At 61.5% G+C, this 445,776-nt stretch carries 452 protein-coding genes, 9 tRNA genes, 1 other RNA gene, 5 pseudogenes and 1 CRISPR repeat array (2 of these 468 running past the window's edge); of the genes and pseudogenes, 232 read left to right on the top strand and 235 right to left on the bottom strand.

Going from position 1 to position 445,776, the window contains the following annotated elements; translation table 11 throughout:
- Positions 1–854: the 3' portion of a diphthamide biosynthesis enzyme Dph2 gene (gene dph2 / locus HSR6_RS06885; protein ID WP_071933197.1), read on the top strand. Its footprint begins 181 nt before the window's first position; the window shows 854 of its 1,035 coding nt (coding positions 182–1,035); its start codon lies off the left edge, out of view; the stop codon is at positions 852–854.
- Positions 855–879: 25 nt separating this feature from the next.
- Positions 880–1,497: an METTL5 family protein gene (locus HSR6_RS06880; RefSeq protein WP_071933196.1), complete on the top strand. Its 618-nt coding sequence runs from the start codon at positions 880–882 to the stop codon at positions 1,495–1,497.
- Here HSR6_RS06880 and HSR6_RS06875 read toward each other — a convergent pair.
- Positions 1,494–3,128 (bottom strand): rhomboid family intramembrane serine protease, encoded by a 1,635-nt coding sequence (locus tag HSR6_RS06875; protein ID WP_071933195.1) that lies wholly within the window; start codon positions 3,126–3,128, stop codon positions 1,494–1,496. The genes HSR6_RS06880 and HSR6_RS06875 overlap by 4 nt on opposite strands.
- Positions 3,129–3,216: 88 nt before the next feature.
- Between HSR6_RS06875 and HSR6_RS06870 the strand changes: the two genes are divergently transcribed.
- The gene (locus HSR6_RS06870; RefSeq protein WP_071933194.1) at positions 3,217–3,504 is read left to right on the top strand and encodes a DNA-directed RNA polymerase subunit L; all 288 of its coding nucleotides are present in this window, start codon (positions 3,217–3,219) and stop codon (positions 3,502–3,504) included.
- Here HSR6_RS06870 and hisF read toward each other — a convergent pair.
- Positions 3,501–4,313: an imidazole glycerol phosphate synthase subunit HisF gene (hisF, locus tag HSR6_RS06865; protein ID WP_070365166.1), complete on the bottom strand. Its 813-nt coding sequence runs from the start codon at positions 4,311–4,313 to the stop codon at positions 3,501–3,503. The genes HSR6_RS06870 and hisF overlap by 4 nt on opposite strands.
- A 93-nt stretch (positions 4,314–4,406) precedes the next feature.
- Positions 4,407–4,565, bottom strand: a complete 159-nt coding sequence (locus HSR6_RS11010; protein WP_157754384.1) for a hypothetical protein — start codon at positions 4,563–4,565, stop codon at positions 4,407–4,409.
- A 121-nt stretch (positions 4,566–4,686) separates the two neighbouring features.
- Between HSR6_RS11010 and HSR6_RS11140 the strand changes: the two genes are divergently transcribed.
- Positions 4,687–4,824: a DUF7550 family protein gene (locus tag HSR6_RS11140; protein WP_198400403.1), complete on the top strand. Its 138-nt coding sequence runs from the start codon at positions 4,687–4,689 to the stop codon at positions 4,822–4,824.
- Between the two features lie 4 nt (positions 4,825–4,828).
- Here the strand turns inward: HSR6_RS11140 and purL are convergent, their stop codons facing one another.
- Complete coding sequence (gene purL / locus HSR6_RS06860) at positions 4,829–6,943, bottom strand: phosphoribosylformylglycinamidine synthase subunit PurL (RefSeq protein WP_071933193.1); 2,115 nt, start codon at positions 6,941–6,943, stop codon at positions 4,829–4,831.
- 104 nt (positions 6,944–7,047) lie between these two features.
- Between purL and HSR6_RS06855 the strand changes: the two genes are divergently transcribed.
- From HSR6_RS06855 to gatA, 3 genes are read left to right on the top strand one after another with little or no spacing between them, the layout of a single operon-like run.
- A complete protein-coding gene (locus tag HSR6_RS06855; RefSeq protein WP_070365164.1) occupies positions 7,048–7,731 on the top strand; it encodes a PHP domain-containing protein in 684 nt (227 codons plus the stop codon).
- Between the two features lie 44 nt (positions 7,732–7,775).
- A complete protein-coding gene (gene gatC, locus HSR6_RS06850; protein ID WP_070365163.1) occupies positions 7,776–8,054 on the top strand; it encodes an Asp-tRNA(Asn)/Glu-tRNA(Gln) amidotransferase subunit GatC in 279 nt (92 codons plus the stop codon).
- Entirely contained in the window at positions 8,051–9,319 is a 1,269-nt protein-coding gene (gene gatA / locus HSR6_RS06845) for an Asp-tRNA(Asn)/Glu-tRNA(Gln) amidotransferase subunit GatA (RefSeq protein WP_070365162.1), read from the top strand. Before gatC ends, gatA begins: the two co-directional genes overlap by 4 nt.
- On the opposite strand, the gene HSR6_RS06840 is transcribed toward gatA, so the two are convergent.
- The 8 genes from HSR6_RS06840 to HSR6_RS06805 are packed head-to-tail and all read right to left on the bottom strand — an operon-like array spanning position 9,320 to position 17,844.
- Positions 9,320–9,676 carry a helix-turn-helix transcriptional regulator gene (locus tag HSR6_RS06840; RefSeq protein ID WP_071933192.1) on the bottom strand — a complete coding sequence of 119 codons (357 nt, stop codon included), beginning with the start codon at positions 9,674–9,676 and terminating at the stop codon, positions 9,320–9,322.
- Positions 9,677–9,709: 33 nt separating this feature from the next.
- Positions 9,710–11,197, bottom strand: a complete 1,488-nt coding sequence (locus HSR6_RS06835) for a class I adenylate-forming enzyme family protein (protein ID WP_071933191.1) — start codon at positions 11,195–11,197, stop codon at positions 9,710–9,712.
- Positions 11,190–12,242, bottom strand: a complete 1,053-nt coding sequence (locus HSR6_RS06830; protein ID WP_070365159.1) for a mandelate racemase/muconate lactonizing enzyme family protein — start codon at positions 12,240–12,242, stop codon at positions 11,190–11,192. Before HSR6_RS06830 ends, HSR6_RS06835 begins: the two co-directional genes overlap by 8 nt.
- Entirely contained in the window at positions 12,239–13,174 is a 936-nt protein-coding gene (locus HSR6_RS06825; protein ID WP_070365158.1) for a 1,4-dihydroxy-2-naphthoate polyprenyltransferase, read from the bottom strand. The genes HSR6_RS06830 and HSR6_RS06825 overlap by 4 nt, the downstream gene beginning before the upstream one ends.
- A complete protein-coding gene (locus HSR6_RS06820) occupies positions 13,174–14,055 on the bottom strand; it encodes a 1,4-dihydroxy-2-naphthoyl-CoA synthase (RefSeq protein ID WP_070365157.1) in 882 nt (293 codons plus the stop codon). Before HSR6_RS06820 ends, HSR6_RS06825 begins: the two co-directional genes overlap by 1 nt.
- A gap of 43 nt (positions 14,056–14,098) precedes the next feature.
- Positions 14,099–15,853 carry a 2-succinyl-5-enolpyruvyl-6-hydroxy-3-cyclohexene-1-carboxylic-acid synthase gene (gene menD / locus HSR6_RS06815; protein ID WP_071933190.1) on the bottom strand — a complete coding sequence of 585 codons (1,755 nt, stop codon included), beginning with the start codon at positions 15,851–15,853 and terminating at the stop codon, positions 14,099–14,101.
- Entirely contained in the window at positions 15,850–17,190 is a 1,341-nt protein-coding gene (locus HSR6_RS06810; protein WP_071933189.1) for an isochorismate synthase, read from the bottom strand. Before HSR6_RS06810 ends, menD begins: the two co-directional genes overlap by 4 nt.
- Positions 17,191–17,247: 57 nt before the next feature.
- Positions 17,248–17,844: a molybdopterin-dependent oxidoreductase gene (locus HSR6_RS06805; RefSeq protein ID WP_071933188.1), complete on the bottom strand. Its 597-nt coding sequence runs from the start codon at positions 17,842–17,844 to the stop codon at positions 17,248–17,250.
- A gap of 111 nt (positions 17,845–17,955) precedes the next feature.
- Here HSR6_RS06805 and HSR6_RS06800 point away from each other — a divergent pair, with 111 nt between their 5' ends.
- From HSR6_RS06800 to HSR6_RS06790, 3 genes are all read left to right on the top strand, one after another.
- Positions 17,956–18,168 carry a DUF7120 family protein gene (locus tag HSR6_RS06800; protein ID WP_070365153.1) on the top strand — a complete coding sequence of 71 codons (213 nt, stop codon included), beginning with the start codon at positions 17,956–17,958 and terminating at the stop codon, positions 18,166–18,168.
- A 65-nt stretch (positions 18,169–18,233) separates the two neighbouring features.
- The gene (locus HSR6_RS06795; RefSeq protein WP_070365152.1) at positions 18,234–18,512 is read left to right on the top strand and encodes a UPF0058 family protein; all 279 of its coding nucleotides are present in this window, start codon (positions 18,234–18,236) and stop codon (positions 18,510–18,512) included.
- 111 nt (positions 18,513–18,623) lie between these two features.
- Positions 18,624–20,774: a DUF7527 domain-containing protein gene (locus tag HSR6_RS06790; RefSeq protein WP_071933187.1), complete on the top strand. Its 2,151-nt coding sequence runs from the start codon at positions 18,624–18,626 to the stop codon at positions 20,772–20,774.
- Between the two features lie 2 nt (positions 20,775–20,776).
- Here HSR6_RS06790 and HSR6_RS06785 read toward each other — a convergent pair whose 3' ends face one another.
- The gene (locus HSR6_RS06785) at positions 20,777–21,082 is read right to left on the bottom strand and encodes a hypothetical protein (RefSeq protein WP_070365150.1); all 306 of its coding nucleotides are present in this window, start codon (positions 21,080–21,082) and stop codon (positions 20,777–20,779) included.
- A 222-nt stretch (positions 21,083–21,304) separates the two neighbouring features.
- On the opposite strand from HSR6_RS06785, the gene HSR6_RS06780 reads away from it, so the two are divergent.
- The 5 genes from HSR6_RS06780 to cysS all read left to right on the top strand — a co-directional run bounded on the left by HSR6_RS06780 (position 21,305) and on the right by cysS (position 25,525).
- Positions 21,305–22,618 (top strand): adenylosuccinate synthase, encoded by a 1,314-nt coding sequence (locus HSR6_RS06780; protein WP_071933186.1) that lies wholly within the window; start codon positions 21,305–21,307, stop codon positions 22,616–22,618.
- Positions 22,619–22,679: 61 nt separating this feature from the next.
- Complete coding sequence (locus HSR6_RS06775; protein WP_070365148.1) at positions 22,680–22,871, top strand: methytransferase partner Trm112; 192 nt, start codon at positions 22,680–22,682, stop codon at positions 22,869–22,871.
- A gap of 33 nt (positions 22,872–22,904) precedes the next feature.
- Positions 22,905–23,507, top strand: coding sequence for a DUF7524 family protein (locus HSR6_RS06770; protein ID WP_071933185.1), 603 nt, complete (start codon positions 22,905–22,907; stop codon positions 23,505–23,507).
- A 40-nt stretch (positions 23,508–23,547) separates the two neighbouring features.
- On the top strand, positions 23,548–24,003 hold the full coding sequence (locus HSR6_RS06765; protein WP_071933184.1) for a DUF7523 family protein: 456 nt from the start codon (positions 23,548–23,550) through the stop codon (positions 24,001–24,003).
- Between the two features lie 40 nt (positions 24,004–24,043).
- Entirely contained in the window at positions 24,044–25,525 is a 1,482-nt protein-coding gene (gene cysS / locus HSR6_RS06760; protein ID WP_071933183.1) for a cysteine--tRNA ligase, read from the top strand.
- Here cysS and HSR6_RS06755 read toward each other — a convergent pair.
- Positions 25,522–26,760, bottom strand: coding sequence for a tripartite tricarboxylate transporter permease (locus HSR6_RS06755; protein ID WP_071933182.1), 1,239 nt, complete (start codon positions 26,758–26,760; stop codon positions 25,522–25,524). The two genes, cysS and HSR6_RS06755, sit on opposite strands and share 4 nt — an antisense overlap.
- A gap of 95 nt (positions 26,761–26,855) precedes the next feature.
- Between HSR6_RS06755 and HSR6_RS06750 the strand changes: the two genes are divergently transcribed.
- Together HSR6_RS06750 and HSR6_RS06745 are read left to right on the top strand one after the other, a co-directional pair.
- Entirely contained in the window at positions 26,856–28,436 is a 1,581-nt protein-coding gene (locus HSR6_RS06750) for a hydantoinase/oxoprolinase family protein (protein ID WP_070365143.1), read from the top strand.
- Complete coding sequence (locus HSR6_RS06745) at positions 28,433–29,506, top strand: histone deacetylase family protein (protein WP_070365142.1); 1,074 nt, start codon at positions 28,433–28,435, stop codon at positions 29,504–29,506. The genes HSR6_RS06750 and HSR6_RS06745 overlap by 4 nt, the downstream gene beginning before the upstream one ends.
- A gap of 130 nt (positions 29,507–29,636) precedes the next feature.
- On the opposite strand, the gene HSR6_RS06740 is transcribed toward HSR6_RS06745, so the two are convergent.
- Positions 29,637–30,065, bottom strand: coding sequence for a hypothetical protein (locus HSR6_RS06740; RefSeq protein WP_070365141.1), 429 nt, complete (start codon positions 30,063–30,065; stop codon positions 29,637–29,639).
- A gap of 510 nt (positions 30,066–30,575) precedes the next feature.
- Here HSR6_RS06740 and HSR6_RS06735 point away from each other — a divergent pair.
- The 4 genes from HSR6_RS06735 to HSR6_RS06720 all read left to right on the top strand — a co-directional run bounded on the left by HSR6_RS06735 (position 30,576) and on the right by HSR6_RS06720 (position 34,357).
- Positions 30,576–32,342, top strand: a complete 1,767-nt coding sequence (locus HSR6_RS06735; RefSeq protein ID WP_071933181.1) for a ferrous iron transporter B — start codon at positions 30,576–30,578, stop codon at positions 32,340–32,342.
- The gene (locus tag HSR6_RS06730) at positions 32,343–32,804 is read left to right on the top strand and encodes a hypothetical protein (RefSeq protein ID WP_071933180.1); all 462 of its coding nucleotides are present in this window, start codon (positions 32,343–32,345) and stop codon (positions 32,802–32,804) included.
- 178 nt (positions 32,805–32,982) lie between these two features.
- Positions 32,983–33,357 (top strand): hypothetical protein, encoded by a 375-nt coding sequence (locus HSR6_RS06725; RefSeq protein ID WP_070365138.1) that lies wholly within the window; start codon positions 32,983–32,985, stop codon positions 33,355–33,357.
- A 61-nt stretch (positions 33,358–33,418) separates the two neighbouring features.
- On the top strand, positions 33,419–34,357 hold the full coding sequence (locus HSR6_RS06720; protein WP_071933179.1) for an oxidoreductase: 939 nt from the start codon (positions 33,419–33,421) through the stop codon (positions 34,355–34,357).
- On the opposite strand, the gene HSR6_RS06715 is transcribed toward HSR6_RS06720, so the two are convergent.
- The gene (locus tag HSR6_RS06715; RefSeq protein ID WP_071933178.1) at positions 34,358–34,990 is read right to left on the bottom strand and encodes an SOUL family heme-binding protein; all 633 of its coding nucleotides are present in this window, start codon (positions 34,988–34,990) and stop codon (positions 34,358–34,360) included.
- 127 nt (positions 34,991–35,117) lie between these two features.
- Between HSR6_RS06715 and HSR6_RS06710 the strand changes: the two genes are divergently transcribed.
- Positions 35,118–36,335: an aminoacyl--tRNA ligase-related protein gene (locus HSR6_RS06710; RefSeq protein ID WP_070365135.1), complete on the top strand. Its 1,218-nt coding sequence runs from the start codon at positions 35,118–35,120 to the stop codon at positions 36,333–36,335.
- Positions 36,336–36,401: 66 nt separating this feature from the next.
- On the opposite strand, the gene HSR6_RS06705 is transcribed toward HSR6_RS06710, so the two are convergent.
- The 3 genes from HSR6_RS06705 to HSR6_RS06695 form a co-directional block, all read right to left on the bottom strand.
- Positions 36,402–37,661 carry an RNA-guided endonuclease InsQ/TnpB family protein gene (locus HSR6_RS06705; protein WP_070365134.1) on the bottom strand — a complete coding sequence of 420 codons (1,260 nt, stop codon included), beginning with the start codon at positions 37,659–37,661 and terminating at the stop codon, positions 36,402–36,404.
- A gap of 181 nt (positions 37,662–37,842) precedes the next feature.
- Complete coding sequence (locus tag HSR6_RS06700) at positions 37,843–38,121, bottom strand: FeoC-like transcriptional regulator (protein WP_070365133.1); 279 nt, start codon at positions 38,119–38,121, stop codon at positions 37,843–37,845.
- A 15-nt stretch (positions 38,122–38,136) separates the two neighbouring features.
- A complete protein-coding gene (locus HSR6_RS06695; RefSeq protein WP_157754383.1) occupies positions 38,137–38,379 on the bottom strand; it encodes a FeoA family protein in 243 nt (80 codons plus the stop codon).
- Positions 38,380–38,646: 267 nt separating this feature from the next.
- Here HSR6_RS06695 and HSR6_RS06690 point away from each other — a divergent pair, with 267 nt between their 5' ends.
- Positions 38,647–40,083: an MATE family efflux transporter gene (locus HSR6_RS06690; protein WP_070365131.1), complete on the top strand. Its 1,437-nt coding sequence runs from the start codon at positions 38,647–38,649 to the stop codon at positions 40,081–40,083.
- On the opposite strand, the gene HSR6_RS06685 is transcribed toward HSR6_RS06690, so the two are convergent.
- Genes HSR6_RS06685 through HSR6_RS06675 form a run of 3 tightly spaced genes read right to left on the bottom strand, consistent with a single transcriptional unit; the run spans position 40,084 to position 42,956 of the window.
- Positions 40,084–41,526, bottom strand: a complete 1,443-nt coding sequence (locus tag HSR6_RS06685) for a DUF7289 family protein (protein WP_070365130.1) — start codon at positions 41,524–41,526, stop codon at positions 40,084–40,086.
- Between the two features lie 57 nt (positions 41,527–41,583).
- Positions 41,584–42,264, bottom strand: coding sequence for a TMEM165/GDT1 family protein (locus HSR6_RS06680; protein ID WP_070365129.1), 681 nt, complete (start codon positions 42,262–42,264; stop codon positions 41,584–41,586).
- Entirely contained in the window at positions 42,261–42,956 is a 696-nt protein-coding gene (locus HSR6_RS06675; protein ID WP_070365128.1) for a metal-dependent transcriptional regulator, read from the bottom strand. Before HSR6_RS06675 ends, HSR6_RS06680 begins: the two co-directional genes overlap by 4 nt.
- A gap of 102 nt (positions 42,957–43,058) precedes the next feature.
- Between HSR6_RS06675 and HSR6_RS06670 the strand changes: the two genes are divergently transcribed.
- On the top strand, positions 43,059–43,472 hold the full coding sequence (locus HSR6_RS06670; RefSeq protein WP_070365127.1) for a PPC domain-containing DNA-binding protein: 414 nt from the start codon (positions 43,059–43,061) through the stop codon (positions 43,470–43,472).
- Here the strand turns inward: HSR6_RS06670 and ppc are convergent, their stop codons facing one another.
- Positions 43,473–46,169: a phosphoenolpyruvate carboxylase gene (gene ppc, locus HSR6_RS06665; protein ID WP_071933177.1), complete on the bottom strand. Its 2,697-nt coding sequence runs from the start codon at positions 46,167–46,169 to the stop codon at positions 43,473–43,475. It lies immediately after the preceding gene.
- Positions 46,170–46,303: 134 nt separating this feature from the next.
- Here ppc and HSR6_RS06660 point away from each other — a divergent pair, with 134 nt between their 5' ends.
- The gene (locus HSR6_RS06660; protein ID WP_071933176.1) at positions 46,304–46,858 is read left to right on the top strand and encodes a thermonuclease family protein; all 555 of its coding nucleotides are present in this window, start codon (positions 46,304–46,306) and stop codon (positions 46,856–46,858) included.
- Here the strand turns inward: HSR6_RS06660 and HSR6_RS06655 are convergent, their stop codons facing one another.
- Positions 46,859–47,782, bottom strand: coding sequence for a PLP-dependent cysteine synthase family protein (locus HSR6_RS06655; RefSeq protein ID WP_071933175.1), 924 nt, complete (start codon positions 47,780–47,782; stop codon positions 46,859–46,861).
- Positions 47,783–47,882: 100 nt separating this feature from the next.
- On the opposite strand from HSR6_RS06655, the gene HSR6_RS06650 reads away from it, so the two are divergent.
- The gene (locus HSR6_RS06650) at positions 47,883–48,227 is read left to right on the top strand and encodes a hypothetical protein (RefSeq protein ID WP_070365123.1); all 345 of its coding nucleotides are present in this window, start codon (positions 47,883–47,885) and stop codon (positions 48,225–48,227) included.
- 60 nt (positions 48,228–48,287) lie between these two features.
- Positions 48,288–48,962, top strand: coding sequence for a TIGR00266 family protein (locus HSR6_RS06645; RefSeq protein ID WP_070365122.1), 675 nt, complete (start codon positions 48,288–48,290; stop codon positions 48,960–48,962).
- Here HSR6_RS06645 and HSR6_RS06640 read toward each other — a convergent pair whose 3' ends face one another.
- Positions 48,963–49,280, bottom strand: coding sequence for an MTH1187 family thiamine-binding protein (locus HSR6_RS06640; RefSeq protein WP_070365121.1), 318 nt, complete (start codon positions 49,278–49,280; stop codon positions 48,963–48,965).
- Positions 49,281–49,365: 85 nt separating this feature from the next.
- Between HSR6_RS06640 and HSR6_RS06635 the strand changes: the two genes are divergently transcribed.
- Positions 49,366–49,785, top strand: a complete 420-nt coding sequence (locus HSR6_RS06635; protein WP_070365120.1) for a CBS domain-containing protein — start codon at positions 49,366–49,368, stop codon at positions 49,783–49,785.
- Here the strand turns inward: HSR6_RS06635 and HSR6_RS06630 are convergent, their stop codons facing one another.
- Complete coding sequence (locus HSR6_RS06630) at positions 49,786–50,778, bottom strand: NAD(P)H-dependent amine dehydrogenase family protein (protein ID WP_071933174.1); 993 nt, start codon at positions 50,776–50,778, stop codon at positions 49,786–49,788.
- Positions 50,775–52,106: an aspartate aminotransferase family protein gene (locus tag HSR6_RS06625; RefSeq protein WP_071933173.1), complete on the bottom strand. Its 1,332-nt coding sequence runs from the start codon at positions 52,104–52,106 to the stop codon at positions 50,775–50,777. The genes HSR6_RS06630 and HSR6_RS06625 overlap by 4 nt, the downstream gene beginning before the upstream one ends.
- A gap of 84 nt (positions 52,107–52,190) precedes the next feature.
- Here HSR6_RS06625 and HSR6_RS06620 point away from each other — a divergent pair, with 84 nt between their 5' ends.
- Entirely contained in the window at positions 52,191–53,432 is a 1,242-nt protein-coding gene (locus HSR6_RS06620) for an MgtC/SapB family protein (RefSeq protein ID WP_071933172.1), read from the top strand.
- Here HSR6_RS06620 and HSR6_RS06615 read toward each other — a convergent pair whose 3' ends face one another.
- The gene (locus tag HSR6_RS06615; RefSeq protein ID WP_071933171.1) at positions 53,433–53,687 is read right to left on the bottom strand and encodes a hypothetical protein; all 255 of its coding nucleotides are present in this window, start codon (positions 53,685–53,687) and stop codon (positions 53,433–53,435) included.
- The gene (locus HSR6_RS06610; RefSeq protein WP_071933170.1) at positions 53,684–55,351 is read right to left on the bottom strand and encodes a sugar-transfer associated ATP-grasp domain-containing protein; all 1,668 of its coding nucleotides are present in this window, start codon (positions 55,349–55,351) and stop codon (positions 53,684–53,686) included. Before HSR6_RS06610 ends, HSR6_RS06615 begins: the two co-directional genes overlap by 4 nt.
- A gap of 227 nt (positions 55,352–55,578) precedes the next feature.
- On the opposite strand from HSR6_RS06610, the gene HSR6_RS06605 reads away from it, so the two are divergent.
- Both HSR6_RS06605 and HSR6_RS06600 read left to right on the top strand, forming a co-directional pair.
- Positions 55,579–58,302, top strand: a complete 2,724-nt coding sequence (locus tag HSR6_RS06605) for a cation-translocating P-type ATPase (RefSeq protein WP_071933169.1) — start codon at positions 55,579–55,581, stop codon at positions 58,300–58,302.
- Between the two features lie 40 nt (positions 58,303–58,342).
- Positions 58,343–59,239: an MBL fold metallo-hydrolase gene (locus HSR6_RS06600; RefSeq protein WP_071933168.1), complete on the top strand. Its 897-nt coding sequence runs from the start codon at positions 58,343–58,345 to the stop codon at positions 59,237–59,239.
- A gap of 66 nt (positions 59,240–59,305) precedes the next feature.
- Here HSR6_RS06600 and HSR6_RS06595 read toward each other — a convergent pair whose 3' ends face one another.
- Positions 59,306–60,289: a mechanosensitive ion channel family protein gene (locus HSR6_RS06595; RefSeq protein ID WP_071933167.1), complete on the bottom strand. Its 984-nt coding sequence runs from the start codon at positions 60,287–60,289 to the stop codon at positions 59,306–59,308.
- A 649-nt stretch (positions 60,290–60,938) separates the two neighbouring features.
- Positions 60,939–61,010, bottom strand: a tRNA-Ala gene (locus HSR6_RS06590).
- A gap of 209 nt (positions 61,011–61,219) precedes the next feature.
- Between HSR6_RS06590 and HSR6_RS06585 the strand changes: the two genes are divergently transcribed.
- From HSR6_RS06585 to HSR6_RS06560, 6 genes are read left to right on the top strand one after another with little or no spacing between them, the layout of a single operon-like run.
- Positions 61,220–61,684 (top strand): 30S ribosomal protein S15, encoded by a 465-nt coding sequence (locus HSR6_RS06585; RefSeq protein ID WP_070365113.1) that lies wholly within the window; start codon positions 61,220–61,222, stop codon positions 61,682–61,684.
- The gene (locus HSR6_RS06580) at positions 61,685–62,788 is read left to right on the top strand and encodes a hypothetical protein (RefSeq protein ID WP_071933166.1); all 1,104 of its coding nucleotides are present in this window, start codon (positions 61,685–61,687) and stop codon (positions 62,786–62,788) included.
- Positions 62,785–63,042 carry a KEOPS complex subunit Pcc1 gene (locus HSR6_RS06575; protein WP_070365111.1) on the top strand — a complete coding sequence of 86 codons (258 nt, stop codon included), beginning with the start codon at positions 62,785–62,787 and terminating at the stop codon, positions 63,040–63,042. The genes HSR6_RS06580 and HSR6_RS06575 overlap by 4 nt, the downstream gene beginning before the upstream one ends.
- Positions 63,039–63,653, top strand: a complete 615-nt coding sequence (locus tag HSR6_RS06570; RefSeq protein ID WP_070365110.1) for a 30S ribosomal protein S3ae — start codon at positions 63,039–63,041, stop codon at positions 63,651–63,653. Before HSR6_RS06575 ends, HSR6_RS06570 begins: the two co-directional genes overlap by 4 nt.
- A 40-nt stretch (positions 63,654–63,693) precedes the next feature.
- Complete coding sequence (locus HSR6_RS06565; protein ID WP_070365109.1) at positions 63,694–64,362, top strand: protein sorting system archaetidylserine synthase; 669 nt, start codon at positions 63,694–63,696, stop codon at positions 64,360–64,362.
- A gap of 23 nt (positions 64,363–64,385) precedes the next feature.
- Positions 64,386–65,735 (top strand): HEAT repeat domain-containing protein, encoded by a 1,350-nt coding sequence (locus HSR6_RS06560; RefSeq protein WP_070365108.1) that lies wholly within the window; start codon positions 64,386–64,388, stop codon positions 65,733–65,735.
- Here HSR6_RS06560 and HSR6_RS06555 read toward each other — a convergent pair.
- Entirely contained in the window at positions 65,732–65,971 is a 240-nt protein-coding gene (locus tag HSR6_RS06555) for a hypothetical protein (protein WP_071933165.1), read from the bottom strand. The genes HSR6_RS06560 and HSR6_RS06555 overlap by 4 nt on opposite strands.
- 73 nt (positions 65,972–66,044) lie before the next feature.
- Here HSR6_RS06555 and HSR6_RS06550 point away from each other — a divergent pair, with 73 nt between their 5' ends.
- Positions 66,045–67,586, top strand: coding sequence for a phospholipase D-like domain-containing protein (locus HSR6_RS06550; RefSeq protein WP_083426112.1), 1,542 nt, complete (start codon positions 66,045–66,047; stop codon positions 67,584–67,586).
- Here the strand turns inward: HSR6_RS06550 and HSR6_RS06545 are convergent.
- Positions 67,583–69,460: a DHH family phosphoesterase gene (locus HSR6_RS06545; RefSeq protein ID WP_070365105.1), complete on the bottom strand. Its 1,878-nt coding sequence runs from the start codon at positions 69,458–69,460 to the stop codon at positions 67,583–67,585. The two genes, HSR6_RS06550 and HSR6_RS06545, sit on opposite strands and share 4 nt — an antisense overlap.
- Before the next feature lie 68 nt (positions 69,461–69,528).
- Positions 69,529–70,218: an SOS response-associated peptidase gene (locus HSR6_RS06540; RefSeq protein WP_071933163.1), complete on the bottom strand. Its 690-nt coding sequence runs from the start codon at positions 70,216–70,218 to the stop codon at positions 69,529–69,531.
- Between the two features lie 108 nt (positions 70,219–70,326).
- Here HSR6_RS06540 and HSR6_RS06535 point away from each other — a divergent pair, with 108 nt between their 5' ends.
- Positions 70,327–70,701, top strand: a complete 375-nt coding sequence (locus tag HSR6_RS06535) for a hypothetical protein (protein ID WP_071933162.1) — start codon at positions 70,327–70,329, stop codon at positions 70,699–70,701.
- An 11-nt stretch (positions 70,702–70,712) separates the two neighbouring features.
- Here the strand turns inward: HSR6_RS06535 and HSR6_RS06530 are convergent, their stop codons facing one another.
- From HSR6_RS06530 to HSR6_RS06520, 3 genes are read right to left on the bottom strand one after another with little or no spacing between them, the layout of a single operon-like run.
- A complete protein-coding gene (locus HSR6_RS06530) occupies positions 70,713–71,180 on the bottom strand; it encodes an aminoacyl-tRNA deacylase (RefSeq protein WP_071933161.1) in 468 nt (155 codons plus the stop codon).
- Between the two features lie 44 nt (positions 71,181–71,224).
- The gene (locus tag HSR6_RS06525; RefSeq protein WP_071933160.1) at positions 71,225–72,724 is read right to left on the bottom strand and encodes an SLC13 family permease; all 1,500 of its coding nucleotides are present in this window, start codon (positions 72,722–72,724) and stop codon (positions 71,225–71,227) included.
- Between the two features lie 30 nt (positions 72,725–72,754).
- Positions 72,755–73,180, bottom strand: coding sequence for a DUF2267 domain-containing protein (locus HSR6_RS06520; RefSeq protein ID WP_071933159.1), 426 nt, complete (start codon positions 73,178–73,180; stop codon positions 72,755–72,757).
- Between the two features lie 141 nt (positions 73,181–73,321).
- Here HSR6_RS06520 and HSR6_RS06515 point away from each other — a divergent pair, with 141 nt between their 5' ends.
- The 3 genes from HSR6_RS06515 (at position 73,322) to HSR6_RS06505 (ending at position 77,633) form a co-directional block, all read left to right on the top strand.
- Complete coding sequence (locus tag HSR6_RS06515) at positions 73,322–74,185, top strand: universal stress protein (protein ID WP_070365100.1); 864 nt, start codon at positions 73,322–73,324, stop codon at positions 74,183–74,185.
- Between the two features lie 167 nt (positions 74,186–74,352).
- A complete protein-coding gene (locus HSR6_RS06510; RefSeq protein WP_070365940.1) occupies positions 74,353–75,810 on the top strand; it encodes an MATE family efflux transporter in 1,458 nt (485 codons plus the stop codon).
- A gap of 38 nt (positions 75,811–75,848) precedes the next feature.
- Positions 75,849–77,633: an ArnT family glycosyltransferase gene (locus tag HSR6_RS06505; protein WP_071933158.1), complete on the top strand. Its 1,785-nt coding sequence runs from the start codon at positions 75,849–75,851 to the stop codon at positions 77,631–77,633.
- On the opposite strand, the gene HSR6_RS06500 is transcribed toward HSR6_RS06505, so the two are convergent.
- The 4 genes from HSR6_RS06500 to HSR6_RS06485 are packed head-to-tail and all read right to left on the bottom strand — an operon-like array spanning position 77,630 to position 80,558.
- Positions 77,630–78,664 (bottom strand): lysylphosphatidylglycerol synthase transmembrane domain-containing protein, encoded by a 1,035-nt coding sequence (locus HSR6_RS06500; protein WP_070365098.1) that lies wholly within the window; start codon positions 78,662–78,664, stop codon positions 77,630–77,632. The genes HSR6_RS06505 and HSR6_RS06500 overlap by 4 nt on opposite strands.
- Entirely contained in the window at positions 78,661–79,533 is an 873-nt protein-coding gene (locus HSR6_RS06495) for a polysaccharide deacetylase family protein (protein ID WP_070365097.1), read from the bottom strand. Before HSR6_RS06495 ends, HSR6_RS06500 begins: the two co-directional genes overlap by 4 nt.
- Positions 79,526–79,915, bottom strand: a complete 390-nt coding sequence (locus HSR6_RS06490) for a DUF2304 domain-containing protein (RefSeq protein ID WP_233488532.1) — start codon at positions 79,913–79,915, stop codon at positions 79,526–79,528. The genes HSR6_RS06495 and HSR6_RS06490 overlap by 8 nt, the downstream gene beginning before the upstream one ends.
- A complete protein-coding gene (locus HSR6_RS06485; RefSeq protein WP_071933156.1) occupies positions 79,884–80,558 on the bottom strand; it encodes a glycosyltransferase family 2 protein in 675 nt (224 codons plus the stop codon). The genes HSR6_RS06490 and HSR6_RS06485 overlap by 32 nt, the downstream gene beginning before the upstream one ends.
- A 95-nt stretch (positions 80,559–80,653) precedes the next feature.
- Here HSR6_RS06485 and HSR6_RS06480 point away from each other — a divergent pair, with 95 nt between their 5' ends.
- Complete coding sequence (locus HSR6_RS06480) at positions 80,654–82,198, top strand: alkaline phosphatase family protein (RefSeq protein ID WP_070365094.1); 1,545 nt, start codon at positions 80,654–80,656, stop codon at positions 82,196–82,198.
- A gap of 55 nt (positions 82,199–82,253) precedes the next feature.
- Positions 82,254–82,682 carry a PAS domain-containing protein gene (locus HSR6_RS06475; RefSeq protein ID WP_070365093.1) on the top strand — a complete coding sequence of 143 codons (429 nt, stop codon included), beginning with the start codon at positions 82,254–82,256 and terminating at the stop codon, positions 82,680–82,682.
- Positions 82,683–82,703: 21 nt separating this feature from the next.
- Here HSR6_RS06475 and HSR6_RS06470 read toward each other — a convergent pair whose 3' ends face one another.
- From HSR6_RS06470 to HSR6_RS11005, 3 genes are all read right to left on the bottom strand, one after another.
- Complete coding sequence (locus tag HSR6_RS06470) at positions 82,704–84,170, bottom strand: PAS domain-containing sensor histidine kinase (RefSeq protein WP_071933155.1); 1,467 nt, start codon at positions 84,168–84,170, stop codon at positions 82,704–82,706.
- 103 nt (positions 84,171–84,273) lie between these two features.
- Entirely contained in the window at positions 84,274–84,555 is a 282-nt protein-coding gene (locus tag HSR6_RS06465) for a hypothetical protein (RefSeq protein WP_070365091.1), read from the bottom strand.
- A 56-nt stretch (positions 84,556–84,611) separates the two neighbouring features.
- Positions 84,612–84,770: a hypothetical protein gene (locus HSR6_RS11005; RefSeq protein WP_157754382.1), complete on the bottom strand. Its 159-nt coding sequence runs from the start codon at positions 84,768–84,770 to the stop codon at positions 84,612–84,614.
- An 84-nt stretch (positions 84,771–84,854) separates the two neighbouring features.
- Here HSR6_RS11005 and HSR6_RS06460 point away from each other — a divergent pair, with 84 nt between their 5' ends.
- Positions 84,855–85,748: a universal stress protein gene (locus tag HSR6_RS06460; RefSeq protein ID WP_070365090.1), complete on the top strand. Its 894-nt coding sequence runs from the start codon at positions 84,855–84,857 to the stop codon at positions 85,746–85,748.
- Here the strand turns inward: HSR6_RS06460 and HSR6_RS06455 are convergent.
- Positions 85,739–86,329 carry a hypothetical protein gene (locus tag HSR6_RS06455; RefSeq protein ID WP_148661817.1) on the bottom strand — a complete coding sequence of 197 codons (591 nt, stop codon included), beginning with the start codon at positions 86,327–86,329 and terminating at the stop codon, positions 85,739–85,741. The genes HSR6_RS06460 and HSR6_RS06455 overlap by 10 nt on opposite strands.
- 70 nt (positions 86,330–86,399) lie before the next feature.
- A complete protein-coding gene (locus tag HSR6_RS06450) occupies positions 86,400–87,956 on the bottom strand; it encodes a methylenetetrahydrofolate reductase C-terminal domain-containing protein (RefSeq protein WP_070365088.1) in 1,557 nt (518 codons plus the stop codon).
- Positions 87,957–88,196: 240 nt separating this feature from the next.
- Here HSR6_RS06450 and HSR6_RS06445 point away from each other — a divergent pair, with 240 nt between their 5' ends.
- Entirely contained in the window at positions 88,197–88,610 is a 414-nt protein-coding gene (locus tag HSR6_RS06445; protein WP_070365087.1) for a TRAM domain-containing protein, read from the top strand.
- A 4-nt stretch (positions 88,611–88,614) separates the two neighbouring features.
- Here the strand turns inward: HSR6_RS06445 and ilvD (HSR6_RS06440) are convergent, their stop codons facing one another.
- Positions 88,615–90,336 carry a dihydroxy-acid dehydratase gene (gene ilvD, locus HSR6_RS06440; protein WP_083258869.1) on the bottom strand — a complete coding sequence of 574 codons (1,722 nt, stop codon included), beginning with the start codon at positions 90,334–90,336 and terminating at the stop codon, positions 88,615–88,617.
- Between the two features lie 61 nt (positions 90,337–90,397).
- A complete protein-coding gene (locus HSR6_RS06435) occupies positions 90,398–91,015 on the bottom strand; it encodes an ArsR/SmtB family transcription factor (RefSeq protein WP_070365086.1) in 618 nt (205 codons plus the stop codon).
- A 119-nt stretch (positions 91,016–91,134) separates the two neighbouring features.
- Here HSR6_RS06435 and HSR6_RS06430 point away from each other — a divergent pair, with 119 nt between their 5' ends.
- From HSR6_RS06430 to HSR6_RS06400, 7 genes are read left to right on the top strand one after another with little or no spacing between them, the layout of a single operon-like run.
- Complete coding sequence (locus HSR6_RS06430; RefSeq protein WP_071933154.1) at positions 91,135–91,995, top strand: hypothetical protein; 861 nt, start codon at positions 91,135–91,137, stop codon at positions 91,993–91,995.
- 42 nt (positions 91,996–92,037) lie between these two features.
- A complete protein-coding gene (locus tag HSR6_RS06425; protein WP_071933153.1) occupies positions 92,038–94,641 on the top strand; it encodes a type II/IV secretion system ATPase subunit in 2,604 nt (867 codons plus the stop codon).
- On the top strand, positions 94,638–96,644 hold the full coding sequence (locus tag HSR6_RS06420) for a type II secretion system F family protein (RefSeq protein WP_070365083.1): 2,007 nt from the start codon (positions 94,638–94,640) through the stop codon (positions 96,642–96,644). Before HSR6_RS06425 ends, HSR6_RS06420 begins: the two co-directional genes overlap by 4 nt.
- Positions 96,641–97,075: a DUF7287 family protein gene (locus tag HSR6_RS06415; protein ID WP_070365082.1), complete on the top strand. Its 435-nt coding sequence runs from the start codon at positions 96,641–96,643 to the stop codon at positions 97,073–97,075. Before HSR6_RS06420 ends, HSR6_RS06415 begins: the two co-directional genes overlap by 4 nt.
- Positions 97,072–97,692 carry a DUF7288 family protein gene (locus tag HSR6_RS06410; RefSeq protein ID WP_070365938.1) on the top strand — a complete coding sequence of 207 codons (621 nt, stop codon included), beginning with the start codon at positions 97,072–97,074 and terminating at the stop codon, positions 97,690–97,692. The genes HSR6_RS06415 and HSR6_RS06410 overlap by 4 nt, the downstream gene beginning before the upstream one ends.
- Positions 97,680–98,120 (top strand): DUF7266 family protein, encoded by a 441-nt coding sequence (locus HSR6_RS06405; protein WP_071933152.1) that lies wholly within the window; start codon positions 97,680–97,682, stop codon positions 98,118–98,120. The genes HSR6_RS06410 and HSR6_RS06405 overlap by 13 nt, the downstream gene beginning before the upstream one ends.
- Positions 98,113–98,817 (top strand): DUF7289 family protein, encoded by a 705-nt coding sequence (locus tag HSR6_RS06400; RefSeq protein ID WP_071933151.1) that lies wholly within the window; start codon positions 98,113–98,115, stop codon positions 98,815–98,817. Before HSR6_RS06405 ends, HSR6_RS06400 begins: the two co-directional genes overlap by 8 nt.
- Here the strand turns inward: HSR6_RS06400 and HSR6_RS06395 are convergent, their stop codons facing one another.
- On the bottom strand, positions 98,818–99,294 hold the full coding sequence (locus HSR6_RS06395; protein ID WP_070365079.1) for a hypothetical protein: 477 nt from the start codon (positions 99,292–99,294) through the stop codon (positions 98,818–98,820).
- Positions 99,295–99,391: 97 nt separating this feature from the next.
- Between HSR6_RS06395 and HSR6_RS06390 the strand changes: the two genes are divergently transcribed.
- The gene (locus tag HSR6_RS06390) at positions 99,392–100,897 is read left to right on the top strand and encodes an Ig-like domain-containing protein (RefSeq protein ID WP_071933150.1); all 1,506 of its coding nucleotides are present in this window, start codon (positions 99,392–99,394) and stop codon (positions 100,895–100,897) included.
- Positions 100,898–101,385: 488 nt separating this feature from the next.
- Here HSR6_RS06390 and HSR6_RS06385 read toward each other — a convergent pair.
- The 3 genes from HSR6_RS06385 to HSR6_RS06375 form a co-directional block, all read right to left on the bottom strand.
- A tRNA-Thr gene (locus HSR6_RS06385) sits at positions 101,386–101,459 on the bottom strand.
- 51 nt (positions 101,460–101,510) lie between these two features.
- A complete protein-coding gene (locus tag HSR6_RS06380; RefSeq protein WP_083426111.1) occupies positions 101,511–103,193 on the bottom strand; it encodes a histidine kinase N-terminal 7TM domain-containing protein in 1,683 nt (560 codons plus the stop codon).
- A 94-nt stretch (positions 103,194–103,287) separates the two neighbouring features.
- Positions 103,288–104,073: a UbiA family prenyltransferase gene (locus HSR6_RS06375; RefSeq protein ID WP_157754381.1), complete on the bottom strand. Its 786-nt coding sequence runs from the start codon at positions 104,071–104,073 to the stop codon at positions 103,288–103,290.
- A gap of 383 nt (positions 104,074–104,456) precedes the next feature.
- Between HSR6_RS06375 and HSR6_RS06370 the strand changes: the two genes are divergently transcribed.
- Positions 104,457–104,747, top strand: a complete 291-nt coding sequence (locus tag HSR6_RS06370; protein ID WP_071933149.1) for a GIY-YIG nuclease family protein — start codon at positions 104,457–104,459, stop codon at positions 104,745–104,747.
- On the opposite strand, the gene HSR6_RS06365 is transcribed toward HSR6_RS06370, so the two are convergent.
- Positions 104,741–105,316 carry a metal-dependent hydrolase gene (locus HSR6_RS06365; RefSeq protein ID WP_071933148.1) on the bottom strand — a complete coding sequence of 192 codons (576 nt, stop codon included), beginning with the start codon at positions 105,314–105,316 and terminating at the stop codon, positions 104,741–104,743. The two genes, HSR6_RS06370 and HSR6_RS06365, sit on opposite strands and share 7 nt — an antisense overlap.
- Positions 105,317–105,696: 380 nt before the next feature.
- Here HSR6_RS06365 and HSR6_RS06360 point away from each other — a divergent pair, with 380 nt between their 5' ends.
- Complete coding sequence (locus HSR6_RS06360; RefSeq protein ID WP_071933147.1) at positions 105,697–106,710, top strand: tyrosine-type recombinase/integrase; 1,014 nt, start codon at positions 105,697–105,699, stop codon at positions 106,708–106,710.
- 140 nt (positions 106,711–106,850) lie between these two features.
- Positions 106,851–107,705 (top strand): annotated as a pseudogene (locus HSR6_RS06355) (IS5 family transposase).
- A 23-nt stretch (positions 107,706–107,728) separates the two neighbouring features.
- Here the strand turns inward: HSR6_RS06355 and HSR6_RS06350 are convergent.
- The 21 genes from HSR6_RS06350 to HSR6_RS06245 form a co-directional block, all read right to left on the bottom strand.
- A complete protein-coding gene (locus tag HSR6_RS06350) occupies positions 107,729–108,124 on the bottom strand; it encodes a hypothetical protein (RefSeq protein WP_071933146.1) in 396 nt (131 codons plus the stop codon).
- A 215-nt stretch (positions 108,125–108,339) separates the two neighbouring features.
- Positions 108,340–109,521, bottom strand: coding sequence for a hypothetical protein (locus HSR6_RS06345; RefSeq protein WP_071933145.1), 1,182 nt, complete (start codon positions 109,519–109,521; stop codon positions 108,340–108,342).
- A 39-nt stretch (positions 109,522–109,560) separates the two neighbouring features.
- Positions 109,561–110,847 carry a tyrosine-type recombinase/integrase gene (locus HSR6_RS06340; protein ID WP_071933144.1) on the bottom strand — a complete coding sequence of 429 codons (1,287 nt, stop codon included), beginning with the start codon at positions 110,845–110,847 and terminating at the stop codon, positions 109,561–109,563.
- Positions 110,848–111,309: 462 nt separating this feature from the next.
- Positions 111,310–111,879: a hypothetical protein gene (locus HSR6_RS06335; protein WP_071933143.1), complete on the bottom strand. Its 570-nt coding sequence runs from the start codon at positions 111,877–111,879 to the stop codon at positions 111,310–111,312.
- Between the two features lie 59 nt (positions 111,880–111,938).
- A complete protein-coding gene (locus HSR6_RS06330; protein WP_071933142.1) occupies positions 111,939–115,436 on the bottom strand; it encodes a UvrD-helicase domain-containing protein in 3,498 nt (1,165 codons plus the stop codon).
- Positions 115,433–116,677 (bottom strand): PD-(D/E)XK nuclease family protein, encoded by a 1,245-nt coding sequence (locus HSR6_RS06325; RefSeq protein ID WP_071933141.1) that lies wholly within the window; start codon positions 116,675–116,677, stop codon positions 115,433–115,435. Before HSR6_RS06325 ends, HSR6_RS06330 begins: the two co-directional genes overlap by 4 nt.
- On the bottom strand, positions 116,674–117,498 hold the full coding sequence (locus tag HSR6_RS06320; protein WP_071933140.1) for a hypothetical protein: 825 nt from the start codon (positions 117,496–117,498) through the stop codon (positions 116,674–116,676). The genes HSR6_RS06325 and HSR6_RS06320 overlap by 4 nt, the downstream gene beginning before the upstream one ends.
- A 5-nt stretch (positions 117,499–117,503) precedes the next feature.
- On the bottom strand, positions 117,504–118,406 hold the full coding sequence (locus HSR6_RS06315) for a hypothetical protein (RefSeq protein WP_071933139.1): 903 nt from the start codon (positions 118,404–118,406) through the stop codon (positions 117,504–117,506).
- Positions 118,407–118,470: 64 nt separating this feature from the next.
- Positions 118,471–118,821: a hypothetical protein gene (locus HSR6_RS06310; protein ID WP_071933138.1), complete on the bottom strand. Its 351-nt coding sequence runs from the start codon at positions 118,819–118,821 to the stop codon at positions 118,471–118,473.
- Between the two features lie 487 nt (positions 118,822–119,308).
- Entirely contained in the window at positions 119,309–121,426 is a 2,118-nt protein-coding gene (locus tag HSR6_RS06300; protein WP_071933136.1) for a type B DNA-directed DNA polymerase, read from the bottom strand.
- Positions 121,413–121,688, bottom strand: a complete 276-nt coding sequence (locus HSR6_RS06295; protein WP_071933135.1) for a hypothetical protein — start codon at positions 121,686–121,688, stop codon at positions 121,413–121,415. Before HSR6_RS06295 ends, HSR6_RS06300 begins: the two co-directional genes overlap by 14 nt.
- Positions 121,689–121,690: 2 nt before the next feature.
- Positions 121,691–122,362 carry a P-loop NTPase family protein gene (locus tag HSR6_RS06290; protein ID WP_071933134.1) on the bottom strand — a complete coding sequence of 224 codons (672 nt, stop codon included), beginning with the start codon at positions 122,360–122,362 and terminating at the stop codon, positions 121,691–121,693.
- 66 nt (positions 122,363–122,428) lie between these two features.
- Positions 122,429–122,635 (bottom strand): hypothetical protein, encoded by a 207-nt coding sequence (locus tag HSR6_RS06285; protein WP_071933133.1) that lies wholly within the window; start codon positions 122,633–122,635, stop codon positions 122,429–122,431.
- Positions 122,636–123,058: 423 nt separating this feature from the next.
- Positions 123,059–125,586: direct repeats of the CRISPR family, unit length 30 nt; unit sequence GCTTCAATCCCTCACAGGTTCGTCTGAAAC.
- Between the two features lie 119 nt (positions 125,587–125,705).
- Positions 125,706–125,966 (bottom strand): CRISPR-associated endonuclease Cas2, encoded by a 261-nt coding sequence (cas2, locus tag HSR6_RS06280; protein ID WP_071933132.1) that lies wholly within the window; start codon positions 125,964–125,966, stop codon positions 125,706–125,708.
- 1 nt (position 125,967) lies between these two features.
- Positions 125,968–126,963 (bottom strand): type I-B CRISPR-associated endonuclease Cas1b, encoded by a 996-nt coding sequence (cas1b, locus tag HSR6_RS06275; RefSeq protein WP_071933131.1) that lies wholly within the window; start codon positions 126,961–126,963, stop codon positions 125,968–125,970.
- Position 126,964: 1 nt separating this feature from the next.
- The gene (cas4, locus tag HSR6_RS06270; RefSeq protein WP_199399083.1) at positions 126,965–127,432 is read right to left on the bottom strand and encodes a CRISPR-associated protein Cas4; all 468 of its coding nucleotides are present in this window, start codon (positions 127,430–127,432) and stop codon (positions 126,965–126,967) included.
- 183 nt (positions 127,433–127,615) lie between these two features.
- Complete coding sequence (locus HSR6_RS06265) at positions 127,616–130,453, bottom strand: CRISPR-associated endonuclease Cas3'' (protein WP_071933129.1); 2,838 nt, start codon at positions 130,451–130,453, stop codon at positions 127,616–127,618.
- Positions 130,454–130,462: 9 nt separating this feature from the next.
- Positions 130,463–131,263, bottom strand: coding sequence for a type I-B CRISPR-associated protein Cas5b (cas5b, locus tag HSR6_RS06260; RefSeq protein ID WP_071933128.1), 801 nt, complete (start codon positions 131,261–131,263; stop codon positions 130,463–130,465).
- Between the two features lie 21 nt (positions 131,264–131,284).
- Entirely contained in the window at positions 131,285–132,310 is a 1,026-nt protein-coding gene (cas7b, locus tag HSR6_RS06255; protein WP_071933127.1) for a type I-B CRISPR-associated protein Cas7/Csh2, read from the bottom strand.
- A 23-nt stretch (positions 132,311–132,333) separates the two neighbouring features.
- Complete coding sequence (gene cas8b, locus HSR6_RS06250; protein WP_233488530.1) at positions 132,334–134,481, bottom strand: type I-B CRISPR-associated protein Cas8b/Csh1; 2,148 nt, start codon at positions 134,479–134,481, stop codon at positions 132,334–132,336.
- Positions 134,478–135,299, bottom strand: coding sequence for a CRISPR-associated endoribonuclease Cas6 (locus HSR6_RS06245; protein WP_071933640.1), 822 nt, complete (start codon positions 135,297–135,299; stop codon positions 134,478–134,480). Before HSR6_RS06245 ends, cas8b begins: the two co-directional genes overlap by 4 nt.
- A 243-nt stretch (positions 135,300–135,542) precedes the next feature.
- Between HSR6_RS06245 and HSR6_RS06240 the strand changes: the two are divergent.
- A pseudogene (locus HSR6_RS06240) lies at positions 135,543–137,437 on the top strand (3'-5' exonuclease).
- Between the two features lie 86 nt (positions 137,438–137,523).
- On the opposite strand, the gene HSR6_RS06235 reads toward HSR6_RS06240, so the two are convergent.
- On the bottom strand, positions 137,524–138,030 hold the full coding sequence (locus HSR6_RS06235) for a hypothetical protein (protein WP_071933125.1): 507 nt from the start codon (positions 138,028–138,030) through the stop codon (positions 137,524–137,526).
- 287 nt (positions 138,031–138,317) lie between these two features.
- Positions 138,318–140,477, bottom strand: coding sequence for a HEAT repeat domain-containing protein (locus tag HSR6_RS06230; RefSeq protein WP_199399056.1), 2,160 nt, complete (start codon positions 140,475–140,477; stop codon positions 138,318–138,320).
- Positions 140,478–140,788: 311 nt separating this feature from the next.
- Here HSR6_RS06230 and HSR6_RS06225 point away from each other — a divergent pair, with 311 nt between their 5' ends.
- Entirely contained in the window at positions 140,789–141,133 is a 345-nt protein-coding gene (locus HSR6_RS06225; protein WP_071933123.1) for a hypothetical protein, read from the top strand.
- A 131-nt stretch (positions 141,134–141,264) separates the two neighbouring features.
- On the opposite strand, the gene HSR6_RS06220 is transcribed toward HSR6_RS06225, so the two are convergent.
- Positions 141,265–142,446: a PD-(D/E)XK nuclease family protein gene (locus HSR6_RS06220; protein ID WP_071933122.1), complete on the bottom strand. Its 1,182-nt coding sequence runs from the start codon at positions 142,444–142,446 to the stop codon at positions 141,265–141,267.
- Between the two features lie 405 nt (positions 142,447–142,851).
- Between HSR6_RS06220 and HSR6_RS11290 the strand changes: the two genes are divergently transcribed.
- Both HSR6_RS11290 and HSR6_RS11135 read left to right on the top strand, forming a co-directional pair.
- Complete coding sequence (locus HSR6_RS11290) at positions 142,852–142,983, top strand: hypothetical protein (RefSeq protein ID WP_257786073.1); 132 nt, start codon at positions 142,852–142,854, stop codon at positions 142,981–142,983.
- A gap of 148 nt (positions 142,984–143,131) precedes the next feature.
- Entirely contained in the window at positions 143,132–144,052 is a 921-nt protein-coding gene (locus HSR6_RS11135) for a hypothetical protein (protein WP_071933121.1), read from the top strand.
- Between the two features lie 239 nt (positions 144,053–144,291).
- On the opposite strand, the gene HSR6_RS06210 is transcribed toward HSR6_RS11135, so the two are convergent.
- Positions 144,292–144,594: a hypothetical protein gene (locus HSR6_RS06210; protein ID WP_148661816.1), complete on the bottom strand. Its 303-nt coding sequence runs from the start codon at positions 144,592–144,594 to the stop codon at positions 144,292–144,294.
- A gap of 409 nt (positions 144,595–145,003) precedes the next feature.
- Here HSR6_RS06210 and HSR6_RS10910 point away from each other — a divergent pair, with 409 nt between their 5' ends.
- The 8 genes from HSR6_RS10910 to HSR6_RS06175 all read left to right on the top strand — a co-directional run bounded on the left by HSR6_RS10910 (position 145,004) and on the right by HSR6_RS06175 (position 153,801).
- Complete coding sequence (locus HSR6_RS10910; RefSeq protein WP_148661815.1) at positions 145,004–145,411, top strand: hypothetical protein; 408 nt, start codon at positions 145,004–145,006, stop codon at positions 145,409–145,411.
- Positions 145,412–145,545: 134 nt separating this feature from the next.
- Positions 145,546–145,815 (top strand): hypothetical protein, encoded by a 270-nt coding sequence (locus HSR6_RS06205; protein ID WP_071933119.1) that lies wholly within the window; start codon positions 145,546–145,548, stop codon positions 145,813–145,815.
- Positions 145,816–146,153: 338 nt separating this feature from the next.
- Complete coding sequence (locus HSR6_RS11420; RefSeq protein ID WP_071933118.1) at positions 146,154–146,447, top strand: FeoA family protein; 294 nt, start codon at positions 146,154–146,156, stop codon at positions 146,445–146,447.
- Positions 146,425–147,066 carry a FeoB small GTPase domain-containing protein gene (locus HSR6_RS06195; RefSeq protein ID WP_083426109.1) on the top strand — a complete coding sequence of 214 codons (642 nt, stop codon included), beginning with the start codon at positions 146,425–146,427 and terminating at the stop codon, positions 147,064–147,066. Before HSR6_RS11420 ends, HSR6_RS06195 begins: the two co-directional genes overlap by 23 nt.
- A complete protein-coding gene (locus HSR6_RS06190; protein WP_071933116.1) occupies positions 147,063–148,298 on the top strand; it encodes a nucleoside recognition domain-containing protein in 1,236 nt (411 codons plus the stop codon). Before HSR6_RS06195 ends, HSR6_RS06190 begins: the two co-directional genes overlap by 4 nt.
- Positions 148,299–148,300: 2 nt before the next feature.
- Entirely contained in the window at positions 148,301–148,756 is a 456-nt protein-coding gene (locus HSR6_RS06185) for a hypothetical protein (protein ID WP_071933115.1), read from the top strand.
- A complete protein-coding gene (locus HSR6_RS06180) occupies positions 148,753–149,058 on the top strand; it encodes a FeoC-like transcriptional regulator (protein ID WP_071933114.1) in 306 nt (101 codons plus the stop codon). Before HSR6_RS06185 ends, HSR6_RS06180 begins: the two co-directional genes overlap by 4 nt.
- A gap of 789 nt (positions 149,059–149,847) precedes the next feature.
- Positions 149,848–153,801 carry a GLUG motif-containing protein gene (locus HSR6_RS06175; RefSeq protein WP_071933113.1) on the top strand — a complete coding sequence of 1,318 codons (3,954 nt, stop codon included), beginning with the start codon at positions 149,848–149,850 and terminating at the stop codon, positions 153,799–153,801.
- A gap of 193 nt (positions 153,802–153,994) precedes the next feature.
- Here HSR6_RS06175 and HSR6_RS11455 read toward each other — a convergent pair whose 3' ends face one another.
- On the bottom strand, positions 153,995–154,147 hold the full coding sequence (locus tag HSR6_RS11455; protein ID WP_449271671.1) for a DUF7837 family putative zinc-binding protein: 153 nt from the start codon (positions 154,145–154,147) through the stop codon (positions 153,995–153,997).
- A gap of 931 nt (positions 154,148–155,078) precedes the next feature.
- Here HSR6_RS11455 and HSR6_RS06170 point away from each other — a divergent pair.
- The 5 genes from HSR6_RS06170 (at position 155,079) to HSR6_RS10905 (ending at position 159,493) form a co-directional block, all read left to right on the top strand.
- A complete protein-coding gene (locus HSR6_RS06170) occupies positions 155,079–156,527 on the top strand; it encodes a lamin tail domain-containing protein (protein WP_071933112.1) in 1,449 nt (482 codons plus the stop codon).
- Entirely contained in the window at positions 156,520–156,783 is a 264-nt protein-coding gene (locus HSR6_RS06165; protein ID WP_071933111.1) for a DUF3006 domain-containing protein, read from the top strand. Before HSR6_RS06170 ends, HSR6_RS06165 begins: the two co-directional genes overlap by 8 nt.
- A gap of 53 nt (positions 156,784–156,836) precedes the next feature.
- Positions 156,837–157,469 carry a rhomboid family intramembrane serine protease gene (locus tag HSR6_RS06160; RefSeq protein WP_071933110.1) on the top strand — a complete coding sequence of 211 codons (633 nt, stop codon included), beginning with the start codon at positions 156,837–156,839 and terminating at the stop codon, positions 157,467–157,469.
- A 281-nt stretch (positions 157,470–157,750) separates the two neighbouring features.
- Positions 157,751–158,575, top strand: a complete 825-nt coding sequence (locus HSR6_RS06155) for a recombinase family protein (protein ID WP_071933109.1) — start codon at positions 157,751–157,753, stop codon at positions 158,573–158,575.
- Positions 158,576–158,899: 324 nt separating this feature from the next.
- Positions 158,900–159,493: a hypothetical protein gene (locus HSR6_RS10905; protein WP_148661814.1), complete on the top strand. Its 594-nt coding sequence runs from the start codon at positions 158,900–158,902 to the stop codon at positions 159,491–159,493.
- An 844-nt stretch (positions 159,494–160,337) separates the two neighbouring features.
- Here the strand turns inward: HSR6_RS10905 and HSR6_RS06150 are convergent.
- A tRNA-Arg gene (locus HSR6_RS06150) sits at positions 160,338–160,412 on the bottom strand.
- 197 nt (positions 160,413–160,609) lie between these two features.
- Here HSR6_RS06150 and HSR6_RS06145 point away from each other — a divergent pair.
- Together HSR6_RS06145 and HSR6_RS06140 are read left to right on the top strand one after the other, a co-directional pair.
- Complete coding sequence (locus HSR6_RS06145) at positions 160,610–161,356, top strand: hypothetical protein (protein ID WP_071933108.1); 747 nt, start codon at positions 160,610–160,612, stop codon at positions 161,354–161,356.
- Between the two features lie 53 nt (positions 161,357–161,409).
- Positions 161,410–162,249: a geranylgeranylglycerol-phosphate geranylgeranyltransferase gene (locus tag HSR6_RS06140; RefSeq protein ID WP_070365072.1), complete on the top strand. Its 840-nt coding sequence runs from the start codon at positions 161,410–161,412 to the stop codon at positions 162,247–162,249.
- Positions 162,250–162,264: 15 nt separating this feature from the next.
- On the opposite strand, the gene HSR6_RS06135 is transcribed toward HSR6_RS06140, so the two are convergent.
- Complete coding sequence (locus HSR6_RS06135) at positions 162,265–162,543, bottom strand: DUF5798 family protein (RefSeq protein WP_070365071.1); 279 nt, start codon at positions 162,541–162,543, stop codon at positions 162,265–162,267.
- Between the two features lie 90 nt (positions 162,544–162,633).
- Here HSR6_RS06135 and ffs point away from each other — a divergent pair.
- Positions 162,634–162,947: signal recognition particle sRNA (gene ffs / locus HSR6_RS06130), an RNA gene on the top strand.
- Between the two features lie 18 nt (positions 162,948–162,965).
- On the opposite strand, the gene HSR6_RS06125 is transcribed toward ffs, so the two are convergent.
- The 3 genes from HSR6_RS06125 to HSR6_RS06115 are packed head-to-tail and all read right to left on the bottom strand — an operon-like array spanning position 162,966 to position 164,408.
- A complete protein-coding gene (locus HSR6_RS06125; protein ID WP_071933107.1) occupies positions 162,966–163,844 on the bottom strand; it encodes a mechanosensitive ion channel family protein in 879 nt (292 codons plus the stop codon).
- A complete protein-coding gene (locus tag HSR6_RS06120) occupies positions 163,841–164,086 on the bottom strand; it encodes a YhbY family RNA-binding protein (RefSeq protein ID WP_070365069.1) in 246 nt (81 codons plus the stop codon). Before HSR6_RS06120 ends, HSR6_RS06125 begins: the two co-directional genes overlap by 4 nt.
- A gap of 49 nt (positions 164,087–164,135) precedes the next feature.
- Positions 164,136–164,408: a ribonuclease P protein component 4 gene (locus HSR6_RS06115; protein WP_070365068.1), complete on the bottom strand. Its 273-nt coding sequence runs from the start codon at positions 164,406–164,408 to the stop codon at positions 164,136–164,138.
- Positions 164,409–164,511: 103 nt separating this feature from the next.
- On the opposite strand from HSR6_RS06115, the gene HSR6_RS06110 reads away from it, so the two are divergent.
- The 3 genes from HSR6_RS06110 to HSR6_RS06100 are packed head-to-tail and all read left to right on the top strand — an operon-like array spanning position 164,512 to position 167,264.
- Complete coding sequence (locus HSR6_RS06110; protein WP_071933106.1) at positions 164,512–165,510, top strand: glycosyltransferase family 4 protein; 999 nt, start codon at positions 164,512–164,514, stop codon at positions 165,508–165,510.
- 36 nt (positions 165,511–165,546) lie between these two features.
- Positions 165,547–166,644 (top strand): glycosyltransferase, encoded by a 1,098-nt coding sequence (locus HSR6_RS06105; RefSeq protein ID WP_070365066.1) that lies wholly within the window; start codon positions 165,547–165,549, stop codon positions 166,642–166,644.
- Between the two features lie 53 nt (positions 166,645–166,697).
- Complete coding sequence (locus tag HSR6_RS06100; RefSeq protein WP_070365065.1) at positions 166,698–167,264, top strand: pyruvate kinase alpha/beta domain-containing protein; 567 nt, start codon at positions 166,698–166,700, stop codon at positions 167,262–167,264.
- Here the strand turns inward: HSR6_RS06100 and HSR6_RS06095 are convergent, their stop codons facing one another.
- Positions 167,265–167,594 carry a hypothetical protein gene (locus HSR6_RS06095; RefSeq protein ID WP_070365064.1) on the bottom strand — a complete coding sequence of 110 codons (330 nt, stop codon included), beginning with the start codon at positions 167,592–167,594 and terminating at the stop codon, positions 167,265–167,267.
- A gap of 44 nt (positions 167,595–167,638) precedes the next feature.
- Positions 167,639–168,403 carry a DUF2797 domain-containing protein gene (locus HSR6_RS06090; RefSeq protein ID WP_070365063.1) on the bottom strand — a complete coding sequence of 255 codons (765 nt, stop codon included), beginning with the start codon at positions 168,401–168,403 and terminating at the stop codon, positions 167,639–167,641.
- Between the two features lie 90 nt (positions 168,404–168,493).
- Here HSR6_RS06090 and HSR6_RS06085 point away from each other — a divergent pair, with 90 nt between their 5' ends.
- Complete coding sequence (locus HSR6_RS06085) at positions 168,494–169,744, top strand: Glu/Leu/Phe/Val family dehydrogenase (protein WP_071933105.1); 1,251 nt, start codon at positions 168,494–168,496, stop codon at positions 169,742–169,744.
- On the opposite strand, the gene HSR6_RS06080 is transcribed toward HSR6_RS06085, so the two are convergent.
- The 3 genes from HSR6_RS06080 to HSR6_RS11130 are packed head-to-tail and all read right to left on the bottom strand — an operon-like array spanning position 169,745 to position 171,493.
- Positions 169,745–170,890 carry a pyridoxal phosphate-dependent aminotransferase gene (locus HSR6_RS06080; protein ID WP_071933104.1) on the bottom strand — a complete coding sequence of 382 codons (1,146 nt, stop codon included), beginning with the start codon at positions 170,888–170,890 and terminating at the stop codon, positions 169,745–169,747.
- Positions 170,887–171,288: a 6,7-dimethyl-8-ribityllumazine synthase gene (ribH, locus tag HSR6_RS06075; RefSeq protein WP_070365060.1), complete on the bottom strand. Its 402-nt coding sequence runs from the start codon at positions 171,286–171,288 to the stop codon at positions 170,887–170,889. The genes HSR6_RS06080 and ribH overlap by 4 nt, the downstream gene beginning before the upstream one ends.
- Positions 171,289–171,343: 55 nt before the next feature.
- Positions 171,344–171,493 carry a DUF7557 family protein gene (locus HSR6_RS11130; protein ID WP_198400401.1) on the bottom strand — a complete coding sequence of 50 codons (150 nt, stop codon included), beginning with the start codon at positions 171,491–171,493 and terminating at the stop codon, positions 171,344–171,346.
- 91 nt (positions 171,494–171,584) lie between these two features.
- Here HSR6_RS11130 and HSR6_RS06070 point away from each other — a divergent pair, with 91 nt between their 5' ends.
- From HSR6_RS06070 to purE, 3 genes are read left to right on the top strand one after another with little or no spacing between them, the layout of a single operon-like run.
- Positions 171,585–173,255 carry a flippase activity-associated protein Agl23 gene (locus HSR6_RS06070; protein ID WP_071933103.1) on the top strand — a complete coding sequence of 557 codons (1,671 nt, stop codon included), beginning with the start codon at positions 171,585–171,587 and terminating at the stop codon, positions 173,253–173,255.
- 43 nt (positions 173,256–173,298) lie between these two features.
- Positions 173,299–174,453, top strand: a complete 1,155-nt coding sequence (locus tag HSR6_RS06065) for a 5-(carboxyamino)imidazole ribonucleotide synthase (RefSeq protein WP_071933102.1) — start codon at positions 173,299–173,301, stop codon at positions 174,451–174,453.
- 3 nt (positions 174,454–174,456) lie between these two features.
- On the top strand, positions 174,457–175,068 hold the full coding sequence (purE, locus tag HSR6_RS06060) for a 5-(carboxyamino)imidazole ribonucleotide mutase (protein ID WP_070365057.1): 612 nt from the start codon (positions 174,457–174,459) through the stop codon (positions 175,066–175,068).
- Between the two features lies 1 nt (position 175,069).
- Here purE and HSR6_RS06055 read toward each other — a convergent pair whose 3' ends face one another.
- Positions 175,070–176,881, bottom strand: coding sequence for a TIGR04190 family B12-binding domain/radical SAM domain protein (locus HSR6_RS06055; RefSeq protein WP_198400400.1), 1,812 nt, complete (start codon positions 176,879–176,881; stop codon positions 175,070–175,072).
- A gap of 476 nt (positions 176,882–177,357) precedes the next feature.
- Here HSR6_RS06055 and HSR6_RS06050 point away from each other — a divergent pair, with 476 nt between their 5' ends.
- The 15 genes from HSR6_RS06050 to HSR6_RS05980 all read left to right on the top strand — a co-directional run bounded on the left by HSR6_RS06050 (position 177,358) and on the right by HSR6_RS05980 (position 192,334).
- Positions 177,358–177,765, top strand: a complete 408-nt coding sequence (locus HSR6_RS06050) for an NADH-quinone oxidoreductase subunit A (protein ID WP_070365056.1) — start codon at positions 177,358–177,360, stop codon at positions 177,763–177,765.
- Positions 177,758–178,465, top strand: a complete 708-nt coding sequence (locus HSR6_RS06045; RefSeq protein WP_071933101.1) for an NADH-quinone oxidoreductase subunit B — start codon at positions 177,758–177,760, stop codon at positions 178,463–178,465. Before HSR6_RS06050 ends, HSR6_RS06045 begins: the two co-directional genes overlap by 8 nt.
- A complete protein-coding gene (locus HSR6_RS06040) occupies positions 178,462–180,135 on the top strand; it encodes an NADH-quinone oxidoreductase subunit D (protein ID WP_071933100.1) in 1,674 nt (557 codons plus the stop codon). The genes HSR6_RS06045 and HSR6_RS06040 overlap by 4 nt, the downstream gene beginning before the upstream one ends.
- Entirely contained in the window at positions 180,135–181,199 is a 1,065-nt protein-coding gene (locus HSR6_RS06035) for a complex I subunit 1/NuoH family protein (protein WP_070365053.1), read from the top strand. Before HSR6_RS06040 ends, HSR6_RS06035 begins: the two co-directional genes overlap by 1 nt.
- Positions 181,196–181,657, top strand: a complete 462-nt coding sequence (locus HSR6_RS06030) for a NuoI/complex I 23 kDa subunit family protein (RefSeq protein WP_070365052.1) — start codon at positions 181,196–181,198, stop codon at positions 181,655–181,657. The genes HSR6_RS06035 and HSR6_RS06030 overlap by 4 nt, the downstream gene beginning before the upstream one ends.
- Complete coding sequence (locus HSR6_RS06025) at positions 181,654–181,911, top strand: NADH-quinone oxidoreductase subunit J (protein WP_070365051.1); 258 nt, start codon at positions 181,654–181,656, stop codon at positions 181,909–181,911. Before HSR6_RS06030 ends, HSR6_RS06025 begins: the two co-directional genes overlap by 4 nt.
- A complete protein-coding gene (locus tag HSR6_RS06020; RefSeq protein WP_070365050.1) occupies positions 181,908–182,207 on the top strand; it encodes a hypothetical protein in 300 nt (99 codons plus the stop codon). Before HSR6_RS06025 ends, HSR6_RS06020 begins: the two co-directional genes overlap by 4 nt.
- The gene (gene nuoK / locus HSR6_RS06015) at positions 182,207–182,512 is read left to right on the top strand and encodes an NADH-quinone oxidoreductase subunit NuoK (protein ID WP_070365049.1); all 306 of its coding nucleotides are present in this window, start codon (positions 182,207–182,209) and stop codon (positions 182,510–182,512) included. The genes HSR6_RS06020 and nuoK overlap by 1 nt, the downstream gene beginning before the upstream one ends.
- Before the next feature lies 1 nt (position 182,513).
- A complete protein-coding gene (gene nuoL, locus HSR6_RS06010; protein ID WP_070365048.1) occupies positions 182,514–184,571 on the top strand; it encodes an NADH-quinone oxidoreductase subunit L in 2,058 nt (685 codons plus the stop codon).
- The gene (locus HSR6_RS06005; RefSeq protein WP_070365047.1) at positions 184,572–186,095 is read left to right on the top strand and encodes a complex I subunit 4 family protein; all 1,524 of its coding nucleotides are present in this window, start codon (positions 184,572–184,574) and stop codon (positions 186,093–186,095) included. It begins immediately after the preceding gene.
- Complete coding sequence (locus HSR6_RS06000) at positions 186,096–187,595, top strand: NADH-quinone oxidoreductase subunit N (RefSeq protein ID WP_070365046.1); 1,500 nt, start codon at positions 186,096–186,098, stop codon at positions 187,593–187,595. It abuts the gene before it with no gap.
- A gap of 46 nt (positions 187,596–187,641) precedes the next feature.
- The gene (locus tag HSR6_RS05995; protein ID WP_070365045.1) at positions 187,642–189,060 is read left to right on the top strand and encodes a DHH family phosphoesterase; all 1,419 of its coding nucleotides are present in this window, start codon (positions 187,642–187,644) and stop codon (positions 189,058–189,060) included.
- 162 nt (positions 189,061–189,222) lie between these two features.
- Positions 189,223–190,383: a pyridoxal phosphate-dependent aminotransferase gene (locus tag HSR6_RS05990; protein ID WP_070365044.1), complete on the top strand. Its 1,161-nt coding sequence runs from the start codon at positions 189,223–189,225 to the stop codon at positions 190,381–190,383.
- Between the two features lie 56 nt (positions 190,384–190,439).
- The gene (locus HSR6_RS05985; RefSeq protein WP_070365043.1) at positions 190,440–191,438 is read left to right on the top strand and encodes a 2-hydroxyacid dehydrogenase; all 999 of its coding nucleotides are present in this window, start codon (positions 190,440–190,442) and stop codon (positions 191,436–191,438) included.
- 74 nt (positions 191,439–191,512) lie between these two features.
- Positions 191,513–192,334: a CBS domain-containing protein gene (locus HSR6_RS05980; protein WP_071933099.1), complete on the top strand. Its 822-nt coding sequence runs from the start codon at positions 191,513–191,515 to the stop codon at positions 192,332–192,334.
- Positions 192,335–192,338: 4 nt separating this feature from the next.
- On the opposite strand, the gene HSR6_RS05975 is transcribed toward HSR6_RS05980, so the two are convergent.
- Together HSR6_RS05975 and HSR6_RS05970 are read right to left on the bottom strand one after the other, a co-directional pair.
- Positions 192,339–192,728, bottom strand: a complete 390-nt coding sequence (locus HSR6_RS05975) for a Zn-ribbon domain-containing OB-fold protein (RefSeq protein WP_070365041.1) — start codon at positions 192,726–192,728, stop codon at positions 192,339–192,341.
- Positions 192,725–193,891, bottom strand: coding sequence for a thiolase domain-containing protein (locus HSR6_RS05970; protein ID WP_070365040.1), 1,167 nt, complete (start codon positions 193,889–193,891; stop codon positions 192,725–192,727). The genes HSR6_RS05975 and HSR6_RS05970 overlap by 4 nt, the downstream gene beginning before the upstream one ends.
- 121 nt (positions 193,892–194,012) lie before the next feature.
- On the opposite strand from HSR6_RS05970, the gene HSR6_RS05965 reads away from it, so the two are divergent.
- The 4 genes from HSR6_RS05965 to rbcL are packed head-to-tail and all read left to right on the top strand — an operon-like array spanning position 194,013 to position 197,592.
- The gene (locus tag HSR6_RS05965; RefSeq protein WP_233488529.1) at positions 194,013–194,624 is read left to right on the top strand and encodes a DUF7409 domain-containing protein; all 612 of its coding nucleotides are present in this window, start codon (positions 194,013–194,015) and stop codon (positions 194,622–194,624) included.
- Between the two features lie 32 nt (positions 194,625–194,656).
- Positions 194,657–195,448, top strand: a complete 792-nt coding sequence (locus HSR6_RS05960) for a class I fructose-bisphosphate aldolase (RefSeq protein WP_070365038.1) — start codon at positions 194,657–194,659, stop codon at positions 195,446–195,448.
- Positions 195,449–196,294 carry a class 1 fructose-bisphosphatase gene (locus HSR6_RS05955; RefSeq protein ID WP_070365037.1) on the top strand — a complete coding sequence of 282 codons (846 nt, stop codon included), beginning with the start codon at positions 195,449–195,451 and terminating at the stop codon, positions 196,292–196,294.
- Positions 196,295–196,344: 50 nt separating this feature from the next.
- Positions 196,345–197,592, top strand: a complete 1,248-nt coding sequence (gene rbcL, locus HSR6_RS05950) for a type III ribulose-bisphosphate carboxylase (RefSeq protein ID WP_070365036.1) — start codon at positions 196,345–196,347, stop codon at positions 197,590–197,592.
- On the opposite strand, the gene HSR6_RS05945 is transcribed toward rbcL, so the two are convergent.
- The 5 genes from HSR6_RS05945 to HSR6_RS05925 all read right to left on the bottom strand — a co-directional run bounded on the left by HSR6_RS05945 (position 197,585) and on the right by HSR6_RS05925 (position 202,116).
- The gene (locus HSR6_RS05945; protein WP_070365035.1) at positions 197,585–198,184 is read right to left on the bottom strand and encodes a hypothetical protein; all 600 of its coding nucleotides are present in this window, start codon (positions 198,182–198,184) and stop codon (positions 197,585–197,587) included. The two genes, rbcL and HSR6_RS05945, sit on opposite strands and share 8 nt — an antisense overlap.
- Positions 198,185–198,227: 43 nt before the next feature.
- Entirely contained in the window at positions 198,228–198,488 is a 261-nt protein-coding gene (locus HSR6_RS05940; RefSeq protein ID WP_070365034.1) for a helix-turn-helix transcriptional regulator, read from the bottom strand.
- 100 nt (positions 198,489–198,588) lie between these two features.
- Entirely contained in the window at positions 198,589–198,831 is a 243-nt protein-coding gene (locus HSR6_RS05935; RefSeq protein WP_070365033.1) for a heavy-metal-associated domain-containing protein, read from the bottom strand.
- A 49-nt stretch (positions 198,832–198,880) separates the two neighbouring features.
- Complete coding sequence (locus HSR6_RS05930) at positions 198,881–201,445, bottom strand: heavy metal translocating P-type ATPase (protein WP_095532145.1); 2,565 nt, start codon at positions 201,443–201,445, stop codon at positions 198,881–198,883.
- Positions 201,446–201,528: 83 nt separating this feature from the next.
- Positions 201,529–202,116, bottom strand: coding sequence for an AsnC family transcriptional regulator (locus HSR6_RS05925; protein ID WP_071933096.1), 588 nt, complete (start codon positions 202,114–202,116; stop codon positions 201,529–201,531).
- Positions 202,117–202,220: 104 nt separating this feature from the next.
- On the opposite strand from HSR6_RS05925, the gene HSR6_RS05920 reads away from it, so the two are divergent.
- Entirely contained in the window at positions 202,221–203,858 is a 1,638-nt protein-coding gene (locus HSR6_RS05920) for a potassium channel family protein (protein WP_070365030.1), read from the top strand.
- A 97-nt stretch (positions 203,859–203,955) separates the two neighbouring features.
- On the top strand, positions 203,956–204,609 hold the full coding sequence (locus tag HSR6_RS05915) for an RAD55 family ATPase (protein ID WP_070365029.1): 654 nt from the start codon (positions 203,956–203,958) through the stop codon (positions 204,607–204,609).
- A 14-nt stretch (positions 204,610–204,623) separates the two neighbouring features.
- Here HSR6_RS05915 and HSR6_RS05910 read toward each other — a convergent pair whose 3' ends face one another.
- Together HSR6_RS05910 and HSR6_RS05905 are read right to left on the bottom strand one after the other, a co-directional pair.
- A complete protein-coding gene (locus HSR6_RS05910) occupies positions 204,624–205,034 on the bottom strand; it encodes a GIY-YIG nuclease family protein (RefSeq protein ID WP_070365028.1) in 411 nt (136 codons plus the stop codon).
- Entirely contained in the window at positions 205,034–206,410 is a 1,377-nt protein-coding gene (locus HSR6_RS05905) for an NAD(P)/FAD-dependent oxidoreductase (RefSeq protein ID WP_070365027.1), read from the bottom strand. The genes HSR6_RS05910 and HSR6_RS05905 overlap by 1 nt, the downstream gene beginning before the upstream one ends.
- Before the next feature lie 93 nt (positions 206,411–206,503).
- Between HSR6_RS05905 and HSR6_RS05900 the strand changes: the two genes are divergently transcribed.
- Complete coding sequence (locus tag HSR6_RS05900) at positions 206,504–207,676, top strand: mechanosensitive ion channel family protein (protein ID WP_233488528.1); 1,173 nt, start codon at positions 206,504–206,506, stop codon at positions 207,674–207,676.
- 40 nt (positions 207,677–207,716) lie between these two features.
- Positions 207,717–207,920 (top strand): hypothetical protein, encoded by a 204-nt coding sequence (locus HSR6_RS05895; RefSeq protein ID WP_070365026.1) that lies wholly within the window; start codon positions 207,717–207,719, stop codon positions 207,918–207,920.
- Positions 207,921–207,978: 58 nt separating this feature from the next.
- Here HSR6_RS05895 and HSR6_RS05890 read toward each other — a convergent pair whose 3' ends face one another.
- Positions 207,979–209,061: a hypothetical protein gene (locus tag HSR6_RS05890; protein WP_148661813.1), complete on the bottom strand. Its 1,083-nt coding sequence runs from the start codon at positions 209,059–209,061 to the stop codon at positions 207,979–207,981.
- 74 nt (positions 209,062–209,135) lie between these two features.
- On the bottom strand, positions 209,136–210,200 hold the full coding sequence (locus HSR6_RS05885; RefSeq protein ID WP_071933094.1) for a DUF4897 domain-containing protein: 1,065 nt from the start codon (positions 210,198–210,200) through the stop codon (positions 209,136–209,138).
- A 95-nt stretch (positions 210,201–210,295) separates the two neighbouring features.
- Here HSR6_RS05885 and mobB point away from each other — a divergent pair, with 95 nt between their 5' ends.
- The 3 genes from mobB to HSR6_RS05870 all read left to right on the top strand — a co-directional run bounded on the left by mobB (position 210,296) and on the right by HSR6_RS05870 (position 211,593).
- Positions 210,296–210,757 (top strand): molybdopterin-guanine dinucleotide biosynthesis protein B, encoded by a 462-nt coding sequence (mobB, locus tag HSR6_RS05880; protein WP_070365023.1) that lies wholly within the window; start codon positions 210,296–210,298, stop codon positions 210,755–210,757.
- Between the two features lie 85 nt (positions 210,758–210,842).
- On the top strand, positions 210,843–211,235 hold the full coding sequence (locus tag HSR6_RS05875; protein ID WP_070365022.1) for a helix-turn-helix domain-containing protein: 393 nt from the start codon (positions 210,843–210,845) through the stop codon (positions 211,233–211,235).
- A gap of 40 nt (positions 211,236–211,275) precedes the next feature.
- Positions 211,276–211,593, top strand: a complete 318-nt coding sequence (locus HSR6_RS05870) for a DUF5789 family protein (protein ID WP_070365021.1) — start codon at positions 211,276–211,278, stop codon at positions 211,591–211,593.
- Here HSR6_RS05870 and HSR6_RS05865 read toward each other — a convergent pair whose 3' ends face one another.
- Together HSR6_RS05865 and HSR6_RS05860 are read right to left on the bottom strand one after the other, a co-directional pair.
- Complete coding sequence (locus HSR6_RS05865; protein WP_070365020.1) at positions 211,594–212,259, bottom strand: phosphoglycolate phosphatase; 666 nt, start codon at positions 212,257–212,259, stop codon at positions 211,594–211,596.
- Between the two features lie 7 nt (positions 212,260–212,266).
- Positions 212,267–213,196 (bottom strand): ketopantoate reductase family protein, encoded by a 930-nt coding sequence (locus HSR6_RS05860; protein ID WP_070365019.1) that lies wholly within the window; start codon positions 213,194–213,196, stop codon positions 212,267–212,269.
- Between the two features lie 73 nt (positions 213,197–213,269).
- Here HSR6_RS05860 and HSR6_RS11000 point away from each other — a divergent pair, with 73 nt between their 5' ends.
- Complete coding sequence (locus HSR6_RS11000; RefSeq protein WP_071933093.1) at positions 213,270–214,175, top strand: DUF7261 family protein; 906 nt, start codon at positions 213,270–213,272, stop codon at positions 214,173–214,175.
- 2 nt (positions 214,176–214,177) lie between these two features.
- On the opposite strand, the gene rtcA is transcribed toward HSR6_RS11000, so the two are convergent.
- The gene (rtcA, locus tag HSR6_RS05850; RefSeq protein ID WP_071933092.1) at positions 214,178–215,194 is read right to left on the bottom strand and encodes an RNA 3'-terminal phosphate cyclase; all 1,017 of its coding nucleotides are present in this window, start codon (positions 215,192–215,194) and stop codon (positions 214,178–214,180) included.
- 94 nt (positions 215,195–215,288) lie between these two features.
- Here rtcA and HSR6_RS05845 point away from each other — a divergent pair, with 94 nt between their 5' ends.
- Complete coding sequence (locus tag HSR6_RS05845; RefSeq protein ID WP_070365016.1) at positions 215,289–215,843, top strand: DUF1684 domain-containing protein; 555 nt, start codon at positions 215,289–215,291, stop codon at positions 215,841–215,843.
- A 12-nt stretch (positions 215,844–215,855) separates the two neighbouring features.
- Here HSR6_RS05845 and HSR6_RS05840 read toward each other — a convergent pair whose 3' ends face one another.
- Together HSR6_RS05840 and HSR6_RS05835 are read right to left on the bottom strand one after the other, a co-directional pair.
- Positions 215,856–216,845 carry a transcription initiation factor IIB gene (locus HSR6_RS05840; protein WP_070365015.1) on the bottom strand — a complete coding sequence of 330 codons (990 nt, stop codon included), beginning with the start codon at positions 216,843–216,845 and terminating at the stop codon, positions 215,856–215,858.
- Positions 216,846–217,111: 266 nt separating this feature from the next.
- Complete coding sequence (locus tag HSR6_RS05835; RefSeq protein ID WP_071933091.1) at positions 217,112–217,540, bottom strand: DUF7112 family protein; 429 nt, start codon at positions 217,538–217,540, stop codon at positions 217,112–217,114.
- 106 nt (positions 217,541–217,646) lie between these two features.
- On the opposite strand from HSR6_RS05835, the gene HSR6_RS05830 reads away from it, so the two are divergent.
- The gene (locus HSR6_RS05830) at positions 217,647–218,534 is read left to right on the top strand and encodes a cation diffusion facilitator family transporter (RefSeq protein WP_071933090.1); all 888 of its coding nucleotides are present in this window, start codon (positions 217,647–217,649) and stop codon (positions 218,532–218,534) included.
- A 1-nt stretch (position 218,535) separates the two neighbouring features.
- On the opposite strand, the gene HSR6_RS05825 is transcribed toward HSR6_RS05830, so the two are convergent.
- Positions 218,536–220,989: an efflux RND transporter permease subunit gene (locus HSR6_RS05825; RefSeq protein ID WP_071933089.1), complete on the bottom strand. Its 2,454-nt coding sequence runs from the start codon at positions 220,987–220,989 to the stop codon at positions 218,536–218,538.
- Positions 220,990–220,992: 3 nt separating this feature from the next.
- Positions 220,993–222,837 (bottom strand): COG1361 S-layer family protein, encoded by a 1,845-nt coding sequence (locus HSR6_RS05820; RefSeq protein WP_071933088.1) that lies wholly within the window; start codon positions 222,835–222,837, stop codon positions 220,993–220,995.
- Positions 222,838–222,991: 154 nt separating this feature from the next.
- Between HSR6_RS05820 and HSR6_RS05815 the strand changes: the two genes are divergently transcribed.
- Positions 222,992–223,273 carry a PadR family transcriptional regulator gene (locus HSR6_RS05815; protein ID WP_070365935.1) on the top strand — a complete coding sequence of 94 codons (282 nt, stop codon included), beginning with the start codon at positions 222,992–222,994 and terminating at the stop codon, positions 223,271–223,273.
- Here the strand turns inward: HSR6_RS05815 and HSR6_RS05810 are convergent.
- Positions 223,270–224,208 (bottom strand): NAD-dependent epimerase/dehydratase family protein, encoded by a 939-nt coding sequence (locus tag HSR6_RS05810; RefSeq protein ID WP_071933087.1) that lies wholly within the window; start codon positions 224,206–224,208, stop codon positions 223,270–223,272. The genes HSR6_RS05815 and HSR6_RS05810 overlap by 4 nt on opposite strands.
- An 88-nt stretch (positions 224,209–224,296) precedes the next feature.
- On the opposite strand from HSR6_RS05810, the gene HSR6_RS05805 reads away from it, so the two are divergent.
- The 10 genes from HSR6_RS05805 to HSR6_RS05760 all read left to right on the top strand — a co-directional run bounded on the left by HSR6_RS05805 (position 224,297) and on the right by HSR6_RS05760 (position 231,267).
- Positions 224,297–224,848: a tRNA (cytidine(56)-2'-O)-methyltransferase gene (locus tag HSR6_RS05805; RefSeq protein ID WP_070365009.1), complete on the top strand. Its 552-nt coding sequence runs from the start codon at positions 224,297–224,299 to the stop codon at positions 224,846–224,848.
- Positions 224,849–224,893: 45 nt separating this feature from the next.
- Positions 224,894–225,412 carry a transcription factor E gene (gene tfe, locus HSR6_RS05800; RefSeq protein WP_070365008.1) on the top strand — a complete coding sequence of 173 codons (519 nt, stop codon included), beginning with the start codon at positions 224,894–224,896 and terminating at the stop codon, positions 225,410–225,412.
- Positions 225,412–226,080 (top strand): DUF2110 family protein, encoded by a 669-nt coding sequence (locus HSR6_RS05795; protein WP_071933086.1) that lies wholly within the window; start codon positions 225,412–225,414, stop codon positions 226,078–226,080. Before tfe ends, HSR6_RS05795 begins: the two co-directional genes overlap by 1 nt.
- The gene (locus HSR6_RS05790) at positions 226,077–226,784 is read left to right on the top strand and encodes a DUF5803 family protein (protein WP_071933085.1); all 708 of its coding nucleotides are present in this window, start codon (positions 226,077–226,079) and stop codon (positions 226,782–226,784) included. The genes HSR6_RS05795 and HSR6_RS05790 overlap by 4 nt, the downstream gene beginning before the upstream one ends.
- 33 nt (positions 226,785–226,817) lie before the next feature.
- Positions 226,818–227,495, top strand: a complete 678-nt coding sequence (locus HSR6_RS05785; RefSeq protein ID WP_070365934.1) for a competence/damage-inducible protein A — start codon at positions 226,818–226,820, stop codon at positions 227,493–227,495.
- A 62-nt stretch (positions 227,496–227,557) separates the two neighbouring features.
- Positions 227,558–228,625, top strand: coding sequence for an ATP-NAD kinase family protein (locus HSR6_RS05780; protein ID WP_071933084.1), 1,068 nt, complete (start codon positions 227,558–227,560; stop codon positions 228,623–228,625).
- Positions 228,626–228,690: 65 nt separating this feature from the next.
- Positions 228,691–229,719, top strand: coding sequence for a phosphate uptake regulator PhoU (locus tag HSR6_RS05775; RefSeq protein ID WP_070365004.1), 1,029 nt, complete (start codon positions 228,691–228,693; stop codon positions 229,717–229,719).
- 57 nt (positions 229,720–229,776) lie between these two features.
- Entirely contained in the window at positions 229,777–230,001 is a 225-nt protein-coding gene (locus tag HSR6_RS05770) for a DUF7123 family protein (protein ID WP_070365003.1), read from the top strand.
- Positions 230,002–230,047: 46 nt separating this feature from the next.
- The gene (locus HSR6_RS05765; protein ID WP_070365002.1) at positions 230,048–230,467 is read left to right on the top strand and encodes a CoxG family protein; all 420 of its coding nucleotides are present in this window, start codon (positions 230,048–230,050) and stop codon (positions 230,465–230,467) included.
- The gene (locus HSR6_RS05760; RefSeq protein WP_070365001.1) at positions 230,464–231,267 is read left to right on the top strand and encodes a carbon-nitrogen family hydrolase; all 804 of its coding nucleotides are present in this window, start codon (positions 230,464–230,466) and stop codon (positions 231,265–231,267) included. Before HSR6_RS05765 ends, HSR6_RS05760 begins: the two co-directional genes overlap by 4 nt.
- 151 nt (positions 231,268–231,418) lie before the next feature.
- Here the strand turns inward: HSR6_RS05760 and HSR6_RS05755 are convergent, their stop codons facing one another.
- Together HSR6_RS05755 and HSR6_RS05750 are read right to left on the bottom strand one after the other, a co-directional pair.
- On the bottom strand, positions 231,419–232,228 hold the full coding sequence (locus HSR6_RS05755) for an RIO1 family regulatory kinase/ATPase domain-containing protein (RefSeq protein ID WP_070365000.1): 810 nt from the start codon (positions 232,226–232,228) through the stop codon (positions 231,419–231,421).
- A gap of 46 nt (positions 232,229–232,274) precedes the next feature.
- Entirely contained in the window at positions 232,275–232,709 is a 435-nt protein-coding gene (locus HSR6_RS05750; RefSeq protein ID WP_070364999.1) for an adenylyltransferase/cytidyltransferase family protein, read from the bottom strand.
- A 248-nt stretch (positions 232,710–232,957) separates the two neighbouring features.
- On the opposite strand from HSR6_RS05750, the gene HSR6_RS05745 reads away from it, so the two are divergent.
- The 3 genes and pseudogenes from HSR6_RS05745 to HSR6_RS05735 form a co-directional block, all read left to right on the top strand.
- Positions 232,958–233,827 (top strand): mechanosensitive ion channel family protein, encoded by an 870-nt coding sequence (locus HSR6_RS05745; protein ID WP_070364998.1) that lies wholly within the window; start codon positions 232,958–232,960, stop codon positions 233,825–233,827.
- Between the two features lie 384 nt (positions 233,828–234,211).
- Positions 234,212–235,297, top strand: coding sequence for a Na/Pi cotransporter family protein (locus tag HSR6_RS05740; RefSeq protein ID WP_083258863.1), 1,086 nt, complete (start codon positions 234,212–234,214; stop codon positions 235,295–235,297).
- A gap of 120 nt (positions 235,298–235,417) precedes the next feature.
- A pseudogene (locus HSR6_RS05735) lies at positions 235,418–235,777 on the top strand (universal stress protein); the annotation flags it as partial.
- 55 nt (positions 235,778–235,832) lie between these two features.
- Here HSR6_RS05735 and HSR6_RS05730 read toward each other — a convergent pair.
- Entirely contained in the window at positions 235,833–236,099 is a 267-nt protein-coding gene (locus HSR6_RS05730) for a MarR family transcriptional regulator (RefSeq protein WP_071933083.1), read from the bottom strand.
- Positions 236,100–236,154: 55 nt separating this feature from the next.
- Complete coding sequence (locus tag HSR6_RS05725; protein WP_071933082.1) at positions 236,155–238,440, bottom strand: PAS domain S-box protein; 2,286 nt, start codon at positions 238,438–238,440, stop codon at positions 236,155–236,157.
- 333 nt (positions 238,441–238,773) lie between these two features.
- Here HSR6_RS05725 and HSR6_RS10900 point away from each other — a divergent pair, with 333 nt between their 5' ends.
- The gene (locus tag HSR6_RS10900) at positions 238,774–238,902 is read left to right on the top strand and encodes an SHOCT domain-containing protein (RefSeq protein WP_157754378.1); all 129 of its coding nucleotides are present in this window, start codon (positions 238,774–238,776) and stop codon (positions 238,900–238,902) included.
- A gap of 64 nt (positions 238,903–238,966) precedes the next feature.
- Positions 238,967–239,362 carry a MoaD/ThiS family protein gene (locus HSR6_RS05715; protein ID WP_070364994.1) on the top strand — a complete coding sequence of 132 codons (396 nt, stop codon included), beginning with the start codon at positions 238,967–238,969 and terminating at the stop codon, positions 239,360–239,362.
- Positions 239,363–239,370: 8 nt separating this feature from the next.
- Here HSR6_RS05715 and HSR6_RS05710 read toward each other — a convergent pair whose 3' ends face one another.
- Positions 239,371–239,541 (bottom strand): DUF1059 domain-containing protein, encoded by a 171-nt coding sequence (locus HSR6_RS05710; RefSeq protein ID WP_083258861.1) that lies wholly within the window; start codon positions 239,539–239,541, stop codon positions 239,371–239,373.
- A gap of 190 nt (positions 239,542–239,731) precedes the next feature.
- On the opposite strand from HSR6_RS05710, the gene HSR6_RS05705 reads away from it, so the two are divergent.
- The 4 genes from HSR6_RS05705 (at position 239,732) to ilvD (HSR6_RS05690) (ending at position 245,521) form a co-directional block, all read left to right on the top strand.
- Positions 239,732–239,992: a hypothetical protein gene (locus HSR6_RS05705; RefSeq protein WP_071933081.1), complete on the top strand. Its 261-nt coding sequence runs from the start codon at positions 239,732–239,734 to the stop codon at positions 239,990–239,992.
- A gap of 159 nt (positions 239,993–240,151) precedes the next feature.
- The gene (gene katG / locus HSR6_RS05700) at positions 240,152–242,311 is read left to right on the top strand and encodes a catalase/peroxidase HPI (RefSeq protein ID WP_070364992.1); all 2,160 of its coding nucleotides are present in this window, start codon (positions 240,152–240,154) and stop codon (positions 242,309–242,311) included.
- Between the two features lie 218 nt (positions 242,312–242,529).
- Entirely contained in the window at positions 242,530–243,723 is a 1,194-nt protein-coding gene (locus HSR6_RS05695) for an MFS transporter (RefSeq protein ID WP_071933080.1), read from the top strand.
- Positions 243,724–243,787: 64 nt separating this feature from the next.
- A complete protein-coding gene (ilvD, locus tag HSR6_RS05690; protein ID WP_070364990.1) occupies positions 243,788–245,521 on the top strand; it encodes a dihydroxy-acid dehydratase in 1,734 nt (577 codons plus the stop codon).
- 12 nt (positions 245,522–245,533) lie between these two features.
- Here the strand turns inward: ilvD (HSR6_RS05690) and HSR6_RS05685 are convergent, their stop codons facing one another.
- Both HSR6_RS05685 and HSR6_RS05680 read right to left on the bottom strand, forming a co-directional pair.
- Complete coding sequence (locus HSR6_RS05685) at positions 245,534–246,016, bottom strand: class I SAM-dependent methyltransferase (protein WP_158514141.1); 483 nt, start codon at positions 246,014–246,016, stop codon at positions 245,534–245,536.
- Positions 246,017–246,174: 158 nt separating this feature from the next.
- Positions 246,175–247,071, bottom strand: a complete 897-nt coding sequence (locus HSR6_RS05680; protein ID WP_071933079.1) for a prenyltransferase — start codon at positions 247,069–247,071, stop codon at positions 246,175–246,177.
- Positions 247,072–247,320: 249 nt separating this feature from the next.
- Here HSR6_RS05680 and HSR6_RS05675 point away from each other — a divergent pair, with 249 nt between their 5' ends.
- On the top strand, positions 247,321–248,343 hold the full coding sequence (locus tag HSR6_RS05675; RefSeq protein ID WP_071933078.1) for an NADP-dependent oxidoreductase: 1,023 nt from the start codon (positions 247,321–247,323) through the stop codon (positions 248,341–248,343).
- Positions 248,344–248,463: 120 nt separating this feature from the next.
- Here HSR6_RS05675 and HSR6_RS05670 read toward each other — a convergent pair.
- Positions 248,464–249,733, bottom strand: a pseudogene (locus HSR6_RS05670) (RNA-guided endonuclease InsQ/TnpB family protein).
- Between the two features lie 266 nt (positions 249,734–249,999).
- Between HSR6_RS05670 and HSR6_RS05665 the strand changes: the two are divergent.
- A complete protein-coding gene (locus tag HSR6_RS05665; protein WP_070364986.1) occupies positions 250,000–251,052 on the top strand; it encodes an NAD(P)-dependent alcohol dehydrogenase in 1,053 nt (350 codons plus the stop codon).
- A 235-nt stretch (positions 251,053–251,287) separates the two neighbouring features.
- Here the strand turns inward: HSR6_RS05665 and HSR6_RS05660 are convergent.
- The 5 genes from HSR6_RS05660 to HSR6_RS05640 form a co-directional block, all read right to left on the bottom strand.
- Positions 251,288–251,362, bottom strand: a tRNA-Glu gene (locus tag HSR6_RS05660).
- Between the two features lie 104 nt (positions 251,363–251,466).
- Positions 251,467–251,736: a DUF5827 family protein gene (locus HSR6_RS05655; RefSeq protein ID WP_070364985.1), complete on the bottom strand. Its 270-nt coding sequence runs from the start codon at positions 251,734–251,736 to the stop codon at positions 251,467–251,469.
- 41 nt (positions 251,737–251,777) lie between these two features.
- On the bottom strand, positions 251,778–252,392 hold the full coding sequence (gene sod, locus HSR6_RS05650; RefSeq protein ID WP_070364984.1) for a superoxide dismutase: 615 nt from the start codon (positions 252,390–252,392) through the stop codon (positions 251,778–251,780).
- Between the two features lie 105 nt (positions 252,393–252,497).
- Complete coding sequence (locus HSR6_RS05645; protein ID WP_071933077.1) at positions 252,498–253,898, bottom strand: cryptochrome/photolyase family protein; 1,401 nt, start codon at positions 253,896–253,898, stop codon at positions 252,498–252,500.
- Positions 253,899–254,023: 125 nt separating this feature from the next.
- Positions 254,024–254,701: a peroxiredoxin gene (locus HSR6_RS05640; RefSeq protein WP_070364982.1), complete on the bottom strand. Its 678-nt coding sequence runs from the start codon at positions 254,699–254,701 to the stop codon at positions 254,024–254,026.
- A 147-nt stretch (positions 254,702–254,848) separates the two neighbouring features.
- Between HSR6_RS05640 and HSR6_RS05635 the strand changes: the two genes are divergently transcribed.
- Entirely contained in the window at positions 254,849–255,241 is a 393-nt protein-coding gene (locus HSR6_RS05635; RefSeq protein ID WP_071933076.1) for an SAM-dependent methyltransferase, read from the top strand.
- Here the strand turns inward: HSR6_RS05635 and HSR6_RS05630 are convergent, their stop codons facing one another.
- Entirely contained in the window at positions 255,242–255,868 is a 627-nt protein-coding gene (locus HSR6_RS05630) for a class I SAM-dependent methyltransferase (protein ID WP_070364980.1), read from the bottom strand.
- A gap of 92 nt (positions 255,869–255,960) precedes the next feature.
- Here HSR6_RS05630 and HSR6_RS05625 point away from each other — a divergent pair, with 92 nt between their 5' ends.
- Both HSR6_RS05625 and HSR6_RS05620 read left to right on the top strand, forming a co-directional pair.
- Positions 255,961–257,316, top strand: coding sequence for an FAD-dependent oxidoreductase (locus tag HSR6_RS05625; protein ID WP_070365931.1), 1,356 nt, complete (start codon positions 255,961–255,963; stop codon positions 257,314–257,316).
- Positions 257,317–257,381: 65 nt separating this feature from the next.
- The gene (locus HSR6_RS05620; RefSeq protein WP_070364979.1) at positions 257,382–257,792 is read left to right on the top strand and encodes a helix-turn-helix domain-containing protein; all 411 of its coding nucleotides are present in this window, start codon (positions 257,382–257,384) and stop codon (positions 257,790–257,792) included.
- An 11-nt stretch (positions 257,793–257,803) separates the two neighbouring features.
- Here HSR6_RS05620 and trxA read toward each other — a convergent pair whose 3' ends face one another.
- The 7 genes from trxA to HSR6_RS05585 form a co-directional block, all read right to left on the bottom strand.
- Positions 257,804–258,235 (bottom strand): thioredoxin, encoded by a 432-nt coding sequence (trxA, locus tag HSR6_RS05615; RefSeq protein WP_070364978.1) that lies wholly within the window; start codon positions 258,233–258,235, stop codon positions 257,804–257,806.
- 93 nt (positions 258,236–258,328) lie between these two features.
- Positions 258,329–259,477, bottom strand: coding sequence for an aminotransferase class V-fold PLP-dependent enzyme (locus tag HSR6_RS05610; RefSeq protein ID WP_070364977.1), 1,149 nt, complete (start codon positions 259,475–259,477; stop codon positions 258,329–258,331).
- 34 nt (positions 259,478–259,511) lie between these two features.
- Positions 259,512–260,120 carry a DsbA family protein gene (locus tag HSR6_RS05605; RefSeq protein WP_071933075.1) on the bottom strand — a complete coding sequence of 203 codons (609 nt, stop codon included), beginning with the start codon at positions 260,118–260,120 and terminating at the stop codon, positions 259,512–259,514.
- A 53-nt stretch (positions 260,121–260,173) separates the two neighbouring features.
- Entirely contained in the window at positions 260,174–261,016 is an 843-nt protein-coding gene (gene amrB, locus HSR6_RS05600; RefSeq protein WP_071933074.1) for an AmmeMemoRadiSam system protein B, read from the bottom strand.
- A 5-nt stretch (positions 261,017–261,021) separates the two neighbouring features.
- Positions 261,022–261,639 (bottom strand): TIGR00296 family protein, encoded by a 618-nt coding sequence (locus tag HSR6_RS05595; RefSeq protein ID WP_071933073.1) that lies wholly within the window; start codon positions 261,637–261,639, stop codon positions 261,022–261,024.
- Between the two features lie 57 nt (positions 261,640–261,696).
- Entirely contained in the window at positions 261,697–263,274 is a 1,578-nt protein-coding gene (gene thsA / locus HSR6_RS05590; protein ID WP_071933072.1) for a thermosome subunit alpha, read from the bottom strand.
- Positions 263,275–263,331: 57 nt separating this feature from the next.
- Positions 263,332–265,365, bottom strand: coding sequence for a hypothetical protein (locus tag HSR6_RS05585; protein ID WP_148661810.1), 2,034 nt, complete (start codon positions 265,363–265,365; stop codon positions 263,332–263,334).
- A 62-nt stretch (positions 265,366–265,427) separates the two neighbouring features.
- Here HSR6_RS05585 and srp19 point away from each other — a divergent pair, with 62 nt between their 5' ends.
- From srp19 to HSR6_RS05570, 3 genes are read left to right on the top strand one after another with little or no spacing between them, the layout of a single operon-like run.
- On the top strand, positions 265,428–265,709 hold the full coding sequence (gene srp19, locus HSR6_RS05580) for a signal recognition particle subunit SRP19 (protein ID WP_070364971.1): 282 nt from the start codon (positions 265,428–265,430) through the stop codon (positions 265,707–265,709).
- Complete coding sequence (locus HSR6_RS05575; protein ID WP_070364970.1) at positions 265,709–265,942, top strand: H/ACA ribonucleoprotein complex subunit GAR1; 234 nt, start codon at positions 265,709–265,711, stop codon at positions 265,940–265,942. Before srp19 ends, HSR6_RS05575 begins: the two co-directional genes overlap by 1 nt.
- Positions 265,943–265,984: 42 nt before the next feature.
- A complete protein-coding gene (locus HSR6_RS05570; RefSeq protein ID WP_070364969.1) occupies positions 265,985–266,944 on the top strand; it encodes a presenilin family intramembrane aspartyl protease PSH in 960 nt (319 codons plus the stop codon).
- Here HSR6_RS05570 and HSR6_RS05565 read toward each other — a convergent pair.
- Positions 266,941–267,507, bottom strand: coding sequence for a class I SAM-dependent methyltransferase (locus HSR6_RS05565; protein WP_070364968.1), 567 nt, complete (start codon positions 267,505–267,507; stop codon positions 266,941–266,943). The genes HSR6_RS05570 and HSR6_RS05565 overlap by 4 nt on opposite strands.
- Before the next feature lie 49 nt (positions 267,508–267,556).
- On the opposite strand from HSR6_RS05565, the gene HSR6_RS05560 reads away from it, so the two are divergent.
- From HSR6_RS05560 to HSR6_RS05530, 7 genes are all read left to right on the top strand, one after another.
- Positions 267,557–268,087, top strand: a complete 531-nt coding sequence (locus HSR6_RS05560) for a GNAT family N-acetyltransferase (protein ID WP_070364967.1) — start codon at positions 267,557–267,559, stop codon at positions 268,085–268,087.
- Positions 268,088–268,112: 25 nt separating this feature from the next.
- On the top strand, positions 268,113–269,096 hold the full coding sequence (gene fen / locus HSR6_RS05555; protein WP_071933070.1) for a flap endonuclease-1: 984 nt from the start codon (positions 268,113–268,115) through the stop codon (positions 269,094–269,096).
- Between the two features lie 40 nt (positions 269,097–269,136).
- Entirely contained in the window at positions 269,137–270,546 is a 1,410-nt protein-coding gene (locus HSR6_RS05550) for a class II fumarate hydratase (protein WP_071933069.1), read from the top strand.
- Between the two features lie 42 nt (positions 270,547–270,588).
- The gene (locus HSR6_RS05545) at positions 270,589–271,050 is read left to right on the top strand and encodes a PH domain-containing protein (RefSeq protein ID WP_070364964.1); all 462 of its coding nucleotides are present in this window, start codon (positions 270,589–270,591) and stop codon (positions 271,048–271,050) included.
- Positions 271,040–272,539: a PH domain-containing protein gene (locus HSR6_RS05540; protein WP_071933068.1), complete on the top strand. Its 1,500-nt coding sequence runs from the start codon at positions 271,040–271,042 to the stop codon at positions 272,537–272,539. The genes HSR6_RS05545 and HSR6_RS05540 overlap by 11 nt, the downstream gene beginning before the upstream one ends.
- A gap of 34 nt (positions 272,540–272,573) precedes the next feature.
- Positions 272,574–274,442 (top strand): Glu-tRNA(Gln) amidotransferase subunit GatE, encoded by a 1,869-nt coding sequence (gene gatE / locus HSR6_RS05535; RefSeq protein WP_071933067.1) that lies wholly within the window; start codon positions 272,574–272,576, stop codon positions 274,440–274,442.
- 98 nt (positions 274,443–274,540) lie between these two features.
- On the top strand, positions 274,541–274,978 hold the full coding sequence (locus HSR6_RS05530; RefSeq protein ID WP_232503003.1) for a phosphate-starvation-inducible PsiE family protein: 438 nt from the start codon (positions 274,541–274,543) through the stop codon (positions 274,976–274,978).
- On the opposite strand, the gene HSR6_RS05525 is transcribed toward HSR6_RS05530, so the two are convergent.
- Complete coding sequence (locus tag HSR6_RS05525; RefSeq protein WP_070364960.1) at positions 274,975–275,457, bottom strand: Lrp/AsnC family transcriptional regulator; 483 nt, start codon at positions 275,455–275,457, stop codon at positions 274,975–274,977. The two genes, HSR6_RS05530 and HSR6_RS05525, sit on opposite strands and share 4 nt — an antisense overlap.
- 213 nt (positions 275,458–275,670) lie before the next feature.
- Between HSR6_RS05525 and HSR6_RS05520 the strand changes: the two genes are divergently transcribed.
- Positions 275,671–276,693: a DMT family transporter gene (locus HSR6_RS05520; protein WP_071933066.1), complete on the top strand. Its 1,023-nt coding sequence runs from the start codon at positions 275,671–275,673 to the stop codon at positions 276,691–276,693.
- Here the strand turns inward: HSR6_RS05520 and HSR6_RS05515 are convergent, their stop codons facing one another.
- A complete protein-coding gene (locus HSR6_RS05515; protein WP_070364958.1) occupies positions 276,694–277,419 on the bottom strand; it encodes an RNA methyltransferase in 726 nt (241 codons plus the stop codon). It abuts the gene before it with no gap.
- 42 nt (positions 277,420–277,461) lie between these two features.
- Entirely contained in the window at positions 277,462–278,466 is a 1,005-nt protein-coding gene (locus HSR6_RS05510) for a hypothetical protein (RefSeq protein WP_071933065.1), read from the bottom strand.
- A 207-nt stretch (positions 278,467–278,673) separates the two neighbouring features.
- On the opposite strand from HSR6_RS05510, the gene HSR6_RS05505 reads away from it, so the two are divergent.
- Positions 278,674–279,375: a 6-hydroxymethylpterin diphosphokinase MptE-like protein gene (locus HSR6_RS05505; protein ID WP_071933064.1), complete on the top strand. Its 702-nt coding sequence runs from the start codon at positions 278,674–278,676 to the stop codon at positions 279,373–279,375.
- Between the two features lie 39 nt (positions 279,376–279,414).
- On the opposite strand, the gene rpl12p is transcribed toward HSR6_RS05505, so the two are convergent.
- The 4 genes from rpl12p to HSR6_RS05485 form a co-directional block, all read right to left on the bottom strand.
- Positions 279,415–279,750 carry a 50S ribosomal protein P1 gene (gene rpl12p, locus HSR6_RS05500; protein ID WP_071933063.1) on the bottom strand — a complete coding sequence of 112 codons (336 nt, stop codon included), beginning with the start codon at positions 279,748–279,750 and terminating at the stop codon, positions 279,415–279,417.
- Positions 279,751–279,755: 5 nt separating this feature from the next.
- A complete protein-coding gene (locus tag HSR6_RS05495) occupies positions 279,756–280,799 on the bottom strand; it encodes a 50S ribosomal protein L10 (protein ID WP_071933062.1) in 1,044 nt (347 codons plus the stop codon).
- On the bottom strand, positions 280,800–281,438 hold the full coding sequence (locus HSR6_RS05490) for a 50S ribosomal protein L1 (RefSeq protein WP_070364953.1): 639 nt from the start codon (positions 281,436–281,438) through the stop codon (positions 280,800–280,802). It lies immediately after the preceding gene.
- A 126-nt stretch (positions 281,439–281,564) separates the two neighbouring features.
- The gene (locus HSR6_RS05485) at positions 281,565–282,041 is read right to left on the bottom strand and encodes a 50S ribosomal protein L11 (RefSeq protein WP_070364952.1); all 477 of its coding nucleotides are present in this window, start codon (positions 282,039–282,041) and stop codon (positions 281,565–281,567) included.
- Between the two features lie 108 nt (positions 282,042–282,149).
- On the opposite strand from HSR6_RS05485, the gene HSR6_RS05480 reads away from it, so the two are divergent.
- Positions 282,150–283,262 (top strand): OBG GTPase family GTP-binding protein, encoded by a 1,113-nt coding sequence (locus tag HSR6_RS05480; protein WP_070364951.1) that lies wholly within the window; start codon positions 282,150–282,152, stop codon positions 283,260–283,262.
- Here HSR6_RS05480 and dph5 read toward each other — a convergent pair whose 3' ends face one another.
- A complete protein-coding gene (gene dph5, locus HSR6_RS05475; protein ID WP_071933061.1) occupies positions 283,263–284,033 on the bottom strand; it encodes a diphthine synthase in 771 nt (256 codons plus the stop codon).
- A gap of 85 nt (positions 284,034–284,118) precedes the next feature.
- On the opposite strand from dph5, the gene HSR6_RS05470 reads away from it, so the two are divergent.
- The 3 genes from HSR6_RS05470 to HSR6_RS05460 all read left to right on the top strand — a co-directional run bounded on the left by HSR6_RS05470 (position 284,119) and on the right by HSR6_RS05460 (position 286,204).
- Positions 284,119–285,105 carry a class I SAM-dependent methyltransferase gene (locus tag HSR6_RS05470; protein WP_071933060.1) on the top strand — a complete coding sequence of 329 codons (987 nt, stop codon included), beginning with the start codon at positions 284,119–284,121 and terminating at the stop codon, positions 285,103–285,105.
- A gap of 63 nt (positions 285,106–285,168) precedes the next feature.
- Positions 285,169–285,242, top strand: a tRNA-Thr gene (locus HSR6_RS05465).
- A gap of 152 nt (positions 285,243–285,394) precedes the next feature.
- Positions 285,395–286,204: a CPBP family intramembrane glutamic endopeptidase gene (locus HSR6_RS05460; RefSeq protein WP_071933059.1), complete on the top strand. Its 810-nt coding sequence runs from the start codon at positions 285,395–285,397 to the stop codon at positions 286,202–286,204.
- A gap of 127 nt (positions 286,205–286,331) precedes the next feature.
- Here HSR6_RS05460 and HSR6_RS11450 read toward each other — a convergent pair whose 3' ends face one another.
- Entirely contained in the window at positions 286,332–286,676 is a 345-nt protein-coding gene (locus HSR6_RS11450) for a DUF7344 domain-containing protein (RefSeq protein ID WP_071933058.1), read from the bottom strand.
- 390 nt (positions 286,677–287,066) lie between these two features.
- On the opposite strand from HSR6_RS11450, the gene HSR6_RS05450 reads away from it, so the two are divergent.
- The 3 genes from HSR6_RS05450 (at position 287,067) to HSR6_RS05440 (ending at position 289,409) form a co-directional block, all read left to right on the top strand.
- Positions 287,067–287,321, top strand: coding sequence for a HalOD1 output domain-containing protein (locus HSR6_RS05450; protein ID WP_071933057.1), 255 nt, complete (start codon positions 287,067–287,069; stop codon positions 287,319–287,321).
- 305 nt (positions 287,322–287,626) lie between these two features.
- On the top strand, positions 287,627–289,033 hold the full coding sequence (locus HSR6_RS05445; protein WP_071933056.1) for a multicopper oxidase family protein: 1,407 nt from the start codon (positions 287,627–287,629) through the stop codon (positions 289,031–289,033).
- 112 nt (positions 289,034–289,145) lie between these two features.
- On the top strand, positions 289,146–289,409 hold the full coding sequence (locus HSR6_RS05440; protein ID WP_071933055.1) for a hypothetical protein: 264 nt from the start codon (positions 289,146–289,148) through the stop codon (positions 289,407–289,409).
- Positions 289,410–289,470: 61 nt separating this feature from the next.
- Here the strand turns inward: HSR6_RS05440 and HSR6_RS05435 are convergent, their stop codons facing one another.
- From HSR6_RS05435 to HSR6_RS05385, 11 genes are all read right to left on the bottom strand, one after another.
- A complete protein-coding gene (locus tag HSR6_RS05435) occupies positions 289,471–290,757 on the bottom strand; it encodes a hypothetical protein (protein WP_071933054.1) in 1,287 nt (428 codons plus the stop codon).
- Entirely contained in the window at positions 290,754–291,374 is a 621-nt protein-coding gene (locus HSR6_RS05430; RefSeq protein WP_071933053.1) for a hypothetical protein, read from the bottom strand. The genes HSR6_RS05435 and HSR6_RS05430 overlap by 4 nt, the downstream gene beginning before the upstream one ends.
- Before the next feature lie 68 nt (positions 291,375–291,442).
- Positions 291,443–292,678 (bottom strand): threonine synthase, encoded by a 1,236-nt coding sequence (gene thrC, locus HSR6_RS05425; RefSeq protein WP_071933052.1) that lies wholly within the window; start codon positions 292,676–292,678, stop codon positions 291,443–291,445.
- A 39-nt stretch (positions 292,679–292,717) separates the two neighbouring features.
- Complete coding sequence (locus HSR6_RS05420; RefSeq protein ID WP_070364944.1) at positions 292,718–293,110, bottom strand: secondary thiamine-phosphate synthase enzyme YjbQ; 393 nt, start codon at positions 293,108–293,110, stop codon at positions 292,718–292,720.
- Between the two features lie 46 nt (positions 293,111–293,156).
- Complete coding sequence (locus tag HSR6_RS05415; protein ID WP_071933051.1) at positions 293,157–294,488, bottom strand: glutamate-5-semialdehyde dehydrogenase; 1,332 nt, start codon at positions 294,486–294,488, stop codon at positions 293,157–293,159.
- A complete protein-coding gene (proB, locus tag HSR6_RS05410; RefSeq protein ID WP_071933050.1) occupies positions 294,481–295,335 on the bottom strand; it encodes a glutamate 5-kinase in 855 nt (284 codons plus the stop codon). Before proB ends, HSR6_RS05415 begins: the two co-directional genes overlap by 8 nt.
- A complete protein-coding gene (gene proC, locus HSR6_RS05405; protein ID WP_070364941.1) occupies positions 295,328–296,101 on the bottom strand; it encodes a pyrroline-5-carboxylate reductase in 774 nt (257 codons plus the stop codon). Before proC ends, proB begins: the two co-directional genes overlap by 8 nt.
- 54 nt (positions 296,102–296,155) lie before the next feature.
- Positions 296,156–298,357, bottom strand: a complete 2,202-nt coding sequence (locus HSR6_RS05400; protein ID WP_071933049.1) for an LUD domain-containing protein — start codon at positions 298,355–298,357, stop codon at positions 296,156–296,158.
- Positions 298,354–298,866, bottom strand: coding sequence for an LUD domain-containing protein (locus HSR6_RS05395; protein ID WP_071933048.1), 513 nt, complete (start codon positions 298,864–298,866; stop codon positions 298,354–298,356). The genes HSR6_RS05400 and HSR6_RS05395 overlap by 4 nt, the downstream gene beginning before the upstream one ends.
- Positions 298,867–298,908: 42 nt before the next feature.
- Entirely contained in the window at positions 298,909–299,613 is a 705-nt protein-coding gene (locus HSR6_RS05390; RefSeq protein ID WP_071933047.1) for a DUF7345 domain-containing protein, read from the bottom strand.
- 6 nt (positions 299,614–299,619) lie between these two features.
- The gene (locus HSR6_RS05385) at positions 299,620–300,366 is read right to left on the bottom strand and encodes a hypothetical protein (protein WP_148661809.1); all 747 of its coding nucleotides are present in this window, start codon (positions 300,364–300,366) and stop codon (positions 299,620–299,622) included.
- Positions 300,367–300,613: 247 nt separating this feature from the next.
- Between HSR6_RS05385 and HSR6_RS05380 the strand changes: the two genes are divergently transcribed.
- Positions 300,614–300,688: transfer RNA gene (locus HSR6_RS05380), tRNA-Met, on the top strand.
- A gap of 34 nt (positions 300,689–300,722) precedes the next feature.
- Here the strand turns inward: HSR6_RS05380 and HSR6_RS05375 are convergent.
- The 10 genes from HSR6_RS05375 to HSR6_RS05330 form a co-directional block, all read right to left on the bottom strand.
- On the bottom strand, positions 300,723–301,697 hold the full coding sequence (locus HSR6_RS05375) for an AIR synthase family protein (RefSeq protein ID WP_070364936.1): 975 nt from the start codon (positions 301,695–301,697) through the stop codon (positions 300,723–300,725).
- A gap of 53 nt (positions 301,698–301,750) precedes the next feature.
- Positions 301,751–302,812, bottom strand: a complete 1,062-nt coding sequence (mtnA, locus tag HSR6_RS05370) for an S-methyl-5-thioribose-1-phosphate isomerase (protein ID WP_070364935.1) — start codon at positions 302,810–302,812, stop codon at positions 301,751–301,753.
- Between the two features lie 35 nt (positions 302,813–302,847).
- The gene (locus tag HSR6_RS05365; protein WP_070364934.1) at positions 302,848–303,522 is read right to left on the bottom strand and encodes a class II aldolase/adducin family protein; all 675 of its coding nucleotides are present in this window, start codon (positions 303,520–303,522) and stop codon (positions 302,848–302,850) included.
- A gap of 35 nt (positions 303,523–303,557) precedes the next feature.
- Complete coding sequence (gene amrS / locus HSR6_RS05360) at positions 303,558–304,613, bottom strand: AmmeMemoRadiSam system radical SAM enzyme (protein WP_083258857.1); 1,056 nt, start codon at positions 304,611–304,613, stop codon at positions 303,558–303,560.
- Between the two features lie 42 nt (positions 304,614–304,655).
- The gene (locus HSR6_RS05355) at positions 304,656–305,831 is read right to left on the bottom strand and encodes an NAD(P)/FAD-dependent oxidoreductase (RefSeq protein WP_071933046.1); all 1,176 of its coding nucleotides are present in this window, start codon (positions 305,829–305,831) and stop codon (positions 304,656–304,658) included.
- A 51-nt stretch (positions 305,832–305,882) separates the two neighbouring features.
- A complete protein-coding gene (gene mvaD, locus HSR6_RS05350) occupies positions 305,883–306,863 on the bottom strand; it encodes a phosphomevalonate decarboxylase MvaD (protein WP_070364932.1) in 981 nt (326 codons plus the stop codon).
- A gap of 74 nt (positions 306,864–306,937) precedes the next feature.
- Positions 306,938–307,510, bottom strand: a complete 573-nt coding sequence (locus HSR6_RS05345; RefSeq protein ID WP_071933045.1) for a UbiX family flavin prenyltransferase — start codon at positions 307,508–307,510, stop codon at positions 306,938–306,940.
- Entirely contained in the window at positions 307,503–307,913 is a 411-nt protein-coding gene (locus HSR6_RS05340) for a DUF126 domain-containing protein (protein WP_071933044.1), read from the bottom strand. Before HSR6_RS05340 ends, HSR6_RS05345 begins: the two co-directional genes overlap by 8 nt.
- Positions 307,910–309,094 (bottom strand): aconitase X, encoded by a 1,185-nt coding sequence (locus tag HSR6_RS05335; protein WP_233488560.1) that lies wholly within the window; start codon positions 309,092–309,094, stop codon positions 307,910–307,912. The genes HSR6_RS05340 and HSR6_RS05335 overlap by 4 nt, the downstream gene beginning before the upstream one ends.
- Before the next feature lie 2 nt (positions 309,095–309,096).
- Entirely contained in the window at positions 309,097–310,398 is a 1,302-nt protein-coding gene (locus HSR6_RS05330; protein WP_071933043.1) for a UbiD family decarboxylase, read from the bottom strand.
- Between the two features lie 87 nt (positions 310,399–310,485).
- On the opposite strand from HSR6_RS05330, the gene nth reads away from it, so the two are divergent.
- Together nth and HSR6_RS05320 are read left to right on the top strand one after the other, a co-directional pair.
- Positions 310,486–311,136: an endonuclease III gene (gene nth / locus HSR6_RS05325; protein ID WP_070364927.1), complete on the top strand. Its 651-nt coding sequence runs from the start codon at positions 310,486–310,488 to the stop codon at positions 311,134–311,136.
- A gap of 73 nt (positions 311,137–311,209) precedes the next feature.
- A complete protein-coding gene (locus HSR6_RS05320; RefSeq protein WP_158514139.1) occupies positions 311,210–311,950 on the top strand; it encodes an NAD(+)/NADH kinase in 741 nt (246 codons plus the stop codon).
- On the opposite strand, the gene HSR6_RS05315 is transcribed toward HSR6_RS05320, so the two are convergent.
- Complete coding sequence (locus HSR6_RS05315; protein WP_070364925.1) at positions 311,947–312,201, bottom strand: MTH865 family protein; 255 nt, start codon at positions 312,199–312,201, stop codon at positions 311,947–311,949. The genes HSR6_RS05320 and HSR6_RS05315 overlap by 4 nt on opposite strands.
- A 92-nt stretch (positions 312,202–312,293) precedes the next feature.
- On the opposite strand from HSR6_RS05315, the gene HSR6_RS05310 reads away from it, so the two are divergent.
- Positions 312,294–313,358: a polyprenyl synthetase family protein gene (locus HSR6_RS05310; RefSeq protein ID WP_071933041.1), complete on the top strand. Its 1,065-nt coding sequence runs from the start codon at positions 312,294–312,296 to the stop codon at positions 313,356–313,358.
- 3 nt (positions 313,359–313,361) lie between these two features.
- Here the strand turns inward: HSR6_RS05310 and HSR6_RS05305 are convergent, their stop codons facing one another.
- A complete protein-coding gene (locus HSR6_RS05305; RefSeq protein ID WP_070365929.1) occupies positions 313,362–313,841 on the bottom strand; it encodes an SRPBCC family protein in 480 nt (159 codons plus the stop codon).
- Between the two features lie 82 nt (positions 313,842–313,923).
- On the opposite strand from HSR6_RS05305, the gene coaBC reads away from it, so the two are divergent.
- Positions 313,924–315,072 carry a bifunctional phosphopantothenoylcysteine decarboxylase/phosphopantothenate--cysteine ligase CoaBC gene (gene coaBC, locus HSR6_RS05300; RefSeq protein WP_071933040.1) on the top strand — a complete coding sequence of 383 codons (1,149 nt, stop codon included), beginning with the start codon at positions 313,924–313,926 and terminating at the stop codon, positions 315,070–315,072.
- Here coaBC and HSR6_RS05295 read toward each other — a convergent pair.
- From HSR6_RS05295 to HSR6_RS05255, 9 genes are read right to left on the bottom strand one after another with little or no spacing between them, the layout of a single operon-like run.
- On the bottom strand, positions 315,064–316,803 hold the full coding sequence (locus HSR6_RS05295; protein ID WP_070364922.1) for a Na(+)/H(+) antiporter subunit D: 1,740 nt from the start codon (positions 316,801–316,803) through the stop codon (positions 315,064–315,066). The two genes, coaBC and HSR6_RS05295, sit on opposite strands and share 9 nt — an antisense overlap.
- Positions 316,803–318,482, bottom strand: coding sequence for a proton-conducting transporter transmembrane domain-containing protein (locus tag HSR6_RS05290; RefSeq protein WP_071933039.1), 1,680 nt, complete (start codon positions 318,480–318,482; stop codon positions 316,803–316,805). The genes HSR6_RS05295 and HSR6_RS05290 overlap by 1 nt, the downstream gene beginning before the upstream one ends.
- Entirely contained in the window at positions 318,479–319,960 is a 1,482-nt protein-coding gene (locus HSR6_RS05285) for a monovalent cation/H+ antiporter subunit D family protein (RefSeq protein WP_070364920.1), read from the bottom strand. The genes HSR6_RS05290 and HSR6_RS05285 overlap by 4 nt, the downstream gene beginning before the upstream one ends.
- Complete coding sequence (locus tag HSR6_RS05280; RefSeq protein WP_070364919.1) at positions 319,953–320,312, bottom strand: cation:proton antiporter subunit C; 360 nt, start codon at positions 320,310–320,312, stop codon at positions 319,953–319,955. The genes HSR6_RS05285 and HSR6_RS05280 overlap by 8 nt, the downstream gene beginning before the upstream one ends.
- Positions 320,309–320,767 (bottom strand): MnhB domain-containing protein, encoded by a 459-nt coding sequence (locus HSR6_RS05275; RefSeq protein WP_070364918.1) that lies wholly within the window; start codon positions 320,765–320,767, stop codon positions 320,309–320,311. Before HSR6_RS05275 ends, HSR6_RS05280 begins: the two co-directional genes overlap by 4 nt.
- On the bottom strand, positions 320,764–321,300 hold the full coding sequence (locus HSR6_RS05270; RefSeq protein WP_070364917.1) for a DUF4040 domain-containing protein: 537 nt from the start codon (positions 321,298–321,300) through the stop codon (positions 320,764–320,766). Before HSR6_RS05270 ends, HSR6_RS05275 begins: the two co-directional genes overlap by 4 nt.
- Positions 321,300–321,608 carry a monovalent cation/H(+) antiporter subunit G gene (gene mnhG / locus HSR6_RS05265; RefSeq protein ID WP_070364916.1) on the bottom strand — a complete coding sequence of 103 codons (309 nt, stop codon included), beginning with the start codon at positions 321,606–321,608 and terminating at the stop codon, positions 321,300–321,302. The genes HSR6_RS05270 and mnhG overlap by 1 nt, the downstream gene beginning before the upstream one ends.
- Complete coding sequence (locus HSR6_RS05260) at positions 321,605–321,883, bottom strand: cation:proton antiporter (RefSeq protein WP_198400441.1); 279 nt, start codon at positions 321,881–321,883, stop codon at positions 321,605–321,607. Before HSR6_RS05260 ends, mnhG begins: the two co-directional genes overlap by 4 nt.
- A complete protein-coding gene (locus HSR6_RS05255) occupies positions 321,883–322,992 on the bottom strand; it encodes a monovalent cation/H+ antiporter subunit E (protein ID WP_071933038.1) in 1,110 nt (369 codons plus the stop codon). Before HSR6_RS05255 ends, HSR6_RS05260 begins: the two co-directional genes overlap by 1 nt.
- A gap of 315 nt (positions 322,993–323,307) precedes the next feature.
- Here HSR6_RS05255 and hpt point away from each other — a divergent pair, with 315 nt between their 5' ends.
- Positions 323,308–323,862 carry a hypoxanthine/guanine phosphoribosyltransferase gene (gene hpt / locus HSR6_RS05250; protein WP_070364913.1) on the top strand — a complete coding sequence of 185 codons (555 nt, stop codon included), beginning with the start codon at positions 323,308–323,310 and terminating at the stop codon, positions 323,860–323,862.
- On the opposite strand, the gene HSR6_RS05245 is transcribed toward hpt, so the two are convergent.
- Together HSR6_RS05245 and HSR6_RS05240 are read right to left on the bottom strand one after the other, a co-directional pair.
- Positions 323,863–324,339, bottom strand: a complete 477-nt coding sequence (locus HSR6_RS05245) for a GtrA family protein (protein ID WP_071933037.1) — start codon at positions 324,337–324,339, stop codon at positions 323,863–323,865.
- On the bottom strand, positions 324,336–325,097 hold the full coding sequence (locus tag HSR6_RS05240) for a glycosyltransferase (protein WP_070364911.1): 762 nt from the start codon (positions 325,095–325,097) through the stop codon (positions 324,336–324,338). Before HSR6_RS05240 ends, HSR6_RS05245 begins: the two co-directional genes overlap by 4 nt.
- 102 nt (positions 325,098–325,199) lie before the next feature.
- Between HSR6_RS05240 and HSR6_RS05235 the strand changes: the two genes are divergently transcribed.
- Positions 325,200–327,557, top strand: a complete 2,358-nt coding sequence (locus HSR6_RS05235; protein ID WP_071933036.1) for a DUF2298 domain-containing protein — start codon at positions 325,200–325,202, stop codon at positions 327,555–327,557.
- On the opposite strand, the gene HSR6_RS05230 is transcribed toward HSR6_RS05235, so the two are convergent.
- Positions 327,526–327,792 carry an HAH_0734 family protein gene (locus tag HSR6_RS05230; protein WP_070364909.1) on the bottom strand — a complete coding sequence of 89 codons (267 nt, stop codon included), beginning with the start codon at positions 327,790–327,792 and terminating at the stop codon, positions 327,526–327,528. The genes HSR6_RS05235 and HSR6_RS05230 overlap by 32 nt on opposite strands.
- 119 nt (positions 327,793–327,911) lie before the next feature.
- Here HSR6_RS05230 and HSR6_RS05225 point away from each other — a divergent pair, with 119 nt between their 5' ends.
- The 5 genes from HSR6_RS05225 to HSR6_RS05205 are packed head-to-tail and all read left to right on the top strand — an operon-like array spanning position 327,912 to position 330,117.
- On the top strand, positions 327,912–328,193 hold the full coding sequence (locus HSR6_RS05225; protein WP_070364908.1) for a 50S ribosomal protein L44e: 282 nt from the start codon (positions 327,912–327,914) through the stop codon (positions 328,191–328,193).
- A gap of 5 nt (positions 328,194–328,198) precedes the next feature.
- Positions 328,199–328,372 carry a 30S ribosomal protein S27e gene (locus tag HSR6_RS05220; RefSeq protein WP_070364907.1) on the top strand — a complete coding sequence of 58 codons (174 nt, stop codon included), beginning with the start codon at positions 328,199–328,201 and terminating at the stop codon, positions 328,370–328,372.
- Complete coding sequence (locus tag HSR6_RS05215) at positions 328,369–329,169, top strand: translation initiation factor IF-2 subunit alpha (RefSeq protein WP_070364906.1); 801 nt, start codon at positions 328,369–328,371, stop codon at positions 329,167–329,169. Before HSR6_RS05220 ends, HSR6_RS05215 begins: the two co-directional genes overlap by 4 nt.
- Before the next feature lie 5 nt (positions 329,170–329,174).
- Positions 329,175–329,357, top strand: a complete 183-nt coding sequence (locus tag HSR6_RS05210) for an RNA-protein complex protein Nop10 (RefSeq protein WP_071933035.1) — start codon at positions 329,175–329,177, stop codon at positions 329,355–329,357.
- A 4-nt stretch (positions 329,358–329,361) separates the two neighbouring features.
- On the top strand, positions 329,362–330,117 hold the full coding sequence (locus HSR6_RS05205) for a proteasome assembly chaperone family protein (protein WP_070364905.1): 756 nt from the start codon (positions 329,362–329,364) through the stop codon (positions 330,115–330,117).
- 1 nt (position 330,118) lies between these two features.
- Here HSR6_RS05205 and HSR6_RS05200 read toward each other — a convergent pair whose 3' ends face one another.
- Positions 330,119–330,895: a DUF7839 domain-containing protein gene (locus HSR6_RS05200; RefSeq protein WP_070364904.1), complete on the bottom strand. Its 777-nt coding sequence runs from the start codon at positions 330,893–330,895 to the stop codon at positions 330,119–330,121.
- Positions 330,896–330,971: 76 nt separating this feature from the next.
- Here HSR6_RS05200 and HSR6_RS05195 point away from each other — a divergent pair, with 76 nt between their 5' ends.
- Positions 330,972–331,664 (top strand): metallophosphoesterase, encoded by a 693-nt coding sequence (locus HSR6_RS05195; RefSeq protein ID WP_070364903.1) that lies wholly within the window; start codon positions 330,972–330,974, stop codon positions 331,662–331,664.
- Here HSR6_RS05195 and HSR6_RS05190 read toward each other — a convergent pair whose 3' ends face one another.
- Genes HSR6_RS05190 through HSR6_RS05170 form a run of 5 tightly spaced genes read right to left on the bottom strand, consistent with a single transcriptional unit; the run spans position 331,665 to position 336,139 of the window.
- Entirely contained in the window at positions 331,665–332,930 is a 1,266-nt protein-coding gene (locus HSR6_RS05190) for an NAD(P)/FAD-dependent oxidoreductase (protein WP_070364902.1), read from the bottom strand.
- 43 nt (positions 332,931–332,973) lie between these two features.
- The gene (locus HSR6_RS05185) at positions 332,974–333,873 is read right to left on the bottom strand and encodes an amino acid ABC transporter permease (protein WP_083426105.1); all 900 of its coding nucleotides are present in this window, start codon (positions 333,871–333,873) and stop codon (positions 332,974–332,976) included.
- A 1-nt stretch (position 333,874) separates the two neighbouring features.
- Complete coding sequence (locus HSR6_RS05180; RefSeq protein ID WP_071933034.1) at positions 333,875–334,633, bottom strand: amino acid ABC transporter ATP-binding protein; 759 nt, start codon at positions 334,631–334,633, stop codon at positions 333,875–333,877.
- A complete protein-coding gene (locus tag HSR6_RS05175; RefSeq protein ID WP_083426104.1) occupies positions 334,630–335,319 on the bottom strand; it encodes an amino acid ABC transporter permease in 690 nt (229 codons plus the stop codon). Before HSR6_RS05175 ends, HSR6_RS05180 begins: the two co-directional genes overlap by 4 nt.
- 7 nt (positions 335,320–335,326) lie before the next feature.
- On the bottom strand, positions 335,327–336,139 hold the full coding sequence (locus tag HSR6_RS05170) for a transporter substrate-binding domain-containing protein (protein ID WP_071933033.1): 813 nt from the start codon (positions 336,137–336,139) through the stop codon (positions 335,327–335,329).
- Between the two features lie 174 nt (positions 336,140–336,313).
- Here HSR6_RS05170 and argF point away from each other — a divergent pair, with 174 nt between their 5' ends.
- Positions 336,314–337,189, top strand: coding sequence for an ornithine carbamoyltransferase (gene argF / locus HSR6_RS05165; protein WP_070364898.1), 876 nt, complete (start codon positions 336,314–336,316; stop codon positions 337,187–337,189).
- Positions 337,190–337,191: 2 nt separating this feature from the next.
- On the opposite strand, the gene HSR6_RS05160 is transcribed toward argF, so the two are convergent.
- Positions 337,192–338,526, bottom strand: coding sequence for a cyclic 2,3-diphosphoglycerate synthase (locus tag HSR6_RS05160; protein ID WP_071933635.1), 1,335 nt, complete (start codon positions 338,524–338,526; stop codon positions 337,192–337,194).
- Positions 338,527–338,616: 90 nt separating this feature from the next.
- Between HSR6_RS05160 and HSR6_RS05155 the strand changes: the two genes are divergently transcribed.
- Positions 338,617–339,795, top strand: a complete 1,179-nt coding sequence (locus HSR6_RS05155) for a threonine synthase (protein ID WP_071933032.1) — start codon at positions 338,617–338,619, stop codon at positions 339,793–339,795.
- Between the two features lie 40 nt (positions 339,796–339,835).
- A complete protein-coding gene (locus HSR6_RS05150; protein ID WP_070364895.1) occupies positions 339,836–340,480 on the top strand; it encodes a LysE family translocator in 645 nt (214 codons plus the stop codon).
- Here HSR6_RS05150 and HSR6_RS05145 read toward each other — a convergent pair.
- Both HSR6_RS05145 and HSR6_RS05140 read right to left on the bottom strand, forming a co-directional pair.
- Positions 340,473–341,168: an HD domain-containing protein gene (locus HSR6_RS05145; protein WP_070365927.1), complete on the bottom strand. Its 696-nt coding sequence runs from the start codon at positions 341,166–341,168 to the stop codon at positions 340,473–340,475. The genes HSR6_RS05150 and HSR6_RS05145 overlap by 8 nt on opposite strands.
- Before the next feature lie 188 nt (positions 341,169–341,356).
- Positions 341,357–341,551: a cold-shock protein gene (locus HSR6_RS05140; RefSeq protein WP_070364894.1), complete on the bottom strand. Its 195-nt coding sequence runs from the start codon at positions 341,549–341,551 to the stop codon at positions 341,357–341,359.
- 258 nt (positions 341,552–341,809) lie between these two features.
- Between HSR6_RS05140 and HSR6_RS05135 the strand changes: the two genes are divergently transcribed.
- Positions 341,810–342,214, top strand: coding sequence for a CBS domain-containing protein (locus HSR6_RS05135; protein ID WP_070364893.1), 405 nt, complete (start codon positions 341,810–341,812; stop codon positions 342,212–342,214).
- 31 nt (positions 342,215–342,245) lie between these two features.
- On the opposite strand, the gene HSR6_RS05130 is transcribed toward HSR6_RS05135, so the two are convergent.
- The 3 genes from HSR6_RS05130 to HSR6_RS05120 form a co-directional block, all read right to left on the bottom strand.
- Positions 342,246–342,824 carry an LURP-one-related/scramblase family protein gene (locus tag HSR6_RS05130; protein ID WP_070364892.1) on the bottom strand — a complete coding sequence of 193 codons (579 nt, stop codon included), beginning with the start codon at positions 342,822–342,824 and terminating at the stop codon, positions 342,246–342,248.
- Positions 342,825–342,866: 42 nt separating this feature from the next.
- Complete coding sequence (gene arcD / locus HSR6_RS05125; protein ID WP_071933031.1) at positions 342,867–344,309, bottom strand: arginine/ornithine antiporter ArcD; 1,443 nt, start codon at positions 344,307–344,309, stop codon at positions 342,867–342,869.
- 69 nt (positions 344,310–344,378) lie between these two features.
- On the bottom strand, positions 344,379–345,242 hold the full coding sequence (locus HSR6_RS05120; protein ID WP_071933030.1) for a mechanosensitive ion channel family protein: 864 nt from the start codon (positions 345,240–345,242) through the stop codon (positions 344,379–344,381).
- 83 nt (positions 345,243–345,325) lie between these two features.
- On the opposite strand from HSR6_RS05120, the gene HSR6_RS05115 reads away from it, so the two are divergent.
- Positions 345,326–345,559, top strand: a complete 234-nt coding sequence (locus HSR6_RS05115) for a hypothetical protein (RefSeq protein WP_070364890.1) — start codon at positions 345,326–345,328, stop codon at positions 345,557–345,559.
- A gap of 7 nt (positions 345,560–345,566) precedes the next feature.
- On the opposite strand, the gene HSR6_RS05110 is transcribed toward HSR6_RS05115, so the two are convergent.
- From HSR6_RS05110 to HSR6_RS05075, 8 genes are all read right to left on the bottom strand, one after another.
- Positions 345,567–345,992, bottom strand: a complete 426-nt coding sequence (locus HSR6_RS05110; protein WP_070364889.1) for a GtrA family protein — start codon at positions 345,990–345,992, stop codon at positions 345,567–345,569.
- Positions 345,993–347,423 (bottom strand): sulfatase, encoded by a 1,431-nt coding sequence (locus tag HSR6_RS05105; protein WP_071933029.1) that lies wholly within the window; start codon positions 347,421–347,423, stop codon positions 345,993–345,995.
- 173 nt (positions 347,424–347,596) lie between these two features.
- Positions 347,597–348,838 carry a hypothetical protein gene (locus HSR6_RS10895; RefSeq protein WP_148661808.1) on the bottom strand — a complete coding sequence of 414 codons (1,242 nt, stop codon included), beginning with the start codon at positions 348,836–348,838 and terminating at the stop codon, positions 347,597–347,599.
- Positions 348,817–349,503: a hypothetical protein gene (locus HSR6_RS05095; RefSeq protein WP_148661807.1), complete on the bottom strand. Its 687-nt coding sequence runs from the start codon at positions 349,501–349,503 to the stop codon at positions 348,817–348,819. Before HSR6_RS05095 ends, HSR6_RS10895 begins: the two co-directional genes overlap by 22 nt.
- An 89-nt stretch (positions 349,504–349,592) precedes the next feature.
- Positions 349,593–349,694 (bottom strand) — tRNA-Gln (locus HSR6_RS05090).
- Between the two features lie 47 nt (positions 349,695–349,741).
- Entirely contained in the window at positions 349,742–350,956 is a 1,215-nt protein-coding gene (gene sufD, locus HSR6_RS05085; protein ID WP_070364888.1) for a Fe-S cluster assembly protein SufD, read from the bottom strand.
- A complete protein-coding gene (gene sufB, locus HSR6_RS05080; protein ID WP_071933026.1) occupies positions 350,953–352,380 on the bottom strand; it encodes a Fe-S cluster assembly protein SufB in 1,428 nt (475 codons plus the stop codon). Before sufB ends, sufD begins: the two co-directional genes overlap by 4 nt.
- Before the next feature lie 14 nt (positions 352,381–352,394).
- Complete coding sequence (locus HSR6_RS05075) at positions 352,395–353,291, bottom strand: ABC transporter ATP-binding protein (RefSeq protein ID WP_071933025.1); 897 nt, start codon at positions 353,289–353,291, stop codon at positions 352,395–352,397.
- A 121-nt stretch (positions 353,292–353,412) separates the two neighbouring features.
- Here HSR6_RS05075 and HSR6_RS05070 point away from each other — a divergent pair, with 121 nt between their 5' ends.
- Genes HSR6_RS05070 through HSR6_RS05060 form a run of 3 tightly spaced genes read left to right on the top strand, consistent with a single transcriptional unit; the run spans position 353,413 to position 356,064 of the window.
- A complete protein-coding gene (locus HSR6_RS05070) occupies positions 353,413–354,165 on the top strand; it encodes an SDR family oxidoreductase (protein ID WP_071933024.1) in 753 nt (250 codons plus the stop codon).
- A gap of 39 nt (positions 354,166–354,204) precedes the next feature.
- Positions 354,205–354,615: a VOC family protein gene (locus HSR6_RS05065; RefSeq protein WP_071933023.1), complete on the top strand. Its 411-nt coding sequence runs from the start codon at positions 354,205–354,207 to the stop codon at positions 354,613–354,615.
- 45 nt (positions 354,616–354,660) lie between these two features.
- Positions 354,661–356,064, top strand: a complete 1,404-nt coding sequence (locus HSR6_RS05060; RefSeq protein ID WP_071933022.1) for a PAS domain-containing protein — start codon at positions 354,661–354,663, stop codon at positions 356,062–356,064.
- On the opposite strand, the gene HSR6_RS05055 is transcribed toward HSR6_RS05060, so the two are convergent.
- Entirely contained in the window at positions 356,065–358,737 is a 2,673-nt protein-coding gene (locus tag HSR6_RS05055) for a DNA-directed DNA polymerase (protein ID WP_071933021.1), read from the bottom strand.
- A 96-nt stretch (positions 358,738–358,833) separates the two neighbouring features.
- Between HSR6_RS05055 and HSR6_RS05050 the strand changes: the two genes are divergently transcribed.
- Together HSR6_RS05050 and HSR6_RS05045 are read left to right on the top strand one after the other, a co-directional pair.
- Complete coding sequence (locus HSR6_RS05050) at positions 358,834–359,016, top strand: DUF7331 family protein (RefSeq protein ID WP_070365924.1); 183 nt, start codon at positions 358,834–358,836, stop codon at positions 359,014–359,016.
- Between the two features lie 40 nt (positions 359,017–359,056).
- Complete coding sequence (locus tag HSR6_RS05045; protein ID WP_070364881.1) at positions 359,057–359,299, top strand: DUF7322 domain-containing protein; 243 nt, start codon at positions 359,057–359,059, stop codon at positions 359,297–359,299.
- Between the two features lies 1 nt (position 359,300).
- Here HSR6_RS05045 and rad50 read toward each other — a convergent pair whose 3' ends face one another.
- Positions 359,301–361,970: a DNA double-strand break repair ATPase Rad50 gene (gene rad50 / locus HSR6_RS05040; protein ID WP_071933020.1), complete on the bottom strand. Its 2,670-nt coding sequence runs from the start codon at positions 361,968–361,970 to the stop codon at positions 359,301–359,303.
- Complete coding sequence (mre11, locus tag HSR6_RS05035; protein ID WP_071933019.1) at positions 361,967–363,184, bottom strand: DNA double-strand break repair protein Mre11; 1,218 nt, start codon at positions 363,182–363,184, stop codon at positions 361,967–361,969. Before mre11 ends, rad50 begins: the two co-directional genes overlap by 4 nt.
- A 124-nt stretch (positions 363,185–363,308) precedes the next feature.
- On the opposite strand from mre11, the gene pan1 reads away from it, so the two are divergent.
- Positions 363,309–364,520 carry a proteasome-activating nucleotidase Pan1 gene (gene pan1, locus HSR6_RS05030; RefSeq protein WP_071933018.1) on the top strand — a complete coding sequence of 404 codons (1,212 nt, stop codon included), beginning with the start codon at positions 363,309–363,311 and terminating at the stop codon, positions 364,518–364,520.
- 63 nt (positions 364,521–364,583) lie between these two features.
- Here pan1 and HSR6_RS10990 read toward each other — a convergent pair whose 3' ends face one another.
- Positions 364,584–364,721, bottom strand: coding sequence for a hypothetical protein (locus tag HSR6_RS10990; RefSeq protein WP_158514138.1), 138 nt, complete (start codon positions 364,719–364,721; stop codon positions 364,584–364,586).
- A gap of 24 nt (positions 364,722–364,745) precedes the next feature.
- Positions 364,746–364,961: a DUF5800 family protein gene (locus HSR6_RS05025; protein WP_070364877.1), complete on the bottom strand. Its 216-nt coding sequence runs from the start codon at positions 364,959–364,961 to the stop codon at positions 364,746–364,748.
- A gap of 87 nt (positions 364,962–365,048) precedes the next feature.
- Here HSR6_RS05025 and HSR6_RS05020 point away from each other — a divergent pair, with 87 nt between their 5' ends.
- The 3 genes from HSR6_RS05020 to HSR6_RS05010 are packed head-to-tail and all read left to right on the top strand — an operon-like array spanning position 365,049 to position 368,399.
- Positions 365,049–365,894: a polymer-forming cytoskeletal protein gene (locus HSR6_RS05020; RefSeq protein ID WP_071933017.1), complete on the top strand. Its 846-nt coding sequence runs from the start codon at positions 365,049–365,051 to the stop codon at positions 365,892–365,894.
- Between the two features lie 47 nt (positions 365,895–365,941).
- Positions 365,942–367,123, top strand: coding sequence for a redox-regulated ATPase YchF (locus HSR6_RS05015; RefSeq protein WP_071933016.1), 1,182 nt, complete (start codon positions 365,942–365,944; stop codon positions 367,121–367,123).
- Positions 367,124–367,181: 58 nt separating this feature from the next.
- Entirely contained in the window at positions 367,182–368,399 is a 1,218-nt protein-coding gene (locus tag HSR6_RS05010; protein WP_071933015.1) for an MFS transporter, read from the top strand.
- Here HSR6_RS05010 and HSR6_RS05005 read toward each other — a convergent pair whose 3' ends face one another.
- Together HSR6_RS05005 and HSR6_RS05000 are read right to left on the bottom strand one after the other, a co-directional pair.
- Positions 368,400–369,521 (bottom strand): pyridoxal phosphate-dependent aminotransferase, encoded by a 1,122-nt coding sequence (locus HSR6_RS05005; protein WP_071933014.1) that lies wholly within the window; start codon positions 369,519–369,521, stop codon positions 368,400–368,402.
- 44 nt (positions 369,522–369,565) lie between these two features.
- The gene (locus HSR6_RS05000; protein ID WP_071933013.1) at positions 369,566–370,312 is read right to left on the bottom strand and encodes a proteasome assembly chaperone family protein; all 747 of its coding nucleotides are present in this window, start codon (positions 370,310–370,312) and stop codon (positions 369,566–369,568) included.
- A gap of 89 nt (positions 370,313–370,401) precedes the next feature.
- Here HSR6_RS05000 and HSR6_RS04995 point away from each other — a divergent pair, with 89 nt between their 5' ends.
- The 9 genes from HSR6_RS04995 to HSR6_RS04955 all read left to right on the top strand — a co-directional run bounded on the left by HSR6_RS04995 (position 370,402) and on the right by HSR6_RS04955 (position 379,150).
- Complete coding sequence (locus HSR6_RS04995) at positions 370,402–371,310, top strand: RsmB/NOP family class I SAM-dependent RNA methyltransferase (RefSeq protein ID WP_071933012.1); 909 nt, start codon at positions 370,402–370,404, stop codon at positions 371,308–371,310.
- On the top strand, positions 371,307–371,813 hold the full coding sequence (locus HSR6_RS04990; RefSeq protein WP_071933011.1) for a DUF7122 family protein: 507 nt from the start codon (positions 371,307–371,309) through the stop codon (positions 371,811–371,813). The genes HSR6_RS04995 and HSR6_RS04990 overlap by 4 nt, the downstream gene beginning before the upstream one ends.
- 42 nt (positions 371,814–371,855) lie before the next feature.
- Positions 371,856–372,209: a hypothetical protein gene (locus HSR6_RS04985; protein WP_071933010.1), complete on the top strand. Its 354-nt coding sequence runs from the start codon at positions 371,856–371,858 to the stop codon at positions 372,207–372,209.
- 45 nt (positions 372,210–372,254) lie between these two features.
- Positions 372,255–372,905: a nucleotide exchange factor GrpE gene (locus HSR6_RS04980; RefSeq protein WP_071933009.1), complete on the top strand. Its 651-nt coding sequence runs from the start codon at positions 372,255–372,257 to the stop codon at positions 372,903–372,905.
- A 202-nt stretch (positions 372,906–373,107) separates the two neighbouring features.
- The gene (gene dnaK / locus HSR6_RS04975; RefSeq protein WP_071933008.1) at positions 373,108–375,003 is read left to right on the top strand and encodes a molecular chaperone DnaK; all 1,896 of its coding nucleotides are present in this window, start codon (positions 373,108–373,110) and stop codon (positions 375,001–375,003) included.
- A gap of 79 nt (positions 375,004–375,082) precedes the next feature.
- Positions 375,083–376,231, top strand: a complete 1,149-nt coding sequence (gene dnaJ, locus HSR6_RS04970; RefSeq protein WP_070365923.1) for a molecular chaperone DnaJ — start codon at positions 375,083–375,085, stop codon at positions 376,229–376,231.
- Between the two features lie 43 nt (positions 376,232–376,274).
- The gene (locus tag HSR6_RS04965) at positions 376,275–376,844 is read left to right on the top strand and encodes a GNAT family N-acetyltransferase (protein WP_070364866.1); all 570 of its coding nucleotides are present in this window, start codon (positions 376,275–376,277) and stop codon (positions 376,842–376,844) included.
- Between the two features lie 75 nt (positions 376,845–376,919).
- Positions 376,920–378,287, top strand: a complete 1,368-nt coding sequence (locus HSR6_RS04960; protein ID WP_070364865.1) for a geranylgeranyl reductase family protein — start codon at positions 376,920–376,922, stop codon at positions 378,285–378,287.
- 80 nt (positions 378,288–378,367) lie between these two features.
- Positions 378,368–379,150: an aldo/keto reductase gene (locus HSR6_RS04955; RefSeq protein WP_071933634.1), complete on the top strand. Its 783-nt coding sequence runs from the start codon at positions 378,368–378,370 to the stop codon at positions 379,148–379,150.
- 30 nt (positions 379,151–379,180) lie between these two features.
- Here HSR6_RS04955 and HSR6_RS04950 read toward each other — a convergent pair whose 3' ends face one another.
- A complete protein-coding gene (locus HSR6_RS04950) occupies positions 379,181–380,152 on the bottom strand; it encodes a phosphoadenosine phosphosulfate reductase family protein (RefSeq protein ID WP_071933007.1) in 972 nt (323 codons plus the stop codon).
- Between the two features lie 43 nt (positions 380,153–380,195).
- The gene (locus tag HSR6_RS04945) at positions 380,196–381,200 is read right to left on the bottom strand and encodes a phosphate uptake regulator PhoU (RefSeq protein WP_071933006.1); all 1,005 of its coding nucleotides are present in this window, start codon (positions 381,198–381,200) and stop codon (positions 380,196–380,198) included.
- A 1,013-nt stretch (positions 381,201–382,213) separates the two neighbouring features.
- Here HSR6_RS04945 and HSR6_RS04940 point away from each other — a divergent pair.
- The 5 genes from HSR6_RS04940 to HSR6_RS04925 all read left to right on the top strand — a co-directional run bounded on the left by HSR6_RS04940 (position 382,214) and on the right by HSR6_RS04925 (position 386,093).
- Positions 382,214–382,603, top strand: coding sequence for a DUF5805 domain-containing protein (locus tag HSR6_RS04940; protein WP_071933005.1), 390 nt, complete (start codon positions 382,214–382,216; stop codon positions 382,601–382,603).
- Entirely contained in the window at positions 382,600–383,613 is a 1,014-nt protein-coding gene (locus tag HSR6_RS04935; RefSeq protein WP_070364861.1) for a tyrosine-type recombinase/integrase, read from the top strand. Before HSR6_RS04940 ends, HSR6_RS04935 begins: the two co-directional genes overlap by 4 nt.
- A 173-nt stretch (positions 383,614–383,786) precedes the next feature.
- Entirely contained in the window at positions 383,787–383,933 is a 147-nt protein-coding gene (locus tag HSR6_RS11125; RefSeq protein ID WP_198400439.1) for a hypothetical protein, read from the top strand.
- Positions 383,926–385,608: a sodium/proline symporter gene (locus HSR6_RS04930; RefSeq protein WP_071933004.1), complete on the top strand. Its 1,683-nt coding sequence runs from the start codon at positions 383,926–383,928 to the stop codon at positions 385,606–385,608. Before HSR6_RS11125 ends, HSR6_RS04930 begins: the two co-directional genes overlap by 8 nt.
- Positions 385,605–386,093, top strand: a complete 489-nt coding sequence (locus tag HSR6_RS04925) for a hypothetical protein (RefSeq protein ID WP_071933003.1) — start codon at positions 385,605–385,607, stop codon at positions 386,091–386,093. The genes HSR6_RS04930 and HSR6_RS04925 overlap by 4 nt, the downstream gene beginning before the upstream one ends.
- Before the next feature lie 110 nt (positions 386,094–386,203).
- Here the strand turns inward: HSR6_RS04925 and HSR6_RS04920 are convergent, their stop codons facing one another.
- Complete coding sequence (locus HSR6_RS04920; RefSeq protein WP_071933002.1) at positions 386,204–388,045, bottom strand: SLC13 family permease; 1,842 nt, start codon at positions 388,043–388,045, stop codon at positions 386,204–386,206.
- 88 nt (positions 388,046–388,133) lie between these two features.
- Here HSR6_RS04920 and HSR6_RS04915 point away from each other — a divergent pair, with 88 nt between their 5' ends.
- From HSR6_RS04915 to HSR6_RS04905, 3 genes are read left to right on the top strand one after another with little or no spacing between them, the layout of a single operon-like run.
- Complete coding sequence (locus HSR6_RS04915) at positions 388,134–390,227, top strand: acetate--CoA ligase family protein (RefSeq protein WP_071933001.1); 2,094 nt, start codon at positions 388,134–388,136, stop codon at positions 390,225–390,227.
- Positions 390,224–391,279 carry a phosphotransacetylase family protein gene (locus tag HSR6_RS04910; protein ID WP_071933000.1) on the top strand — a complete coding sequence of 352 codons (1,056 nt, stop codon included), beginning with the start codon at positions 390,224–390,226 and terminating at the stop codon, positions 391,277–391,279. Before HSR6_RS04915 ends, HSR6_RS04910 begins: the two co-directional genes overlap by 4 nt.
- Positions 391,280–391,326: 47 nt before the next feature.
- Positions 391,327–391,617 carry a PRC-barrel domain-containing protein gene (locus HSR6_RS04905; RefSeq protein ID WP_070364855.1) on the top strand — a complete coding sequence of 97 codons (291 nt, stop codon included), beginning with the start codon at positions 391,327–391,329 and terminating at the stop codon, positions 391,615–391,617.
- Here the strand turns inward: HSR6_RS04905 and HSR6_RS04900 are convergent, their stop codons facing one another.
- Complete coding sequence (locus tag HSR6_RS04900) at positions 391,618–393,069, bottom strand: DHH family phosphoesterase (protein ID WP_070364854.1); 1,452 nt, start codon at positions 393,067–393,069, stop codon at positions 391,618–391,620.
- Positions 393,070–393,169: 100 nt separating this feature from the next.
- On the opposite strand from HSR6_RS04900, the gene HSR6_RS04895 reads away from it, so the two are divergent.
- The 4 genes from HSR6_RS04895 to HSR6_RS04875 all read left to right on the top strand — a co-directional run bounded on the left by HSR6_RS04895 (position 393,170) and on the right by HSR6_RS04875 (position 395,779).
- Positions 393,170–393,243 (top strand) — tRNA-Lys (locus HSR6_RS04895).
- A 187-nt stretch (positions 393,244–393,430) separates the two neighbouring features.
- On the top strand, positions 393,431–393,658 hold the full coding sequence (locus HSR6_RS04890) for a hypothetical protein (protein ID WP_071932999.1): 228 nt from the start codon (positions 393,431–393,433) through the stop codon (positions 393,656–393,658).
- Positions 393,655–393,966, top strand: a complete 312-nt coding sequence (locus tag HSR6_RS04885; RefSeq protein ID WP_071932998.1) for a hypothetical protein — start codon at positions 393,655–393,657, stop codon at positions 393,964–393,966. The genes HSR6_RS04890 and HSR6_RS04885 overlap by 4 nt, the downstream gene beginning before the upstream one ends.
- 181 nt (positions 393,967–394,147) lie before the next feature.
- Entirely contained in the window at positions 394,148–395,779 is a 1,632-nt protein-coding gene (locus HSR6_RS04875) for a DUF7845 domain-containing protein (protein ID WP_071932996.1), read from the top strand.
- Between the two features lie 484 nt (positions 395,780–396,263).
- On the opposite strand, the gene HSR6_RS04870 is transcribed toward HSR6_RS04875, so the two are convergent.
- From HSR6_RS04870 to HSR6_RS04815, 13 genes and pseudogenes are all read right to left on the bottom strand, one after another.
- Positions 396,264–396,557 carry a hypothetical protein gene (locus tag HSR6_RS04870; protein ID WP_071932995.1) on the bottom strand — a complete coding sequence of 98 codons (294 nt, stop codon included), beginning with the start codon at positions 396,555–396,557 and terminating at the stop codon, positions 396,264–396,266.
- Positions 396,558–396,559: 2 nt separating this feature from the next.
- Positions 396,560–398,275, bottom strand: a complete 1,716-nt coding sequence (locus tag HSR6_RS11220) for a hypothetical protein (protein ID WP_233488558.1) — start codon at positions 398,273–398,275, stop codon at positions 396,560–396,562.
- Positions 398,276–399,583: 1,308 nt separating this feature from the next.
- Positions 399,584–399,661, bottom strand: a pseudogene (locus HSR6_RS11415) (surface glycoprotein); the annotation flags it as partial.
- On the bottom strand, positions 399,658–399,900 hold the full coding sequence (locus tag HSR6_RS04860) for a hypothetical protein (protein WP_071932993.1): 243 nt from the start codon (positions 399,898–399,900) through the stop codon (positions 399,658–399,660). The pseudogene HSR6_RS11415 and the gene HSR6_RS04860, both read right to left, overlap by 4 nt.
- A 207-nt stretch (positions 399,901–400,107) precedes the next feature.
- On the bottom strand, positions 400,108–401,466 hold the full coding sequence (locus HSR6_RS04855) for a hypothetical protein (RefSeq protein WP_071932992.1): 1,359 nt from the start codon (positions 401,464–401,466) through the stop codon (positions 400,108–400,110).
- Positions 401,463–402,278, bottom strand: a complete 816-nt coding sequence (locus HSR6_RS04850) for a hypothetical protein (RefSeq protein WP_071932991.1) — start codon at positions 402,276–402,278, stop codon at positions 401,463–401,465. The genes HSR6_RS04855 and HSR6_RS04850 overlap by 4 nt, the downstream gene beginning before the upstream one ends.
- The gene (locus HSR6_RS04845) at positions 402,271–403,908 is read right to left on the bottom strand and encodes a hypothetical protein (RefSeq protein ID WP_071932990.1); all 1,638 of its coding nucleotides are present in this window, start codon (positions 403,906–403,908) and stop codon (positions 402,271–402,273) included. Before HSR6_RS04845 ends, HSR6_RS04850 begins: the two co-directional genes overlap by 8 nt.
- A complete protein-coding gene (locus HSR6_RS04840; protein ID WP_071932989.1) occupies positions 403,905–404,567 on the bottom strand; it encodes a hypothetical protein in 663 nt (220 codons plus the stop codon). Before HSR6_RS04840 ends, HSR6_RS04845 begins: the two co-directional genes overlap by 4 nt.
- Before the next feature lie 60 nt (positions 404,568–404,627).
- Positions 404,628–404,906, bottom strand: a complete 279-nt coding sequence (locus HSR6_RS04835; protein WP_071932988.1) for a hypothetical protein — start codon at positions 404,904–404,906, stop codon at positions 404,628–404,630.
- Complete coding sequence (locus HSR6_RS04830) at positions 404,903–405,340, bottom strand: hypothetical protein (RefSeq protein WP_071932987.1); 438 nt, start codon at positions 405,338–405,340, stop codon at positions 404,903–404,905. The genes HSR6_RS04835 and HSR6_RS04830 overlap by 4 nt, the downstream gene beginning before the upstream one ends.
- Positions 405,340–405,684: a hypothetical protein gene (locus HSR6_RS04825; protein ID WP_148661806.1), complete on the bottom strand. Its 345-nt coding sequence runs from the start codon at positions 405,682–405,684 to the stop codon at positions 405,340–405,342. The genes HSR6_RS04830 and HSR6_RS04825 overlap by 1 nt, the downstream gene beginning before the upstream one ends.
- Positions 405,685–405,723: 39 nt before the next feature.
- The gene (locus tag HSR6_RS04820; protein WP_071932985.1) at positions 405,724–406,101 is read right to left on the bottom strand and encodes a hypothetical protein; all 378 of its coding nucleotides are present in this window, start codon (positions 406,099–406,101) and stop codon (positions 405,724–405,726) included.
- A gap of 6 nt (positions 406,102–406,107) precedes the next feature.
- A complete protein-coding gene (locus HSR6_RS04815) occupies positions 406,108–407,706 on the bottom strand; it encodes a hypothetical protein (protein WP_148661805.1) in 1,599 nt (532 codons plus the stop codon).
- A 365-nt stretch (positions 407,707–408,071) separates the two neighbouring features.
- Between HSR6_RS04815 and HSR6_RS04810 the strand changes: the two genes are divergently transcribed.
- Genes HSR6_RS04810 through HSR6_RS04800 form a run of 4 tightly spaced genes read left to right on the top strand, consistent with a single transcriptional unit; the run spans position 408,072 to position 410,739 of the window.
- Entirely contained in the window at positions 408,072–408,293 is a 222-nt protein-coding gene (locus HSR6_RS04810; protein WP_071932983.1) for a hypothetical protein, read from the top strand.
- A gap of 44 nt (positions 408,294–408,337) precedes the next feature.
- A complete protein-coding gene (locus HSR6_RS10985) occupies positions 408,338–408,550 on the top strand; it encodes a hypothetical protein (protein WP_158514137.1) in 213 nt (70 codons plus the stop codon).
- Positions 408,540–409,349 carry a phosphoadenosine phosphosulfate reductase domain-containing protein gene (locus tag HSR6_RS11215; protein ID WP_071932982.1) on the top strand — a complete coding sequence of 270 codons (810 nt, stop codon included), beginning with the start codon at positions 408,540–408,542 and terminating at the stop codon, positions 409,347–409,349. The genes HSR6_RS10985 and HSR6_RS11215 overlap by 11 nt, the downstream gene beginning before the upstream one ends.
- A complete protein-coding gene (locus HSR6_RS04800; protein WP_071932981.1) occupies positions 409,339–410,739 on the top strand; it encodes a DNA-methyltransferase in 1,401 nt (466 codons plus the stop codon). Before HSR6_RS11215 ends, HSR6_RS04800 begins: the two co-directional genes overlap by 11 nt.
- Positions 410,740–411,152: 413 nt before the next feature.
- On the opposite strand, the gene HSR6_RS10890 is transcribed toward HSR6_RS04800, so the two are convergent.
- Complete coding sequence (locus tag HSR6_RS10890; RefSeq protein WP_148661804.1) at positions 411,153–411,380, bottom strand: hypothetical protein; 228 nt, start codon at positions 411,378–411,380, stop codon at positions 411,153–411,155.
- Positions 411,381–411,437: 57 nt separating this feature from the next.
- Between HSR6_RS10890 and HSR6_RS04795 the strand changes: the two genes are divergently transcribed.
- A complete protein-coding gene (locus HSR6_RS04795) occupies positions 411,438–411,695 on the top strand; it encodes a DUF7692 domain-containing protein (RefSeq protein ID WP_071932980.1) in 258 nt (85 codons plus the stop codon).
- A 126-nt stretch (positions 411,696–411,821) separates the two neighbouring features.
- Here HSR6_RS04795 and HSR6_RS10885 read toward each other — a convergent pair whose 3' ends face one another.
- Genes HSR6_RS10885 through HSR6_RS04785 form a run of 3 tightly spaced genes read right to left on the bottom strand, consistent with a single transcriptional unit; the run spans position 411,822 to position 414,017 of the window.
- Entirely contained in the window at positions 411,822–412,289 is a 468-nt protein-coding gene (locus tag HSR6_RS10885) for a hypothetical protein (protein ID WP_148661803.1), read from the bottom strand.
- Between the two features lie 7 nt (positions 412,290–412,296).
- Positions 412,297–413,775 (bottom strand): deoxyguanosinetriphosphate triphosphohydrolase family protein, encoded by a 1,479-nt coding sequence (locus tag HSR6_RS04790; RefSeq protein ID WP_083426102.1) that lies wholly within the window; start codon positions 413,773–413,775, stop codon positions 412,297–412,299.
- A 14-nt stretch (positions 413,776–413,789) separates the two neighbouring features.
- Entirely contained in the window at positions 413,790–414,017 is a 228-nt protein-coding gene (locus tag HSR6_RS04785) for a hypothetical protein (RefSeq protein WP_071932979.1), read from the bottom strand.
- Between the two features lie 605 nt (positions 414,018–414,622).
- On the opposite strand from HSR6_RS04785, the gene HSR6_RS04780 reads away from it, so the two are divergent.
- The 5 genes from HSR6_RS04780 (at position 414,623) to HSR6_RS04760 (ending at position 420,292) form a co-directional block, all read left to right on the top strand.
- Positions 414,623–416,680, top strand: a complete 2,058-nt coding sequence (locus HSR6_RS04780; protein WP_071932978.1) for a hypothetical protein — start codon at positions 414,623–414,625, stop codon at positions 416,678–416,680.
- Between the two features lie 65 nt (positions 416,681–416,745).
- Positions 416,746–417,489, top strand: coding sequence for a hypothetical protein (locus tag HSR6_RS04775; RefSeq protein ID WP_071932977.1), 744 nt, complete (start codon positions 416,746–416,748; stop codon positions 417,487–417,489).
- Positions 417,490–417,642: 153 nt separating this feature from the next.
- Positions 417,643–419,190 carry a DNA methyltransferase gene (locus tag HSR6_RS04770; RefSeq protein WP_071932976.1) on the top strand — a complete coding sequence of 516 codons (1,548 nt, stop codon included), beginning with the start codon at positions 417,643–417,645 and terminating at the stop codon, positions 419,188–419,190.
- A gap of 15 nt (positions 419,191–419,205) precedes the next feature.
- Positions 419,206–419,808 carry a hypothetical protein gene (locus HSR6_RS04765; protein WP_071932975.1) on the top strand — a complete coding sequence of 201 codons (603 nt, stop codon included), beginning with the start codon at positions 419,206–419,208 and terminating at the stop codon, positions 419,806–419,808.
- Positions 419,801–420,292, top strand: a complete 492-nt coding sequence (locus tag HSR6_RS04760; protein ID WP_071932974.1) for a cytidine/deoxycytidylate deaminase family protein — start codon at positions 419,801–419,803, stop codon at positions 420,290–420,292. The genes HSR6_RS04765 and HSR6_RS04760 overlap by 8 nt, the downstream gene beginning before the upstream one ends.
- Positions 420,293–420,301: 9 nt before the next feature.
- Here HSR6_RS04760 and HSR6_RS04755 read toward each other — a convergent pair whose 3' ends face one another.
- A complete protein-coding gene (locus tag HSR6_RS04755; RefSeq protein ID WP_071932973.1) occupies positions 420,302–421,249 on the bottom strand; it encodes a tyrosine-type recombinase/integrase in 948 nt (315 codons plus the stop codon).
- A complete protein-coding gene (locus tag HSR6_RS04750) occupies positions 421,246–421,779 on the bottom strand; it encodes a hypothetical protein (RefSeq protein WP_071932972.1) in 534 nt (177 codons plus the stop codon). Before HSR6_RS04750 ends, HSR6_RS04755 begins: the two co-directional genes overlap by 4 nt.
- 529 nt (positions 421,780–422,308) lie before the next feature.
- Between HSR6_RS04750 and HSR6_RS04745 the strand changes: the two genes are divergently transcribed.
- The 3 genes from HSR6_RS04745 to HSR6_RS04735 are packed head-to-tail and all read left to right on the top strand — an operon-like array spanning position 422,309 to position 424,699.
- Positions 422,309–423,757 (top strand): lamin tail domain-containing protein, encoded by a 1,449-nt coding sequence (locus tag HSR6_RS04745; protein ID WP_071932971.1) that lies wholly within the window; start codon positions 422,309–422,311, stop codon positions 423,755–423,757.
- Positions 423,750–424,013 (top strand): DUF3006 domain-containing protein, encoded by a 264-nt coding sequence (locus tag HSR6_RS04740; RefSeq protein ID WP_071932970.1) that lies wholly within the window; start codon positions 423,750–423,752, stop codon positions 424,011–424,013. Before HSR6_RS04745 ends, HSR6_RS04740 begins: the two co-directional genes overlap by 8 nt.
- Positions 424,014–424,066: 53 nt before the next feature.
- Positions 424,067–424,699 carry a rhomboid family intramembrane serine protease gene (locus HSR6_RS04735; protein WP_071932969.1) on the top strand — a complete coding sequence of 211 codons (633 nt, stop codon included), beginning with the start codon at positions 424,067–424,069 and terminating at the stop codon, positions 424,697–424,699.
- Positions 424,700–424,830: 131 nt separating this feature from the next.
- Here the strand turns inward: HSR6_RS04735 and HSR6_RS04730 are convergent, their stop codons facing one another.
- Positions 424,831–425,076 carry a MarR family transcriptional regulator gene (locus tag HSR6_RS04730; protein ID WP_233488557.1) on the bottom strand — a complete coding sequence of 82 codons (246 nt, stop codon included), beginning with the start codon at positions 425,074–425,076 and terminating at the stop codon, positions 424,831–424,833.
- A 255-nt stretch (positions 425,077–425,331) separates the two neighbouring features.
- On the opposite strand from HSR6_RS04730, the gene HSR6_RS04725 reads away from it, so the two are divergent.
- The 6 genes from HSR6_RS04725 to HSR6_RS04710 all read left to right on the top strand — a co-directional run bounded on the left by HSR6_RS04725 (position 425,332) and on the right by HSR6_RS04710 (position 427,603).
- Entirely contained in the window at positions 425,332–425,565 is a 234-nt protein-coding gene (locus HSR6_RS04725) for a hypothetical protein (RefSeq protein ID WP_071932967.1), read from the top strand.
- Positions 425,562–425,810 carry a hypothetical protein gene (locus HSR6_RS04720; RefSeq protein ID WP_071932966.1) on the top strand — a complete coding sequence of 83 codons (249 nt, stop codon included), beginning with the start codon at positions 425,562–425,564 and terminating at the stop codon, positions 425,808–425,810. Before HSR6_RS04725 ends, HSR6_RS04720 begins: the two co-directional genes overlap by 4 nt.
- Complete coding sequence (locus tag HSR6_RS04715; protein ID WP_071932965.1) at positions 425,807–426,109, top strand: hypothetical protein; 303 nt, start codon at positions 425,807–425,809, stop codon at positions 426,107–426,109. Before HSR6_RS04720 ends, HSR6_RS04715 begins: the two co-directional genes overlap by 4 nt.
- 93 nt (positions 426,110–426,202) lie before the next feature.
- The gene (locus HSR6_RS10980; protein ID WP_158514136.1) at positions 426,203–426,346 is read left to right on the top strand and encodes a hypothetical protein; all 144 of its coding nucleotides are present in this window, start codon (positions 426,203–426,205) and stop codon (positions 426,344–426,346) included.
- On the top strand, positions 426,339–426,536 hold the full coding sequence (locus HSR6_RS10880) for a hypothetical protein (protein WP_148661802.1): 198 nt from the start codon (positions 426,339–426,341) through the stop codon (positions 426,534–426,536). Before HSR6_RS10980 ends, HSR6_RS10880 begins: the two co-directional genes overlap by 8 nt.
- The gene (locus tag HSR6_RS04710) at positions 426,533–427,603 is read left to right on the top strand and encodes a tyrosine-type recombinase/integrase (protein WP_071932964.1); all 1,071 of its coding nucleotides are present in this window, start codon (positions 426,533–426,535) and stop codon (positions 427,601–427,603) included. The genes HSR6_RS10880 and HSR6_RS04710 overlap by 4 nt, the downstream gene beginning before the upstream one ends.
- A 174-nt stretch (positions 427,604–427,777) precedes the next feature.
- On the opposite strand, the gene HSR6_RS04705 is transcribed toward HSR6_RS04710, so the two are convergent.
- Together HSR6_RS04705 and HSR6_RS04700 are read right to left on the bottom strand one after the other, a co-directional pair.
- Entirely contained in the window at positions 427,778–430,789 is a 3,012-nt protein-coding gene (locus tag HSR6_RS04705; RefSeq protein WP_071932963.1) for a PAS domain S-box protein, read from the bottom strand.
- A complete protein-coding gene (locus HSR6_RS04700; RefSeq protein ID WP_071932962.1) occupies positions 430,782–432,269 on the bottom strand; it encodes an ATPase domain-containing protein in 1,488 nt (495 codons plus the stop codon). Before HSR6_RS04700 ends, HSR6_RS04705 begins: the two co-directional genes overlap by 8 nt.
- Positions 432,270–432,893: 624 nt before the next feature.
- Here HSR6_RS04700 and HSR6_RS04690 point away from each other — a divergent pair.
- From HSR6_RS04690 to HSR6_RS04680, 3 genes are all read left to right on the top strand, one after another.
- Positions 432,894–433,748 (top strand): ZIP family metal transporter, encoded by an 855-nt coding sequence (locus tag HSR6_RS04690; RefSeq protein WP_071932960.1) that lies wholly within the window; start codon positions 432,894–432,896, stop codon positions 433,746–433,748.
- A 206-nt stretch (positions 433,749–433,954) separates the two neighbouring features.
- Positions 433,955–434,209, top strand: a complete 255-nt coding sequence (locus HSR6_RS04685) for a hypothetical protein (RefSeq protein WP_071932959.1) — start codon at positions 433,955–433,957, stop codon at positions 434,207–434,209.
- Between the two features lie 167 nt (positions 434,210–434,376).
- Positions 434,377–434,556: a hypothetical protein gene (locus HSR6_RS04680; protein ID WP_070364848.1), complete on the top strand. Its 180-nt coding sequence runs from the start codon at positions 434,377–434,379 to the stop codon at positions 434,554–434,556.
- 12 nt (positions 434,557–434,568) lie between these two features.
- Here HSR6_RS04680 and guaB read toward each other — a convergent pair whose 3' ends face one another.
- A complete protein-coding gene (guaB, locus tag HSR6_RS04675; protein WP_070364847.1) occupies positions 434,569–436,071 on the bottom strand; it encodes an IMP dehydrogenase in 1,503 nt (500 codons plus the stop codon).
- Positions 436,072–436,378: 307 nt separating this feature from the next.
- Here guaB and HSR6_RS04665 point away from each other — a divergent pair, with 307 nt between their 5' ends.
- The 4 genes from HSR6_RS04665 (at position 436,379) to HSR6_RS04650 (ending at position 438,885) form a co-directional block, all read left to right on the top strand.
- A complete protein-coding gene (locus HSR6_RS04665; protein WP_071932958.1) occupies positions 436,379–437,254 on the top strand; it encodes a DUF5794 domain-containing protein in 876 nt (291 codons plus the stop codon).
- A gap of 46 nt (positions 437,255–437,300) precedes the next feature.
- Positions 437,301–437,473: transfer RNA gene (locus HSR6_RS04660), tRNA-Trp, on the top strand.
- Between the two features lie 337 nt (positions 437,474–437,810).
- Positions 437,811–438,182, top strand: coding sequence for a hypothetical protein (locus tag HSR6_RS04655; RefSeq protein ID WP_071932957.1), 372 nt, complete (start codon positions 437,811–437,813; stop codon positions 438,180–438,182).
- Positions 438,183–438,690: 508 nt separating this feature from the next.
- Complete coding sequence (locus HSR6_RS04650) at positions 438,691–438,885, top strand: cold-shock protein (RefSeq protein ID WP_070364829.1); 195 nt, start codon at positions 438,691–438,693, stop codon at positions 438,883–438,885.
- A gap of 40 nt (positions 438,886–438,925) precedes the next feature.
- Here HSR6_RS04650 and HSR6_RS04645 read toward each other — a convergent pair whose 3' ends face one another.
- Positions 438,926–440,335 (bottom strand): hypothetical protein, encoded by a 1,410-nt coding sequence (locus HSR6_RS04645; protein ID WP_148661801.1) that lies wholly within the window; start codon positions 440,333–440,335, stop codon positions 438,926–438,928.
- 111 nt (positions 440,336–440,446) lie between these two features.
- Positions 440,447–440,734 carry an amphi-Trp domain-containing protein gene (locus HSR6_RS04640; protein ID WP_070364827.1) on the bottom strand — a complete coding sequence of 96 codons (288 nt, stop codon included), beginning with the start codon at positions 440,732–440,734 and terminating at the stop codon, positions 440,447–440,449.
- A 91-nt stretch (positions 440,735–440,825) separates the two neighbouring features.
- Between HSR6_RS04640 and HSR6_RS04635 the strand changes: the two genes are divergently transcribed.
- Positions 440,826–441,482, top strand: a complete 657-nt coding sequence (locus HSR6_RS04635; protein ID WP_070364826.1) for a potassium channel family protein — start codon at positions 440,826–440,828, stop codon at positions 441,480–441,482.
- A gap of 5 nt (positions 441,483–441,487) precedes the next feature.
- Here the strand turns inward: HSR6_RS04635 and HSR6_RS04630 are convergent, their stop codons facing one another.
- The 4 genes in view from HSR6_RS04630 to HSR6_RS04610 are tightly spaced (at most 45 nt apart) and all read right to left on the bottom strand, a layout consistent with a single transcriptional unit that may run on beyond the window.
- Complete coding sequence (locus tag HSR6_RS04630; RefSeq protein ID WP_071932955.1) at positions 441,488–443,383, bottom strand: molybdopterin biosynthesis protein; 1,896 nt, start codon at positions 443,381–443,383, stop codon at positions 441,488–441,490.
- Entirely contained in the window at positions 443,380–444,603 is a 1,224-nt protein-coding gene (locus HSR6_RS04625) for a molybdopterin molybdotransferase MoeA (RefSeq protein WP_070364824.1), read from the bottom strand. Before HSR6_RS04625 ends, HSR6_RS04630 begins: the two co-directional genes overlap by 4 nt.
- 45 nt (positions 444,604–444,648) lie before the next feature.
- Entirely contained in the window at positions 444,649–445,686 is a 1,038-nt protein-coding gene (gene tsaA, locus HSR6_RS11210) for a tRNA (N6-threonylcarbamoyladenosine(37)-N6)-methyltransferase TrmO (protein WP_233488556.1), read from the bottom strand.
- Positions 445,683–445,776, bottom strand: the 3' end of a protein-coding gene (locus HSR6_RS04610) for an ABC transporter ATP-binding protein (protein WP_071932954.1). Its footprint extends 707 nt past the window's final position; only the last 94 of its 801 coding nucleotides appear in the window; the start codon falls outside the window, past its right edge; the stop codon is at positions 445,683–445,685. The genes tsaA and HSR6_RS04610 overlap by 4 nt, the downstream gene beginning before the upstream one ends.

Here is a 445,776-nt window from a genome sequence, read left to right as displayed (position 1 = left end):
ACCTCGAAGCACATCTGCCTGACCGGGTGCAGATCTACATCTCCGGCGAGGCCAACTTCGGGGCCTGTGACCTGGACATGGATCTGATGCGTCGGACCGACGTGTTCGTCCACTTCGGTCATTCGCCGATGGTCGAATCGGAGGGGGTGGTCTACGTGCCGCTGTTCTCGAACGTCGACGTCGAACCGATTATGGCCGAAGCCATCGAGCATCTGGAGCCCGGCGAGGTGGGGCTGGTGACCACCGCTCAGCACATGAACAAGTTCGACGCGATGCAGGCCTTCCTCGAAGACCGGGGCTTTACGGTCCAGACTCGCCGGGGGGACGAACGACTCACCCACGAGGGCCAGGTCCTCGGGTGTAACTACGCGAGCGCCAAGGTTCCGGCCGAGCAGGTCCTCTATGTCGGTGGCGGTGGCTTTCACCCTTCCGGGCTCGCCATGGACAACCCCGAAAAGGACGTCATCATCGCGGATCCGGTGAACAACGTCGTCAAACCCGCGTCCGCGGAGAAATTCGTCAAACAGCGCTACGCCGCGATCCACCAGGCGATGGACGCCGAGACCTGGGGCATCATCGCGGGGACGAAGATCGGCCAGCGTCGCCACGGCATCGCCGAACAGCTCGCCGCGGAGAACGAGAACGCCTCCCTCATCACCCTCGACGAGATCACCCCCTCACACCTCAAGAACTTCGGCCTCGACGCCTACGTGAACACCGCCTGCCCACGGATCACGACCGACGACGGGCCCCAGTTCGACCAGCCGCTTTTGACCCCCCAGGAGTACCGCATCGCCATCGGGGAGGAACCGATGGACGCACTCGAGTTCGACACCTTCGAGGGGACGTGGTGATGAGTCCCCCGACGATGGGAGACCAATGGGACTGAAAGCCCGTCTCGAAGCCGAACTGGGGGGCGTCTCGGACTTCGAGGACCCGATTCGGGATCTCGAACAGTATCGCACGCCGGCCTCGGTCGCCGCGCATCTCGTCGCGCTGGCCGACCTGGAGGGGGACATCGAGGGGCAGACGGTGATCGATCTGGGGACCGGAACGGGGATGCTCGCGCTGGCCGCGGCACTGCGATCACCTGACCGGGTCATGGGCGTCGAGATCGATCCGGCCGCGCTCGAACAGGCCCGGGCGAACGAACGATCGCTGTCGAGCATGCCGGTCGACTGGATTCGTGGGGACGCGACGGCCCTGCCGGTCGATCTGGCGGGGACGACCGTCGTCGCCAACCCGCCCTTCGGGGCCCACGAGGACAATCGCCACGCCGACCGGGAGTTCCTCGAAACGATCGCCGGGGACGCCGCCGTCTCGTATACGATCCACAACGAGGGGAGCCGGGAGTTCCTGGAGGCCTTTACGATGGACAACGGCGGTCGGATCACCCACGCCTACGGGGTCGAGTTTCACATTCCAAAACAGTTCAGACATCACGACTCGACCAGCCAGACGATCCAGGCCGAACTCTATCGGGTCGTCTGGGACTAGGCTCCAGCGGCCCGGAACACCACGACGCGGGTGTCCTCGTGACCAGCTATCAGCGAGGAATCGTCGTGCTCGATTCTGAGTCCGCCGACCGTGACGTTTCCGCCCGGTTCGGGCACGGGGCGCCGATCAGGAGCGCCGATCTGTACCGACTCGGCTTTGGATTCGACTGTCACCTCGAAACGTCCGTTCCGTGGCGCGACCGTGATCGCCCGGCCAGCAACCACCGCGTCGGCTGTCGCCGAGTCGCTCGCATGGATCGCCGTGGGGGGCTCCGCGCCAGGTGCGGCCCGGACGAGGAACGCCGCGTCGCCCCCGACGGCTTCCCATCCCGTCCGGCGGATTTCCACTGACTCCCGCCAGCCCAACCCCCCTAGTGTCACGGTGGCTCGATCCGCGTTCGCCATCCGACCCGCGGAGACGGCCCGGGTCCAGAGATGCCGTTGCTCGCTCGCGACGATCACGCCGCTGACCGTGGGCGGGGACGGCGACTCGACAAACGAAACGTTGAGCGGTTCGTATCGCGGGTCGGTGGCCGCCTCGGCGTAGCCGACCTCGTAGTCCGCGACGGTGACAGTGTCCCCCGGTGCCGATATGGCTCCGGTGGCGGTCAGGTTCACTGGCAGGGCGATCCCGCCCATTACGAGTACCGGGACGACGAGCAGGCCGATCGAAACCTGTCGGGCCGAGAGGTCCGCGATCGGGGATCGACGAAGGCTCGCTGCCACCGTGATGAGGACGGCGACTCCAAGCAACAGGACGAATCCCGGTGCGCGAAACAGCTGGTAGCGGTCCACCCCGCTGTACCACCAGAGCGCCCAGAGCGTGAGCGAACTCCCCACCAGTACGCTCGCGACGAAGAGCCGCCAGGGATCGGTTCGAACGGTGTCGGTTCGAAAACGCTTCCAAGCCACTCCCAGGCCGACACCGAGCAGCAATCCCAGCAGATGGGTCTGAACGGCGACGTTCGCCCACCAGGGGGCCCCATAGGAGGTTCCCGCCGAGGCGGTCTGGATCGGGTTCCGGAGGGTCCAGAACGTGGTGGTGAGAAACTCCTGGCCGATCAGGCCGGCGACCGTCACGAGCGGATAGTGGACGAGCGCGAACCCGACCGCCGCGAACACGACCCCGGAGAAGCCGATGATCGGGCCCCAGGCGAACAGACTCGTGAGAAGGGCCACGAGTACGACCCCGGCCGGGAATCCGAGCACCCGGGCGTAGGGGTTGGTCCGGAGCGAACTGAAGGCGGCCTGCCCGCGGGTCTGTGGGTAGTGCCCGATGGCGAATTCCGCGAGTGTCCCGAAGACGAGGAATCCGGCCAGATTCCCGACCAGATGCCCCAGGCTCTGGTGGCCGAGCGGCGCGGCGACCATTCCCAGCGGGTAGCGAAGCGACCAGGAGACGAAGGGCAACGTGAGCAGGTGGTCGTGCCCGTAGCCGCCCTGGACGAAGAGATAGATCACCGCGAGCAGCCCCGCCGTGAGCACCGTTCCGAGTGGGAGTCCGAAGAGCAGTCGGGTTCGAACCTGACGCCAGCGGACCGTCTGTGAGCCGCGCAGGCGGTGCACGAGAACCAGCGCGAGCCCGCTCGCGACGAGGACGGCGAAGCGCGCTCCGAGGGCGAGCGGATCCATGCCGACTCGTTGGCACCCCAGCCCAAAACGTCTCCGGCCCTCGTGGCGGGTCGAAACGTTCAAACGACTCACTAGAATACAGAGCCACATGGATCTCCGGGTCATCGAGCGCGACGAATCGGAACTCGTCATCGAAATCGCCGGCGAGGACCACACATTCATGAACGTCCTCAAAGGCGCATTGCTCGAGGCCGAGGCGGTCTCGGCGGCGACCTACGACGTCAATCCCGAACAGTCGGGTGGCCAGACCGAGCCAGTGCTCACTCTCAAGACCGAGGACGGAACCGACCCGCTCGAGGCGCTCGAACGGGCGGCGGGACAGATCAAGCAGAAACTCACCGACTTCCAGGACGCCTTCGACGTGGCGGCCAGCTAGAGTCGAACCGGCACGCCGTGGTCGTCGAGGTACTCCTTGGTCTCCTGAATCGTGTATTCGTCGAAGTGGAAGATCGACGCCGCGAGCGCCGCGTCCGCGCCCGCCTCGAAGACTTCGAGCATGTGCCGGGGATGCCCACAGCCGGAGGAGGCAATTACGGGCGTCGAGACGGCGTCGCTGACCGCTTCCATCAGCGGGAGGTCATACCCGTCTTTGGTGCCGTCCTTGTCGATGGAGTTGATGAACATTTCCCCGGCCCCGCGCTCCTCGGCCTCCCGTACCCACTCGAGGACGTCGAGATCCGTGCCGGTTCGCCCGCCGTGGATCGTCGCCTCGAACCAGGCCGACTCGCCGTCGATCTGGACGTAGTGTTCGCCCGCTTCGTCGAACCGCCGTCGGGCGTCGACACTCAGGAGGATACACTGGTTCCCGAAGGCGGTTGCGCCTTCGGTGATGAGTTCCGGGCGCTCGATGGCGCCGGTGTTGATCGAGACCTTGTCGGCCCCGGCACGCAGGGTCTCTTTGATGTCCTCGACCGTGCGAATCCCGCCGCCGACGGTGAGCGGGATGAACACCTCGTCGGCGACCTGCTCGACCACGTCCAGCATCGTCTCCCGGCCTTCGGCCGAGGCGGTGATGTCGAGGAAGGTGAACTCGTCGGCCCCGGCCTCGTTGTACTCCTTTGCCATCTCGACGGGGTCACCGGTGTACTCCAGGTCCTCGAACTGCACGCCGGTGTAGACCGCCGCGTTCCCGTCCTCGTCGACGTCGACGTCGATACATGGAATGATCCGCTTCGTGAGCGTCATCGTCGTCCCTCCTGGGGCCAGCCGGCCCCGACCTGACTGTGCATACTGGACGTGTCTCTATCCCGAGTAAATAGGCTACCGGTTAGCGAAAATCTAGATCCCGATGATAGCCTCACACTCCGGACAGACCGTCGCGATGGCCCGCGAGGGCTCCCCTTCGGTCGATTCTGCCACTTCTTCGGTGGGGTTCAATTCGATCATTTCTGCGTCCACGTGGGTGATCTCGGCGTTGCAGGCTGGACACGTTGCCATATCGGCCCCTCTCCCGCCGGAATGATAAGCCTGCTGTCAATTGCACTTGGGCGAATGCAACTCTCGGTGGACTCTCCCGGGCTTCGATACGCCAAAGTACCAGGCGCTTCGAGATGGAGGTATGAGCGACGACGAACCCGCCGAGGAAGGTCGAGTCACGGCACCGATGCAGGCGTTCGAGTCCAGTGAAGTAACGATCGGCTTCATCGTTCTGCTGATCGGGCTGGCGATCGCCTTCGTCCTCCCGCTGGCCTTCTGACCGGTCACCCGAGCGTTTCCAGGGTCGACCGGAACTCCGTGATTTGAGCGGCGTCGTAGTTGATCGTCTCGTCTTCGTCAGCGACGGTCACCGAGAGCCCGCCCGCCGTGGTTGTCGTGCCGAGTGACTGGACAGGTATCCGGTCCCCGACAGCGTCCACCAGCCCTTCCCGGTCGGTGGTCTCCACGACGACTCGCCCCGGAGCCTCCGAGAAGAGCGCGGCGGCACTCGGAACGGTCGCGTCGACGCCACCCGCCTCGTGGGCCATCTCTGCGAGGGTCACGGCCAGGCCGCCGTCGCTCACGTCGTGGACGGCGGTGGTACGCTCCAGGCTTGCAGCCTCGATGATGGCCTCGATCACTTCGCTCGGATTCTCAGGCAGTTCGGGGAACCGATCTGCCCCACCGAGCTGGGACAGCAGTTCGGCCCCACCCAGTTGCTCCGTGAACGCACCGAGCAGCACCAGTTCTCCCTCGCCTTCGACCGCGAGCGTCGGCGCGTCGAAATCCGGGGTGGTGCCGATCATGGCCAGCGTGGGCGTCGGCGGAATCGGGCCGACGTTGGAATCGTTGTAAAGCGAGACGTTCCCGCCGACCACGGGCACATCGAGATCGCTGCAGCCGTCGGCCAGGCCATCGACGATCGCCGCAAATTCGCCGTAGACGTCCGGCTTCTCCGGGTTCCCTGCGTTCACGCAGTCCACGGTCGCAAGCGGACTCGCGCCCTTGGCCGCGAGGTTCGTGGCGTTCTCCAGGGCCGTGGCGTACGCGCCCTCGTAGGGTGCGGTGTCCGTCCAGGTCGGTTCGGTGCCCGAGGTGATCGCGAGGCCGGTCTCGGCCTCGCGAATGGCCAGAATGCCCGCGTCGTCGCCCGGCCGCATGGCCGTCCGCGCGCCGACCTCGTGATCGTACTGGCGGTAGACCCACTCGTCGCTCGCGGTGTTCGGACTGGCGAGGACCGTCTCCATGGCCTCGCGCAGGTCGATCTCCGGCAGATCCGGTTCGGGCTGTTCGGGATCGATCGTCGGCAGGTCGTTCATCGGCGCGCCATCGGCCACGAAGACTGCGGGCACGTCGACGACGGTCTCGCCGTCGAAGTGACAGACATAGCGGCCGGTGTCGGTGGTCTCGCCGATGACCGAAATCCCCAGGTCGAAGCGGTCGGCGATCGCCTCGACCCGCGAGACGTGCTCCGGGCGCACCTCGTAGACCATCCGCTCCTGGGATTCGGCGAGCAGAATCTCCGTCGCGTTCATTCCCGTCTCGCGGAGGTGAACCTTCTCCAGGTCGATGTCGGCCCCCAGGCCGCCCTTCGCGACCAGTTCGGAGGAGGCCCCGCCCAGGCCCGCCGCCCCCAGGTCGCGCGCCGATTCGATCAGCCCTTCGTCGATCAGGACTTCGTTGGCCTCGATGAGCAACTTCTCGGTGTAAGGGTCACCGACCTGGACCGCCGGTCGGTCCTCCGTTTCGGCGTCCTCGCCGAGGTCCTCGCTCGCGAAACTCGCGCCGCCGAGGCCGTCACGACCGGTCGCGTTGCCGACCAGGACGAGTTTGTTCCCCGGGGCACTCGCTTCCGCGGTCACGAGTCGCTGTTCGTCGACCAGTCCCACGCAGGCGACGTTCACCAGCGGGTTCCCCTCGTAGCCCTGGTGGAATCGGGTGCTCCCGGCGATCGTCGGAACCCCGATCGAGTTGCCGTAGTCGCCGATCCCCTCGACGATCCCTTCGAGGAGATAGCGCGGGTGTTCGTCGGCGAAATCTCCCACATAGAGGGAGTCGGCGAGGCCGATGGGGTAGGCTCCCATCGAGATGATGTCCCGGACGATGCCGCCGACACCCGTCGCGGCCCCGTCGTAGGGGTCGACGTAGGAGGGGTGGTTGTGGCTCTCGATCCCGAAGGCCACGTAGGTGTCCTCATCGAGGCTGACGACGGCAGCGTCGTCGCCGGGGCCGACGACGACCTGCTCGCCTTCACTCTCGAAGGCACCCAGTAGCGGTCGGGAGGAGCGATACGCACAGTGCTCGCTCCAGAGGTTCTCGAACAGCGCGGCCTCCGGTCTCGTGGGCTCCCGGTCGAGGGTCTCGGTGACCCGTTCGCGGTCCGGTTCGGCCAGAGTCATTCATCTCATTGATCATTCCCGGCGACTAAATGGTTTGTTATGTGCACGATGGTGGATCACGAGAGATCGGTTGGTTTTTGCGGGGCGGTATCGAAGCCGATTGCGTGCTCACCGTCGAGCTCCACGCCCACTCGGCCCGTTCGTACGACGGTCGGGACCCCGTCGAGATGCTCCTGGAGCAGGCTGCAGCCGTCGGGCTCGACGCCATCGCGGTGACCGACCACGACGCGTTCGACGCCAGCCAGCGGGCGGTCGAACTCGCCCCGGAGTTCGATCTCATCGGGATTCCGGGGATGGAGGTCACCTCCGCGGCCGGTCACGTCCTCGCGCTCGGCATCGATCGCAAGATCCCGAAGGGGCTGCCCTTTTCGGAGACCCTCGACGCGATTCACGAGGCCGGCGGCATTGCAGTCGTCCCGCACCCGTTCCAGAAGTCCCGGAGCGGGGTCGCCCCGAATATCTCTCGGGCTGCACTGGCCTCGGCCGACGCGATCGAGGTGTACAACTCACGGCTCCTCACGGGCCGGGCCAACCGCAAGGCACGGGCCTTCGCCGAGAAACACGGTCTGCCACAGACCGCCGGGTCGGACGCCCACATCGCGGAGATGGTGGGGCAGGCGATAACCGCGGTCGACGCCAATAGTCACACGGCCGCGGGAATCGTCGACGCGATTCGGGCGGGGAAAACCACGGTCGAGGGCCATCGCACCCCCTGGCACATCAGCTTCCGGCAGGCCGCTGGTGGGGCCAAACGCCGCGTAAAGAACCGGCTCGCGAGTCTCTTCTGACCGGATCGAAACCCTTACCGAACGACCACCCGTTCGGATCGACAATGACAGACGAGCCGGTCGAGGCGGCCGACGTACGGCGCGTCGCGGACCTCGCCCGTGTCGAACTAGACGAGTCCGCAGTCGAGGCGTTCACCGCCGAGTTCCAGGACATTCTGGGTTACTTTGACGCCCTGGAGGAGGTCCCGGCGGTCGAGTCCGAACCCGACCTCGTCAACGTGATGCGGGCAGACGAGGTCCAGCCCTCCCTCTCACAGGAGGACGCGCTTCGAAACGCCAGCGAGTCCGAGGACGGCCGATTCAAGGGGCCGCGGGTCTCATGAGCCTGAACGCCTTCATCACCCGCACGGAGATCGAGGGCGAGACCGAGGGGCCACTCGCGGACACGACGGTGGCGGTGAAAGACAACATCAGCACCGAGGGGGTCCGGACGACCTGTGGCTCGGAGATGCTCGAGGAGTACGTCCCGCCCTACGACGCGACCGTCGTCAGCCGGCTGAAGGCAGCTGGCGCGACCATCGTCGGCAAGACGAACATGGACGAGTTCGGGATGGGGACGACCACGGAGACCTCTGCTTTCGGGCCGACTCGAAACCCGGTCGACGAAGACCACGTCCCAGGGGGCTCATCCGGCGGGAGTGCTGCCGCCGTCAAAAACGGGGATGCCGACGTGGCGCTCGGTTCGGACACGGGTGGCTCGATCCGGTGTCCCGCTGCCTTTACGGGGACGGTCGGAATCAAGCCAACCTACGGGCTGGTCTCCCGGTATGGGCTGGTCGCCTACGCCAACAGTCTGGAACAGATCGGGCCGATCGCGTCGACCGTTCGCGAGGCGGCCGAACTCCTCTCGGTCATCGCCGGGCCCGACGAACACGACGGAACGACTCGCGAGGCGGGCGCAGCTGTCGATTACGCCGCCGTCGCCGATGGCGATGTCGAGGGCCTCACGATCGGGATCCCGACGGAACTGGTCGAAGGGAGCGAACCGGGCGTGCGGGAGCGCTTCGAGGCGGGTCTGGAGACACTCCGCGAGCAGGGCGCACGAACGGTCGAGGTCGATTTGCCCTCCGTCGAGTACGCCGTCGCGGCCTATTATGTCATCGCGATGTCCGAGGCCTCCTCGAACCTGGCTCGTTTCGACGGCGTGCGGTACGGCGTCTCGGGTGGCTTCGAGGGCGACTGGAACGAGGCCTTCGCGAAGAGCCGTTCGGACGGCTTCGGCGAGGAAGTCATTCGCCGCATTCTGTTAGGGACCTTCGCCCTTTCGGAGGGCTATCACGACAAGTACTACAAACAGGCTCAGGAGGCTCGCTCGTGGGTCAAACAGGACTTCGATGCGGCCTTCGAGGAAGCTGACGTGCTGGCGACCCCGACGATGCCTGTTCTCCCGCCAAAGCTGGGCGAGAGCCTCGACGATCCGCTGCAGATGTACCGCATCGACGCGAATACCGTCCCGGTGAATCTCGCGAATCTGCCGGCCATCTCGGTCCCGGTCGGCGAACACGAGGGGTTGCCCGTCGGCTTTCAGCTGATCGGGCCGGCCTTCGGCGAAGAACAGATCATCCGGGCCGGAAGCGCACTCGAGTAGCTACTCCTGGTAGACGAGGTTCATGATCCACTGGGAGAACCGGTCGGACTCGGGGTCGATGTTCTCCTCGCCGACGAACGGCGAGAGCATGTCCCCGGCCATCAAGAGTGAGAAGTCGAGGTCCTCCTCCCGGATCACCGGCTTCAACAAGTAGGTCTGGTTGCCCCCGTGGACGGTTCGTTCCCGCTCGATCAACCCGCTCTCCTCCAGGGCCGTCGCCAGCCGACTCCCCTTGCGGGAGGAGACATCGAGTTCCTTCCAGAACTCGGATTGGTGGATCGACCCTCGTTCTCTGACGAGTTCGAGGCCGGCCCGTTCGTCCGCCGAGAGTTCGGCCTCGATGGATTCCCCGCTCATTATCGTATACTTCCGGCGAAACCGTTTAAAGGTTCATTCTTGACTGTCGTCGTACTCCTCGAATTGCTCTTCGAGTGCCGTCCGATCGACAGTGCCGGAGGCCGTTCGCGGAAGCGAATCCAGTGCGAGAACCCGTTTTGGCAGCGCGTACTCCGGAACCCGTCCCCGGAGCGTCTCTCGGACCGCCTCAGTTTCGATCGCTGTCGCTTCCGCTTCGAAGACCACCGCTGCAGCCACGCGCTCGCCCCACTCCGCGTCGGGAATGCCGAGCACCGCGACCGCTTTAACGGGGAGTGTCTCCCGGATCGCGGCCTCGACGGAACGCGGCGAGACGTTCTCCCCGCCGGTGACGATCAGATCGTCGATTCGACCCGTCACAGTGAGCCAGCCGGCCGGCGAGAGACGGCCACGGTCTCCCGTGCGGAACGCCCGTCGGGGCCGGCGCCGCTCGCTTGAAAGGGTACCAGGGCTCACGATAGCTCCCGAAACAGCGATTTCGCCCACCTGGCCTGGATCCAGGGACGCCCCGTCGGGCCCCAAAATCGAAACGCTCGCTGCACGAACCGGGCGACCCACGGTCTCGGGGTCCTCTCGGAGTTCAGCGGGGGTCGCCGTGGCGATCCCGGAGGCCGTTTCGGTCATGCCATAGGACACAAAAATCGGCACGTCGGCTTCGATCGCCTGCTTCACGAGAGACGGGGGCGTTTCAGCCCCGCCCACCAGCACAAATTTGAGAGTTTCGGGAACGCCAGGCCCGTCAAGCAGGCGACGGAGCATCGTCGGGACCAGGGAGACACCGGTTACCTCGTACGCCGCCATGGTCGTCGCCGTGGCCTCCGCATCGAACCCCCGCCGCAGGACGGTCGTGGCCCCGAGCATCGCGGTTCTGATGGGTATCGAGAGCCCGCCAGCGTGGTAGATCGGCAGATCGAGCAGCCAGCGATCGGCGGCCATGACGCCCAGTCGCGCGACCGTCGAGGCGGCACTGGCCCCCAGATTTCGCGCCGTGAGTCGAACGCCAGTCGGCTGACCGGTCGTTCCGGAAGTGAACAGGACGACTCGTGTCCGATCGAGACGCTGAGGCCCCGTCTCGTGGGTTCGCTCGTCGAACTGCCGAGTTCTGGAGCTTTTCCGTGGTATCGATTCGATCTGGAGTCGATCGGTTCCCGATGGAGCCACCGCTTCGGCCGTCTTCGCCGTCTCGCTCCCGCAAATGCAGGCCTCGATTGCAGCCCGGTCACAGCGGGAGCGCAGATTCTGGGCCGGTTCGTCCGGATCGAGCGGGACCAGCGTCGCGCCGGCCCGGAGGACCCCCCAGATCGCCGCGATCGCAGCGGGTTTGCGCCCCAGGAGCAGCGCGACCCGATCACCCGGTTCGATGCCATGTTCGACGAGGGCGCTTGCAATCGAGTCGGCCCACCGGTCGAGTTCGGCGTAGGTCAGGCGAATCCCACTTGCGGCGTCAATGAGCGCGACTCGATCAGGGGTTGCAGTGGCCCACCGCCGGAGGGACTCATCCATCGATTCCCACCTCCCCGATCCCGAGACCGGGACCGGATGGGGGGATCACGACGCCGTCCTCGATCGGAGCTGGGTCCTCAGCGAGGTCAGTCACCAGGCGATCGGCCGTGGCGAGCCCGGCTGCCTCCGTCACACCCAGTGCCGCGGCCAGGTGGACGGCCGCCGTACGACCCACGACGCTCTCGAAGATCGAGGTACAGATCGGGGTCCCGCCCTGGCGAGCGATTCGTCTCCCAGCACCGGCGGCGACATCAACCCCGCCGAGGGCCATCGGTTTCAGGACGTACCAGTCGGCGACGTTCGCGGCCAGCAGCTCCTGCACGGGGAACTCCGCGAGGCTTTCGTCGACGGCGATTGGGGTCCCCAGCCCGCGGAGGTCCGCATGGGCCAGGGTCTCTGCAACTGGAAGGGGCTGTTCGACCGCGGCCAGATCCAGGTCAGCGGCGTTCCGGAGAAACGTGGTCGCCGTCTCGGGTGACCAGGCCCCGTTCGCGTCGACGCGCACTGAAACCGTCGAGCCGACCCGCTCGCGAACGGCCCGGAGGCGTTCGAGGTCCCGATCGACTGGCCCTCGGCCGACTTTCACCTTCACGGCCTGGAATCCCATATTTCTGGCTTCAGCGACCGACTGGGCGGTCTCGCTGGGGGAGGCATCACCGACCGTCGCGTTGACCGGGACCGGCGCGCCCGCTGTGCCGCCGAGCTGTTCGAACAATGGCTCCGCCTGGGTTCGCCCCCGCCAATCCAGCATCGCGAGCGAGACGGCGTGCCGGGCGGCCGGATATTCCAGTCGGCCGTCGCGTTGGTCGGAGACGACTTTCAATGCCGCTGGCCAGCCCCGATGGTCGTAGGCATCTGCCGCACGCTCCAGAGCGGCCCGACTCTCCTCGTCGGACTCCGTGAACGGCGGGAGCGGAGCCGCGTCGCCGATCCCACCCGGCCCCTCTTCGACCCGGAATAGCAGCCCACGTCTGGTTTGCATCGTCTCGCGGGCCGTGCGGAGCGGCGGGTCGAGCGCCAGTTCGTAGGGCTGGACGCGGCTCATAGCGCCAGTCCGACCCCGAAGAGGACCCCGAAGGCCGCGACCAGCTTGCCGGTTCGTTCGAGGGCCGGATTGAGCGTCTCGGTGTCACGGCCGGCATAGAGCTGCCGCGTGGCCGAGATTGCCAGTGGGAGACTCAGGACGGGCAGCAACACGACGACTCCCGCACCCCGGAAGAAAAACCAGAGCGGAACCGCGTACGCAAGCGCCGTGAGCAAGACGTACTCGACCCGACTAAAGCGGTAGCCGAGGTGAACGGCCAGCGTGTGCTTGCCCGCCGCCCGGTCGTCCTCGATGTCCCGTATGTTGTTGACCACGAGGATGTTCGTGATCAGCCCGCCCATCGAGAGACTCGCGACGATTGCCGCAAGCGGGAGTGTCTCCGGGTGAACCGTCACCGGGATGGTCTCCAGCAGGACTGCACTCGCCTGGACGTAGTACGTCCCAGTAACCGCAATCACGCCGAAAAAGAGGAAGGCAAAGATGTCCCCCAGCCCGTGGGAGGCGATCGGGTACGGGCCACCGGAGTAGGCAAAGCCGCTGGCGATGCTGGCCAGCCCCACGACGACGATCGGAAGCCCGCCGATCGACACGAGATAGATCCCCAGGAGGAAGGCAAGCCCATAGCAGAGCACAGCCGCCCCGAAGACGCGGCGAGCGGGGATCAACCCCGACTGGGAGACCCGCACGTAGCCGGCCGACTCATCCGAATCGACGCCCTTCGCGTAGTCGAAGTAGTCGTTGGCGAAATCCGTCCCCGTCTGGATGAGCAGCGCGCCAAGCAGGGCTGCGATCGCCGGCAGCGCCGCAAACACACCCTGATGAACGGCTAGCCCGGTCCCGACGATCACGGGCGCTGCCCCGGCCGGTTTCACGTGTGGCCGGGCGGCGATCACCCAGGCCTCGCGGCGGGAGATGTCGGCTGTGTCCGCCATCAGTAGTGCCAGGGGAACTCCTCGAACTCCGGCTCGCGATCCTCAAGGAACGCGTCCCGACCTTCCCGGGCCTCATCTGTCATGTAGGCGAGTCGGGTCGCCTCGCCGGCGAACACCTGCTGGCCGATCAGCCCGTCGTCGACGCCGTTGAAGGCGTACTTGAGCATCCGGATCGCGGTCGGACTCTTCTTCGTGATCGTCTCGGCCATCTCGATGGCCCGGTCCTCCAACGCTTCGTGTGGGACGACCTCGTTGACCATGCCCATCGCCTTCGCCTCGGCCGCGTCGTAGGTTTTCCCGAGGAAGAAGATCTCCCGGGCCCGTTTCTGGCCGATCTGGCGAGCGAGGTAGGCCGAGCCGAACCCCCCGTCGAAGCTGGCGACGTCCGGATCGGTCTGCTTGAACGTGGCCTCCTCCTCGCTCGCGATGGTGAGATCACAGACCGCATGGAGACTGTGCCCGCCCCCGACCGCCCAACCCGGGACCACGGCGATGACCGGTTTCGGGAGGTGGCGGATCTGCCGTTGCACTTCGAGGATGTGGAGCCGTCCGGTCGAACCGCCCTCGTCCGCGCCGTATTCGTAGCCGGATTCCGAGCGGACGGCCTGATCGCCTCCCGAGGAGAACGCCCAGCCGCCGTCGTCGGGACTGGGCCCGTTCCCCGTCAGGAGAACCGCGCCGACGTCGGTCTGCCGTTTCGCGTGTTCCAGGGCCGTCGAGAGTTCATCGACCGTCTGGGGTCGAAAGGCGTTGCGAACCTCGGGCCGGTCGAAGGCGATCCGGACCGCGCCGACGTCGGTCCCACGGTGGTACGTGATGTCCGAGAACTCGAACTCCCGGACCGGCGTCCACCGGTCGGGGTCGAAGAGCGTCGAGACCATTACCGAACTCCTACGGGCCGGTGCCAAAAAGTTTCGCTGTTCCTCACTCGCGATCGGCGAGTCGATTCCCGACCGTCTCGCGGAGCCGTTCTCGAAGCTGCTGGCTCCGGTCGGCGTCGGTCCGGACTTCGAGCACCTGGGTTCCGGGGGCCGTTGTGCTCTCAGCCACGGCTGTGCCGATCTCCGCGGGATCGACCCGTTCGAAATCTAGTTCGTAGAGTGCCTCGGTGGCCTCGAAGTCAAGTCCGTGTGGGGTCCTGAACTGGCGCTCGAAGGGCGGATCGAAGTCCGCGATCGGCAGTTTGTGGAAGATGCCCCCGCCGTCGTTGTTGAGCAAAACGATCGTCGTATCGAGCCCGAACCGACCCAGCGCGAGCAGGCCGTTCATGTCGTGGAAGTAGGCGAGATCGCCCGTGATCGCGATCAGCGGGTCGCTGGTTGCGCTGCCGGCCCCGAGTGCAGTGCTCGCGATGCCGTCGATCCCACTTGCCCCGCGGTTTCCGAGCACCGTCAGGTCGGCCGCCCGGGGGTGGCCGTACCGGTCGAGGTCCCGGACCGGCATGCTGTTCGAGACGAACACGGTCGCCGGATCGGGGGCGGCGGCAACGACCTGTTGGAGGACCCCACCCTCCCACCCCGGCGCGTCGACATCTGCGACAGCGGCTTGATGAACCGCCTCGGCCTGGTGGAACCGCTCCGTCCAGCCGGAACGAACCGCAGCGTTCACGTCCTTCAGCGCATCGACGAGCGCCGGAATCGAGGTCTGAATCCGGTCCGTCGCGGTGAAGGTCCCCTCCCGCCAGCCGCCAGCCGGGTCGATTACGAACTGTCGCGTCTCAGCGTCCCGAAGCCAGTGTCTGAGCGCTTTCGAGGTCGGTGAGGCGCCAACCCGAATCACGAGGTCCGGATCGGGCCAGGCGGCCGTGCCTGCGGTGCCCAGATAGCCATCGTAGCCACCCAGTACCAGCTCTGGCAGTTCTTGGCCGAAACGGAGGTTCGAGAGCGGGTCTGCCAAAAGCGGGAAGCCCGTTTCCCGGGCCAGCCGGTAAAGCGCGTCACGACGTGCTGGGTCAGGAGCGAGCGGGCCAGCGACGAGCAATCCCCGATCGGCCTGTTCGATGAGCGTCCGAAGTTCGGCCACAGCCCCATCGCTGGGCGAGACCGTTCCAGCGTGCGTGCGAACGAAGGGCCCATCCCGACCTGTTTTGCCCGCGCCAGTCTCGGGAAGCGGGCCGCGCAGGGCAGTCGAATCCTCCACCGGGGCCAGTGGCTTTCGCAGGGGAACGTTGAGGTGAACGGGGCCCGGATTCGGCGGCTCCGCGGCGGCGAGTGCTCGATCGACGGTGGTTCGGAGCGACCGAAGGCTCCGGTCGGCCGGATCGGGAGCGGGGAGCGTGCGATTGAAGCGCGTCGCCGACCCGTAGAGGTCCCGCTGGTCGATGGTCTGGTTCGCGCCGCTGTCCTGCAGTTCCGGGGGCCGATCCGCGGTCAGCACCACGAGTGGGGTTCTGGATTGCTGGGCCTCGACGACCGCGGGGTGGAAATTCACCGCGGCGGTCCCCGAGGTCGAGATGAGCGCGGCCGGGGAGCCAGACCGCTTGCCGATTCCCAGGGCGTAGAAGCCAGCCGAGCGCTCGTCGAGGTGCGTCTCGGTGTCGAGTGTGGGGTGCTGGTCGGCGGCGACGGTGAGCGGCGTCGACCGACTTCCGGGGGCGATCACGACCCGGTCGAGTCCAGCCGCGGCGGCTTCGTCGATCAACACCTCGGCCCAGAGCGTACTCAGGTTCGGGGCGGTCATTCGAGCACCTCCCTGATCGGTCGGAACTTGGCCGCGAGTTCCTCGTACTCCGTTTCGGGGTCGCTGCCGGCCACGATGCCGTTCCCGGCAAAGAGCGTGACCCGGCTGTCGCGTGCGAGGGCAGATCTGATGCCGACGGCGAACTCCCCGTCACCGTTCGCGTCGAACCAGCCCACTGGGGCGGCATACCAGCCACGAACCGTCGATTCGACCTCGTGAATCGTCTCCAGTGCCGCCTCGGGTGGATGCCCGCCAACTGCCGGCGTGGGGTGAAGCGTGGCGACGAAATCCAGGACGTGTGTGTCCGTATCGAGTGTGGCGTGGATGGGAGTTCTGAGATGGTGGACGTTCGCCAGACTCCGGACTTCCCGATCACCGACCGTGACCGTGGCCGCCGTCTCACGGAGCTGTTCGGCGATTCGGCTGGCCACGAACTCGTGTTCAACAGCCAGGGTCGAATCCCGCTGGAGCCGCGAGACGTTTGCAGCGTCGATCGCCTCGGTGGCTCCCCGCTCGACGGTTCCGGCGAGCGCTTCGGTTTCCACGGTTCGACCTCGCTTGCCGACGAGTTGCTCCGGGGTCGCCCCGAAGAACTGCGCCGGTGGGGTATCGCCCGCCTGGGTGCCCGGCGGCGTGAAGCTGAACCGGTAGCAGGATGGATACCGATCAGTCAGGGTCTTCAGCACTGCTCCGAGTGGGAGTGGGTCGGTCAACGCCACGTCCAGGGCTGCGGCGAGGACGGCCTTCTGGAGCGGGCCGGTTTCGATGCGATCCTGGATGGCCCGCACTCGTTCGATCCAGTCCGGTCGGTCGGCCCGGAGGTCGGTCGCAGTCGCCGAAATGCGTGGATCCGTTTTCGTCTGTGTTCCCTCGCCTGCGTGGGCAAGTTGCTGTACGATTTGATCGAGACGAGGCGGGGCTGCCCCCGCACCGAAGCCGGAAACGAGGGTCTGGTCTCGACCCAGGGTCACCTGGATCGCCGGCAGGACGAATGCGGCCGGCTCGAAATCGGTCCAGGGGGGTTCGAGTGTAGCCTGGTCGAAGAAGGAAAGGCCCCCAAACAGGCGGGGTCGGGCGCGTTCGGGCAGGTGGGCTGTCTCGACTCGTTCGAGCAGTCGATCGCCACGTCTTTTCACTTCCTGGAACCGAGCTGCTCCCGACGCGGTGACCGTTTTGGCCTGCCCCACCGCGAGGACCGCCGGGCCGTCTGGACTCGCCCAGACTGCAGTGATCGGATCCAGTGCCTGGATCGCTTCGCGGAGCGTGCGGGGTCCGGTCGTCCGGACCGCCGCGTCGAGTCGGTCTGCCTGGTGGCGGTCATGGAGGTCCTCGGCCACGGCTCCTCCGGGTGGTGAACCGTTGTCTCCTGACTGGTCGGCGCTATCTCGCATGGGTCAGCTGTACCGGTCCTCGGCCCAGGGGTCGGCAGAGACGGAGTACCCCCGCTGCTCCCAGTAGCCCCGGATGGGTTCGGTACTGAATTCGATGCCAGTGAGCCACTTCGCGCCCTTGTAGGCGTATTTGTGGGGTGTGACGACCCGGAGTGGTCCGCCGTGTTCTCGTTCGAGGGGGGACCCCTCGTGTTCGAAGGCCAGGAGCACCTCCTGGCGCATCACCGCCGAAAGTGGCAGGTCGGTCGTGTAGCCATCCGCCGCGTGGAACAGGACGTGTGTCGCCGCCGGATCGATGTCGATCCGATCCGCGAGCGCGGGAACGGGGACACCCGTGAACTCGTGGTCGAAGGAACTCCAGCCCGTGACACAGTGGACATCCTGGCGCTGTGTCTCCGTGGGCAAGTCCGCAAACGCCTCCCAGTCGAAGGTCCGCTCGGTGGCGACGGCCCCGGTGATTTCGAGGGTGAGTGTCTCCCGATCGACATCGGGCGTGTCGCCTTTCGTGAAGACCGGGAACTCATCGGTTCGGTGCTGGCCCGGCGGAAGCCGGTCCGCCCCGAATTCCGCGTAGAGGCCGGTCACGTCCCTCACAGCCATACGGCGACTATCGGGGGCTCGGATTAGTCCCTTGTGGTCCAGGCGATGGCATCGATGCCTGTTGGGGGCCCGTCAGTCTTAAGAAGGGAGGGGGCCAAACCCGCTCGATAGATGCCGACGGTGGAAATCAACGTCCCCGACCACATCGAGATGCAGATCGCTCAGCTCGTCGACCAGGGGGAGTTCCTGAGCCAGGAAGAGGCGATCGAACAGCTACTGTCCGCGGGTATCAAGGCCTACAAGACATCCGGCCCGATCGAAGAGGAGGAAGGCGGGTTCGAGGACGAGGGGATGATGGGCCACGAGGACGAGTACGTCTTCTAGGGGCGTGTAGCCGCCTGGGACCCCGAGAGACTTTTAACCTGCAACCTCCTCAACTTCGAGTAATTATGCACAAAGACGAACTGCTGGAGCTCCACGAGGAGATGGTCCACATCAAGGACCGGTTTGCCGGCTTCGAGGAGATCAACGCCGAGCACTTCGAGCCCTACGAGGAACTCGACGTGGATCCCTCACACGTCCACAAGTCCAAAAGCGAGCACAAACACGCCGTCTTCGTTCTCGGCAACGCCCTGGCGTCGGCGATGAGCGAGGACGAGTTTAGCTCGGCCGGCCGACTCTCCAAGCGCATGGCGGAGCTCGCCGAAGACGCCGAGGAGAAGCTGTAAATTACCCAATAGCTCTCTTCCCCAAACGGACACCCGATCGCAATTTTCCATCGGTACCCACACTGACGGCTCGGGAAAGTCTTTTTACCGGCATGCTCCCTTCGGTTGGGTATGCACTCACGCACGGTCGATCAGGTTCGATCCTGGGATTCTCGACCGTTCTCCGGCGGGATGGGGGGCCTTTCCGAACTTTCCGATCACGATCACACCGGCGCGGTGGTCGCCGGGGACACCTGGCTTTTCATGCTGAACGGTCGGGTCATCGGCGTCTTCGAGGGCTCGCTTTCGGCCTTCGAGGAATCGGGGACGGTGTATGCGGCACCGCACGACTCCCTGCCGCTGTTGTTCGCGATGCAGGAGCGCGGTGGGCAGCCACGGGCGCGGTACTTCACCGAGGACACGCCACTGGCGGAGGCAGATCGCACCCTTTCGGAGGCCAACTTCACCGGCTACGTCGAACTCTCGGAGAACGTCCTCAGCGGGGATTACTACCTCGTCTACTACGGCGGGACCCGGCGGGCCGCCGCCTTCATCGGAGAGAGCGGTCGCCTGGAGACCAGCGAGAAGGCTTACGAACTTGCCGCGGACGAAGTTGGACTGTACGAGGTCATGGACGTCTCCATGACGATCACGGAGATTCCGGAGCCGGCGACCACCGCGACCGGGGCGGCGACGGACACCGCGACCGCTGCGGCCACAGATTCTCCGGACGATGAACCCGCTGTGTCGGCCCCGGACACCGAATCGACCGAGTCACCGCCAGAGGAGGACCAGGGCAGCGAGGAGGATTCTACGTCCTCGGAGTCACCAGCGGAGGCAGAATCGAGCGCCGCGGGGTCCGGCAGTACCGCTGACGTGAGTGACTCACCTCCGCAGGGGTCGAGTTCGCCGTCGGAAACCGAGCCGCCGGCCGACCCTGAGCCGGAAGCTGGCCCGTCACCGAGTACTGGAACACCGAACGCCGCCGCGACCGAGCGGGAAACAGATCCCGAGCCGGAAGAGCCGTCGACCGAGACGGCGTCGGACCCACGTTCGGAGTCCGCCGTCGAAGCCGACGCGGACTCGAACCTCGATCGGATGTTCCGCGCAGAGGCGGAGTGGCGGCGGACTCGTGCCATTCCCGCGCTCGATCCGGACGAAACCGAACCGGTCGATTCCGAAGCGGAAGCGAACACGGGCGGCGCCGCCACGTCACAGGCAGCCGATTCAGAGAACCGCCAGTCGGAGCGGCCGACGGGACAATCGGGATCGGTGTCCCGCGCTTCTTCGACCGGTACGACAAACCGGGCTGCCACCGGTTCGAACACCCCCCAGCGGAAAAAGCTCGAAGCGGCCCTGGAAAAGCGAGACGAGCGGATCGAGCACCTCGAAGAGCGACTGGAGTCGGCCGAATCCCAGCGGGAATCCCTCGAAGCTGAACTCGAAGAGGCCCGGTCCGAGCGGGCCCGCCTCGAGGAGGAACTGGCCGATGTTCGAAGCGAACGCGACGAACTGCAGGCCCGTGTCGAAGAACTGGAGGCCGGTGGGGCCCCACCAGCGGCTGGTGGCACTGGCGACATCGACCCGGCGACAGCCCTGGCCGGGACGAATCTCTTTGTCAGGTACGAGTCCAAGGGCAAACCGACCCTGGAGGCCATCGCCGAGGCCGATCAGGATGCGATCAACGCGAACCTGCAACTCGAACATCACACGCAGTTCGAGAGCGAGTCCGCCCAGGTCGACGGCCAGGCCTACCGGCCATTTTTGGAGGGGACCGGTGCGTTCCGATTCGTCTCCTGGTTGCTCCGGGAGTTCCCGTACGAACTGCTCGATCTGGAGGCCGACTCGGCGATGGGCGAACTCTTCGAGGCGATTCCGCAGATCGATCGCGTCGAGTTCGACGGCTCGGTGACCGTCGATCCGGAGTCGGGCGCTCAGGAGGAGTTTGCCATCGTCATGCGGGATCGGATGGGCAATCCCCTCGCCGTCGCGGCGTACAACGAGGGGCGAAACCCCGTTCAGGGCGAGGAGCTCGAGACACTTCTTGACGGGGCGCGTGCCGTCGGGGGAGCCGTCGACTCGCTTGCGGGTGCCTTCTACGTCACTGCGAGCTTCTTCGAACCGCAGGCACTCGAAAGCGCAGAATCAGCCGCTTCCTCTGGCGGGCTGTTCAGTCGGAACGAGAAAGCGAGTTACGTCAAGCCGGACGGGGGAAGTGGCTTCCACCTCGGTCTGATCGAGGACCGGAGCGAAACGTTCCACGTGACCGTGCCCAAACTCTAGGGCTACTCGGCTGCTTCGGGGACCGAATCGATCTTCATCGCTTCGAGTTTCTCCATGATCTCCTCGATCTCGCCGTCGAGGTCTTCCACGAAGTCCGCGGTGTCCTCCGTCGTGATGGCGCCCTGACTCGACGGCTCGATGAGGTTCTCCTCTTCGAGTACCCGCAGTGAATATCGCACCTTGTGATGGGGATAGCCGGTTTCGTTCGACATCTTCACGATCCCGATGGGTTCGCTCTCGATGACCATCTTCAGAACCTGCAGATGGCGCTCTAGCATATCGACCTCTTTGGCCAGGCGATCTATCATGCCATTTGTTAACTTGTCGTAGGTGGATTTAAACCTTGCCGTCCAAAGCGACCAGTATTCCCACGTTAGCGGCCCGCACGCATAACGCTTCGGGTGGTAACATGTGACGGATTTTTCACTTGCTGCTTCGGCGGCATGCTGCCCGTCTGTCAGGTCTGCCGTTGGACTCGTGGGCCCGAACGTTCCGTAATAAGTTTACCCCGGGGGTCGAAATCCCTGGGTATGACTGTGACGATCGTCGGGGCGCAGCTCGGCGACGAAGGGAAGGGCCGGGTCGTCGACCTGCTGGGCGAACGAGCCGACGTCGTGGTACGGTATCAGGGCGGGGACAACGCGGGGCACACCGTGGTCGACGGGGACGAGGAGTACAAACTCTCCCTGGTTCCAAGCGGCGCGGTCCGGGGCAAGATCGGCGTGCTGGGCAACGGCGTCGTGATCAACCCCCGAACGTTCTTCGACGAGGTCGACCAGCTCCGCGAACAGGGGCTGGATCCCGACGTGCGGCTCGCAAAGCGCGCCCACGTGATCATGCCCTATCATCGGGCCATCGACGGTATCGAGGAGTCCGCAAAATCCGACTCCGATCTTGCGGCCGGCACGACCGGTCGTGGCATCGGGCCCACCTACGAGGACAAGGCGGGTCGCCGTGGCATTCGTGTCGGTGACCTGCTCGACCCCGCTGTGCTCCGAGACCGCCTGGAGTACGTCGTCCCGCAGAAACGCGCGCTCTACGAGGAGGTTTACGACGGTGAGGCCGACGAAGCGTTCGATGTCGAGGCGCTTTACGAGGAGTACAAAGCCTTCGGTGACCGGATCAAATCGGAGGGGCTGGCCGTCAACGCCGGCGAATTCCTCGACGAGCGCGTCCAGGCGGGCGATCAGGTCATGCTCGAAGGGGCCCAGGGTACCTCGCTGGACATCGATCACGGGATCTACCCCTACGTCACCTCCTCGAACCCGACCGCCGGCTACGCGGCGACCGGTTCCGGGCTCGGCGTGACCACCGTCGGTCAGGGGGACGTGATCGGTGTCGTCAAGGCCTATCTCTCCCGGGTCGGTACCGGCCCGCTCCCCACTGAACTGGACGGCGACCTGGCCGAATACATCCGCGATGAGGGTGGCGAGTACGGCACCGTCACCGGTCGCCCGCGTCGGGTCGGTTACCTCGACATGCCCATGTTGCGCACGGCGACCCGAGCGAACGGCTTCACGGGCCTCGCGATCAACCACCTCGACGTGCTGGCCGGCCTCGAGGAAGTCAAAGTCGGCCACGCGTACGAACACGAGGGTGAGACCCGGTATACGATGCCCGCGACGACCGAGCGCTGGGGCGAGTGCGAACCGGTCTATCGGACGTTCGAGGGCTGGCCCGACGTCGACTGGAACGCGGTCGCAGCGGAGGGATACGAAGCGCTTCCGACGGCCGCCCAGGAGTACGTTTCCTACATCGAGTCCGAACTGGGAGTGCCGACGGTGACACTTGGGCTCGGCCCGGCGCGGGAGACGGCCATCGTCCGCGAGGACCCCTTCGCCTGAGTCGCCGGTACCCGGCAGCCTTTTTTCGACCCCCCTCGATTATCCAGTCGGTGAACGGGTCGTGAACGAAGAACTCATGGACATCGTCTGTTGCCCGGTGGACAAGGCCGAACTTGAACTTTCAGTGGAATCGCGAGACGACGGGGAGATCGTGGCGGGGTCGCTTACCTGCACGGAGTGTGGGACGGTCTACCCGATCGAGGACGGGATCCCGAACCTCCTTCCGCCGGATATGCGAGAGACCTCCGCCTGAACCTTTTTGACCAGGGTGGCCGTAGGTAAACTCGTGCGGGAGCTCACCGTCTACCTCAACCGCGACGGACTGAACACCGTCGAGACCGACGAGCGGACGGTCCGAGCCTCCCAGTCGATGGCGCTGCTTCTGGAGAACCACGGGAAACCGACCCACATCCATTTCCATCCGGACGACGACCTGGCCGCACTCGGGTCCATTACGGAGCATCACGTCTTCGTCCCGAAAGGTGAGTGGCGACGCGTCGAGTTGCAGTTCATGGAGGCCGCCGCGGGGACCGGCCGACTCGAAATCACCGCCGGCTACGGACAGGAAAAAACGACCATCGACGTCGAGGCCGTCCCGGCTGAAGCGACCGAATCGACCGAACCGAGTTCCGAGTCGACTGTCCAGGCCGACCACGAGACCGACAGCGAGCAGTCACCCGACGGCACGCTCCCGCTCGGACTCGATACCGAACGCCTCGAAAACCCTATCGTGCTGGGTGCGGCCGGGGCGTTCCTCCTCGTCGTGATTCTGCTCGCCGTCGTCAACCCCCTCGCGGCCATCGCCTCGATCGTTGCGGCCGCGATCATGGCCGTTGGTGTCGGGGGCTATCTCGCCGAGTGGGACCCCTTCGAGTCGGACGAAACCTGATTTCGGCGCGTTTTTGTCCGCTTCGATCGGCTGGGCTGGTATGGGATCGATCGCCGCCGAGACCCGTCGTGCCGTCGACCGGACACCGTACCTTCGGCGGGCCCTGCGAGCGGGGGTCCTGAACTACACGGCCGCGGCCCGCGAGCTCGACGTGGCTGGGGAAACCGACGCTGTCGCCTCGGCGCTCCGTCGGTACGCAGACGAACTCCCGGCCCTGGAGCCCCACACCTCGCGTGTCTCGGTCCGGATGGAACGGAATACCGACAAAGGCGTGACCGTCCTCGGACAGGCCTCCGCGGCCGAGTCGCCCACGGCGATCAGCCTCCGAGGTGATATCGATCCCGGGCGGTTCGGGAACGCCATCTGGGCCCTCTCGGTCTCGGACGTTCCCGTCCTGGGTGCTGGCACGGTCGGCGAGGCCGCGGTCGTGCTGGTTCCACGGGGCGACGGGCCGACGGCGCTTCGGCTGGTCGAGGACGTTTTGGACAGGGACTGACCGTATGAGATAAACCGTTCGGGCGAGCAAGTCACACGCAATGCCGCTTTCCGTGACGAACACGCTCACCGGCGAGCGCGAACCGTTCGAGCCGCAGGACCCCGACTCCGTACTGCTCTACTACTGTGGGCTGACGGTCTCGGACGACGCCCACCTGGGCCATGCACGCTCCTGGGTGCAAGTCGACGTGATGCACCGATGGCTCGAACACCTGGGCTACTCGGTTCGACACGTCGAGAACTTCACCGACGTGAACGAGAAGATCGTCGCCCGAGTCGGGAGTGAGGAGTTGGGTGGGGACGAGCAGTCAGTGGCGATGCACTACATCTCCTCGGTCATCGAGGACATGCGCGGGTTGAACCTCAAACGGGCCTCCGTGTACCCTCGCGTATCCGAACACGTTCCGGAGATCATCGACCTCATCGAGGCACTCATCGAACGGGACCACGCGTACGTCTCGAATGGGTCCGTGTACTTCGACGTCTCCTCGTTCCCCGAGTACGGCAAGCTCTCCGGCCAGAACCTCGAAGCGATGGAATCCCAGGGGCCGGAAGCCGAACGCGCCGAGAAGGAGGCCCCGCAGGACTTCGCGCTCTGGAAGGCCGGCCCCGTGGACCCCGAGACCGTCGCCGAGCACCGCGACGGTGATCCGGCGGCAGTCGAGGCCGAGGGCCAGATCTGGGACGCCCCCTGGGGCGAGGGCCGACCGGGCTGGCACATCGAGTGCTCGGCGATGAGTATGGCGCACCTGGACGAGTCGATCGACATCCACGTCGGCGGCCAGGATCTCGTCTTCCCCCATCACGAGAACGAGATCGCCCAGAGCGAGGCGGCCACGGGTCACCAGTTCGCGAAGTACTGGCTCCACGTCAACCTTCTCGAGACCGAGGGCGAGAAGATGTCGACGAGCCTGGAGAACTTCTTCACCGTGAAGACCGCGCTGGACGAGCTCGGGACCAACGCCGTGCGGATGTTCCTTCTCTCCGCCCAGTACCGTCAGTCCCAGACCTACTCCGAAGGAACGATCGAGGAGGCCATCGAGCGCTGGGACCGCCTCGAACGGGCCTACGACCGTGCGGTCGACGCCGCGGACTCCCCAGACGCGTACGCGACTGAAGTCGACGAAACCCTCAGAGGGACGGTCTCGGACCAGCAGACCGCTTTCCGGGAGGCCATGAACGACGACTTCAACACCCGGGGCGCGCTGGCGGCACTGTTCGAAATCGTGGGCGCCGTGAACGAACACGTGACCGACCGGGACCGGTACGACTACGAGGGGCTGCACGAAGCCATCGAGGCCTTCGAGACGCTCGGCGGCGAGGTGCTGGGATTCGTCTTCGCCGGGACGAGTCGGGATGGCGAGGTCGAACTCGCCGCGGAACTGATCGAGGAACTCCTCTCGGTTCGGGAATCCAGACGCGAGGCGGGGGACTACGACTCTGCCGACCGGATTCGGGACCGGCTTTCGGAACTGGGTGTCGAGGTTCAGGACACCGACCAGGGACCGGAGTTCCGACTTTAGCCCACCGCGAGCGGCACGAAGAGCACGCCCATCAGGTGGACCCGTCGGCTGTCGAAGTAGATCGGCAGGTGACCGATCAGGGCGCTCACCCCGAGGACGAGCACGCCGAGCGGGCCGGTGAAGACCCAGGTGAGGACGGCGATGAGCAGGCCGACGCCTACCGAGAGCCGTCTGCTGTCGGCGTTGCCGACCAGGTCCAGATATCGGTCGCCCAGGACAGGGACCAGTACCAGCCCTGCAGCCGCGGCAATCAGGATCGCGACGAGCAGGAGGGGGAGGTTCGGCGGCAGTGAGGCCCGCTCGAACGCCACGAGCACGCCCGTTCGGGGTGCGCCCAGTGCGATTAATGCGAACAGTGCGAACACCGTGTTCGCCGTGTTCACGCCGCTGATCGCCACGATGAAGCCCCGGTCGGTTGCCTCTCCCGGAAGACCGATGAACGCGAGGACGGCGGCGACGGCCGCGGAGACACCTGGCACGTAGGCGACGACGGCTCCCGAGACGGCCCCGACGAGACTCCACTGGCCGAGTTGATGGCGGTCGGTCGCGAGTGTCGTCCCTGACTGTGGCGGGAGTCCGCCTCCCTTGGCAGCCAGGACCAGGACCGGGATGCCGAAGAGCCCAGCGAGCAGGGGCAGCAGCATATCGCCACCCGGGAGCAGACTCTCGGGGTTCAGATCGAGTGTGAGCAATCCCAGGCCCCCGCTGGCCAGGATCGCGAGTACGCCGCCCAGTTGGGCCTGTTTCGACCGTTCGGTGAGCACCATCAGGGTCGCGACCGCAAGGAGGACGATCCGGAGATGCTCGATCAAAAGCGGTGCGACCCGGCTCATGAGCCAGGTCACCGGAAACCCGAGGACGACCGCAGTCAGGATAGCGCCGCCGCTACCCAGGGCCGAGAGCCGGAGCGCTTCTCGCCCCCGGCCACCGAGGACGAGGCGGTGGCCCGGGAGCGCCGAGACGGCCATCGCGGCGTCCGGGACGCCGATCGCGAGTGTCGGGACGATGTCGAGAAAGGAGTGAACCACTCCCGCTGCCAGCAGTGCGGCCCCGACCAGATGGGGCGCGGCCGGGATCTGTGGGGCGAGCGCGGCGAGCAAGATCGCCAGCGTGTTGACATGGAGCCCGGGAACTAGCCCGCTGGCTGTGCCGAGTCCCACCCCACCGGCGATAAACCCCAGCGCAAGGATGGCTCCAGTCGGGTTCGAGACCACCCGGATCCCCAGCACCTCCATAGGCCGGCATGGTCCGGGCTTCGGGCATAAAGGGTGGGACCGAAAGCTGTCGCTGACGGAAGTCCTAAGGTTGGCCTCCCCCTTCGGGGTCACGTGTGATAATCGGCATCGATACTGGTGGGACCAACGTCGACGGTGTCGTCCTCGACGAGGACGGGGTGTGTGGCACCGCGAAGGTCCCGAATACCGAAACCAGGGCGAGCATCGAGGCGGTCATCGAGGCCCTCCGGGAGTCCTGTGACCGCTTCGAGATCAGCCGTGTGGTCGTCGCGACGACCCTCGTGGTCAATGCGGCCGTCCAGGACCGACTGCCGGCCTGTACGAGTGTTCTGATACCTGGCCCGGGTCTGGCCCCCGATCGGAGCTTTTTCGGGGCGGAAAACCACGTGGCCGAGGGAGCCATCGACCACCGCGGACGGGTAACCGAACCGCTCGACTACGACCGCGAGCCGTCCCACGACGTCCGTGCGGTGACGGCGAAGTTCTCCGACCGAAACCCCGAACTCGAACATGAACTCGTGGCGGATTTCCCCGAGGACCTGGAGGCGGTGGCGCTCGGGAACGAATCGGGGGCGGGACTGACCTTCCCGGAACGGGCGGCGACGACGGTTGCAAATGCCAGGGCCAAGCCCGTCTTTTCCGCGTACGAACGTGCCGTCGAGCAGGCGATCGCGGCGGCCGGGATCGACGCGCCGGTCTACTATCTCAAGGGCGACGGCGCGATGCTCGGTAGCGACGCGATGGTGACGACCCCGGCCCATACGATCCGGAGCGGGTCGGCCGCGAGTGCGCTCGGACTCGTCGCGCTCACCGGGATGGACGCCGGAATTGCTGTCGACATCGGCGGGACGACGACCGACGTGAGTCGGATCTTGGAGGGGTTTCCCGACACCGAACCAGACATCGCCGAGGGCGATCTGGAGACCGCGTACGCGGGAATCACCGCGACCAGTCTTCCGATCGGGGGCGATACGCTGGTCCAGTCCACGACAGACGGATTCGAACTCGCCGACGAACGGATCGGGGACGCGGTGGCACTCGGCGGGAGCCAGCCCACCCTCACTGATGCCCTTCACGTCCTGGGGATCTTCGAGGTCGGCGACGTCGGGGCTGCGCGCGCGGCCCTGGCTGCCCTCGGCCCGGACCCGGAAGCGATCGCCGAGACGGTGCTCGGGGAGTTCGAAACCCGGGTCGGCGAGGCCATCGAGGAACTTCGGACGGACGAGCCGACCCGAATCGCGGTCGGCGGAACCCTCGCGCCGATTCTCGGCCCGCGGCTGAGCGAGTCCCTGGAGACGGTCCAGGCGGCCGAGGTCCCTGGGTATGCCGACGTGGCCGGGGCCGTCGGCTGTGGCGTCGCCCGGGTGAGTGTCGACACCGCCCTTCACATCGACAGCCACCGGGGCATCAAGACGATCACGGCGGTCGGCTCCGAACGGGTCGACTCGGTCGAGACCGGCCGGCAGTTCTCCGACCAGGAGGTCCGGGAACTCGTGGCGACGGCGGCCCAGGAGGCCGCGCTGGCTGCGGGCGGGGAGCCAAACAAGCCGGTCGAGATCCAGGCCACGGACGGCTTCAGCGTGGTCGAACGCGGAACCGTCGTGGGCCAAATCATCAACGCGCGGGCGCGGGTGGCCCCAGGTATCGAGCGCTGGTTCGTAGGTGAGCAACCATGACGATGGGACTGATCTATCACGACGCGTATCTCAAACACGAACACACCCCTACCCATCCCGAGCGACGGGAACGGCTCCAGTACACGATGGATCAGCTCCGGGAGGAGGGAGTCCTCGATGACGAGGCCGTGTGGCAGCTGGACCCCGTCGAAGTCACCGACGAGCAGATCGCCCGGGTTCACACCCAGCGATACGTCGACCGATTGCGGTCCATGTCCGCGACCGGGACCGGCCGACTCAGTGCCGACACCCACGTTTCGGAGCACACCTGGGAAACGGCCAAACTCTCTGCCGGTGGCGTGCTCCGGGGGCTCGAAGCCGTCGAGTCCGGCGAGGTAGCCTCCGCGTTCGTCATGGCCCGTCCCGGTGGGCATCATGCCTTTGCGAATGACGGGCACGGCTTCTGCTATCTCAACAACACGGCCGTGGGCATCCGCCACTTGCAGGCCACGACGGACGTGGACCGGGTGCTGATCTGGGACTGGGACGCCCATCACGGGGACGGGACCGAATCGATCTTCTACGAGGACCCGTCGGTCCTGGTCATGTCGACCCATCAGGACGGCCGGACACTGTTCCCCGGCACGGGCGATGTCACGGACGTCGGCGAGGGGGAGGGAGAGGGGTACAACGTCAACGTTCCCCTGCCCCCGAAAACGACCGACGAGGCCTACCTGCAGGTCGTCGAAGAGATCTTTCGACCCATCGCCGAGCAGTACGACCCCGACCTGGTGTTCGTCGAGGCCGGCCAGGACAATCACTTCACCGACCCGATCACGGACCTCGGTGTGACCGCCCAGGGGTACGCCGCGCTCATGGACGCGGCGGTGGACGCCGCCGATACCCTGGCAGACGGCGATATAGTCGCCTCGCTCGCAGGCGGCTACGGTATCGAAGGCGGGCTTCCGTACACGAACCTCGCCGTGATCGCTACGCTCCTGGGCTACGAGACGGCCTACATCCGGGAACCGGCGATTTACGAACCCCCGACCGAGAATCCTGACGTTTCAGGGGTCATCCAGCAGGTGAAAGAGGTCCACGGGGAGTACTGGGATCTCCCGGCTGATTGAATACCAAACTGTTTTGGCCCAACACTTTTGGTACCCGTTTCGCAAATCTAAATTGCCGGTCGTCGACCGGCGGCCAGGTGAATCCCCCTCGTCTGGCTAGTCACCCTCTCCCCTCACCGGAAAGCGGAATTTACCCGCTTTCCTGGTGGCTTTCGAGATGTGCAACGTGTCGATTCGTCAACTCCAGAAGCCGTTGGGTCCAGCCCTCGAGATCGAAATCGGCGTCCTCGGTACGTGCAGCCGCGACCTTCGAGAGCGCCTGGTACAGATCGACGCCGAGTGCGTCGGCCTGGAACGCTCGATCGAAGTGTTCAGCGGTCGGTGTCTCGTCGAGCTCCGCCTCCTCGATACCGAGTTTGGCGCCAACGTGTCCGGCCCAGAACGCGAGCAACCCGTCGGCCGCCGTCGGCGGGGCTCCCGATTCGAGGGCCTTCTTGACGCCGTCTGTCAGTGTGAGCACGGCGTCGACCGTGTCTTCGGCGAGGTCGTCGTGTGACTTGGCGGCGATCGCCCGGCCGAGGTCTCGAGTCGCCGGTCGGTCGATCTGGGGCTCGTCCATGGGCCCGTTTGGTCGGGGACACTCAACTGAGTTTCGAGGCAGAAAAACGCGGTCGGGATGGAATGGCAGTCGTCCGGCGGGTGGTGGCTGCGTCGGCCAGATGGATCGGATGTGGGTGGGTCCGTTCCAGTGGCCAGGTTGCCTGTATATTGGCATCATGTAAACCGATGGTGGCAATTACAATTATTGCACCAGCGACCGGCCCCAGACCTTTGGCACTTGAACCCACGAGAACCGCTCGCACAGTCCGGCTCGTGCCCGAATCACAATCTTTACCCCTGCCCTGTCGAAACTTTCAGTCGTCAGTCTTAGGGGTGCCTAATTGTGGATAGCAACTATCGAGCGAGGCGGACCGATCGGGCGATCGGTCCCCTCTCAGTCGTCGATTATCGGTCTGTCGGGTCGAATCGTCAGTCCATTCTGTCAGTCGAGAGGGCCAAACGCGGGCCCGGTTCTCGGTTGGCGCTCCAGGACAGCAACTGCTCGTCGCGTCTACCCGCACCCTGACCGATGAGCGAGCCACCCATTCTCCTGATGGGACACCCCAACGTGGGGAAAAGCGCGATGTTCAACCGTCTGGCGGGGGCGGACATCACCGAGTCGAACTACCCGGGAACGACAGTCGATTACACGGAGAGCGATCTGGCTGTCGAGGGCACGACCCGCCGGATTATCGACGTCCCGGGGACCTTCTCGCTCGATCCGAAGGACAGCGCTGAATCGGTCGCCGTCGATCTGTTGGACAAGAACCCGGACGCGACCGTGGTGTGTGTCCTCGACGCCACCCGGATCGAACGGGGACTCAATCTCGCTGTCGAGATCCTCGAACGGGGCTATGATCTTATCGTCGCGCTCAACATGTGGGACGAGGCCGCCTCGGGGAACATCGACATCGACGTCGACGAACTGTCCTCGGTCCTCGACGTGCCAGTGGTTCCAACCGTCGCCACGGAGGGAACCGGTATCAAGACCCTCATCGACCGGCTTCCCGAGGCGAGTCCGACGCCTATCGGGTCGGTGCTCGACGCGGTTGGGTTCACGAGGGCGGAGGCCCTCGATTCCGCGACCCGCTGGGATCTGGTCGACGCGATCGTCGATGCGACCGTGGAGTACGGCGAGACCGAACCCACACTGCCGGAGTTGATCGGAACCCTGACGGTCAAGCCCTGGACCGGGTTGCCATTCGCGCTCGCCGCACTCTACGGGATGTGGGCCTTCTTCAGCGCGGTTGCGGGCTTTTTCACCGACGGGTATTTCGTGCCGCTCTTTGACGCTCACTGGTTGCCGTGGCTCCAGGAGACGTTCCCCTTCGAGGGGACCTGGCTTTACTTCATCCTGGTTGGCGATCCAGCGGCGACGAACTCGTTCGAGGCGTTTGGTATGCTCACGAGTGGACTGTTCGTGGCGATCGGGGTCGTCCTCCCCGCGGTCTTCGCGCTGTATCTCGTCCTCGCGGTGCTTGAGGACTCCGGGTACATGGCCCGGTTAGCGGTGCTCCTGGACACGATCTTTCACAAGATCGGCCTCCACGGTTTCGCGATCGTGCCAATGGTGCTCTCCTTTGGGTGCAACGTTCCGGGGGTCGCCGCCACACGGTCCTTCGAGACGGAGAAACAGCGCTTCGTGATGATGACGCTGCTCTCGGTTTTCATCCCCTGTGGCGCCCAACTCGCGGTGATGCTCTCGCTGATTCCGCAGTATACCGGATTTATCGTCCTCTACCTCCTCGCCGGTTTCTTCGTGTTCGGCGCGATCCTGGACAAACTCGTTCCCGGATCCTCCCCCGAACTCATCGTCGACGTCCCGCCACTGCGGGAACCCCGAATCGGTAACATCGCGACCAAACTCACGCTACGGACCCGCGAATTCCTCAAATCAGCCGTTCCGTTCGTCCTGCTGGGGGTGGGGATCATCAACGTCCTCTACCTGGGTGGGGCGATCGAATGGCTCGCCGGGGCGCTGGAACCGGTTCTCACCGGGTGGTTCGGCGTTCCGACTGATACTATTCCCGCGCTGATCGCCGGGTTCCTCCGCAAGGACCTCGCTGTGGCACAGTTGAGTGCGATCTCGATGACGCCGTTCCAGACAGTCATGTCAGTGATCATGGTCAGTATCTACTTCCCCTGCCTCGCGACCTTCGCGATGCTCATCAAGGAAGGTTCGAAGAGTGGTGGCGTTGTCAAAATGCTGGGTGGCGCACTGTTGACGCTGGTCGCCGCGCTCTTCCTCTGGGGTGGGCTTTTCCACCTGGGTGGCATCCTCACGGGGGTGGCCTGAATGGGACGTCTCGAGACGCCATACTTCGGACTCGTCGGCGTCCTGCTGGTGGCTGCCGGGGCGGTTTCGGTCCTCCTGGGACTGACCGGCGGGAGCCTCGAATACTGGCCGCTCGTGATTGCAGGCCCCTTCTCTATCTGGCGAGGCGCCGTCGTTCTCGCCGCTGGTGCGTTCTACCTCACGGCTGTTACCGGCCGGATTACGGACCGCGAGGACGAAGCCCTCGTCTTCATGGGAAGTCTGATGATCTGGATCGTGGGCGGCATGGAAGTGCTTTCGATCCTGCTGGGCGCGATTCCCGGTGGCCCGGAGGTGTGGATCGCCAGCCCCACCGAGTTCTTGGCTGCAATCGCTCCGCCCTATTCGCCATCGGTGCTTGCGATTCCGCTCTCGCTTCCGGCGTTTCGATATGCCGAGGAGAACGTTACGACACTGCTTTCACGATTGTTTACTGGCGAGTAGCCCGTACCTATCGATTTCTTACTTTTCTGACTGGGTTTGCCATCCTTTGGCGGGGTTTTGAGGAGTTAGAGGTTTGTCATTTGTCCCTGGTCCAGTCGAACGTATTTCCGCCGCTCCAGCTATCAAATACCGATATTCCGGGGAAACATTTATACTGAATACCGACAGTAGATATGGCATGGTCTCGGTCGGTGACATGCAGATGGTCGACCCGGATGGCCCATACGCGGAGTTGATGCAGCGACTGCTGGAGGCCACCGCGGACGACCTGCGGCTCGTCTTTCAGTACGATTCCGAATCGGTCGACATCGCCTTCCTCCGAGAGGACTTTTTGAGCGAGGACATGGTCCCGCGAGTCGACGAGCTACACAGCCGGGCCAAGATCATCGAGACGATGCCGACCGAGGATACACAGGCTGTGTACGGTGACCTGGAAGCCAACGTCACCGTCCACGAGGACGTTTTCGTGCTGCACTTCTTCGGGACGGAGGGGGACGGGCTCGTCGCCGTCGTCGACAGGGGGGATGGCTCGGTCATCCGATCGATCTTCTAGAACCGATCCCGGACTTGCTGGGAGGGGACCCTTCTAGTGGCCTGGTGTCGTAGGGGTCCCTATGAGCGCTAACGGCTGGACTGACGCCGACCTCCCGGACCTCTCGGGTCGAACGGCGATCGTGACAGGGGCCAACAGCGGAATCGGCTACGAGTTGACCCGGATGCTTGCCGAGGCAGGCGCACACGTGGTCATGGCCACGAGGAGTGTCAAACGCGGCCAGGCGGCCGCCAGAGACCTGCGAGGTGAGCTTGAGGGTGAACTTTCCGTTCGGCGGTGTGACCTGGCGGACCTCGATTCGGTCCGTGCGTTCACGTCCGATTTCATCCGGGACTTCGAGCGCCTCGACGTGTTGTTCAACAACGCTGGCGTGATGGCGATCCCCCGCAGCGAGACTGCAGACGGCTTCGAGACACAGTTCGGCGTCAATCACCTGGGGCACTTCGCGCTGACTGGCCTGCTCTTCGAGCGGCTTCGTGAGACCCCCGGCGAGAGTCGCGTGCTGACTCAGTCGAGTGGGTTCCACCAGCGCGGGCGAATCGACTTCGACGATCTCCAGAGTGAGGCGTCCTACGACAAGTGGGACGCCTACGCCCAGAGCAAACTGGCGAACGTCCTCTTTGCCTACGAACTCGACCGGCGGGTCGACCGAGCCGGAATCGAGGGGCTCACGAGTGTCGCCACCCACCCCGGCTACGCGGACACGAACCTCCAGCGTCGCGGCCCCGAGCAGGCCGGCTCCCAACTCCGGCTCTGGCTCATGAAAGCCGCCAACGCCCTCTTCGCCCAGTCACCTCGAAAGGGTGCCTGGCCGATGTTGTACGCCGCGACGGCCGAGGAACTCACTGGTGGGGAGTACGTCGGGCCGACAGGACTGTTCAACATGCGTGGGCCACCGGGCGTCCAGTCGTCGAGTGATCGGTCCTCCGACGAGACTCTCGCAAAGCGGCTCTGGGACGTTTCGGAGGGCCTGACGGGGATCGACTTCGAAATCGAGTAACTACGCCTCCGGCGGTTCGACTTCGATGCCGACCTCGTTGCGGCGCATGAAGGGCGGCGTTCCGGGATCATCGTATCGCAGCAGGAACGGCTCCCCGACCATTTCGATCCCTTCCGAATCGAGGACGGACCGCAGCCGATCACAGTAGGCCCGGACTCGCCAGTCCGGCGCGTACCACGAAAACTCGATGACGGCCAGGGTTCGGGCTGGCTCCTCGCGGAGCTCTACGTCCGCGTCAGTTGGCTCGGGCGCGGACTCGATGTCGTACTCCGCCGGGAGGTAGAAGGCCATTCGGGTGAGCTCGCCCTCGCCAGTCGATTCGGACCGAACCGGTGCGGTCATCGAGATGGACTGCCCGGTCACCGTCTTGACGGGCGCGGTCATCGAGACCGACTCCCGACCCTCGTTCGAACCCGTGATGTAATCGAAGAGCCGCCGGAAGGCAGTCATCTCGTTTCGAGCGGTCGTCTCGGCGACGACGGTTCGGGGATACTGGCGAATCTCAACGTCTTCGAAGGTCTCTCGTACCTCGTAGGGGACGGTCTCGGCCGATCGGCCGGCGTACAGGCCCCACGCGATCCAGCCTGCGAGGAGGCCGCCACCGATCGCCGCGGCCTTCGTAAGTGTTCGCATACGTAGGCCTTCGGTTTCCAAACACATTAAGATCCCGTCAATTCTCGGGACTCCATCTGTCGGCCCCAGGGACCGCTGCACGCAGGCTTTGGCAAGCCCTAAGAGACTGCACAAATTCATCGGGGATATGCGACGAACAGATCTCTTCGTTCCAACCTCGAAGGAGGCCGAATCGAGCGCCCAGGTCCGGAGCGCCGAACTCGCGCTCCGGAGCGGCCTCGTCGACCACCCCGGTGCGGGCATCTTCAGTTACTCCCCGACCGGCGAGCGAGTGCGCAAGAACATCTCCGATATCATCCGGGAGAAGATGAACGATATCGGGGCCCAGGAGGTCTCACTGCCCGGGCTCCAGTACGCCGATATCTGGCGGAAGAGCGGCCGCTGGGAGGAGTTCGAGGGCGAGATGTTCACCTTCCAGAACCGGGAGGGCAAGGACATGTGCCTGGCGACGACCCACGAGGAACCCATGGCCGGTCTCGTCCGCGAACGGGTCCGATCCCCGAAGAACATGCCGCTGGTCCTCTACCAGATCGGGGAGAAGTACCGGGACGACCACCCCCGAAACGGGCTGCTCCGGGCCAAGCAGTTCACCATGAAAGACGCCTACTCCTTCACCACGGACGAGGCGGCCCTGGACGAGATTTACCAGGAGATGCGAGCGGCCTATATCGAGATTTTCGACGAACTCGGTGTGGAGTACGCCATCGTGGACGCCGACCCGAGTTCGATGGGCGGCACCGCCTCCGAGGAGTTCCAGGCCCCCGCCGAAGTCGGCTCCGACGAGATGGCCTACTGTCCGGGCGATGACTGTCACTTCGGGACCCTGGATTTCGACGTCGATGTGTGCCCCGAGTGTGGAACCGACCTCGTCGAGACCAACTCGATCGAACTGGGTCATATCTTCAAACTCGGCACCCGGTACAGCGATCCCATGGATCTGACCTACGACACCGAGTCCGGTCAGGAAGAGGTCATCATGGGCTCGTATGGGATTGGGGTCAGTCGACTGATTCCGGCCCTCATCGAACAGCGAAACGACGAGAACGGTATCATTTGGCCTGAATCGGTCGCGCCGTTCTCCTTGAGTGTGGTTCCGCTCAACGAGGATCCCGAGATCATCGAGATGGCCGAAGAAATCCACGATCGGGTCGGCTCCGAGGAGGTCCTGCTCTTCGATGGCGACACCGCGATCGGCGAGAAGTTCGCCGAATCAGATTTGATCGGGGTCCCGGCGAAAGTGATTCTGGGGAATACGTTCCTCGAAGATGGTGAACTCGAAGTGGAGTTCCGCGACGGCGGCCGCGAGTACTACGAACCGGCGGACTTCTTCGAGACCTACGCTTGACCTCCTCCCACGGCTAAAGCCGTGGGATTCCCACGGTACCGCACCGCTGGATTGGGATATTGTGGTTCACGGAACCACCTGTTCTTGTGGGGCAATTTGCCCCGTCTGTTTGTCGAACAGGCGGACCGATGGCTGGGCCAAACAGCCGTTACTCCTATCCTGTGAGGGATTCGGAGTTACCGTCGCTCGCATATTCTCCGCCGCATTCAGATCACTATTCGCGACTAATCCACAGGCCTCACAGACGTACAACCCACGCTCAACACGGTTTGAATCCGACACCATCCCACACTCACAACACGTTTTCGAGGTTTTCAGACTGCCTTCATCAACACGTTCAGCCTCTATCCCACGCTCTTCGGCCTTGTACTCGATCTGCTGGATGAGTGTTTCAAACGCCCAGTCATGCAGGCGTTTGTTCCCGTGTCGTCCCCAGTCTCCATCCTGGCGGATGTTCTTGGGATGACCGACAGCTATCGTCCCCACATTTCGTTCATCGCACTCTTGAACGATATCTTTCGAGACAGCGTGCAGAAAGTGCTCTTGGCGTCGGGCCTTTTTCTGTCGCGCCCACTCAGCCGTCTGACTCGGTCCGTCTTCACCTTCTGTGTCGTACTCGATTTGCCGGAAGTAGTGGGCGTCTTCTTTCAGCGCGTTGCCCGGGTACAATAGCGTCTCGTCTCCAACTGAGACTGCCGCTGTGTTCGAAATCCCAAGGTCGATCCCCGCGGTCTTCTCACCGCCACTCTCCGCTGTTTCCATGGGGAGTTTGGAGACGAAATGCAACTCCCATTTTTCGCCAGTCCAGACCGCTCGAACGGTTTGGACTCGGTCGATATCGTCGAGAGAATAGTCGGCTTGCTCCTCGTATTCGCAGAGGATGTAGTCAGCGGCATACCGTGAAGGCTTCATGTTCGCCCCTTTCGAGAGGCGGACTCGGTTGTTGTCCGTATCCAGCTTGAAGCCGTTATTTTTCCAGGTCACTGTCGAACGCGGGTGAGCGTCACCGCGCTTCCGGTAGCCAGGCGGGTTGTGATCTGGGTTGTCCTGTTCGTACCAGGAGTGAAAGGCGTCAGAAAGCTCCTGAAGAACTTTCTGACTTGATTGACTGTGCAGGTCGTCGTATCTGGCGTGGCCTTTCAGGTACGACGTGAGTTCAGTAGCCTCAGGGATGTAGCCAATGGCATCCCAAACTCGTTGAACCGTCCACCGCCCGACGTTCCAGAGTTTACTAGCGGCGTAGGCATGCGAATCGAGGTCGTCACGGACCTGTGGCTGGTTTTGAATGCTGGCTTTCACCGTCCGTGTGACGACCTGATTCGACACAAGTAAGCATAGTCGTTTAATTTATATAATTATTTGGGATTTCGAAAACGTGGAATATCCAATTTAGTGTAGGGCCGTGGTTTGGTTCTCAGTTGTCGGCTTCATCCCACCACTAAAGTGGTGGGCTTTCGCCTTGCTACTGCTGTAATCCGAGGACTCGCTTTCTTCGAAACGACCCGACTCAGTCACTCGCGCTCTGTCCCGCCTGCAGGTAGGCCGTTCCCTGCTCGGTGACCATGTAACTGGCCGGTCCCTGGATGTCGCCCATCGGGCAGGAACTGGACATCGGACACACGTCACAGGAGTCATCGACACAGCCGAGTTCCCGGAGATGCCCCTCTCGGAGCATCGATTCGACCATTCCACGGAGCGCGTCGGGACGAATGTCGAGGTCGGAGCCCACTGTCTCCAGTGAGTGGCCACGGTGTATCCGTTCGAGGACGGTTCGATAGGTGCTCATATCAAAAACCGGGCACTACTCGAGCGAAACGATAATCTGGCGGGCGTATTCGCGACTGAGTGAAGTCATCGAGTGACCGACCGAGACGACGACGGGGCCGTTGAAGGGCTGTTTCGTGTGAAATTCGAGTTCCTGTCCCGGGCGGACGCCCATGGAGGTTACCTGCTTTCGGATTTCGGCACCGACCCGTTCGATCCGGCCGGTCTGGCCGGCCTCCATCTCCGCGACGACCGTTCCAGATTCCTCGGAACTGTTCATATCGGAGCCCTGCGACCCTGTCAGACTTGGTTTGGAGGTGACACCCATGATTTGGCCCGCCTAATTTAGGCATTACTAACTGAGAACTCGGGGGCCATAAACCTAGCGAAGGTTCGCCGAACGCTGGAACGGGCGGGTGATCGATTGATCGTTCGTTCAAAAGGTATTTGATCGCTCCCGTTGGGGCCAATAGTGGGTCTGCTGAGGGGCACGTGGCGGTCGTCGGGCGTTTTGGCCCTCGCTGTCCACTGGTACCCGATACTATCGATGAATCCGAAAGCCTCGCTCGAACGACTTGCAGAAGCCGTCGGGTCACTGTTTCGGAGCCGCGAGGAGATCGAACTACGCTCCGGGTCGATCGGCAAGCCCCTTTTCTTTCTCTCCCTCCCGGTCGTGCTGACAAACCTCTTTCAGACGGCGTACAACCTGGCGGACACCTTCTGGCTGGGGCAGTACAGCACCGAGGCTCTCGCAGCGATCAGTTTCGCCTGGCCCCCGGTCTTTCTGTTGATGATGCTCGGGATGGGAATCTCGGTCGCGGGAAGCGTCCTCGTCGCACAGAATACGGGCGCGGAGGAACACCGAGAGGCGGAGTTGGCGGCGGCACAGACGATCACCGACACCACTGTTGTGGCACTCCTCTTTGGAACCATCGCCTACTTCGTCGCCAGGCCGTTCGTGGCGTTTCTCGGGGCCTCCCCCGAAGTCGTCGGCCTCGCGGCCGGGTATCTGGAGATCATCTCGCTTGGGTTTGTCTTCATGATGGTTTACATGGTGTTTAACGCCCTCATGCGTGGGTACGGAGACACGCTCACCCCGATGGTGGTAATGTTCGGCACGGTGCTTCTCAACATCGTCCTCGACCCGTTCCTCATCTTCGGCTGGGGACTGCCGGCCCACTGGCCAGTTCTGGATGGGGTGGCGTTCCCCGAACTCGGCATCCGTGGGGCGGCCTACGCGACGATCTTCTCGCGGGCCGTCGGTCTGGTCGTCGGCCTCGCCATCATGTTCGGCGACCGCTGGGGAATCACGATCCACTGGTCGGATCTCCGTCCCCGGGCTGGCTACCTGCTCAAGATCCTCCGAATCGGCGCCCCAGCGTCGGTGGAGGGTGTTTCGCGTGCCATCTCGGTCAATTTGCTGATGCTCGTCGTCGGGTGGTTCGCGACTCCGATCGTGGCGGCATACGGTATCGGCACCCGGATTTTCTCCATGGTATTCCTGCCCGGGGTCGCCGTCGATCGGAGCGTGGAGACGATGACCGGACAGAACATCGGTGCCGAGAAGCCCGACCGGGCGGCTGCGGCAGCTCGCATCGCTGCGATCACGCTGTTTATCGTGCTCTCACTTCTGGGGGCCGTGACCTACCTCCTGGCGAGCCCGATTGCGGGACTCTTCACCGACGATCCAGCCGTCGTCGCTGCCGCGACGCAGTTTCTCCGGTACGTGGCTCCCTCGTTTGGATTCATCGGGGTCATGCGGGCCTACTCCGGGAGTCTCCGCGGGGCCGGGAAGACTTTGACTGTCGCCGCGATCGCGATCGTGATGCTCGCAGTGGTCCGGTTCCCGGTCGCCTGGGTCCTCGCCGAGCGGATCGGGGAGTCGGGCATCTGGCTCTCGTATGTCGTCTCGAACGTCGCCGGCGCTGTCGTGGCCTACGCGTGGTATCAGCGGGGCACCTGGCGGGAGAAACGACTGACCTGATCACTCGACGGTGACGTTGATGGGGTTCTCGGTGACGTGCATGTAGGTCAGGTAGTACCCCTCTGTCGTATTGAGTGAGACATAGCCCGTCGAGATCTCCTCTTCGACGGTATTCTGTGAGGAGTCGGCCACCTCGAGTTCAGTACTCGGCCCCATGAGCGCCAGATAGTGATTGGTGACGTGTGAAACGTTCGCTGTACTCCCCGTCGTGTAGGTCGTATTCTCGTCCGCCGGATGTTCGTCGAAGGTCACGCTGCTCTCGAAGGTTGAGGCATCGAAATCGCAGTTCGATATCGAGTTCACGTTGTTTTCCTCGAAGTACTCCGCCGTTGCGGTTCCCGTGAAATCCAGGACCAGCCGTTTGTCCTGCTGGTCGCCGTCGCCGTTCCAGTCAGCATCCGCGGCAGCTTCCGTTTCAAACGTGAAGTCCTCCGTTTTCCAGGTCTGATAGCGGGAACCGTCAGGGGAGTAGTAGATGATCGTCTCCGCCGGGTCGCCGTCCCCGGTTCCCGTGTCTTTGCTGACTCGAATCTCGAACTCCTGACTGCCGGACTGGCTGCACATCGACCAGTCGAGGTTGTTGAATTTGGCGCTGTCATCCTGATCGTGAAACAGCGTTAGCGTGAAGTTCTCCACCTGGTGACCCCTGGTCCCCTGGAGCGTGAGGCTGTTCCCATCCAGTGGCATATCAAAGCCCCCCATCGTCCCGGGGGCGACCAACTCAACGGCGGCCGTTTCGTTTTCGCCGTCGATGCTCACCTCCCCAGACGTTCGAGTCCGGAAGTACTCGCCCCAGGCCCGGTAGTACGTGCTCTCGACGGTCACCGTCACGATGCCGCCACCGACCGGATTGACCCACTTCTCGCTGCTGTTTTTCAGCGTCGCCGACTCGTTGGGGAAGATCACCGTGCTCGGCACGGGCTGTCGGACCACACCCCGTGGGTTCCCGGCGACGCTTCCCTGGCCACTGATCCGGATGATTGGCAACGTCAGCGTCGACTTGCGATAGTGGAACTCCGGTGGCGAGAGCATGACACTACCCTCGTCCATGCGCCACACGCCCCCGCCCTGATAGCCGATTTCGGTGTCGTCATCGGTGTAGCGGACGGTCCCCAGCGGTTCGTCGTAGAACACCGTCGTATCGTTGGTCTCCTGGTCCTCGTGTGTCACCCGGATTGAGCCGGCATCCGGATCGACGGTGTAGGTTCCCTGCTGGCCGGCCCCGAAATTGACCGTCTGGATATCGCTTCGGCCAAGGGCGACCATGGAGGCTCGCGAGTCGAACTGACTCATCGCGTGTTCGGCGTTTTGCGCCCCGATTTGGGCCTGGGTCGTGTCCAGGGTCGCCCCGCCGTAGGCCGCTATCGCGCCGACGCTGATCAGCGTGAACCCGAGGATCAGGGCGAACCCGATCGTCTCGCTTTGCCCCCGGGTCCGGTCCATAGTCCAACCCACACCGCCCGTGGGAATGAAAGTGCCGGCCTGGATCGACGCGTCGAATCAGATCGCAGAGAGGACGACCTGTGCTATCGCGTCGGTGACCGTCTCCCAGACCGAGACATTGTAGAACACCGCAAGCAGGGTGTCGACGCCGAAGAACGCAAAGAGCGTGGCACCCACGTAGTGAGCCACGTGTAGATCGAAGTACTGGGAGAACCGATGGAAGAAAAAGGCATTAACCATGCTCACGGGGATGATTGCGGCCATCTCCCCGAACCAGATTGCCGGATGAGCCCCGTACTGGGCGGCGAGCCCGATCGTCACTAGCTGGGTCTTGTCGCCGAACTCGCCGGCGGCCATCATCGCGAAGATCGGGAGAAACCCGCCGAGATACGGGGGGATCTCGTACCCGAGGATCGACACGTCGAGTTCCACGGCGTCCAGTTCTGCGTCCGAGGGCGTCCTATCCGCTGGGCGTGACCGCCAGAGCAGGACCGCAAACAGGAGGAACAGGCCCGCCGTGAACAACTCCAGGTATATGCCCGGCAACATGTTCATCAACGCGTTCCCGACGACGAGTTCGATGGCGGTCCAGCCTGCAAAGGCACTCCCCGCGGCGGCCACGACGATCCAGGGGTTGAAACGGGTCGAGAGGCCGGCGATGATGAACTGTACTTTCTCCCCGGGGAGCACCGCGAGCTGAGCCGTCATCGCGATCACGAAGATCTCGACCCAGGTCATGCTTCCTGGCCCGGCCGCGAATCTCCCTGTTCGTCACGATCGACTGCCCGCACCCACAGCACCTCCGCGGTCGATTCGGGGAGGTGTTGTGTGGTTCCCTCCACGGTGACCTGATAGACTCCGAGTGGGGTCACCTCCTGGAAGTGAAGTTCCGTTCCGGGTTCGATTCCGACCTCGCCGAGGTGCGTGAGAATCGCCGGGTCCTCGTCCCGGACCCGACAGACGAGCACTCTGTCACCGGGTTCGAAGGTCGTGAGCGGGCTGGTGTCGTCCTCGGTCACGGTCAGATCCGTCCCTGGAATCGGGTCTCCGTGTGGGTCGGTTCGTGGGTGGTCAAGGGCCTCGGCGACCCGTTGCTCGAACTCCTCGCTGATGTGGTGTTCGAGCACCTCGGCCTCGTCGTGGACTTCCGACCACTCGTAATCGAGGTGTTCGGCCAGGTAGGCTTCGAGCAACCGGTGGTGGCGCAGTATTTCGAGGGCAACCGTCTCGCCCTCCGGTGTGAGCCTGACGCCGGCGTACTTCTCCCGCTCGACGAGGCCTCGCTCTTCGAGGGACTCCATCATACTCGTCACCGTCGGGGCCGTCACGTCGAGTCGCGCTGCAATTTTGGAGGGTGGGATCGGCGGCTCCTCGCTCTCCTGGAGGGTAAAGATCGCCTTGAGATAGTCCTCCATGACGTCGCTCAACATTCGATACCTGGATTAGATGCATCTAACCGATAAATACGTCGATTCAAACGGGTGCAGGACCGAGTCAGCAACGTTCAAATCGATGGCGGATGACCCCTTCACATGGAGTTTACCACTACCGAACAGGGTATGGTCGTCCTGCTGGAACCGGGAGACGAAGTCCTCGAATCCCTGGCCACCGTCCGCGACGCGGCCGACGTGACTGGTGGCTTTTTCACAGGCATTGGGGCGGTCGACCGGGCAACACTGGGCCACTACGATACCGACACCGAGGAGTACACCGAAGAGACCTTCGAGGGGCAGTTCGAAGTGACCGCCTTCAGCGGCAATGTCGGGCCGGACAAGATTCACGCACACATCCAGCTCGCAAAACGGGATTTCTCGACCATCGGCGGGCACTGTTCCGGGGCCCGGGTTTCGGGAACGTTCGAAATTCTGCTTGTCCCGAGTGGCACGACACTCGAACACGAACTCGACGAGCGAACCGGCCTCGACGTGTTCGACCTGTCCGAGTAGTTATCCGGTGTTTTTCATGCCGGCCGCGATCCCTTTCACCGTCAGCCGCAGGGTTCGCTCCTCCTGGGGCGTGCGATGTGACCGGGAGAGCAACTGGATCTGGAGGAAGTTCAGCGGATCCACGTAGGGGTTCCGTCGATCCAGACTCTCGCGGAGCCAGCTTCGGTCGACCAAATCCTCGCGGGGAATGATGTCAAGCACTCGCTCTTTGGATCGCTCGTACTCGTTCTCGATGGCCGGGAAGATCCGGGCCTGGAGATCGTCGTCCGCGAGGGTGGCGTACTCGCTTGCGATTTCCATTTCCGTGCGGGCCAGCGAGAGGGCCGCATTGTCGAGCATCGTCTGGAAGAACGGCCAGGACTCGTACATCGCCTTGAGCCGTTCGAGGCCGTCGTCGGTCTCTGCCAGGTAGGCGTCGATCCCCGAGCCGATTCCGAACCAGCCCGGGATGATGGCCCTGGACTGGGTCCAGGCGAACACCCATGGGATGGCCCGGAGGTCCTCGACGTTCCGCTCGTCGCTGCGTGAGGCGGGCCGGGAACCCAGGTTGAGTCCTTCGATCGTCTTGATCGGGGTCGTCTGCTCGAAGTAACTGACAAAGCCCTCGGTCTCCAGGAGCGAGCGGTAGGTCTCACGTGCCGTGTCGGCCATCTCGTCCATCGCCTCGACCCAGGGCTCGGGAAGCGTCGGGTCCGGCTCGCTCATGTTGGCATGGCGGGCGCGGATCTGGGCGTTGAGCATCTGGCCCATCTCCCGACGGGCGATCCGCGCGTTGCCGTACTTCTCCGAGATGGCCTCGCCCTGTTGTGTGAACTTCACTTCGCCCGTGACCGTCTGCTTGGGCAGGGCCAACAGCGCGTCGTTCATCGGGCCCCCGCCACGGGAGATGGTGCCGCCACGGCCGTGGAAGAGGCGCAACTCGACGCCGTAGTCGTCGGTGATCTCGGCCAGCCGACGCTGGGCCCGGTCGAGTTGCCAGTTGGCGGCCAGGTACCCGTTTTCCTTGTTCGAGTCGGAGTACCCCAGCATGATCTCCTGAGTCTCGTCTCTGGCCCGCATCGCCGCGCCGTAGGCTTCGTTCTCGAACAGCGTGCCGATGATGTCCCGGGCGTTCGAGAGCGCCGATTCGGTCTCCAGAAGCGGGACGACATCCAGACCCGAATAATCGGGATAATCGACGACACCGGCCTGATCAGCCAGGAAGAGCACCTCCAGAACGTGGCTGGGCTCCTCGGTCATGCTGATGCAGTACGCGTCGATACTGTCGGGGCCGAACTCCTCGTGCCAGTCGGCCAGGCGGTCGAACCGTTCGAGGACCACTGCCGTTTCGTCCGTGAACTCGGTCCGGTCTTCCAGGTCGAGGACGGGGGCCGACCGCGTAATCGCCTCGGTCAGGAACTCCTGGCGCTCGGATTCGTCCATCCCGGCGTAATCGATGTCTTCGGCTCCCAGTGCTTCCGAAAGTGCCTGGGTGTGCTGTTGGCGGTGATCGCGCAAGTCAAGCGAGGCGAGGTGGAAGCCAAACGTCTGGACCTGGCGTTTCAGCGGCGTGACGAACTCCGAAACGATCGAGTCCAGCCCCTCGGCCGACAGAGCCTCGGCAAGCGCGGAGAGGTCCTCGAGGAGTGCCTCGCCGTCCTCGTACCCGCCAGGACGGACACTCTCGACGCGGTCGACACGCTCCAGGATGACCGTCGTCGCCTGCCGGAACGGCTCTCGGGGGTAGCGTTCGGCGGCCGTCTCGGCGATGGATTCGGTCGTCGACTCCCCGGTCATGATCGTATCGAGGTACGTCTCGACGTCCACCCGGGTCCCGTCCTGGCTCAGCACACCGAGCAGGTCCTCCAGAGCCTCCCGGTAGCGGGCGAGTGCGAGCGAGCGCTGACGGTGGAGGGTCTTGTCGGTGACCTCGGGGGTGACATTGGGATTTCCGTCGGCGTCGCTGCCAGCCCAGGACCGGAATTCAAGGACGTGGGCCGGATCGGGAGGGTCCTCGAAGTTCTCCTCCAGGGCCGCTTCCAGTTCGGCGTAGATCTCCGGAATCACGTCGAAGATCACGTTGTCGAGGTACCACTGGACGTTCCGGGCCTCGTCGAATGGCTCCGGCCGCCGGTCGCGAATGTGTTTCGTGGTGTAGAGACTCTCGACGACCGCGTTCAGGCGCGCGGTGAGCGCGGTCTCCTCTTCGTTGGTCAACCGGCGCTCGTCGAGATCCTCGAGAATCCGCCCCACCCGCTGGAGGATGCCCTTGACGGTCTTCCGTCGGGCCTCCGTCGGGTGGGCGGTGAAGGTCGGGACCACGTGAACGTCCGAGAGGACCTGGCCGACCGTTTCGGCGTCCGCCCCTGCCTCAGCGAGGTTCTCCATCGCCTCCGTGATCGAGTGGGAGATCGTTCCCTGCTGACGGAAGGTGCGCAGCGCGCGGACGCGCTCCCGTTCCTCCGCGAGGTTGATCAACTGGAAGTAAATCGTGAAAGAGCGCGCGAGAACGGCGTTTACGGCCTCGGAATTGGAGCCAACGACGGAAGTCAGTGGTTCGCGGTCGTCGGTTCGGCCACGCCGGTAGGCAATCGCTTCGTTACGTGCCGACTCCACGAGTTCGAAACTCTCCGGTGGGCTGTGGTCGGATACGACATCTCCGAGGAGCGCCCCGAGTTCGCGGACGTCCTGTCGGACGCTCCGGTTGTGAAGGTCCATGCGTTGCCGGCACTACGGGCGGGGGGCCCTATGAAGTTCAGGGAAAGACGAAGATTTGAGTCACGAACTCGTGTCCGATCCGGTCTGCATTCCGGACCACAAAAGTTAGGCCGGTCCTGGGGCTCCGTCGGGCTATGCGACGGCACATTGGCGGTGTCTTGCTCCTGGTTGTTCTGGCCGGCTGTGCTGGACTGCCGATGGACCCTGGGACTGGAACCGCCAGCCAGCCGGTGAACGTCACCGTCACCGAGGTCGTCGACGGTGACACCATCGATGTGCGCTTCGCCGACGGTCGAACCGACCGGGTTCGGCTCCTCGGGGTCGACACCCCCGAAGTCCACGTCGAGAACGATCCGGCCGAATTCGAGGGCGTTCCTGATACCGCCGCCGGGGAGCGCTGTCTCCGTGCCGCTGGGGAGAACGCCACGACGTTCGTCGAGAGTCGGGTGGCCGACTCGACGGTTCGGCTCGAATTCGACCCCCTGTCTGATCGTCGTGGGGGCTACGATCGACTCCTCGCCTACGTCTACCAGAACGAGACGAACCTGAACTACCAACTGGTCGAGACGGGCCACGCCCGCGTTTACGATTCCGAGTTCACGATGCGCGGGGAGTTCTACGCGGCCGAACAGGACGCCCAGGCGGCAACCCGTGGCGTCTGGAACTGCACGACACACGCGGCGAGCTAATCACTCGAACACTCCCTCTAGAAGGTATCGCTCGCCGGTGTCGGGAAGGATCGTGACGACGGTCCGTGACTCGTCGGATTTTGCAACGCTGGCGGCGACGTTCACGGCCGCGCCAGAGGAGACGCCAGCCAGCAGGCCAGTTTCCCTGGCGAGTTCCCGGGCAGTCTCCCGGGCCGCCTCCGAGGTCGTACGCTCGACGGTGTCGATCAACTCCAGTTCGAGGACGTCCGGAACGAATCCGGCCCCAATCCCAGGGATGTTCTCGTCTCCCGGCTCCCCGCCTTCGAGAACCCGCGAATCCGCCGGTTCGATGGCGATGACCTCGAAGTCCGCCCGGCCCAGGTCTCGCTTGAAGTACTGGGCGATCCCCGTGATCGTCCCGCCCGTTCCGACACTCGCGACGAGTGTGTCCACCTCGTCCAGTGCAGCCTCGATCTCTGGCCCAGTCCCCGTCCGGTGAGCGGCGGGGTTGGCCGGATTCTCGAACTGCCTCGGCCGGTACGTGTTCCCCGTGGCGGCGATGGCGTTCGCCCGTTCGATCGCGCCAGGGATGCCTTCCTCGGCGGGGGTGAGTTCGAGGGCCGCTCCCAGGCCCTGGAGGATCTGTCGGCGCTCCTCGCTCATCGATTCGGGCATCACGAGACACACCTCATAGCCCATCGCCGCGCCGGCGAATGCCAGTCCGATTCCCGTGTTGCCACTCGTCGCCTCCACAACCGTCGTTTCCGTGTCGAGTTCACCGTTCGCTGCGGCCGTCTCCAGCATGTTGACGGCGACCCGGTCTTTCACGGAGGAAAGCGGGTTGAACGATTCGACTTTCCCGTAGAGGTTCGGGGCGAACTCCCCGAGTTGCAACAGTGGAGTTTCCCCCACAAGCTCCGTCAGCCGGTCGGCAACGGGGCCGGACCCAGCGCGTTCGGGCATCGAGTGTTTTCCGGGGCCGAGCCTGAAAAGCTCCGCCCCGGATCGGTTGCAGCCTGGAGGAACCCGAGCGTTCATGATGGCTGGGCAACAAACGGGACGTATGGTAGTTGGTGCAATCGTTTCGTTCGTCGTCGCCCTTCTCATCGGGGGTCTCGGGATCTATCTCGGGGCCGCCTTCGTCACGGACGTAGAGGATTACAAGCACGCGGTGATTACCGCGCTCATCGGCGCGATCGCCTGGGGGCTGGTGAGCTGGATCCCACTGGTCGGTGGCCTGATCGCACTCGTGGTCTGGATCGGGGTAATCAACTGGCGATATCCTGGCGGCTGGGTCGACGCTGCCGTGATCGGCCTGCTCGCGTGGCTCGCCACGGCAGTCGTCCTCTGGGTTCTCAATGGACTGTTCTCGCTCGGTATCGGGGCGTTCGGTGTGCCCGGGGTCTGATCAATCCGGAATTTGATCGAGGCGAACCTTCTTCCGGTCGGCCAGCACAGTCCGGTATAGATGCAAACCGAACTCACCCACAGCCCGTCCTTCACCCATCTGATCGTCGATCTCGACGCCGGCGAGTCGATTCGTGCCGAGCCCGGGGCACTGGTCGGCCATTCCGAGACGATTCGCGTCGAGACGACGACCAGCCGTGGCGGGTTGCTCAGTTCCGCGAAGTCCATGCTGGGCGGGGAGTCGATGTTCGCAAACGAGTTCGTCGCGGAGGACGGCCCTGGTCGTGTGACCTTCGCGCCCGGGACACCGGGAGACGTCATGGAACACGAACTCACCGGTGAAACGCTCTATGCCGCCGACGGGGCCTTTCTGGCGGCCACGCCAGAAATCGACATCGACTCCGAACTCGGCGGGCTGAAGTCCGTCCTTGGCGAGGCCGGGTTGACACCGCTCGCGCTCAAGGGAACCGGGTCGGTGTTCATCGATGCCTACGGCGGACTCGAGCGGATCGACCTCGAACCGGGCGAGTCCTACGTCCTGGACAACGAGCACTTGATCGCCTGGGACAGCGAAATTGAGTTCTCGACCCGGACGGTCGGTGGCCTGAAATCGACGCTGTTGGGCGGTGAAGGCCTGGTATTCGAATTTACTGGCCCTGGAACCGCCTGGTACCAGACCCGCGATCTAGACGCCTTCGTCTCCTCGATCGCGCCGCGGCTGCCAAACGACCAGTAGTCACTCGATCCGGGTCGACCTGGCCGGTCGTCCCAGTTCGGCTTCGACGGACTCGACTTTCGCACTGGCGTCGTGATCAGCCGTTCGCTTGTCGTCGATCTTCAGAACCGTACTCACGCGGTCGGCCTCGACGGCTTTGTGGGCGGCTCCGACGGCTGCAAGCAGCGTGTCGATGTCCGGGGCCTCGATGGTGGTCGCCATCGGGTTCGTCTCGTAGGCGACATCGTAGTCGTCCAGTGCCTCGATGGCTGCGGCCACATCTGCGGCCATATCGCCTTCCCGAACTGGTGCGACCGAGAGCAGTGCGAAAACGGTCATGAAATCGCTTTGGTTCGGTCCGGAATATAGTTGTCGGGCTTACAACTTTCCACAGGTATTTTTGACCGGCCGGTGAGCGACAGGCATGAGTCCACTGGTGGCCGACCTCATGGAGACCGATGTCGTCTCGACCGACGCCGGAAAGAGCCTGGCGGACGTCGGGACGAAGCTGTACGAGGCCGGTGTCGGCAGCGTGATCGCCCGATCCGGGAAGGGGGTTCCGATCGGTATTCTCACACCACAGGATCTCCTCAGGGCGATCGCGGAGGCCGACCGGCCACTCACCGACATCCCCGCCGAGGAGTATATGTCCCGGCCGCTCCTGACGATCGAGTCGGATCGCCCTGTCCGAAGTGCCGTCCGCCAGATGAACGAAGCGGACGTGGAACAGCTCGCGATCGTGACGGAGTTCGACGTCGTCGGGATCATTTCACAGAAGGATGTCCTCGCCGCCTACGAGTCACTGATCAAGGCCGCTCACGCGGCCGAACGGCGACGGATCTGATCAGGGCCGCTCAGCAAATCGCGGAGTCGCCAGGTCGATCATCGTCGCCAGGCCCGGTCGGCCACTTTGCACGCGCGGGGCGGCGTTGACCACGACCGCCGGCGTTGTCACGTCTCCATGGAATCCGCCGTCGACGGTCACGTGCAGGTCCGGAGTCCCGGAGATCTCGATCTCGTCCCGCGGGTTTTCGGCCCCCAGGAACATGCTGAGATCCAGTTCGATCGCCGGCTCGCCATCGACATAGCCCGTTCCGATCTGGTGGATGCCAGCGACATCACCCGGTTCGGCGGTGAAATACTCACTCTCGGTCCGGGTCTCGACGACGACTGGCTCGATCGTCTCCTCGATCGACTCAAGATCCCAGTCAAGCGCGGCTGCGAGCATGGCGATGGACTCGGGGAGACCAACGTGACCCGCCTCGGGCGCGATTTCCTCCTCCCAGACCGCTTCCGTGAGGCCGGCACCGACCTTCTCCTGGAGTGGCTTGCGGCGCTGGCTGGCGTTCTGAACCCGAGAGATCTGGACTGACTCGACGTCCTGACAGGGCGTAGTGAGGACCGCCGGCAGCGTGTCCATCGCGAAGCCAGGGTTAATCCCGGTCCCCAGTACCGTCTGGCCGTTCTCCCGGGCGATCTCGTCGAGTTCCGCGGCGGCATCCGGCTGGTGATACCAGGGGTAGGAGAGCTCCTCGGTCGTCGAGATCACGTCCGCGCCGGCAGCGACCGCGGCCTCGATCTGTGAGGTGATGGCGGTGACGTCCGAGAGCGTGGAGTGAAAGACGACGTCGGGCTCCTCGGCGAGTGCCGTGTCGGGATCGTCGGTTACCGTGACCCCCGTCTCGGTATCGAGGTTTGCGACTGCAGCGAGGTCCTGCCCCACCTTCTCCGGGTCGATGTCGATGGCGCCGACGAAGTCGATGCCGCGTGCGGTTGCCACCTGGACGATTCGCCTGCCGATCGGACCGATCCCGTATTGAACTGCTGTCGTTGTCATAGAACTCCCTCCGCTTGTAGTTCCTGTATCACTTCCTCGCTCGATTCGAGTAGGTCTTCGAGTTGTGCCTCCGTCGTCTGGTAGGAGACACTCCCCATGTGTCCCGGGAGGTGGTAGTGTCCCCGGTCGATCAGCCGGTCGTGGAATTCCACGAGGGCGGATCGATTCGTCGCCGTCTCGACTGCCTTGACGTCGGTTAGGGGTGCCTCGGGCTCGAAATGCGGACAGAACAACGAACTCGTTCCAAGTACCCTGGCGTCCACGCCCCGTTCCTCGAAGATTTCAGCGAGCCGTGAGCGAACCCTCTCGCCCCAGGATTCGGTGTGCTCGTAGACCGGTTCGGATTCGAGTACCTCCAGAGTGGCCAGGCCCGCCGTCGCGGTCATCGGGTTCATCGTGAACGTTCCGCCGCCCGCCAGGATCGCCTGCTCCGGGGGCACGTTTGCGTTCGGTTTCGCCCGTTCGAAGAGGTCCGCACGACCGGCAAGCCCGCCAATGGGGAGGCCCCCGCCGGCGACCTTGCCGAAGGTCGTCAAATCGGGCTCGATGCCGACTCGCGCCTGATAGCTTCCGGGCGAGACCCGGAACCCGGTCACGACCTCGTCGAAGATCAACTGGGCGTCACGGCGTCGGGTCTCCTCCCGGAGGAAGGTCAGGAAATCAGCCTCGCACTCGACCCCGCCGCCGGCGAGTAACATGGGCTCGACGATGACACCGCCCACGTCGTACTGCTCGAACAGGTCCTCGACGGCCGCTTCGTCGTTGATCGGAAAGGCGTGAACGTGTTCCTCGACTCCCGGCGGGAGTCCGGCCGTCGTCCGTCGGTCGAAGGGGCTGTGAACGGCGCTCGACAGGTCCGAACTGCCACCGTGCCAGCCACCCTCGGCTTTGAGGATGTGATCCTTGCCAGTCGTGGCCCTGGCGAGTCGGACCGCGTACATCGTCGCCTCGGTCCCGGAGGACGTGAATCGCAGGCGTTCGGCGGCTGGAAAGGCCTCCAGGATCTTCCGCGCGAATGCCAGCCCCGTTTCGTTGGGGGTCCCATAGTGGAGGCCGTCGGCCGCCTGCTCCTGTACCGCTTCGACGACCGTCGGGTAGGCATGTCCCAGGACGCTCGTCTGGTGGTTCATCCAGTAATCGACGTACTCGTTGCCGTCGACGTCCCGGATCGTCGCGCCGCTCGCTGACTCGACGTAGAGCGGGTGTGGCTCGTGGTATCTGATGTTGTGTGAAACGCCGCCCGGAAACACTTCGGTCGCAGACTCGTGAAGGCGTTCGCTTCCGGGGGCTGCCCGTTCGGCGTGGTGTTTGTTACCGCCTGATTCCATAGTCGGCAGTTCAGTTGGCCGCGCCATTACGTTTTGGTTCACGATGCCCCATCGATTTTGTACTCGGGCGTCGAAGGGAGGGCCATGCCCGAACCCTCCCTCTCGCTCGGACTCTCCGTGGCCGTGGCCTTCGGGATCGGCGCGATCATCGGCATGGAGCGTGAGCAAAGCGAATCGGGAGGGACCTACGCCGGGAGTCGCACGTTTCCGCTGTTTGCACTGTACGGGGCCCTCGTCTCCGCGTTCTTTCCGGCCGGGGTTCCACTCGCCCTGTTCACAATTGCGCTGCCGCTGACCGTTGCCTACGCGGCGAAGATACACATCGAGGGGGACATGGGCCTCACGACGCTGGTCGCGGGACTGGTCACGGTGGTTCTGGGAGCGATGACCACCCACTCCGACCGGGCGATGATCGCAGCCATCGTGACCGCAGGGATCGTCGTCGTGCTGCTCTCCTCGAAGGGGTGGATTCACGGAGTCGCCGACAACATCGGTGAGGCCGAGCGCCGCGCGAGCGTGAAGTTCATCGTGGTCGTGCTCGTGGTGCTGCCCCTGTTGCCCGATCGGAATCTGGACGTGCTGTTGGGGCTCAATCCGCGGTACGTCTGGTTGATGGTCGTTTTCGTCTCGGGGTTGAGTTTCGCCGCGTACCTCCTGGGAGAGACGATCGGGGCCAAGCGAGGGATCGTCGCGACCGGAGTGCTCGGCGGCTTTGTCTCCTCGACCGCGACGGCGATGTCGATGGCCGAACGGACCCGGGAGGCCCCCTCGCTGTACCACATCACGGCGTTCTCGGCTGTCATCGCGTCGATCGTGATGTTTCCCCGGGCGCTCGTGGAGGTCGCAGTTGTCAATCCGGCATTGTTCCCGCTCGTGCTCGTCCCGCTCGGGGGCATGACCGTCGCCGGGGCGGCGATCGCGGCCGTCGTCTACTGGCGGTCGACCGCTCACCAGCAAATCGAGGCCCAGATCCAGAACCCGTTTCACCTCAGACCGGCCCTCGTCTTCGGGGCGGTGTTCGCCGTCGTCCTGCTGGTCTCGGAGTACGCCAACGCCTGGTTCGGGGTCTCGGGGATCTACGGGACTGCCTTCGTTTCCGGGCTGGCGGACGTGGACGCGATCACCCTCACGCTGAGTACCCTCTCGGCGGACGGCGAGATCTCGGATACGGTCGCGACGACGGGGATCGTGATCGCCGCCATCGCGAATACGCTGGTCAAAGCGGGGCTCACCTGGGTGCTGGGGACCCGCGCCCTGGGGCGCCTGGTGACGGCGATTCTGGGAACGGTGGCGATTGTGGGCGTGGTGATCGTCCTTCTGCTCTGATCAGGGGGCGCGATCCCCCGTCGACTCGAAGTGATCCAGGTCCGTCGGTTCGCCCAGCAGGTAGTAGCGATAGACCTGGAAGAGGAGATAGGAGAAAAACGTCACCAGGACGCCGACGAAGAACGCCTCGATAGCGATCGACCGGGAGAGCCCGAAATAACCGCCGACTGGCTGGGGTGGGTAGACGACGAGTATCGACGGGACCCAGAGCAACACGGCTAGAGCGACCAGCCGGGACACGAAACCACCCTTCATTGTGGCACACCTCCCCAGTCCGCCCGTGCAAACTCGAGTCCCGCTCGCACGCGGCTCGCTGCGGGTTCGTTTGCGAGTGGTTCGAGGTGTGCTTCGGCGTACCGAAGCCGGCGTAGGAGCCCATCCATCGTGGCGTTCTGGATGCCAAGGCCGGGTCGCCGATTCACTTCGAGGACGAGTGGCCCCTCCCGATCGAAGACGACGTCGACGCCGGCGTAGCCGAGATGGGTGGTGAGTGCGGCTCGGGAGGCGAGTGTGAGCACCTGCTCCCAATCTGGAATCTCGATGGCGTCGATGGGGCGGCCCGTATCGGGGTGCGTGGCCAACCAGCGACGGCGTGTCTGCTGGAAGGCCCCTGTCGCGTGCCCCGTCTCCAGATCGAGTCCGACCGCGAGGGCGCCGCCGTGGAGGTTTGCTCGCCCGCGTGACTCCCGAGTGGGCAGTCGGGCCATTGCCATGATCGGGACTCCTTTGAGAAGAATGACCCGGACGTCCGGGACTCCTGTTCCGGCCGTCTCACTGAGGATACCCGCCGGGTGGACGAGCGCCTCGAGATAGGCTTCGCCGGTCGATTCGTAGGCGACCTCGTAGCGGCCTTCGAGAATGTCCCTCGCGTGGGCGCGAATCTCCGCTCCCTCCAGTGGCCCGTCTGAGGTTTCGAACCGGCCGTCCTCGCGTCGCCCGGTGACCACGAGGATCCCCTCGCCGCCGAGACTGGTGGCCGGCTTGACGACGAACTCCGCGTGATCCTCCAGGAGCGAATCGACCGCGTCGAGGTCGTCGGCGGACCGGAGATGGGCGTAGGTGGCCGGTGTCGGGATCTCCAGGCCGTGCAGGAGCTGTTTCACGACTACTTTGTCCAGCCGCGCCAGTAGCTGGGCTGGGTTGTAGCGCTCGACGAAGTCCCGGTTGCGCACGGAGAGGGTCAGCACTGCCAGCCAGCCATTCCCGTTCGGCTCGAATTTTTGGAGCAGGTTGCGAAAGCGAAGCCGTTCACTAAGTCGGACTGTTGTGACCGATCCCAGGTAGAGATTGATCCCGACCAGCAGGATCCAGGCTGTGGGGGTCCGAGCGAACCAGTTCATGAACGGCTCGTACGTGACGACGGTAAAGGCCAGCGAGATCACGACGACGGTCAGGAGCAGCCGTTCGAGGACGGGCACCCAGCCGGCGTCGTGGAGTTCGTTGACGAAGCGGTCGCCGTACCAGGCCGTCAGGATGGCCGGGAAGAAAAGCGAGTAGCCAAACTGCGGGAGCGTCGGCTGGGTGTGGCTCACGCCGCCGAGGACGAGGAGTCCGAAGACGACTACCAGGAGCACCGTCGCCACCCGATGGGGTGTCGTGAGGTTCAGCGGTTCGATGAGATCACGGATCGCGATCGCGATCACGAAGAGATACGTGATCAAGATCAGCCCCCAGTAGGGCCCGACCTGAATCCAGGCAAACGCGATGATCGTCGGCCCGAAGACCCCGAACGTCGAGAACCCGACCTCCGAGCGAAACAGGGCGATGATCGTGGCGGCAACCGCGAGTTGCAAGAAGACGTAGTTCTCTATGACGGTCGGAGCCAACCGCTCGAACTGCCAGCTCAGGACCAACGCGAAGACCAGGAATACGAGCAGGATTCCCGCGAACGTCAGCCGGCGTGATTGTTGGCTATCCATAAGGTCAGTACGCGTTCACATAAGATAAATTAGTATTATGAAACCCGCAGATATGACGCCCCTGCTACATGAATGGCCTCGATACACGAGAAAACAGGTCAGAAAACATGAGGGTGTTAGCGGCAACGAAGGGCGGTAGCCGACCGGAATTGGCTGGGTTTCCGTGTTCGGGGCTACAAGAGTTAACTCGGTGACGTGAGAACTGATACAGACACTACGGAACCGGAATGAAAGCACAACCGATCGAAACGCCGTGGGCAACGGACACCTCGGCGGTCACAGAGCACTACGAGGTGGACCCTGAGACTGGGCTCTCCGATAGTACGGTCGCCGCCCGGACGGACCAGTTCGGCCCGAACACGCTCCGGGAGCAAGAGCAGCGCTCGGCCTGGCAAACCCTTTTCGACCAGTTCCGGAGTGCGATCGTCCTGCTGTTGGCTGCTGCCGGGGTGGCCGCGTTCCTGCTGGGAAAGTTCGTCGAGGGGGTCTCGATCTTCGTCGTTCTGGTGATCAACGGCGCCATCGGGTTCGTCACCGAACGGCGAGCGATCGCCTCGGTCGAGAGCTTACAGGAGCTCTCGGAGATCGACGCCCGTGTTCGACGCGACGGCGAGGTCGTGACGATCTCGGCTGCCGAACTGGTGCCCGGGGACATCGTGATCCTGAACGCGGGGGCGGTCGTGCCGGCCGACCTGCGGGTGCTGGAGGCCTCGAAGTTACAGGCTGATGAGTCCGCGCTGACAGGTGAATCCGTCCCGGTCGGGAAATCCAGTGCGCCCGTCGATGGCGACACACCCCTCGCCGAGCGGGAGAACATGCTCTACAAGGGGACTCACGTCACCCGCGGCACGGCGGAGGCGGTCGTGGTTGCGACGGGGATGGACACCGAACTCGGCGCGATCTCGGCCTCGCTCGCGAAGACCGCGCGAGAAAAGACTCCGCTACAGGCCGACCTCGACGAACTCGGACACACCCTGGTCCCGTTTCTGCTCGTCGTCGCCGTGATCGTTCTCGTTTCTGGCTGGCTCCGGGGGCAGGATCTCTTCTTGATGGTCGAGACGGCGATCGCGCTGGCTATCGCCACTGTCCCGGAAGGGTTGCCGGTCGTGGCAACGCTGTTGCTCGCGAGGGGGATGTGGCGGATGGCCGACCGGGATGCCCTCGTGAGTAATCTGGCATCTGTCGAGACGCTGGGCTCGACGAACGTCATCTGCACGGACAAGACCGGCACGCTGACGGAAAACGAGATGACTGTCACCGAGTACCTCCTTCCCAGCGGGTCCGTCTCGGTGACGGGGACCGGGATCGATTCGACCGGGGTCTTCGAGCAAGCGGGTGATTCGATCGAGACGCCATCGGGGCCGCTCCTGGAAGCGCTGGAAGTGGGTGTTCTTTGTAACAATGCCTCGGTGGAACCTGGATCCGAGGGTGACCTGGCGGCAACAGGTGACCCGACAGAGGTTGCGCTCCTGGTGGCCGGGCTGAAAGCCGGTATCGACCGATCGGAACTGCTCGAAACCGTCCCGGAGGCTCGGGAGGTGTCCTTCGATCCGGCGCGAAAGATGATGGCGACCTACCACGAGACGGATGGGGACTACCGGGTCGCGGTGAAGGGCGCGCCGGAGGCAGTGGTGGAAGCCGCGGACAGGGTGCTTGGGGAAGATGGGACGGATTCGCTCTCGAAGGCCGACCGGGAGGCGTGGCTCGCGGAGAGCGAGCGCATGGCCGAGGACGGCCTTCGGGTGCTCGCGCTCGCGACGAAGACGGTCGGCGACTCCGAGGCACCACCCTACGAGGGGCTCTCACTGATCGGTCTGGTAGCGATGATCGACCCGCCCCGAACGGAGGTTGCGGAGACGATCCAGCGCTGTCAGGAGGCGGGAGTCAGGGTCGTTATGGCGACGGGCGATCACGCCGGGACGGCCAGAAACGTCGGTCGGAGCGTCGGACTGGGAACGGCCGAGAACACAGAGCCGGTGCTTGGGTCGGCCCTCGACGATCCCGAGTCCCTCGCAGAAGCGGAACGCGAGCGCTTGCTTGACGCCTCGATTTTCGCCCGGGTGAGTCCCGAGAACAAGCTCGATCTCATCGAACTCCATCAGACGGCCGGGTCGGTCGTCGCCATGACTGGCGACGGGGTGAACGACGCGCCGGCCCTGAAAAACGCCGACATCGGAGTCGCGATGGGGCAGCGAGGGACACAGGTCGCCCGGGAAGCTTCTGACATGGTCCTCCGGGACGACAACTTCGAGAGCATCTATCATGCGATCCGCGAGGGGCGGGTCATCTTTCGAAACATCCGGAAGTTCGTCGTGTATCTCATGTCCTGTAACCTGAGTGAGTTGCTCGCGATCCTGCTGGCCTCGATCGTTGGCTTTCCGCTCCCACTGTTGCCGTTGCAGATCCTCTTTCTCAACGTCGTGACCGACATCTTTCCGGCCTTTGCGCTGGGTGGCTGTGCCGGTGATTCGGAGATCATGTGTCGGCCGCCACGGGACCAGGACGAGCCAATTCTGACCCGCACTCACTGGACGGAGCTGGGTCTCTATGGGGCCTTGATCGCGGTCGCGACCGTGGGGGCGTTTGCCCTCGGCGGGCAGCTCTACGGCGGGATGGGCCACCCGGAAGTCGTGACCATCTCGTTTCTGACCCTGGCCTTCGCTCAGCTCTGGCACGTGTTCAACATGCGCGATCCCGCTTCGGGAGTGGTGCGAAACGAGGTGACCGAGAACGGGTACGTGTGGGGCGCACTCGCGCTCTCATCGCTGCTTGTGGTGGGGACGGTCTACCTGCCCGGCGTCTCGCTGGCGCTCGGGACCGCACCGATTCAGGCCGAGGGATGGCTGGTGGTTCTCGGGATGAGCCTGGTGCCACTCCTGGTGGGCCAGGTGGTGTTACTGCTCAGAGGTCGCCTGAACTCGCCCGAACCCGACAGTGGCAACCGTTCGTAACCGGGAAAGTGTCTTTGGGACTGCCCGCTACCCTCCGTTCATGGAACCGGGAACCGTTACACGGGTCTCGCCCGGATCGGCCCTCTACTATCTCGATCCGGGGGCGTTCGGGCCGGCGACCTACTGTTCGGTGTATCTTTATGACACCCCGCGACCGGCGGTGATCGACACCGGGCTGGGGACGAATTACCAGACGATTCTAGACGCTCTGGAGACGTTGGGTATTGACTGTGCGGACCTGGCCATCGTTCCGACCCACGTCCACCTGGACCACGCGGGCGGGGCTGGTTACCTCGCCGAGGCGTGTCCCGAGGCCACGGTGTACGTTCACGAGGCGGGAGCGTCCCACCTCGTCGATCCGGCCCGGCTCTGGGCGGGGACGAGGGCTGCCGTGGGCGAGCAGATCCAGTACTACATCGAACCGAAACCGGTCCCGGAAGCACGGATCGTCGAACTCGGTGATGGGGACAGAATCGACCTGGGCGACCGAGAGCTTTCGGTTCACCACGCGCCAGGGCACGCATTCCACCAGGCGGTGTTCCAGGACCAGTCCACTGGCGGGGTGTTCACCGCCGATGCGGCCGGCATTCACACGCCTGGTGTTGACGGTGTCCGACCGACCAGTCCGCCACCCGGGTTCGATCTGGCGGGCTGTCTGGCGGACGTCGAGATGATCCAGGAACTCGATCCGACGGCCCTCTACTACGCCCATTTCGGCCCGGCCGAGCCAGCGGACTTGCTCGATGAGTACGCCACAGTGCTCGAATCCTGGGTCGAGTCAGTTGCGGACAAGCGGGCGGAGTTGGGTGCCGATGATGCGGTCGTTGAGTACTTCGTCTCGCGAACGGACACCGTCGAGGCCTGGGGCCCGGTCAAGGCACGGGCGGAAACCGCGATGAACGTGCGAGGTGTGTTGGAGTATTTGGACGAGGCCTAAAGCCGGGTGTAAGCAAATCGAAAGCGGCCGGGAGCGATTACAGTGGGCTGACCGGCTGGGTCGGTGTTACTCCTCGTCCTCCCGGATCGAGTTTTTGGCCGCCGAAACCCAGCTATCGATATTCTCAGCAACGTAGTCCTGTCCACCTAGACCGACAGCGAGCCCGATGCCAATGGCGAGCGCCAGTGCCAGGGCCCCGAGGAAGGCCACCACGAAGGCTGTGAAGAGGCTGGTCAGCACCTCGATGTTGATCCCAACCGTGGCCAGTGCAAGGGTAATCGTGATGTAGTAAATCAGGACCTTGACGCCCAAGCTGCCCACGGAGAATGTCCGTCCGTCTCCGCTTTCGGCCACCACTTCGGCGACCCGTTCGGCGAGCCAGATCCCGACTACGAGCACGAGTAGCCCGCCAGCCAGTGCCGGCAGATAGCCGGCGAAATCGTTCAAGAGCGTCGAGAGCGCATCGATGGCGAGTATATCGACGACTGCCAACAGGGTCAACAGGTAGATGTAGTAGGCGACGATCTTCCCGACCAGTCGACCGAAGCCGCCCTCTCCACCGAACCGCGCAAACGGCGTCTCACGGAGGTAGTGACCGATTCCAAAGTCCCCGACGATTCGGGCGACGAAATCGCCAATGATCCGACCCGCGACGAAACCGATGACCAACACTGCCAGTGCTCCGAGAACGACTGGCAGGTATGCGCCAAGATCGGCCAGCAACCCGGTCAGCTGTGGGATATCCAGGACGTTTGCGGCTGCGATTAGAGCCACGAAGTAAATGTAGTAGGAAACGATCAGTCCGAGGGTTCGAGCGAGTCGGCGACTGGTGTCAACCTCTTCGACGGCAGTTCCCTCTGCATATCGATCGATACCGATCCGTCGGAGGACTCGGGTGACGATGCCACCGACAATTTTGCCGATGATATACCCGACAATCAGAATTAGTATTGCGCCGATCAGCGTGGGGAGAAAGGAGATTACGCTCCCGATCGCCTGATTGATCGGTTCCATCACCGATACTTGTAACGGACTGAATGGCAATGCCATGTTTTAATGTTGGCTCGCTAAGACATAAATGTACTTGTGCTGAACAGTATAGAAAGCCAATATGATTTCAGTTGACACCGCCCCTCGATTGAGACGCGGGCGTTACTGACTAATTTGACTCCTGAGCGAGCAGTCGATTGTTATCGTCCCCTCCTCCATTTGCATACCACGACGAGTGAAACGAGTCGTGGTTTCTCCGGGCGCGACCGCAGGGAGCGCCCGGCTCGTTTTGGTGTCCTCACCGAGCGAAGCTCGGTGGGATCCAGCAGGAGCTGCTCCTGCGCGACAGATTTTTCGAGTCGCGAGGGATCAAGGATCCCTCGGACCGCACGAACGGCGGCTTCGCCGCCGTGAGTGGAGAGTGGTGCGCCGAAGGCGCACCCGACGACGAAAAAGGTGCATGGACTCGCCGGGAGTCCCGCGAACGAGCGAAGCGAGTGAGTGGGACGTCGGCGAGGGAACGACTGACTGAACGAACGCAGTGAGTGAAGGAAGGAAGTGGACTCGCCGGGATTTGAACCCAGAATCAGACGTGCTCGCTACCGCTGCGCGTCTGATAGGGCTTCAAATCCCGTCGTCGCCGCTGAACACCTCGCTCCCAACCGCGAGCGACACGAGCGTCGCTCGCGGGTTGGGTACCGAGCAGAAGTGGACTCGCCGGGATTTGAACCCGGGGCCTCTCCCATGCCAAGGGAGTGATCTACCACTGATCTACGAGCCCGCATCCACCTGTATTCCAGGTTCACAGTTAAGCCCTCCGGATCGGAGCGAAGCCACACCGAAACCCTTTATGGGGCCGGCCACCCCGTTCCCTGTAGGGAACGCACGACCGCAAGTCTGACTCGCCGAATATCGGCTTGGGATTGCGGTAGTGCTCGACAGCGACTGTCGAGAACTCATCCTGCGGCTCGTGTCGTTCCAATCAGACATATGGCACGAATGCACACCCGTCGCCGGGGACAGTCCGGATCGGACAAACCGGCGACAGACGAACCACCGGAGTGGAGTGACGTCGATGCAGATACCATCGAAGAGCGAGTGCTCGAGCTGGCCGCACAGGGGAAAGACCCCTCCCAGATCGGCATCGCGCTCAGGGACGAGGGCGTCCAGGGCACGCCCATCCCGGACGTGAAAGCCGCGACCGGCAAGAAGGTGACCACGATCCTCGAGGAAAACGACGCGGACCCGGAGATCCCCGAGGACTTCCGGAACCTGCTCGAAAAGGCTGTTAACCTCTACGAACACGTCGAGGAGAACGGCCAGGACCACCACAACAAACACGCCCTGCAGAACCTGGAGTCCAAGATTCGCCGTCTGGCGAACTACTACCGGGGCGACCAGCTCCCAGCGGACTTCAAGTACACCTACGAGAACGCCAAGGACCTCCTCGAATAGATGGCGACGACGGGGACAGCAGACGAGAACTGGACGCCTGACGGCCTGGCCGGCCACCTGCGCGAGGTTTCCCTCGCACGGGTGGTGAGCCGCGCCGACGGCGACGGCCTCGCAGCGGCCGCCATCCTCGGCCGGGCGCTGGCCGCGAGGAACATCCCTCGCCATCTCTCACTGTCCCCGACCGCCGCTGACGCCACCACCCGCCTCTCCGAATCCAGCACGGCAGTCACGCTGGGATTCCCGGTCGGGGAACACGTCTGCGACGCGGACGCCGCGTCGCTCTGCGCTTACGAAGTCGCCCGCGAACTCGGGACCGACCCCGATCCCGGCCTGGCGATCGCCGGGGCCGTCGCGGCTGGCACTGAACCTCAGGGTCCCGCACTCGATGCGGCCCGCGAACGAGGCCTTACCAACCGGCCCGGGCTGGCGATTCCGACGACCGATCCGGCAGTCGGACTGGCTCACACGGGGCTCGTTCACGCGGACTTCTCCGGGAGCGTCGAGGCGGCACGAGACTTTCTCGCACCGCTCGATCTCCCAGCGGAACTCGACCCCGATGCCAACGAACGACTGGCGTCGGCGGTGGCACTTGCGGCCACGGACACGGCCCGACCCGATCGGGCAACGCGAGCGATCGAAGCCGCGATCGCACCTCGGAGCTCACCGACGGACCTCGAGACGGTCGAAGGCTACGGCGACGTGCTCAACGCGAGCGCAGCGATGGCCCCTGGTCGGGCACTCGCGGCGCTCCTCGGGACGCCGGAGCTGCCGACCCTTCGAACGTTGTGGGAGCAGTACGGGACGGCCCTTCACCGCGCTGTCGACGACCTCGCCCCGGCCGAGGGCCCCGTCGCGATGGGCACTGTCGAGGCGATCCCGCCACGGGATGTCGCCCGACTGGGTCGAGACTTCCAGGTGGACGCCGATCGCCTCTATGTCGCTGGGCCGGGTGCGATCACGCTCGCGAGCAGCGAGGTCGACGCACGCGAACGGCTGGAGATCGAGTTCCCGGAGGCGGCGATTACCGGCACGGATCGACTCGCAACGGTCCGAACTGAAACTGACCTGGAGACGGTCCTCACGGAGGTCGAACCGGACCGATGACTCGACACGCCACCATCCGATCCACGGTCCCCGACCCGGAGACGATCGCCGAAGCGATCGCCCCGGACAACACCGACCAGATCGAGACCGCAGTGGACGAAAACGAGGTACAGACCACGATCGAACGGGAGACCACGGCCGGACTCCGATCGACGGCTGACGATTACGCGATGAACCTCTCGGTGGCGATCGAGGTTGCAGCGACGGCGAACAGACACGACACGAACGAGCGATCAGACCCTACCAACACATGAGCGAACGATCAGTATCCAAACGGAGTCAGGAAAAGCGGTGGTACACCGTGCTCGCGCCCGAGCAGTTCGACCGGGCCGAACTCGGCACGACCCCCGCAATCGAACCGGAACAGGTTATCGACCGTACGATCCAGACCACACTCGGCGACGTGGTCGAGGGCGGTGAGAACAACGTCAAACTCACCTTCCAGGTGAACGACGTCGGCAGTGATTCGGCGTACACCGAATTCTCCCGGTACGAACTCACCCGGGACTACAAACGGAGTCTGGTGCGTCGCGGGTCCTCGAAGGTCAAGGCCGTCTTGACCCTCCGGACCGCGGACGACCACCGGATCTCCGTCCAGCCGGTCGCCTTCACCACGAAGGTCGCCGACCGCAGCCAGAAGGAGGCCATTCGGGCGAAGATGACCGAACTGGTCACCGAGGCAGCCAAGGAGCGGACCTTCGAGGAGTTCCTCGACAGCATCATCCAGGGCCATCTCTCCAGTGCCATCTACAACGAGGCCAAGACCATCTACCCGCTCCGCCGGGTCGAGGTCGAGAAGGCCGTCCTAGATGCCAAGCCCGCGGAAGTCGAGGCCGAAGAGGAGACCGCGGCCGTCGACGAGTAGGTCGAAATCGGTAAGTCCCTTCTCTCCCGAGAACGCATAGATGCGGCGAGCCCTGCGTGCACTCGGCCCGGCAGACCTCATTACCGCCGCGAACGCGGCGATCGGTTTCGTGGCCGTTGCCCTGGCTCCCGTTGACCCGGCCATCGCTGCTCGGTTGATCCTCCTCGCCGGCATCGCCGACGCACTCGATGGGATCGTGGCCAGGCGGTGGGGCGGCTCCGAAGTCGGGGAGTTTCTCGATTCGCTCGCGGACGTGGCCTCGTTCGGTGTCGCCCCCGCAGCGATGGTGATCGCCACGCTCGGTGGCGCACAGCAGGTCGGCGTTGGGATCGCATTCGGGGCGATTTTCGTCGGGGCGGCCGTGCTTCGGCTCGCTCTGTACACCGCCTACGACACCAACCAGGCCTACACACACGGGGTGCAGACGACTCTCGCGGCGACCATCCTGGCGGCGGGCCTCCTCTCTGGGGTGCCTACTGTCGGATTGCTGTCGGGGCTTTTCGTGTTCGCCCTGTTGATGCTCGGCGAGATGACCTACCCCGATCTGCGGGTTCGCGACGCCGTCGTGATGGGCGGGATCCAGACGGCGGCGATTCTCGCCCCGATGACCCTTCATTCGATTTTCCCGCGCGGCCTGCTCGCCTGGGCGCTGGCCTATCTGTTGCTCGGCCCATGGTTCTATGACGGAGCGGAAGGGAAACGCTCATAGGAATTCTCCCGGAAGTCGGGAATATGAGTGACGGGGACGAAGAGCCAGCGGAGACGGAGGCCGATTCCATCGTAACGGAGTTCGAAGAACGACTCGAGTCGGCATCACAGGCCGTCGAGGCGGCCGAGACGGAGGCCGACCTGGACGAGGTCGAAGCGACCCTCGAAGCGATCGGGGCGGACCTGGAGGACGCGGACATCCCGGTTCCCGAACCCGAAGACGAGGACGAGGAGCCAACCGATCCGACCGAGGAACTCGAAGACGAGCTCTCGGACCTGGAAGACGCCGTCGCGGACAAACGCGGTCCGTACGGCGAGGACGTCATTGAGGCCATCGAGGATGTTCAGAGTACCATCACGGACACCCGATGGGCCGAGGAGGGCGAGAACGAACTCGTCCCGGGCGTCCAGGACTTTTTGGATACCACCGCGGAGATCCTCGATGCGGACTTCGGCAAGGCCGTTCCGGACCCGGAAGAGTTGTCGGTGACGCTCGGAACGGTCGCGGATGCGGTTGCAGAGGCCGAGTACGACGCCGACGAGGACGCCGAGACGATCGCCTCGCTGCTCGATGCCACCGATACCCTGGCCTCGGCCGTCGATTCGGCGACGGCGTGGACGGATCTGGAGATTCGGGAGCGCCTGGACCGTGAGGGCTTCTACGAGCCGCTGGAAGGGGCCAAGCACAAGGACTTCCCGCCGGAGTGGTCGGCACTCAAAACCTGGCAGCAGCGTGGCAACGTCGAGATGGTCGTGCTCCTGCTCGATCTGATGGGCGATACGGACTACATCACCCGTCACTGCATCGAAGCCCTGGAGTACATGGGCGATGAGGCGGGTGTGGACGCACTCACTGACCTGGCGAACCGCCGGAACCTCAACGCGATCGACGCCATCGGCAAGATCGGGGCCGAGTCCGGCGTGAGTGCCGTGGAGGGCCACGCCGAATCCGGCCGGACACCGGAGTTGCAGGCCCGAGCGATCACGGCCCTCGGTGCCATCGGGGACGAGTCCACGACGGGAACCGTCGCCGACCAGCTGGTCGCGGACAGCGAGCGCGTGCGGACCGCGGCGACCCGCGCGCTGGGCATGATCGGAGACACCCGGGCCATCGACCCGCTCGCGGACGTGCTCGGGGATGTGGACGAGGAGAACTCGGTCCGTGCGAGTGCCGCCTGGGCACTCTGCCAGATCGGGACCGAAGATGCGCTCTCGGCTGCTGCTGAGTACGCCGACGCCAGTTCGTACCTAATCGAGGCAGAGGCAGCCAAAGCGGCCGATGCACTCGGTCTAGAGGACGAGGACGATTCGGAGGATCCCGACGACGCCGAACAGGCAGCAGCCGAGGAGGACTCGGACGAGGCTGCGGCCTAGGCCAGGAAGGTACCCGTTAGCTGAAGCGCGAACGCGATCGCGATAAGGATGGCGCCGGCCCGACCGAAGAAAGTGTACTCGTCCGCGTCGTTCGGCGAGATCTCGACGCTGTAGCTCTCGAAGTCCCGGTCGAACCGAACGTAACTGGGTAGCTGGAAGAACTCCACGAACAGCAACATGGCTCCGACGACCCCGAGGGCCGACCCCGCGAGGTAAAGCTGTGTGGCAATGGTCATACCGTAGCGGGGCCGCCCCATCCAGATAAAGCCATCCGAACGTTTTTCCCCGAGAGTCGAACCAATCGGTCGCGTGCTGGAGGAACTACTCGTGATCACGTTACTGGCGACGGCTGGCCCCGTCACGATCGATGGGGTGTACCCGAACCCGACGACCGACGGCGATCGTGGTGAGTTCGTGATCCTCTCGGTTCCGGAGAACACCTCCCCTCAGGGGCTGGAACTGACCGATGGCGAGGACACAATCGACCTCTCGGGAATCGAGGCGAGCGGGCGGGTCGTCGTGACCGCCGATCCAGGCCCGGCGTCGAACCTGACCGACTTGCCGATCCACGAGACCAAATCCTTTCTCTCGCTCTCGAACGGCGGCGAGTGGGTTGCGCTTCGGGATGGCACTTCGGCGAGCAATCTCTCCTATCCCCGCGCTCCCGAGGGGGAACTCTACCGGAACGGCCGGTTCGAACCGATCGCCCGTTCGAATTTCCGGCCGATGACGACCCGGAACGTCTCGATTAAAACGACGGTCCTGCCGGACGATCCGACGCCACTGACTCGGGCAATCGAGTCTGCAGATGACCGAATCCTCCTTGCCGGCTACACGTTCACGGATCCGTCGGTCACGGATGCCTTAATTAACGCTCACCAGCGGAACGTGACCGTCAGGGTGCTCATCGAGGGCGGCCCGGTCGGTGGCATACCTCGACCCCAGGTGACCCAGCTCGATCGCCTGCGTGCTGCTGGTGTTCCGATTGCCGTAATGGGCACCGACCGGGCGCGCTATCGATTTCATCACGCGAAATACGCCGTCGTCGACGACCGGGCGGTCGTGACTTCGGAGAACTGGAAGCCGGGCGGAACCGGCGGCAACGGCTCCAGAGGGTGGGCAGCCGTCATGCACGATCCGAAGGTCGCTGCCGATCTGGCTCGCATCTTTCGAGCCGACACGGACTTCATCGACACGCGCTCCTGGACGGCGAGTCGACCGTCGGAGCCGGTCGAGGGTGGGATGGACACGACAAGGTACCCGACCCGTTTTCCCGCGCAGTCGAGCCAGGCCGAACAAGTGACCGTTCTCACGGCGCCGGACAACGCGGCGGGAGCCGTCCGTGGAATGCTTGCCAATGCGACCGAATCGATTCGGATTCAGCAGGTGTCGATCGACCCGTCGACCCCGCTTCTGAACGAGTCCGTCGCTGCGGCGCGGCGTGGCGTGACCGTCCACATTCTACTCTCCGGGGCCTGGTACGCCGAGTCGGAGAATCGGGCGCTGGCGCGGTCACTGCGGGATCGCGCCGAACGGGAGGACCTCCCACTGACGGTCCGGCTGGCAGAACCCCGGAGCCGCTACGAACACGTCCACGCCAAAAGCGTGATCGTCGACGGTGAGTCGGTGCTGCTTGGCAGTCTGAACTGGAACCCCAACGCGCTCCGGGAGAATCGGGAAGTCGCGGTCCGAATCGACGACTCGAAGGCTGGCACCTACTTCGAGCGCGTGTTTCGAGCGGACTGGCGAGGTGCAGCCTGGCGGCTGCCCTGGGGTGTACTGCTCGGGGCCAGTGTCATCCTGCTCCTTGGAGTGGCCGCGGCCAGGTCGTTCGCCGACTTCGAGAATTAGGTCGAGGAGCTACTGAGCGCCTCGTCCAGTTCCGCGTCGGCCATCTTCTCGATCAGGGAGTCGATGACGGCCTCGCGCATCCCCGGGACGAATCGGATGCTCCCGACGACGAGGTGGCCGCCACCACTGACACCCGCCCCAGGCAGTTCGTCGTTGAGATCCGTCACCATCTCCGGGATGTCGAGTCGCACCCCGTCGCTTCGGAGCACCGCGAAGTCGGGCCCGTAGCCCACTGTGATCACGGGTTCGCCGGTGGCCTCGACCTTGCGATCGTGGAGCTCGCCAGTCGTCTTTCCCGGCGGGGGATACGTGAACCGGTGGGCGAACTCATCGAGGTCGAGTCGATAGAGGTGTGCCCCGTTGGCGAGTCGCTCGTGTTCGACGTGGTCGGTGTTCGCCTCGAGTTGCCGATCAGTGTCCTGCCGGGCTCGGTCCGCGAGCAGGTCGATCAACTCCCGGTGGCGCTGTTCGTCGTCGATTCCCAGGAGGTCGGTCACGAATCCGCGACCGGCGTCGTACCGGAGCACGTAGGCCGCATAATCCAGGGCCGCGACGATGTCGTCCAGGTGGGACTCGTCGTAGCCCGCCTCGGCGGCCAGTTCCAGATAGTCCGACATGGCGTCGGCCTTCGAGCGGTCCGCGAGCCCCGCAATTGCGGGGACGTGATCGAGTTCGTCGCCGAGCGAGGGATGGAGCATGCGGGCGAGTTCGACGCTGAGCATGCCCGAGGTGATCCGGTAATCCTCGCCGTAGAGGTACGGGTTCACGTGTGTGTCGACGTAGGGATCGACCGCCTCCGGATCGGGATGGTGGTGGTCGATGACGATGACCGGGATGTCATAGGAGTCGAGCGTGCGGTAGGCCGGGGTATCCTCCGCGGTGCTCCCGTTGTCGATCATCAGGAGGACGGGGAGTTTCTGACCGTGGCGTGCCCGGTCGCCAAGCGAGTAGTTGAGGTCCCGCGTAGCGTCTTCCATCTCGTAGTACGGCGCTTTCGAGGGCAGGCGCTTGAGGAGATGGCGTGGGGCCTCGGTGTCCTCGTGGACGTCTTCGATCAGCCGTTCGAGTGCGATCTCGACCGGCGCGGCCGCACACATGCCGTCGCCGTCGGCGTGATGGCGAATCCGAATCGGCCGGCCTTCGAGGACCGCCCGCCGGAGCTGTCTGGCGATGTCTGCGAGGTCGGACCGCATCTCGTCCAGGGCCGGCCAGTCGATCGTGGGCTCGACCTCGATGGGATCGGACTGGCTCGCACTCGCGGCCTCCAGTCGCGCGCCGACCGACTGCTCTTGGTCGCCATCGAGTACGTCGAGTCGATCCACTTCGACCTGCACGCCACCGTTTCGGGAACCGACCGTCCCGGCGACGTGCACGAGGTCACCCACTTCGACTTCGGGGTGGGACCTGACACCGGCCCCCTCGTAGGCCGTGCACGGGACGATTCCGGTCTCGTCTCTGACCTGGAAGACCGTGGGGCCCCGGGTCTGTTTGATCTGGACCACGGCCCCTTCTAGATGGACGGTGTCGCCGTTCGAATCTGCAAGCGTCGAGACGACACTTCGATCGTAGGACGGGCGTTTCTCCACCAGGTCGTAGCTATCGAGGGCCGCCGGCTCGAAGGAGACGTCACCGTCGGCCTTGATCTCGGCGAGTTGCACGATCACGTCGTCCCCGACGGCATACTCCGTCTCGAGACTCGACTCGTGGATCAACCCGGAGACGGACTCGGAGACGTCGACGAAGACGCCGTACTCGACCACGCCGTTGACGGTTCCGCGGTAGTACTGTCCTGCTTCGAGATCCGAGCGCGTACACTCCGGATCGAGGTCATAGACGATGGGGGTGCCATCCGACTGGGATGACGATTCACTCATTGGACATCGATTGGTCGAGGGCGCGTTTACCGCTTACGAACGAGGGGCCACAGCGTTTCACTCGTCAGTCAGTCCGCGCCGTAGTTCCCGAGGTCGGTCTGTCCCGTCTCGCCCCCGACTGGTTCGACGACGGCAGGCGAATCGTTCGACGGGTCGTTCACGAGCGTCGAGATTTCCTGGGCTTGTAACGTCGGCTCCGCCGTTTCGAGCAGGCCCTGGGCCGTTTCGAGATCGCCATCGAGCCAGGGCCGCTCAGCCGACCGATCCAGGACGACCGGCATTCGGTCGTGAATCGATTCCAGGTGGGCCGTCGCCTCGGTCGTGAGGATCGTGACCGTCGAGAGCGGCTGGTCGTTCCCCTCCCATCGGCTCCAGAGTCCGGCCATCGCGAAGAGTTCGTCCTCGGGGCGGGTGATTCGATACGGCTGCTTGCCCCCTCGATCGCCGGCCCACTCGTAGTAGCCATCGGCAATGACGAGTGCTCGCCGACTTTCGAAGGCATCCCGAAAGAGCCGGTTTTCCGACACTGTCTCGGCGCGAGCGTTGATCGGCCGTGGTCCCGTTTCTGGAGACTCGGCCCAGGTCGGGACGAATCCCCATTCGTCGCTGGTGATCGTTGCCGGCGTCGCGTCGTGGATCACGTGGAGGTCCTGCTCCGGAGAGATGTTGTACCGCTCCTCGTACGGGGCCGCGAACTCGGCGTCGAACCGTCGCTCGATCGTGGATTGGGCCGCGAAAAGCGAGGTGCGCCCGCACATGGTCTCGCCTTCGGCGGCAATGCGGGTAGGCGTTTCGTCAGGTTCCAGTACTGTGAGGCCCGCTCGAACGGGTACCAAGCTAATAATGTTGGAGCACCAACAATCTGCATGGTCGAAACACTCGAACAGTCTGCCGCCGGCGGGGGGTTGGTAATCGGAGCCGGCGTCGGTGGGACCGTCGCGACACTTTCCGGCCAGGAGGCGTTCGCACTCGTCGCAGGCTTCGGGGCGGCCGGTGGGCTCCTGGTCGGCGCGATGGCTGGACGCTATGCGACAGGGGTTATGAATCGGGCGAACTGGCGGCATGCCGTCGTCGCGTTCACCCTGGCGCTCAGTTTCCTCGTCGGCAGCGTTCTCGGCGTGCTCACGGGATGGATGCTTGACTCGTCGATGGCAATTGCCGGTGGAGCTGGAGCCGTGGGTGGTGGGGTATTCGGGGTGTTGCTAACGGCTATTTTGCTCCGGACAGGGTCTACCCGGTAGCCCATCTCGATTCACTCGAAGATGTCGGCGGGGTCAGCCCCGATGACGGTCACCAGGTCAGCAGGATCCACGGCAGCGACCGTTTCCGGGGTCCCAGCCCCGCCCCAGATCGTCTCGAACTGCTGGAGCGCAGGGTCGATGAGCGTGCGATCGACCTCGTGGCCCACTGGTGGGACGCCACCAATCGGCCAGCCACTAACTTCTTCTACCGTCTCTGGGTCGGCCAGCTCGACCCCTTCGGCATCGAGTTCCGCGGCCAGGGCGGATTCCGCAACCTCGTGATGGCCGGCGGTGTAGACGAGAACCGGCTCGTCGTCCGCGAGAAAGACGATGCTCTTGACGATGGCCTCGGTCGAGCAGTCGAGTGCCGCTGCAGCGTCGGCGGCACTGTGCGTGCCGGCCGGTAGATCGCGCACTTCAGGGGTCGTTCCCAGCGTTTCGCGGGCGCGCCGACGGAATCGTGCAGTGGGTTCGTCCATGTCTGTGGAGGATTGCTCGGTGCAGGAATAGGTTTCGAGGAGGTTCAGCCCCACACGACTGGGAGCCAGAGTGAACTTGCGACCGTGAGAAAGGCGATCCCGACGAGGTTGAGCCAGAAGCCGACCCGGGCCATGTCCGGAATCGTGAGATAGCCACTTCCGAAGACGATGGCGTTCGGTGGGGTCGCTACTGGGAGCATGAACGCGAAGGAGGCGGCCACGGCCACTGTTGCCATGAGTGCGAGCGGGGAGACCAGCAGTGCAGCACCGAGACCGGCCATGATCGGGATGAAAAGCGAGGCAATGGCGCTGTTCGACGCGATTTCCGAGAGGAAGACGACGAGCGTGGCAATCGCGAGGAGGACCCAGATGAACTCCACGCCCCGGAGGCCGACGAAGTGGCCGGCGATCCAGGCTGAGAGCCCACTCACCTGGAACGCGTTCGCGATCGAGAACCCGGCTCCGAAAAGGACCAACACGCCCCAGGGAACTCGCGTCGTGTCCTGCCACCGAAGGAGAAACTCGCCGCGACGGAGATCGACCGGGACCAAAAAGACCAGTATGCCGGCGACCACGGCGATTACCGTGTCGGTGAGCCCTGGGATGAGTGGCTCAAGGACGAACGGTCGGAGCAACCATCCGAGGACGAGAAACAGGAAGACTGCCACGACTCGCCGTTCGCCGGTGCCCATCGGGCCAAGGGCTTTTAGTTCGGATCGGATCTGCTCGTGCCCCGTCGGGAGAACCGTCTCTTCGGGTGGGACCAGGCGAAGGAGCAGGACCCAGGTGACGAGCAGAACACCAACCGCCAGCGGGAGTCCGAACTGCATCCACTCGACGAACCCGATCTGGATTCCGAGTTGCGCGCGGGCGACACCAGCTAGAATGGCATTGGGCGGGGTACCGATGAGGGTCGCGACCCCGCCGATCGAGGCCGCATAGGCGATCCCGAGCAACAGGGCCGTCCCGAAGTTCGACTGCTCGACCGAGCCGGCATCCAGAACGTCAGCCGTCCGACCCGCTAACGGGTTTGCTTGTGTTGGCTCTCGAAGGGCCTGTCGCTGGGCCACCACGCCCATCCCGATGGGGACCATCATCATTGCGGTGGCGGTGTTCGAAAGCCACATCGAGAGGAAGGCGGTGATGAGCATGAATCCCAGAATCAGCCGTCGGGAGTCGGTCCCAAAACGGACGAGCAATCCCAGGGCGATTCGGCGATGGAGTCCCCAACGTTCGATCGCGAGCGCGACCAGAAACCCGCCCAGAAAGAGAAACACGATTGGGTTGGCGTACGGAGCCGTTGCCCCCTCGACGCTTGTGACGCCAAGAACCGGAAAGAGGACGATGGGAAGCAGGCTGGTGACCGGAATGGGGGCCGCCTCCGTCACCCACCACGTTGCGATCCAGAGTGTGCTCGCCAGGACCGCGTTTGCTGCGGGCTGGAGGCCAGCCGGGGTGACAAAAAGGGAGGTCAGGACGAACAGGACCGGGCCAAGTCCCAGGCCGATCTGCTGCCGGCGGTTGTACGAGGTGGTTTCGCTCATCGGGCCAGAGGACGTGGATCAGGAGTTGGCTTACTCCTCGCCGCCACTGTACCCACCACTGTCGACGATCTCGAAGAGCGACCCCCACCCCTCGTCGGACTCGCTTTCGGGCAGCGCATCCCGGAGTTGCCGGAAATCCGAGGCCGGAACCTCCTCGTGCACCAGATCGATGATGACGCGGGCGTGGTAGGCAGCGTCCGCCCGGTCCGCGTTCTCGATTTCGCTAACACGGGTGAGAAACTCCGGCCAGTCGAATCGCTGCCCATGCTCGGTAACTGCGCCAGTCATGTACCACTTGATCTCCATCGGGAGCGAGGCGGCCAGGTCCGCTGCATTGCCCTCGGGAATCCGTTCCCCGAGGGTCATGAGTGTCGCTCTGATGGCCCGAAGCGTCTCGCCGGTGCCTGGAAAGGACAGGCGGTGCTGGACCGTTCCGGTGAATTCGTCGAACTGCATCAGTATGTATTTGATAGCGGTCCAACAAATACTCGCATGACCGTTCCCAGCCGGTGAAAACCAGGCCTGCGGTGGGTTCGATTCCGGTATTTTCCCGGCAACAACCTATTTGGGGAAACCTGCCGTCTGATTAGCCCACGCATGTACGACGACATCCTCTTGCCCTTCGACGGTAGCGACGGGGCAGCCGCGATTCTTCACCACGCGAGTGAGATTGCCCACCGGTTCGACGCCACGATTCGGGTGCTCTACGTTGCGGATACGACTCGCTACAGCATCACCCGTGTTGGCAACCAAACTGTCGATACACTCGTGGGGAAAGGCAGGGAGGTCGTCGAGGAGGCGGCACAGGTGCTCGACACGCTCGCCACGCCTTACGAGACCGACGTGGTGCAGGGCAATCCGGCTCCGACGATCGCGGCGTACGCAGAGGAGTACGGCTACGATCTGATCGTTCAGCCCACCCACGGACGGACTGGCCTGTCGCGATACATGCTCGGGAGTGTCTCGGAGAAGGTCCTCAGACTCGCTTCGGTACCAGTGCTCACCGCCCGGATGCGACCCGACGAGGAGACGCTGACATTCCCGTACGAACGGATTCTACTGCCAACGGACGGGAGCGAGCCTGCCCGTCGGGCGGCCCGACATGGACTGTCTCTGGCGGGGTTAATCGACGCCGACGTTCACGTACTCGCCGTCACACCGGAGGATGGGCCCGAACGGAGTCTCCTTGCGGACGAAGTGGTGGGCGAGGAGGCCGCTTCCGAAGCCGTCGAAACCGTCCTCGACGTCGCTGAATCCATGGGCGTCGCGGAACCAGCGACCCACATCGAGCGTGGGGATCCAGTCGAGGCCATTCGGGAGACGATCGACGAACTCGGGATCCACGCCGTGGTTATGGGGACGACTGGCCGGCGTGGCACCGATCGGATTCTACTGGGGAGCGTGGCCGAGCGGACCGTTCGCACGGCTCCAGTGCCGGTCATCACCGTTAGTGGCGAGTGATCGCGGGCGCGGGACGAAGCCCTTATAGAGACTGAACGGTCATTCAATACCACGATGCAGACGGTGTCCGGACCGCTTCTCGACTCCTCCTCATTTGCTGCTTTTGGTGCCATCGTGTGGTCGAATCGGTGCGGAGAACCCGGTGTGATGGATACGGGGCGAGGATCGTGAGCAACCGCGAGGTCAACGTCACCGACGGGGCTTTGCTGAAGCCCCTGGTCGTCCTCTCGCTCCCGATCGTGCTCTCCCAGATGCTCCAGGTCGGCTACAACCTGGCCGATACCTTCTGGGTGGGCCGGGTCGGACAGGAAGCCGTCTCGGCGCTCTCGTACTCCTGGCCGCTGGTCTTTCTGATGATCTCCGTTGCCGGGGGATTCACGGTAGCTGGCACGGTGCTCGTTGCCCAGTACAAGGGCGCTGGCAAGTCCGAACTGGTGGATTACGCGGCCGGGCAGACGATCGCCTTCGTGGTCGTGGTTGCCGCGTTCTTCTCCATCGTGGGGTTTGCCCTCACGCCGTGGCTCGTGGATCTGGTGGGGGCGAGGCCGGGATCGACCGAGTATCTACTCGCCGTCGAGTACACGCGGACGATCTTCCTTGGCGTGGTCTTCATGTTCGGCTTCTTCATCTTCCAGGCGCTGCTCCGTGGCTGGGGGGACACCCGTACGCCTCTCTACTTGATGGCCTTCGGTGTCGCCCTGAACGTCTTGCTGGACCCGTTCCTGATCCTGGGATTCGAGGAGAACGTTCTCCTGGCCTGGCTCGGCCTTGAGGGTCTGCAGGCGTGGCTGTACGGCGTGACTGGGTTCACCGGATTCGGCGTGCAAGGAGCAGCCATCGCCACGGTCTTCTCTCGGGGTGTCGGGGCCATTTTCGGCATGGCCTGGTTGTTCTCCGGGCGGGTTGGCATCCACCTCTCGCTTTCTGATCTAATACTGGAACGTGAGATGGTTCGCCGAATCATCCGGCTGGGCGCCCCCTCGAGTGTCGAACAGTCCACCCGGGCTCTCGGGGTCACCGTTTTGACCGCGCTTGTGGCCCTCGCGGGCGACGACGCCGTGGCTGCCCTCGGTATCGGCAACCGACTGAACTCCCTTGTCTTCCTGCCGGCCCTCGGGCTGGCTCGCGGGACCGAGACTGTGGTCGGACAGAACCTCGGCAACGAACAGGTCGACCGGGCGAAGCAAGCCGTCGGGTACAGTAGCGGGATCGTCGTCGGGGTGCTGGCCCTCTTGAGTGTCCTCGCGTACGTTTTTGCGGAACCGATCACTGCCGCATTCATCCCTGGCGAACCGGACGTCATCGCTATCGGGGCGGACTATCTCCGGATTATCGGGCCGACTTTCCTGTTCATCGGGGTCTTCCAGGTCGTTCAGGGGGCCTTCCGAGGGAGTGGTTCTACCCGGCTGGCGATGCTCTTTGCCATCCTCTCCTTGTGGGTGTTCCGCCTTCCGCCGGCCTACGCCCTGCTCGTCTGGGCCGGCATGGGCGCGACTGGGGTCTGGTATGCCATCGCGCTCTCGAACGTGCTCTCGATGGTCGCAGCCTCCCTTTACTTCCTGCGTGGGACCTGGACCGAGAACGTGGTCGAGTCCGAACCGACTCCCGAGCCCCTGGATGACTGATAGTCATCCTTTTGATTCCACCGTTCTCAAAACGCACAATGGCGACACTTCGGGCTCTGCTTCGGGCCGGCTGGTCACAGTTCGTGGCCGACCTCCGGACTGACCGCTTCCTCCGCTACATTCTGCTGCTCGCAGTCGTTTTGACCGGATTTTTCTTCTGGCATCGCATTCCGAACTTCGCGACCCGCGATGAGTTCAGCCGCATTCTCGACGCGCTGGTCCCCTACGGTTCGGTCATCGAGGACCCGAGCTGGGAGTCGCTCCGATCGGGCGTAGTCTGGGGGCGGACCCCATTCGGGGCGACGACGTTCCTCTACGGATTCCTCCTGCTACCGGTCGTCGTGATCGCGCTGTTCGCCGGCCAGGGTGATGCTATTGCCGCCCTCGCCTCTCCGGCCTGGGACTTTGGCTTCTACGAGGCCTGGCACACCACGCCCAAGTGGATCTGGACCCTGTCAATTGCACTCGTGCGGCTCGCGAACGTCGTCTTCGCGGTGGGCAGCGTCTATCTCACCTATCGGATCGGCGTCGAACTCGCCGCCCGTCCGGCCGGGCGACTCGCCAGCCTGTTTCTGACTCTTTCCTTTGGCTTTCTCACCATCGCTCACGAGGGCGGCGAGGACATGCCCGCGACCTTTCTGGTGCTGCTCTCGATCCTGCTTCTTGGGCGCTACGTTCGCCAGGGTGACACCCAGCAGTTCCTCGCCGCGAGTGTGACGGGTGGACTGGCGATTGGCTTCAAACTCACGGCTGCGCCCGTGATCGTCGTGATTGCGGTGGCCCACTTGCTCCGAGTCCACCGGAGCGGACGATCGGGAGTGGCGAGACTTCAGCCCCGACTGGTTCTGGCCGGGGCGCTCCTGGGACTGCTCTTCATTCTCGTCAGCTTCCCCACGGCGGTCGTGGGGAGACTGGACCTGGTCGTCGAACGGATCGTCGGTGGCTCACTCTCGCGGGCCAGTCACCCGACTGGACCGGATGCCCCCATCCTCTGGTGGTTCCTGCGAGGGTACCTCAGCGCGCTGGGGCTCCCGCTTTTCGTCGGCTCGGTGACCGGCGTCGCGGCAAGCCTCTGGCATCTCCGAGACAAACCCGCGTCCGCTCCGGCCGCAGTACTCGTGTTCACCGCGCTATTTGGCTATCTGCTGCTCTTCTCGGGGTGGCACGATTTCCGGGTCCACCATTTGCTCCCGACCATTCCCCTCGCCGCGATTTTGCTCGGCTGGACGGTGACCCGCTTCTGGGATCGTCGGCCCTCCCTCGCGGGCCCCCTCCTCGCGGTCCTGCTGATCACGTCTGGCCTCTATGCGGGGGTCGGCGTGGCTGGTTACGCCGACGTGCCCCGGGACAACGCGGTGTCGTGGCTCGAAACGGAAGCTGACGAGGACGCTGTGCTGGAGGTCTACCGACGTCACCTCCAGGACACCGCGGTCCCTCACTCGATGACTGTGCAGCACGCCTACGGCGCGAGCGATTCGGGTGACACACTCGATCCCTGCCCCACGTATATCCAACTCGGGTATCGTGATCTGCTCTATCTGGCCGAGGACACCTACTACCGGAACGGAATCGTCAGGGCGTCATACGTCCGCTCGCTGGTCTCCGAGGAGTACGGCTACGAGATCGTCGCCGAGTTCGGCCCGCGCCCACCGAACTTCGTCCCCGATCGGCCGACTCCGGGGGCCTATCACGAACTCCTTCGACTGGGAGTCATCCCGCAGACCGATCAGTACGCGGACGAACAGGAGCTTCGACCGAACCAGTACACCCTCATCCTTGAGCAGACTGGTGAGTGTGACGAGTCACGGGAGCAGCCATTCTAGTCCTCGACCGAAAGCGTGGCGAGATCCAGGCGCGCCGCCGGAATCCAGCCCAGCACCGCTGGCAAATAGATCCCGAAGACCCGGTCGATGAACACGATGGGGACGATGGCACTCCCAGGAACGCCCAGGGAGACAAAGACTGCCGTCGCCGTGGCTTCCGTGACCCCGACGCCGCCCGGCGTGAGTGGTAGCAGGGTCACGCTGTAGGCCGTGACGAGATAGAAGGGAAGCAAAATGAGCGGCTCGAAAGGCACGCCGAAGGCGGCCAGCAACACCCCGACTCTGATTGCCGGGGCCACGACGAGCACGATCGCCCAGCTCAGGCCATACTGCAGCCAAACGCCGCGATCGGTCGCGAGGGTTCGGAACGCCGCCGTCGACGCCTCGGTCATGTCGGTGAGTCCATCGATCCGGGCCGCGAGTCTGTCGCCGATAGCCGGGAGCAGGGACGCCACGCTGGCCAGTCCCCGCACGATCGGGTCCAGATATCGGAGGTTCGTCCCGGCGAGTAGGACCGTCGTCCCCGCGAAGAGGTACAACCCGGTCGAGGCGGCGAGCAGTCCCAGGAGCCCGATGGAGACCGATTCGAGCGTCGCGATCGCCACCAGGCCCAGGACCGAAATCGTGCCGTAAAGCACGGCGTAGATTCCCGTGTGAACTCCCGTCACTGCGGCTGCGTCGGCGTAGCTGAGTCCCGTGTAGCTCCGCACGACGAATGGGGCGGCCAGCCGCCCCGAGAGCCGGGACGGGAGAAGCTGATTGACGAAGTTGACCACCAGAGACGTGCTCGCAGCGGCCCTGCGGGTCGTCGGGGTGACCGCCCCGAGGACTGCGCGCCAGGTCTCGAACTGGGCGAGGGCTCCGACCAGGCTCACCAGAAGCAGGATGGCTATCGTCCTTTTGTCCAGGCTGGCCAGCCGATCGATCACCGTGCCGACTTCGATCTGGGTGAGGAGCCAGCCGACTGCCAGCAGGGCGATCCCGTACTGGAGCACCGTGACCGCGAGTTCGCGGGGGCTCCGACGGCTCATTTCGTCGCCTCGCTGGCCCCCTGGTCGGGGTCTGCTGTATCGAGATCGGTCTGGCGGAGCACTTTACGGGCCGTCACGAACTCGAAATCGGTCGCGAGGATCCGCTCGATCGCCCGGCGCATCCACGCACCGGTGTGCCAGTACACTCGCTTCGGGACACCCTCGATCGATGGCAGGTCGACGAACTCCCACGGGTGGACATAGAGCACGGGGACAACCCCGCGTCGCGCGAGCAGTCGCATGCCCAGAATCGTGTACCGCGGGCCGAAAAACCGGAGCCAGGTCCCGGTTAGTGGGAGCCTGAGTCCAGGCATGACACTCGTTGGCAACTCGGCGATCTCCGGCGGCGCTGAGTCCCAGACTGCAATCGCGGGGCCCGGCTCTACCAGTTCGAACTCGCCGCCGTACCAGCCGGGGATCGATCGACTCGCGACGACACTCGAATCGTACTCGTAGCCTGCCGCTGCCAGGTCCTGGAAGTGACCGGGGGCGATGTCGAAGGCGGGGGCCCGGAAGCCCGTGACTGGAGCGTCACTAACGGCTTCGAGGGTCTCCCGGGAAGTGCGCAGCTCCTCGCGACGCGTTTCCGAGTCGAGTTCGCTCAACAGTCGGTGGGTCCTGGTGTGGGAACCGATCTCGTGACCTCCCTTGGCGATCGATTCGACTGCGGTCGGGTTGGTTTCGGCTAGCTCCGAGACGGTGAACCAGGTCGTGGACACGTCGTGGGTTTCGAAGGCGGACTGAAGGAAATCCACACCGTCGAGGCCCACGGTCTCATCGGCCATTGTCCCCGACGCCGTCCGGTAGGCAGGCGTGTGTCTGAACAACTCGAAGTCGACTGAGAGCACTGCCTGTGGTGTCTCACTCATCCCGGTGGTCCTCGAGTTCGGCTCGCAGCAGGCTCACTTCCTCGTTGAGCCGCGAGACCTTCTCGTAGAGGCTGCCGATCCGGTTCAGCAGATAGGTCACCAGGACGAAAAGCGTCAGATTCGCCATCACGAGAATGGCCCGAGCCTTGAGTTCGAGTCCCAGAACCGTCGCGACGAACTGGAAGGCGTCCGGGAAGAGCGCGACGAAGATCAGGCCCGCACCCACGAGCACCGACGTGGCGAAAAGGACCATGTCCTCCCGTCCCCGCCGGACCATGTGATAGCCGTTGGCCAGAAAAATCACGCCGACCGCGAGGGCGATGGCATTGACGACGGTGAACTCGGCCATGTTATCTGAAGAGAAGGACACGAAGGGCGACATCGGTCATTCGCAGCGGGTAGAGGACAAAGGTGTCCAGGGTGAACTGCGAGTTGCCCGTCTCGCGGGTCGGGATCTCGGTCGAGACCTCCGTGATGGTAAAGCCCCGCTTTGCCGCCTCCAGGGTCTGTTCGACCGCCCAGTGCTTGTCGGAGTGATGAAGAATCTCGGCCAGCATCGAGACGCGATAGACCCGGAACCCGCTCGTGACGTCGGTGATCTCGATGCCGCCCAGCGTATTGACCAGCCCCGTGAAAAACTGGATGCCGAGGGTCCGAACCAGGGAGTACTCCTCGTGGCTCTCGTTCAGGTATCGGCTCCCGATCACCATGTCGGCCTCTGTCGCGGCCGAGAGCAACCTGGGAATCTGGCTCGGGTCGTGTTGGCCGTCGGCGTCTACCTGCACGACGAAGTCGTACGCCGCCTCGATGGCGTAGCGATAGCCGGTTCGAACCGCGCCGCCAACACCGGTGTTGAACGTGTGTTCGAGCACCCGTGCGCCGTGTTCCCGCGCGACTTGCTTGGTCTCGTCCGTCGAGCCGTCGTCGACGACGACCACTTCATCGACGTACTCCCGGGTCCCGTCGATAACGGACCCAACCGTGTCTGCCTCGTTGTACGCAGGAACGACGGCGACGGTTCGCACTAATTGGGTGACGGCTGGCCGAGCCCTTGAATGTACCGTTCGATCAGTCCACGCGTGACGAAACAAAATTGAGGCTTCGTCCCCAGGTGCCAGCAATGACGAGAACGTTCGTCGTCGGCCTGGATGGGGCGAGCTGGCGCTTGCTCGAACCCTGGATCGAGGCCGGTGAACTGCCGAATCTGGAACGGCTCAGGGAAACGGGAACCTGGGCCGGCACGCGCAGTGAACTGCCACCGGTGACGTTCCCCAACTGGAAATGTTATTCATCCGGGAAGAACCCGGGCGGCTTCGGGGTTTACTGGTTCGAGCACGTCGATCTGGCGGCTGGAACCATCGACGTGGCCGACGGGAGTGATTTCCAGACGGTCGAACTCTGGGATTACCTGAACGACGCGGGCCAGTCGACTGGCGTGGTGAACATGCCGACGATGTATCCGCCCCGGGAGATCGACGGGCCGATCGTCTGTGGCGGGCCCGACGCCGCCGAGGGGGAGTACCGGGCCATCGACTCCGGCTACACCTCGCCGCCGGAGCTAGCTGCTGAGCTAGAGGATCGCTTCGACTATCGGGTTCATCCCGATCCGCTGCTCTCGGGCAACGACGAACGGGGTGCGGAGGTCGAGGCCATCCTGGAGCTGCTCGATACGCACTTCGAGGCCGCGCTTTCCCTCTTCGAGGAGCGGGATCTGGATTTCGTGCACCTGACGTTGTTCTATCTGAACGTGCTCCACCACTTCTTCTGGGACGAGGAGCCGACCAGGCGGGCCTGGACCCTCGTCGACGAGTGGCTCGGCCGGATTGGGGAGTTGGAGGACACGAACGTCGTGCTCATGTCCGATCACGGGAGCGCTCCCACGACGACTGAGTTCTACATCAACGAGTGGCTCGCCGAGAACGGCTATCAGACCCACAATCGGACCGTCGACGACACGTTGCAACAACTGGGACTGGACCGGGAGACCGTCCTTGGGATCGCAAAACGGTTCGGCCTGGTCGACACCCTCGCGGCGATCGTTCCCGAACGCCTCCAGCAACTCGTCCCACAAGCTGACGGGCTCAAACGACAGCGAAAGCTCGAAGCGATCGACCTGGAGCAGACACAGGCGGTCGCCAGCGGTCAGGGGCCGGTCTACCTCAACCCTGCCTTCGACGTCGATTCGGTTCGGGAACAGCTCATGGCCGACCTTCGCGAGGTCGAGGACGAACATGGCCCCATTTTTACGGCCGTTCATCCCGGCGAGGAGGTGTACAGCGGTCCGTTCCTTGATAGCGCGCCGGAAATCGTCGTCGACCAGCGCCCCGGCGTCCACGTCAATGATGGAATCGGGGGAGGCACCATCATGTCCGGTCCGGATCGCTGGGCGGCGGAGAACACCCCCTTCGGGATCTTCGTCGCGAACGGTCCGTCCTTCGAACCCCACGGCGAACTTGATCGTATCAGCATTCTCGACATCGCTCCGACTGTGTTGGCCGCCCAGGGGACTGACGTGCCGACCGACATGAACGGGTCTGTGCTCCCGATACTCGCGGGCGAGTCAGATTGGGACCACCGGGAACCGCTGGCATTCGACGAGCGAGCGGGCAACGAAGACAGTACGACGGTCGAAAAGCGCCTCCAACAACTGGGATACATGGAGTAGGCTCAGTTCGAAACGGCCGATAGTTCCTTGGTACTGGCACACATAGTACTCACATATGCCATCGGATAGCACCAGACGAATCCGTGAGCTCGAAGACCGCGTCGAATCCCTCGAAGCGTTGCGGGATACGCTACTGGAAGCCCTGGAGGCCACCGAGACCTATGCCTGGGAGTGGGACATCGAGTCGGACACCGTCGATCGCCATCCCGCGTTCGAGACGCTCTTCGGGGTGGACGCGACCGAGTTGGAACCGATCTTCGAGAACTTCATCGAGCGGGTCCACACCGCCTACCGCGAGGATGTCGTCGAGGCCTTCGAGAGAGCCATCGATGAGGGTTCCTCGTACCACGTGCGGTATCCCCTGACCCTGGACGACGAAGAAATCTGGCTCGAAGGACAGGGAGAGGTCGTCCTGAACGATGATGGAACGCCCGAGCGGATCGTGGGCACGACCCGTCGGATCCCCGAGCCTGAAGACACCTGATCGGTCGGTTCCGAGCCGTTATCACGCACTGGGGAGTTCGATCCGAACGATCGTCCCCCGCGGATCGTTTTCTTCAAACGAGATCGTTCCATCGGAGACCGTGACAATCCACTGGGTGAGCCAGAGCCCGAGCCCACTGGAGTGAGCGAGGGGCGTTTCACGTCCGGCCTCCAGCGGGTCGATCTCGGCGTCTGGAATCCCAGGGCCGTCGTCGGCCACCGTGATCTCCACCGTCTCGGACTCCGGCGGGTCGGTCACGGTCACTTCGACAGTGGGGGAGTCTCGATCGTTGTGTTTGACGGCGTTCGAGAGCACGTGATCGAGGGCGAGATCGAACCGTTCCCGGGCACTTGCAGTCACCGAATCGGGGACCGATACCGAAATCGTCGTGTCGGGATATTCGTTTTTGAAGCCCATGACCTTCGTCTTCACCCGGGTCGCCACGTCGATGACGTTTTTCTCGGACCCGTGGTCGTCGATTGCACTCTCGATGTGACGGACGCTCTCGGCGATTCGACGGAGGCGATCGGACTCGTCGATGACCGTCTCGAGGGCGGATTCAAGCTTCTGGGTGGAGGAGCGGGCGAGTTCCGCGTTCCCCTTGATGATGTTGACCGAGGACCGAATGTCGTGACGGAGAATTCGGTTCATAACCGAGAGGCGCTGGTGGAGTTGTTCGACGTGTTCCTTCTCGGCCTCGAGTTTCTCTTCGTGGCGCTTTCGTTCCGTGATGTCGCTGTTCACGGCGACGAACCGTTCGATGTCCCCCGCGGGACCTTCGATCGGAGCGATGGTCTGAGAGACGACGAATCGTTCGCCCTCGGCCGATTCGTTGACGACCTCTCGCTGGAAGGTCTCCCCGGCGAGGATCGTCTCCCAGAGTTCTTCGTAGTAGGAGTCGCTCATCTCCCCGGACTGTAGCATGCGTGGGTTTCGACCGACAGCCTCGGTCCGGTCGTACCCAGTGATCTCCTCGAAAGCTGGGTTGGCATACTGAATCGTGCCGTCGGTGTCGGTCCAGTAGATCGAATGGCCGGCGTTCTCGACGGCCGTCTTGAAGGCTCGGATGTCGGCTTCCTCTTTGACCGTTTCGCCGGTGTCCCGGACCGTCCCAAGCACGTATTCTTCACCGCCGATATCAGTTGCTTGGAGCGTGATCGCAGCCCAGAAGACACTCCCGTCCCCAGCAGTCGCCTGCCGGCGCAGCGTTATCGGCTGGCCATCTGTGGCCCTCTTGAACACGTCGGTGGCCCGGTCCCGGGAGTGTGCTCCCAGGTCTGAACTCAGCGTGGCAATCGAGGTGCCCCGGAGCTCGGCTCGTGAATAACCGAAAAGCGTTGTCGCCTGCGCGTTGCACTCGACGACCCGGCCTGTTTCCGGGTCGAACACGAGGACGGGATCAGGCAGCGCCTCGAACAGTTCTCGATAGACATCCCCCTGTGTCGTCCGTTCGAACAGTTCATCGGTGCCTGATTGGGTGTTGTCCATGGGGGGAGGGGTTTCGGATCGGTCGAGTGCTCTTGGTTGGGCGTACTCAGAACTAAAACATAACTGTTCTTCGTTCCGATGGTATCTAATCGGTTGATTCGGGTTATTCTTCTTCGGATTCAGTGTCAGATTCCATCGGTGTCAGCGTCGGTTTCGACGGCACTTCGAACTCGGCCCCATCGGATCGGCGGAGCGCGTAGACGCCGGCGAGCAGGACCAAAAGCGACTGGATTCGGACCGCTGTGACGAACCACTGCCGGGGCTCCAGATCCTCGGTATTTCGATAGCTCGGTCCGAGTGCCATGGTTTTCGACACTTCGATCACGCGCCTGGGAAAGACCGATCCGACGACGCCGAGCAGGACCGTCAGGAGTTTCATTTTCATACTAACAGGTTTGTCGGCCCGATAGAAAAATTTGTGCCCAACTACCCGGGTAGCGGTCACGGGAACTGATCGCGGTGGTAACTGTCCTGTTCCATCTCGCAGTTGCCGTCCGCGTCGATCACCAGTCGGCCGGAGTACCCACAGGTTCGGGAACTGTTGTACTTGCAGCTCGTGTTCATGCAGTCGACGGCGTGTCGGTTGTCGCCAAAACTCATACGTACACCTTGGGAGAGCAGTATCTTGAATCCAGGTGCTGACCCGTGGAAAGCATGAAGAGGGTTCCACGCCACTCCGTTGATATGTACGACCGGATCGTCGTCGCCGTCGATTCGAGTGCGGAGGCGGCCCACGCCGCGCGGACGGGCTTTGTGCTTGCCCAGGCCCTCTCGGTCCCGATCGACGTAGTGACCGTGTTGGAAGCCTCGATTCTCGACGCGTTGCGATCCGGGGCCGGTCGTGATCGACTCCGTTCGGACCGCGAGCAGTTACTCGCCGATATCGAGACCCAAGCCGAGGACGTCCGGATTTCGAGTACCCTGCTCGAGGGACGGCCTGCCGATCGAATCGTCGAGTTCGCACTCGACAGCGGGACGAACCCGTTGGTCGTTCTCGGTCGGCAAGGTCGGTCGTCCGTGTCTCGCCGGCTTCTCGGCGGTGTCACTGAAGGGGTCCTCGAACGTGGGGACATACCGGTACTGGTGGATCCAGGGCCAGGGGAAGACGAGTCCGATTTCGACCCGTCGCGGATTCTCGTTCCGACGGACGGGAGCGAAAACGCCGACATCGCACTCCCACACGTTGCTGCGCTGGCGAGCCAGTTCGACGCGTCGGTCACCGTTCTCTCCGTGGTCGACCTCCAGCGAGCAGGTGGCGTGTTCAACGCTGGTGGCCTCGACGGGGAGTTTATCGAGGCCCTCGAGAGTCGGGCCGAGACGGCGACCGAGGCGGCAGCGGAGACGGTTCAGGCGACGGAGCCGAACCTGTCAGTAGAGTCGATGGTCCGCCGGTCGAAGGACTTCGAAGGTGTCTCCGGGGCGATCTGTGAGACCGCCGCGGCCGAGAACGTCGATCTAGTCGTGATGGGATCACACGGTCGTTCGAACGTCCGCCGTCAACTGCTGGGAAGTGTCACGAGTACGGTGTTGCGCTCGATCGACGTGCCGACACTCGTGGTCCCGCGCTCTCAGTCTTGATTCGATTCGGGGACCAGTCCGTCGATCCCGTCCCCCGCGCTAACCGAGTCAGTCTCCTGGTCGCCCCACCCATTACGAACCGTGATTTCGGCGTTTTCCGGTGGCGTTCCATCGACGGTCACTCGCAACAGTGCCGAAGGATAAGTGATGACCGTCGCACAGGCGTCTTCGTCACCTGACTCGACGACCCGGGCGGTGGCCTGGAGCGTGCCGTCGATCAGCTGAACGTTCTCGAATTCTACCGTCCGGTAACAGGCCGACGGGCCGACTGACTCGACGAGTAACACCCGTTCGGTCTGGTAGTCGGGGCCCTCGAGTGACGATTCGATAGCAGCCACCCGTTCGCCCGGGAGATCGAACGCTTCGAGGGCTGCTGCCTGATCCTCGTCGCTTGCGACGAGAACGGCGTGTCCGACGACCCCCTCGTCGTGCCAGGCTGGGCGGGTGCCTCGCACCGCTAGCGGGACTGTCTCCGTCTCCGTAATTCCCGAGCCAGATCCAGGTGCCGAGAGGCACCCGGCAAGTGAGAGGGCGACCCCGCTACCGAGGGCCCCAAGCGTGGACCGGCGTGTGTACTCCATAGTGGCCTCGAGGGGGCCCAGCAGCGTCACCGTTTCGGAGCCTCAAAGGCCCCTTTGAGAACAGGCCTGTTCAGTCGTCCGCTACTTCGTTTCCGACCCGCTTGCCGGCGTAATCCCGGCCCAGGTAGTAGTTGAGCCAGGAAGAGGTCCCTTCCAGGTCGTAGTCGGGCGGCGGGATGTAGGTGTCCCGAAGTTTTTCACGCGCTTTCTCGAGGCCGCCGTCGGCCTTGAGCTTCCGATAGGCCCGGACGTAGATACACTCCTGCTCGCCGGGATAGACCTCACACCAGCCGTCGTAGCTTCCGCCACAGGGGCCGTTGCGTTCGTTTTTCGGACACTGGGACATCGGGCAGAGATAGGCCATATCGAAGAGCGCACAGTTGCCACACTCCTGGCAGTCATTCGAGATGGTCTTGGTGACCCGCTCGAAGGTCGTAAAGGGCTCTTCGAGGGCCGAATCGTCGACTTTCTTCGAGAACCAGCGCATCGGGCCGAACAGCGGGCCGTCAGGCTCGAACATCAGCTCGTGGGCGACCTTGAAGCCCTTGTACTTCAGCCCGGTGCTGGGGTTCTCGGGGAGGATGGCGTGTTCGTCCGCGTTGAGCCCCGTCTCCGGGTCCCGCTCGTAGTAATAAAAGCCGTCCTCCATCGGGAAGTCGAACTCGGAGACGTACTCCTCCCAGTCGGGAGCGAGCTCTTCGCCGCGCTCCACGATGTACTCGACATCGTCGTAATCCGCAGCGTGCCCGCCGATGTGGACCCCCGCAAAGCCCATGCCCTTCATGAAGGCGTACATCTTCGCCGCACGTTCGAGCATCGCCTGATGGGGGTCCTCGCCCTCCTGTTCGGCTTCGACCTCCTCGCGGAGGTCGTCGGTGACGATGGCCCCGGGGATCCGGTTCTCGTTCATCGCCCGGGCCGAGCCGGGATCGAGGACATAGAGGTTGCCGATGACCGGCACGTCGAGGTCTTTCTCGTCGATGAACTTGATGAGTTCGTGGAACTTCCGGGCGTCGAACCCGACCTGTGGAATGATGAACTCGGCCCCCTTCTCTACCTTCATCTCCAGTTTCCAGTACTGGGGCATCAACTCGGCTTCCAGACGCTTGAACGGGGAGACGACTGCGCCCGGGAAGAAGTCCGTCTCGGCAAGTTCGTTGTGTCGTCCGAAGTTGTCCTCGAACTCGAACCCGTCGTTGAGATCGGAGACGAAATCCAGGGTCTGGACCGGATCGAGGTCATAGACGGCTTTCGCCTGGCCCTCGAAGGCCGGCCCCTGGTGGTCCCCGCTCATTATCAGGATGTTGTGAATATCCTCGCGCTCCAGGGCGTGGAGCAGGCCTTCGATCTGGTTCCGATTCTTGTCCTTGGTGGTGAAGTGGACGAGCGGTTCGATGCCCCGCTCTTTGAGTTTCATCCCCAGGTAATCGGCCGAGAGCGCGGGTGTCCCACCTGGGTTATCCGTTAGCGAGACCGCGTCGACGACATCGCCCGAGGCCGCCGTCTCCGCGTCCTCGAAGACTTCCTCCTGCTGGGGTTCGTGGGAGCCCCGTCCGGGAATCAGCTCCCAGGTCACCGCGAAGCGGTCATCGGCCTCCACAGCCGCACGAAAGTCCTGTCTGGTCATTGGTTCACCCTCCGGCCCACCACCTGACTAGGTCGGGCTCCGTCGCTGTTCCCCATCCCGCCCGACCGGCCTGTCGTGATTCGGCGTCGACACGTGCTGGACATCGCAGTAACAGCGACTAGGCCGGATGCAATCTTGAACGTTTTCATCCTGGAAAAATAGCCCTGAACGACCGAAATCGGATGGCCGCGGACGAATCAAAACGTTGATACTGGTCACCGGTGATTCTTCGATACTGTCATGTCCATGGACGACCTGCTTGCAGTTTTTTCCGCCGAAATCGAACGAGCAAACGGTGATTACGTGATTTCGATCCCTGAGCGCGAACTCGAAGTGGGGGAACTGGACCCCGACTCGGTGTACCGCTTTGCCGTCCTGGGATCGGTCTCTCAGGGACCGACTCGGTCGAAATCCAGCCCCACCGAGCGTTCGACCCCACCGGTCGACGAGGGGGATACCCTCGAAGTCGAGATCGATTCGAAAGGTGAGGAAGGGGACGGGATCGCCTACGTCGAGGGCGGTTACGTCGTTTTCGTCCCGAATACGGCGATCGGGGATGTTGTCACGGTCGAGGTCGTGAGTGTCGGCCCGCGCTTCGCCCGGGCCGAACCGGTCGATGGGACCCCGTCGGATTCTGATATCGAAGCGATCTGATCGGTTACTCCCTGGGCAGTTGGATCTCGACCCCGTCCAGTGACGGGGCTTCGAGCACGCCGCCAGTTGCGGCGCTCGTTGCCATCGCCGCGTACTTCTCCAGCACGCCGGACATATCCAATTCTGGCGGCGACCACGACTCGGCTCGCGAGCGGAGTGTCGCCGCCGGAACGTCGAGTTCGAGTCGGCCCGCCTCGACGTCGATCAGGATCTGATCGCCCTCCTCGACCAGCGCGATGGGACCGCCAGACGCGGCTTCCGGGCTCACGTGCCCGATCGCAGCCCCCCGTGTGCCCCCAGAGAACCGCCCGTCGGTGATCAAGGCCACCTCTCCGGAGAGCCGGGGCGAACCGCTGACTTTCGATGTCGGCTCCAGCATTTCTGGCATGCCGGGCCCACCACGCGGCCCCTCATAGCGAATCACGATGACATCTCCCGGGTCGATATCGCCGCCGTCTAGTGCTTCCAGGGCCGCATTCTGGGATTCGAACACCCGGGCCCGACCCTCGAAGTGATGCATCGACTCGTCCATCGCACCGGCCTTGACGACCGCGCCGTTCGGGGCCAGGTTGCCATCGAGAACGGCCAGACTTCCTCCGTCGTGAACGGGATCTGCCCGGGGCTGGATGACCATGCCGCGTTTGTCCGCGTTCTCGATCCGATCGCCAATCGTGATGCCGTCGACCGTCTCCCGGTCCTGATGCATCTCGGCTTCGAGTTCCGCCATGACGGCCGGCACCCCACCGTCGTCCCGGAGGTGTTCCATCCGCCACGGGCCGGCCGGACTCATGTGTGCCAGGTGGGGTGTCTCCTCGGCCAGGTTCTCGAAGTCCTCGAGGGTGATGTCGAGACCGGCCTCCGCAGCCACTGCCGGGACGTGGAGCATGGTGTTGGTACTCCCGCCCAGCGCAAGGTCCACCCGGAGGGCATCCTCGAAGGCTTCCTCGGTGAGCAAATCTGAGGGCCGGATATCCTCCTCGACCAGCCGGAGGATCTCGCGACCGCTCTTGTGTGCGATCTCTTGTTTCGCCGTGTCGGTCGCTCCAGAGGTCGCACACCCCGTCCAGGAGAGGCCCAGCGCCTCGGTCACGCAGGCCATCGTGTTGGCCGTGAACATGCCAGCACAGGACCCCTCGCCCGGACAGGCCGAACACTCCAGCTCGTAGAGCTCGTCGTCGCTCATCTCGCCCTCGTGGTGCTGGCTCACGCCCTCGAAGACTGTCACCAGGTCCGCCGGTTCGTCGTCGAAACTCCCGGCAGCCATGTGGCCGCCGGTGACGACGATGGCCGGAATGTCGAGCCGCGCCACGGCCATCAACATCCCCGGAACGATCTTGTCACACGAGGCCATCGCGACCAGCCCGTCGAACTGGTGGGCGTTGACCATCAACTCGACCGAATCCGCGATCGTCTCCCGGGAGGGCAGACTCGAACGCATGCCCTCGTGACCCATGGCGATGCCGTCGTCGACTGCGATCGTGTTGAACTCCAGTGGGGTCCCACCGGCCTCGCGAATCCCGTCTTTGACGTGGGTCGCGAGTTCGTCGAGGTGGACGTGGCCGGGCACGATCTCGTTCCATGAATTGGCCACTCCGATGAGCGGTTGATGGATCTCCTCGTCGTCCAGTCCTGCCGCCCGGAAGAGCGAGCGGTGTGGGGCCCGATCGACACCCTCGGTTACCGTCGCGCTCCGCATGTCGCTGTCCTTCTCGGTAAAGTCGGCCATCCTAGTCTGTTCGTACCTGGTCGTGGGGAGCCTTAACCCACCCGATCAAAGCGAGATTTGGTCACTGCCGTCGATAGACAGCTTCGAGGACGAGGAGTGCGAGCAACCCACCGACCAGGACCATCACTCCGGGCTCGACGAGGAAATTCCCGATCTGCTCGATCAGGCCCGGTGTCGCGTTCGCGGAGTCCGTCGCGGTCTGGAGCATGACTTGATCGCCACTCGACTCCCCGGGCGAGATCCGCTCACCGAGGGCGAACTGTGCGAGGACCCCGCCCGCAAAAACCGCCGAGAAGCCGCCGATCATCCGTTTGAGTTTGTTCTCCATTTCCGATCGAGCGTCCTCGCCCTCGACGATCACCAGGGGATCGCTGGTCGGGGCGAAAACGGACATCTCCGCCCCCTTCTCGGAGTACCGCGTGCCGACTGATTCGACGAGGTCGACCTCGCCGAGTTTCTCCAGGTGATAGTGGACGTTCTGAAGGGATGTGTCGGTCGCGTCGGCGAGTTCGGAGGGCGTGGCCGGGTCTTCATAGAGATGTTCGAGCATCTGTCGACGGGTCGCCGAAGAGAGGGCTTCGAAGACCGCGTCCACGTTCGGCCCGTCCAGGGAAACGACTCTGGGCTCGGTGGCCGCAGTGGACTCCCCCGGCCGAATCTGGGTGAGCGGGCTCGACATGGCTACTTTCCTTTTGTACTCACCGGTGGGTTAAAACTTCACCAGAGGATCAAACAGTGACTGTAGCCTTTCGGGGTGGCCGGTGCCCCTATGTGTCCGGTCCCCGTTGGATGGGCCTGATGTGGGACTACCGCGGGACGACGCCGATGGCGGACCGTCCGGACGGGTTTTTCGCGGATGGGCACTTCTGGGTTCGAGAGTTCGTCCTCGGGCGGGCCGTTGCGGTTCGGATGGACGAGTCGGGATTGCTCACCTTCGCCGGCCCCGAGGGTGAGTTCGAAGCCGGGGAACCCCCCTGGTCGCTTCGTCGAGCCATCGAAGCCGTTCGGTCGAACCTCGACCGTGATCGGCTCCGCAACGCCGCTGATGACGCCGGGGCGTACACCTTCTACCTGCTCGCGCCGCTCTCGATCGGTATCGAGTACGATTTCGACAGCCTCCCACCAGCACTGGGAGTGGATATCTGGGATGGTTCTGCCGGGGAGTACACCACTCTCGACGTGACCGAGCGTGTTTTCGAGGGAATCGGCCTGTGGACGGCCCCGACCATTGAGCGGGAAGTGCCTGCACGGGACCTCTCGCCTGAATCCTACGAACTCCCGAGGTCACGGTGGGCGGACGAACAGGTCGCCGGCGTCGTCTTTCGGAAGAAACACGGCGGAGCCGTCAGACACGCCCGAACGCCTTTCGAGAACACCACGTGGGAATCTCCGGAGTCGGCCGGCGTCCCGGATTTCGACGAGTGGCTCCGAGCGCATCTTACCGCGGACAGCGCCCGGTCGCTTCTCGAAGGGACTGATCAGTCCCTCGATTCGGTCGGGATCGAAGCGGCCACTGACGTGATCGGGGCTGCACTGGCCCAGCGGCGATACAAATCGGTGGGTCAGATCGCTGATTCGGATCCGAAACGCTTCCGAACCGCGATCCGAGACCGCCTGGTCGAAATCCGCGGGACGGAAGCGAGCGAAACGGCTTCCTAACCTCCTACAACTTTAACTGGGTGGTCGGTTAATCGGGGCATAATGGGAACTGAGGAGGGTGGTGGGAAGGACGGGGCCACGAACCCGTCAGTCGATCCGGACGGTGGGGAGGGGGTACCGAAGCAGTCTGAAGTACGTTTCGCGGACGAGACGGGTGCGGAAGCGGCCGAAAGCGGAGCTGTTTCCGATCCGGCCGACCTTCGAGAAGCCATTCAGCGAGGTGTTACCGTCGCTGCGCAACTCCAGGGAGCCCTCACTCGTGCTCGGCTGGGCCAGGCTGCGACGGACGCGGACAACCTCGACACGGCGGTCACCAATCTCATCGAGGGCACCGTCCCCGTCCGGAAAGGCGTCTACTCCTGGCTTCACTTCAAGTGGGAATACTACCTGGACGAGGTGGGTGACCCACCGCGGGACGACGACGGGACGCCAGAGCCCTTCGATAAGGCAGCGTATCTCGGATTCGACCCCGAGGACGTCGAATCCGCACTCAGCTACGGGGACACGCGCGCGAACGCCCTTGCCGAGCTCATCGAGGAGCGAACCGTCAACGTCCAGCCGGATCTCGACGAGGACGCCTTTTTCTCTACAGTCTCGGGGGCGACGACGCTCACGAATCGCTATGACCTCGAACGGGCCGTCCCGATGGCGAAGAAGACTCACTTCGTCGAGGAGGAGCGCTACTGGGTGAACAAGCCCTACGCCTTCGTGGTCATCTTTCACTCTCGGAAGGAAAACGAGAAGAAGTACTACCTCATCGAGCCCTACCGCACGCCGATCGAGGCCGACCTCCGTGAGTTTCTCACCGAAAAGCTCCGAACAGCCATCAAATACGCCGAGGAAGGGGTCACGATCGGCGGGTCAGACGCCGAACGGCGGGCCGTCATCGAGCGTGAGACCGACCGGCTGTTGAACCGGTATGATCTCTACGACACGTCGCCGGACCGTGGGTTCAGGGAGACGATTGCCGACGGACTCGACTTCGGTGAGCGGGATGGGCTCCTGGGCCGACTCGGCGATGAGACTGGGCCAGTCGGTCGATTCCGGAAGTGGCTCGCCCCCGAAGCCGAACCCGAGGCAGACTCGAACCCGGAGGCGCTCTCTGGGATCGCGGCCAGGCCCGAACCCGCGTTGCTCGAAGCGGACGATCCGGAGTTAAACGAGTATCAAGTCGAGAAGCTCCGGTACTTCCTCGGTCGGGATTTCACGGGTTACGAACGCATCGACGGCATCAAACACGACATCAACGTCGAGGATATCTCGTGTGACGGCTACGAGAGTCCGGTGTTCGTCTATCACACGGATTACGAACAACTCATCTCGAATGTCACTCATGGCACCGAGCAACTCGATGACTTCGTGGTGAAACTCGCTCAGCGCTCGGGCAAGGGGATCAGCAAGCGCCAGCCACAGGTCGATGCGACCCTGCCGGACGGCTCACGGGCCCAGTTGACGCTTGGAACCGAGGTCTCCGATCACGGGACGAACTACACCATCCGGCAGTTCAAGGACGTCCCGTTCACGCCGGTCGATCTCATCAACTGGAAGACCTTCTCGCTGGAGGAGATGGCCTTCCTCTGGCTCTGTATCGAGAACAACAAGTCCCTGCTCTTTGCCGGCGGCACGGCCTCTGGGAAGACGACCAGCCTGAACGCCGTCTCGCTTTTCGTCCCCAGCAACGCCAAGATCGTCTCCATCGAGGACACCCGGGAGGTGGAACTGCCCCAGCGAAACTGGATCGCGTCGGTTACTCGCCCCTCGTTTGGCGAGGACGAAGCCGGCGACATCGACGAGTTCGACCTCCTGGAGGCGGCCCTGCGCCAGCGCCCCGACTACATCATCATGGGTGAGGTCCGGGGCGAAGAGGGGCGAACGCTCTTCCAGGTCATGTCGACGGGCCACACCACCTACACCACCTTCCACGCGGACAACGTCAGCGAGGTCATCAAGCGGTTCACCACCGAGCCGATCAACGTCTCGAAGACCCTCTTTACTGCCCTGGATCTGGTGTCGATCCAGGCCTCGACCAGGGTGCGCGGGAAGAAAGTACGACGCAGTCGAAATATTACCGAAATCCGCCGATACGACGCCGAGAACGACGAGATCAACGTCAACGACGTCTTCCAGTGGCGCCCCGAGACCGACACCTATCGCAGCACCGCCGAGTCGACCACGCTGGATGAAATCAAGTTCGACCGGGGCTGGTCGGAGGCGGAGTTACAGCAACAACTCTTCGAACGGCGGGTCGTCCTCGCCTCGCTCATCGAGCAGGGGCTTAACACGTACAGCGAGGTGGCCGCGACACTGCAGGCCTACATCAACGACCCGGAGACGTTGCTGACCCTCATCGCGAACGACGAACTCGAAGAGGCACTCGGTGACCTTCGGGAACTGGAAAGTGTCCTGATCGACGTCGATCCCGAACTCGAAGCGATGGTGCCACGGCCCGAACCGGACGAGGCCATCCTCGAAACGACCGGCGAAATACTCGACCGGGCCGAGGAGGAACTTTTCCCCGAGTATCGCGGCGAGCGGGGGGCCGAACTCGTCGACATCCTCCCCGAGGCGGGTGATATCGAGGCATCGGCCGAAACTGACGGAGTACGAGCGGACGAGCCCGATCACTCGGAGGATTCCTCTGTATGAGTACCGAGCGTCTGGGTGGCCGATCCGAGCAGTTTGCCGACCTGTTCTATCCGCTCTTCGAGTGGCTGTTCGGCGAAGACTCCGAATTCGTCGCCGACCTCGAACGCAAACTCGCCGAAGCCCGGATGGAGGAGACCGTCGAACTGTACATCTCCCGGGCGATCGGGTATGGCGTTCTCGCTGGCCTGTTCCTCTGGGTTCTTGGAACGGGGCTCGGGTACGCGCTCTTTGGGTTGGGCCTCATTGGAACCGACGTGTCGATCGGGCTGCCGGTCTCGAACCCGGCAATCGCGGCGTTCCTCGAGGCACTCAAAGTCCCCGCGCTCGTCCTCGTTACTGGCCTTTTCTTCGGGGCGATTGGATTCGTCACCGGCTTCGGGATGCTGGTGCTCATGCCCTACAACAAGGCGTCCTCGAGAAAGCGCGAGATCAACATGTTGCTCCCCGACGCCGTCTCGTTCATGTATGCCCTCTCGATCGGGGGGCTCAATCAACTCGAAATCCTGGAGGCGATGGCCCAGGCCGAGGATACCTACGGGGAGGTCGCCCTGGAGTTCCGGACGGTCGTTCAGGAGACCGAATACTTCGACGTGGACTATCGAACCGCGATCCGCCGCCGCTCGATGGAGACCCCCAGTGAGGACCTCTCGCAGTTCTTCACGGACATGCTCTCGATCATCAACAGTGGCGGGGACATGGCGGCGTTCCTCGAAGACAAAAAAGAGACTCACATGCGAACCGCCAAACAGCAACAGGAGCTCACCTTGCAGACTCTCGAGCTGTTCGGCGAGATGTACATGACCCTCTCGCTGTTCCCGCTCTTGCTCATCATCGTGCTGGTCGTGATGAGCATGCTGGGCCAGTCCCAGGAGTTCCTCCTCTACGCGACGGTCTATGTGCTGTTACCGATGGTGAGTGTCGCCTTTCTCGTCATGGTCTCCACGGTCAAGCAGGACGAACCCGGGGATGGCTACCTCGATCTGGGAGCCGTGCAGGACGGCGACGAACTCAGCCGGACGGTGAGCGACGGCGGGGCTACCCCACCGGCCGAAACCGCTCTCCAACGCCGAATCGAAAGCCGCGAGCGCAGATACGTCCTCTCACAATTCCTCCGTCACCCTCACTACTACTTTCGGGAACATCCCCTGTACACGCTCGTTGGAACCCTCCCACTTGCCTCGGGCATTCTAGTTCATGCGATCACGAACGGATTAGTCCCGCTCTCTTTCTCGGGACTAATCGACAATCCCGTCGGCTCGACGTTCATCTACGTTTACGTGCCACTCTACGTCGTCGGAGTCCCACTCGCCGTGTTCTACGAGTGGAACCAGCACACCCGGAATCGAATCACGGGCAAACTTTCGGAGAACCTCCGCAAGCTTTCGAGTGCGAACGACACGGGACTCACACTCCTGGAGTCCATCAGGACGGTCGCCGACACCTCGAGTGGTCGGCTCGCCGACGAGTTCGACGAGATGTATGCCAAGGTTACCTACGGCATGACTCTCTCGCGTGCGCTCGTGGAGTTCAACAACAAATATCACGTTCCGCGGCTCGCCCGAACGATCAACCTCGTCACGAAAGCCCAGGAGGCTTCGAGTCGCATCACGGCCGTCCTCTCGACGGCGGCCCAGGCAAGTGAGAACCAGGACGACATCGAGCGGGAACGGACCTCGCGGGCCCGCATGCAGGTCGTCATCATCGTGATGACCTACCTGACGCTTCTGGCCGTGATGGTGATCCTCCAGACCCAGTTCCTGGAAGTCCTCTCGGGCCTGACCAGTTCGGCCGAGGGGGCCAGCGGTGGTGCCGTCGGTGGGGCATCCTTTGGCGCCAGCCTTGACGTCGAACTTCTGGAGTTGCTCTTCTTCCACGCGGTGACGATCCAGGGCATCCTCGCCGGGGTCATTTCGGGATACATCAGTCACGCCCGACTGCTCGCCGGGTTGAAATACGCCATCGTTCTCCCGACCATCGCACTCGTGGTGTGGGCTTTCATATGAACGAGCGTGGCCAGTCCACCCTCGACTTCCTGCTGGGGATCGTGCTCTTCCTGCTCGCCGTTACGGTGGTCGTCGGGTTCGTTCCCGGGATGCTCGATCCGTTCGTGACCGGGACGGAGGGCCATCCAGTGACCGCCGACCGGGCAGTGACGACACTCACGAGCGAGACGTTGGCAGTCGGGGAATCCCCATATGTTACGACTGGGGAACGGGTAGGGGCCGTTATCAATAACTCCACCGAGGCTGAACTGGCGACGGCCCTCGGTGTCGGAAACGGGGCTCGACTCAACGTCACTGTGACGAATCGAACCGGGACGGTCGAACAGGTCGGCACGGATCCACCTGATACAGGGGCGGTGACGGCTGCCCACCGAGTGATATCGATCGACGGCCAGGCGGCGACGGTGACACTCCGGGTGTGGAAACCGTGAGTCGGAACGAACCACGCACACGGTTCGGAGACCGCGGGCAGGCCCACGCCCTCGAAGGCATCGCGGCTGCCCTCCTGGTGCTGGCCAGTCTCACGTTCGCCCTCCAGGTCACGGCGGTCACGCCGCTGACGGCTAGTACAGCGAGTCAACACCTTCAGACCCAGGGGAGTGGGGTCGCAAACGGCGTTCTGGTGACTGCGGACGAAGCCGACGAACTCAAAGAGACCGTCCTCTACTGGAACGAGAGTGCCAGCCCACCTCGCTTTTACGACGCCGGGACGGGTGAGACCTACGCGGGGCCACCGCCCACCGCGTTCGGGGACCGACTTGTAGCGACCCTGGGGGAGACGGGGATGGTCTACAACGTGAACCTCCGATATCTCAGTTCCACCGGCGACCAGCGAGTTCGAACGCTGGTCGATCAAGGCAACCCGTCGGATCAGGCAGTCACCGCCTCTCGAACAGTCGTCCTGTACGACGACGATCAACTCAGGGCCGCGGATGGATCCCGGACCGACCGAACAGTCTCCGAGACGTCGGGGTACTTCGCCCACGACACGGCCCCGGGGCCGCTTTACAACGTCATTCGCGTGGAGGTGGTCGTATGGCGCGTGTAGACCGGGGCGTTTCGACGGCCGTGGGCTATGTCTTGAACCTGGGCATCGCGACCCTGCTCGTCACGGGGCTGCTGGTCGCCGGTTCCGGCCTCGTCGCGGACCAGCGGGACCGGGCTGCGGGGGCCGAACTGGACGTCATCGGCAACCGAATTGCGGCCGATCTGGAGACGGCAGACCGCCTGGTCCAAAACGGGAACGGATCAGTGACAGTTCGCACGTCGCTTCCGAACGCCGTCGCTGGCAACAGCTATCGGGTGGCCATCGACTCGACCGGGGGAAATGCCACGGTGTCCGTCTCGACCAACGACCCAGCGATCACTCGCACGATCCACCTCGTGAACGAGACCCCTGTGCAACCAACGGTGGTCAGTGGTGGTGCAATTGTCGTGCATGGTAATCAAACGGGACTGGAGGTGACCGATGGATAGAGGCGTCAGCGATCTGGTTGGGTATGTCCTCATCTTCGCGTTGATCACCAGTTCGGTCGCGGTCGTGACCGTCGGGGGGTATGACAGTCTGGGCAGCGTCCGGGACGCCGAGCGGTTCGAGAACGCACAGCGTGTCTTTGACGTGCTGGGGGCGAACGTCGACGATCACCTCGAATCACACGTCGAATCCCGCGGCACCGAAATTCGCCTCGCGGACGCCCGTCTCGGATTCGGTGATCCAGTGACACTGAACGTCACCGTCGAGGGTGTGGGCTCGAACCAGACCACGATCGATCCACTCGTGTATACCCAGGGTGCCGACAGGCAGATCGCCTATACCGGGGGCGCGGTGCTCCGCGTCCAGGGGGGCGGTGCCCTCGTCACGACCGGGCCACCGTTCCGCTTCGGCGATGAAATGGTGATCTCGATGGTCAACACGCGAGGGCGAGATCCCGGTATCGCAGGCTCAGGTCGGGTGCTCGTCCGGACCGAGGCGACCACTCGGTCGACGCATGCCTACACCGACGGCCCCTACACCGTCTCCGTTACCGTCGACGATTCCTATCCGGATGCCTGGGAACGGTGGTTCAAATCCGAGACCGGCGAGAACTGTACGGCAACTGGTGGGACCGTTACCTGTGACGGGGTCGAATCGGTCTATGTCAGGACGGTGGCGATCGACGTCTACCTCGAGTAATCACTCGCTGCCCTCGAGTTGGGCGAGGGCGTCTTCGTAGGTCGTTTCGGGAAAGAGCCCCCGAACCTCGGGATATCCAAGTGTGCGGATCAACGCGTCTGCGGAGCCGGTTACCAACAACACGCCCATCTCTTCGGCGCTCTCGGCGACGCTGATCCGCTCGTCCGAAGCGATCCGGTCTTCGAGCGTGGCTGCGGCCTCGCCCAGCAGCTCCCGCTCGGCCGCGTACAGTTGCTGCCGGGCCTCGGTCTGGTTGAGCGACCCGTTCTGGAGCTGCTCGGTGAGCGAGTTCTGTTTTTCCTGGAGTGTCTCTTGGTCGATTTCAAGAGCGATGGTGACCGTAGCCGACCCGTCTCCCTGTTCGTCCGTGGCTGCCTGCCCGCTCGAGGGTGCGGGTGCGCTACAGCCGGCGATCGACAAGGTGAGTCCGGTACCCGCAGTCTGGAGGAAACGGCGACGATTCGTTCGAAGTTCCATAGCCGGACATTCAAAGGTGGCCGGAAAAGGGTTGGCAAATAGCCGTGTCCGTCCCCGGAGGTTTTAACCCGACAGTCGGGGAACAGGGAAAGCAGTGATGCCAGAGGGGCGATCGATCACGGGGCTCGTCGTCTTGCTTGTCACGGTTTCAATGGTCGCAAGCCCCACTCTCGTGTCCGTTGCTGAAGCCGCGGACACGCCACAAATTCAGGTTTCGGTCAACGAGAACACGATCGAAGACGGAGCGTGGACCGTCGTCGGTGAGTCGGACTTTTCGATTCGGATTGCCTCGAACGCCACGATCGAATCGATCGTCGTTCGGGTGAACGACCGAGACGTCGTGGAGGCCACACCGGATGGTCGAACCTACCAAACTGACCTGGTGGCCCCGCTTTCGGCCCGGTGGAACACCGTGCAGGTGGTCGCGACGGACACCTCGGGGACTCTCTCGACTCACCAGTTCAAGATCTACAAGGACACCATCGCGCCCGATATCGCCGTTTCCAGTCCGTTTTCGGTCGCGGCTGGACACCAGTTTCCCGAGGAGACCCGACTCACCGACGGCGCGATTAACCTGACCGGAACCGTCGAGGATGCCTCGAACGTCACTGCCTTCTCCGCGACGCTCAGCGGCGCCGGCCAGTCGATCGAACTCACGAACCACACGGATGGCAGCTTCACTCTCAACACCACGCTCGCCCCCGGGAACCACACGCTCAGCGTTCGTGCGACCGACGAATACGGCAACGAGGTGCGGCGGTTCACCCGACTCCGGGTGATCGACGAGGACGCGCCGAGCGTCTCGATTCGTGACTGGCCGACGAATACGAGTGCCGGCGCCATTGGGCCCACCGCCGTGGCGACTGACGATATTGCCGTTCGCTCGCTCACGTACCGTGTCTCGGGACAGCCAGAGCGAACGGCCATCGAACCCACCAGTCGGTTGCTCGGGGCCGGCCGGACGAACGTGACCCGATCGATTCCCATCGAGTTCTACCGGGCCGGGACCTACGAGGTGACTTTCAACGTGACCGACTACGCCGGTCGCTACACCACGCTCACGAAGGAACTCAGGTACGACCCCGTCACGCCCGAGGAACGTGCCGCCCCCGAGATCACCGTGCACGAGAACCGGTCCGGGCTCGTGAACGAGACGTTGTACCACCTCGAAGCGAGTGTCGATAACGGGTCGATCGAGCGTGTCGTCCTCGAAGCCGCGAGTAATAGCTCGGGCCGGGTCAGTGCGTATGAACGGGTGTATGACGGAAACGCGACCGCAACCGTCCCGGTACGGCAGAACCTCTCACTCGCGTCTGGGGTGACCGATATCACCCTCACGGCGACTGACTCCTACGGGACAGAGCACTCGGCCACGTGGCAGGTGGACCCCGAAAGCACCAGCCCCTATCGGACTTCCCCGGCGGAGAATACGGCCACAGGCCCGGATCCGACGGTGGAGCCATCGTCACAATCCACTGAAATTTCAGTTACTGAACCGACACCACTGGCGCCCGTCACGGAGACGAAAGCTCCAGCGTCGCCTGTACTCGTTGCCGTGGCACTTCTTGTGGTGAGTGGTCTCCTGAGTCGCCGGCGGCACTAAGCTGACACGTCAACTATCGACGGAAAGTGTTAATATCCCAACCGTCATAGTATAACATCCCCCAAGAGAGTCGCGGGGGTACGCTGGTCGCCACGTTCCGGATCGAAACGCGAAACGGAACGCGGTAGGGGCCACAACCAAAGCGTCCGTCACAGGGCGGCGAGGTCACAGGTCCCGAAGGAGAACCACACCGACCCAGTTTCGACCGCCATGGCGGTCGAATGAGAAGGCCGAGTACCGGAGTACGCGAAAGCGGACTTCGGGAATCGACGACGACCGGTGAAAATCCGGTTCGTTAGCCCGGGACCGCATCGAACCGAGCCGACCTCGTTCGTTTGAACGGGGCTGGTGAGGTTCGAGAGCCCGAGTTAGCAAGACCGGATCGACTCCGGGTTTCCGTCGTCGTGAGCCGTACGGGTCGGGGACAACGTCTCCCGTCCAGGCCCAAGCCGTGACTTTCTGGGGTTTTCGACCCGTATTTAGAAGAGAGCCGCGGGAGGGATTCGAACCCTCGACCAGTTGATTACAAATCAACTGCTCTACCAGGCTGAGCTACCGCGGCGCAGCCGATCATTGGCAAGGGGGGGCCAAGTGCGTGACGATTCGCCGGCAGTCAGGTATCCCCGTTCGAACTGGTCGATGCGGGCACGTCCAGGGTCACGATCGACCCTTCCGGGTCACGTTCGGTGAACGAGACCGTTCCGCCCGCGATCTCTGTCCCCCACTTGATCAACCAGAGTCCGAGCCCGCTGGTGTGTTTCAGCTGTGATTCCGAGCCCTCTTCGAGGGTCTCGATCTCGTACTCGCCGAGGCCCGGTCCGTCGTCGGCCACAGTGATCCTCACCCGGCCGTCGGTACTGTTCGCGCTGACCCAGACCCTGGGTTCCGGGGCTGGGTTGTGTTCCACTGCGTTCTCTATCACATTGCACAGGACTGTTTCGATTAGCGAGGAGACCTCGACTGGTTCCTCGGGACGACTGTCGTGGATCGTCGCATTCGGATATTCGGAAGTGACGGTCGCAACGCTCCGTTCGATGACTGCTTCCACCTCGACCATCTGATCGGGGTCCGTGTCCCGCTCGAACATTGCCGCGAGATCTCTGGCTTTGTCGCCGATGTTCTCGATAGCTTTCGCTCGGGCTTTGATCGAATCGACGGCGTCGTGTTCCGCGGCGAGTCGCTCGGCCTGGCCCAGGATCAACTGTGATTCGGTCCGGAGATTGTGCCTGAACAACCGATTTAGTACCTGATACCGCTGTTCGCGCCGGACGTAGTCGGTCACGTCGTGGAACGTGAGCACGTGGCCGATCTTTCGGTCATGAAAGTCCCAGATCGGAGTCACGGTGCCCTGATAGATCCGTTTGGTGCCACCGAATTCGGTCGATATTTCAGTCGACCCGTCGGGATCTCGAACCAGCTCTCGGTATTGCGGAACGACACTGGAAGCATCGCTACCGAGGACAACATCACGGTCCGTTTCGAACATCGATTCAGCGCTTCGATTCAAATTGACGATGTGATCGTTCCTGTCGACAACGACAGCCATCTCGTCCATTTGATCGAAGACGAGGCGTCGAGCCCGAAAATTTGGAGATGGGTTCGTCCCGAGCAGTTGAAACCGGGACAACGCTCCGAGGAACGCGACCCCTGTAATCGCGAAACTAATCGGGGTCGGGTCAAATCCGGGAATAGGCGTCACCCCCAGATTGTGCAGAATACTTGTCGTCCACGGAATAATCGACCCGAGGATTAACGCGAGGCTTTGGCCCCGGAAGGGGAGGTTTTCGCTTTTCACTAACGCGAATATCGGGACGAGCCCACCGATAGCAAGCAGGTAGGTGTACACTGCGATTACCCAGATCCACTGTCCTGGCTCTTTGTGGAGAACGACCAATCCATTCTGTTCAAGCAGTGATGCTTCGGTGTATAAGAGATCGTGATACGGTGCCGTGAGTGCGAGCCCAATAGTGATGGCTGGGATTATCGACAACACGCCGATATACCGCCACCTGACATACTCGTCCCGGCCGGTGTACGAGAAGGCAAAGGCGATCCAGGCAACAGGAATCACTACGACCCCAATCCACTGGACGTTGGACCAGAGTACCCGCTGGGCGAGCGTGGTCGCCTGGAACTCGAAGGCCAAGAACGCAGCCCACCATACCTGCCCGGCCATGAACACGCTCAATGAAGTCGCCCCTGGTTCCGGGCGCTCCTGCCAGGCGAGCAGCCCCACCGCGAAGCCGATACCCGCGGTGAGTGCAAGCACCACGATGAGGGCCCCGGTTTGTATCACCGGGTATCGGTAGCCCGGCAGGCCATTTATAGCTGAGGCCCGAATGGCGTAGCTGGTGGCGAATTGGCAGACGCGAAGTTGAAGAATAGGTGCCCTATCGGAAGAACCAGATAAGGATCAAAAGGCCACCACTGAGAACGTATTCCATATCCGGGGCGATGCTCACCCAGCCGTTTTCGTCAAACTCGTCGATCCGAGAACTGACGACGATGGAGAAGGCCACACCAGCCAATAGTGCAAGTCCGCCAAGTGCCGGCACGAGGTCGCCAAAGACCGCTATGGCGATGATTCCAACAGTCAGTAGGTCAATTCCGTACATCGCTCGTCGAGTCCAGCCAACCCCGTACTTCACTGGCAAAGTCGAAACACCTGCGGCCTTGTCACTTTCCACGTCGCGGATGTTCGGTAGTTCGGCGTCAAGGTAGGAACGGAAGAAGAAGTACACGAAAATGATTCCAACAGCGGGGTTGAACGGTCCCATGTCGGCGAATGCGACGGGCAAAAACGTGAGCGTGACTGCCCAGGCGAATGCGACGAGTCCTGAGTTAATCACAACCGAGTCCTTGAGTCGGCCCATTCCCGAGTGGATCGACGGGAGAAAATCACTTGCGTAGAGCACCCAGGCGGCTCCTGGTAGCATCGTGACCCCAAAAGCCAGGGGCCCGCCAAACACCGAAAGCGTGACTGCAAAGCCGTAAGCGAGGGCACCAAGAACAGTCAGGAGCTGTTTATGCCGGCGCACGAATGCCACCCGCTGGGGCTTGTCAAGTTCGTCGTCGTCTGCGTCAGCAATTCGGTCAGTCACGTAGACGGCAAACGTGATCAGCCCCCCAACGAGGGGAGCAAGGTTCAGTTGGATCGAGAGCAAGACCGTCGCCATCACCATTTCGACCGCCGTGATGATTGCGAGATAGCCGGAGCTGTACCGAAGCACGGACCAGAGGTCGTTGAATGCCGATGCGAGACCGGAAACCGCCGTATCAAACGCTCCGACTGGCTCGTCTGCAGCCGGTTGCGTTCGGGAATGTTCGGTTGACATAGTGTTTCAGCCGGCTGAGCGTTTCGAACCGGCGAATACAGTATCGGTAGACAGTTGGATAATTGTTCTGTCAATATTCTAAATATTAAACAGGGCCGCTGATCCAGGCTGGGCCCCTCCGAACTCGGTATCTTGAGCCATCCTGTGAGCATGCCAACGAATTACGGGTCCCGTGTCCGACCGACAGCGGTTTTTGTCCGCTCGGGTTGAATTCGCCCTAAGAGATGCATTACGTCTACCTATTGCACTGCGGTGACGGTTCACTCTACACAGGGTACACTACCGACGTTCGGCGCCGGGTAGCCGAACATCGAGCGGGCGAGGGTGCGAAATACACCCGGGGTCGGGGCCCGTTGACCCTTCGCCGGGTCGAAGCGTATCGCTCTCGGTCAGCCGCTCAATCTCGGGAGTACGAGATCAAACAGCTCTCGCGGCCGGCGAAAACGCGACTGGTTCCGGATCTGGACGATCGAATCGCACTCGGCGGGCTGTTCGTCGGCGAAGCGGTTCAGTGACGATGACGATCGAGTTTGAGGCATCGACAGCCGGGGGCACCGTCAAACAGCCAGAGTAGACCGACCACCAGGACAAAGACCAATTCGATGCCCACCCATCCGAGGGCGGAAAATTCACCGGCCACCAGCAGTCGGAGTTGATCGCCGAGTTCGAAGAGTTGTCCCACGAAGGAGTAGTCATTCGAGAGGGTCGGGTGCGGAGCGAACGGCCAGTTCCAGAAGAACAGCGCCTCGGGATCACCAGCCACCAGGTCGGGAACGGCATCGGCGACGATGTGGCCGACGTATCCAAAGAGGAACACGCCGGCCTGGCGACGGCGTCCCGGATTTCTGAGCAGCAGGACACTGCCGGCCCCGAGGGCCCCGGCCGTGAGAAGCGAGTGAGCCAGCGAGCGTCCGCTCGGGAGGATCGAGAGGGTCCAGGCCAGCGGTTTGTCGACGAGATCGGGGGCCAGGGCACCGAGTACTAGGACCCCCAGTGTTCCGCCGGCAATTGCGGCTCGACCCCGCAAATGCGACCACCCGCGATAGGTCAGGTAGGCGAACGCGAGGTGTCCCCAGGGCCACATTAGCCGTGGGTACGGGAGCGTGGTCGTTTGACAGCTTCGATCGGCCCGGTCGAGCAACTCTCGGTTGGCCGATTGGCAAGACCGGTTTGGAATACGCCACCGCCCGAAAGGGAATTTCACGACTCGCTGACACTCGTCGGAAAATGGGCGTTGCAGGATTTGAACCGGAGGAAGAATCGCTCCCGCTGGTCGCTCCGCTTCCAGGGTTCAAATCCACAATTTTCACGACTCGCTGACGTTCGTCGGAAAATGGGCGTTGCAGGCCTTGGTCACACGCCGTGACAATCCTTCATTTTCGGGATTTCGTGGGTTGTAGCCGATGGTTCAGAACGGGTAGTAACCGGGACTCGTGGGGTTCGCTTGGCTGGAGAAGACTAATCATGAGTCTCGAACCTATCGATGCCGAAAACGCGCTCGAACTGTACCTCGCAGACAAGGAGAACGAACTCTCAGAGGCCTCGCTTAAGGGCCATAAGTACCGGCTCGGTCATTTCGTCCGCTGGTGCAACGAGGTCCAGGAGATTAAGAACCTCAATACGCTCACCGGACGCCAGCTGCACAGGTACCGTCTCTGGCGGCGAGAGGATGGCGACTTGAACAAGGTCAGCGAAAAAACCCAGATGGACACGCTGCGTGTGTTCGTTCGTTGGCTAGAGTCAATCGACGGCGTAGAACAAGATCTGAGCGAGAAAGTGCTGTCCCCGTCGGTCACCCCCGACGAGAATTCTCGGGACGTAATGCTGGACAGTGACAGTGCTTCGAAGGTACTCGCACATCTGAAGAAGTACGAATACGCGAGCATCCAGCACGTCTCGATTGTCCTGATGTGGCACACGATGATGCGAGTCGGTGGCGTCCACGCCCTCGATATCGAGGATTACAATCCCGGAAAACAGTACATCAAGGTTCGTCATCGGCCGGATACTGGAACGCCGATCAAAAACAAGAATGACGGAGAGCGGATGGTCGCCCTTTCGGACCAGCTCTGCGAAGTCCTCGACGACTGGCTCGACGCCAAACGACCGGTGGTGACAGACGACTACGGTAGGGAACCATTGCTAGCTTCGCGAGAAGGACGGACGAGCAAGACAACGCTGCGCGCCTACGTCTACCGATGGACACGTCCCTGTGTCTACAGCAGTGAGTGTCCGCACGACCGCGGCATCGGTGAGTGTTCGGCAGTTGAGCGCGACACTGCGTACGAGTGTCCGTCGAGCGTGAGTCCTCACGCAATTCGCCGTGGAAGCATCACGCACAGCCTCAATAGCGACATGCCGGACAAAGTCGTTAGCGACCGCGCGAACGTAAGCCAGCGGGTGATCGAACAGCACTACGACAGGCGAACAGAGCGCGAAAAGATGGAGCAACGGAGAGATTATCTGGACAACCTCTAGTCAGATCCCTCAACAATCACAGCAGAAAAGTACGAACGATCTTCTTCCTCAGCAGAGATCAAATGGAATGCAATTCTCCGAGAACCAAGTAGTCGGGCCTTTTTTAGACGCTTTGAAGGACAGCTAGCTCGGTAAACTAACTGACCTCTGAGTCAGAACCAAGTTTTACGTCTTCTCGTCTCTCGCACTTCACAGATCGCCTCGAAAAACTGGCAAAACGCGGGGTCTCTGACGAGCCTTCACCAGCAGTCAAGAAGGGTAGCGGCGGCTACGACGACTGGGTAATCGTTGCGATCCACGGCCTCCGCGAATACCTTGACCTTCCGTATCGACTGCTCCTCGATGAGCTTCACGAAATGCACGGAATCATCAAGAAGATGAATCTCAAGCCTAGCGAGCTGCCGGACTTCACGACCGTCTGCGCACGGAGACAGCAGCTCAAGATGTCTGTCTGGTGAGTTCTTCTTCGGCTCTCCGCTGATCTTCACGATACCGGAGAAGTGCAGGCCATCGATGCAACTGGCTTCGACCGTCATTCAGCAGGCCACCACTATGCAAACCGGACAGATTACACCTTCAAATCGGTGAAGACGACAGCGTTGGTAGACTGCGAAACCAGTATTGTCTTGGGTATTCACTGTTCGACGAGGCAGCCACACGATACCCAAGTCGGGCGACAGGTACTCACACGAAATCTTAGCCACTTACAGACCGTTACCGCTGACAAGGAGTATGACTGGGACGATCTGCGTCAAGAACTTCGGGAGGCTGACATCCGACCCGTAATTAAACACCGAGAGTTCCATCCACTTGATGTGGCTCACAATGGTTGGCATGATGAAGACATCTATCACCGACGGTCAGTGGCGGAGTCCGTCTTTTTGCACTTAAGCAGCGGTATGGAGACACACTTCGGGCTCGAACGTGGTTTAGGGGCCCGGTTCCGAGAACTCGTTTTGAAAGCGGCGGTCAGAAATGTTGAAGTCGCTATCTAACAGTTCAACCCAGATGTTAGTTTTTAGGTTGTAATAGACCGTTGACCCCCTTCTATTGTTGCTCTCTGTTTTTCATGTATGTATGCTGCGACAACGATGGCGATGAGGCTGAACGTACCAAGAACGCGAGCAACTGGGATTTCGGCCAACGGAAGCACATCTGCTTGAAGAACAATCTCAGCTACCGCTCCAATCACGACGAGGGCGAGCACACCAGTCCATAACCACATAGTTGCGTATCCAAGTTTGTTGAGATAGGCAGATTTTACAGCGTGACCGAGGAGAATAGCACCGGTAATAAGTGGTACAATAAGAAGGAACCGTGCAGGGTTTACCACTAAGATACCAGCACCGAGAGAGATTGCGGTAAAATACACAAAAGCCGTGACGGTCAGACGGATTGAAGGGAGGGCACTCATAGACAATAGTCAGTCGCACAAACAATTAATAATTCTCTCGGTTGCCACACCGCACATCAAGTGAGTACGTTATATATCGAACCATTAACTGAACTAAAAGAGTACGTATCCAGCTTCTAAACAAGACCGTGTATGGGCATTCTGAACCAACGCCAGAGGAACTCTGTCAACACTACAGGTTTTGATCCACGTGACTTCCTTAGCGGATCCAGGGGTTAGTTATGATTGAATCCGGAGGAAGGATCGTCGTCTATATTACGGAACTCTTCTTCGAATCGTTCGCGTTCTACAGTATCATCCGGGAGGTCGTAATGAAGTTTTTGAACTCTTGGTGATACATCGCACCGCTGTTCAATTCCCTCGGCTGACGCACCGCGATTCTTTTGATCAGTGATATATCCAGTGCGGATATGATGAGGGGCTCGACTACTGGGACACCTATAGGCTGAGTTATTCTTCTGCGCTGCTTCGCAGTCATTGGGGACGCGATCCTCAGGACATTCTAATCCAATAACACACGGTCGAGTCCACTTGTAGGCAATTTTCTGAAGGGTCGACGGGCTCATTCTTCCGTTACCTTTCGTAAGTAATGGTTCTCTTCCTTCCTCGTCAGTTTCGGGCGGTCGCTGATCATTGAGATAGTCCTGGATGATCTCTGGAACATCACCGTAGAGGGTTATTTCCCGTTCGCTGCTTTCGTCGTTCTTGAGCGGGGTTGTCTCGTCGGTCTCGTATCTGAGTACACGCTCATCGTAACTGAAGTCGGGCACGTCCCGCCCAATCAATCCACCTTTTCGTGGACCTGACTGAATCATCAATTCCATTGAGATATGCTCAATGTCAGCGTACTCGTATTTCCGAAGGTAGTTCAAAGCGGCATTCGCTACTTTTGGGTCGAGTTTCTTTTCGTCAACGCCTTCGCCACCGGCGTAGTCTATTTCTGGCATCCTGACGCTTTTCTCGAAGCGGACTGGGGCCATTCGATGTTCTATCAGGTAGCGAATGAACTCCCGGAAGAGATACATATCGTCCTTGAGCGTGGTGTCCGCTAATGGTTTATCTCTGGTCAAGGACTCGTACTTCCGCCATTTATAGTACTCCTCAATATATTCACTGGTGAGGTCGTCGGTAGAATCAACGCGAATTACGTCCTTGAAGTATGTCTGGATGTAGTCCAGTTTCCGTGTGTACTGTTCCGTTGATTCGACTTCATCTAATTTCTTTTGGCGGAACTCGTCGAAGACCACCTCCATTGAACGGGACTTCAGCGATAGCTCGGGGAAGGAGTCCTCTATGTGGTCCACGACAGTGGACGCAATTTGTTCGAGTAATTCCTCAGAGGGATCACCCGAAAGGTGTTGTTTGAGAAACTCTACGTCATCAAGATTGTCTGTCATTTTTTGGTTTGTTATTTAGGTATCGGGGGAGGGTGCGTCTCACATAAAGTCGGCAAGTGAGCTGTCGGAGTCGATTCGTTTTCTGTACCCAGTGTTGGCGTCTTCAGGCAGGACCTGACGAATCTGCCGCCTGAAGAATATGCGTCGATATTTTCTTCGTTTTTCAGGACTCAAGTAGGCGTCTCGGACGGCTTTGGCATCCTTCGCTCCCTGTTCTTCTGCGATTGCACCCGCCATCTCCAGCAATACCGACTCGGCATCCGCTTGGATGTTGTAGAAAAAGGCTCGGCCGTGCTTTGGAGTCGGCACGTCTCCGTCAATTTTCACACCAGCTTTGCGTGCAAGGCGCTTAAACCGGCGACGCATCTGTTTGCCGGTTAAGGCAGAACGGTTCTCATTATCACTTGGAAAGAGGTATCCATTCCAGCTTGGCTGCATTGCACGGTTTTCGACTAGGTCAGCGAAAGCATCGAGGCCGAAAATGAGGGACACCTGCCCCTCTCCGTTTTTCCTGTCAGCTTCATCGAACTTGATGTGTGGATCGTGGGCGTCGAGGAATATTTGATCAATATGAATGGCGGGGAGTTCTTTCGTTCGCAACCCCCAGATGCAGTAACCGACCACGAGCATCCGTTCTTCGGGCGTTTCAGCGGCGATCCATAGCTTCCGAACTTGTTCAGGACTTAATGGGGTGGGCTCGGCCTTCCATTCCCACCGGAATTCTTCCTCAATATTCTCCATCGGATCGTAGGCTATACGATTTGATCGATCAAGCCACTCGAAGAATCGGTGTCCAGCACGCACGTAATGGTGCGCTGAGTTGTCCGAGGTTAGATCCTCTCGGAGACGTTTTACTACTTCTTTGAAAGATTCATAGACCTCTGTTTGCAGTTCGGGATTGTTTGCAATAGTGATGAGTTTGTCATCGCCGTATTCAGTAGCGAATCGGTGGAGGATCTCGTTGATCTGTGCCCGCTGCGTGCGCGTTGTTGTAGACCCCCAGCCACGGCAATCGATTCGATCATTGATGTACGTCTTGACACGTTCTATGGTAGCGACGTCATCGATCTTCCATTCATATTCTTGTGTTCCGCCTGCTGAAGTGAGCAGGATAAAAAATTCGGGCGTTCCCATATCATGTTTTTCCCGGAGTATCCATCGGAGATGCGAGTAGCCGTTATCGGCCATCCATTGGACTGGTGGGTAATCACGGGTGGACTGTGGCCGCTCCTGTTCCCACTCTTCAATTATTTCTTCACCGACCTGCTGAAGCGCATTTAGGTCGTGGTTCCAATCATGGTACCCCTTGTTCGGTTCCTTTGTCATATGATTGGATTGGGTTGGGGGTAAGAAAGGACTTGTCAGAATACAAATATGTGTGCAGTCAGTATTCGTATACAATGTGCAGATGTATTCCCAAAAAATTCTTAAGGGATTGATCGCGAGACTGCCCCATTTTCATAGAATACTCATATCTTCAAAACTTTCTGTAGACATATCACATTCATATTTTACTAATGATACAATTGCACATGTCTGTGTGGGTGTCATGACAAACCCCACTCAATTCACAAATTAAATCCCTTTACTGTCTGCTGTTTTTGGCGCCGAGAAATATTCCGTGAGTAATCTAATCTGAGCAATGCCCTGCCTTACCGCGGTTTGTAACTTTGTCATATCAAATAATAATATAATAAATATTTTGATGCTTTCGCTCATAAAGCTGCTCATTGTAGCGAATATATCGGGCAACTAATATCCCAGTGCAAAAAGGTCTGAATCAGAAAGTTATTCGAAGAATGTGTTATTATGGCTGTGGAATCCTCCAGCCTTTTGTTCCCGGTCATTTGCGCGTGAGTCGTTCTTGTCGTTCAAATCATCACTCCAGGAGACATTCGGCAATTCACCTTGATCGAATTCCTTCTGAGGGTAGAGGGAGATTAGGGTTCCATTCAATTTTGGATTTTCTTCCACGTAGTTCACCCTCAGTACGATTGTGTCCCGCTTGAGCTGATCGAAACGGTGGTTCGGTACCTTCTCAATCAGCGTAACTCGCGCGCTGCTGACATCTCCTGACTCAAGTTCGTCATTGCTGACGCCAGAAAGAGCGGAAGCCCCAAGAAAATCGAGTGTCGACAATTCAATGCTATCGGGGGCTAAGACAACCTTGTCATGGTCTTCGTGGTAGTACCAGCATACTTTCGCGCTCTGAGTGGGGTCCGTTCTTGGACTTTTGAACCCAACCTCGGCGACTAACGGAGCTGGCAGCTGAAACTGGGGCCGCTCCCCTTTGATTACGGGAATCCGGAATTCTTGCTGGAAGGTTTTGTTTGTCGAACTTGCAGATCTATCTGACATTCACCACCATCTAGCTAGAAGTTCACTTATAAACCCTATGTCCAGTCTGGGGGGTTTTCCTACACTTCGCGTTCCGGTTTACGTCCCGTGACACCGAGGGTTTCAATTCTGCTTTCGACGCTTCCATCAACGAGCCGTTCAATCAGGTCCGCGTACAGTCCCACTTGTGTCCGGTACCGATCTTTGAGCGTCGTGTTTGGCTCCGTGAGCGCGACCTTGAGGTCGAGGACCTCCCAAGAGCCGTCCGGCTGCTGCACGACGAGGTCGGCCTGGCCGTCCACCTCGACCGGGGTGCCATCGAGGGCGAACTCGCCGCGGACCGGGACCTCGGTGTAAACTGCCTGTGCCTGTTGCACGGCTACCCAGAGCTCGCTGTCCAACAGGTCTGAGAGTACGTACTCGTCGAGGAAGGCCCGGAGGCCCTCGCGTTCGGCCTGCGAGGCGGGTGGCCCGTGGACGTCGAGGGCGGTCTCGATGATGCCCTCGACGGCGGGGTCTGACTCGCGAAGGGCCTGGCCATCGAGGCCGGCGTCGATGGCCTGGGTGACGACGCGGTGACACACCTTGCCGATGGCCTCGGTATCCATGGCGTCGATCACGAGCGGCAGGTCGGGGTCGATCCCATCCGTCTCGGTGTGGAGTGGGCGGTTCTGCAGGTGAGCGAGGATGGTGCCCTCGAAGTCCTCTGTGAGCGGCTTGAGCGTGCTGGGCCGGATGAATCGTGGAGAGAGTGTCGGCAACGTCTCGGGCGCGACGGGCCCTCGGGTGGCGATCGGCGAGGCCGAGTCCGCCTGGGCCTCGGGCTGGGGCACCTGGAGGCCCTCGGCATCGCGCACGCCGACGGGGTCTGAATCCGGCCCGGGTGACCCACTGGGGGCCTCAAGGGCGTACGGTCCAGGTCCGTCGACTGCCTCAAAGCCCAGCCCCTCGATGAGCGTGTCCCGCCAGCGGTCCCGGGGCTGGAGCTCGGTCTGGGCGGCCCAGGGAAGCGGCAGGACGAGATGGTCACGCGCCCGAGTGAGCGCGACATACAGCAACCGCCAGCTTTCGGCCCGGGTCTCCGACACGGCTCGCTGGAGCCGATTGTGACCGACAAATCCCGACTCACGCCAGCGTTCGGAGACCCACCGAAGCCCGCCCTCGACGGGAAAGATCCCGGACGTGTTTGGATCCTGCTCTTTCGAGGGGGTGTACAGCCCGCCGTATTCGGGCTGCAGATCGAAAATCTCGCCCGTTTGAGTCTGAAGGTGACCGGCAGTATCAGCCGGTGGCGCGAGGGCGAACACGCCGGGGGCGGCGACCAGTCGCTGGCCGGCTGGCCCGTGCTTGTGGAGTGGGAAGGCCGGATCGGCAAGGGCGACGACCGCGGCCTCCTCGCCTTTGGCCTGGTGGATGGTCTTGAAGACGACCTCGGCGTCGGTATCGGGCAGCGGCTGACTGGGCCCGGTGTAGGGATCTTCGCGGATGCGGTCCAACCGTTCAAAGAGTTCGTCGAGGCCTATCTCGACGTCGCTAGTGGCTTCCTGGACGTAGTCAACGAGGGCGTCACAGTTGGCGACCCGCTGGCCGGGGTCGGTGCTGATCAGGCCGTACGAGTCGGCTCGGAGTGCCAGCGTGTCGATGATGGTTCGGATGACGCTCGGAACGGGTTGCTGGCGAAGCGTGGGAGCCTGGCGCTGAAGCTCCTGGAGGTAACTGAGGACGGCGCGGGTGTCCGCGTCGAGGCCCTCGGTGTTCGAAGCACTCGTATCGAAGTCGGCTAGCGACCAGTTCGCCTGGGCGAGGGCCGGCTCCGCGTGTTCGATATCGAGGGCGGATTCTCGAACGAGTGTCCGGAGAGCTTCGGTCGAGAATGGTGCCGTGAGCCAGTCGAGCACGTCAAGAACGATCTCCGTGCTGGGAGCGGCAAAGAGATAGGAGGCAGCGTTGGCGACGGTGAGCCCGTGGTCCTCGAAGGCCTGTCGATAGGTATCCATGTGGGTCCGCCAGCGAAACAGCACCAGCACGGTGGGCTCGCCTTCGTCTTCGGCCTCGAAGGTGCCGTCTCTGAGCCCGGTCGCGATCTGGGCGGCGAGGGCCGGGGCCTCGCCGCTCCCATCGTCATCGACGTACCAGGGTGTGCCTGGCGAGCCTGGCGAGTCAAACCCGGCGACGTGGACGTTCGGGCCCTCGATGGATTCTCGGTTCGGTGAGAGCCGTGGGTACTCGATCTCGAACTCCGCGAGATTGCCACGCTGGTCGTCAGTAAGGGCTGGCTCGCAAATCGCGTCGATCGCCTGTGCGATATCCGGGCGGGCCCGATAGGTTGTCTGTGTGGTCTCGGTCACGTGGGTTTGCCAGTCCCGGCCGAAGTACTGGCCGTCCTCGATGGCCTGGGCGAACAGCGAGGGCCGGGCATCCCGCCAGACGTAGATGGACTGGCGAAGGTCACCGGCGAGAAAGACTCGCGTATCGCTCTCGACCAGTGGTGAGAGCGCATCGTGCTGGATGGTGGAGATATCCTGGGCCTCGTCGATGATCAGTGACTGCAATCGGTGTCGATACCGGCCCAGGACGCGATCGCGAAGTCTCGTGTGATCCTCGGCTGCTGGATGGCTCCCGTCCAGGAAGCGTGCGACCAGGGAGGCCACGTCGGTATGCGAGAGAATCGACCGCTCGCGAATCGCTTCACGATACCGCTCTCGGTACTCCTCGAGGATCGTGGCATAGGCCTCGATGGTCGTGTGCCAGTCCTCATAGAGGGTGGTGTCGGCCTTGATGACGGCCTCGGTCTCGGTGGTAGTTAGTGAGTCTTCGAGGTCGGCGGCCGGCTCGTCGTCGAGGACTCGATGCAGCGTCTTCGTGAGGTCCGAGGGATCCGCCGGCGGGCCCTCGGGGTAGACGCTTGCGATGGTCGCCAGGAGGCGGTCGCGGAACTCGTTAGTGGAAAGGCGTTGCTGGCGGCAGATCTTCATCCCACGTTTGAGTAACTCCGGGGCTCCATCGACGTAGTCCCCGGCGGGATAGGCCTCCGTAAGGTGGTCCAGCTCTTCGGCGATGGCCTCGGTCTCGGTCAGGGCCTCGTAGATGGAGCTGTGTAGGTTGTCGAGATGGAGCTCATCACCCACAGCCGGCATCTCCTCGAAGCCGACGGCCCCGATAATGTCGCTGAAGATCTCTCGAAGCAGGCTATCGACCGTACCGATCGCGTCGGATTGTCGAATCCGGCGTGTGAGGGCGGCAAGTTCTTCCTCGGATATCGCTGCGGCCGCACGTGTGGCCTCATGTTCGACGAGGGCCCGCAGTCGGTCGGCGATTTTGGGGCCGAGTTCGTCGGCCTGCTCGGCGTTGAAGGAGAGTACCGAGACCGTTTGCTCCGGGGCCGGGTCCCCGGCGTAGAATCCCTGCAGGATCTCTCGGGCGGCGAGGTCCGCGACGGTGACGGACTTGCCCGCTCCTGGCACCGCGTTCATGACGAACAGGCCCGAGTCGTGAGCGAGATATTCATCTCGGAGGGTTTGCTGTGCGCCGTTCAGTCGGAGGTACGAGGAATCTGTTGCGGTGGTTTGGCTACTCATTCTTGATCACCGTGCTGTGAATGATTGAGACCCAACGCGTCGAGGAGCGGGTCCGGGTCGGCGGAGGTGTCTCGAAGGAGTGTCTCCTGGACCTGAACATCGGCTCTCGAGGTCGGCACCATTTCCAGCAGTGAGGAAGGTGGCTTGGCCTCGCCTTCGAGGGTCTGAGTGTGACGAAGTAGTAGCACGCCTTCAGACGCCGCGTCGAGGACTTCGGCGAACTGGTCAACGGCCCGGCCGCCGGTCCACGAGGGCCGGGGCAGGAGTGTCTCGGTCAGTTCCTGGTCGGCGTTGATGGCGTGTCGCAGCTCGGCCGGCACCAGGCTCTCGGTCGGACTGGGCCACTCGCCCTCGACGAGCCCGAGAATGATGACGTACTTGGCGGTCTTTGGCCAGATGTCGTTGGGCTCCATCACGTCGATTGCCCGGGCATTCGCGTGTTCCCGCCTCCCAGGAGCCTGTGAGGCGACCGCTTCGATCAGGCTGGCCACGTTTGCCCACGAGGCCGCCATCCGCGAGTCGCTTCGCCGGGTTCGATACTTCGCGGCCACCTGCTCAGCCAGAGTCTCCATCCGGACGGTGGTCCGGGCTGCGGTCTCCGTATCGAGGAGAGCGGGGACGTCGTCGTCTTTCACTACGGGCAGGACGTGTTCCCGGTATCGCTCGACGAGGCCGTGGAGAACGCCCTCGACGGCCTCCGGGGCTGGTGGGCGATCTTGACCGAGCCAGTCGAGCAAAGCCTGTACCTGCTCGTCGTGTTCAGTATCGGCGAACTCGTCCTGCCACTCCGTGAGCGATCGCTGCGCATCTGGCTCGATGCCCTCGAAGGCGAGCCCAGTCGCTTGCTTGGTCAGCGGCCAGGCGTCTGATTCAGGCTCGGGTGGGGTCCAGCCCATCGCGAGGAGCGTCTGCAGGTTCTGGGCCGTCAGATTCTCGCCGCCGTCGAGCAGTTCGCAGGCGGTGTAGAGAAGCTGGTACAGCTGGGTGTTTTTCAGATCCAACTGTGTCCAGAAAGTGGGGGTGAGTCCAAGCCGAATCGCTGCCCGAGAGAGCGTGGGTTCATACTCTCGAAGCCGGCTGGCGACTACCAGGATCTCTCGTCTGGGAACGCCGGCCTCAAGGAGTGTCTCGACGGCGCTGAACGCCGCCCGGGCCTCGTCTTTGGGCGTGGACACCGGTAGTTCGACGTGCGGGATCTCACTATCGACATCGAGGGTCGGCGGGGCGAGGGTTCCGCTCATCGCGCATACACCTCGCCAGGATCCGCAACGACCGTGAGGGGTAGTCGGGAGCTGAGTGCGGACTCGGTGCCCGGCCGCAACCAGATGGCGGCATCGACGGTCGTGTTCCGGGCGGTCGCCGTTAACAGATCGATGAGCGAGGCCGAGACGTTCGAGAGCCCGACGACCACCACTCGCTCGATGTCTGGGTATGCCGACTCCCAGATCGAGCCATTGCTCTCGACAATTTCCCGGGTTGCCAATCGGATCAGCTCGGTATCCGTCGGGGCTACCTCCGTCCGCCGGCGGAGTTCACGCTCAACGCGTAACACACCGTCCAGCACGTCATGAGCGTCGGCCTCGATGGGCGGCGCCAGGGTCTCTGCGGCCTCTTTGTAGGACTCCACACGCTTCGGGTGGTAGTTGGTGATCGCCTCGATCTCCGAGCGGGTCCGCTCAACCATCTTCAGATCCGAGGTTGGGTCCTGGCCGAGTAGGACCTCGAAGAACTCTCGGGGCGGGCCCTCATCAGCGAGGATCTCGTCCAGGAGATGGAGTCGATCAACACGATCCAGGGACTGGGTCGAGCGATCCGCCGTGTCGAGGAGTCGCTTGGCAACGGTCGCGCCGTCGGTGAAGTCAAAGGCAGTTAGCGGTTCCTCGGCCTGGGAGAGACGCTGTTTGAGGTGTCGCTTGTGAAGCTCGACCGGAGCGATCACGAGATCGGTTGGCTGCTGGACCATCGCTGCGTGCTCACGCAGCGTTTCGAAGTCCGCTCGCTGGAAGTCCAAGGCCGTTTTTCGCCATTTCCGGCTGCCCTCGTCGGGGAGTATCTGTCTCATGATGATTACCCCCAGAACGACATCGCCCAGTCGCCTGGCTGCCGATGTTCAGTACGAGAGGTTTCGGTGGGCTGAGTCCTCGCCTTTGATTCCTTAGTACCAGAACGGATAGCGGAATCCAGCCCCTCGGGCCCACTGAGTCGCTCTTGAAGGGCCTCGACGCCTGCCGGACGAAGGATGTGTTTCCACTCCTCGTCTTTCCGCCGCATCGCCGCAGTCGGCGGCTGGGAATCGAGGGCGTGGAGCCGTTCCAGAGAGGTGTACAGTGGGTTGATGAGCCGCGCTCGCCGTACAACGGCGTTGACCGTCGATGCAGAACCCAGCCGCACGCGGTACTCGCTGGCGTGGGAGTCGAGATAGTCGATCCCCTCGGTAAGGAGTCCGAGCATGGCCAGGTCCTCCTCGATTGAAAGCCGCCAGAGAATGGTGATTGTCTCCGAGGAATCCGTCGCAGTGGTGGCAGAGGCTTCTCGAACTGTCGATTTAGTTTCCGGCCACAGGCTCGTTTGCGTGGGTTCGTGGGTTCCGTGACCCGTAATCTGGCCATTGACGTTCAGCCCACGGCCGAAGGCATCGTGAATCACACAGCCAGCTTCTCCGTCTGTGCAGCTGCCTGGCTCGTGGACACCGTCCTCGACCAGCGGCGAGCCGATCGCGATCGCTGGAGGGGTAGACAGGCGACAGGTAGGTTGGCCACCGATGTGGACGACCTTTGAGGTGGCGTGTCGAAACCAGATGCCGAGTTCATAGGCCGTGATCTCGGCACTGTCTCGCTCGGTCCGGTCGGCCTTTTCGGTGGGTGACAGCTGAATCCCGAATCCCACCCAGAGTTCTGGGAGGCCGACATCAGTTTGGTCGTAGCTCAGCTCAACCTGTTGGAAAGGCCAGGAGGTGTTGGTGTTAGTCATCGACTCTGAACACCTCCTGTGACCGGGGTGCTGAGTGTCACCTGATCGGTGAGTAGGCTACCAGTCATTTGACCGCCACCTCAGTTGCGTCCCTGGTGTTGTCCACTTGGGTCGTAGCCGCCCAGCTCCCGCGAGCGGTCAGTGCGATGTACTGGTCGTGGTTCGGACTCTCCAAGGCGATGAACCCATCCTCGGCAAGTAGCGACAGACAGTCTCGGAGCTGGCCATCAGTGAGGTCGAGCTGACTCTTCACTACGAAATCTCTCGTCCATCCCCTTTCCTGGGCAAGGTGGAGGATCCCGACGCACTGTGAATAGTTGAGACTAGAGAACCAGTCGTTCCCGGCTAGTTCGCAATCGATGCCGTCGCTCGTCGTATCGCGGCCTATTTGGCCGCTGGGGTCATTTTCGTTCATGCTGCTCGTGAGGGCAGCACCGTCGGCGGGTGTTTGGGCACCCGGCGACGTTCTTCACGCCGCTCCGGTGCTGTTAGCTTTCTATTGTGTTTTCGGTGACTTAAACCCTTGTAACTAATGGGCTGTATACTGCGGGTATTATATTGTAGGACGTGGGTGATGTATTGCCCCACAGCTATTATGCCATAGCCCCCGTAATACAGAATAAGAATATGCTTGGGCCCGACGATCTCGCACCAGTTGATGAAGCGATATTGGACCTCCTTCACGAAGGTCGAGTCACCACGCCATATGCCAGCGAAGAGACGGACTATTCCCAACAATACGTCCGGGATAGGCTTAATCGCCTGCTTGAACACGGTGTCATCCGAAAGGTCCATCGAGGCCTGTACGAACTCGAAACAGACCCGAGAGAAACCGAATAAATTGAACACAATTGCGAGATAGCTGCTGTTTCCAGTCCAGCGAACTTCGAGATGGGTTTCGCTCAATGCCATGCGCTAATCGATGTGTCCTCGAAGTCCGCGAGATACTGCTTGATCTCCGCCTCCCGAACTCCGAGTGGCGACAGTACGGACTCGGCCGCTCGAATAGCTCGATCGCGATAGAATCCTGAATCGTAGCCATCGAGGGCCTCACTCTTGAGTCGGACACGCTCCCGTGTTGATTTTGAATCGTCAACGACCACGTACTCGACATCCTGCCCGGGGTGGGCGTCGATGTCCTGAGCCTGCCGTCGCTCCAGTGCAGCCACGTTCCGTGTGGACTGGGTGTACTCCTCCAGAGACTTCGAGACGCGATTCGTGATCAAAAGTCGCTCAGAATCGACGTTTCCCGTGGATAGCGTGTTCAGGTGGCCTCGAAGCACCTCCAGAACCTGTTCAGAGTCACGAAATTCGTCGAGAGTTTCGACGAGGTCACGCTGAACACTCGCAATCCAGTCACAGGTGGAGCGCTGCCGGAGTTCGATACCCCGGAACTTGTACGGGTCCTCGCCAGCCGGTGGGTCGGCCTTCCGGCCGAAATATTTCGTCAACGCGCCTTCCTCTGAGTCTTTCATCGGAACGAAAGCGACCCAGTCGTAGGCGGCCTCGTATTCGAGGTCGATCTCAATCTCCTCTGAAACGCGTTGGGCCACCTGTGCCAGCGATTCCTGTTCGGCCCCTTCCATCGGCGTGACCCAGATGGAATCAACGATGCCGTGAACAACGTACCAGCCCGCCGCTTCGAGCTCTTCTTTCGCCGTCAGAAGAATATCTCGGGCGTAAGCGTTGATCGCCTCGTGGGCCTCGATCCGCCCGAATTTCGCATTGGAGAATCCCTGATAGCCAAAGCAGGAGACGAGAATCCACTTGATCGCCTCCGACCGACCTTTGAGTTCGTCTCGGCGGTCAGGGTCTTCAGTTTCGCGAAGCTCGGTCTTGATCTCCTCACGGTCCTCGATCAACGGTTCCAGCACGTCAGGCAGATACCCCGGTTTGTCACAAATCTCGTAGTCGAGTTCGGGAACTGTCGTTGAGGAGTCACACTCACCACGGATCGTCTCCGGAGAGATATTTCGCGTGACGATGATGTTCGGATACATCGAGGAGAAATCGAGTTCGTGGACGTCCTCATGGAGCCCGACATCGGGTGAGAACGTGAAGCCACCGCGATCGGCGGCGTGGAGCTGCCGCATGGTCTTGAACTGCTCGTGCCGCCAGGACCGCCAGGGCACCAAGACGTTTCTCCGCCGAGCCTCGCGGATCTGGATCGCAGTGAGGACATTCCCTATGGAAGCCCAGGCGAGTTCCTGAAGCGGCTTGTACGAACGCTCGACGAGGTCGAGAATGCCCTCAAGGTTCGTCTGCGAGTAGAAGAAGGTGTTCGACCTGTCGATAATCGCCCGGCCGGGTACATTGTACCGAGCCGGTGAGTGACCAACCTGCCCGTAGCTCTCGTAGGTTGACTGGCCAGCGAGTTGTTGGTAGCCTGGGCGACGACCGACGGAAATGGGTTTGATCTCGTGTTCAGTGCCCGCTCTGAACAATTGGGGAATGATCTCGGCACTGGAGAGGATGAGCACATCGGGATCAGACCGTTCGATCCGGTTGAGTGTGGTTTCGAGAACTGAGACGACGTCTCCGCTGACCTGTTGGTCAGCGATCGTCGCTTCCGTGAAGCCCGGTTCAGGACCGCTCAGTTCCGCCGGCGGGACATCGATTTCGAGCGTGCTCAGCTCGCCCTTGGGAACTGGCGAGGTATTCGTTTCGAGGCAATACCGAAACTCCCGGGAGAAGTCAACGTTGTAGAGTCGGAGTTCACCGGGCCGGGCCATGTTCGCGATAGCGGGGGCCAGCTCGTCGACGGCCTCGATGTCTCGTCCCTCGACGCCGAGAAGCCGCTTCTCGTCGTGTCGCCACCCCGGCCGCTTCTCGACGACAGTGGTCTCGAAGACGAGCGGGTGGGCCTCGATGTGATCACGATGGGCCTCGACGGTCGCCCACTCCTCGGCGCCCACATAGATCGTCGGGCGGTAGTCGGCCTCGACGGTTGCCTCGGCGCCGTCCTCGGTCACCTCCCAGCGACGGACCCCGCCCTCGTCGAGATAGTCAATCTTGAACATTGGACTCCTCGGGCTGAAGCTCGGTCACCCGGTCTTCGAGACTACTGATCGCTTTCTGCTGCTCAAGGCAGATCGACAGGAGGATCACGTCCATCGGGTCGCCGGGATTCTGGAGGCCGCTCGCATCCGCATGGGTTCTGGCAGCTTCCCAGAGGGCGTCGAAATGCGCTTTCTCGTGCCGTCGCAACCCGCGGCGATAGTCACCCCAAGCTTGCTCCTGAGAATCCAGGCGATCCCGGTAGGTTGGATTGGTCCGGCCCATGATTAGGAATGAGTGGGGGAAGCGGCCTGGTAGGGCGCCTGTTCATGAAGCGGCTGTCGCGCCTGAAGAATCCGGGTCCAGTAGGTGAGTGTGGTCTGCAACGTTTGGGCGTTTGAGTGATAGATCAGTGTCTCGAAGTCGGCACCAACGAACCGGGGCCCAAAGTCAGTCTGTTCGACCTCGATGGTGTCACGAGCGGCGTGTTCGATCGGTGCGCTGAACCCATCCGTCGCGACTCGCGTCATGAGGACCGGAATCTTCCACTCTCTGGCGTATCCAGCGAGCTGAGAGAGACTCTGCAGCAGCATCTCCGAAGGTTCGTTCCCCCGGACGTCGGCCTCGCGATAGTGGGCGTCAATGGCCGGCGCGACGATCACGCTCGTCGCCTCGGTCACGGCCTCGACGGCATCCCCCACAAGCGACTGGTGCTGATAGGGCGTGAACCCGCGGGCGATGTGGACCCGTTCCAGAAGTCGCGGGGAGGGGGCGACCTCGGCGAGGTAGACCGACGTGCCGTGATTGTGGGCGTCGATCCAGACGGCCTCGCCGCCGTCCGCCATGAGTGCGTCTAGGACCAGCGTCTGCAGCGGGCCGATCGCTCGGTCCGGGGCCTCAAGGAGTTGGATGCCCGGGGATAGGCGAGGGAGTTCCGGGACCGGGTGGGATGAGCGCATGGCTAAACCCACGTTTCCAGGCCACATAACGAATATAAGGGCCCTTCCGGTCCTTCCGGTCCTGGCTCACTCGGGCTCTGGCGCACCCGGAACAACCGAGTATTCCCGGGTTTGAGAGATTCCTTCAGCAGTTAGCAAATCGTACTCGGTGAGCTTCCGGAGGTACTTCCGGACCGTCCGCTGGGTACGAGGGTCGTCCATTCGATCGGCGTACTGCTCAAAGATGCTGCCGGGGTTCAGCGGCCCCTGTTCGAAGACAATCTGGTAGACCATCGACTGGTGCTTGTTGAGGCGATTCAGGGTATCTCGCTGCACGTCAAGGCTGGCAGTTTCCAACGCACTGTTGACGTGTTTGCCGACGATTTCCTCGGCCCTGTCTTTCTATTCGACCAGAAATCTAGCTCTTACCAAGATGTTTCTCCGCGAGTTGAACGAGAAACACGAAATCGAAAATGCTGATTTCCTCGTGGATGGCGCGCCCTGGCTACAAGCCCGGTTGCACGAGCTCGGCATGCACTTTTGGCACGAAAGTTTTGGCGAGAGAAACCCAGTTGAATGAGTCTTTAAAAAAATACAACGTCGAACGAACCAATTCTACAATACATTTCCCGATCTTCAGCTGGGTCCGCGGAAAACTGGCTCCAAGCTCTCGCTTGGTTCTGAAATCGGCTTATCTAAATAGTGCCCAGAGCCGGACCTTCAATCCCTCACAGGTTCGTCTGAAACCGGCGCGCCGTGCTCATCGACGGCCTGGCGCTTGGTGCTTCAATCCCTCACAGGTTCGTCTGAAACATGTGATTGTTTACCTGTCCGGTGTCTTTTCCGCAGCTTCAATCCCTCACAGGTTCGTCTGAAACATGTGATTGTTTACCTGTCCGGTGTCTTTTCCGCAGCTTCAATCCCTCACAGGTTCGTCTGAAACCGTATTCATGTCATCATTGGCCCCACGGATATTAACGCTTCAATCCCTCACAGGTTCGTCTGAAACCACGGGCCGCTGTCGAACGCGAGGGCTTTACCGAGTGCTTCAATCCCTCACAGGTTCGTCTGAAACTAGATCCATTAACAGATGCATTTACGCTTTCTGGAGGCTTCAATCCCTCACAGGTTCGTCTGAAACCATTCCGATCATCGACAACCTGCTCCCGTGGAGGCTTCAATCCCTCACAGGTTCGTCTGAAACTCGGTCTTCCATCGCCTGCCACTCTTCTTCGGTGATGCTTCAATCCCTCACAGGTTCGTCTGAAACACAGGCATCATTGGACTCGATCAACGAAGATGGCGCTTCAATCCCTCACAGGTTCGTCTGAAACGAGCGAGACGATCAAGGCATGTTGTGGCGCGAATGTGCTTCAATCCCTCACAGGTTCGTCTGAAACTGGGTATTTCGTCCGCTCGATTTACCTCCCCGGGCTGCTTCAATCCCTCACAGGTTCGTCTGAAACTCTATTTCATGACTGCACCGACCGCTTGCATGAGTCTGCTTCAATCCCTCACAGGTTCGTCTGAAACCGATCACCGAGAGGTAATCGTTCATCCGTCCGAGCGCTTCAATCCCTCACAGGTTCGTCTGAAACTCGGCGGAGATCCCCGGGAGCCAGGGGTGCATCTTGCTTCAATCCCTCACAGGTTCGTCTGAAACCCGATCAAGCTCGAAGGTCACGATGCCGTTTTGCTCGCTTCAATCCCTCACAGGTTCGTCTGAAACCCGATCAAGCTCGAAGGTCACGATGCCGTTTTGCTCGCTTCAATCCCTCACAGGTTCGTCTGAAACTCGGGGAACTCGGGGTTGGCAACCGTGATTTCGAGATTGCTTCAATCCCTCACAGGTTCGTCTGAAACCTGGATTCTTCGGCCCGTCTTCGAGCGCGGAAAGCTTCAATCCCTCACAGGTTCGTCTGAAACTCCTCCACTCTGTTATGAGTGCTATGCAGAGGAAGTGCTTCAATCCCTCACAGGTTCGTCTGAAACTGGCCTTCATCGCGTCTCCGCGAAGCAGGTCCTCGGGTGCTTCAATCCCTCACAGGTTCGTCTGAAACGCAACGGCTTCTGGAGGGTTCTCGCGGTCGCCTTTGCTTCAATCCCTCACAGGTTCGTCTGAAACATGTGCTACGCAAGACCTTTCAGCCCGGGCGTCGAAGGCTTCAATCCCTCACAGGTTCGTCTGAAACGCTCATAGGTAATAACCGGATTCACGTTTTCCCGTGCGCTTCAATCCCTCACAGGTTCGTCTGAAACTTTCGGTTGTGATGTCGTCAAACTTGGCTTCTTGCTGCTTCAATCCCTCACAGGTTCGTCTGAAACTCGTTGTTCGTCCAGGTAATGGTAATTTCTCGATCCGCTTCAATCCCTCACAGGTTCGTCTGAAACGCGGACCGAAGCTCCCTCGATGTGCTTGATCACCTGCGAGCTTCAATCCCTCACAGGTTCGTCTGAAACACTGGTCTAACCGCCAGTCCTGCAAGTCGCTGGGTTTGCTTCAATCCCTCACAGGTTCGTCTGAAACACGAGGGCGAGGTCTAATCATGATCGAGGTGAGCGAGCTTCAATCCCTCACAGGTTCGTCTGAAACCGGCATCGACCGGCACGCTTGCAGCCCTCGCCGGCGTGCTTCAATCCCTCACAGGTTCGTCTGAAACTATCGAGATAACCTCTCTTATCTGGGCCCATGCCAGCTTCAATCCCTCACAGGTTCGTCTGAAACGCACAGCCACCAATGTCCCAGACTTTGCATCCCTCGCTTCAATCCCTCACAGGTTCGTCTGAAACCAGTTGACCATCGACGGCGCGGCAACCGACCTGGCGCTTCAATCCCTCACAGGTTCGTCTGAAACGGGGTCGTACACTACGCCGCGGTCCCCCACCGTGCTTCAATCCCTCACAGGTTCGTCTGAAACCCGGCAATACTGCGCTGTCCGACAGTCCGACAATAGCTTCAATCCCTCACAGGTTCGTCTGAAACCGCGCAGCGCCGCCAGGAACCGCTCACAGGCGACGCTTCAATCCCTCACAGGTTCGTCTGAAACTGCAATTCCTGTTGGAACTCCTCGGTCAGTTGGGCCTGCTTCAATCCCTCACAGGTTCGTCTGAAACGTCCTCGCTCGCGCGTGCGTCCGCATCGAGGAACGCGCTTCAATCCCTCACAGGTTCGTCTGAAACTCAATGTGGTCAGCCATCTCCATGTCGAGGCGTTCGCTTCAATCCCTCACAGGTTCGTCTGAAACCCACCCGGATATGGCCCGTATAGAGCGTGTATTTGGGCTATGTAGGAAAATATTTCCATCGACCCGCAATTCCCGCTCTTCCCCAGGGGGTCGATGGAAACGTTTTACACCAACGGATATTAGGTGAATCGACTGCCGGGTTCGTCACTCGAGCCGAAGAGGGAATAATCAAAATGTGCGGGGTTCGTGGATTCGAACACCACTATCGCGTCATCCGGTGTGAGCTTGTTCTTGATTTCGTTTTTCATCTCCGTGACCTGCCCCTCTGTGAGTTCGCCGAAGAATACCGATTGCTGGAGGTGCTCGAGCCGGCGGCGAAGCAGCTTTCGATAGACGTGTGTTCGGTCTGCGGGGACATCGTAGACGACGATCACGTGCATCTTACCACCACCGTTCTGTTGCGTGATATGGTTCGCCGGTCAGCACGTGCTTTTTCAAACTGTACACATCGGTCTGAACGAGCGTCTTGAAACTCACCTTCCTATTCAGTCGGGGGTGCTCGATAGTTTCGTCGAGTGTCTTTTCGTACGCCTCCAGAACTGTCATTCGGCCGCTCTCGGTCAGTAAACTGCCCTTGAGTTCGTCTTCGAAATCGCTGATAGAGAGTTGCTGGCGGTTCACCAATCTGAAGAGTACCCTATCGGCCAGTATCGGTTTGAAAATATCGGCGATGTCCAGCGATAGTGTGAAGCGTCGCTCACCCGGTTCGTGAACGAACCCGACCGTGGGATCGAGTGCGGTCTTCCGAATGGCAGACACACTTGTCGTATACACCATGCTATTCAGGAAGGAAATCGCTGCGTTCGCCTCGTTAGATGGAGGATTATACTCTCGTTTCTGAAGAGTGAACGGATCGCGGAGAATGTCGTCGAAACACGCATAGTACGCTTTCCTTGCGTTTCCCTCGACAGCCCGAAGATCGTCAATGGAGGCTGTCGATGCTACGGTCTGTTTCAACTCCTCGAGTTCATTGACGGCCGACGAAAAATTTCCTCGTCGACCATCGTAATACCGCAGGTTCGCACGCATATTGTGGATGCTGGCCTCGATGATTTTGTGGCCAATCTGTAATCGACGTTCGAGATTATCATAGGCACGTACCTGTTCAACGATCGTGTTCCCCGACACCTGACCTCGCTTCGGCAAGTATGACCCGCGATAGTAGTCCTTCCAGCCGAAGACGTGCAGTGGAACGTTGTGTTCGTTCAGAAGGCCAAGGCTACGAGTGTTGAAGTCGATTTGACCATGAAGATACAGTGAGTCGACCGATTCGACTGGGAGGTATTCGGTATCCCCATCGAGCGTATCGATACGTAGCGTACCTTCGTTCCGCGACAGTTCTCCGTCGGCGAAGATGTGATGGTTGGGTTTTGGCATGTTACATCCAACAGAGGTCCTGATAGAGACAGGATTCACAGTACGGCTTCTTTTCCAACTGGGGCGGTTCGTCTTGAGAAACTACGCCGAGAATGCCAGCTACTGTCGACTCGACGCGCTCCGTAGTTTCGCTGGTCAATTCGACGGACTCTCGTTTTCGTTCTGTGGGATACGCCAGAACACCATCTTTTTCGATCCCATATATTTCTTGGAGGAACCACAGATAGAACAGTAACTGCATCCGAGCAGGCGTTTCCAACGTGGACGACACCTTAACCTCCATTACGTCACCGGAGTCGAGTACGTCGAGTTGGATTCGATTACCAATCATGAATGATTGGCGAGAATCACTGTAGCTGGTCTTGTCGACGTGAGTCCCTCGCTGGATGTTGGTCGTTTGCCGGTCGATATCGATTCCCCGTGACATGAACCAGAGTTCCCGTCTGCAAACGTGGTAGTATTGAACCATGAGGCCGGTAATCCGAACGGTTGGTTCCCTCTCTGGATGTCGCTCGTCTCGAACGTACTCTGCGACCGATCTAGGTGTCGCCATTGGAGACAATCCCTCGATACGAAGTAATTGGGTCACTTATCATCCGAATAAGGATTCGCAGGGCGGCACTTTATGGTTCCCCGGCCAGAGCCACCCTGATCATAACGTGAATCGGTCGGAGACGGAGCCAGCCGTTGGTGCTAGACCGCCCCCGGCAAAGTCGTATTCTAGATCGTTTCGTCCAAGAAATTGGAAGACTTGAACGCCGTCGCTTCCCCGTTCACGTCTGTCAAGTCGCGTCAATCGTGGGGACTCCTCAATAGCGGACTTGGGGAGTGAGACGCGAAGTCCAGAGGCGTATGTGAGTCGATCGTACCCATTCGGGTCGTCTTTGGCGAGCAAATCCGAGATTGCCTCGATCTCGGCAACGTCTGCATCTGTAACGGCAACCAGAACGTCAAAAGTTTGAACGCCACCAATTAGCGACTCTTCGCTGAGGTCCCTAGCCTTTGCCTCGTCGATTTCCGTTCGAAGAGCAGTGCTCCACAGTGACTTTTCTGTGAGCCGGTCGAAGTAGTCCGTTACTGCGTGCTTCGAGAGCGCAACATCTGCCGCGTCGTGGTGGTCTGGCACGTCGGAAAGTACGTCTGAGATGATCCGAAGATGGTCGGGAATGCCAGAGTCGGTGGCTCCCTTCTCGTATACGTAATAGGCCGGTGGTTTCGACGATGGCTCCTGGGGAGTTTCTTCGTCGGGATCCGCGAGTAGCCAGACGATCACTCGACCTCCATTCTCACCCCACTCGTAGGATCTGTTACAGCGGCCTGCTGCCTGGACGATGCAGTCGAGTGGTGCGAGGTCTCGAAAGACAGTTTCGAAACTGAGATCGACACCCGCCTCAATGGCCTGGGTGGAAATGAGTACAAATGGTGTGTCGCTCGTCGAGAGTCGATTTGCGATCGCTATCAGGACCTCCCTGTCGATGGGACGGTATCGTGAATTCAGCGTCAGGAGATGGGTTTGCGTGGACGAGTCTGCCTCGTTGATTTGAGCTAAACCGTTCTTGGGACGGCGTGCGTGCTCATCCGGGTTTGATCGTGCCGCCCGAGACAAGACTCTCTCAACAACTGTCTCTGTAGAGGGTGGGTCGATCGCAGAGATATTTTCCTCTTGGAAAACTGCATCGATGGTATTACCGAGATGGACGACACCTGGCCGATCTGCAAGAACCTCTGTGAGCGTTCGTGAACTCCGAATGGTGTTACAAATCGCCAGTGTCGATCCATCGGCTCCAGTTGCATCGAGAATCCGATCGGCGGCTGTATCATACCCAACGTGGGATTCCTCGATGCCAAGCTGGCGGCTCAGCGCAGTCTCATCGATCGAATATCGGACCCGTTCTGCTTGGTTGAAATACGTTTCCTGCAGGGAGGGCTCAAGTGTTGTCTCGTAGGTATCCTCACCGCTGCACAATTCACAACCTTCCTGAGTGTGGTTGAGACCATCACCCAGCAGGGATGTCGTATCGAGGTTCCTTACGAGACTGGGCTGGGTTGCGGTCATCGCGATGATGTGTGCTGAGAATTCCCCAGTCAGAACGTCCAGAAGTCTCTCAATGCCGTCCCACCAATCTTTGGGGAGCGCCTGTGGTTCGTCAAGAATGACGATGCTCGAGCGCAGCGAGGATAGTTTCAGCCCCTGTCTGTTTGTCGGCCCTGCAAGACTTTCGAATAGCTGGACAAAGGTCGTGAGTATTGTCCCGTCACGCCAGGCCTCTCCGAGGAACTCTGCGGTGCCATCGTCTGTAGCGACCGTATCCGCATCGTCGTATTCGTCGTGGTGAACGACCGTCTCGCTGAGGTAGTGGTGGACCGTCAAAGCCGACTTTTGGGGATTAGCGCCCCACAGATCTGGGTCTTCGAAGATTGCACGCGTTTGCTCGATGATACTCGTGTATGGAAGTGCGTAGACGATTGGCCTCGGCGACTCAGAGTTACTTTGCTTGGAGAGAATGTCTCGAAGCTCGAAGGCCGCTGACAACCCGGTAAATGTCTTGCCCAATCCTGTGGGGAGTGTGAGGGTTGCGATACGTGAGCTCGAATTTGTTGCCCATTCGTGGACTCCGCGGATGGTTTGTCGACGAGCGCGTTCACGCTCCGTATTCAAATGCGCCTCAAGTTCGTTTTCTGGCTCGCGTTTCTGGATATTCGCTATGTAGTTCTCGATTGCATCACGGTCCAGCGTCTCCAGGTCGAACACCCACTCAGGGGGGATATCCATTGCATGGCTCTTGTCGGCAAGTGTGATCGCTGACCAGAACCGAAGGGTACGGTCGTATACCTTCCGAGGGAGGGCATTTGAATCCGGCGTGGTCCCTCCTAAAGTTGCTCGTGCACTCACATCCCGCAATTCCGAGGAAACAGTATCTGAACTGGCCCATAAATAGAACGAGTCCCAGTCGGGATCCGATAATGGGGTCTGTTCGAAGAGTTTCGCTGCGGCTCGCGGCCACGTCTCATCGATTCTTGAAAGCTGGACGTTGATAACGCCGTCTTGCCTCTCGAAAGCCTCTGCTAGTGTCTCAGCGGTGTACTGAGCAGCATTGGGGAGTGCCTGATGGTGCCGTGCCACTGCTAACGTCCCCGCAAGTCGGTCTCGATCTGGCGCACCAAGCTTTCCCAGCACGTACCAGGTCGCTAGCGCACCGAGACGGGCGTGAGCTGTCTCTTCTTTCGGACAGCTATGGTCCTCTTTTGGGCGTACGTAGGCTTGAAATTGGGGGGTCGCCTTTCCAAAGTCGTGTAGAGCAGCCGCCGCTCGGAGATACTCCACAGCATCGCTGTTCTCGCCAAACAAGGAAACCGCCCGATCCGAAACGACGCGATTGTGAGCTGTAAGTCGAAGATCCCCGTTGCCGGTCAGCTGGTCAGCTGCATACGTGTTTGTCGCTTCGTCCCGAGTCGGATGTGAAATGAGTGGGGTTTGCAAGGTACTCATAATCAAGTATCAACGGAACACGACCGTTCGAGATCCGACTTCAACCGGAACTAACTCTGTATTGGCATTGATTCGGACTGTGTTATCCGCCTTCTGTGTGTACACGTAGTCGTCGAACCGAGTCGTCTTTCGTCCACCTCCGGACTTTTCCATCACGGCGGGAGACCGCTCCACGCCGTAGGTAACACCACCCTGAGGAACAGCGTCGGCTAGTGAGCCTGGAACGACGGAATCGACATCGATGAGGTTATTCGCTTCAACACGGACCGGTGTTTGGTTCAGTTGCACGTCCTTGATTGTCGCCAGGTACTCGGACTTGCCCAGGCTGGGTGGATAGATGGCGGTTCCCGCATTCAGATGATCCCGGAGGTCGTCATAGAATGCTTCATCTTCGAGGGCGACGTCAATTCGGTAGGCTGGGTCGGCGAGCACTTCGTATCCGTGGAGCTGCCGAGCTTCGGTCGTATCCTGATAGGTTAGTGTGTATTCACTGTAGTGATTCCCTGCTGTTTTTGCAACGCTTTGGCCTGGGTCTGTTCCCACTCCAACTGTCGGGATGTTCACCGTTCGAAGGTCTGAGACTGGCGTGATTGCGATAGCAGCGTTGTCGGCTCCAAAAACGTCGTAGTATGAGTCTCTGTCAGCACCGACGATGGCTGCCAACATACCGGCGACCGTGGTCCGGGGAGGGATTCGGTAGGTTTGCTTGGTTACGCTTCGGCCGACCCGCTTGAAGTGGCCCCAGGTAGACTGGACGGTAAACGACAGACAGTGATCTGGAACACCGTCCTCGGCAATCTGTGGTGACATCTTCTGACTCACGTCTTGCGGTTAGGCTGCCAAATCTCGTTCTTCGATGACGTCGATCCGGTGGACGGTGTGCCCCTCGTCATCAAGGTAGTCGAGGAATTCCTCACCCGACAGTGACTCACCATCCACCTTGAGGGTAAGCCGATCGTCCCCAACCCCGTGGATCGTTTTGATGCGGTCACTCGCGTTTTCGAGCGCATCGACTAGGTCTGAAGCGTCAACGACGACGTCATTAACCGACCGGAGGGTGTCGGAACCCTCGTCGCTGAGATCAAGCATCTCGTGGAGGCCGCCCACGTGGTAGTTCCCCTCCTTGTATTCGACACGGAGGTACAGCCGCGGCTCTTGACCGAGCTTAGATCGAGAGGTTGTCTGGTTTTTCAGCGCTCGCCAACAAAGTGTGTCGAGTCGTTCGACGTCCTCTTGTGAGAGGTTAGTCGATTTAGCTCCGTTGTTGTCAACTAATCCCCAGAAGGGGTAGATTCCGTATTTGATGCGCTTGTCGTCGAGGTCGAAGCCACCTTGACGATTCTCCTCACCCGTGGAGATGACGCTCGTGAGTGAGTCGTACTCCTCGTTCTCTTCGACTTCGTTCAGGGATTTCGCAGGGAGGAACTGAACTGGGCCCTGGTAGTGATTCGGCAGGACGTCGTTCAAACCTTCTCTGAAAGCTTCGTCTTCCTCGACGTCACTGGCTTCAAAGCTGAGTGTCGCTCCGAAGTAGCGGACGTCCGTTGCAGCCTCAAGAAAGTCCGATCCGAGATCTTCTACCTCCTCAATCTCGTCAGCGTCGCCAACCATATCGAGGATGTCTTTAATCAGCGTGGTGCGGGTCTTGGATTCTCCATCGACTGTCTTCACGTAGATGTCGTAGCCATCGTCCAGCAACTGGTCGCGAAGGTACCGTTTGAGGCGGACGTCGGTGATAATTCCTTGGCCAGTGTCTGGGTCACGTCGTGGTCGATTGTCCCCGATCGGGTTGCCGTTGGGGTTGCAGTCCTGTGCGTCGTATACGAACAACAGTTCGGAGCGGTTGGGATTCGTCATTGGTGTGGATTGGTTTTGTGGACTCAGTTGGTAGTACTCTCCGCCGCAGCGGTCTCTGTGGAGTCGGTTCTATCCTCAGCGCGGAGCTGATACGCAACGGGCATCGACCGCCGCCCGTGGGCGTGGCCCAGTACGTAACAGAATTGGAGCTCAGACTTGTCAATGTCCCAGCCTGTTGGCATCGAATCTGTTTCCTCCAGTAACCGGTCGACGGTCTCCGGAAAGAGCAAGTCTCGGTGATAACTCTTCTCGGAATCCTGTGCGTAGACTTTGGCTTTTTCTAGCGCTGCAGTCAGAGCGTTCTCCAGACCATTTTTCGTGAGTTGGTCGCCCTTTGTACCAGAGTCGAGCGGACGGCCGACATCCCGGATATTGTCCTGATGCCAGCTTATCTGGCCGACGAGAACGCCTGCCAGGGTGGCTGCTTTCCGTGTCGGTTCGTCAAACAGCGGGCGGTTGAGGAATGACTCAAGCCGCTGTTCGCGTATCGTCGCGATATCGCTTGTGTCAATTGTCTCGGTTGTCATTGTAGTCTTTGTCAGTTCGATTGGCGTGTCGATGCCGGTGAGTAATCCTGCACGTGAGAGTGTTTCCAGGTGAACGAGTTGTTGGGCGACAATTTGCTGAGGTGGCGGGTCGCCATCCTCCGATTCGTCGCCGTACCTCTGGAGATATTCCTTGAATAGTGTTCTCGCCTCCACCGGCGTTCCCGAGAGAAGCCGATGGTCAACGATACGACGGAAGTCGTCTCCTTCTTCGTCACGGTAGCCAAACACCGCGTCAGTGAATTGATGGTTCGTAACGAGGGCATACGCTCGCCAGCGAGCACTCTTTTTGTCCGGCGAGTCCCAGCTCAGCAAAGGCCAATTGTCGACAGGAGTGAATCCACCGGTTGCTGGATCTAGCGTGGGCCCTTCGACCGTCTCTCGAAGTGCATCTGCGAGCTTGTTTGGCCAATACACGGAAGCTGCTGGCTCTTCAGCGATGATATTCTTGTCATCGCTGATCGGCATAGTAACCGTATAGAACCGCAGCTCCTGCTCAGCCAATTTCCGTTTTTCCGGGTCATCGTTTACGAGGAGATTGTACGTGACCTGTGCCATCGGCGGGTCAGTCGATTCCCCGATTTGACGATCTGGATCGACCGAATCGATCGCGAGGTGCAGGGCGTCCGCCTTCATGCCGGTCATTTTGCCTGCAAAGTATGGAAGAGCGTACGTTTCCATTCCTCCATTTCGGTAGACACAACGGTCAATAAGATTCCGAGCCTTCGCAAACAGCATTGCTACGTCATCGCTGATCGGATAATTTCTCCAGGACTCTTCTTTGCGCAATCCTGGCTGTGCATCAGGGTGCTTCACAGAAAATACCTCCAGGGGACTTTCAGGTGTTCCGACTACGCGATCGTTATTCCCTGAGACATACCCTTTCCCGTATCCGACAGACGGGGGTCCAGACTTGATGTTCTTATCCGAAGCGTTTGCGGTCGCGTACCGCTCCATGGCCTCGGTCAGTACATTAATTTCTCCGGGCCACAACCACTGTTTTTCGACACCATCCTCAGAATCTAAATTCGAGGCGTCAGCTTGAATCCGGACTGTTAGTACAGTTGGAATAGATTCATCGGCAGGTAGTAACTCTTCGATTGAATTAGCGACTTCCTCTAATGAGTCACTCTTCTTCCCTAAAACAGATTGAATTTTTTCGAGAATCCAAGTATCTGGGTGCTCTCCTTCATCGATGAATTTCTGTATTGAGTCCTGTGTTGCCCAACCAGCGAGCTTCCCCAATGTACCATATCTCGTGTCTACTATCGTGTCAACTTTATTACCGTCGGCTGAACCAGTCTGGGTAATACTATATTTCGATCCTTGGCCGGATGTTTTGTGGGCGTACGCCAATTTTTCAACGTGTTCTTCTCGAACGGTATCTTGTTTGACATCCACAACCTCCGCCCCATCTTCTGATATATCTAGGAATACCGTGATCAACCGGCCTTCGCCAATATACGGTGTTAATTCGCTTGGGGTTTTATACAGTTTGCCGTCACTTTCTGCGACAGCCATCACACCATAGAGTGTCATGACATCTTCCAGGCTCGCTGGGGGACGATCATGCCAGTACTCGTCCAGGGCGTCCTGGAAGTCCTCTGGAGTAGGCCTGTCACTCATGTTGAGTTCACCCGTGGTGGGTTCTGTTCACGAAGGTTGAGGAAGCCAAATCCATGTTCGCGGCGTTGGCCGATTCCAGCGTCAAGAGCCAGGTTCAGATGGTACCGATGGGTTTCATCGCGTACTCGATAGCCTAGCCGCCACTTGGAGAGGATAACCGTTCGGTCGACTGCTGTGGCTGGCTGAAACTTGATTGAGTAAGTGACGTCATCCTTTATCGGCTCGAATTCTGTGAACAGGGGGTCTTCGACTTCCATTGGACCAGGGTAATAGTCGTCGCCGAACTGTTCGTGTGTCTGCTGGAGGGAGCGTTTGATCGCCGCTTGAAGTGGCTCCATCCCGTGCTTCGGTCGCCAGTACATCTTGGTCTCTGACACTCCCTCCTCGATTTCCGATGTATCGAGACCGTGTTCTTCGGCCAGTTGCCGGCCGATCGCACAAAACACGCCTGTCCCAGTGTCCATGAGACCAGTTGACCCCGCTTCACCAACCTGTGGAGCGTGGCCTGTGATGTCCGCAATTTTGAATCGCATCTGACCCACCTCGAACGCTCGATTTCGCCCGAAGTGATCAATTAGATCATCCAGCACCTCACGTCGGGGGGATGCTATCCGGATGTATCTCCGATCACCTTTGACAATTTCCCCCCACGGAAAGATATTCGAGAAAGCGAATCCGACACCGTGGCTCGTGTTATGCAACTTAGTGTACTTTTCTTTGTGCTCCAAAGCCCGCCAGATGCGACCTCGTATCTTATGGTGGGCTGAAGAATCGTACGCAGCATCCGCGAGAGCGTCCAGAGCTAGCTCTATTCGCATGAACTGTATCACCGGAATAGTTGCATCATTTGTCGCCTCATCCGATTATCGAATTGGTACCAAATGAAACTATCGTCAGTATTTCTCAAACACACTAGATAACTTGGAACTTTGGGAGTATAGAGGGCACTGTTCAGATAAACTTGTTCTCGAATCAGCGTCTCCGTACAATGCCCACGAGCCAGCAGAACACTGTTGGATTTGTTTGTGTGACACTAGTTATATCATTTTCACACCGACAATCTGGATGCTGTCTACCCCGCAGTCACCGACTACGACCTTGGACCCGACTTCCCGCTCGCAAGCGCGCTCAACCGCCGTCTGGATCACCCACATTTTGGCACGTTCGCCACAACCCCACGACGCCTGGCCGCAGGCCGACGCGAACACGCGAGGACCGAACCGCCTTTCTGGAGGTGATCGACCGGACAAATCATGACTGGTGAGATGTCGCCCACACGATCGGGAACGTTCTACAGTGCTGGGATCACCAGGGTTCCCTCGACGCAATTTCCGAGTACGATGCGTACGTCGACGCGACGACTCGCGACATCGTCGAGGTGATGGGTTCACTCGACACGACCTACCGTCGCCTCACCGAGTACGCCCTCGAGGGCGAGGACGGCCAACCTCGACCGCCCACCCATGGCGATATTGCCGTGTTCACGCGCACGCGAGACTACGGCCGGGAGTTGCTCGGCGTCGCCGAGGAGTACGACATCCCGATGGCCTACGACGGCGGCATCGAGCTCTATCGAACGGATCCGGCCAAACTCCTGCTTGCCTGGCTGCGCATTCTCGATACTGATGCTGACCGGGGCTGGGCGGTCGTCCTCGAACAGGCCGGCTATACCCTCGACGAGATCGACCACATACTTGCGACTGACCAGTATCCCGAGGCCCTGCAGGAGTTCCACACTGCCCTCGAAGGGTTAGACGCTATCGGCGCAGTCGCCCGCCAAGTGTTCGACCGATACGGCATTAGTGGTGAGACCGCCGACGGCCTGCTCCACACTCTCCAGTCACTCTACGAGACGACGACGGTCACGCCGGGCGACGTGATCCAACTCATCGAGGCCGGGATCGACACCGGAAGCACCGTCGAGGTACACACGAACGCCGGCGAGGATTCGGTGACTGTGCAGACCATTCACGCCGCGAAGGGCCTGGAGTATCCGATCGTCATCATGGCGAACATGAACGACGGCAGCTTCCCGCCTCGGACCCGGAATCAGGCGGTCATCCAGTATCAGGAGCCCGTCGGGCTTCGCCAGCGCAAACTCTACGCCACCGAGGACGGCGTGCCACACATCTATGACAACTGGCGGTACGACGTCATCAGACAGTGTCTCGGCCGGGATCTGGACGAAGAGCGCCGCCTTCTGTATGTGGGAATCACCCGTGCAGAGAGCCACCTCGTCGTTGCCGGTGGCGCGGAGCCAAACACGTTTCTCGACGAATTACCAGTCGCCGTCGAGGCCATCGAGCCGAGTGTCGAGGCCGGTCGCGGTCGGGCCCTCGTCGAGGCGGAGTTGCCGTTCACCGTGCCGGTCCCCGAGGGGCCGATCGGCGAGACACCACATTCACTCATGGACGAGTCGGTATTCGAGGCCGACAGCGAGAGCGATGGCGAGCCAGCGGCCTCGACGGGTGGGGTAGACTTCGGCCAGCGGCTCCACGCGTTCGCCGAGGCCTACGCACTCGGTGAAGGGGTTTCCCCGTCCGATCCGCACCAGGAGCGGGTCGCCGCGTTCCTCGACGGCCTCGACGGCGAGCTTCACGCCGAGCAGCCCGCGACCCTGCCCATCGAGGTCGATGGCAAGCGGGTCAGCATCTCGGGCGTGATCGACCTCGTCCACGAGACTGCCGACCAGGTCGAGATCATCGACTACAAAACCGACCGTACGCGACGGGCAGAGAGCGAGTATCGCACCCAGCTCAGTGTCTACCACCACGTCCTCGACGAGTGGTTCCCCGAAAAGGCGGTCACCGCCAGCATTCTCTACACACAGAGTGGCAAGCGAGTCCAAGTCGAGCCTCTCGGCCTCGACGAGTTGCGAGAGGTCGTTCCGGGCACGCGAGTCATAGCAGGCCCTCGAGGCAAGACACCACGGACCCTCAGGGCCCCGAGGTCATAGTAGATCAAGGGGGGTTCTGTGTGGCCGGCTCTGTGGAAATCTCCAGTAATTGATAGCAATTCCGTGCTAAATACAAGGCGCGTATCTCACTTGGTAGGATACTCCCAGACAAAAAGCGGTATAGAGAAATCAAAATACTGCTCTAACACTGCCTGAACATCGTTCTCAGTTCTTCCAAGAGTAGGGAAATTGACGTACGAAGGGATCAACAGTACACCCGCATCAGCGGTTCGGCCCATCGAGAACACGTTCGAATCGCGGTGAGCCATCTCCATTTTCATCAGATGCCAGTTCGCACGCATCTGTTCACCGCTCTCGTGTTCGACTACAACACCTTCTTTGTACGCATCAAAGCTCGCTCGACGAGAGACTACGTCGTAATCTGTGGTCGTCTCAAATTTCACCCCGATCTCCTGCTCCCATCCCAGAGGATTAAGTAGTTCACGCCGGTCACTCAGATTCTGATTACCTCCGCCATGGGTGATATACGATTCTGCAATTGCTGGTAACTCTTCTTTCAAACCTTTACTCTCTACAATTTCTCTCCCCCCGCTGAACGACCACGTATCATGGTTCCGGATCTCGGGCCTCATTGAGCGAAGAGACCTTTCACAGCCCCTTAGAAATTGAGGTCAAAATACCCCCTCTCGACGACGGGATTCAGGGTCTCGATTTGCAGTCTGTTTTCGTTATCATCAAAATAGGAGCAACCAATAAATGGTGAATACAACGCGCGAATGCAGCACAGTCTCATCAAACTATCAGCAATTGAGGGGTTCAACAGAGCCTAAAGACTCTAACCCTTGCTGATGCGTTCGCTATAAAGTTCTCAAAACCCTCGTTCAATTCGGTACGGCTTCAGACTCAATCGATATCTGTCTCATCTTAGGCGTGAGATCGCCCATGCCGCTCGGTCTCGCACTGTCTCATCTAAATCGTTCTCTGCCACTTCTTCAAGCGTCTCGATAGGCACGCTCACGTTCGCATTCCCGATAAGCGAGCACACGTTCGCCCGGACTTCCGGACTCGGATCCTGCAACGCAGCCTCTATCTGGTCCTGCTGGGCTCGAATCGCAGCAGGATCCGCTTCACCTGCCCGCTGGAGCGCAATCGACGCGTTCACACGCGCCTGAATATTGTTATCCTCCAACCGCGCGGCAATCCGATCAGCGTACTCGATCACCACTGCCGGGTGTGCCTGTGCGAGGTCACCGAGCAACCCGACCGCATTATTCCGAACGCGTTTCGCGTCGGCGTCCAGTACCGTCACTAGCTCGTCCACGATAGGTTCCGCAGCGTCCGGGTAGTTCGACGCAATCTTCCCGAGCGCCGCTAACGCGTTCGTCTGCGTCGTCTCATTCTCACTCTGCATTACCTCAATCAAGGCAGCAATCGCGGAGAACGCCTCTTCAGGATACGCTTCTGCGACGCAGGAGAGTGCGTACACCGCGTAACTCTGTGTCGCCTCCGTCTCCGCGGTCGCCGCTGCTTCCAAGGCGGGAACTGCGTCGAGAACGCTCGCCGGGTCAGCTTCCGCCAACTCCATCAAGCCGTGCGTCGCGGCTGCCTGGCACATCGAGTCCTGACTCGCGTAGACCGCCAGGTCTCCAACGTGCTCTTTCAGCACCGCTGGCTCATCAGTTGCAGCATCATGAAGTGCTTGGAGCGCCGCTCGGTCAAGCGCGGACGGCTCGTCAGCCAGCAACGCGAACGTCGCATCGACAGCGAACCTTCGAGTGCCGTCCCGATGTTTCACCGTGATCATCGCAAGGCGGAGCGCTTCACGACGATCCACGCTTGTCGCGTCCGCCACCACATCAGTCAGCATCTTCCGGAGTAGTTCCTCATCCACCGACGCAACGTCATCTTCGAGTTGCTTTCGCACCGCTGCGAACGCAGCCCCCGCGAGTGGGTCAGCGAGACTCTCGTACGGGACAGGATGCAACGCTTCAATCTCGGGGAGGCGAACGGAGAATCGCTCTTCGTTCTCGACAGTCTCGAACCAGAACGCTGGTGGACCCTTCAACGGCGTCATCGACGGGCGGTCCGGTTCGAAATGCGTGACGAGATGTGTCTTCTGGTCGTCGTCCGTCTGGTGTGTGAGCTCGAACACGTACCCCTCATTCAGGATGGTCTCGACCGTGGTTTCGGATTCAACCCCCCCCGTCAGCGCTTCATTTGAAAGCCAAATCCCAGAGTCGTGGGCCGGTTCACGGATATCAGGTAGCGAACGCAACCCGGGAGCAACGAGATCCGCCCACCATCGGCGCCGGAATTCATATTCGAAACCCTTAGATCTGGCCTGCGCACCGTGGATTCCGAGCGGGTAATTTTTCTCGGGTTCCAACGCTTCCAGGATATCATCACGGGAGGCACCACAGTGTTCAAGGATATGCCGTCGTGCAGCGGCAATGGCGATTACACGGTCCTGCCGTGGTGCTTCAAGGGAAAAATCGACGTCCTTTAGAGCGAGCAGGTCCCCATCAACCTCAAGCTGGCTACTGCGCAAGTCCCGGCTGAGTTGCTCACTTAATCCCTCTTGATCAAATCCATCTTCGATCTGTGAGAGTGACATCTGGCTACTATCTTCAGTCCGGAACTCGGTATTACCTAATCGAATACCTCGTGGGATTGCTTCAATCAGTATCTCTTCTCTCCAGGCGGTAATCATCGCTTCTTGTATTGTGAGAGATTCTCCGTCGTCAGAAACCAGTTCTTTGTCTGGATCGAGGCCGCCTTGCCCTGGGTCATAGAGAAGTGCATCAGCCCCGACGATATCATAGATCCCACGCTCCTTCGCAAGGGCGTTCCAGCGACCCTCAATCGTTCTCTTGTCTTGTTCGTTCAGCTCCGCAATCAGATCTTGAATTGACGCATTGGTGATTTCTTCGTTTAGCAATCCTGTTTCTTTCAGCGCTTCGATATCAGGATTGGCGACCAGCTTTCGAACACGATTAGTTATTTGCAGTGCTCGGTCTCGGGCCACTCCGTACTCCTGCTCCATTTTCTTCGCCATCTCACTAGCCCAGTCACCTCCCATAGAAGGAGCAAGTAGCCCGGCAACTATCATTATGGTGGGTGTTTCGTGGTTACTGTCGCCTCAATACATCTGTGATTTGACTCATTCAGGCGACGAAACTCTGAGATTATGCTGGATTGATGGTCTAAGTTCAGCAGGCCGTTTTCGTTACTATCCGAGCAAGTACAATCAACCGCTGCTGAATAGAACGCGCATATCTTGCATACGGAGAAGATGGCGGGCAATGTATTGGTGAATTTTTCTGTTCAATGGACTCATCTGAGGTTCTCCGCAGCCGAATCGTTAAACGGCCTTCTCTACAAGAGAATTTTATGACAGACAAGATTGGGGAAACACTCACGGAACTCAGCCAAGGGGAGGTGATTACGATTATCGTGGCGGCTGATCGATACAGAGGAGAAGTGATCGAAATCAATCGCCAGAAGTGCAATCTCAACTCCGGGGTTATGGAAGATGGCTACATCGGCGTGAATATGAAAGCTGATGAAGAAACGATTGAGCGGCATGAACTCCCGACTGACTATTTGTTGGTGAGTGCGACAGAAGACGTTCCTCGATCTTGGAAAGACCCCAGGGTTTCGGTGTACAACCCCACCGAAGGCGAAACTGCTGATGGTCTTGGAACAGTTGCGGAGATTAGGTTCGGTTCAGACTGAACTCTACGATTGAGCCTGTGTAGGGCAGGATAGACAAAGGACGATACTGGGCTAGTTTAACTCTGAACTGTTAGTTACGGCCGACAAACTGGCTGTAGCGAGAATCTAGCAAACGATAACTGAAAAATCCCTTAGTCTGCGCTGTTCTGATACTTAGCTACGATTTCGTCAATATAGGGCTCAACCATCGCTCGAAGTTCGTTGAGATTCTGAATAGCATGATGAATAGAGTCCACTGGCTGGTCCACATCCAACGGAACTGATTTGGTGAGATAGGCATAGCTACCATCAACAAATTCCCAGTCAGCGTTTCTTAGTGCATCGCGTTCTGCTTCATCCAGTTTTTCATTAAACTCCTTCCGTATCTCCTGTTTTCCTGTATTTTCGATATCGAGGCGGAGGCGAATTTCTGGATGATCGCGGTTGAGATGGACATGGGGTTCATATTCGATTCGCACACTACCAGCCACGTTGCCCCAGTCATTTTTGGCGAAGTTGATGTATCGCTTCGGACTGTTGTTAACGACCCACCCCTCTCGGGGGCTCTCTAACTCGTCCAGAAATACCGTCTGAAGGTGATTGAAGATCTTGGCTCTATCATCTTCGTAGGCCTCAATGAGGCGATTGATTGTGTCGGCGTAATCAGTGTATAGTTTCGTTTCTTCCGAGATAGTGGTGAACTCGTCCATGTTGAGTGTCTGCTTTATCGTGTCGAGGTAATCCGCAAGCTGCGCGTGACTTTTCGACGGATATTGGCCATAACTCGTCCTCAGGACCTCTTCAAGATAGGGGATGAGGTATTCCCATGACACATCGACGAACTTCTCGGATGTCGATGAGCCTGCGCTTCTAGGAGCAAGGTACACATACTCACTCGCTCCTTCGTGTTGGTTCACCACGAGCTCGCCAAGCTTGGGTGCTTGGGCATATCGTCTTGTTTGGGTCCCTGTTTCAGCCGCAGCGACTTTCAACTCGATAACGACGTACCACGCATCCTTACTCCATAGGAAGATATCAAACGGCCCATCGCCCGTTGGGACCTGTGATTGAACCTCGACCTGTTCGAGCTCATGCCGTAGAGGTGGAAGCGATGTCCCTTCGTGTTCAGAGAGGGCCTGCAAGAAGGCCGCCAATACATCTGCATTGAACCCATGGGGATTGCTCGGATTGAGAAAGTAGACCAAAAGGTCTTCCCAGTATCGTTCGCGTTTGGCTTCCCCGAGAATATCTAATGTCGTTGCTGGTGGTCGGTCAACATCGGCAAGCAACTCCTCAATTTCTTGGAGATGTGCTTCCGATGTAGTCTCAGTCACAATTCAGTAGAATCATATAACACATAAAGAACTGGGGGTGCATGTAGAGAATAACTGTATTAGTTCAACCCAAACTGTTGTGTTCTACCATGATTGCTGTACTTCTTACAGAATGGAGATGTAGTACAGTTGGAATGGCCGCTTCACTCCTGCGGGACTGAAATATACAAAAGATAGCCGGGTTGCTCAACAACTCTTATAGCTCACTGGACTGAATATAACCGATCCAATCTGCTGCCTCCATCCTCTCTATCTAGCACGTCATTTTGATTATTATATGTACAGTTACAGTTGACGGCTGAGGAATAGATGGCGCGTATGCAGCAAATCGATTTATAATTTTGAAGGAGTTTCCTTCCGAATCCATGAGTAAATAATAGTAGTCACAGGGCTAATTATGCAAATATGGCAGAAAAGCCTGACAAAGATGCCGATGCTGATGAAATCGCTCGTTGGATGGAGGAAGATTTCTGGAAATCTGTATCAGAAGGTGCGCAGAAAGCCATTCAGGACAAAAAAGACAATTCAGAAGAATAAGTCAACGGGCGAATACCGCACGACCCAAACTCCGTCCGCGTAGCAAGGTATTCGATACAGATCACCAATTTGCATCTGCCACCTGAATTGGGTCGGTAGAAATAGAACTATCCCAATTTATTCCCTCTCTCGCCTTAGATTACAGAACATGCCGGCTTATCCAGACCTGGATGAGTTAGACAAATTATGGCCAGATGAAGGATACGCTGTCATCATTGAGGATGAATGGAAACCACCCGATAGCGATGACTTTGTCAATATTCTCAGTAAGTTTTCTGAGCCGGACTTTCATCTCCCAAAGCCGAAGGAAGGGTACTCATATTGGGTACACGATGCAGACGGGAACAGATATTTCCGGGAAGATTGGAAAAAGTACAAGATGATGAACTCTCTGACGAAGGCTATTCAGAATGTGCGTGACAAAGAAGATGTGCAAAAGACACTTTCAGATCTCAAAGAGACTGGCCAGCACCGGTGGAAGCGTGATGATGCTATGTGGTTTGAGCTGGTTCTGAGTCTCGCGACACAAGGGAGTTCACGGGGAGCTCAATTAGTTATCGATGAGAACGATAACATCGTTCAAGAGAGATACGAACAAGTCTCGTTTGAAACTATTGATCAGATGAGTCCAGAAAATCGTCATGAGAAAATCAAACCAGTTCTTCTTGATGCAAATGTCTCATATCACAATAAAAAGACAGAAGCACTAATCGAAAATTTTGGATTGGTAAAACAAGACCACGGAGATCCAAAAGGTTTGAAAGAAGAGTACAGGCAGAAAGACAGTGCAAACGAAAAAATAAAATTCTTAAAGAAATTCAAATTGATCGGCCCAAAATATGCCCGCAATATCGGGATGGATTTGTATCATCCCGACTTTCGAAACTATATTGCGATTGACTCCAGAATAAAAAATATCTTTGAGATGATCGGTTTCGATTACGAAGGATACAGCTATGAGGAACAAGAGGAGTTCCTCAAGTCTATTGCAGACGATCTTGAAATTGAACCGTGGGAGTTGGACCGTATTCTATACAATTATGAAAACGAGATCAAAGCTGAACTTTAGTTAATTAGAAAGCATACACATTGAGTGGATGATTGTTCGATGAGTAGCTGAAAGAAACGGAATTCGCTGAGCTGAACAGAGACTCAGTTCAGCAGCCCGTTTAGGTTACTATCTGAACAGGAGCAATCGATTTTTGCTGGATAGAACGCGCCATTGAGTCACTGATTCGGAAGTCAGAATTTGAACTATTCATCTCATGATGATTGTGTGGATCAAGATTGTATGTAAAATGTGGAAACCTAGAGATTATCTGCATATATACTGCTTCCTTCATGGTCTTCTTGGACACGGTCAGTATATCCGAGTTGCAGTCCCGACATCACCCATGCCATTTGAGCGGTTAGTATGAGCCGTTGCACCTTCATGTCGTCAGGATCCGTATTAAGACCCATTCTGGCCACCATCGCGCCAATGTAAAATTCCTCATATACCGCCTCAAGGTTGCTGTTTTCAATCTCCATAGCTGCACCTTCGGCGTTATTACTCAGTTGTTCCCAAAGGCCTTCTTCCCAATTCTCGGCCATTATGGGTATGTCACTCATCTCCCTGTACCCCGGACCTGGCTTGTTCCAGGGCTCCGGTTACGCTGACCAAACTGATTTGTTCTATGACCCCTCTCTTGGCCGGCAAACCACGTATCACCGCTCATTGATGATAAAACTGGGAGGAAATCTTTGCAGCACCAGTTTTTTCGAGACTTTAATTCTCTCTGTCTAAGGTCCCAATTTTTTGTCGACTCCATTGACGGGTATTCTCGGCCGGAAATATTTGTTAAGATCAAATTACGACCCAATAAACCAGTTTTCACTCGGAGACTTATTCGCTACCGAAAGAATATATTCCCAAATCCTGCAGTTGGATAATACAGATGATTTCTCATCGTCAGTGAGTGGGAGTTAGGTGCCGAATTATTATTATTATTATTATTAGATAATAAATCAGCCTGTATCCATGAGTAAATCTGATTCAGGCACCGATCCTGTTCATAAACACGAAGATGTGACTGTTATTGGCGGTATTGCTCCCTGGTATGTATGTACAAATTGTAAGCTAGCTGCAATTCGTTCTGAGAAGTTGGCTTACTACCCCTGTGAACCGGATAAGTATGACCCCGACATAGGAGAGGGTCAGCCTGAGGAACTTCAAGAAGAACGGCTTGCGTTTGAAATTCTCCGATTTGACGATAAAGACGAAATGGAAATTTCAAGCAGTCGATCTGAACTTCCAAAAGAGGCCAGACAATGGTTGGAGAGCGTCGAAGAATACTCTGATGTTATCGACGAGAAATCGGAACAAGAGAAAATCCGTGTTGCTGCAAACTGGGACCAGAGAGATTGGAACGAGGAAAATCCAGAATAGGCCCCTCGGATGTCCTACCATATTTGCAACTCTTCCGTGATAATGTTCAAACAGCTTATCGCTCGGTACAAAGATTGTTTGCAACACCACCCCGTTGGAGATTATTATCCTTCGCCCACTCTAAAAGGGTAGTAATGAGCGAAGACTTGGAAGAAGAATACCCGGAGGCTGCCCCCTATATTAGAAAGGCAGTCAATAAACACGATGAGGATTGGGTTATCGAGAACTACTTTCCGAAGATCGCCAGCTTAGGAGTAGTGATGGATATTCCCCCGGTTGAGGAACTACCGTTCTATGATGAGGAAAAACACGATGTGTTGAGCGAGCAGGAGAAACGTGAGCGGGCAGAGGCGTACCGTGAGTACCGAGATAACCTTCGGAACACCAATCCTGGTGGAAAGTAAGTTCGTAATTTGGTTTTGGTTATCATTTGGGTAGTTGCAATTAGCCACTGCTGAATAGAACGCGCGAATTCAGCAGCGAATGATTGTAAAAATTAACACTTAATTGTTGGACACATCACCCAATATATCAAATAAGAATGAGCACAAGTTGTGAAATTTAATACTGAATTAAGAAAAATCGGTTTCTCGGATTTTCGATTCCCCTGAGTATTTTCCGGGATTTGCATGGCACTATCTTGGGAGATCCATGAGAACAATTTCCAATTAATGGGAATACACATCTGGGATTATCATGCCCTCTCCAAAACATTAGGCCTGCCTAAGTTAGGTGAGGCTAAATGGGTCGGAAAAACATAACAGGCAAGGAAAACGGCGAAACTCGACGAGGAAAGCGAAAGCGGAAGCGACGCCGCCTCAATGAATTGGGTAGGAAAAAGCGAGGCAGAATCAAAGAAATCGATGACGCTCTTCGGGAAGAACTCGGAGAGATGGGGATCCGATCGGGCAAAGAGCTTGTCGTTCAATCAAAACAGCCGTTCAATGGGCCGATCACCATAACGATCGGTCACAGTACGACATCGTTGAGTCAGGATCACGCCCGCCGCATCTATGTCGCTACAGATGATGAGTGATAGGCCGTCAATATTACTCGTTGGTCATCCGAACGTCGGCAAAAGCGCTCTATTCAACCAATTAACTGGGTCCGGAAATATCGACTCCAACGTGAGGTCAAATAAATGGTCGCAACAGGGATTCTGGCCAAATTTTGGTGAATCGAATGTCACTGAATCGAATTATCCCGGAACGACGGTCGATTACACCCACGGTGAGCTTCAATATCAGGGCGAGTCGATCGACGTTATTGACGTTCCAGGAACGTTCTCCCTCTCACCCAAGAACGCCTCCGAAGAGGTGGCTGTCGAGATTTTGGAGGAGCACTCGGACGCCGTTGTTGTTTGTGTCCTCGACGCGACTCGGATCGAACGGGGACTCAATTTGCTCCTCGAAATTATCGATGACGGGTACGACGTCACCGTCGCAGCAAATATGATCGACGAGGCTCGCAAACAGAACATCCAGATTGACGTCGCGCACCTTGAACACATCTTGGATGTGCCAGTTGTGCCCACAGTCGCAACAACTGGTGAAGGACTCAAAGACCTCGTTGAAAGTATTGAAGCGGCCCATTCCCCCTCGCTAACAGCAATACAAGAACGCACGGAGGGCACAAAGGAGGCGATTGAAGGATGAGTTCAGGTCTTGGGTCGGCCGAACGGTGGGAGCTCGTCGATCAAATCGTTTCGAACACGGTAGAGTACAGAGAACAGAGAGACTCGTTCACGGACATTATGGGCGATTTGCTTGTCGACCCGTGGTTTGGAATTCCATTTGCGGTCACGGTACTGTACGGGGCCTGGGCCTTTTTCGGCGCTGTTGCGGGATTCTTTACCGACGGCTACTTCGTCCCCCTGTTCGATGAGTACTGGTTACCCTGGCTTCAGAGTGTCTTCCCCTGGGAAGGCAGTTGGGTATACTTCATACTCATTGGTGATCCAGCAGCTCAGCGAGCCGTCGTTTCCTGGGGGATGCTCACCAGCGGACTTTTCGTCGCAATTGGCGTCGTTTTGCCAGCGATCTTCGCTCTTTACCTCGTCCTCGTCGTCTTGGAGGACTCCGGCTATATGTCTCGTCTCGCCGTTTTGCTGGACACAGTGTTCGAGAAAATTGGATTACAGGGTTACTCGGTCATCCCCATGGTTCTCTCGTTTGGGTGTAACGTTCCGGGGGTTGCAGCGACTCGGAATCTCGAGTCCAAAAAACAGCGCTTCATGATGATGACACTGCTTTCGGTGTTCATCCCATGTGGCGCACAACTCGGTATCATGCTCTCACTCATTCCGCAATACACCGGCTACATTCTTCTTTACCTGCTCATTGGATTTTTCACCGTCGGAGCCGTGCTTGACAAACTCCTCCCGGGCAAGACACCCAAGCTGATTACGGACGTCCCTCCAATGAGGAAACCCACTATTGGGAATGTGTCGACAAAACTGTGGCTTCGAATGCGGGGCTTTTTCGTCTCGGCTATTCCGTTCGTGTTGCTGGGCGTCGGTTTGATTAACGTCCTCTGGATGGGTGGCGCGATCGACTGGCTGTCAACGACGCTCGAGCCGTTGCTGACGGGGTGGTTTGGGGTGCCAAAGGAGACCGTGCCGGGACTTGTTGCAGGGTTCATACGCAAAGACCTGGCCGTGGCGCAATTGACCGGGGTCGGACTGTCACCCTTCCAGACAGTCATGTCGGTCGTCATGATTAGCATCTACTTCCCATGTGCCGCAACCTTTGCGATGTTGATTAAAGAGGGCAAATCGAGCTTCGGAATCGTCAAAACCCTGGTTGGAGCCGTTGCAATCCTCGGAGTCACGTTGTTCCTCTGGGGTGGACTGCTTCGACTGATTGGGATGACCATGGGGGTGGCTTAAAAATGCCATCCTGGGATGAGATTTACTTCGGGGCATTAGGGATTATCTCGGTGTTGATCGGTAGCCTCCAGTTGTTGGCCGGCGTTTCCGGGAATTCCGTTTCGATTTCCGTCTTGAGTGTTAGCGGAACGTACCTGCTCTGGCGTGGCGTCATCGTCGCATCGGCCGGGGCGTTTTTCCTTTACGGTTCAACGCATGGCCTCGGATCTCGCCGAAATCAGGTGGTAACAGTGCTTGCGGGGACGATGCTCTGGATCGTTGCCGTAACTGATCTTCTCGGTCGGTTCCTTGGAGCGATTCCAGGTGGCCACGATGTTTGGGTTGCAGAATTGGATCAGATCGCCCTCGCATTTGCCCCGCCGTATAGCCCCTCGATCATCTTCGGACTGTTCGCACTTGTCGTGGTTAAATATCGCATGCAAGCGTTTGAACCTACTGCAGCAGGTGAGGGGAAATGAGCGTTTACGAGGAGGTACTCGGATTCGTTAACCGCGGCATCGAGATTAGAGACATCGCCGAGCAGTTAGCAATGCGGCCAGACGCTGTGAAGGCAATTATCGAATCACAGGTTCGTGCAGGTCACCTACAAGATCTCGATTGTGCCGGTTCTGCGTGTGATACTTGTCCGATGTCCAAGGGCTGCCCGGTTCCACAAGATGGGCCGTCGCAGTATGCAATCACTATAGATGGGAAGAAACTGCTTCAAGCGAGTGGTAATGACGAGGAACCCGCACCATATCCGGTGACTCCGTCAATTTAGCTCTTGTAGCCATTCATCTACCGTCGACCGAACGCCGGCCTCGGTCCATACCAACCAACGGGGGTTTTGCTATGGCAGGAAAGACTACCCGAACCTTTCGATCCTGGCCAATAATCGGTGACAGAGCAAACGCAATTTTGGCAATCGGTAGTTCGTTCTCAAAACGTCGAATCGCTCATTATTCAGTTTTCGACAGTAATTACATGATGACGGAAGTTCTGCCCGAGTTTACTCCATACCGGTTTGCTGAACTTAACGTCTAAGTTCAGCAGTCAGGTTTTGACATTTTCTGAATAGATTGTTTGCGTACTTGCTGAATAGAACGCGCGAATTTAGCATGAGATTGCCACGAAATAATTCGCAATTCTGTGAAAGAATCCTTCCATACTGCGTTTTATGATGACATCTAAAATCCAATCAAACCTTGAATGCAATCTATCATTGGGGCACTATGGACAGGCAGATAGATGATAGTTTCTACAATCAATTTAAAATGCATGGGGGGTAGATTACCGATGGTTTGTCGGCAAACAGATTTTATCAATCATTAGCAAAAATAGTTACAATCAAAAAGGGCATGTTTGGAGAGTTTGCCGATTGATAATACATTCATGAGATGTAATTAGGGTTTTATGGGGGTGGGGGATCGATAGCTTATATGAACATTACGGCACCAGCAGCGGTTTTTTGGCGTAGAGCCCAACAGGATGGCCGATTTAGATTCACAACGGACTGTATAGGTAAGCGGTGTTGTCTCGGTCAGGGGGGCCACGCAAGAGGGGTTTATGTATGAAACTTCGCGCGATTTTCCTGTCGGCCCTGATGGTGGTCTCAATAGTAGCGAGCGGGATTGCGTTCGGGGCGGGGATTGCAACGGCGAGTGTGGGGAATGAGGCACCTGAACTGTACGCTGGCGGAAACGGTACCGCGACCAATCCATACCAGATCGCAAACTGGACCCATCTCAACAATACGCGTGAGAATCTTGACGCGAACTTTACGCTGGTCAACGATCTCAACGAAAGCACCGATGGGTACGAATCGGTGGCGAGCGGATCGGCCAACGGCGGGGATGGCTTCGCGCCAATCGGGAACTCCAGCACACCGTTCACCGGGACGTTCGACGGGGACGGCACCACGATATCGGACCTGAGCATCACGAACCCTGATGCTGACCCCACTGGATTGTTCGGTGTCGTCGGCACCGATGGCACGGTTGAATATCTCACGCTTGTAGATGCAACCGTCACGGCTGGAGATGGTGCAGATGGTTCGATGGGCGAATCGGGTGGTAACAGTGGTGGATTAGTCGGGAAAAATACCGGGATGGTCAGACATACGACTGTCAATGCATCCACCGTGTCCGGTGGTGACGGTGGGAATAGCTCAAGTAACTATATGGGCGGAACGGGTGGGAGTGCGGGCGGAGTAACTGGGGTGAATGCGGGGACAATCCAGAACTCGACGGCAAACAGCGTGAACGTTTCTGCTGGTGAGGGCGGATCGGGGACGTCGTATCCAGGCTCAGCTGGTAACAGTGGTGGACTGGTTGGGGACAATTCCGGAACAGTGAGCGAGTCTAGGGTGACTGGCACTATCGGAGACTCGGGTTTTAACACGGCAATTGGCGGCCTCGTCGGATCCAACGATGGAACGGTAACCACGTCCTTCGTGAACATATCCGTCTCTGCATCAGGCGATTACGATGCTGTCGGCGGCCTTGTTGGGGTTAGCAATGGGGTAGTTAGCCGATCGTCTGCTACGGGCAACGTCACTGGAACAAGTTTTCACGTTGGTGGACTCGTCGGGTACAACCCGAATGGAGTGGTGACCGATTCGAACGCGACAGCAGACGTCGATGGGTCACAGCGTGTTGGTGGCCTCGTGGGACTGAACCAAGAAACGGTGACCGATTCGTACGCGACAGGAGACGTCATTGGCGACTCCGCAGTTGGAGGGCTGATAGGATCACACCAGGGAACCGTGAATCTGTCTTATGCAACCGGTTCTGTGAACGGTTCTGGCGACGACGTGGGCGGCCTTGTGGGACACAATAATGAAGCAACGGTGAACACGTCATACGCGACCGGCTCTGTCAATAGCGGAGGTAAAAACGTCGGTGGATTGGTAGGACGTGCCGATGGAAATTACAATGACAATGTCGTCGCTGTCTCCTACGCCACGGGGAGTGTCAATGGCTCAACGAACGTAGGCGCACTCGTTGGAAAGAACCATGGTGGATCTGGCGGTACAGCCTATTTGAACAATACATACGCTGTCGGTTCGGTGTCCGGCGACTCGTCTGTTGGTGGCCTCGTCGGTTTGAACGTGAGCGACGCGACGGTGACCGACGGTTACTGGGACGTGAAGACGACCACGCAACCATCCTCAGCCGGTAGCGCGGTCGGTCTCACCACCACTAAGATGACCGGTAGGGACGCTCTCGATGCCGGAAACATGGACGGTCTCAACCCCTCAACGTGGGATACACACGCCGTAGAAACAGCCAAGGGCTACGTCTTTCCCTACCCGACGCTAACTGTCAATTCACAAATTCCAGCACCGAACCAGACGCTGTACGCCGCCGGCGACGGGTCCGAAAGCAACCCCTACGAGATTGCGAACTGGTACCATCTCAACAATACGCGGGAGAACACCGGGGAGAACTTCACACTCATTAATAACTTGAACGACAGCACCGACGGTTACGATATGGTGGCGAACGCCTCGGCAAATAGCGACAAGGGCTTCGAACCGATCGGTTCTCTCTCCGGAACATTCGACGGCAACGACAAGAGTATGGAGGACCTGACGATCAACCGGTCGGGTGAGGATGCCGTCGGTCTGTTCGGGACAGTCGGTGGAACGGTACAGGATCTAAATCTCGACGATGTCAACATCAAAGGGGGGAACAATACAGGCGGTGTTGTCGGTTATCACGGAGGCCCAGTTACAATCAAGAACGTTTCCGTCTCTGGCAATGTCACCGGTATCAAGCGGGTGGGCGGGGTTGTCGGGGATAATAACGGACGCATCACAAACGCCACTAGCGCGGCCAACGTCAGCGGCGCCACCTCTGTTGGTGGGCTCGTCGGACGGCACAGTAACTTCGGGGAATATACCATCGAAAACTCGACTGCAAACGGTAATGTAGAACTTAACGAGAACGCAACCGAGAAATTAACTGGCGATCCATTCAGCTTTGGTGGATTAGTCGGGTACAACGATGGCGGAAAAATCAACCACTCAAACGCGACCAGCGATGTGATAGCGAGCGACGCAGGAAATGTCGGCGGGCTGATTGGGCTTACCTCTGACGGGACGGTCAATCACACATACGCAACCGGTTCGGTCGATGCCGGAGACAACGTTGGCGGACTTATCGGTTTAAATATGATATCGTCTGTGACCAACAGCTACGCCGAGAGTGAGGTCAACGGCTCCTTACAGGTCGCCGGACTTATTGGTGTGAACGGCGGCGGACTGGTGAACGAGAGCTACGCCACCGGGGACGTGAGCGCAACTAGTGACACCGCCGGCGGACTCATTGGATTGAACACTGATTGGGATTCTTCCACTCTGCACAATGCGACAGTTACGAACACGTACGCAACAGGTAACGTGTCTGCAGACGGCAAAAATCTCGGCGGACTCGTCGGTAAGAATTTGGTCGACAAAGGCGGTAAAAGCGTGGTGAACAAGTCCTACGCTGTCGGGGAAGTCGACCCAGACGGGTCGGCCAGCGGTAACGTCAGCGGTCTCATCGGTGCAAACTCTGGGACGGTCGAAAACGCATACTGGGACACGGAGAAAACCGGGCAGGACAGTTCTGCTGGCGGGACGGGACTCACGACCTCCGAAATGATTGGGGCAAACGCTCTGGATAACATGGACGCCCTCGAGTCGCCGCCATGGGAGACCGTCACCGAAAGTACGGCAGGTGCCGATGCGGACGGCTACCCGATCCTGACGGCACTCGACACCGAGCCACAGATCCTAACACCCGAAGTCAAGGCCGACACTGGAGATGATGGGAGAAGTGCCGATTCAGGAGGCGGTGACGGTGAACTCTCAACTGACTATAGTATCGAGGACCAGACGACTGATAGCACCACTGGAGACGGCCGTTTGCAGGTCACAATCAATGAGTATGCAATTGGAGATACACTATCCGTTACAACAGAAAACGTCGAAACCGGTTCTCTCACAGTTGAACAAGTAGACGTTTCCTTCGATATGGGAACGAACTCCCCGAACGAGATGACCGTCCAAGCAGGGACAGAACCACCGTCCGGTGTCCCCAAATACACCGACGCTGATCAAACAGATTACGTGAGTGTTGATGTCGACGGCAATCTCAAGGACCGTGTCTCTGGCGGATCGATCATGGTGCGAGTTGCGCCTGATCGAATGCCAGATGACCCGTCAGCAGTCGAAATTTACCACGCTAAAGAGGAAACTTGGGATTTGACGGAAAGAACCTATCTCGGCGACCGTCGATACAAAATCCACACATCAAGTTTCTCGACGTTCGTTGTCGTTGTGAAAGATGCAACCAAAGCGACGACTACGGCTACAACTACCCCAACCACCACAGAGACGGTCACACCAACCTCTACACAGACGGTCACACCAACCACCACTGAAACCATGACGACAACGGAAACATCGACACCAGGATTTGGTACCATAGTGTCACTTGTCTCGCTACTGGGTGCGGTCCTCCTTGCACGAAGACGGTAGGCTACACTCGGTTTCTTAGTGAATTGATCTTGTACGGTAGTCCAAGAAAATGTCGCCGAAGTGTGCTAAATAGAAGGTCTATATTCAGCACAGTCAGTAAAACCTATCAGATACAGAGGTTTTCAACAGAACCAATAGAGCTGTCCATTGGGATCAAAGCCTGACCGGCATCGCGCCTGTCTGTATTCTCAAATCAGTTCTCGGGTCCGACAACCTCCTCACAATTCGGGCATTCAGCATATCGCTTCGTCTGATTATCACGCCCATAGCGAATGATAACGTCGAATTCGGTGATAGGACTGTCACAAAGTGGACAGCGACCGATTTCCTGATTTGTACTCGGCATCTCTAAAATCGGGAACGGGGAGGTGTGACACGAGGACGCTGCTGTCCTCTATTATCACCATCAACTGGATCTCACATAATTGTATTCCAAGCAGAGTGAAAGTGGAATCTGAAGTTCTTAATCCAGGACTCTTGTAAGATGTTTTTGACCCCTAGTAAAGTTCGTTCCATGGGTTGCATTTTTGCTATAGTTTGACTCAATGAATAGCCTCAGGAATAGCCAGCCAGAAGACTATAACCTGCTACGTCCTTCCCTCACCAGTTGAGCCATGGACTACGCCAGGTCGATGTTCACGGTCTGCACGCGGAAGAGACGGTGAATCAAAAAAAAACGTTTCATTGACCCCCTCGCCATCTCGGACGGTCCGACCGGCGAGGTCACACATCCGCTGATGGAGGAATGACCATCTGGAGCGACAACGAGAACAAAGGTGAGTCAACGGCTTCGGAGTGAGTGGACTTCGGCGGACTGTCTAGGGAGTTCACCGTATCCAATGCTCTCTACGGGGCCGATCCACCAACCTCCACGCGGAACGGGTCGTTTCGTTCCTCGACGCCCTCGATGGCGCACTCCGCGCCGAGCAGTCAGCCATCGAGGGACGAGTCTGCCCCTCGATGGTGAGGAAACCCAAGCAAGTCGTAGTGAGCGGCCTCGGTAGGGACACAAGTGTCGTTCCGGTTGGCCATTTGCCGAAACAGTGTAGTTCTGGATCCCACCGGCTTCGGGGAACTCAGCCTCAAAAACTACCGTAGCCAGTGGTTGCACTGGTACAGCCGTTACAGACAGTCATCTGTACCAAACATCTGTACCAGCCATTCGTGCCAATTATCTGTGATAGCCCACCGGAGTGTGCGCGTGGCACAACCAGATCCAACCTGGACAGTTCAACCGGTAAATCCTTCTCAGGAACGAACGTCGTTGAGACTATCCAATGTCACGACGGCGATTACTTCTGGTTCTCTTTGTCGGAGGAATGGTCCTCGTCACGGGGTGTTCAGGTACGCCAGCGACTGATTCGACCCCGTCACCGACGACTGAGGCACCAACGACGGAGGAAACACAGACCCCGACAAATGCGGCAGGGAATGGAACGCTCTCGGTCTACGTTCTGAATGTCGGCCAGGGGGCGAGTATTCTGGCAGTTGGGCCGACCGGAGAGACCCTTTTAGTTGACTCAGGTGATTGGCGAGCCGAGGGTGAAACTGTGCTCAATACGCTCGACCAGCTTGGAATCGAGCGAATCGACTACCTGGTGACCTCTCACCCGGATGCAGACCACATCGGTGGCCATGCCGAGATAATCAACCATCTCGAAACCGAGGGAGAGGGGGTTGGCGTCGTGTATGATCCCGGCATTACCTCGACCTCGCAGACCTATCAGGACTACCTGGACGCGATCGAGACACACGATGTCACTCTCTACAAATCCTTCGCTGGCGATACAATTCCTCTTGAGGGTGCAACCGTCCAGATTCTCGGTCCACCGGAGGGATATCTGGACAATGAAGATCGGAACGAGAATAGCCTCGTCCTCCACATCGCTCATGGCGGCACAAGTGTGCTGATTCCTGGCGATGCCGAATCCGACGGTGAATCATATCTCGTCAGCGAGTACGGCGAGCAGCTGAATTCTACGGTATTGGTCCCCGGCCATCACGGCAGTGCCTCAAGTTCGACTGAACCGTTTCTGGAATCAGTAGACCCTCGTATCGCGACGATCACCAGCGCATACGACTCCCAATACGGCCATCCAAACGAGCAAACCCTTCAGCGGCTGGCCGCCCAAGAGGTTCGTACCTATTGGACGGGGACGCATGGTACGACCAAACTGACTTCAAATGGAACCCATCTCCGAGTCGCAACGGAGTATGACGGTCCGACAGAGCCACTCCAGCTTCGGGATGGAGAGGGCACCACAGCCGGCCCCTATTCGACGCTGACCGATCGGTTTGTGCTTGACGTCTCGTCTGGCGGCGAATCGAAGATCATCGCGGATGGTGGCGAAACCGAACCTACGACAACGAAGTCGGAAAGTGGCTCAACAGGCGAGCTAGCAGTCACTACAATTCACGCGGATGCAGAAGGCGATGACCGAGAAAACCTGAATGATGAGTACGTGGTTTTCTCGAACACAGGAGATTCAAGTCTCGATCTGTCCGGCTGGACAGTCACCGATGAAGTCGGGACCACGTACACCGTTCCGGAAGGAGTTACACTCGATCCGGGTACCGATCTTACGCTTCGGACTGGAAGCGGCGATGACACAGAGTCCGAACTCTACTGGGGTTCCGAATCGGCAATCTGGAACAACGGCGGGGATACAGTCATAGTTCGTGATGACAATGGATCAATCATAACCGAGGAGAGCTACAATGGGTGAGGAATTCACGGGTGTCGTTGACCGATTTGAGGGGGATCAAGCTGTGATACTCCTCGAAGCAGATGGTGGAACAGTGGACGAAGTCGTTCTGACACGATCGGCACTTCCTGCTGATGGAGACAGGGTGGACGCCATCCTTCGGATAGTGCGTGAGGGGGATGAAATACGAGAAATCGAGTTTGACGCCGAAGAATCCAAGCGGCGCAAAGAGTCTGTAAACGATCAGTTCGACCGGCTTTCAGAACGACCGGATTAAGTTCGAACCGACAGATTCCTTCCGGTGCTGGACATCGATTCGGTGACTTGGAGATGAGTAGCGCAGAAAGGGCCTCGGAGATTTCTTTCGGTTGGAGTGATGTTGCGATTGATTTTTCAATCCTGCTGGCACTCCCGCTCGCGATACTTGGGCTCCAATATTCAGCTATCATTCCAACCAAGTGGATCGTCCTGGACCTCAGCTCTCCATCAGTTATTGCAATTTATGGACGTCTCTTTGGGCATATTTCCGCAGCCCATCTCTGGGCTAACGTCGGTTGGTTACTGGTCGCTAGTCTCTCCCTCTATGGATTTGCTCTGTGGACAGTTGATGTTCAGTTGTATCGTACCGTGATGGTCGCCGGTATGCTTGGGACGCCCATAGTTACCGCGTCAGGGCTATGGCTAATTTACTCAATTTTAGGTGATCTACCAGTCATAGCCGGCGCTTCCGATATCCCATTGGCCCTCTTAGGCGCTACGATTAGTCTGTATCTGCGAGATATAAGACAACTACTCGTTGGGGCGAGCAGACCGACCTCCTTTCACATTTGGTATGGGGTATACCTTTCAGCACTTCTTGGTTCAATAGCAATTTCAACCCTTACAATCGGTCTGGGACCTGTATCGGAGACTGGCCATTTGCTTGGGTTCTTGGTGGGTATGACAATTGGCGGATTCGTGTAGCTTGAAATTCACATAATTTCCGTATGCGACATTTCAACCGGTAATGCTCGGCTATATTTCGAGGCAACACCAACGCCGGTCTCGTCCATGTAATTCGAAGCGAGGGTTGGCGTGTCACGTTTGGCGTTTCCTTTCCACCTATCGGAAACTCTCCCTGCAAATTTAAATGAGCGCATAGCTTCGCAAAGACGACCACCCCCCACTATGCTAAAAAGGTATACCTTTTCACTACGTCTTCAAAAGCCCCGTTTTTTATATTGATATGTCCACTTGCAAGAAGTATGGAGAAAATCGGACTCTACGCCCGGGTCTCGACATCTGACCAGGATGTTCAGCGGCAGGTCAACCAGGCCAGGGAGTTCATCGAGAAGGAGTACGGAGACATCGAGATTGCCACCTACGCCGACGTGATCAGCGGCGCCACCGAGGATGGTGGCGAGGAGTACCAGCGGCTTCGCGACGACATCGAGGATGGTAACCTTGATGCAGTAGTCGTTGACGAGCTTTCGCGGTTGAGCCGCCTGGGGGCCGGCGAGATTCACCAGTTTATCCAGCACTGCCTGGAGAACGAGACCGGACTCCACGACATGGAAGTGGGACTCGACATCTCCCTCGACGACGATCTCGTTGATCAGGCTGTCACCCAGCTGATCGCAGGCGTGATGGGTGACCTCGCTCGGGTGGAACACAAACAGAAACTTCGACGGATCGATTCGGGGATCAAGAATGCCCAGGAAGCGGGGAAGTGGACGGGAAGGCCACCCCGTGGATTCCGTGTCGAGAACAAGCGTTTACGCGTTGATGCCGGCGAATTCCTGGCTATTCGAGACGCACTGGAGCGGATCGAGAAAGGAGAAAATGTGCGGGAAGCAGCGACAGACATCGGTGTCCCCGAATCAACGCTGCGACGGATCCACAACGAGCGGAAGGAACTCTACTTCTACGGTGAAGCCGGCGACGAGCGGATCGATGAGGCCCTCGAAGGGGTCCGGCCGCTTCCCGAGCCCGAAAGTGGGAATGAGGAGTCATTCCTCAAAAACATGAGCGACGAGGAGAAACAGGAGTTTATCGACGACCTCGCCGAGGAGTTATTGGGTGAGGACTGAACGACCTTCAGGGGCGAGTCAAGGGGAGGAGTCACGGCAACTGAGCAGAAAGCAGAGAGGATTTGGCCGTTCGATTCTGTACGACTCGCGACAGATGGTATACTCTAACAATTGTGCTGAATAGATGGCGCGTATCGGTCATCTAATATTGCAAACATAGGTCAAACTGTATATATTTCCGTCCCAAAATCACTGAACCCCCAAAATATACTTCCTCAGACAAGTAGTGATTGGTACCTATTTGTGGGGTGGTGGTGGGTAAAGTAGACTAATCAATAGTAGAACTAGATAGGACTCAATCTTTTTCTTTCCTTCAATGACATCGTGGAACAAAATTACTTTACCCCCATTGAGCCTCGAGGCGGTATGTCCGGCCCGAAAATCGATCAAACTTATTCGGGAAAAGTTGTTGGAATCAGTGGCACCGGCAATCCAATGGTTCAAAAAAGTGAATGGCATGAGCCGGTCATAGTCATCGCGCCTGACAGCGATTACTCTGATGGAGACCGTATCAATTTTGTAGTGAAGCAGGAAATGGAAAACCACTATCAGGCATTGCTTCCAGAGCGTGAGTCAGAATTGTCTAGCCCCACTTTTCATAGAATCTATCGTGGAGAGGTTTCAGACATCACCAATTCCGGGAACCCAATCGTACGACACAGCAATTGGGATAAGTCTGTAGTAGTCATCACCGATGATTCAAACTCGTTCTCCAAAGGGGACCAGGTGAAATTCGTGGTGAAGAAGGAAGTTGGACAGAGGTATCAGGCCCTTCTCAGCCACAAAGCCCCAGCTGTGAAACCAAATTACGGGTCAAAGGCTGTTATTCCAATTCACCATGATGGGAAAGACAACCAGTCAATCGGGGATACGCGGTCGGAGACACATGCGACAAAACCAGTAGATGAGTGGGATTGAGAATTGGCACTAACAAAGTATTAACATTAATTTGGAAATATCACTCGCGGTTTGGTCTTATAGATTTACTGACTAAATCGTCTGTATCTTGCACGCGTTTCTAATCAACTCCAGAGGTGTCAAACAGGTCGCCAAATCGAGGATACATTTCACTGCAGTCCTCATCCCCGACTCATCACAACTATTCGACGACTCAGTCTCCCTTGAACGGCTGTGAAAGGTTCTTATGCGGTAATTGCTTTATCTATAGTAGACGAGCTGGTGGCCTCAACAATGACGTTCCAAGAACGCCTACGCTCGATCGAAGAGCGGTACGACGTAAGCCAGAGCGAACATGCCCGGGAGCTCGGGCGCATTGTCGCGGACCTTCAGGACTGACCCGGTTATTCTGCCTCGTCAAGGAACGAAACGATTTCTGCTTTGCCAAAGCCGTCGGGAGAGTGAAGTTCGTCGTGTCCAGCCCGGGCGGCAGATTCAATGAGAAAGTCAGTACAGAGCGCATTGTACACATCCCGGTAGTCGCTAAGAAATTCGACACCGTCATGACGACCAACAGCAAATAGAGCTGCTGCTCTGACCTGAAAAATATCGGGCCCAAAGTCGTCTTGGGCTTTAGGGTAACGTGTGAGAGCCAAGGGCCGGATGTGGATTATCACCATTTGGGTTCGTGCTCGTTTCAGATTTCCCTAGTTTTACATCCATTCGTTGCCATTCAAATGCAAGCGAATCGCATGACAACGGTGACCCCCGTTCCGAAGCGTGATGAAATCAAAACGGCCGAAGAGGGGTCCCTTTATAAACGCCTTGTCGCCGTCTGCCAAATGTTGCCCGTCACGCAGAAGGATGGGCGTTGCAGGATTTGAACCCGCGACCCCTTGGTCCGAAGCCAAGTGCTCTGTCCAAGCTGAGCTAAACGCCCGCAAATCCTGGTATGCCGAGGGGCCTGTTAAACTTCCCGATGCGACGGCGCGCACATGACTGTAAGAATCCTGGAACCCTGTCGATACCACTTTGTGAAAACAGGTAAATGCCTCTATGAATGCACCGAACAGTCCCCGAACACACGTTCTCAGACCCGCACGGTTGTGAAACCCCGAGCCGGAGGTGGGAATCGGGATGAACCACTTCGAGACTGGCCGGGAGTGGCTCGACGCCCCGTTTCAGGATGGCGTATCCACACCGTCTGCGACAGTCATCTCGGGTCCTGGAGGCGCTGGAAAGCCACTCATCGCACTCGGTGTCGTGACTTCGTGGCTCCAGGCCGGTGGGAGCGTCATCGGGGCACCGCTGCAGTTCCCCGATCCGGACTTCGTGACCCGGGCAGCGGTCGATCTCTACGATTACGATCTTCGTGAGACCGGGGAGTACGTCCACGTGAGATTCGATCCTGATATTGATGGGGTGGGGCACACCGGCGAGGGAGACTTGCGCTCGAACCTGGTCGATCCCGAGAACTGGGATCAAACTCTCGACACCGCGATCGAGTCGGTAGATGGCGGGGGTCCCGGCATCCTCTTTTTCGCCACTGCGTTGAACCTGCCCCTGCTCTCCCCGACCTACGCCGACCCCCTGATCGAGACGGTGGGTGACGTGTTCGATCGTGAGCTAACCTCACTGGTCTGTGTGTCGACCTCGATGCTCGCGGAACGAGCCCGGAAAGTGGGTGACCTCGCCGACACGCTGGTGACCGCTTCGGTCCTCGAAGCGCCAAAACGGCTGCAGTTCACGGTCGAGCGACAGGACGGTGAGCCAGTCGAGTCGGAATCGGTCGAAGCGCCATTCGACCCGGCGCTCCTGGCGTCGATCCAGCAGCGGGCCGAGCGTGAGAAAGTCGTCCCGACCGAGACGATTCGCAATATCTGAGCCGATCGATTGGAGTCGTCTCACTTATCCCCCCGGCGACAGTGAGCGCCTGTATGAGCGGGGCTCCGTGGAGCTATCTGGAACTCACACGGCCGGTGAACAGCGTTGCAGCCGGTGTTCTGACGCTGATTGGCGGATTCATCGCTGCCGGGTTGGCCGCCGATGTCTGGTCGCTCGGTGCAGCCGTGCTTGCGACTGTCCTCGCGACCGGTGCGGGCAATGCCATCAACGATTACTTCGACCGGGAGATCGACCGGATCAACAACCCCGAGCGCCCGATTCCACGTGGCGACGTGCCCCCAATGGGGGCGCTTCTGTGGAGTGTAGGTCTGTTCGCCGTCGCGATCGCGCTCGCGGTGACGCTTCCACCGGTGGCAATTCTGATCGCGATCCTCAATTTCCTGGGGCTGGTCGCCTACACGACGCTGTTCAAGGGTCGACCAGGGGCGGGAAACGCGCTGGTGGCGTACCTGGGTGGGAGCACGTTTCTCTTTGGTGCTGCGGCTGTGGGCCGGGCGCGTGACGGGGTCGTCCTGTTCGCGCTCGCGGCGCTTTCGACGTTCGCCCGCGAAGTGATCAAGGATATCGAGGACATCTCGGGCGATCGGGCCGAGGGGCTCAATACGCTCCCAATCGCGCTGGGGGCGGATCGGGCGCTTGTGATCGCGGCAATCGCGTTACTGGCCGCGGTCCTCGCGAGTCCGGTCCCGTATCTCACCGGCCTGTTCGGATTGTCGTATCTCCTCGTGGTAGTTCCAGCCGACCTGCTCATGGTCGCGGCCCTGCTGCGAAGTCGCGCGTACCCGGGCACCGGCCAGCAGTGGCTGAAGTACGGGATGTTTCTCGCGGCGGCAGCGTTTATCGTCGGCAGAGTCAGTGTCGTTTTTGGCTAGTTCCGGGGGCTGTACCTACTGGTCGCTGTCGGTCGGTTCGGGGTCTGTCTGTCCGGAGTCTGTATCAGTGGTGTCGATCTGGTCGACCTCGATTCCCTCGGCGGTTGCGATTTCTTCCAGGAGTTCGCGTTGGTCGCTTAGCTCGTCTTCGACGGATTTGACACGGCTGTTCGTCTCTTCGATCGTGTCACGCATCGCCGCGAGATCCGACTTGAGGTCGTTGATCTTGGCGTAGAGGTCATCGGCCACGTCGACGACCTGCTGGAGTTTCTTCGCCGTGTTTCCCAGTCCCATACCCGATTATGGGAGAGTGGCCCTTTGGCCGTTTCGGCGTGGAGACGGTCGGCGACCCGAAAGGCCCTTAATGGCGAGTCGTGTATCGCCAGGTGGACTAGGCCGGGCGGTTTGGCCCCGCCCTTCGCCCGCACCATGGTCATTAGCGGGGGCCGAACGCCGAGGGCGTCCGGACAGACCGGTCCGGACCCCGGAAGCCGACAGCGAAGCCTCGTCCTTCGGGGACACCGGTTCGCGGGTCACCCCTGCAGGGGGGTCGATACCGCGATTTGTCGGTGGCAACCCGTCAGGCACGGAAGTGAGCAGCGGACCACCGAACGGGCGTCGCTCGAAGGGTCACGGGGTGGAGGAGGCGACCGGGACTATCCGGGTCGGAACGCCGGGCCACCTCGGCCCGTCCACCTATTCATCTCGCTATTCGATCAGTCAGCGAGTGCCGACTCCTCGACCGAGAGGTCCCCGTGCAGGACCCGCTGGGGATACGGAATGTCGATCCCTGCATCTTCGAGGGCCTCCTTGGTCGACTTGACGAACTCGGATTGCACCTTGACGAAGTCGGCTCGACTCGGATCTTCGATCCAGATTCGGGCTTGCAGCCCCACCGAGGAGTCATCGAGTGACGTGACACGCACGGAGGGACCGGGCTCATCCATGATTCCATCATGGGCGGTCGCCTCATCGAGAATGATCTCGGTGGCTTCCTCGATGTCGTCCTCATAGCCGATCCCGAAGACGAAGGTCCGCCGGAGTTTGTCCCCGTCGACCGGATTCTTGATGACGCCGTCGGTCAACTGTGAGTTCGGGACTGTCAGCAACTCGTTGTCGAAGGTCCGGATCCGGGAGACTCGAAGCGAGATGTCCTCCACGACCCCGGAGTGACCGTCCCACTCGATCCAGTCACCGATCCGGAAGGGCCGATCGGTGTAGATGAACACCCCCGCGACGAAGTTCTTGATGACATCCTGGAGCGCAAAGCCGATGGCCAGGGTCCCCGCGGCAGCGATCGTCGCGAGTGACTGCAGAAAGCCGGTGAAACCGGCCGCGCCGAAGGCCGCGGCGATCGCGACGAAGACGATGATGCCACTTGTGAGCCGCCGGATCGGCGTCCGTGCGTGGGCATCGAGTTCTCGGCGATCCATCCCTCGAGAGATAAGCGGTTGTATGAGGACTTTCCCCAGGGTGTAAATGATCAGGAACACGACGAGGAAGCTGATGGCCGACCCGATCGGAGCGGCGAAGGGAATCCCCATCCCGTCGAGGGCGGACCCGACCGGGCCCACCGCGAGTGGGGCCCCTATCATCGATGGTACACCCCCGTATTGCCTCGCGTCTCGATCAACTCGGCGTCGACCATCTCCGCGAGGTCGGCCGCGAGTTCGTCAGTTGAAGTTCCGCCTCGGGCCGATCGAAGGAACTTCACCTTCACCAGTTCCCGATTGGCCAGTTGATCGTCTAGTTCGTCCCGGACGGCTTCGATGCCTGACTTGCCGACCCAGACGGTGACGTCGAGGTCCTGGGCCTGTGCCCGATACTTTTCGCTCATCGATTCGAACAAACTGCGGTAGCTACGTCAAAGTTTGTTCTCCGGCCCGCTAGTACGGATAGCGCTTCTGGGCCCCACACGAACAGGTCAGGACCACGTGTCCCGACTGCGTGCGGACCCTGGCGTTCCGGCCAGGGATGAGATACGCGTCACAGGCATCACAGGTGAACCGATCGAGGCGTGTTGGGAGGGACAGGCGGTTCCGCTCGGCGATTCGGCGCGCCAGTCTCACGTATCGCCGTGCCCGGTCCATCCGGTCGGCCTTCGCGGCGGCGTGAGCGAGATCCGTCAGCCGCTCGATTCGCTCTGCCGGGATGGACATGGGAGAGAAATCGAGACGGCCGGGCAAGAACGTGTCGCGTCGCGATTGGAGTGGTGGATATTTATTGCCGCCTCGCCTGACCCCACACGATACCGGGGCGAAAATGAGGGTAAGTCACTACTTCGAATGGGAGCAGCATATCACGGGCGGGCACGCACAGTCCGTCAAAAACCAGCGGACGATGCTCGATCGGGCCGGCATCGAGTACACCACCCGCCCCTCACTGGACGTGGACCTCCTGCATCTCAACAACATGGGGCCCCGCTCGTTGCTCGCGGCCAAGCGCGCCCAGGCCGCCTCCGTTCCCGTTCTCATCCACACCCACCAGACTGCAGAGGACTTCGAGGGGAGTTTTGCCCTCTCTGATTTCCTCGCGAAACCGCTGCGTCCCTATCTGGAGTACGCCTACGACCAGGGCGATCACTTGATCTGTCCCTCCGAGTACAACCAGCGAACGATCCGAACCTACACCGAAACGCCCTCGACGGTGATCTCGAACGGCTACGACCCCCAGAAGATCGCCGGGTTCGAGTCGCTGCGTGAGACGTATCTCGATCGCTATGACCTCTCGCCGCCGGTGGTGTTCAACGTCGGGCACGTCATTCCCCGGAAGGGCCTGGAGACGTTCATCGAGACGGCTCGGCGGCTCCCAGATCTCGATTTCGCCTGGTTTGGCTTCCTGAACCCGACCGGGGGGCACTTCGATCGGATCCTCCGGAGTCGCGAGACCGAACGGCTGGTCGAATCAGCCCCCGAGAACGTCACGTTCACGGGATACATCGACGACATTCGGGGGGCCTACGCGGCCGGTGACATCTTCTTCTTCCCGACGCACAACGAAAACGAAGGGATGGCGCTGCTCGAAGCGATGGCCGCCGGGGCCCCGCCGGTGGTGCGGGACATTCCGACCTTCGAGTGGCTGGAGGACGGCCGGGACTGTCTCAAAGCCGAGACCGATTTCGTCCCGGCGATCGAATCCCTGCTGTCCGAAAAGCGACGAGCGGAGATCGGCGCCCAGGCCAACGCCCGAAGCGAGGCGTTCACCCTGGATGCGGTGCAGGCCGATCTCGTCTCGCTCTACAGGGAGATCGTGGGCGAGTAAGTAGGCTCTTAACGACCGGCCACAAACCCGGGGCTAATGCCACCAGCGGTCGCCGCATTCACGGATACGTATTTGCCAACCGTGAATGGCGTGACCTACACGATCTCGGCCTGGCGGGACCGCTACATCGAACGGGACGGCCGCATGGACGTGGTCTATCCCAGCAGTTCCTATGATCCGGCTCCGGGCGAACACCCTGTCCGGAGCTTCCCGTTTCCCTTCTACGAAGGGTACCGGCTGGGTGTCCCCAGCGTACCCGAGGCGGTAGCCGACGTGGATCTCGTCCACGCTCACTCGCCGTTTGCCGTCGGCCTCGCTGGGTATCGGCTTGCCCGTCGCGAATCGCTTCCGTTCGTCGTAAGCTATCACACCCCCACGGCCGAGTACGCTTCCTACGTTGCACCCGGCCCGCTCGCGGATCCTGTGGCGGCCGTAAGCAGCCGATGGGAACAGTGGTTTCTCGAGCGCGCTGACCTGGTCCTCGCTCCAAGCGACCGGACCGCTCGCTCGCTCCGAAAACGGCTGGACGGAGTGGTCGTGGAGGACCTTCCCAACGGCGTCGACACCACGCGGTTCGAGCCCACGGACACGACGGATTTCAAGACAAAATACGGGCTCCCCACGGATCGACCGCTGGTTGGATACACCGGCCGACACGGTCACGAGAAGAACCTGGGAGCGATCATCGACGCGGTCGAGCCGCTTGACGTCACGGTCGTTTTCGGCGGCGAAGGTCCAGCGACACAGTCCCTCCGGGAAGCGGCCGCGGCCCAGGACGTGGACACTCGTTTCCTGGGCTTTCTCGACCGGGAGGAGTTGCCGGCCTTCTACAGCGCCCTCGATGTGTTCGCGTTCCCGAGCCCCGTCGAGACACAGGGGATCGTCGCCCTGGAGGCGACGGCCTGTGGGACGCCTGTCGTGGGAGTAAACGCGGGCGCGCTCAGAGAAACCATCGTGGCAGGTGAAACTGGCTATCACTACGAACGAGGGGACATTATTGATTTCCGGGATGGAATTCAGCGAGCACTGGCCACCCAGGAGCAGCTCGCCGAAACTTGTCTGGCCTACCGATCCGAGATCAGCCTCTCGAACGCCATGAACCAGCTCGAAGCCGCATACGATCGGGTGCGTTGACCCCGATCGAGTTCGATACCAAACGTTACGGCCACATCGGGCGAACGGCTGCTATGATCGAGACTGACGAACTGGAAACCGAATCGGTTCTGGAACTCGCAGCCGAGTATGCGGACGAACACGGCATCGAGGACGTGGTCGTCGCTTCGACGTCCGGGGCGACCGGCGAGCAGGCCGCGGAAATCTTCGACCTCGCTGCACGAAACCTGACCGTGGTGGGTCACGCGGTGGGCTACAGCGAGCCCAACGAGCAGGAGTTCGATGACCGGGCACGCGAGGCCATCGAGGCGGCCGGTGGGACGGTGTTTCTGGGGCCGATGGTCTTCAGCAACGTCGGCGCGGCCATCAAAGACAGGGACGGCTTCTCGGCCCACGAACTGGTCGCGGACGTGCTCAGACTCTTCGGTCAGGGAACGAAAGTAACGCTGGAGTGCGTGCTAGCGGCCTGTGATGCTGGGCACGTCCCGGCCGGGAAGACTGTGCTGGCTGTGGCCGGAACGGGCGATGGGGCCGATACGGTGCTCGCGATCAAGTCAGCGAACAGCCGGGACCTCTTCGAGGCCCGGATCTTGAATGTAATCGCGAAGCCAAGCGACCCCGAGAACCTCTTTTATTGGTAGTTACTCGTCTTCGAGCGCGTCGGCGATGCGTTCGAGCTGGTCGGTCGCCGCACTGACCTCGTCACGGAGCGCTTCGACCTCTCGGGCCAGTCGAACGTTGTCGCCACCCTCGCTTCGGCCGCCGCCCATGCCACCGGGGCCGCCACCCATCATGCCGCCCATCATCTGTGCGAAGGGGTTACCGCCCATGCCGCCGGGTTCGCCACCCATCATCTCCTCCATGCGCTCGCGGCGATCCTCTTCGCCCCCTTCTTCCTCGCGTTGCTCGCGGATCTCCTCGACGCGTTCCCGGAAAGACTTCTCCTCGTCGTCAGTGGATTCGTCTGCCATGGCCCGGCTTTTGATGGGACGACTGAAAAGCTACCCGCAATCGGTTAACTTCGGTCGAACGCGCCCAGGCTGGCCTGTCGTTCAGACTCGGCCGCGCCATCCTGCAGTTCGAACCCGACGAGATCACGCAAGTCGACGGCATAGGTACTCTCACCGCGCTCCAGGACGAGCACACGGCCTCGTGTCCCACGCACCGTTCCGGCTGCCATGGTAGCCGTGATCGGGCGCGTCGAGAGGTCCAGGCCCCAGTCGAACTCGACCGCTTCTTCGATGGTGTGGGATTCGATCACCGATTCCCAGGCTGCGTGGTCCAGCGTCTGAGCAAGCCCGTCGATTTTCCGCTCGACTGGGATTCTATCAGGAACCTCGGTTGCCAGGTCGGCCTCGATCTGTCTGGCGATCCGCCCGTTCTCGACGGTCTTGATCTGGACCCCTCGGCGAGCGCCCTGCTCTGCGAGTCGGCGTTTGAACCGCCAGGAACGGGTCACGCCGACTTTGAACGTCGCCGGCTCGAACGCAGCCAGGTAGACCACGTGTTCCTCGTGACACGTCTCCAGGGGCATCGCACAGTTCCCTCGACAGGTCGCACAGGCCCAGGTCGTCGAGTGGATATCACAGTAGGGAGCCGTCGGACGGGCGCAAGCGTGGTGGTCCGTCCCGTCCGTCGAACCTGCACAGTGACGCTCACCGAGGCCGTAATCCAGGGTTTGCCCCCGAGTGAGTTCCAGGGTGCTGACGGTGCCGTCGGTGGCGAGTTCGAGGGCCGCCGGTGCCGTCGGCGTCCCGGGTTCGTAGCCCACTACTTGCACGTCCGCGGTTCGGGCAGGGGGCGGTAAATCGGTACCGTTCCGATTGGCGGGGGCGACATGCTTTTCGGCGTTCACCCGGAGTGTTTGCGCATGGATACCACGAACCCGCTTGCGAGTCTCCGGGCACAGGTAACGCGGGCTGCCGAACCCCTGGAACTCGATCCGGGTGTGCTCGATGGCCTCAAAGCCCCCGATCGGCTCCTCGAAACGACACTCGAAGTGCGGATGGACGACGGTCGGATCGAGACGTTCACGGCCTATCGCTCGCAGTTCGATGGGGCCCGTGGCCCATACAAGGGTGGGATCAGGTACCACCCCCAAGTGACTCGCGAGGAGGTAATCGCACTCTCGGGGTGGATGACGTTCAAGACCGCTGTCGTGGGACTGCCCTTCGGCGGGGGCAAGGGCGGCATTGCCTTCGATCCCCGTTCGCACTCGGCGGCCGAAATCGAGCGGATCACCCGCTCGTACGCGACCGAACTGCGACCCATCATCGGAGTCGACCGGGACATCCCTGCCCCAGACGTGAACACCGGGCAGCGCGAGATGAACTGGCTGAAGGACACATACGAGACCCTCGAAGGAACCACCGAACCGGGGGTCGTGACCGGCAAAGCGATCGAAAGCGGTGGGAGTGCCGGCCGCGTCGAGGCCACCGGTCGCTCGGTTTTTCTCGCTGCCCGGGAGGTCTTTGCCCACCTGGACCGAGACCTGAGTGGAGCCACGGTGGCCGTCCAGGGCTTCGGGAACGTCGGGGCGACGGCCGCCCGATTCCTCCACGAGGCCGGAGCCAACGTGGTGGCAGTGAGTGATTCCTCGGGTGGGGTCTATCTGGAGTCGGGCCTGGATCCGACGGATGTGTTGGCGAGCAAACGGGAGGGCGACTCGGTCGTCGATCACCACGTTGGGGAGAAGCTGACAAACGAGGATGTGTTGACACTAGATGTGGACCTCCTGATTCCGGCCGCGCTCGAAGGCGCGATCGACGCCGACCTCGCGCCGGCCGTTCAGGCCGACGTGATCGTCGAGGGGGCAAACGGCCCGCTCACGGACGACGCCGACCGGCAGCTGCAATCCCGAGATGTCACGATCGTGCCTGACATCCTCGCGAACGCGGGGGGCGTGATTGTGTCCTACCTCGAGTGGGTGCAAAACCGACAGCGCCATTACTGGGAGGAATCCCGAGTCAACGCGGAACTGGAGGATCGAATCGTCGCGGCCTTCGAAGAGATAACCGAGACCGTCGAGGAGCGAGGTGGTTTGGACCTCCGGACGGCCGCCTATTCGGTTGCAATTGACCGAATCCGGCAGGCGGCAGCGGAACGTGGCGTCTGGCCGTAGTCAATCGAGGAATCCGGCCTCGGCGAGACGGTCGACGCCTTCTCGGAGGCGCCGTTCGTCGGCTGCATAGGAGAGGCGGGCGTAGCCCGGCGCGCCAAACGCGCTGCCCGGAACCGTCGCGACGTGGGCCTCTTCTAAGGCTGCGGTACACCAGGCTTCGTCGTCATCGTCGACGGGGAGCATCATGTAGAAGGCGCCCTCGGGGGTCGGGACGTCGATGCCGTGTTCGGCGAACGCCTCGATAAGCATGTCTCGCCGGTCTTCGAAGGCCTCGACCATCTCGGCCGTCGGCTCCGAGGGCCCTTCGAGCGCTTGGAGGCCCGCATGCTGGACGAAGGTTGCCGCGGAGGAGACCGAATGGGACTGGATCTTGCCGGCCTGCTCGATCAGGCCTTCGGGGGCGGCGAAGTAGCCCAGGCGCCAGCCGGTCATGGCATACGCCTTCGAGAAGCCGTTGACCGTGACGGTGCGCTCACCCATCCCGTCGAGGGTCGCGAGACTCACGTGCTCGCCCGCGTACCGGATCTGTTCGTAGATCTCGTCCGCGATGACCGTAATGTCATACTTCACAGCGAGGTCACGAACGCCCTCCATGGCCGCCCGTGAGTAAACCGCGCCGCTGGGGTTGTTCGGGGAATTGACGATCAGGAGTTCGGTGTCCGACGAGACCGCCGCTTCGAGGGCGTCGAGTGCCGGTTCGAGCTGGAAGTCGGTCTCGCGTAGATCGACCCGGGTCAGGTCAGCGCCGGCGATCTCGGCCATCGCCGCATACGAGACCCAGGCGGGATCGAGGAGGACGACCTCGTCACCGTCCTCGACGACCGTATGGACCACCTCGAAGAGCGCCTGTTTCGCCCCGGGCGTGACCATCACGTTCTCCGGACCGTAGGGCATTCCCTGGGCGGCGAGGTCCTCTGCGATGGCCTCGCGGAGTTCGGGGATCCCCTTCGATGGCGAGTAGTGGGTCTCGCCACGGGTGATCGCGTCCCGACCGGCGGCTTTGATGTGCTCGGGGGTCTCGAAGTCCGGTTCGCCGACCGAGAGGTCGACTACGTCGACGCCCTCCGCGGTCAGTTCGGCGGCGAGCGAACTCACGGCGAGGGTCGCACTCGGTTCGACACGAGTGACACGATCGGTGTAGTTCATCGGTCCTCCGCGAGTGCGATCGCACTCTCCACGGTTTCGGCCCCTTTGTCGATGCGATCGCGGGCTTCCTCGGCAGTCATGCCCGGGCCCGTGACTCCGAACGCGACCGGGGTGTCCCGATCGAGGCTCACGTCGGTGAGTCCCTGCGCGCAGGCGTTCGCGATGACCTGGTCGTGGTCCGTGTCGCCCGTGATGATCGTCCCGAGGACGGCGACCGCGTCGATGCCTTCACGGCGCGCGAGTCGGTCTGCAGCCAGCGGGGCATCGTACGCACCGGGGACGTGGATCGTCTCGCGTATCTCGACGCCCGCGTCGGCGGCGGCCTCGTTGGCGGCGGCCTCCATCTGTTCGGTTATGTGTCGGTTGAATTCGGCGACGACTAACCCAAGAACCACCATGGCCGACCGGTCGGTCGCCGCGCTCAAAACGCTACCGTTCCCCCGCTTGGACCGATTACTCCGAGTACCCTTCCTGCATGAACGCCCCGTCGGTCTCGTACATCGTGACGAGTTCCTCGATGAACTCCTCGATTGATTCCCCCTCCTCGCAGTGGCCCTGGAGCCGTTCGTAGAGGTCGGCGTCGATTTCGATTGTGGTCCCCATCACGCTAGTCTTTGACGGGCACCACTGTAGGTTCTTCGACGGATCGACCCGGACCCGCTCACTTTTTGTTTCGGGGCCTGAAATCCCTGCCATGAATCTCCGCAGGGTCGATCGCCGCCACGTTCTCGCGGCGCTCGCCGTTCTCACTGCGTTCGGGCTGCTCGCCCGGTTCGCGGTCCTGGGCGGGCGGGTCTTTCACTGGGACGAAGCCCGGGTGGGCTACTGGACGCTTCGGTATCTCGAAACCGGCGTCTGGGAGTACCGACCGATCGTCCACGGGCCGGTGCTCTTTCACGTCAACGCGTTTCTCTTCGAGACCGTGGGAACGAGCGACGCGATCGCCCGTTCAGTCGTCGCCCTGGTGGGCGGGTTGCTCCCGCTCTCGGCCTACCTGTTCCGTTCGCGACTCTCGAATTCCGAGGTGATCCTCTTCGGCCTGATCCTCGCCGTGGAGCCGGTTTTGCTCTACTACGGGCGATTCATGCGAAACGACGTGCTGGCCGCCGGGTTCGCGCTGGTCGCGCTTGGGTTCCTCCTTCGGTTTATCGACACCCGTCACGAGTGGAACCTGTACGCGGCCGTCCCGGGGTTAGTGCTTGCCCTTGGGACAAAAGAGATCGCACTGGTCTACGTGGGGGTCTGGCTGGGGGCGCTCCTTCTCCTGCTCGATCATCGCCTCTTCGTCGCTCGCGAGGAAGGCACGACCTGGCTGGCGGTTACTGAACCGCTGGCGAAACGACTCATTCGGGGTCTCAAAGGGTACCGATGGCCGATTACCTTCGCTCTCGCCGAATTCCTCTTGCTCGTCGTGTTGCTGTTCGCGCCGCGCCCGGAACTGTACCAGGCTCTTGCCGCGCCAGGTAAACTGCCAGGGGTCGTCCACGCGGCCACGGTGGAGAGCGCTCGTGCCCTGTTCGGCCAGTGGATCGCGGGCGGTCACGAGCACAGTTACGTTGCGTTCCTCGGCGAAGCGCTGTTGACGACCGCCACAGTGAGCCTCCCGCTCGTTTTCTTTGCCGTCTTCGGGTTTCTCGCGGATCGGTATACTGGCGACCGCCCGCGGGATCTCGTCTCGTTTGCGTTCTACACCGGAATCACGATTTACCTGCTCTATCCCGCGATCACGGACATCTCGGCCCCGTGGAGTCTCGTTCACGCGTTCGTTCCGCTCGCGATTCCAGCCGCGGTGGGGCTCCGGATATCCCTGGACTGGGGGTTGGATGCCTGGGACACCGAGGACTGGATCGGAATCGCGCTCGTGGCGATCGTCCTCCTGTCCGTCGTCGGACAGGTCGGATTCACCGCGTACGACACGTCCTATCGGGCCCCCCAGGACGACGACAACCCGCTCGTACAGTACGGCCAACCGGCCGGGGATCTCCGGCCCACTCTCATGGACATCGATGCCGTTGCACAGTCAAACACTGGGACTGACGTGGTGTTCTACGGTGATCACTTCGCCGTGACCGACGAGTCGGTGGCCGATCAGTACCCCGCGAACTCGAACTGGCTGAATCGGCTCCCGCTCGCATGGTATCTGGAGCGGTCCGGGGCGACGACGGCCAGCGCGACCAGTCCGAACGGACTGCCGGAGAATCCGCCCGTCGTCATCGCCCGGGTCGAACACTACGGTGAACTCGCGGATCATCTCGAAGGCTACGAGTCCCGGACGTACGAGTTAACCTCTCACGGGACCGAAACGGTCGTCTTCCTGGACCCCTCGGCTCTGGATAATCCACGAACGTGGTCATTTCGCTCCTGACTCGGCAACGTTTATCCACTTCCGTTGACAACCGTTCCACCGAATGACGAATTCGCTTCCCGAGACGACCCTCGGAATCGTGGGTGGCGGTCAACTCGGCCGAATGCTTGGGGAGGCCGCCAGTCCGCTCGGGGTCGAGACAGTCGTACTCGATCCGACACCGGACTGCCCGGCCTTTCCGCCGGCTGCTGATCAGATCGAAGCGGCATTCGACGATCAGTCCGCCGTGCAAGCGCTCGCAGAGCGCGTAGATGCATTGACCCTGGAGATCGAGCTTGCAGATCCCGAAAGTCTGGAATCGGTCGCCGAATCGACGGACACGCCCGTCCACCCGGCCCCCCATGACCTGCGGGTGACCCGAGACAAACTGACCGAGAAGGAGACACTCGATGCGGCTGGCATTCCGGTCGCGCCCTATCGGGGGGTGGATTCGGCGGCCGAACTCGAGTCGGCTCTCGCGGAACTCGGCTCGCCGCTGATGCTCAAGGCCCGGACTGGTGGGTACGACGGGCGTGGCAACGTGGTCGTCGACAGCGTCGATGCCGCAACCGCCGCGTTCGGCTCGCTTTCGGGGCTCGTGGCGGAGTCCCTCGTGGATTTCGAACGGGAACTCAGTGTCATCGGGGTCCGGGGTGCCGGGGAGACCGCGATTTACCCCGTCGGAGAGAACATCCACGAGGAGGAGATCCTTCGTGAGACACTCGTGCCCGCCCGGACAACCGAATCACGGCGGGAGCGAGCGAGTGAGGTCGCCCGATCGGTCCTCTCGGTTTTCGAGGGGCGTGGTGTCTTCGGGATCGAACTCTTCGAAACGAGCGATGGCGAAATTCTGGTCAACGAAATCGCCCCGCGACCGCACAACTCCGGGCACTACACCATCGAGGGGGCCGTGACCTCCCAGTTCGAACAGCACGTTCGAGCGGTTCTGGGTCTCCCGCTTGGGTCGACCGCCCTCCGGGAGCCCACGGCCATGGCGAACCTGCTCGGTGACAGCGGTAACTCGCGCCCGGTCTCCCTGCTCGGGGTTGATGACCTGCTTGGAATGGATGGCGTTCACCTTCACTGGTACGGCAAGCGGGACGTTCGCCCGCTACGGAAGATGGGCCACGTTACGGTGACCGGGTCGGATTTGGCTGCAAACCACGAGCGAGTCAAAGCGGCGAGGGAAACACTCAGGTTCGGGCCGGCGGATACCTGAGCTATGACCGACGTTGCTGCCCTTCGAAAGTTGTTCGAGGCCGAAGCCGAGCGGGACCGTCCGGAGAGCGACCGGCCGGACGTGGGTATCATCATGGGAAGTGATTCGGACCTGGATGTGATGGCCGGGGCTGGGGAGGCCCTGGAGGAACTGGGATTTGTCGAACTCACGGATTACGACGACCCCCCAGAAGCCGAATACACCTACGAGTCCTGGGTCGTCTCGGCCCATCGGACCCCCGACCTGCTCTATGCGTACGGCGAAACTGCTCCGGACCGCGGGCTGGACGTCATCCTCGCCGGTGCGGGCGGCAAATCCGCCGACCTGCCGAACATGACGGCGTCGATCGCGTATCCGATCCCGGTGATCGGGATTCCAGTTCAGGAGAAGTCCGTCGATTCCGTGCTCGGTATGCCAACCGGCGCTCCAATCACCGCTGTCGACGCGGGGAAGTCATTCAACGCGGCGCTCTCGGCAGTTCAGATCCTCGCCCGGACCGACGAAACACTGCGGGAGCGGCTGGTGGAGCGCCAGGAAACACAGGCTGCTGACGTGGCGACGGTGTCAGAGTCGCTGCACCGCCAGGGAACGACGGCGTTTCGGGAATCGCGGTAAGTTACTTTTTGACGGCTCGACCGTTCGTGAATCGCTGCTTGAGGTCCTGAACCAGGAGTTTTGCACCAAGGCCGGCCAGGGCGAGCCCGTTCCGGAACCCGTTGCTCGGCCACCAGAGTTCGTCCGCGCCAGCGATGCTGTTCTCGCCGAAGTCGTCGAAGGCCGAGTATTCGTCGAAGAGTGCCTTGAGCTCCTCGTCCCGTTCGGATTCGGGGGTGTTCTCGTACACCTCGTCGACCCGATTGACGAGTTCCTCTGAGGTCTCCAGGCGCTCCATCATCGTCTCGTAGGTATCTTGCTCCAACAGCCCGTGTTCGTACTTCAGCGTGTTCATCTTCCGGGCGGCCTCGTAGGTCGCATCCGCGATGTCGTCCCGGCTGAGGTGCTCGGTTTCGTAGCTCAACATCCGCTTCCAGCTGGGTTCGAGGAGGAGCTGGCGGTAGTCCTCCAGGGAGTCGGCGTGGACCTCGAAACCGTACTCCTCGCGCTGCTCGAAGGCCGGGCTCCCCGGGTCGAGGAACGGGGCGTAGGGCGCGACGAACGGGATGATCCGCTCGTCGTCGATGTCCTCCAAAATGTGTTCGGCGTACTCGACACAGCCCACGGCGTCCTCGTAGGTCTGGTCCGGGAGGCCGATCATGTAGAAGAGATCGATGTTCTGACAGCCGTTGTCCAGGGCCGCCCGCATCGTGTTCTCGATGGCCTCGTTCGAGACGGCGAACTTCCCCATCTCCTTGCGGACTCCGGGGACGTGGGATTCGGGGCTCAACTCCAGGCTGTAGCTCTCGACGGCCTCGTCGATCATTCGGAAGTACTCCTCGTCGGCCGGGCCGAAAAGTTCGAAGATGAACTCGTTTGGGACGTCCTCGTCCGCGAGTCTGTCGAAGAATTCCTGGGCGTAGTCCCAGCCGCCCATCCGCAGGTCGTGGACGACGAATATCGGGCCCTCCGAGAAGGAGCGAATCGTCCTGATGTCCTCGATCAGCTTTTCGGGCGATCGGAATGCCGGCTCTTGCCGGCCGTGGACGTCGCCATACGAGTTTGCGCCGCCACAGAACGAGCAGGCGTGCCGACAGCCTCGCGAGGTGAGCAACATCGTGATGGGCTTGTCGAGCCATCCCCGGTGAGGAATTACCTTGCGGACACTCCCGTACTTGAACACGGACTTGACCGCGTAGGTATAGGAAGGAATCGAGGAGTCGTCCAGGGCCTCCGGCATGTAGGTCAGTTCGTTGACGACCGTTTCGCCATCCTCTTGGTAGGTCAGGTTTGGAACCTCGGAGAGGTCACCGCCCGTTTTGACCGTCTCGACGAGCTTTGCGACCGGCTCCTCGGTCGAATCACCTCGAACCACGTAGTCTACGGAGGGGTACTCGATGAGGTCTTCGTGGAAGTACGTCGAACTGAGCCCCCCGAAGACAACCGGGGCCTCCGGGTGGTGTTTCTTGATGAGTCGGGCGACCTCGATCGCCCCGTGGGCGTGTGGGAGCCAGTGGAGGTCCACGCCGAACATCCAGGCGTCGGATTCGGCGATCTCTCGTTCGACGTCGAACTCGGAGTCGACGAGCATCTCGTGGGCCAGATTGACGATCTGAGCGTTGTACCCGTTCCGCTCCAGGGTGTCCGCGATACTCGTCAACCCGATCGGATACATCTCGAAGACCGGCGATGACGGGATGACGTCGCTGATCGGTCCGATAACTTCCGGACGCTCCCGGAAGTCGTAGATACTGGGTGGGTGAAAGAAGGTCACGTCCGGTTTGGAGACGAACATGTCCGTCACCCCATCGAGACCGAGCGTCTTCATTCCCATACCGTTCCTATCGGCTCAAGTACCAAGGCCCTGGTGGTTTCACTCAAGAATCTCTGGTTTCGCGAGACGCCCAATACTGCCCGAAAACACGGGCTAAATCGTGCTACCGATTCTCTAGCTGTCCCGATCTTCCCGATTCATATCACAGATTCGGGATGCCGTTCGAATGGGGAGACACCCATCAGGCCCACGTCTCTGCGTGCCTGGTGTCTCGATCCCGTCGGCTGTCGAGGGTAGAAAATCAGGCACATACCCAGGGCTCATCCGCATCGATCTGACGCCCAACTCGGTTAGTTCTCAAACACCAGACACGAGCGAACGCGAATTGAATGATGTCACCACGACCCAAATGTGTGTCAATCCTCTGCATATGGTAACAGCTGAAACACCCAAAAATACGGGTTACACGGGAACTATCGCAAGAATCAATGTTTATAGTGGGGGGAAACAAAGCCCCGAGTGTTACGAATCCACTTATGAATCCATGGATCGCTGTCGGCATGTTGGCCGTCGTCGCGATTGCCATCATCGGGGCGATGATGGGCATATCGCGACTGCTGCGCCCTGACGTGCCGGAACAAAGCAAACGGACGACCTACGAAAGTGGGGAAGTACCGACTGGTAACACACACGTGCGGTTCAACATCCAGTACTACATGGTCGCGCTGTTGTTCCTCGTGTTCGACATCGAGACCGTGTTGATATTCCCGTGGACGTCGATTTACCGGGATATCGCTGGGACGGAAGGCCTGCTGTGGGCTCTGGGGCCGATGGTCCTGTTCATCGGCATTTTGATCGTGGCCCTGGCATGGGCCTGGCGCAACGGCGCGCTCGGCTGGGTGCGGAACCCGCGCTACGAACGGAGGATGTCGAGACATGAGTAGAGAACAGCCACGAGACGACGTCGTCGAACCGGCCGCCCCCTCGACCGACACCCGGGACACCCGGATCGGCGAGGGCGTGGACAACCGGTTCAACTCGAAGCTTCGGGAGGCCCTCGGGTCGACCCCGTTCATCTTGACCAAACTGGACAAGTTCATGAACTGGGCCCGGGGGTCCTCGATGTTCATGCTGCAGTTCGGGATCGCTTGCTGCAGCATCGAGATGATGCACAGTTACTCGGTGAAACACGACCTCGACCGCTTCCACTCCGGCGTTCCGCGGGCCTCCCCGCGGCAGGCCGACGTGATGATCATTCCGGGGACGATCGTCTCGAAGTTCGCCCCCCGGATGAAGCGGGTCTACGACCAGATGCCCGAACCCAAGTTCGTCGTGAACATGGGCAACTGTTCGGCCTCCGGCGGTCCGTTCCAGGAGGGGTACAACGTCGTGAAGGGTGCCGAAGAGATCGTTCCGGTCGACATCCACGTGCCGGGTTGCCCGCCGCGGCCCGAGGCACTCATCTACGGCATCGTCAAGCTCCAGGAGCGCATCGCCAACGGGGAGTCTTCGGCCGTGACGGTGAAACCCTACGAACTCGAACAGTTCGGGGATCTTGATCGTGACGAGGTCGTCGACCACCTCGCAAGCGAGATCGACGAAGAAACGCTGGTCATGCGGTACAACTGGGCTGATTCACCATGAGCACGCAGGACGAAACAGAGACGGAGCCGGACGTCGATGCGGTGGATTACGACGCCCTCGAGGAACTCCTGGGGGACAGTGTGGTCGATCGCGAGACCCATCACAACGCCGAGGCCTTCGTCGTTCGTGGCGACGCCGTACAGGACGCACTTTCCACGCTGAAGGCCGAAGGCTTTGACCATCTCGCGAGCGTGAGCGCCCAGGAACTCGAGGATCGCTACGAATCGATCTATCACCTTCGGCAGTACGACGACGCCCAGGCCGAAGTGAGCGTCGTGGTCCCCACGCCACGGGAGGATCCGTCCCACGAGAGTGCGGCACCGATCTACTCGACGGCGAACTGGCACGAGCGCGAGGCGTATGACCTCGTGGGCATGAACTACGAGGGGCACCCCGATCTGCGCCGTATTTTGCTTCCCCAGACCTGGCAGGGACACCCCCTCAGCAAGGACTACGATCAGGACAAACCCCAGATCGTCGCCCTCGAGAAGCACAAGAACCCGATCGAGGAGGACATGCAGGTCGAGACCGATGGCGACGATCTGGACACGATGTTCCTCAACATCGGGCCCCACCACCCCGCGACCCACGGCGTCTTGCACCTCAAGACGGTCCTGGACGGTGAGCAGGTGGCCGACGTCGAACCCGACATCGGCTACCTGCATCGGTGTCAGGAGCAGATGTGCCAGAACAGCACGTTCCGCCATCAGATCATGCCCTATCCGGACCGGTGGGACTACACGCCGGCGGGCATCCTGAACGAGTGGGCCTACGCGCGTGCGATCGAAGATCTGGCGGACATCGAGGTTCCGTACTACGCCCAGGTCATCCGGACGATGGCCGCGGAACTCACTCGCATCTCGGCTCACCTGCTCGCGGTGGCGACCTTCGGACTCGACATTGTCGGGGACTTCGCGGCCGTGTTCATGTATGCAATGCGGGACCGGGACTACGTGATGGACATCCTGGAGGACCTCACCGGGCAGCGGATGATGTACAACTATCTCCGCCTCGGCGGGGTCGTCTGGGACCTGCCCGAGCCCCGGGAGGAGTTCTTCGAGAAGATCCGCCAGTTCCTCGAGCAGCTGCCGGAGAAGACCGACGAGTACCACAACGTCCTCACGCAGAACGAGCTCTTCCAGATGCGGACGGTGAACACCGGCTACCTGGCCCCCGAAGTCGCCAAGGACTACGGGGCGACCGGCCCGGTGGCTCGTGCATCCGGTGTCGACTATGATCTTCGGCGTGATGACCCCTATGGCATCTACGACGAACTCGACTGGGACGTCATCACCAAGGAAGGTGGGGACAACTACGCCCGCCTGATGGTCCGGATGCAGGAAGTCGAGGAGTCCGCGAAGATCATCGAGCAGTGTATCAACATCCTCGAGGACTTCGACGAAGAGGAACGCGAGATCCAGTCCAACGTTCCGCGCAGCCTCAAGCCCGACCCGGGCCAGGAGATCTACAAGGCCGTGGAAGGGGCGAAAGGCGAACTCGGCATCTACATCCGCACGGACGGAACGGAGAAGCCCGCTCGCTTCAAGATCCGTGGTCCGAGCTTCGTCAACCTCTCGGCTCTCAAGGAGATGTCTGAAGGTGAACTGATCTCCGACCTGGTCGCGACCATCGGGAGTCTCGACATCGTGCTGGCGGAGGTGGATCGCTGATGGCTTCGTCCGCACCGCTGGTCGATCACATCTCCGGGTTGTTGAACCTGGAGGGGCTCCTTGGAGAGGTCGTTTCCGGGATCCTCGGTTCCCTGATCATCGCGGTCATCGTGTTGCTGTTCGCGGCCCTCGCGGGCCCGTACATGAAGCGGAAGATCACGTCGGCGTTTACCGACCGGATCTCCGTCGACCGGGTCGGTCCCTACGGGATCGGAACGATCGCGGTGGACGCGATCCGCCTGCTCACCAAAGAACGGATCGTTCCCGAGAACGTCGATCGGCCGGCCTGGGACCTCGGTCCGATGCTGGTCGTCATCTCCGCGACGATGGGCTTTGCCGTCATCCCGTTCGGGAGCGGCCTCCATCTGGCCGATCCGTCGGTCGGTGTTGTCTATCTGTTTGCCGTCTCTTCGATCGCCTCCCTGGGGATGGTTTCGGGCGCGTACGCGTCGAACAACAAATACTCGTTCCTGGGCGGGCTCCGGGCGGTCTCACAGAACATCGCTTACGAGATTCCGCTCGTCCTGACGGGCGCGTCGGTCGTCATCTTTGCCGGTTCGCTTCGGATTTCGGACATCGTCGCTGCCCAGGCAGTCGACCTGATCTCGCTGGGGCCGATCGCGATTCCGGCCTGGTTCGGCTTCGTCAATCCCTTCGCGTTCGCGCTGTTCATGGCCGCGAACATGGCCGAGATCGGTCGGAACCCCTTCGACCTGCCGGAGGCGCCGAACGACCTCGTGGCGGGGTATCAGACGGAGTACTCGTCGGTGTACTTCGTTCTCTTCTACCTTGGAGAGTTCCTCCACATCTTCCTGGGCGCCGGGATCATCACGACCCTGTTCCTCGGCGGCCCGACGGCCCCGATCACCGCGCTGAACTTCATCCCCGGTATCGTCTGGTTCATCGCGAAAGTCTGGGGCGTGTTCTTCTTCACCCAGTGGGCCCGGTCGGCGGTCCCACGGGTTCGGCCTGACCAGCTGCTCGACATCGGCTGGAAGGGCATGCTCGGACTGGCCTTCGTGAACCTGCTCCTGACGGCCGTGATCGTCGGGGTGATCGTATGATAGGCGTACTCAAATCTCTCGCGACGACGATGAAGCATGCCCTCAACGGGGACACGATCACCGTTGAGTATCCCGAAGAGGCACCGGAAGTGAGCCCCCGGTTCCGGGGCATTCACAAGTGGAGCCAGGAGCGGTGTATCTGGTGTCGCCAGTGTGAGACGGTCTGTCCCAACGACACGATTCAGATCGTGATGGACGAGGACCGCAACGGCGAGCAGTACAACCTGCACGTCGGCCAGTGCATCTACTGCCGGCTCTGTGAGGAGGTCTGTCCCGTCGAGGCGATTCTCCTGACGGAGAACTTCGAGTTCACCGGAGACACCAAACACGACCTGGCTTACAACAAAGAACAGCTCAAGAACGTACCGTGGTACAAGGACATGGACCCGGTCAACGCTCGCGAATCTGATCGCGAGGCGTGGGTCGACGAGGGTGAAGGCGAGGTGGACTACCAATGATCGAGCAACTCACCTTCCTCCTCTTCGCGCTGTTCACGGTCGGCAGCAGTCTGGGCGTGGTCCTCGTGGACGACGTCTGGCACTCTGCCCTCTTCCTCGGGGCTGCACTGCTCAGTGTCGCCGTGCACTTCCTGCTCCTGAAGGCCGCCTTCCTCGCGGCCGTACAGGTGCTGGTCTACGTGGGCGGCGTGCTGATCCTGATCGCCTTCGCGGTCATGCTGACCCGCGATCCTGACGGAGGTGTTGGCGCATGACGACCCGGCCGGAAATTTCCACGAACATCGACGTATTGCCCGGTATCGCGGCCCTGGCTCTGTTCGCCGCGATGGCCGCAGCCATCCTGACTGCCGATTTCGGCGCCATCGTTGGCTTCGAGTCGGCCGCAGAAATCACCCGCAGCATCGGCTATTCCCTCTTCAACCTCGATCGGGCCGCACCGATCGTGGGCGGGGAGGGTTTCCTCTTGCCGTTCTTCGTCGTGGCGTTCGTGCTGGACGCCGCGCTGGGGGCGGCCGTGATGCTCTCGCGACGTGATGGAGGTGAGAACTGATGGTAGTCGAAACACAGTACTACGTGCTGCTCTCGGCGGCGATGTTCAGCATCGGTGTGTTCGGCCTGCTGACTCGCCGTAACGCGCTTCGGTTCCTCATGTCGGTCGAGCTCATGCTGAACGCGGCCAACGTCAATCTGGTCGCCTTCTCGGCCCAGTGGGGGAACGTTACCGGACAGACGTTCAGCCTGTTCGTACTCGCATTGGCAGCCGCTGAAGTCGCGGTCGGTATCGGGATCATCCTGGTGCTGTTCCGCAACTTCAGGGACGTAGACGTAACCGAACCCGCAACGATGAGGTGGTAAGATGGCAGGTGCATTTGACTTCGCCGCGGCGATCGCGCTGTTGCCGTTTGCCTCCTTCGTGGTCGCGATCCTCGCGGGGTACTTCACCCCGCGGCTCCTGCCGAAAGGCGGCGCGATCCCGGGGATCCTGGCAACGCTCGGCTCGCTGCTCGTGTCGGTGTGGCTTCTGGTCACAGTCAGTGGTACAGAGCAGTATTACAACGAAGAGATATACACGTGGACGACCGGGCTCGCGGGGGAGACCTTCGATCTGTCCTTCGGACTCCTCCTCGATCCGCTGTCCTCGTACATGCTGGTCATCGTCGCGCTGATCAGCTTCCTCGTGCACGTGTTCAGCCTCGGGTACATGAACGACGAGGGCGAGATCGGCCTGCCCCGGTACTACGCCGGCCTCGGGCTGTTCTCGTTCTCGATGCTCGCCTTCGTGATGGCCTCGAACATCCTGATGGCCTTCATGTTCTTCGAGCTCGTGGGCCTGTGCTCCTGGCTGCTTATCGGGTTCTGGTTCCGCCAGGAAGGGCCGCCGAGCGCGGCCAAGAAGGCGTTCCTGGTCACCCGCTTTGGGGACTACTTCTTCCTCATCGGCGTGGTGGCCATCTTCGCGACCTTCGGCACCGGCCTGTTCGCCCCGCGTGGGGACGAACTCGGCTTCCCGCAGCTCGCGACCGAGGCCCTGAGCGGCGAGATGCCCGCCGTCGTCTCGAACTTCCTCGGGACGATCGGCATGGAGCCACAGACGTGGTTCGCGATCATCGGCCTGCTCGTGCTGGGCGGCGTGATCGGGAAGTCCGCGCAGTTCCCGCTACACACCTGGCTGCCCGACGCGATGGAGGGCCCGACGCCGGTTTCAGCGCTCATCCACGCAGCGACGATGGTCGCAGCCGGTGTCTACCTGGTCATGCGGATGTACGGCTTCTACGCACAGCTTCCGACCGTGCTGGCGCTGATCGCGCTGGTCGGTGGCTTCACGGCCCTGATGGCCGCGACGATGGCCATCGTCAAGCGGGAGATCAAGCAGGTGCTCGCGTACTCGACGATCTCCCAGTACGGATATATGATGCTCGCCCTGGGGGCCGGCGGCTACGTCGCCGCGACCTTCCACCTGATGACACACGCCTTCTTCAAGGCGCTCCTGTTCCTGGGTGCGGGGTCGGTCATCATCGCGATGCACCACAACGAGAACATGTGGGACATGGGTGGTCTGCGCAAGCGCATGCCCGTGACCTACTACACCTTCCTCTCCGGCTCACTCGCGCTGGCCGGCATCTTCCCCTTCGCCGGCTTCTGGTCGAAAGACGAGATCCTCTACGAGGCGCTGATCCACGGCCTGGGAGGCCAGCCGCTGATCCTCCTGGCGTATGCCTTCGGACTCGTGGCCGTGTTCTTCACCGGCTTCTACACCTTCCGGATGGTCATCCTGACCTTCCACGGTGAGGCCCGCTCGGAGACGGCCGAGGACCCCCACCCCGTTCGCTGGAACGTCAAGTTCCCGCTCGTGGTCCTGGGCATCCTCGCGGCCGTGATGGGCCTGGTGAACATGGCCCCGGTCAAGGAGCTAACCGGCTGGGACATCACCTACCTGCATCACTGGTTCGAGACCGGTCTGCCGCAGGTCTCGCTCCACGAGTACCATCACCTGCTCGAATCCGCGGCCGGCTATCACGCCGTGGATCTCGCACCGTTCCTGCCGGCGGCGCTCTCCCTCGGGCTGGCCCTCGCCGGGGCGCTTCTGGCGATGGTCCTCTACCGCGGGCCGGCCCCGACGGCACACACGGACAAACTCGGATCGATAAAGACGCTGCTCTACAACAACTACTACCAGGACGAGTACCAGGTCTGGCTCGCTGAGGGCCTGACCTTGCCGCTCGCACGAGTCGCGGACAAGTTCGATCAGGGTATCATCGACGGTGTCGTCAACGGCATCTCCTCGGTGGCCCTGTTCGGTGGCTCGCGCATCCGGCGGCTCCAGACGGGGCGGGTGACCAACTACGCCGCCCTCCTTACGCTGGGGCTGGTGGTTCTCGTCGTGGCAATCGCCCTCGTTGGGGGGTGGTTCTAAATGATGATCGAGGCACTCATTCTCGTGACGGTGGCAAGCGCCGTCGCGGTCATGTTCGCGGACGACGAGCGAGCCGGTCGCCTCGCCTTCGGGCTGAGTCTGCTGCCCCTGGTTGGGTCGCTCCTGATGTTCCTGGGCTTCGATGGCTCCGGGAACGCACTGCTCGGCGGCGAGATCGCCTACGAAACACAACTGAGCTGGATCACACTCGGGGACCTGGAAGTCGGCTACCACGTCGGTGTCGACGGGATCGGGCTCTCCCTCGTGGTGCTCACCACGGTGCTGATGAGCCTGGCGCTGCTCTCGGCCTGGACGCCGATCGACGAGCGCCAGTCCCAGTTCTACGGCCTGATGCTGTTCATGGAGGCCAGCCTCCTCGGTGTCTTCACGGCCCTTGACTTCCTGGCCTGGTTCGTCGCCTGGGAGTTCGTCCTCGTGCCGATGTACTTCCTCATCGGCATCTGGGGCGGCCCGCGTCGCAAATACGCGGCGATCAAGTTCTTCGTCTACACCAACGTGGCCAGCCTGGTGATGTTCATCGGCTTTGTCGCGCTGGTCTTTGGCCTGCCGGTCAACACGTTCGACCTGCCGACGATCGCCCAGTCCCTCCAGGCTGGTGAACTCGGTTCGCTGGCTGGCATCGCGCCCGAGACGCTCAAGGCCGTGGCCTTCGTCGCGATCTTCGCCGGCTTCGCCGTGAAGGTCCCGATGGTGCCGTTCCACACCTGGCTTCCGGACGCCCACGTCGAGGCCCCGACACCAGTGTCGGTCATCCTGGCGGGGGTCCTCCTGAAGATGGGGACCTACGCGATGCTTCGATTCAACTTCACGATGCTCTCCGATCAGGCCCAGGCCTTTGCGGTTCCGATCGCGATCTTCGCGGTCGTGAGCGTGATCTACGGGGCCATGCTCGCCCTGGGACAGCAGGACCTCAAGCGGATCGTGGCGTACTCCTCGGTCTCCTCGATGGGTTATGTCCTCCTGGGACTGGTCGCGTACAACCTCTATGGCCTGGGTGGCGCGACCTTCCAGATGGTCGCCCACGGCCTCATCTCCGGACTGATGTTCATGTCCGTCGGTGTGGTCTACAACGTCGCCCACACGCGTATGGTGGGTGACCTCTCCGGGATCGCCGATCGGATGCCCCTGACGGCGACGGTCTTTACGGCCGCGGCCTTCGGGTACATGGGCCTGCCGCTGATGGCTGGCTTCGCCGGGGAGCTTTACATCTTCCTGGGCGGTATGCAGTCGACGGCCCTGCCCTACGCGCCGATCTTTACCGCGCTCGCGATGTTCGGCATCGTGATCGTGGCCGGCTACCTGCTCTTCGCGATGCAGCGGGTCCTCTTCGGGCCCTTCGAGGCGGACACCGACCACGAGATCGTTCCGGCACCGGTCACTGACCGGATCGCCATCGTGGCACTGGTCCTCCTCGTGATCCTGCTCGGGACCGCGCCCGACCTGATCTACGGGATGATCCAGGACGCGGTACAACCGATCCTCACAATCGGAGGTGGACTGTAGATGGTCGAACTGCCCTATCTGACGCCGCAGTATCTGTTCGCGATCACGGCCATGGCGCTGTTGATCGCCGATACGATCTACCCCAAGTCCCGTCGGCCCGATCTGCTGGCGGCGATCGCTGGCATCGGCCCGGCGCTCGTGGCACTGAGCAGCGCGTGGTTCCTGGCTGCCGGGACGGGTCAAGCAGCGACTGTCCCGGCCCTGTTCGAGGGCATGGTCGTGGTCGACGGGATGAGCCTGTTCTTCACGTTCATCTTCGGGGCCGTAACCCTGCTCGTGGTGATCGCGAGTTACGATTACCTCGAGGGGTCCGAACGGATGGCGGAGTACTACTCGCTCGTCGTCCTGGCGGCCCTCGGGATGAGTCTGATGGCCAGCGCGAACAACCTCGCGATGGTCTTCATCAGCCTCGAACTGGCCTCCCTGCCTTCCTACGGGCTGGTGGCCTACCTCAAGCGTGACCAGGGAAGTGTCGAAGCCGGTCTGAAGTACTTCCTCATCGGCGCGCTGTCCTCGGCGATCATGGTCTACGGTATCAGCCTGGTCTACGGGGCGACCGGCACGCTGCATCTCGCCGGTGTTGCCGAAGCCATTCCCTCGCTCGGTGGCCTTGACGGCCTGCTGGGCCTCGGACTGGTGATGGTGCTGGGCGGCTTCCTCTTCAAGACCGCCAGCGTCCCCTTCCACTTCTGGGCGCCCGAGGCATACGAGGGTGCACCAGCGCCGATTTCGGCGTTCATCTCCTCGGCCTCGAAGGCGGCCGGCTTCGCCGTTGCCTTCCGTGTGCTCGTGTGGGGCTTCCCACTTGAGGCCGTCGCCGAGACGGTCCCGTGGGCCTGGGTGCTCGTGATCCTCGCGATCGTCACGATGACACTCGGGAACTTCGCTGCCGCGACCCAGGAGCGGGTCAAGCGGATGCTCGCGTACTCCTCGATCGGGCACGCGGGCTATGTCCTCATCGGGCTGGCCGCCCTGGCCGGGCCCGGTGACCTGGCGACGGACTCCCTGGTGCTCGGAGCGGCGATGATGCACCTGCTGGTCTATGGCTTCATGAACACCGGGGCCTTCCTCTTCGTGGCCCTGGCCGAACACTGGGACGTCGGCCGGACCTTCGAGGACTACAACGGCCTCGCCCGGAAGGCACCCTACGTGAGCGTCGCGATGACCATCTTCATGTTCAGCCTGGCCGGGCTCCCGGTCGGGGGCGGCTTCCTCTCGAAGTACGTCCTCTTTGCCGGGGCCGTCCAGGCTGGCTTCTGGTGGCTCGCCGGGATCGCCGCGATCAACAGTGCGATCTCGCTGTTCTACTACTCACGGGTCGTGAAGGCCCTCTGGATCGAGGACCCGGCCGAAACGCTCTCCATCGGTGAGACGCCGACTGGGATGTACGCGGCCGTTATCGGTGCCGCTGCTGTAACCGTCGTGTTGCTGTTCGCCTTCGACCCCGTCGCCGAGACGGCGATCTCGGCGGCCTCACTGCTGCTCGAAGGCGGCGTCTGACCGGAGAGACAACTGTTTTCACTCCGGACGACACACGTTTGGTCGCATGGTCGACCGGCTCGTGCTGGGTTGTGGGGAACTCTGCCGCGGTATCATTACCGACATCCGCGATTGGCAGGGCGACCTGATGGTGATCGACCCGGACGAGCGGGCAGTCGATCACCTCCGGGACGTGTCGGTCAACGCGGAGGTTGGTGACATCACCGATCCGGACGCGATCGGTGATCGAGGGGTCGATCCGGACGTGATCGTCGTGCTGACGGAGTATCGACCCCGTGCGACCGCGGCTGCACACGCGGCCCGTGAGGCCTATCCCGGGGCCCACCTGCTCTCCTTGCCGGGGGAAACGGGCGACTATACACAGATTCCGGCGGTGGTCGACGGCGTGATCTCACCGGGTGGCCTTCTGCTCGACGAACTCGACGAACGGTACTTTGCGGCCGAACCCGATCGATTGGCAAAGCTCCGAGACACGTTGCGGGTGATGGACGGCACACTCACCATCTGCACGCACGACAATCCGGACCCGGATGCGTTGGGTGCTGCGCTGGCGCTTCGGGCGATCGCAAAACGATTTTCGGTGCCAGCCAAGATTTGCTATTTCGGGGATATCACTCATCAGGAGAACCGAGCCTTCGTCAATCTGCTCGACGTGGATCTGGAGGCGTTGGCGGACCCAGCGGAGTTCGAGGCGGATCACCTCGCGCTGGTCGATCACAGCCGCCCGGGAGTCAACGATCAGCTCGCCTCCGAAACACCGGTCGATATCGTGATCGATCATCACCCGCCGTCGGAACTCCCCGAGGCGTCCTTCGTCGACGTTCGATCGGACGTCGGAGCCACCAGTACGCTGCTCGTCGATTACCTCCGGGGATATAGCATCGATGTCGCGACCGAGGTGGCCACCGGACTCCTCTACGGGATCCGTGTCGACACGCGGGACTTCGGCCGTGAGACCACCGAACGAGATTTCGAGGCGGCTGCCTGGCTGCTTCCCCGGGCCGATCTGGATGCGCTGGTTCGGATCGAGAGTCCCTCCCTGAGTCCGACCACCCTCGAAACGATCGGCGAGGCGGTTCGGAAACGGCACGTCGCAGACGGGGTCCTCACGACCTGTGTTGGGATGATCCAGTCGCGTGACTCACTCGCCCAGGCGGCGGATCGACTCCTGGGATTAGAGGATGTCACAGTGACGGTCGTCTACGGCTACACTGACGATACAGTACACCTTTCCGGGCGAGCGCGAGGTGGGACGGCCGATCTCGGACAGGTGTTCCGGCAGGCGTTCGGTGACCTCGGGAGCGCTGGGGGCCACGAGTCGATGGCGGGCGCACAGCTCTCACTCGGGATTTTCCAGGCCCTCGGGGACGAACGCGTGCAAACCCAGCTCACCGAGATCGTCGAAGAGCAGATCGAGGGCCGTCTTCGGGCCGCCCTGAAGGATCTGGACGCAAACGTTGCCTGAAACGGGGGTCACAGGCCCGAGAGTCGAACGAAACCTATTTTTGACGCTATCGAGTTTCCCCAATCACACCATGGCAATCCGTACCGGAGCCACGCCGGAGCCACGATTTGTACCCGTCCCCACGGAAGGGAGCCGGAACCACTCGATTCGAGGTGACCGCTAATGGAGTTCGCCGAGCGCGTCCACGCCGTCGAACCCGCCGCCCCGTTTGTCATCTCGAATCTGGTTTCCGAACTCGAGGAACAGGAAGACGCCGACATCGTCGACTTGAGCGTCGGTCAACCCGACGTCGAGACGCCCCAGCACGTCATCGACGCGACCAAGGATGCCCTCGACGCCGGGCACACGACCTACACACCCTCCAACGGCCTGCTTTCCCTGCGCGAGTCGATCGCGGGCTACCTCCAGGACCGGTTCGATCTGGATTACGGGCCCGAGAACATCATCGCGACCCCCGGTGGCAAGCACGCCCTCTACGAGACCCTGCAGGCCATCGTCGATCCAGGTGACGAGGTCATCGTCATCGACCCGGTCTGGTCCTCCTACGAGCCGATGGTCAAGCTGGCCGGTGGCGAGGCCGTCCACGTCGGGACCGCGCCGTATGACTTCCAGCTCGAACCGGCCCTCGATGACCTGGAAGCCGCGGTGAGCGACGACACGGCCCTGATCATGCTCAACTCGCCGAACAACCCCAGCGGGATGGTGTTCTCCGAGGCCGCCTTCGAGGGCGTCCGTGACATCGCGGTGGAGTACGATCTCCCGGTGCTCTCCGATGAGATCTACGCCGAGTTGCTCTACGGCGACAAGGAGCAGCGCAGTCTCGCGACCTATGACGGCATGATGGAGCGGACGATCACCATCAACGGCTTCTCCAAGACCTTCTCGATGACCGGCTACCGGCTGGGCTTCATGGCCGCGCCGACTGATCACACCACCCAGGCCGGGAAGGTCCACAGTCACTCGGTCTCCTGTGCCTCGAACTTCGTCCAGCGCGCGGGCATCGAGGCCCTGGAGAACACCGACATCGACGCCTTCACGGGCGACATGATGGAGACCTTCGAAGCCCGTCGGGATCTCCTGGTCGACCTGTTGGAGGAGCGGGACATCAACGTCATGGTCCCCGAGGGGGCCTTCTACGTGATGTTCGAGATCGACTCCGATGACGACATGGAGTATTGCAAGGACGCCGTCCGCGAGGCGGGTGTCGGCCTCGTGCCCGGTCAGGCCTTCAACACGCCGGGCTATGTCCGTGCGTCACTCGTCGAGACCGAGTCCCGCATCCAGGAAGGGATCGACCGGCTTGAGGACGCCGGCTTCCTGTAGTCGCAAAATTTCACCCGACCCCGACCTTCAAACCCACCCCACAAGGAGACATATCCATGGCAGACAAACCGACTGTATACGTCACGCGTCGCATTCCCGACGCCGGTATCGAACGCCTCGAAGAAGATTACGACGTCCACGTCTGGGAGGAGAAGACACCGCCCTCCAAAGAACATATCATCGAGACCCTGGCAGACCTCGAAGCGGAGGGACTGCTCTGTCTGCTCTCCGATGACATCGACGGTGAGGTGATGGACGCCTCGCCGAACCTCGAGGTTATTTCCACCTTCTCGGTCGGCTACGATCACATCGACATGGACGCGGCCGCCGAACGGGACATCCCCGTCGGACACACGCCGGGTGTCCTCTCGGAGACCACCGCCGACTTCGCCTGGTCACTTCTGATGACCACCGCCCGCCGAACCGTCGAGGGCCAGGACTACGTCCTCGATGGCGAGTGGGAGACCTGGGGGCCGACTCTGCTGACCGGCCCGGACGTCCACCACGCGACCCTGGGCGTGATCGGCATGGGCAACATCGGAACGGAGGTCGCCCGCCGGGCGGCCGGTTTCGACATGGACGTACTCTACTCCGACGTCGAGCCCAACGAGGACGCCGAGGCCGAACTCGCCGAGGCCGGCGTCGACGCCCAGTTCGTCGACCAGGACGAACTGCTGGCGGAGAGTGACTTCGTCTCGCTGCATGTCCCCCTGATGGACGCGACCCACCACCTCATCAGCGAGTCGGAGTTCAAGCAGATGAAAGAGGAAGCCATCCTGATCAACACCAGCCGCGGCCCGGTCGTGGACCCGGACGCGCTGTACACGGCCCTGGAAAAGGACTGGATTACCCGTGCCGGGCTGGACGTAACCGAGCCCGAGCCGCTGCCGGCGGATCACGAACTGACCGATCACGTCCCCGAAAAGCTGGTCGTGACCCCGCACATTGCGAGTGCGAGCATCCAGACCCGAAACAAGATGGCCCGAATGGCCGCGGACAACTTGGCCGCCGGTCTTGCGGGCAACTCACTGCCGAACTCCGCGCACCAGGACTGAAAAGAGGGAAGAACGGCGGGCCCCAACCCCGCGTATGAACCACGAGACGAGACCACGATCGAAGGGAGGGGACGATGGATTCGCCGCTTGAAACCGACCTCGAGAGTAGCTCCGATCGCCCCCGGGTCGAGGAGTACATGACCCAGGACGTGGCCACTGTTTCGGCCGACGAGACCGTCGGGGCCGTCGCCAGGCGGATAATCGAGAGCGAGGATCATAACGGCTTCCCGGTGACCGACGGTCGGCGGGTCGAGGGATTTGTTTCGGCCCGCGATCTCCTGCTGAAGGATCCGGACACGCCACTCTTCCGAGTGATGAGCGAGGAGCTCATCGTCGCCCATCCGGAGATGAAGGTGACCGACGCCGCCAGAGTTATCCTCCGGTCGGGCATCCAGAAACTCCCCGTAGTCGACGACGCCGGGAACCTGGTCGGCATTATCTCGAACGCCGACGTGATCCGCAGCCAGATCGAGCGGGCGACTCCGGAGAAGGTCGGCAAACTCAAGCGGACCCTGGAGACTATCCACGACATCGAGGCCGCCGAAGAGCGCCGCACCGTCTCACTTGCGGATCTCACGCCGACACAGAGCACGGTGTACGCCGACGAACTCGAAGGCCGCGAGTACGAACTCGAACGTGGCCTCGCCGAGCCTCTGGTCGTCATCGACAACGGCGGTGACCTGCTCCTGGCGGATGGTCACCACCGGGTCATGGCGGCTCGCCGGGCTGGAATCGAGGAGATGGACGCCTACGTCATCGTGCTCCCGGGACGGATCGATCTGGGGATGGCCCGGACCGCCCGCAAAGAGGGATTGGAAACGCTGGCTGACGTGGATATCGTCGATTACGCCAGACACCCGCTGGTCGAAGCGACCGAACGGCTGACAGACGAGTGAAAGCTCAGACCGGTTCGAAGACGACGAGCCGATCGCCGTCGGTCTCGGTTTCGCCGATCGTGATCGTCACGTCCTGCCCGTTTTCGACGTCCTGTGGATCGAGTCCGCGAACCTGGCCGGTCACGTTGACGGGCCCGAAGTCCACGATGGCGGTCGCGTAGGGCGTATCATCGAGGAATCGTGGCGTCGGGACGTGAACGACGTTGTGAGCCACGATCGTCCCGACCTCGGGTAGTTCCGACTCTGAGAGTTCAGATGCGCCACAGTCGGGACAGACCTGCCGTGGTGGGAGCGAGCCGTGTCCCTCGGGACATTCCAGGTAGTAGGGCTCGCCCTCCGCAATGGCATCGAGGAAGTCGTCGTAGCCGGCGTCCCGGGCGGGTTCGTCGCTCATTCGACCACCTCCAGAACGTGAACGGCAGTGCTGGCGACGGTGCCGCCGGCGTTGTGTGTCACCCCGACCGTGGCGTCGGCCACGGCGTCGGAATTGTGATGGGTGCCCGCCAGGAGCTTCGCCATCTCGACGACCTGGCTCGCGCCGGTCGCCCCAACTGGATGGCCCTTCGCCTTCAGACCGCCCGAGAGGTTGACCGGGAGGTCACCCGTGGCCGTCGTCTCGCCGCGACGCGCGGCGGCGATTCCCTCACCGGGTTCGAAAAAGCCCAGCGCCTCGATGGCCAGGGCCTCGGCGATGGTGAAACAGTCATGGACTTCCGCGAGGTCCACGTCGTCGGGATCGATGCCTGCGTCCTCGAAGGCCTCCGCACCCGCATCCTCGGCGGCGGGCGTGCGTGTCAGTTCGTCCCGGTCCTGTAACGCGAGTCGGTCGCTGCCCTGTCCGGTTCCCGTGATCGCGATCGGGGCGTCGAGGTCGTGCTCCTCCGCGTAGGAGTCACTGACCAGAACCATCGCGGCGGCGCCGTCGGTGATCGGACAGGCGTCGTAGAGGTGGATCGGCTCCGCGACCGGCGGGGCTTCCATCGCCGTCTCGACGTCGATCTCTTTCTGGAACTGGGCGTACTCGTTCCCGAGTGCGTTCTGGTGGTTCTTCACGGCGATGTGAGCCAGATCCTCCCGTGTGCCGCCGTGTTCCTCGAAGTAGGCGTCCTCCATGAGTGCGTACGCGCCCGGGAAGGTCATGCCGGCCCGCACCTCGTAGAGATCGTCGGCGGCGATCGCCAGCGCGTCGGTCGTCTCCGCCGTGGGCAGGTTGTTCATCCGCTCGGCCCCGCCGACGAGCACGACATCGGCCTCGCCGTTGCGGACGTTTTGCACGGCCTGTCTGACCGCCACGCCACTGGAGGCACACGCACTCTCGTATCGGGTCGAGGGGGCGTCGATGCCCAGGGCTTCGGCGGCGAGCGGGCCCATATGGCCCTGGTGCTCGGCGAGTTCGCCCATGAAGTTCCCGAAGAACACCGATTCCACGTCTTCGCGGTCGACTCCGGCGTCCTCCAGGGCCGCCTCGCCTGCTTCCCCGAAGAGCGCTCGACTCGTTCGCTCCGGATGGACGCCGAAGTGGGTCAATCCACCCCCAGCGACTCGTACCCGCGTCATGAGTACCCGATACTTGTCGACGGGCGATAAAAGTCATCGGGTATTGGGGCGAATCGGACAGTCGACTGTATACCATTGGTTGTGATAACACTCAAGCCACTTGCCGGTCACCCCTTGGAGTGTGCCCGAGGAACTGACCGCGCTGACCCACGTCGGGCCAGCGACAGCGGGCGTCCTCGAAGCCGCCGACATCGAGCCTGAAGACATCAGCAACCGACGGGTCTCTCACGCGCAGCTAATCGAGGTTGGTGTCAATCCGGGTGTCGCCGCCCGAATCCGTCGGGAACACTCCTTGCCGTGGTCCTTCGACGGTGGCGGGGACGACCTGGACCGTCGCGCCGAGCAGGTTCGTGGGCTTCAGGACGGCGAGCGCGAGTGGGTCGCCGCGAGCGCGAACGGCTGGGACACTCCCGTGGCCGGTGAGGATGTCAATACGACGACGGAAGACGATTCGGGCTGGGAGCGCCGCCCCTGGCCCACCGAACCGGACTCGGAAACCGAATTCGAGGCCGAAGCCGAGTGGCGCGAGCGAAGCCGGCCGACACCACTCTCTGAACTGCCCGAACTCGACGAGTCGGCGCTTGGGGCGCTGGCGGAGGCTGGGATCACGTCTGTTTCCCGTCTGGCGACCTGTGACTTGGAACGGGTTGCAGACTCACTGGGGCTCGAAACCGAGGACATCCGGTCGTGGCAGCGCGCGGCCCGGGCCCACGATGGAGATGGGTTCAGTTAGACTATTATACGTGTCTCCCCCAGTTTTCCCTGATGCGATCACTCGAAGGTTCCCCGATCGCGAGGGACGGCAAACTGCTGGTCCTCGCCTACGATCACGGACTGGAGCACGGCCCGACTGACTTCGATCCGGTGCCGGAGACGATGGACCCGGAGACGGTCTTCGATCTCGCGACTCACGACGCGGTCACCGGCTTCGCCGTCCAGAAGGGCGTCGCCGAGGCCTACTATCCCTCTTATGAGGACAGCGTGAACCTCGTCGCGAAGCTCAACGGCACGTCGAACCTCTGGATGGGCGAGTACGACAGCGCGGTCAACTGGTCGGTCGAGTACGCAAACGAGCTGGGGGCCGACGCGATCGGCTTCACGCTCTATGGCGGCTCGAATCACGAGGTCGAGATGGCCGAGGAGTTCGCGCAGGCCCAGGAGGCTGCCCGGGAGCACGATCTGCCCGCAATCATGTGGTCCTACCCGCGTGGCCAGGGTGTGAAAAACGACACCAAAGACGAGGTCATCGCCTACGCCGCCCGCCAGGCCCTCGAACTCGGTGCCGACGTGGCCAAGGTCAAATACCCCGGAAGCCCTGAGGCCATGGAGTGGGTCACTGAGTCGGCCGGCCCGGTCAAGGTGATCATGAGCGGCGGGTCGAAAACCTCCGACCGCGAGTTCCTCGAATCCGTCCAGAACGTACTCGACGCTGGTGGCGACGGGCTGGCTGTGGGCCGGAACGTCTGGCAGCGCGAGAACGCCGAGGCGATGCTCGACGCCCTGGAAGCCCTCATCTTCGAGGAGACCGGGGTTGACGCCGCACTCGATCGGATGTAGATGGCGACGGACACAGATCCAATCGAGGCCGTCTTCGAGGTCGTGGCGAGTGTCGCCCCCGAGATCCGAGCTGGCCTGCCAGGTCGTCGAACCACCCTCGACTCCGAGAACGTCACCGGCGATACCCAGCTGGCCGCCGACGTCTGGGCCGACGAACTGCTCTCCGACCGGCTGAGCGAGATCGAGGGGATCGGCGAGTACGCCAGTGAGGAACGGGAAACCGTTGCAGACGTTGGTGACGGTTACGCCGTCGCCCTGGATCCCCTCGATGGCTCCTCGAACCTCCGGTCGAACAATCCGATGGGCACGGTCGTCGGGATCTACGACGGTTCGCTTCCCACCTCGGGCCAGGACCTGGTCGCGGCCGGGTTCGTCCTGTACGGGCCGATCACCACCATGGTTATCGCCCGGGAGGGACAGCCAGAGGGATACGTTATCGAGGACGGCACTCGGCAGTCGACGGGGCCGGTAACACTGCCCACTGATCCGACCGTCTACGGGTTTGGCGGCCGGGTCCCGGAGTGGTCCGACGCCTTTGGGGCGTACGTGAGCGAGGTACAGGACGAGCTGAAGCTTCGGTACGGTGGGGCGATGATCGCGGACGTAAGTCAGGTGCTCACCTACGGTGGCATCTTCGGCTATCCGGCACTTGCTTCCCGCCCGAACGGAAAGCTCCGACTACTCTTCGAATCCGCGCCGATCGCTTACGTGGTCGAACAGGCAGGCGGAGCCTCTACTGACGGCGAGCAGTCGCTGCTGGACATCGAGGCGACGGCGCTCCACCAGCGGACGCCCACCTTCGTGGGCAACGAATCGTACATCGCCCGGCTGGAAGAAGCGTTGTAGGCGTTTTCGGCCTGAACTTTGATGCCCCCGGAGCCCCACGTTTCTGGGGTATGACCGGGATTGCCTACGCGGACTTCGTGGATACGGACTACCAGCCAGCGCCCGAGGAACTCGTCTGTGATTTTGCCATCGAACCCGCGTCGGGGTTGTCGATGGAAGACGCAGCCGGGCGTGTCGCCTCGGAAAGTTCCAATGGAACCTGGGCCGCACTGGCGGTCGGCGACGACTTCACCGACGTGGGCGCGACAGCCTTCGAGATCGGTGACGGAACGATTCGTGTCGCCTACCCCGAGACGCTGTTCGAGTTCGGAAACATGCCCCAGGCCCTCTCCTGTGTCGCGGGCAACATTATGGGGATGAAGGCCGTGGACTCGATTCGCCTCCAGGACTGTTCGTGGCCGGCCGACTTGGCCAGGTCCTTCAGGGGCCCCCAGTTCGGTTCGGCCGTCAAAGAAGCGTTCCTCGACGCCGAGGACCGGCCCGCACTGGCGACGGTCCCCAAGCCGAAAGTTGGGCTCTCGACGAAGCGCCACGCCGAGATCGGCTACGAGGCCTGGACCGGCGGCATCGACCTGCTGAAAGACGACGAGAACCTGACCGACCAGTCCTTCAACAGCTTTGCCGACCGGGTCACCGAGAGCTTCGAGATGCGGGATCGGGCAGAGGAGGAGACCGGAGACCGCAAGGATTACCTGGTAAACATCACCGCCGACGTCGAGACGATGAAAGAGCGGGCCGACTTCGTGGCCGACCAGGGCGGGAACTTCGTCATGGTTGATGTCATCACCACCGGCTGGGGCGCGGTCCAGTCGGTCCGGGAGCACACCGAAAAGCGCGGGCTCGCGATCCACGCTCACCGGGCGATGCACGCGGCCTTCGATCGGCTCTCCCACCACGGCGTCTCGATGCGCGTGCTCGCCCAGATCGCTCGCCTCACGGGTGTCGATCACATTCACACCGGGACGGCGAACCTGGGAAAACTCGAAAACGAGGACACGGCGGGCATCAACGAGTGGCTACAATCCGACCTGCACGGGATGAACGACGTCCTCCCGGTCGCGTCCGGCGGCCTCCACCCTGGCACGGTCGAACCACTCCTGGACGCGTTGGGCACGGACCTCATCGTCCAGGCTGGCGGTGGCATCCACGGTCATCCCGACGGGACTCACGCCGGCGCGAAAGCGCTCCGCCAGGCGGTCGACGCCTACATGGCCGGCAAGTCAGTCACGGAGGCGGGCGAGAGCCACGACGAACTCGGCCGCGCACTCGAGGAGTGGGGCGCAGAGACGCCTATCTGACCCGATAGCTTCCCGGCCCGGTCACGTGACGGCCGAGGTCACTCTCGCGACGGTAGTCGAAGGAGCGAAGCGATCGCAGGGTCGATTCGAGCGTCTCGGCGTCGCCGGCTTCCCACGCCGCCGGATCGCGGATGGGCACGATGATCCAGGAGCCGTTCGTGATTTCGGTCCCGTGGAGCGCCGTCGATCGCTCCCCTGGGGCCATCGAACTGTAGTTCCGAAGCACGAACTCGATAGCCTGCTCACCCACGGGGAGCAATACGTGGGCCGTGATCGCCCTGAGTTCGGCGTCGAAGAGGGCTTCGGCGGCCTCGCGGGCCGCGGGCGTCGGTTCGCCGTTCTGGTAACACGGGTACAGATAGGACGTATAGATGCTACCCGCCGCTCCCGCATCGAGCAAGCCGACCGTTTCGAGGACGACTCGAAGCGGTTCGAAGCGGCCGTCCTCGAGTAGGTCGGCTGCAGTCGGTTCGGACGGCCGATCTCCGATCAAGTGAAAATCGGCGTTGGGATCCCCGCTTCCCGGGATGAACTCCTCACAGGGTGGAGCGAATCCGAAGGGATTTCGCGTGCGATCCGTGATGACCTTCACACGCTTTGAGACGGCGCGAGGTAAAAAGAGCCCGTCGGTTGGGTCAGACCTCGGCCTCGGCCGGCGCGTCTGCACCGGGGGTCGAGAGCGTGTAGAGGTTCTGCCGAGCGTCCGGGATGTAGATGTTCTTCTCGACGATGGTTCGATCCTGTAGCCGCTCGAGGGCGTCTCGGACCGTCCGCTGAGAAAGCCGGGATTTGTCCACGATCTGTTTCTGGGTCAGACCGCCGTTGTATTCGAGGACCTTCAGGACGAGCTTGGCACTCGGGGGCAGGTCTTCCACCTGGGTTTCAGCTACCACCATGGTATTTACCCCAAAGTACGGAGGGGCTTTATACCTAATGGGTTCGATCGGTAACCTGGTTACCTGACGGTAACTTCGTTCGACGATGCGAAAAAGTGCGTTACTCCTCGGACTCGTCCCCTTCGTCGTCGGTCTCGTCTTCCGGCTGGAACTCGGCGGAATAGCCGGCGTAATCGACGGCGTCGAGTAGGTCCTCGACGTCCGCGTCGCCCTCGACGACGGCGGTATTCGCCTCGTGGTCGGCACTTGCTTCCTCGACCCCGGAGACCTCTTCGAGTGCGGTCTCCACGATGTCTTCACAGCCGTCACAGCTCATATCCTCGACGCGAAGCGTGATGGACATGGAAGCGGGTTGGGGATGGGGGGCTTAGGGCGTTTCGGGTTCGACCGAGTCAGCGCCGGAGCCGACCCAGGAGCTCGTAGTCGTGATCCGGCGTGTAGTTCCGGAACGTCAGACTGTTCGTGAGCACGCTCACGCTCGAACTCGCCATCGCGGCCGCGGCCGCGACTGGCTGGAGCAAGCCCAGGGAGGCAAGCGGAATCATCACCGTGTTGTACCCCAGCGCCCAGAAGAGGTTCTGCCTGATCTTTCGAAGGGTCGCCACGGAGAGCCGGATGGCTTTGAGCACGTCAAGGGGGTCGTCCCGGACGAGAGTGACGTCCCCGGCCTCGATGGCGACGTCCGTCCCGCTGCCGATCGCAGCCCCCACGGCGGCCTCGGTGAGGGCGGGTGCGTCGTTGACGCCGTCCCCGACCATCATCGCGTCGCCGCTTGCGTCCTGAATTTCTCTGACGACTGAAGCCTTCTCGGCCGGGAGGACCTCCGCACGGATATTCGCCGGCGGAATGCCGACTGCCTCGGCGACACTCCGAGCGGTCCGCTCGTTGTCCCCGGTGAGCATCCAGACGTCGATCCCCCGGTCCTGAAGCTGTTCCACGGCCGCTTTGGCCGATTCTTTGACCGTGTCGGCCGTCGCCACGATACCTGCGACCTGTCCGTCGACGGCGACGACGATTCCAGTCTTGCCGGCCGCTTCGAGTTCGGTCAGTTGATCCCCTAGGGCGCCGAGTTCGATCCCCGCCTCCTGGAGCAGTTTTCGGTTGCCCAGGTGGAGTTCTCGGCCGTCGACGGTCGCCGTGATTCCACGACCGGGTTCGTTTTCGAAGGTTTCGGGCTCCCCGACGTCCAGGTCACGATCCGCGGCTGCGCTGACGATGGCCTGTGCGATCGGGTGTTCGCTCCCCGACTCGGCACTCGCGGCCAGTCTGAGTAATTCGTCCTGGTCGATCGATTGCTCGGTCAGGAGCCCCCCGTCTGCACGGGTTTCGGGAACGATCACGTCGCTGACTGCCATCGATCCCTCCGTGAGCGTGCCGGTCTTGTCGAAGATGACTGTCTGGACGTCCCTGACCCGTTCGAGCACGTCCCCGCCCGCGAAGAGGACGCCGTTTCGCGCCCCGATTGCCGTCCCGACCATCGTGGCCGCGGGTGTCGCCAGGCCGAGCGCACAGGGACAGGCGATGAGGACCGCACTCGCGAAGACGACGATCGCGAATTCGAAGGTGCCCACAGTTCCGCCGACGATTGCGGGTCCGCCTGCGATGAGTCCCCAGATCGGGAGCATCTCCACGAACCCCGCAAGCTGCTGGGGAAAGAGGAACCAGAGCCCGCCCCAGATGAGTGCGTTGATGATCACTGCCGGAACGAAGTGAGCGCTGATCCGGTCGGCCAGTCGCTGGACGTCCGGCTGGCGGGACTGGGCTTCTCTGACGAGTTCGACGATGCGCTGGACCGTCGAATCCTCGCCCACGCGGGTCGCACGCACCCGTAACACGCCGTTCTCGTTGATCGTCCCCCCAAGTACCTCATCGCCCGGACCCCGTTCGACTGGCACCGACTCGCCAGTCACCATCGACTCGTCGACGGCGCTCTCGCCGCCGATCACCTCCCCGTCTGTCGGAACCCGCTCGCCGGGGCGGACTTTCAAAATGTCCCCGACCTGGACCTCGGTTCGGTCGACCTCACGCTCGGTTCCGTCCGGGGCAATGAGCGTGGCCGTCTCGGCCTCCATCTCCAGGAGTTCCCGCATCGCGTCTCCTGCCTGGCCCTTCGAGCGGGCTTCGAGGTAGTTGCCCAGCGTGATGAAGAGCAGAATCAACGCGGCCGAGTCGAAGTACAGCCCCCCTGGAATCGCGCCCAGGAGGACCGCGACGCTGTAGCCATAGGCTGTCGTGGAGCCCAGGGCGATGAGGACGTCCATGTTCGCGGTCCGGTTGCGGAAGAGGGCGGTGTAGGAGTTGCGATAGAACTCCCGGCCCAGGACGACCTGCACGGGGGTCGCGAGGCCGAAGGCGATCCAGCCCATCGGAACTCCGAGGATCGACTCCGGGAAGGAGCCAGACGCGAAGAGTTCGCCAGCCATCATCAAGAGCAGTGGGATCGAGAAGGCCGCACCGAACGCCACGAGCCGAAGTTGTTTCGTGATCTCCTGATTGCGAGCGGCGTCGCTGGCTGACTCCCCACGCTCTTCGTCGTCTCCTGACTCACGAACCGGGGAGTACCCGGCGGCTTCGATCCCGTCGAAGAGGTCCGCCTGAGTGACTGTCGCCGGGTTGTAGGTCACTGTCGCGTCGTCTGTCGCGTAGTTGACCTCCGCGCGTAGCACGCCGGCCATTCCTTCGAGGTTGGAGGCGATCGTCTCGGCACAGTTCGCACAGTGCATGTCCGCGACATCGATCCGGAGCCGGTCGGTCACCCCCTCGTAGCCTGCGTCCTCGATTGCCTCGTAGATCGCGCTCAAAGAGACACCTTCGGGGTCGTATTCGACCCGTGCCTCCTCGGTCGCAGCGTTTACGTCAGCCGACGCGACCCCGTCGAGTGATTCGAGGGCGCTGGTAACGGTGCTGGCACAGTTCGCACACGTCATGCCACGCACCGAGAGCCGTTCGGTGAGCATACGCCCTGATAGGGGCTCGTATTTCATCTCGATTGTTGCTCAGAAAACGAAGGAAAACGGGGCCGGAAATTTTGAATCGAAAGTCAGGCATCGGATTGCAACTCCTCGTAACGCTCCACGTACCGGGATTCACACGACGGACAGCAGAACTGCTTGACCTCGCCGCCGACACGGGTCGTGACTCCTTCGCTGGTGACGGTGTTGCCACACTCATCACAGACCAGCGCGAAGTCGCTTGCCCCGACGGTTGGTGACCACTGGCTCTCTCGCAACAACGAGACGGCTACGTCACGCACCCCTTGCTCCTCGAGGACTTGATCGAGCCACGGGCCGACCGCTCCGGGGGCGTTTGCGTGAACGAGCACGTGTCCGTCGACGGTCACGTAGACGTGTTCCACGGCATCGAGTTCCTGGACGGCGTCTCTGATACTGGCAGCGGACTCCGGGGCGACCTCGAGATCTACCAGAACCGGCGTCCCCTCCCGGAGCTGTCGGCGATCGATGTCGGCCGTAAATCGACGAATGACTCCCTGTTCTTTCAGCCGGGAGACACGGTCCGAGACTGCGGGCGCGGAGAGGTCCACGGCCTCGGCGATTTCGCGAAATGGTCGTCTGGCATCCGCGACGAGCAGTCGGAGGATTTCCAGGTCGGTCTCGTCTAGATCGTGCATACCCGGCTTTCGTGACGGCGCCCAATACGTGTTTTCGGGCCGGGTCGACATTTGATCGCTGCCGTCCCCCGATGGTTTATGGTTCGGGAACGGACAGACACGGTATGGAACGGACTCGACGGCGGGGGGTGTACTACGTCCTCTCTTTCCTGGGCGCCCTCGTTCTCTACACGATACTCTACAAGTTCGGTATGAGCGCCTTCGAAGGCGAACACCGGACTGTTATCCAGGCCTTCCAGATCGTCGTCGAGAGTTTCACCACCACGGGATACGGTGAAGACGCGCCGTGGAGTTCACCCCAGATACAACTCCTCGTCGTGTTGATGCAGTTCACCGGGATCTTCTTCATCTTTCTGACGCTGCCACTGTTTCTGGTGCCCTGGATCGAGGAGCGGCTCGAAGACACGATTCCCCGGACCTACCAGGGGGAAGACCACGTCGTCATCTGTGGATTCAGTGACCGATCGGACGTGTTGATCGACGACCTGGAGGTCCACGGCCTCGATTACGTGCTCCTGGTCGAATCGGAGGAACGGGCCCGCTCGTTGTCTCGTGAGGGCTACGACGTGGTCCTCGGCGACCCGGAATCAACCGCGACGTTCTCGAATTTGAACGTTGAATCCGCCCGGGCGGTCGTACTTGACGGGCCGGACGAACGAAACGCGGCGATGGCGCTCTCGGTTCGAGAACTGAACGACTCGGTCCGGCTGGTGGCGTTCGTCGAGGATCCCTCGCTGACGCGGTACCTGCTTCTGGCCGGTGTCGACGAGCCACTCCATCCCCGCGAACTTCTGGGTCGAGGCCTCGCGGACAAGGTTTCGAGTGTCATCACGACCCAGCTCGGTGAAACCGTCGATATCAGTGCTGACCTGGAAGTCATCGAACTCCCGGTGTTCGCCGGGAGTGACGTTCACGGTGAGACACTCGGCTCGGCCGGGATCCGGGAACAGACGGGGGCCGCAGTGATCGGTGCCTGGGTCGACGGGAAGTTCGTCCCGAACCCGACCCCGGAGACGACACTGACAGACCGGACCGTGCTGCTGGTCGCTGGAACGGAATCTCAGCTCGAAGCGGTCATGGATCGCACCCGGGCCGGCGACCGTTTGGCACACGAGGACGTCGTGATGGCCGGGTATGGTGAGGTTGGCGAAGCCGTCTGTGACGCACTGCAGTCCGCGAACGTCACCTGTCGAATCATCGATCTCGTGGACCGCGACGCGGTCGACGTCGTCGGGAATGCGACCGAGGCCGCGGTCCTCCGGGAGGCTGGTCTCGCGGAGGCTGGGGCCTTTATCGTCTCGCTGAACTCCGACACCGACGCCATTTTCGCGACCCTTGTCGCCCGCGAGTTGAACCCCGAACTCGAAATCATCGTCCGGGCCAACGACGCTGACAACGTGGCGAAACTGTACTCGGCCGGTGCCGACTACGTGTTACCGTTGCCGACTGTTTCCGGGCGCATGCTCGCCTCGAGCATCCTCGATGAGGATGTCATCTCCTATGACACCCAGATCGACATCGTCAGGATGCAGGCGCCCGGCTTCGAAGGATCGACGATCGAAGAGGCCGCGATTCGAGAACGGACCGGCTGTACGATCATCGCCGTCGAACGCGGTGAGGAAACCTACACCGATGTGGGCCCCGAATTCGAGATTCGTGACGGTGACTCCCTCGTGGTCGTCGGGACGGACGAGGACTTGCTTCGGTTCCAGGAACTGGGGGACGTGGGATCGTTGCGGTGATCGTGTGGGCGCGTATCCATGTACACTTATGTTCCGTGGGCCTACATTCGGGAACACACCGTCTCGATGGAGGGTACCCTCCACATAGTCAGGAACAATGAGCTATCAACTCGGTGACACCGTGCCCGCCCCGCTCGCGGACTCCGTCGGCCCGGGGACCAACATCCTCGTCAGTGGCCCCGCGATGTCCGGCAAGCGAGCGTTGATGCTCGAGGTACTGGGCCACGGTGCCAGACAGGGCGATGGATCGGTCGTCGTGACGGCAAACGACGGCGGCGCGCAGATCTACAGGGAGTACCGCGAGATCGCCCCCGTCGATGAGGCCTACGTTCGTATCATCGACAGCATCGGGTCGACCGGGAATGGCGATCTGGAGGGGATCGTCGAATCGGTCAGTTCGCCGGGCGATTTGACCGGTATCGGGATCGAGTTTTCCCAGATCTCGAAGGACGCTGCGGGCAACGGGGTCGACCGAATTCGGGTGGCCTTCGATTCACTTTCGGCCCTGTTGATGTACGTCGACCTGGAGCGGCTCTTCCGGTTCTTGCACGTGTTCACCCGACAGATCCAGTCGAAAGACTGGATCGGCATGTTCGCAATCGACCCGGACTCTCACGAGCCGAAGGTCATCAACACACTAAACCAACTGTTCGACGGGGTGTTCGAGATCCGGGTTCCGGATGACGGCGGTCGGGAAATACGGGCCCGCGGCTTTGGAAACCCGCCAACAGAGTGGGTCCCCCTCGATTGAGTTCTCCGCAAAACTCAGGCCCGGTCCTCGTGGCACGTTGCGACCGAATCCACGAGTGACTCGCGATCGGCACTGTAAGTCAGATGGCTCACACACGAACAGTCAGTCGCCCCGATACCCGCGATCGCTTCCCCCGAAAGCGAACGGGCGATCTCACACTCCCGGTCCGCTTCTGGGGTGATCCACACGCCCTCCCAGTTCGTTTCCGCGGCCCCAAGGAGGTAGTCGACGTGCCAGTGTCGGGTATCGTTTTCGCCAGCCGCTACCCGTCGATGGCGATCGACCCGGGAGAGGCCGCCGGGGCCGAATGCACTCCCGGTGTAGGCGTAGTATCCCGCGTCGAGCGAACGTTCGCCGGCGGCCCCGAACGTGATCGGTCTCACGGTGTCGAGTTTCACGAGGACCGTGTAGGTTCCGGGGCCCATCAGTGCTCGTAGTCGCGTTCAGCGATTTGCACGACACGATCGTCTCGGAGCCCAAACTTCGTGTACCGGTAAGCAAGAAAGAGCTTGAGCGCCGGAACACCCACCGAGAGCGCCGAGCGGATGTTCGGGACCGCGCCGGCCTGGTTCTTCAGCATTCGATTCCCGATTCCAAGGACTCGGTCCCAGTCCGCGGGCCCGTAGCCACGAACCATATCCGAAAGCGCGACGTTTCTGCGCATTTCCGGCCCGGCTGCGTCCTTCCAGGCCCGATTGTACGCCGACAGATTCTCGGACGCGGCGAGTTCGCCAGCTAGTGTTCCGGTCCGGAGAGCCAGATGGTCACCGCCCTCGTGGAAGGCAGAGGTAGCTCCCATCGCCCCACCGACGACGGCGATGCCCAGATCGGTCGGTGAGTCGATCGGCCTGGTCGAGGAGATCGGATAGGTCTCGGTGCCGGCGTCTTTCCCGTAGTTCTCAAGCCGGGGCATCTCGGACTCGATATCGTACTCCGCACCGTAGACGGTCTCCAGGAAGCGATCGAGGAACTCCCGGGGCGAGGGCATCGACTCGTCCTCCGGCTTCAGGAGTTCGTAGGCCTGCGGATTCGGGACGTCGTCGAGTGACATTCCGATCGGCATCGTGAGCCCCACGCGGGCGACCCGGTCGCTGTTCGGGAACACCCACGGGTAGGCCGTGTGGCCGGGGAGCCAGCCCCACCAGAACTTGATCCGATCCGCGTCGAAGGCGTCCGCCGGGAACCGGCGGTACTCCTGGTAGGCGATATGGTTGGCCTCGGGCGGGGACAGGAGTTTCGACGCCGCCTTCTCCGGCGGCAGGTACTGATCAAGTACCCCCATCGTGATCCGCCGCTGGGGGCCATCAGCGAGTACCAGGTAGTCGGCCCGTATTTCAGAGCCGTCCGCGAGGACGAGATTGTGGGTTGGCGTGCCTGTGTGGGTCGTTTCGACGTCACGGACGCCGGTTCCAACCCGGTAGTCGGCTCCAGCGGCTTCTGCCTGTTCCCGGTGCCAGTCGTCGAACTTCGCGCGGTCGAACGCGAAGCCGAAATGCGGGTACTCCGAGTTGATGCCCGTATTCGAGAGGGTGACTGATTCGGTCGGCCCGACGAACTCGGCCCCCGAGAGTGTCTGGTGGATCACCTCCTCGGGAAGCGTGTCGGGATCAAGACCAGCGATTTCGGTCCAGTAATCGAGAAATCCCGCCGCGTCCGTCGAATCCGGGCCGAGACGGTCTCTGTCCGCCCGTGGGACCCCTTTTTCCAGTACGAGTGCGGACGCTCCACGCGTTGCTGCCGCCCGTGCCGCCGCCGTCCCGGCCGGTCCCCCGCCGACGATAGCGACGTCGACCTGCTCCATATTCCATCAAGGAAAAGCGCGATTAAGAATGTTCGCCACTCGGGTCGGGCTGTGCCAGCACCACTAAGTAGGGGGGTTTCGAACCCCGGACAAATGGTAGTGGGCAGCGGGTACGACTGGAATGCGATCTTTCACGGTGGTGGCTCCCTCGAGACACAGGTGCTTTTGACGGCACTCGCTCTCGGAATCGCGGTCTTTCTCGTCGCCGTGTTAGTGCCGGTTCTCGTGCGGGTGGTCTTTCTGGGGATCGAGTGGCTCTTCGGATTGATGGGGCTGACGGGAGTCTACAAGGCCATTCACCGCCCGGAAGCGAACTGGGGCCCCGAGTCGTTGACTGTCAAACTGTTACGGGTAGTCGTAGTCGTTCTCGCTGGCATCGGTTTGCTGGGTATCTGGGGCGAGATCCAACCGGTCCTTCGGGTCCTTCAAACCTTCTCGATCCCGTCATCGCTCGTGATTCAGAGTGTGATTACTGTCCTGCTCTTTGTCGGTGCCTACACTGGGATGGGAATCCTCCATCACTGGGTCGAGGAGCTGACGGCCCGATCGGACCGTATCTCGGCCCATCAAGAGGAGATCTCGCTTCGGGTCGTTCAGATTATCTTTCTCACCGCAGCCGCGATCGCTGCACTTTCCCTGTGGGGAATCGATCTCGGTGGGCTGCTGGTCGGGGCCGGCTTCCTCGGTATTGTGGCCGGTCTGGCCGCCCAGCAGACGCTTGGCTCGCTCATTGCCGGTTTCGTCCTCATGCTGTCCCGGCCCTTCGAGATCGGAGATTGGGTGGAGATCGGTGACCACGAGGGGATCGTCAGTGAGGTGACGATCGTCAACACCCGACTCGAGAACTTCGACGGCGAACTCGTCGTGCTACCGAACGATGCAGTCGGTAACGCGACGATCGTGAACCGCTCGACCAAGGGCCGCCTGCGACTTCGTGTCGAGGTTGGAATCGACTATTCGTCCGACCCGGAACACGCCATGAACGTGGCGAAAGAGGCCTTATCAGAGGTGGACAACATCCTCTCTGTCCCTCGGCCCAGGGTCATAACCAGTCGATTGGACGACTCGGCGATCGTCCTCGAGTTGCGGTTCTGGATCGACAAGCCGAGTGCCCGTCGCCGGGCCAAGGCGATCAGTGCGGCTATTCGGGCCGTCTCGGGGGCGTTCCAGGAGGCCGGGATCAAGATTCCTTTCCCCCAGCGGGAACTCTCCGGGCGGGAAGAAACTGGTGGGTTCCACGTGATCGAGAGCGGTGGGGAGGACTGAGCGGACAAACGGTTTTATCGCCGGCTTTCGTTGGGTCAGTATGGACTACGGCCGGGCGTTCTATACTGCAGCCCGTGTCTACGTTTGGGGGTTGCTGTTGGCAGCAGTGGCCACCATCTCCGTTCTCTTCCTGCCGTCGGGGCTCCCGAGTCCACGGCTGGCTGGCATCTGGTTCGCACTGGGCGGGTTCGGGTCGTTAGTGCTTGTAACTGCGGTTCTGATCTACTTCCTGCAAAACTGGTGAGAAGACCCGTCGAGACAAAAGAGGTCAGTCGGCCGCGATATTGAAGGCGGTGACCGCGCTATTCAGATTCCTGTGGCGGTCCCTGGTTCCCGGCCCCAGGGTTCTGGTTGCCAGGGTCCGTTGGTGGTCCGGTCTGTCCAGATGGGCTGTCACCGTTCCTGTCGTTCGATCCGGGGGTGTTCTCAGCAGGCGGTCCCGTCGAGTCGTCCGCTGGCGGTCCCACCGTCGAGTCGTCCGCTGGCGGTCCCATCGTCCGGTTGTCCGCTGGCGGTCCCATCGAGTCGTTGGCTGCGGGTCCTGTCGAGTTATCGCCAGGGCCCATCGCCCCGTTACCCGGGGCCTCCCCAGGTGGGCCTGCGTGTGCGGGTGGGCCCTGTCCCATGTGCTGCCCGGGGTTCGGTCCAACGACCGATCGAGCGACAGCTGCGGTCTCCGGCCCGCTCATGTTCCGGGCCTGTGATCGAAGGGTTTCGAGCTGGGTCGAGTTGATCCCGTGGGCCTGCCTGACCTCCTCGGGGATCGACTCGCTCGTCGATTCCGTCTGGTTGATTAGCCGTTCCATGGAGTTGATCTGGGCCTCTAGTCGGGAGACATGCGCGTAGTATGCGCCCTCAGGGATGGTTCCGTTCTCGTGGGCCTGCTCGAATTCTTCGGTCTGATTTCGGAGATGGGTCAGTTGGCGTTCGAGCTGTTCGGTCTCGTTCGCGACGAGCCGTGCTTTCGACTGATTCGAGTGGGCAGCCGCGACCGAGAGGCCGAAGGCCCGTTCCGAGACACTCCCACGGATCTCAGCCTGCTGGGTGCTTACGATGGCCGAGAGCTGTGCGCCCGGAGCCACCGTGGTTTCGTTGGTCTCGTTGAGCGAGTCGGTTTCGTTCGTCTCCGTGTCGTTCACCGGTTCAGTTTGGTTCAAATCCGTCGTGTTTTCTGTCGTCGTGTTGTCGTCGACCGTCGTGTTTTCCGTTGTCGTGTTGTTCTCCGCTACCGTAGTGGTCGTTTCAGTCGTGTTATTCGTGTCCGCATAAATCGGGCCAGCGTCGACGGCCTCCTGGTCCGCCGTTACGGCGCCGGCTGCTCCAGCTCCGGCGACGATACCGAGGACGACCATGATCGCTGTGAATACAGCCAGTGCACGTCTCATCGACTTGCCGTAGCAGCCACGGACAGTTATACCCGGCCGGTCCTGAACGCGGTTTGGGCCCAATTAAGCCCGATTTAGACCGATTCGTCGCTGGATTCGGGGAGTTTGACGACGTTCTCCCGACCGATCCGGAACTTCTCGATTTCGTCTGCCTCCGACATGTCCGAGAGTACCTGGCTCGTCTTGGCCTCCGTCCAGTCGAGCGCCTCGACGATTTCCTGTTGTTTCGCGCGACCACCGACCGAAGCCAGGTACTGTTCGACGCGTTCCTCGTTGCTCAAAAGCTCCGATGGCGGGCTCGGTTCGCCGGATTCTGCCTTCGGTTCGGCCGGTTCGGTGACCGGCCCCGCGCTGTCAGTTGCCTCCGGTTCAGTCCCACGATAGACGTACCATCCGCCAAGCAGAACCAGGGCGAGGAGAATCAGTCCGATCGGGACCCAGGGAAGGCCGTCCTCGGCCGCCGTCGTCTCGGTCGTCGTCAGATCCGGGCTCGTCGTGGGTGTGGGTTCGAGTGTGAGCGCGGGCTGTCCCGTCTCGAACTGGCGTGGACCTTCCCAGACCACTTCTCCCGCACTCGAACCGGTCGGAGCGGGGTCAACTGTGGCCCGCTGGTAGGTCTCGGGCCACTCGATCCGCAGTCGTGTCTCCTCGTCGAGGAACAGCCCCGCTAAGGCGTCCCCGACCTGGATGTCCCCGTTTGTCACGTTCGCAAAGTTCTCCCAGGTGGCGGTGTAGGTCACGGTCCCGTACTGGTTCCCGAGTGTCGGACTCGTCCGGGCCGTAACGCCGAAATCACGGACGGTCATCGACCGGCCGGTCGATGTTTCCGCCGCGGATACCGTGTTCTGCATGCGGTCCGCAAACCGGGACACGTAGGCCGATTCGTTCTGCTCGATATCATTCGCCAACTCATCGAACGCCTGGGAATCGTTCTCGTCGTCCAGTCTGATTGCGTATTCGATCTGGAACGTCGCCGTGCCGTTCTCGGCCACGTCCGCGCTAATGATCACGAGATCCGATTCCATCTCCCCGATCTGCTGGGTGTCCGACCCGAGCGTCGTCCCGGCCGTCGCCGGACCGGCGAGGACACCCAGGAGGAGGACAGTCAATCCCAGTGCCCGAAAGCTCCCCCAGTCCATATCACATAGGATCCCTCCAGGGTTGAAATCCTTCCGTTCGGGGCGAAGCCGAGGTCCCGCGGAGGCTAAGTAGATGGGCCCGAAGCTACCAGGTAATGAAAGTCGTTGGCGTTGCCGGCCGTCGAAACACCGGGAAGACGACACTACTCGAACGGCTCCTCGAGGCGGTTCCCGAGTCGGTTCGTGTCGCGACGGTGAAATCGATTCATCACGACATCGAGTTCGATACCGAAGGAACGGATACACATCGACACCGCCTGGCCGGCGCAGACAGGGTCATCGGCATCACTCCGACGCAGTCTGCGGAGTTCCGACCGGTGGGCAAGGAAGACGGGGTAACGCTGAGGGATCGGCTGGTCGAACTCCACGAGCAGGGCGTCGACTGGGTGTTCGTCGAGGGGTTCAAGACTGCGGCCCTTCCCACGATTCTCGTGGGCGACATCGAGGAAACCGCAGTCGAGGGTGACCGACTCTTTCGCGTTCCGGACGGCACTGCTGTCGACGGGGACGAAATTTTCGACCGGATTCGTGACATACCTGATTGGAAACCGTCGTGAGGACTCATCCGGACGGGCCGGAATACGGCTATCAGCACCCCCGACAGCAACCCTTTTGTCCGGCTACCCCAAAACTCCACTAACAATGTCGGATTCGATGAGCGAGTATCTTTCCCAGGACATGCAATGTGAGGGGCTTCTGGAATGTATGCACGGTCTCAAGGAGCTCGACAAGGAAGTGTTTCTGGAATTGACCGACGCCGAGGAACCGCTCACGGTGGATGACATCGCCGAGGCTGTGGATCGGGAGCGTTCAACGGCCTATCGATCCGTCCAGCGCCTGCTCCAGTCAGGGTTCATCCAGAAAGAACAGGTGAACTACGAACAGGGCGGGTACTATCACGTCTACCGGCCCACGGATCCGGATCGGATCGCCGATGACATGCAGCGGCTCCTCAACGACTGGTATGCGAAGATGGGACAGCTTATCACCCAGTTTCGGGATCAGTACGAGGAACGAGCGGTCTCCGAGAACTAACTCCCCGGGTGTTTTGTAACCGGCGTTCGGAGGACTAGCCATGGCTGTACCGCCATCGAAAACAGACGAGGACGAGACAGCCATCGCCTTCGGTATCGCCGCCGTCGACGGCCTGCTCGATGAAACCGACCTGGACTTCCCCGCCGATCGCCAGGCCGTCGAGGCGGCACTGGGAAACCGGGTCGTCCCATACGATCCCCGGGGAAACACCATCGAACTCTCACGGGCACTGGACGACGTCGAAACGCGGCAGTTCGGATCGCGACAGGAATTGCTTAACGCGCTCCATCCGGTCTTCGAGGCCAGGCGGGACGGTGCCGGCCTCCAGGGATGGTTCCGATCGCTGTGGCCCTTCTGATCACAAGACCGTGTTCAAGGCTTCGAGGAACCCGTCGGCGTAACTCCCGCTGGTCACGATATCTGCCGCGTCCTTCGCGTCTGCGGTCGCGTTGGCGACGGCGACACCGGTCCCAGCCACCTCGAAGAGTGACACGTCGTTGGGACTATCGCCCACTGCCAGGGCCGTTCCAGGGTCGAACTCGAGGTTGGCGGCGAGTGCCTCGAAGGCCTCGCCCTTGCTCACATCGGGCGACTTGACGTGATAGGCATACTCGGAGTCGACGACCTCCAGTCCGTGCTCCGCGGCGATCGCTTCGAGCGGTTCGAGCGGGGACTCACGACTCACCGCGATTTCGGTTTCACGCCACCTGTTTGCCAGGTCCAGTTTGCCAAACCCCAGGTCGTGGCCCTGGCGCTGGTAGGCCTCGGCGACAGCGTCCGCGGCGGCTCGATCGCCGTGTACCTGAAGGGTGTCTTCGGCCACGGCGATCCCGCCGTTTTCCGCGACGACCATCGGTTCGAGACCGGAATACTGGGCCAGTGCAACGGGGAAGGGGAGGGCTTTGCCCGTCGCGATGATGACTGGGGCCGGCCAGGAGCCGAGGGCGTCGATGATCCGGGGGTCGATCGACCGGTCCGGCCGGCTCAACGTGCCATCGATATCGACCGCGAGTGGCGGGGCCATAATCGGCCTACGCCCGCGACCCATTTGACGAATGTGTTTCAGCCCGAGAACTCGCCAGTCGAATCGCGGCCGAAAGTGTCCGATTGACGGGGACGTGAATACCGTGTTTCTCGGCTCGGTCGACGATCGCGCCGTTCAACGACTCGATTTCGGTCCGTGTCCCCCGCTGTAGGTCCTGGGACATCGAGGAGCGATTCGTCGCCGTGTCTTGGACGACCTGGATGGCCTGCTCGATCGGGTCGGCAACGTGATATCCCTCGGCTGCGGCGACCTGGGCGGCCTCTTCGATCGCCGCTTCGAGGAGTTCGCGTCCGGGCCCCGATCGAAGGTGTCCGTTTGGCACTCGACCCAGGGCCGTCACCGGATTGATGCCCACATTGATCAGCACTTTCTCCCAGATGGCCGTCCGGATATCTGATGCGGCCTGGATGTCGAATCCGGCAGTCCTGAACGTCTCGGTTACCGCATCTAGCCCATCAGTTCCGTCCCAGGGGCGGCCGATACGGGTCTGGCCCCGACTCTCGATACGGACCCGGCCCGGTTCCGGGATAAAGGCGGCCATCGTCGTCGTCCCGCCGATCACCTGGTTCTCGCCGACGACCTCGCGGATCGTCTGGATGTTCCCCAGTCCGTTCTGCAGTGTGAGTACCTCCGTGTCCGCGAGGTACGATTCTACCTCGGCCATGGCGGTCGCGGTGTCGTAACTCTTGACGGCCAGGAGTAGCAAGTCCGCCTCGGCCACAGTCGACGGGCTGGTAGACACTGAAACCTCCTGGGAACGGGCCACATCCGTTGGAGAGTCGATTTGCAGCGACCCACGGCGGAGTGCCCGCAGGTGGTCGTTCTCGTGTCCGATCAGTGTCACTGTGGCCGAACCCGAGAGCGTCCCGGCGAGCGCAGACCCGATTGCACCGGCTCCCAGGATTGCCACGTGCATGGGCGAGGATTGGTCGGTACGGCCCAAAGCCTTGCCGGGGAAGGCTTTTCGGGGAGAGCAGAGAATGGGGGGTATGGAGCGCTCGCGAGGGCAGATCATTCTCGTCGCGGCCTTTGCCCTCGCGGTCGTCTTCGTCGCGCTGGCGCTGATACTCAACACGGCGATTTTCACCGAGAACCTGGCGACCCGCGAAACCGTCGACGAACACGACGCCATCGATCTGCGAGCCACGGCAACAGACACCGGCGACGTACTGCTGCGAGCCACCAACGAGAACGAGAGTCTCAATCACGACTCCAGCACGCTCGTCGGGACCTATCGGGACCGAATACGGGCGTACAGCCAGGCCGAGATCAATCACTCGCTTACCCGGGGGGCAGTACATCACGTCCGCCTCGACGGGACACACAACGGGACGATGCTGCGCCAGACCAATGACACCACCTTCGAGTCAGCGGGCGGGGATAACACTTGGCCGGTTAGCTCGGGAGTCACGAACGTGCGGCGGGGACAGATCACCGTCACGAACGCCTCCACTTCCACCCCGGTGGTCTTCAACGCCACCAACGGGTCCGCGAGCTGGTCAGTCTCGGTTCAGGGGTCGGCTGATGGGTACAACGTGACCGTCGATCCTGTCGCGGGAACCACCGCAGATCGCTCGGTCGACGGTCCAGCCGTCGTTCTACGACCGACGAACGGGACGGTAAACGGGACCGAGATGGACAATCTGCGGGTTCAGTCCCAGTTCGACGGCCCCTTCGATCTATGGATCCGGAACGGTTCGACCGCAACCGGAACCTATCGTCTGATCCACGACGTGCCGTACGCGGACCTCGACGATTCAGCCTTCGACGGCGTCGATGATCCGACGGCCCACCCGGCCATTTACAACGCCACGCTCTCGGTCGAGCTCTCCCGGACCGATCTAGAGTACGCGACGAACGTCACCGTGGAACCGAACGGCCCCGAACCGCGGTAAAATTAGGTTAATCCGGTCGAAATTCGGGTTCGCTCCGAGTCTGTCTGGACGTCTACTTCGTAGCCGAACGTCTCTAGCAGGGCACGGGACGAACGGACGTGATCGGTCAGGGTGGGCGTCGTGATCCCCCCACCAGCTCTGGCCAGGAAGGGGAGCAGTTGATCGGCGAGATGGCGATCCACGGCCCCGGTTGCGTGGTGAAACCGGCGCAGCTCCTGGGCCGCGGCTTTGCCGACATCTTCGGCGGGCCAGCCAGGTTCGCCAAGGGCGTCGAATCCCGCCAGTGAATGTTCGTATTTGGCAACTACCAGCACGACAGTCCCGGTCGAGTGGGACTGGACTGATTCGCTGCGTGTGGAGATGGGAACGTCGATTTCGCTTTCCAGGGCGTCTCTGGCTCCATTTACCTGCCGTTTCGAAACCTCGGCTTCCTGCAAGTCTGCAGTCGCGATCGAGTGGATGGTCACCCCCTTCAGCTCCCCGCGTTCCTGACAGTTGATCGGAGCCACGTCTGATGGCGAGACCTTGAGAGTTGCGAGACCCCCATCCCGTGGGTAGAAGCCCCGGCGCTCGACGTCGATCTCGGCAGCGAGCCCAAACCGCTGTAGAAATGGGAATTTCACGAACCGATGGTACCCGATCGGGGGCGACCACTTCACGTCGGTGCCGCCAGTCGCACGGACAGTAAACGGGGTCTCGGTTGCCATTGCCAGCGGGAGCACTGTGTCGAATACAAGCGGAATACTGCCGGCAGTCCCCACCTCGATTTCGACATCGCCACCCAAAATCGGTCCCGGTCGGAAGACCACCGTTTCGGACCCGACTTCGACACCCTCGGAGTCCGCGTCGGTGAGTGTCCCCACGGTCTGGAGCGCGGCGACATGCTGGGCTCGAAGGCCCGGCTCGTCCCGGCCGCCACGAACGTTGTCGATTCGGACGGGAACCCCCTCGATCGCGGCCAGTGCCACCGCCAGCCGGACGAGTTGGCCGCCGCCCTCCCGACCGTCGATCCGTTTCATAGCTTGCCTTCGCAGGGCCAGCCATTCAACTTGCGGGTGTGACTGCTCACCGGGTGGTCCGAAATCGTTTGTGTGGGCCGGCCTTTCCCACGGTATGGACGACGATTCGTCAGCCCCCGACTGGATCCAGGCGGTCCGGGAGCACCGTGCGGCAAAGTCTCGGGCCTTCGAGTCTGCGGATTCGCCGCTCAGTGAGTCCGCCCAGCAATCCTTCGATGGGCTGGATTTCTTCCCGATCGACGAAAACTATCGGGTGACGGGTCGGTTTGAGCCACTGTCGGACCCGGAATCGGTGTCCCTCGACGCGACCCGGGGGCCCCCGGTGTCCTTCGAGCACGTCGGTCAGCTCGGCGTCGAGATCGCGGGTGAACTCCAGGTTCTCGCAGTGTATCGGGCCCCGGGGGTCGACGCGCTGCTCGTTCCCTTCCGGGACGATACAAACGGCACTGAGACCTGGGCGAAAGGCCGATACCTGAATCTCACTGCGCCCGCCGCGTCTGGACGAGTGTCGGTGCCTGTCGATTTCAATCTCGCCTATCTCCCGCTCTGTGTCTACGACGAGACAGTCAGTTCGGCGATCCCACCGATGGAAAACGAGATTTCAACGGCCGTGCGGGCAGGTGAAAAAGGCAGACCGACAGGAGAGTGACCCAGTGCCGAATTAGGCAGGGACGTCCGCGGCTTCGAGCAGTTCCTGGTACCGATTTCGGATGGTTACCTCGGAAACGTTCGTGACCTCGCTGACCTCGCTCTGGGTGACTCGGCGGTTGGTCAACAGGGACGCCGCGTAGATCGCCGCGGCGGCCAGGCCCACCGGGCTCTTGCCGCTCGTGACGCCCTTTTCCTGGGCTGTCGTGAGTAGCTGGCGAGCCCGTCGCTCGACCTCATCGGCGAGGTCGAGTTCCGAGGCGAACCGGGGCACGTAGCTCGCGGGGTCGGCCGGCTGGACCTCCAGACTGAGTTCCCGGACGATGTAGCGGTAGGTGCGCTTGAACTCCATCTCGTCGATCCGGCTCACGTTGGCCATCTCGTCCAGGCTCCGGGGCGTTGACATCTGGCGGGCCGCGGCGTAAAGCGACGCCGTGGCGACACCCTCGATGGAGCGGCCGGGGAGCAAGTCCTCCTCAAGCGCTCGGCGGTAAATCACGGAAGCCGTCTCCCGTACTTCCTGGGGAAGCCCGAGCGCGGAGCTCATGCGTTCGATCTCGCCCAGTGCCTGTTTGAGGTTGCGCTCTTTGGAGTTCCGGGTGCGGAACCGCTCGTTCCAGGTGCGCAACCGCTGCATCTTCTGGCGCTGGCGCGAGGAGAGTGCCCGCCCGTAGGCGTCCTTGTCCTGCCAGCCGATGTTCGTGGAGAGCCCCTTGTCGTGCATCATGTTCGTCGTGGGGGCGCCCACGCGGGACTTCTGGTCCTTCTCGGCGGCGTCGAAGGCTCGCCATTCGGGACCGCGATCGATTTCGTTTTCCTCGACGACCAGTCCGCACTCCGAGCAGACGGTCTCGCCGCGCTCCTCGTCCGTGTCGAGTCGTCCGCCACACTCTGGACAGACGTGCTCGTCGACGGACTCCTCTGTTTCTGTTTCCGATTCCGATTCGTCTACCCGTGTTCGCTGCCGCTCGCCGCTATAGGTTCGGATTGTGGCATCACTCATGGTGGAAGGACGGAGAGGGGTGGGATCGACTCCCCTGTTCCTTACTCTAAGGTAGGACCGAAACCCATATAAGTCTTTTGCAAAAATCGGTCATGATTCTACATACTGATCCTCGGGGAGGGGCGCTCAAACCCGAAAATACTGCCGCTTTTGGACGCCCTAAAAATTATGCGGAGGTTTACCAAACCAAACCACGACACTTAAATTTCCACCGGTGGGTAGCTGGCAGCCGTCCCACGTTTCTGTCGGTTTCGATCCCGTAGAATCTACCCGTCGAGATTCTCGGCGATGCTCGAAAGCGAGTCCTCGGGCCGACCGCTCTCGTAGGTCGCCCGCTCTCCCGGTTTCCGAAGCCCGTACCGGTAGCCAGGGTCCACAATGTCAAATTCGACGCTGCGACCGATTTCGAGGTCACTCGCCTCGACCCACTCGACGAGGGCATTCTCACCGGCGGATCGGTCTCGGGCCAACCGGGGTGTCTCGGCAGCGTGTCGAATGACCGGTGTCCCGTCGCCTCGCTCCTCGATCGGGGCACGGTACTCCCGACCGTCGAGGACGAGTCTGATTAGCGACCCTGATTCCACGTCCAGACTCCCTGCGATTCGTATCTCCGAACGGGTCGTTCGCCCCCGGCGCTCGATGGTCGCCGACCGGGTCTCGACGGTGGGGTGGTCGTGAGCGATTCGTTCAACCATCGCCCGTTCTTGGCGAGCGGTCCCGGTGAACGTATCGGTCGAGTCCGTTCCTGGCGGTCGGGTCCGAAGGAAACCGTCATGGGCTCGCCCCCCAAACGAAGGGGCGATGACGAGCGACGAGACTGCGTTCCTTCGGGCGTCCTGGGTCAACGTCCTGGGGAACGTCGCGAAAATCGCGGTCGAAGGAACGCTGGGGCTCACGTTCGGCAGTCTCGCGCTCGTGGCCGACGCGGCCCACTCGCTGGGCGATCTGCTGGCGAGTCTCGTCGTGCTGATCTGGGGGCGGCTGTCATTCCGGGGCCCAGACTCCAATCACCCCCACGGGCACGAACGGGTCGAGCCACTGACGGCCCTTTTCGTCGGCGTGACGCTGGTCGGGCTGGCAGTGAAGATCTTCTACGACGCCGTCACGGCTCTGGTTGAGGGCCCACAGATCCGCTTCAGTTTGTTGCTGGTGTTCGGACTTGCGTTTGCGATCGCCGACATGATTCTGGTCTACTGGTATACCGACCGGGTCAACCAGCGGTTGAATTCCACGGGGCTGAACGCGCTGGCCAAAGACGCCCTGAACGACATCTACACCTCGTTCGCAGCCGTGCTAGGGATCTTCGGTGCGGGTGTGGGCATGCCGATCGTCGATCCGCTGGCCGGTGGCCTGGTGAGTCTCCTCGTACTCAAGGAGGGGCTTGGCATCGCCCGCGAGAACGTGCACTATCTCACCGGTGGCGCGCCCCCACAGCAGGAGATCGAATCGATCAGGCAGACCGTCCTCGATCATCCCTCTGTTCACGGCGTCCACGACCTGCGCTGTCACTACGTCGGCACGAGTATCGAGGTCGAACTTCACGCCGAAGTCGAGGGTGACCTCACGCTCGGGGCCGCTCACGACCTCGAGACGGAGCTTCGCGATCGGGTCCTCGAACGGCCCTCGGTCGGGGACGTGCACATTCATCTCGATCCCGGGGGAATGGGCGAATGGCAAGAATCGGCGTGAATCAGGGAAGTGAAAGCCCACCCACGCTCTCCCAGACGACCACGACCGAGGGCAACACCAGCACCGACGTGAGATAGGAGTAGACGATTGCGATCCCGGTGACAAAGCCGAACTGACCGAGAATCGGTGTCACCGCGATGACCAACACTCCGATCCCGGTCGCGGTCGTGAGCATCGACCCGGTCAGGGCGCCGCCGGTCCCGAACACCGTCTCGTCCAGGGCATCGTGGAGGTTGGAGCCGTCGTACTCGTCGGCGAACCGGTGGGTCATGTGTGCCGAGTAATCGATTCCCAGGCCGATCGCGATCGAGAGCACCGTCGCCGTCATGGCGTTGAACGGGATCCCCAGAGCGCGCATCGTCCCGATGATGAACGACACCGTGAGGACGATCGGCACCAGATTGACGATCCCGAGGGTCGCACTCCCTTCGAGCACCCGATAGATGAAAAGCAGGAAGATCGCGGTGAACCCAAGCGCGACGGCCAGACTCCTGACCGCCGAGTCCAGAATGGTGTCCGACACCGCCTGAAACACGACGATCTGGCCAGTGGCCGTCGCCGAGAGCCGGTACTGGTCGGCCAAGGTCTTCGCGTCTGCGGAGATCGCTTTCTGTGAGGACTCGGCTTCGGTGTCGTAGACGATCCGGGCCGAGCGGTAATCCTCGGTCAGGTACTGACTGGCCTGGCTGGCGTAGGGCGAGGCGAATAGTTCGTCGTAAATTGTCGTGAGATCGTCGTCCGGCACCCCGTCGTCGTTCCGATCGTTCCGCTCCACGAGCGCATCGAACTGTGGGTCAGCCGCGCGATAGTCGTCGATGACATCGATGATGCTCGTCGCGGCTGCCTGCCGTCCGTCCTGCAGGATCGCGTCCGGTGGGTCACGGTTCGCGTGTTCGATCGACTGCAGGGCCGTGTCCCGTCGCATCGAATCCGAGACGTAGACGGTCACCGAGTCCCTGGCAGCGCTCTCGAACTCGGCCTCCAGGAAGTTCAGATCGCGAGTCACGGTGTAGGTCTCCGGGGCGAAGGGTTCGGGGAGCGAGGCGAGATAGTCGGGGACCTCCTCGGGCGGGAGGAAGTCCTCCTCGGAGAACGAGGTGTCGATCCCCGTACCGTACGCGCCGGCTGCCAGTCCGGACACGAGTAACACGGCGAGGAAGATCCGGGGCCCACGGCGGGCGATCAGTACACCCACGTCCAGGGCCGATCCCAGGACGCTCCCTTCACGGCCGATCGGTGCGCTGGCGAAGGCCGGGAACCCGGTGCGTTCCCGATATCGATCGACCTCCAATTTGAGTGCTGGGAGGAAAATGCCGAAGATCAGAAACGTGAAGATGATCCCGATCGCCGCGATCAGGCCGAAATCACGGAGCGGCGGCAGTGAACTGGTGAGATTCGCGGCGAAGCCGATAACCGTCGAGCCAGTCACGATGAAGAAGGCGACGATGAGCTGACGGGTCATGACGTTCATCGACTCGGCGATGCCCACGCCGGTCACCCGCTCTTCCCGATACCGATTGACCGAGTGGATGCCAAAATCGATGCCGACCGCTAACAACAGCGGCGGGACCGCTGTGAGCATCTGGGTGAAGGGGATCCCGGCCAGCCCCATGAACCCGAAGGTCCAGACGATCGTCATCACGAGTGCCAGCAGGCCCACCGCCAGATCGAGGGGGTCACGATAGGCATAGATCAGGAACGTGACAATCAGGAGGATTGCGGCGGGGATCACGAGGATGAGCGAGTCGAAAATCACGCTCGCGAATTCCGCGGAGATGATTCCGGATCCGAAGACCCGGATATCACCACCGCCAGCCGCGACCACTCGCTGGGTTTCGAGCTGGATCGATTGGAGGGGACTGTCGCCGCTCGTGCCGGCCCCGCTTGCCAGTCCGGCCGGGACTTCGTGGGTGATCACGGCGATCGTCGCTCCCGCGGTGGCCGACTCCCGGTTGAAGTCGGTACTCAAGATCCCGGTCAGTCCGGGCTGGGCAGTCGCTGTCCGAACGGCGGCGTCGATCTGCTTCGGTGTGGCCCGCTCGACGGTCCGGATCTGGTCCGCGACGGACCTCGCGCTTGGATCGAGCGTGGTCGCGATCGTGCTGGCGGCACTCCGGGTCGCGGTAACGCGCAATTCGGTCCGGTCTTCGAGCCGTTGCTGGGTTCGCAACATCGTCAAAAGCGCCGGTTTCGAGAGGGCGTTCTCCGAGACCTGTATCAACTGGGTCGTCCCCTCGTCGGCAGCGAAAGCGGGCCCGAACTCCCGGTTCACGTCCTGGAGGGCCGCTTCGGCATCGGTCCCCTCGGAAAACTGACTCGTCCCGGTTTCGGTCGAGACGTTGCCCAGCCCGGCACTCATCAGGAGGGTGATGACCAGGAAGACGAGGATGACCGTCCTGGAGCGCTGGGAGACGATCCCTGCGATCTGTTCGACGATCGCGTCGTGGTCCACCATCGGTCAGCGTCGCCGGTACCAGTAGACGCCACCAGCAAGCAGTGCGATGCCTACCAGGACGGCGACGATCGGCAGGAAGCCCCCACCTTCCTGTTCCGTGACGGTGACCGGAACCTGGACGGTTTCCGTGAGCTTCGTATCCCCGCTCTCCTCGTACTGGACGTCCATCGACAGTGGATAGTCCTTCGTCAACGCGCCTGCCCCCGCGGCGACCTCGAAGGTCACCGTCGAGGATTCGCCCGGCTTGAGTGCGCTGATGTAGCCCTCGTCGTCATCGGCCGAGAGTGGGTCGTCCGCGAAGATCTTCGGGTTGACGTCGCTGACGGGCAACTCACCGGTGTTTGTCAGTTCGACGGCGATTTCCCCACTCTCGCCGGCCGCGATCGTGGCGTTCGTGGCCGTAATGTCGAACCGATCTTTCCGTGGTTCGATCGTCGTTCGAACGTTGTAGGGCCCCATCTCGAAGTCACGGTCGTCCTCCTCGTACTGTACCTGGAAGGCGAGTTGTCGGGGGATCGCTTCGGCGTTCGAGGAAACCTCGATCGGGTATCGGACCGTCGTGGACTCGTTCTTGGCCAGTGCCCCGATCGCGTATTCGGTCTCCAGGGGATGGATGTTCTGTCCGGCCCCGGGCAGGCTGAGCACCAGGTCTTCGACGTTCGGTCCGTTGTTTGTAACTTCGAGTTCGAGCACTCCTTCTTCGCCGACCCGGAGCGTCGAATCGGTGCGTTCGAGGACGAACCGATCACGCTCGTCCGCGACCGGTGCCATGACCGTCGTCTCGCCGGTTCGTTGGAGGTTCCCGTTCGCGTCCGCATAGGAAAGCGCAAGTGAGAGTCGCTGGGGCGTCGGTTCGGCCGTGGGTGCGATCGTAATCGGGAGGGTCACGGTCCGAGTTTCCCCGACAGGGATGGTTCCGACGCCGTACTGGGACATCTCGGGTTGAACAGCCGGCCCGGTCTGTCCCAATTCGAGGACTGCGTTTGCCATCTCTCGGGGGCCCGTGTTCCGCAGCGTTGCGACGACCTCGCCCCGTTCACCGACCCGTAACGTGCTGTCCAGAGCGGTGACGTCGAACGACCGGTCCTCGGTGACGAGCACTTCAGCCGTGGCGGGGAGCGCGGTCATATCGATTCCATTGGGCTTCTCGTACTCGACGACACTCCGAATCGCGTGCGCGCCGGGATTCGTTCCGGAAACTGCGGTGGCGTCGACGGTCACCGTTCGGCTCTCATCCGGCTCCCACTCCGCGACGAACTGTGTTGCCATTCCGGACTGGCCGCCGACACGTAACCCAGATCCTTGTGCTGTGGTTTGCACGGTGGCGTCGTGGGCCGTCTGAGTCCCGACGTTCTTCAGGCTTACTGCGAGTTCGTTCGTCCCGCCCGACGGCACGGTTCCGTTCACCGAATCCACGGCGAAGTGTGCTCGATCCTCGACGATTACCTCCGCGTCGACAGTTTTCCAGCCGGTGTTGTTGACGGGCCCGTACTCGTATTCGAGATCGATCTCAAGATCGTAGGTTCCCGGCTCGATATCTTCCGGGACTTCGACCGTGAACGCCCCGGTCACCGGCTGTCCGTAAGCAATCGGCTCGATGAATTTCGTGCCCGAACGAACGGTGATCGGAGTCGAACCACTCTCCATCTCGGCGGTCACGACCCGGGCCGGCGGTGCGTCATCGTCGTCGTTCGTGAACGTCACTATGACCTGTTGTGTCTGGCCGGGCGCGACCGATGGCTCGGAAACCGTCGCGTCGATGTCGGGTTCTTCCTGTGCTGCGACTGGAACCGAGGCGACAGTCAAGCCGATAACGAGAACGAAAAGCAGGGGGAGAAGTCGTTTCATGGCTTGGAGTTGTTGGGACAAATGTCGTATCGAACGGGCATAAATCGTCGCATATCCACAATTTCGGATCGGCGATGGATGGCTCGACGCGACCGTCAAATGTAGGCGGGCGACGATGTTAATAGGCTGTGCGACATATCTCGAAGCAAGGATGATGGATGACTTGACAGGGTTCCAACGGGACCTACTGACGGTTATTGCCGGGTTAGAGGGGCCAAACGGGCTGGAAATCAAATCGGAGATGGAGGACTACTACGAGTCAACGATCAATCACGGCCGGCTGTACCCCAACCTCGATACCCTGGTCGAGCGGGACCTCGTCGAGAAGACCAAACAGGACGAACGGACCAACGCCTACCACGTCACCGACGACGGGCTTGCCTTGCTCGAGGAACGCCGCGAGTGGGAGTCTCAGTACGTCCAGCCGACAGCTTAACTTTCCGTCCGCCCCTCGTAAAGTCGCTCAGCAGCCCGACGGACCGCCTCGTTGCTCGATTCGTCCGGTTCCCATCCCAGTGCGCGAACCTTCTCGATCGAGAGTCGCATCTTTGGCACGTCGCCGGTCCAGCCACGGTCGCCACCGGAGAACTCATACGCCGGATCGAGCCCCATGACGTCGCTGACGATGTCCGCGATTTCGATCACCGAGGTCGTGGTTCTGGTCCCGAGGTTGAATACGTTTCGCGCCCCGGTCGCCTGTTCGACGACTGTGAGCATCCCGTCCACACACGCCTCGATCGACATGTAGGACTTCTCCTGGCGGCCGTTGCCCTTGATCTGTAAGGTCTCGGGATCGGCCTGGAGTTTCTCGATGAAGTCGACGATTACGGCCCCGGACTGGAGTCGCGGGCCCACGATGTTCGCAAAGCGGAAGATCCAGGCGGTCAGGTCCGCGCTGTGAACGTAGGTGGAGACGAGTGCCTCCTCGGCGGTCTTTCCCGCGCCATACGCGCTGATCGGTTCCTGGGGGTAGTCTTCCGGTGTCGGCCGGGGGGCCTCCCCGTACACGGTCGAAGAGGAGGTAAAGGCGATGTGTTCGACACCGACCTCGGCCATACGCTCCAGAATCGAGAGGGTCATTCCGGTGTTCTCCTCGAACTGCGAGCGGGGGTTCGGGTCGTTCACGTCCTTTCTGGCGGCCAGGTGAAAGACCACGTCAGTCTCGGCGTCGATGGCATCGGCGACGACGCTGTCCCGGGTGAGGTCGCCATGGACGAACGACGCCCTTTCGGGGATCCACTCGCGCCGGCCGTTCGAGAGGTCGTCGACGACGGTAACCGACGCGTCCATGGCGAGCAGGCGTTCTGCGAGATGAGAACCGACGAAGCCCGCGCCACCGGTCACGACTACCTGGCTTCCGAACAGATCCATACGGGCGGATCCGAACCGGCGGTCAAATGTTTTGCGGTACTCGCAGGGGAATCACAACATATTCCCCCTGCAGGGCGAATGCTGCGGTATGCAGGACGACCGTTCGGTGACGGTGCTTCGCCTGGGACACCGACCGGGTCGGGACGACCGGATGACGACCCACGTCGGGCTCACGGCGCGCGCACTGGGCGCGGACGAAGTGATCTTCCCCGCGAACGCCACCGACGCCCTGGAGACGACCCGGGACGTCACCGAGCGGTTCGGTGGGCCCTTCGAAGCGAGGCCGACGGACTCGCCGGTTGGTGACGTGCGGGGCTGGGACGGTCCCGTCGTCCACCTCACGATGTACGGGGAGCCGGTCCAGGAACGGGTGGGAACCATCCAAGCCGAATCAGTTGGCCAGGATCTGCTGGTGGTCGTCGGCTCGGAGAAAGTTCCATTCGATGTGTACGAGGCGGCCGACTGGAACGTCGGCGTGACGAACCAGCCCCACTCGGAAGTCGCAGCTCTGGCCGTGTTTCTCGATCGGTATTTCGACGGTCGGGAACTCGATCGGACCTTCGAGAACGCCGAGCGCCGGGTCGTCCCGACGGCACTTGGCAAGGAGGTCACAGAGCCAACGGATAGTGAGCCCGAGTAGACGGCTCAAAAGACTTACCTACCGTGGCGGTCCCAAACATATACAATGGCTTTTGAGGAGCTACTCGAGGACCCTGTCATCCAGAAGTACCTCAACGAGTTGGTGGGGCCCAAGGGCATGCCCGTCGCCGCGGCCCCGCCGGACGGTGAGGTGACCGACGAGGAGCTCGCGGAGCGACTGGGGCTCGAACTCAACGACGTTCGACGCGCCCTCTTCATCCTCTACGAGAACGATCTGGCGTCGTATCGCCGCGTCCGGGACGAGGACTCCGGCTGGCTCACCTACCTCTGGACGTTCGAATACGAACACATCCCGGGCAATCTCCATGAGGAGATGGAACGGCTTCTCGAGGCGCTGGAGGAACGCCGTGAGTACGAGTTGAACAACGAGTTTTACCTCTGTCCGGAGTGCTCGATCCGTTTCGAGTTCGGCGAAGCGATGGATCTGGGCTTTACGTGTCCGGAGTGTGGATCCCAGCTCGAAGCGATGAGTAACGACGAGTTGATCGGCGCCGTCGACGAGCGCATTGGCGAACTGAGAAGCGAACTCGGGCTGGCGACATAATGGTCGTCCTCGCATCCAAGGTATACGTTCACGGCGGGGCCCGGGAACGGGCGCTTGATTCACTCGAATCGCTCGTCGGCAACGCCATCGGCGACCTCGACGTGCAGTTCGAGGTCGGGCTCAGACACGATGACTTTCCGACGGTGACTGTCGAGGGACCCGACGCCGTCGTCGCCAGGAATTTGCTCCGTGAGGAGTGGGGCGAAATCGTGCCCGACCCCGAACCGGGCACCGTCGCGACGGGGACACTCGAATCGTGGGATGAAGACGGCTTCACGCTCGATGCCGGGGACACGGTCCGGATTCCGGCCACGGAGATCGACCTCGGCGGTGGCTCTCCGTCACAGATCCGCAAGCGGTTCGGGCTGGTTCAGCACCTTCCGATTCGCTACGAGGCGGGTGACACACCTCGAATCGCCGACGTGGAACGTGACCGACTGTACGACTGGCAGCGGGCGGAGACCGGGCGGGTCAACGTCAACAGTGCGACGCGGGCGGAAGTACGCGCCACGGTCAATCGGGCCGGTCATGCCGGGGACATCATCACGGTCGAACGGCTCGGATTGCTCGAACAGAGCATCGTCTGCAAGCCGGGGACGGACCCGCCAGGTCTGCTCGCAAGCATCGGTTCGTACCTCGATTCGGAACTCCTTGCCGTCGTCCCATGAAACGTCTCCTCGCCGCGCTCGCACTGGTTGGCCTGGTCGCGCTGGCGGGCTGTACCGGCGGGGTCGTCGATCAAAACGCACTGGACGAACAGGCAACGTACGACTGGAACAGCTCCGCAGACGTGTCGGTCAACGTTACTGGTGGAAGCTATCAGTCGGTGACCAGGCTGGGCAACCAGTCGAACGTGAGTCTCTTCGGGCCCGGAGAATTCGGCGGTGAATCCGCAATTCCCGTGTCGGCGGTTCAGTATCAGTACCCGAATGGAACGGTCGTCAACGCCTCGGCGGTCGAAGTAGCCGAACGGGACGATCGAACCGTCATCGAAGCGCCCCGTAGCGGCGGGAAAGTCGCCTACCGGGCGACAGTACAGTCCAATCGCCTCTTCCTCCCGGTGACCGTGAACGGCAGTTACGCCGTCACGCTGCCCGAGGGCAGGGACGTGAGTCTGCCGGTCATCGGTCGGGCGACCCCGGGCGACTACGAGGTCGACCGAACTGGAGACCGGGTGACACTCACCTGGTCGAACCCGGACAGCCAGCTCATTACCGTCGAGTATTATCAGGAGCGGAATCTCTACATCTTCGCCGGGCTGGTGGGGCTGCTGGGTTTGATCGCTGCCGCTGGCATGCTGTACTTCCGAACGCAACTGCGGCAACTCGCGCGCCGAACTGGCGAGATCGGACCGGACGACGGGCGAGAGTGACTACCAATGACAGCGGAGACCGAACCCGAGTCGATGACTGTTGCCCTATTGACCGTCGGCGACGAGCTGTTGGCGGGTGAGACGGAGAATACGAACGCGTCCTGGCTCGCACGGCGACTGCAGGATCGCGGTGCGAGCCTCAGACGGATCGTCGTCGTTCCCGACGAACTGACGGCGATCGCAGAAACGCTCTGCTCGCTCGTGGCCGAGCACGACGCGGTGATCGTCACTGGTGGATTGGGACCGACCCACGACGACGTGACGATGGAAGCCGTTGCACAGGCCTTCGACAGTGAGATGGAACCACATTCGGACGCGATCGAGTGGTTCGAGCACGAAACCGAGTACGCCATCCCGGACCTGGTCGAGGGCACGACTCACCTGCCGGCCGGCGCCGAGTTCCTTCCGAACCCGGAAGGAGTGGCCCCCGGCGCGAAAGTCGAATCGGTGTATGTCCTGCCGGGTGTTCCTCGCGAAATGAAGGCAATGTTCGAGTTGATCGCGCCGGCCTTCGATGGACCGACAGCGACCACCACGGTACTCACGTCCGAGAAACCCGAAAGCCAACTGGTCGATGTCCTCGCCGAGACGACCCGACGGTTCGACGTGCAGGTCGGGAGTTACCCCGACGAGATGGTCACGATCCGGATTCAGGGGACCAACACGGAAGCGGTGGAGTCGGCGGCCGCGTGGCTCGATTCGCGGTTGTAACACCAGTCTTGCAGGCTGCTGGGATCGGCGAGATTTTGAGGGTGCCTCCCCGAGTAGTGGCCATGCGAAGGATCGGTTTCGTCGTGAATCCAATCGCCGGAATGGGTGGTCGCGTCGGACTCAAAGGGACCGACGGCAACGTCGAAGAAGCCCGGGAACGGGGCGCTGAACAGCGCGCGCCGGAACGTGGTGCGGCCGCGCTGAAAGCCCTCGCGGAGCAGGACGATTCGGTGTCCGTGGTGACCTGGGGGGCCGAGATGGGGGCCGAGAAGGCCGCCCAGGTCGGTGTCGACGTCGAAGTTCTGGGTGAGCCTGCGGGCGAGGAGACATCCCGATCGGATACGATTGCGGCTGTCGAGGCTTTTCTCGACCGGGACGTAGATCTCGTCCTCTTTGTTGGTGGCGACGGCACTGCCGTGGACGTGTACGAGACAATCGCAGCGACGGACGAGGAGACGCCGATGCTCGGCGCGCCGGCCGGTGTCAAGGTGTACTCCTCGGTCTTTGCCGTCTCACCGGAAGCGGCGGGGAAAATCGCGGCCTCGTTCGACCGAACCGAGACCCGTGAGGTCAACGACATCGACGAGGATGCCTACCGCGAGGGCGAGGTCCGGGCCGAACTCAAGGGATTGGCGACGGTACCGGTCGCGGAGGATCTCCAGTCCTCGAAACAGATCCTGGGTGGAGACGTCCAGGGGCTTGCGACCGGGATCGCCGAGGAGGCCGACCCCGACACGACTTACGTTCTGGGGCCTGGTGGGACTCTGGACGTCGTCAAATCGGCGTTCGGGATCGATGGAACACCACTGGGGGTAGATGTAGTTCGAGATGGCGAACTCCTGGTCGCCGACGCCTCGGAGGATGAAATCCTGGAGGTGCTCGGTGAGAAAAACGAAGTCGTCGTCTCGCCGATCGGGGGGCAAGGGTTCATCTTCGGTCGTGGGAACGATCAGATCTCACCGGCGGTCATCCGTCAATCCGACGTGACCGTCGTCGCTTCTGGTGAGAAGATGCAGTCGACAGACGTGTTGCGAGTCGATACTGGCGACTCGGAGCTGGACGAATCCCTGCGTGGCTGGATGCGCGTTCGGGTTGGCCGTGTCGAGGAACGAATGGTAAAGGTCGTCTAAGCGGACCCGCATCGCTACCCGAACTATGGGTCAAGTATAAGGTCGCCAGTAAATGTATAAGGTGTATGGATACCAGGAAGGTCCAGCGGCTCGGCCCCTCCACGCTCGCGATGACGCTCCCGGCGAAGTGGGCCCGGGAGAACGGCGTCGAGAAAGGCGATGAGGTCACCGTGCGGACGAGTGCCGAAGGAACACTCTCTGTCACGCCTGAATCGGCTCGGGGCGAGGAGACCGAGGCGACGATCACGGTCGGTGATTTCGACGCCGACGCCGTCGAACGGGCGATCATCGGCCAGTACGTCCTCGGTCGACGAGTTATCCACGTGACCGCCGAAGACACCCTCGAAGGCCCGCACATCAACGCGGTCTACGACGCGGAATCCCAACTGATGGGCCTGGGCGTCATCGAGGAGACTCCCGAGCGAATCACCATTCGGTGCTCGGTTGACCCCGAAGACTTCGATCTCGCGAATCTGCTCACGCGACTGGAGAACACCGGTCGAACCATGCGCAACGAGGCGATGAAGGCCCTGGCGAGGAACAACCACGAACTCGCCGAGCGGGCGCTGAACCGGGAGCGCCAGGCGAACAAGATCTTCGTCCTGCTCCTGCGACTGATCTTTACTGCCTATCGAAATCCCTCCCTAGCTCGCACGATGGGCCTCTCTGATGGTTTTCCGCTCATCGCCTACCGCTCGGTGGCGAAGAACCTGGAACTCATCGCCGACAACGCGGAGAACATGGCCGAGATCGTGCTGGACGCCGACGACGATCGGTTAGGACTTGACGATCCGACAGTCCGACGCATTCGGGACCACACCGAACGGGTGGACGAACTCACGGAGATGGCCGTGGAGGCGATCGTCTCCCGGGACTTCGAGACTGCCAGGGAGGCCCAGGCCACGTTTATGGAGCTCTCGGAACGCGAACTGGGCATCATGCGGGACCTCCCCGAACTGTCGAAAAAGCGATTGTTGCAGATCCGCGAGGTGCTCGTGGCGTTGCAGCAGACGGCGGAACACGCCGTCAGAATCGTCGAAATCGCCTCGAACCTGGCGCTCAACGAATCCTCCGAGTTCACGACTATTTCCTGACCCGCCCCGTCGACGGTTCTGAAAGGGTTTTACGCGCTGAACGGGTACTCACAATCGATGAGTGACTTCACGGAGGACGAAAAGCGGATCTTGTCCTACCTCCGGGAGAAGGCTAGTCGGGGCCAGGAGTACTTCCGGGCTCGGAGCATCGCCGATTCACTCGGCCTCTCCTCGAAACAGGTCGGCGTCCGCCTGGCCCGACTCGGCGAGAAAGCCGAAGATGTCCGGATCGAGAAATGGGGTCGATCGCGGTCCACCACCTGGCGAGTCGAACGCGCTTGATCCCCGGAAGGGGGACGTTTTTGGGACCCGGCGTGCAAACACCAGTATGACCGCTCGGGTCGAACGGGAGTTTACCGTTTCCGCGTCGCCGGAGGCCGTCTGGGAGTTCATCTCCGATCCCGGGAACCGGGCCCGGGCCATCAGCGTCGTCGATCGGTTCGAGACCAAAGGAGAGACGACCACCTGGTTCATCGAACTGCCGATTCCGATGGTTCGAAAGACCTTCCGCGTGCGGACCCGGACCGTGGAGCTCACCCCGCCGGAGTACGTCCGCTTCGAGGGTAACTCCTCGGTGTTCGACGTGCTGGGTGAGCACCGAATCGTGCCAGGCGAGGAGGAAACGACCATTGTCAACACGTTTACCGTGGACGGTCACGCACCTGGGGTCGAGTCCTTTTTCAAACGGAACCTGGACGGGGAGATTCGGAACCTGGAGACCGCATTGAAATCACATCTCGAAGAATGAAATTCGGGGCGCTCCAGATCGAAGTCAAGGGCGGGGATCCCACAGGAAATCTCGAACGGGCGGAGCGAGCCATCGAGACCGCCGTCGATCGGGGCGCCGATCTTCTCTCGTTGCCGGAGCTCTGGAGCGTGGGCTACTTCGCAACCGAGGCGTACGAACGTTTGGCGGAGCCACTTTCCGGGCCGACGCTCGACCGGATTGGGACACTCGCTGACCGACACGACGTGGCAATCGTCGCCGGCAGCATCATCGAGGACCTGGAACAGACAGCGGGTGAGACACCCGCCGAAAGCGGGCTAGCCAATACCGCGGTCCTGTTCGACGAGTCTGGGGCGCGACAGGCTATCTACCGCAAACACCACCTCTTCGGGTACGAATCGAGGGAACAAGAACTGTTGACTCCTGGCGACTCCCTCGGCATTGCCGAAATCGGCGGGTTGACAGTTGGACTCACGACTTGCTACGATCTCCGATTCCCGGAACTCTACCGGAGACTCCAGGAGGAGGGAGTTACGCTCGTCGTCGTTCCCAGTGCGTGGCCGTATCCTCGCATCGAACACTGGACGACTTTGACTCGTGCCCGTGCCGTTGAAAATTTGACCTATCTCGCTGGCGTGAACGGCGTGGGGAGGGCTGGCGGTCAGGCGTTGATCGGCCGCTCGCGTGTCATTGGCCCGTGGGGTACGATTCGTGGGAGTGCCGGGACCGAACCGGACACGCTCCTCGTCGACCTGAACCCAAAACGCGTTCAGACGGTCCGGGACCGCTTTCCGGCCCTCGAAGACCGGCGGGATATGTGAAAGCTGCTCGAACAGGTTTATAACGACGGAGGTCTCAGTGTCCACTGCCGGTCACCGACGCTTTTCTCGTCGACGACCGGTATGCCCGCCACAGCCCGTCCTCCCCCCCCCCTCCCCGGGCCACAACGGGCTTTCCCCTCCGCCTTCGGCTTCAGGATGGTCGATCCGAAGCGATCGTATTTATCTCCCCTTTCACAGCCGCCGCGTCGAAGTCGTGATCCGGGCGGATGTTGACGAAATCGAGAAAGTCCACGGCTTCGAGCACGACCTCGATTCCGTACTCGGATACAGCCCCATCCACAGCGTCGGCAGCGCCGACGAGCGGTTCCAGTGTTCCGAGTGCACAGGCCAGGTCGTACGCCCGTGCCTGGGGGATTCCTCGTTTCCGGACGGCCGTCGCATCGATGAAGTACACCTCGCCGTCGAGAACGAGGACGTTCTCCGCCCGAAGATCGCCGTGTGTCAACTCGTTGTGATGCATCGCCGAGAGGGCCCCAAACAGGTCCGGGAGGACCTCTCGCACCCCGTCAGGTGAGAGCTCATCCAACGTTTGGAACCCATCCAGATAATCCAGAACGACGACCCCCACGGCCCCGACTTCGAAGGCTTCGATTGGGGCCGGCGCGTTGACACCCGCCGCCCGCATCTGTCTCGTCGCGTCGAGTTCGTGACGGGCCATCGCGCCCGGGTCCTCGAAGTGTTCGAAAAAGCCCTCGCTCCCGCTCGAAAACGCACCAATGTTCCGTGCGCCGGTGAAAACGGCGTGGACGAACGCGTTCCGGGGCGTGATGATCTTGACGAACCACTGGCGGTCGACCACACAGGGGATCGACAGCCAGTTTTCGGCCTCGAGGAATTCGATCCTGACGTAGTCCCGATCGTAGCGACTGGCGAGTTCCCGGCCGACCGCTTCCAGGGTATCCCAGCCGACAGTTCCTCGAACCAATTCGCGAACGCTCACGGACGAACTGACGAGGTGGATTCCTAAAACGGTTTCCTGGAGCGGACTACTCGGACCCCCGCTGTTCGAGGATCCGGTCGATGATGGCCCCCGTCGAGAGGATTTCCTCGTCGTATCGCGGTTCACGACCCGTGACACGGTCGACCCGGCAGTCGATCCCCCGTTCGGCGAGTGCCTCGCGAATCCCGTCGGCGTCGTGGTGTTGATCGAACCCGAGCGCGATCACGTCGGGATCGATCTCCTCGATGGGGGCGAAGATGTCGGTCTCGTGGCCGACGTGGGCGACGTCGACCGTTTCGAGGGCTGCGATCACGTCCCGCCGCTGTCGGTTCGACAACACCGGCGGTTCCTTGTGAGTGACGTTCTGTCGGCGGGCGACGATGACGTGAAGCTCATCGCCCATGGCCTTTGCTTCCTGAAGATAGTGGAGATGACCGGGATGGACGATATCGAACGTTCCCTGAGCGACGACTCGTGTCATGCTATGGCAATTTCCCCCTCATTGATAGTCACGGCGTGGTCCGGCTGCTCGGCCGCCCCAGTCGTGATTTCGATACCGGAGCGGTATCGGACATGACGCGGTCTTGTAGGCGGGCCTTGCTAAGCGTACCGATTGAAGCGTGGAACCTCGAGCCCGATGGCCTTCCAGTCGGAGCCGCCAAACTGTCTCGGGGCCAGGATATCATGACATAGTATTAAGAAATAGCTGCGCCAAGATTGAGTCGTGGTATGATACCAATTCAACTCCGGTTCGCCGTCGAACCGTACGTACCGCTCCTATTGACCGCTCTCACGAGGGTTTTTCTGTTCCTGGTCGTCTTCGGGCTGCTGTATTGGCTGGGTAAACCCATCGTCACGCGGGCGGTCCGATCGGCACTCGAGCAACGCGGGTTCGAAGAGACCCTCATCTCCCTCGCGGTTAGCGTGGCCAGCGGGGTCACAGTGGTATTCGCGATCGCGATCGCCGCGACCGTGGCCGGTTTCGGTGTCGTGCTCGCCGCGTTCGCGACTCTGGCTGGCGCCCTCGCCCTGGCTGTTGGGTTTGCGGCCCGGGATCTCATCGCCAACTTCGTCGCGGGGATTTTTATCCTTCAGGACAAGCCGTTCGTCGTCGGCGACTGGATCGAATGGAACGGCAACAGCGCCGTCGTTCGGGACATCGAGCTCCGGGTGACGAAACTGGATACCTTCGATAACGAGCTGGTCACGGTCCCGAACAGCGAACTCGCAAGCAACGCCGTCTTCAACAACGTGGCGAACGACCGGCGCCGAATCGCAGTCGGCTTCGGGATCGGCTATGGCGACGATATTCAGGAAGCCCGTGCAGCCATTCTCGAGGAGGCTGCGCAGATCGACGGCGTGCTCGAAGAACCGGAGCCGAGCGCTCCGGTCGTGGAACTTGGAGACTCCGCGGTCGTCCTTTCGGGGCGGATCTGGATCGATCCCCAGGAAGACGGGTACGGTGGAGTCCGAGCCCAGTTCGTCGAGGCCGTCAAGGAGCGCTTCGACGAGGCGGGGATCGACATGCCCTACCCGACGAACGAACTCACCGGCGAAATCGATGTTAATGACCTCGGGGCTCCGGCCCCGAGTGACTGACCGAGTTTCGGCCCTCGTGGGACTTGTATTCGACTCCCGGCCGTTCCGTGGCTCATCCGACGGGTTCTCGATGACGATGGTTTTGGAGCGTCGATTGTAGCCTGAGTTTGTTCTGATCTGAGATGATTAGACCCACGAAAATGTGATGGGAACCGGAAGACCTTCCCAGAGATTTGGTCGGCAGCCGAAGGGTGGCCGAGTCGGCTCGCCCGCCCGATCGGCCAGAGCGTGATCGACCCGAGTAGTTCCCAGAGGGCGTTCAAGAAAGCACGCACGAGAATTGCGCGGTAATAGATGTGCTCTCTCTGTCTACCCCCCTTCCTGGCCGAACGTTTCACTTCCCGGAAATTTTTGTACCCATCCTGCCGTTTCTTCCTGTAGAACGTGCCACATGATGACTCGCGGTTGCTGACGTGGATAAGAGAGTCCGGCCCCGTCCTGTTTGGAGCGCTCGCCGCGCTTGGACTCTTCCTTTTTGCCGTACAGTTGCTTGGGGCCTCGACCGAAGCCGCGGCGGGCCCCCTGGAACGACTCTTCAGACGAATCGTCAGCGGTGACGGTTCGGCACTCGGCGTGAGCTGGCTTGCAACGTACGTGGTGACAAACGGGTCGATCGTCGCTGCAATCTCGGTGTCACTCTTCGACGTATCAATTATTAGCAGTACGGAACTGTTTTTGATGGTGATTGGGTCGCGATTGGGGAGTGCGGCGATGGTCCTGTTTGTCGGGGCGCTGGATTATTTCCAGAAACATCGGTATTCGCTGGGTCATGCCACGGAACTGGGGCTTTTGACCTTCACCGTCACGCACTCAATATACCTCCCAGCGACGGTGCTGGGCTACCTCGTATTGCCATCGCTGGAACACTCGGTCGGCGGTCTCATCGTCGGGAGCGTTCCCGGATTTCAGTTGTTGGTCGTCTTTCAGCCCATTACTCGCGCCGTCGTTTCGTCGCTCGGCGTCTGGCCGGGGCTCGCTATCGCTGTCGGGGTCCTCTTCGCGAGTCTCACGTTGTTCGATCGGACACTCGGTCGGGTCAATACCACGTGGCTCCGCGAGGGGCTTTTCGGTCGGTTTCGGAACCGCTGGGTGGCCTTCGGTATCGGCCTGTTGGTTACTGCTGTTACTACCAGCGTGGTGTTCTCCCTGGGTGTGATCGTTCCACTGTACAATCGAGGCTACGTGAAACGCCGGGAGATAGTACCGTACATCCTCGGTGCGAATATTGGGACGTTTGCCGACACCCTCGCGGTAGCTATTTTACTGGAATCATCGGTGGCGCTACTGGTCATCATGACCGTTTTGGGTACGGGAAGCCTCGTAATTACTGGGTTCCTGGTGTGGTACCCAGCGTACTACCGGGCCGTCGCGAGTATCCACAACCGTCTTGAAACTGATCGACGGGTGCTCGGAGCGTTTTTACTTGCTCTCCTGCTCGTGCCCGTCTTGTTGGTGGCTCTGCCCGTGTAGCACAACTTTCGAGGCCCGAGTTACTTCTTGGGCCGGTTCGAATTGGGAACTATGACCAGTATCGAACGCGTGCTCGTGGCTTTCGATGGGACACAACTTTCCCGGTAGGCCCTCGAGCATGCCCTCGACGTGTATCCCGAGGCATCGATTAGAGTGCTTCACGTGATCGATTACGTAGAAGAGAGTTACAGTGCCAAACTGTTGGTCGGGTCCGAACGGTTGCGCGAGCGGGCCCATGAACGCTCCGAGCGGTTACTCGAACAGGCAGAAGAAATCGCGAACGTAAAGAATCGGTCCATTAGCACCACGACTACAATTGGGCCGGCTCCCCGGGAGATTATCGAGTTCGCAGACAGCCACGACATCGATGTCATCGTTCTCGGGAGTCACGGTCGATCGGGCCTTTCACGGGTGCTTCTCGGATCGGTAGCTGATACGGTGACACGCCGTGCCTCGTCGGCAGTCTGTGTCGTTCGATAATTTGTGTTGCCGCTTCGATTTAGCGGATCCGGGCCGGCCCCAGTAATTTCAGGGGTCAGGCCGGTTCGGGCGTCGATTCGCCCGTCTGTTCCTCGGCCGTCGTGTTTAGTCGGTACAGGCTCTGCCTTGCATCTCGCAGGTACACGTCCTCGGTGATGTAGTTACACTCGTCGAGTCTGTCAAGGGCATAGCGGACCGTCCGGGCGGAGAGGTTCGTCTCCTCGACCAGGGCTTTCTGCGTGAGCGGGGCGTCGTACTCCAGGACCGTGTAGACCAGCTTTGCGCTCGGCGGGAGGTCGTTCAGACAGGGTTCGGGTGCCATATTCGGACAAAATTGCCGGTTATGGGTAAGCAGCGAGCCCAATTGTGTGGGCACCTCAGGAGCGATCCACATCGACTCCCGTGATCTCGAATCGAGCGCCGCCGGATTCGCTCTCGGTGACGGTTAGCGTCCAGTCATGTGCGTTCGTGACTTGCTCGACGATACTCAATCCGAGGCCGGTCCCGTCAGCCGCAGTCGAATATCCGATTTCGGCAATCGATTCCCGCTCGGGCGGTGGAATCCCTGGGCCATCATCGGCGACGTAAAATCCGTCTTCGAGATCGCCGACCGTTACCGTGACCGTGGGCCCGGCATGCTCGACGGCATTTCCCAATAGGTTCTCGAACAACTGTCGAAGCCGGCTGCGATCGGCGGCGATCGCTTTGTGTGTCGTAACCTCGATCGATGCCTCCCTGGTTTCGATGGTGTCCCAGCTCTGTTTGACTACCGTCTCGATATCGACGGACTGTTTCTCCCCGACGGTGTCTCCCCGGCGAGCGAGTTCCAACAGGTCCTCTATCAGGTCGTTCATCCGGGTGAGTGATTGCTCGATCGGTTCGAGGTGATCGCTCTCACAGTCGACTGCGAGCAGTTCCAGACGGCCCTCCGCAACCATAAGTGGGTTCTGTAGATCGTGGCTCACGACCGACGCGAAGCGTTCGAGTCGATTCTCGCGGGCCTTTCGCTCGGTTATGTCCCTCGCGACGCTCAGAATCGCCTGTTCGCCCTCGTAGGTGATTAGGCTGGAACTGATTTCGACGGGGATCTCCTGGCCAGATTTCGTCCGGTGGATCGTTTCGAAGACCTGTTGTTCGTCATCGGGCATGCCCTCGATCAACGCGGCGATCTCCTGGTCGGACATTCCCACGTCGAGGTCTTGTGGAGACATTTCTCGAAGCTCGGCTTCGGAATAGCCGAGTGTCTCCACTGCGGTGTCGTTCGCGGTGATGAACTGACCCTCCTGGCTGATCACCCACACGCTGTCGTTCATCCCGTTGATCAGTTCCTCGTACTCGTCGCGAGCTTGCTCCAGTGCTCGTTCTCGCTCTTTCTGGGCCGAAATGTCCGTGTACCACACGTAGGAACCCTCGATCCCTGCTTCGTCCGCCCCGTACGGAATTAGTTGAAAGAGAAACTCCCGTGGCCCAGCTTTCGTCAGTCGAGTCACTTCCCCCGTGATCGATTCTCCGGATTCGGCTCGTTCTTTCCGCTCGACGTGGGTCTCGATCTCGTCTTCGGGGATGAGAACCTCGTTGACGGGTTCACCGATCAGATCTTCCCGTGGATACCCGAAAACGCCCTCGAACGCCGAATTCACGTCCGTAAAGCGATGTGTGTCGTCCTCGGCTGGCCGTGAGGCCGCAATCGGTGTCGGGGCGTTCTCGAAAAGGGCCGTCCGCCGGTCACGCTCCTCTCGCAGTCTCTCCTGGATGGTTGCAGCGTGAATCGCGTGCCCGATGTCTGTTCCGAGCTCGGAAAGCAATTCTCGGGGCGCTCCTTCGAACGGCCACTGGGTATCCGAATAGAGCACGAGCACTCCATACGTACTCGTGTCGGTGGCCAGCGGCACTGCCGCCATTGCCTCGAATCCCTGTTTTGAGGCGGCGGTCTCCCATGGCCCGCCCGGATCGACTCCATCGGTTCGAACTTCGATCGTCCCTGTCTCGATAGCATCCTGGACGAGGCCCCCTTCGCTCGCAATCTGCTCGGCGTCCGGGTTCGTCTCGGATATCTGGATCGATTGGCAGTTGCCGCTCGTTCGGGGACGAAGTTCCCGGCCACTCTCGACTGTCTCACCGACCCAGACCGCGTCGAACGGACTCTCAGCGGCCATGGTTTCACAGATCTCCTCGCTGATTTCCTGGCGGGATCGCGCGCGGATTAACCGCTGGTTCATCTCCCGGCGCATGGTTCGTAACCTGTCGAGTTGCTCCCGGCGATTTTCGGCGCGACGTTCGGCGACGGCGTTTACGATTCGGGTGGTCAGTAACCCGTCCTCGTCCGTGGCCGGGCGTCTTTGGACGAGGGCGGTCACACCTGCTGTGGCCGCTTCTTCGGCGACCGCTTCGGGCCCGTCTTCGGTGTACAGAACGAACGGAAGCCCGGGATCCAGGTTCCGAATGTCCCGAAATAATGCCAGTCCGTTCGATTCGGGGAGCGCGTAGGTGGAGACCACACAGTCAAAATCGTCCCCAGAGAGGGCATCCAGCGCCTCGGTGACGGTTGTCGCGATCTCGGTCTCGAACGGTGAGGTCGCTGTACCTAGATTCTCAGCACTTGGGACCCCAAAATCGGGATCGGCAACGAGAAGGACTCGAATGGGGTGAGAGGGGACGTCCATTGCTGGTAGCTGGTAGGTTCTGTTGGTGCGCCTGTAGTACTTTCCCCAAACCGGGGGCTATCGTGATACTAGAAAAGCTCCGGGACGGATGGGGGCAATCCCGGAAGCATGGCAGGCAAAGCGGGGGTGAGGGGGGTGGGCTCGTTCGGGCATTGAGCCCGTTTCTAACTAACCGTTCATTCAGCCATAAGCTTTCTGTTCACCCTGGGTTCCTCTTCTACCTGGTTCTCGGGCTTGTTCCCATGGCAAGGCAATGTAATATTGCCAATTGACACGGCACCCTCCATTGGGCGGGTACCGAACCGCTGAAAACAGGGATACGGAATTCCATCGGTGGCACACTCGACAGGGGCACCCAAGACGGACGAAGAGCGGATCGAGGACCTCAAGGACCGATTCGTGGCTGGCGAACTCTCGAAAGAGGAGTACGAAAAACGCCTTGAAGTGCTTTACAACAGCTAAGCGGCCGGACGTACCCGAATATGTTCGTCGGGCATCCTTTTCAGTCTGAAGCCCTCCGACCAGTATGGAACAATCTGACTGGGGCGGCGACCTGACGAAGACCACGACCGTGACGGTTCGCTGTACCGGCCACGTTCGCGATGCGGTGGGGGCCCACGAACTCACCTACTCCTTTCCCGGCGACACCCTTGGAGATTTTCTGTCGGCCTTTTTCGAGGAGTATGACGTCGAGGAGTTGGTGCTAGCGACGACGCCCGAAGAAGAGACCACCGATGGATGGGCTGACCCGCCTGAAAAACTCCCTGGTACCTGGCGGAAGAATCCACCAGGCGAACGGACCCGTCGGTTCGCTCGGATCACGATCAACGGGACGTTCAACGTCCATCTGGACGGGTTCCGGACGAAACTGGAAGCCGAGGATCGGGTGGCGATGATGAACCCCTTCGTCTTTTGCTTCTAAGCTGAACCTCACTCGACTTCGACGGTGTCCATTCGGTCCCGCACTCGTTCGTCACTCGGGGGCGTTTTCCCGTGCTCGGTCGCTGCGTGTCGTTTCACCTGAGAAATGACCTCCGCTGGGTCTGCTGCCCGGATCAGGAACACACAAGCGGGGGCCTGACACTCGAACTGATATGCCATGATCGGGTTTTGGGAGATGACCGGTTACTCCTGCTCCCGAACATCTTCGACAGAACGGCTTCCAAGGTCAGTTTTGGTTTGATGTGCTGTTGAGGAAGCCCCTTCGAGGTGACCCCCGGGATTGTCACCCGCTGGCAAACCCAATCACTTTCCCATCGGTCTTACCTTCGAACTGGCCGTCTCTGCTGATATGAAGCGCCCAGATTGTGTCGACGAGATGCCCCCGCACACACAGATGGTCTACGAGACGCTTGCGAAACAATCGGTCATGACCCAGGCAGAGCTCCTCGACGCGACTCGTCTCCCCTTCCGAGTGGTGCGTGATGCGATTTCCGACCTTCACGATGCCAACGTGATCGAGGAAGACATCTATTCACACGGCAGGCGACGTCTGTATCGACCGAAAACTGCGGAGACACGAACTGCTGACGAACGGGTCGCAAGCGTCTGAATCCGCCGGGGGATTAGAGATCACAGCTTCCGAATCGGGCTCACTTGCACGACCACTTCGAGAACGCCAATCCTCTCTCTGCTTCGAGATATCCCGATCCTTGCTACCTCACGTACACTTTAGTATCGCCCGGCTGTTGTTATCTTAGGGCATACGCTAATGGCAAACGATACCCACAAGTTCGGAACGAGTGACTGGTGGCCGGAGCAGCTGAATCTGGAGATTCTCGATCAGAACGCACAGTCGGTCGACCCCTACGGCGAGGAGTTCGATTACGGCGAGGCCTTTGCGGAACTCGATTTCCAGGCGGTAAAAGACGACCTGGAAGCGGTAATGAAAGACTCCCAGGAGTGGTGGCCGGCGGATTACGGTCACTATGGCCCGCTTTTCATCCGGATGGCGTGGCACAGCGCCGGCACCTATCGAACCTCCGACGGTCGTGGCGGCGCGGCCGGCGGCCGACAGCGTCTGCCACCGGTCGATAGCTGGCCAGACAACGTGAACCTCGACAAGGCTCGCCGGTTGCTCTGGCCGGTAAAACGGAAGTACGGCCGTAAACTTTCCTGGGCGGATCTGATCGTTCTTGCCGGCAACGTCGCCCTCGAATCGATGGGATTCGAGACCTTCGGATTCGCCGGGGGGCGTAAAGACGATTACCAGCCCGACGAAGCCGTCGACTGGGGGCCGGAGGAGGAGTGGGAGGCAACCTCCGAGGAGCGGTTCGACGAGGAGGGGGACCTCAAGTGGCCCCTCGGGAACACCGTGATGGGGCTCATCTACGTGAACCCCGAGGGCCCAGACGGGGAGCCTGACCCCGAGGCCTCTGCCAGGAACATCCGCGATTCGTTCGCGAAGATGGCGATGAACGACGAGGAGACAGTTGCACTCATCGCCGGTGGACACACCTTCGGGAAGGTTCACGGGGCGGCTGATCCCGAGGAGCACATCGGTCCCGAGCCTGCGGCGGCTCCAATCGAGAAACAGGGCATGGGCTGGGAGAACGATTACGGCGAGGGCAAGGGCCCGGATACGATTACCAGTGGCATCGAAGGTCCATGGAACACCACGCCAACCCAGTGGGACATGAGCTACGTCGACAATCTGCTGGAATACACGTGGTGGCCCGAGAAGGGGCCCGGCGGCTCGTGGCAGTGGACCACACAGAACGGCGAGCTTGACGATGCCGCACCGGGGGTCGCCGATCCGTCGGACACGGAGGACGTGATGATGCTGACGACCGACGTCGCGCTCAAACGGGACCCGGAGTACCGGGCCATTCTGGAACGCTTCCAGGAGGACCCCAGCCGGTTCCAGGAGGCCTTCGCGAAGGCGTGGTACAAGCTTATCCACCGCGACATGGGCCCACCGGAACGGTTTCTCGGACCGGAGGTTCCCGAAGAGGTGATGATCTGGCAGGACCCCACACCAGCGGCCGACTATGACTTGATCGGAGATCAGGAGATAAACGAGCTCAAAGCCGAACTACTGGACTCGGAGCTCTCCATCTCACAGCTGGTCAAAACTGCCTGGGCGTCGGCAGCGACGTACCGCGACAGTGACAAGCGAGGTGGCGCGGACGGCGCTCGCATCCGCCTCGAACCCCAGAAGAACTGGGAGGTCAACGAACCGGCGGCCCTGGAAACAGTCCTTCAGACTCTCGATGGGATCCGGACGGAGTTCAATGATTCACGGTCGGACGACGTTCGGGTGTCGCTGGCCGATCTAATCGTCCTTGGCGGTAACACGGCCATCGAACAGGCGGCTGCGGAGGCAGGCTACGATATCACCGTCCCGTTCGAACCGGGCCGGACCGATGCGTCACCGGAGCAGACCGACGTCGAGTCTTTCGAGGCACTTCGACCGACCGCCGACGGGTTCCGAAACTATCACGGGGACGGTGCCGAACGCAAGCCCGAAGAACTCCTGATAGACCGGGCAGACCTGCTGAACCTGGCTGCCGACGAAATGACGGTCCTTGTGGGTGGCATGCGTGCGCTGGGCGCGAATTACGAAGATTCGGATCTGGGGGTCTTCACTGACGAACCGGGAACGTTGACAAACGACTTCTTCGTGAACCTGCTCAGCATGGACTACGAGTGGGTGCCCGTCTCCGAATCCGAGATCGAGTTCGAACTCCGTGACCGTGAAACGGGCACGGTCGAGTGGCGTGGATCCCGCGTGGATCTGGTCTTCGGTTCGAATGCACGACTCCGGGCAACCGCGGAAGTGTATGGCAGTGACGACGGCGAGGAGAAGTTCGTGGAAGACTTCGTGACTACCTGGCACAAAGTGATGACTCTCGACCGGTTCGACCGGTAGAAGTTCACTGGGTCGCCCCGGCACATATCGTCGTCCGCTGTCGGTCGTTGGTGGGTACACGGCCGAAGCGTGCGAAATGAATGGGTCGGAACGGAGCCGAAAGAACAGGTGGGTCTCGGTGATTGCACAACTGTCTTTTCCCTCCCCATGAAGTCTGGGACAGGAGTTGTCCGTGTGAAGATGCTACTAACCGGAACCGTTCGCTTGGCCGCAGTTCCATGAGCGAGCGCTCCCGTCTGGCCCTCGTAGTTTGGAGTGTCCTCGTCTCCCAAGTATTCCTGTATCCAGGGCTCGACGAGACGGTTGTTGCGCTCGGTGGGAGTGGTGGGATCCTGGACGGAACGTGGTTTCTCGTCGCGGAGTTCGGTGGCTTCGTCGTCTTCGCCGTTCTCTGGGGCGTACTCAGCGACGTGCTGGGATCACGACGCCCGCTCGTCGTGCTGGGCGCACTCGGCGGCGCGGGCAGTTACGTTGCCGTCGCACTTGCTCCGTACCTGGGCCTTGGATTCGGGTTCGTCATCCTACTGCGGTTCGTCGGTGGGGCATTCACCATCGGAGCGTTCTCGCTGTCGATCACGAAACTCATGGATCTCGGTGGTGGTCACGGGCGGAACATGGGTGCTGCTGGCACGGCTATCGGATTTGGTGCGGCATTGGGGTCGATTGCTGGCGGGCAACTCGCGAGTGTCGGCCCGCTCGTCCCGATATACGGTGGCGGGGCCCTTCTTGCCGGTGCCGCGGTGCTTGCAGCCACGATTCCCGACCGTGGAGCCGGGGGCGGCCTTCCGGTTTCTATTGTAATCGATCGGGTCCGTTCGTACCCATCCCTTCTCGTGCCGTTCGCGTTCGGATTCATCGATCGGTTGACAGCCGGCTTCTTCGCCCTGGCCGGTGTGGCGTACTTCAGAGACGCGTTCGGCCTCGACCCGGCTCAGGCAGGCCTCACCCTGACATTGTTCTTCGCTCCCTTTGCGCTCTTTCAGTATCCGGCCGGGTCGCTCTCCGATCGAATCGGCCGGTTCGTTCCGGTCGTCGTTGGTTCGATTCTCTATGGCATTTCGATCATCGCTGTTGGCCTGGCACCAACGTACACGGCTGCGGCGGGCCTCATGGTTGTCGTTGGTCTGGCCGGTGCGCTCGTGTCGCCCGCCACGATGGCCCTGGTCACCGATATCGTGCCTGCGACGGAGCGTGGTGCGGCAATGGGCGGATTCAACGTGTTCGGGAGTCTCGGAATGTTCGCCGGGTTTCTGATCGGCGGTACGGTCACGGATCTGTACGGCTACCTGGCAGCCTTTCTCGCCAGTGGGGGTCTGGAGTTGGCCATTGCTCTTCTCGCGTCGCGGGCCGTGTATCGGATTTCGTTTTCCGATCGGGCGCAGAGTCACGCCGGTTTTGTCGAGGAGATGTAGTCCAAAATGACCTGTTTTCGTGGGTAACGCGGTCTTTTAAATATCGTGAGGGAGTTGCTCTCGTATGCCAGACCAGGGAGATTCCGACCTGTTCCACTACGAGAAGGACCCCTCGTTGCCGAGCAACGAGGTCGTCCAGGGCGCCGAACGGGCCCCACATCGGGCGATGTTTCGGGCCATGGACTACGACGACGAGGACCTGGCCTCACCGATGATCGGCATCGCGAATCCGGCCGCTGATATCACGCCGTGTAACGTCCATCTTGATGCTGTCGCCGAGAGCGCACGGGAGGGTATCGATTCGGCGGGTGGGATGCCCATCGAGTTCGGCACTATCACTATTTCCGACGCCATCTCGATGGGCACGGAGGGGATGAAGGCGTCGCTGATCTCCCGTGAATTGATCGCCGATTCCGTCGAACTGGTCGCCTTCGGTGAACGGATGGACGGCCTGGTCACACTGGGTGGCTGTGATAAGAACATGCCGGGCATGATGATGGCCGCGATCAGGACTGACCTCCCCGCGGTCTTCCTCTATGGCGGATCGATCATGCCGGGCGAACACGACGGTCGGGAAATCACGATCCAAAACATGTTCGAGAGCGTCGGGGCGGTCAGCTCCGGCAAGATGGAACCGGAGGAACTGGACCGGATGGAACGAGTGGCCTGTCCGGGACCGGGGTCCTGTGGTGGGATGTTCACGGCCAACACGATGGCTTCGATCGCGGAGACACTGGGGTTTGCACCGCTGGGGTCTGCCTCGCCACCAGCCGAACACGACTCCCGGTACCAGGAGGCCGAACGCGCCGGTCGACTGGCCGTGGAAGTCGTCTCGGAACGACGCCGCCCCTCGGACTTTCTAACCCGGGAATCCTTCGAAAACGCCATCGCGCTCCAGGTTGCGGTCGGCGGGTCGACCAACGCCGTGCTACATCTACTCGCGATGGCCGCCGAAGCCGGTGTGGACCTCGACATCGAGACGTTCAACGAGGTGAGCGCTCGCACGCCGAAGATCGCTCACCTCCAGCCAGGGGGGAGCCGCGTCATGAACGACTTGCACGAAATCGGTGGCGTCCCCGTTGTTCTATCAGCCCTGCACGACGCTGGTCTGCTCCATGGAGAGGCTATGACCGTGACGGGTCGGAGCCTCGCGGCGGAGCTCGATCGGATCGATCCACCGTCGATTGACACACTTGACGTTTCCTTCTTGCACCCCGTCGAGGATCCGATTCACGAGCGGGGAGCGATTCGAATTCTCACTGGCAACCTCGCGCCGGATGGTGCGGTCATTAAAATCACCGGAAAGGATCACCTTGCCCACGAGGGCCCAGTCCGTGTTTTCGAGTCGGAGGAGCCTGCGATGGAGTACGTCGAGGCGGGTCAGGTCGAATCTGGGGATGTCATCTGTATCCGGAACGAGGGTCCGCGAGGTGGCCCGGGAATGCGCGAAATGCTCGGCGTTACCTCGGCCGTTGCCGGCCAGGGCCACGCCGATGACGTCGCTCTGTTTACTGACGGTCGGTTCTCCGGCGCGACTCGGGGATTCTCGATCGGGCACGTGGCTCCCGAGGCGTTCGTCGGGGGCCCGATTGCCGCGCTCGAAGACGGCGATCAGGTCCGAATCGATATCGACGAACTCGAGCTATCGGTCGACCTGACACCGGCGGAGATCGAGGACCGGCTCGACGATCACGATCCCGAGCCAACGTACGAGAACGGTGTTCTGGCGAAGTACCATCGGGACTTCGGGTCGGCGGCCAACGGGGCCGTCTCGAATCCTGGCGTCCAGTGGGACTAGCCAAATCAGGGTTTACTGCTGTTTGGCTTTCGCCACGAGTTTGAACGTGTTGTATCGTTCTTCGGCCTCGAGGACCTCAAAGAACTCCGAGACTGCCTCGGCGGCACTCGCTGCCGTGTAAAGCTTTTCCCGTGGTGGGATGTCATCTGTCTCGGCGTTCTGACTCCAGTCGATGACGATAAGCCGCCCGTCTGGACCGAGCACCTTCTGGAACGTGGCGAGTGCCTTTTCGAGGTCGATCTCGTGCAGGGAGAGAATCGAGACGATCACATCGGCGTGCTCGATTTCGATTTGGGCGGCCCGCGAGAGGACGAGTTCGACGTTCTTCGGCACGCCCTTCTCCCGGTAGAACTCGTGCATCCCCTCCTGGAAGTCGACGGCGTAGACTTTCTCGGCTCGAATCGCCATGTCGTCCGTGAAAAAGCCAGTCCCTGAGCCAATGTCGATCACTGTATCCCCGTCGCCGATAGCGCCCAAAAGCTCCTCCTGGGACACGATTCGACACCTGGTTTTGTCCTCCAACTGTGCTGCTTTTTCAGAATCGAGAATATGCTCGTCCATCGCGGTCACTGTGTCCTCTACCGGCGTCTCGTATTTCACCCTTGAGGAGTCGGCACGACCGGCTCGGCGAACGAAAATCGACACGAACGGACTCACCAGGGGAGTGAAATCGCCCACGCCCCCGCCACGATGACGAGACTGAGCCCGCTGACTATTGTTCCGTATGCAGCGGTGACGATCACGGCCATTCGCGATGCCGCCTGTTGGTCTCCAGATCGGGCCCCAGCAACAGGACTCACGCCGACGAGACAGATGACAGCCGCGACGGCGAGCCCGATCATGCCGGCACCCGGGAGGAGCTGCTCTAGTGTCCACACGCCAACGGCACACCCCAGGAGAAACGCCACGAACCCGATGTCCACGACGCGCCGGGCACCCAGTCGGACCGCCAGGGTCCGTTTACCGGTCCGGCGATCACCGTCGATATCCGGTAGCGTCGTCGCGATGTTCATCCCGAAGGTAAGCGGGACGAGGGTCCCGAGAATGGGCAGGATGTCCTGCGTGGCAGTCCCGCCCTGGAGCAGGAATCCGAACAGCGGGACCAGAACCCCGGCCAGAACGACGACTGTCAGTTCCCCGAGCCCTCTGGCGACGAATCTGGCTGGTGGCGAAGAGTAGGCCCACCCCAAAGCGATGGCGAGAAAGACGACACCAAGTAGCAGGGGTCTGAACGCAACCATGGCAAGCACACCAGTCAACCCAAGAGCTAGCAAGACGGCGGCACGGCCCAGCCACAGCGCGAACTCGTCGTAGAGATCGTATTTTACGAGGGCTCCACTGCCGCCTGTGAGCAGAGAGGAAGCCGCGGTCCGATCGGTCTCGCGGTCGTGGTACTCGTTGTAAAAGTGAGTCTGCAATTGGATCGACAAGACGACCGCCAGCCCGATGAAAAACGGGACGACGGCTAGTGCCCGTGGGTCCCGGGCAGCCCCCAATGCACCGACGAGATAGAGTGGGATCGTCCCGAGCAGAAAATACGGGCGAGCCATGGCGATCGCTGCCCGGACGGAAATGCGAGTTCGGGTCCATAGGTCCGATGCCGTCCCGGCTGACGAGTTCGACACTGTGAACCTCTGTTCGACAGGGACGGTAATGACCCTTTCACAGGCGGCAGGACGGATGCAACGGGGCTTGACTCCGGACCAGTTGACGACATTGGCAATTGGTTGCCCAGTGCGTTCCAAACAGAAGATTTCGGCCGGGGGAACCGGTTTCAGTGCGGGAACCCAACTCCATATATGTCTCACTCGAACCGCGAATGGGTGTTTGCTCAGCGGCCGTCTGGCGAACCTGACATGGACAGCTTCGAACTCCGAGAGGGCGAGGTGCCGGAGCCACGATCCGGCGAACTCCTCGTCCGCGTTCACTATCTCTCCGTCGACCCCTACATGCGGGGGCGAATGCGGGACACCGAGTCGTATGCTGAACCCTGGAACATTGGCGACCCGATGGAGGGGGCCGTTGTTGGCGAAGTCACCGAAAGTAACAGTAATGCATACGACGAGGGGGACCTCGTGACTGGCATGGGAACCTGGGCGGACTACAGCGTTCTCGACGCCGACAGTGTCACTCCAGTCGATCCATCGGTCGCAGATCTGCCGGCCTACCTCGGGGTCCTCGGCATGCCTGGTCGGACCGCGTACTTCGGGCTCCTCGAAGTCGGTGAGCCCAAGCCTGGTGATACCGTTGTCGTCTCCGGGGCCGCTGGCGCGGTTGGGTCTGTCGTCGGCCAAATCGCGAACTTGAACGGGTGTCACACCGTTGGCTTTGCGGGTTCCGACGAGAAAGTCGAGTGGCTCACCGAGGACCTCGGTTTCGACGCTGCAATCAATTACAAGGCGGTCGATGATTACGGTGCAGCACTCGACGAGGCCGCCCCGCAGGGGGTCGATGTCTACTTCGACAACGTCGGCGGGCCGATTACGGACGCGGTATTCACGAAACTGAATCTCGATGCTCGTGTTGCGGTCTGCGGACAAATCGCTCACTACAACGATGAGGGTGTGCCGACTGGTCCGCGGAAACTTCCGCAACTTATCCCCGTGCGCGCGAAAGTCCAAGGGTTGCTCGTGCACGATTACATAAGTCGGTTCGAAACGGCCGACGAGCAACTCGGTAAGTGGGTCGCGTCCGGCGAAATCAAGCACCGTGAAAGTGTCGTTGAGGGGCTCGAAAACGCACCAAACGCGTTCCTCGGCCTTTTCTCCGGGGAAAACATCGGGAAACAGGTCGTCGCGGTTTCCGGACCTGTGGACCGTTGATTGAATTACGTTTCGCGTTGGCACTAGCACAGTTCACTGGAGTCAGTTCGGAGAAGGCGGTGGGAAACCAGTTGACATCCTCCCCGCCCTGAAGGGCGAGGATTCCCGAGCGTTGGGATATTACGGTTTGCAACCAACCTGTTCGCTCGGTGCGAAACGCCCCGAGGTTTGGTTGAACAGGTAGGCTACTGGCCGTGCCAAACGACCGTTACTCATATCCCCCGTAGGAGGACTCTGAGTTATCTTTCTGCGAATGTTTACCGCACCATTCACGTCTGCGTTCATCGTCGCTCCGCACGATTCACAGACGTACAAGCCACGCTCCACGCGATTCGCCTCACGCTTCCGCCCACAACACGAACACGTCTTCGACGTGTTTCGCTCGCTTGTGCGGTCTACGAGGATTCCGTGTTCCTCGGCCTTGTATTCGAGCAACGTGGTGAACCGGTCGAACTCCCATCCGTGGAGTTTCTTGTTCCCACTTCGGCCCCAATTCCGCGAGTCACCGTTCTCGTCCTCACGAATCCTACTCAAGTCGCCGATGGCGATGCGACCAACCTCGTGGTCGATGCACTGCTCAACGACGTGTTTAGCGAGTGCATGAAGGAAGTGGTCTTTTCGACGCGAGAGTTTCTGACGGGCACGAAGCACACGACGTGACGGGCCGTTCTCGCCCTCTGTATCGTACTCGTCACGGGTGAAGTAGTGCTTGTCCTGTTTCAGCACGTTTCCGGGGTACAACTCGGCATCACCGTCGTCGTAGGCGATAGCGAGGTAGTTCTTGATACCGAGGTCGATGCCCGCCGTGTTGTCACCGGGTGCATCCTCGGCGGGGATTTCGACCTTGCAGACGAGGTGGAGTTCCCAACGGTCGCCGTTCCACACGGCCCGAACTTGTTGGATGTTCTCCACGGTCACGTCCGGTCGCGTCTCGTATTCCGCGAGAATGAAGTCCGAGCGGTGCTGTTTGAGGTTGAAGCCCTTGCTTAGACGCAGTTGATTGTGCTTGGCGTCGTGCTTGATTCCTTTCTGCTTCCACGTCACGGTGGAACGCGGGTGTTCGTCGCCGTGTTTGCGGTAGCCGGGTGGGTTGGCGTTCTCGTCTCCGCGTTGGCGTGCTTTGTACCAACTGGTGAACGACTCAGCAAGCTCTTCGAGAACTCGCTGACTTGACTGAGAATGGAGGTCACTGTATCGTTCGTGTTCCTTGAGTTCGGATTTGAGTTCGCCGTCGTCGGGGATTTCCCCGCCCTTATCCCATCGGCCTTGCGTGTAGTATCGGGCGACGTTCCACAGTTTCGACGCTGCGAACCCGCAGTCATCGAGGTCGTCGCTCACCTGTTGGTGATTGACGATTTTCCCCTCGATATGTGCGAGTTGTCTCCAGCATCGGACTGTGCTCATAACCAATTATAAGGAATTGTGTATTAAGGGTGACGACTGGGCGTGGAATATCCGGCAGTGCCATCGAACGTGGTTAGTTGAGGCGTTGTCGGCTGTATCCCCGCCCTGAAGGGCGGGGTTTTAGCCTTGAAACTTCCATAATGATGAATTCCGATCATCAATACGCCACGTTCTCTCCGTTCTGGACAGAGTTCTAACATTTCCTAACATTCATATAAATAGTCCAATATTATGTTAATGGGGAAATGTAATATGAGAGCATTTGTCATGGCAGAGATCGGGGAGACAGACATCATCGAAAAAGAGCGTCCGGAACCGGGACCGATGGACGCGATTTTGAAGCCGACCAAGGGGCTGATCTGCACGTCAGACACCCATACAGTTCATGGTGCGATCGGCGAGCGCGAAGACCTCACGCTCGGTCACGAGATCGTCGGCGTGGTCGACGAAGTCGGCGGGGAAGTCACGGATTTCGAACCGGGGGATCGGGTCGTTGTGGGTGCGATCACACCCGACTGGAACTCGGAGGCCGCGCAAGCCGGACACCCATCCCAGTCAAACCAAGCACTCGGCGGGTGGAAGTTCGCTAACGTCAAGGACGGCACGTTCGCGGAGTACGTGCATGTCAACGACGCCGATGGGAACCTCGCGCACATTCCCGACGGCGTCACGGATCACGAGGCTGCTTACACGACGGACATGATGTCCACTGGATTCAGAGGGGCTGAAAACGCCGACATTCCGATGGGTGGCACGGTCGCCGTCTTCGCGCAGGGTCCAGTCGGCCTCATGGCTACGAAAGGGGCTGTACTCCAGGGCGCGGGCGAGATCATCGCCGTCGAAACCGTTCCGGAGCGCCAAGAACTGGCACGCGAGTATGGGGCCGACCACGTCGTCGACTTCGCAGACGAGGATGCGGTCGAGGCCATCATGGAATTAACCGATGGCAAAGGCGTCGACTCGGCCATCGAGGCTCTTGGGGCCGACCAAACCTTCCAGGACGCCATCAAGGTCACGAAGCCTGGAGGCACCGTCTCGAACGTCGGCTACCACGGCGACGGGGAGTTCCGCCACGTCCCGCGTGAGGAGTGGGGCGTCGGCATGGCCGAGATCTCGATCGTTACCGACCTCTGTCCCGGTGGTCGCCTCCGCCTCAAGCGCCTGCTCCGACTTCTCGATCAGGGCGTCGTCGATCCCACCAAGATGACGACCCACGAGTTCGACTTCGAGGATATCGAGGAGGCGTTCTGGCTCATGGACGGGAAAGAGGACAACGTCATCAAACCACTCGTCAACTTCGAGTGAAACTGTAAGGGTCGGCTCTTTCGGGTGATCATACTACTTTTTGATACCCCCGATGGTCATGAGTGGCCACGTTTCGGGACGTAGTTGGACCACGCGAAACGCTCGCTCCGCTCGCGTTTCTCTACTTCAAATCCTTCGTGCGCGTTTCGCTCAGGCCAAAACAACGGCCTTCGCTGTAATGCTCGCGGTTACACCGCTCGCAGAATCGAGACACTCACTCCGTTCGTGTCTCGCATGCTCCGACAGGGATTTGAACCCTGGTCATTGCCTCGAGAGGGCAATATGATTGGCCGGACTACACTATCGGAGCGTGTGCACTCAACCATATTCCCCTGCTGTGTTTAACCGTTATGTTTCGAGTGGGCCGTGTGAGGGGCTACCGGGGCTCGGTTGGTCGGGGCCGTTCTTCCGACTTCACTCTGTTGCGAGCCCGTAGTAACCCGGCTCGTCGTCAGCACGGGGTTCGGCGACGACCAGATCGTCCGCATGGACCATGATCCACGGGATCGCCCAGTCCAGGAGGATCGCCTCGGTCTCCTGGTCGATCTCCGCATCCGGGTCGAGTTCCTGCAGGAGCCGAGCAATTTCGTAGACCGTGTACATCTGGTCTGGCTCCAGTAGATCGGCAGGTTCGTAGAACGTCGCGGGATGAATCGTCTCGAACTCGGCTTTGGGCACCGGCATACAGAATGGGCCGGCGCTAGAACTTGTAAGGCTGCCGGTCGTTACTCGACCCGGGAGCTGACCTTCTCGAAGTTCTCGGCGACGTCGTCCCAGTCGATTACTTCGAAGAAGGCATCGACGAACTCGCCGCGGGCGGGGCCGTAGTCGAAGTAGTAGGAGTGCTCCCACACGTCGAGGGCCAGGATGGGGTGTGCGCCCCATAGCGCACCGTCGTTGTGCTTCTGGACGGCCAGGTTGCGGAGCTGTTTTGCGACTGGATCATAGACCAGTAGCGCCCAGCCACCGGCTGAATACCCGGCTGCTTCTTCGAATTCCTGTCGCCAGGCCTCATACGAGCCGAAGTCCTCCTCGATACGCTCTCGCAGTGCGCCCTCGGGCTCTCCACCGCCGTTCGGAGACATGTTGTCCCAGAACATGGTGTGGAGATAGTGGCCCGAGCCGTTGTGGCTCACCGATCGGAGGGCCGCCTGCGTGCCGTGGGTCTCTCCAGTTTCGCGGGCCTCGGCCAGGGCCTCCTCGGCGCTGTCCAGGCCGTTGACATAGCCCTGATGGTGGGTATCGTGGTGCCACTCGAGTACCTGTTCGGAGATATGTGGTTCGAGGGCATCATAGTCGTAAGGCAACTCCGGCAGTTCGGGGTGCGAACGCTCGCTCATTGGGAATACACCACATGAGTCAATGGTTGGAATCCGGATAAACGTTTGTGAGGGGGCACACAGGGACCCTTTGCAAACCGGCTTGGAGACTCTGGCCAGTGCAATTTACCCGCCCCGGGCCCGTTCGAACATCTCGATCGTCTCCTCGCGGCGCTCGGCGTGGTCCACGATCGGATCGGGGTAGTCAGGGGCCAACTCCTCGCGTCTGTCCTGGTCGAGGTCCGGCCACGAATGGATGGCCTCGGGAGCGACACCCTGGAGCTCCGGGATGTAGGTTTTGATGTACTCGGCATCGGGGTCGTGACGCTTGCCCTGGGTCATCGGATTGAAGATTCGGAAGTACGGCTGGGCGTCGGTCCCGGTTGAGGCCGCCCACTGCCACCCCCCGACGTCGTTTGCGGTCTCGTGATCCAGGAGTTGCTCGCGGAACCAGGCATACCCTTCTCGCCAGTCGAGTTGCAGATCCTTGGTCAGAAACGAGGCGACGATCATTCGCAACCGGTTATGCATGAACGATTCGGCTTGTAACTGGCGCATGCCGGCGTCGACGATCGGATAGCCGGTTTTGCCCTGGGTCCAGGCTCGAAACGCCTCCGGGTCAGCCCGCCACTCGATCGGGTGCTCGAAGTCCTTGAAGTTCTCCGAAACGGTCTCGGGATGGGCGTCGAGTACCTGGATGTAGAAATCCCGCCAGGCAAGCTGACGGCGATACTCCTCGACAGAATCCATCGCTGTCTCGGTGGGTGCCGCGGTGTCCGCCTCGTCGACGGCGCTCCGAAGTTCCCGAATCCCGAGCAAGCCGAACGCCAGATCCTGAGAGAGTCGCGAGGTCCCGGCTGCGGCCGGCCGATCCCGGGTGTCGGCATAGTCGTAGATCGGGCCATCCAGGAACGCGGTCATTCGATCCCGTGCAGCCTGTCGACCGGCCGGGAGTGGGAGATTGTCGGCGGGCGACGCCTGTATCTCGCCGATATCAGGTGCCTGTCGGTTGACGAACACGTCCGGAGACGGTTGGGGAGCGGGGGCGGGGGCGGCCCGATCGATCCACTTCTTGTAGTAGTAGGAGAACACCGAGTAGTGATCCCCAGCCGAGGTCAGGATCGAACCGGGTTCGTGAAGGGTCATGTCCGAAATTTCGAGGGCCGACACCGCCTCGGGAAGGCGACCGCGAACGGCCTCGTCGCGCGTTTTCGCCAATTTGGAGTAATCCCTGTTCCAGACGAGCCGTTCGGCATCCGTCTCCGCCGCCAATTCGGGGAGCACAGTCCGTGGATCTCCCTGACGGATTTCCAGATCAGTCCCGAGCGCGCGATAGGTTTGCTGTAACGACGCGAGTGATGCGTAATAGAACCCACTGCGGGCGGAGCCCGCATACGCTTTCACTGCAGGATCGACGACAGCGACAGGAATCACCTGTCCGTGTTCACTCGCAGCGTCCAGGCCACGATTGTCGACTGTGCGGAGATCGCGACGATGCCAGAACAGTGTGGGTCCCGAGTCGGTCATACGGCCCCCTCGCAGGCCTCGATCCTCAAGGTTTGGCTCGGGGAAACGGGAATGTCAGCGGGGTACCGCAAAACAGGAGGGTGTCAGGGGTGCCAAAACGGCGGGGTACGTTAGGGTGCTATGGCCTATCGGTCGCGAAGGGTGAACCACCAGTCTTTCGCGTCGTACCCCTTCTCGGCTGCTTCCTCCAGGCGGGCCGCAGCGTCCTCGTCAGTTCCGGGCGGCGGCAGAAGGACCTTGTCACCGAAGAGGTCGTTCTCGGGCCAGTCGGCGGGCGTAGCGACGCCTTCGGCGTCGCTGAACTGCAGTGCTTCGAGCGAGCGGATGATCTCGTCGATGTTGCGGCCGATTTCCTTGGGGTAGTAGAGGATCTGACGGATGACTCCCTCGGGGTCGACGAGGAACACGGCCCGAACCGTGCTGGTCCCGTCGCCGGGATGAATCATACCCAGTTCGGTGCCGACCGTCCCGGTCTCGTCCGCGATGATCGGGAAGCCGATGTCGATGTCGAGCTCCTCCTCGATCCAGTCGGTCCACTTGATATGAGAGTGGATCCGATCGACCGAGAGACCGATGAGATTCGCGTTGAGGTCCTCGAACTCCTCGCGGCGCTGTTCGAACGCGGCGAACTCGGTCGTGCAGACTGGGGTAAAGTCCCCTGGGTGACTGAACAGGACGAACCACTCGTCCTCGTAGTCATCGGGAAGTCGCTTGGTCCCGTGGGTCGTTTCGACCGTCATGTCGGGGAATCGGTCCCCGATCAGGGAAAGCCGTGGCGTGTCGGATTCGGTGTCTTCTGCCATTGCAATCCATTCTTGCAGGTGAACAATGAAAAACTTTGCTAATCGCAATGCAAGTTTTGGGATCTAGCAGATTATTTTCGTCTGTCACGGCTATCGGACTCACAGCCGGACCACAAGAACTGTTTGACAGGCCACCGAGATAAAGCCATGTTCGATATCGAGCCGATCGGCACCGTTCACACGCCGATCGAAACCTCACGGGAGGCGCCGAGCCAGGGATTGAAAGACGAGATCGAGGGGACTATCGAGATCGATCCGGCGTACGAACAGGCGCTGCAGGGAATCGAGGCCGGGGACGAAATCGTTGTCGTGTGGTTCGCCGACGAGGCGGATCGATCGCTGCTCGAACTCGACAAGGTTCCGGGCCGAGGGGTGTTCAACTCCCGATCTCCCGCCCGCCCCAACCCCATCGTCATTACGCCCTGTACGGTGACCGAGGTATCAGGAACCGAAATCGGGGTTCGTGGGGTCGACATGATCGACGGATCTCCCGTGCTGGATCTCAAATCGACGCTCCATCGGGACCTCAATCAGGCCTAATCAAGCTCTGGCGCTGAGCGCGACGAAGGAGCCCTCGCCAGTTCCTTCACGAACGGGATCAGGCCCGTCCAGTTGATCCGGCAGGTCGAAGATCGTCTGTCGAGTCTCGAAGTGATCGAAGCCGGCGGTCTGGAGTGCCGATAAGAGTTCGTCGGTGGTGTAAAAGGTCGCGTTGCGGTAGAACGGACTCTCGTCTTTGATCGCCTGATATTGCTTGCCGACCTTGCTTTCCCGGTCGATGAATCCGAGGAGCAACTGTCCACCGTCGGTGAGCACCCGTTTTGCCTCCGCCAACGCGGCGGGGAGGTCCTCGAAGAAACACACGGTCGTCACCATGAGTACTGACCGCATGCTATCACTGGCAATCGGGAGCTGTTCGCCAACGCCACGCAGACAGGCGATCCCCCGATCGATGGCGTGTTCGAGCATCTCGGGAGCTGGCTCGATACCGTACGATACAGCTAGCGGGGCCGCAAATTGACCAGTCCCAACCCCGACCTCCAGGGACCGGGCACTGGGCTCCCAGAGCGCCTCGAGGGCAGCCACCTCGGACTGGTAGGCCGCTTCGAAGGTCTCGAACCAGGCCTCGTACTCATCTGTGTATTCGCGAAACGGGGCAGTCTTCATCTCATCGGGCTATCGGGCGCAAAACCAAAATTTTGCCGCCAAGTTGCCAACCCGTCACAATGCTTATTTTCGCGCTGGGCTTTCGCTCGTTCATGACTGATCCATTCGTCGTCGTCGGTGGGGACGCTGCCGGAATGAGTGCCGCCAGCAAGGCGAGACGGGAGGCCCCAGACCGGGAGATCGTCGTCTTCGAACGTGGCGAGTGGGTCTCGTATGGCGCCTGTGGGCTCCCCTATTACGTCAAGGGCGAGATCGATTCACTCGACGAGTTGGTCTCGGTGACCCCCACGGAATTCCGGGAGGAGCGAAACATCGACCTGCGAACCAACCACGAGGTAACCGCGATCGAGCCCGAGAACCAGGTCGTAATCGTCGATGGGCCGGACGGCGTCATCGAGCAGCCCTATGGCGAGTTACTGATCGCGACCGGAGCCAGTGCGATCGTCCCCCCAATCGATGGGATCGATCTGGCCGGAGTCTATACGTTGCATGACATGGAGCACGGAGAAGCGATCAAAAACCGACTCGATTCCGACGACAGCATCGATCGGGTCGGGATCGTCGGTGGGGGGTACGTCGGCATCGAGATGGCAGAGGCCTTCCACGCCCACGGCCTCGATGTCCACCTCTTCGAGATGTTGCCACACGTCCTGGCCCCGTTTGGTGAAACTGTGGGGAAGCGAGTGGCTGAACACCTCCGGGAGCAAACCGTCTCGGTTCACCTCGATACGACCGTCGAGGGATTTAAAGGGGCGGAATCTGTCACGGCGGTCCAGACACCGGACAGCACAGTACCGGTAGATATGGTTCTGGTTGGTGCTGGTGTGGCCCCCAATACCGCGCTGGCCGACTCGGCCGGGATCGAAATCGGCGAGCGTGGAGCCATTGCAACCGACGAGTACGGGCGCACCTCGACGGCGGACGTCTACGCAGCCGGTGATTGTGCGGAGATGACACACACGGTGACGGGCGAACCGACACATGTTCCACTCGCCCTGACGGCAAATCGGGCTGGCCGAGCCGTGGGCCAGACGGTAGCGGGCGATCCAACACCCGTCGGGGACATTGCTGGAACGGCGTCGGTCAAAGCTTTCGACCTGCAGGCAGCCCGGACAGGGCTGTTAGACGAGACGCGAGCGGCGGAAGCCGGGTTCGACTTGGTCTCCCGGACGATCACCACACGGTCCCGGGCCGGATATTACCCCGGCGGGTCCCCGATCGACGTGACGCTTACAGCGGATCGTTCGACGGGGCGTGTTCTCGGCGCGAGTATGGTGGGGGAGGAAGGAGTTCCAAAGCGTATCGACACCGTCGCGACTGCCCTGCACGCGGGCATGACCGTCGAGGAACTGGAGTCACTCGATCTTTCATACGCGCCGCCGTTCGGGCCGACCTGGGACCCCGTCCTTACGGCTGGGAAGGTTCTCTCGGGAGCGATCGAGCACTGACCCTGTGTGTAATATTGGATGTACCGAGCAAGACTTTTCACCCCTCGACGAGAACATTCAGTTGAATGGTTGAGGCGCTGAATCGTCATCTGGAGCGGGACCTCGAGTGTGAAACCCTCCTCGAGTGTCTCTACGATCTGAACGAACTGGATCGGCGCTGTTTCCATGTCCTCTCCAGTGCCGATGACCCGCTCACCGTCGACGAACTGGCCGATACAGTCGACCGTGAGCGATCGACCGTCTATCGGTCCGTCCAGCGCCTGCTGCAGTTCGGACTGGTTCAGAAAGAACAGGTAAACTACGACCGCGGCGGGTACTATCACGTCTACCGGATTACTGATCCCGAGGAAATCGCTGACGAGATGCAGGCCAAACTGAACGACTGGTACGCCCAGATCGGCTATCTCATCGGACGGTTCCGCGAGAAGTACGGAGAGGGATCGGACGACACCGCTTCACCCCCACCCGTGACGTAACTACCTGGTTTTCAGGCCGCGCCTTCCCGTTCGAGCAGCCGGCGAATGTCACTTTTCTCCCGGACGCCGACGATTCGTTCGGCGACCTCGCCGTCGGCGAAGAGGATCATCGTTGGCACGCCCTGTACGCGATGTTGCTGGGCGAGTGACTGTAGTTCGTCGACGTCGACTTTTGCCATCGTGGCGTCAGTTTCGGCTGCGAGTTCTTCGACGATCGGAGCCAGCATCTTGCACGGTCCACACCATTCCGCGTGGAAGTCCGTGAGCACGACGTCGTGAGACTCGAGTACCTCACTGAAGTGATCCGGCGAACGGATGTGGATCGGCTCGTCGGGAGAGTCCCCAGTGGCACCCGTATGGTCGGTGTTTTCACCCATTTCCGATTTGATCTCCGCACGTTTCTGTTCGCGTATCGACTCGAGTTTGTCCGATGACTCGCTCATGGTACTCGGACGTATCCGACGGGACTACTTTAGGGTTATGTAATGGGCGCACAATACCACTAATGGGAACCGTCGTTGGTTCGGTGTGGGGCGTCAGCGTGAGTTCAGGGCCGCAAGCACACGATCGACGTCTCGCGTGCTGTTGACGGCATGGAACGAGATCCGAATGGACTCTGACAACGGGACGGCCCGGAGGGTAATCGAATCCGCTGCCAGCCGTTCGACGGTTCGTTCCGGCTCCGGGTCACGAACCGTCACCAGCCCGGAACGGCCATCTTCGGGACTTCGGAGCCGGGCCGGGTCGATGCCCGCCACGAACCGTTCGCGGTGCTCGCGGATCCGGTCGTGAATCGTTTCCGGGCCGATCTTCTCGATTGTCTCGATCGCCCGGCGGAGACCGGCAAAGGGGGCGGGACTCATCGTTCCGAGTTCGAATCGTGTGGCGTCGGGATGGAACTGGTATGTCCCGCCCGAGGACGACGCCACGCTTCGATACCCGATCTGGGTCGGCTCCAGATCGTCGACGACAGCCGCCGAGACATAGAGGAACCCGGCTCCCCAGGGGCCCAGAAGCCACTTATGACCCGCCCCAGCGACGATGTCGGCCCCCCAGGCCGACACGTCGATCGGGTACTGGCCGGGCACCTGGACGGCATCAACCAGGGCAACCGCGTCCTGTTCGTGGGCCAGGTCGGTCAACTCCGGAACGGGATGGACGCGACCGTACAGCCAGTCGATCGCGCTGAAACAGAACAGCTCGGCATCCTCGAGGGCGTCTGCGGCCGCCGATTGGTCGATCCGACCGTTTTCGGTCTCGATCACTCGAATTTCGAGATTGGCCCGTTCCGCGAGCCGCGTCCAGGGGAGCCGACCGGCGGCGTGTTCCAGATCCGTCGTGACGACGACCGCACCGGGGTCGAAATCGATGGCCGAGGCGATCCGGTTGATTCCCGCCGTCGTGCTCTGGGTCAGTGCGACCGCCGTTGGATCGGCTCCGACGAAGTTCGCGATTCGGTCTCGCGTCACGTCGAAAATTTCGTCGGCGACGGTGTACATACCGTCATCGACGGCATCGTACTCGTGATACTCCAGGGCGGATTCGGTGGCTTCGACGACAGTTCGTGGGCTGGGGCCGCTCGCTCCCCAGTTGAGATAGGTGTGATCCGCGAGGGCAGGAATCGATTCGCGGAGCGCCTCGATCGTCGCTGGTGGGTCGGACGCTGGTCCCCAGTGATCGGCCATACTGACACGGCGAATGGCAAGCCCTTGAATCCACCTAGAGCAGGCGGTCGATAGCAGGCGCGAGGTGTCGGTATCGGGGAGATTCCGGCCGCTCGCCGTTCACGAATATCGTTGGCGTCTTGGTGACGTCTCGCTCGTCGCCGAGTTTCTTGTCAACTTCTACCCGTGAGCGGTACTGCTCTTCCCGAGCCGCTTTTTTGACCGCCTCCGGGTCGGCCCCCACAGTCTCGGCCAGCGTCCCGAACAACTCGACAGAGAAGCCCACGTCGGTTTTGTAGAGCCGGTCGGCGTACTCGAAAAACATCGCCGAACCGTGCTCGGCCTGGACTGCTCGGGCCGCACTCGCTGCTTTCCAGGACCACTCCTCGTCCAGAAATGGGTAATCGTACCGCTCGAACCGAACCTGCCCGGGCTCGATGTATTCACGCTCGATCCGGGGCCGAATCTCCAGGGCGAACTGTTTGCAGTATCCACAGGTGAAATCCTCGAAGGACTGGACGACAACAGGAGCTTCGTCCGGCCCGAGAGACGGTGTTGGAAGCGAATCCGCCGATTCTGGAACTGGTGGGCTCACACACCCGGCGATCGCGCCCAGTCCCACTGCCGAGCCACTGCGAAGTACTGTCCGACGTGTCAGGCGCATACTCGCTGGGCGCAGTCACCTCGGCATAAAGGACCCGGTCTCGGACGGACAATTCATCTGAGTGCCCCTGAAACGTAGCCGACGACTGAGTCCGTGTCTCCTGCTGTGTCCCCACTCGTGGCGTACTGCAGAACAGTTCCCGTTTCCGCGCCCAAGTCTGCGCTCGCCTGAAGGACCGACGCCGTCGGGCCCCAGCCACACATCGTGTGCCCGGATCGAGCAGCCTGCACGATAGAGTCCGAATCGAGGCTGCGGATAGCATCGAGGACAGGCTCATCCCGGTCGCGGGCGACTACAGCGGGTTCGTAATGTGTGAGATCCGTCGAGGCGAGGAGGACCGCATTCGTCTCGGTCCCTAGCCCGTTCGTGACTGCCGTTCTCAGTTGCTCGATCGTCTCCTCGTTCTGCCGGGACATGACGATCGGAAGGATCGGAACCGAGTCGTCGTAGAGATACTGGAGGAACGGCACCTGCACTTCCAGAGAGTGTTCGCCTGCGTGGGTCGCTTCGTCAATTGTGAGGTCGGGGAAATCGGCCAGTTTGTCCCGGAGCGAATCGTTGACGGGAACCGTCCCGAGCGGCGTCTCCCAGGCTGAAGCGCCGCTGATAGCGAGCGGTGCGCCGGCGGCACTGTGGTTCGGCCCGATCAGCACGACCACGTCCGGGCGTCCAGACGCCGCCAGCCTGGAGAACCCGTGGGCTGCGATGGGGCCCGAATATGGGTACCCTGCGTGGGGCGAAACCAGCCCCGCGAGCGAGGCTTCGCGGTCGGTGACATCTGGAACGGCGCCCGGTCCGACCGAATGTTTGAAAGCCGACTCGATCTGTTCACGCAAGCCAGCCGCAGTGCCGGCGTAGAACTGCCCGGCGACGGCGGGCGATCTGACCCTTGACATGCAATCTAGTCCCCCGCGGAGATTCCGACGGCTTCGATCTCACCTCTGGGTTCACGCTCCTGGAATACCTGGGCACTGAACCGTTCGACCTCGGTTGGCGTGTCCTGCCAGCAATCGGTGGGCAATCCCGCCTTGCGGCAGGTCTGTGCCAGGAAGGTCCTTGCGTCCCAGCCCTGGTCGACGGCGACCTGGGGCAGAAGCAGCCCACGGTTTCCGTTCCGCCCCACGATCAGGCCGTCCTGGCCGACTTCGATAGCCGAGGGGTCGGGAGATTCGATGGGCTCGGGCGGCGTCAGCACGCTCACTTCGACCGTGAGGGGGGCCAGTTCCGACTCCACGACGGGAGGGAACCGCGGATCGTCGGTCGCGGCGCCGATTGCCGCCGCGTGAATGGCCTCGATCGCCGGTTGACTGGCTGACGGTCTGCCAATACACCCCCGGAGATCTCCTGCTTTCTCAAGTGTGACGAACGCACCGCGATTCACCTCGAATACCGGGTCCACTGCCTCCGCTCGCTCGGGCGTGCGATCCTCGCGAACAGCGTCTTCGACGACCCGACGGGCGTATTCGACGGCCCAGGCCCCCTGGGAATGGTTCAAGTGCTGGGCGGACCGCTTGCTCATATCGAAACAAACGGGTTGGCCACCGAAAAACGCTACTCCCCAAACCCGCCGGGGGGATTACTCAGCAGAGATGACGTCGTCGATACGGACGATCATCGTCGCGGCCTCGGTTGCCGAACTCAACACTTCACGCTTGACTGCCACGGGATCGAGGACGCCGTGTTCGACGGGATCCTCGACGGTCCCGCGTTCGGATTCGGCCAGAATGCCGCCGCGGCCGCTCTCGTTTGCGGCCCGGACCTCGACGAGGGCGTCGATCGGGTCCATGCCAGTGTTCTCGGCGATCGTTCGTGGGATCGAGTCGAGCGCGTCGGCGAAGGCTTCGACGGCGAGCTGTTCGCGGCCCTCGATGCTTGCTGCGGCCGACCGAACGGCGTTGGCGATTCGAACCTCGGTGCAGCCCGCGCCGGGTACGACGCCGCCGGATTCGGCGGCAGCCAGCACGGCGTCGACGCCGTCGTTGACGGCGCGTTCGAGTTCGTCCAGCACGTGGGCCGTTCCCGCGCGAACGAACAGTGTCACGGCTTCGGCTTCGGCACCGCCGGAGACAAAGAGGAGCTCGTCGTCGCCGAACCGCTCGACGGAGAGACTCTCGGCGGACCCGAGATCAGCCGCCTCGATGTCCTCGACGGTTGCGAGTCGACTCGCCCCTGTCGTCCGCGTAATCGCGTCGGCGTCGTCGGAGCTGAGCGAGTCGAAGGCGAGAATACCGGCGTTCGCGAGGAAGCCGGCAGTCATATCTGCGACATCGCCCGTGACGAAGGCCACGTCGACGCCCGCATCGGCCAGGGCGTCGGCGTACTGTCGGAGTTCCTGCTGTTCGGCCTCGATGGCCGTGTCGAGTTGCGAGGCACTCTGGACGTTGTACTCAACGTCGGCCTCGGCTTCGCGGGTGTCCAGATCGGTGTCGACAACGGCCACGGTGGCGTCCTCAACGAGCCGGGGCATGTCCTCGCGAAGGGGCTCCTCGTCGATGACCACACCATCGACGACCTCGGTCGCGCTGGAGGACTCCCCGGCCTGGGTCACGATCTGAATATTCTCGTCGTGGACGATTCCTTCGGACTCGACCTGGCGGACGGCATGGACGATGCTCTCGGCCAGTGCTTCGGCCGTGATGCCGCCAGTCCCCTTCCCAGTCATCGAGGAGCGGGCGACCTTGGTCAGCAACTCGTCGTCGAGATCGACGTCGAGTACCTCCTCGTCCAGGGCATCGAGAGCGATGTCACGAGCCTGGGAGAAGCCCTCGACGATCGTCGTCGGGTGAATCTCGTCTTCGATGAAGTCCTCGGCCTCGGAGAGCAGTTGGCCGGCGAGGATTGCGGCGCTGGTCGTCCCATCGCCGACAGCCTCCTCCTGGGACTCGGCGACCTCGACGAGCATCTGGGCGGCCGGGTGCTCGATGTCCATCTCGTCGAGGATCGTCGCCCCGTCGTTCGTGATGACGACGTCACCCGAGTCGCTGACGAGCATCTTGTCCATCCCCTTCGGTCCGAGGGTGGTCCGGACCGATTCGGCGATAGCCTTGCCCGCTGTGATGTTCGTCGTACGGGCGTCTTTGCCCTGTGTTCGCTCTGCGTCTTCGTTGAGGATGAAGACCGGCTGTCCTCCACCCATTCGCTGAGATCCGGACATGGTTCACCGGAAGGTAGAATTGTGGTACAATATATACGTTTTGGTACTGGCCGACCCTTACCAGTCCCGCTGGCCGGCGATCAAGCCGGCGAAGAGGGCAGCAATTACCCCCGCTGCAGCCGTGAATCCTGGTGTCTGTGTCGGGGTCGTGTGCCGTGTTTCGGTCGGTTCGACGACGTTGATCGTAATGGATCGATCCCCAGCAGTCACCGTGTGCTCGCCAGTACCATCTAGGGTTATCTGCTGGGTCCGTTCTGCCGTCTCGTTCACAGCCAGGTCGAGGTCTATCGGCTCCAAGGCGGTGCCATCGAGCCGTGGCGTCACTGTCCCTGTCGCGGGCCGCTCACCTGGATTCGCAATGGAGAGGGTGAGCGTTACTGACTCGCCCGGTCGAATCGTCGCAGGTGTCGCCCACAAATCCATCACCTCCGGGGTTTCCGGTTCGGCGACTTCGGCGGTCCAGCTCCGTGTCCCCACCGCAAGCTGGATCCTGCCAGGCTGTTCGACAGTGTACGAGAGTCGCTGATTCGCGTTCTCACCACTGTCGAGTGTGCCAGTTGCGTTGGCGACTGGAACGCCGTCCACAGTTAACGGGACTGCGTAGGCTCCCGTCGTTCCACCGTCGTTGGTGATCGTGACCGGAATCGTGATCCGTTCACCGGGAACGAGCGTGGGTATCGATCCGGTGACCGACGTGTTCCGGTAGGGGCCGGTAATCTCGATCGGGCCGTTCACGTTGGTCACGAACACGGGTGGGGAAGCCCCAAACGCAGTCTCGTGGTCCTGTGCGGACCACATGGACGGTGTCCGCGTGGTCGTTATGAACCGGTCGAGTTCCGCTGCTACCGACTTCCCACCGAGTTCAGCGAGTTCGGCGTCCAGATACGCCTGATCGATCGGCCCATCGTGGGCGTTCATCGCTGCGAAGAGGTGGCGGGCAGACCGGGTCCGATCCGAGGTGGCCCGAATCCGATAATCAATCGTCCCGTAGACGAGTGCGCCCTTGACGTAATTGGCCAGCGATCCCCAGGTATCCGGCTGGGAGAGAACCGTCTCGTCGTATCGAGCGTTCGTCCCTCGTTCGAGGTGTTCGGCGAACGTCTCGAAGTCGATCCGTCCCTGATCCAGTGTCAGGGCGGCGGCGTAGTACTCGGGCATCGCCTCCCGGATCCATCGCGTGTCAGTCGTCGTTTCGAAATCCTGGCGAAGGTGGACGAACTCGTGGACCCAGACGTTGTTCGGGTCCGAAATCGACTGATCGGCCCGTACCCAGGCGTCCGTCTGCTGAGCCAAACCGTAGGGACCCCACTCGACGCTCGTCGGTGCGGCGATGAGGAGGCTCCGTTCGACCGGACTGGGTGGCAGTGCCCGCTCGCCGGCTTCGATCGTATCGAGGATGGATTCGGGATCTGACTCCAGGGTCGCAGCGTCCGGAACCACCAGCGAGACGGTCTGATCGCCGATATCCCGGGTCGTCGTCGAGTGCGGGCCGAGATAGACCATCCGGTCACCGGCCATCCCAGAACCGGCGACCTCGGTTCGGGTCTCGAAACTGGGCCTGGTGGTCCCCCGATACCGCCACCAGACGCTCGTGCCGGGGACCGAAACTAACGCCCAGTCACCCGTGTCCACGAACATCAAGCCGCGCTCCGTATCGGGTTCCGCGCGGCTGGGTTTGTAGTGATACTGCCCAGTTTGGTTCGCCTCGAGTGCCAGCGAGATGGAGGGGCTTGTCGTCTCGCCGTCCCAGGTGTAATTGCCCGTGCCGTCCGCGCTGAATCCGTTCGTGTCGGTTACGGTCGCCCGCTCCGGCACGGACGTTTCGAGTTCGAATACCTGGTCCGGGACCGCAAATTGCATGCGGACGTCGACGACACCCGGCTCCTCGGGCGTGAGCGAGAAGGTGAACGTCCGGACGATTTCGTCCTCCGAGGCGGTGAGTGCTGGCTGAGTCGCCTGGTCCGTTCCTGCCGCGGTCGTGCTTGCGCCAACTGGGGCGACGACTAGGGACCCGACGAGCAAAAGGACAAGTACCGAGACACCCACGGGGCGACGCATATCTTCCAGGTTGGGACCGGTCGCCTTAGTCACCACGCTCTCGGACGCCAGTTGTCCGTCAACGTTTACCCGCTGGGCGGGGTAGCTCCCCCCAAATGGTCGAGAACATCATCTGGCCGGCCTACTTCGACGCGGAGCTCTCCCGCAGCGAGGGCCGACGCGTTCCGAAGGCGATGGCCGTGGCAGACCCAACACCCGAGGAGATCGCCGAGGCGGTCAAGCAGGTCGGGTACGACGCGACGATCGAACCGGACCTCGCCTATCCCCGTCAATCCCGGGACCGGACGGGCCGAGTGGCCGTGGCAAACGCCGACGACGCCGGGAAGAGTGACCTCCTGCAGGCCGTCGCCGCCTACGTGCAGGCACTCAGGGACTGATGCAGCGACTCGGAACCGTCACCCGGGTCACCGGCAGTCTGCTGGTCCTCGAATCGGCGACCGACGAGCCCCCGCAGATCGGGACCATGGCCCTCGACGAAACGCTCGAAACGGTCGGTCGCGTGGTCGACGTGTTTGGCCCGGTAGCGGCTCCATATCTGGCGGTGACACCATCTGATTCGGTCAGGCCCGCGAGCTTGCTCCAGCAACCGCTCTACTGGCGATCGGACTGACAAAACACAAGGGCCAAGGCCCGGACCGGGGTAACTCACTCCATGCATTCTCGTGGCCGGATCGCGATTGTGATCCTCGGTGCCGTTGGGTTCTTTCTCGCCGTGCAGCTCGGGGCGCTGTTTCTCCAGGGGCCGTTTGCGGCAGCCGGATTCCAGGCCGTCGAAGACCCGAGTGACCCGGCAAATGCGGCCTTCTACGTCGGAGTCCTCCTCGTGGCGACGGTCGGGATGTTAGCGCTCCTGAAGTACGATTTGACGGCGCTCCTGCGGGCCTTTGTCGTCCTCACGAGCGGGTTAATCTCGGCGTACGTGTTCTCGGTCGTGCTTCCGCCCATTGTCGACCTACCCGGGCTGTTCCATCTGGGGGCGATCATCGGAGCGGCCGCAATTATCATCGGCCTCGCAGTTTACCCGGAATGGTGGGTCATCGACGCCTCGGGACTGGTCATGGGAATGGGCGCTGCCGCGCTGTTCGGTATCAGTCTGGATATCCTGCCTGTCCTCCTCTTGCTTACAGTGCTGGCGATTTACGACGCCATCAGCGTGTACGGCACCGAACACATGCTGACTCTGGCAACGGGTGTGATGGAACTCCGGGTGCCCGTGCTGATCGTCCTTCCGACTACGCGAACGTTTTCGTTTCGGGAGATGGTCGCGGAGATGAAAGCCGAGACGGACCCCGAAACGGAAGAGTCGGCTGATCCGTTGGAGCGGGACGCCTTCTTCATCGGCCTCGGGGACGTGGTCATTCCGACGATCCTGGTCGTCAGCGGGACGGTATTTCTCGAAACCCCGCTCCTATTCGGGCTCGAAGTGGCCGCCCTCGGGGCAATGACTGGTACGCTGCTCGGACTGCTCGGGCTGCTCGCGATGGTCGTGAAGGGGCGACCCCACGCTGGGCTGCCCCTGCTCAACGGCGGCGCGATTGCGGGGTACCTGATTGGCGCACTGGCTGGGGGCGTTCCGATCGTCGAGGCACTGGGTCTGGCCCCGTATCTCTAGACCGATTTCACTCGGCCGACGACCGTGTAGACGAAGCCGGTTTCCAGCGTTTGGACCGTGAAGCCCGCGGCTTCGAGAGCAGCCGAAATCGACGAGGCGGACAGGAACGTCGACTCGAACCCAACCAGTCGCTCGCCCAGTGCCAATCCGCGGCCCCGGATTGTCGTTGGATCGAAATCTCTAAGGACGAAGACGCCACCGGGCCGCAAGATCCGGTGTACCTCTGCCAGGACCCCATCGATCGACGGCAGGTGGTGGAGGGCGTCGACAGAAACCATGGCATCGATGCTCTCAGCCGGGAGTGGGATGGACCGAGCATCACCACGGATTGTCTCGAATCCGTTTTTCCGGGCCTGTTCGAGCATGGGCCGACTGGCGTCGAAGATAATCGTCTCCGGGCTGACGGCCCGACCGGCCCGCCCCGTCCCGCCGCCCAGATCGACCACCCGCTTGACCGGTCGCTCGGCGAGTTCCAACCCCGCGGCGAGCGGTGCGGCATCGGTCCCCGGCAGGAACAGGTCGTAGACAGGGGCGAACCGGTCGAATATCGGGACGTCGTGCACGGTCGACCCAGGGGCGGGTTCCTTAAGCCTGCCACGCTAACGGCGAGGTATGGAGTACGCGGTCCTGGGGGTCCCGCCTGATGGCCCCTCGCTCACGCTGGACTGGCAGACCTTCGCCTATGCCGGGAAATTCGAGATGACCAACACCGGAAAAGCCGTGCTTCGCGAAGCGGGATCGGTCCTGGCGGCAGCGGCGTTCAACGGCGACCGGGAGGACGACGACCAGGCGTGGATCCGGTATCTCACGGTCCGGTCGGACCGACGTGGCGAGGGACTCGGTCCTCGACTGGTCCGGAATCTCCGCGAAACGTTGCGAGAACGCGGGTATGAACGCATTGCGATCGCCGTCAACAATCCGATCGCGTATCGCGCGCTCTATCGGGCCGGGTTCGGCTTCACAGGTCGAGAGACCGGACTCGCGGAACTGGTGCTTACCTGGCCCGCCGACCGGAGCGAAGAACGGTACCGGGCCGGCTTGGAGCGCTTTGCAGATCGCGACCTCCCTGAAGGGCAGGCGCAACTCCTCGACCGGTGGCTACAGGAAACTCACCTACCCGAACCGGTGAACGGTATCCCTTAGGCCCCCTCGGCCGAAGGAACGCTCGATGGGGCTCGCAGATCTCAGACAGCTGGCGGTGCTCTCGGAGGTGGGCTACGAGGACCTGGACGGAGACGTAGTGGCCGTCGACGCGCACAACTGGCTCTACCGCTATCTCACGACCACGGTGAAGTTCACCCGTGATTCGGTCTACACGACGGGTGCGGGCGAGGAAGTCGCCAACCTCATCGGGGTCGTCCAGGGACTGCCGAAGTTCTTCGAACACGATCTGACGCCGGTCTTCGTCTTCGACGGCGGCGTCACTGAGCTCAAGACCGAGGAGGTGACACGTCGACGCGAGAAACGCGAAGAAGCCGAAAAGCGAATGGAGGCGGCCAGGGAGGCCGGCGAGCAAATCAAAGCCGCGAGACTGGAGTCACGAACCCAGCGGCTGACCGACGTGATCCACCGGACGACACGCGACCTCCTCGAGCATCTCGACATCCCGATCGTCGAGGCCCCGGCCGAGGGCGAAGCCCAGGCCGCCGCGATGGCTCGAAACGATCCCGACGTGGACTACGCCGGGAGCGAGGACTACGACACGCTCCTCCTGGGGGCCCCCTATACGCTCCGTAAGCTCACCACCAGTGACGACCCGGAGCTCATGGACTTCGAAGCGACCCTCGCGGAACACGACATCACGTGGTCCCAACTGGTCGATATCGGTATTCTCTGTGGGACAGACTTCAACGAGGGTCTTCGGGGGTACGGCCCGAAGACGGCCCTCAGTGCGGTCAAGGAACACGGCGATCTCTGGGGCGTGCTTGAGGCCGAGGACGAATACATCGAGTATGCCGATCAGATCCGGGACCTGTTCCTCGACCCGGACGTGACGACCGAGTACGACCTCGACCTCTCGATCGATCCGGATATCGACGCCGCCAGGACCTACGTCACCGAGACCTGGGAGATTCCACCCGAGGAGGTCGCCCGTGGGTTCGAGCGGATCGAGGATTCGGTCGCCCAGACCGGACTCGACCAGTTTACGTAAGAAAGGGGATGTTTTACGGGGTCGGACACGAATCGCCTCCATGACCGCGGGAGACGACGAACGAATCGAAGTGGACAGCCTCGGCGAGATCAGCGTTCCGGCCGACGCCTACTGGGGGGCCCAGACCCAGCGCGCGATCCAGAATTTCCCGATCAGCGACGAGCAAATGGACCGGCGGTTCATCAGGGCCCTGGGCATCGTGAAGCAAGCCGCAGCGGCGGCGAATGCCCAGCTTGGGATGATTCCCGAGGAGATCGCCGAAGCGATCCAGGCGGCGGCCACGGAGGTCATCGAGGGAGATCTCGACGAGCACTTCCCGGTCGACGTGTTCCAGACCGGCTCCGGGACCTCGACGAACATGAATGCAAACGAGGTGATCGCGAACCGGGCCGCCGAGATTATGGGCGAGTCGGTTGGAAGCAAGGCGGTCCACCCGAACGATCACGTGAACTTCGGGCAGTCCTCGAACGACGTGATTCCCACGGCCATGCACGTTGCAGCTCTCGAAGCCATCGAGGACGACGTGGAACCCGCCCTCCGCACGCTTCGGGATGCACTCGCCGAGAAGGAAGCGGCCTTCGACGGGGTCGTCAAGACCGGCCGGACTCACCTGCAGGACGCGACCCCAGTTCGGCTGGGCCAGGAGTTCGGCGGCTATCGGGCCCAGATCGAGAAGGGGATAGCGCGGATCGAAACGAGCAAAGCCGAACTCCGGGAGCTTGCCCTGGGTGGGACCGCCGTCGGCACCGGGCTCAACACGCATCCGGAGTTCGCGGAGCTGGCTGCCGCGGAGATCAGCGAACTGACCGGAACGGAGTTCAGCGAAGCGGACAACCACTTCGAGGCCCAGGCCGCTCACGACGCGATGGCATCCGTCCACGGTGCGCTTCGAACCGTCTCGGGATCGCTCGACAAGATCGCCCACGACCTGCGGTTGTTAGCTTCGGGCCCCCGGAACGGTCTCGGTGAGATCGAACAACCCGAGAACCAGCCCGGATCCTCAATTATGCCCGGGAAGATCAACCCGGTCGTCGCCGAGTCGGTCAATCAAATTCACGCCCGGATCGTGGGCAACGACGCCACCATCTCGAAAGGCGGAGCGGGCGGTCAGCTCGATTTGAACCTCTACAAGCCGGTGATCGCCACCGACTTCCTGCAGTCCGCTCGGCTGCTCGCGAACGGCGCGGAGACGTTCGCGACGCGGTTTGTGGCCAACCTCGAAGCGAACGAGGAGTCCTGTGCCGAACAGGTCGAACGGAGCCTGGCGCTGACCACGGCGCTGAATCCAGCCATCGGTTACGACGCCGCCGCAGAAGTCGCCAAAGCGGCCCTCGAAGAGGGAAAGACCGTCCGCGAGGTCGCTGTTGAGCGGGGCTACCTGACCGAGGCGGAAGCCGACGAGGTCATCGATCCCGAGGCGATGACCGAACCGGGGATTCTGACCGACTAGGCCCACCCGGTCTTTCAAGGGGGTGGGATTCCCAGTTCGCCTATGGAACGTCTCACGCCCCGCGTGCAGATCTTGTGGGGAGTCGTCGCGGTGCTTCTCGCTACGGTACTGGCAGGTGTTCTCGCCGGAGTGACCTTCTGGTTCGAGTGGCGATTCCCGACGGCGGCGATCGGTGCCTTCCTCCTCTTCGCGGTCCTCCTTCTCGGCCATGCCCATCTCAGATTTCGGCTCTGGCGCTACGAACTGCAGGACGATGCGCTCTTCCTGCATCGCGGCGTGTTCACCCGCGTTCGGACGGTCGTCCCGTACGTGCGGGTCCAGCACGTCGACACCCAGCGAAACCCCTTCGAGCGGGCACTCGGCCTGAGCCGAGTCGTCGTCTACACGGCGGGCTCCAGGGGTGCGGACGTGAGGATTCCGGGACTCAAACCGGATCGGGCGGAGTCACTCCAGGAACGGCTTCGGGCACTCGCCGGCGAACACGAAGCAGACGATGGCGTCTAAGCTCCACCCCCTGACCGTTCCGGTTCGTGGCGCGAGCCGAGCGCTCGGGCTGGCGATTGCCGGATCGGTCCTCGGTTCGATGGTTCAGGAACCGTTGCGTGCAGCAGGGCTGCTCCCGTTCTGGATGCCTTCCCTCGGGATGGTGTTGGCCGTGCTGTTCGTCATTGGGGCGCTCGCATACGAGATACTGCGGTACCGGTTTTTCGCCTACGAACTGACCGACGATTCCCTGTACATTCATTCGGGCGTGCTCTTCAGGCGTGAACGGGACATCCCCCTGGGTCGCATTCAGAACGTGGACATCACCCGGTCGATCTTCCAGCGGGCCCTGGGTATCGGGGCCGTCGGCATCGAGACCGCGGGCGGCAGTTCGACGGAAGCAGCTCTCAATTTCGTCTCCCGGGCCGAGGCAACTCGACTCCAGGAAGGGATCAGAACCCGAAAGCGCAGTCTCGACGAGTCCGATTCCATTCACACGGACACCGAAGACACGTCTGGGGAGTCCCACGAACGCCTCTTCGAGCTCTCGGACGAGGATCTGGTGCTCTACAGTCTCCTCTCCCTCGATCCGCGACTGTTCTCGATCGTCTTTGTCCTCGTGCCAACTGTGGCCCCATTTGCAACCGAGTATCTCGCCGGCCGGGCGGCTGCAGTCGTCTTCGTCCTCGGTCTGTTTGGACTCGTGCTTGCAGGGCTGGCCGTCTGGATCCTCGGCGGATTCAGTCGATTCGTCGGCTACTACGGGTTCACGCTCACGCGCGTCGGCGACGAACTCCGGTACGAACGGGGCCTCCTCCAGCGGTACGACGGCTCGATCCCCGCGGGCAAGATCCAGACGATCGTGATCGAGGAGAACGTGCTCATGCGGCACTTCGGCTACGCGTCGCTCACGATCGAGACGGCTGGCTACGGTCCGGGATCGGAGTCCGGGGCCGAATCAGCCGTCCCGCTCGCAAAACGGGACCGGCTCCTCGAACTTGCACGCGACGTCGAGGACTTCGGCGAGGTGGAATTTGCCCGGCCGGCCCCGGAGGCCCGTCGGCGGTACACCGTCCGGTACGCTATCGTCGTCACGGCGCTATTGGGGGCTGGCTTCCTGGGGAGCTGGCTCGTGGGACCGGTCCCGTGGTATGGCCTCGTGGCGCTCTACGCGGCGGTCCCGATCGCGGCCCGGAAGAAATGGGCCCATCGAGGCTGGGACATCGTCGACGGATACGTGATCACACGGACCGGATTCTGGCGACGGCGGACCCACGTGGTGCCCGGCGACCGCGTCCAGACCGTGATCGACCGCCGGACGCTCTTCCAGCGGCGGTGGGGGCTTGGCACGGTCGTGATCGACACCGCCAGTTCCGGTGGCTTTGCCTCCCAGGAGGCCAGTGTCATCGACGTTCGCACGGCCACAGCCGATGCGGTGCGGTCGGCTGTCACCGAGAAGCTTCTGACCGCAGTTGGGGTCCTGAAGGAGCCACCCGAGCCGAGAGACTGAACGGTTTTAACCCTCCCACACGGACCAGTCCACAATGACCGAGTTCGATTACGAGGAGCTGGGCCTCGTCGCGGGACTGGAGATCCATCAGCAACTCGATACCGAGACGAAGCTGTTCTGTAACTGTCCGACGACCCAACGGGAGGCTGCGGAGTCGGTCCGGTCGTTCACGCGGTATTTGCACCCGACGCCGAGCGAACTCGGCGAGGTCGACGAGGCCGCCCTGGAGGAGAGCCAGGTCGAACGGGAGTTCGAGTACCTGGGATACGACTCGACCTGTCTGGTCGAGGAGGACGACGAACCTCCACACCCCATGGACGACGAGGCGCTGGAGCTCAGCCTGGAGATCGCCCAACTGCTCTCGATGACGCCCGTCGATCAGGCCCACGTCATGCGAAAGGTCGTCATCGACGGCTCGAACACCTCCGGCTTCCAGCGAACATCGCTGATCGCGACCGACGGGGAGATCCAGACCGAGGCGGGCCCAGTCGGCATCGAGGACCTGATGCTCGAAGAGGAGTCGGCCCGACGGGTCGAGGAGACCGATTCGGGGGTCGTGTTCTCTCTCGATCGGCTCGGGGTTCCACTCGTAGAGATCGGGACGGAACCCGACATCACTAGCCCCAAACAGGCCCGCGAGGCGGCGGGTCGACTCGGCATGATTCTGCGCTCCACCGGCAGCGTCAAGCGTGGCCTGGGGACGATTCGACAGGACGTGAACGTCTCGATCGAGGAGGGTGCCCGGGTCGAGGTCAAGGGCGTCCAGGATCTAGAGGGGATCGAGAACATCGTCCGCGGGGAGGTCCGCCGACAGGCCGAACTCCTGGAGATCAGCGAGGAACTGCAGGACCGCAACGCCGCTGTCGGTGACGTTCAGGCTGTCAGTGATGTCTTTGCGGACACCGACTCCGGCGTCATTCGTGGCGCACTCGACGCCGGCGGAGCCGTCAAAGCGGTTCCGCTCTTCGGATTCGACGGGCTCGTGGGGCGTGAGATCCAGCCCGACCGACGATTGGGAACCGAACTCTCGGATCACGCCAAACGCCACGGCGCGGGTGGGATCTTCCACACGGACGAACTCCCGGCCTACGGCGTAACCGAGGAAGAAGTCGTGGCACTCAGAGACGCGGTCGACGCTGGCGAGGAAGACGCCGTCGCGATCGTCGCGGCCGACACGGAAACCGCTGAGCTCGCGATCGAGGCTGCAGCCGATCGAGCCGCAGTCGCGATCGAGGGGGTCCCCGAAGAGACCCGGGACGCGAACGAGGACGGAACGACCTCGTATCTCCGCCCGCTTCCAGGGGCTGCACGCATGTATCCCGAGACGGACGTGCCGCCGGTCGATATCGATCCGGCGGCCGTTGAGACTCCCGAACTCCTCGATGAGAAGGTCGACCGATACGTCGAGGCCTACGACCTCGATCCCGGACTCGCCGAACAGGTGGCCTTCGGCCGGCGGTTCACGACGTTCGAGCAGGCGGTCGAACAGGGCGTGGACCCCGCCCTCGCCGCGACGACGGTCGAATCGACGAGTACCGAACTCCGTCGGGACGACGTCCCAGTCGAGAATCTGACCGACGAACACTTTCTCGACGTGCTCGAACAGGTGGATGCTGGCGACCTGGCGAAAGAGGGAGTCGGTGAGGTATTGACGGTTCTCGCGGAGCAACCCGAACTCTCTGCGGCGACAGCGATCGAGGAAGCCGGCCTCGGCGCCGTCGACGAGGCGGCGGTTCGCGAAGCAGTGCGGGAGGTCGTCGAGCGGAACGCATCCCAGGTCGAGGACGAGGGTATGGAGGCCTTCTCGGCGCTGATGGGCGAGGCGATGGGCGCGCTTCGGGGTAAAGCCGACGGCGAAGTCGTCTCCTCGGTGCTTCGCGAGGAGATCCAGGCCAAACTGTAACCCACGACCCGCAGATTTAGGGCATGGGGACCCGTTTATCGTGGTGACAAATGTCACAGGGAGCCGGCGAGGGATCCGGGAACCCGGAGACTGGAGAGATGGCGGGTCAGATCTCCAGGCACATCAGTCAGTTCGTCCAGGCCGTCGAACTCGCCGCCGCCGGGCTCTTTGCGCTCCTCTTCGGCATCGGCGTGGTCGATCTGGCCCTCCAGATCGCGATGACGGTCCCCACGGGAGCCATCACCGACCCCCTGGTGGTCATCGGTTTCATCGAGACGGGCCTGCTCTTGCTCATAATCGTTGAGGTTTACCAGACCGTCGTGGCCTATGTCCGACAGACCGATACCCGGCAGATCGTCCGGCTGGTGATCTACACCGGCGTGATCGCGATGGTCCGAAAGGTGATCATCTTCCGGACCTCCGAATACACGACCGTCCAGGATGCCCTTCTCGCGGCGATGGCGTACACTGTGATCATTCTCGGATTGGTGAGTCTCCTGTACGTCGAGCGAAAACTCGGCGTGTCCCTGGATTAGTCCACAAGCGCGTCGGTCAGTGTTTCCAGATCGTAGGTCGCGGGGGCCCGACTCTCGTCTCGCAGGGTCGACACGACGAAGGTCGAGTTGGTCCGATCGACTTCTGGAATTGATTCGAAGTCCGCGATCAAGCGTTCGACGCTGTCCGAGTCCGGGAGCCGAGCGAGCACGATGAAATCAGTCTCGCCCATGGTGAAAAAGACCTGTGTCACCCCCTCGATGTTGAACAGTGCGTCTTCGACCTCGTCGGCCGAGCCCTCGTACTCGGCGAGGACCTCGACGATGATGGTCACTCCCAGTCCCAACTTCTCGTGATCGAAGTCATAGAGGTCGTTCGTGATGATCCCCTCTTCCCGAAGGTTGTTCAACCGGTAGTGGATCGTCGAAACTGGGATCCCGGTCTCCTCGTGTAACTGGTCGGGGCTTCCCGTTCCGAGATCCGAGATCGCCTTGAGAATCGCGACGTCGCGCTCGTCCATGCGTAGTGAGACACGACCCGTCCACTTACCAGTTCGTCTCCTGACGGGGAGTCATCGAATGCGTTCCGTTGTAGTCCGTTCGGTCTGTGACCGATTTTGCGAACTGTGTCCAAAGTTTTCTATCACAAATATTCTCAAAGTCGCAGGTGAGGCCGGAAAATCGCGAAAGTTTGTAGAAAGACTTTAATCATCCCGTCCATTTCGTAGATACTAATGACACATTTGGATCTCCTCTCCGGGCCGCGGGCGACAGCGTCGCTGTTCGTCCTGCTGGGCCTGCTCTGGGGCAGTTCGTTCGTCGCGATCGAGATCGGGCTTCACGTCTTCCCGCCGCTTTACTTCGCCGGCATTCGGTACCTGTTGGCTGGCGGGCTACTCATGGCCTGGGCGGTCATGTCCGCGCCTGAAATCATGCCACAGCGGCGGACCGATTACCTCGCAATCGGCGTGGTCGCGCTGTTTCTCATCTTCGCGAATCACGCGTTCCTCTACCTTGGCGAGCAGATCGTCTCCGGGGCAATCGCCTCGATCATCATCAGCCTGTCTCCGGTTCTGACGGTGCTGTTTGCAAGTCTGACCCTGGAGCGCGGGCTCCCCCGGATGAACGAAATCATCGGCTTCGTTCTTGGCATCGCCGGCGTGGTGGTCGTCGCCCAGCCGAATCCAGCCTCCCTCGATCAGGGGCATCTCTTCGGGATCGGTCTCGTCCTCCTCGCCGCCGCGAGTTTCGCCGCTGGTGGGGTTCTCTCACGGACCGTTCGGTCCGGCCTTCCGCTCAAGAGCCTCCAGGCCTGGGCGATGCTCATTGGGTCGGGCATGCTCTTTGGAGTTGGCTCTCTTCGAGGCGAGTCCTGGGCTGGCGTCGAGGTCACGACGACTGGGCTGCTCTCGCTGAGCTATTTGGTCGTCTTCTCGGGGATCATCGCGTTCATGGTGTACTTCACCCTCCTCGACCGAGTCGGGCCCTCTCAGCTCAACCTGGTGAGCTATCTCGAACCCATCGCCGCCGCCCTGGTCGCCTGGCTTCTGCTGGGTGAGATGATCACGCTCACGACCGTCGTGGGCTTCCTCCTGGTCATGGCCGGATTCACCGCGATCCGCCGCGATCTGGTCGTCCGGATATTGGACGCCCCATACGGGCGCGCCGTCGAGACAATCCAGGAGATCGCCGCGACGCTCGAGGAGCATCGGCCGTTCCGCACTAAGACGGATTTCACCGATACACGGAAGAAGTAGTCACTCCCGATTTCGGGTGACCGCCTGTCGCATAACCCCACGCAGTGTCACCAGTTCTTGGCCTGTGGGCTTTGCCCGACCGAGGAGCCGACGGACGAGTCGCTGGGTCTTGGCCCGTTTTTCCGGAGCGTACTCGATCGATTCGAGGAATTGGGCGACGTGCTCGTGAAATCGCTCGACATCCGCGGGGTCGGCGACTGAGCCGGTGCGGTCCGGAAGCTGTGTCTCCCCGAGTGTCACATTCCGGAGTTCGTAGAGGGCGATCGTCGCTGCCTGCCCGAGGTTCAACACCGGATAAGATTCGCTGGCTGGAATCGCACAGATCTCGTCTAGCTGGGCGAGCTCTTCGTTGTGCAGTCCAGTCGGTTCCCGACCGAACACGAGTGCTGTTGGCCCCGACCGCTCAGCGAGTGATTCTGCAAGCTCCCGCGGTGTTTTGAAGGGAAATCTGACGTGGCTGGTTTCGTCCTCGTTCGTGACCGCCGTGAAGCCGACGGTGTGATAGGCTTCGAGTACCGCCTCGAAGGTCGTCTCACGGGCGTTTGGGAGCACGTCCTCACGAGCCTGGCCCGCGAACCCGTATGCTTCGCCGTCCGGATCAAGTTCGGGCGGATCGACGAGCAACAACTCGCTGAACCCGAAGTTCTTCATCGATCTGGCGATCGTTCCCACGTTGCCCGGCGTCTGGGCATCCACGATCACCACGACGGGTGTCTGCTCCGACATGGCCGTATCTCGTCGTGAGTGGGCAAAAAGCCCCTGACACAGTCAGAAGAACTCGCGGACCTGTTCGCTGATTGTCTCCGGTGGCACATCGACCACGCTCTCGTCGTGAATCGTCTCGAAGAAGGTGGCGTCACTCCAGGCGTACTCCTGGAAGACCGACCGGGCGACGATGTCCAGGTGTGGCCGCACCGCCTCGTCGTCCACGACGTGGAGCCCGAAATTGAAACTGTTCAGTCCCTGGTCCGCGTAGTGGGCCAACACGTTCTCGATTCCCTGTGCGAAGGATTCGACGACGGGCGATTCGGGCTCCAAACGCCCGGTTTCGGGGGCGATTCCACGGACGTGACGGTGGTGGCGTGGTGCAAACGGGGCGAGCCATTCGACGGCCCCGGTCGAGCCGATATAGCGGTCGCCGTCCCGAGCCGCGCCGATTGAATCGCCGAAATAGTCCGTCTCAGCGCCGGCCTGATACTCACGAGCCCCCTCGATCCGGGCTTGCTGGCTGTTTGTCCCCCGGTCGTCGACCAGTGCCTGGACGTGTGGATGGACGATGCTCGACCCGGCCGACGGGAGGAAGTTCATGTTCACCGAGGCCACGGAAGTTGTTTCCTCGCTCTCGAAAACGGCCTCGACGTATTCGAGTGCCGCCTGGAGGCCATCGGCGAAGCGTTCGGCGGCAAGTTCGTCGATCGGAACGTAATGGTCGGCCGTGAGAACCACGACATTGGAGTGACTGCCATAGGGGTTCAGGTTGGGAAAGGAGGTCGCCTCGCCGATTGAGCCCCGGTCGAACCCGACGAAGTCGGGATATTTCGGGGTCGCCTCCCCGACCATATCTGGACAGAAGAAACAGCCCTCCCCGTCGGTCACCGACTCGTCGAGTTCCACCTCGTCCTCCGGTTCGACGAAGGCATCCGGGACGATCCGGGTCTGTCGACCGGTGAGTGGGTCCTCGCGAATCTCGACCTCGACTGCCGTCTCCGCGAAATCCTCCAGCGGATTGTAGAAGGTGGCCGTCTGCACCTCGCGTTCGAACTCGATTGCCATGGGTACTCCACGGTCGCCCGTTCAAAAAATATTCGGCCCGACAACCGCCTGACTCCCCCGCGATGGGTCGTAAATAACAAGAAAGCTTATACCGGATGGGAGTAAACCGAGGGATTGGAGGCCGGACCCCTTGGGTAGGGGTACTCGCGGTCGGGGTCTCCGGCTCGAACCAGGGTTCCTACATATTTTGACCTCGTAGCCACGGCCATGGACTACGCCGCCTGGGAACCGATCTACGAGCGGATCGTCGCCGACTTCGGGTATGACCCCACCGAGGATCGGGCGGCACGTGACGTGCTCTCGGAGCTCGTCGAGCCCTTCGAGTTCGACCGCCTGGATTTCCGTGGGCGAACTGTCGCCGTCGCCGGGGGCAGCGACACGCTCGAATCCGAACTCGACGTCCTCAGGGATGCCGACCGGACGGTCGCCGCCTCGGGCGCCGCGGCTGTGATGGAAGCCGCCGGGATTCGACCTGATCTGGTCGTGACGGATCTCGATAAGACACCGGAAACCGCAATTTCGTTGAGCCGGGCAGGCGTTCCGGTCGCCGCCCATGCCCATGGGGACAACGTGCCGGCAGTCCGAGAGTATGTCCCCCGCTTCGACGGCGAATCGGTCTTCGGGACCACACAGGTCGAGCCGCTCGACAACGTCTACAACTTCGGCGGGTTCACGGACGGCGATCGGGCGGCGTTCCTCGCTGATCACCTGGGTGCCGACACCCTTCGGTTCCCGGGCTGGGATTTCGACGACCCGACCGTGTCTTCGGAAAAGGCTCACAAACTCCGCTGGGCGGCCCGGTTGCTGGGATGTCTCGAACGCCGGCGAAACGAGCAGTTTCCGGTCCTTGACGGGCGGCGAGAATCGATCGCCGACGTTCCTCAGGACACGTCCTGGCGTTGTGACTGATCCGTTGGTCGCCAAAGAAAAATCGGTCGCTGAACCGGCTTACCCGAAGAGGTCGCCGAGACCTTCGCCGGAGGCCTCTTCGTCCTCTTCCTCGGCTTCTTCTTCTTCTTCAGCTTCGGCTTCTTCCTCAGCTTCCTCTTCCTCGGCCTCCTCGGCCTCGGCTTCCGAGCCACCGCTCGCGGCGGGGGCTGCGGGGGCGGCTGCGGCCTGCTCGACGGCCTCCTCGATGTCGACGTCTTCGAGGGCGGCCACCAGGGCCTTGACGCGGGACTCCTCCACGTCCACGCCGGCGGCGTCCAGCACGTCGGTCAGGTTGTCTTCGTTGATCTCTGCGTCGGTCTCGTTCAGGATGAGTGCGGCGTATACGTATTCCATGGGTGTTATCCGAACATCGCTCCGAGGCCCTCGCCACCGGCGTCTTCGTCCTCGTCGTCATCGTCGTCTTCGGCGGCTTCCGGTTCGGCGTCTGCCTCTGGTTGGTCGTCGATCGATTCTTCGGTGTCAGTGGTTTCGGCCCCACCGGGGGCTTCGAGGTCACGGAGCTCCTCGGGGAGCGCCTCGTCGTCCTCGATCTGTGCGGCCAGGGCCTTGACCTGGGCGTCCGCGGTCGAAACCAGGTCGTCCATCAGGGCCGGGCTCTCGATCGAAGCCTGCAGGCCGAGGCTCTTGGCCTCGCCCTCGGCTTTCGCCAGCAGCGCGGGCATCGACTCCGTGGTCGGGATCGCGGCGTTGACCGCGAGGTTCCGACCGGCCGCTGCGGCGGCTTCGAAGTCGGCCCGGTAGGCCTCGACGTCGATCTCGAGTTCCTCGGCCTCGAAGAGCACGCCGTCGGCGAAGACGGCACGGAGGTCGAGTCCGACCTCCTTGGGCTCGATACCGAGTTCGCCGAGCACGCCAGCCAGGTCCTGGCTGACGATATCGCCGGCTTCCGCCACGACGCTGTCTTCGAGGACCTTGATCGATCCCTCGTCGATGCGAGCGGCGGCCCCGACGTTCTGCAGGTCACCGACGAAGGGGCCGGGGTCCATTCCCGTGTCGCCTTCCTCGATGACGATGTCGTTCGGAGCAGTCTCGCCAGCGCTGATCGGGGCGGCCGTCTTGGACTGTTCGAGTCGACGGTAGAGCGCGAAGGGGTTGTCGTTCGTTCCGATCAGGCCGACGTGGCCCGAAAGGAACGGCACGAGGTCTTCGAGCCCCGCATCAACCTGCTCCAGCGCTCGTTCGAGGAGCGTGTTCCGGCTCATCCGGAGCGTGGCCGACCCGTACAGGTCCGCCCGCATCTCCTGGAGCTGTCGGCTCGGAATCCCTTGTACGTCGACGACGCCGACGCTGTCGTAGGATTCGATGACCGAAACGAGGTCCTCGACCTCCTGTTGTTTCCATTCGGGGACGTGTTCGGTCGTGTGTTCGGCTTCAGCCGTCATTTATGCCACCTCGACGGCGGGGCCCATCGTGGTCTTCACGTACACGGAGTCCACGTTGAGCGGCCCTTTCTCCAGGTCCGCGTGCAGTCGGCGGAGGATGACGTCGATATTCTCGGCGATCTCCTCCGCAGACATGTCCGCCGCGCCCACGCGGGTGTGGAAGGTGCGGCGGTCGCCACTGCGAAGCTGGATGCTGTTTTTCATGCGGTTCACTACTTCGACGACGTCGTCGTCGGGCTGCAGGGGCGTCGGCATCTTCCCCCGGGGACCGAGGACGGTCCCGAGATAGCGACCGATGTCCTGCATCATCGCTGCCTCGGCGATGAAGAAGTCAGTTTCATCGGCGAGGTCCTTTGCTGCATCGTCGTCGTCGCCGAGGTCCTCGAGATCGTCGTCGTCGAGTACCTGATCGGCGACGTCCGCGGCCTGGATGGCCGTTTCGCCGGTCGCGAACACCACGATCGAGGTGTCCTGGCCGGTCCCCTCCGGGAGGACGACGCTTTCGTCGATACGATTCGATGGGTCATTGAGGTCGATGTCACGCAGATTGACGGCGAGGTCTACCGTTTCGCGGAACGCCCGCTCAGGTGCCTCCTCCAGTGCGCGATTGACGGCCTCTTCGATAGCAGAGTCTGCCATTTTTCACCTCCGTAGTCCACGACCCTCTCAGGTCAGATCTCCTACGGGTCAGTGAAACAGGCGATGCCTGTCTCGCTCGGAGAAAGGTGTCGAAGCCAACTTAAACCCGTCGAAGCGCCCGCCCGTTCAGGCTTCGAGAACGTCGTCGTACTCGCCGTCGTCGACACGCTGTTTGAACGTCCGTGCGTCCTCGCCCTCGATCGTCACGCCCAGCGAGACACAGGTGCCGGCGACTTCCTTTGCCGCGGCCTTGACCTCGTAGGAGAGCAGATCGGAGACCTTCTGCTCGGCGATCTTCTTGACCTGTTCGATGGAGAGGTCGGCGACGAAGTTCGTCTCGGGATCACCACTGCCCGTCTCGAAGCCCGCTTCGTCCTTGATGAGTGCCGCCGTCGGGGGGACCCCGACCTCGATGGTAAAGGAGCCGTCCTCCTCGTACTCGATGGTGACCGGGACCTCGGTGCCGTCGAATGCAGCAGTCTCGTCGTTGATCTCCTGGACGACCGCCTGCACGTCGACTGGGGTCGGACCCAGTTCCGGTCCTAGCGGTGGGCCCGGATCAGCCTGGCCGCCAGAAACGAGGATTTCGATCGTATCAGCCATATTGCCAGCCAGTCGATGATCGGGTTTAACCCTTGTCTTTTCCGGGCACCCGCCGGCCCCGACTCGGATGGGACAAGCTTTTCGGCACCTGCCGAATACCGGGAGATGATGGGACTTGAGGAGGAGATCGAGGCACTCGAGACGGAGATCGCCGAGACTCCGTACAACAAGTCCACCGAAGCGCATATTGGCCGTCTCAAGGCGAAACTCGCGGAGAAACGGGAGAAGTTAGAAGCCCAGCAGGACTCTGGCAGTGGAGGCGGCGGGTACGGCGTCGAACAGTCCGGGGACGCCACCGTGGCACTCGTGGGCTTTCCCAGCGTGGGGAAATCGACGCTGATAAACGCGCTTACCAACGCCGACAGCGAGGTCGGTTCCTATGATTTCACGACCCTCGATGTCAACCCCGGCATGCTCGATTATCGGGGGGCGAACATCCAGTTGCTCGACGTTCCGGGCCTCATCGAGGGGGCGGCCGGTGGGCGAGGTGGCGGCCGGGAGGTGCTCTCGGTCATTCGAACGGCCGACTTGATCGTTTTTCTCCTCTCGGCCTTCGAGATCGAACAGTACGAACGGCTGGACGAGGAACTCTATCACAACGACATCCGCCTGGATACCGAACCGCCGTCGATCACGGTCCGAAAGAAAGGCAAGGACGGGATCGACGTCAACGCTTCCGCAGAACTCTCCCTCGATGAGGAGACGATCAAGGGCGTGCTCCGGGAACACGGCTTCGTCAACGCGATCATCACCATCCGCGGGGATCCGGACCTCGACGAACTCGTCGACGGGATCATGGACAACCGGGTGTACCTGCCTTCCCTGACCGTCGTAAACAAGGTCGACCTCATCGATCCGAGCTACGCCGACACCATGCGGGCGAACCTTCGTGATGTGGGTGTGGATCCGGATGATGCGGTGTTCATCAGCGCGGAGAAGGAGAAGGGTCTCGAGGCCCTGGTCGAACGCCTGTGGGAGGAACTCGAACTCATCCGGGTCTACATGGACAAACCGGGGCGAGGGGTAGATTACGAGGATCCAGTGATCCTTCGCGCCGGCGAGACGGTCGGCGATCTGCTCTCGAAACTCGGCGGGACCTTCGACGATCGTTTCCGATTCGCTCGCGTGACGGGTCCGAGTGCGAAACACGACGAACAGCAGGTCGGTCGCGATCACACCCTTGCCGACGAGGACGTGTTGCGAATCGTCGCCAGCCGCTGACTATTCGAGTTGGTCTTTCGGCGCGTCGCCGAATGCTGCCAGTGCGTCGACTTCGATCGGGTGTAAGTCTCCGGGGATGAGCAACATGTGTGGTGGTGGACCGAATGACAGTTCCGAGAGCGCTTCGAGACTAGCCGCTTTGACTGTCGGCTCGGGACTGCCAGCACGGCCCACCACGACACCCAGCACGTCACCGTTCCAGTGTTCGGTCAGAAGTTCGGCCGCCGTCGCGCCGTCCATCAACTCCGCTGATTCAGCCTTGATGTCCAGGTACGCGAGTGTGTGCAGCCCTCGTTCCCGATTTGCCTCGATGGTTTCGATGACCGAGTCGGGCACGCCATCGGCCCCGTGGGCCCACGGAAACGGGATCGTCGTCGATTTGCCAAAGCGGTAGTTCTGGAGTCCGGTCAGCCCGCTGGCCGCGGTCTGGGCCGTTGGCGCGTGGACGATCCGGGTTTCGATATCTCGATCGTGGGCGCGCAGTCGGAGGTCGACGTGCGTCGTGGAGACGGTCGGATCGCCAGCGGTCAGGAAGACTGCGGGCCCCGTCTCGGCCGCTTCCAGGATCGGCTCCGGATCCTGTTCGACCCCAGCCCGGTCCCGAACCTGAATGGTCACGTCGTGGTAGGCCTCCAGATCTTCGACTGTCGCCGCGACGAGTCGACTGGTGTAAAACTCGGCAAAGACGGCCTCGGCGTCTCGAATGGCGTCCCGTCCCTCGATGGTGACAGAGCGCTCGTCGTACAGCCCCAGGCCGACGAAAGTGAGCATGGTTACGCTGGGGGACCCAGGGCAGTAGGCGTTTCGACCCACGGAAAACGCCACGTGTATGTCCGGCGGGCGTGGAGCGTGGAGTATGACCGTCCCCTGTGTCGCTGTCGAGCGTCAGGCTGGGGAGGCTACCAGACAGCGACTCGCCGAGGCTGGGCTGCTCGCGACCGAGTGGGACATCGACGTCGACGGGGACCAGGTCTACATCCCCGTCACCGATCCGACGGCGGTCCCAGGGGACCTGCACGTTGTCTCTCACGACGCCCCCGAACGACAGACACAGCAAATGCCGGCGGACCTGTTGGGCTGGGAGCCCAGCTACGAACGACTTGGCGATCTGGCGATCATCGACGAGGACGACCCGGACCGAGCAGACGCGATCGCCGATGCCCTCTGGCAGTCGGACCTGCCGATCGATGGGGTGCTCAACCGGGCCTCGAAGGTCAAAGGTGAGACCCGGACCCGTGACTGGGATGTCCTCCGGGGTTCGAGTACACAGACGGTCCACCGCGAGTACGGCGCCGAGTTCCTCCTGGACGTGGATTCGGTGTACTTCTCGCCCCGACTTGCGACTGAACGCCATCGGGTCGTCACGCAGGTCACCCCGGACGAACAGGCCTTCGACATGTTCGCCGGTGTCGGACCATTCGTGATTCCGATGGCAAAACGAGGCGCGACGGTGATCGGCACTGACGTCAACGAGGTCGCGATCGATTTCCTCCGCGAGAATGCCCGGCGGAACGGCGTCGAAGATCGAGTGACTGCTATCGCCGGAGACGTCCGGAAGGTGGCCCCGGAGTACGAGAACTGGGCCGATCGCCTGGTCATGAACCTGCCCCACTCCGCAGACGAGTTTCTCGACACTGCCGTGTCACTCGCCAGCGACCATGCCCGGCTTCACTATTATGACATCCAGCACGAGTCGGCCCCGTTCGAACCGGGCGAGGCGGCGATCCGAGACGCTGCCGAACCCGAGTACCAGGTCACCGTTCGGACCCGCCACGAGGTTCGAACGTACGCCCCACACGAGGTAAACGTGGTCCTCGACGTGGACCTGGACCGGGTCGACTGAGCCCGCCGTCGGTCGAATCGATCGCAAGTCTTATTCATTCACTGCGAATACGGATGGTTGCGTGCCGGTGTAGCTCAGACTGGTAGAGCGAATCCTTCGTAAGGATTAGGTCAAGGGTTCAAATCCCTTCACCGGCTTCGTTCTCAAATTCAAAGCCGAACGGTCGGTAACTACTGAAATTTGGAGTGGTTATGAACGGCCCGAGTCAGTGGTAGAAACGTGACCGGTTGGAAACTCGGCGTCCAAATGTGACACAACTGTTATTTCGGTACCGAGTGTTTCCGTACGTATGTCGTCTACAACGTACGGTGTCTCCTTCGGCAAACGCTTTGGCGTAACCCTGCTAGCTGGGATCCCCGGGATCGTCGCGCTTGTCGGATACATCTACGTCTCAACGCCGCCGACTGCCGTTCCGACCGGGCTCTCGCTGCCGCTCCTCGCGGTTCTCTCTGCCATCAATCCCTTGCTTCTCCTCAGCGTCGCGTGTCTGCTCGGCGCGTATGCAGCCCCGCGAGTGGGATTACAATCGTATCTCATCAACCAGCTGGGAACCGATGCGGGAATCTGGCGACAGCTCCGTGAGGAAGTCTTGCTGGCGGTCGGAATCGGGGTCATCGGCGGAGTCACAATCGTCGTCCTCGACACAATGCTGATGCCATTTATCGCCCAGGATCTGCCCCAAACTGTGATCGGGGCGAACAGACCGACCGTGATGTCCGTTCTCGCGTACGTTCCCGTTCGAATTCTCTATGGAGGAATTACCGAGGAACTCATGCTCCGGTTTGGGCTGCTGTCCATGGTTGCGTTCGTGGCCTGGCGAGTCACCGGCCGTCGAACGAACAACCCTGGTCCGGGTGTCATGTGGACTGCGATCGTGGTTTCGGCCGTGTTGTTCGGCGTCGGGCACCTCCCGGCACTCGCACAGTCTATCACACTCACACCGGCACTGATCGCTCGAACAATCCTTCTGAACGCAATCGCTGGAATCCTGTTTGGTTGGCTCTACTGGCAGAAAAGTCTCGAAGCGGCGATGGTGAGCCACGCCTCGTTCCACATTCCTCTCGTAGTGCTTTCACTCGTGCAGGTCGCGTTGCTCTGACACGTAGCGAGCGGAAGCCCACTCTTTCAGGGGTGAAAGGATGTCAAATTTGCATCCGCCTTATGGCATCTCGGACACTGGTTCCATCGTCTAGCTTTCACCTCAATTTGGCAAGCGAAAACAACTTCTACGGCCATTCAGCAGGAAGCCGATCACGATGCTCGTCCAACAGTGTCACGACGGGCTTGATTTCGTCGAACTGTGGTCCCCTGGCAATCGAACTGCTCTTTCGGTCCCACTCGATATACCCGGCGTCGGCAAGCCGTGGCAGGTGGGTATGATGGAGCGCTGTGCGAATCGTTTCGGAATCCGCATCGATGTCGAGACGCTGGTCGAGATCGTATCGGTCCTTGCCTGGCCCCGAATCGGACTCCGCAAGCAAACACAGTATGTGGCGACGATACCGATCACAAAGCGTCTCGAATACCAGGTCGTTCTTGTCAGTCTGGGCCTGTCCGGATTGTGAATTCATGGAGTCGGTATTTCCCCTTTCCCCCGCTAATGAATAGCATGCATGCCAGGAAATAACTTGTGATTTCGGTAACCATTATGGGATCTACGCGGCAGTTTTCGTCCGCATTTTTCGAATCGTCTTGGTCCCTGCTCGCGAAATCCCGGAACGTTCGTCCACTCGAAGTTGATCTGCGGGAAATAGATTGCATCTCCAATGACACCCCGACCCCCCCACACAGGATCCGAGTTAGGTGCTCAATGGGACGATTCCACGAGTGGGTGATATCCATTTGCCAAGCTCAAAATATTTCACGAAAACAGCTATGAATCTCCAAATTTCCACTGATTCGCCGGTGATTCCTCGATGATAACAAAACGGCTTTAAGAATCTAGCCAATACTCAGCCATGATGGACAACGAGGGATTGGCATATCGTGTAATCGAGGCGGTGGCCCAGAAATCGGGCAAATCCCCTGAGTCACTCTCACCGCCGCTTTACGACGTGATTGATCCGGATGCACTAGACGCACTCATGGCCCACTCCTCGGAGGACGTTCGTGTGAGCTTCAAGTACAACGGATACAACGTCCAGGTTAGTGGCGATGGGACCGTTTCGGTGACATCCTCAGACGCGATGGAGCCCGATCCAACAGCCAGCGAGTGACCCGTTGGCTCTGCTGAACGACCAGCGCTGACGAACCACTGGTAGATTTTAACGTGGGCAGTGTGGCCACGTGAGTGGATACTGATTCAATACCCGCTTTTCGACCTCGTGCTGATCACAACTTCCATCCAGCAGCCGTTCGACCAGTTGGATTGAGTTTGTTGGGACCTGGTTCGGCGGCCACACCACGTATATTCGTGACGCCCCTGTGTTTACTGAATGAGAACGCAGTGCCACCCCGCTCGGACGAAACGCGATTCGGGCGGCGACGGGGAATCGGTGTCGACACACAGGCCTGGTGTACAATGAGTGAACAGCCCTCGCGCACACGCAGACGACTCCTCCAGACACTCGGTGCAGCGGGGCTTGGGGCACTCGCGGGGTGTGCAAGCCTCGACGGGCCATCCCAGGACGGAGATACCCCTTCAATTACCTCCAAAACGCCGCCTGCAGACCCGGCAGATTACGAGGCCACCGTTCGTGCAGCGAGTGGAACGGTTCAGCCGGGTGGCGACCTCGCCTCGGAAACCTGGGTCTACAACGACCAGTTTCCGGGCCCGGAACTTCGGGCGAAAGCGGGGGACGTGGTCGCTTTCGAATTGCAAAACGAACTGCCGGCGGAGACGACGATCCACTGGCACGGCGTCCCCGTGGCCAACGAGATGGACGGCGTTCCGCAGGTCACACAACAGCCAGTTGCAGGCGGTGAGTCGTTCACCTACAAATTCCGGGCCGAGCCACCAGGGACGTACTTCTATCACAGCCACGTCGGCCTCCAACTCGACCGGGGACTCTTCGGGCCGCTCATCATCGAGGAGTCTGACCCGCACGTCGAATACGACCGGGAATACACGATCGTCCTCGATGACTACCTGACTCGCGAACCCCAACCGCTCTTCGGCGAAGACTCGTTTGGCTCCGGGGGGATGATGGGCACCCAGCGACCACCCTATGCCGGGTTGCTGGTCAACGGGCGATCGGCCGCCGATCCAGCGGTATTCGACGTTCGCGAGGGAGAGCGTGTCCGCCTTCGGTTCATCAACGCGAGCAGCGCCACACTCTTTCAGGTCCAACTGGGTGGCCACCCGATGACGGTATCACATGCCGATGGACGGCCCGTCGACCCAGTCACCGTCGACGGCTTTCAATTCGGCTCCGGCGAGCGATACGACACGATCCTTGAAGCGACGAATCCGGGAACCTGGGAGATTCGTGCCACGCCCCTCAATGGATCCGAACCGCCGGCACGAGCAGCGATCACGTACGACGGCGTCGAGCCGAGTTCGCCAGTTGGGCCGTCCCAAAGCAATAACCTGCTTTCCTACGGCGATCTCCGGGCCCGCTCGCCGCTTTCCGGTGTCAGTGGCAATCCGGATCGGACGTTCGACCTGTCGCTCTCGCCCGGCGGTCCATCCGGCCAGTGGTTGATCGACGGCCAGGCCTACCCGGAGGCGGATCCGCTTCAAATTCGGTCCGGCGAACACGTGCGGGTCCGGATGACCAATCAAAGCCCGGTCCCCCATCCGATGCATCTCCACGGGCACTTCTTCCAGGTGGGTGATGCAGTCAAAGACACCGTCGTCGTCCCCGGCCACATGGGCCAGGAGACGTTCGACTTCGTGGCCGACAATCCTGGTGACTGGCTGTTCCACTGTCACAACCTCTATCATCTCGAAGCAGGAATGGCCCGGGTCATAGAATACGTCGATTAACCGGCCACAAACACACGTCGGCACGAGCAGCGATATCGAATCCAGACTGCTTTTGAACGTACCCAATCAGTTGGCCAACGGGTTTACCCCCTTCTTTGGCCTTTCAGTAGGTATGGAACGACCCGACTGTGCCCAGGATTTCGCGCCCCACACCGAGATCGTCTACGAAAAACTGGCTGAACAGCCGTTCATGACCCAGGACGACCTGATCGAAGGAACGCATCTGCCGTTTCTGGCAGTCCGTGATGCCACCGAGACCCTCAAAGAGTGCAATCTGATCGAGGAAATCATCTACTCCCACGGGAAACTTCGCCTCTACCGCCTGAAATCGTCCGACGAGCGCGCTCGTGAGGAACGACAGGCCTCGGTCGCCTGATCGGGACCAGAGTGGGGACCAGCGATCTTCCCCTCTTTTCCTTTCTCCTTGTGGTTGGTTATCAGTCCCCGAGGGCCGACACGACGAATGGGACGGCTTCGGCCACGGCATGGGCGGACACCGTCGCAAACCTGAACTGGGCTTCGATCCCCTCGACATCGTAATAGCCGTCATCCAGCCGTCGAACCGCTGATTCGTAGGCGATCCGGGCAGGTCTTGCGACCGCGAATCCAAGCCGTGGATAATCACCGTCCAGGAGGGTTTCGATAGCCGTCACCGCCGTCTCTGCAGCCGTCTTGACGGACGTCTCGGTCGAGGCGTCTGGTATCGTCCCATCTCGGATACCTTCGGCCACCGCCTCGTAGGCGGCGATTCCTGCCAGCGTCCGGCCGGCTTCCAGGACGGCGAACGCTGGCTGTCCGTTGGTCTCTCGATTCCGAATGGAGTCGCCCCTGTATCGGAGCTCACGGTCCGCGGTGTGTAGCAACTCGCGTTGAATGTCGGATAGCTCGATCCCATCGAACTCGTCCATCGACGGGTTCTCGGGAAGGTCGACACGCTCGCTTTGGGTTCGACTCACCGAGATTTCGAGGTCTCTGAGGCTGCGAAGCAGCCGGTTCCACTGTGGCGAGGCGTTCGGTCGGGTTTCGAGGTACTGATTCCGGATCCCGCGGGCCGATTCGACCGTAGCGATGGCCGTTTCGACGGCTTCGAACGCGTTTCCGGCCTGTTCGACGTTCGACAGCGGTCGATCGGGATACGCCTCCTGTGGTTCGCTCTCGTGGCGGGCCTGTTCGAGTCGACGTTCGATCGGGGCGTAGACGAGCACCGCTTCGACGGGCGTGCTCGCCTCGTATTCGATCGCGGTAGAAACTGAGGACCACGCTTCGCGGCTCTCCCGGCGACGGCGCGAGACCGCCCCACCGTCGTCGTTGCCAGTGGCCGCCCGATAGGCACCGTACAGTTCGGCCGCACTGGTCCGAGTTCGTTGCCTGTTTTCGAGGGTCTCCAATGGTCTCCCATCCGGCTCCGTCTCCAGCCGGGAGCGAACGTGCTCCCGGTCCGTGGTGATCTGCTGGGCGATGTGGCCGTTGGGGATCGATGGATCGGCCGGGACCGATTCGACGAGCGCGCTCGCACGAGTTTGATGGGCTTCCTGTAGGTCGGGCGCCAGGTCGAATGGAAGCACCGTCTGGGTCGGCAACGTGTCGGGCTCCCACCCCTGCAGATCCTCGGCCTCGATCCCGGAATCTGAATCATCGGACCCACCATCGAGCGATAGACACCCAGCGAGACCGGCCACCGCCCCCAGTCCCAGGCTGCCGAGGAACTGACGCCGACTTTTCATTCCGCATCACCCGATTGGACCGTCACAGTGCCGTCGAAGATGGTTGGGTCCGGTCGACCTCGACAACGGCTGCTCATCCCGCTTCCATGTCCGGAAACGCCACGCCCATCGACCGGTAATCGAACCGCGAACCCGACCGTGTGCGTTCGCTCGCTCGAACAAGCGACGTCTGCAGATCGAACCGCTCGACAGAAATCGAAGTGAGGGTCCCCATCATCGTCGACGGTCGCCTGCCGAAGGACGATTTCGTGACACTCGTTTACACCGCTGATCCACAGGAAGATCGATTCGGTCTCGAAGTTCGTCTCGCGGGCGTAATCTCGAAGTTTTGTTGCTGCCTCGTTCGTGGCGAAGTCGACGGCATCGAGATCCTCGGCCGTCGCGAGGTAATCCGAATAATGCCGGGCCCGCTGTGGCCGAACTGTCGTCTCCGCTCGCTTTTCGGGCTCGACGATCGGTTCTCCAGTGGCCAGTCTGGCGGACTGGAATTCGAAGTCGACGGGCTTTTCGTCCGGATCGGGTTCAGATTCTACTTCCCGAGACCCGGTACACCCAGCCAGCGCGACTAAGCCGGTCGTCGCCGCCGCGAGCGTCTCGCGGCGTGTGATGGGAGTCATTGACACAGCTTCAGGTCGAATCACCAATACGTCTTTGGACGGTCAAAGCAGAATTTGACCGAGCGAAATCACTCGCGATACAGGGCGTTTACCTCCTCGATGCTGGGTTCGATCCGTGTGACTTCACCCGTCGCACGCCTCGCGCTCTCCGTGTCTTTCAGCCCGAAGCCAGTCGAGACGACGACAACTGTTTCGTCCGGTTCGATGGGTCCGTCCGCGATGGCGGCTTTGACTCCCGCCAGTGCAGTTCCGCCTGCTGGTTCGGTGTAGATCCCCTCAGTGCTGCCAAGGAGCACTTCGGCCTCGAGGATCTCCTGGTCGGAGACGCGGACGGCCGTGCCCTCACTCTCCTTGAGCGCACGGACGGCTTTCACCGTGTTCCGAGGGCGACCAACGGCGATGCTGTCCGCGAGGGTTTCCGCGACGGGTTCGCCCTCGGGCAGGTCGTGAAACGCGTCGTGGATGGCAGCGGCTCCCGTAGCCTGCACACCGAGCAGCTTCGGGGTATCCTCGACGTAGCCCAGGTCGGCGAACTCTTTGAGCCCTTTCCACGCGCCTGCAATGGTACAGCCATCGCCCATCGAGAAGGCGACCCAATCGGCCATCTCTCCACGAACGTGGAGTTGTTCGGCCAGTTCGTGACCGACCGTTCGTTTGCCCTCGACCTGGAAGGGATTGATAGCAGCATTGCGGTTGTACCACCCGTAGGCCTCGGTGACCGCGACGCTGAGATCGTAGGCCTCGTCGTAGGAACCCTCGACTGCGAGGACGTCGGCCCCGTAGACGAGCGGCTGGGCGAGTTTGCCAGCCGGCGCGTCTTCGGGGACGAAGATCCGGGCCTCGAGGCCGGCTCTCGCGGCGTACCCCGCGAGCGACGCGGCAGCGTTCCCCGTCGAGGCGCAGGTGAGGACGTCCTGGTCGGCATGGACGGCTTTGGTCACAGCCACGCTCGTCGCCCGATCCTTGAGACAGCCTGTGGGATTTCGTCCATCGTCTTTGACGAGCGTCTCGACCCCGAGTTCGGCGCTCAGATTCGGGGCTTCGAAGAGGTCGGTTCCGCCCTCCCCGAGCGTGACGATCTCGGCCTCCTCGTCGACCGGGAGGAAAGCCTCGTACTTCCACTGGCTCTCGATGTGGCCGTCGAGGTCAGCATCGAACCGTTCGTCGATCAGGTCATAGTCGTAGACGACTTCGAGGATTCCGGTGACGCCATCGTGGTTCGGACAGGTGTAGATCGGCGCGTCCGGGTCGTAGGTCTCCCCACAGACAGTACACTCCAGGGCCTCGACGTGATCCATCGCCATAGGCTCAGTTCGGGTCGACTGACTTTGTTCTTGGCCTCGTCACTCGCTGCTGAGGACCTGGATCGTGCGAGTTCGCGGCCCGTCACATTCCACGAGGAGGACCGACTGCCAGGTTCCCAGTTGCAACTTGCCATCTGCGACGGGAATCGTTTCGCTCGGGCCAACCAGCATGGCCCGGATGTGGCTGTCGGCGTTGGCATCGATTTGATCGTGCTCCCAGCCGCTGTCCGGGACGAGTGAATCGAGCGCGGATTCGAAGTCGTTCAGAAGCCGTTCCTCTCCTTCGTTGACCGTGATTCCGGTGGTCGTATGGTTGCTGAAGACGGTCACAGTCCCGGTCGCTCCTTCCGGAATTGCCGCCCGAACCTGGTCGGTAACGTCTGTGACTTCGAGCCGTTGTGTCGTCTCCACAGTCAGGGACTGTGCACTCATGGCCTCGAAAACGAGTCAGCGGACCAAAATTCCCGGTGTCGTTCCGTCAGTTCCGGGAGCGCGTTCCGGGAACCCACTCGCCGTCGAACTCCTCGTGGGTGAACGGCCGTGGGTTGTCGCCAGCGTAGGTCGCGACGAGTTGGCCGTCGCCTTCGAGGTAGTATTTCGTCGTCGTGAGCCCCTCCAGCCCCACGGGACCGCGGGCGTGGATCTTGCCCGTGCTGATGCCGACCTCCGCACCGAGGCCGTAGCGGTAGCCGTCCGCAAAGCGCGTCGAGGCGTTGTGAAAGACACTCGACGCGTCGATGGACTGCATGAATTTTGCCGCGCTGTCGGCGTTTTCGGTCACGATGGACTCGGTGTGTTTCGAGCCGTAGGTGTTGACGTGATCGATGGCCTCGGGGAGTTCCTCGACCACCTTGACCGAGATGATTAAATCGCCGTATTCGGTCTCCCAGTCGCTCGCGGTGGCGGCGTTCACGTCAACGATCTCGCGAGTTCGCTCGTCGCCTCGAACTTCCACGTCAGCGGACTCGTACTGCTCGACCATCTCGGGGAGGAACGATTCGGCGACCTGTTCGTGGACCAGTAGCGTCTCGACGGCGTTACAGACGGCCGGATACTGGACCTTCGCGTCGAAGGCGATGTCGGTCGCCATCTCCAGGTCCGCCGCGTCGTCGACGTAGACGTGACAGATCCCCTCGGTGTGGCCGAGCACCGGGATCTTCGTGTTGTCCTGGATGTACTGGACGAACTCGGTGCTCCCCCGGGGCATCAGGAGGTCGATCTGCTCGTCCATCTCTAGAACGGCATCGACCTCGGCGTGGGCCTCGATGAGTTGGACCCAGCCATCCGCGATGTCCGCGGTGACCTCCTCGATGATGTCATAGAGGACCCGATTGGAGTGCAGGGCCTCGCTACCGCCCTTCAGGATGACGGAGTTGCCGGATTTCAGACTGAGCGCGGCGATCTGCACCAGCGCGTCGGGACGGGACTCGAAGACCGTCCCGAGGACGCCGATCGGGACCGCGACCTTGTAGAGTTCGAGGTCCTGGTCCAGTTCGCGTGCCGCCAGGGTCTTGCCGAGCGGATCCTCCTGGTCAGCGACGCTGCGTACCATCTCAGCGATGCTCTCCAGCTTGGTCGAATCGAGCTTCAGTCGATCGACGAGTGCCTGACTGTACTCCCCGGCCTCGAGCATCGCCTCGGCCTCGGCGACGTCTTTCTCGTTCGCTTCGAGGATCTCGGACTCGCGTTCTAGAATGGCGTCGGCGATCGCCCGCAGTCCGTCGCTGCGGGTCTCATTCGAGGTCTGTGCCAGTTCGAGAGCGGCACTTTCCGCCGCACTGACTTTCGCTTCGGTGTCGTACTCACTCATCGGTTTCACCCACTGTTTCCGAGGTCTTGCCGTTTACGGGGAGGAACAGCGTCCCGACGGCCGTTCCGCTCGCGATCTTCTTCAAGACGTCCGGCTCCGTCGACTCGGCGATGATGGCCGGAATGCCGTGTTCGTTGGCCTCCCGAGCCCCCTGAACCTTCGTCCTGATGCCCCCGAACTCGGCGGTCGAACTGTGCTGGACGATTTGCTGGACCTCGGCGTAGTTTTCCCCGACGGCCTCGATTTTCTCGGCCCCCGGGTCCTCCTTTGGATTGCCCGTATACACGCCGCCGACGTCGGTCAGCGTGACCAGCAGATCCGCGTCGACCCCGACTGCCACCGAGGACGAAATCATGTCGTTGTCGCCGATCTTGATCTCCTCGATGGCGATGGCGTCGTTCTCGTTGATGATTGGGACGACACCCCACTCCAGCAGCGTCTCCAGACTGTTCCGGAAGTTCGAGAACCGGTCCGTATCGACCAGGTCCTCCTGGGTCAGCAGGATCTGGGCGATCTTCTGGTCGTAGCGCTCGAAGCTCTCGGTGTACCGGCGCATGAGGTGGCTCTGGCCCACGGTCGAGGCCGCCTGCATGTCCTCGACGGTTTCGGCCGGCTGATCGACCCGCCCCTTGCCGGCCCCGATTGCCCCCGACGAGACGAGCATGACCTCCTTGCCTCGCTCGCGGAGGTCCATGATGTCATCGACGAGTTTGTCGAGTTTCTCGTCGTCGAGATTCGACTCCTCGTCAGTCAGTGAGTTCGTCCCTGCTTTGACCACCACGCGGTCGGCCTCGGCAGCGAGCCGGCGGGTCTCCTCGATCAGTTCAGTATTTGGTCGGTCAGTCATGTTGAAACTCCCTCGAAATCTCGATCGAACGGTCCTCGGCGGCCCTGACGGCGTCGCCGAGCACGGTGTCTACGTCGCTGTCCCACAGGACCTCCATGCCCTCGATGGTCGTGCCACCATCCGAGCTGACAGCGTCGATGAGTGCCTCCAGGCTTTCCTCGGACTGGAGGACGGTCTCTGCGGCCCCTTTGAACGTCTGGGCCGCAAGCACACGGGCCTCGGCCTCGTCAAGCCCACTCTCGACCCCGGCCGCTGCAAGAGCCTTGATCAGATAGAAGACAAAGGCCGGGCCGCTGCCGTTGACGGCAGTGGCGATGTCCATCTGGGCCTCTTCGATCTCGACGAACTCGCCGAGATCTGAGAGGATCGCAGCCACCTGGTCGGTTGCTGTCGGCGTGACTGCACAGGCCATCGTCGCGGTTTCGGCGGCCAGGTTCGGCATTCCCCGAACGACCGTGGCCTGGGTTCGTGATTCGAGGAATTCGACCGGCACCGCGGCCGCAAAGGAGAGCAACGTTTGATCGGACGAGAGCGTCAACTCGTCCAGCACAGTCCCGACCGTTCCCGGCTTGACGGCCAGCACGACGACTTCAGCCTCGGCGGCCGTCGTCAGATCCGTGGTCGTTTGGTCGGCCGCCTCGCTCACGCCGGCGAGTGCGGCCTCACTCACGTCACACGCTGTGATCTCGTGTGCCCCGGATCGTGCCAGCCCCCTGATTACGGCACTGCCGAGGTGCCCGCAACCGATTACACTTACATGGACCATTCTCTGTGTAGATGTTGCCTGTGGTGAATATATGGACTTCGAACTCGCCCGCGGTCAGGACCGGTGTTCCGCCCAGGCCCGCTCGACAAGTTCGACCGGGTGCGGCGGCTCGTCCCCATCAGTAAGCGACCCGATCTGGGCCACACAGGAGGTTCCACTCGCCAGGACGTCTGTATCGGCGACCTGCGGTTCCAGGTCGTCGCCAACAGCCATGCTTAGCTCGTAATACTGGGATTTGTAGCCGAAACTCCCGGCCATCCCACAGCACTCCACGTCGGTCGTTCGAACGTCGTACCCGAGCGCTTCGAGCGCCTCGACGGTCGGTTCCTCGAACCCGGCCGTCCGCTGCTGACAGTTGCTGTGAAAGACGATTTCGCCACTTGCTCCGGATTCAATCTCGGTGTGGGATTTGATCAGGGGTGAAACGTACTCCAGAATCCCAGCCGTACCGGCGTCGATCTTTGCGGCCGTCTCGGTCGGGAGGAGTTTCGAGTACTCGGAGCGAAACAGGGCCAGGTCACTCGGCTCGATCACGAGAACGGGTTCATCCGCAGCGATTGGCGATTCGAGGGCCTCGGCGACCTCATTTGCCTGCTCAGTCGCCGTGGTGATCATCCCCTGTGAGAGCGGGGCCCGCCCGGAGGGGAGAACCGGAGTTACCTCGACCGATAGATCGAGTTCCCGGAGGAGTCGAACCGCTGCCTTCCCCCGTTCCGGATACAGGTAGTTCGTGTAAAGGTCCACGAAGAGGTGGACCGTCGTGTCGGCCGAATCCGGGTCCTCATGGTGGTCCGCCCACCAAGAACGAAACGTCTCGGTCGCCAGCTGTGGCAAGGAGCGCCGACGGTCGATCCCAACAGTCGATTCGAGGAGCCGATCCACGCCCGGCAGGGAGAGCGCCCAGTTCGAGACCGGCGCAAGGGCTGACCCCAGCCGAAGGACGGTATCGATGTTCCCGAAGAAACGCTTCTGGCGATCCAGGCCCGTGGACTCTTGATCGGGGACGAGCGGATCGATCAAATGATCGACTGCGTCCGGGGTGTTACCATTATTTCGGCGATCCCGGACCACTGTGTTGATCCACGGGATGTCGATTTTCACCGGACAGTTCGGCACACACCGCGAACAGGAAGTGCAGAGATCATTGAACGCCGCCGTGGCGTCCGGGCCGTCGAGTCCGGCTACCCAGCCGGTTCCGATCCCGCCGGTGTAGGTGTCACCGCCGAAGGCGTGCCCCCCGACCTGCTGGAAGTTCGCACAGGAGTTCAGACACGCCCCACACCGGATACAGTAGAGTGTCTCCCGGAGGTGGGGATCCTCTCGCATTGCCGTGCGCCCGTTGTCGAGGAGCACGAGGTGGAACTCCCGGTCGTCGTCGGTCGCGTCGATCGGTTGGTCCGGTCGGTCGAAATCCAGTGTCGGTGATTCGACAGGGGGAGTCAACAGCGAAACGTACTGTGCGATGTCCTGGCCGGTCGCGGAGCGCGCGATGAGTTCGAGGAACGGGTGTAATTCCTCGATCGAGGGAATGAGCTTCTCGATGCCTGCCACCGCCACGTGCGTGTCCGGAACCACGGCGGATTTGCGGGCGTTCCCCTCGTTTGTGACGAGGACGACCGACCCGCTCTCGGCGAGCACGAAGTTCGCGCCGGTAATCCCCAGATCCGCCTCCTTCATCCGCTCCCCCAAGTATTCCCGGGCGAACGCAGTCAGTTCGGCTGGGGTCTCCAGTGGGGAGTCAGGATCGAACTGTTCGTTGAAGAGGGTCGCAATCTCCTCGCGGGACTTGTGAAGCGACGGCCCGACGATGTGGGATGGGGACTCCTCGGCGAGCTGGATCACGAACTCCCCCAGGTCCGTCTCGAAGACGTCTGCACCCGCCTCGGCGAGGTGTTCTCGCAACCCGATCTCCTCGGTCGTCATCGATTTCGACTTGACGACCGTCTCTCCCGCCTGCTCGTCGAGCACGTCCTGTACGTAGCGGTTCGCTGCAGCCCCATCCGTCGCGACGTGGACGTGCCCGCCGTTTGCCTCCACTTGCTCCGTCACCGTCTCGATCAACGTCGGGAGGTTCTCGATTGCTCGTTCCTTGATTTCCCGCGCACGCTCTCGGCAGGTTTCGTAATCATCGAACGCCGCGACAGACTCGTATCGATTGGCGTTGAGATTTCGGATCTGCTCGTTGACGGCCGCCCCATCGGTGGTCATCACGTCCCTGATGTGGGCAGCCGTCTGTCCCCTCGATTCCTCCGTCATCGGTCGTCCACCACGATTACGTGCACGTCACTCGGACCGTGGACGCCCTGGACGTGTCCGCCCATATCGGCGGTCGCACTCGGACCAGTGGCGAAAATCCCACTCGACGGGCCTGCGGCCAACTCTTCGCCGAATCGATCGACGGCTGCGGCCAGGTCCGGACACACGTCACTCGCTGCCAGCACGGCGACATGCCGTTCGGGGAACAGACTCACCGGTTCGGCCCCGTCAGTAGTGCTTTCGATGAATACCGTTCCGAGCGTTGCGATTCCGAACGAAACGGGGGTGACGCCGGTTCGCGCGGTGTCGAGTTTCGCGGGCGTCAACGTGGTTTCCACTGCTGTATCTGCGAGTGACACCCCATCGATGGGGAGTGAGACACCCACGGCCGGATATTCGACAACCCCTTCGAGGGTCGACGCGAAGTTCGCTGCTCGTGTCCGCGTGACCGTCACGTCGTGATCTGCGGCGGCCGTCTCGAATTGTGTCCGCTCTGCGCCCGCGTCCATACTGGAACCGAGACTGGGAGCAACGTAAGAGTTTGTGGCTGATCAGCGACGTCGATAACCGAGGAGGGCTGCCCCGAGGAGTGCGATGCTCGCCGCGGCGAAGCCAAATCCGGGGGTCGAAGTCGCTGACGAGTCGGCGGTTAGCTCGAGTTCGAAATCAGTAACGTCAGCCCCAGCCGTCCATTCGAGTGTCGTCCCGTTCTGGGCATCAGGGGTCGGCTGGACCTGCTCGACGGTGTAGCCCTCCGGCACATGCACGATAATCGGTCGGTCAGCGGAGAAGCCACTGGCGAAGGGTTCGGTGAGGACCAGTCGATCCCCATCGACGAGCGCGAGTCCCTCGATGGTCGCCGAGAGGCGGATGACACCGGTCTCACCGTCCTGGGTCGTCGCGAGGTCGATACTCGTCTCGGACACCGTCACCTCCCTCTCGACCGAGGTGCTGATCGACTCGGCCAGGGCCCCGATTCGGTCGGCGAATCGCGCTTCGATCGCTGCCCGGGCCGTTTCGTTCTCGCTGATAGACTCGAAGGCCTGCTTTTCCACGTCGCTCGTGAGGTCTCGCGTGAGGACCAGGGTCAGGTCACCGGTCCCGTCGGCCTTGAGGTCCACGACGACTGATGGCTCGGAGGGGGCCTCCTGGGCGGCGACCACGCTCGACCCGATTCCCAGGGAGAGCACGAGCGTTACCGCGAGGGTTATCGTTCCAACTCGGTGCGCGTTCGCCCAGCGTGAGTCCGTTGTCATGGGATTTTAGCGGTCTGTGGTCGTACCGCCGGCGATGTCAGTTGGCGAAGTCGTTCGATCGTCAGTCGTGTTCGCTCCCATCATGGGTGTTCGTGTCGATCCGTCCGGCCGGTTCATTCCGTCCCCGTGAGATGGACCGCCAGGCGCGTGCTGGGGTGGGCCGTACGAGTGGCCCGTCGATGGCCCGGCGATACGCTGGGCCATCGCAGCGGCTTCTGGACCGGCCATCGTTCTGGCACGCTCCTGCATCTGGGCGAGCGCCTGGACGTCGACGCCCTGTTGTTCGAGGATATCAGCGGGGATATTCCGGGCCGTTCGCTCCGTGAGGTTCGCGTACTGCTCCAGGGTCCGGGTCTGGGCGACCAGCCCGGTCACTTCGCCCTGGTAGCGAGCCGTCGAGATGGTCCCGTTCTGGTGGGCTCGCTGCATTTCCTGGAGTCGCTGTTCGAGATGCTGTGAGCGGTTTTCCAGTGCCCGCTGTTCCGTCGCGAGCAATCGGGCCCGTGTCTCGTTTCCGCCACCGGCCGCGATCTTCAGGGCGAAAGCTCGCTGTTCGACTGCGCCCTGCAATTCAGCCTGTTGTGCACCGATCGAGCCCGAGAGGACTGCGCCCGGCGCGATTGGCTCAGCGGTCGTGGTCTGGGCTTGTTCCGCGGTCGCGTCGAGGCTGGCCGACCCGGCGACGGCCATTGCCGGTACGACGCCTGCGGCGACTACCGACAGGACGACGAGAATCGACAGTGCCTGTTTCATGACAGCCGAGTAGAGGCCACACAGGGCCATATACCCGCAGGACGCTCAACGCCGGTTTCGCTCTGTTAACCCGAATTCGAGTTCGTTTGTCCGCCCTTTCGATCGGGTTTGTGTTGGATTACCGGCGGAAACGAGTGATTAGTTGGGGAAAAACGGCCGCCGTCACCCAATTGTGCGGGTCGTTACGCGTTGTCACGCCCGGAGGGAAATCACAACCCTCTTTCCGTCCCCCACCATACGTGATGATAGCGGGATGGGATAGCCTGGAGATTCCGCCGGCCTCATGAGCCGGAGAGCGGTGGTTCAAATCCACCTCCCGCTACTTCTTTCCGTTCCCTTCCGAATCAGAACGGTCGCTACTCCCAGAGTTGGTACATGTCGTCACGGACCGGCTCAGTGAAAACCCGTTCACCAAGAGTCAGCGTCGAGGGTGTTCCCTCGACGACGGAACCGATGTGAGCCGCCTCGATGCCCGCCGCTTGCAGGGCCGCGAGTGCATCGTCGAGATCAGCAGCAGAGACAGTGGCGAGTAGCGCACCGGACCCGAAAATCCGGAACGGGTCGACGCCCATCGCATCGGTCAGCACGGCCGTCGCTTCCCGGATCGGGACGGCGTCGGGATCGACCTCGATCGAGGCATCGGAAGCGCTCGCCATCTCGAGCAGCGCGTCGATAAGCCCACCCTCGGTCGGGTCGTGCATTCCGGTCGCAAAGGAACGTAATACGGCCGCGTCGTCGGTTACCCCGATGTCCTCGAAGAAACTTACACCGTCCGCTATGAGTGCCGGGTCGACCCCTTTCTCACGAAGTTCCGACTCGAAGTCCGAGGCGAGGATGGCCGTCCCTTCGATGGCGGCCCCTTGGGTCAAGATTAGTTCGTCGCCCGGACTCGCGCCGCCGGTCGGCACGTAGGGGTCGCCCATCCCCATGCAGGTCATCATGAGCAGCGGCCGATCGAGTTGTTGATTGTATTCCGAGTGGCCTCCCACGACGGCGACGCCGATGGATTCGGCCGCTTCGTCGATCTGAGTGGTAATACGTTCAAGCGTGGCGGAGTCGGCGTCTGCGGGCAGGAAGACGACGTTGGTCATCCAGGTCGGATCCCCGCCAGAGGCGGCGACGTCGTTGCAGGCGACGTGGACACCCAGTGTCCCTACTCGATCGACGGCGAACCAGAGCGGGTCGGAGCTCACGACGAGCGTTCCTTCGGGCACCTCAATTGCAGCCGCGTCCTCTCCGTAGGCTGGCCCCTGGAGCACCGACTCTAGATCCGCGCCCTGTCGCTGAAACACGTGGGCCGCCAGGTCGTCTGGCGAAACCTTCCCAAGCATGGCCTATTCTCGAATGTGTGCGGCCTTGTACCTGCCGGGATCGGTCCGAAAGGTCAGTGCCGCGAGCGGTTTTCGACGACGTCAGTCAGCTCGATCGGCGGCTCGAAGGCCCCGTCCTCGGTCACCAGATAGTCGACCAGTTCCATCGGCGTCGCGTCGAAGGCCGGGTTGCGAACCGGGACGTCCGCGGGGGCGTTCTGCGAACCGTAGATCTCTCGGAGTTCGACCGGGTCCCGCTCCTCGATCGTTACGCGGTCGGCGCTGGTGTTCGCGTCGACGGTTGAGGTGGGTGCTGCGACGACGAACGGAATATCGTGACGGTCGGCCAGCACCGCCTGCTTGTAGGTCCCGACCTTGTTGTAAACCACGCCCTGGTCGCCGAACTGGTCGCCGCCGTCCAAAACCACCCGGTCAGCCCCGACCACGACCGCGTCGACCTCACCCTCCTGCATGAGCAGGCCGCTCGCGTTGTCCGGGATCAGGGTGGTTGGCACGTCTCGCTCCATCAGTTCGACGGTAGAGATCCGGGAGCCCTGGTTGAGCGGCCGGGTCTCGTTCACGACCACGTCGATTTCCTTCCCCGCTTCCCGGGCCGAGTAGACGACGCCGAGAGCCGTCCCCCAGTCCACGGTGGCCAGCGCCCCCGCGTTACAGTGAGTCATCACGGTGTCCTGGTCTCCCAGTAGCTTCGCCCCCGCGTCGCCGATCTGTTTGTTCCGCTCCACGTCGCGATCGGCCAGGTCTTCGGCCGCCGAAAGGGCCGTCTCCCGGACCTCCCCGACGGTCATCCCCAACTGGGCCTCGTCGAAGGCCTCGGAGACGCCCCGCTCCAGGTTCACCGCCGTCGGCCTGGCACTCGCGATCCGCTGAGCGTCGGCCTTGACCGCCGTGAGTAACGACTCGGCCTGTTTCAGTTGGTGCTGGCGGGTCGCCAGCGCGACGCCGTAGGCCCCCGCCGCTCCCAGGGCAGGGGCCCCCCGGACGCGCAGCATCTGGATGCTCTCGATGAGTTCGTCGACTGTCTCGGCGTGATAGGTCGTGAACTCACCGGGGAGTTTGGTCTGATCGACCATCTCGATGCAGTCACAGTCCTCGTCCCAGGAGATCGTTCGCATGACTGCGGGTATGTCGTGAGTGCTCAAGAATGTGGTCAGTCGGCGTCGTTTCGTTCTGGCTGTCCGTAACTGTCGAACTGCGCCATTGCCCCTTCGAACTGCGCTGGGGTCAGCTCGACCGGGTCCCCGACGGCCTTGGCCTGCAGGTACACCTGGGCCGTCGACTCCACCGCGACGGCCGTCTCGATGGCGTCCTGAACGTCCTCGCCGCCCGCGACAAGCCCGTGATTCGCGAGGATACAGGCGGTCGTTCCCGCCGACTCCATCGTCGAGACTGCGGCCTCGGCCAGTTCGACTGTGCCGAAGGGTTCGTATGGGGCAACGGGAATTGGTCCACCCGCGGCCGCGACCATGTAGTGCACCGGCGGGAGTTCCTCACCGAGTACCGCAAGCGTGGTGGCCCAGGGAGAGTGGACGTGGGCGATGGCCCCGACGTCGAGCGAGCGGTAAATCCCGAGGTGCATCGGGGTCTCGCTGCTGGGGGCGAGGTCGCCAATGACGGACTCACCGTCGAGTGAAAGGACTGGCACGGACCCCGGCTGGATCTCCTCGTAAGGGACACCGGACGGCGTGATCGCCACCCGGTCGCCCGACCGAGCGCTCAGATTGCCGGTCCGTCCGGGTGTCATCGCCGCGATTTCGGGGACGCCCGTGGCGATGGCCGTCCGCAACTCGCCTTCCCTCGCTTCGTCACTCTTCGAATCGGTCATACCGGACCTCCGGCGCCCGGCACATTGAACCTAACTCAGATTTCGATGTCGATCGGCCGGCCGCACGCACACTGACCCTCCAGGTCGCTGACAATGGTGGAATCAAAGCCCGCCCGGCGGATCCAGGTTCGGCCACAGTCCGGACAGAGAGTCGAGTTGAACCGCTGGTCCCGGACGTTGCCGACGTAGACGAACTCCAGCCCGGACTCGACGGCGATCTCGTGGGCCTGTTCAAGGCGCTCGATCGGCGTGGGCGGGCGGTCTTGCATCTCGAAGTCGGGGTGGAACCGGGAGAAGTGGACGGGAATCGACGAATCGATACTCGCGACCCACTCGGCGAAGTCCCGGATCTCCTCGGGGTCGTCGTTCAGGTCCGGAATGACGAGATAGGTGACTTCGATGTGAATGCCCTGTTCGTGGACCCGCTTTACCGAATCCAGCGTGGGCTGGAGTCGGCTGCCCATGTACTCCAGGTGTGGGCCCTCGCGGAACCCCTTGACATCGATGTTGATCGCGTCGAGGTACGGCCCCACCGCAGCGAGGAACTCCTCGGTGAAGTAGCCGTTCGAAACCATCACCGTGTACAACCCTGCCTCGGTAGCCGCTTTGGCACCGTCACGGACGTACTCGGCGTAGATCGTGGGTTCGTTGTACGTCCAGGCGATGCCGGCCGCCCCCTGTTCGAGCGCACTCTCGACCGCCGCCTCGGGGCTCACCTCTCGAAGTTCGATCGTCTCCGGGTCGGCAAAGGCCAGATGATGGTTCTGGCAGAACGCACAGCGGAAGTTACACGCCGCGCCGCCGAAGCTCAGCACGTCGGTCCCGGGATGGAAGTGATAGAGCGGTTTCTTCTCGATCGGGTCGAGCGTTCCGGGTGGGCCGGGAGTGGGGTCGTACACCAGCCCGTAGGTGAGCAGTCTGAGTTTCCCATCGACGTTCTCCCGGACCCGACACACGCCCCGCTGGCCTGGGGAAAGGACACACCGATGGGCACAGGCCGTACACTCGACATCACCGCCATCACGGTCGCGAGCGAGCGTCGCTTTCACCCCCGTAAGCGCTTGATCAGTACCGGGCTCCGAGGTCGTCATACCCATCCCTATGCACCGACTCCCAAAGACGGTTCTGGGTGGTCAGAGGCGGTCCCGGTCGAGTTCGCGGCCGGCCCGCGGATGAGCCAGATCGAACTCGCTGCGGAACACCGTCAGGGCGTTCTCGATCGCCCCGGCCGCGGAGAGATACCGGACTCCGACGACAGATTTGAGCGCTCTCGCTGCTGGCCCAGTCACCACCGTCGGCCCGAGCTGTGCGACGGCTGTATCGCCAACCGTGACGATGCGGCTCTCGCCCGTCTCGCGGTAACGGTGATAGGCCGGCCGAAACCCGGTCTGGTCGTCGGCCTGAGCCCGGAGAATCGCGTTGTCGGCAGCCACGGTCGCCATTCCGACCGCCGCCTGGGCCGTTGGCTCGACGAGACTCCCGTCCTCGTCGATCGCCTGGACTGCGTCACCTGCGCCGAACGTTCGATCGCCAAGCCTGAGATCGGCCCGCACCCGGGGGCGATCCCCGTCGAAGAGTGCCTGGCCCTGGATGCCGCCCGCCCAGACAAAGAGGTCTGCGGGAATGTCGAGTGTATCGGCCAGGCCGACGACCGAGTCGTCCGCGCCCGAGACGGTCGTATCGGTCCGGATCTCGACGTTCCGCTCGGTGAGGGCCTGCCGAATCGCCTCCTGGAATCGGGCCGAGGACCCAGGAACGATTTCGGAAGCCCGCTCGATGAGGATGATCGAGACGTCAGTCACATCCGTGTCGTTTCGGACGGCCGCGAGTTCACCCGCGACCTGGACACCGGCCAACCCGGCCCCGGCAACGACAACCGTGCCCGATCTGTCTTCGAGTAGGTCGGCCATCGAATCGGCGATGGCTGTGGCATCCGCCGGCGTCGCGATCGGGACGCTGTGTTCCTCGACGCCGTCCAGTCCGTAGTAATTCGGCCGTGAACCGAGCGCAACGATTCCCGCGTCGTAGGATAGCTGCTCCCCGTCTTCGAAGGTGACAGCGCCCGCGTCAAAGTCGATCGACGCGATGGTTCGCTGGTCGAACTGGGCCCGTTTCAGGATGTCCGCGAAGGGAATTTGGAGTTCCGCCGCGAACTCGGGCCGTCTGATCACCCGATGCAACTCGTGTTTGATGAGATGGGTCGGCCGCTGATCCACGAGCACGATCTCGGCCGATTCCGGGAGGCGGCGTTCGAGCCGCGTCACTGCGACGATGCCCGCGTACCCGCCGCCGAACACGACGACTCGCATACCTCTATATCGACGCCCTGGACGGTAAGTGATGGGGTACTGGAAAACCGCTCAGAACAGGGCTTCGGTCTCCGGGAGCATAGTCGCGGGGCCGCCGGCCTCCCAGACACGGGTTTCGACGCCCAGATCGGCAATTGCCGCCTCGACCTCGTCGACGTGTTCGGTCCGGGTGTTCACGTAGACGGTCGCGCCGGTATCAGTGGAGAAGTAAACCGGTACGCCCTCCTCACGCAGTCCCCGGACTGTCTCGAAGATTTCCAGGGTCTCGGGCTGCCAGTAAATCCATGCCTCCGGGCCGGTCATCGTCGTCGCGGCCAGGCTCAGGGTGTCCCGCTCGGTCACCTCGAAGGCCGTCTCGAAGTCCCCCTCACGAAGCGCCTGCCGCATCGCCGCGAGCTGATCGTGGACGTGGGCCAGCCGCGATTGCCAGAGGTGGCTCTGGGTCGCCTCTTCGTGGGCCCAGCCGGTCTCCTTGTACGCCGGGACGATCCCGACGACGATCCGCAGGTCGTCTTCGAGGGGCGACTCGATCCGGGTGGAGCGACAGTCCTCGTCGGTCGTTCCCGCTCGCAGGTCCGAAAATCCGCCAGTCACTGACCTGGCCGCCGAGGCCGAGCCACGTCGGGCGATCGTCGAGATCTCCGGGCGTGAGAGATCGAGTCCGGCAGCTTCGACCGCGGCCATCGCGGCAGCCGCAAAGCCGGAGGAAGAGGAGCCCAAACCGACGTTCGTGGGCATGGAGTTCTCGCTTACCAGTTTCACTGGGGCCTCGACGGCCGGATCCTCAGCGATGGTTCGCACGCGATCCAGGACCCGTTCGACCCGGTCGGCGGCCTCGCCCGTGAGTTCCTCGCCGTCGACGACGTACGTAGATTCGTCCAGTTCCGGGTCGAACTCTACCGTCGTGACGGTCTCCGCGGGCGCGGTCGCCACGCTGATGCTGTCGTGATACGGGTAGCGCAACTCGGCGTCTCGCAACCCGTGATACTTGACCAGCCCCTGGATGGGGTGGGCCCTGGCGGTCGCTTTCATGCTGTGGAAGGGGACCGGCCACCGGATAAACACACCGCATCCCTGCACCCCTGCTTGGAACGAAACTTGGCCAGTCAGACCGGATCCCAGGGCTCGTACCGGTCGTGTTCGACGTCGAAGCGATCGAGAATGGTGCCCACGGTCCGGTCGATCACGTCCTGGATGTCCTGTGGGTCGTAGTAAAAGCCGAGCACAGGTGGCACGACGGCAACGCCACGCTTGCGGAGGGCGAGCAGGTTCTCCAGGTGAGCCTCATTGAGTGGCGATTCCCGCGGCACCACCACGAGTGTTCGATCCTCCTTGAGGGTCACGTCGGCGGCTCGAACGAGCAGATTCTCGGCGTAGCCGTTCGCGATGGCCGCGACCGACTTCATCGAGGCAGGGACCACGACCATACCCGCCGTCGGGACTGATCCCGACGCGATCGGGGCGCTCAGGTCCTCGCCATCGTGGACTGTCGCCATCGATTCGAGTGCCGCCATCGTCTCAGCGCGGGAATCCGTCTCGTGGTCCATCACGGCCCTGGCGCCGTCGGTGACCACGGCGTGCACCGAGAAGTGCTCGGCGAGTGCCTCGACGGTTGCGACACCGAGTCGCGTTCCGGAGGCCCCGGAGAGCCCGACGACCACCGTTTCACGTTCAGTCATCGGCGAGCAGCGTGACCGTCCCCTCGGTCGCGTCGACACGAACCCGGTCGCCGTCCTCGAACCGCTCCACGGCGTCCTCGATGCCGTCCACACAGGGAACCTCGCCGAGGATGGCCCCGGTCGCCACGATGGTTTCGGTCTCGTGGTTGATGATCGCAGCGGGGCCGGTCCCCTCCTGGGCCAGCCCGTAGATGACATACGAACCGACTGTCGACCCCTTTCCCTTGGGGAAGACAAGGACCTTGCCCGCGATCGTCTCACCGGTGAGGTGATGATCGGCCTCGATGAACTCGCCCGTGTCGGTGTCGACCGCACCGTAGAAACTGATGGGCTCGGGGGAGACCAGCACCTCGCCCTCCGCGACCCCCTCGGCGATCGTCCGCCCCTCGACTGTCTCGCTCATTCGATCGCCTCCTCGAGCAGGGAGAGTTTGTCGTCGAAGTGCACGTCCTGTTCACCGAATCCCGGGAGGTAGGCCGCCGCTTTCGCGGAGTCGGTGGCCGTCGATTCATAGCCCATCTCCTCGATCGGGGCGACGACGTTGCAGGTGTCGCTGAGGACCATCCCGCCGGCGTCTTCGATCGTCTCCGTGTACCCCATCCGGTCGGCCTGGGACTTGACAGCGCCGCTGGCACAGACCCAGAGATCCCGATCGAGGGATTCGCCGTCCAGCCGGTCGGCCACCTGCCCGATCTCGTCGACGGAGGCGTGTGGACAGCCGAAGACGATGAGGTCGGTGTCCTCCGTCGAGTTGAGTTCGCCGTACTCGGCCTCGAGTTCCGCCGAACCGAACTCCAGGGTTTCCAGATCAGTCGGTGGCTCCTCATCGGTGGTGACCCCGCCGACGAAGTGCATCGCCACCGCCCCGGTTGCGGCCATCGCCGCGCCGAGGGCCTTCAGTTCGTCCGTTGTCGCCCCATCCACGCCGGCGAAGTAGGGACGGCCGTCCTCCACGATCCGGCCCGCCCAGGAGCCGAGCGCGGCGAAATCGGCCTGGTTCTGCAGTTCGACGTCGACGTCGATTCGGTGGGTTGGGACACGGTTTTCCGCGAGGTGCAACCCGTACTTCGGGGTGCGCCCCGTGATCGCCGCCGCGAGCGCGGAGGGACCGCCCTCGCGGTTGGTGCGCGCCCCGACCACGCTGTTCGCGAATGACACCGCCGAGGACTCCGCCCAGGCGATGTGTTCGTTCGGCCCGGGAAGGTTCCCCGCGAGATACGGCGTACAGGTAAAGGAGACGGTCACACCCATTTCGCGAAGTGCGCCCACGATTCGGCGCTGTTGTTTTGCGAACTCCGGATCGACCCCCATCTCCTCCCAGCGGTCGATGTCCATCCCCGCCGGGTTGGCGAAGGTCTGAACCTGCACTTCCGCACCCTCCGCGGCGAACCCTTCGAGGAACTCCACCCCCGGGTCACCGATCGACTTGTAGGAGATGCCCGAGGCCTGGGCGGAGCCGATCTCGACGAACTCCTCGGCCCCGTAGATGTCTCCGAGACGCACGAGCAACTCCATCGACTTTCGGACGGCCGGATTGTCTGATTCGAGCAGTGCCTGTTCGTCGGTGGTGAGATCCATTGGCATCGTTACTGGTACTCCGCGAGTGAGATCTCCGCCGCGCCCGGCACCGTTGCTTCGGTGAATTCGGCGCGATCACGATTCGATGGCACGGTCGCGTCCACGAGCCACTTGGTGAGCGTGCCCGTCTCGAAGTCCTGGGACGGATCGAGCGAGGAGCCCTTCGCATTCTCGACGGTTTCGATGTCCTGATCGGCCTGAACCCGCGTGGCCACGGCCCACTCGACCGCGTCGGGGTCGGCCGGGTCGATGTCCTCGTCGACCACGACCACCCGTTTCATCGAGGGATGGGCTGCGAGTGCCGCCAGGCCGGCGTTTTTCGCGTCACCCTCGGTCCGCTTCTCGATCGAAACGACCCCGTGAAGCCAGGAACAGCCACCAGGGGTCAGGACGACCTCCTGCACGGTGGGAACGGTGTTCTCTACGATTCGCTTGATCCGCGGCTCCTGGGGGAGCCCCATGAGGTGGGCGTGTTCTCGCTTCCCTGGGACGACGACCCGGATCATCGGGTCCGGGCGCAGGTAGAGGTCCCGAACCTCGACGACCGGCTGCTGGCGGACCGTATCCCAGGTGCGCGAGAGGTCCACGAAGGGCCCCTCCGCACGGGTCTCGTCGCGAATCGTCGCCGTCATCACCAGTTCGGCCTCGGCGGGCACCGTCAACCCATCCAACTTCGTGACGGCCAGGTCCCCGTCGAGCAGGGCGTTGGCGACTTCGAGTTCGTCCATCTCGGGGCTGCCCGAGGTCGCCGCCGCCAGTTCCACGGCCGGATGGACCCCAACGACGATGGCCACGTCGAGTGGGCCATCGGTCCGCGAGCGGATGTCATGGAGGTGGCGCTCGACAAGGCGCATGACGAACTCGTTTTCGCCGTCGTACATCAACCGGTGGAAGGAGAGGTTCTGCACCCCGGTATCGGGGTCCTTCGCGATCACGATTCCCGAGGCGATATACTGGCGTTCGTGTTCGTCGTAGTAGGTCGGAATCGGAACGTGGTCGTCGACGGTCGGCGACGTCGCGACGTATTCAAAGGTCGCCGCCGTCGTTCCATCCAGGGGGACCGGGTCAGTCGTCGCCCGAGTCATCGCGTCGACGATCTCGCCCCGGTCGACATCGAGTGCACCGGCGATCCGCTCCCGGGAGGAGACGACGTTCGTCACGGCCGAGAGGTCCGGATACCCCGCGACCGAGTCGAAGACGAGGGGCTGTGACTCGTCCTGTACCGAGAGTGCCGCGAGTTCGAATCTGGGATCGACCGGTTCGGTGAGTTCCGTGACCGGCGACCCCGAAAGCACGCTTCGCAGTCCCATAGCGGCCCCTACCCGACCCGCGCACTAAGTACTCGCGATCCACGGCCCGTGTCGAATCGCTCAAGGCGACCCACGAGAAGTTCGCCTATGGGCATCCCGCGGGACTCTCGAAGCGAACAGGCGGCTGTCGTCATCGACCGACTGCGCGAGGCGTACCCGGAGGCGACGATCTCGCTCGACTTCGAGAACCGCCTCGAACTGCTGATCGCGGTCGTGCTCTCGGCTCAGTGTCCGGACGAACGGGTCAACGAGGTCACCGAGACGCTGTTCGAGCAGTACCGAACGCCGGCAGACTACGCCGCGGCCGACCCGGATGACATCGCCGACATCATCGGTTCGTGCACCTACCCGAACAACAAAGCCGAGTACCTCGTGGGCATCGGCGAGCAACTACTCGCGGAACACGACGGTGCGGTGCCGGACTCGATGGACGAACTGACCGATCTGCCTGGCGTCGGGCGAAAGACCGCAAACGTGGTGTTACAACACGGCCACGACACCGTCGCGGGGATCGTGGTCGATACCCACGTCCAGCGTCTCTCGCGCCGGCTGGGACTCACGGACGAGGAGCGACCGGAGAAGATCGAAGCCGACCTGCAGGAGATCCTGCCCGAGGAAGACTGGAAGCTGTTCACTCACTGGTTGATCGCCCACGGCCGGGCCGTCTGCACGGCCCGCTCACCCGATTGTGAGACCTGTTTCCTCGAAGACATCTGTCCGTCCTCCCGATTGGAATAGCTGCCGCACCCCGCAGCCTTTTGCCCGTCGGGGGCGACTCCCCGTTGATGGCCAGGGGGCGGTATCCGTGCGCGTGACGATCGTCGGGCCGGCGGAGCGCGTACCTGCGGGAATCGAATCCGGTGGAACAGCCGATATCGAGCACATCCAGCGCGTTTCAGCCGAGGATCCACCGGAGAGCGATTTCCTCGTCACCGTCGGCGAATCGGCCCTGCTCTCGGCCGTGACGGCGGGGGTCCAGGTGCCAATCGTGCCAGTCGCCGTCGATGCGGGGCTGCCGACTGTTTCCCTGCCCGACCTGACGGCCGCCATTTCGGCCCTGGTGGCTGGTGAGTCGACCATCGAGACAGTGCCGACGATAGCGGTCTCACTGGGCGAGAACACCTATCGCGCCCTGATGGATGTCATGGTAGTGACGGCGGAGCCGGCCCGAATCTCGGAGTTCCGGACCCGCAAAGTCGAAACCGATGTCGTGGTCGATCAGGTCCGAGCCGATGGAATCGTGGCCGCAGCGCCGGCCGGAACTCCCGGGTATGGAACGGCTGCGGGCGGTCCGATTCTCGATCCGGAACTCGATGGCCTCGCAGTCGTGCCAGTCGGTCCGTTCCGGACCGAACGCCCGCAGTGGGTGTTGGCCCCACCGATCGAGTTCGAGGTCGTCCGCGAGTCGGTCCCGGTCTCGCTGGTCGTCGATGACGACCCGGTCGAGCGCGTACCGGCCGGAGCGCCGGTGAAACTTGACTGGGGCGAGCCGGTCGAGATCGCCGTCCTCGAAGAGACGATCCCGCCGCTCGCGAACGACCCGGAGAACTAGATCTCGTCTTCTTCGCGCAACGCGTCCATGATGTCATCGACCAGGGACTCGACGTCTTCATAGGGGAAATCAGCGTGGGAGCCGAGCTTCGAGGCCAGCTCCATCACGGAGAAACTCACGCCGCCGGCCTCGAATTTCGTCCGGGGACCCTTCGGGAGGGCCGGAACGAGGTCCATCTGTCCGGTAACGGGGTACTCCGCGTCCTCGAAAGCCGTTATGAACTCCTCGCGGAGTTCGGCTTCGGTACTCATGGTCGTGAGTTTATGGGCGGCCAAAAAAGGGTTGTGCATCGCCGGGTGACCGGAACTCAAGTTTTTTAGTCTCACCCAGTCACTCCCGACACATGCGGGACGCGTTGACCGAGTGGCGGGAGCCGATCGATCGGGAGATCGAACAGCTCCTGCCACGGACGATCACCGAGGAGACGTTGGCCGACCTGTTCGGGCCGCCGCGATACGAATACGATACTGAGGCGATCGCGCAGGCCCTCTTCGAACCAGTCTGGGATCTGCTCGATCGGGGTGGCAAGCGCTGGCGACCGGTCCTCTTTCTCGAACTCGTGGACGCTTTGGGGGAGGATCCCGAGCAGTATCTCCCCTACGCCACGATCCCCGAAATTCTCCACACCGGGACGATTATCGTCGACGACGTGGAAGACGACGCGACGTTACGTCGGGGCGAAGAGGCGATTCACCTCCGCTATGGAACCGACATCGCGTTGAACGCCGGGAACGCGCTCTACTTCGTGCCTCTGAAGGTAATCTCGGCGAATCCCGGAGACCTCGATCCGTCCCAGCAACTCGGGATCTACGAGATGTTGACCTTCGAACTGAACCGGACCCATCTGGGCCAGGGCACGGATATCGTCTGGCACAACGAGAGCGAGATCGACATCACCGAGGCCCAATACCTGGAGATGAGCGCCTGCAAGACCGGCTGTCTGGGGCGGATAGCGGGCCGCCTGGCCGCACTCGTGACGGACAGCTCCGATGCTGTCGAGGATGCCTTCGCCGCCTACGCCGAGTCCCTCTCGATCGCCTTCCAGATCGGCGACGACGTCCTCGACGTGAAACACTCACTCGATCAGGCCGGGGAGTTCGGCAAGGCTTTCGGAAACGACATCCGGGAGGGCAAACGCACGCTGCTCGTGATTCACGCCCTCAAAAAAGCTGACCCGGCCGATCGGGACCGCCTGGAGTCGATTCTCACGGCCGAGGAGGTCACCGACGAGGAGATCGAATTCGTCCTCTCGATTCTCCAGGAGACCGACAGCGTGGAGTTCGCCCTGGAAACCGCCGAACGGCTCGCTGCCGACGCCCGCTCACAGCTAGGTGAAGTGGACATCGATCCCGAGGTGCAGGCCGAACTCGAGGATTTCACCCGCTACGTGATCGAACGCGATCGTTGAATCCTACTCGATAGCTTCGGATTTCGGTCGATCGTCCACCGCTCTCGCGATTCGATCCAGCACGCGCTTTGCTTCCGACTCGATCAGATCCGTCGCTCGATCCCGAACCCAGTCCAGGGAGACGCCAAACGGCAACGAGACTGCATCCGAACCGAGCGAGTCCGGGTCGTAGGCGACCTGAAAGTGGAGCTGTGACCCGTCGGACCGCTCTTCGACGACCCAGCGACCCTCGGCCTCGAGATCCTGTGTGATCGTCCAGTCGATCGTATGTGGTGGCTCACACGCGGTCACCTGGGCCTGGGTCTCGTAGGCGAGTTTCCACCAGCCGAACTGGAACTCGTACTCGGTCGCCCGCGTATCCGCGGTCGCCGAAACCGACTGCAGGTACTTCGAATAGCGTGGGTAGGCCTGGAAGTCCCGGACGGTGTCGAACACCACCGGAGGCGGCTGGTTCAGGTCCCGAGAGACAGCGATCTCGTTCACGATCGATCGTAGTCGGGCCCGGCAGAAGAGCGTGCCGCCCACATCGCCCAGGTTTATCCCCGTCCCCGTCGAATCACGGACGATGCTCGACGGGACGAACGTGGCACTGGGAGTGACCGGAAGTGTCGCCGCCGTGACGGTCGTCGAACTGGCCCACGAACTCCGGCGTCGCGGGGCGACGGTCCGGGCGCTCATGACTGAATCCGCCCAGGGGATCGTCCACCCCGATGCGGTCACCTACGCGACGGACGAACCGGTCGTAACGGACCTGACAGGGGCCGTCGAGCACGTCGAGCTCTGTGGGAAAGACGGCTGGGCGGATGTTTGCCTGGTGGCCCCCGCGACGGCCAACACGATCGGCAAGATCGCGGGTGGCATCGACGACACCCCCGTGACGACTGGGGTTACCACCGCTCTCGGGGCCGGAATTCCGGTCGTGCTCGCACCGGCGATGCACGAGGGGATGTTCGATCACCCAGGGGTCGCACGCAACATCGAGACGATCGCAGAGTGGGGCGTCTCGGTCGTTCCACCCCGGATCGAGGAGGGCAAGGCCAAGATCGCGACGGCCGATACGATCGCGCTCGAAACGGCTCGGGCAGCGACTGATTCGCCGCTCACCGGCTCACACGTGGTGGTCACGAGTGGGGCCACCGCGGAACCGATCGATCCGGTCCGGGTCCTCACGAATCGCGCGAGCGGCCGAACCGGCCGGGCGGTCGCCCGTGCCATCTACGTCCGGGGCGGATCGGTCACACTCTTGCACAACGGAGGGTCAGTTCCTTATGCCGAAGTGCAGTCCGTCGAGACGGCCGCCGAGATGACCGAGGCGGCCCTCGAAGCCGCCGAGGACGCGGACGCCTTTGTCTCTGCGGCCGCGATCTCGGACTACACCGTCGACCCCGCCGCCGAGAAACTATCTTCCGGCGAGTCGCGCACGCTCGAACTGGAGCCCACACCGAAACTGGTGGACACCATCCGGGATTCGTACCCAGATCTCCCCATCGTCGGGTTCAAAGTCGAGAGCGATCGAGACACACTGCTCGATGGAGCCCACGAACTCCTTGACCGGGTGGACATGGCCTTCGTCGTCGCGAATCACGTCGACGCGATGGGCGGGCCGGAGACCGCAGTCGAATTCGTCTTCGAGGAGCGAACGGCACAGTTCGAGGGCTCCAAAACCGCTCTCGGCGAGAAAGTGGCCACCGAACTGGCAACCGTCCTAGAATAGGAGTCCGAGCAGGACGCCGCTCAGTACCACGACCATCAGCGCGATGCTCGCGGCGATCGTCGCCCGCAGGCTTCCGGGTCGGAACTCACGCTCCACGCTGGTCGCCCTGACACGCAGCCAGTTAAGTACCGGATACGGATGGGAGAGCCGTCGGGCGATGGCATAGGCCCCACCGGCAACGACACGATCCACGGCTGCATACAGTTCGGTGAGCCCCCGGACCAGTCCCCTCGTCCCGTAGAACATGACGGGGTTGATGATCGCATCCACGTCCGGCACGTGGGCGATCCTGGACAGCGGCTTTTTGACGACTGCGAAGCCGACCAGCCCCAGTGCTGCCAGAATCAGCCCTTCGAGAATATGACTCGGGGCGAAGGTGTGGGCGTGGGCGGTACTCCCGGGCAGCACTGCGAAGAGAGTCTGTGGGAAGAGGCCGAACAGCACCAGCAGTGCGGAGACGCCAAGCATGGCGACCCGCTGGCCCCAGTTCGACCAGTCGACGTCCCACTCCCGATCCAGATCACGGAAGAAGGCATAGTAGCCGAACTTGATGAAGGACATGAACGTGCCCACACCGGCCGCCATAAGCAGGTAGTAGATCACCGTGAGGTGTTCCTCGTGGGCCGCGACGGTGAGCAGGCCCTTGCTCACGAAGCCGTTGAACCCGGGGAACCCGGAAATCGAGAGCGCGGCAATCGTGAACGCGAGTGCCGTAAAGGGCAGGTGCTTGGCAAGCCCGCCCAGATCGTCCAGACGCTCGGTTCCGGTCCGGGCGATGACCACGCCGGCAGTCATGAAGAGCAACGCCTTGTAGAGGATGTGGTTGAACACGTGAGCGAAGGCCCCGGCCGTCGCCATCGCCGTCCCGATCCCGACGCCGGCGACCATGTATCCTACCTGAGACTGGATGTGATAGGAGAGGAGGCGTCGCATGTCATGTTGGAACAGCGCGTAGATGACACCGATCATCGCCATCGCCGCGCCCATGTACGCGATCGCGATGTGGCCGTCCGGGAAGGCCCGGGCCAGGCCATACACACCGGTCTTCGTGGTGTAGACCGAGAGGAAGACACTGGCCGCGATCTGGGGCCGCGGATAGGTGTCCGGCAGCCAGGCGTGGAGCCCGACGAACCCGACGTTGACGCCGATCCCGACCGCGGCGAGCGCCGTCGGAATCCCGGCCACGAGCCCCGAACTCGCACTGAAGAGGAACGAGTCGACGACGGTGTAATGCCAGACGACTGCTGCCATGAGCAGACTCCCGCCGAGCCCGTGATAGAAGGCATAGCGGAAGCCGGCTCGAATGGCCTCACCGCCATAATCCCAGACCAGCAGCGTGCTGGTGACGGCCATGAGCTCCCAGAAGAACACCATCGTGAGCCAGTCGCCGGCGAAGACGGCCCCCAGACTGGTGCCGACATATCCCAGGGCGAAAGCCGTCTGTCGGTTCGATGCCCCTGAGGAATACGAGTAGAGGACTGCGGCGGCCGCGATGAGGCCGAAGATGATCCCCATGAGCCGGGAGAGGGTATCGACCTGGAGCAGCACCGCCTCGAAGCCCAGGAACCGAACCGGGAGATGTACTCCGGCGGGAGCGAGAAACGCCCAGATCGAGGCCCCACCAGTTGCGAGCACGCCCAGGGCATGTCCCAGACGTCGCGGGAGGAAGGGAAGGGCGATTGCCACGGCCAAGACCACAACGGCCGGCGGCACACTCGTCATCGGATCCATCAGAAGGCCACCCCCGTTGCGTTCTCGACGATCTGCTGGATCAGTTGCAGGAAGATCGCCCCTTCAGGATCGATTCCGAGGACGACCGCCCCGGTCGCAGCCACGAGAATCGGTCCGATCATGAACCACGTACTCTCGGCACCGAGCGCACGGCGTTCCCAGCCACCTGCTGGCGGGCCGCCATGGTGGTCGTGGTCCTCGTGGTTGTCGGCTGTCGCCTCGTGGGACTCACTACGAGTGTGATCGCTCGGATTTCGGTCCACGGCCAGCCCATCGGCCGTGCCGCCGTCGGCGCGAGCCTGTTTCCCACCGAACGGCCCTTCGATCACCGGTTTCGAATCGGCATCCGCCGGCGTCTGGAAGAACGCCTGGTAGACGATGGGCCAGAAGTATCCGATATTGAGCAGCCCCGAGAGCAGGAGCACGAGCACGAACACCGTTTGACCGGCGTCAAGACTCCCGATGAGGAGATACCACTTGCTCACGAACCCGGCCACGAGCGGGAGCCCGGCCATCCCGACACTCGCCACGGCGAAGGCGATCATCGCCAGGGGCATCCGGCGGCCGATCCCGGCCATGTCGCTGATGTCGTCGGTATGTGTTTCGACGTGGATCGCCCCGGCCACGAAGAACAGGGTGAGTTTCATGAACGCGTGAGCGGGGATGTGGAGCAGGCCACCGACCAGTGCCGCCGGCGAGAGCAGGCCCAGTCCCAGCACGATGTAGGATAGCTGACTGATCGTCGAGTAGGCCAGTCGACGCTTGAGATTGTCCTGGCGCAAGGCGATCACGCTCGCGGCGACGATGGTGAAGCCGGCGACGGCCGCAAGTGGCAGGCCCAGTCCGAGTTCAGCCATCGGTTCCGGACCAAACACGTCAAGCACGACCCGCGCGATGGCGAACACGCCGCTCTTGACGACTGCCACGGCGTGGAGGAGCCCCGAGACCGGAGTCGGCGCAACCATCGCGTCGGGGAGCCAGGAGTGGATCGGCATGAGCGCGGCCTTCACGCCGAAGCCGACCACCAACAGCGCAAACGCGACCCGCCCGATGAGCGGGTCGGCGGTCGCCAGACCCGTGATCCCACCAGGTGTAAAGGTCACCGTCCCGGTTGCGACGTAGATGAGCGCGGTCCCGGCGAGGGCCGCAACCCCACCGCCGAAGGTATAGGCCAGGTACTTTCGCCCGGCCGTCCGGGCTTCCTGGGTCTCGTCGTGGGCGACGAGGGGGTACGTCGCAACTGTGAGGAGTTCGTAGAACACGTAGAGGACGATCAAGTTGGCCGCAAAGGCCACACCGACCGCAGACGCGATGCTGCCAGCGAAGGCCGCGAAGTACCGGGTCTGGGAGAGTTCGTCCAGGCCGCGCATGTACCCGATGCTGTAGAAGCTGGTGACCAGCCAGAGGAAACTCGCGATGAGGCCGAAGACCATCCCGAGCGGGTCGGCCTGCAGGACCAGCGAGATGCCCGGGACGAACGCCCCGAGGTCGGTCGTGGGCACGACACCCTGGAGCACCGTCGGCACCATGCTCGCGACCGTCCCGAGTGTGGCGAGCGCGGTCGCGATGGTCGCTGTTTCGCGAACGTTCGGTCGCGAGCCAGTCGCCACGATGGCGAACAGGCCCGCAAACGGGATCAGGACTGCCAGCAGCGGCAGCAACGAGGATTCAGTTGTCATGTAAAGTACACCTCCATCACCGGCTGGAAGACGTCAATGAGCTCTGTGGCCCAGAAACCGAGCCCAACCGCCGCGAGCGCGGCGACGACGACGATGGTTCGCAACAGGACCGACACGTCCTCGGGGTGTCCCCCGTCAGCTTTGACCGACTGATCGGTGTTCGTAATCGATTCGGTGAAGTAGAGCCGTTCGAGCAGGCGTCCGAAGTACCCCAGCGTGAGCAGGGCACTCGTGACGACGATCACGGCGACGATCCACTCTCCGGCCTGGACTGCACCCATGATGATGTTCCACTTCCCCGGGAAGCCGATCGCCGGGGGAACCCCGACCATCGAGAAGGCGAGCACCCCGAAAGCGGCACTCGTGATCGGGTAGCGAGTTCCCAGCCCTGAAAGATCCTGAACGGTCTTCACGCCCGCACCCATAGCGAACACGCCGACGGCCAGGAAGAGCCCAGCCTTCATGACACCGTGGCCGACGAGGTGGATCAGGCCGCCTGCGAGGGCCGTCTCGTTGCCGATGCTGACCCCGAGGACGACCAGGCCGAAGTGCGAGACCGACGAGTACGCGAGCATGCGTTTGAGGTCCCGCTGAACGACCGCGAGCACAGCCCCGACGATCACGCTGATGCCAGCCGCGGCCAACAAGGTGTCACGAGCTATGGGCACCGCCGCCAGGAAGTCCACGGTGAAGACGCCGTAGACGATCCGGAACAGCGCGTAGGCCGCCGCCGTGGACACGAGTGCCGCGATGTGCGCACTGATCGTGTGGGGTGATTCGGCGTACGCATCCGGCTGCCAGGTGTGAAGCGGGAACAGCGCCACCTTGACACCCAGCCCCACCACGATGAGTCCGAACGCCGCGAGGATTAACGGCGACGTGTAGCCGACCTCGGGGATGGAACTCGCGAGGTCGGCCATGTTGAGCGTACCGGTCGCCACGAGCAGGTACCCGACCCCCAGGAGATAGAACGAGGCCCCGATCGTCCCGACGATCAGGTACTTGAGACTCGCGTACGCGGCAGCGGGCGAACTGTCACTCGCGACCAGCGCGTAGGTCGCCAGGCCCGTGATCTCCAGGAATACGTACAGGTTGAACACGTCGCCCGTGGCGACGAGCCCGGAGAGGCCGGCCGTGAGGAAGGCCAGTTCGCCGTAGAACGAATCGCCCTGCGGACCGGACCTGAAGGAGTAAAGCACCACGGCGAGGGTAACCGAGGCGATCAGGACCAGCAGTGGTGCGGAGACGCCATCCCCGATCAGTTCGATCCCGAAGGGCGGCGCATACCCCGCGACATCATAAGAGAACGCACCCGCAGTGAGGACTTCTTCGAGGACCAGCAGGGAGAGGGCGACCTGCAGGACCGCCATCGCGAGTGCGATGTACTGCCCGCTTCCCCGGATGAACAGCCCGATTCCGAGGGGCAAGAGCGCAGCCACGATCGGTGCGACCACCAGGAGGACAAGCGCGTCAGTCATCGGCTTGCACCTCCCGGATCACCTGTTCGTTTAACGATCCGTAGCCGTCGTAGATCCTGACCACCAGGGCGAGCCCCACCGCTGTGAGGCTCACCCCGACGACGATGGCTGTCAGGATCAACACGTGCGGGAGCGGGCTGACGTAAGGGCCCGGCCCGTGCGTGCCGATCGCCGGCACGCCGTCGAGGACGAACGCGCTGCTGATGAAAAACAGGAAGATGCCGACCTGGAAGACGTTCAGGGCGACGATCTTCTTCACGAGGTTCGGGCTGGCGACGACGCCATAGAGACCGACGGCGAGGATCACCATTGCTGTCAGGTACGTGTAATGCGAAGCGAGCAGTTCGATCACGCGTTCTCACCTCCGTTCTCGTCGAAGTCGTGACCGGCGGCGAGGCTCATGAAGAGCGAGAGGATGACGCCGAAGACGATTGCGCCGATTCCCAGCTCCACCAGCTCGATACCGTACTTGGTCCCATGATGGAACGCGTACGCCTCGTATTCCAGGAACCGGTAGCCCAGTGCCATCGGGACCAACCCGATCAACACGAAGGTCGCACCGCCGGTCCCGATCAGAATTCTGGCGGGGCGGTCGGTGATCCAGTCACGAGTCGGCTCGATGCCGTAGGCGAAAGCGACGAGTATCAGACTCGCCGCCAGGATTACACCGCCCTGGAACCCGCCACCAGCCGATTCCGCGCCGTGAAGCATCACGAAGAGCCCGTACGTGAAGGCAAACGGGCTGATGATCCGGACGGTCGTCATGATGATCGTACTCTCGACGTAGGTCGGGATTCGTTCACTCATACATACACCTCCCGGCGGAGGACGAGCAGCACCGCCATCCCCGCCGCGATGACGACAACGGCCTCACCCAATGTATCGAACCCACGGTAGGCCGCCAGGACCGCGGTAACGACGTTTTCGACGCCAGTTTCGGGTGTCGCCATCTCCAGGTAGTACCTGGTCACGTCACCAGCCACGACCGCGGAGTCGGGGGCTCCAACTCGCGGAATCGAGGGTATCGTTAGCGAGATCGTGCCCAGAAACGCCAGCGCGAGCGCGGCCGGACCCCATCGGATTCGTTCGAAGACCCGCTCGCCGGCGGGGCGGACCGTCTTCACGATCGTCACCAGGAACAACACTGTGGTCGCCCCGGCTCCGACCGCTGCCTCGGTCAGCGCCACGTCCGGCGCGCGGAGCAACACGTAGACCACCGCAGCCCCGAAGCTGAAGCCCGCAAGCGCGATGATCGCGCTGAGCACGTCCCGCAGCGTGACCGAGATGACCGCCGAAATCATAACGAAGACCAGTAACGCGAGGAAGAGTGAGAACTCCATCAGTCCTCACCCTCCGTCCACGGTTCGATCTCCTGGTCGTAAGCGGCTCTGGTGATCGCGTGTGCGGCAGTTGGGTTCGTGATGAACATGAACAGAAGCAGGAAGACGGTCTTGACCGTCGCCACGTCCGCCCCGAAGACGAGTGCCACGCCGGCAAGCGAGAGGACCGTCCCGAGCGTGTCACTCTTCGAGGTCGCGTGGGCCCGCGCGTAGAGGTCCGGTAACCGGATAATGCCGACCACGGCGACGAAGGAGAAGAACACCCCCGCCGCGACGAGCAGCACGATCAGATACTCCAGCGGCGTCATAGCACACCACCCCGCTCGACGATGAACTTGGAGATCGCGACGCTCGCGAGGAAGTTTAGCAGCGCGTAGACGATCGCGATGTCGAGGAACGCGGGTCGATCGAGGGCCGCCGCGAGCAAGGCCAGAACGACGACCGTGCTCGTACCGACCCCGTTGATCGCGATGACGCGGTCTTCCATCGTCGGCCCGCGGGCCACACGGTAGAGCAGTGCCACCGCGAACAGCACGATCGCCACGGCGGCCCCGAGCAGCGCGGTATCAAGCGTCAGACCCATCATTTGCGCTCACCCGCCGTTAGCAACTTCCCACCGTCAGCCCGGGGCGACTGATCGGGCTCCTCCTCGAAGTTGGGCGTGAATGTCTCGATGGCGCCCCGTGAGACCGGCGATTTCAGCTCCCGACCGCTGGGCCCCCAGAAGACGTATCGGACCGCCCGTTCCAGGTCGCCCGACGCGAGGCCGTCCCGGGCAGACTGGTTCAACGAGTGGACGAAGAGACTGTCGTGGCGCACGTCCACCGTGAGCGTCCCCGGCGTGAGCGTGATGCTGTTCGCCAGCGTCGTGACCGACATGTCACCCCAGACGGCGGCTTCGAAGCGCTGCATGCCCGGATCGATGGGCAGTCGGGGATGCAAGATGATGTACGCGACCGTCAAGTTCGCCTTCGCGATCTCCCAGAGCAGGTAGGGGACGTAGGTCGCCATCCGCCCGAGACGGGCGAATAGCGTGGTGATCGACTGGCGGCCAGTAACCGCAATGCTTCCAAAGATCGCGGCGACCAGCCCGGCAGCCAGGGCGCCGGTCAGGAGGTTGAATTGACTCAGCGAGCCGGCGATCAGGAGATAGAACCCGTAGGCAGATCCGAAGACGATCCCCGTCTTCGAGAGTGTCGCACGGCTCGGGAGTGGAGTCCGCTGGGCCGGGCGGGTTACCGGCGCTTCTTCGACAGTGAGCACATCGCCCGACAGCGCCGTCTTGAGCGGCGCGAGCATCGGTGCGCCACCGGTCGGCACGTACTCGGGATCCAGGATAACCCGATCAAGGTCGTTTTCCGCGGCGTAGTGCTGAAGGACGGTGGCGTAATCGTCGGGGGAGAACAGGTATCGATCGGCCCCGACGGTATCAGTGACGACCTCGACGGTTCCGTCCACGTCTTCGAGGTCTTCCCGAGCCCAGACCGCGACGCGTTCGAGCAGTTCCTGGGCGTCCTCTGGGACGGCCTGGGTCCCTTCGACCGGCCGCCACCGAATCGGGTAGACGAAGTGAATTGCTCGGGCCTGGCTGGGCTCACCTTCAAGGCCCTCTCGAACGGCGTGGGCGACGGTGTTTCGTAACGTGCTGGAGTCCCCGACCGGAACGAGAATACGGGCACTCGACTCAGCCATATGTCACCCCCATACCACTCGACAGGCGGCATCTCAATCGTCGGAGCATCGTACTATGCTCCCCTTGCGAATGGGAGACAAAACCATTTCCGCTCTTCGTCCGACGGGCGAAATCCAATCGTAACGGCATGTTGAACGCCGAAACGGACCGTTTTCCCGTGCAAAACATAACTTCGGATCACACCGCTGCCCGCAGAAGGCCCAGACGAATTCTCGGAGTATTGAAATACAGTCTCACTGCTGGTCGGGTGTTGGCACACCGATCAGGGGGACTCGAACCGCCACATTTTATTCCCGACCGTGGATACGGGCGACATGGATCAACTCGAACGGTCGCTTCTCGAGGCCCCGATCATCCAGAAGGGCGATTACCAGTACTTCGTCCACCCGATCAGTGACGGCGTGCCGATGCTGAAACCCCAATTGTTGCGCGAGATCGTCATCAAGATCATTCGGAAGGCCGAACTCGAAGACGTCGACAAGATCGTCACGCCGGCCGCGATGGGAATTCACATCTCGACGGCCGTCTCGCTCATGACGGACATTCCACTCGTGGTCATCCGCAAGCGCCAGTACGGCCTGGATGGCGAAGTCGCACTCACCCAGGAGACGGGGTACTCCGAGGAGGAGATGTACATCAACGACGTTTCCGAGGGCGACCGCGTGCTGGTTCTCGACGACGTGCTCTCGACCGGTGGCACGCTCCGGGCGATCATCGAGGCGCTGGAGTACATCGGCGCCGATGTGGTCGACACGGTGGCCGTGATCAAGAAGGCCGGCCCAACGGAACTGGACGAGACCGGTCACGACGTGAAGACCCTGATCACCGTCGAAGTCGAGGACGGGGAAGTCGTCATCGTCGAAGAGTAATCACCGGTGGACCCGCCAGGTGATCAGGCTCTCGGCCACGTAGTTGATCGTCATGCCCACACCGATACCGATCACGTTCGCGAGTGTGGGCCAGACATCCGCGCCGGAAACCTGGAGCGTGATCTCGGTCCAGGCAGTCAGCACGTACAGTGTCGTGAAGGCCACGGCCAGGCCACCGAGCCGAACCGTGTGTGACTTGAGATAGCGACGCCCCGTCAAGCGGATCCCACGTTCTCCTTCGCCGGCGAAGGTAACCCGATCGTTGAGCAGAAACATGAGCGAAATCGACGCTTCGGCCCCCACGGCTTTCGCTCCGAGCGGTGGGACCGTCGCCAGGCCAGTGAGCAGGAAGACGATGATCGTCTCCAGGCCCGCGCCTGCCAACCCCACCGAGACGAACTGCCCGATTCTGGCCCCCGAGGCGAGGGCCCGGGTTCTGGCCTGAACCGCCTCGACAAACGCTTCTATTCCAATCATCTGTTCCGATTGATCAGTGGAACCTGCTCGGTTCGACCACTGGCGACCGGTTCTGTCCCCGCCCCCAGGCGTCGAGCACGGCGTCTGGTCGCCACGAGCGCCCGCAGCAGTTCCGGCACTGCATCGGTCGTCGTCACTGTGGAGTCCGGGTGATCGATCCAGGTCACTGGGACCTCCCCGATCGTGTACCCCAATGTGTCTGCCATCGCCAGGACCTCGATGTCCCAGGCGAACCCCGGCTGGTAGAGATGCGGGCGGATCGCTTGCCAGGTCTCTCGGGTCATCGCCTTCGCTCCACACTGATAATCCCGGAGGGACACATCGAGCAGACGACGAGCCAGCCAGGCAAAGACATCCCCGAGGTGCTGGCGAAATACGGTCTGGTGGGACTGTACGTCGGCGTCTGGGTGTCGCCGGGACCCAGCAGCCAGGTCGACCTCGCCCAGACGTACCTGGTCGATAACGTTCCGAACAGACTCGGCAGGGGTGCTTCCGTCGGCGTCCGCGAAGGCCAACACGTCGGTATCCAGTGCCTCGAACCCGTCGGTGAGGGCCTGTCCCTTCCCTCGTCGACTTTCGACGGTGTTGACCGTCGCCCCCGTTGCTTTGAGTTCCTCCACCGTTCGTTCGTCCGGTTGGTCCAACTCCACGCGCAGGACCGCCGGGTCGATCTCCGCCTGAAGCGCCCCGAGATATGTCACGAGCACGGAGCGGTCCGGCCGATAGGCTGGAACCACGACGCCGACGGACCGACTCATTTCTCGGAAGTCTCCCACCCAGCGAGTAAAAGGGTTCGATACCCGTCGCCGAGTCGGTGTGGTCCACAAGGTGTATAGGGGAATCCAGTGGAATCTCCCGATGTGGAACTGGGCATCGTCCTCACGTGGCTGGTCCTCTACCTGGGGCTCGGAGTCCTGGCGCTCCCGCTTGCGAGTCAGCTCTTCGAGGACTTTCCGGACCGTGGCGCGGGCCTCGCGATCCCGGTCGCCTTCGCGGTAATCGCCGTTAGCACCTACTGGCTCGGCCAGGTCCGGTTCGGCCTGGTGACGGCCCTCTTCGCCGTGCTTGCCCTCCTGACTGGTTCGGTTTTGGCGCTTCGAAGCGGCGTCTCGATCGACCGGTCGCGGTTTCGGGATGCCGCGGTCGTCTTCACGCTCGCCTATCTCCTCCTGATCCTGATCCGACTGTACCGACCCGGGGCCGTCCCCGGCGGTGGCGAGAAGTTCCTGGATTTCGGCCTGCTCGCCTCCGTGCTCCGGGCGACGGCCCTGCCGCCACAGGACATGTGGTTCGCGGGCGAGTCGGTGCAGTACTACTACGGGGGACACATGCTCGCCGCGGTGTTCGCCCTGCTGACCGACACTGCCCCGCGATTCGCGTACAACACGGCGCTCGCGGGCTACTACGCGGCCTACGTCACCGCCGCGTGGGGCCTCGCCGGTGCGATCACGGCCCACCGGGGTGGGTCGTATCGACTCGGTGGTGGGATCGCGGCGTTCCTGGTGGGCCTCGCGAGCAACCTCTCGACACCGATCCGGTTTCTCGGCTGGGTGCTTCCCGAACCGCTGGGTCGCCGGCTCGTCGAGGGGGTGGGGCTCGAATTCGCGGGCCTCGCTCGGGGCCCCTTCGAGTTCAACTACTGGTTCGCTAGCCGAGTGATCGACGCGGGCCGCGAACCGGGCGAGTGGGAACTCATCACCGAGTTCCCGTTTTTCGCGTTCCTGAACGGGGACCTCCACGGCCATATGATGAGTCCGGTGTTTCTACTGTTGGGTGCGGGTCTGGCGGCCGCCTACTGGATGCGACCGGCTGCAGACCGCCGTGGACGACTCGGTCGGCTCCTCCTCGGGGCCCCTGTCGGTGGGCTCCTGGTGCTTACGAACACGTGGAGTGCCCCGGCAGTTTTCGGGGTGGCGTGGCTGACCGTGCTCTTCGCCCCAGCCGCTCCCTGGACGCTCCTACCTGACGGTTGGGCCGAACGAATCGGGACCTGGACGGACACAAGCCGACTGCGAACCGAATCGGCACGACTCGGCCTCGCGCTGGCGATCGCATCGCTCCTTGCCGTGGGTGGCGCGCTGACCGTGTTTCCGTTCCTGACAGGGGCCGCATCGGGCCGGTCCGTCGGGCTACTCCCGACCCCACGAAGCGACCTGGGCGGGCTACTGACCGTGTATGGGGTCTTCCTCGCCCTCACGGCCAGTTATCTAGCCAGTCGAGTTCGCCGGCGGATCTGGGTGGTCGCGTTCCTCACATCCCTCGTTCTCCTGCTCGTGAGCACGCTCGTCCGAGCGAGCGCTGTGGCTCTCTTCGGGCCGCTTCTCCTGGGCGGCTGGTACCTGCTCCGGACGCGAGAGGCGGGTTTCGAGACCGTCCTCGCCGTCGGCGCGCTCGGCCTGGTACTCCTCGTGGAGTTCGTCTACGTGATCGAACAGGCCGGTCCCGGACGGATGAACACCGTCTTCAAGATCGCCGCGCAGGTGTGGGCACTCTGGTCAGTCGCAGCCGGAGTGATGCTGACTCGTCTTGTCGGCTCTGCAGGACCACTCGCGTGGATTCGGGGGACGGTTCGGGGAGTTCGTGATCGGTTTCGATCGTGGCTGGCTCGTGGTGAACAAACCGCGAATAGGAAGGCGGCCAGCCCCGGGACCAACGAAGGCCGACACAGACTGGCGAGCATCGGCCTCGTCATGTTACTTCTCGCGCTCTCGATTTACCCCGCCTTCGGGCTGGCATGGGCGGTCGGTGGTGGGACAGACGATCCGACACTCGACGCCCACGCGTACATCGAAGCCGAGCATCCGGAGGAGGCCGCGGCAATCCACTGGCTCCGCGACCAGCCTGGGCAGCCAACGATGGTCTCCGCCCCCGGGACCGAAATCTACCGATGGGTGAACGCTCCATCGAGCATGACCGGCATCCCGACGGTCGCCGGCTGGTCACACGAGGTCGGGTATCGTGGCGAGGAGCCGTACTGGGATCGGGTTCGGGACGTAAGGATCATCTACGAGACGAGCGAGCCCGAATCGAGAGCGGCGTTGCTCGGGCTGTACGACGTGACCTACATCTACGTCGGCCCGACCGAACGGGAACGATTCGGGACGGTCGACTACGGGGAAGAATCAGGTATTCACACGGCGTACACGGACCCGAACGTGACGATCTACCGGGTCGATCTCGACGCGATCAAACAGCCAGTTCCCCAGCCCGCTTCTTGACCTCGACATCCTCGGCGTCGACGGCCTCCACATCCAGGAAGTGCGGGATGAAGTTCCGCTTCTCGAAGTCCTCCTGCTCGCTTTCGTCACCGCCGATACACCACAGCTGGACGCGGTCCGGCCCGTGCCAGTCACCGTTCCGGGTGACCTGGAAGAGCGTGTACTCCTCGCCGTCGACCTCGACGATGCCGTCCTTGCGCACGCCCGGGTCGCCGTGGATGATGAGCCGCTTCATGACTTTGTCTTCGACGGACCGGGGAGTAAACGTTTCGAAGCCGCCCCAACTGCAGGCCGTGGAACCAAACGCATTTTAACTCCCCCTCACCAACCAATCTTCAACAGAGTCGATCCTCCATGGAGATGCCACGTCGAATCAATACGTACTGTCCGCATTGTGATACACACACCGAACACGAGGTCGAGAAAGTCCGCCGCGGCCGGGAGACCGGCATGAAGTGGGCCGCCCGCCAGCAGAAACGCGGCAAGTCCACCATCGGGAACGCCGGCAAGTTCTCGAAGGTGCCTGGTGGAGACAAACCCACCAAGAAGACCAATCTCAAGTACCGCTGCTCGGACTGTGGCAAGGCCCATCTCCGCAAAGGGTGGCGTGCCGGTCGGCTGGAGCTCACGGAGTGATTTTGATGGCAGGAAGCTTCATCCGCGTCCAGTGTCCGGACTGTGAGAACGAACAGACCCTCTTCGAGAAGGCCGCCTCCGAGGTGACGTGTGCGGTCTGTGGCACCACGCTTGCCTCCCCGACCGGCGGGAAGGCCGAGATCGAGGGCGAGGTGCTCGAAGTCGTCGAACAGCGATGAAATACGAGGGCTGGCCCGATCCCGGCGAACTGGTGGTCGGAAAGGTCGACGAGATCGAAGACTTCGGGGTCTTCGTCGACCTCGAGGAGTACGAGGGAAAGCGCGGGTTGGCCCACATCAGCGAGGTCGCCTCCGGCTGGATCAAGAACATTAGCGACCACGTCAAAGAGGGCCAGACCGTCGTCGCGAAGGTTCTGGATGTCGATACCTCCTCCCAGCAGATCGACCTCTCGATAAAGGACGTGAACGACCACCAGCGCTCCGAGACGATCCAGCGCTGGAAGAACGAGCAGAAAGCTGACAAGTGGCTGACCCTCGCCTTCGGCGAGGACATGGCTGACGACCGGTTCCGCGAGGTCGTCGACGAACTGCTGGACGAGTTCGGCAGCCTCTATGATGGCTTCGAACAGGCGGCGATCCACGGTCAGCCGGCTCTCGAAGACGTGGACCTGCCCGAATCAGATATCACTGCCATCGTCGAGACTGCTCGTGAAAACGTCTCGGTTCCGTACGTGACGGTCACGGGCTACGTGGACATCGAGTCCCCGAACCCCAGCGGCGTCGATGACGTGCAGGACGCGCTGAAGGCAGCCGAGGGGAACGGCGAGATCCCCGAGGAAGTCGACATGGAAGTGACCTACGTCGGCGCCCCGGAGTATCGCATCCGGATTCAGGCCCCGACCTACAAGACCGCCGAATCGGAGCTCGAACGGGCCGCCGAACGGGCGATCGCGACCATCGAGGACGCCGGCGGGAGCGGGGAGTTCCACCGCGAGCGCCGCACAGACGACGAGTAAACATCGTGAAATCCGACATTCGGGTCTGTTCTGCGTGGGAGTCCGAACACGACCGCCCCGTGTACACGCTCAAGTCGGCGTGTCCGATCTGTGGCGCCAAGGCAGTCAACAGCGCTCCGGCCGGCTTCGATCCGGCTGATCCATACGGCGAGTACCGACGCGCTCTTAAGGAGCGTCGCCAAGGGTAGGACCATGGACGAGATCGAGGTCGAGTATTGCACCGAAGCCGACCTCGACGACCCGGTTTTCGTCGAGGGGCTCCCCGGTGTGGGTCACGTGGGCAAACTGGTCGCCGAGCACCTGATCGAGGAGGCAGACAGTACCCGCATCGCACGGGTGTACTCCGAACACTTCCCGCCGCAGGTCGGCATCGACGAGGACGGTGTGGCGAGTCTGGCCCACGCCGAGATATATGCTATCGAAACCGAGGGGCGGGACCTGGTCGTGCTCACCGGTGACCACCAGGCAGGGGACAGCATGGGACACTATCACCTCGCCGCAGCGTTTCTCGACGAGGCCGAACGCCAGGGCGCGGATACCGTCTACGCCCTGGGCGGCGTTCCGACCGGTGAGTTGATCGAGGAGTACAGCGTCCTCGGTGCCGTCTCCGAGGAATCGATCCGAGAAGAACTCGAAGCGGTTGGCGTGGAGTTCCGATCCGAGGAACCGACCGGCGGCATCGTCGGAACGAGCGGCCTGCTCCTCGGCCTGGGAGGTCGTCGAGGGTTCGACGCTGCCTGCCTGATGGGTGAAACCAGTGGGTACCTGGTCGATCCCAAAAGCGCGCGGGCAGTGCTCGAAATCCTGCAGGATCGACTGAACTTCGAAGTTCCGTTCGAGGCACTCGACGATCGTGCCGAAGAGATGGAGGAGGTCATCAACCGCCTTCAGGACATGGAAGAGGCCCAGAGTCCCGGAAGCGGCGAGGACCTGCGGTACATCGGCTAAGTCACTCTTTGACCGTGTAGGACGTCCCGGCCTCGCGGAGCGGATCTGTTACCCGTCCGACTTCGTCAGCCGTGGCCACGACAGTCACGTCCACGCCACGTTCGGCCGCCCGGGCCGCCACTTCGCCCACGGCAAACTGGACGGTTGGAGTAATGCCCGCCTGTTCGAGAGCCACCGTCGCCTCCACTCCCGCAGCAAGGACAAGGGGGGTCGCCGCACATGCCGCGGCCAACGCGTCGAGGTCGACGTTCCGGCTGCCGCCAGCGCGAACGGGCGGAACCTGGTGGACGGCGACCTCGCCCGGCGTAAAGTCGATGACGCCCTCGAACCCGGAGACACCGACCTCCATGCCCGCAGTGGCGTCGGTCGTCGCCGTACCGGTTGCCGGCCCGTCCGATCCCGGAATGGCATGGAGTATACCCGACCGCATTTCGAGGGTCACGGTTTCTCCAGCCTCGATGTCTTCGACGGCGATGGCCGCGTCCTCCTGGACGCCCCCGAGCACGTCCTCGGCGACTCGATCGGTGAACCGCCGGATGTCGTTCGTGTGACTCAAAAGCCAGTCCACACCCTCGTTTGTCACCTGATAGCGCGATCGGCCGTCCTTGAGGACCAGGCCGTCCGCGACGAGTTCGCGAATGTACTCCGAGACCGCCTGACTGGTCACGCCGACCTCGTCGGCGATCTCGCCCTGACTCACGGCTGGCTGGCGATCGGCGATCTCCACGAGGATCCGAAATCGCGTCGCCTCGCGTTTGTCATCGAGTACCTCAACCATACCAGGGACTTGGCTGGGGCAATCAAAACAGCACCGGTACCAGCACACCTTTTGCGGACGCCACGAACGAGATGGTGTGGACCCGTTTCAGGATGTTGTCGTCACGAATCGGGCGGTGTCACTCCCATCCCAGGACACACTCGTCCTCGCAGACCTGCATCTGGGCCGTGTCCGGTCCTCGCGAGTCGAACTCCCGCTGGGCGAGCAGGCAGACCTCATGGATCGAATCGACGGCCTGCTCGAAACGTATCAGCCGTCGGAGGTCGTCGTCGCTGGCGATCTGATTCACAGTTTCGACACGCTCTCGATTACGGTCCAAGACGCGGTGGACACACTCACGCGGACGGTCACAACGACTGGGGCGACCCTTACCGTAACCACTGGCAATCACGACGGCCTGCTCGATCACCACGACTCGATCGACCCGGTTCCGGCCGCCCAATTCGGGGACACGGTCGTCCTCCACGGCCACGAGCGACCGACGATCGATGCCGACCGGTACATCATCGGCCACGAGCACCCGGCTATCCGGATCGAAGGGGTTCGACACCCCTGTACGCTTGCCTGTCCGGATCAATTAGACGGAGCGGCGGTCCTGGTACTCCCCGCGTTCAGTCGTGTCGCCAGTGGCACGATCGTGAACGGACAGACGGCTGCGGATACCATGTCACCACTGTTGACGGGGCTCGATCGCTGCCGACCGATTGTATCGACCGCCGACGGACCGCTTGAATTCCCCCCACTCGGCGAATTGCGTCCCCATCTCTGACTACGAGGAGTCGAGGACGGCTGCGGCCGCCAGGCGGCCGCTCCGTAACGCGCCGTTGATCGAGGAGTCCTCGGTATAGTCCCCAGCAAGGAAGACTGCCCCTGCCGGTTCGGTGACCGACGGCAGCGACTCGTGGACCCCCGGTGGCTGTTCGAACTGCGCGAAGGACACCTGAACGGTGTCGAGCAACTCCAGCGCCTCGAAGGAGGCGGCGGGATACCAGGATTGGAGGGCCCGACGGGTATCCTCGGCAAGGGTCTCGTGATCGACTTCCGGTTGCCCGGGCGTGCTCGCACTCAGGAGAATTTCGTCGTCGGGAGCATACGACGGTGCGACCGCGGAGAGGTTCACGACCTGGTTGGGGGCATCGCCGTCGGCGTGCAGATGAATCCGGGCCTGCTCGCCAATCGGGTTCCCACCCGGAAGCGAGAAGTACTGTGTGAGGACGCCACGGCCCTGGGTTGGAATGGCATCGATACCGGTCAACGAGTGACTCGCTCGTGGCCCAGCAGCGACGACGGCGGTATCGGCCGTGATCGATTCCCCGTCGATTTCGAGCGTCACCGGCCCGGTGCCGTCGATTGTCTCGACCGGTGTGTTCGTCTCGATCTCTGCACCGTGCTCCCGGGCACGGCGTGCGAGTTGCTCCGGGATCGCCTGCATGCCCGCAGCCGGAATCGCGGCGGCCCCCGCTGTGAGCATCTTGAACGTAAACTCGAAGACCCGCGCCGAGGTGGCAAGCGAGCGGTCGAGCGTGATTCCCCCGTAGAAGGGACGCGCGAACGAATCCACGAACCGCTCGGAGAACCCGAGTCGGTCCAACAGTGACTCGATCGATTCGTCCGTCCCGGCGTAGATGTCCTCGCGAGAGCGCCCCGACAGGGCCTGTCTGAGTCTAAGTACTCGGAGTTTGTCTCCAATGGAAAGGTCAGTCGAGAAGGCAGTCTCAAGCCCACCGACTGGGTCTCGAAGCGGGTCGGCTACCACGCCGCGATGGTTCGCCCGGCAGATAATCGCACCTGGCGGGAACCGTTCGAGATCTAACTCGTCAAAATCCAGTGCCCGTCGAGCCTCCGGGTAGGCCGTAAAGAGTACCTGGAACCCACGATCGAGGGTGTAGCCGTCTCGTTTATCGGTCCTGATACGACCGCCGACTGACGAGTCGGCCTCGTAAACGGCAACGTCCCGACCGGCTTCGGCGAGCAGCCGCGCAGTTTCGAGCCCGGCCAGCCCGGCCCCGACGACGGCGACCTGATGGTCTGTCATGTTCGAATCCGGGAGCCGGCAGGGCAAAACAGTATGGGTACCACTAGCGGTCAGTCCCTCGCCCGAGCCCTGGAATATGGACCCGGCGCTCGACGAGTCCCATGACGTTCGAGGCCGAGATGATAATCGCCAGGTAGAACAGCGCCACGAGGACGAAAATCGAGGTGTACGCGAAGTTGTCCGCAGCGATTTGTCGCCCCATCTCGAAGAGTTCGGGGACCGTGATGAACGCCGCGAGCGAGGAGTACTTGATCAGGTAGACCAGTTCGTTCGACCACCCCGGAATCGCAAACCGCAATGCCTGGGGGAGGACGACATGACGAATTGCCGCGAGTTTCGAGAACCCGATGGCCCGGCCCGCCTGGTACTGTCCGCGGTCGACGGATAGCAGTGCGGAGCGGATGTACTCGGCCTGATAGGCCGCGCTGTTGATCGTGAAGCCGATAATCGCTACCCAAAAGGCCTGGGACGGCACGATACCGACCCCAACGAGGGGCAACTCCCGAATCCAGGAGGAGAGCTGGAGCCCGTAGTAAAGGACGAACAGCTGGGCCAGTAGCGGTGTTCCCCTGATGAGTTCGGTGAACACGAGGGCGACCCAGGCGGTCCCTTGGCCGTACACCCGCGCGACACTTACCGGGACCGCGAGCAGAAAGCCAAGCGTGATCGAAATGAGGGTGATGACCACCGTTGCCCAGGCCCCCGCGGCGAGTTCCGGCAGGTACCGAACCGCGAAGGCGAGTGACTCGGAGACCGGCTCGACGACTGCCGGATCGAGATACGGAGTCCCATCCGGCACGCCCATTCCATCTGGCAGGAGGAAGTCGTTGATCCAGCGGGAGAGCAACCAGCCCCAGAACACCGCGTAGGGGACCAGTTCGATGCCGCCCCTGACCGAGACCTCGATTCCCGGGGTTCGGAAGTCCTCCTGGGCCCCCGACATGTTAGAGTGAGCCCGAGGACTCGGCCTCGGTGATCCGTTTGAGGAACTGGCCGGTCCGCTCTTCTTCGGGCGCGTCGAAGAGTTGTTCTGGGGGCCCCTGTTCGACGAGACTCCCGTCTTCGAGGAACAGCATCTGCGTCGCTGCGGACCGGGCGAAACCCATCTCGTGGGTGACCACGAGCATGGTCATCCCTTCCTCGGCCAGTTGGCGCATCACCTCGACGACCTCTCCGGTGAGTTCCGGGTCCAACGAACTCGTCGGTTCGTCAAAAAGCATCAGCTTGGGATCCATCGCCAGCGCGCGGGCGATCCCCACACGCTGTTGCTGGCCGCCGGAGAGTTCTGCGGGGTAGGAGTCAGCCTGGTCGGCCAGTCCAACCTGTTCGAGTTCGGCCCGTGCCCTGGCTTCGGCGCTTGACTCGTCCATTCCGGCGACCTTCTTCAGGCCCAGCGTGATGTTCTCGAGAGCCGTGAGGTGTGCAAAGAGGTTGATGTCCTGGAACACCATGCCGACCTCGCGACGGAGGTGATTGACATCGTACTCGGGATCACTCGTACGGGTGCCATCGAGATAGATGTCGCCGCCATCAGGTTCAGTCAGGCGGTTGACACAGCGCAGCAGCGTGGACTTGCCGCTGCCACTGGGACCGATCAGCACGAAAGCGTCGCTTTCCTCCATCTCGAAGGAGATGTCGTGTAACACTTCCTCGTCGCCGTAGCTTTTCTGCAGGTTCTCGATCCGAAGGAGTGGCTCGCTCATCTGATATCACCGTCGGGGATCGCGAAGTAATTCTGTAGGGCATCCAGTGCCCGATTGGTGCTGAAGGTCAGGGCGAAATAGATCGCACTCGCGAATAGGAACAGTTCCAGCACGGCAGTGGTCTGCTGGACGAAGAGGTCATGTGTTCGGGTCAGAAGCTCCGCCATGCCGATCGCATACGCCAGGGACGTGTCCTTCAGAACGATGGTAAACTCGTTCTGAAATCCCGGCATGGAACGCCGAAGCGCCTGGGGAACCACGACGTGGCGAATCGCCTGGAACTGACTCATTCCGATCGAGCGGGCGGCCTCCATCTGGCCCTCGTCGATCGAGGCGAGCGCTCCCCGAAAGATCTGGCTCTGGTAGGCCGCACTCCGCAGCCCCAAGCCCAGTACGGCGGCCACGAAGGCACGCTGGATGGGAAAGACGAAGAAGGCGAAGATGAGGATCACCACCAGCGGCGTGCCCCGGAAGACGGTCCCGAACAGATCTATCGGGGTCCGAAGGTACCGATTGCCGTACACCTCGATGATCCCGAAGGGAAATCCCGCGAGGAACCCCAGCAGGATGCTCGCGATGGTGAGTGCGATCGTGATGAGGACGCCACCGGAGAGATACCCCCAGCTATCCAGAACGAAGGCCCAGTCGCCGGCTTGCAGGGCAGCGCTCGCGGGGGTGGCGATCATCGTCGCCCTACTTGAACCACTTGGCGACGAGGTCCTCGTAGGTGCCGTCCTCCCGGACCGTCGCCAGGCCGTCGTTCAGTGCGGTCTGAAGCTCGCTGTCACCCTCTCGCACGCCGAATCCGTACTGTTCACCCGTCTCGTAGGTGAACGCCACGGAGACCTCCCGCTCGGCGACGAAGGAGTCGGCCACCGGCGTGTCGAGCACGACGGCGTCGATGTTCCCGTTGACCAGGTCCTCGACGGCAAAGACGTAGTTATCATAGCTGTTGTACTGGTCCTCGGAGACGATCCCGTCCGGAATAAGCGTGTCCTGAACGACGGATTCGCCGGTCGTCCCCTTCTGGGCGCCAAGCGTTTGGCCCTCGAGATCGGCCATTTCAGACGGCGAAAAGCCCGAATCGTTGGCCACGAGGATGGCCTGGTTGGCGTCGTAGTACGGGTCCGAGAAGTCGATGCTCTCGTCCCGCTCGTCGTTGATCGTCATCGCGGCGGCGATCACGTCGATCTTGTCGTTCTGCAGGGCCGGGGAGAGCGAGCCGAACTCGTACTCGTCCCAGCCGGCGAGTTCGTAGTCGGTCGCCTCGACGACTGCTTCGAGCAGGTCGATGTCGAAGCCGACCAGGTCCCCGCCGTCTTTCTCCTCGAAGGGCGGGAAGCCAGGAGCCGTGCCCGCGACGATCTCCATCGATTCTGCCGTCGTCGTTCCCGATCCGTCCTCGCCGTTCCCCGAACAGCCGGCAAGCCCCGTGAGTGTCAGGGTGCCAGCCACACCGGTGGCCTTGAGGAAATCACGCCGGTCGAAACGGTTTTGCTGCGTCATGGTACTTCTTCCGCGGCCGCCGAATAAAGGGAGTTGTGGTTTGAGTCCAGTAAACTGGCCGGGACCGCAGCATCCTTTTACAAGTAACCCGAGCAAGAGCCATGGGACCGAACGGCGTGCCCCGTAGCCCGGACAATCCAATCAGTGGGACGCGCCACCGTGTGAGATGATATCATGAAAGACGTACTCGACATCGACGACCTCAGCGAAGCGGAGATCACCGAGTTATACGACCTCACCGACGAACTCAAAGCCGATCCCGACGCCTTCGGCGACGCCCTGGAAAACGAGAGCCTGGTGATGCTCTTTGCGAAACCCTCGACGCGAACCCGGATCTCCTTCGAGTCGGGCATGACCGAACTCGGTGGCCACGCGATTCACTTCGCCGAGGAGTCCTCACAGATCTCGCGGGGCGAATCGCTTTTGGACACCGCGACAGTCCTCTCCCGGTATGCGGGCGGGATCATGGCCCGGCTCTTCGATCACGAAACCCTGCTGGAACTCGCGGCCGGAGCCGACGTCCCGGTCATCAACGGACTGACGGACAAACTCCACCCCTGCCAGGCACTCGCCGATGGGTACACACTCCGGGAGAAGGGGCTCCTGGACGGCCCGCTCGCGTACGTCGGCGACGGAAACAACGTCGCCCACTCGCTCATGCAACTCTGTGCGACCCTCGACATTCCCTGTCGGATCGCCACGCCGGACGGGTACGAACCCGACGCGGACATTCAGGAACGTGTCGCCGACGCCGACGTGCTCGTGACGAACGACCCCGTCGAGGCGGTCCAGGGAGCACGCGCGGTCTACACCGACGTGTTCGTGAGCATGGGCGAGGACGATTCGAAACGAGCCGACTTCGAGGGCTTCCAGGTCACCGAGGAACTGATGGCCGAAACCGACGACGCCGCGTTCATGCACTGTCTCCCGGCCCACCGCGGCGAGGAAGTGTCCGCAGCGGTGATGGACGGCCCGAATTCTATCGTCTACGACCAGGCCGAGAACCGCAAGCACGTCCAGAAGGCGATCCTGGAGACAGTTTACGAGTAGCGTTACAGGCCGATCTCCTCGGCGTGGGATTCGACCATCGACCGTAACGTCGGGGTCCCACGTTCCTCGACGTCGTATCGGACGTTGACGATCGGCACATCCACGTCCAGGAGACGACCGAGATCGATCGGTGTCCCGGCCAGGATCAGATCACAGTCCACGTTCGCGATCGTCTGTTCTAGATCCGCGATCTGTGCCGGCGAGTACCCCATCGCGGGGAGCACGGGCCCCAGGTGATCGTAGCGTTCGAACACCCGTGCGATCGAGCCGACGGCCCCCGGACGCGGATCGACGATTTCGGCCGCGCCGAACTGCTCGGCGGCGATCAGTGCAGCGCCCGAGGCTGCGCCGCCATGAGTGACCGTTGGGCCGTCCTCGACCGCGAGGACTCGTTGGCCCTCGATACGGGTCGGATCGGGTACCGTGACCACCGAGTCGGCGTGGATGATCTCGACGTCCGGATTTCGGTCGATGGCGTTCTCGACCACGGTCTGGATGTCCGCCGCTCGCGCGGAGTTCTCCTTGTTGATGAGCAGGTAATCGGCAAGCCGGAGGTTCGTCTCGCCGGGGTGATACCGGATCTCGTGGCCGGGCCGAAGCGGGTCGGCGAGGACGACGTGGAGGTCCGGTTCGAAGAAGGGCAACTCGTTGTTACCGCCGTCCCAGACGATCACGTCGGCTTCGGCCTGGGCCTGGTCGAGCACGGCCCCGTAATCCACGCCCGCGAAGACCACGTGGCCCGCAGCCAGGTGGTGTTCGTACTCCTCGCGCTCTTCAATGGTGACACCCGCAGCGTCGAGATCCGCCAATGCTTCGAACCGAGAGACGGACTCGAACGCGTCACCGTAGGGCATCGGCTCGCGGACAACTGCCACGTCGACGGATTCGCCCAGTATGTCCGCGAGTTTCCGGGCGACACTGGATTTCCCACAGCCGGTGCGAACCGCATCGACGGCGATGACCGGCACTTCAGCCTGGAGCATCATCGACTGGCCGACCACGTGAAAGTCAGCACCGGCCGCGAGCGCCCGCGAGGCCTGATTCATGACGTGTTCGTGGGAGACATCCGAGTAAGAGAAGACGACTTCGTCGACGTTTCGTGACTCGATGACCGATTCGAGGTCGGCTTCGGGAACGATCGGGATGCCGTCCGGATGACCCTCGCCGGCGAGCCTGGCGGGATAGACTCGTTCTGGACCGTCCGGGAGTTCGCCGACGTTCTGATTTGGAGCCCGGGTGAAGGCCACGACTTCCCGATCCGGGTCGTCCCGAAAGCAGACGTTGAAGTCATGAAAGTCCCGCCCGGCCGCGCCCATGATGACTGTCCGTCGTGTCATGTCACCAACGAACACACGCCACCACATTCAATTAGGGGGGCCAGACGACTCGAACAGACGTTTCATACCCACGGCGGGTGCAGAGAGGGTATGAACACGTTTGGGACGGTGACGGGCTTTCACTGTCGCAACTGTGAAGCGACACTCGAAGGAGAACAGGTCGGAGGATACTGCCCTTCGTGTGGCGGCGTTCTCACGGTCAATTGGGACATCGACGAGACTGGGTTGGCGAGTGTCACCGCCAGCCGGACGCCACAGACAATGTGGGCCTACGAGGGGTTGCTCCCCTTCAGCAGCGAGGCGGCGGTCACGATGGGCGAAGGTGGGACCCCCCTCGTGAAGGTCCCCAAATTGGCGGATTCGGTCGGTGTGTCCCAACTACTCGTCAAAGACGAGGGCCAGAACCCCACCGGGACAGTTGTCGATCGCGGACTGTCCCTGGCGATGACCGCGGCGGCACAGACCGACGTACGAGCCGTTTCACTCGCCGCCCCGGGCGCAGCCGGACAGTCGGCTGCGGCCTACGCCGCACGGGCTGACCTGGACGCGACCGTCTACCTGCCCTCGCGAGCGCCCTTCGAGCGGAAGGCCATGACGAACGTCCACGGCGCTGAGTTGACCGTCGTCCAGGGCCGACTTCCAGACGCAGAGAACCGCCTTCGGAGTGATCGCGATACGCTAGAGCTGGGGGCCTCACTGGGCCCCTTCGAAACGCCGTTTCGACACGTCGCTCACCAGACGATCGCGTTCGAACTACTCGCGGAGATGGACCGCGTCCCGGATGCCATCGTCGTTCCCGTAGGAACTGGAACCGTCCTCGTTGGGCTCTACACCGGCCTCGTGACCTTGCGGGAGAACGGCTTGCTCGCCGAGCTACCCTCGCTTTACGCCGTTCAACCGACCGGTTGTGCCCCGATCGTGGACGCCTGGGAAGGGGAACGGCCAACCGAACCTGTAACCGTCCCGGACACCGTCTGTGGCGAACTCGAAGTCCCGGAACCGGCCGGCGGCGAGTGGGTACTCGACGCCCTCGACGCGAGCGATGGTGGAGCCGTCGCCGTCCCCGACGAGGCCATTCTCGACGAGGGACTCACGATCGCGCGCGAATCCGGTCTCGAACTGGCTCCCGAGGCAGCAACCGGACTGGCTGGGCTCCGGAAACTCGCCTCGACTGGCGAGATCGGGTCCGAATCGACGGTGGTGACGGTGGGTTCCGGAACGGGTGGCGCTGACTTGCTTCGAAGCCGCCTCGAAGCTCGCCCGCGGTGACGGTGCCCTTTTTTCGACGCCCCGCATAGCCGGGGGCAAGATGTTGGTCGCGCTGCTCTCGATCGTCGCCGGTGCGCTCTTGGGGCTCTCGCTTGCGGCTCCGCCGGGACCGATGAACGCCGTGATCGCCGAAGAGAGTGTCAACCGCGGGTGGCGAGCTGGCTTTGCCGCCGGTTTGGGCGCGATGACCGCCGACGCGCTCTTTTTCCTCCTGGCCGTGGCGGGCCTGGTCGCGTTCATTCAGGACGCCCCGACTCTCAGAGGTGTCATGGTCGGTATCGGCGGCTTGCTGATGTTTTACTTCGCCTACGGAGCCGTGAAAGGGGCAGGCGAGTTCAGCGGGGGCGACGGCGCTTCGCGTGCGGGATTCGGGAAGGCCTTTGCGCTTGCGGTGACCAATCCCTACCAGATCACGTGGTGGCTGACTGCGGGCGTCGGGCTCCTCGATCCCAGCTCGGTCGAGGCGTTTGGCCACTCCTTTGCGGCCATGAATGGCGGGCTAACGATCGCCGGATTCTTCGCCGGGATCGTCCTCTGGATCACGGTTTTCCCGGCCGCGCTCAGGACGGCCGGTAATGCCGTCGATGCGCTCGGGCGAGCCGTTGCCTACGGGAGTGGCGTGGTGCTCGTCTGGTTCGGCGTCGCCTTCCTCTGGGACGCCGGGAGCACGCTGGGAGTTATCTAAGTAGCTCTTCGTCGTCGACACTCATCTCCGAGACCTCGCCCTCGAGCCATTCGCGGAACCACGCGACGCGCTTGAGTCGCTGGTGGGCGATCGATTCGGCGGCGTCGCTCTGGACCCGTTTGCGAGCGTCTTCGCCACGTGCCAAGACCCGCTGGACCATCTCGGCGGCGTCCATGTGGGTCCGCGCTTCGTAACCCATCCGGAGCAGCATGAGCGTGATCCCGTTTGCTCCGACCTTGTCGAGGAGGTCGGCCTCGATCAGACACTGGGCCTCCAGGGATACCTCGTCCAGGTCACCCTGGTGACTGTGGTTCTCGATCGCCCGACACACCTGATCGATAAACGAGTCGGGGAACTGGGCGTGGCTCTGGAGGTACTCGCGAGCGACCCGGGCCCCCGCCTCCGCGTGGACGTCCTGGTCGGCCTCCAGTTTAGCGATGTCGTGGAACAGCGAGGCGACTTTCACGACGTCCACGTTTGCGCCCTCCTTCCTGGCGATCTCGGTCGCCAGGTCCACCACGTTCATGATGTGGTTGAACCGGTACTCGGCGGAGTGCCAGGGGTACCAGCGCATCCGGCCCCCGTCACCCTCGTTCTCCACGCTTGCCTGCAGGTAGTCGTACACGAACTCGGCCATCGACTCGAAGGACTCGTCGGTGACCGGCGCGTTGGCTATCTCGACCCCCACGGTATCGCCCCCGTTCCCGTGAGTTGGTTGTCGTTTCTCATTGTTGAGTGAAAACACGCTGGTCGCGCTCTTAGGCCTTTTGCAGCCAGCCGGCACTATTCGGATAGCGATCTGGATAGCGCCGGGGCTACGAAAGAAGTGTTTCGAGGGCCACGTGGTTTGAGAAACCGCTCAACGAGCGGCTTCGGCTACAACCGCGTGAGGTTCTTCGCTCGGGGGCCCTTGTCTGCCTGTTCGATCTCGAATTCGACTTCCTGGCCCTCCTCCAGATCAGGCCCGCCGACGTCTTCCATGTGGAAGAAAACGTCCTCTTCGGACTCGTCGCTCTCGATGAAGCCGTACCCTTTCCGCTCGTTGAAGAATGCAACCGTACCGGATGCCATTGTACTCCACCTGCAACGAGAACGCCCGGGTATATAATCCCACCGCTGTCTGCGCGAGTGTAGAAGCGATTTGCGGCCAATATCTACTTCAAACACGCCTCAAACGCCTGTTCGCACCCCACGTCGACTGCAATCTCGAATCACACGTACCGCCTTGCCCGCAGTGGAATTGCCCCTCCACCCCCGACGTCATCTGTTACCCACCTCGACTGCTGTGACCACAAGTATTAACTCTGTTGCCCAGTGTTGTACAATAGCATGGAAGACGTTTTCGTCGCCCGACTCATGACTTCGGAGCTGATCACCGCGAACCCGGACACCTTCGTCGAGGACGCGGCCCAGACGCTCCTGGAAAACCACATCGGTTCGATCGTCGTCTCGTCCGAAGCGGGGAAGATCGAGGGCATCCTCACGAACACCGACTTCATTCGTATCGTCGCGGAGAGCAAGCCCAAGGCAAAGACCACCGTCGAACGCTACATGTCCGACGAAGTCGTCACCATCGGCCCGCAGGCCCACATCCAGGAGGCCGCGGACGTGATGATCGAGGAGAACATCTCCCACCTGCCGGTCGTCGACGAGGACGACCAGGTCATCGGGATCATCACCAAGACCGACCTCACGGCCTACATCTCTGCGGTCCAGGAACCAACGCCGGCCTAAGGGGCCAACAAACGCCCGGCTTTTGTCGCTATCAGTTCCCCTCGATCGCGTCGATCACCATCGCGGCCGCGATGACCGGCTCCCGTGGAACCTCACTTGCGTCCTCGATCTCGACGTCATAGCGGTCTTTGAGTCCGAGTTGGCCCTCGATGGTCCCGACGTGATTCCCTCTGGGATCCGAGATCTCGTAGGCATGGGGCACGAACCCGAATACCGAGTGGAGGTGTCTGAGAAACTCCACGGCCCTGTTCTGGGTTTCGATCACGGCGATGAGGGCTTCAGTTGTCGGATCGCGGATCTTCCACTGGTCGCCCATCCAGGACCACTGATTGTCGAGTACGACGACCCGTTCGCCGGTCTGCGAGTCGATCAGGGCATACTCCCCCGCGACGTCCGCGATCGAGTCGGCTTTGATCTCGAAGACTTCGGTCCCGTCGCTGTCTTCGAAGGGGAATTGTTCCTTTAGCTGCAGGCGCTTTTGGGAGCCACGCAGGACGACCGCTCCCGTACTGTCCCGGGCCACGTACTTGTTCCGAACCAGCGCCTGTTCGATCTCGTACTGATCATCATCGAGTTCGAGCCCGCGAATCTGGTGGGTTGCTGCCGACATACACCCGCTTGGTCCCGTCTTGGGACAAAAAGGTACGGCCAGTTACTGGGTGGCCGTCACGTCCTCTTCCTCAGATTCCTGATAGTACATCTTCCAGCCAGTTACGCCCATGAAGATGAGCACGAGCGGCGAGAGAATGCCGAAGAAGTAGTATGGTGCATACTGGATAACGGGGACTCCCAGGGCCGAGGCCATATAGACACCACCGGAACTCCAGGGGACAAACGCCGCGGTCGTCGTGCCAGAGGCTTCCACGGCTCGGGAAAGGTTCCGGCTCTCCAGTCCGTACTCGTCATAGAGGTTTCCGAGGGTCATTCCCGGGACGACGATGGCCATGTACTGTTCGGCCGCGAGCACGTTCATAGCGAAGGTACCGACGGCCGTCCCGGCGGTGAGGCCAGCCACGCTCTTGACGGCCTGCCCGACGTTGTAGGCCACCGCGGCCAGAACCCCAGTCTCCTGCAGGATTCCGCCCAGCGAGAGGGCGGCGACGACGATCGTCACGACCCAGACCGAGCCGTCGAGCCCACCGCTCTGGAGGAGTTCGTTGGTGAGCTCCAGCCCCGTCTCCGGGGCCGTGCCGTACTGAACCGCTTCCCAGGCCGCGGCGAAGCCACGCCCCTGGAGTGTCACGCTCACGCCGACCCCGGCAAAGATCCCCGCTCCAAGCGAGGGCAGCGCCGGGAACCCATACAGCGCCAGCGCGAACGTGATCACGAGCGGCAGGAAGGCGATCGGCGAGATCACATAGGAACTCCCGATTGCCTGCTGAATATCCGAGACTCGGTCGACGGGAATTGCGCCGCTCGCGTTCAGCCCCAGGACGACGAACAGAACCAGGGAGATCGCGAACGCGACCATCGTGCCTGGTCGCATCCCCCGAATGTGATCCATCAGGTCCGTGTTCGTGACCGCGGCGGCCAGGTTGGTGGTATCGGAGAGAGGCGAGTTCTTGTCTCCCGTGTAAGCACCGGAGAGCACCGCGCCGGCGGTCATCGGCGCCGGAATGCCCAGTCCCGACCCAATCCCAATCATCGCGACTCCGAGTGTCCCGGCGGTCGTCCAGGAGGACCCGATCGCGAAGGAGACCACGGCGGCCAACACGAGGGTAAATGGCAGGAAGATCTTCGGCGAGAGGAATTCGAGCCCGTAGTACATGATGGCCGGTATCGTGCCGGCGTCGATCCACGAGGCGATGACCATGTAGATGACAAAGAGGATGAGCACCGCCTGCAGCCCCATCAGAATACTTTCACCGACGCCACCAATGAGGTCATCCCAGGTGTATTTGAAGTAATAGCGTCCCATAAGCCCGGCCAGGACGATCCCCCAGAGCAGCGGGATCTGCGGATCCAGTTCCAGGTAAATCATCCCCACAGCGAGGAACAGGATCATCCCGGCCACGGGAACCAATGCTTCAGCGAACGACGGACGTTTTTCCGGCGGAATCTCGTCGAACGTCTTCGGGGTGAAGTCAAGGACCATAGCCGTTGGCCTAGCTTGGCGGACCCCGTTAATTATGAATTTACATTCGCCGCCGAACTGCACCGCCTCTCATCGGGAGGAATGCGGATCCATTCGATCGCGAACGTCCACACTCCCGGTCAACTCACGGTGCGGATAGGGCATATCGATCCCGGCCGCATCGAGTTGTGCCTTCGCTTGCTCGAAGTACTCCGACTGGATCGACACGATCTCTGCCCGTTCCGGATCGGCGATCCAGAAAAGCACCTGGAGTCCGATATCCGATTCGGCCAACTCCACAACGTGAATTGTTGGCGCGGGCCGATCCTCGATGCTCTCCTGGGTGAGTGCAACCTGTCGCAAAATGTCCCTGGCGGTCTGGATATCGGCGTCGTAATCGATTCCGATCCGACAGGTAACTCGTCGGCGATCCTTGTTTGCGGGGTTCCACACCTGATTAGTCGTCAACTGCGAGTTCGGAACCGTGATGAGTTCGTTGTCGAAGGTGTGCACCCGTGTCACTCGAAACCCGATCGCCTCGATGACACCCTCCGTCTCGCCCCACCGGATCCAATCTCCGATCCGAAACTCCGGATCTAGCACCAGGATGACGCCACTGACGAAATTCGAGAGGATCTCTCGGGACGCGAAGCCGACCGCGATCGTGCCACCGGCCGTGATCGCTGCCACGGTAGTCGGGGTCGTTGCGAGCCCGGAGAGTGGAAGCGCGAGGTAAAATCCCAGCAGGAGAAAGGCGGCCCCCGTCACTTTGTGGATGGTGTGTTTGAGCGTCTCGTCGGCCGTGACCGAGTCGAAGGCGTAATCGACTGTCGGGACGACAACGTACTGTCCGAAGAGATAGACGAGCCCGAAGACGACGATGACGACGGCTAACGACTCCAGGGCCAGAAGCAGCCGCCGTAGCAACGTCAGAAGGGTCGAAATGACTGCCATGGTTTGGAGTACCACGGGCTGATACCTTAATCTGCGGGTGCGAAAGACGTACAGTATCTGGGTGAGTTGAACGAACCGAACAGATGGTATTCGGCGAAGATGACACAGACAGACTGGCTCACGCGCTCGTCGAGGCGGAATTCGGCTTCGATGCCGTCGAACTGGGCTCGCTCCGAGCCGTCTGGGGGCCCGACAACACGTTTATCGAAGTCACTGACACCGAGTCGGGAGAGAAAATCAGGTATCTGGCGGACGACCTGGTCGTCGCGACCTCCGACCGCGAGGTTCGAAACGCACGCAAGTCCGATCAACCGTGATCGGGGCTCACTGCCCCCAGGTCCATCGCGCGTCGAGATAGAAGCGATAGACCCCACTGACGAGAATCGCGACGGCATTCGCGAGGAGATACGGGATCGCACCGAACTCGACCAGGACGAACAGCACGCCGAGTTGCAGCGGGATCGCCGAGCCCCGAACCAGGTTGGTCTTGACCAGTCCCGCATAATATTCGCGACGACCCGTGTTCTTCGCGGCCTCGAAGGTCCAGGCGTTGTTGAGGACGTACTGGAAGAGGATCGTAAACTCGATGGCGATAACGGCCCCAAGGAGATAGTTCAGGCCGACAGCGTCTACGAGCAGCCAGAGTACCAGTAACTGGATGCCCGCGGCGACGGTGCCGACGACCACGAACCGCCGAAGCTGTTCAGCAACCGGACCGCTATGCAATCCGCGGAGGAAAGACCTGAGCATCTACCGATAGCCGAGTGCCGTCAACCGCTGCTCCAGCTCTTCGTTTGCGGCCGGTTCGGGCTCATCGTCCGCCGGCGAGTCCCCCAGTGCGTCCGCATGGGCCGCCACGATACCAGCAAACCGATCCATCACGGCCGCCCCCTCCTCGCCAGGGTCCTCACTCAAATCCGTCTGCTGAGTTGGATCTGTCGGTCGATAGTACAGCTCGCGTGTGTCTTTTGGAACGCATTCGATGTACGTCCAGTCCCGATCCCGCACGCTCACCCAGAGGTCCCCATCGTCGAGTGAACGCGGGATCGGCTGGCTGGTGACTGATTCGCCCCGAACCGTCACCGAGACCACGGGTTCGGGGTGGTCCACGGTGCCCGTCTCCAGACTCGGGGCGAGGGAACGGCCGTCCCAGTCTGCCGCCGGGTCGACGCCCAGAAGATCTGTCACCGTCGGCGGAATCGCGTCGAGTCCCACAGCCGAGTCGACCCGCGAGGGCTCCCTGCCCGGTACATCGACGATCAGCGGGACGTGGATCAGTTCGTCGTAGAGTTTCGGGTAGTGGGCGAGGTGGCCGTGTTCCTGAAACTCCTCGCCGTGATCGCCGGCCAGGACCACCGCCGTCTCACCGGCCTGCCCGCTCGATTCGACGGCCTCGAGCAGTCGACCGATGCTCGCATCAACCTGCCGAACCGCCGCCTGGTAGAGCATCCGGAGTTCCTCCAGGGTCTTCGGCCCGACCTCCCATCCCAGCCCCGTTCGAGTGTGTGCGTGGAGCATCCGATGTGTTCCGATTCGGGAGCCGGAGACCTCCCGAATATATCGTGGAGCCGGTACGTATGGCGTGTGCGTGTCCATGTAGTGGACCCAGATAAAGGACGGCCCGTCCTTCGATTCGATCTCCGCGACCGCCGCTTCTTCCACGTCGAACATGCGGGAGGCATCGAGAAACGGTCGGTCCTCGCTCTCGCCCCGGACCCAGGAGTGCAACCGGCGGATGGGTGCTGTCGCCAGCTGAACCCAGGCTTCGACCGTGGGGTGGGTCGCCAGATAGCGACTGTAGGCGTTCGAACCGACGCTCGCGACGAAGGACTCGAAACTGTCGAATCCCTCCTCGTACCCCCAGTGGTCGGTGAGAAACCCGTTGGCCGCGTTGAAACCCGCCGTCTCGATCCCAGCCTCGGAAAGGACACTCGCGAGCGGCGAGAGCCCCTCGACACCGATCCGTCCCGTCTCCCGAAAGACCGGCTGGGAGGCCATGATCCCGGGAAACGAGAACGGCGTCCAGTTCCCAGTCGCAAAGGCCTGCTCGAACACCGTCCCACGGTCGGCGAGGTCGTCCATGACCGGGGTGTGCCGCGAGTCGTCGTACGGGCTGATGGCGTCCGCTCGCAGCGAGTCGACCGTGATGAGAAGCACATTCGTGGGTGAATCTGAGCTCATGAGTCCTGTGTTGGCTTCCGACTGGTTGGCCAGGTCGTCGCGATCGGGCGAGCGGTCACGTAGGTAGTGATAAAATCGGGACGATTGCACCTATACGTTCGGATTTCGTTGAGCCGGCCGACAGGTTTGTTACGTGGAGGCTTAATGGACAACTGGCAGGGTCAAATTAGTCATCACGGGACTCGGCACTTCTGTCTAATCGGGCTCATTATCAACCGGACAGTTACCACCGAGAGGAGCATTATTGAGAGAAGAGACGTTCCAACATACGCCAATGATACCGTATCGAAGATCATATTTATCAACTGATTGGTCCCAATAATCACGCCCAAAATACCGAACGCTGATAGTGCAACTTGTTTGCCGGCTTGATATTGCATATCGCGTCGGATTTTTATCACATCTCCAACACTAATATTCAATTTGTCTCGTTCTGTGCTCGGAATGCGTATTGAGAGGGATTGGTCCTCACCAAATGAATCTTCAGTCGACTCACTCGGTTCGAGTGCTCCATCTTCCTCCCACGCCGACTGACATCGTACATTTCGTCGTTTTAGATCATCCCCTCTCCAGGATAAGATCACACGATCGTTTTCTTCAATCCCGAGCCTTTTCATGCCATCTTCGTTTAGTCGGACCAGATTTCGGCCCTCATCTCGATCATACCCTGAGAGAACCCGGAAATAGGCATAACTGTAATCTACAAACCAACGGCCAATCCTATTATAGATTTTATGGGAAAAACCAGCAATCGGAGTTGTTTCAGTTGGAATGCGTAACCGAACACTATCGTTGTCCCCTTCGTCTTTGGATTTCACTTGAAGGAGTTTGCGAGCACTTCCATTCAGTCGAATAGTTCCCTCATTCCGGTTCTTGTGATAGTACGTCTCGACTGGTAACTGCAAACGCGCACCGTTTTCGGGATTGACGAGTTCACAGATGCTCCCCTCTTTTAATTCTTCCATATTCGTCATGTCTTCTGCAGATATGTACCCGGCGAGACCATCCGTGGTTATATCACGAGTTTCACTCTCCCAAGCCGAATCTCGGTGCACGCGGAGGTTATCTATCGTATTCGTTTCCACTTCCTGAATTTCAACGGTTGGCGCGTCAGTATTCTCAACAGTAAGGCCGATTTCTTTTTGAAGTTTGGTTCGTATACAGGACCAATAGAGCCCATCTGTGGAAAAATTCTCAGCGTCGTGTTCGCTACTGAATGTAATTATTTGCGCTACTGTCCCTCCTGTTTTCGACCCTTGAGGAGTTAATTTGACGTACTCATATTCGCTCGTATTGTCGAGTTCAGAGAGCAACAATTCCGGAACAATCACCGCATATCGGAATTTATCACCGTCCTCAAAGCTGGAGTCTTCAAAATCGGAAATCGTCTTGCTTACAACCCTCGCACTGACCAATCAGGATCACCCATTATACGGTCATTTTCCTTGACAGTATTAAATTCACTAGGGTCCTCCGAGTCATAGGCAGTTTCAAAGGTTGATTCCCGGAAGTCCTCGTAAAACTGCTTGGCGAGGTCGGTGTCATACATATCATCAATCATCTCTATTCCAGTAATTATTCTACTATGATATGTCTTGTTTCGTGGAAGTGTAGCAGCTATTTGATCCCCAGTGTCAAATTTTGAGAATAGCTGGATCCGATCGATAGCAGTCAGATCCACGTTCGTAACATCATCGACATAAAATTCCAATTTCGGATCTCGAACATCAGCGAATTCGTACACTGACTCTGTCATTTTCACTTGGGTTTGTTCTTCCTCGGTCAAACCAAATATTAGAACTCCGTTGATCCAATCGTTTGGATCGTCCGTTCGGACAACCTCCAACATGGTTCCGCCCCGGGGTGATTCAAGTGAATAGTATCGTCGAAATCCCCATATCTTCGCCGGAACATAGTGAATTCTGTCTGCCCGTTTTTCCCATTCTTCCAACGCGTCTATACTAACGTTCTTGTCAGTATTTCCTTGATATACGTCATCTATTGACGTGTCAAGATCCTCAAACCGCGATACGAGACTTGTGGGGAGGATTAAACTACCGTATGCAAATATTGGTGGCATGGATTAGTAGCCCCCTCTAAATCCGTGTGAAACCCCGACGGAGGAAATTGTAGTCCACATTTACGACTTACCCAGGTCACCTGTTAGTATAGTCCCGGGCGGATTCGAACCGCCGTCATGGGCTGTCTTCCCCCCGCGGAATTCCACGAGAGTCCAAAGGCCCATATGATTGGCCACTACACCACGGGACTGCAATCGGGCATTCGACGGAACCGAATAAAGATGTGACGGGTTCGGCTTACTCGGTCAGTCGGGCTGCGACGCCAGCCTCGAAGTCCTCGCGCAGTCCTTCGACGTCCATCTCCTCCAGGACCGGGACGAAAAAGCCCTCGACGAGCATGTTCCGAGCCCGTTGCTCGGGGACCCCACGGGAAGTCATGTAGAACAGGTCTCGCTGGTCGACCTGTCCCACCGAGGCCGCGTGGGAGGCCTCGGTGTCGTGGTTGTTGATGATAAGCTTCGGCGAGGCGTCGGCCTCGCTGTCGTCGGAGAGCATCAGGGTATTCTCGCGCTGGTAGGAACTCGTGTCCCAGGCCTCGCGACCGACATCCTGGGTGCCCTCGTAAACCGAACGAGCGCGATCGTCTACGACACCGCGAGTGACCAGGTCCGCCGTGGTGTGCTCACCACGATGCCAGACCCGCGAGTCGAGATCGAAATGCTGGTCGTATCGACCGAAAAAGGCCCCGACGGTCTTGGTCTCCGAACCGTCGCCTTCGAGTCGCGTGCCGACCTCGGACTTGCGGAGCCGGGAGCCCAGATTGCCTTCCAGCCAGTTCACCGCTGCGTAGGTGTCCGCGACACCCTCCGATTTGGTGTAGGCGTAAGTGTCGTCGTCGAACTGCTGCAGCGAGCCGTAGTTCACCGTGGCGTTCTCGCCGGCCACGACCTCGACAGTCCCACCGTAGTACCGCGACGCGTCGATCGGGTCGCCAGAGGAACGGCGGTCGACGACGGTCACGGAACTGTTCGCTTCGGCGACGACCAGCGTGTACTCCAGGCGCGACCGGCCGTTCATCTCGGTCTCGATCTGGACCGTTCCAGCGTCGACACCGGCCGGCACGTGGACGACGGTTCCACCGGAGCGCAGCGCCGTCGCCAGCGCCACTAGCCGGTTGTCGAGCGGATCGACGACCGATCCGTAATGCTCCTCGAGGAGTTCCGGGTCCGTCTGGAGAGTCTCGGTGATCGAACGCACGGCGACCTCATCCCCGCCTGCTCGACTCGTCTCCGCGGGCTGGGAGAGCGGGTCGACCAGGGACTCGAAGTCCAGGTCATCCAGGTTGGTCCACTTGCGACCCGGCGTCTGAATGACCGAGGGGTAATCCAGTTCCTCGATCGCTTCCAGCGCTTCAAGACGGGTTTCGAGGAGCCAGTCCGGCTCGTCGAACTGCTCGGCGAGTGCGGTGACGGTTTCGCGATCGACCGCCTCGCGGAACTGGGCACTGCTCATCCCAGACTCCCCTCCATTTCCAGTTCGATCAGCCGATTCAGTTCCACGGCGTATTCGAGCGGCAGTTCCTCGGTGATCGGCTCGATGAAGCCGGCGACGATCATCTGCTTTGCGTCGTCGTCATCGAGGCCACGGGACTGCAGGTAGAAGACGTCCTCGTCGCCGATCTTGCCGACGGTCGCCTCGTGGGCCACGTCGACGGTGGACTCGTTGATCTCCATGTAGGGCATGGTGTCCGAGGTGGACTTGTTGTCGAACATCAACGCGTCACACTCGACGCTGGTCGAGGACTGACTGGCCCCGTTGGCGATGTGGACCAGCCCACGGTAGTTCGTCCGCCCGCCGTCCTTGCTGATGGACTTGGACTCGATCGTGGACTTGGTCTTCGGCGCGTTGTGGTAGACCTTCGCCCCGGTGTCGATGTCCTGACCCTCGCCGGCGAAGGCGATGGTGATGTGGTTGTCCGTCGCGCCCTCGCCCTTGAGGACCGAACAGGGGTAGAGCATGGTCGCTTTCGAACCCATGCTGCCCGAGACCCACTCCATCGTGGCGTTCGCGTCGACCAGGGCCCGCTTCGTGTTGAGGTTGAACGTGTTCTTCGACCAGTTCTGTACGGTCGAGTACTGGACGTGTGCGTCCTCGCGCACGAAGATCTCGACGGCCCCGGAGTGCAGGTTGTGCGTGGCATACTGGGGGGCCGAACACCCCTCGATGTAGTGGACTTCCGAGCCGGGTTCGGCCACGATGAGCGTGTGCTCGAACTGACCCATCCCCTCGGAGTTCATCCGGAAGTAGGCCTGAATCGGCATCTCGACGGAGACGTCCTCTGGAATGTAGACAAAGGAGCCGCCGGACCAGACCGCCCCGTGAAGGGCCGCGAACTTGTTGTCACTCGGGGGCACGGCCTTGGTCATGAAGTGCTCTTTGACGAGCTCGGGGTGTTCCTGGACCGCCCGGTCCATGTTCATGAAGACGACCCCTTTCTTCTCCCACTGTTCTTTCATGTTCTGGTAGACCACCTCGGACTCGTACTGGGCGCCAACGCCCGAGAGGGCCTCCTTCTCGGCCTCTGGGATCCCCAGTTTGTCGAAAGTGTCACGAATCTCGTCAGGGAGATCCTCCCACGTCTCGGCCTCGCCGCGGGTCTCCACGTCCGGCCGGATGTAGGGAATGATCTTCTGGATGTCGAGCTCGGAGAGGTCGGGCTGGCCCGGCCAATCCGTCGGCATCGGCATGTTCTTGTAGTGCTCCAGAGCCTTCAGGCGACGCTCAAGCATCCACTCGGGTTCGTCCTTGTCCTCGGAGATGACCCGAACGGTCTCCTCGTTCAGGCCCATCTCGGACTCGAAGGCCGAGGACTGCTCTTTTTTGAACTCGAAGCGCTTCTCCGTGTCCGCGTCTTCGAGATCGGAATCTGAGCTCATCTGGTAATCACCATTCAGGCCGCCTCGTAGACCTGGTCACGGACCCAGTCATAGCCCTCTGCCTCCAGGTCCTTCGCGAGGTCCGCATCGCCCTCCATGACGATTTCCCCGTCGAGCATGATGTGGACGCGGTCGGGTTCGACGTAATCCAGAATCCGCTGGTAGTGGGTGATCTGGAGGACCCCGGTGCCCTGTTCGTCCCGGAGGGCGTTGATGCCATCCGAGACGTCCTGGAGGCGGTCGATGTCCAGCCCGGAGTCGATCTCGTCCAGGACCGCCACGACCGGTTCGAGGATGGCCGCCTGGAGGACCTCGTTTTGCTTTTTCTCCCCGCCGGAGAAGCCGACGTTGAGGTACCGTCGGGCGAAGGAGGCGTCCATGTCGAGCAGGTCCATCTTCTCCTCCAGGATGTTGTGGAAGTCTTCGACGCTTACTGGGCCCTCGTCCTCGGGACCCTCTCGCGGGCTCGATTCGAATCCCTCTTCCTCGTCGCCCTCCTCCGCGCCGAAGAGCAGTTCCTCCCGCTCCTCGAGTTTCGCGTTGAGCGCGGTCCGGAGGAAGTTCGAGAGGGTTACGCCCTCGATCTCGACCGGGTACTGGAAGCCCAGATAGATACCCAGGGCCGCTCGCTCGTGGGGCTCAAGATCGAGCAGGCTCCAGGTTCGCTTGTCTTCGGGGATCTCCACGTCCGCGAAGTCGCCGTCCTCCAGGTGCAGCCGAATGTCACCCTCGGTCACCGTATACGCCGGGTGCCCAGCGATGACTTTCGCGGTCGTGGACTTCCCGCTCCCGTTCGGGCCCATGAGCGCGTGGATCTCGTTCGACGAGACCTCGAGATCGACGCCGGAGAGGATCTCTTCGTCCTCGTCAGTCACAGTCGCGTGAACGTTGTCGAGTTCGAGTGTCGCCATTGATTAGGTCATCCTAAACCAGGTCCGAGAAACGTTTAATGCTTGCGCATCCGGCGGCCAACCGGCGTTTCGCGCCGATCGAGCCCAACCCTCATGCCCCTCAAACCGGTAGGACGAGCCAATGAGCGAGTCAACTCGCCTCGATGGAGAAACGGCGATCGTCACCGGTGCCAATGCAGGTATCGGAGCCGAAAGCGCGACCCAGCTGGCCGCGGCCGGGGCCGAGGTAGTCCTCGCTGCGAGACGCGAGGACCGCCTCGAAGCGGTTGCGGCGGACATCCGGTCGGCCGGCGGCACTGCGATGGTCGCTCCGACGGACGTAACCGACGAGCAGGCAGTCGCGGCACTGGTCGAGACCACTGTCGAGAAGTTCGGTAGCGTCGACATAGTGGTAAACAACGCAGGCGTCGGCCGCGGGGACAGCGTCGCCGAGATGGAGACGGAAGCCTATCGCCAGATGATGGACGTCAACGTCGATGGCGTCTTCTTCCTCACCCGAGCGGCCCTCCCACACCTGATCGAGAGCGAGGGGAATCTCATCTATATCGGCAGTTTCGCCGGGCAGTATCCACGACCGTCCAATCCCGTCTACGCCGCCACGAAGTGGTGGGTTCGGGGGTTCGCGAAAAGTGTCATGGCTCAGGTGGGCGAGGAGGGTCTGGCCGTGTCGATCATCAACCCCTCCGAGGTCCGGACCGAGTTCGGGAGCGAGGACGGGCAACCATTCCAGGAGCGGTTCGAGCCAGGATCGGTGAGCGAACCCGCCGAGGTCGCCGAGGCCGTCTGCTATGCCGCAAGCCAGGACCACTCAACCGCCGCCGAGATCGACCTGTTCCGGCGGGATAAGTTCGCGGCCTTCGAGAAGAAGCGCTAAACTGGCAAACTTTTTCCGGCCATTTGGCGACGTAGCCCCATGGACGCCATCGCGATGGACCACGTCAACCTGCGAATTCCGGCCGCGGGGCGAGACCGCGCCGTCGAGTTCTACGGGGAGAAGCTCGGCTTCGAAATCGAACTCGAAGACGCCTTCGACGCGGGAGACCGGCCGTTTTTCGCAGTCCGATTGACTCCACAGTCAGTGCTCCACCTCTGGCCCGACCCCGAGTTCGAGCCACCGCAGAAACAGAACTTTGACCACGTGGCCATCCATCTGGACGCCTCGATCGAAGCGATCCGCGAGGACCTGGCTGCGGCTGGCGTCGAAAGCGTCGACGACCGGGAGGTCTTCGGTGCCATGGGCACGGCCCGCTCGGTGTACGTTCGGGATCCGTTTGGCTATCTCGTGGAGCTCAAAGCCCGGCATAACTCCGTTTCGGATCGATAGGTGCGATGGGAACCCTTTTGCGTGTAAGGGGTAGACACACCATCAATGACCACGGCCGAACGTGAACCCGAATTCTTCCGGGATCTATTGGACTCCGTGGTCCAGCTGTCGCCCGATCTCATCTACTTCAAAAACGCCGATCACGAGCTCGTTTACGTCGGGCAGACCTACGCCGATCTCTTCGGTACGAGTCGGGAGGCACTGGTGGGCAAGACCGCCCGGGATCTCTGGCCGGAGGCGGAAGCCGAATCAGTCCTCGCTGACGAGCGGCGTGTGCTGGATGGCGATCCGGTGATCGATCGTGAGCGACAGGTCACCCACCCCGACGGGACCGAACACTGGTACTCGATCCACAAGCTCCCGCGATACGACCAGGGACGGGTCGTCGGGTTCGTCGCCATCGACCGCGAGATCACGGCCCGAAAACGCCGCGAACGGGAGTGGCGGCGCATGAAACGGGCAGTCGACTCTTCCGGTCATGCCATCTACATCACCGACCCAGCTGCCACTATCGAGTACGTCAATCCGGCTTTCGAACAGATTACCGGCTTCTCGGCGGAGGTGGCGGTCGGCTCCACGCCTCGAATTTTGCGCTCCGGCGAGATGGACGAGGCGTACTACGAGCAGATGTGGGAGACGATCCTCGACGGGGAAGTCTGGGAGGAGACCGTCGTGAACAAACGCCAAAGTGGCGAGCAGTATCACGCCCATCAGACCATCGCGCCGATCAGCACCGACGGGGAGATCGAAGCGTTCGTCGCCATCCAGACGGACATCACGGACCGCGTGCAACTCGAAGAGCGCCTCTCCGTGCTCAATCGGATTCTTCGTCACGACATCCGCTCCGCGGTGAGTGTCATTCGGGGGAACGCCGACCTGGCGATGGAAAGTACCCGGAAGCCCGACACGGCCCTCGAGACGATCCGCTCGGAGGCCGAACGCCTGCATCGACTCGGGGAGAACGCCCGGTATGTCGAGCGAGTCCTCTCCGATAGGCACCGGCCGACCGAGACGGTCCAGTTACAGGAACTCGTTCCGGCCCGGGCAATGCGGTGTCGCCAGGAGTTCCCCCATTCTTCGATCTCCTATGACGTGCCCGACACGGCCGTGGTTTCGGCTTCGAGTGACATTCGTGAGGCACTGAGCGAACTCTGCTCGAACGCCATCTTGCACTCCGATCACGAGGACCCAACAGTCGAGATCACCGTCGAGGAAGGGGAGAACTGGGTCGCCATTCGGGTCGCCGATGACGGCCCAGGGATTCCCGCGGACGAAGTCGCACCCCTCGAACGCGGCGGCGAGTCGGCCCTCGAACATACGAGCGGACTCGGGCTCTGGGTCGTTTACTGGATCGTTCAGGAGTCCGGGGGCCATCTTGCCTTCGCGGAGAACGATCCTCGTGGCACGGTCGTCACGCTCAGGCTTCCGGCCGCAGACGGTTTGGACTGATCACATGTACTGTCCGAGGCCGGTCTGGGTCTGACCGTCTCGAACTTCCTCCCAGGAGATGGAAAGCGCTTCGAGCACTCGGGCGATCGGGCCCTTCAGGGTCTTTTCGAGCATCTTGTCCCAGTCCACGCTGAACTCCTCGGGTAACTGATCGGCATACTCATAGCAGATCACGTCCGGATCGCGCTTGAACTCGAGGTAGAGGTCCGTCTCCGCGATGTCGGGTTCCTCGGCCTCGATACGCTGCCAGAAGGATGGATGGACTTTCTTCAGATACACCCGTTTAGGTTTGCTTCCTCGCGTGAAGTTCGTTCCCAGCAGGAGGTTCGCGTACTTCGCCCCGCGAACGTGGGCCGTGTCAGTCTCGTAGTCGGTCAGGCGTTTGCCGATCCCGCCCGGGATCCCGACCTGGTCCAGGTCGACCTGCCCGTCCTGGAAGGACTCGATGACGTCGTGAACGTACTCCTTGGTGCCCTCGATATCCCCCTCCGTGACGATGCGTTCGATCACGGTCTTCTGGACCTCTTTCGTGATCGGGGCGATGTCCGAGCGTTTGTACTCGAAGCCCGTGATGTCGATGTCATCGACTTCCTTGCCCTCCTTCCAGACGATGTGACCGGCGTAGCGTTTCTTCTTGCCCGCCTGGAAGAAGCGTCGATAGAGCTTCTCGAACTCGATCTGGAAGCGATGTTCGTCGGCGTCGAGTTCCCGCTTTGCGAAGTCGTCGTAGGACTGGTTGATGTAGGCCTCGAGTTCTTTGGACCGGTCGATGGCCTCCTCGACGGAGACGCCCTCCCCGAGTTCCAGCATCACACTGTCCGTGTCGCCGTAGATGACCTCAAGCCCCTGTTCGTTGGCGGCCTGTTCGGTGAACTCGATGACCGAGCGACCGGTGGCGGTGACGGCGGCCCCCATCTCCTTGTCGTACAGGCGGAACCGCTCCCAGCCCAGCACCCCGTACAGGGAGTTCATGATGACCTTCACCGCGGCCTGCTGCTGATCGTAGAGCCGGTAGTTCTCGCTGTCCGGATCGTGCTCGTTCCGCCGGGCCTTCTTTTCCTCCCGTTCGCTGAGCAGTTCCGTGACCATTTCGCGGATGATCCCGTCCGGTTCGGTTCGAAAGTGCGTGCCGTTCGGGGCCCGGTAGGTCGAGCCGTCGTACTGGTCGGGATCGACTTTCGTCTCCGGCGACGCGTTGATGGTCACCATACACATCGGGTACAGACTCTTCAGGTCCAGGACCGTCACCATCTCGCGGACGCCCGTTATCGGATCGAAGACGGCTCCACCTTCGTAATCCTCGCTCTCCTGGGTTCCCTTCGAGGGCACCGCGAACTCCCCGAACACCTTGTGGAGCACGTACATGTCCACTGCATCCCCCGGGGTGGTGGCGTCCTCCAGTTTGCACCCGACGAACTCCGCGACCTCCTCCCAGAAGTCGATGATGTTCTGTCGCCGGTCGATCTCGACACAGAGTTCGACGTCACGGATGTTGTACTCGAGCAAGCGCTCGGGGTCCTGTTCCCAGAGGTCCCCGATGTCCCCGGAGTATCGCTCTTTCCCGACACCGACTTCCTCGGCGGCCACCGCCTCCAGGCGGTAGGAGTCCAGTTCGGAGAACTGGGTGCGCTGATAGCCATACAGGAGGTCGAAGACGACCCGACCCTTGATGCTGGGCCCCTGCCAGTCGCTGCGCCAGACCTCACCAACGCGTGAGAGACGGTCCGAGTCGAGACCTAGCACGTCGAGTCGATCCAGGAGGTAGGGAGCGTCGAAGTCCGCGAAGTTCCATCCTGTCAGCACGTCCGGGTCCGTCTCGTCGATGTAGTCCAAAAACGCCGTGAGCATGGCGGCCTCGTCCTCGAATGCTCGAACCTCGATCGAGGGGTCGTCCTGGAGCGGGTCGTGATTGGCCAAGGTTTCAGGGGTCTTCCCCGCTCCCTCGGGTGCCTCGTAAAGCCAGGCGATATACTCGTCACGATACGAGTCGTGACTGGAGATGCTGATGATCGGTTCTTCGCCGTCCTCGGGGAAGCCGGATCGATCGTCGACTTCGATGTCGAACGTGTTCACCCGGAGGTCGGGGCTCATGTCGATCGGGTCGACCTCGGTCGCGTGCGCGTAGATGGCCCCGTCCTCGCCCCGCCGCAGCGGCACCGTGACGCCACTCGTGATGTCCCGATCGACCAGGAAGCGGTTCGGGAAGAGGATGTCCGCCTCGTAGTGGTCGAACTCGTCCCGGATGTTTCCGACATCCCGCGGGGTCTTCGCGTAGATCCGGGTCAGGTTCTCGCCACGGATGCTCTCGAAGCCCGCCTCGTGGCCGGTGATTACGTCCCTGGTGAGATCACCGTCCGCGAGCGAAGCCGTCGGGGCATAGAAGTAGGGGCGAAATCCGTGGACACGGACGTGTTCGAGGTCGTTGTCCGCCGTTCGCCCGAAGACGTGAATGACCGGGCGCTCGTGTTCGCCCGACCCTTCGACGGTGTAATCGACCTGCGTGACCGCCAGGTCGATGGTTTCCTCGACGTCGGGAAGGGCATCTGCCTCCGCGGAGATGATCTCGGAGACGACCGGGTCGGCGTCCCCGGCTACCGCCTCGGCCTCCGCCACTCGCGAGTCGACCGCGCCGCCGGGATCGCCGCCGAAATTCGAGAGGTCCGCGTTCTGCATTGCATGACCGTTGGTGGGGCCTAACTGAAAAGTCAACCGGGAAGCGGGGAAAGGCCTTTACTATGTGACCACATACCAAATCACGAGGTGACTCCCGTGGACGACCACGCCAAGGGCGAAGATCGAGCGGCCGACGTCCCGCAATTACCGGACGGTGAGACGAGTGCGGAGACCATCGAATCCTACGAGACAGTCGACGGAATCGTATTCTACGACGGCGAAAATCCGCTGGCCTGGCTTCAGTCCACGGCCGTCGAATCGCTCGCGGAGAACCGCTGAGGGCGAAACCCCTTTTTTGTCTGGCGCGTTCCTGCCGAACGTGACCGCGCCAGAGGTCGAACCGGACAGCGAGCAACTGGTCGAAGCCGACGTGCCGCCCAGGTTACGACGTGAGTTCCTCCTCCAGGCGGGCCTGCTGAACGTCGGCGTGCTGGCCGCTAGCGGTGGGGCAATCACGCTCGCGTTCACGGCTCGACACCGACTCGGAGTGGTGCTCCTCTCCGCTGGGCTGCTCGCGATCGGGTTCACCTGGTGGCGCTACCGCCGCGAGATTACGGACTGACTTAATCGTCGGCTTCTGGCAACACGAACCCGTCAGTCTCGACCGTCGACCGGTTGGTCGTCGGATCTTTCTCGACCCGGACGAGGTCATCAGCGGCCCCGATGAGTTCCTCGTCGTGGCTGACGACGATGATCTGCTCGACGCCCAGATCCCGCATCGACTCCACGAGGGCCACGAGCTGGGAGACGTGGCCGGAATCGAGGAACACCGTCGGCTCGTCCAGTATCAGCGGTGGCATCGGCGCGGCTCCGTCGATACCCTCGACGAGCAGGCGGTAGATCGCTGCACGGAGGCTGAGGTTGAAAAGCGCCCGCTCGCCACCGGAGAGCTGGTCGGGCGAGAGCGGCGACCCGTCCTTCTGGTAGACTGTCAGCTCGTAGTCACCGTCCAGTTCGATCCGGGCGTAGGAATCGTTGCGATAGACCAGATCGAAGGTCTCGTTCAGCAGGGCTTCGAGCCGGGAGACGTTTCGCTGACGGAGGTCGGTCCGGAGCCGAGCGTACATCGATTCCAGCTCGGACAGTTCCGCGTGCAACGAGTCGAGGGCCTCGACGGTCTCCGTGACGGCCGCCCGCTGGTCTTCGAGTGCCTGGAGCTCCTCTAATTCGTTCTGGACCGCGCCGAGTTCACTCCGGTGCTCGTCGTGCTGCTCGCGTTTTTCGGCGAGTTCGGTCTCGACCTGTTCGAGGTAGTCCGTGGCGTCTTCTCGGTTTTGCCGGGCCTGTTCGACCCGTTCGTCGTCGATCTGCTCGTCGAGGGTCCGTTTGCGCTCCCGTAGTTCGGTAAGCGTTTCCCGGCGCTCGTCGTTTCGGTCGTCGATCGACTCGCGGGTCTCCTGGGCCCGTTCGATTTCTTCTCGAAGTGACTCGACTGCTTCGACCGTCTCCAGGAGCGACTCAAGGGCCTCGATGTGATCCGCGTACTCGCTTCGTTCCTGGTTGTGCTCGCCGATCTTCTCGCGAGTCTCCGCCGCCCGTTTCTGCGCCTTTTCGGCCGTCTTTTCTGCTTTTGCCGCCTCGTCTTCGAGGTCAGTGGCTTCCGACTGCAGTTCGTCCCGCCGAGTCCGGGTTTCGGCGAGTGAGTCTCGCTTTTCGGCGAGTCGTTCACCGTGGGATTCGACCGTCGAAATCAGTCCCTCGATTTCGCGTTCGTGCTCCCGGAGGGCCTCGGCCGCGTCCAGCTCGTCTTCGAGTTCCCTGCGGCGCTCGCGCTCCGATTCGAGGGCCGCTTCCAGGCGTTCCTGTTCCTCGCGGTCGGCCTCCAGGGACTCGACTTCGGGTGCCCCGTCGACGGGTTGTCCACATTCCGGGCACTTCCCCGCTTCGAGCAGCGCTTCGGCCTCCTCGATTCGGGACTGGACGGTCGCGAGTTCTTCGCGACGCTCCGTCTCCGTCTCCCGGGCCGCTTCCAGGGCCTCCCGACGCTCCTCGATGGCAGCGGCCCCCTCGCCGTACTCGATGGAGGCCGCGGTAAACGCCGAGAGATGGGTTTCGATCTCCGCGGCGGCCTCCTCGATTGCCTCCCGTTCGGCCTCGATCTCGGCTTCGAGCTGTGATTGCTTCGTTTCGAGCTCCGAGGCACGCTCCCGGCGATCGGTGGCTCGGGACTGCAGTGTTTTCGCGCGCTCGGTTGCGGTCTCGGCCTCGTGTTCGGCCCCCTGCACGGCCTCGCGGAGGTCCATGATCGCCTCGGTGAGCCGCTCTTTTTCCTCGCGAGCCGCTTCGATTGCCGCTTCGATCGCGTCCGGATCGGTCGAGTCGAGATCTAGCTCCGTGGCTCTCGTCTCGATAGTGTCGGTCCGGGTCTCGATCTCCTGCCGCCGGTCCGTGATGGTCTCTGCTAACTCCTGGCGTCGGCGCTCGTCCTCGGCGATTCGCTCCTGCAGTGTCTCAATGCGCTCCGTGATAGTCGCGAGCTCCTCCCGGCGCTGTTCGTGGGTTTCGAGGGTCGATTCTGCTTCCGAAAGGGTCTCGCGGGCCGACTCCCGCCCCGATTCGAGTTGCTCGATCTCGGATTCGAGGTCCCCGATCGCCGACTCCAGCGCGTTCGCCCGCTCGTAAAGGGTCGACTCGTCTTTCTCCGCGATCTGTTCCTCGAGGGAGTCGAGTCGTCCCGAACGCCGTTCTTTGAGATTTTCGACGCCCAATCGAGCCTCGGCCGCACGCTCGCGATAGGTCTCCAGTCGGCCGAGCTGAAGGAGGCGGTCGATCATCCGCTTGCGATCGCCAGGGCTCGCCTCGATGAGCTTGTTGATCTCTCCCTGCCTGACGAACGCGGAGTTCACGAAGGCCGAGGCGTCCATTCGCAGCATCGATCGAACGCGATCCTCCACGTCCCCGACCCCGTCAAGCGTCGAATTTGGTCCTTCGAGCGTACAGTCGGCAGTCACGGCCCGCTCGCCCGTGGCCCTGATCCGCCGGTGAAGGTGGTAGGACTCACCCTCGTGGGTGAACCAGAGGTCGACTGTCGTCTCCTCCGCACCGATAGTGACGATTTCGTCCAGCGTTCGGTCGATCGCCGTCGCGCCGTAAAGCGCGAAGAAACACGCTTCCAGCAGCGATGACTTCCCGCTCCCGTTGACACCATGAACGACTGTCACGCCGGTATCGAGCCGGAAATCGGCGTCTTCGAAGCACTTGAAGTTCTGCAGCGAGAGTCGGTCGAATCTCACAGGAACTCCTCCATGGTGGCGTTCTTGGTCGCACGTCCATCGCCCGATCCCGACTCGTCGGTGTCTGCCGAGGATGGCTCCTCGGTCGAGTCAGCTGGTTCATCCCCGACCGGTTCGAAGGCCGTTGGATCGTCTAATCGGTCGGTCACCGTCTCGATCACGCGATCACGCAAATTACTCTGGGCGAGGTCCTCGCTGCGGACCAATCCCTCGATGTCGTGGGCCACGTCGGAGAGTCCCATCTCACGCACGCGCTCTGTGACGGCCTCGTCGGGATCGGCAAAGGAGACCGTCGTTTCGGCCTCCGTGTCCAGTTCCCGACGGTCGTTCACGCGGGTGATTAGCGCCCCGGCTTCGTCACCGACGGCCTCAATCTCGGCTGGCGGGATCGTCTCGCCCTCACCCTGGATGGTGACGATGACCACGGCGTCCTCGATTCGGGCCGCTCGGACGCGTTCTTTCACGATCGAGGCCCGCTCCGACGAAGCGAGTTCCACGTCGATGAAGACGAATTCGCGGGTGTCCAGGGTCCGTCGGGTGATCGAGACTCCGTCGTCGAACGTGACGATGTTGTACCCCCGGGGGTCACGTTCCGAGGCGCTGGCCCGTTCGGTCGAACCACAGTAGGCCGCCCACGCGCCCGCGACACGTTTTTGATCCGGGACGTGATCGTCCCCCAGAAGCGCGGCATCGAACTCCAGGTTCGCCTCGGTGAGGATCGTTTCGAGGTCCCAGTCACCGTGTGGGAACGGTTTGAATCGGCCGTGGGAGACGAGGGCGGCGTGTGGCACCGACCGGGGCTCGAACTCGTAATCGAGGGCGTCCCGTCTGGCACCTGGCACGTAGTCGAGGCCGTAGAAGGCAGTATCACCGATCACCGTTCCCTCGGCGTCGAGGTGAGTCGCGAGGCCGAGTTGCTCGAAGAGGTCGATCCACTGGCCGTCCCGGGCGTCCTCGTGGTTGCCGACGACGGCGAGAAACGGTATCTCCGCGGCTCGAAGGGTCTCCAGAACCGAGATCGTCTCCCGGAGGTCGATTAGGCCCGGCCGGCGGTCGTTGAAGAGATCCCCTGCGTGAACGACCGCATCGACCTCAGCCTCGATCGCGTCTTCGATCACCTGTCGAAAGGCCGCGAGAAAGTCGGCTCGTCGCTCCGGGAGGTGGTACTGCCGATATCCGAGGTGGGTGTCTCCCGTGTGTATGACCCGAGTCATCGAATTGGTGTCCCCTTGTGACCCATCACGTTTAGTTTCGATGGGCGCACCCGAAGCCTGACGAGAGGCGCAGACGGTGCCCTGACCCGAACCCTCTTATGAGGGAGTACCTTATCGATCTGTAATGACCGAAACCGTGGACGACGTCGATCTCCCCTACGACGAGGAGGCCTCCCAGCAGGAGAAACTCGACGTTCTCCAGGAGCGACTCGAAGTCCTCGAAGCCCAGAACGAGGAGATGCGGGACAAACTCCTGGACGCGAACGCCGAGAACAACAAGTACCAGCAGAAACTCGAACGGCTCTCCCACGAGAACAAGAAGCTCAAGCAGTCGCCACTTTTCGTGGCGACCGTCCAGGAACTGACAGATGACGGCGTCGTCATCAAGCAACACGGCAACAACCAGGAAGCACTCACCGAGGTCACCGACGAGATGCGCTCCGAACTGGAGGCGGGCGCTCGGGTCGCAGTGAACAACTCCCTCTCGATCGTGAAGCGCCTGGACGACGAGGCCGACGTGCGGGCCAAGGTGATGCAGGTCGAGAAGAGCCCGGACGTGGGCTACGAGGACATCGGCGGCCTCACCGAGGAACTCAACGAAGTCCGGGAGACCGTCGAACTGCCGCTCAAGAATCCGGATCTGTTCGACACGGTCGGTATCGAGCCCCCCAGTGGCGTGTTGCTCCACGGGCCGCCCGGCACGGGGAAGACCCTGATGGCCAAGGCGGTGGCCAACCAGACCGACGCGACCTTCATCAAGATGGCCGGGTCGGAACTGGTCCACAAGTTCATCGGGGAAGGGGCGAAACTCGTCCGGGACCTCTTCCAGGTCGCCCGCGAGCACGAACCTGCCGTGGTGTTCATCGACGAGATCGACGCGATCGCCTCCAAGCGCACGGATTCGAAGACCTCCGGAGACGCCGAGGTTCAGCGGACGATGATGCAACTGCTCTCGGAGATGGACGGCTTCGAGGACCGCGGGGACGTCCGGATCATCGCGGCGACGAACCGCTTTGACATGCTCGACCGGGCCATCCTGCGCCCCGGCCGGTTCGACCGCCTGATCGAGGTGCCCCTGCCCGACGAGGAGGGCCGGGAGAAGATCTTCCGGATCCACACCCGGAACATGTCCGTCACCGATGACATCGACTTCGAGGCACTCGCCCGGGACACCGAGGGCATGTCCGGCGCTGACATCCGGGCGATCTGCACGGAGGCCGGGATGTTCGCGATCCGCGACGATCGGGAGACGATCACGCTCCAGGACTTCCAGGAAGCCCGGGAGAAGTTAGAGGCCGACAGCGAGGACGACGAAGTCTCGAAGACCTTCGCCTGATCGGGCGGCGCTTTGAGTCGCTAACGGGCTTGATTTCTGCGGCTGGTTCGATTGCAATCGGGTTTACAATACCAGCATGACGGCGTACGGGATGAGAAAGAGGACGACGAGGATCAGTGCGAGTATCGCGACGTAGCCTGCGCCCATCCCGATCATCGAGACCCACGACTCGTGTTTGAACTGGTCGGCTGAGAGTTCCATACAGGCCGTTGTCAGCCCGCGGTCTTAATTGGTACTGTTTTTCGCCTGAAGGATGTCACCGATACGCCGCGGTTCACCACTGAGATCCGGGTCCGGCTCCACGAGTTTGAGGACCTCGTGGTCGGTCACGTCCCTGAAGTCCGTCCCGGTCGCCTCCTCGATGAGGGCCCGCTCCATGCGGAACTCGGTGGCCTGATAGACGACGTCCACGCCGTCTTTGTCGAAGGATAGAACGGTCATGCCCCGGGCTTGGCCGGAGGTGGCCTTAAGCAGTCCGGGTCGGGGTCCCTCGGGGCCTTTAAGCCCGTGGCAATACACCGAACAGGTGTGTTCGCGACCGATCCGATCGACCGGCTCACGATTCCCGACGGCACCGAGGTGCAGGAACACGACCTGGTCACCGACGGGGACGTCCTCGTCGGCGGGGGCAGCACGGTCGAGTTCGGGCTGCGTGGCCAGAGTCTGGTGGCCGGCGAACGGGTCAGCTTCGACGGCGACATCGAGATGGAGGGGGACTGCCGGCTGGACATGTGGTGTGACGTGGACGGCAACGTGCTGGTCGGCGAGGACGCCTACCTGGGCGAACGGGTCTCGGTCACCGGCCGCCTGGTTGTCGGCGGAGATTTGGACATCGGCGACGACGTCGACATCGAGGAGGGTTTCGAGGCCAACGGCTGGATCGTGATCCGCAACCCCATGCCGACGGTCGTCTTCTTCATGGTCTATCTCACCCATTTGCTCCGGATCGGTGACACCGAGGAGGCCCAGTCGCTCCTCGAAGAGCTGAGTGCCGATCCCGACGCCGATCCGGTTCGAATTCCCCACAACGCGACGGTGAGCGACGACGTCTGGCGCGTGTCGACCCCGGCGACGGTGGGCGATGACTGTCGAATTCACGGGAACATTCGTGCCGAAGACCTCACGGTCGGAATGAACAACGACGTCTTCGGCAGTCTCCGGGCTCGTGGCGACATCGTCGTCGGGGAGGGAACCACCGTCCACGGCGATGTAACGACCCGAAACGGTGACATCACGATCGAACCGGAAGCGACGGTCCTGGGGGACGTCTCGGGAACCGACGTGCACCTCCATCGGGAGGCGGACGTGGACGGCACCATCCGGGCCCGCGGGGCCATGCAACTGGACGGCGAGACCGAACGCGAGCCCGAGTAACACCGACGGACCGAAAGGTAGTTTCTGCTGGTGACAGTAGGGCCCCTATGCTCTCGCTGGCCCTTGCCGGGAAGCCAAACGCCGGCAAGTCCACCTTCTACACGGCCGCCACCATGGCCGAGGTCGACGTGGCGAACTATCCCTTTACCACGATCGACGCGAATCGAGGGATCTCACACGTCCGGACCCGCTGTCCCTGTCTCGATCTGGACGACCGCTGTGGCAACGACACCTGTCACGACGGCAAACGCTACGTGCCGGTCGAACTGCTGGACGTGGCTGGCCTGGTCCCGGGTGCTCACGAGGGGCGTGGACTGGGCAATCAGTTCCTCGACGAATTGACCGACGCCGACGCCATTCTGAACGTCGTCGACGCCTCCGGCGGGACGAACGCCGAGGGCGAACCGGTCGAAGTGGGAAGCCACGACCCGCTCGAAGACGTGGATTTCATCGAGCGCGAGATGGACCTCTGGCTGGCCTCGATCGTCGATCGAAACTGGGAGTCGATCCAGCGCCAATCGCGATCGCCGGGCTTTGACATCGACGAAGCCCTGACCGAGATGCTCACTGGTTTTGGCGCGACGACCGCTGACGTGGCTGCGAGCCTCCGCGAACTGGAGTACCCCGAAGACCCGGTCAAGTGGGAAGACGAACAGCGTGAAACCCTGGCCCGGGAGATCCGGGCCCGCACAAAGCCGATCGTCGTCGTCGCGAACAAAATCGACGTGGCCCCGCCGGAGAACGTGGAGGCACTCTTGAATCTCGATCGGCCCGTCGTTCCCGCGACCGCCGAGGGCGAGGTGGCCCTCCGTCGCGGCGTCGAACAGGGCGTCATCGACTACGACCCGGGCGACGAGGACTTCGAGGTCCGGTCCGAACTTCCCGAGGGAACCCAATCGACCCTGGATGCGCTTACCGAGACGATGACCGAATGGGACGGAACCGGCGTCCAGGCGGCCCTGAACACGGCCGTCTATGACTTGCTCGACCACCGGACCGTCTATCCGGTCCAGGACCAGACGCACTGGACCGACGCCAAAGGGAACGTGTTGCCAGACGCCTTCCTCTTGCCCTCGGGCTCGACGCCGACGGACCTCGCGTACGCGGTTCACTCGGACATCGGCGATGGATATCTGCATGCCATCGACGCGCGGTCGAATCGCGAAATCGGGGACGAGTACGTGCTCGAAGAGGGCGACGTAATCAAGATCGTCAGTACGGCGAACTGACGAGGACCCGACAGCTTGGCCCGGGTTTTATCGTACCGGCCCAAAAATCGCAGCCTGAATGGGACTGTTTGGTGTTCCCTCCCGTCACAATCTCCTCGGCCCGATCGGTCTGCTCGTCACCGGCTGGCTGCTCTGGCTGTTTATCGGCGCATGGGCAATTACTCCCTCCAGCGTGCTCCCCCTGGTGATGGACGCGTTCGCTATCAAAGAGACCGCTGCGTCCTGGGTCATCACGGCCCCGCAGATTGCAGCGCTTCTCGCCGGCCTGCCGGTCGGGATGCTTCTGGACCGATTCAACCGGGGTCGCAGTGTGCTCCTCTCGGTGCTCCTCTTGCTCGTCGTCGGGCTGGTCAACACCGTGTTTGCAGCCCGGGGGCAGTATTTCGCACTCCTCGGATCACGTGTACTGGGTGGATTCGGCCTGGTCACGATCTGGATCGCCCAGACGGCGATGATTACCCAGGCCTTTCCCGCCCATCGGGAAGCGACGGCGGTCGGCCTGTTCGTCACGGGCTATCCAGCCGGCTACGCCTTCGGGCAGTTCACCGGACCGCTGATCGCCAGTGTACTCGACTGGACGGCCACGTTCGGTGTCTATGCCGTCGTTGGCTTTGCCTTCGGCCTCGCGTTCTGGCTGATCGATCGCGGGATCGATACTACAGCCGCCGGAACCGATTCGCCGACGCGGTCTGACCTCCGGCGGGCAGTCACGAACCGGGGTGTGTGGGGTGTCGGTCTCCTCTCGATGCTCTCCTACATGATCTATATGATCTTCAACAGCTGGATGCCGACCTACCTGGCGAGTAGTTTCGAGATCAGTCTGGCCCGAAGTGGGCTCTACACCGCCCTCTTTCCCGCTATCGGCATTCTGGCCAGACCGGGCGGTGGCTATCTCTCGGAACGGGTTTTCGGCGGTCGCTCGCGCCCGGTGATCGGGATTTCCTTGTTCGGGGCTGGTATCGTCGCCGCGATAATGGGCGTGAGTTCTACGCTTACCCTCATGGTCGCTGGCCTGGTCGCCGCCGGGTTCATCGTCCAACTCCAGTTCGGATTGCTCTACACGCTGGTCCAGCGCTATGTGCCCCGAAAAGTCGGCGGAACAGCGGTCTCAGTGGTTAGTGCCGTCGGTTGGCTAGGTACTTTCGTCGGCCCGCCGATCGTCGGTGCCGTCATCGAAGGCACTGGCACCTACATCGCGGTATTTGGGGCCACCGTCGCGCTCTCCGTCGGTGGCTTGCTCACGGTAGTCGCGCTGAGCGAACCGGCAGTCCGATGATCAGGCGACTGTGTCTGTTGCGGCGGCCATGATCTCCAGAGCCTCCTCGATCGTCTCCAGATCGGTCGCATAGGAGATCCGTGCATAGCCCGCTCCCTGCTCGCCGAAGGCTTCGCCGGGAACCACGACGACCCCGCGGTCGAGAACCTCCTCCACCCAGCCATCCGGTACTTTTGGCATGGCATAAAAGGCCCCGCGCGGTTCGGGCACGGAGAGTCCCATCGATTCCAGCCCGTCGAGTAACACGTCTCGTCGCTCTCGGAACGCCGCGACCATTTCCTCGACTGGCTCCTGTGGGCCGGTAAGGGCGGCTTCGGCGGCGTACTGCGCCGGTGCGCTCGCACAGGCCTGAATATACTGGTGGACCCGGAGCATGCGCTCGATCCGGCGTTCGCTCGCCACAACCCAGCCGAGCCGCCAGCCAGTCATGGAGTAGGTCTTCGAGGCGGCGTTGATCAGAATCACGTTGTCCGACTCGGCGAACTCCATCGGCGAGCGGTGTTCACCCTCGAAAAGCACCTGCTCGTAGACCTCATCGGAGATGACCAGGACGTCGTGTTCGTCCGCGATGCGGGCGAACTCCCGCATGTCCTCCGGGGGACTCACGGCGCCGGTCGGGTTGGCCGGGCTGTTGATTATCACGGCGGCGGTATCCGGGGTGATCCGTTCCTCGACGGCTGCCGGCGAGAGCGTGAGATCATCTCGCAGCGGCACTGGAACCGGGTTCCCGCCCGCGAGTTTCGTGAGTGCGGAGTAGGAGACAAATCCCGGGTCCGGATGGAGAACCGACTCGCCCGCGTCGACGTGGGCCTCGAGTGCCAGATGCAGCGCTTCGCTCCCCCCTGCAGTCGCGATGATCTGCTCGCGACCGAGTTCGAGGTCGTTGTCACGGGCGTGTTTCTCGCGGATCGCGTCCCGCAGGGACTCGGTGCCGTAGTTCGAGGTGTAGGCGTCGGCCGCCCCCGACTCGATCGCCGCGGTCGCGGCCTCGCGTGCATGCTCGGGGGTTGGAAAGTCCGGCTGTCCGAGCCCGAGATTGATCGCGTCACCGCCCGCTGCCTCGAAGACTTCCCGGATGCCGCTGATCGACACCGACTCGACCCGGCCTGAGAACTCGACCATGTGTACTCCCGCGATCAGTCGCCTGTTAAGTGTACGGATCTCCGCTACTGGTACATCCGGAGGGGCTGCGCCTGGGTGCTCTCCTCCTCGCTGGCCTGTTGCATCCGTTTCGCCAGGGTCTCTTTCTGTTCCCGGATGTCTTCGGCCCGTTCGACGAGATCCTCGGTCGGGACTGACACGTCCGCGATCGGTTCGATTCCGCGAGTGATGAGCGTCTGGGCAGCGGCTGGATCGGGGAACTGCGGGTCGCTCTCGACGATCAGTCCACAGGCGTCCACGTCCGTGTGGCTGGTTCGGTTCATCAAGGCCCCGGTCGGGCCGCCGATGGCGCCCCGTTCGTCCGGCGGGTCGATGTCGTGGGCCGTGAGGTGGGTCTCGGCCTCGCCAGACGCCACACCGAACAGGGACGGTTGGACCGTCGGATCGGTCTCCTCCTGGGGCAGCCCACTGAGAAAGAGTGGCAGCGCGTCAACCTCGACGACCCAGTCCACGAGGATCTCGGCAAATCCGGGCGCGGCCTGCCGAGAGACCGGAATGTCACTCTGCAACGCGAGGAGATCGCGTTCCTCGTCTGCGTAGAGCCGGACTGGCGAGGTCACCTCGTGGTTCCCGTCCCCGTAAATGGCGATTTTCGGCAGTCCGTCACAGTCGACATAGCCCACTTCGTCCATGTCCAATTCCTCGATCAAATGGTCGGTCGCGATCTTTCCAACCAGTCCCACTCCTGGTAATCCCTCGATCAGCGTCGGTCGATCGAGGTCCAGCGCCTGGTCAAATACAACAGTTCCCATACTGGTAATTCGCTCGCCACGTGAATCAATCTTCGGCCGAGCCGAGGGGTTCGAAACGTCTTAACCCGAGCATGCCGAAACCCGGTCGAATGGAACCCCTGCAGCGCTACGAGCCACTCATACCGGACTTCGACGGCTTCCTCGACGCCCTGCACGAGCCACTCCCGACGACGGTGCGGGTGAACACCATCAGGGCGACGCCCGAACGGGTTGTTCAAGCGCTGCAGGATGAGGGAATCGAGACGACACGGCGGGCCCACGACGAGACGCTCCTCGAGGTCGACACGGACAAGCCCGGGAACACCTGGCCGTACGTCCACGGCTGGATTCACGGCCAGGAGGAAGTTTCGACGCTGCCGCCCCGTATTCTCGACCCGCAGCCGGGAGAGACCGTCTGGGCGGCGGCGGCCGCTCCCGGTGGGAAGGCCACCCAGCTCGCGGCGCTGATGAACGATCAGGGACTCGTGATCGGAAACGACGACAACCTGGGCCGACTGTCGGCGCTCAGGGCCAACGCCGACCGGTTGGGCGTCACCTCGATGGCCGTGACCAACCAGGACGCCCGGAACTACTCGTTCAATCCACTCGGCCTCGAATCGGTAGATCGAGCCCTGGTCGACGCACCTTGCACCTGTGAGGGTACCGTCAGGAAAAACCCGGATGCACTGGATGAGGCCGGCCCGGGAGCCAGTCGCGGGCTCGCGAACATCCAGCGGGACATCCTCGAACGGGCTGTGCAGGCTACCAGGCCGGGCGGCACCGTCGTCTACTCGACCTGCACGTTCGCCCCCGAGGAGAACGAGGCGGTCGTGGACGCCATTCTGGACTCGACCGACGCGGCGGCCATCGATTTCGAGAGTCCACTCCCGGCAGAACCCGGCGTGACCGCCTGGGAGGGAGCCGAGTACGACCCTGCGGTCACAAAGACAAAGCGGTATTACCCCCACCAGACGGACACCGGCGGGTTCTACGTCGCCAAACTGGCGGTGAAATCATGAGCCAGGACAACCGGAGTGACACCTTCGAACGGTTGCCCGAAACGGCCGACACGCGGGTGGTCGAGGGACGACCGACCCGGGAGGAAGTCTGTGACTACTGGGCAGACCGGTTCGGTGTTCCCAAAGCGACCTTCGACGGCTACTCGTTCTGGGAGAAGGGCGCGGGTCGGATCTGGGTGCTCAACCACGATCTTTCGGGCCCGGTCCAGATCGAGGCGCTGGGACTGCCGATCCTTCGGACCCGCCAGGAATTCTGGAAGCCGACCACGGATGCCACGCTCCGATTCGGCTCGCATGCGACGGCGAACGTGCTCGAACTCGACCGCGACGCGGCAACGCGATTTCTCGCCGGCGAGGACCTGGAGTTGGACTGGGACGGTGACTGGGGCTATCTGATCGTGACCCACCAGATCGCCGGGGAAAGCGAACCCATCGGCGTCGGCCGCTACACCTACGGCACCCTCCAGTCGATGATCCCGAAGGGACGGCGCCGCACGTTCTGACGTGAAGAAACCTATTTCCGGGGCTCGCTCGAAGCGCCACCGATGGAGCGACGGACCTTCCTGCGAGGGATTGGGGTGGCCACACTGGGAGTAACAGCGGGCTGTCTCGGTGAGGACGACTCGGAATTCATGCTCCGGGTTGTCGATCAGAAATTCGGTGCCGGCGAAGACGGGGCGCTGACGGTGTGGGTCACCGTCTCGAATCCCGGAAACGAGGCGCAGACGGGGACGGTCTACGTCCGTGGCGAATTGGAGGGAGATTCGTTCGTTCGGGTGCGTGAAGTCGAACTCGACGCCCACGAGACGACCGAGCTCACCATCGTCTTCGAGATTGCCTACGACGAGGTCGGCTCGTTCAACTTCGATTCGAGCGTGGAACCGCCGGAATCCCAGTAGCGACGGATCTTCATATTTAAACGCTCCCAGCGGCTTCACTCTCCCATGAGCGAGACCGAGGAATCCCCGGAGGAGCCCACCGTCGAGGACGGGGAGAATTCGACCGAAACGGAATCTCTTGCGGGCGAGGACCTTATCGCAGCAGTCGCATCCCACGACGAGGAACTGGCCGAGTCAGTTGGGGACCTGGTCGACCGGGTAGCCGATCTGGAAGACGAATTGGAAACAGTCGAATCGGAACTGGAGACTGCCGAGGAACGACTCGAACACACCAGAGCGGATTTCAAGAACTACAAGGAGCGCGCCAAGCGTCGCCAGGAGGAGATCAAAGAGCGGGCGACCGAAGATCTAGTCGAACGGCTGCTGGAAGTGCGAGACAACCTCGGGCGCGCACTCGACGAGGAGTCCGGCGACACCGAGTCGCTCCGTGAAGGAGTCGATCTGACCCGAAAGCAGTTCGATCGGGTGCTGGCCGAAGAGAACGTCGAACGGATCGAACCGGCGGTCGGCGCGGACGTCGACGCCCAGCGTCACGAGGTCATGATGCGAGTCGAGAGCGAGGCCCCGGCAGACACCGTGGCCTCGGTCTATCGACCCGGCTACGAGATGGCCGGGAAGATCCTCCGCCCGGCCCAGGTTACCGTCTCCGAGGGAAGCGAAGCTGAAGCAGCCGGGGACGGAGAATCGTCGGCCTAGTTGCAGTCCCTGATTTTGTGCCCACTTCGAGCTGATCTCGCCGGCGTGCTGCAACAGCGGTGAGATTGCGGTCCGCTTATAACCTGTGACCGCGCCTGTAGCCAAATCCCAAAAACCGCACGAAGGCGTCGAGGTGGATTTCCCAGCGGTCGAATCGCACTAGCAAGGCTTAAAGGTGAACGGAAGTATACACCCATCCAAGATGGCTAGTGAGAAGATTCTCGGTATCGACCTCGGGACCACGAACAGCGCGTTTGCAATCATGGAAGGTGGCGATCCGGAGATCATCGTCAACGGGGAGGGCGACCGAACGACCCCGTCGGTCGTCGCCTTCGACGACGGCGAGAAGATCGTCGGCAAGGCGGCCAAGAACCAGGCCGTTCAGAACCCGGAGAACACCGTTCAGTCGATCAAGCGCCACATGGGTGAGGACTACAGCGTGGAGCTGGAGGGCGAGGAGTACACGCCCGAGCAGGTCTCCGCGATGATCCTCCAGAAGATCAAACGCGACGCCGAGGAGTACCTCGACCAGGAAGTGAACAAGGCCGTCATCACGGTCCCGGCGTACTTCAACGACAAGCAGCGCCAGGCGACCAAGGACGCCGGCGAGATCGCCGGGCTCGAAGTGGAGCGGATCGTCAACGAGCCCACGGCCGCGAGTATGGCCTACGGGCTCGACGACGAATCCGAGCAGACGGTTCTCGTGTTCGACCTCGGTGGTGGCACCTTCGACGTTTCGATTCTGGAACTCGGTGGCGGCATCTACGAGGTCGTCGCGACCAACGGGGACAACTCCCTCGGCGGTGACGACTGGGACGAGACGATCATCGATTGGCTCGCCAACGACTTCGAGAAGGAACACGGCATCGACCTGCGCGAGGACCGCCAGGCCCTCCAGCGGCTCAAAGACGCCGCCGAAGAGGCCAAGATCGAACTGACTTCCCGCAAGGAGACCACGATCAACCTGCCGTTCATCACGGCAACAGACGACGGCCCGGTCCACCTGGAGAAAGACCTCACGCGAGCGAAGTTCGAGTCGCTCACACAGGACCTCCTCGAGCGGACCGTCGACCCGACCGAGCAGGCCCTCGAAGACGCTGGCCTCTCGAAGAGCGACGTGGACGAGGTCATTCTCGTCGGCGGATCCACCCGCATGCCGCAGGTCCAGGAGAAGGTCGAAGAACTAACCGGAAAGGAGCCCAAGAAGAACGTCAACCCGGACGAGGCCGTCGCGCTGGGCGCGGCGATTCAGGGTGGCGTGTTGGCCGGCGACGTCGAGGACATCGTCCTGCTCGACGTGACCCCCCTCTCGCTGGGTGTCGAGGTCAAAGGCGGCCTCTTCGAGCGGCTCATCGAGAAGAACACGACGATCCCGACCGAGGAGTCCAAGATCTTCACGACTGCCGCCGCCAACCAGACCTCGGTCCAGATCCGGGTCTTCCAGGGCGAGCGTGAAATCGCCGAGGAGAACGAACTGCTCGGGGAGTTCATGCTCTCGGGCATCCCGCCCGCTCCCGCGGGCACCCCGCAGATCGAGGTCACGTTCTCGATCGACTCGGACGGCATCGTCAACGTCTCCGCCGAGGACCAGGGCTCGGGCAGCAAAGAGGAGATTACCATCGAGGGCGGTGTCGGCCTCTCGGATGACGAGATCGAGGAGATGAAATCCGAGGCCGAGGCACACGCCGAAGAAGACCGCAAGCGTCGCGAGCGGATCGAAGCTCGCAACGAGGCCGAAGGGGCCGTCCAGCGGGCCGAGACCCTCCTCGAAGAGAACGAGGAGATGGTGGATGCGGACCTCGAAGAGGACATTCGCGTCGAGATCGAGACCGTCGAGGAAGTCCTCGAAGACGAGGACGCCACGACTGAGGAACTCCAGGAGGCCACCGAAGCCCTGACCGAGGCCCTTCAGGAGATCGGCAAGCAGGCCTACCAGCAGCAACAGGCCGGCGCGGCCGGTGCCGGTCCCGGGGCGGGCGCGGCTGGGGCCGGACCTGGCGCAGCCGGGGCGGGCCCGGGTGCCGCGGGGGCTGCTGACGCCACTGACGAGGAGTACGTCGACGCCGACTTCGAGGACGTCGACGAGGACGACGAGTAGCCACCCAACCCACCCTTAATTCGGTCGTGTCCCGATGCAACAAGACCAAGTACGTGACTCCGCTACCGACAGCGAGGAGATGAGTGAGGACTTCTACTCGCTGCTCGGGGTCTCCCGCGACGCGAGCGAGGACGAGATCAAACGCGCCTATCGCCAAAAGGCGGCGAAGAACCATCCCGACGTCAGCGACGACGAGAACGCCGAGGAGAAGTTCAAGAAGCTCCAGAAGGCAAAGGAGGTCCTCACCGACGAGGAGAAGCGTCGCATGTACGACCAGCTCGGCCACGACCAGTTCATGCAGGCCGACAAGCAGGGCGCCACCGACAGCGGTGGTCGTGGCGGTCGCCAGCGAGCCGGCGGGGACCCCTTTGGCGGCATGGGCGGCATGGGCGACATCTTCGATCAGTTCTTCGGCGGTGGCCGCGGTCGGTCACGCCAGAACCGTCCATCCAAGGGAAAGGATCTCCGGACGTCGGTGACGATCAGCCTCGAAGAAGCCTACGAGGGCGTCACAAAGCAAGTCACCATCAACCGTCCGGAGACCTGTGATGCCTGTGACGGTCGTGGGCATCCCCCCGACGCCGAACTACGTACCTGCCCGGAGTGCAACGGTCGTGGCCAGGTCAGACAGGTGCAGCAGACCGCGCTCGGCCGGGTCCAGCAGGCTCGCACGTGTCCGCGCTGTGACGGACAGGGCGAGATCCCTGATGAGGTCTGTTCTGAATGTGGCGGGGACGGCACCGTCCGCAACCGCGCGACGCTCTCGGTTGACGTCCCGGCCGGTATCAAAAGCGGCCAGACACTGCGGATGAACGGCGAAGGTGCACCCGGTGATCGCGGGGCGCCGAATGGCGATCTCCTGATCGAGGTCGGCGTCGAGGACCACCCTGACTTCGAACGGGACGGTGATGACCTCCACATGGAACAGCCGATCTCGTTCCCCCAGGCGGTCTTCGGCGACACCATCCAGATCGAGACCCTGGGCGGTCGCGTGGAGGTCGACGTGCCAAAGGGGACCCAGAGCGGCGAGACCCTGCGGCTTCGAGACGAGGGAATGCCCCACCTTCGGGGCCGTGGCCACGGCGACCTGTACGTTCACCTTCAGATCGTCACGCCCGAGGACCTGACCGAAGAGCAGAAAACGGCACTCAAGCAGTTCGCTGAGGCCGGCGGGGAGTCCGTCGAAGTCGGGGACGGCTTTCTGGACCGACTTCGCAACTCCCTGTGAGCGGCCCACAAACCATTTTGCCCGTGCAGGCCATGTGTAAACCATGCACATCCGGGACGCGAAAAACCACGAGGAAGTCTGGCTCCTCGATCAGTTGGCTGCGTTTAACTTCGAGGACCCGGCTTTTCGCTCCCGTGATTATGTCATCGCCATCGACGAACGAACTGGCGAGAAGACCGGATTCGGGCGGCTTCGCGTTCATCGAACCGCGGACGGAGAGCGGTGTGAACTCACCTGTATCGGAGTCCGTAAAGCGTGGCGGGGCCAGGGTATCGGTGCCCATATCGTCGAGCGACTGATCGAGATGGCCCGGGATCAGGGCTTCGAATCGGTGTACGCGCTCACCCCGGCCCCCGAATACCTCTTTCAATTCGGCTTCGAAACAGTCGATAACACACTCCCGCCCATACTCGAAGAACGGCTCGAATCGATGCGTACGCGCCATCCCGATGCCGCCGCGACACACATCGTCGTCGAGGAATTTTCGGTGCCCCCACGACTCAAACGCCGGTTCGAAGACGGGAACGAGGATGATGGGGTCGATGAGCGACCCGAAGATTTCGGGGTCGACCCCGAGACGGCGACCTACAAGTACGACGTCGACCGTACATAGCGGTGACGTGTGCTGGTTTCACCCGGGCCGGTCCCGCGAGTTTTTTAGGAGGGGGCCGTGGATTGAAAGACAACCATGCCCACTGAGTCCTTCGACGTTGTCGTCGTCGGTGGGGGAACGGCCGGTACCTTCGCCGCGGCGACGGTCGCGGATGCGGGCCTCGATGTCGTTCTCCTGGAGCGCAAGCCGGAGTCGGAAGCCGGACATATCGCTTGCGGTGACGCCATCAAGGGCAAATCTACCTTCCCTGATGTCATCGACCGGGACTATCTCAAGGAGGAGGCCTTCACGAACGAGAACATCCAGTACGCTCGGTTCGAGAACCCACAGACCGAGGAGGTCCTGGAAATCCCATTCGACGAGGCCGGTGCAGTCGTCGACCGGCGACGCTATGGTGAGGTCCTCCTCGAAGAGGTCGACCGACTGGGGGTCGATATGCGGTATGACACTGTCGTCCAGGACGTGCGACAGGACGGCGAGCAGGTCATCGGGGTCACGGCGACGAAAAACAGCACGACAACGGAGTACGACGCCAGCGTTGTAATCGACGCCGCAGGTGCGATGTCGATTCTTCAGGACCAGGCTGACTTTTCCGAGACGACCTTCGATACCAAGGTAAACTACCAGCAGTTTTGCTCGGCCTACCGGGAGATCATCGAGGTCGAGGAGCCTGTCGAGTACGAGGACTCGATCGTCTTCATGCCGACCGAGGAGTTGGGCTATCTCTGGTACTTCCCGCGCACGGAGACCACGATCAACGCCGGGCTGGGCTTCCAGATGAACAAACCGCCCATGCAACTCGTCGACGTTCTCAAAGAAGACCTTTCGAACCGCTCGGAGTTCGAGAACGCAACAGTCATCGACAAGCTGGGGGCCGCCCTGCCCACCCGCCGCCCCTACGACTCCGCGGTCGCGCCGGGCTACGCGGCGGTCGGTGACGCTGCGGCCCACGTCAATCCCGCAACTGGTGGTGGCATTCCCGGCGCGGCCAAGGCCGGTCACTGGGCCGCCGAGGCAGCCATCGAGGCGATCGAGGACGGCGACGTGAGCGAATCGGCCCTCTGGGAATACAACCAGCGGGTGATGACGGACTTCGGCAAGCGCTTTGCCGCGATCGACCTCTACAACATCTGGGCCGGAACGTACTCCGTGGAGGAACTGACAAGTATCGTTACGGCACTCCCCGGGCAGGCGCTCATCGACGCGCTGGGGACCGGCGCGGCCGGTATGTCTCTCGGGCTCAAACTGGAGACGCTCGGTCGCACCTTCGGCCACTGGCGAACGCTTTACAGCCTCTATCAAGTGCATCAGGAGGCCCAATCCCTCAAGGAGGTCTACGAGGACTATCCAGATTCGCCCGCGGACTTCGATCGCTGGCAGTCCCGACGCGACGAGATCTACGATCGGGTCTATGACATAACGGGCGCTGATCCGAAATACTGAGTTCGGTTCGGCGGCCACAATTTCTTTCCCCGTCGCCGCCGTTTCGTTCACCGATGACAGCACCAGCGACGGTGAACGGAATGCCCCGACTCGGCATCGGTACCTGGGAGAACACCGACCCTGATGAGTGTACCAACGCCGTCAAGACGGCTCTGGAAATGGGCTATCGACACGTCGATACCGCCCAGATCTACGGGAACGAGGCGGAAGTCGGGCGCGGCATCGCGCAGGCAGACGTGGACCGGGAGTCGATCTTCCTGGCAACGAAGGTCTGGATCGACAGCCTCGAACCCGAGGCCGTCCGCACGACCACCGAGGAGAGTCTCGAAAAACTCGGGGTCGATTACGTCGACCTGCTCTATGTCCACTGGCCGGCGGACACTTACGACCCAAAAGAAACCCTCCCGGCGTTCCAGCAACTGGTTGAGGACGGACTCACCGAACGCATTGGTGTGAGCAACTTCGAGCCCGAGCATCTGGAGACCGCGAGTTCGGTCCTGGGGGCGGATCCCTTCGCCAACCAGGTCGAGATGCACCCGCTGCTCCCGCAGGCCGAACTTCGCGAGGCGGTCGCGGAGATGGACACCGAGATCGTGGCCTACTCACCGCTTGCCAGGGGCGCAGTATTTGACGTCCCGGAAATCACCGCGGTGGCGGACAAACACGACGTGAGCGAGGCCCAGGTCAGCCTGGCCTGGCTCCGCGAGAAGGGAGTCACCGCAATTCCCAAAGCCACCTCGGAAGATCACATCGCTGACAACTGGGCGAGTCGTACACTCGAACTCGACGCGGACGACATCGAGAAAATCGACGGCATCGACCGAACCGACCGCCAGGTCGATCCGGACTTTGCGCCCTGGTAAGCACACTCGGTTCCTGCGTTCCGTCGACCGTTACATGTAACCCAGATCGCGGAGCCGTTCCATGAGGTCCTCCTTGTCCTGGGCCCGGCCGGCACGCTCGGTCGTGCCTTCGAGGTCCTGGAGCCAGGCCGGTTCCTGATCGGACTTCTTGGTGCTCACCTGACTGCCGAGCGAGCGGAAGCCTTCGAAGTACTTCGGCGAGACCGGGATGTCTTCCTGGGTGACCCCGTCGGGCAGGTCATCGAAGCCTTGGGGGACGTAGCCGTCCTCGGGATATGCAGCCACGGTCTCCGGGACCACGTAATACCAGAAGGCCTCCCAGACGTCTCCTTCGTCGAACTGCAGGATCGGTTGGATGCGATCGTGCGGGGGGTAGATGTCAGGGTTATGGCGGGGACTGAAGAAGGTCTCGTCGGCCCGAGCCTCCTGTTCGTCCCAGCGGACGCCCGAGATGACACCGTCGATGTCGTACTCCTCGAGGGCGTCGTTGAGTGCGACCGTCTTGAGGAGGTGGTTGCCGACGTAGGTATCAAGCAGGAACGGGAACGTGTCCTCCTCGTATTCCAGGATCTCCCGGACGTGGTGTTGGTTGTGCTCGGAGAGCTCCGAAATCGAAATGTCGTCGCCGGGTTCCAGGTCCTGTTCGGTCACGAGGTCTCCGATGTCCTCGTTTCGTGCGTAGATGACCTCGACGTCCCAGACGCCCGCCCAATGTTCGACGAAGTCGATGAGATCATCGAAGTGCTGGAAGTGATCGATGAACACCGCCGGGGGCATGTCGTAGCCAAGTTCCCGGGCGACTTCTCGCACCAGATAGAGGGTCAGCGTGGAGTCCTTCCCGCCGGTCCACATGATCGCCGGGTTCTCGTACTCCGAGAGCGCCTGTTTGACGACCTCGATCCCCTTCTGGATCTTCGCCTCGACGTCGGGATAGGAGTCTGCATCCTCGCCCTCGCCATCGGTGTAATCCACGTCGACGTAGTCGGGAAATCCGTCGCGCATTGCCGGTTATTTGGCAGCCTCCAGTGATAAAAGAACGGATTCGCTACAGGTCTGGAGCCGGTGCAGCCTTTTGAAGCGCGGTCTCTGCGATGTTCCCGCCGTAGTCCGCACTCCTGGACAGCGAGTCGACGATGAGCCCCAGATGACGAGCCCGTGTCGGGTCGAGTTCTCGCAACTGATCGTCGATGCCACGAGCTCGATCGTCAATCGCTTCGACTTTGGCTCTGGCCTCGTTTGCGAGTTCGGTTGCCGTGTCAGGGTCGTCTGCGAAGAGCGCTTCGAATGCCGTCACGATAATGTCGGTCGCCGCCTCGCACAATTCACCCAGGGAATCAGTGACCTCGGTCGGGACGCTCTGGTCGAGTTCACGAGTGACCTGGCTGATCTTCGCGGCGTGATCGGCGATCCGTTCGAGTTGCCGGGCACTGGAGTGATAATCGAAACATTTCTCCCGAGAGAGGCCGATCTCCCGGGCCATCTCCGGGGACCGCAGCGTGCTCCGGAAGATCCGGGAGACGACATACCAGAGTCGGTCGACGTCGTCGTCTCTTGAAATGACATCCGCAGCCAGATCCAGATCGTGTTCTTGCAGTGCCGTCACCGCGTCTTCAAGCATCGACCGTGAGATAAGATGCATCCGCCGAACGGCGCTGTGGACGGACAGTTCCGCTGAATCGAGGAGGTCCTGGATTACGACCGTGTCCGCAGTCTCCTCTAAGACCTCGAGACCCACGAGCCGCTGGGTCGCCTCACGGATGATCCGTCGTTGAGCCGGAGAAATCCGGTCCGCAGTCAACTCGATCTCGTCGAAGCCGCTCACGTACATCGTCATCACCCCACGCATCAACGCGTCGCCCTCTCGATCCGAGATGTCCAGAACGCCACGAGTTGGCTCGTCGGAAGAGACAGGCGTGAGCAAGAGTGAGCCGTTATCCTGATGGAAGGCCACCTCCTCGCCGGCCGTGATGTCGTGGTCCCGGGCCCATCCCTTCGGGATCGACACCGTGTACGTGGACCCACCCGTCAACTGCACCTTGCGGCGTTCCATACGAAGCGGTTTCACCCACCGACTATAAGTCGTGTGGTTTCTATATAGATGTAGTCGAGACTGGCGGAAACCCGGAGTAAAACCGCAATGACCACCTACATGGGAAGTGCCAAATATTCGCTCATGTGAATTGGACCAACCAGGTTTTCTGAAACTATATAATTTCGAACGTCCTGCCACTATTCTCGCAAAGTCCCCGGTGACGAGATCACCGATCCCTGTTCAGGAGCAGATTCGGGCCCCGGCAATGATATAGCGGTATGAGGTTTATTTCACGCTTCTCGATCACGCTGGTACCCGAAACCCAGCACCCAATCAGAAAGTAGCCACCGGAGAAGCCCGATTCGAACAGAACCGGCAGAATCGAGTTCAGCCGTTTCCGGCACTAGGTTTTCCAAATGCCCGGTCGGGCGACAGTTCAGCGAGGCAAATCCTACCGGATCGGGCAGGGATTCGAAGAAGTCCGTAACGATTCACAGGGGGACCACACCATACACATCCAACCTTGAAGTCTCAGGCATCAGACCTACCGAGAAACGGTCGAAAAGGAGCCGCATGGACCCCCGTCTACGGGTCATCTTGAACACGCGGATACGATGAGGTGAGAATTCGACCCTGGCCAACAAGCCAGTTCAGCGACGTCTGACCAACTGTGAACTCAGTCTTCAAACCCAGTTTCGTTTGCGGATCCAAATTTACCTGCCGAGGAGCCCGAGTCGGACACAGTAACGAAAGCCCAAATTAGATAGTTTCCTGGACAAGATCAGCTCGACTCCACAGACATGGACCGACAAGAAACGAGATGCAACTCGTTAACAATCTCTTTTGATGCAACCTCGAGTTCGATTCCATCTACATTTATATTTAGAAACTTAGAGTGCAACCGGCAAATAGACTTTAGTAATACAAATATACCATAACAACAGGCCCCATTTCTAATGCCCCCGCTCCAAATAAGATAGTTTATTTCGATTCCTGCAACCTATAAGGGGCAGGGAGGCAAATCCCCGACCATGTCCAATTCCGAGCAAGAGACCGACCGATCAGCCGTCACCACCTACGTTCCGGCCTACCAAAAATCAGCGTGGGCCGACCACGCCGACGAGCTGGGGATGACTCAATCTGAATTCGTCCGAACCATGGTTCAGGCGGGCCGTCGCGGGTTCGGTGATACCGAGCCCGATTCAACCCAATCATCGGACGCTAACCCCAGGGGTAACGTCCGGGAAACGGTGCTCCAGGCCCTCGGTTCGAACGGCCCACTCTCCTGGGAGGAACTTCTCGAAACAGTCACCGACGAATTGGAGTCCCAGCTCGAAACAGCCCTCATCGACCTCCAGGAGAACGGACAAATCGGCCATCGCCCGCGGGACGGGACCTACACGCTTCAGGACGAACCATGAGCACTGTCGAGGATCCAATCGCGTACTTCCTCGAGGATATGGCCTACCACGGCCGCTCACAACGGACACGTGACGCCTATGAGCGGGTGTTACGACGATTCGAGGCCAGTCTCGATGATGACCCCGACCTCGGATCGATCTCCCACAGGGACTGTCTCGCCTGGCTCAGCGAGCTACGAGGGGATGCAGCCGAGAGCACCGTGGCGAGTTACGCCTCGTATCTCCACCGTTTTTATGCCTACATGAACGAGGTCGGGGTCTTCGATGAGAACCCGATGACCCTGGTGATGGAGGAACTCGACGAACAGATCACCACCGACCCGAATCGCCGTGACATTTCTGTCCCAGAAATGAAGGCGTTCGTCAAGTCGGTCGGACATCCACTCGATCGGGCACTCATTGTATTACTCCTCAAATCCGGAATTCGGGCCGGAGAGGCGTGTAACCTCGATCTCAGGGATGTCCATATCCCGGATGCACCAGTACCAGCCGGCCCGATTCGCCCGCAACTATCGGGACGTCCGAATTCGCTTTTCGTCTCGCAGCACCCCCAGCGCGGGGACAAGACGAATGGTGAGCGACGTGTTACATCGAACAAGCGCAAACGAGATACCGTCATCCCCATCGACGCTGAGCTTCGCCAGGTACTGATCGACTGGCTGGCCATCCGTCCAGATCCCCGATCGGCCGCCGAACCCCTCTTCGTGAGCACTGAACGAAATTGGGGCCAGCGGCTCACCGGAAACGACATCCATCACCTCGTTACCAGCCACACCAGGGACCAGGGCTGGTACGAATCGGGCGCAGGCGCCGGGGAGAACGTTACTCCCCACTACTTCAGACACTTCTTCACGACACACCTCCGGGATCGAACTGGCGATCGGGGGATCGTCAAATATCTCCGCGGAGACGTCGCGACGGACGTGATCGACACCTACACACACAACTGGGGCGACCGCGTCCGCGAGGTCTACGAGCGGAATATCTACTCGTTGCTCGACGAATCGTGAACAAATAAACCGTATTTCGCTATATAGAATGGAGGGGGTCCGGTGCGACACTGCCAGTTGCCATGCGGACTCACAACTGCCACCAGACTCCCCGTGCGAACGCAGACAGTCTTGACATCTGAGCAGCGAGAATCAATTGATACAAATAACCACATTCGAAACGAGCGGGTAACATGCCAGCGGGGTTAGGACTGATCGACTGGCTCGGCCTTGTAGTCCCGTTTACCCTGTACTTCATCATGCTGTGGGTGTGGTACGTCTGGGAGGGCAAACGCGAAACGCGATTGCGCAAGGAGTTCGAGGAGGCACAGGATGGCTGATCCAATCGCCACCGGGGTGAGCAACTACGTCCTGACCACCTTCGCCGCGTACCTGCTCGTGCTCGTCGGGATCGGGCTGTTCTCGGCGCGGTTCATGGACACCGTCGGCGATTACGTCATTGGCGGTCGCCGCGTCGGCCCAGTGGTCACCGGATTCTCGGAGCGGGCCTCGGAAATGAGCGGGTGGCTCACGCTGGGAGTCCCGGCAGACGCCTATAGTAGCGGTATCATCGCCTTCCTGAACGGTCTCGGGATGATTCCCAGCGACCTGTTCGCCTGGGCGGGCATCGCGAAGAGACTCCGGAAGTATTCCGAGATCGTCGAGGCAGTGACCCTTCCGACCTTCTTCGCCACGCGACTGGGGGACGACTCGGGCGTGGTCAAGGCCGTCTCGGCGATGGTGCTCATCATCTTCGAAGGTGGCTACGTGGGAGCCCAGATCGTTGCCGCAGGAACGCTGCTACAGGTCTTGACGGGGATGGAGATGTGGCTCGGTGTCGTCATCGGCGGGATCATCGTCGTCGGCTACACCTTCCTCGGTGGGTACTTCGCCGTTGCCTGGTCGGATTACTTCCAGGGCGCGATTATCCTGCTCGCGTTCATCGTGCTCCCCATCCTGGCATTCTCCGCTTACGGCTCGCCGTTTGCAGCGCTGGCAGAACTCGACGGGGGAGCATCGCTGACGAGCATCACCGCCGGAGCAAGCGGCTGGGCCGCTCTCTTCGGGATCGTCTCGTATGCCGCGATCGGTTTAGGCGTTCCGGGAAACCCCCACATTATGGTCCGGTTCATGGGAATCGACCGCATCGAAAACGTCAGGAAAGCCGCCCTGGTCGCCCAGCTGTTCATGTTCGTGGCCTATATCGGGGCGGCCCTGGTCGGGCTCTACGCGCTGGTTCAGATCGGAGCCGGCCTCGGAAACCCCGACAACGCCATGCCGCTTTTGACTCTAGAGCTGCTGCCCGGGGTCCTGGCCGGGATCGTGCTCGCGGCCGCGCTCGCGGCGATGATGTCGAGTGGAGACTCACAGCTCCTGGTCGCCACGAGCGCCGTCGTCGAAGACGTCTACCACGGCTTTATCAATCCGGAGGCGAGCCAGGAAAAGCTGGTCCGATACTCCCGGATCGTGACCCTCGCCATCGGAGCCCTCTCGATCGTGTTCGCGTTCATCGCACGTGACACCCCGATCTACACGCTCGTGTTGGACTACGCCTGGGGCGGCCTGGGCGCGTCGCTCGGCCCGCTTTTGATCGCGACCCTGTGGTGGAAGCGACCGACCAAGTGGGGGGCCGTCGCGAGTATGATTACGGGAACGACGACCATGATCCTATGGACACAGTGGACGACGATCCTCGGTGAAGAGACCATCGCCGGGTTCTCACCCTTCCTGGAGGGGCTGCTCACGGTCTACGGCCTGGCCCCGGCTTTTGTCCTGTCTGCGATCGTGCTGGTGGTCGTCTCGCTCCTGACGACACCGCCCGAGCAGGAGAACGTGAGCCGACACTTCACAGCCATGCGACAACCCCTCGAAGCCTTCGTCAGCGAGAACGCGGACGACAGTGACGGAGCCACGGCTCTCCGACCGGACGGCGGAACCCCTGACCCGAAAGCGATCACCGAAATGGACAACGTGCGCGGGCACGTCGAAGCGAGCGAGTACTGGCCCGACCGATGACTCGGGCTTCCGGGACCGGCGTTCCCGAAGACCCGATCGAGCTCGAAATCGTTGAACCGAGCATCGACCGGGAAGCGGTTCAGTCAGCCGGTCGCGTCGGCGCCGTCGCGTACCCGTACCGATTCTACCACGGAACGGCGACCATTTCCCGACCACTCCTGGATGATCGCACGGAGAAGTACGTTGTCGCAGTCGACCGATCTCGACGGCTAACGCTCCGTGCCGACACCGTCCCTGACGACATCGATCGACGGTTCGAAGACGTACTCGTCTTACCGAGTGAAGTGACTGAGGGCCACTGTCGAAACATGGCCGAGGAGGCCGTCTTCGAGTGGGCGATGCGGTCCTCGATGCTCCACGGCAGCCCGGAAATCAGCCTCGAGGGGGCCCGAGATGTCTACAAACTATTCTGGTTGGCCGAGCGCGAGGACGGAGACGTTATCATCGACAGTGTCGATGGCACAGAGCGCTCGTTCGAGGAGTGAACTACCCCTGCCTCAAGGAGCCGCCGAAGGCGGCGAGTAGGCAGGGGTAGTTCACCGCCTGAAATTAGCTAAAAACCGAAGTGCGGGCCGAAAACCCGCCCCGCAGCGGCTCAAAGGCCCCAAAAAAGCATAATACCAAGCGTGGTGACGACTGCCAGAATCGCCTGCAACGGTGCCCCAACCCGGAAGAAGTCCGAAAACTCGTATCCACCAGGACCGAACACCATGAGATTCGTCTGATAGCCAAGCGGGGTTAGAAACGAAGTACTCGCCGCGAAGGTGACCGCGAGGACGAAGGAGAACGGATTCACCCCAATAGCCAGTGCGACGTCAATCGCGATGGGGATAAGAAGCACGACGGTCGCGTTCGGGAGGATGATGTTCGTGAGCAGTGCCGCCAGCACGTAGAAGAGGAGTAACACGGCGACCGGCGGCATCAGACCAGCCAGTTCCGCGACGAGTTGTGCAATCCAGGTTGCACCCCCCGAGTTTTCCAGCGCCATGCCAAGCGGGATCATCCCCGCGAGCAGGAAGATGACGTTCCAGGAGATTGCCTCGTAGGCTTCATCCGGCTCGAGGACACCGGTAACGATCATCGCCACGACACCCCCAAGGGCAGCGATTGCAATAGAGAGCAATCCGAAAGCAGCGATGAGAACGACGCCAGCGATGATGGCCACGGCAACTGGCGCCCGGTTGGCCCGAACCTTGCCGGTAGCCGTCCCCTCGAATTTTCCCGATCCGGCAACGGCCGTCAGGATCAGATTCGTCGTGTCCCGCAGCACATCCACGTTCCCGCTCGCCGTCCGGAAGACGAGCGTGTCCCCGCGTTCGAGAACCAGATCGTCGAACTGCTCGTGGATGATCTCACCGTTTCGCTGCACTGCAAGGATCGTCGCCTTGTAGCGCTCCCGGGCCCCAAGGGAACCCACTGCCTGGCCCACCAGATCCGACCCGTTTGGCACTTTGACCTCCACGAGCGTGCCGATTCCGGCCGGGACGGTTCGATCACGATCCGCGACTGACATCCAGGGGAGTTGCCACAGATCGAGGGTCGGTGCAGCCGCCCTGAGAGTCTCCTGGTCGGCACGAACAATAATAACGTCCCGAGCTTCCAGGACGAAATCCGGGCCCGGAGCTGCATACCGATCCCCGTCCCGAACCACCTCCAGAATCTGCTGATCGGAGTTGATCGGCAGGGATTCTGTGGCTTTCACGATCGTTTGCCCGACGAGCGGAGACCGCTCGCGAATGTAGAGCCGTGAGACGTAGGTCCGCAAATCGAAGAGCTCGATCAAATCGATCGACGGAGCCACCCGGGATGGGAGGAGTCGCTGGCCAATCGTCGACAGATAGACGATTCCGACACCCAGGCCGAGCAATCCGAGGTGCGTGAACTCGAACATGGAAAACGGATGATCGATGAGGCGTGCGGAGATGGTACTCGCAAGAAGAATCGTCGAAGACCCGATGAGCGTGAGTGTCCCACCGAGCATCGCCGCATAGGAGAGTGGCAGGAGCAATTTCGACGGTGAGATTCGATACGTGTCCGCGAGGTCGGTGACCATCGGAATGAGTACAGCCACTACTGGCGTGTTGTTTACCACCCCGGCCAGTCCACCGGCGAGCACAAGTGTCGTCTGGGTCATCCTGGAGGGGCTATCCTGCGCGATCCTGGTGATGAAAGCTCCAAGCCGACGGACGACCCCTGTCCGGTGGACCCCCTCACTGAGCATGTACATCGCCGCGACCGTCACCGTCGCCGTGTTGGCAAAGCCCATGAAGGCCTGCTCCGCGCCGACCCCGGTCCACGGTTCGAGAACGACCAGTGCGACGATGACCGAGAGGGCAGTTACGTCGGGTCTGACATAATCCGTGACGAAAAACAGTATCGCAACGCCCACGAGACCGAAAACGACGAGTACGTCCGTCGTGAGCGTGGGCAGAGCCATGGGGTGAATTCACAGGGACGGAGGATCACGTTTTCGGCCGTTCGATGGCGGTTGGGTTTATGCCACTGCCCGGCCTACCCGAACGTGGATGCCAGACGCCAACGGGTTGTTCGACCCGGACCGGGTCGCCGTGGTCGGCGCGACCGACCGCGAGGGCTCGATCGGCCGTGCGATCATGGAGAACCTCGAGGAGTTCACGGGAACTGTCGTCCCGGTCAACCCCTCGCGGGAGACCGTTCTCGGGTACCCCGTCGCAAATGAGATCGCCGATATAACGGACCCGATCGATCTCGCAGTAGTCGTCGTCCCGCCCGACATCGCCGTCGAGGCGACACGGGAGCTCGGCGAGCAGGGGGTCAAAAACGTCGTCGTGATCACGGCCGGGTTCGGTGAAGCGGGCAGCGAAGGTGCCACGCGGGAACAGGAACTCAAATCGATCGCGGCGACCTACGATATGAACCTCGTGGGGCCGAACAGCCTCGGGGTGATGAGCACGCCGAGCCGAATGAACGCCACGTTTGGGCCCGCAAACGCCCGCCCAGGGAAACTCTCCTTTATGAGCCAGTCGGGGGCGTTCATCACTGCCGTCGTCGACTGGGCAAACGACCAGGGAATCGGATTCAAGGACGTCGTCTCGCTCGGCAACAAGGCCGTCCTCGACGAATCGGATTTCGTGGACATCTGGGACGACGATCCCAAGACCGAGGTCATCCTCGGCTATCTGGAGGGGATCGGCGACGGCCGGGGATTCATCGACGTGGCCCGCGAGGTGACCAAAGAGACCCCGATCGTGCTGGTGAAGTCCGGGCGTACAGAAGCCGGCGCGCAGGCGGCGTCCTCTCATACGGGGACGATTGCCGGCAGCGAGCGGGCCTACGAGGCAGGGCTCGATCAGGCCGGAGTCCTCCGGGCGGAAAACGTCCAGGAACTCTTCGATTACGCCCAGATCCTCGCCGGCCAACCGGTTCCCGACGGAAACGGTGTGGCCGTGATCTCCAATGCTGGTGGGCCCGGGGTCATGACGACCGACGCCATCGGCGATTCGAACCTCGAAATGGCGAGTTTCGACCAGGAAACCCTCGAAGGGCTTCGCGAGGCCCTCCCGGAGGGTGCGAACATCTACAACCCGGTCGACGTGATCGGCGACGCGGACAACGAACGGTTCGAGGCCGCCATCGACCTGGTGCTCGCCGATTCGAACGTCGATGCGGCGATCGTCGTGGCGACCCCGATCGCGGTACTGGATTACGGAAAACTCGCGACGGATATCGGTACCCTGCAGGAGAAACACGACATTCCGGTCGCGACCGCCCTCATGGGCGGGGAACGGATCGACGCCCCCGCACGAACGCTCCGGGAGTCCGGGATTCCGAACTACTTCGATCCCGCCCGGGCGGTCACCAGCCTCGACGCCTTGCTGACCTATCGTGACATTACCCGGATCGAATACGAACAGCCCCAGACTTTCGACGTGGACCGGGAGCGAGTCCAGGAGATCCTCGAGACCGCCGCCCAGCGCTCGAATCGAATCGGCGTCGAGGCGATGGGGATCCTGGATGCCTACGGGATCCCCACCCCCGAGGGAGCGATCGTCGAGACACCCGAAGCCGCTCAGGAAGCCGCCGAATCGATTTCAGGGGACGTCGTCATGAAGATCGTCAGCCCCGACATTTTGCACAAGTCCGACATCGGGGGTGTAAAAGTCGGCGTCAGCGAGGATGGGGTGCGTGACGCATTCGAGGATCTGATCACACGCGCGAAGAACTACCAGCCAGACGCCCAGATCCTGGGCGTCCAGGTCCAGGAGATGGTCGACCTGGAGACCGGAACCGAGACGATTCTCGGCATGAACCGCGACCCGCAGTTCGGTCCCCTCCTCCTCTTCGGGCTCGGCGGGATCTTCGTCGAGGTGCTGGAGGACACGACCGTGCGGGTCGCCCCCGTCAGCCAACGGGAGGCCACTGAGATGCTCGGCGAGATCGATTCAGCGCCGCTCCTTCGTGGGGCGCGAGGTCGCGAGCCGGTGGACGAGCCCGCACTCATCGAGAGTATCCAGCGACTCTCCCAACTCGTGACTGACTTCCCGGCGATCCTGGAACTGGACATCAACCCGCTCGTCGCCAGTCCCGAGGGCGTACAGGCCGTGGACAGCCGACTCACCGTGGACCCTGACAAACTATGAAAACGCTACTGCTTGCATCGACCGAGGACAGCACCGGAAAAACCGCCGTCGCCCTGGCACTGGGCCAACTGGCACAGGCCGAGGACCGCTCGGTCGGCTACATGAAGCCGAAAGGGACCCGCCTCCAGTCGAACGTCGGGAAGACCCTGGACACGGACCCGATGCTCGCCCGCGAGGTACTCGGGATCGACGCCGAGATGCACGAGATGGAGCCGATCGTCTACTCGACGACGTTCATCGAGGGGGCCATTCGCGGCCAGGAGAACCTGGCGGACCTGCACGAGCGGATCGATTCGGCCTTCGAAACCCTGGCGGCGGAGAAAGATCTCATGGTGATCGAGGGCGCGGACGTGTACACCACCGGCGGCATCGTCGACCTCGCGGACGACGACGTCGCAGCACGGCTCGATGCGGACGTGCTCCTGCTCGAACGCTTCGAATCAGCGGGGGACATCGATCACCTCCTCGCGGCGGCCGACCGGATGGGCGACCGGGTCGCCGGGGTCGTCTTCAACGCCGTGCCGGACTCCATGTACGACCTCGTCGAGTCCGACGTGGTGCCGTTCCTGGAGGGACGGGACATTCCCGTCCTCGGCGTCATCCCCCAGAACCGGGAACTGGCCGGGGTCACACTCACCGACCTCACCGACGAACTCGGCGGTTCGGTGCTGACCGGGGCAGACGAGGACGTGTTCATCGAGCGGGTCCTGGTCGGGGCAATGGGCGGGGAGGCCGCCCTCTCACACTTCCGGCGTACGAAGGACGCGGCGGTCGTTACGGGCGGTGACCGGGCGGACATCCAGCGAGCAGCCCTGGAGGCCCCCGGCGTCAACGCCCTCATTCTCACCGGTGGCTTCGAACCGCCGGGAGCGGTCCTCGGCACCGCGAGCGAGCGCAACGTACCGGTTCTCTCGGTCCAGTCGGACACGCTCGCGACGGTCGAGCGCGCCGAGCGCCTGATCCGTGGCGGCCGAGTCCGAGATGCCCGAACAGTGGAGGCGATGACCCAGTTGCTCCACGACCACGTCGACGTGGCGACGCTGCTCGACTGACATCTGTCGGTCAAACAGTTAAGGGGGTCCGGTTTCTCCGTTGGCACATGGACGCAGAACCGCAGGAAATTACGAACCTCGTCGGCAGAGAGGTATACTCGAAGAACGGCGTGTTCGTGGGCGAAGTAGAGGATCTCAGACTCGATCTGGACGCTGAAGTGGTAAACGGGCTCGCGGTCTCGGCGCTGAACCCGACCTTGTTCGAGAGCGAGGAGACCGGTTCCAAAGGCGTCATCGTTCCCTACCGGTGGGTCCGGTCAGTTGGCGACATCGTGCTGATCAGCGACGTGATCGAACGGCTCAAAAACGACGAGGACGAGGAGAACCTGCTCGCCTGATCAGTTTCCGTTACTGTTGTTCTCCTGTTCGACACCCATCGCGTCGAACAGCGTTCGAGTGACGGCTTCTCCCGTCAGCGAGAGGAGTGTCTCGCGGTTTTGCTCGGTGGTCTCCAGGCCGTTGAAAATGCCCAGGGGCACTTCGGCACTCGCCTGCGTAGAGTGGCCGGCCGCTTCCCCGATGTCTGCAAAGGCGTCCTGGAGGACGGAACCGATGTTGAGGCGGATGTCCTTCGATCGCGCGGAGAGGTAGATCGTGTCGTCGATGATACCGAAGACGGCCGTCGTGGTGACGCCTTCGAGGTTGAGGAGTTGCTGTGCCGCTTGTGCGAGGGCGTCCCGTGAGTTGATGAACCCCGCGTTGGAAACCAGATGGCTCCCCTGAACCTCCCGATTAGCAATCGCTTCGGCGAGAACATCCAGGGTCTCCGGGCTCATGTTCGGCGATTCGACCTGTTCGAGGGTGTCGTGATTGGCGAACGGATAGAGGTAGGCCGCCGCGGTGAGGTCCGCTGGGGTCGTATCGCGACGGAAATCCAACGTTTCGGAACGAATGCCGTAGAGAAGTGCCGTCGCAACCGTCTCGCTGACAGTCATGTCGAACTCCTGGAGGTACTTCGTCAGGATCGTCGAGGTGGCGCTGACGTTCGGGCGGACGTCGGCGAACTCGGCATCGAGTTCACCGGCAGCCTCGTAGTGGTCGATGTAAATGTCGACGGGTTCCTCGATCGAGACCGCCCCGGCTTTGGCCTGGTCGACCATCGCGAAGGTGTCATAATCCTCGATATCGACACTATCGTGATGGGTCAACTCGATGTCGAGCAAGTTGACGAAGGCCCGATTCTCCTGGTGGCCAATGTCACCGAAGTAGAGAATGTCGGCCTCGACCCCCAGATGGGTCGCAATGGATTCAAGTGCCGCCGCGCTGGCGATCGAATCCGGATCGGGGTTGTCGTGAGTCAGAATCGCGACCTTCCGATTGGCGGCGGTCAGTACGTCGGCGAGATTCCGGGCCTTGAACTCGAGTTCGCCGGACTCTAAAGCGCGTAGCGCGGCGTCGGCGATCACTGTCGAGGGGTTGATGACCACGTCCGCCCCCAGTTCCGAGAGTTCGTCGCTGGTGACGGGGTCACTCGCGCGGGCGACGATGAATTGGTCCGCATCGTCCTCGCGGATCAGCGAGACGGCTGACTTGTTCGCCTCGACATCCGAGGCGAGAATCAACACCACGTCGAAGTCGGCGACCTCACGTTTGATCTCCGGGTCGCCGATATCGGCTTGCCGGGCCTGCAGGTCCTGGTCGCGGAGGGCCTCGACCCGGGATTGATCCTTGTCGAGGATCAGGACCTCTTTGCCCCGCTCGACGAGTTCTTCGGCCACGGAGTGTCCGACACTCCCACAGCCCAGGATCGCATACGAAGACATCGAAGAGATCGTTCCACGTGTGCTCATTGCAGCCTAATTCCCGGCCATCGGCCTTAATCCCCACGACCGGTCCATCGCGGTCGCGATCCAGAACGTATTTCAACGGGGCTCTCTCAAAAACAGGTGAGGGCCGGTAGCTCAGTCCGGCAGAGCGTCTGACTCTTAATCAGACGGTCGCGTGTTCAAATCGCGCCCGGCCCGCTCTACCCTTGTATTTTTCCGTGGTTTAGTGACACTTATAGGGCCTATGAGGCCGCTGTCAGCGATTTGAGGTGGTCGGCGTGAGCCGAACCGCTGGCGACACCGTTCTGATATGTCGCTACTGCGGTGAGGAGATCGAGGAGCCCAACCAGCAGTGCCCGGCCCTCGACGACGGGAGGTGTTCGCCGTGAGCCTTCGTCACTCGACCTACAACGGGCACAAGAAGGGGACCGTCCTCGAGGCCTGCCCCGCTTGCGGGTACGAGTTCGACGAGAACGAAGACCGCGATCACCACATCTCGACGCACGTCCCATCGGACTTCGGCCTAACCCCACTCGGAGAGACCGCCGAAGGGCAGCAGCCGCTTTTCGATCCCATCGATGAGATTCCGGAGACGGAGGTGAGCAAGGCGTGAGTACGCCATCGTACTACAACGCCACTCGCCGGCCCCTGGAGACTGTGGAGGTCGGTTTCGACGATGTCGAGATTCACGACCAGTTGGTGGTTGAGTTCACTCAAGCGCGTCGAACGACCCCGAAGACCGCCCTAACCGGGCGTGTCGAAGAGCGCCACTGGGGCCAGGACTACGAGGAGATCGTTCTCGAGGACCAGGCAGGCGAAAGGTACGCCGTCGAAGATCATGGCCTCATCTTTCGCGAGCCCGCCCACGTCTTAGTCGGCGAGTCGGCCACGATCAAGGCTGTTCGCGAGGTGGCGCCGTGATCCGGAAGACCTTCTACTGTCCCGAGTGCGGCGAACGGACCCGGCACGTTCATCTCGGGAAGAACGACGTTCTCGCCGATCGCTACGAGTGCGAGGAGTGCGCAGATCGGCACACTGGCCCCACACTTCTGCGGAGTGACGTCGAGCATGCTGTCGCGACCGACGGAGGTGAGCGGCAGTAATGGAGACAGTGCAGCCAGGTCCCCACGAATTTAGTGCGAACTTCCTTTACAACGAGCATGGTTTGCAGCCGTATTTTGCGGCTGACCATCTCGTTAAGGAAGGCGACGGGAGCCAGGCTGCACAGTTTACCCTAAACGGCGAGCAGTGGGTTGTTAAGCTGTATTACCAAGACTCGGGAATACTGCATCCCGATCGTCGAGCCCAAGCCGAGCCCAAAAACGTCGACTGGCGGATTGATGAGGTTCGGGAGTTTCGTCTTGCCGTTCGTCGACATCCCGACGAGGACGACGTTGGTGAGCAGAAGGCCAACTTTCACCTTGCTCCTCGCTGGCAGAGAATGAAAGCCGAGACCAAATCTGGCGACATCAAGGAGATCTCGGTTCCGCCTCAGTTTGGGATTGGAATTAACGTGGGAGTCAAAGGCTCGAACATCGATTTCCACCGCTACAAGGAGCTTTTACGAGTCGCCGCTGCGTCGGTCGGCTTCAACTCGTCGTATTTCGATGAGCCTCATCCGTATTCAAACACCCAGGACGCGGAGAAGTACCTCAGGGTCGCCGACGATCAGTCCGGCCCCATACACGCCCGTGATGGGCCAATTGCCCGGATGGGCCACCTACTGGAAAACGATCGCTCGGGCTACCGAAAGGTCGTTCAAAACGATCGATCGCAGCAGGGTAACAACGTCCCAGGGTACTATCACACTGTCACCCTCGGCCCCGAGCGCGTTCGCGAAGCGTTTCCTGACCACGAGTTGCCCGTCGAGGTCAAGCATTACTACACAAGAAACCCGGAGAGCTTTTCGGACTCTCACCCACTGAGTAACCCGAAGCTGGGCGCATCGTATCAGGTGAATCGGTGGGATGAAAAGATCGGTGTGACCGACGAGGAACTCACCCAGCTCGAGCGCGAACTCGATCGGATTGTGTTGTCAGTTGCTGCCGATGCCGGGCTCGACATCGCACCCCAAGAAGGAGACGGGCCTTTCGTCGAAGACGCCTACTGGGAGATCGAAACATCCGAGGCCGGTGCCAATCCGATCGATCTCGACCTTACCCGTATTCGCCAGGAAAGCGAGAGCGTCACCGTGCGTCAGCTGGCTGATGGCTTGTCTCCGGTGCAGTGGGAGACTTTAGAGACAGCCGTTTCAGACGGTGGCGTTGTTTCCCCTGCAGACGTCGCCGAGGAACACGATCGGCACATCAACAGTGTCTATCGGGCGCTGGCCGAGATCGACGACCTCCTCGATCGAGCGTACAATCAGATCGCGCTCAAGAACGAGCACGTTGCCGAGCTGGTTCTCGATGCTGTTCAGCGGGCGAAGCAGACGAACGAACGAGCGTTCGACGCAGTTGCATCCGCGAAGGAAGCTGCCGATCGCGGCCTCGAGGCCGGTCAGAGTGCATTCGTTGCCTGGGCGGCGAAACACGGCATCGACGTTCAGAACCGCGACGAAGCCCGACTCGTGTTGCGGATGGAAGGTTTGTCGAATGAGGAGCAGCGTCGGAAGATCCGCCAGGGCTTCGAACTCTGGACTGAGGCGAACAACGACCCCATTGAATACCTGAACGCGAAGATCGACCTCGGTCCGCGAATGGCATCGACGGCTCGCTACTACATTGAAGCCTGATCGCGAGTAGAGGCATCGCCGCCGATCCCGGCCTGTTTTTCAAGCTCACTTGGGCATTTTGGGCAGTTAGTACAACCTGAGTTTAGTTACCAGCTCCTTTTTGGGTAGCTACCAGTTCGAGAGGTTGCTCCAACTGGTTTTGAACCCTCACCCGAGGGGTTAGGTATCCCGTTAGACGTGTGGCTAAGGCCACGGTCTCAAAACACTCCGTACCGCTAGCGCAAAATTTCCACCCGAAACAGATGAAACGGAGGTCTTCATTACGTGCGCCGGCGCCTCGTGCGCGCTGTGTGAGCACCTGCGTGATCGCGCTATCGAACGCGGGGGCTCGTGTGTGCGCCCGTCAGCGCATAATGCTCTGCTGGGCGAGCATACACTCGGGCGTGTGCGCCCGGCCCCGGCCGGGGTCGTGCGCACCCGGCCCTGGGTGTTGGTGTGTGCGTGTAGATACGTATGTCCAGGTGTGCCCGAACCGCCCGGGCAGTCAGAACAGGCCCCGGAGGAGCTGCTCGACCATCACCAGTCCCTCGTCGAGCGCCCACTTCACGACAGCGCCAACGTCACCCATGAACGTCGAGAGGTGGAGGTCGGCGTATCCGAGAGCTGCCGCAGCGCCGAAGCTCACGAGGATCAGCACCGCGTACGTCACTGCCCGTCCGAGGACCGACGTGGCTCGTCGACCGGCTCGAGCGCCCCGGAAGAGATACCATGCGATCACGAACAGCATGGCCCACGTTCCGAGCTCGACGCCGAACGATTCGAGGAAGTCGAAGAACATGGCTATTTGTCTTTCCCGCTGAGTTGAAGCGTCACGCGAGTATCAGGCGAGCGGCGCGTCTGAATCCAGCCGTAGATTAAGTAGGCCCCGCCTCCGATCAAGACGATCCAGAACAGAGGCGAGACCGTCTCGAAGCCCTCCGAGATCGGACCCAGCAGCACACCCGGCTGTAGGGTTTCGAGCAGGTACGTGACCGTCACGACTGCCGCCACGCCCATCAGCCAGGTCGGAATCGATTCCGAAGTGCGCTGGTCGAGATACCAGATCCCCAGGAGTGCGCCCACGCCTGCGATGATCGTGAGCAGCTCTCCGAAGGGTGCCGCTCCGGAACTTACCGCGGAGGTCGCGACCTGGAGGAGTGGCTCTGGCGTCGCGAACTCCATCGCGACGAGTGCGATGATGACCAGCCCGCCGATCACGATCGTCCTCGAGGTCGAGTCTCCGGTTCGGGAGGTCGTCGACTGGAGGGTCGGCAGCGACGGGAGCGACAGTGAACGGTCGATGACCGGGATCGAGAGGCTGGAAGACCGGCCACGGCTGATTCGCGAACCGCCGACACTTCTGACGACCAGGAACAGCCCACCGAGTGCCGCCACGACCGCGAGCAGGATCATTACGGGATCAGTCCCGGACTGCTCAGTCTCGACCGGGCCGACTGGCTGCTGAACGCTCGTACTTTCGGCGATGCCGATGATGTAGGTGGCTGCTTGGTCGATCGTTTCGAGATAGACCGGACTCTCGGCCGTGTCCGTGTCGATTTGCCGATCGTAGTCGCCGTCGACTCGACGCAGCTCGTAGGTCTCGCCGGAGACTGTATCGGCGTATTCGAGCGTCACCATGTCGCCCTCAGATTCACCGGGGCCGATCTCGAAGCGGGGCTCGCTTCCGGAGTTCACCGAGATCGCGACGTCGTTTTCCGGTTCGGCCCAGAGCGGAGCCTGTCGGAGTGTGGCTGTCGATCCAACGCCTGCCTCCGGGAATCTCACCGTTTGCGATCCAGAGGCATCGATCAGCGAGGTGTCGTTCGCCTCAGACCAAGACTTCTCTTCGGCGTAGATCACACGATCGTCGTCGGCGCCCGAGACCAACATCTCGAACTCGGGTCGGTGCTCGGTGATCTCGATCTTCGAGTTCAGATCATCCGCTACCGGCGTGGGCTCCAAGACCTCGATCGCCCCGTTATCGACGGCCACTTTCGTCGCGGTTACCCGAACGTCGACCGTGTCGTTGGCCTGCATGTCCGGCAGCGAGATCTCGCCAGTCGTGTTCTCGACGACCCAGTTATCCGCCGCCTGCCAGTCGCCGCCGTTGAGGCTATACTCGGCCTCTCGGATCGAGATTGCCGTGTCGGCGAAGGGGATGGTCAGCGTCGGGTCTTTCCGGTCCGAGGAGTAGGTCTTCGAGACCGAGTACCGCTCGCTGAATTTCTCGGCCTCGTAGCTCACGTTCTGGATATCGCGAGCGTCGTGGGAGATCTCGGCCTCGACCTGCATCGCTGGGGCGTCCGCCGAGAGCTCCGGCATCGAGACATTGAGGGTGTTCGTTCCCTCCTGGAGGGCGGATTGATCTATCGTTTTGGTGACTGTCTCGCCATCGGCCAGCGTGCCGGTGTGATTCGCCCAGTTGCCGGTGTTCAGTTCAACACCGACGTCTTGCGTGTCGGTGTACTCGGTATAGGTGAGTGAGTAATCCACCGTTCCGCCCGTCAGATTAAGCATCACCTCGTTCTCTCCAGTAGAGAGATCAAGTGCGCCGGTTGCCGTTTCTCCATCTGATAAATGTGATTCCGAAACGGTGTTGTTTGGCCCAGACACAGATACATCAACGGATGGGTGGACTAACTTCGCCGAAGGAACCCCAATGCCGTCGTAATGACTAGAGTAAAATTTTGATGAACCGGAAAGATCATTGCGCAAAAGAACTTCCGTATCAGATGGAGATTGGGAACTAATAAGCTCAAAATTCACCGTCAAAGTAGTCGGTGTGCCAGACGCTTCATACGGATTCTGAAACTCTAAATAGTACCAACCTGGATCCAATCCATCAGAGGATAAGGTTGCCTCTGTTGACACTTGTGTACCGTCCGAGAAATCTCCGTCAGTTGGTTCTTCCGCCACAGATACATTGAAAGTTGGGGATTCGGATGCAGTATTTTCGCCCAAGTTTAGCCATATTCCATCAACCCGAGAGAAACCATTCTCATTATCTATTTGAACCTCTCCATGTCTATCATACCCGTCGTGGGTCTTACCGACCAAATGATTTTGTAGGTCATCTCCCCCACCCGTATACTCGCTAATATTGATGTCATGGCCTGTTAATTCCAATTTAGGTAGTCCGTCAACTTCCCCCGTGGGAGTTTGGTCACTGCTTACCGAAACCGTGACCGTCTGATTCGAGGAGAACGACCCGGATTTCGTATCGTTCTCCGTGCTCGTCTTGCCCGTCAAGTTTACCGTCACATCCGAAGCGGAGTCGAGGCTCTCAAGAGGGTACTGAACCTGGGAATTGTCAGTAAACGTATCCCCAATCTGAACCTCGCCGCCCCAAGTGACTGCGTTATCTGAGAAGTGCGGGACATCGATAAGAACCCAGCCGTCCTCTTCGCGGGTCGGTTGGCGGTACTCCTCGCCAGACTCGGAGTTCTGGATGTTCACGAAGCTGGGGATCTCGCCGAGTGCTGCCTCGAGGTCGCCCGCCTCGATCGCGACGGTTCGGCCCTCGTGGTGCCGATCGTCTGAGAGCACAAGCGAAGGCGTCGTGTCTTCTTCACAGTCGACGTTCGGGTTTTTGTCCGCAGCCTGGCCGGGATTGTCGCAGATCGCTTCGTGGGCGACATCCGGGAGTGGCGTCCCCGATCCGACTGCATGAGCCTGGGACTCCGTGACGATCGAGACCTCGGTCGAGTCGGCGTGGGCGTCAGTGTAGACCGTCAGGTCCTCCGCGGAGAGCGGTCCCGTGGAGGATCGCACGTCTTGGATGTTTTCGCCCGAGATCCCGACCATCCCGCTCGGGGCGGCCGCGGCGCTGCCGGCGAGCGCGACCGAGCCCGCGACGACTGAGAGGACCAGCAGCGCCGAGAGGAAAATCGCTCGGGCTTTCATAGCCACACCTCCGGCAGGTGGCCGATAGCTTCGGGAACGATCGTTCCTGCCGCCTGGCCGGCCATCTCTCGGACGAAGTCGCCCGTGCTGTCCATGACCTGGTTTGTGTTCTGCACCATTGCCTGCACCATCTCCTGGGCCATATTCCGCGCTCGCTCAAGGCCCTGCTTCGCCGCCTCGGGCGCGTTCGAGATGGCCTTTCCAAGAGCCTCGCCAGGGCCGCTCGACACATCAGACATCGCAATCACCTCGTGCCCGCGAGCGCTCCCACGCACACGGGGGCACCCCCGCCTGTGTGAGTCGAGATACGCGCGCGTGTGAGGGTCGAGAGTTTCCGGAGCTCGACCGGCGGTTTTCCGGCTCTGAACCCCAGGGTCGATGCGGCCGATCGTGGTCGAAGTTTTTTCTTTTTTCTTTTGTTTTCATGATCGATTTGTTCGTAGAGTTCATTTCGACCCCCCGAGAGCTCGCTGCCAGTCGAGAAAGTCGATCGAAACCTCTGCGTCCAGCTCGATTTTTCCCTTCAAATCCATCCAAGTCACCGTCGCGAAGTTCGGCGCCTTCCAGATCTCGGCGCCATCCTCGATCTTCCGCCGCGAGGTGATGTCGGCCTCGAGCGGACACCGACGATCACCCGGGAGTTTCCGGCCGAGTGGTGGGGAATTCCCCGGCATGGTCACTCGCCAGCGAATTTTTTGGCGAGCGAATTTGTGGATCTCCGAGAGGGCGTGTGCCTGATAGGCGAAGGTCACACCCTTCTTCCGAGCGTCGGCGTACTTGTCCCGGAACCAGCGGATCTTCTGGTAGTGCTGGTGAACGTCCTTCGAGGCGTCAGCATCCAGGATGTTGCCCGCCTCGTCGAGATTGATGAACGTCGGGTGGGGGAACGTGTCGCCGCTGATCCGGTGGGCGATGAACGCAAACCACCACTGGTCGGCGTCAGTCGGCTCATCCGGGCCGTCCTCGCCTTTCGGAGTTACCTGGCGGTAGTTCCAGTAGTTGAAGTGTGAGACTTCCTCGGCACCGCGATGAAGCGGGTCGGGGAACACCACGTAGAACTGACCAGGTATCAGCTGGTCGGTGAGGTCCTGGATGGACTCGTAGCGAATCACATCACGGGCGATCGTCTCGATATCCACCTCGAAGGGCTGAATCGAGACATCCTCCGGGACGATCCGGACACGAGTGTCCAGGCCTGCAGGGATTGCCAGCGTCGCAAATGGCGCGAAGGGCAGCCATTCAGTCCGCTCGTTCGTCCCGGACTCGTCGACTGTCTCCGCCCAGATCACCGTCTCGTTGTTGACCTCCATCCGCCAGGCTGCGAGCGAGAGCGCGAGCGAACTCTTCCCGCCGCCCGGTTCGCCGTGCATAAGGAAGTCCGTCCCCTTGACTGCCCGGATCGCCTGGGCTCGTGAGGGGTCGTCGGCCAGCCACTCGAACACCTTCGCCCGTTCAGGGTGGTAGCGTTCGAGCGCCTCGTGAGACGGGTGTGGGTCCCGGAAGTCGTAGTCGACTTCGCCGGCGAGCTGCCGGAGAAGCGTTCGGTCGCGATCCGTGGTGTAGAGCAGCGGATCGACGAACGCCTGCGGGAAACGCGCCACGCTGGCGCCATGCCGATCGGCCTTCGCGAGCCACTTGTGGAACGGCGGGTAGCTGTACCGTTTGCGGATGTGCTGCCCGTCGTTATGGTTCTGGGCTTCCGGATCGCCGATCGCCTGGGCCGAGGTCTCGTGTGGCTCGGTGACTCGCTCGAGTTGCTTGCGGATCTCGTCTTGGCTGTCCGCTTGCGTGCCGATCACGCTCATCGTCCCACCTCCCACGAGGGGGCATCGCCGATCTCATCGCCAGCTGTATCGGCTTCCTCGCCAGCCCGGCCCGCCAGGTCACGCACCCCACGATTGAACGCGGGGAGGAGGAGTTTCGCAGCCAGCCACTCGCGAGCCCGCGTGTGAGTGTCGTCCGTTCGAGTGAGCATCGCGGTATTCGAGGTCTCCGGGAGCACGTCTGCCGCCACGCCCTCGGTGTAGAGCCGAGTCGCGAATCCACCAGGGAGATCCGGCTGGACGGGCTCGCCGTGGGTCGCCAACTGAAGGCGTTCGCCCCAGTTGAGAACGTCCGCCGGTTCGTCGAAGCCATCGAGGAACGCCTCGAGGACTCCTGCCTGGTCGCGATCGATCTCGTCGATCGCCGGGCGCATCGCGATATACCGCATCCGGCTCACGTCTTGGGCCTCTTTTGTCTCGCCGACGTAGCTGCCAGCATCCTTTCGGAGCTGTCTGAGTGCCCGGTGGAACGCCGGGAGCACCGACCACGCCCAGAAGTACCGCCGCACTTCCTGGCTATCGTAGGCCGTGTCGGGCGCGGCATGATCGGCGAGCAGCGCCTCGAGGAACGGCCCTCGATCGTGGCCTGGCGTCGGTGGGAACTCCTCGGCGATCTGTTGATACCGACGCTGGGGGATCTCGCCACGGGTTCGGACTGTCAGGCGCTGGAACCAGGCCAACGCCTCGCGAGGTGAGTCAAAGCCCGCTTCGAGCTCGGTGCGCATCTCCTGCACGTCGATCCGGAGTTTCCGGAGCGACGGGCGTCGGGACTGTTGCACGTCGGTCTTACTCATCGGTATCGTCCTCCGTTTCGTCCGTTTCCCGTTCGGGGAGTGGGTCGATCAGGTCGCCGCTGCGGTCGACATCCTCGGAGAACATCTCCTCGATCAGGGTGGAGTCCTGCTCCTGGAGCGCCTCTTGGACATCTTTCTCCGAGCGGGCCTGGAGCGAGACGATCGTGTCGCGAGCGTCCTCGATCGTGTCTGCGTCTTCGGCCTCGACGCTGAGGTACAGCATCGACGCCCAGGCGGAGCGTAGGTGTGCGGGTGCGGGCTCGACCCGGGCGTGCCCATCCTGCGGGCGGACAGTCGCGACTGCCACGGCACCGAGGAACGCCAGCATCCCGATTCCACCCCCGAAGGTGGCCGACGCCATCTGGGCGACAGCCAGGAGGACGGCGCCACCCACGAGAACCGTGAGCCAGTCGCCTCGAGTCTCCGGTTCGGGGAGTTCCAGGCCCCAGCCTTCCGGCTGATAGTCCAAGATCTCCTCGGCGTCCGGATGCACCCAGACCATCTCGTCGATCGGCGAGTCCGTCAGCTCCATCCGGGTCTTGAGTTCCTCGGAGCGTTCGAGGCGAGCTGCCCCGCCGAAGATCCGGGCCAGGAAGGGGATCAGCCCGTCTCGAACCACTGCTGTCGAGCCGTCGGGCATCTTGACGGTCTTCTCCTCGCGTTCCTCGAGGTCGATGATGTCGACGGCCTCCTCACCACTTGGCGAGGTGGCTTTGTCGAGGACTGGCCGGAAGAACGCCGTGTGCGAGACGTTCGTCGTGTAGGTTTCGAGCATCACGATTCCGACGATCGCGACGACCAGCGCCGCCAGGATTCGTGGGGCGTTCACCAGGATTTCCGTCACGCTGGAGAACTGCGTCGCCAGGATCAGTGCCGAGCCGATCGCCAGCGTGAAAGCCCATTTCACGTAGCCCCAGCCCGGTCCTTTTCCCGCCCGCCGTAGCGCTCCGGCCACCAGGCTGCCAACGAGGAACACACCGACGATGATCGGGAGGACGAACTCGAAGCTCGCTCGGGTCAGGTAATCGCCCTCTGTTTGAATCCCGGCTGCCTGACTGGTCGCGACTGATTCATGCGTGAACGTCCATCGCAGGTCGTCTTCGTGACCTTCCGCCCAGACCGTCACCTGGCGGGGTTCCTGGGACTTCCGGAGGGAGATCTCCTGCATCGCCCAACCTTTCTCGAAGCTGACCTCGTGCGTGTCGACGACGAGGTCCTTCACATAGGGTTCTGCGACCGTTTCGTTGCCCTGCTGAACCTCCCGCTCGCCCTCACGCCAGTACGCGACTTTGACCGTCATTTCCTCGCTGGCTTCGTCCTGGAGGATCGTCCGCAGGTAGATCGCGTTCCGTTCGACGGTCTCTCCTGGAGATAGGAATTTCCAGTCGTCGTCTTCCGAGTCGCCAGGATTTGCGAGCATGGCGTCGGCCGGCCAGTGAATAGCCCAGTACATACGGCCATCTGCGGATCTGACTGAGTCCGGGCTGTTCGGGAGTTGCGTGCCACCGCTTTTCAGCTCCGATAGTGTGTAGTCTTGTTCGTCGACGTCCTGGGCGACGGCCGGGACCGCCAGCATCGAGCCGAGCAGCAGGACCGCGAACAGCGCTGCGATGAACGTTCGTGCCTTCATGATTGATAGCGAATGTAGTAGGCCATGGCCGCGATGAACAGGGTCACCCCGACCCACTGCATCGGCTCCAGGCTGGGAATCAGCGAGGCGACTGTGCCACCGGCATCTCCGCCGAGCTGTACGTAGCCGATGAAGACCGTGAACAGGTAGCCCAACTCGCCCGCATACGGTCCCAGGGCTTCCAACATGCCAGAAGCGACCGCGAAGGCACCTGTCAGGGCCAGCACGCCGATTCCGATGATAAGCTCCGTCCAGCTGGAGATCGAACGCTTGGCCGTTTGCTGCGTTCGATTAATAGCGGTCTTCGCATTTGATACCTCACGACGATGCTGGAGGTACCAGTAGGCAAACAGGCCAACGACGATCAGCACGGCGAGCCACCAGTTGGCCTTTGCGACTGTGATCGGGTCCTCGACGTACTCCCAGATCGCCCACACTGCCAGCACCATCGCGAAGGCCTGGATGATGCTTGCGGTCGACCCGGCGAGCCCCTTTGCAGAAACCGATTTTCTCCGAGCTGCGGATTCTCCGATCAGCGACAAGCCCGAGAGGACCGCTGCTGCCGGGATTAGGACCTTCAAATCGAGGTTGAAGGACTGCCAGCCGATTACAGTCACCGCCAGGAAGACAGCGGCCGAGAGGGTTACGCGACGGTCCATGACTCACCCCCGTCTGTGATTCCCGGCCTCGAGGACCGGGCTCGATACGGTCGTGTCGTGTTATGCTCTGTCATTTTTCAGTCGTTGTCGGAGTCGGTTGATGAGATGGACGAGGTACAGGATCGCGATCACGACCAGGAGATCAGTCACGAGAGCCTGGTCGAGCCATCCCACGTCCGGGGCGATTCGTGCCAGTACAGCCATCGCGGGGTATAGGAGATCGACCGAGCCCATCACCAGGTCGAAGCTTCCGAAGATCAGGTCGGCGCCGTTCAGCGTCACGTCTGCCAGCACGCCCAAGGCGCCCCCGCCGAGCAGCCCGTCTTTCCAGTCGTTCATAGTTTCCTCACGAATGGGATGCTGTCGACCGGGAGGTACGTCTCGAGGAAGCCCCAGATCATGTACAGCAGCGTGATCGCGATTAGTGCCGGAATTAGCCAGACCCCCACCAACACGATCGGGGCGAAGACGCCGGCTGGTTCTGCTACCTCAACGGCCATCTGCCCGATATCGCGCCACAGTTCTTGCAGTGCGTCTCCGGGCATCCCGAAGGCCGTCAGTACCGGCTCGATGATCGCCACCTGGGGGATGTTCGCGAGCGTCGTCCAGAGCGACTCGATGTAGCCGAGCACCTGGCTCCAGAGGTCGAAGATCCAGCCGACGACGACCGTCGCGAGGAACGCTCGCGGGTCAGTGAGGATCTGGGGCGGATCGCTGATCCATCCGGGAACCCCACTGATCGCGCCCCATGTGGTTTCAGTATCTTCGGCCATCAGAGTCCCTCCCTTACGCGATCGACCATCCAGTTCACCGCGATGAAGAACACCGCGAGCACGACGACACCGAGAATCCAGTCAAACGGCCCCGCTATCGGGAACTGGTCGGCGACGACTGCCCAAGCTTGCTCGATGGTTCCAGCTGGAACAGTAAAGCCCAGGCCGAGGGTTTCCCCCAACCAGGTCAACGCACTCTCGAGGAGCGTCGCCGGAACCGTGAGAAGCTCGAACAGGAAGTTCGTCAGGCCATCGAGCGCTACCAGGACGTAACTCGAAACCAGCGTCCCGGCGAGAGCTGCCCACTTGATGGAATCCCCGTCGACGTACTCGGCGCTATCCACCACGGGCGATCACCTCCTTGAGCGGGGCGATCATGGTGGCTACCTCCACGGGAGCAGGTTGTCGATGATCGGAATGTCGGGGTCCAGGACGGTCCACACATAGAATCCGAACACGATCGAGGCCACGCCCACGGCCCAGGTTCCTGGTCCGAAGAACGCCCAGTCCCCCTGTGTGAGCGAGAATGCCGTGAAATCTGCCGTCTCATTTAGGATCGTGATCGGGCTCTGGAAGAAGGCCGCGACGAAGTCCCGGAAGTCAGCCATGACTCCCAGCACCCTGGCGAGGCCGTCCGAGAAGGCCTCCGAGATCGTGATTGCGATCCCGAAAATCGCCAGGATCAGGGCTGAAATACCCTGGCTCGTCGCTTCGGCAGGGTTGAGGCCCTGAGCCCGCTCGATCCAGTCTTCAGCGGCCATCGACGATCACCTCGACCCGCCGATGAATCCCAGGCTCGACAGGCCTAGGTAGCCCACGATCGCCGAGATCGCCATGCCGGGCAGGCTGAACAGGTAGTCCAGCGGGCCGCTCGACTCACCGTCGATCGGGCCAGCTGCCGCCTCGTCTTCCGCGCTGGAACGCTCATCCTCGGTGTATAGGATGTCCATGTAAATCGCATCGAAATCCCCCGGCTGGATGGCCGTGGAGAGTTCGATCTCCTCGTCGAGCGACGCATCGCCGTAGGCCGAAGTCCGGTCCGTCAGGGAAACCTCGTCGTCGTCGATCTCGGCGAGTTCGACCATGTCACTCTGTCCGGTCGCGAGTCCGGCCTCGACAAACCGCGACGCGGGGAACAGCACTTCATCGTAGAGGCCTTCGAGCGTCCAGTCCAGGTCGTAGGCCGTTAGCTCCTCGAAGTTGTAGACCATCTGGAGCCGATACGGGTGGTCGTAGCGCTCCGCTTCTGACCACTCGTACTCGACATGATCGTCCGGGAGTTTGCTCGCGACCAGCTCGATGTCGTACTCGACGTCGGCGATGGCCGCGGATGCGAGGGGCTCGTTGATCGTGTCCAGGCCGGTGATCGAGAAGGAGCCAGTCGGCTCCGTGATCTCCTGGGTGTCGAGTTCGTCGTCTGCGTTGGTGAACTCCTCAGTTCCGAAAACCCACTCGCTCTCGCGCTCGAGGTTGAAGCCGTAGATCGACAGGTCTGCGTTGGCCTCGGCGACCTCGATCTCGACTTCCGAGAGGTTGTTAAACGTCCCATCGCCGTTGTCCGTCTGCGGCAGGTCGCCGAGACGGGCCTGGTAGACCCCGCTCTCGACCGTGGTCGTCGCGATCGTGCCGTCGTTGGCCGTGTCACCGGCCGGATCGATGATGGCCTCGCGAACGTCGCCGTCCTCGTCGATGAATCGGAACGTGACGACCACGCCCGACTCGACTGTATTCGCGTCGAAGACCAGCTGGAAAAGCTTGCGATCCTCGCCGCTCGTGATGTCGACGTAGGAGCTGTCGAAGGTCGCCACGGCGGTATCGCCCGATCCCTGGCTCGATGTCGAGACGTGGAGTGCCGGGCCGTCTGCCGGGCTGGTGTCGTCTTCGACAGTCATCGAGCCGGCGGTGTTGGCCTCGTCGACGGTCCAGTGAGTTGCATCGAGGGCCGTGACGGCTTCTTCGTCGCCGTCTGCGTTCTCGAACGTCTCCTCGCGAGGGAACGCCTGGTAGTCCTCAGCGTCGAAAGCCGACGCCATGAGGGTGATCGGGTTGTGCGGCGTGTCTTCCTCGTCGCGGGGTGCGATCTCCGCGCCGTAGTTCGAGAGCGAGTCGCGCTCGCCGGAGTCGTCGGTGAAGTCCAGCGGAGCGAAGTCCGATTCGTGATTGGCGACTGTTACCGCCGCCTTGATGAACGGCGCCTGCACGTAGTCGCCGTCGACGTCGAGGCCGGAAACGGCACCGACCGAGCCGGCTCCCGCGCCGATCGCGACCGCTGTCGCCGTGGCAGCTGCGCCGGCTTTCATGACGCCGCGCCGGGTCATCATCTGCTGGTCGATCTCTGTGCTGTTGCTGTCGGGGTTCGTAGACATATTCTGAGTCGTTGAGTTCTCAGTTTTCGCCTGAGAGACGGCGGTGTTATCTGACGGTACCCAGGTCTGCCGGAGATCGCGAACGTATCGCCGAAATTCCTCAGTCGCGACGATGCCCTCGAGGTCTGGAAGGTCGTCGCGGTCGGTCACAAGCAATCCCTCCGACGGCCAGTGTCCCAGGGGTTTGTTTTCATGCGTGTTTGGGAGCGGCTGCGACTCCGCGGCCGGCAGTCCAAGATTTCAGCAGTGCCGCTCACGTACTCAAAAGCCACTTACAGGAGGTTTAAACGCGGAAAAACAGATTGTTTTCAGCTTGTTACCAGCTTGTTGCTATCAATATATAGGCAGTTCTAGAATGTTGATATATGCCACAAGCCCTCGAAAAATCGGGCCGGATGTTGGCGGCCGGGCATCGCTCGCTGCGAGACCTTAGCCGGGGCGATCCCGGGATCTCCATGCCTCGCGAGGCTATGCGAGATCTGGGTCTCCTCGAGGACGGTGAGGTCGACACTACTCAGCAGGTCTTCGTGACCGTTTACGACGACGGCCGCGTCGTGATCGATCTGCAGGTGACTGGCGATGAGTGAGGAAGTTGACGGAGGTATCGTGGAGGCCGAGGAGGCGATGTTCGATGAGTGACCCTACCGTCTCTGACAGCGATGTGGTGACTCGTCACCGAGCGAAGTGCGAGAGCTGTGGCCGTGAGGAGACTGCTGGCGGCTCAATGGAGGAGTACGATCGCCTCGAAAACGAGTTCGCCGATCACATCGACGATGGAACCGCTTGCCACGGATTCTCAATTTGGGCGGTATACAAGGACGGAGGTGAGGAACGTGTCATCTGACGCTCCAGACGATGCGGGAGTTGAACGCAAGGAGACCCACGTCGCCCTCTGTTCAGGCGGAAAGGATTCGGTTGCAGCGACCCACGCAGCGATGACCTTCGGACCTGCCGAGGAGGTGGTATTCCTGCACACCCGAACGGACCCCGAAGACGCCTACAGTGCGATCGACGCGACGATCGACTGGTTACGAGACTGGTGCGACTCAAACGACTGGCCGTTTCGGGTCGTTGACGCGCCCGTTTCTTACGAGGAGATCGTCGAGGAGCATGGTTACCCGGGCCCGTCACAGCACGGACTTATGTACCGCCGACTCAAGGACCGGCCGATCGACGAGCGGCGCAAACAGGCTGAAGGGGTCCTACACTGCTGGACCGGGATTCGCAAGTTCGAGAGCGACCAGCGGATGGCCGTTGCCGAGCCCGAGGGCGAACGTGGCGACGGTCGATGGTACTGGCGGAGCCCGCTCGTCGACTGGACTGACGATCGCGTCGAGGACTATCTCGACGCCTTCGATTTGGAACCCGCGCCGGTCGTGCAAGAGATGGGTCGGTCGGTTGACTGCTGGTGCGGAGCCTTTGGAGACCGTTCCGAGCTGATTGACCTGGAGGCTGCGGGCTTTGAGGAACATGCCGAGTGGCTCCGGTCGTTGGAGACGCCGGAGGACGCTCCGAGAGAGCAACAAAAGTGGGGCGGCTACAACTGGGACAAGTCGGATTGGGCCGCTGAGGACGATCTACAGAAGACACTTTGCAGCCACTGCGGCCTGGCGGCTGACGGAGGTGTCACAGATGCCGAGTGACGAACAAGCCCGCGAAGACGGTGATGCGGGTCTTTTGCATTGGGTGAACGACATTCACCAGGGAGACGTCGTCGAGACGCTCCAGGAGATGCCGGAATCCTCGGTGCACACCGTCGTCACGTCGCCCCCGTACTACGGCCTCCGAGACTACGGCGTCGAGGAGCAGATCGGCCTCGAAGACTCTCTTGACGAGTACGTCGCCACGATCGTCGATTTCGCCGACGAGCTGCGGCGGGTCCTTCGGGACGATGGATCCTGGTGGCTCAACCTCGGTGACACCTACGCGGGCTCGTGGGGCGCTCAGTCAAAGGACGAGACGTCGAACAACATCCCTCAGCACGACCACCCGAACAAGAACCCAGCACGGAACGCGACCCTGCGCCGAAAGTCGAAGATGCTCGTGCCTCACCGCGTCGCGATCGCCCTCGAGGACGAGGGTTGGATCGTTCGCTCAGACGCGGTCTGGACGAAGCCGAACCCGATGCCGCACCCAGTCAAAGACCGGCTTCGCGAGGACAAGGAGTTCGTCTTCCACCTGACGCCCGAACCGGATTACTGGTTCGACCTGGACGCGATCCGGGAGCCTCATGCTGAGAGTTCACTCGATCGGACCGAGTCCTCGTTTGAAGCGTCTGGCCGGGGAAGTGAAACCGCTCCTCGCGAGGACGATCCGGAGCACATCGGAACGGAACCCGAGGATGCACTGCATCCAGAGGGAAAGAATCCGGGAGACATCTTCGACGTCTCGGTTAAACCGTTCCCGGAGGCACACTTCGCCGTCTACCCGCCCGAACTTATCGAGACACCCATCAAGGCTTCGGCGCCGCCGAAGGTTTGCGCTGATTGTGGGGCGCCCTACGAACGGGCCACTGCCGACGTTCCGGTCTGGGAGCGTGATCGCGAGGAGATCGAGCGCGAGCAGCTCCGGAGGGCACTGGTGCGGTTCGACGAGTCAGACCTAACCGAGGAGCATCTCGAGGCCGTTCGGTCGAAGGGCTTCTCCGATGCGGCCGCAGGGAAGCAACAGACCGGCGCCGGTCGCAACACCGACGACGTCGAGCAACTCGCCGAGGAGGCAAAAGAGGTCCTCGGCGGTTACTTCCGCGAGTTCACCATGACATCGTCAGATGTGGGGGAGTTCGAGCAGGCCTGCGACTGTGAAACTGACGAGACCGAGCCGGGGATCGTTCTCGATCCGTTCGCTGGCGCGGGGACGACGCCCCTCGTCGCGAAGCGGCTGGGCCGCCGGTTCATCGGTATCGAACTGAATCCGGATTACGTGGCGATTGCCCAGCGACGGGTGGGCATCGACGTCGACGAGCCCAGACGTCTCCTGGAGGAGGACGAAACGTCTCTGGTGGCCTTCGCAGACGGAGGTGGAGAGGCGTGACGACACCTGACGATTTGGACATGGTCCAGTGTGAAAACTGCGGAGATATGGTTTCGCCCGAGAACTGCGAAACCTGGGATGCGTCCGCTGAGGACCAATACTATCCCGACTTCAAACACGTTTGCCCGGGGTGTCAGCTATGACTCGGAATGAACAACTTGCCCGCGCACTCTGTCACCGGAGAAGCCGATCTCGACGTGACCGCTCCCGGTTTTTCTCGACGAGAATCGAGATCCCCGATATGCACACGAGCACTCGAGCGGCCGTGTGTACGAGCGGGGGGTCGCGGTCGCGATCGGGACCCACCCGGATGCGGGTGCGTTCTCGGGGGTATATGAACTTTATATACGGGAGTGGTGTTCAGTCAGTCGAGTTTTGCCACTCTCAGGAGGTCGTGTGAACGATGCTGGGAATCATTCCCAGAAATAGAGTGCTGATATTACAACGAGGAACCCGGTTGGAGCTGCTAGTTTCAGTGCCAAGGACCAAGAATCAATGAATGAGAATAGTGTTGAGTACATTGGATCGCCCGGTCCGATATTTGGACCAGCACTCAGAATTACTGAAGCGGCGTATATTCCAACGAACAGTATGATTGCGGTTGCCACCATTCCGACGAGCACCTTTGCAGGATTGCTCATATTTGATTTGGTCAAAGCCTTATCGTTTAAAGAACTCGATAAAACCAACAAGAAACTATGAGAATACGCACTGACGGCGATTACAGCCATCGCGAGGACGTGATCGACAGCGCTGCGGAGCGGCTCGACGTGAACAAGACCCGGGCCGTGCTACTGAGTGCGGATGCAGTGGGGTCGCTCCTTGAGGAGCTGGAAGACGTACTCGGTCACGAGGAGATCTCGCCGAAGGTCGCCCAAGAGATCGCGGAGCAGGTCGAGACGCGGCACTGGTCGCTTGAGTACGAGCCCCACGAGTTCCAGTTCAAGCAGCGGTAGAAAAAGAGAAAACTACGCCATATTGGGGCCGGTCATCCGTATTTTTGAAATAGGCAAACTGCTGAATTCAAAGTGTGTATTTGGCACGATTGAGGGGTGTTCCCTTACCTTAATAACTCAACAGGGTTAAGGGACACATCGAGCGTGAAGCTCGTCGAATCCTTCAATCGCCGTCTTTGCCTTCTGCTTCAAATCGCCGTTCCATTTTAGCGGTTGTCCATAATTATGTGCCAATTCGTTTCGTGCTCCACGAGTTTGCTGAAGCTTTGTATATAGGGAGCCGTTGATAACCTCGGAGGCGAATAGTAAATCTTCTCGATGCGATTGATTCATATCTTCCATAACGTAGTCTAGTGATTCCTGGGTTTGGGCCCCTGAATTGAATATCTCAGACCAGATGAGCTTCGCAGAATGTTCCTCAATTATTGCGTGGGCTACCAAGAAAAAGTTCAGAATCTTGTCTCGAGTGTTCTGTGCAATTGCTCCGGCCGCGTTTTGTACTTCGCTGTTAATTTCATCGAACCGCTCTTCAAGTGTCGGGTCTGGACGGTAGTATGCTACTGCAGGAGACATTGTAAGACTTGCTTCGTTCACTACGCTTTCAACGGATTATATGGTTCTGGAGTGCTCCCGGATTATAACCCAATAACCGATCGTGTAGCTCAATCGCTTGGGGTTCCGTCATTGTAGTTATCATATCTGCAACCACCCTGGCTCTTTGATTTTTTTCCTTCGAAAATTCACCTGCACGCTGGCTGTCCTCCCCTAGCCATGAGCGGTACGGTTCAGGAATCGCAGATTGATCCAGGTCATCCATGGCCGTTTCGGATAGGAGTTCCTCAAAGAGATTTTTGATGATCTTCTTTTGGCCCCTTTGTTGAGCCATTAAGGAGGAGTCTTTAATCACATAGTAATCTGTTAGTTGACGTAATAGCCAAATTTGTTCTTCAGCTTCCTGTGAAATCTGGAGATGATAGCCATTAGGTCCCCATTCAATTTTTAGTAACTCTGGCTTTTGCGTTGCATTCCCACTAATATACCTTCCGATTAGCATAGATGTAAAACCATCCACAGTTCTTCGTTCAGTGGGAGTCCCGTTGAAAGGAGAAAACATCAAAGACCCATCCACGGTGTATTGTCCCACTCTGTTCCCCAACATTCTGAAAAACTGTTTGACCGAGGTATACACTAATTCACGTTTTTTTGAATCAAGATATGAGGCAAACTCATTAATTGCTGGTTTCGGGCCAGTATAGCCCTTTTTAGCCTCTCTGAGTAATTGATCAAGAGGTATTAGGCCGGCTTTGTAAAAATCAGTTACATCGTGGATTGCATAAGTTAAGTCATCAGCATAATCCATGATTTCTGCGGAAAGCGACCTTTCTCTCCCGCTTGGAGTAGTCTCCCGGGCAAATTCAAATGCGGCCTTTTCTGTAGGGTAATAGCCCCATTTTTCCTTTTCAGATTTTCTGTTATCATTCTCACCCCATGGATATTTCAGCATCCCATTTAGAGTTGATCTCGTTAGGCCCAGACCCATTCCATCAATTCCATCATCATTAGGAGAATGATTCCCGTCAGCAAGTCTTGTCACAATCCGGAAGGACTGAGCATTGCCCTCATAACCAATGTCTCCGTTTGTGCTGTCATTCAGCAGTTCGTTAAGGAGATCCTCTGAAATATGCCCAAAAGGGGGATGGCCTATATCGTGTGCCAAACAAGCCGCTTCAACTGAAGGCGGAAATAGAATTTCGTTGAGGGGATATCTTGGAGATGTATTTGTCGTGAGTTCATCGTCGTTAATAAAGCCCTTCTCTCGCCTTCGCAGCGCCAATTCTGCAATTCTTCGTCCCACCTGACCAACTTTGAGAGAGTGCGAAAGACGGTCATGATATAAGTAAGACTCACCGGATCTTGCCACCTGAGTAACATCTTTTAGTCTTCGAAAAGCCCTAGTATATTTCACCCGATCCAAATCCCGTTCAAAAGGAGCTCTTCCCCATTCTTGAAAAGGACCTGATATATAATCCCCTATGTGAATACTATACAATCGATCACTTTCTTTTGGAGACCCCGCCATTAAATGTCTCCAAATTAGGCTGTTGCCTTAGTGGCGTAATAGCTCCAATCCCCAGTCTCTGCAAGCCGCTGAGTCTGAAGTAGATTCCGAACTGCATCCTCAATCATAGGCTCAGGTATTCCCTCAAGACGATCATTTAGCTCTTCAAATGTGAGCCTTCTACCACTAGAAAGTTCAGTAATTATTTGTTGCTCCACTTTTTCGATATCCTCGTCATCCCATTCTTCCCTGACCTGGCTCATAGGTATGAGTTAGCCCCCTTGGAACTTAATACACTAGGCAATCCGAATTTGGCTGACTTTTCTCCAAAGATATTCCCGCTTTGATACGGGTCCTGTGATTCCTTTTCCGTACTCCAGTGAGGGGGCCCAAATTTCCGTCCCAGATTCTGGCAGTGATTGCAAAATCCATTCAGTTTCCACGATTTTTGGGTGTACTTAGTTGCAAAATCACTCGAATCAATTATCGAATTCCAGTCTTTTTGAAATTCTTAATAGGTGATAGGTTTCAGCAGAGTCGCGAATTCAGCAATCGGATTCTGAATCGGGAGGGGCCTAATGAGTGCCGAGGCCGACTTTCTATCCATACATTTCGGGAAAGAAGTGAACGAACGTCATAGAATCTCGTCTGCTGCCCTCTGAGAAAGGACAGTCGTCATTAGAGGTCGAATAGAGTACGCTCTGAGGCGTCACATAGGCCTATTATTGCTTTACTACTTGGATAAATAACTGACTGATTTCCTCTTCGGAAACCGTTAATGTGGATATCAACTCTCGTTTTTCACTTCCACCCCGCTGAGGGAACCCTTATTCCATATGGTGCCCTTGTTGTGATTCACGAACAGAATATGTCCCTCGAACGAACTGATATCCGTACCAACACGCCTCGTCTCATCGAACACATCCGCGACAACTACGACGTTAGCCGCCCACCGACCATCGTTGAGCCGATTCAGAACTCGCAGGACGAGTACGCCAACCAGATGGACGCAGGTACGCTCGATGAGGGGCGGACGCTGCGCATCACGTTCCGCGTCAACGTCGACGAACGGTACGCGGAGATTACCGACAACGCCGGCGGCATGTCCCGCGAGGTGATGGCCGATGTCGTCCCCGAGATCGACACCACCTCGTCCCAGAAGTCCGGTGGCGGGAACGTTGGGTCCGAGGGCCGCGGCCTGTTCGCCGTCGCTGCCAGTACCGAGAAGCTGTACATCGAGACGCTGAACACTGACGGCGAGCGCCTCGCCACCATCCTCTTTCCGGAGGACGGCACCACACTCCCCGAGCCCGTGCCGCCCCGGGAGATCGCGGACGACCCCGAGGAGGACGTCATCCAGGACGCGCCGCAACTCGCCGGCCCGGAGGGGACGCTGCTGAAGTTGGTCGGCCTCGAACAGAGCGCGCTCGACACGCTCTCCGACTGGGATGAGGTCGAACGCGTGCTGGCCGAGCTGTTCACGCCGTTGTTCAGCCGCGACGACGTCGAGTTCGTCTACCTCGTGGAGGAGGACGGCGAAGTCCAGCGCCATACGCCGGACTTCCCGACGCTCGACGAACTGATGGACGAGGAACTGAAGCGGATCGATGAGCATGAGTTCACCATCGGCGACGACAAGTACGTCCTCAAGGACGTCGTGTTCGGCCGGGCTGCCGGCGACTACCCCTGGGACGGCATCGCTTTCTTCAAGGGTAACGACTACTTCGACGGCCCGGTCATGATGGTCGACAGCTACGAACCGCACGTCTCCTCCATCTACAACGACGACCCGGAGATGATCGCCTGGTGTCGGATCGATGACTGCGCCGAACTCGAAGACCCGTCCCACCAGAAGCTCAACATCCGGAACCGGCAGACTGGTCTTCGGAGCGTCACCCAGCAGGTCCACGCCAACCACTTCGCGGAGGAGAGCGCCTCCGACGAACAGGAAATCAACCGGCTCCTGCGCGACACCGTCAACCAGGCCGTCGACAGCCTGAACGACGAGTACTTCCAAGACTTCGTCAACCTCGCAGAGCACGGCGCACTCACCATCGACGAGGGCGGCAGCGAGGACCAGCTACGGTCCGACGACGACGGCTCGCTGCTCAAGCTGAACCCGGAGGAGTACCCCGAGTCAGTTGGCGACATCCCCATCGAGACGCGCGTGTACCCGCCCGAGACGCCCAGCGTCGACGAGTACGTCATCCATGACATCACCGTCCGGGGCGATGAACTCGACACGGCCCTGCATCTGGACGACGAGATACCGGTCTCGGCCATCCCGGACGAGATCCAGACCGCCGACTTCACTTGGGAGGCCGAGACGCCGGGCTGGTACCATATCACGGCCTCCATCTCCGGCGTCCCGGAAGACACCGACCCCGCGGACTGGACGCCGACCGACGACGACGTCATCGACGAGGGCCTGAGCATCCTGCCGGTCGACGTCGAGCCCCGCGGGAACCAGCCGCCGCAGGGTAACGGCCAGGGGGGCAGCGGCCCCGGCGGCGACAGCGACGGTGACGGCGACGACACCGGCGAAGACGGGGACTCGAACGAGTCCGCGACCATTTTCAAGGAGATCAACGAGATCGCCGACCAGGACAGCCACATCTTCGCCGAGGCGTTCGTCGAGGGCGGCGGTGGGTTCACAGTGAACCTGAACAAGGCGCACCCGAAGTGGCGGGAGATCTACGAGACCGCGAGCCGCGAGGAGCAACGGAAGGAACAGCACCAGGAGTTCGGGTCTAAGAAGATCGCCCGCGCCATCATCGAGGAACTAAAATTCGTCCAGCTGGAGGAAGCCGCCGAGGACGCCGACACACGGAACGACCTGCTAGACGAGGCGTTTGACATCCGGCAGGAGCATGAGGAGATCTACGCCGAACTGGAGAGCCACGTCGAGGAGATCGTCGTCGGGTAGAAGCTAATGACTAACTTCGTCGGTAGCGAACCGATGCATAACCACTGGAGGAACACCCCCACATCATGAGCACAAAGGACACCACCGAACTCATCTCGTTCGTCTACGACAAGGTGGCCGAAGAGGAAGTCTGGGAGGTAAAGATCGTTGAACGCCGCGTCCGGAGAGACACCGAGAAGCAGCTCGCGCTGAACCGGAGCAAAGATTTCTACGACGAGAGCGAGGAAGAGAACGAAGCCCGTATCGAGTTCACGGACGTCTTCGGCGACTTCCTGATCGCGGTCGATGATATCTCGGAGGAATACGAACTGGGGAGCGTTGAGTGGCATTGGGAGGTCGGACGACTCCTTCACGAACGGGACGTGGTGAGCGAACTGAAACACGATTCACACCAGGCGCTCGGTGAGCTCATCCCGCGTGACGATGTCGATGGTGATACGCTCCTCACCGCGAACAACATCTACGAGCTGTTTCCCGACCGGGATCTACCCGAGACCGGCCGCGTCACGATGCTCGGGAAGCTGAAGTACAACGCCGACTCCGTTGAGGATGCCCGGAGCGTGTTGGAGAACGCGCAGCAAGTCGGGTTCGTCCCGATGAACCGGGAGATCCGTGTCTGGAAGGACGTGAAGCCGAACCCAGAACTGGACGAGGTGGCGGCGCAGGTCAACCGCCGCTTCCCAACGTACGAGGACCCAAGCTCGAAGGTGAAGTTCGTAAGGCACGCGTACCATCTGTGTCGGGTCAACGACGAGAACATACCAGAAGACGCCCAGATAGAGGCAGCGCTCAAAGAGCAAGAAGGATAGACGGATGCCAGGACCGCCACGAGTCAACGTATCGGCTTGCTTCGTCGAGTGGGTCGTCGACTGGCCCCGTGGCGGCAAAACCATTATGTCGCCTCGCTTCGTCGAACGGAATGTCGAAGTCACTAAGTACGAGGACGGACCCAGGATTATACAATGAGTGATGATGCATCTGGCGACTCTTCACTTTCCTACGATGATGTGGTTAGCGAGGCACTAGCGGAACGCGACCTTGATGACGAGATTGACGCTCTCAGCGACATTTTATCCGAGAACCTTCTTGGCGACCGGAAGGCGCTTATCGAGAAGCAGATGCAGCTGGGCGGGTTCGAGGGGTCAGTCTCTAGTGCATCCGACGTCCATGATATCGAGTCAGTATTCCAGGAGCACCCCGAGCAGGCGAAGGGGTTACTGGAGGAGCTGCAGGAGTTCTTCGATGAACTCCGGCGGGAGCCACCGTCTCTCGATGAACTGAAGACGGCGCAGGGACCGATCGGAACAAAACCGGACGGCGCGGAACTTACCGTCCACCAGGCGGACGCGACCAAGATCGAGCCGGACGTAGACGCTGACCACGAGCACGCGATCGATGTCGCACCGAACAGCGTTGATCTGATCATCACGTCGCCACCGTACTGGCAGAAACGTGACTACGGGGTCGAGGACCAGCTGGGACAGGAGGACTCGGCACAGGAGTACGTCGAGGACCTCGTGGCCGCGCTCGACAAGTGGCGGGAGTTCCTCCGGCCGGGCGGCTCGATCTTCCTGAACGTCGGGGATACGTACAAGCGCCGCAGCATCACCGGCATCCCGGGGATGTTCGTGCAGGAAGCTCGGAACGACGGCTGGACCATCCGGAACGAGATCGTCTGGGAGAAAAAGAACGGTATCCCGTCTTCAGCGAAGGATCGACTGGCGAACCGACATGAAGCCATCTTCCATCTGACCAACGATCACGACTACTTCTACGACCTGTACGGGTACTCGAAGGCGTACGGCAATGGATCGAACGGTGGCGATGTCTGGGAGATCGCGCACGACCGGAACACCGGCGACCACCTGGCGCCGTTCCCGACCGACCTCGTCCGCCGGATTATCACGCTCGCCTGCCCGCCAGCCGTCTGTCCGGAGTGCGGCCACACCGCCGACCGGGAGCTGGAGCGCGACCCGATCAACCTCGACACGTCCCGGACACAGGCCAGGCGGGCGCTGGAGATCTACAAGGTGGCCAAAAACCGGGATAACTTCGAGGCGTACGAAGACGAGGACGGCGAGTACCGCTGGCGACTGACCTCCGGTGACGACACCATCACGGAGAGCGAGGAGGTGTACGATTCGGAACGTGCTGCCGAGGAGGCCATCGATGATGTTCAGCTGGAGAAGAAGCACCTCAACGCGATCCAGAAGGTCGGCATCTCCGATGCCGGGAAGGCGAAGGAATTCCAGGACGGCGCCGGTCGGAACGCCGAGGACGTGCAGGAGCTGGCTGACAACGCGAAGAAGGTCCTCGGCGGGTATTTCCGGGAGTTCACGTTCCCGAAGCCGACGACAAAGGGATGGACGGACTGCGACTGCGAGGTCGACAAGCTACCGGGCCTCGTGATGGACCCGTTTGCGGGGTCTGGGACCACGCTCGAAGCCGCGGACGAGCTCGGTTACCGGGCCGTCGGCGTGGACCTAGACGACTCCCACTTCGATGGATAGTCATCCCATGAGACCATGACAGAATACGTATTGACCGAAGAGGCGGTCCGCGACTGCATCGACGAGCTGGTGGAGCTACCAGTCCACCGCCACTTCCCGGGGTACTTGTGCTTGGTCCGCGAAGCTGGACAGGAGGGGCGGACGACGGGCCTGGAGTTCGAGTACAACGAGTTCTTCGACGCGTTTTTTCGTGTTGCTGACGGCGATAAGCCGTACTTTGTCCCGTTCAAAGAGGCAGATGACCCGAACTGGCCGACGCTCCGGTTCAATGAGAACGTCGCCGGGACGTACGCGCCATCCTCCCTGCGCGACACCTCTCCGCTCCGGGATGTGGCGAACGTCGACGGATCAGGACACGGGGCAACGTGGTCGCTTGTCGATGAACATTGGATACCGGCATGTACCCATTTCTGCAATAGTACGCGGATCCCGGTTGAGGCGTTGGCCGGGTTCCTATTCCGAGACTACACGTTCAGCGCCCACGCACCGGACGGGAACACACTGGTCGATGCGTTCTGCGAGGAGTTTTATTACGGGCGTGCGTCGGACGAGTTCCAGCACCTGTACGAGATGGGCGCGGTAGACCTCGGTTCAGAAGATTTCAGAGAGCATGAGTGACCAGAGTCGACTCGGCGACCAGAATCGTATCCGGTCTGTGGGGAAGGTCCGGCGGCTGTCGCTGGACGATCTCGGTATCCCGCTGACCGATGAGAGCGAGAGCCGTGCGGAGAAACTGCTGGAGGCGGCCGAGGATGTCGCCCCGAACACTGTCGGCGACGGCCCGGACCGCGGTGCTGCGGTGTTGACAGCAGGTGGTGCGATCTATGCAGCGGCCCGGATCGAGACGCCGGACCAGCGGCAGACCAGCCACGAGCTGGAGCTAGCGGTGAAAACGGCGCTGTCGGACGGTGCCGGCAGTATCATCGAGGGGACTGTCGTGTCAGAGGAGGAGCCGGTGTCGGTGTGCGGTGATTGTCGCGAGCTCGTAGCGGCGTTTGGGACCGGGGACACGCTCATCCGCGGCGTAGTCAATAGCGAGGAGGTGTTCGCGGCGACGGTCGGGGAGCTGCTGCCGGACGAACAGAGTTGCAGAACGAAGTGACGGATCTCCTCACCGTCGACTGACAGACAAACCGAGAGACTTGATACACTCAAGATATTCCTGCCTTGCCTCGTCCCGCGAGACACGAGTATACACGTCCATGGTTCGGTTATTGGCGTCACCTCTGATGTACTGCAAGATGTGGTCACTCATCTCCTCTTGACGCATTAGGGTCGTGAATACCGTCCGGAACGTGTGAGGCGTGAACTTGCGGTGAAAGCGCGTCTCGCCTTCTTCCATCACGCCTGCCCTGACCGCAGCGTCACGAACAGCCCGCTGCACCTGTGTCGTCTGGACACGATTGCCCTGGATGCTCAGGAACAGGTACTCGGAGTCGTTGTCCGGGCGAACGAGGCGATACCGCTTGATGGCGTGTTTCACTTCCTCGTCCACAGGGACGACCGTCTGACTCCCACCCTTGCGCTCTCGCAGACGAATGAATCCGTCGTCGAGCATCAGGTCATCCTGTTCGATTTCGAGTGCCTCACGAATCCGGCAACCCGTCTTTGCGAGAATGACGGCGATTGCCTTGTTCCGCGGGTCGGCGATGTTGTGGACGATTTTCTTCGCGCTCTCCCACGTCGCACAATCGGGACGCTCGCGGTACTTCTGCGGGATTTCTTCGAGGACGACCGCTGCGGGATTGCCGGTGATATTCTCGAACCGCGTGCGCTTCATCGTCCACCCGTAGAACGACGACAGCGATTCGAGGTATCTACGCTTCGTGTTCTGCGAGAGGTCACGAGCAGCGAGCTTCCCGACGTAGTCCTCGATGTGGCGCACCTCGACATCTTCGGGCGCGAGGTCGGGGAACTCCTCGTGAAAGAACGATTTCAGCGTTCGGGAGTAGGCGTTGAGCGTTCGACGACTGCGACCCATCGCCTGCTTACGTTCGATGAAGTCGTTGACCGCGTCGTGCTCGTTCTCGTAAATCTTCTCGCGGGTCGTGCCCGTCATGCCTCAACCACCTCCGCATCAGCGTCGTCGTGAGCGAGTCGCCAGCCGTAGCCCTGCTTGTATTCGACCTTGTTCTCTTCCGCGAGGTCGAACAGTTGCTCCTCGACGGCGTCTTTGACGATTCCCGTGAGGACGCCGCTCCCAGTAACTTCCTTGAGAATGCTTTCGAACTCCTGGTAGCGGTCGGTGAGGAACGCGGTGACGAACTCCTCGTGTTCGATATCGATCTCACCCGGTTCGGAGTTCTGCGCGTTTTCGAGGTCGTCCTGTAACTGCTCGACTTGCAGTTGGAGTTCCTCGACCTTCGACTCGTTCTGACTGTACGCGAGGAACCCCTCTTGACGGGCAGCGCGGGCCTCTTGTATCAGTTCGTAGATATACTTCGACCGACTCCCGTATCCCTGCTCTTCTGCCTCTTCCATCCACTCTTCGGCGTGCTTGCGACTGGGGTACAACGCGACATAGGCCGTCTCTTCGGACAATCCGACCTCGGTCTCCCACTCGGTCTGCTGTGGCTCTTCATCACTCATAGTGTCTCACAACAGACAATTACGACTGGATGCACCTAGGCCTATGGATAGATTGTGAGTCGTGAGTGCCGAGGCCACCTTTTATCCATACATCTGCGAGGAGAAGTGAACGTTAGAGAATCGCGTCTGTTACCTTGAGAGAATGACAGTCGTAATCAAAAGGCGAATAGAGTACACTGTTTCTGTTGTAATCCTCAAATGGGGATATGTTCTTGGAGCCATGCTGAATCCAGAGCTCGTATTTTGCACAGGTTTTTTGGTATGAAGTAATCTCGCGAATCCTAAACTTGGTATAAATATGCCTCGGTGTTCTGATATTCTTCTGGACAACCACCCGTTTCCCAGCCCTGCCCTGTTGTCTCGATATATGCGTATTTCCTCCCATCTAATTCCCAATAGGCATATAACAGACACCGGAACCAACTATCTGTGATAGAAAGTCGGAATGAATGTGTGGCTCTTATCAGTTCTAACCAGGTTATACAATCGGTAAATCCTTCTCGAGAACAAACGTCGTTTAGACTGTCCAATGTCACGGCGCCAAATACTTCTGGTTCTCTTTGTCGGAGGAATGGTTCTCGTCGCGGGATGCTCGGGTACGCCAGCGACTGACTCGACCCAGTCACCGACGACTGAAGCACCAACGACGGAGGAAACACAGACCCTGACAAGTTCGGGAGGGAATGGAACACTCACGGTCTACGTTCTGAATGTCGGCCAAGGAGCGAGTATTCTAGTAGTTGGGCCAACCGGAGAGACCCTTTTAGTTGACTCAGGTGATTGGCGAGCCGAGGGTGAAACTGTGCTCAATACGCTCGACCAGCTTGGAATCGAGCGAATCGACTACCTGGTGACCTCTCACCCGGATGCAGACCACATCGGTGGCCATGCCGAGATAATCAACCATCTCGAAACCGAGGGAGAGGGGGTTGGCGTCGTGTATGATCCCGGCATTACCTCGACCTCGCAGACCTATCAGGACTACCTGGACGCGATCGAGGCACACGATGTCACTCTCTACAAATCCTTCGCTGGCGATACAATTCCTCTGGAGGATGCAACCGTCCAGATTCTTGGCCCACCTGAGGGCTACGTGGACAACGAAGATCGAAACGAGAACAGTCTCGTCCTCCACATCGCCCATGGCGGAACGAGTGTGCTGATTCCGGGTGATGCCGAATCCGACAGTGAATCGTATCTCGTCGACGAGTACGGCGAGCAGCTGAATTCTACGGTACTGGTTCCAGGTCATCACGGGAGTGCATCGAGTTCGACCGAATCGTTCCTGGAATCAGTAGACCCTCGTATCGCGACGATCACCAGCGCATACGACTCCCAATACGGTCATCCAAACGAGCAAACCCTTCAGCGGCTGGCCGCCCAAGAGGTTCGTACCTATTGGACGGGGACGCATGGTACGACCAAACTGACTTCAAATGGAACCCATCTCCGAGTCGCAACGGAGTATGACGGTCCGACAGAGCCACTCCAGCTTCGGGATGGAGAGGGCACCACAGCCGGCCCCTATTCGACGCTGACCGATCGGTTTGTGCTTGACGTCTCGTCTGGCGGCGAATCGAAGATCATCGCGGATGGTGGCGAAACCGAATCTACGACGACGGAGTCGGGAAGCGGCTCTACAGGAGAGCTAGCAGTTGCCACAATTCACGCGGATGCTGAAGGCGACGACCGAGAAAACCTGAATGATGAATACGTGGTTTTCTCGAACACAGGAGATTCAAGTCTCGATCTGTCCGGCTGGACAGTCACCGATGAAGTCGGGACCACGTACACCGTTCCGGAAGGAGTTACACTCGATCCGGGTACCGATCTTACGCTTCGGACTGGAAGCGGCGATGACACAGAGTCCGAACTCTACTGGGGTTCCGAATCGGCAATCTGGAACAACGGCGGGGATACAGTCATAGTTCGTGATGACAATGGATCAATCATAACCGAGGAGAGCTACAATGGGTGAGGAATTCACGGGTGTCGTTGACCGATTTGAGGGGGATCAAGCTGTGATACTCCTCGAAGCAGATGGTGAAACAGTGGACGAAGTCGTGCTGCCACGAACGGATCTTCCTGGTGATGGAGACAGGGTGGACGCCATCCTTCGGATAGTGCGTGAGGGGGATGAAATACGAGAAATCGAGTTTGACGCCGAAGAATCCAAGCGGCGCAAAGAGTCTGTAAACGATCAGTTCGACCGGCTTTCAGAACGACCGGATTAAGTTCGAACCGACAGATTCCTTCCGGTGCTGGACATCGATTCGGTGACTTGGAGATGAGTAGCGCAGAAAGGGCCTCGGAGATTTCTTTCGGTTGGAGTGATGTTGCGATTGATTTTTCAATCCTGCTGGCACTCCCGCTCGCGATACTTGGGCTCCAATATTCAGCTATCATTCCAACCAAGTGGATCGTCCTGGACCTCAGCTCTCCATCAGTTATTGCAATTTATGGACGTCTCTTTGGGCATATTTCCGCGGCCCATCTCTGGGCCAATGTGAGTTGGTTAGTGGTCACGGGTCTCGCTCTCTATGGGTATGCAGTGTGGACAGTTGATGTTCGGTCGTATCGTATCGTGATGGTCGCCGGTATGCTTGGGACGCCCATAGTTACCGCGTCAGGGCTATGGCTGATTTATTCAAACATAGGAGAATTGCCAGTCATAGCCGGCGCGTCCGATCTTCCATTGGCCCTCTTAGGCGCTACGATCAGTCTGTATCTGCGAGATATAAGACAACTACTCGTTGGGACGAGCAGAGCGACCTCCTTTCACATTTGGTATGGGGTATACCTTTTAGCACTTCTCGCCTCGATAGCAATTTCAACCCTTACAATCGGTCTGGGACCTGTATCGGAGACTGGCCATTTGCTTGGGTTCTTGGTGGGTTTGATCCTTGGCGGATTCGTGTAGCTGGAAATTACACAATCTTGGCACATGGAATTTCGACGCCTCAAAAAAGTGGGTAAGGGCATACACCAGTCGGGTGGTCAGGCCCGACTCATCATTACCTGGGAACGCCGGGTACTTATTGATAGCAACGGTCAGTCGTCGAACTCAAGATCTTCGGCTTTGAGTTCGCCTGCAAGGTAGTCGAGGCCCTTCTGAGTGATCTCATAGTAGCCCCGTTGTTCGTGAACCTTATTCAGAAGTCCTTCTGATTCGAGTTTTCGCATTCGGTTTCGAATGTGTGTTCTTGAAAAATCAAGATGGTAAGACACCACCGAAGGAGGTAGTGCAAGAAGGTTTTCCTCGAAGAACTCAAGTATCATATTGTCGGCGTTGGTCATCCACGACACCCTCGGACGCATAACTGATCTGTCTCAACACTCATGTAAATTCACACCGAAAGATTTGATGCCGAACTCCAAATAAGTTGGTGTAGTTACTGATACGAGTAAGTATAAGTGGGATGCACCTAGAAGGTGGTAGTAGCGAGGGCATACACGACTGGTCGTCGTGCGGTGATCGGTCGTTAGAAGTTGCGGGTCCCGCTGATACAGCAGCGGACCCGCGCGGGCTCTCGTGACACAAGCACGATAGCCATGTATGAGTACGCGCGACGGGATGAAAAATTCCCGCATGCCGATGGCGAACAGGATCGGAAGACAGTCCGGAAGTGGTCGAAACGAACGCTCGATGGATTTGCCGAGCGACTGAGCCGTTTCGGGTTTGCGGTCCGGAAGTTCCGGAAGGGCCTATTGGCGAGTTATTCCCGTGCCGTCCCTCGATTCGAGGCACCGATGAATCACGTCGCTACCGACGGTGATCTCGCATGAGCGTGTGGGAGTCACCCGACGAGGCCACCTGGTGCCCGCAGTGCCAGCGCGAGCGTATCAACTGCGCGCACATGCACGAGGAACAAGCCGTCGCGACGGACGGCGGCCAGGACCTCGGCCGTCACTGGGATTGCGAGGATCATCTCGAGGCCGCTTTGGAGAAGACCGAGAGCAGCGCGGTCCGGAAACACATCCGCGAGGCGCTTCAGATGCCCGCGATCCAGCGAGACGAGGTGGAGCGATGAGTATCTCTACTGACCCGCTCGCGATCACCTACGACGACCCCGTCGAGGACCTCTGCCAACGCATTACGGAGTTTCTCGGGCTGGAAATGTACGACTACACCCGTCTGGATGCGAGTGTCGTCAAACCCATGGCCGATCGACTCGGTGTCGATTCCTCCGGGTACCGTCGGGAAGTGGTGATTCGGATTCGACGCGTTCACCCAGAACTCGACGAGTCCCGGTCGTTGCCCGAATTTTCCATTCCCGAGCTTCGCGAGCTGTACGCCAGCCTCGAACGGGATGAGACATTCGATGAGTGAGGCCGAGCTCACCGAGTCGGAGATCGAGAAGATCGAATCCGATCCGTATCTCACCGTCGAGGATGTCCAGGAGTGGCGCAGCGAGGGCGAGGCATGAGTCTGGGGAACGATCCCGACCCGGTCGGGCCGCAGACCGAGCCCGAACCCTACGACTGCCGGTTCTGTGACCGGAAAACCTACGACGCCCGGCGGATCTGCCCGGACTGTCGTCACGAGGAGGTTCAAGAATATGAGTGATTCCGGCCCGCCCACCTGCTGGCGGTGTGGGTTCCGGCCGCTCGTGAATCCAGGAGAGAACCTGCACTCCCTGGTTGTGACCCTCGACGGCGAGACCTGGCCCGATCTTCACGTCTGCGAGGACTGCGCCAAAGAGCTCTCCGCAGAACTCGGGGCGTTGCACCTGTACGACGAGGTGACCGAGGCGTGAGTCGGGAGCGACCCTCACCCGAGGAACTCGCTCCGGAGGACGCGATCGAGCGATACCTTCGTCGTCGACGGCCCGATTCGACCGACCGGAGTATTCAGGGCTGGAAGTACCGGCTCAAGCTGTTCCGCGAGTGGCTCGACGAGGTCGGGATCGAGCAGGTCGGCGAGCTTCGTCGCTACGATCTCGACGAATACTACGAGCATCGGAGTGCCGAGATCAAGCCAGTCACACTCGAGGGCGAGATGTGGACGCTGCACGGCTTCGTTTCGTTCCTCGAGGACATCGGTGCCGTCGAAGATGGGCTGGCCGACTCGGTCCGGATTCCGGACCTTGACCCGGAAGATCGATCCAGCGACATCAAGCTACACGCGGACGCGGCGCTCGCGCTGTTAGATTACTACCGGAGCAACGAGACGCTGTACGGAACGCGACGGCATGCGTTTTTCGAGCTTCTCTGGCATACCGGCGCCAGGCAGGGCGGCATCCGGGGGCTCGATCTCCAGGACGTCGAGCTGGAAGACGACCCGACGGTGAACTTTCGACACCGACCGGGGAGTGGGACTCCATTGAAGAACAAACGAGCGGGCGAACGGCCTGTCGGGATCTCCGAGACCGTCGCCGACGTGCTTCGGACCTACGTTCGAGTCCACCGGCACAAGAAGGTCGACGACCATCAGAGATCGCCGTTTCTCACGACGACTCGAGGAAGACCATCTCCTCAGACGCTTCGGGCCTGGAGTTACCGGGTCACGATTCCCTGCGAGCATCAGCCGTGTCCCCACAGTCGATCACGGGACACCTGCCCGTTCGTCGACTACCACAAGGCTTCGCAGTGTCCATCGAGCCGGTCACCGCATCAGATTCGGACGGGCGCGATCACCTGGATGCTGAACCGGGGTTGGCCGCCAGAAGACGTCGCTGCGCGGGTGAACGCATCGGTTGAGACCATCGAACAGCACTACGACAAAGCCGACCTCGATCAGCGGCGGAAACGACAGCGCCAGCGGATGGAAAAGCGCCGTCGCCCCCTGCTCGATCAGCTCCAAAACAAGGAGGAAAACCAATGACAACTGACGTTCAAATCGCCCGAAGGCTTCCGAATAATAGAATCGCGCCCGGCCCGCTTTTGTGACGAACGACGGTGAGGAGCAACGCGGCAAGCGATTTGAACGCAGAGCGGAGCTTCGCTCCGACCGTGTGTTCACGATCGAACCGACCCGTCTGGATAACTCGCTGCGTATTCAAGGTGCTTGGGAACGCCAGAGCGGCACCCGGACCGTGATGACACTCCCCCGGGGTTCGTTTTCCTCGAACTCCAGCGACCCGTTCGATTGGGTGACGATGTGTTTGACGAGCCATAATCCCAGGCCGCTCCCGTGCAGGAGTGCGGTTCGCTCGGCGTCGCCTTCGATTATCTGCCGTTCCATTTTGGGAATTCCAGGGCCCTGATCTTTGATGTGAATGGAAAGATGATCCCCGTCCCGCTCTGTCGCTACCGTCACCACCGGTCGCTCGTCGTCGTGATGTTTCAGGCCATTTTCCAGCAATTCGCAAAGCGCCTGTTCGATTTGCGGGACTGCCTGGATTGCCGAGTCAAGAGATCCCTCTACGACGACGGTGCCGTTCGGATATTGATCATTGAGTCGCTGCCGGATCTGAGTCACGAGTCGCGAGAGGGAAATCTTCGCTGGTGTCTTCGACTCCGAGAGAATTTCGACGATCTGTCGTTCCTTCTTCGCTAACTCCACCAACCCGGTGCCAGTATCAATGATCCGCTCTGCAAGCTGGGACACATCCGCTTCGGGGTCCGCTCGGATCTGCTCGGCGTTGCCGAGTATCACGGTCATGTCGTTGTTCAGATTGTGTCTGAGAAGCCGGTCAATGACTCGGAGGTGTTCCTCTCGGGTTTTCAGATCCGTGACGTCCCGGCAGATCGCTATCGTGCCGTCTAACTCCCCGTCGAGATCGTAGTGGGGATAGCGCGTCGTGCTAAAGACGCGCTCGCCCGTCTCCGGTAGCGATACCTGCATCTCGTACTCCATGGCTGCTTCATGCTTCAGAACCCGGTCTTTCTGCCTCGATATCTCGGTTGCATCCGCCGGTTCCATAAATGCGAATTCGTCTCGGCCGAGGAGTTCCTCCTTCGGAAGATCGGCGTGGCGAACGACCGCCGGATTGATCACCTCGAATTTCCCGTCGAGACCCTGCAACATGATCGGATCGTCGATCTGCTGGACGATTTCCGCGAAGGTTTGCCGTTCCTCCTCGGTTTCCTTGGCGTGGAGATAGAGCCCGATATCGTCGGCCAGGTCGGTGAGCAACTGGATCTCCTCGTCACTCGCGGGTTCGTCCGGGGGAAAGTGAACGGTCAAGACGCCATACGTGTACTCGTCGTGGGCGACTTCGATACCATAGCCCTCGTGAGGGGGCCCTGGCTCGACATGCTGCTGAAAGGGCCCAGTGGTAACGTCTTTAATGTGATATACCCCAGCGTCCGTCACCGCTTTGACGTACCTATCAGTGTGGAACTGTCCGACGGCCACTCGGTCCAGTTCGGAGCCGGATTCACACCGGAAGTCCACCGCGCCCGCGTCCAGTTCGGCAAAAAACGTGCAGCCGAACCGGTCACTCGACGCGATGCTGTCAAGGATCTGTGGAAGAACCTCCTCCCGCGGCCCCATTCTCGCGATGAGTTGATTTACCTCCGAGGAAATTCGCCGCACCTCGGAAAGCTGTCGTATCTCTTCGGCGTTCGCCTTTTGCTCGCTGATGTCCGTCTGGATCGCCACGTATCCCTCGATATCTCCGTCCTGATCTGTCACCGGTGCAATCGTCTGATGCGCATGATACGTGTCACCACCCTTCGTTTTGTTGCGGACTTCCTCTTCCCAGATCGCCCCCTCGGTCACAGTGTTCCAGAGGGCCTCGTAGTAGTCCTCGGACATCTCGCCGGACTTGAGGATGCGTGGATTCCGCCCGATCGCGTCCGTCGGTGAGTAGCCCGTAATGTCCTCGAAGGCCGCGTTCGCGTACGTGATGTCGCCGTCCGGATCAGTCATATACACGGCATGTCCGGCGGCGTCCACGGCTTGCTTGAACTTGCGGAGTTTCTGTTCTCGCTTTTCCCGTTCCGAAATGTCACGGATCGAGGCGAACACGCCGGTTATCTCCTCGGTCTGACCTTCACGAAGGGGGTAATAGTGGACGCTCAGTGTTCGAGGGTCGCCGTTCCGGTCGGGCTGTACGCGATCGTATGCCACAGACTCACCATCCAGGGCCTGCTGGAGGTAAGTTTCAGCCGTCTCGTAGATGTCCTCCCCCAGAATCTCACGAAGATGCGTGCCGGCGATGTCGTCGCTCACCCCGAGAAGGTTCCGATACTGTTCGTTCGCAAAGACTACCGCTCCCTCCCGATCCAGCGCAACGAGCATGTCACTCGACCCCTCGACCGCGGCTTCGTACCGTTTCAGTTCGCGTTGTCGTTCCAGGCGCTCCGAGACGTCCCGAATGATCGCGATGTAACCCTGCCCGGCGCCGAACTCGTCTCGGAGACGTGAGACCCGAGTTTCGCCGGGAAACACCGCCCCGGATTTGGTTTCGTACGAAACTGCCGGCACGACACCGGAATCGTCTACTTGCCCCTCGAATTCTGCGACCAGATCCTGGTACTCGCGGGCCGTTTCAAAAATTCGGTGGACGGGTTGGCCCTCGATCTCCGAGAACTGGTAGTCGAACAAGTCGGTAAACGCCTGGTTGCAATTGACTATCTCACGATCAGTATTGACGACGACGATCGCATCGCGGATGCTCTCGAAGAGTCGCCGAAACTTGGTCTGGACGGTCTGAAATTCGCTTTGCAGAGCCAGCGACTGGTCGCGGCGTGTGAGAAGATTGTCCAGCCGGCGTTCGAGGGTTGCCTTCCCGACTGGCGCCTGAATGGATTCGTCCACGAGGGCCACGCCGTCGGCCCCGGATTCGAAGGGGTCCACGTCGATGGACGAGGATGGACGCTGGATCAACAGCGTCGGGAGAAAGGCCGGATCGGCACTGGATTTTTGGTCCCGAAGGGCCTCGGAATACGTCGGCAACTTGGCGATGTCGACGACGTAGCAATCAGCCGACTGGAGTGTCTCATCGACGATGACTTCGTACCGATCTCGCAGGAGGTGGGTCAACGCTTGCTCGTCGCCCCGCTCGTTGACCACCAGTTGAATCGTTGCCCGGCTTTCGTTACTGCCGCCGTCGTCACTCATTGTCCGTGACGTGTGTTGGTCGTCCCTGTAGGATTCCCTGCACGTCGTCGAACGGGGACTCGATGACGACACCCTCGTCCTCGACGATCGAAAACCGGTGAAACCGCCTGTCGAAACTCCCCAATCGCTTCTTCAACACGCCGATCGTCCGGTGCAACTCGCCTTGCAACTCGATGTAGGAGAGAAAGAGAATGTTGTCCGCCAGATAGCTGGTGTTTTCGCTCGTCGGGTTGTGATTGCCGGTGAGCTGTTGGTTCTCGTCCGTAATGACCACGGACACCCCCTTGTTCTTCAGTTCGCGAGTGAGTGCGTGGAGCCGACGGACCAGCCGCTGTTTGTCCCCTTGCAGAGAGATCTTGAACCCGGACAACCCGTCGATCAACACCATGTTGGCGTCCATCTCGGCGACGTCCTGCAGCACGATTCTGGTGAATTCCTCGGCCGACAGAACGAGTGGCTCGATTTCTTTGAGGCGGAACTCGTCCTGTTCGAGGTACTCCGACACCGGAATGCCGAGATTGTCGGCGCGATACCTGAATTGGTCGACTGACTCCTCGAAGAGATAGCCGAGCGCGTTGCCCTCACTTCTGAGCGCGCCTTCGAGCAACTGGGCGCCGATCGTGGATTTGCCGATGCCTGTCGGCCCGCTAACGAACGTGATGGACCCCTGTTCCAACCCGCCCTCGAGCAGCCCGTCCAGTCCGTCGTGGCCGGTGGAGTTCAGTTGCGGTTCGAAGGTCCGCTCGCTATGGTCCGGAATCAGCTGGGGAAACACTTCGACACCGTGATCTCGGATTTCCAGGCCGTGGGTGCCGTCACGCTGGCCGATTCCCCGGTGTTTCTGGATCCCAATTCGTCGTTCGCCCTCATCCAGGTGAAGCGAGATGATCCCGTCACTCAGGGATGCGATATCAGTTTGGACTGTCCCACCCCGGTTCAGATCGGAGCGGATCGTCCGGGTGACGAGGATGGTAATGTCCCGGTCTTTCAGAAATCGAATGAACGACTGGAGGCGTTTCCGGTACTGATACTCGTCACGCTCCACGTACTGCAACTGCGTGATCGGATCGAGCAACACCCGCGAGGGGTCCGTTTCCTTGATGACGGCGTGGATGTCCTCGGTGAACCGCTCGGCATCGATCTCGCTCGTCTCGACCAGGTCGTAAGCGACGTCATCCGCGAAAAAATCAGTCCCGGGGCCGATATCGAGAAACTCCGCGTCCCCGATCTCCAGACCCACCTGGTGTGAATTGGCGAGGATATCGCGTTGGGACTCCTCGCCGTGAATGTAGACGACGGTCTCGTCGTTTTCAAGGCCTGCTTCGAGGAAATGCTGTCCGATCAGCGTTTTTCCCGAGCCGGATACGCCCTGAACAAGATAGACACGGCCGCGTTGATACCCACCTCGTAGCAAATCGTCGAGTTCCGGGATGCCCGAGTGGATCAACTCGACGCTGCGTTGGGTATTGTTACCATTCATTAGTTTGCTTGTTTCGTTTAGATCATTGACAATTGGCGACCGATACCTCGTTGTTTCAACTAGTGAGTGGTATTCCACAGCTTTAGGTGTTACCTGATATACCAAGGAGTTTTGTTATACTGACGGCCGAAATTAATAATCAGAATTCATTTTGGAACCGTCGAAAGGCCGTAGCTTTCCATGCCTTTTTCGGTGCCGGCTGCCCCGATCGAGTGTCAGTAAACCAGAAAGAGCTGGGCAAAAAAGTCGGATGGAACCACCATCCGTCGGTCGTCTTCTTCGAAACGGGCAAGCGAGCGGCCTGTCGAGATCTCCGAGACAGCTGCGGCATACCTGCCCTCATTGAGTATCACAAGGCTTCGTAGTGGCCATCGAGCCGGTCACCCCACCAGATTCGGACCGGTGGGATCACCTGGGGGTTGAACCCCGCTGGCCGCTGGAAGACGTCGCTACGCGCGTGAATCCCTCGATTGAAACTAACGAACCGCACTCCGACAAAGTCCACCTCGACCAGCGACGGCAACGACTCCGCCATCGCATTGAAAAGCGGCGTCGGCCGTTGCTCGATCAGCTCCAAAACAACGCGTAATCTTAAGCCGATCGACAGTAACTACCCGGTAGGGAATGGCGATCGAACTCAGCGAGGCCTTCGTCCGACTCGTCGGCCACTCCCCAGTGATTCAGGCGCTCGCTGGCGGCCTCGTCATCGCGTTCATGAACCTGCTCGGGGCCTCGCTCGTTCTCGTCTGGCGGAACCCCTCCGAGAGAGCACTCGACGGAATGTTGGGATTCGCGGCCGGCGTGATGCTCGCTGCGGCGTTCACCAGCCTCATCATCCCGGGAATCGAGCAGTACTCCGGTGGGAACCCGATTCCGACACTCATTGGAGTGGGCCTCGGTGCACTCTTCCTCGATCGGGCGGACAAACTTGTTCCCCACGCACACTACCTGCTGACCGGACGACCACGATCGGACGCGGCGAAACAGGGCCAGACACATCCCATCTCCGAGGATCGACTGTCCGGGTTGGTGCTTTTCATTCTGGCGATTACGCTGCACAACATGCCCGAAGGACTGGCCGTGGGAGTGGGATTCGGGGCCGCTGGGGGAGCGGTCGACCAACTCGGTGGCGCGCTGTCCCTGATGTTCGCGATCGGGTTGCAGAACATCCCCGAAGGACTGGCCGTATCGGTCGCTGCGATCAACGCCGGCCTGGATCGGCGACTCTACGCAGCGATAGCGGGAATTCGTGCCGGAGCGGTGGAGATTCCACTCGCGGTGCTTGGAGCCCTCGCCGTCTCGACTGTCGAGCCCCTGCTCCCCTACGCCATGGGCTTTGCCGCGGGCGCGATGCTGTTCGTGATCTCCGATGAAATCATCCCCGAGACACACCGGAGCGGGTACGAACGTGTGGCGACCCTCGGACTGCTGGCCGGCGTCATCATCATGATCTATCTGGACATCGCACTGGCAGGGTGAGTTTTGGGGACTACACTTAGACCCAGGCGCGGAACGCGCAGAAGCGAGAAAACCCAACGTTTCGATGAATCCGACTGAAATCCCGTCGACCGCCACGTACTGGGATAGAACGGCGACAACCGATTTCCAAATCGGGACCAATCCGTTTGAAATCGAGTTCAGGGCGTTCCCCCCTTTTGTGTCCCAGTCGAATACGCTCAGTCGCGATGATCGAAGCAGACCCACTTACGATCTTGACGGTCGCGACCGACGCGGGACAGACGCTGCTGCAGGCCGGCCCGCCGAGTGACCTGCCCGCACAGGTGCCCGACTTCGTCACTGAATTGCTGGACACAGTTCGAAACTCGACGGGCGAGGATGGACTGGGTGAGACCATCAGCGAACTGACCCCTGGCGGAAGTGAACATGCTGGCGCGGCGGGCCAGGGTGCTGGCGCTGGTGCTGAAAATGCCTCGAAGTAAGTAACAAAAACGGATCGGACCGAACGAGCAGCAACGCGTTCACGGTTCCGAGTTTCGGCAGGTCCCACCGGTCACGTATTTTGGGAATCTTGAAGACCAACAGGCCAGAATCGGTCAGTCAACAGTATGCACACGAAAGCGTCGTACCACGATCGGACCCATTCCGTATGAAAGACGCAAACCTCCTGGCTGACGTTCTGGTGCCGATCCTGTTTTTCCTGGGGGCCATCGTCTTCACCGGCGGCTGGCTGGAAACAGGGCAGATCACGTTCGCCGTCGTCGCGCTCCTGCTCGTGCTCGTCTCGATATACGGGGTCTACCGGCTCGGAAAGCTGTACCTCAACTGAGAGCGGGCAAACTCAGTCCCGCTGAGGCTTGTAGTTCGGCGCCTCGTCGGTAATCATCACGTCGTGGGGGTGGCTCTCCTGCTGGCCGGCCTGTGAGACCCGGACGAATCGAGCCTTCTCCTTCAGGTCGGTCACGCTGTGAGCCCCGGCATAGCCCATCCCGGACTGGATGCCGCCGACGAGCTGGTGGAGTTCGTTCGCAAGCGGGCCCTTGTACGGGGTCGCGGCTTCGACACCTTCCGGCACGTAGTCGTCCTCGTCCTCTGTCTCCTCTTTGAGATAGCGTTCGCCACCGCCGGACTGCATCGCACCAACACTGCCCATGCCGCGGTACTGCTTGTACTTCTTGCCCTGGATCGTAATCACCCGGCCGGGCGCTTCGTCGGTTCCAGCGAAGTACGATCCCAGCATCACTGCATCGGCCCCTGCTGCGAGTGCCTTGGCGGCGTCCCCGGAGTACCGAATACCGCCGTCGGCGATCACCGGCACGTCCTCCTCGGCGGCGACATCTGCTACCTCGGCGACGGCAGTGACCTGGGGCATTCCGGCCCCGCTAACCACCCGCGTGGTACAGATGCTCCCCGGGCCGATCCCGACCTTGAGGCCATCAGCGAAGTCCACGATGTCACGGGCGGCCTCTTCGGTCCCGATGTTACCGACGATGACATCGGCGTCGACCATGTCCTTGATCTCGCGCGCGCTGTCGACGACGTTGAGGTTGTGCGCGTGAGCGGTGTCGATGAAAATGGCGTCGGCTCCGGCCTCGTCCACGGCCACGGCTCGATCCTGTTCGAACGGACCGACGGCTACACCGACCCGAAGCCGGCCCTGATCGTCACGAACAGCCTGTTCGTGTTCGCGCCGGGCGAGGATCCCCTGCATCGTGACCAGGCCGACCAGGCGATCGTCCTCGTCCACGATGGGGACCCGCTCGATCTTGTGCTCGTACATGAGCTCCAGCGCTTCCCGCGGGGTAACATCAGCGCCGGCCGTGATGACCTCGTCGGTCATGGCCTCGCGAACCGCGTCGTAGTCCCCGACTTCCAGGTACGGACGGATGTCCGTCCCGGAGATGATGCCAAGCACCGAGTCGTCCTCGTCGACGACCGGGGCGCCGCTCACGCCCTCGGCACTCATCATCGCATCGACCTCGCTGACCGTCTGGTCGGGGGCAGCCGTGACGACGTTCTCGCGGCGGATGATGGTCTCGTCCGCTCGCTTGACCTGCTCGACCTCCGCGACGGCCTGTTCAGTGCTCATGTTCTGGTGGAGCACGCCGAGCCCACCCTCTCGAGCCATCCCGATCGCCATTTCGGCCTCGGTGACGGTGTCCATCGCCGCCGAGAGAATGGGAATCTGGAGTTCGATGTTCTTCGAGACCCTGGTGCTCACGTCTGCCTCGTCGGGCTCGACACGACTCTCGGCCGGTCGCAACAGTACGTCGTCGAACGTGAGTGCCTCCGGGACCTGCAGCTTCTCGGTGAACGTCCCTGCCGGGGGAGAATCCTTCGCCATGTAGTACGCAACAACTGCTGGGTCAAAAGGGTTGCGAGAAACGAAAACCGAACGCCGTGCGCACCGTGTGCCCGCCTCTCACGCTATATTTATGAGGGAACCCGACCGACATACGTGTATGGACCCCGTCAGTTCCATTGCCGAATGCATCGCCGGCGAACAGCCTCTCGCCACCGGCGACAACACATTTTTCGGCAAACAGAATGTGAACGCGGGGAATTCGGTCTGGCTCATGCGGGCCGACGGTCGCAGGCATCACCGCATACATCGCCAGCACCCACATGGTTACGGGCACCCAGCCTAGTCGATGAGTAGCTCTCGCCACCCGATCGCGCTTCGCCTGGAGCAGCAGGTGGGCGGTGCCACCAAGCTCCTGGCGACGGTCATGCTCCTCCCGCTCATCGACGGGATCTTCCCGGCGCTCGTCCTGGCAGACGCGCTCTCGAGTACGGTTGGGATCCTCCAGGTTGGATTGCTGGTCTTCGGTGGCAGTGCCACCGTGGCCGTCGTCCTCGTCGAGATGGAGGCCGATCCGATCCAGCAGTCAAAGGAGGTCCTCATGGTCGGGATCCCGTTGATCCTGATCGCGGGCCTGGAAGCCGCGATGGCCCCGACTATCGCGAGTATCATCGACGTGGTCATCTTCGAGCGCTTTGCGGCCATCGTCATCGTGGCGATCGCCGCGAAGACCGCCAGTTCGACCATCGGGGAATATCTGCCGCGCGCGAGTGTGATCATCGGCCTGGGTGCCATCGCCAGCCTCAACCCCGGAGCCTTCTCCGTCGCGGTCACGACGGATCTCGAACTCGTGGCCCGGGCGATGGCCGCCGGTGGCACGGGCGTCGGCTTCGCCCTGCTCCTGGTCCTGCTTCGCCCGCGGATCGAGCACATGGTCGATATCGACCGCTTCCGCTTCGGCAGCGCGGTCGCACTGGGGACACTCGCGCTCTCGATCATCGGGCTCGTGCCCACCGAAGCCCCGCTGCCGGTGTTCGCCATGGCCGCGCTCCTGGCGATCGACCCGACGGACGAGTCCGAGGAGTCCGCAACCGAGACGCTCACGCCCCGGACCCCGACCTCGACCGACGGCGGATCGGACGGTGTCACGACCACCGACGAGGAGACCAAGGATCAGTACGGCTACCCGGGGGAGGGCGAGGAAGATCGGGCCCCCTGGGTTTGACTCGAATCGTAACGCCCTTTAGCCGTACCCGACAATCAGGGGGTACGGGGCTGTGGCCAAGCCAGGAATGGCGACTGACTCCAGAGGTTTGCCGACGACGACACTCCAGACTGGTATACCGAGCGTTCGACTGGCCCTCGTTCGCGATGACGACCCTCTGGAGTGCCGAGGCGTACCGGGGATATCAGTCGATCGGGGGTTCAAATCCCTCCGGCCCCACTCCCTTCACTCCCGAGGCGCAACGGCGCCGAGCGAGAGGTCAATTCTGTGTGGGTTGCGGATTTGAACCAGAGCGGAGCTTTGCTCCGACCGTGGTTCAAATCCCTCCGGCCCCACTCCCTTCTTCGTACTCCCCAAATCGCCATTCTGAGTAATGGCGGCTTCATCTGGTGGGACGAAAATGGAGGAGTTAGCATATTTTCCGAAGGATTTGGTTCCGAAATGGTTCCAAGTTGACCATGAGTCTGACAAATGTCTGCTTGTAGTATCCGGGAAGGCTAAAAGAGGAGTCTGACCGTGCCAGGGATTTTTCAGGAACTGGCGACTAGCCTTCAATGTGCCTCAGAGATACCGATACGTCGTCCTGAGTGTTTTTGTCGGGTTGCTCGTCGTCACTGCCGGCTGTTCGGGGCCCCTTAGTGACACTGACACGAGTCGGGAGCTGAAACTCGTCAACCAGGATAATACGGATCACGCGGTCGTCGTGGAAATCTCGGATGAGACTGGACTCGTCTACTCTGACGGACGAACTATTGAGGCAGAAACCGATCTCAATTTGGCAGAGTTTAACCAAACTGGCGAATTTGATGTCAAAGTGACCGTCGACGGAAATTCCACCACCATAACCCACACCTTCGAGTCAACCGACGACGCGATCCACGTGACAAATATCGGGATTTCCAATGACGGAACGGTCCGGGTCGGGTGAGCCAGCGCAGCGAACGCAAAACCGACCCCGAGCACGTAGAGCAACCCGCCGCCGTCGATCTCGAGGTCATACCTCGGCGTGAGACCACTGCCCACTCAGTTTTTGGTCCCGGAATTGGAAGTGAGTACAGGAAATCCACGCCCCTCGACTGGTCAGGTGCTACGGGACCAGCAAGGTGACTCGGGTGGGTGGTGGCGGTAGTGTGGGCGGCGGGCCGGATCCCCCTCTCCCCGTACCCTGAAGGCTCCCCCTTGGTGGGCGGCCTGACCCACCCCCCGGGCGGCCTCCAGGGGCACACGTTACTGAACGCGGCGTGCATATGAATGGTGCCGACAGTCAATTCGAATTAAATTCGAGTAATTGCGGATTAACTCGGATTAATCGAGTGCTTCGAGCAGACACGCGGATTATGCGGCACTTTACCACACAACTCGAAGCATTGGCTCCCCCTCGTGGTACCGTGACCCTCGGAAGGGTTATCCGAGTGTCGGGCCTGTGTTAATTTGCAATGGCAAACGGCACGGTTGATTTCTTCAACGACACGGGCGGTTACGGATTCATCGAGACTGAGGACGCGGACGAAGACGTTTTCTTCCACATGGAGGACGTCGGTGGCCCGGACCTCGAGGAAGGACAGGACGTCGACTTCGACATCGAGCAGGCTCCCAAGGGCCCGCGCGCCACGAACGTCGTTCGGAACTAAGCGATTCGTCCGATTTGGACGAACTACGTTTTCACACCACTCAGCGACTGCGTTCGTTCGTGAACAGGTAGAAGGCCTCCCGGGCTTTCTCCGCACGTTCGTGCTGTCGTCGAGCCGCAGCTACGAGGCCATCGGCGACGGCGTCGTACTCCGAACGAGCACTTCTGCCGAGTTCCTCCCGGCGATCGACGTGTCGGTCGAACGTATCGCCGAGATCGTGGTACGTTAGCACGCCTCTAAGATCGTCCAGTCTCGGTTGCGCGCCGTTGACGAGCTGTTTGGTGACGACGACGAAGGCATCGGAGGCCCGTTTCAGCGACAGTTCGGCCATTTCGGCGTTGCCCCGATCGATCGCCGTCCCGAAGGCAGTTATGGCCGCTGCGATCTGCCGGACGGCCGCCTCGGATCGCTGTAACTCCTCGATGGCGTGATATAGTTCGGCAAAGGCATAGACGAGAACCAGCTTCTCGTAGGGCTCCGATACGTCCGCCGCAGCCCGGGCGGCGATACCGAAGTTTCCGTCCCGGAGCGCCGCCGAAAACCGCTCCGGATATGACTCCAGCATGGATTCGAGACGCGCCCGCTGACGTTTCACGGTGGCCGACGAAGCGGTGATGGTCGGTCCGTCGATCTCCAGGGTCACCGACTGGATTTCGGCCAGCAGTTCACTCAGCTGTTCGGTAGTCCCTGGGTTAGCGTCCGAATTTCCATCGGCCGCCGTCGCCGCTGGGAAATGACGGCCCTTGGCTGCCGCCCGACGCTGTGTCTCGGAAACGGCCGTCTCGACGTTCACCGTGGCAGCCAGCGTCTCCGCGTCGGGGCCGAGCAACTCATCGACGGTCTGCCAGTCCAAAGACCCCTCATCCCAGGGGATTCGGCCCTGATCGACGGCACTGTTGAACGATCCCAGCATCGCCAGCGAACCCGCATGTGAGACGCGGCTCGAACGCTCACTGTCTGTGCTGGCTTTCCGATTCGCGACGATCTCGGTCAGGAGAAGCGCAGCGATACTCTCCTCGTGGCCGTACCCATCGTGGGTGGCGATCGCTTCGAGAGAGCGAACAGTCGATTCCGAAGTTGCCCCCGCGGGAGTCTGTTCTCTGACAGCGACGGCGTAATGAAACGGATCCAGTTTCGTGTGTCCGGACTGTTCGGTCCGGGCGAACGTCGTCTCGATCGTCCAGTCCGGTGATTCCCCCTCAGAGCCGCCACGACGTTTCTGCATCCGTTGGGTGACTGTCAGTTCGAACTGGGAGTGTTCCCCAACCTGGGCACGAAGTTCGATAATACCGCCGACTGCAGATTCGGGGAGAATACAGTTCCGCATGGCGCCAGTCCCGGTAAACTGGACCGAGTCGACGTCCCCGATGGTTTTCGGGACGAGTTCGTCGATGTGGGCGCCGACCCGTCTGCTCAATACGTCCCCAGACCCCCAGCCTCGGCTAGGCATGCAACCACCTGCGGACCGACGACGACCGGAGAGCACAGGCCATGTCGTTGGTTGGACCCGCTACTCCCGCCCCGGCCTTAACTCTTCCAGCCGGTCCAGTGAAAATCCCCCTTACTCGATTTCGAGCTCGCCGCCCGATTCGGCCCCGTCACCGCCGTCCTCGGGCCACTCCAACTCGAACTCCACGCTAAGCTCGCCGGGGCCGTCCACCGGCCCTTCTCGTTCCGCTTTCACTTCGAAGGTGAGGTGGGCCGGCGGATCGGCAGTGTACGAATCGTTGCCCGTCCGGAGGGTTATCGGTTCACCGGCTCGCAACTTCGACGCGACCGCCGAGAGGGCGTCTGCGACCTGTTCGCGGCTCTGGTGCTGTTCGGATTCGAAGCGTACTTCTTCGGGCATACAACTGTGAAGGCGCGCTGGGTAGATAAACCCGCACCCAAGCCGCGTTCCATAATGAACGTTTATGAGGGTCCGTCCGGTATGAATGCCCATGACGAAAACTGACCATGTACTCGTCGCCGGTGGCGGCCGAGTCGGACGCCGTGTCGCGAAACGATTCGCTGACCGGGGACGACCGGTCACCGTCATCGAACGCGATCCGGACGAGGCACACGAGACTAATCGCGATTTCGAACTCGTCGCGGGGGACGCGACCCGGCCCTCGGTTATCGAAGCCGCCCTCCGACCCGACACCGAAACGATCGCCGCGCTGACCGACCGGGAAGACACCAACCTCGCGGTCTGTCTGGTCGCCAAGCAGATCGATCCGGACCTCCGCACGGTGGCCCGGATCGAAGACGAGTGTGGCGATGAATACGCCGACTTCGTCGACCAGGTCTACTTCCCCGAACGCGCGAGCATCAGGGCGGCCGTCAACGCGATCAGTGGAAGCAACGTCCGCACGCTGGAGGACGTGACCGGCGACCTGGAGATCCTGGACATTCAGGTCGGATACGACGCCCCCATCAAGGGCAAGCGGATCTCCGAGATCGAGTTCCCCGAAGGCGTACAGATCATCTCACAGACCAACGGCCACGTCGCCGCTCAGGCCGAGGAGAAGATCGTCGCCGGTCGCCGATATCTGGTGGCTGCCGATAACCCGGTCGTAAACGACGTCCTCGACCTGTTCCAGGGAGCCGAAGAGTAGACTCCTTACGGAGCGTAGCCCGGTGTCGAGTCGATAACTCCCGCCAGGTCGGTCTCCAAAACCGTCTGAAGCTCCCTGACGCCGGGTTTCTCGACGCGGTCCGGTGCGGCGACGACCGTGAGTGTCTGGGTGCCGAGTGGAACGAAGTCCACGTCGAGTTCACTCGCCGCGAACCGGAGCCCCAGACCGACCGTCGCCGTTCCCTGTGCAACCCGTCTGGCCGGACTCCGAACGCCAGTCACGGTTCGGTCGTAGCCGGGAATCCGGTCGGCGAGTTCGGCTTCCGAGACGTCCCGTTCCGCGGCCAAGTCGGCCAGTGCCTCGTCGAGTGCCGAACGCAGGCCGGAGACGGTCGGAAGGTTGTAGAAGGACTCAGCCCCTAGAAGGTCGGCGAGTTCAGAAACGTTCGCCGGATTGCCCGACGGCACGATCAGCCCCCACTCGCGGTCGAACGTTCCCAGCACCTCGCCATCCACCGCTTCGGCGTCGCCGGGGGCCAGCAGGGCGAAATCAGGGATTCCGTCCCGGAACCGTCGCCGCCCCTCGCGGCTGCCATGTGAAAGATAGCGTGGGCCATCGATTCGGTCGAGGAGCCGGGAGAGCAGGGGGTCTGACTCACCGATTCCGAGCACTGAAGGGGGCCGGGTGTCACCCGAAAACAGATCCACGGTGACCGACTGACCACGTTCGAGCAGTTCTGTCTCCGGAGACATCTCTACGACGCCGTCGGCCTCGGTGAGGCTGGTGATCGCGCCGCTGCCCTTGTCGACCGGGTAGACCAACACGGATCCGGACTCGTCTTCGATGACCGCCACCGGAAGCAGGTAAGTCCGGCCCTCCGTGTAGCGCTTGGGTGCCACCATCTCTCCCTCCAGTGTGGGAGCCGATTCGGGAGGCCGGCCTGCCGCCTCGCGGATGGCCGGCGCGACGAACGTCCGGAAGATGCTCAGGGCCGAGACCGGGTTCCCGGGCAGGCCGATGTAAGCCGTGTCGGCGATCTCGCCGACGATCGTCGGGCGACCTGGCTTGACCGCGACGCCGTGCAGATCGAGGCTCCCGTGGTCCTCGACCACCCGATAGAGCACGTCGGCGTCGCTCGCACTGGTCGATCCGGAGGAGAGCACCAGATCACACCGTTCGCCAACGGATTCAAGCGTCTCGTGCATCCGATCGTAGTCGTCAGCGATGTGGGGCACGACTTCCGGCTCGCCACCCGCCGCCCGGACCGCCGCTGCCAGCGCGTACGTGTTGAGATCATAGATCTGGCCGCGCGCGTCGTCTAGGGGCTCACCGGGGCGAACAAGTTCGTTCCCGGTCGAGACGATTCCCACTGTCGGCCGTTCCACGACTGGCACTTCCTCGACGCCGATCGCCGCCAGCAGACCAACGTCCCGGGTCGTGAGTACCGTTCCCGGGCCGATCGCTCGATCGCCTGCGGCCACGTCGTCGCCGCTGTGCATAATGTTATCACCTGGGGCCACGGCGGTCCGGATCTCGATTCGGGGCTCGGCCCCAGACTGCAGCCGCGTCGTTCGCTCCACCGGAATCACCGCATCGGCCCCGGGTGGGACCGGTGCCCCGGTCGCGACGCTTACCACGCCACCAGACTCGACGTCCGTCTTCGGTTTGTCCCCGGCTTCGACCACTCCCAGCAGGTCGGCCACGAACGGATCGCCCTCCGAGGCGTCGAAGGTGTCCGCGGCCTGGACCGCATAGCCGTCCTTCGTCGACCGATCGAATCCCGGGACGTCGATTCCGGCGTCGATGCGCTCAGCTGCGACCCGGCCGTCGGCCTCGATCAGCGGCACTGATTGCGTGCCCGGGTCGATCCCGAGGGCGTCGATCGCCGCGTGCAGTTCAGCCGGCTCGGCCAGATCGCGGAACTGTTTGCGTTCGCTCATGGCAGCGCCTCCCAGAATTCCACCGTCACGGTGTCACCCGCGTCGTATCCCTCGATCGATTCGGGAACCTGGACCCAGCCGTCCGCCAGCGAGACACTCGACAGAATGCTCGCGCCGCTCTCGTGGACCGGTTCGGCGACCGGCCCGTCCTCGCCGTCCTCGACGGTGACCCGGACACAGCTCCGGATTCCAGGTTCGCTGCGGATCTTCCGACTCAGTGTCGCATCGACCCGAGCCGGTTCGTCCGGTTCCGTGTCCGCTGTCCAGTTGAGAATCGGCCGGACGAACTGCCAGGCGTTGACGATGCAGGCCACGGGATAGCCCGGCAACATCAACACCGGCGTCCCCTCGACCTGCCCCAGCGCGACGGGGTGGCCGGGCTTGAGAGCGACACCGTGGACGAGCAACTCACCTAGATCTTCGACGACGGCCGGGAGCAGATCCCGTTTCCCGATCGAAGAGCCGCCAGTCGTCACGATCAAATCGGCATCCAGATCGGCCTCGATGGCCTGGGCGAGCGCTTCTCGGTCGTCGGTCACCACCTCGTGATGGGTGGCATCCCCGCCCCAACGCTCGACCAGCGAGGAGACCATGATCCCGTTGGTTTCGATCGCTTCGCCCGGATCGGGGTCGCTCTCGACGAGTTCCTCCCCGGTCGGAATGACGGCCACGTCGGGGCGCTCCCTGACGGTGACGGTCTCGACCTCGACCGAGCGAAGCAGCGCCAGATCGGACGGTCGAAGGCGGTGCCCGGGGTCGAAGAGGTGCTGGCCGGCCTCCAGGTCCTCGCCCACGTCGCTAACGTTCTGGCCGACCGCCGCGGCCCTGCTGATCTCGACTTCATCACCCACCTCGCGCGCGTACTCGGTCTTGACGACGGCGTCGGCCGGCTCGGCAACCGGGCTTCCAGTGTGGACCCAGGTGGCCCGTTCGGGCCCGGCTGTGTCCGCATCGACTTTCAGCGTCGCGGGTGAGCGGTCGGCCGCACCGAACGTGTCCTCGGCCCGGACCGCATAGCCATCCATGGCCGCGCGCGGAAAGTCCGGCACGTTTCGCGGTGATTCGACGGTTTCGGCGAGAACGCGGCCGTCTGCCGCCTCGAGCGGTACCGTCTCGGTGCCAGTCGAGACTGTCGTCACGTCACGGAGCGTCGAAAGCGCCTCGCGGACCCGCGTTCGCTCGACAAAGCCCGACCCTCGTACTGACTCGGCGTCTCCCATGTGTGAGAGGAATGCGAGCCGGGAGTAAAAACCCGCGTCTCCCGGTCAGTCGAGGAACCGATCGTCGGCGGTCCGGCGGCGTTCGTTCTCGATCGAGTCCTCTAGCCAGCCGATCCGGGCCGACTCGACCCCGTTGAAGTCCGGCACGTAGGGCTTGATGTCGAGCAGCGGCGTGCCGTCGAGCACGTCGATGCCGGAGACGAAGAGCGTTCCATCCGAGACGTTCTCCAGTTCGACGACGCTCATACCGATCGAATTCGGGCGGCGTGGGGCCCGGGTCGCAAAGACGCCATGAGTGGTGTCCTCCATGAACGGCTGGGGCTGGAGGTCATAGGACTCGGCCGCGTGGAACTGATAGAGCAGGACGAGATGGGAGAACCCCTCGATGTCGAGCAGGCCGTCGACGTACGCCTCGTCGAGGTCGACGACGCCCATGGCGTCGGAGAAGGCCCCCTGGATCGGCATGCCCGACTCCTCTGAATACGGGGAGTGAATAGTCCCGATTGGCTGGACGGTCGAACCGGCGGAATGACCGGGATCCTGGGATGAAGCGACGACCCCACCATCAGTCGCAGTTTCAACCACATCGAGGACGGCTGCGAGCCACTCGGCCACGTCGGAGTAATCCCGGGCCGTGATCAGGTTGTCGTCCACAACCCCGGCGTCGTTCACGAAGGTGCCACCGGCGGCCTCGATGTCGTCCTTGATCGACGGGTGACAGGCCAGTCGCCGACCATCGACGACGCCGGCGCTGACGAGCAGTTGCGCGCCGTGACAGACCGACGCGATGGGTTTGCCACGCTCGTCGAATGCCCGGACGATGTCGATGGCCTCGGGGGCCTGCATCCTGATCGCCTCAGAGGAGTACCCGCCAGGGAGAACGAGCAGGTCGTAATCCGCCTGCTCCACCGCCGAAATCGGGAAGTCGGCCTCGAAGTCGACGCCGTGGAGGCCCGTCACCGGCCCCCCGTCGGGGCTGGCGATGTCGACGGAATGCCCCGCCTCCTGGAGGCGGTAGTAGGGGTAGCTGAGCGAGCGATCGCCGAATCGGTCTGCCGCGAGTGCGAGTGCCTGAAGGGTCATGGATGATCCGTGTGAACCGGTTGGGTGGTTGGTTGATCGGTACGAGCGTCCGCACGAATAGTGCGTCGAATGGCGTTGACGTAGGGTTTG

Origin of the sequence: Halodesulfurarchaeum formicicum (genome assembly GCF_001886955.1) — an archaeon.
GTDB classification, from domain to species: domain Archaea; phylum Halobacteriota; class Halobacteria; order Halobacteriales; family Halobacteriaceae; genus Halodesulfurarchaeum; species Halodesulfurarchaeum formicicum.
The sequence above is the reverse complement of the archived record's forward strand: the minus strand, read 5'-3'. Positions and strand labels throughout refer to the sequence as shown.

What these genes read in the sequence shown, in the direction of transcription:
- HSR6_RS06880 (WP_071933196.1), top strand. Translation starts at nt 880, where the DNA reads ATGGGACTGAAAGCCCGTCTCGAAGCCGAACTGGGGGGCGTCTCGGAC.
- HSR6_RS06875 (WP_071933195.1), bottom strand. Translation starts at nt 3,128, where the DNA reads ATGGATCCGCTCGCCCTCGGAGCGCGCTTCGCCGTCCTCGTCGCGAGC.
- HSR6_RS06870 (WP_071933194.1), top strand. Translation starts at nt 3,217, where the DNA reads ATGGATCTCCGGGTCATCGAGCGCGACGAATCGGAACTCGTCATCGAA.
- hisF (WP_070365166.1), bottom strand. Translation starts at nt 4,313, where the DNA reads ATGACGCTCACGAAGCGGATCATTCCATGTATCGACGTCGACGTCGAC.
- HSR6_RS11010 (WP_157754384.1), bottom strand. Translation starts at nt 4,565, where the DNA reads ATGGCAACGTGTCCAGCCTGCAACGCCGAGATCACCCACGTGGACGCA.
- HSR6_RS11140 (WP_198400403.1), top strand. Translation starts at nt 4,687, where the DNA reads ATGAGCGACGACGAACCCGCCGAGGAAGGTCGAGTCACGGCACCGATG.
- purL (WP_071933193.1), bottom strand. Translation starts at nt 6,943, where the DNA reads ATGACTCTGGCCGAACCGGACCGCGAACGGGTCACCGAGACCCTCGAC.
- gatC (WP_070365163.1), top strand. Translation starts at nt 7,776, where the DNA reads ATGACAGACGAGCCGGTCGAGGCGGCCGACGTACGGCGCGTCGCGGAC.
- gatA (WP_070365162.1), top strand. Translation starts at nt 8,051, where the DNA reads ATGAGCCTGAACGCCTTCATCACCCGCACGGAGATCGAGGGCGAGACC.
- HSR6_RS06840 (WP_071933192.1), bottom strand. Translation starts at nt 9,676, where the DNA reads ATGAGCGGGGAATCCATCGAGGCCGAACTCTCGGCGGACGAACGGGCC.
- HSR6_RS06835 (WP_071933191.1), bottom strand. Translation starts at nt 11,197, where the DNA reads ATGGATGAGTCCCTCCGGCGGTGGGCCACTGCAACCCCTGATCGAGTC.
- HSR6_RS06830 (WP_070365159.1), bottom strand. Translation starts at nt 12,242, where the DNA reads ATGAGCCGCGTCCAGCCCTACGAACTGGCGCTCGACCCGCCGCTCCGC.
- HSR6_RS06825 (WP_070365158.1), bottom strand. Translation starts at nt 13,174, where the DNA reads ATGGCGGACACAGCCGACATCTCCCGCCGCGAGGCCTGGGTGATCGCC.
- HSR6_RS06820 (WP_070365157.1), bottom strand. Translation starts at nt 14,055, where the DNA reads ATGGTCTCGACGCTCTTCGACCCCGACCGGTGGACGCCGGTCCGGGAG.
- menD (WP_071933190.1), bottom strand. Translation starts at nt 15,853, where the DNA reads ATGACCGCCCCGAACCTGAGTACGCTCTGGGCCGAGGTGTTGATCGAC.
- HSR6_RS06805 (WP_071933188.1), bottom strand. Translation starts at nt 17,844, where the DNA reads ATGGCTGTGAGGGACGTGACCGGCCTCTACGCGGAATTCGGGGCGGAC.
- HSR6_RS06800 (WP_070365153.1), top strand. Translation starts at nt 17,956, where the DNA reads ATGCCGACGGTGGAAATCAACGTCCCCGACCACATCGAGATGCAGATC.
- HSR6_RS06795 (WP_070365152.1), top strand. Translation starts at nt 18,234, where the DNA reads ATGCACAAAGACGAACTGCTGGAGCTCCACGAGGAGATGGTCCACATC.
- HSR6_RS06790 (WP_071933187.1), top strand. Translation starts at nt 18,624, where the DNA reads ATGCACTCACGCACGGTCGATCAGGTTCGATCCTGGGATTCTCGACCG.
- HSR6_RS06785 (WP_070365150.1), bottom strand. Translation starts at nt 21,082, where the DNA reads ATGATAGATCGCCTGGCCAAAGAGGTCGATATGCTAGAGCGCCATCTG.
- HSR6_RS06780 (WP_071933186.1), top strand. Translation starts at nt 21,305, where the DNA reads ATGACTGTGACGATCGTCGGGGCGCAGCTCGGCGACGAAGGGAAGGGC.
- HSR6_RS06765 (WP_071933184.1), top strand. Translation starts at nt 23,548, where the DNA reads ATGGGATCGATCGCCGCCGAGACCCGTCGTGCCGTCGACCGGACACCG.
- cysS (WP_071933183.1), top strand. Translation starts at nt 24,044, where the DNA reads ATGCCGCTTTCCGTGACGAACACGCTCACCGGCGAGCGCGAACCGTTC.
- HSR6_RS06755 (WP_071933182.1), bottom strand. Translation starts at nt 26,760, where the DNA reads ATGGAGGTGCTGGGGATCCGGGTGGTCTCGAACCCGACTGGAGCCATC.
- HSR6_RS06745 (WP_070365142.1), top strand. Translation starts at nt 28,433, where the DNA reads ATGACGATGGGACTGATCTATCACGACGCGTATCTCAAACACGAACAC.
- HSR6_RS06740 (WP_070365141.1), bottom strand. Translation starts at nt 30,065, where the DNA reads ATGGACGAGCCCCAGATCGACCGACCGGCGACTCGAGACCTCGGCCGG.
- HSR6_RS06735 (WP_071933181.1), top strand. Translation starts at nt 30,576, where the DNA reads ATGAGCGAGCCACCCATTCTCCTGATGGGACACCCCAACGTGGGGAAA.
- HSR6_RS06730 (WP_071933180.1), top strand. Translation starts at nt 32,343, where the DNA reads ATGGGACGTCTCGAGACGCCATACTTCGGACTCGTCGGCGTCCTGCTG.
- HSR6_RS06725 (WP_070365138.1), top strand. Translation starts at nt 32,983, where the DNA reads ATGGTCTCGGTCGGTGACATGCAGATGGTCGACCCGGATGGCCCATAC.
- HSR6_RS06720 (WP_071933179.1), top strand. Translation starts at nt 33,419, where the DNA reads ATGAGCGCTAACGGCTGGACTGACGCCGACCTCCCGGACCTCTCGGGT.
- HSR6_RS06715 (WP_071933178.1), bottom strand. Translation starts at nt 34,990, where the DNA reads ATGCGAACACTTACGAAGGCCGCGGCGATCGGTGGCGGCCTCCTCGCA.
- HSR6_RS06710 (WP_070365135.1), top strand. Translation starts at nt 35,118, where the DNA reads ATGCGACGAACAGATCTCTTCGTTCCAACCTCGAAGGAGGCCGAATCG.
- HSR6_RS06700 (WP_070365133.1), bottom strand. Translation starts at nt 38,121, where the DNA reads ATGAGCACCTATCGAACCGTCCTCGAACGGATACACCGTGGCCACTCA.
- HSR6_RS06695 (WP_157754383.1), bottom strand. Translation starts at nt 38,379, where the DNA reads ATGAACAGTTCCGAGGAATCTGGAACGGTCGTCGCGGAGATGGAGGCC.
- HSR6_RS06690 (WP_070365131.1), top strand. Translation starts at nt 38,647, where the DNA reads ATGAATCCGAAAGCCTCGCTCGAACGACTTGCAGAAGCCGTCGGGTCA.
- HSR6_RS06685 (WP_070365130.1), bottom strand. Translation starts at nt 41,526, where the DNA reads ATGGACCGGACCCGGGGGCAAAGCGAGACGATCGGGTTCGCCCTGATC.
- HSR6_RS06680 (WP_070365129.1), bottom strand. Translation starts at nt 42,264, where the DNA reads ATGACCTGGGTCGAGATCTTCGTGATCGCGATGACGGCTCAGCTCGCG.
- HSR6_RS06675 (WP_070365128.1), bottom strand. Translation starts at nt 42,956, where the DNA reads ATGTTGAGCGACGTCATGGAGGACTATCTCAAGGCGATCTTTACCCTC.
- HSR6_RS06670 (WP_070365127.1), top strand. Translation starts at nt 43,059, where the DNA reads ATGGAGTTTACCACTACCGAACAGGGTATGGTCGTCCTGCTGGAACCG.
- ppc (WP_071933177.1), bottom strand. Translation starts at nt 46,169, where the DNA reads ATGGACCTTCACAACCGGAGCGTCCGACAGGACGTCCGCGAACTCGGG.
- HSR6_RS06660 (WP_071933176.1), top strand. Translation starts at nt 46,304, where the DNA reads ATGCGACGGCACATTGGCGGTGTCTTGCTCCTGGTTGTTCTGGCCGGC.
- HSR6_RS06655 (WP_071933175.1), bottom strand. Translation starts at nt 47,782, where the DNA reads ATGCCCGAACGCGCTGGGTCCGGCCCCGTTGCCGACCGGCTGACGGAG.
- HSR6_RS06650 (WP_070365123.1), top strand. Translation starts at nt 47,883, where the DNA reads ATGGTAGTTGGTGCAATCGTTTCGTTCGTCGTCGCCCTTCTCATCGGG.
- HSR6_RS06645 (WP_070365122.1), top strand. Translation starts at nt 48,288, where the DNA reads ATGCAAACCGAACTCACCCACAGCCCGTCCTTCACCCATCTGATCGTC.
- HSR6_RS06640 (WP_070365121.1), bottom strand. Translation starts at nt 49,280, where the DNA reads ATGACCGTTTTCGCACTGCTCTCGGTCGCACCAGTTCGGGAAGGCGAT.
- HSR6_RS06635 (WP_070365120.1), top strand. Translation starts at nt 49,366, where the DNA reads ATGAGTCCACTGGTGGCCGACCTCATGGAGACCGATGTCGTCTCGACC.
- HSR6_RS06630 (WP_071933174.1), bottom strand. Translation starts at nt 50,778, where the DNA reads ATGACAACGACAGCAGTTCAATACGGGATCGGTCCGATCGGCAGGCGA.
- HSR6_RS06625 (WP_071933173.1), bottom strand. Translation starts at nt 52,106, where the DNA reads ATGGAATCAGGCGGTAACAAACACCACGCCGAACGGGCAGCCCCCGGA.
- HSR6_RS06620 (WP_071933172.1), top strand. Translation starts at nt 52,191, where the DNA reads ATGCCCGAACCCTCCCTCTCGCTCGGACTCTCCGTGGCCGTGGCCTTC.
- HSR6_RS06615 (WP_071933171.1), bottom strand. Translation starts at nt 53,687, where the DNA reads ATGAAGGGTGGTTTCGTGTCCCGGCTGGTCGCTCTAGCCGTGTTGCTC.
- HSR6_RS06610 (WP_071933170.1), bottom strand. Translation starts at nt 55,351, where the DNA reads ATGGATAGCCAACAATCACGCCGGCTGACGTTCGCGGGAATCCTGCTC.
- HSR6_RS06605 (WP_071933169.1), top strand. Translation starts at nt 55,579, where the DNA reads ATGAAAGCACAACCGATCGAAACGCCGTGGGCAACGGACACCTCGGCG.
- HSR6_RS06600 (WP_071933168.1), top strand. Translation starts at nt 58,343, where the DNA reads ATGGAACCGGGAACCGTTACACGGGTCTCGCCCGGATCGGCCCTCTAC.
- HSR6_RS06595 (WP_071933167.1), bottom strand. Translation starts at nt 60,289, where the DNA reads ATGGCATTGCCATTCAGTCCGTTACAAGTATCGGTGATGGAACCGATC.
- HSR6_RS06585 (WP_070365113.1), top strand. Translation starts at nt 61,220, where the DNA reads ATGGCACGAATGCACACCCGTCGCCGGGGACAGTCCGGATCGGACAAA.
- HSR6_RS06580 (WP_071933166.1), top strand. Translation starts at nt 61,685, where the DNA reads ATGGCGACGACGGGGACAGCAGACGAGAACTGGACGCCTGACGGCCTG.
- HSR6_RS06575 (WP_070365111.1), top strand. Translation starts at nt 62,785, where the DNA reads ATGACTCGACACGCCACCATCCGATCCACGGTCCCCGACCCGGAGACG.
- HSR6_RS06570 (WP_070365110.1), top strand. Translation starts at nt 63,039, where the DNA reads ATGAGCGAACGATCAGTATCCAAACGGAGTCAGGAAAAGCGGTGGTAC.
- HSR6_RS06565 (WP_070365109.1), top strand. Translation starts at nt 63,694, where the DNA reads ATGCGGCGAGCCCTGCGTGCACTCGGCCCGGCAGACCTCATTACCGCC.
- HSR6_RS06560 (WP_070365108.1), top strand. Translation starts at nt 64,386, where the DNA reads ATGAGTGACGGGGACGAAGAGCCAGCGGAGACGGAGGCCGATTCCATC.
- HSR6_RS06555 (WP_071933165.1), bottom strand. Translation starts at nt 65,971, where the DNA reads ATGACCATTGCCACACAGCTTTACCTCGCGGGGTCGGCCCTCGGGGTC.
- HSR6_RS06545 (WP_070365105.1), bottom strand. Translation starts at nt 69,460, where the DNA reads ATGAGTGAATCGTCATCCCAGTCGGATGGCACCCCCATCGTCTATGAC.
- HSR6_RS06540 (WP_071933163.1), bottom strand. Translation starts at nt 70,218, where the DNA reads ATGTGCGGGCGCACCTCGCTTTTCGCGGCCCAATCCACGATCGAGCGA.
- HSR6_RS06535 (WP_071933162.1), top strand. Translation starts at nt 70,327, where the DNA reads ATGGTCGAAACACTCGAACAGTCTGCCGCCGGCGGGGGGTTGGTAATC.
- HSR6_RS06530 (WP_071933161.1), bottom strand. Translation starts at nt 71,180, where the DNA reads ATGGACGAACCCACTGCACGATTCCGTCGGCGCGCCCGCGAAACGCTG.
- HSR6_RS06525 (WP_071933160.1), bottom strand. Translation starts at nt 72,724, where the DNA reads ATGAGCGAAACCACCTCGTACAACCGCCGGCAGCAGATCGGCCTGGGA.
- HSR6_RS06520 (WP_071933159.1), bottom strand. Translation starts at nt 73,180, where the DNA reads ATGCAGTTCGACGAATTCACCGGAACGGTCCAGCACCGCCTGTCCTTT.
- HSR6_RS06515 (WP_070365100.1), top strand. Translation starts at nt 73,322, where the DNA reads ATGTACGACGACATCCTCTTGCCCTTCGACGGTAGCGACGGGGCAGCC.
- HSR6_RS06505 (WP_071933158.1), top strand. Translation starts at nt 75,849, where the DNA reads ATGGCGACACTTCGGGCTCTGCTTCGGGCCGGCTGGTCACAGTTCGTG.
- HSR6_RS06500 (WP_070365098.1), bottom strand. Translation starts at nt 78,664, where the DNA reads ATGAGCCGTCGGAGCCCCCGCGAACTCGCGGTCACGGTGCTCCAGTAC.
- HSR6_RS06495 (WP_070365097.1), bottom strand. Translation starts at nt 79,533, where the DNA reads ATGAGTGAGACACCACAGGCAGTGCTCTCAGTCGACTTCGAGTTGTTC.
- HSR6_RS06490 (WP_233488532.1), bottom strand. Translation starts at nt 79,915, where the DNA reads ATGTCGCCCTTCGTGTCCTTCTCTTCAGATAACATGGCCGAGTTCACC.
- HSR6_RS06480 (WP_070365094.1), top strand. Translation starts at nt 80,654, where the DNA reads ATGACGAGAACGTTCGTCGTCGGCCTGGATGGGGCGAGCTGGCGCTTG.
- HSR6_RS06475 (WP_070365093.1), top strand. Translation starts at nt 82,254, where the DNA reads ATGCCATCGGATAGCACCAGACGAATCCGTGAGCTCGAAGACCGCGTC.
- HSR6_RS06470 (WP_071933155.1), bottom strand. Translation starts at nt 84,170, where the DNA reads ATGGACAACACCCAATCAGGCACCGATGAACTGTTCGAACGGACGACA.
- HSR6_RS06465 (WP_070365091.1), bottom strand. Translation starts at nt 84,555, where the DNA reads ATGAAAATGAAACTCCTGACGGTCCTGCTCGGCGTCGTCGGATCGGTC.
- HSR6_RS11005 (WP_157754382.1), bottom strand. Translation starts at nt 84,770, where the DNA reads ATGAGTTTTGGCGACAACCGACACGCCGTCGACTGCATGAACACGAGC.
- HSR6_RS06460 (WP_070365090.1), top strand. Translation starts at nt 84,855, where the DNA reads ATGTACGACCGGATCGTCGTCGCCGTCGATTCGAGTGCGGAGGCGGCC.
- HSR6_RS06455 (WP_148661817.1), bottom strand. Translation starts at nt 86,329, where the DNA reads ATGGAGTACACACGCCGGTCCACGCTTGGGGCCCTCGGTAGCGGGGTC.
- HSR6_RS06450 (WP_070365088.1), bottom strand. Translation starts at nt 87,956, where the DNA reads ATGACCAGACAGGACTTTCGTGCGGCTGTGGAGGCCGATGACCGCTTC.
- HSR6_RS06445 (WP_070365087.1), top strand. Translation starts at nt 88,197, where the DNA reads ATGTCCATGGACGACCTGCTTGCAGTTTTTTCCGCCGAAATCGAACGA.
- ilvD (WP_083258869.1), bottom strand. Translation starts at nt 90,336, where the DNA reads ATGGCCGACTTTACCGAGAAGGACAGCGACATGCGGAGCGCGACGGTA.
- HSR6_RS06435 (WP_070365086.1), bottom strand. Translation starts at nt 91,015, where the DNA reads ATGTCGAGCCCGCTCACCCAGATTCGGCCGGGGGAGTCCACTGCGGCC.
- HSR6_RS06430 (WP_071933154.1), top strand. Translation starts at nt 91,135, where the DNA reads ATGTGGGACTACCGCGGGACGACGCCGATGGCGGACCGTCCGGACGGG.
- HSR6_RS06425 (WP_071933153.1), top strand. Translation starts at nt 92,038, where the DNA reads ATGGGAACTGAGGAGGGTGGTGGGAAGGACGGGGCCACGAACCCGTCA.
- HSR6_RS06420 (WP_070365083.1), top strand. Translation starts at nt 94,638, where the DNA reads ATGAGTACCGAGCGTCTGGGTGGCCGATCCGAGCAGTTTGCCGACCTG.
- HSR6_RS06415 (WP_070365082.1), top strand. Translation starts at nt 96,641, where the DNA reads ATGAACGAGCGTGGCCAGTCCACCCTCGACTTCCTGCTGGGGATCGTG.
- HSR6_RS06405 (WP_071933152.1), top strand. Translation starts at nt 97,680, where the DNA reads ATGGCGCGTGTAGACCGGGGCGTTTCGACGGCCGTGGGCTATGTCTTG.
- HSR6_RS06400 (WP_071933151.1), top strand. Translation starts at nt 98,113, where the DNA reads ATGGATAGAGGCGTCAGCGATCTGGTTGGGTATGTCCTCATCTTCGCG.
- HSR6_RS06395 (WP_070365079.1), bottom strand. Translation starts at nt 99,294, where the DNA reads ATGGAACTTCGAACGAATCGTCGCCGTTTCCTCCAGACTGCGGGTACC.
- HSR6_RS06390 (WP_071933150.1), top strand. Translation starts at nt 99,392, where the DNA reads ATGCCAGAGGGGCGATCGATCACGGGGCTCGTCGTCTTGCTTGTCACG.
- HSR6_RS06375 (WP_157754381.1), bottom strand. Translation starts at nt 104,073, where the DNA reads ATGGCGACGGTCTTGCTCTCGATCCAACTGAACCTTGCTCCCCTCGTT.
- HSR6_RS06370 (WP_071933149.1), top strand. Translation starts at nt 104,457, where the DNA reads ATGCATTACGTCTACCTATTGCACTGCGGTGACGGTTCACTCTACACA.
- HSR6_RS06365 (WP_071933148.1), bottom strand. Translation starts at nt 105,316, where the DNA reads ATGTGGCCCTGGGGACACCTCGCGTTCGCCTACCTGACCTATCGCGGG.
- HSR6_RS06360 (WP_071933147.1), top strand. Translation starts at nt 105,697, where the DNA reads ATGAGTCTCGAACCTATCGATGCCGAAAACGCGCTCGAACTGTACCTC.
- HSR6_RS06350 (WP_071933146.1), bottom strand. Translation starts at nt 108,124, where the DNA reads ATGAGTGCCCTCCCTTCAATCCGTCTGACCGTCACGGCTTTTGTGTAT.
- HSR6_RS06345 (WP_071933145.1), bottom strand. Translation starts at nt 109,521, where the DNA reads ATGACAGACAATCTTGATGACGTAGAGTTTCTCAAACAACACCTTTCG.
- HSR6_RS06340 (WP_071933144.1), bottom strand. Translation starts at nt 110,847, where the DNA reads ATGACAAAGGAACCGAACAAGGGGTACCATGATTGGAACCACGACCTA.
- HSR6_RS06335 (WP_071933143.1), bottom strand. Translation starts at nt 111,879, where the DNA reads ATGTCAGATAGATCTGCAAGTTCGACAAACAAAACCTTCCAGCAAGAA.
- HSR6_RS06330 (WP_071933142.1), bottom strand. Translation starts at nt 115,436, where the DNA reads ATGAGTAGCCAAACCACCGCAACAGATTCCTCGTACCTCCGACTGAAC.
- HSR6_RS06325 (WP_071933141.1), bottom strand. Translation starts at nt 116,677, where the DNA reads ATGAGCGGAACCCTCGCCCCGCCGACCCTCGATGTCGATAGTGAGATC.
- HSR6_RS06320 (WP_071933140.1), bottom strand. Translation starts at nt 117,498, where the DNA reads ATGAGACAGATACTCCCCGACGAGGGCAGCCGGAAATGGCGAAAAACG.
- HSR6_RS06315 (WP_071933139.1), bottom strand. Translation starts at nt 118,406, where the DNA reads ATGACTAACACCAACACCTCCTGGCCTTTCCAACAGGTTGAGCTGAGC.
- HSR6_RS06310 (WP_071933138.1), bottom strand. Translation starts at nt 118,821, where the DNA reads ATGAACGAAAATGACCCCAGCGGCCAAATAGGCCGCGATACGACGAGC.
- HSR6_RS06300 (WP_071933136.1), bottom strand. Translation starts at nt 121,426, where the DNA reads ATGTTCAAGATTGACTATCTCGACGAGGGCGGGGTCCGTCGCTGGGAG.
- HSR6_RS06295 (WP_071933135.1), bottom strand. Translation starts at nt 121,688, where the DNA reads ATGGGCCGGACCAATCCAACCTACCGGGATCGCCTGGATTCTCAGGAG.
- HSR6_RS06290 (WP_071933134.1), bottom strand. Translation starts at nt 122,362, where the DNA reads ATGCGCTCATCCCACCCGGTCCCGGAACTCCCTCGCCTATCCCCGGGC.
- HSR6_RS06285 (WP_071933133.1), bottom strand. Translation starts at nt 122,635, where the DNA reads ATGGTCTACCAGATTGTCTTCGAACAGGGGCCGCTGAACCCCGGCAGC.
- cas2 (WP_071933132.1), bottom strand. Translation starts at nt 125,966, where the DNA reads ATGCACGTGATCGTCGTCTACGATGTCCCCGCAGACCGAACACACGTC.
- cas1b (WP_071933131.1), bottom strand. Translation starts at nt 126,963, where the DNA reads ATGCCAAAACCCAACCATCACATCTTCGCCGACGGAGAACTGTCGCGG.
- cas4 (WP_199399083.1), bottom strand. Translation starts at nt 127,432, where the DNA reads ATGGTTCAATACTACCACGTTTGCAGACGGGAACTCTGGTTCATGTCA.
- HSR6_RS06265 (WP_071933129.1), bottom strand. Translation starts at nt 130,453, where the DNA reads ATGAGTACCTTGCAAACCCCACTCATTTCACATCCGACTCGGGACGAA.
- cas5b (WP_071933128.1), bottom strand. Translation starts at nt 131,263, where the DNA reads ATGTCACCACAGATTGCCGAGGACGGTGTTCCAGATCACTGTCTGTCG.
- cas7b (WP_071933127.1), bottom strand. Translation starts at nt 132,310, where the DNA reads ATGACGAATCCCAACCGCTCCGAACTGTTGTTCGTATACGACGCACAG.
- cas8b (WP_233488530.1), bottom strand. Translation starts at nt 134,481, where the DNA reads ATGAGTGACAGGCCTACTCCAGAGGACTTCCAGGACGCCCTGGACGAG.
- HSR6_RS06245 (WP_071933640.1), bottom strand. Translation starts at nt 135,299, where the DNA reads ATGCGAATAGAGCTAGCTCTGGACGCTCTCGCGGATGCTGCGTACGAT.
- HSR6_RS06235 (WP_071933125.1), bottom strand. Translation starts at nt 138,030, where the DNA reads ATGAGGCCCGAGATCCGGAACCATGATACGTGGTCGTTCAGCGGGGGG.
- HSR6_RS06230 (WP_199399056.1), bottom strand. Translation starts at nt 140,477, where the DNA reads ATGGGAGGTGACTGGGCTAGTGAGATGGCGAAGAAAATGGAGCAGGAG.
- HSR6_RS06225 (WP_071933123.1), top strand. Translation starts at nt 140,789, where the DNA reads ATGACAGACAAGATTGGGGAAACACTCACGGAACTCAGCCAAGGGGAG.
- HSR6_RS11290 (WP_257786073.1), top strand. Translation starts at nt 142,852, where the DNA reads ATGGCAGAAAAGCCTGACAAAGATGCCGATGCTGATGAAATCGCTCGT.
- HSR6_RS11135 (WP_071933121.1), top strand. Translation starts at nt 143,132, where the DNA reads ATGCCGGCTTATCCAGACCTGGATGAGTTAGACAAATTATGGCCAGAT.
- HSR6_RS06210 (WP_148661816.1), bottom strand. Translation starts at nt 144,594, where the DNA reads ATGAGTGACATACCCATAATGGCCGAGAATTGGGAAGAAGGCCTTTGG.
- HSR6_RS10910 (WP_148661815.1), top strand. Translation starts at nt 145,004, where the DNA reads ATGAGTAAATCTGATTCAGGCACCGATCCTGTTCATAAACACGAAGAT.
- HSR6_RS06205 (WP_071933119.1), top strand. Translation starts at nt 145,546, where the DNA reads ATGAGCGAAGACTTGGAAGAAGAATACCCGGAGGCTGCCCCCTATATT.
- HSR6_RS11420 (WP_071933118.1), top strand. Translation starts at nt 146,154, where the DNA reads ATGGGTCGGAAAAACATAACAGGCAAGGAAAACGGCGAAACTCGACGA.
- HSR6_RS06195 (WP_083426109.1), top strand. Translation starts at nt 146,425, where the DNA reads ATGTCGCTACAGATGATGAGTGATAGGCCGTCAATATTACTCGTTGGT.
- HSR6_RS06190 (WP_071933116.1), top strand. Translation starts at nt 147,063, where the DNA reads ATGAGTTCAGGTCTTGGGTCGGCCGAACGGTGGGAGCTCGTCGATCAA.
- HSR6_RS06185 (WP_071933115.1), top strand. Translation starts at nt 148,301, where the DNA reads ATGCCATCCTGGGATGAGATTTACTTCGGGGCATTAGGGATTATCTCG.
- HSR6_RS06180 (WP_071933114.1), top strand. Translation starts at nt 148,753, where the DNA reads ATGAGCGTTTACGAGGAGGTACTCGGATTCGTTAACCGCGGCATCGAG.
- HSR6_RS06175 (WP_071933113.1), top strand. Translation starts at nt 149,848, where the DNA reads ATGAAACTTCGCGCGATTTTCCTGTCGGCCCTGATGGTGGTCTCAATA.
- HSR6_RS11455 (WP_449271671.1), bottom strand. Translation starts at nt 154,147, where the DNA reads ATGCCGAGTACAAATCAGGAAATCGGTCGCTGTCCACTTTGTGACAGT.
- HSR6_RS06170 (WP_071933112.1), top strand. Translation starts at nt 155,079, where the DNA reads ATGTCACGACGGCGATTACTTCTGGTTCTCTTTGTCGGAGGAATGGTC.
- HSR6_RS06165 (WP_071933111.1), top strand. Translation starts at nt 156,520, where the DNA reads ATGGGTGAGGAATTCACGGGTGTCGTTGACCGATTTGAGGGGGATCAA.
- HSR6_RS06160 (WP_071933110.1), top strand. Translation starts at nt 156,837, where the DNA reads ATGAGTAGCGCAGAAAGGGCCTCGGAGATTTCTTTCGGTTGGAGTGAT.
- HSR6_RS06155 (WP_071933109.1), top strand. Translation starts at nt 157,751, where the DNA reads ATGGAGAAAATCGGACTCTACGCCCGGGTCTCGACATCTGACCAGGAT.
- HSR6_RS06145 (WP_071933108.1), top strand. Translation starts at nt 160,610, where the DNA reads ATGAACCACTTCGAGACTGGCCGGGAGTGGCTCGACGCCCCGTTTCAG.
- HSR6_RS06140 (WP_070365072.1), top strand. Translation starts at nt 161,410, where the DNA reads ATGAGCGGGGCTCCGTGGAGCTATCTGGAACTCACACGGCCGGTGAAC.
- HSR6_RS06135 (WP_070365071.1), bottom strand. Translation starts at nt 162,543, where the DNA reads ATGGGACTGGGAAACACGGCGAAGAAACTCCAGCAGGTCGTCGACGTG.
- HSR6_RS06125 (WP_071933107.1), bottom strand. Translation starts at nt 163,844, where the DNA reads ATGATAGGGGCCCCACTCGCGGTGGGCCCGGTCGGGTCCGCCCTCGAC.
- HSR6_RS06120 (WP_070365069.1), bottom strand. Translation starts at nt 164,086, where the DNA reads ATGAGCGAAAAGTATCGGGCACAGGCCCAGGACCTCGACGTCACCGTC.
- HSR6_RS06115 (WP_070365068.1), bottom strand. Translation starts at nt 164,408, where the DNA reads ATGTCCATCCCGGCAGAGCGAATCGAGCGGCTGACGGATCTCGCTCAC.
- HSR6_RS06110 (WP_071933106.1), top strand. Translation starts at nt 164,512, where the DNA reads ATGAGGGTAAGTCACTACTTCGAATGGGAGCAGCATATCACGGGCGGG.
- HSR6_RS06105 (WP_070365066.1), top strand. Translation starts at nt 165,547, where the DNA reads ATGCCACCAGCGGTCGCCGCATTCACGGATACGTATTTGCCAACCGTG.
- HSR6_RS06100 (WP_070365065.1), top strand. Translation starts at nt 166,698, where the DNA reads ATGATCGAGACTGACGAACTGGAAACCGAATCGGTTCTGGAACTCGCA.
- HSR6_RS06095 (WP_070365064.1), bottom strand. Translation starts at nt 167,594, where the DNA reads ATGGCAGACGAATCCACTGACGACGAGGAGAAGTCTTTCCGGGAACGC.
- HSR6_RS06085 (WP_071933105.1), top strand. Translation starts at nt 168,494, where the DNA reads ATGGATACCACGAACCCGCTTGCGAGTCTCCGGGCACAGGTAACGCGG.
- HSR6_RS06080 (WP_071933104.1), bottom strand. Translation starts at nt 170,890, where the DNA reads ATGAACTACACCGATCGTGTCACTCGTGTCGAACCGAGTGCGACCCTC.
- ribH (WP_070365060.1), bottom strand. Translation starts at nt 171,288, where the DNA reads ATGGTGGTTCTTGGGTTAGTCGTCGCCGAATTCAACCGACACATAACC.
- HSR6_RS11130 (WP_198400401.1), bottom strand. Translation starts at nt 171,493, where the DNA reads ATGGGGACCACAATCGAAATCGACGCCGACCTCTACGAACGGCTCCAG.
- HSR6_RS06070 (WP_071933103.1), top strand. Translation starts at nt 171,585, where the DNA reads ATGAATCTCCGCAGGGTCGATCGCCGCCACGTTCTCGCGGCGCTCGCC.
- HSR6_RS06065 (WP_071933102.1), top strand. Translation starts at nt 173,299, where the DNA reads ATGACGAATTCGCTTCCCGAGACGACCCTCGGAATCGTGGGTGGCGGT.
- purE (WP_070365057.1), top strand. Translation starts at nt 174,457, where the DNA reads ATGACCGACGTTGCTGCCCTTCGAAAGTTGTTCGAGGCCGAAGCCGAG.
- HSR6_RS06055 (WP_198400400.1), bottom strand. Translation starts at nt 176,881, where the DNA reads ATGGGAATGAAGACGCTCGGTCTCGATGGGGTGACGGACATGTTCGTC.
- HSR6_RS06050 (WP_070365056.1), top strand. Translation starts at nt 177,358, where the DNA reads ATGAATCCATGGATCGCTGTCGGCATGTTGGCCGTCGTCGCGATTGCC.
- HSR6_RS06045 (WP_071933101.1), top strand. Translation starts at nt 177,758, where the DNA reads ATGAGTAGAGAACAGCCACGAGACGACGTCGTCGAACCGGCCGCCCCC.
- HSR6_RS06040 (WP_071933100.1), top strand. Translation starts at nt 178,462, where the DNA reads ATGAGCACGCAGGACGAAACAGAGACGGAGCCGGACGTCGATGCGGTG.
- HSR6_RS06035 (WP_070365053.1), top strand. Translation starts at nt 180,135, where the DNA reads ATGGCTTCGTCCGCACCGCTGGTCGATCACATCTCCGGGTTGTTGAAC.
- HSR6_RS06030 (WP_070365052.1), top strand. Translation starts at nt 181,196, where the DNA reads ATGATAGGCGTACTCAAATCTCTCGCGACGACGATGAAGCATGCCCTC.
- HSR6_RS06025 (WP_070365051.1), top strand. Translation starts at nt 181,654, where the DNA reads ATGATCGAGCAACTCACCTTCCTCCTCTTCGCGCTGTTCACGGTCGGC.
- HSR6_RS06020 (WP_070365050.1), top strand. Translation starts at nt 181,908, where the DNA reads ATGACGACCCGGCCGGAAATTTCCACGAACATCGACGTATTGCCCGGT.
- nuoK (WP_070365049.1), top strand. Translation starts at nt 182,207, where the DNA reads ATGGTAGTCGAAACACAGTACTACGTGCTGCTCTCGGCGGCGATGTTC.
- nuoL (WP_070365048.1), top strand. Translation starts at nt 182,514, where the DNA reads ATGGCAGGTGCATTTGACTTCGCCGCGGCGATCGCGCTGTTGCCGTTT.
- HSR6_RS06005 (WP_070365047.1), top strand. Translation starts at nt 184,572, where the DNA reads ATGATGATCGAGGCACTCATTCTCGTGACGGTGGCAAGCGCCGTCGCG.
- HSR6_RS06000 (WP_070365046.1), top strand. Translation starts at nt 186,096, where the DNA reads ATGGTCGAACTGCCCTATCTGACGCCGCAGTATCTGTTCGCGATCACG.
- HSR6_RS05995 (WP_070365045.1), top strand. Translation starts at nt 187,642, where the DNA reads ATGGTCGACCGGCTCGTGCTGGGTTGTGGGGAACTCTGCCGCGGTATC.
- HSR6_RS05990 (WP_070365044.1), top strand. Translation starts at nt 189,223, where the DNA reads ATGGAGTTCGCCGAGCGCGTCCACGCCGTCGAACCCGCCGCCCCGTTT.
- HSR6_RS05985 (WP_070365043.1), top strand. Translation starts at nt 190,440, where the DNA reads ATGGCAGACAAACCGACTGTATACGTCACGCGTCGCATTCCCGACGCC.
- HSR6_RS05980 (WP_071933099.1), top strand. Translation starts at nt 191,513, where the DNA reads ATGGATTCGCCGCTTGAAACCGACCTCGAGAGTAGCTCCGATCGCCCC.
- HSR6_RS05975 (WP_070365041.1), bottom strand. Translation starts at nt 192,728, where the DNA reads ATGAGCGACGAACCCGCCCGGGACGCCGGCTACGACGACTTCCTCGAT.
- HSR6_RS05970 (WP_070365040.1), bottom strand. Translation starts at nt 193,891, where the DNA reads ATGACGCGGGTACGAGTCGCTGGGGGTGGATTGACCCACTTCGGCGTC.
- HSR6_RS05960 (WP_070365038.1), top strand. Translation starts at nt 194,657, where the DNA reads ATGCGATCACTCGAAGGTTCCCCGATCGCGAGGGACGGCAAACTGCTG.
- HSR6_RS05955 (WP_070365037.1), top strand. Translation starts at nt 195,449, where the DNA reads ATGGCGACGGACACAGATCCAATCGAGGCCGTCTTCGAGGTCGTGGCG.
- rbcL (WP_070365036.1), top strand. Translation starts at nt 196,345, where the DNA reads ATGACCGGGATTGCCTACGCGGACTTCGTGGATACGGACTACCAGCCA.
- HSR6_RS05940 (WP_070365034.1), bottom strand. Translation starts at nt 198,488, where the DNA reads ATGGTGGTAGCTGAAACCCAGGTGGAAGACCTGCCCCCGAGTGCCAAG.
- HSR6_RS05935 (WP_070365033.1), bottom strand. Translation starts at nt 198,831, where the DNA reads ATGTCCATCACGCTTCGCGTCGAGGATATGAGCTGTGACGGCTGTGAA.
- HSR6_RS05930 (WP_095532145.1), bottom strand. Translation starts at nt 201,445, where the DNA reads ATGCTCACCGAACGGCTCTCGGTGCGTGGCATGACGTGTGCGAACTGT.
- HSR6_RS05925 (WP_071933096.1), bottom strand. Translation starts at nt 202,116, where the DNA reads ATGCACGATCTAGACGAGACCGACCTGGAAATCCTCCGACTGCTCGTC.
- HSR6_RS05920 (WP_070365030.1), top strand. Translation starts at nt 202,221, where the DNA reads ATGGAACGGACTCGACGGCGGGGGGTGTACTACGTCCTCTCTTTCCTG.
- HSR6_RS05915 (WP_070365029.1), top strand. Translation starts at nt 203,956, where the DNA reads ATGAGCTATCAACTCGGTGACACCGTGCCCGCCCCGCTCGCGGACTCC.
- HSR6_RS05910 (WP_070365028.1), bottom strand. Translation starts at nt 205,034, where the DNA reads ATGGGCCCCGGAACCTACACGGTCCTCGTGAAACTCGACACCGTGAGA.
- HSR6_RS05905 (WP_070365027.1), bottom strand. Translation starts at nt 206,410, where the DNA reads ATGGAGCAGGTCGACGTCGCTATCGTCGGCGGGGGACCGGCCGGGACG.
- HSR6_RS05900 (WP_233488528.1), top strand. Translation starts at nt 206,504, where the DNA reads ATGGTAGTGGGCAGCGGGTACGACTGGAATGCGATCTTTCACGGTGGT.
- HSR6_RS05895 (WP_070365026.1), top strand. Translation starts at nt 207,717, where the DNA reads ATGGACTACGGCCGGGCGTTCTATACTGCAGCCCGTGTCTACGTTTGG.
- HSR6_RS05890 (WP_148661813.1), bottom strand. Translation starts at nt 209,061, where the DNA reads ATGAGACGTGCACTGGCTGTATTCACAGCGATCATGGTCGTCCTCGGT.
- HSR6_RS05885 (WP_071933094.1), bottom strand. Translation starts at nt 210,200, where the DNA reads ATGGACTGGGGGAGCTTTCGGGCACTGGGATTGACTGTCCTCCTCCTG.
- mobB (WP_070365023.1), top strand. Translation starts at nt 210,296, where the DNA reads ATGAAAGTCGTTGGCGTTGCCGGCCGTCGAAACACCGGGAAGACGACA.
- HSR6_RS05875 (WP_070365022.1), top strand. Translation starts at nt 210,843, where the DNA reads ATGTCGGATTCGATGAGCGAGTATCTTTCCCAGGACATGCAATGTGAG.
- HSR6_RS05870 (WP_070365021.1), top strand. Translation starts at nt 211,276, where the DNA reads ATGGCTGTACCGCCATCGAAAACAGACGAGGACGAGACAGCCATCGCC.
- HSR6_RS05865 (WP_070365020.1), bottom strand. Translation starts at nt 212,259, where the DNA reads ATGGCCCCGCCACTCGCGGTCGATATCGATGGCACGTTGAGCCGGCCG.
- HSR6_RS05860 (WP_070365019.1), bottom strand. Translation starts at nt 213,196, where the DNA reads ATGCACGTGGCAATCCTGGGAGCCGGTGCAATCGGGTCTGCGCTCGCC.
- HSR6_RS11000 (WP_071933093.1), top strand. Translation starts at nt 213,270, where the DNA reads ATGGAGCGCTCGCGAGGGCAGATCATTCTCGTCGCGGCCTTTGCCCTC.
- rtcA (WP_071933092.1), bottom strand. Translation starts at nt 215,194, where the DNA reads ATGAAACGGATCGACGGTCGGGAGGGCGGCGGCCAACTCGTCCGGCTG.
- HSR6_RS05845 (WP_070365016.1), top strand. Translation starts at nt 215,289, where the DNA reads ATGGACGACGATTCGTCAGCCCCCGACTGGATCCAGGCGGTCCGGGAG.
- HSR6_RS05840 (WP_070365015.1), bottom strand. Translation starts at nt 216,845, where the DNA reads ATGAGTGATGCCACAATCCGAACCTATAGCGGCGAGCGGCAGCGAACA.
- HSR6_RS05835 (WP_071933091.1), bottom strand. Translation starts at nt 217,540, where the DNA reads ATGGTTGAACGAATCGCTCACGACCACCCCACCGTCGAGACCCGGTCG.
- HSR6_RS05830 (WP_071933090.1), top strand. Translation starts at nt 217,647, where the DNA reads ATGACGAGCGACGAGACTGCGTTCCTTCGGGCGTCCTGGGTCAACGTC.
- HSR6_RS05825 (WP_071933089.1), bottom strand. Translation starts at nt 220,989, where the DNA reads ATGGTGGACCACGACGCGATCGTCGAACAGATCGCAGGGATCGTCTCC.
- HSR6_RS05820 (WP_071933088.1), bottom strand. Translation starts at nt 222,837, where the DNA reads ATGAAACGACTTCTCCCCCTGCTTTTCGTTCTCGTTATCGGCTTGACT.
- HSR6_RS05815 (WP_070365935.1), top strand. Translation starts at nt 222,992, where the DNA reads ATGGATGACTTGACAGGGTTCCAACGGGACCTACTGACGGTTATTGCC.
- HSR6_RS05810 (WP_071933087.1), bottom strand. Translation starts at nt 224,208, where the DNA reads ATGGATCTGTTCGGAAGCCAGGTAGTCGTGACCGGTGGCGCGGGCTTC.
- HSR6_RS05805 (WP_070365009.1), top strand. Translation starts at nt 224,297, where the DNA reads ATGCAGGACGACCGTTCGGTGACGGTGCTTCGCCTGGGACACCGACCG.
- tfe (WP_070365008.1), top strand. Translation starts at nt 224,894, where the DNA reads ATGGCTTTTGAGGAGCTACTCGAGGACCCTGTCATCCAGAAGTACCTC.
- HSR6_RS05795 (WP_071933086.1), top strand. Translation starts at nt 225,412, where the DNA reads ATGGTCGTCCTCGCATCCAAGGTATACGTTCACGGCGGGGCCCGGGAA.
- HSR6_RS05790 (WP_071933085.1), top strand. Translation starts at nt 226,077, where the DNA reads ATGAAACGTCTCCTCGCCGCGCTCGCACTGGTTGGCCTGGTCGCGCTG.
- HSR6_RS05785 (WP_070365934.1), top strand. Translation starts at nt 226,818, where the DNA reads ATGACTGTTGCCCTATTGACCGTCGGCGACGAGCTGTTGGCGGGTGAG.
- HSR6_RS05780 (WP_071933084.1), top strand. Translation starts at nt 227,558, where the DNA reads ATGCGAAGGATCGGTTTCGTCGTGAATCCAATCGCCGGAATGGGTGGT.
- HSR6_RS05775 (WP_070365004.1), top strand. Translation starts at nt 228,691, where the DNA reads ATGGATACCAGGAAGGTCCAGCGGCTCGGCCCCTCCACGCTCGCGATG.
- HSR6_RS05770 (WP_070365003.1), top strand. Translation starts at nt 229,777, where the DNA reads ATGAGTGACTTCACGGAGGACGAAAAGCGGATCTTGTCCTACCTCCGG.
- HSR6_RS05765 (WP_070365002.1), top strand. Translation starts at nt 230,048, where the DNA reads ATGACCGCTCGGGTCGAACGGGAGTTTACCGTTTCCGCGTCGCCGGAG.
- HSR6_RS05760 (WP_070365001.1), top strand. Translation starts at nt 230,464, where the DNA reads ATGAAATTCGGGGCGCTCCAGATCGAAGTCAAGGGCGGGGATCCCACA.
- HSR6_RS05750 (WP_070364999.1), bottom strand. Translation starts at nt 232,709, where the DNA reads ATGACACGAGTCGTCGCTCAGGGAACGTTCGATATCGTCCATCCCGGT.
- HSR6_RS05745 (WP_070364998.1), top strand. Translation starts at nt 232,958, where the DNA reads ATGATACCAATTCAACTCCGGTTCGCCGTCGAACCGTACGTACCGCTC.
- HSR6_RS05730 (WP_071933083.1), bottom strand. Translation starts at nt 236,099, where the DNA reads ATGGCACCCGAACCCTGTCTGAACGACCTCCCGCCGAGCGCAAAGCTG.
- HSR6_RS05725 (WP_071933082.1), bottom strand. Translation starts at nt 238,440, where the DNA reads ATGGACGTCCCCTCTCACCCCATTCGAGTCCTTCTCGTTGCCGATCCC.
- HSR6_RS05715 (WP_070364994.1), top strand. Translation starts at nt 238,967, where the DNA reads ATGGAACAATCTGACTGGGGCGGCGACCTGACGAAGACCACGACCGTG.
- HSR6_RS05710 (WP_083258861.1), bottom strand. Translation starts at nt 239,541, where the DNA reads ATGGCATATCAGTTCGAGTGTCAGGCCCCCGCTTGTGTGTTCCTGATC.
- HSR6_RS05705 (WP_071933081.1), top strand. Translation starts at nt 239,732, where the DNA reads ATGAAGCGCCCAGATTGTGTCGACGAGATGCCCCCGCACACACAGATG.
- katG (WP_070364992.1), top strand. Translation starts at nt 240,152, where the DNA reads ATGGCAAACGATACCCACAAGTTCGGAACGAGTGACTGGTGGCCGGAG.
- HSR6_RS05695 (WP_071933080.1), top strand. Translation starts at nt 242,530, where the DNA reads ATGAGCGAGCGCTCCCGTCTGGCCCTCGTAGTTTGGAGTGTCCTCGTC.
- ilvD (WP_070364990.1), top strand. Translation starts at nt 243,788, where the DNA reads ATGCCAGACCAGGGAGATTCCGACCTGTTCCACTACGAGAAGGACCCC.
- HSR6_RS05680 (WP_071933079.1), bottom strand. Translation starts at nt 247,071, where the DNA reads ATGGCTCGCCCGTATTTTCTGCTCGGGACGATCCCACTCTATCTCGTC.
- HSR6_RS05675 (WP_071933078.1), top strand. Translation starts at nt 247,321, where the DNA reads ATGTCTCACTCGAACCGCGAATGGGTGTTTGCTCAGCGGCCGTCTGGC.
- HSR6_RS05665 (WP_070364986.1), top strand. Translation starts at nt 250,000, where the DNA reads ATGAGAGCATTTGTCATGGCAGAGATCGGGGAGACAGACATCATCGAA.
- HSR6_RS05655 (WP_070364985.1), bottom strand. Translation starts at nt 251,736, where the DNA reads ATGCCGGTGCCCAAAGCCGAGTTCGAGACGATTCATCCCGCGACGTTC.
- sod (WP_070364984.1), bottom strand. Translation starts at nt 252,392, where the DNA reads ATGAGCGAGCGTTCGCACCCCGAACTGCCGGAGTTGCCTTACGACTAT.
- HSR6_RS05645 (WP_071933077.1), bottom strand. Translation starts at nt 253,898, where the DNA reads ATGACCGACTCGGGACCCACACTGTTCTGGCATCGTCGCGATCTCCGC.
- HSR6_RS05640 (WP_070364982.1), bottom strand. Translation starts at nt 254,701, where the DNA reads ATGGCAGAAGACACCGAATCCGACACGCCACGGCTTTCCCTGATCGGG.
- HSR6_RS05635 (WP_071933076.1), top strand. Translation starts at nt 254,849, where the DNA reads ATGTTCGATATCGAGCCGATCGGCACCGTTCACACGCCGATCGAAACC.
- HSR6_RS05630 (WP_070364980.1), bottom strand. Translation starts at nt 255,868, where the DNA reads ATGAAGACTGCCCCGTTTCGCGAATACACAGATGAGTACGAGGCCTGG.
- HSR6_RS05625 (WP_070365931.1), top strand. Translation starts at nt 255,961, where the DNA reads ATGACTGATCCATTCGTCGTCGTCGGTGGGGACGCTGCCGGAATGAGT.
- HSR6_RS05620 (WP_070364979.1), top strand. Translation starts at nt 257,382, where the DNA reads ATGGTTGAGGCGCTGAATCGTCATCTGGAGCGGGACCTCGAGTGTGAA.
- trxA (WP_070364978.1), bottom strand. Translation starts at nt 258,235, where the DNA reads ATGAGCGAGTCATCGGACAAACTCGAGTCGATACGCGAACAGAAACGT.
- HSR6_RS05610 (WP_070364977.1), bottom strand. Translation starts at nt 259,477, where the DNA reads ATGGCCGATCACTGGGGACCAGCGTCCGACCCACCAGCGACGATCGAG.
- HSR6_RS05605 (WP_071933075.1), bottom strand. Translation starts at nt 260,120, where the DNA reads ATGCGCCTGACACGTCGGACAGTACTTCGCAGTGGCTCGGCAGTGGGA.
- amrB (WP_071933074.1), bottom strand. Translation starts at nt 261,016, where the DNA reads ATGTCAAGGGTCAGATCGCCCGCCGTCGCCGGGCAGTTCTACGCCGGC.
- HSR6_RS05595 (WP_071933073.1), bottom strand. Translation starts at nt 261,639, where the DNA reads ATGAGCAAGCGGTCCGCCCAGCACTTGAACCATTCCCAGGGGGCCTGG.
- thsA (WP_071933072.1), bottom strand. Translation starts at nt 263,274, where the DNA reads ATGTCCGGATCTCAGCGAATGGGTGGAGGACAGCCGGTCTTCATCCTC.
- srp19 (WP_070364971.1), top strand. Translation starts at nt 265,428, where the DNA reads ATGGTCGAGAACATCATCTGGCCGGCCTACTTCGACGCGGAGCTCTCC.
- HSR6_RS05575 (WP_070364970.1), top strand. Translation starts at nt 265,709, where the DNA reads ATGCAGCGACTCGGAACCGTCACCCGGGTCACCGGCAGTCTGCTGGTC.
- HSR6_RS05570 (WP_070364969.1), top strand. Translation starts at nt 265,985, where the DNA reads ATGCATTCTCGTGGCCGGATCGCGATTGTGATCCTCGGTGCCGTTGGG.
- HSR6_RS05560 (WP_070364967.1), top strand. Translation starts at nt 267,557, where the DNA reads ATGGAGTACGCGGTCCTGGGGGTCCCGCCTGATGGCCCCTCGCTCACG.
- fen (WP_071933070.1), top strand. Translation starts at nt 268,113, where the DNA reads ATGGGGCTCGCAGATCTCAGACAGCTGGCGGTGCTCTCGGAGGTGGGC.
- HSR6_RS05550 (WP_071933069.1), top strand. Translation starts at nt 269,137, where the DNA reads ATGACCGCGGGAGACGACGAACGAATCGAAGTGGACAGCCTCGGCGAG.
- HSR6_RS05545 (WP_070364964.1), top strand. Translation starts at nt 270,589, where the DNA reads ATGGAACGTCTCACGCCCCGCGTGCAGATCTTGTGGGGAGTCGTCGCG.
- HSR6_RS05540 (WP_071933068.1), top strand. Translation starts at nt 271,040, where the DNA reads ATGGCGTCTAAGCTCCACCCCCTGACCGTTCCGGTTCGTGGCGCGAGC.
- gatE (WP_071933067.1), top strand. Translation starts at nt 272,574, where the DNA reads ATGACCGAGTTCGATTACGAGGAGCTGGGCCTCGTCGCGGGACTGGAG.
- HSR6_RS05530 (WP_232503003.1), top strand. Translation starts at nt 274,541, where the DNA reads ATGGCGGGTCAGATCTCCAGGCACATCAGTCAGTTCGTCCAGGCCGTC.
- HSR6_RS05525 (WP_070364960.1), bottom strand. Translation starts at nt 275,457, where the DNA reads ATGGACGAGCGCGACGTCGCGATTCTCAAGGCGATCTCGGATCTCGGA.
- HSR6_RS05520 (WP_071933066.1), top strand. Translation starts at nt 275,671, where the DNA reads ATGACACATTTGGATCTCCTCTCCGGGCCGCGGGCGACAGCGTCGCTG.
- HSR6_RS05515 (WP_070364958.1), bottom strand. Translation starts at nt 277,419, where the DNA reads ATGTCGGAGCAGACACCCGTCGTGGTGATCGTGGATGCCCAGACGCCG.
- HSR6_RS05510 (WP_071933065.1), bottom strand. Translation starts at nt 278,466, where the DNA reads ATGGCAATCGAGTTCGAACGCGAGGTGCAGACGGCCACCTTCTACAAT.
- HSR6_RS05505 (WP_071933064.1), top strand. Translation starts at nt 278,674, where the DNA reads ATGGACTACGCCGCCTGGGAACCGATCTACGAGCGGATCGTCGCCGAC.
- rpl12p (WP_071933063.1), bottom strand. Translation starts at nt 279,750, where the DNA reads ATGGAATACGTATACGCCGCACTCATCCTGAACGAGACCGACGCAGAG.
- HSR6_RS05495 (WP_071933062.1), bottom strand. Translation starts at nt 280,799, where the DNA reads ATGACGGCTGAAGCCGAACACACGACCGAACACGTCCCCGAATGGAAA.
- HSR6_RS05490 (WP_070364953.1), bottom strand. Translation starts at nt 281,438, where the DNA reads ATGGCAGACTCTGCTATCGAAGAGGCCGTCAATCGCGCACTGGAGGAG.
- HSR6_RS05485 (WP_070364952.1), bottom strand. Translation starts at nt 282,041, where the DNA reads ATGGCTGATACGATCGAAATCCTCGTTTCTGGCGGCCAGGCTGATCCG.
- HSR6_RS05480 (WP_070364951.1), top strand. Translation starts at nt 282,150, where the DNA reads ATGGGACTTGAGGAGGAGATCGAGGCACTCGAGACGGAGATCGCCGAG.
- dph5 (WP_071933061.1), bottom strand. Translation starts at nt 284,033, where the DNA reads ATGCTCACTTTCGTCGGCCTGGGGCTGTACGACGAGCGCTCTGTCACC.
- HSR6_RS05470 (WP_071933060.1), top strand. Translation starts at nt 284,119, where the DNA reads ATGACCGTCCCCTGTGTCGCTGTCGAGCGTCAGGCTGGGGAGGCTACC.
- HSR6_RS05460 (WP_071933059.1), top strand. Translation starts at nt 285,395, where the DNA reads ATGTCGTCTACAACGTACGGTGTCTCCTTCGGCAAACGCTTTGGCGTA.
- HSR6_RS11450 (WP_071933058.1), bottom strand. Translation starts at nt 286,676, where the DNA reads ATGAATTCACAATCCGGACAGGCCCAGACTGACAAGAACGACCTGGTA.
- HSR6_RS05450 (WP_071933057.1), top strand. Translation starts at nt 287,067, where the DNA reads ATGGACAACGAGGGATTGGCATATCGTGTAATCGAGGCGGTGGCCCAG.
- HSR6_RS05445 (WP_071933056.1), top strand. Translation starts at nt 287,627, where the DNA reads ATGAGTGAACAGCCCTCGCGCACACGCAGACGACTCCTCCAGACACTC.
- HSR6_RS05440 (WP_071933055.1), top strand. Translation starts at nt 289,146, where the DNA reads ATGGAACGACCCGACTGTGCCCAGGATTTCGCGCCCCACACCGAGATC.
- HSR6_RS05435 (WP_071933054.1), bottom strand. Translation starts at nt 290,757, where the DNA reads ATGAAAAGTCGGCGTCAGTTCCTCGGCAGCCTGGGACTGGGGGCGGTG.
- HSR6_RS05430 (WP_071933053.1), bottom strand. Translation starts at nt 291,374, where the DNA reads ATGACTCCCATCACACGCCGCGAGACGCTCGCGGCGGCGACGACCGGC.
- thrC (WP_071933052.1), bottom strand. Translation starts at nt 292,678, where the DNA reads ATGGCGATGGATCACGTCGAGGCCCTGGAGTGTACTGTCTGTGGGGAG.
- HSR6_RS05420 (WP_070364944.1), bottom strand. Translation starts at nt 293,110, where the DNA reads ATGAGTGCACAGTCCCTGACTGTGGAGACGACACAACGGCTCGAAGTC.
- HSR6_RS05415 (WP_071933051.1), bottom strand. Translation starts at nt 294,488, where the DNA reads ATGAGTGAGTACGACACCGAAGCGAAAGTCAGTGCGGCGGAAAGTGCC.
- proB (WP_071933050.1), bottom strand. Translation starts at nt 295,335, where the DNA reads ATGACTGACCGACCAAATACTGAACTGATCGAGGAGACCCGCCGGCTC.
- proC (WP_070364941.1), bottom strand. Translation starts at nt 296,101, where the DNA reads ATGGTCCATGTAAGTGTAATCGGTTGCGGGCACCTCGGCAGTGCCGTA.
- HSR6_RS05400 (WP_071933049.1), bottom strand. Translation starts at nt 298,357, where the DNA reads ATGACGGAGGAATCGAGGGGACAGACGGCTGCCCACATCAGGGACGTG.
- HSR6_RS05395 (WP_071933048.1), bottom strand. Translation starts at nt 298,866, where the DNA reads ATGGACGCGGGCGCAGAGCGGACACAATTCGAGACGGCCGCCGCAGAT.
- HSR6_RS05390 (WP_071933047.1), bottom strand. Translation starts at nt 299,613, where the DNA reads ATGACAACGGACTCACGCTGGGCGAACGCGCACCGAGTTGGAACGATA.
- HSR6_RS05385 (WP_148661809.1), bottom strand. Translation starts at nt 300,366, where the DNA reads ATGAAACAGGCACTGTCGATTCTCGTCGTCCTGTCGGTAGTCGCCGCA.
- HSR6_RS05375 (WP_070364936.1), bottom strand. Translation starts at nt 301,697, where the DNA reads ATGCTTGGGAAGGTTTCGCCAGACGACCTGGCGGCCCACGTGTTTCAG.
- mtnA (WP_070364935.1), bottom strand. Translation starts at nt 302,812, where the DNA reads ATGCGAACGATCTCCTGGGACGAGGACTGTGACTGCATCGAGATGGTC.
- HSR6_RS05365 (WP_070364934.1), bottom strand. Translation starts at nt 303,522, where the DNA reads ATGACCGATTCGAAGAGTGACGAAGCGAGGGAAGGCGAGTTGCGGACG.
- amrS (WP_083258857.1), bottom strand. Translation starts at nt 304,613, where the DNA reads ATGACGACCTCGGAGCCCGGTACTGATCAAGCGCTTACGGGGGTGAAA.
- HSR6_RS05355 (WP_071933046.1), bottom strand. Translation starts at nt 305,831, where the DNA reads ATGCGAGTCGTCGTGTTCGGCGGCGGGTACGCGGGCATCGTCGCAGTG.
- mvaD (WP_070364932.1), bottom strand. Translation starts at nt 306,863, where the DNA reads ATGAAAGCGACCGCCAGGGCCCACCCCATCCAGGGGCTGGTCAAGTAT.
- HSR6_RS05345 (WP_071933045.1), bottom strand. Translation starts at nt 307,510, where the DNA reads ATGACTGAACGTGAAACGGTGGTCGTCGGGCTCTCCGGGGCCTCCGGA.
- HSR6_RS05340 (WP_071933044.1), bottom strand. Translation starts at nt 307,913, where the DNA reads ATGAGCGAGACAGTCGAGGGGCGGACGATCGCCGAGGGGGTCGCGGAG.
- HSR6_RS05335 (WP_233488560.1), bottom strand. Translation starts at nt 309,094, where the DNA reads ATGCCAATGGATCTCACCACCGACGAACAGGCACTGCTCGAATCAGAC.
- HSR6_RS05330 (WP_071933043.1), bottom strand. Translation starts at nt 310,398, where the DNA reads ATGGGACTGCGAAGCGTGCTTTCGGGGTCGCCGGTCACGGAACTCACC.
- nth (WP_070364927.1), top strand. Translation starts at nt 310,486, where the DNA reads ATGGGCATCCCGCGGGACTCTCGAAGCGAACAGGCGGCTGTCGTCATC.
- HSR6_RS05315 (WP_070364925.1), bottom strand. Translation starts at nt 312,201, where the DNA reads ATGAGTACCGAAGCCGAACTCCGCGAGGAGTTCATAACGGCTTTCGAG.
- HSR6_RS05310 (WP_071933041.1), top strand. Translation starts at nt 312,294, where the DNA reads ATGCGGGACGCGTTGACCGAGTGGCGGGAGCCGATCGATCGGGAGATC.
- coaBC (WP_071933040.1), top strand. Translation starts at nt 313,924, where the DNA reads ATGCTCGACGGGACGAACGTGGCACTGGGAGTGACCGGAAGTGTCGCC.
- HSR6_RS05295 (WP_070364922.1), bottom strand. Translation starts at nt 316,803, where the DNA reads ATGGATCCGATGACGAGTGTGCCGCCGGCCGTTGTGGTCTTGGCCGTG.
- HSR6_RS05290 (WP_071933039.1), bottom strand. Translation starts at nt 318,482, where the DNA reads ATGACAACTGAATCCTCGTTGCTGCCGCTGCTGGCAGTCCTGATCCCG.
- HSR6_RS05285 (WP_070364920.1), bottom strand. Translation starts at nt 319,960, where the DNA reads ATGACTGACGCGCTTGTCCTCCTGGTGGTCGCACCGATCGTGGCTGCG.
- HSR6_RS05275 (WP_070364918.1), bottom strand. Translation starts at nt 320,767, where the DNA reads ATGAGTGAACGAATCCCGACCTACGTCGAGAGTACGATCATCATGACG.
- HSR6_RS05270 (WP_070364917.1), bottom strand. Translation starts at nt 321,300, where the DNA reads ATGGAGTTCTCACTCTTCCTCGCGTTACTGGTCTTCGTTATGATTTCG.
- mnhG (WP_070364916.1), bottom strand. Translation starts at nt 321,608, where the DNA reads ATGACGCCGCTGGAGTATCTGATCGTGCTGCTCGTCGCGGCGGGGGTG.
- HSR6_RS05260 (WP_198400441.1), bottom strand. Translation starts at nt 321,883, where the DNA reads ATGGGTCTGACGCTTGATACCGCGCTGCTCGGGGCCGCCGTGGCGATC.
- HSR6_RS05255 (WP_071933038.1), bottom strand. Translation starts at nt 322,992, where the DNA reads ATGGCTGAGTCGAGTGCCCGTATTCTCGTTCCGGTCGGGGACTCCAGC.
- hpt (WP_070364913.1), top strand. Translation starts at nt 323,308, where the DNA reads ATGGATCAACTCGAACGGTCGCTTCTCGAGGCCCCGATCATCCAGAAG.
- HSR6_RS05245 (WP_071933037.1), bottom strand. Translation starts at nt 324,339, where the DNA reads ATGATTGGAATAGAAGCGTTTGTCGAGGCGGTTCAGGCCAGAACCCGG.
- HSR6_RS05240 (WP_070364911.1), bottom strand. Translation starts at nt 325,097, where the DNA reads ATGAGTCGGTCCGTCGGCGTCGTGGTTCCAGCCTATCGGCCGGACCGC.
- HSR6_RS05230 (WP_070364909.1), bottom strand. Translation starts at nt 327,792, where the DNA reads ATGAAGCGGCTCATCATCCACGGCGACCCGGGCGTGCGCAAGGACGGC.
- HSR6_RS05225 (WP_070364908.1), top strand. Translation starts at nt 327,912, where the DNA reads ATGGAGATGCCACGTCGAATCAATACGTACTGTCCGCATTGTGATACA.
- HSR6_RS05220 (WP_070364907.1), top strand. Translation starts at nt 328,199, where the DNA reads ATGGCAGGAAGCTTCATCCGCGTCCAGTGTCCGGACTGTGAGAACGAA.
- HSR6_RS05215 (WP_070364906.1), top strand. Translation starts at nt 328,369, where the DNA reads ATGAAATACGAGGGCTGGCCCGATCCCGGCGAACTGGTGGTCGGAAAG.
- HSR6_RS05205 (WP_070364905.1), top strand. Translation starts at nt 329,362, where the DNA reads ATGGACGAGATCGAGGTCGAGTATTGCACCGAAGCCGACCTCGACGAC.
- HSR6_RS05200 (WP_070364904.1), bottom strand. Translation starts at nt 330,895, where the DNA reads ATGGTTGAGGTACTCGATGACAAACGCGAGGCGACGCGATTTCGGATC.
- HSR6_RS05190 (WP_070364902.1), bottom strand. Translation starts at nt 332,930, where the DNA reads ATGACAGACCATCAGGTCGCCGTCGTCGGGGCCGGGCTGGCCGGGCTC.
- HSR6_RS05185 (WP_083426105.1), bottom strand. Translation starts at nt 333,873, where the DNA reads ATGTCGGGGGCCCAGGAGGACTTCCGAACCCCGGGAATCGAGGTCTCG.
- HSR6_RS05180 (WP_071933034.1), bottom strand. Translation starts at nt 334,633, where the DNA reads ATGAGCGAGCCACTCCTTCGGATCGAGAACCTGCAGAAAAGCTACGGC.
- HSR6_RS05175 (WP_083426104.1), bottom strand. Translation starts at nt 335,319, where the DNA reads ATGATCGCCACCCCCGCGAGCGCTGCCCTGCAAGCCGGCGACTGGGCC.
- HSR6_RS05170 (WP_071933033.1), bottom strand. Translation starts at nt 336,139, where the DNA reads ATGACGCAGCAAAACCGTTTCGACCGGCGTGATTTCCTCAAGGCCACC.
- argF (WP_070364898.1), top strand. Translation starts at nt 336,314, where the DNA reads ATGAAAGACGTACTCGACATCGACGACCTCAGCGAAGCGGAGATCACC.
- HSR6_RS05160 (WP_071933635.1), bottom strand. Translation starts at nt 338,526, where the DNA reads ATGACACGACGGACAGTCATCATGGGCGCGGCCGGGCGGGACTTTCAT.
- HSR6_RS05155 (WP_071933032.1), top strand. Translation starts at nt 338,617, where the DNA reads ATGAACACGTTTGGGACGGTGACGGGCTTTCACTGTCGCAACTGTGAA.
- HSR6_RS05150 (WP_070364895.1), top strand. Translation starts at nt 339,836, where the DNA reads ATGTTGGTCGCGCTGCTCTCGATCGTCGCCGGTGCGCTCTTGGGGCTC.
- HSR6_RS05140 (WP_070364894.1), bottom strand. Translation starts at nt 341,551, where the DNA reads ATGGCATCCGGTACGGTTGCATTCTTCAACGAGCGGAAAGGGTACGGC.
- HSR6_RS05135 (WP_070364893.1), top strand. Translation starts at nt 341,810, where the DNA reads ATGGAAGACGTTTTCGTCGCCCGACTCATGACTTCGGAGCTGATCACC.
- HSR6_RS05130 (WP_070364892.1), bottom strand. Translation starts at nt 342,824, where the DNA reads ATGTCGGCAGCAACCCACCAGATTCGCGGGCTCGAACTCGATGATGAT.
- arcD (WP_071933031.1), bottom strand. Translation starts at nt 344,309, where the DNA reads ATGGTCCTTGACTTCACCCCGAAGACGTTCGACGAGATTCCGCCGGAA.
- HSR6_RS05120 (WP_071933030.1), bottom strand. Translation starts at nt 345,242, where the DNA reads ATGGCAGTCATTTCGACCCTTCTGACGTTGCTACGGCGGCTGCTTCTG.
- HSR6_RS05115 (WP_070364890.1), top strand. Translation starts at nt 345,326, where the DNA reads ATGGTATTCGGCGAAGATGACACAGACAGACTGGCTCACGCGCTCGTC.
- HSR6_RS05110 (WP_070364889.1), bottom strand. Translation starts at nt 345,992, where the DNA reads ATGCTCAGGTCTTTCCTCCGCGGATTGCATAGCGGTCCGGTTGCTGAA.
- HSR6_RS05105 (WP_071933029.1), bottom strand. Translation starts at nt 347,423, where the DNA reads ATGAGCTCAGATTCACCCACGAATGTGCTTCTCATCACGGTCGACTCG.
- HSR6_RS05095 (WP_148661807.1), bottom strand. Translation starts at nt 349,503, where the DNA reads ATGCCACCAATATTTGCATACGGTAGTTTAATCCTCCCCACAAGTCTC.
- sufD (WP_070364888.1), bottom strand. Translation starts at nt 350,956, where the DNA reads ATGAGCAGTGCCCAGTTCCGCGAGGCGGTCGATCGCGAAACCGTCACC.
- sufB (WP_071933026.1), bottom strand. Translation starts at nt 352,380, where the DNA reads ATGAGCTCAGATTCCGATCTCGAAGACGCGGACACGGAGAAGCGCTTC.
- HSR6_RS05075 (WP_071933025.1), bottom strand. Translation starts at nt 353,291, where the DNA reads ATGGCGACACTCGAACTCGACAACGTTCACGCGACTGTGACTGACGAG.
- HSR6_RS05070 (WP_071933024.1), top strand. Translation starts at nt 353,413, where the DNA reads ATGAGCGAGTCAACTCGCCTCGATGGAGAAACGGCGATCGTCACCGGT.
- HSR6_RS05065 (WP_071933023.1), top strand. Translation starts at nt 354,205, where the DNA reads ATGGACGCCATCGCGATGGACCACGTCAACCTGCGAATTCCGGCCGCG.
- HSR6_RS05060 (WP_071933022.1), top strand. Translation starts at nt 354,661, where the DNA reads ATGACCACGGCCGAACGTGAACCCGAATTCTTCCGGGATCTATTGGAC.
- HSR6_RS05055 (WP_071933021.1), bottom strand. Translation starts at nt 358,737, where the DNA reads ATGCAGAACGCGGACCTCTCGAATTTCGGCGGCGATCCCGGCGGCGCG.
- mre11 (WP_071933019.1), bottom strand. Translation starts at nt 363,184, where the DNA reads ATGACTCGGGTCATACACACGGGAGACACCCACCTCGGATATCGGCAG.
- pan1 (WP_071933018.1), top strand. Translation starts at nt 363,309, where the DNA reads ATGACCGAAACCGTGGACGACGTCGATCTCCCCTACGACGAGGAGGCC.
- HSR6_RS10990 (WP_158514138.1), bottom strand. Translation starts at nt 364,721, where the DNA reads ATGGAACTCTCAGCCGACCAGTTCAAACACGAGTCGTGGGTCTCGATG.
- HSR6_RS05025 (WP_070364877.1), bottom strand. Translation starts at nt 364,961, where the DNA reads ATGACCGTTCTATCCTTCGACAAAGACGGCGTGGACGTCGTCTATCAG.
- HSR6_RS05015 (WP_071933016.1), top strand. Translation starts at nt 365,942, where the DNA reads ATGCTCTCGCTGGCCCTTGCCGGGAAGCCAAACGCCGGCAAGTCCACC.
- HSR6_RS05010 (WP_071933015.1), top strand. Translation starts at nt 367,182, where the DNA reads ATGGGACTGTTTGGTGTTCCCTCCCGTCACAATCTCCTCGGCCCGATC.
- HSR6_RS05005 (WP_071933014.1), bottom strand. Translation starts at nt 369,521, where the DNA reads ATGGTCGAGTTCTCAGGCCGGGTCGAGTCGGTGTCGATCAGCGGCATC.
- HSR6_RS05000 (WP_071933013.1), bottom strand. Translation starts at nt 370,312, where the DNA reads ATGGGAACTGTTGTATTTGACCAGGCGCTGGACCTCGATCGACCGACG.
- HSR6_RS04995 (WP_071933012.1), top strand. Translation starts at nt 370,402, where the DNA reads ATGGAACCCCTGCAGCGCTACGAGCCACTCATACCGGACTTCGACGGC.
- HSR6_RS04990 (WP_071933011.1), top strand. Translation starts at nt 371,307, where the DNA reads ATGAGCCAGGACAACCGGAGTGACACCTTCGAACGGTTGCCCGAAACG.
- HSR6_RS04985 (WP_071933010.1), top strand. Translation starts at nt 371,856, where the DNA reads ATGGAGCGACGGACCTTCCTGCGAGGGATTGGGGTGGCCACACTGGGA.
- HSR6_RS04980 (WP_071933009.1), top strand. Translation starts at nt 372,255, where the DNA reads ATGAGCGAGACCGAGGAATCCCCGGAGGAGCCCACCGTCGAGGACGGG.
- dnaK (WP_071933008.1), top strand. Translation starts at nt 373,108, where the DNA reads ATGGCTAGTGAGAAGATTCTCGGTATCGACCTCGGGACCACGAACAGC.
- dnaJ (WP_070365923.1), top strand. Translation starts at nt 375,083, where the DNA reads ATGAGTGAGGACTTCTACTCGCTGCTCGGGGTCTCCCGCGACGCGAGC.
- HSR6_RS04965 (WP_070364866.1), top strand. Translation starts at nt 376,275, where the DNA reads ATGCACATCCGGGACGCGAAAAACCACGAGGAAGTCTGGCTCCTCGAT.
- HSR6_RS04960 (WP_070364865.1), top strand. Translation starts at nt 376,920, where the DNA reads ATGCCCACTGAGTCCTTCGACGTTGTCGTCGTCGGTGGGGGAACGGCC.
- HSR6_RS04955 (WP_071933634.1), top strand. Translation starts at nt 378,368, where the DNA reads ATGCCCCGACTCGGCATCGGTACCTGGGAGAACACCGACCCTGATGAG.
- HSR6_RS04950 (WP_071933007.1), bottom strand. Translation starts at nt 380,152, where the DNA reads ATGCGCGACGGATTTCCCGACTACGTCGACGTGGATTACACCGATGGC.
- HSR6_RS04945 (WP_071933006.1), bottom strand. Translation starts at nt 381,200, where the DNA reads ATGGAACGCCGCAAGGTGCAGTTGACGGGTGGGTCCACGTACACGGTG.
- HSR6_RS04940 (WP_071933005.1), top strand. Translation starts at nt 382,214, where the DNA reads ATGTCCAATTCCGAGCAAGAGACCGACCGATCAGCCGTCACCACCTAC.
- HSR6_RS04935 (WP_070364861.1), top strand. Translation starts at nt 382,600, where the DNA reads ATGAGCACTGTCGAGGATCCAATCGCGTACTTCCTCGAGGATATGGCC.
- HSR6_RS11125 (WP_198400439.1), top strand. Translation starts at nt 383,787, where the DNA reads ATGCCAGCGGGGTTAGGACTGATCGACTGGCTCGGCCTTGTAGTCCCG.
- HSR6_RS04930 (WP_071933004.1), top strand. Translation starts at nt 383,926, where the DNA reads ATGGCTGATCCAATCGCCACCGGGGTGAGCAACTACGTCCTGACCACC.
- HSR6_RS04925 (WP_071933003.1), top strand. Translation starts at nt 385,605, where the DNA reads ATGACTCGGGCTTCCGGGACCGGCGTTCCCGAAGACCCGATCGAGCTC.
- HSR6_RS04920 (WP_071933002.1), bottom strand. Translation starts at nt 388,045, where the DNA reads ATGGCTCTGCCCACGCTCACGACGGACGTACTCGTCGTTTTCGGTCTC.
- HSR6_RS04915 (WP_071933001.1), top strand. Translation starts at nt 388,134, where the DNA reads ATGCCAGACGCCAACGGGTTGTTCGACCCGGACCGGGTCGCCGTGGTC.
- HSR6_RS04910 (WP_071933000.1), top strand. Translation starts at nt 390,224, where the DNA reads ATGAAAACGCTACTGCTTGCATCGACCGAGGACAGCACCGGAAAAACC.
- HSR6_RS04905 (WP_070364855.1), top strand. Translation starts at nt 391,327, where the DNA reads ATGGACGCAGAACCGCAGGAAATTACGAACCTCGTCGGCAGAGAGGTA.
- HSR6_RS04900 (WP_070364854.1), bottom strand. Translation starts at nt 393,069, where the DNA reads ATGAGCACACGTGGAACGATCTCTTCGATGTCTTCGTATGCGATCCTG.
- HSR6_RS04875 (WP_071932996.1), top strand. Translation starts at nt 394,148, where the DNA reads ATGGAGACAGTGCAGCCAGGTCCCCACGAATTTAGTGCGAACTTCCTT.
- HSR6_RS04870 (WP_071932995.1), bottom strand. Translation starts at nt 396,557, where the DNA reads ATGTTCTTCGACTTCCTCGAATCGTTCGGCGTCGAGCTCGGAACGTGG.
- HSR6_RS11220 (WP_233488558.1), bottom strand. Translation starts at nt 398,275, where the DNA reads ATGCTTAATCTGACGGGCGGAACGGTGGATTACTCACTCACCTATACC.
- HSR6_RS04860 (WP_071932993.1), bottom strand. Translation starts at nt 399,900, where the DNA reads ATGTCTGATGTGTCGAGCGGCCCTGGCGAGGCTCTTGGAAAGGCCATC.
- HSR6_RS04855 (WP_071932992.1), bottom strand. Translation starts at nt 401,466, where the DNA reads ATGAGCGTGATCGGCACGCAAGCGGACAGCCAAGACGAGATCCGCAAG.
- HSR6_RS04850 (WP_071932991.1), bottom strand. Translation starts at nt 402,278, where the DNA reads ATGAGTAAGACCGACGTGCAACAGTCCCGACGCCCGTCGCTCCGGAAA.
- HSR6_RS04845 (WP_071932990.1), bottom strand. Translation starts at nt 403,908, where the DNA reads ATGAAGGCACGAACGTTCATCGCAGCGCTGTTCGCGGTCCTGCTGCTC.
- HSR6_RS04840 (WP_071932989.1), bottom strand. Translation starts at nt 404,567, where the DNA reads ATGGACCGTCGCGTAACCCTCTCGGCCGCTGTCTTCCTGGCGGTGACT.
- HSR6_RS04835 (WP_071932988.1), bottom strand. Translation starts at nt 404,906, where the DNA reads ATGAACGACTGGAAAGACGGGCTGCTCGGCGGGGGCGCCTTGGGCGTG.
- HSR6_RS04830 (WP_071932987.1), bottom strand. Translation starts at nt 405,340, where the DNA reads ATGGCCGAAGATACTGAAACCACATGGGGCGCGATCAGTGGGGTTCCC.
- HSR6_RS04820 (WP_071932985.1), bottom strand. Translation starts at nt 406,101, where the DNA reads ATGGCCGCTGAAGACTGGATCGAGCGGGCTCAGGGCCTCAACCCTGCC.
- HSR6_RS04815 (WP_148661805.1), bottom strand. Translation starts at nt 407,706, where the DNA reads ATGTCTACGAACCCCGACAGCAACAGCACAGAGATCGACCAGCAGATG.
- HSR6_RS04810 (WP_071932983.1), top strand. Translation starts at nt 408,072, where the DNA reads ATGCCACAAGCCCTCGAAAAATCGGGCCGGATGTTGGCGGCCGGGCAT.
- HSR6_RS10985 (WP_158514137.1), top strand. Translation starts at nt 408,338, where the DNA reads ATGAGTGACCCTACCGTCTCTGACAGCGATGTGGTGACTCGTCACCGA.
- HSR6_RS04800 (WP_071932981.1), top strand. Translation starts at nt 409,339, where the DNA reads ATGCCGAGTGACGAACAAGCCCGCGAAGACGGTGATGCGGGTCTTTTG.
- HSR6_RS10890 (WP_148661804.1), bottom strand. Translation starts at nt 411,380, where the DNA reads ATGAGCAATCCTGCAAAGGTGCTCGTCGGAATGGTGGCAACCGCAATC.
- HSR6_RS04795 (WP_071932980.1), top strand. Translation starts at nt 411,438, where the DNA reads ATGAGAATACGCACTGACGGCGATTACAGCCATCGCGAGGACGTGATC.
- HSR6_RS04790 (WP_083426102.1), bottom strand. Translation starts at nt 413,775, where the DNA reads ATGGCGGGGTCTCCAAAAGAAAGTGATCGATTGTATAGTATTCACATA.
- HSR6_RS04785 (WP_071932979.1), bottom strand. Translation starts at nt 414,017, where the DNA reads ATGAGCCAGGTCAGGGAAGAATGGGATGACGAGGATATCGAAAAAGTG.
- HSR6_RS04780 (WP_071932978.1), top strand. Translation starts at nt 414,623, where the DNA reads ATGTCCCTCGAACGAACTGATATCCGTACCAACACGCCTCGTCTCATC.
- HSR6_RS04775 (WP_071932977.1), top strand. Translation starts at nt 416,746, where the DNA reads ATGAGCACAAAGGACACCACCGAACTCATCTCGTTCGTCTACGACAAG.
- HSR6_RS04770 (WP_071932976.1), top strand. Translation starts at nt 417,643, where the DNA reads ATGAGTGATGATGCATCTGGCGACTCTTCACTTTCCTACGATGATGTG.
- HSR6_RS04765 (WP_071932975.1), top strand. Translation starts at nt 419,206, where the DNA reads ATGACAGAATACGTATTGACCGAAGAGGCGGTCCGCGACTGCATCGAC.
- HSR6_RS04760 (WP_071932974.1), top strand. Translation starts at nt 419,801, where the DNA reads ATGAGTGACCAGAGTCGACTCGGCGACCAGAATCGTATCCGGTCTGTG.
- HSR6_RS04755 (WP_071932973.1), bottom strand. Translation starts at nt 421,249, where the DNA reads ATGACGGGCACGACCCGCGAGAAGATTTACGAGAACGAGCACGACGCG.
- HSR6_RS04750 (WP_071932972.1), bottom strand. Translation starts at nt 421,779, where the DNA reads ATGAGTGATGAAGAGCCACAGCAGACCGAGTGGGAGACCGAGGTCGGA.
- HSR6_RS04745 (WP_071932971.1), top strand. Translation starts at nt 422,309, where the DNA reads ATGTCACGGCGCCAAATACTTCTGGTTCTCTTTGTCGGAGGAATGGTT.
- HSR6_RS04740 (WP_071932970.1), top strand. Translation starts at nt 423,750, where the DNA reads ATGGGTGAGGAATTCACGGGTGTCGTTGACCGATTTGAGGGGGATCAA.
- HSR6_RS04735 (WP_071932969.1), top strand. Translation starts at nt 424,067, where the DNA reads ATGAGTAGCGCAGAAAGGGCCTCGGAGATTTCTTTCGGTTGGAGTGAT.
- HSR6_RS04730 (WP_233488557.1), bottom strand. Translation starts at nt 425,076, where the DNA reads ATGACCAACGCCGACAATATGATACTTGAGTTCTTCGAGGAAAACCTT.
- HSR6_RS04725 (WP_071932967.1), top strand. Translation starts at nt 425,332, where the DNA reads ATGTATGAGTACGCGCGACGGGATGAAAAATTCCCGCATGCCGATGGC.
- HSR6_RS04720 (WP_071932966.1), top strand. Translation starts at nt 425,562, where the DNA reads ATGAGCGTGTGGGAGTCACCCGACGAGGCCACCTGGTGCCCGCAGTGC.
- HSR6_RS04715 (WP_071932965.1), top strand. Translation starts at nt 425,807, where the DNA reads ATGAGTATCTCTACTGACCCGCTCGCGATCACCTACGACGACCCCGTC.
- HSR6_RS10980 (WP_158514136.1), top strand. Translation starts at nt 426,203, where the DNA reads ATGAGTCTGGGGAACGATCCCGACCCGGTCGGGCCGCAGACCGAGCCC.
- HSR6_RS10880 (WP_148661802.1), top strand. Translation starts at nt 426,339, where the DNA reads ATGAGTGATTCCGGCCCGCCCACCTGCTGGCGGTGTGGGTTCCGGCCG.
- HSR6_RS04705 (WP_071932963.1), bottom strand. Translation starts at nt 430,789, where the DNA reads ATGAGTGACGACGGCGGCAGTAACGAAAGCCGGGCAACGATTCAACTG.
- HSR6_RS04700 (WP_071932962.1), bottom strand. Translation starts at nt 432,269, where the DNA reads ATGAATGGTAACAATACCCAACGCAGCGTCGAGTTGATCCACTCGGGC.
- HSR6_RS04690 (WP_071932960.1), top strand. Translation starts at nt 432,894, where the DNA reads ATGGCGATCGAACTCAGCGAGGCCTTCGTCCGACTCGTCGGCCACTCC.
- HSR6_RS04685 (WP_071932959.1), top strand. Translation starts at nt 433,955, where the DNA reads ATGATCGAAGCAGACCCACTTACGATCTTGACGGTCGCGACCGACGCG.
- HSR6_RS04680 (WP_070364848.1), top strand. Translation starts at nt 434,377, where the DNA reads ATGAAAGACGCAAACCTCCTGGCTGACGTTCTGGTGCCGATCCTGTTT.
- guaB (WP_070364847.1), bottom strand. Translation starts at nt 436,071, where the DNA reads ATGGCGAAGGATTCTCCCCCGGCAGGGACGTTCACCGAGAAGCTGCAG.
- HSR6_RS04665 (WP_071932958.1), top strand. Translation starts at nt 436,379, where the DNA reads ATGAGTAGCTCTCGCCACCCGATCGCGCTTCGCCTGGAGCAGCAGGTG.
- HSR6_RS04650 (WP_070364829.1), top strand. Translation starts at nt 438,691, where the DNA reads ATGGCAAACGGCACGGTTGATTTCTTCAACGACACGGGCGGTTACGGA.
- HSR6_RS04645 (WP_148661801.1), bottom strand. Translation starts at nt 440,335, where the DNA reads ATGCCTAGCCGAGGCTGGGGGTCTGGGGACGTATTGAGCAGACGGGTC.
- HSR6_RS04640 (WP_070364827.1), bottom strand. Translation starts at nt 440,734, where the DNA reads ATGCCCGAAGAAGTACGCTTCGAATCCGAACAGCACCAGAGCCGCGAA.
- HSR6_RS04635 (WP_070364826.1), top strand. Translation starts at nt 440,826, where the DNA reads ATGACGAAAACTGACCATGTACTCGTCGCCGGTGGCGGCCGAGTCGGA.
- HSR6_RS04630 (WP_071932955.1), bottom strand. Translation starts at nt 443,383, where the DNA reads ATGAGCGAACGCAAACAGTTCCGCGATCTGGCCGAGCCGGCTGAACTG.
- HSR6_RS04625 (WP_070364824.1), bottom strand. Translation starts at nt 444,603, where the DNA reads ATGGGAGACGCCGAGTCAGTACGAGGGTCGGGCTTTGTCGAGCGAACG.
- tsaA (WP_233488556.1), bottom strand. Translation starts at nt 445,686, where the DNA reads ATGACCCTTCAGGCACTCGCACTCGCGGCAGACCGATTCGGCGATCGC.